Genomic DNA, 461373 nt, shown 5'->3' on the forward strand with positions numbered 1-461373 from the left:
TAACACCAGATAAAGCACCGCTTCAAACTGCGAAAACGCAATTAGAACAAAGCATTAATCAACCAACGGATACAACAGGTATGACGACCGCTTCGTTAAATGCGTACAACCAAAAATTACAAGCAGCGCGTCAAAAGTTAACTGAAATTAATCAAGTGTTGAATGGCAACCCAACGGTCCAAAATATCAATGATAAAGTGGCAGAGGCAAACCAAGCTAAGGATCAATTAAATACAGCACGTCAAGGTTTAACATTAGATAGACAACCAGCGTTTACAACATTACATGGTGCATCTAACTTAAACCAAGCACAACAAAATAATTTCACGCAACAAATTAATGCTGCACCAAATCATGCTGCACTTGAAACGATCAAGTCTAACATTACAGCTTTAAATAATGCGATGACAAAATTAAAAGACAGTGTTGCGGATAATAATTCGATTAAATCAGGTCAAAATTACACTGACGCAACAACGGCTAATAAACAAGCGTATGACAATGCAGTTAATGCAGCTAAAGGTGTCATTGGAGAAACGACTAATCCAACGATGGATGTTAATACAGTGAACCAAAAAGCAGAAACAGTGAAATCTACAAAAGGCGCTTTAGATGGTCAACAAAACTTACAACGTGCGAAAACAGAAGCAACAAATGCGATTACGCATGCAAGTGATTTAAACCAAACACAAAAGAATGCATTAACACAACAAGTAAATAATGCACAAAATGTACAAGCAGTAAATGATATTAAACAAACGACTCAAAGCTTAAATACTGCTATGACAGGTTTAAAACGTGGCGTTGCTAATCATAACCAAGTCGTACAAAGTGATAATTATGTCAACGCAGATACTAATAAGAAAAATGATTACAACAATGCATACAACCATGCGAATGACATTATTAATGGTAATGCACAACATCCAGTTATAACACCAAGTGATGTTAACAATGCTTTATCAAATGTCACAAGTAAAGAACAGGCATTGAATGGTGAAGCTAAGTTAAATGCTGCGAAGCAAGAAGCGAACACAGCATTAGGTCAATTAAATAACTTGAATAATGCACAACGTCAAAACTTACAATCGCAAATTAATGGTGCGCATCAAATCGAGACAGTTAATACGATTAAGCAAAATGCAACTAACTTAAATAGTGCAATGGGTAACTTAAGACAAGCTGTTGCAGATAAAGAGCAAGTGAAACGTACAGAAGATTATGCGGATGCAGATACAGCTAAACAAAATGCATATAATAGCGCCGTTTCAAGTGCTGAAACAATCATTAATCAAACAACAAATCCAACGATGTCTGTTAATGATGTTAACAGTGCAACTTCAGCTGTTACTACTAATAAAAATGCATTAAATGGTGATGAAAAATTAGCACAATCTAAAACAGATGCTGCAAGTGCAATTGATGCATTACCACATTTAAATAATGCTCAAAAAGCAGATGTTAAATCTAAAATTAATGCTGCATCAAATATTGCTGGTGTAAATACTGTTAAACAACAAGGTACAGATTTAAATACAGCGATGGGTAACTTGCAAGGTGCAATCAATGATGAACAAACGACATTAAATAGTCAAAATTATCAAGATGCGACACCAAGTAAGAAAACAGCATACACAAATGCGGTACAAGCAGCGAAAGATATTTTAAACAAATCAAATGGTCAAAATAAAACGAAGGATCAAGTTACAGAAGCGATGAATCAAGTGAATTCGGCTAAAAATAACTTAGATGGTACGCGTTTATTAGATCAAGCAAAGCAAACAGCGAAACAGCAGTTAAATAATATGACGCATTTAACAACTGCTCAAAAAACGCATTTAACAAATCAAATTAATAGTGGTACTACTGTCGCTGGTGTTCATACGGCTCAATCAAATGCGAATACATTAGATCAAGCGATGAATACGTTAAGACAAAGTATTGCCAACAAAGATGCGACTAAAGCAAGTGAAGATTACGTAGATGCTAATAATGATAAGCAAACAGCATATAACAACGCAGTAGCTGCTGCCGAAACGATTATTAATGCGAATAGTAATCCAGAAATGAATCCAAGTACGATTACACAAAAAGCAGAGCAAGTGAATAGTTCTAAAACGGCACTTAACGGTGATGAAAACTTAGCTACGGCAAAACTAAATGCAAAAACATACTTAAACACATTGACAAGTATTACTGATGCTCAAAAGAACAATTTGATTAGTCAAATTAGTAGTGCGACAAGAGTGAGTAGTCTTGATACTGTAAAACAAAATGCGCAACATCTAGACCAAGCTATGGCTAGCTTGCAAAATGGTATTAACAACGAATCTCAAGTGAAATCATCTGAGAAATATCGTGATGCTGACACAAATAAACAACAAGAGTATGATAATGCTATTACTGCAGCTAAAGCGATTTTAAATAAACAACATGGTCCAAACACTGCGCAAAATGCAGTTGAAGCAGCATTGCAACGTGTGAAAACTGCGAAAAATGCATTGAATGGTGATGCCAAATTAATTGCAGCTCAAAACGCAGCGAAACAACATCTAGGTACTTTAACGCATATCACTACAACACAACGCAATGATTTAACAAATCAAATTTCACAAGCTACAAACTTAGCTGGTGTTGAATCTGTTAAGCAAAGTGCGAATAGTTTAGATGGTGCTATGGGTAACTTACAAACGGCTATCAACGATAAGTCAGGAACATTAGCGAGCCAAAACTTCCTAGATGCTGATGAGCAAAAACGTAATGCTTACAATCAAGCTGTATCAAATGCCGAAACAATTTTAAATAAACAAACTGGACCGAATACAGCGAAAACTGCAGTCGAACAAGCACTTAATAATGTTAATAGTGCGAAACATGCATTAAATGGTGACGCGCGATTAAATCAAGCGAAGAACACAGCTAAACAACAATTAGCGACAATGTCACATTTAACTGATGCTCAAAAAGCAAACTTAACATCGCAAATCGAACGCGGTACGACTGTTGCAGGTGTTCAAGGTATTCAAGCTAATGCCGGTACTTTAAATGAAGCAATGAATCAATTGAGACAAAGCATTGCTTCTAAAGATGCGACTAAAGCGAGCGAAGATTATCATGATGCGAATACAGATTTACAAAATGCATACAATGATGCGGTAACTAATGCTGAAGGTATTATTAGTGCAACGAATAACCCTGAAATGAATCCAGATACGATTAATCAAAAAGCGAGCCAAGTGAACAGTGCGAAGTCTGCATTGAACGGTGATGAAAAATTAGCAGCAGCAAAACAAACTGCGAAATCAGACATCGGTCGTTTAACAGACTTGAACAATGCACAACGAACTGCGGCAAATGCTGAAGTGGATCAAGCACCAAATCTTGCAGCTGTCACAGCGGCTAAAAATAAAGCAACATCGTTAAATACAGCGATGGGTAATTTGAAACATGCACTTGCTGAAAAGGATAATACGAAACGTAGTGTCAATTACACAGATGCGGATCAACCTAAACAACAAGCGTATGATACTGCGGTTACACAAGCAGAAGCAATTACTAATGCTAATGGCAGCAACGCGAATGAAACACAAGTTCAAGCAGCGCTTAACCAATTGAATCAAGCTAAAAATGACTTGAATGGTGATAATAAAGTTGCTCAAGCTAAAGAAACTGCGAAACGTGCATTAGCTTCATATAGTAACTTGAATAATGCGCAATCAACTGCAGCAACTAGTCAAATTGACAATGCAACGACAGTAGCAGGCGTAACTGCTGCACAAAATACTGCTAATGAGTTAAATACAGCAATGGGTCAACTTCAAAATGGTATTAATGACCAAAACACTGTTAAACAACAAGTGAACTTTACAGATGCTGACCAAGGTAAGAAAGATGCTTACACAAATGCTGTTACGAATGCTCAAGGTATTTTAGATAAAGCACACGGTCAAAATATGACGAAAGCACAAGTTGAAGCTGCATTAAATCAAGTAACGACTGCTAAGAATGCTTTAAACGGTGACGCAAATGTAAGACAAGCAAAATCAGATGCGAAAGCAAACTTAGGCACATTAACACACTTAAATAATGCACAAAAACAAGATTTAACATCACAAATCGAAGGCGCAACAACAGTCAACGGTGTAAATGGTGTTAAAACGAAAGCACAAGACTTAGATGGTGCAATGCAACGATTACAATCAGCAATCGCAAATAAAGATCAAACTAAAGCGAGCGAAAATTACATCGACGCAGATCCAACTAACAAAACAGCATTTGATAATGCCATCACACAAGCAGAATCATACTTAAATAAAGATCACGGTGCGAATAAAGATAAGCAAGCTGTTGAACAAGCAATTCAAAGTGTAACGTCTACTGAAAATGCTTTGAACGGTGACGCAAACTTACAACGTGCTAAAACTGAAGCTACGCAAGCTATCGATAACTTGACACATTTGAATACACCACAAAAAACAGCATTAAAACAACAAGTGAATGCTGCGCAACGTGTATCAGGTGTAACTGATCTGAAAAATAGTGCTACATCACTTAATAATGCGATGGATCAATTAAAACAAGCAATTGCTGATCATGACACAATTGTAGCTGGTGGTAATTACACTAACGCGAGTCCTGATAAGCAAGGTGCTTATACTGATGCATATAATGCTGCGAAAAACATTGTAAATGGTTCACCTAATGTGATTACAAATGCAGCAGATGTTACAGCAGCAACACAACGTGTCAATAATGCTGAAACAGGTTTAAACGGTGATACAAACTTAGCAACTGCGAAGCAACAGGCTAAAGATGCATTACGTCAAATGACACATTTATCTGATGCACAAAAACAAAGTATTACTGTTCAAATTGATAATGCGACACAAGTAACTGGCGTTCAAAGTGTGAAAGACAACGCGACAAATCTTGATAATGCAATGAATCAACTTCGAAATAGTATTGCGAATAAAGATGAAGTAAAAGCGAGTCAACCATATGTTGATGCAGATAGAGATAAACAAAATGCATACAACACAGCTGTTACAAGTGCTGAAAATATCATTAATGCAACGAGTCAGCCGACACTTGATCCATCTGCAGTAACACAAGCAGCTAATCAAGTGAACACTAACAAAACTGCGCTTAATGGTGCACAAAACTTAGCAAATAAAAAGCAAGAAACAACTGCCAACATCAACCAATTAAGTCATTTAAATAATGCTCAAAAGCAAGATTTAAATACGCAAGTGACAAATGCACCAAATATTAGCACAGTAAGTCAAGTGAAAACTAAAGCTGAACAATTAGATCAAGCAATGGAACGTTTAATCAACGGAATCCAAGACAAAGATCAAGTGAAACAAAGTGTTAACTTTACAGATGCAGATCCAGAAAAACAAACAGCATACAACAATGCGGTAACTGCTGCTGAAAATATTATTAATCAAGCAAATGGTACAAATGCGAACCAATCACAGGTTGAAGCAGCACTTTCAACTGTAACAACTACTAAACAAGCATTGAATGGTGATAGAAAAGTAACAGATGCTAAAAACAATGCAAACCAAACATTATCTACGTTAGATAACTTAAACAATGCACAAAAAGGTGCTGTTACTGGAAACATCAATCAAGCGCACACTGTTGCTGAAGTAACGCAAGCCATTCAAACAGCTCAGGAACTAAATACAGCGATGGGTAACTTGAAAAATAGCTTGAATGATAAAGACACTACACTTGGCAGTCAAAACTTTGCAGATGCAGATCCAGAGAAGAAAAATGCATACAATGAAGCGGTTCGTAATGCTGAAAATATTTTAAATAAATCTACAGGTACAAACGTGTCTAAAGATCAAGTTGAAGCAGCTATGAATCAAGTGAATACTACAAAAGCAGCGCTTAATGGTACTCAAAACCTTGAAAAAGCTAAACAACACGCAAATACAGCGATTGACGGTTTAAGCCATTTAACAAATGCACAAAAAGAGGCATTAAAACAATTGGTACAACAATCGACTACTGTTGCAGAAGCACAAGGTAATGAACAAAAAGCAAACAATGTTGATGCAGCAATGGACAAATTACGTCAAAGTATTGCAGATAATGCGACAACAAAACAAAACCAAAATTATACTGATTCAAGTCCGAATAAAAAGGATGCGTACAATAATGCTGTCACAACTGCACAAGGTATTATTGATCAAACGACAAGTCCAACTTTAGATCCGACTGTTATCAATCAAGCTGCTGGACAAGTAAGCACAACTAAAAATGCATTAAATGGTAATGAAAACCTAGAGGCAGCGAAACAACAAGCGACACAATCATTAGGTTCATTAGACAACTTAAATTATGCGCAAAAACAAGCAGTTACTGATCAAATTAATGGCGCGCATACTGTTGATGAAGCAAATCAAATTAAACAAAATGCGCAAAACTTAAATACAGCGATGGGTAACTTGAAACAAGCGATTGCTGACAAAGATGCTACGAAAGCAACAGTAAACTTCACTGATGCAGATCAAGCAAAACAACAAGCATATAACACTGCTGTTACAAATGCTGAAAACATCATTTCAAAAGCTAATGGTGGCAATGCAACACAAACTGAAGTTGAACAAGCAATCCAACAAGTTAATGCTGCAAAACAAGCATTAAATGGTAATGCCAACGTTCAACATGCGAAAGACGAAGCAACAGCATTAATTAATAGCTCTAATGACCTTAACCAAGCACAAAAAGACGCATTAAAACAGCAAGTTCAAAATGCAACTACTGTAGCTGGTGTAAACAATGTTAAACAAACAGCGCAAGAGTTAAACAATGCAATGACACAATTAAAACAAGGCATTGCAGATAAAGAACAAACAAAAGCTGATGGTAACTTTGTCAATGCAGATCCTGACAAACAAAATGCATATAAACAAGCAGTAGCAAAAGCTGAAGCATTAATTAGCGGCACACCTGATGTTGTCGTTACACCTAGCGAAATTACTGCAGCGTTAAATAAAGTTACACAAGCTAAAAATGATTTAAATGGTAATACGAACTTAGCAACAACGAAACAAAATGTTCAACATGCTATTGATCAATTGCCAAACTTGAATCAAGCGCAACGTGATGAATACAGCAAACAAATTACGCAAGTAACACTTGTACCAAACGTCAATGCTATTCAACAAGCGGCAACTACGCTTAATGATGCGATGACACAATTGAAACAAGGTATTGCGAATAAAGCACAAATTAAAGGTAGCGAGAACTATCACGATGCTGATACTGACAAGCAAACAGCATATGATAATGCAGTAACAAAAGCAGAAGAATTGTTAAAACAAACAACAAATCCAACAATGGATCCAAATACAATTCAACAAGCATTAACTAAAGTGAATGATACAAATCAAGCACTTAACGGTAATCAAAAATTAGCTGATGCTAAACAAGCTGCTAAGACAAATCTTGGCACATTAGATCATTTAAATGATGCGCAAAAACAAGCGTTAACAACACAAGTTGAACAAGCACCAGATATTGCAACAGTTAATAATGTTAAGCAAAATGCTCAAAATCTGAATAATGCTATGACTAACTTAAGTAATGCATTACAAGATAAAACTGAGACATTAAATAGCATTAACTTTACTGATGCAGATCAAGCTAAGAAAGATGCTTATACTAATGCGGTTGCACATGCAGAAGGTATTTTATCTAAAGCAAATGGCAGCAATGCAAGTCAAACCGAAGTGGAACAAGCGATGCAACGCGTGAACGAAGCGAAACAAGCATTGAATGGTAATGACAATGTACAACGTGCAAAAGATGCAGCGAAACAAGTGATTACAAATGCGAATGATTTAAATCAAGCGCAAAAAGATGCGTTAAAACAACAAGTCGATGCTGCGCAAACTGTTGCAAATGTAAACACGATTAAGCAAACAGCACAAGATTTAAATCAAGCAATGACACAATTGAAACAAGGTATTGCAGATAAAGACCAAACTAAAGCAAATGGTAACTTTGTCAATGCTGATACTGATAAGCAAAATGCATACAACAATGCGGTAGCACATGCTGAACAAATCATTAGTGGTACACCAAATGCAAACGTGGATCCACAACAAGTGGCTCAAGCGTTACAACAAGTGACTCAAGCTAAGGGTGATTTAAACGGTAACCATAACTTACAAGTTGCTAAAGACAATGCGAATACTGCCATTGATCAGTTACCAAACTTAAATCAAACACAAAAAACAGCATTAAAAGACCAAGTGTCACATGCAGAACTTGTTACAGGTGTTAATGCTATTAAGCAAAATGCTGATGCATTAAATAATGCAATGGGTACGTTGAAACAACAAATTCAAGCAAACAGTCAAGTACCACAATCAGTTGACTTTACACAAGCGGATCAAGACAAACAACAAGCATATAACAATGCAGCTAACCAAGCGCAACAAATTGCAAATGGCACACCAACACCTGTATTGACGCCTGACGCAGTAACACAAGCAGTTACTACAATGAATCAAGCGAAAGATGCATTAAACGGTGATGAAAAATTAGCGCAAGCGAAACAAGATGCAATAGCAAATCTAGATACGTTGCGTGACTTAAATCAACCACAACGTGATGCGTTACGTAATCAAATCAATCAAGCACAAGCGTTAGCTACAGTTGAACAAACTAAACAAAATGCACAAAATGTTAATACAGCAATGAGTAACTTGAAACAAGGTATTGCAAATAAAGATACCGTCAAAGCAAGTGAAAACTATCACGATGCTGATGCCGATAAGCAAACAGCATATACAAATGCAGTGTCTCAAGCGGAAGGTATTATCAATCAAACGACAAATCCAATGCTTAACCCAGATGATATTACTCGTGCATTAACTCAAGTGACTGATGCTAAAAATGGCTTAAACGGTGAAGCTAAATTGGCAACTGAAAAGCAAAATGCTAAAGATGCTGTCAATGCAATGACGCATTTGAACGATGCTCAAAAACAAGCATTAAAAGGACAAATCGATCAATCGCCTGAAATTGCTATAGTGAACCAAGTTAAACAAACAGCAACGAGCCTAGATCATGCAATGGATCAATTATCACAAGCTATTAATGATAAAGCTCAAACATTAGCGGACGGTAATTACTTAAATGCAGATCCTGACAAACAAAATGCGTATAAACAGGCAGTAGCAAAAGCTGAAGCATTATTGAATAAACAAAGTGGTACTAATGAAGTACAAGCACAAGTTGAAAGCATCACTAATGAAGTGAACGCAGCGAAACAAGCATTAAATGGTAATGATAATTTAGCGAATGCTAAGCAACAAGCGAAACAACAACTGGCGAATCTAACACACTTAAATGATGCACAAAAACAATCATTTGAAAGTCAAATTACACAAGCGCCACTTGTTACAGATGTCACTACAATTAATCAAAAAGCACAAGCGTTAGATCATGCGATGGAATTATTAAGAAATAGTGTTGCGGATAATCAAGCGACATTAGCGTCTGAAGATTATCATGATGCAACTGCGCAAAGACAAAATGACTATAACCAAGCAGTAACAGCTACTAATAATATCATTAACCAAACAACATCACCTACAATGAATCCAGATGAAGTTAATCGTGCAACGACACAAGTGAATAACACGAAAGTTGCATTAGATGGTGATGAAAACCTTGTAGCAGCTAAGCAACAAGCGAACAATAGACTTGATCAATTAGATCATTTAAATAATGCGCAAAAGCAACAGTTACAATCACAAATTACGCAATCATCTGATATTGCTGCAGTTAATGGTCACAAACAAACAGCAGAATCTTTAAATACAGCAATGGGTAACTTAATTAATGCGATTGCAGATCATCAAACCGTTGAACAACTTGGTAACTTCGTCAATGCTGATACTGATAAACAAACTGCTTATACTACAGCGGTAAATGAAGCAGAAGCCATGATTAACAAACAAACTGGTCAAAATGCGAACCAAACAGAAGTAGAACAAGCTATTACTAAAGTTCAAACAACACTTCAAGCGTTAAATGGAGATCATAATTTACAAGTTGCTAAAGCAAATGCGACGCAAGCAATTGATGCTTTAACAAGCTTAAATGATCCTCAAAAAACAGCATTAAAAGACCAAGTTACTGCTGCAACTTTAGTAACTGCAGTTCATCAAATTGAACAAAATGCGAATACGCTTAACCAAGCAATGCATGGCTTAAGAGAAAGTATTCAAGATAACGCAGCAACTAAAGCAAATAGCAAATATATCAACGAAGATCAATCAGAACAACAAAACTACGATCAAGCAGTGCAAGCCGCAAATAATATTATCAATGAACAAACAGCAACATTAGATAATAATGCAATTAATCAAGCAGCGACAACTGTGAATACAACGAAAGCAGCATTACATGGTGATGTGAAATTACAAAATGATAAAGATCATGCGAAACAAACAGTTAGTCAATTAACACATTTAAACAATGCTCAAAAACATATGGAAGATACGTTGATTGATAGTGAAACAACTAGAACAGCCGTTAACCATGATTTGACTGAAGCACAAGCATTAGATCAACTTATGGATGCATTACAACAAAGTATTGCTGACAAAGATGCAACACGTGCGAGCAGTGCATATGTCAATGCAGAACCGAATAAAAAACAATCATATGATGAAGCAGTTCAAAATGCTGAGTCTATCATTGCGGGATTAAATAATCCGACTATCAATAAAGGTAATGTAACAAGTGCGACACAAGCTGTAACATCATCTAAAAATGCATTAGACGGTGTTGAACGATTAGCGCAAGATAAGCAAACTGCTGGAAATTCTCTAAATCATTTAGACCAATTAACACCAGCACAACAACAAGCACTAGAAAATCAAATTAATAATGCAACAACTCGTGATAAAGTGGCTGAAATTATTGCACAAGCGCAAGCATTAAATGAAGCGATGAAAGCATTAAAAGAAAGTATTAAAGATCAACCACAAACTGAAGCAAGTAGTAAATTTATTAATGAAGATCAAGCACAAAAAGATGCTTATACGCAAGCTGTACAACACGCGAAAGATTTGATTAACAAAACAACTGATCCTACATTAGCTAAATCAATCATTGATCAAGCGACACAGGCAGTGACTGATGCTAAAAACAATTTACATGGTGATCAAAAACTAGATCAAGATAAGCAACGTGCAACAGAAACGTTAAATAACTTGTCTAACTTGAATACACCACAACGTCAAGCACTTGAAAATCAAATCAATAATGCAGCAACTCGTGGCGAAGTAGCACAAAAATTAACTGAAGCAGAAGCACTTAACCAAGCAATGGAAGCTTTACGTAATAGCATTCAAGATCAACAGCAAACGGAAGCGGGTAGCAAGTTTATCAATGAAGATAAACCACAAAAAGATGCTTACCAAGCAGCAGTTCAAAATGCAAAAGATTTAATTAATCAAACTAACAATCCAACGCTTGATAAAGCACAAGTTGAACAATTGACACAAGCTGTTAACCAAGCTAAAGATAACCTACACGGTGATCAAAAACTTGCAGACGATAAACAACATGCGGTTACTGATTTAAATCAATTAAATGGTTTGAATAATCCGCAACGTCAAGCACTTGAAAGCCAAATAAACAACGCAGCAACTCGTGATGAAGTAGCGCAAAAATTAGCTGAAGCAAAAGCGCTTGATCAAGCAATGCAAGCATTACGTAATAGTATTCAAGATCAACAACAAACAGAATCTGGTAGCAAGTTTATCAATGAAGATAAACCGCAAAAAGATGCTTACCAAGCAGCAGTTCAAAATGCAAAAGATTTAATTAACCAAACAGGTAATCCAACACTCGACAAATCACAAGTAGAACAATTGACACAAGCAGTAACAACTGCAAAAGATAACCTACATGGTGATCAAAAACTTGCTCGTGATCAACTACAAGCAGTAACAACTGTAAATGCATTGCCAAACTTAAATCATGCACAACAACAAGCATTAACTGATGCTATAAATGCAGCGCCTACAAGAACAGAGGTTGCACAACATGTTCAAACTGCTACTGAACTTGATCACGCGATGGAAACATTGAAAAATAAAGTTGATCAAGTGAATACAGATAAGGCTCAACCAAATTACACTGAAGCGTCAACTGATAAAAAAGAAGCAGTAGATCAAGCGTTACAAGCTGCAGAAAGCATTACAGATCCAACTAATGGTTCAAATGCGAATAAAGACGCTGTAGACCAAGCATTAACTAAGCTTCAAGAAAAAGTGAATGAGTTAAATGGTAATGAGAGAGTCGCTGAAGCTAAAACACAAGCGAAACAAACTATTGACCAATTAACACATTTAAATGCTGATCAAATTGCAACTGCTAAACAAAATATTGATCAAGCGACGAAACTTCAACCAATCGCTGAATTAGTAGATCAAGCAACGCAATTGAACCAATCAATGGATCAATTACAACAAGCAGTTAATGAACATGCTAACGTTGAGCAAACTGTAGATTACACACAAGCAGATTTAGATAAGCAAAATGCTTATAAACAAGCTATTGCTGATGCCGAAAATGTATTGAAACAAAATGCGAATAAGCAACAAGTGGATCAAGCACTTCAAAATATTTTAAATGCAAAACAAGCATTAAATGGTGATGAACGTGTAGCACTTGCTAAAACAAATGGTAAACATGATATAGAGCAATTGAATGCATTAAACAATGCTCAACAAGATGGATTTAAAGGTCGCATCGATCAATCAAACGATTTAAATCAAATCCAACAAATTGTAGATGAGGCTAAGGCACTTAATCGTGTAATGGATCAATTGTCACAAGGAATCACTGGCAATGAAGGACGCACGAAAGGTAGCACGAACTATGTCAATGCAGATACACAAGTTAAACAAGTGTATGATGAAGCGGTTGATAAAGCGAAACAAGCACTTGATAAATCGACAGGTCAAAACTTAACTGCAGAACAAGTTATCAAATTAAATGATGCAGTCACTGCAGCAAAGAAAGCATTAAATGGTGAAGAAAAACTTAATAATCGTAAGTCTGAAGCATTACAAAGATTGGATCAATTAACACATCTAAACAATGCTCAAAGACAATTAGCAATCCAACAAATTAATAATGCTGAAACGCTAAATAAAGCATCTCGAGCAATTAATAGAGCAACTAAATTAGATAATGCAATGGGTGCAGTACAACAATATATTGACGAACAGCACCTTGGTGTTATCAGCAGCACAAATTACATCAATGCAGATGATAATTTGAAAGCAAATTATGATAATGCAATTGCGAATGCAGCACATGAGTTAGATAAAGTGCAAGGTAATGCAATTGCAAAAGCTGAAGCAGAGCAATTGAAACAAAATATTATTGATGCTCAAAATGCATTAAATGGAGACCAAAACCTTGCAAATGCCAAAGATAAAGCAAATGCGTTTGTTAATTCGTTAAATGGATTAAATCAACAGCAACAACATCTTGCACATAATGCAATTAACAATGCCGATACTGTATCAGATGTAACAGATATTGTTAATAATCAAATTGACTTAAATGATGCAATGGAAACATTGAAACATTTAGTTGACAATGAAATTCCAAATGCAGAGCAAACTGTCAATTACCAAAACGCTGAAGATAATGCTAAAACAAACTTCGATGATGCTAAACGTCTAGCAAATACATTGCTAAATAGTGATAACACAAATGTGAATGATATTAACGGCGCAATTCAAACAGTCAATGATGCAATCCAAAATCTTAATGGTGATCAACGACTACAAGATGCTAAAGACAAGGCAATTCAATCTATTAATCAAGCTTTAGCTAATAAGCTAAAAGAAATCGAAGCTTCAAATGCGACGGATCAAGACAAGCTTATTGCGAAAAATAAAGCAGAAGAATTGGCAAACAGCATCATCAACAACATTAATAAAGCAACAAGTAATCAGGATGTATCTCAAGTTCAAGCATTAATTGACGAAATTGATCGAAATCCAATTCTAACAGATAAGGAAAAACAAGCGCTTAAAGATCGAATTAACCAAATACTTCAACAAGGTCATAACGACATTAACAATGCGATGACTAAAGAAGAAATTGAACAAGCCAAAGCACAACTTGGACAAGCGTTACAAGACATTAAAGATTTAGTGAAAGCTAAAGAAAGCGCGAAACAAGATATTGATAAGCAAGTTCAAGCATTAATTGACGAAATTGATCGAAATCCAATTCTAACAGATAAGGAAAAACAAGCGCTTAAAGATCGAATAAATCAAATCCTGCAACAAGGTCATAACGGCATTAACAATGCGATGACTAAAGAAGAAATTGAACAAGCCAAAGCACAACTTGGACAAGCGTTACAAGACATTAAAGATTTAGTGAAAGCTAAAGAAAGCGCGAAACAAGATATTGATAAGCAAGTTCAAGCATTAATTGACGAAATTGATCGAAATCCAAATCTAACAGATAAGGAAAAACAAGCGCTTAAAGATCGAATAAATCAAATCTTGCAACAAGGTCATAACGGCATTAACAATGCGATGACTAAAGAAGAAATTGAGCATGCCAAAGCGCAGCTTGCACAAGCATTACAAGACATTAAAGATTTAGTGAAAGCTAAAGAAGATGCGAAAAATGCAATTAAAGCATTAGCAAATGCGAAGCGTGATCAAATCAATTCAAACCCTGATTTAACACTTGAACAAAAAGCAAAAGCGCTCAAAGAAATTGACGAAGCTGAAAAACGAGCACTAGAAAACATTGAAAATGCTCAAACTAAAGATCAATTAAATCAAGGATTAAATTTAGGATTAGATGATATTAGAAATACACATGTATGGGAAGTTGATGCACAACCTGCTGTAAATGAAATTTTTGACGCAACTCCTGAACAAATCCTTGTAAATGGCGAACTCATTGTCCATCGTGATGACATCATTACAGAACAAGATATTCTTGCACACATCAACTTAATTGATCAACTTACAGCGGAAATTATTGATACACCGTCAACTGCAACAATTTCTGATAGTTTAACAGCAAAAGTTGAAGTAACATTGCTTGATGGATCAAAAGTGATTGTTAATGTTCCTGTGAAAGTAGTAGAAAAAGAATTGACAGTAGTTAAACAGCAGGCGATTGAATCAATTGAAAATGCGGCACAACAAAAGATTAATGAAATCAATAATCACGCAACATTAACACCTGAACAAAAAGAAGCTGCGATTGCGGAAGTTAATAAGCTTAAACAACAAGCTATTGAGCAAATTAACAACGCAGCAGATGTTCATACGGTGGAAGAAGTTCAACACCAAGAACAGGCGCATATTGAACAATTCAATCCAGATCAATTTACAATTGACCAAGCCAAATCAAATGCCATTAAATCAATTTCTGATGCTATCCAACATATGATTGATGAAATTAATGCTAGTAAGGATTTAACTGATAAAGAGAAGCAAGAAGCTATATCTAAATTAAATCAGTTAAAAGATCAATCAATTCAGGCGATTCAACGTGCGCAAAGCATCGATGAAATTGCGCAACAATTAGAGCAATTTAAAGCGCAACTAAAAGCGGCCAATCCATTTGCTAAAGAATTGGAAAACCGTAAAAAAGCTGCGATTTCAAAAATTAAAGATATTTCTACAGATAAAATTGATCGCATTAGAAATAGCACAATTGGAACTGCTGAAGAAAGACAAGCAGCAATGAATCGAATTAACGAAATTGTGCTTGAAACAATCAAAGATATTAATAATGCGCAAACGCCACAACAAGTTGAGGCTGCATTGAATAATGGTATCGCACGAATTTTAGCAGTACAAATTGTAACATCAGATCATAGCAAACCTTCATCAAATTCAGATGGTCAATCTAATAGTCATTTACACGTTGGTTATGGCACTGTAAATCATCCATTCAATAGTTCGCCTATTGGACATAAGAAGAAATTGGATCAAGATGATGAAATCGATCCACTTCATATGCGTCATTTCGGTGACCGAATTGGTAATGTTATCAAAAACGCACTTGGCGTTGTTGGTATTTCTGGATTACTTGCTAGCTTCTGGTTCTTCATTGCGAAACGTCGTCGTAAAGAGGATGAAGAGGAAGAATTGGAAATTAGAGATAATAGCAAAGACAAGAAGAAAGGTTCAATAGAAGGTACTAAACATTTACCACTTTTATTTGCGAAACGTCGTAGAAAAGAAGATGAAGAAGATGCTATTGTTGAAGAAAAAGATTCGCTAAACAATGACGAGTCACTCGATAAAGTTAAACATACGCCGTTCTTCTTACCTAAACGTCGCAGAAAAGAAGATGAAGAAGATGTGGAAGTTACAAATGAAAACACAGATGAAAAAGTGTTGCAAGATAACGAACATTCACCGGTCTTAATCGCAAAACGACTCAAAGATAAAGATGGAAATGTTGAAACAACAACTAGTATTGAATCTAAAGATGAAGACGTTCCTTTATTATTGGCTAAAAAGAAAAATCAAAAAGATAACCAATCCAAAGGGAAAAAGTCGGCATCAAAAAAACCTTCTAAAAAGGTAGCAGCTAAAAAGAAGAAAAAGAAATCTAAAAAAAATAAAAAATAATTTGTTTCTTCGATAAAAAGAGGAGCACCGATTGAAAATATATCAGTCGGTGCTCCTTTTATTTGTTCTTTTTAATAAATTTGTACAATGCTTGCTGTGCATGTTGATTCGCTTCTTTGTTTTGTTCTCTCGGAATCCATTTAACAAATAATAAATCAAAATCTTGTTCAAATATTTCCAATTGATCAAAATAAGGTTTGAATTTGGCATTTTTTACATAACCAGCGTTAACACTATCCGCAATTAACTTAGAGTCAGTGTACAACAACGCATTACTAACATTTAATTCACGTGCATGTTCTAGTGCATAAATACATGCTGCCCATTCTGCTGTGTGATTATCCATTTCACCTAACTCATGTGTATATGTATAATGCTGCTCATCTTCTTTGATTACAATGGCACAAGTACTTATGCCTGGATTTCCTTTCGTCGCAGCATCAAAATTTATTTTCGCCATAATAAACCTACTTTCTATTCAATACTTAGTTAAAGTTACTATTACTGTAATACAAAATACGTTGGGTAATCCATAAAAAAACACGCATCACTTAAATAAGTAACACGTGTTTAAAATACTCGCTGAGTCAAAGATGATTTTCTAATACGTAGTACTGTAATATACTTCCTAAAAAAATCATCTTGATAAAATTTTCTCAAATATCAGCCTTAAAACTTATTCTTTTATGTAGTAAGTGCTTTAATAGCCTTGATCTAATTTATCAATCTTACCTTTACGATAAAATGATTTAGCAATATATCCAAATGGTACATTGAAAACTGTTGAAGCTAATTTTAGTACGTACGTTGTAATAAATATTTCAAATACAACTGTACCAGGTAAACTTCCGATAAATGCGATAGCTACAAATATAGCTGTATCAATTATTGAGCTTAAAAATGTACTACCGTATGCACGGATGAAAAACGTTTTATCAGAACTAAATACTTTTTTAATTAGTGAAAAGATAAATACATCAATATGTTGACCAATAATATATGCGACAATTGAGCCTAAAGCTATACGTGGCACAACATCAAAGATTGCGTGTAATGCTTTTTGTGCCATATCTTCTGGTGCAGGAATAAAATGTAATGACAATTGCATAACAATAATCATAATTAATGTTGATGAAAAGCCTAACCAAACTGCTCTTTTTGCAACTCTACGCCCATAAATATCGTTTAATATATCTGTTGCTAAATAAATAGAAGCAAACATGACATTACCTAAAGTTGCTGAAATACCAAAGATTTCTACAGTTTTAATCACTTGTATGTTGGCAATGATTGTGCCAATTGCAACCCATGCAATTAAACCTTGTTTACCAAAAAAGCGATACATAAGTACCATAAGCACGAACGTTGCAATAAACGTAACTAGTCCTAAAATTTCATTATACATATTAAAATGTCCTCCTAAATTTTGATCATACGGGTGTTTAGAAACCGCTCAATAAATAACTTACTCATTTTACTGAAAAATCGTTTGCGATGCAATAGCATTTGAATATAAATACATTTTACGTATAGAATTGTAAAAGGTTTCATTCAAATCTTAGGGTCAAAAATGTTATAATATTTTTATGTCAAATTTAAAACAGTAACACTTATTTACAAGGTTGCAATATTTTGAAGTAATAAAGGAAGTGTCGCGTATTTTAACTTATTCAGAGCAAAATGCACTCGCGAAAATAGATGATTTAATGAATACTTATTGCAATCAATGTCCAATCAAAACTCGTCTGCGTAAATTAGAGGGGAAAACGAAGGCGCATCATTTTTGTATCAATGAGTGTTCAATAGGGAAAGAAATAAAACAATTAGGAAATGAACTTCAATAGGAGGAAGTCAAATGCAAATTATATCTATATCAGAAACACCGAACCACAACACAATGAAGATTACACTTAGTGAAAGCAGAGAAGGTATGACATCAGATACGTATACTAAAGTTGATGATTCACAGCCAGCATTTATTAATGACATCTTAAAGGTTGAAGGCGTTAAATCAATTTTCCATGTTATGGACTTTATTTCAGTAGATAAAGAAAATGACGCAAATTGGGAAACAGTATTGCCAAAAGTAGAGGCTGTATTCGAATAAATTTTTCATCAACTAGTATTCGGGGGGAATAAAGTATATGGAAATTTTACGTATAGAGCCAACACCTAGTCCAAATACAATGAAAGTTGTTTTGTCATATACAAGAGAAGACAAGTTATCTAATACTTATAAAAAAGTAGAAGAAAATCAACCAAGATTTATAAATCAGTTGTTATCTATAGATGGTATCACTTCCATTTTTCATGTCATGAACTTCTTAGCTGTTGATAAGGCACCAAAAGCTGATTGGGAAGACATACTACCTGATATTAAAGCTGCTTTTTCAGGTGAAAGTCAGGTGTTGGAATCTGGAAAAGACCCACAAATTGACAATCATTTTGGTGAAATTAAAGCTGAACTATTAACTTTTAAGGGTATACCGTATCAAATTAAGCTAACTTCTGCTGACCAAGAATTAAGAGAACAATTACCACAAACATATGTTGATCATATGACTCAAGCGCAAACAAAACATGACAATATTGTTTTTATGCGTAAATGGCTAGATTTAGGAAATCGCTATGGAAATATTGAAGAAGTAATGGATGGTGTCCTAGAAGAAGTACTAGCTACCTATCCAGAATCACAGTTACCTGTATTGGTAAAACATGCTTTAGAAGAAAATCACGCAACTAATAATTATCATTTCTATCGACATGTCTCTTTGGATGAATATCATGCGACTGATAATTGGAAGACTCGATTAAGAATGTTAAATCATTTTCCAAAGCCGACTTTTGAAGATATACCGCTGCTTGATTTAGCTTTATCTGATGAAAAAGTACCGGTTAGACGTCAAGCGATTGTACTATTAGGTATGATTGAAAGTAAAGAAATTTTACCGTATTTATATAAGGGGCTTCGTGATAAAAGTCCTGCTGTAAGAAGAACTGCAGGGGATTGCATAAGCGATTTAGGGTATCCAGAGGCACTACCAGAAAAGGTGCTACTATTAGATGATCCACAGAAAATCGTTAGGTGGCGTGCTGCTATGTTTATCTTTGATGAAGGTAATGCAGAGCAGCTTCCCGCACTTAAAGCCCATATTAATGACAATGCGTTTGAAGTTAAATTACAAATTGAAATGGCCATATCTCGTATTGAAAACGGAGATGAAGCACTTGGTTCAGTATGGAAACAAATGACGAACAGAACAATTTAATTGGAGGAATTAAATATGAATGCATATGATGCTTATATGAAAGAAATTGCGCAACAAATGCGTGGCGAATTAACTCAAAATGGTTTTACAAGTTTAGAAACGAGCGAGGAAGTATCAGAGTATATGAACCAAGTAAATGCTGATGACACTACTTTTGTAGTTATTAACTCTACATGCGGCTGTGCAGCTGGATTAGCAAGACCAGCTGCAGTAGCTGTTGCAACACAAAATGAACATAGACCTACAAATACAGTTACAGTTTTTGCTGGGCAAGATAAAGAAGCAACTGCTACAATGCGAGAATTCATTCAGCAGGTACCATCTAGTCCTTCGTATGCTTTATTCAAAGGTCGAGATTTAGTTTATTTTATGCCTAGAGAATTTATCGAAGGTAGAGATATTAATGACATTGCAATGGACTTAAAGGATGCCTTTGACGAAAATTGTAAATAGTACACATAAATAAATATAAAGGTTAACACATTTTATAATATTAAAAATGGTGTCTGTCATTGAAAATAGAGAATATAGTTGTATTCCATTTGTTATATAAAGAACGTTCTTACCAACTATATTTTCTAGAAATTTAACTGTTTTAATAGGACATCAAACATAATATTCAAATCATGTGTTAACCTCTTTTTTAAAATTTTTTAGCATTAAAGTTATAGATTTGGGTAAACAATTAGCAATTGGAAACATAGATCACGTTATGATGTGGCAGGTACTTAATCATCATTTTATAAATAAAGTAACGGAATTCATGATATTAATATCATATTCCTAAAATGAGTGATAACAAAATGCTACATAAAGTTAAATTATATCGAACTAAATATACATACTATAAATAATAAAAATGAGGTGTTATCGCATATGTTGAATTCATTTGATGCAGCATATCACAGTCTTTGTGAAGAAGTTTTAGAAATAGGAAATACACGAAATGATCGCACAAATACAGGTACGATTTCGAAATTTGGTCATCAACTTCGCTTTGACTTATCTAAAGGATTTCCACTATTAACGACAAAGAAAGTTTCTTTTAAATTAGTAGCGACCGAATTATTATGGTTCATTAAAGGAGATACAAATATCCAATACTTATTAAAGTATAATAATAATATTTGGAACGAATGGGCTTTTGAAAATTATATCAAATCAGACGAGTATAAAGGTCCAGATATGACAGATTTCGGGCATCGTGCATTGAGTGATCCTGAATTTAACGAACAATATAAAGAACAAATGAAACAATTTAAGCAACGTATTCTTGAAGATGATACATTTGCGAAGCAATTCGGTGATTTAGGAAATGTTTATGGTAAACAGTGGCGAGATTGGGTTGATAAAGATGGTAATCATTTTGATCAACTTAAAACAGTAATTGAGCAAATTAAGCATAATCCAGATTCAAGACGACACATCGTATCTGCATGGAATCCAACAGAAATTGATACAATGGCACTTCCGCCTTGTCATACAATGTTCCAGTTTTATGTTCAAGATGGTAAGTTAAGTTGCCAGTTATACCAACGTAGCGCAGATATCTTTTTAGGTGTGCCATTTAATATCGCAAGCTACGCTTTATTGACGCACCTTATTGCCAAAGAATGTGGACTTGAAGTAGGAGAATTTGTGCATACATTTGGAGATGCACATATTTATTCAAATCATATTGATGCGATTCAAACACAATTAGCACGTGAAAGCTTCAATCCTCCAACATTAAAAATTAACAGTGATAAGTCTATTTTTGACATAAATTATGAAGATTTGGAAATTGTTGACTATGAATCACATCCAGCAATAAAAGCTCCAATAGCAGTGTAGTCGTTGCATAGTTAGCTAACCATATAGACATCAAAATGACATCAAAGTATTTTCAAGTGCAAAAAAGTACTTTTTTGTGTTAAACGTTTTCATAAATTATGCAAAATCATTATTTCTATCACACTTTATGATAAAAATTGTGTTAAATTAAAGATAACTTAGTAATTAAAAATGAAATGATAGAAGAAGGAGGATAATCATGACTTTATCCATTCTAGTTGCACATGACTTGCAACGAGTAATTGGTTTTGAAAATCAATTACCTTGGCACCTACCAAATGATTTGAAGCATGTTAAAAAATTATCAACAGGTCATACTTTAGTAATGGGTCGTAAGACATTTGAATCGATTGGTAAACCACTACCGAATCGTCGAAATGTTGTACTTACTTCAGATACAAGTTTCAACGTAGAGGGCGTTGATGTAATTCATTCTATTGAAGATATTTACCAACTACCGGGCCATGTTTTTATATTTGGAGGGCAAACATTATTTGAAGAAATGATTGATAAAGTGGACGACATGTATATTACTGTTATTGAAGGTAAATTTCGTGGTGATACGTTCTTTCCACCTTATACATTTGAAGACTGGGAAGTTGCCTCTTCAGTTGAAGGTAAACTAGATGAGAAAAATACAATTCCACATACCTTTCTACATTTAATTCGTAAAAAATAAGGGGGAAAACGACCATGACAAAACAGATTATAGTAACAGACTCAACATCCGATTTATCTAAAGAATATTTAGAAGCAAACAACATACATGTAATTCCTTTAAGTTTAACTATTGAAGGAGCTTCATACGTTGACCAAGTAGATATTACATCAGAAGAATTTATTAATCATATTGAAAATGATGAAGATGTAAAGACAAGTCAGCCAGCCATAGGTGAATTTATATCTGCTTATGAAGAACTAGGAAAAGATGGTTCTGAAATCATAAGTATTCATCTTTCTTCAGGACTAAGTGGTACATTTAACACTGCTTACCAAGCAAGTCAAATGGTAGATGCTAATGTAACTGTTATTGATTCAAAATCTATTTCTTTTGGTTTAGGGTATCAAATACAACACCTAGTAGAGCTTGTAAAAGAAGGTGTCTCAACTTCTGAAATAGTTAAAAAGTTAAATCATTTAAGAGAAAACATTAAATTATTTGTAGTTATAGGGCAATTGAATCAATTAATTAAAGGTGGCAGAATTAGTAAAACAAAAGGTTTGATTGGTAATCTTATGAAAATTAAACCAATTGGTACACTAGATGATGGTCGCTTAGAGCTTGTGCACAATGCGAGAACTCAAAATTCTAGTATCCAATACTTGAAAAAGGAAATTGCTGAATTTATAGGAGATCATGAAATCAAATCCGTTGGTGTCGCACATGCTAACGTCATTGAATATGTTGATAAATTGAAGAAAGTTTTTAATGAAGCTTTTCATGTGGATAATTACGATATAAATGTAACTACACCAGTTATTTCTGCACATACTGGTCAAGGTGCGATTGGCCTCGTAGTCCTTAAGAAGTAAATTTAATCTTTTCAGTGTTAATTACTTCCATTTCAATCCTTTATAGACTAAATTTATAATTAGATAGATAGAGGAGGTAATTCATATGACAAAAGAATATGCAACATTAGCAGGAGGATGTTTCTGGTGCATGGTTAAACCATTTACATCATATCCAGGCATCAAGTCAGTCGTATCTGGTTATAGTGGCGGTCATGCTGATAACCCAACTTATGAACAGGTATGTACGAATCAAACCGGCCATGTCGAAGCAGTACAAATTACGTTTGATCCAGAGGTTACTTCCTTTGAAAATATATTAGACATATATTTCAAAACATTTGACCCAACCGATGATCAAGGGCAATTTTTCGATAGAGGCGAAAGCTATCAACCAGTCATTTTCTATCATGATAAGCATCAGAAAAAGGCTGCTGAGTTTAAAAAGCAACAATTAAATGAACAAGGTATTTTCAAGAAACCAGTGATTACACCTATTAAACCATATAAAAATTTCTATCCAGCTGAAGACTACCATCAAGATTATTATAAAAAGAACCCGGTACATTATTACCAATATCAACGTGGTTCAGGTAGAAAAGCGTTTATAGAATCACATTGGGGGAATCAAAATGCTTAAAAAAGATAAAAGTGAACTAACAGATATAGAATATATTGTTACACAAGAAAATGGCACTGAACCACCATTTATGAATGAATATTGGAATCATTTTGCTAAAGGGATTTATGTAGATAAGATTTCTGGTAAACCTTTATTTACATCTGAAGAAAAGTTTCATTCTGAGTGCGGATGGCCTAGCTTTTCCAAAGCGCTTGATGACGATGAAATTATAGAATTAGTCGACAAATCATTTGGTATGGTAAGAACTGAAGTGCGTTCAGAAGAATCAAATAGTCATTTAGGACACGTCTTTAATGATGGACCTAAAGAAAGTGGCGGCTTAAGATACTGTATCAATTCCGCTGCAATTCAATTTATTCCATATGAAAAATTAGAAGAATTGGGTTATGGCGATTTAATATCACATTTTGATAAGTAGGAGTGGAAAGTATGTTTAAAAAATTATTCGGAAAAGGCAAAGAAGTTCAGAAAGATATCGCAATTTATGCACCATTAACTGGAGAATACGTGAAAATTGAAGATATTCCAGATCCTGTATTCGCACAAAAAATGATGGGCGAAGGGTTTGGTATTAATCCAACTGAAGGAGAAGTTGTGTCTCCAATTGCAGGACGTGTTGACAATGTCTTTCCAACTAAGCATGCAATTGGTTTAAAAGCAGATAACGGCTTAGAATTATTAGTTCATATCGGTTTAGACACAGTTCAATTAGACGGTGAAGGATTTGAAGTGTTAGTGTCTAGTGGTGATGAAGTTAACGTCGGAGATCCATTAGTAAGATTCAACCTTGAATATATTAATAATAATGCTAAATCTGTTATTTCACCAATTATAATTACTAACACTGATCAAGCGGCTTCTATTAATATTTATGATGAAAATGCTGTGATTAAAGGTGAAACTAAAGTGATTGATGTGACAATGAACTAATGAAAAACTATTCGTTTTATCAATTTGTCATGACAGTGCGTGGTCGACACGACGATAAAGGTCGTCTAGCAGAAGAGATATTTGACGATCTTGCTTTCCCAAAACACGATGATGATTTTAACATACTGTCTGATTATATTGAGACACATGGTGATTTCACATTGCCAATGTCTGTATTTGATGATCTATATGAAGAATATACGGAATGGCTAAAATTTTAATATAATTTTTAATAATAATAGTTAGAACCAGGGTGATGCAAGTTGTTATCCTGGTTTTAATTTGTTGATTTGTCAATTTAAGTGCAACAGTTCATCACATAAAACTTCATAAGGAAACTTCCAATTTAAACACTTTCTTGGTCGATAATTAATTGAGTCTAATGCATAGTTAAGTTGCTCTTGATTTACTTTAGCTAAGTCTGTTTTCTTAGGGAAAAATTCTCTTAGTAAACCATTGGTATTTTCATTTGTACCTCTTTGCCATGCGGAATATGGATCAGCGAAGTAGACATTAATATTAAATTGGTTTTCAATATTTTGATAACAAGAGAACTCTTTCCCTCTATCGACAGTAATAGTTTTAACGGCACCTTTAGGTAGATGTTTGATAAGGTTATTAATTGCCGTCTCCATAGAATTAGAGGAACGATCAGGCATAAGTACACAATAATAATAACGTGATTTTCTTTCTGCGAAAGTAGCAATGCACCCTTTACTTTTGCCTCTGCTGGATACAATTGTGTCAGCTTCCCAATGACCGAATGTATTACGTTTCTTTATTTCCTTAGGACGTTGTGAAATAGGACGGCCAATATTAAACTTACCTCTAGTTTCTTTAGGTTTCTGTCTTTTTCCTTTTTGACGAAGGCATGAAATAAGTTCGAAATTAATCATATTAGAGTTAATCCATCGATAGATGGTTTTAAAACAGATTTGGTTTTGTAATAGACGACCTACGATTTGTTCAGGAGACCAGTGGCATTTTAAATAATATTTAATGATATTACCAAGTTCTGGAGTAAATCGAGTAGGACGACCACAAAGTTTTCTTTTGGTTTCATAATTTTTTTGAGCTGTTTCAGCTTGATATGACTGATTTAAATTATTCCTACTAATTTCACGTGAGATAGTAGATACAGATCGTTTTAATTTACGTGCAATAGATCTTAAAGAATAATTTTCTTGACGTAAAACCTCTATACGTGCGCGTTCAGTTAGTGTAAGATGGTTATAGCTCATGTTGGCACTCCTTGTATGTGTTTTTGTGGTTATTAACATCTTACAACAAAGTGCCAATTATGGGCATTTTTTATGAATTTTTATAGGTGTTGCACTTAATATTACAATCCGTCATTTAAAATAAACTAAGTTGTGACTAAAAATTAATCAATTATAGTGAAATATGGTGCGCTATCTTGCATAAATTGATATGATTAACTACACAGAATTTAAAAGTACATAATAAGGAAGTGATACAATGGATGATAAGCAACACACAACTTCATCCGATGATGAACGCGCTGAAAATGCAACAAGCAATCAAGACCAACAAACTAATTCATCGAAACGCGTTCACTTAAAACGTTGGCAATTCATATCAATTTTAATTGGTACAATCATAATAACAGCTGTCATCACAGTTGTTGCATATATTTTTATAAATCAAAAAATAAGTGGTTTAAACAAAACTGATCAAGCAAACTTAAATAAAATTGAAAATGTGTATAAAATCTTAAATAGTGATTATTATAAAAAACAGAACTCTGACAAGTTGAGTAAAGCTGCAATTGATGGCATGGTCAAAGAATTAAAAGATCCTTATTCTGAATATTTAACAAAAGAACAAACTAAATCCTTTAATGAAGGTGTTTCAGGTGATTTTGTAGGTATTGGTGCAGAAATGCAAAAGAAAAATGATCAAATTATGGTTACTAGCCCTATGAAGGGTTCTCCAGCAGAACGTGCTGGCATTCGTCCTAAAGATGTCATTACTAAAGTAAATGGAAAATCAATTAAAGGAAAAGCATTAGACGAAGTTGTCAAAGACGTTCGCGGTAAAGAAAACACTGAAGTAACTTTAACTGTTCAAAGAGGCAGTGAAGAAAAAGACGTTAAGATTAAACGTGAAAAAATTCATGTTAAAAGCGTTGAGTATAAGAAAAAAGGTAAGGTTGGAGTTATTACTATTAATAAATTCCAGAATGATACATCAGGTGAATTGAAAGATGCAGTTCTTAAAGCTCACAAAGATGGTTTGAAAAAGATTGTTTTAGATTTAAGAAATAATCCAGGTGGACTACTAGATGAAGCTGTTAAAATGGCAAATATTTTTATCGATAAAGGAAAAACTGTTGTTAAACTAGAAAAAGGTAAAGATACTGAAGCAATTCAAACTTCTAATGATGCGTTAAAAGAAGCGAAAGACATGGATATATCCATCTTAGTGAATGAAGGTTCAGCTAGTGCTTCTGAAGTGTTTACTGGTGCGCTAAAGGACTATAATAAAGCTAAAGTTTATGGGTCAAAAACATTCGGTAAAGGTGTCGTACAAACTACAAGAGAGTTTAAAGATGGTTCGTTGTTAAAATATACTGAAATGAAATGGTTAACGCCAGATGGTCATTATATTCACGGTAAAGGCATTAAACCAGACGTTACTATTGACACACCTAAATATCAATCTTTAAATGTCATTCCTAATACGAAAACATTTAAAGTTGGAGACGATGATAAAAATATTAAAACTATTAAAATTGGTTTATCAGCTTTAGGTTATAAAGTTGATAATGAATCAACGCAATTTGATCAAGCTTTAGAAAATCTAGTTAAAGCTTTCCAACAAGCGAATAAACTCGAGGTAACTGGTGAATTTAATAAAGAAACGAATAATAAATTTACTGAGTTATTAGTTGAAAAAGCTAATAAACATGATGATGTTCTCGATAAATTGATTAATATTTTAAAATAAAGCGATACACACTACTAAAATTTTATTATTATTATGTTAATGACACGCTTCCTAAATTTGCAAAGATAGCAATTTAGGAGGCGTATTTATTTTTATTGACGTCTAACTCTAAAAGATATAAATTAGACATTTACAAATGATGTAAATAACACAATTTCTATCATCGCTGTTAACAATTCATGCTTTAATATACTATGAGCATATACTTTTTAAATAGTATTATTCACTAGTTTTAACAATCAATTAATTGGTATATGATACTTTTATTGGTTATTTTTATCCCATAGTGTGATAATTACTATTTTTCATTCATAATAAAGGTTTAAAGCATGCTAATAGTGTGTAAGATTAACATGTACTGAAAAACATGTTTAACATAACGATATAAGGAGTGACGTACATGATCCGTCTAGGTAAAATGTCAGATTTAGATCAAATCTTAAATCTAGTAGAAGAAGCAAAAGAATTAATGAAAGAACACGACAACGAGCAATGGGACGATCAGTACCCTCTTTTAGAACATTTTGAAGAAGATATTGCTAAAGATTATTTGTACGTATTAGAGGAAAATGACAAAATTTATGGCTTTATTGTTGTCGACCAAGACCAAGCAGAATGGTATGATGACATTGACTGGCCAGTAAATAGAGAAGGCGCTTTTGTTATTCATCGATTAACTGGTTCGAAAGAATATAAAGGAGCTGCTACAGAATTATTCAATTATGTTATTGATTTAGTTAAAGCACGTGGTGCAGAAGTTATTTTAACGGACACCTTTGCGTTAAACAAACCTGCACAAGGTTTATTTGCCAAATTTGGATTTCATAAGGTCGGTGAACAATTAATGGAATATCCGCCATATGATAAAGGTGAAGCATTTTATGCGTATTATAAAAATTTAAAAGAATAGAGGTAATATTAATGACGAAAATCGCATTTACCGGAGGGGGAACAGTTGGACACGTATCAGTAAATTTAAGTTTAATTCCAACTGCATTATCACAAGGTTATGAAGTGCTTTATATTGGTTCTAAAAATGGTATTGAAAGAGAAATGATTGAATCACAACTACCAGAAATTAAGTATTATCCTATTTCGAGTGGTAAATTAAGAAGATATATTTCTTTAGAAAATGCCAAAGATGTATTTAAAGTATTAAAAGGTATTCTTGATGCTCGTAAAGTTTTGAAAAAAGAAAAACCTGATCTATTATTTTCAAAAGGTGGATTTGTATCTGTGCCAGTTGTTATTGCAGCCAAATCATTAAATATACCAACTATTATTCATGAATCTGACTTAACACCAGGATTAGCGAATAAGATAGCACTTAAATTTGCCAAGAAAATATATACAACATTTGAAGAAACGCTAAACTACCTACCTAAAGAGAAAGCTGATTTTATTGGAGCAACAATTCGAGAAGATTTAAAAAATGGTAATGCACATAATGGTTATCAATTAACAGGCTTTAATGAAAATAAAAAAGTGTTACTCGTTATGGGTGGAAGCTTAGGAAGTAAAAAATTAAATAGCATTATTCGCGAAAACTTAGATGCATTATTACAACAATATCAAGTGATACATTTAACTGGTAAAGGATTAAAAGATGCTCAAGTTAAAAAATCAGGATATATACAATATGAATTTGTTAAAGAGGATTTAACAGATTTATTAGCAATTACGGACACAGTAATAAGTAGAGCAGGGTCAAATGCGATATATGAGTTCTTAACATTACGTATACCAATGTTATTAGTACCATTAGGTTTAGATCAATCCCGAGGCGACCAAATTGACAATGCAAATCATTTTGCTGATAAAGGTTATGCTAAAACGATTGATGAAGAACAATTGACAGCACAAATTTTATTACAAGAGCTAAATAAAATGGAACAGGAAAGAACTCGAATTATCAATAATATGAAATCGTATGAACAAAGTTATACGAAAGAAGCTTTATTTGATAAGATGATTAAAGACGCATTGAATTAATGGGGGGTAATGCTTTATGAGTCAATGGAAACGTATCTCTTTGCTCATCGTTTTTACATTGGTTTTTGGAATTATCGCGTTTTTCCACGAATCAAGACTAGGGAAATGGATTGATAATGAAGTTTATGAATTTATATATTCATCAGAGAGCTTTATTACGACATCTATCATGCTTGGGGCTACTAAAGTAGGTGAAGTCTGGGCAATGTTATGTATTTCATTACTTCTTGTGGCATATCTCATGTTAAAGCGCCACAAAATTGAAGCATTATTTTTTGCATTAACAATGGCATTATCTGGAATTTTGAATCCAGCATTAAAAAATATATTCGATAGAGAAAGACCTACATTGCTGCGTTTAATTGATATAACAGGATTTAGTTTTCCTAGCGGTCATGCTATGGGATCAACTGCATATTTTGGAAGTAGTATCTATTTATTAAATCGATTAAATCAAGGTAATTCAAAAGGTATTCTTATAGGGTTATGTGCAGCTATGATTTTATTGATTTCCATATCACGTGTATATCTAGGTGTACATTATCCAACAGATATTATTGCCGGCATTATTGGTGGCGTATTTTGCATTATTTTATCAACGTTATTACTTAGAAATAAATTAATCAATTAAATAGTAAAAAAACAAAAGCAGTAAACCTAAAGTGTCGTAAGGGTTTACTGCTTTTATAAAACGTTGTTATAACGTATATTGTCTTTTACGGGCATATAAAAGGGGAATATTTGAAAATGACCAATCCAACAAGAACGAAACGTTGTGGGGGGATGTTCTATGTGGTATTGATAATCATTTTCAACTACTATTATACATTAGTGAGAATCATTGTCAATTAGAAACTAAAACTTTTTTTGAATATTTTTTAAGAATAGTAAATAAAACGCATGATTACGCTATTTTAGAAAATAAAAAAATTTGTATTTCTCAGTAGAATTAGAATATTTAAAAGTGATGAGGCTTAAAAATTATATTGTTACATACTTCTTTTGAATTCATACATTAAGAAATGTTACTTGCAAGTTCAAACAGGCACATTGAAATGATGTGTGATAAATGTTTAAACTACGGTCATTTTGTGAAAATAAAGATAATAACTATTCATTTTACATTAATAAAAGTCAGTATACGACAACAATTGATATTGCGGTAAGACCTTGTGTTACAGTATTCTATATTTAAGTACTGCAATCAGAATTAACAGAATTCCATTAACTGATTATTAAATATTTGAGTTAATAAATAATTAATGATTGTAGCTTGAAAAATTTAAAACATGGTTATTGATTTGTGATAAAATTTAAACGTAAACAAACTAATTTAAAAAGCAACTATTGTATAGAAAAATACAAAATTTAAAATATATTACCTTATTAGAAAAAGTCGTAATATGAGGTGTACAAATGACGCAAATTTTAATAGTAGAAGATGAACAAAACTTAGCAAGATTTCTTGAATTGGAACTCACACATGAAAATTACAATGTGGACACAGAGTATGATGGACAAGACGGTTTAGATAAAGCGCTTAGCCATTACTATGATTTAATCATATTAGATTTAATGTTGCCGTCAATTAATGGCTTAGAAATTTGTCGCAAAATTAGACAACAACAATCTACACCTATCATTATAATTACAGCGAAAAGTGATACGTATGACAAAGTTGCTGGGCTTGATTACGGTGCAGACGATTATATAGTTAAGCCATTTGATATTGAAGAACTTTTAGCAAGAATTCGTGCGATTTTACGTCGTCAGCCACAAAAAGATATTATCGATGTCAACGGTATTACAATTGATAAGAATGCTTTTAAAGTGACGGTAAATGGCGCAGAAATTGAATTAACAAAAACGGAGTATGATTTACTATATCTTCTAGCTGAAAATAAAAACCATGTTATGCAACGGGAACAAATTTTAAATCATGTATGGGGTTATAATAGTGAAGTAGAAACAAATGTCGTAGATGTTTATATAAGATATTTACGAAACAAATTAAAACCATACGATCGTGACAAAATGATTGAAACAGTTCGTGGCGTTGGGTATGTGATACGATGACAAAACGTAAATTGCGCAATAACTGGATTATTGTTACCACGATGATTACGTTTGTCACGATATTTTTGTTTTGTTTAATTATTATCTTTTTCTTGAAAGATACACTGCATAATAGTGAGCTTGATGATGCAGAAAGAAGCTCAAGCGATATTAATAATTTATTTCATTCTAAGCCTGTTAAAGATATATCTGCATTAGACTTGAATGCATCTTTAGGTAATTTTCAAGAGATTATTATTTATGATGAGCATAATAATAAATTATTTGAGACATCGAATGATAACACAGTGAGAGTTGAACCTGGTTATGAACACCGGTATTTTGACCGCGTAATAAAAAAACGTTATAAAGGCATTGATTATTTAATTATTAAAGAACCAATCACAACGCAAGATTTCAAAGGGTATAGTTTGTTAATTCATTCACTAGAAAATTATGATAACATCGTAAAATCATTGTATATTATTGCGCTCGCATTTGGAGTGATTGCAACAATTATAACTGCCACAATTAGTTATGTATTTTCAACTCAAATTACTAAACCGCTTGTCAGTTTATCAAATAAAATGATTGAGATCCGACGAGATGGTTTTCAAAATAAATTGCAATTAAATACAAATTATGAAGAAATAGATAATTTAGCAAATACGTTTAATGAGATGATGAGCCAAATTGAAGAATCATTTAATCAACAAAGACAATTTGTTGAAGATGCATCACATGAATTACGAACACCATTACAAATTATTCAAGGTCATTTAAATTTGATTCAGCGATGGGGAAAAAAAGACCCAGCAGTATTAGAAGAATCGTTAAATATTTCTATTGAAGAAATGAATCGTATCATAAAATTAGTCGAAGAATTACTTGAATTGACTAAAGGAGATGTAAATGACATTTCTTCTGAAGCGCAGACCGTGCATATTAATGATGAAATTCGCTCGCGAATACACTCATTAAAACAATTGCATCCTGATTATCAATTTGATACGGATCTGACATCTAAAAATCTAGAAATTAAAATGAAACCTCATCAATTTGAACAATTATTTTTAATCTTTATTGATAATGCAATTAAATATGATGTGAAGAATAAGAAAATTAAAGTTAAGACAAGGTTAAAAAATAAGCAAAAAATAATTGAAATTACAGATCATGGAATTGGTATTCCAGAGGAAGATCAAGATTTCATTTTTGATCGCTTTTATCGAGTGGATAAATCTCGTTCAAGAAGTCAAGGTGGTAATGGACTCGGATTATCTATTGCGCAAAAAATCATTCAATTAAACGGTGGATCGATTAAAATTAAAAGTGAGATTAACAAAGGAACAACGTTTAAAATCATATTTTAATCATGTTTAAGACGTCAATCAAAGTCATAGAATCAATTTTTTAAGTGAGGCTGGGACATAAATCAATGTTCTATGCTTTACGAAGTTATATTGGCTGTAGTTGACTGAACGAAAATGCGCTTGTAACAAGCTTTTTTCAATTCTAGTCAGGGGCCCCAACAAAGAGAAATTGGATTCCCAATTTCTACAGACAATGCAAGTTGGGGTGGGACGACGAAATAAATTTTGCGAAAATATCATTTCTGTCCCACTCCCAAGAACGACTATAAAACAAATAATCAGGGGTTCTTTATCATTTCTGTGGAATTCACCTCCCAAAATTTACAATAAAATACATCTATAAACCTAGAAGAATCAACGCTTTTGTTGATTCTTCTTTTTAGTAGATAAATAGGTAAATCTACTTTAACAAATAACTAAATAGTGATATTATTACATTGTAAGCGTTTCAACATTTTTGTGGAGGGTGTAAAATGACTAACGAAAGAAAAGAAGTTTCAGAGGCTCCTGTAAACTTCGGTGCGAATTTAGGTCTAATGTTAGATCTATATGATGACTTTTTACAAGATCCATCATCTGTACCAGAAGATTTACAAGTCTTATTCAGCACAATTAAGAATGATGACTCAATTGTACCAGCTTTAAAAAGTACAAGTAGTCAAAATAGCGACGGCACAATTAAGCGTGTCATGCGTTTGATTGATAATATTCGCCAATACGGGCATCTTAAAGCCGATATTTATCCTGTAAATCCTCCGAAAAGGAAACATGTACCTAAATTAGAGATTGAAGACTTTGATTTAGATCAACAGACTTTGGAAGGTATATCAGCAGGAATTGTTTCAGATCACTTTGCCGACATTTATGATAATGCTTATGAAGCAATTTTAAGAATGGAAAAACGTTACAAAGGACCAATTGCATTTGAGTATACACATATTAATAACAATACCGAACGTGGTTGGTTAAAAAGAAGAATTGAAACGCCATATAAAGTAACGTTAAATAATAACGAAAAAAGGGCACTATTTAAACAATTAGCGTATGTTGAAGGGTTTGAAAAATATCTTCATAAAAACTTCGTTGGTGCAAAGCGTTTTTCAATTGAAGGGGTAGACGCACTTGTACCGATGTTACAACGTACTATTACGATTGCTGCGAAAGAAGGTATTAAAAATATACAAATAGGCATGGCTCACCGTGGACGTTTAAACGTTTTAACGCATGTCTTAGAAAAACCGTACGAAATGATGATTTCAGAATTTATGCATACAGATCCAATGAAATTCTTACCTGAAGATGGTAGCTTGCAGTTAACTGCTGGATGGACTGGTGATGTGAAATATCACCTTGGTGGCATTAAAACTACTGATTCATACGGTACAATGCAGCGTATTGCACTGGCTAACAATCCAAGTCACTTGGAAATTGTTGCACCTGTTGTTGAAGGGCGTACGAGAGCAGCACAAGATGATACGCAGCGTGCTGGGGCTCCGACGACTGATCATCATAAAGCAATGCCAATTATTATACACGGCGATGCTGCTTATCCTGGTCAAGGTATTAACTTCGAAACAATGAACTTAGGAAACTTGAAAGGCTATTCTACGGGTGGTTCATTGCATATTATTACTAACAATAGAATTGGATTTACCACAGAACCAATTGATGCACGTTCAACAACTTATTCTACAGATGTGGCTAAAGGTTATGATGTGCCAATATTCCATGTCAATGCAGATGACGTTGAAGCTACTATTGAAGCAATTGATATTGCAATGGAATTTAGAAAAGAGTTTCATAAAGACGTCGTTATTGATTTAGTAGGTTATCGTCGTTTCGGACATAACGAAATGGATGAACCATCAATTACTAATCCAGTTCCTTATCAGAATATTCGCAAACATGACTCTGTTGAATATGTGTTTGGTAAAAAGCTTGTTAATGAAGGTATCATTTCAGAAGATGAAATGCATTCATTTATAGAACAAGTCCAAAAGGAACTAAGACAAGCACATGATAAAATTAATAAAGCTGATAAAATGGATAATCCAGATATGGAAAAACCTGCAGAACTTGCATTGCCGTTACAAGCAGACGAACAATCATTTACGTTTGATCACTTGAAAGAAATAAATGATGCATTGTTAACATATCCGGATGGCTTTAACATTTTGAAAAAGTTAAACAAAGTTCTTGAGAAGCGTCATGAGCCGTTTAATAAAGAAGATGGTTTAGTTGATTGGGCACAAGCAGAACAACTTGCATTTGCGACAATCTTACAAGATGGTACACCGATTCGCTTAACTGGTCAAGATAGTGAACGTGGTACATTCAGTCATAGGCATGCCGTGTTACATGATGAGCAAACAGGTGAAACATATACACCTTTACATCATGTTCCTGATCAAAAAGCGACATTTGATATACACAATTCTCCGCTTTCAGAAGCAGCAGTAGTTGGTTTTGAATACGGCTATAATGTGGAAAACAAAAAAAGCTTCAATATTTGGGAAGCGCAATATGGTGATTTTGCAAATATGTCACAAATGATTTTTGACAACTTCTTATTCAGTTCTCGCTCAAAATGGGGAGAACGTTCAGGATTAACATTATTCTTACCTCATGCATATGAGGGTCAAGGGCCTGAACATTCATCAGCAAGATTAGAGAGATTTTTACAATTAGCTGCTGAAAATAATTGCACAGTTGTCAACTTATCTAGTTCAAGTAATTATTTCCACTTATTGCGTGCACAAGCAGCTAGTTTAGATTCTGAACAAATGCGACCATTGGTTGTTATGTCACCAAAAAGCTTACTGAGAAATAAAACAGTTGCAAAACCAATTGATGAATTTACTTCTGGTGGATTTGAGCCAATTTTGACAGAATCATATCAAGCGGATAAAGTTACAAAAGTTATTTTGGCAACTGGCAAAATGTTCATTGATTTAAAAGAAGCATTAGCTAAAAATCCAGACGAATCAGTATTACTCGTTGCGATTGAAAGATTGTATCCATTCCCAGAGGAAGAGATTGAAGCATTGCTAGCACAATTACCAAACCTTGAAGAAGTGTCATGGGTACAAGAAGAACCTAAAAATCAAGGTGCATGGTTATATGTTTATCCATATGTTAAAGTACTAGTTGCAGATAAATATGATTTAAGTTATCATGGCAGAATTCAAAGGGCTGCTCCAGCTGAAGGCGATGGAGAAATTCATAAACTTGTTCAAAATAAAATTATAGAAAATGCATTAAAAAATAACTAGGGGGAAATAAGTCATGCCAGAGGTTAAAGTTCCAGAATTAGCAGAATCTATTACAGAAGGTACCATTGCAGAATGGTTGAAAAACCTAGGGGATAGCGTAGAAAAAGGTGAAGCTATTCTTGAATTAGAAACTGATAAAGTTAATGTCGAAGTTGTATCTGAAGAAGCAGGTGTATTATCTGAACAACTTGCAAGTGAAGGCGACACTGTAGAAGTTGGACAAGCAATTGCTGTCATCGGCGAAGGTAGTGGCAATGCTTCTAAAGAAAATAGTAACGACAATACTCCACAACAAAATGATGAAACAACAAATAATAAAAAAGAAGAAACAACAAATAAATCGGCAGATAAAGCTGAAGTCAATCAAACAAATGATGACAATCAGCAGCGTGTTAATGCTACACCTTCTGCGCGTCGATATGCTCGTGAAAATGGTGTGAATCTTGCTGAAGTAAGTCCGAAAACAAATGATGTTGTTCGTAAAGAAGATATTGATAAGAAACAACAGGCACCTGCATCAACACAAACAACACAACAAGCACCTGCAAAAGAAGAGAAAAAATACAATCAATATCCTACAAAACCAGTGATTCGTGAAAAAATGTCACGCAGAAAGAAAACAGCTGCTAAAAAATTATTAGAGGTATCTAATAATACAGCTATGCTAACAACATTTAACGAAGTTGACATGACAAATGTTATGGAATTGCGTAAACGTAAGAAAGAACAATTTATGAAAGATCATGATGGTACTAAATTAGGATTTATGTCATTCTTTACTAAAGCTTCTGTAGCAGCTTTGAAAAAGTATCCAGAAGTTAATGCAGAAATCGACGGCGACGACATGATTACGAAACAATATTATGATATTGGTGTAGCTGTTTCGACAGATGATGGACTATTAGTACCATTCGTAAGAGATTGTGATAAAAAGAATTTTGCAGAAATCGAAGCAGAAATTGCTAATTTAGCTGTTAAAGCACGAGAGAAAAAACTTGGCTTAGATGATATGGTTAATGGTTCATTTACGATTACAAATGGCGGTATTTTTGGATCAATGATGAGTACGCCAATTATCAATGGTAATCAAGCTGCAATCTTAGGCATGCATTCAATTATTACAAGACCAATTGCGATTGATCAAGATACAATCGAAAATCGTCCAATGATGTATATTGCATTAAGCTATGATCATAGAATTATTGACGGTAAAGAAGCAGTTGGATTCTTAAAAACAATTAAAGAATTAATTGAAAACCCAGAAGACTTATTATTAGAATCTTAATCCACAACACAAAATAGTTTACTATTCCTAAAAACGGGATCAAATCAATAACAAACAGCAGTAAGTTTATTTTCTAGTCGAAATATCTTACTGCTGTACTTTATTTTTACAATGCTTCGTATTAAAATGTGAGTTTAATTTTGACTACTTAAAAAATATATCATTTCTATATGAAATAGACTCACGATAGAAATATAGCTAGAATAGCGTGTTTCAATATGCTAATGAAATCATTTTAGATAATAACAAGCGATGAAATTTATGAATTCTATAAGCGCCTTTAGTTAATTTAAAATCATCTGAACAAGATGTACATTCACTTTATGGACACGACATATATATGTTTTTCATGTACTACAGAAAAACGAAATATCCCAATATCCAATCGCTATATACAGATACTCATTAATGACATACTCAATAGCAACCATAACAATATTATGTTAGCTATTTAAATGAAATAGTTCTTTTAAAGAAATACATTTTTCACATATTAATCTATAATCAAAATCAACTGACCGATATTCTATAATTTATGATTAAAATAAGTTATAATATAATAGTAAAGATAAAGATAGAGGTGGCTATAATGTGTGGACTTAGAAGTATAACATTAGGTACAACAAATATAGAACAGACAAAACATTTCATGGTTGACATATTAGGATTAAATTGTGAAGAACTTCTTGAAAACTCAATTCGTTTCGGCGATGCAGATATAAGCCCAGGAACAAGACTTCAATTTATACAAGTTCCAAGTGAGCAATTAGAAGAATCTCACTTTGTGGGTATTGGATTACGTACACCAACTGACTCAGGTCTAGAGGAGTATGCGGAAATATTATCGAGTAAGGATATTCCATTTACAACAGTTAAAGAATTAAATGGCAATAAATATTTCAGTCTCGAAGATAACAATGGTCATATTTTCTCAATATATTCAAACGAGAATAATTATGGCGTTGGTTTAGGTATGCCTTCTTTCGAAAGTGCGGTCAATCCGTTACATCAAGTGCAAGGTTTAGGGCCAGTGATTCTTAAAGTGAATCATGTAGATATTACAGGTCAAATTTTAACAAATATATTCGGACTTGAAGTATTTGCAGAATACCAACCCTTCGACAATGCTGACTATCATGTCCAAGTATTCAAAATTGGAACGGGTGGTCTAGGTGGCGAAATACATTTAATGCCTGTAGAAACCGAAATGACAATGCCGGCATATGGCGCAGTCGATCAAGTTGAGTTTGAAACGAAAGATGTAGATTTCTTTAATCAAGCGAAATCGCGCTTAGATGAAGTGGAAATACCATATCAAACACTTGAGCAAGATGATATTGAATCAATTAGAATTACTGAAAACAGTGGATTATCGTTTATATTCACTTTACAAAAATAATTTTTTTACGATAGTGAGGACAAAATTTATGTTACATGAAACTTGGAAAGAACGTACGCCAATCAAGAAAGTAGAAGTCATTAATACAGATGCAAAGAAATTTACAGTTTCTGACATGTTAACTGTAGGCAAACAATATGATGTTATCAACGAAACTGAAGAATATTATCAAATAATAGATAATTCAGGATTAGTTGGCGGTTACTATAAAACATATTTCAAAGAAGTTTAAACGCATAATTATTGAAATGAATCCTAATATGAGATTTTCAATTAGTAAATTTGGTAAAATATAAACAATTCGCATACTAAGCATTGCGTTTTATATCAGAATAGAATAGTAAACTAAGGCATTTGGAGAACTTATTCCATGTCTTAGTTTTTTAATTTATTTAAAGGAGAACGTTTTAAAATGGCACTAAAACATTATAAGAATTCAGATTCAACAGTTTTCAATGATGCGAAGGCATTATTCGATTTAAATAAAAATATTTTACTTAAAGGTCCAACAGGTTCAGGGAAAACGAAGTTGGCAGAAACATTAAGTGAAGTTGTTGATACACCCATGCATCAAGTCAACTGTTCTGTTGATTTAGATACAGAAAGCTTATTAGGCTTTAAAACAATTAAAACAAATGCGGAAGGACAACAAGAAATTGTCTTTGTAGATGGTCCAGTTATTAAAGCTATGAAAGAGGGGCATATTTTATATATTGATGAAATAAATATGGCTAAACCTGAAACATTACCTGTATTAAATGGGGTCTTAGATTATCGTCGTCAAATTACGAATCCATACACTGGTGAAGTAATCAAAGCTGTACCAGGATTTAACGTTATTGCAGCGATAAATGAAGGTTATGTTGGTACATTGCCAATGAATGAAGCACTAAAAAATCGCTTTGTTGTTATTCACGTTGACTATATTGACGGGGACATTTTAAAAAATGTAATTAAAGAGCAAAGTTTATTACAAGATGATAAACAAATCGAACAAATTATTAAGTTTAACGAAGATTTACGTACTATGTCTAAGCAGGGACAAATTTCTGAAGAAGCCGCTAGTATACGTGCATTATTAGACTTGTGTGATTTAATCACTGTAATGCCAGTTGAACGTGCAATTAAACGTACAATTATTGATAAATTGGAAGATGAACGTGAACAACAAGCAATATATAATGCTGTAGAACTAAACTTTTAAAGAGGGATAAAACATGAGTGATCGTTTCATAAAATTTAACGACGAACAGTTAGATGCCAAGCAAGTAATGATGTTGCAAGACTTAGCTCGACTCTTATTAAAAAATGAACAAACACAAGTTAAAATCCAAAAATTCCCTTACTATAATCCTGTTCAAAATGTTTTGATTACGAGTTGGTTTTGGTCACATCGACCAAGCCATATCGAAATGGCTGGTTTAAAAACAGATGTTATGTTAGCTGCTTACGGTTATCATATGATGGATGTACAAATTGTAAATGAAGTAGTACAAGATAAAACTTTTAAACACCCTAAATTTTATCAACAACTTTTTAAATTATTAGAAGATATGCGCGTATTAAATTCTATTAAAGTTGAGCGCCCAAGTACTGCTAAATTAATTGATCTTTGCTTAGATACACGGATATCATATACGGAATCTCAAATTAAAGTGTATCGTACTAAAACACAATATACAGATTTATTATTTTTGTATTTAGAACATGCATTTTTAAGTCAAGATTTCTTTGATATACCATCTATACATTCAGATTTAGATGATATTTTAGTTAATATGTTCTTATATTTACCTAATTTTTTCCAAAATCAAAATTCTGAAGATAATATGTATCTGGCTCAAAGAATTATGTATCAAGTAGATGATATTTTAAAAGAAGATATGCTAAACGAATATTATTACTTACCTAAAACACTATATAATACATTAGCTAGTCCAGAGTTTGAAGATTTAAAGAGAACTGATGCAAGTCAAGTCGATGGGCAAGATGATACTTCAGAAGATGATGATAACGAAAGTGAAAAAGCTGACTCTAAATCTGCAGATAGTGAGTCAAAAGGTGGCGCCTATTTAGAAATGGAGCTTCACGAAGGACAAAATAGTGAAACATTAGGTAATGATGAAGCACGTGAAGGCGATGCTACAGACGATATGACTGATATGATGACCAAAAAGGGCAAAGGATCAAACGATACGCTAAATCGTGAAGAAGGCGATGCTGTTGGTCAAAGCCAAGCATTTCAACTTGATGGTGTGAACAAAAATGTAGAAATAAAATGGCAAATTCCTGAAATTGAGCCACAATATGTTTTAGAATATCAAGAATCGAAACAAGACGTACAATATGAAATCAAAGACTTAATTCAAATTATAAAGAAAACGATTGAACGAGAACAACGAGATGCACGTTTTAATTTAACAAAAGGGCGATTACAAAAGGATTTAATTAATTGGTTTATCGACGATCAGTATAAATTGTTTTACAAAAAACAAGATTTAAGTAAATCATTTGATGCGACGTTTACATTGTTAATTGATGCGTCAGCAAGTATGCATGATAAAATGGCTGAAACGAAGAAAGGTGTAGTGTTATTCCACGAGACGTTAAAAGCATTGAACATTAAACATGAAATTTTATCATTCAGTGAGGATGCCTTTGATTCAGACGATCATGTACAACCAAATATCATTAATGAAATTATTAACTATGATTACTCAACCTTTGAAAAAGATGGCCCACGTATTATGGCACTTGAACCTCAAGATGATAATCGTGATGGTGTTGCTATTAGAGTTGCAAGTGAACGATTAATGCGTCGAAATCAACATCAACGATTTTTAATCGTATTTTCTGACGGCGAACCGTCTGCATTTAATTATAGTCAAGATGGTATTATTGATACGTATGAAGCTGTAGAAATGTCACGTAAATTTGGCATTGAAGTATTTAATGTATTTTTGAGTCAAGATCCAATAACTGAAGATGTTGAACAAACAATTCATAATATTTATGGTCAATATGCCATTTTCGTTGAAGGTGTTGCGCATTTACCTGGACATCTCTCTCCATTATTAAAAAAATTACTACTTAAATCTTTATAAATAAGTTTAAAATATGAGTTTATATGAAATTGTGAATAAAAGTCATCAGTTACTATTTAAAAAGTAAATTTGAAGAATTTTATTTTCTGGCATAATTTGATTTAAACAACACATGTGTTTTGTTTCTGCTATGTACAACATATTCCATATAGACTCTTGATTATTTTTTGTGCTAAAATATTAACTTGTAAATTATTTCGTGTTTTAAAAAAAGGAGTAACTCTATGAATAAAAATACATGGGTCATTGGGTTTACGCTCTTCGCTATGTTTTTTGGCGCAGGCAATCTAATTTTTCCTCCTAATCTCGGATTGGATAGTGGTCAATTTTTCTGGCCCGCCATTTTAGCGTTTGTTCTAACTGGGATTGGTTTACCATTATTAGGTGTGATTGTAGGTGCACTTGATAAAGAAGGATATATTGGCGCATTAAATAAAATTTCACCTAAATTTTCAATATTGTTCTTAATCATCATTTATTTAACTATAGGACCACTTTTCGCAATACCTAGAACTGCATCTACATCTTTTGAAATGACAATTACACCAATTATACATAGTAATAGTAGTATCGCTTTATTTATATTTACGATTATCTACTTCATAGTCGTTTTGTATATTTGTTTAAATCCATCTAAGTTAATCGATCGTATTGGTTCATTATTAACACCATTATTATTGATTACTATTTTAGCGATGATTATTAAAGGATACTTAGACTTTAGCGGTAATAGTGCTGGAAAGGGCAATGAAGCACTATATCATTCTAATTTTTCAAGTTTTGCTGAAGGCTTTACACAAGGCTATTTAACAATGGATGCCATTGCAGCAATTGCTTTTTCAATGATTGTTGTTAATGCAGTAAAACTAACAGGTATTACTAAAACAAATCAAATATTCAAACAAACTTTGACTGCTGGTTTAATTGCAGCAATTGCTTTAATTTTCATATATATTTCATTAGGTTATATTGGTAATCATATGCCAGTAAGTGACATGAAACTAAATGAATTGAAATCACATGACCGTAACATTGGGACATATTTATTAACGACAATGGCTTCAACAGGATTTGGTTCATTCGGAAAGTATTTATTGGGCATCATTGTGGCGCTGGCATGTCTAACTACAGCATGTGGGCTTATTGTTGCAGTTTCTGAATATTTCCATAGAATCGTACCTAAAGTATCATACAAAGCATTTGTATTAGTTTTCATTTTAATGAGTTTTATTATTGCTAACCAAGGTTTAAATGCTGTTATCTCAATGTCAATTCCGGTATTAAGCATTGTATACCCAGTAGCAATAACTGTTGTATTATTAATTTTAATTGCCAAATTCATACCGACAAAACGCATTACACAACAAATTCCAGTTATTATCGTATTTATATTGTCGATTTTCAGTGTTATTAGTAAGTTAGGTTGGCTGAAAATTAACTTTATAGAATCATTGCCTCTAAGAGCGTATTCTTTAGAGTGGTTCCCAGTAGCAATTATTGCAACGATATTAGGCTATCTAGTCGGCATATTTGTAAAACAAGATCCAATTAAATATCAACAGGAATAACGAAAAAAGGAAGCATCTCCAATTTAATCGTAGGATGCTTCCTTTTTTGTTATATCTAATTCGTAATTTATGATTGTTTATTCGGTCCTTTGATGTTCACTAAATGTGACTTTAAATCTTGTTCTAATTGTTGTAATTCTTTTTCAGCTAATTGTCGTTCTTCGCGACCGTGTTGTTGAATAATTAATGTTTCTTCAATTGTCTCAATAATGTTACGCTGTGTACGTTTCAATGTATCAAGGTCAACAATGCCACGCTCATTTTCTGTTGCAGTTTCAATCGCATTTTGTTTCAACATTTCAGCATTTGCTGTTAATAAATCATTAGTTGTATCAGTGACAGCTCGTTGTGCAGCAACTGCATTACGCTGTCTCATTAATGTAAGCGCAATGGCCATTTGATTTTTCCATAGTGGAATACTTGTCAAAATTGAACTTTGTATCTTCTCGGCAAGGGCTTGATTAACATTTTGAATCATACGAATTTGTGGCGCAGTTTGCAACGCTATTTGTCTTGAAAGCTGTAAGTCATATATGCGTTTATCTAGTCTATCTATAAATTGCTGCATATCTGCAACTTGTTGAATATCCATTTGATTAGTGGATTGCTGCGCTTGCTGTTGCAATTGTGGTAGCTTTTCATTTTCTAATTGCAACTTTTTTTGCTGTGCAGCAATGATATGCAATGATAAGTCATCAAAGTATTGTTTGTTTTTATCATATAGCGTATCTAATAATTCAATATCTCTTGTTAAATGTGTTTGATGTTTCTGCAGTTGAATCGTTATGCGATCGACTTGAGCACTAACTGATTGCATTCTTGAAAAGATTTCATTGATAGACGACTTTGCTCTGCTAAAAATTCTTTTTAACATAGATGGTTTATCAGTATTTAACTCATTTGGATTAACTGACTTTAGTTTTGACATTAGATCTGACAAAGTATCTCCAATAGGACCAACATCTTTACTTTGTACCTCATCCAACATTTGATGTGAAAATTGAGACATTTGTTTCTGTAAATCAGAACCAAACGCTAATAAACCTTCATTGTCTAAAGGGTTAATTTGTTTACTGATTGTGTCTACCTGTTTTTGTTGTTCAATTGTTAACTTTTCTTTTTGAATAGTAGTATTCGATAATTCTTTATCGCTTATAAAATCATCTAGTGGATGGCTTTCTTTGAAACTTTTATTTTCAGTCATCAATCATCTCTCCAATAGTTGCTATTTTACATCAATCTTGATGATGCTTTTGATGTAACTTATTTAATTCCATTTCAATATCTAAACGTTCATAATCATCTTCGTTGAGACGCTTTAAATCAGCGATTAATGTTCGTTTGACCTCATCCAAAGTAATTCGTGTTTGTTCTAATTTTTGCTGTTCATTAATTGATTTTTTGGGCATTTTTGCTAGACGTGTATATGCATCAACCAAATTTAAAGCATTATCAATATGAGAATAAAAAAAGCCCTCAACTTTATAAAATGATGCAGGTCTCTGTCTAACTGTCGTATAAATAGAACGTGAAATTTGGTATATATCATTAATTTGCCTAAAATCTTTAATTGATCTTATATTGACATACGTTTTTAAAATACCTCTAAGTTTTTGGTGTGTATGATTTAACTGATTTCGAATATAGCGATAGTCTTTTCTAGTCAAACCAATTTCGTTTAAATATTTGCGTGAAGTGAGTTTTTGTATCGGTAGGTATGTCATTAAAAAGCCAACAATACCAATAGACATATCAATTAAAAAAGATACATCAAGTGCAATTATCCCAAATATGCTTGTTAAAAACGCTACAGGAATTCCCACTAACACCCCAAATATATGAGAAATATTATATCTCACTGTCATCTTCCTTTATTTAGCATTTTATATTGATCGAAAATCCGATAATTTTTGATTTAGTTCTAACTCTTCAAGTTGATGGCTCGTTACATTTGATGCTGGTGAGGCACCTTCAATTACACCTTGAATAAATCTCTCTATATCTGCGTCATCCCCTTGTGCATATATCTCTACATAGTCATCTACATTTTGAACAGTACCGACAATGTTATAGTTCATTGCAATGCGTTGTGTAAAATATCTAAATCCGACGCCTTGAACGCGTCCGAATACTTGTAAATGTATATGTCTCATTTTTACCACCTCATAATGTTATTATACGTAGTTTTACTTAAAAAAACTAATAATTACTATAGTTAATACTTTGTTTGTTTCAAGTCGTCAAACTTGATTTTCAGAGGATAAAGGTATAAAAATAAGTATAGAGTTTTGAAGTATGGAAGGGGTCTTTAATAATGTGGACAGTTACCAAAATTAGAGCCGATTATGAGGGATGGTGGTTATTCAGTGACTGGCCAGAAAACATTGTTGAAAAATATCAATATCAAGATTTTGATGACATGTTTAAGCACTATCAACAATTGATTAATCAATGTAAAGTTCAGTTCGATAACTATGTCACAGGCAAATATAATATTTATGCATTTTATAATAATTGTGACATGAACTATTGCGAAGATTGTGAAGAGGATTTACAAATATTTTATAGTTTCATTGTTTTACAAAATAATGAAGTATATTATAAACTACCAATAATTGATTAAATGAATATTTTTTATTATTGTATTGCAATTTGGTAATAACTGCACTATAATACAAGTTAAGCAGATGATTATTCCATATTGCAAAGAATATTTGAGTGAAATTTGCATGTATTTTTTGTAATATGCGAATAAGCATATTGAATGAATTTTAGTCTTGGAGGTTTCAGATTATGAAACAAGGTACAGTTAAATGGTTTAACGCTGAAAAAGGATTCGGCTTTATCGAAGTTGAAGGAGAAAATGACGTATTCGTACATTTTTCAGCAATTAACCAAGATGGTTACAAATCATTAGAAGAAGGTCAAGCTGTTGAGTTTGAAGTAGTTGAAGGCGACCGCGGTCCACAAGCTGCAAACGTTGTTAAACTATAATTCTTAGATTTGAATCATTGATTTTAACTAACACCTTACCAAGAAGTAAGGTGTTTTTATATGCTTATTACAAATACTTAACGCGATGAGTTTCTCAACCAAATTGAGAACTCTTTTTTTATATCACCAACATTGTTTGCAATAGAAAAATATATTTATATAATATAATTATGGTGTACAACGACGAGGTGATTTTATGAAATATCTTATCCTTAGTTTAGTTGCTAATTTATTAGTTTTCGGTGTATTATCTGCAATTGGTTTAAATATTAATATTTTAGCGGCAATGATGATTGTATTAGTGATTCCGATAATGATTTCTGGGATTGTATTTTTCAAAACTAATATTGATAAAACATACATATTTTTTAACATCATATTCATAGACTTTTATTATTATATTTACAATGTACATTTAATGACTTTGCCAAAGTTTAATAATTATATCAAAACAGAGATGATGGAATTAGAACATATTGATGTATTAATAACAAGTAAAGATTTTGGTTTTGATGAAATTTTATTTTTTACACTTTATTTGTTATTAATCCTTATCGTTTTATATTATTTGAAAAAGCAATTAAAGAATAAAACCTAATTTCATGATGCTTGTTTAAAGTGTGGTATGTATATGATGCTTTAAATTAGTTGAATAGAGCTAACTAAATTAAAGGATTAACGACAAAAAATAAACACTTTCTAACTAAAAAAGTGCTGTTCTTCCTTTTTTAGAGTATATGTCCAAGCATGTTATCTACAGCCATCTATAATGCTTAAAAATTCCCCGAGTCACAGTATAATTTTCTGTTCTTCGGGGATTACTTTATTTATTTTTATTTTGTATCATTAATAATAAGTTGTCTTAACGATTGTCGCTTAATAACTTCACGTGCTTTGCCATCTTTTAAAAAAAACACAGAAGGCTTTTGCATTTGATTGTAATTGGATGCCATAGAGTAATGATATGCACCAGTTGATAATATAGCAAGATAGTCTCCACGTTTGACTGATGAAGGTAATTTAGCGTCTTTAATAATGATATCACCAGACTCACATAATTTTCCAGCTATAGTTACACTGTCATCTGCTTCTTCATTTCTATTAACAAGCAATGCTTGATACTTTGCGTCATAAAGTGCAGTTCTGATATGATCACTCATACCGCCATCGATTGAAACATATTTATTTATCTCTGGAATTTCTTTAATGGTTCCAACTTCATATAAAGTAACGCCAGCTTCACCTACAATAGATCGTCCTGGTTCAATACCTATTTCTGGTGCATCTATACCTAGAACTTTAATTTCGGATTTTATTGCGTCTGTAATATCTTTAATACCACTTTCGATAGGGAAACTTTCATCACCTTCAACATATTTAATACCAAAGCCACCACCAAGGTTTAATAATTCAACTTGAATGTCTTGCTCTTTAAGCCAACGTAAAACAATTTTAGCAGTTTCAATAAATGCTTCTGTACCTTCAATCTGTGAACCAATATGACAATGTACACCTTTTAATTTAAGATACTTAGATTGTTGCACTTTGTTAATTGCTTTTATAGCTAAGCCATATTGAATTGATAATCCAAACTTACTATCTTCTTGACCAGTTTGAATAAATTCGTGTGTATGTGCTTCAACACCTGGATTAACTCGTAATACAACTTGAACCGTATCATTAGCATAGCGGTCTATTAATTCAATTTCTTCTAATGAATCTATAACAAAATAACCGATGTTATTTTCTAAAGCATACCTAATTTCATGTTTCGTTTTATTGTTACCATGGAAATGGATGCGACTTGGTTCAAATCCCGCTTCTAATGCCGTATATAATTCACCTTCAGAAACAACATCTAACTGTAAATCTTCCTCAGCCACCAGTTTGACCATTTGAAGACAAGTAAATGCTTTAGAGGCGTATGAAATATTGTATTTTAATCCACTATCTTTAAATGCGCGATGGTAACGGCGCATCTGTTCTCTAATTTGTAGTTCATCATAAACAATGGTAGGTGTACCAAAGCTTTGCGCAATCGTTTTTAAACTAATACCATCCATTGTTAATTCGCCATTTTGATTATATTTAACAGTCATTTGAAATGTACTCCTTTTTTAAAGAATCATGATTCATAGCACTTAATTGTTCAGAATTTGCACCAACACCTTTAAAGGTATATTCATCGATGCGGATATCATTATTATAAAGAATAACTTCATCTTGTGCATGTACATTGCCATCTACTTCAACAAACATATGGCTCATCATTAATGCACGTATCGGGTAGCGTTTACCATTGATAAGTGCTTCATGTTTAGCACGAGTTCGTAAAATTCCATCGCCATAACCGATATCAACTACAGCTAATTTTGTATTGTTTTTAGTCACTTCAAAGGCAAAGCTATAACCGCAATAATCACCAGCTTGTACTTCGCGCACTTGAATAACATGTGCTTTTACAGTCAATGACTGAACTATTTCATGTTGATTCAGTGAACTATATGGTCTTGAACCGTATAACGCAATACCTACACGCGCATGTGTATGGTGGGGTAGTAATATTTGTCCTTCCCGATAAAAACTCGCACTATTTTGAGCATGGATTAGGTCGAACTGATAACCTTCAGATAAAAGTGCTTCAACAATTTCCATCCATTGTGAACGTTCAACATTATAATCTGACACATCGAATTCATCAGCATATCCAAAATGGGTCCATAAACCACTAATAATCATTTTTGCATTTTGATTATGATGGTGATCTTTCAATACTTCTTTAATTTCGTTTAAATCTTTAAATCCAGACCGATGTAATAAATTTTCAAATTCTAAGTGAACATGAATACCTGCTAAATCATTTTTATGGTTATAGTAATATGTCAACGACGGCAAAGTCATGTGTATTTGATGTTCACGGACTAAATCAAACTCGTAAACTGCATTCATTAAAAAGATTGTTGCATCTGGAGCAAGTTGTCTAATTTGAATTGCTTCTCGTAGTGATGTTGTGCTAAATGTATCTATACCTGCATGGATAAACTGAGTTACAGCAAATTCTAGGTCATAGTGATATGCATTATTTTTAACAACTGCCATTAATGGCTGATTGTTTTTGACTGTGATTGCATTTTGTAAAAATATTTTCTTATTTACAGACCATGTTGCTGTCAATGTATTACACCTCTTTGTAATTATTTAATAAATTTTCGTAAAAATTAACCACGTTTATTAACACTTTTTCATCAAAATTTAAATATGATGTGTGCAAACCAGTTACAAAACCTTTATCTTCATTTCGTGTTCCTATAAAAACAAAGTAAGCTGGAGCTAGTTGTTGACCATAAAAACTAAAATCTTCCCCAAATAAGAATGGCGTTGGTTTGTCATAGACATTTAAATCAGCTTTTATTAAGGCGTCCTCTATTTGAGTACGTAATTTCGGACTATTGATTGTAGGGGGATAACCTTCTGCAAATTTAACTTCACAGTCTACATTAAACAGAAGCTTGACACTTTCTGCTATCTTGTGCATTTGATTTTTAACGATTGTTAAATCATCAATATCATATGTACGAATTGTACCTTCTAAATAACCATTACTTGGTACAGTGTTAATCGCTTCACCAGCTTTAAAATGACCAATATGAACAATATTTCGTTTTAAACCGTTAAGGTGAAATTGTTGAATTTGTGATATTTGAGTTAATACATGTTGTAATGCTTCACCACAAGAATGACCTTGTTCTTTATCAGCAACATGACTTGACAGGCCTGTTAAGAAAAAGCGATACTCTGTTGCGCTGGCCGTAATTTCTTCATCTCTTATCACTGCAATGCCTTCATCAGCAAATGGGTTAACATGAATACCAAATACCGCTTCAATTGGATACTTATCAAAGGCACCGGCTTTTATTAATCGATTTGCACCGCCACCAGTTTCTTCTGCAGGTTGGAAAATGAAAACGACATTTTGCGGTAATTGCCCCGCATCTTGCATGTCTTTGCAACGTTGTACAAAAAGCATTAATGCAGTTGTATGACCATCATGTCCACAAGCATGCATCACATGATCAGATTGACTGCGATAAGGTACATCATTTTCCTCCAAAATAGGTAATGCATCAATATCAGCTCTATACGCTATCGTATGTGAGCCATTACCTTCTAAGTATGCAATGACGCCAGTTTCCAATGGGCAATCGTATTTAATATTTAAACTATCTAAAAACGCTTTAATATAAGCAGTTGTTTCAAATTCATGTAAGCTTAATTCAGGATGTTGATGTAAATGACGGCGATGTTTCGTAACAAATTCTAATTCATTCATAATTATCAATCCTTTGTGTTAAATTACTATATAAATAGTGTAACGTATTTCGAAATTTGTGATCATAAGTTTATTTAATGATAAACAATAAGGTTGAGACATAATCGTATCTCAACCTTGAAATTATTATACGTTGACGTCACTAGTCATTCAGTTTTCTTAATGCTGCTACAATCTCTTTTTTAGTATCTTGTACTTCAGAAGCTTGCTTAATCACTTTCGCAGGTGTACCAGCAACAACTGCACCAGCTGGTACATCTTGAGTCACAATCGCGCCAGCTGCAACAATAGCACCTTTACCAACACGTACACCTTCTAAAATAACTGCATTTGCGCCGATTAATACATCATCCTCGATTATAACTGGTGAAGCACTAGGGGGTTCAATCACACCTGCTAATACTGCGCCAGCCCCTACATGTACATTTTTACCAGTTGTAGCACGACCACCGAGAGTAGCATTCATATCAATCATCGTACCTTCGCCAACGACTGCGCCAATATTAATTGTTGCACCCATCATAACGACAGCACCATCTTCAATAATAGCTTGTTCTCTAATAAATGCACCTGGTTCAATACGTGCATTAGTATTTGTTAAGTCTTTTAATGGAATGGCAGAATTGCGACGATCCATTTCAATTTCTATATCTTCGAATTGACTACCATATGCTTCGTAAAAAGGTTTCCAATCATCTGCTTCACAAAAGATTACTTTAGATTGTTCTGAACCAAATACTTTAAAACTTTCTGGATATGTGATGCCTTCAAAATTGCCATTTAAATATACTTTAATTGGTGTAGATTTTTTAGCATCACTTATATATTGAATAATTTCTTCAGCTGTTAAATGTTGTACCATAAAATAATCGATCTCCTTTAATATGTTTATAGGTTGTCAAACGTATAAAAGCCGTTTGGTTTATTAACTAAGCGTTCTGCTGCTTGTATTGCACCATTCGCAAAAATATCTTTTGATTGTGCACGATGCGTGATTTGAATCGTTTCATCAGTGCCGGCAAATAGAACTTCATGTTCACCGACAATCGTACCTCCACGAATAGAATGAATACCAATATCTTGTGGCTGGCGTTTTTCATTTAATTCATGTCTATCATAAACAGGAGTTACATTTTCTTTCAAAGATACAATCACGTCATATAATTTTTCTAACGTACCGCTTGGTGCATCTACTTTTTTATTATGATGTGCCTCAGTCAATTCGATGTCGAAATCATCAAGTAGGGGAACAGCAGCTGCTAAAATTTTAGTCAGTGCATGAACGCCATAACTCATGTTCGCGCTGAAAAACACAGGCATATTTTTACTCAATTCATCTAACTTATTAAGTAGTTTTTCTTTCTCGCCAGTTGTTGCCACGACTAATGGCAAATGAAACGCTTCATCTAATAAAGGGAAAAGCAGATTTGGATTTGAAAAATCTATTGCAACATCGGCATCTTTAACATCAGCAATATGTTGGTATTGTTGATATGGCGTTGTTGCTTTCGGTGTATTTTCAATGACCCCAACGATTTCATGTCCTTTTTCTTCTGCTAATCTAGCAACGCGCTGATTCATTGCACCATAGCCAATTAGTAATATTTTCACTCATTTTCACCCGCTTTAAATGTGTCATATGCTTCACGAAGCACTTTAGTATCTGTATCTTCTAGGCTAACCAATGGTAAACGTAATTCATAGTTTCCAAATCCTAAATAACTTGTTAAAGCTTTAATAGGAATTGGGTTAATATCAACTGATAGGGCTGATAACAGTGTGCCGATTGGTTTAAATTGATCTTGAATATCTAATCCACTTTGTTGAGCATCGTATAACGCTTGAAATTCTTTAGGAATGACATTGGCAATAACAGAGATAACCCCTTGACCGCCACGTTGATAGTATTCGACGACGTTGTCATCATTGCCACTATATAATGCAAATGAATTTGTATCAATTCGCTTTTTCACTTCTTCTAAATACTCAAAATCATTCGTAGCATCTTTTAAAGCAACTATATAAGGATGTTGACTTAATATTTCTACAGTTTCTGGTTCAATTGTCATGTTCGTTCTTGAAGGAACATTGTACAGCACGACTGGTAATTTCACAGCATCTGCAATCGCTTCAAAATGTTTTACTAAACCACGTTGATTCGTTTTGTTGTAGTAGGGTGTAATTAACATAATTGCATCAGCCCCTAAGGCTTTAGCTTGGATTGAAGCTTGGATTGACTTTTCAGTATCATTAGTTCCAGTTCCAGCTATGACAGGAACACGTTTATCTACAAGATCAATAACTGTTTTTAGAATGAGTTCTTTTTCATCTGTTGTTAAAGTAGGGCTCTCAGCAGTAGTTCCATTAACGATGATTGCTTGGGCATTATTTTCTAGTAAAAAATTAACGTGTGCTTTCAAAGCTTCAAGATTAACTTTGTTATTTGTAAAAGGGGTTGTAAGTGCAACGCCAACACCCTCAAATAAATGTGTCATTTTAATTCGCTCCTTTTAAACGCATAACTTGTTCCAATACTTGTACAGCATTTAATGCAGCACCTTTTAATAAATTGTCTGATGTACACCATACATGGAAAGTATTTTCTAATGAATCATCTCTACGTATACGGCCAACAAATACTTCATCTTTATTAGTAGAATTGATTGCCATTGGATATTCATTGTTCTCTGGATTGTCTACTAAAACAACGCGATCATCTTGATCAAATAATGCTTTAATATCTTCTGCAGTCGCTTCTTTTTCAAGTGTTACATCAATTTCAACACTATGACTATCTTGAACAGGAACACGTGCACATGTTGCTGTTACTTTTAAGTCTGGCGCATTTAAAATTTTTCTCGTCTCATCAATCATTTTTTGTTCTTCTTTTGTATATCCGTTTTCTAAAAACACATCAATATGCGGTAACACATTATTATAAATTGGATGTGGATATGCTTCTGGTGCTTTACCATTTACACCTTCAGCTAAATCTTTCTTACCTTTCATCCCTGAACCTGATACAGCTTGATATGTTGTATATGCCACTCGTTTTAAACCATAAGCATCTTGCAATACTTTTAATGGCACAACAGACTGAATCGTAGAGCAGTTTGGATTGGCAATGATACCTCTTGTAAAAGTAGGTTCATTGACTTCCGGAACGATTAAATCAATATCTTCTGCCATACGCCATTGACTTGAATTGTCTATAACGATTGCACCACCTTTTTCAAAGAGTGGGGCAAAGTGTTCGCTTGTACCGCCACCAGCACTCATTAATACATAATCGAAATGTTCACTTGCACGAGCATCAGTTAATTCTTGAACTGTATATGTTTTTCCTTGAAATTCAACTTCTTTCCCTGCAGAACGTGCTGATGAAAATAATACTAATTCATCGAAAGGAATATTTTTACGATTTAATGTCTCCAACATTTTTGTACCTACTAATCCTGTTGCACCCACAACTGCTAATTTTGTCATAACTTGTCACTCCATTTTATAATAATTTCCAATTTTTAGAATATTTTAACAATCATTTTACCATTAAATGTTAAATGCGTCATATAGTTTTTCCACCGCTTGTTGCCCATTAAAATCATCAATGACGTATGAAATACTTATTTCAGATGTTGTTGTTTGGTAGAAAGGTATATTATTTTCAATTAATGTCAAAAATGCTTTTGATGCCACACCTGACATATCACGCATGCCTGAGCCAATTAATGAAATTTTGACATAATGCTCATTGATTTTATAAGCTAATGCTTCATATTGATTCTTTAATGTTTTAAGAATCATAGAAATTTGATGAAAATCACTATCTTTAATCGTGAAGGATAGTTGTAGTCCATCCAAGTTGACGATTTGTGAAATCATATCAACATTTACAGCACCTTCTTCAAGTTCCGTAAATAGTTGGGTAAGTAGCTGATTGTCAGGTAGGGGATAACTAATTGTTACATGCATCATATGTTTATCCAAAGCCACACCAGTAACTGCTTTTCTCTCTAATATTTCTTCATTTGACATAATCCATGTTCCTTTCACGTTCGATAAAGTTTTTCCTAAATATAAAGGGATATTATAGTTTTTAGCTAATTCAACACTTCTTGTTTCAAGTACACCAGCACCTAAAGCGCTCATTTCCATCATTTCTTCATATGAGACGATGTCTAGTCGTTTAGCTTTTGGTAAAAGTCTTGGGTCAGTGGCATACACACCATCAACGTCGGTATAAATTTCACAAGGTATTTGATTACTAACAGCAAGTGCCACAGCGGTCGTATCAGAACCACCTCTGCCTAAAGTTGTTAATTCCTGATGGTCATTGATGCCTTGAAATCCAGCAACTACTAAAATATCGTTTTCTTGAAAGGCTTGTTCAAATGTTTGAGGATTAATTTGAGCAATTTTACTTTTTAAATGATGGCCAATGGTTTTAATACCCGCTTGATAGCCAGTCATTGCTTTTGCATTCACACCGATATCATTTAATACCATTGATAAATAAGATACAGTTTGTTGCTCTCCGGTTGTCAATAATAATGCCAGTTCTTGTTGTTTTGGTGTTTTAGTCAATGTCGATACATTCGTCATTAATTGATCTGTTGTGTTACCCATAGCACTTACAACGACAATTAATTGTTCATCTTGATTGACCCGCTCCTTTAACATTTCAGCGATCCTTTTTATTTTTGTAAAATCACTGACGGATGATCCGCCAAATTTCAACACGCTTCTTGTTACCATATAATCCTCCTAATTGTTAGGAAGGGCACACAATAATAAAAAAAGAACAAGTTCGGAATGCGAACTTGCTCTTAATCTATATACAAGTGATGCACTCCATTATTTTTAAATAATGACAAACTCTCAGCTCTTAACCAAAAAGTCCAACAAATTATAACTGCTATTATAATCGCTTCGGCATCGCACCCTTTCAAATTTAGCTGTTAGCAGACAGTAATCTAAACTTTACTCATGATTGATGCGCCTCATCAAAATATTATTAAATTGGTATGTGTTCATTATACATATGACAAATATGAATGTAAACCGATAATTTAGATTTTTTGGAATAACCTGAAAATTCAAGTTATAGCGTTGCTTATATTATAAAAGGTGGTGAGAATGAAACTTTTTTGAAAAATAAAATCCGAAATACTTATAGCGTACTCAATATGCACATTAAATAAATGTACTCTTTTAATGCGTTGATAACTGTATTTGTAATTTAGAGAAGGGGTGTTCACTGTGCTGATGTGCTAAAAAATAAAAAAGACACCTCGATGCTATAAATATTAGCATCGAGACGTCCAGTTAATGTCTATTAAATTGAATATAGTCTCGGACATGAATCAATGCCCTAGGCCCTGCAATGTTATATTGACAGTAGTTGACTGAATGAAAATGACTTTGTACCTAGCTTTTTTCAATACTTGTCAGCGTCTCACATAGAGAAATTGGATTCCTAATTTCTACAAACAATACGAGTTGGGGAATAAGTCCCAATATAGAAGGTGACAGTAATGTCAACTTACAAAAATGTGCAAGTTGGCCGGGCCTCAACACAGAGATTTTCGAAAAGAAATTCTACAAATTATATTTATTTTAAAACGCCGATTTCTTGCAAGTATTCTTCATATGGAATTTCTTTTGAAACGCCGCCTTGTTTATTTAAATCGATAACACGGTTTGCAATCGTGTTGATAAATTCAAAGTCATAAGAAGTAAAGATGATAGAACCTTTAAATGATTTAAGGCCATCATTGACAGCAGTAATACTTTCTAAGTCTAAGTGGTTAGTAGGTTCGTCAAGTAAAAGTACATTCGCACTTGATAACATCATTTTACTTAGCATACAACGTACTTTTTCTCCACCTGAAAGCACACTAGCTTTTTTCTTAACTTCTTCACCACTAAATAACATACGACCTAAGAAACCACGTAAAAATGTTTCTGTTTGTTCATCTTCAGGAGCATATTGTCTTAACCAATCAACGAGATTCATATTTACACCCTCAAAGAACTCTGAGTTATCTTTAGGGAAGTAACTTAACGATGTAGTAACACCCCATTTAAATGAACCTTCGTCTGGTTCCATTTCGCCAGCTAATATTTTAAGTAATGTTGTTTTTGCAATTTCACTATCTCCAATTAAAATCGCTTTATCATTTGGATTCATTGTGAAGGATACATTATCTAATACTTTTTCGCCGTCAATTGTTTTAGAAAGATTTTGAACGATTAATAAGTCGTTACCAATCTCACGCTCAGGCGTGAATTTAACGAAAGGATATCTTCTTGATGATGGTTGAATATCATCTAATTCAATTTTCTCAAGTTGTTTTTTACGACTTGTTGCTTGTTTAGATTTAGAAGCGTTAGCTGAGAAACGAGCAATAAAGTCCTGTAACTCTTTCATTTTTTCTTCTTTTTTCTTGTTTTGTTCTTGAGCCATCTTTTGAGCTAACTGACTAGATTGATACCAAAAATCATAGTTACCAACATAAACTTTAATTTTACCAAAGTCTAAATCAGCGATATGAGTACATACATTATTTAAGAAATGACGGTCATGTGATACTACGATAACAGTATTATCAAAGTTAATTAAGAAATCTTCTAACCAACTGATTGCTGGAATATCGAGACCGTTAGTAGGCTCATCCAGTAATAGTACGTCTGGTTCACCGAATAAACTTTGCGCTAATAATACTTTAATTTTTTGGTTGTTTTCTAATTCAGCCATTTTTTTATCGTGTAAAGTTGGATCGATACCTAAACCGGATAAAAGGTTAGCTGCATCAGCTTCAGCATTCCAACCATTCATTTCTGCAAATTCACCTTCAAGTTCAGCAGCACGGATACCATCTTCATCACTGAAATCTGGCTTCATATAGATTTCATCTTTTTCTTTCATAACCTCATAAAGACGTTCGTGACCTTTAATTACAACATCAAGCACGCGTTCATCTTCATAAGCATAGTGGTCCTGTTTTAAAACAGCTAGACGTTCATTTTTACCTAATGAAACATGTCCTGTTTGAGAATCTAATTCACCAGATAATATTTTTAAGAATGTTGATTTACCTGCACCATTCGCACCAATTAATCCATAACAATTACCTTCTGTAAATTTAATATTTACATCTTCAAATAGTTTACGATCTCCAAAACGTAAACTCACATCAGTTACTTGTAACATGCATTTTCTCCTTTTTTTCATTCGATATTCTAACGGAAGAATTATATCATATTATCGTCACAGTTTCGACCTCATATAAGTTGTAATGATAGAATGACTCACACATGTTATAATAATAAAGAATACAAGAATCGAAGGAGAATAACATGGCATTAGACAAAGATATAGTAGGTTCTATAGAATTCCTTGAAGTAGTAGGGTTACAAGGCTCAACTTACCTTTTAAAAGGACCAAACGGTGAAAACGTAAAGTTAAACCAATCAGAAATGAACGATGATGATGAATTAGAAGTAGGTGAAGAATATAGTTTCTTCATTTATCCAAACCGTTCAGGTGAATTATTTGCAACTCAAAATATGCCTGATATTACGAAAGATAAATATGATTTTGCTAAAGTACTTAAAACGGATCGCGATGGGGCACGTATAGATGTTGGATTACCCCGTGAAGTGTTAGTACCATGGGAAGATTTACCAAAAGTGAAATCACTATGGCCACAACCTGGAGATCATTTGCTAGTTACATTACGAATTGACCGTGAGAATCATATGTATGGACGTTTAGCGAGTGAATCTGTTGTAGAAAATATGTTTACACCTGTACACGACGATAATTTAAAAAACGAAGTCATTGAAGCCAAACCATACCGCGTATTACGAATTGGTAGCTTCTTATTAAGCGAATCAGGTTACAAAATTTTTGTACATGAATCAGAACGTAAAGCTGAACCGAGACTAGGTGAATCTGTTCAAGTTAGAATTATCGGTCATAATGATAAAGGTGAGTTAAATGGTTCATTTTTACCACTTGCACATGAACGTTTAGACGATGACGGTCAAGTCATCTTTGATTTACTAGTTGAATATGATGGTGAATTACCATTCTGGGACAAATCAAGCCCTGAAGCGATTAAAGAAGTATTCAATATGAGTAAAGGTTCATTCAAACGTGCAATCGGTCACTTATATAAACATAAGATCATTAATATAGAAACTGGTAAAATCACTTTAACTAAAAAAGGTTGGAGTCGAATTGAGTCAAAAGAATAATCATTTTTACACGTATCGTAGGATGCGTGTTTTTTTATTCAATATTAAATCGGACAGATGAAGTAGATTTTTAATTTCATCTGTCCATTTTTTGTGTTCATATTTAAATTTGGAAAATTTATCAGGAAACATTTCAATTTTACTGATGAAGCAATATTTTTCAGATTAACAAAAAATAATATTTACATTTTCTTAACAAACATTTATGTAACATTTACAGTTTCTAAAGATGAGGTTAATAATTCGAGGTTAAGATAAAGATGTAATCAATACAAATACTATTTGTTGTTCATACAGGGAGGATATTTCAATGAAAAAATGGCAATTTGTTGGTACTACAGCTTTAGGTGCAACACTATTATTAGGTGCTTGTGGTGGCGGTAATGGCGGCAGTGGTAATAGTGATTTAAAAGGGGAAGCTAAAGGGGATGGCTCATCAACAGTAGCACCAATTGTGGAGAAATTAAATGAAAAATGGGCTCAAGATCACTCGGATGCTAAAATCTCAGCAGGACAAGCTGGTACAGGTGCTGGTTTCCAAAAATTCATTGCAGGAGATATCGACTTCGCTGATGCTTCTAGACCAATTAAAGATGAAGAGAAGCAAAAATTACAAGATAAGAATATCAAATACAAAGAATTCAAAATTGCGCAAGATGGTGTAACGGTTGCTGTAAATAAAGAAAATGATTTTGTAGATGAATTAGACAAACAGCAATTAAAAGCAATTTATTCTGGAAAAGCTAAAACATGGAAAGATGTTAATAGTAAATGGCCAGATAAAAAAATAAATGCTGTATCACCAAACTCAAGTCATGGTACTTATGACTTCTTTGAAAATGAAGTAATGAATAAAGAAGATATTAAAGCAGAAAAAAATGCTGATACAAATGCTATCGTTTCTTCTGTAACGAAAAACAAAGAGGGAATCGGATACTTTGGATATAACTTCTACGTACAAAATAAAGATAAATTAAAAGAAGTTAAAATCAAAGATGAAAATGGTAAAGCAACAGAGCCTACGAAAAAAACAATTCAAGATAACTCTTATGCATTAAGTAGACCATTATTCATTTATGTAAATGAAAAAGCATTGAAAGATAATAAAGTAATGTCAGAATTTATCAAATTCGTCTTAGAAGATAAAGGTAAAGCAGCTGAAGAAGGTGGATATGTAGCAGCACCAGAGAAAACATACAAATCACAATTAGATGATTTAAAAGCATTTATTGATAAAAATCAAAAATCAGACGACAAGAAATCTGATGATAAAAAGTCTGAAGACAAGAAATAATAAGACGCAATTTCAAATGTGTCTTGAAACATGATTTTGATGGTGAATCATTATTTAGAGTGCAAAGCTTGATTTATCGAGACGCTGATTTTGACATTCAGTTAGTCTACAAGCTTATCAACTTAAAATAGTGGTTCATCATTATTTTACAAATCTAATTATTTTGGGAGTAATAGAAAGAGGTTTGATTATGACTTCATCTACTAATGTTAAAGCTTTAATTGAAAAAAATAATAATAAAAAAGGGAAGCATAATGACAAAATTATACCAGTTATTTTAGCTGCAATTTCAGCGATTTCCATTTTAACAACACTAGGTATATTAATCACATTGCTTTTAGAAACCATCACTTTTTTCACCAGAATTCCAATAACTGAATTTCTATTTTCTACTACTTGGAATCCTACCGGCTCAGACCCTAAGTTTGGTATCTGGGCATTGATAATAGGGACTTTAAAAATCACAGTTATTGCGACTATATTTGCAGTTCCAGTCGGGCTTGGTGCAGCAATTTATTTAAGTGAATATGCAAGTGACCGTGCACGACGCATAATAAAACCGATATTAGAAATTTTAGCAGGAATACCAACAATTGTGTTTGGTTTCTTTGCATTAACCTTTGTTACACCAGTATTAAGATCTTTCATACCTGGTCTTGGAGAGTTTAATGCTATAAGTCCCGGCTTAGTTGTAGGTATTATGATTGTCCCTCTCATCACAAGTTTGAGTGAGGATGCAATGGCATCTGTACCAAATAAAATTCGAGAAGGTGCCTATGGACTTGGAGCAACTAAATTAGAAGTAGCAACTAAGGTCGTACTTCCTGCAGCAACATCAGGTATTGTAGCTTCAATAGTTCTCGCGATTTCAAGAGCAATTGGAGAAACGATGATTGTATCATTAGCGGCAGGTAGTTCACCAACAGCTTCATTAAGTTTAACAAGTTCAATTCAAACAATGACTGGATATATTGTTGAGATAGCGACAGGTGATGCAACATTTGGATCAAATATTTATTACAGTATTTATGCTGTAGGATTCACATTATTTATCTTTACCTTAATCATGAATTTACTTTCTCAATGGATTTCTAAGCGTTTTAGGGAGGAGTATTAATATGGAAACGACAGATAATAATAGACAATCACTCGTCGATCAACAACTTGTCCAAAAACATTTATCATCCAGAACGGTTAAAAATAAAGTGTTCAAACTCATATTTTTAGCATGTACATTATTAGGACTTGTCGTACTTATTGCGTTGTTAACTCAAACATTGATTAAAGGGGTAAGTCATTTAAATTTACAGTTTTTCACTAATTTTTCTTCTTCAACACCATCTATGGCTGGCGTTAAAGGCGCATTAATCGGTTCACTTTGGTTAATGTTAAGTATCATTCCATTATCAATCATCCTAGGAATAGGTACAGCTATATACTTAGAAGAATATGCGAAAAACAACAAATTTACTCAGTTTGTTAAAATCAGTATTTCCAATTTAGCTGGTGTACCATCAGTTGTATTTGGGTTATTAGGTTACACTTTGTTCGTTGGTGGTGCCGGGATTGAAGCCTTGAAAATGGGTAACAGTATATTGGCAGCAGCGCTAACAATGACCTTACTGATATTACCAATTATTATTGTTTCAAGTCAGGAAGCAATTAGAGCTGTACCTAACTCAGTACGCGAAGCTTCTTACGGCTTAGGTGCTAATAAATGGCAAACGATAAGACGTGTTGTCTTACCAGCAGCGTTACCTGGTATTTTAACTGGATTCATTTTGTCTCTTTCAAGAGCACTGGGAGAAACAGCGCCACTTGTGCTTATCGGTATACCAACTATATTATTGGCAACACCTAGAAGTATATTGGATCAATTTTCAGCATTACCTATCCAAATATTTACTTGGGCGAAAATGCCACAAGAAGAATTCCAGAATGTTGCATCGGCAGGCATTATCGTTTTACTAGTTATCTTAATCTTAATGAATGGCGTTGCGATTATTTTACGTAACAAATATAGTAAAAAATTCTAATTTAAACAATCAATCTAATTTATCTATTAAAAAGGGAGTATTAAATATGGCGCAAACACTTGCACAAACTAAACAAATATCTCAAAGTCATACGTTTGATGTCTCACAAAGTCATCATAAAACACCAGATGATACAAACTCACATTCTGTTATATATTCAACACAAAATTTAGACTTATGGTATGGCGAAAATCATGCATTGCAAAATATTAATTTAGATATTTATGAAAACCAAATTACTGCCATTATAGGTCCATCTGGTTGTGGCAAATCAACATATATTAAAACTTTGAATCGAATGGTTGAGTTAGTACCCACAGTCAAAACAGCTGGTAAAATACTATATCGCGATCAAGACATTTTTGATCAAAAATATTCTAAAGAACAATTACGTACAAATGTGGGCATGGTCTTCCAACAACCTAATCCATTTCCAAAATCAATATACGATAATATTACTTACGGGCCAAAGATTCACGGTATTAAAAATAAAAAAGTTCTTGATGAAATCGTTGAGAAATCATTACGTGGCGCTGCAATTTGGGATGAATTAAAGGATAGGTTGCACACAAATGCATATAGTTTATCCGGTGGGCAACAACAGCGTGTTTGTATCGCGCGTTGTTTAGCAATTGAACCTGAAGTCATTTTAATGGATGAACCCACATCAGCATTAGATCCAATCTCAACATTAAGAGTAGAAGAGTTGGTTCAAGAACTAAAAGAAAAGTACACAATTATTATGGTTACACATAATATGCAACAAGCAGCTCGTGTATCAGATAAAACTGCATTTTTCTTAAATGGTTATGTCAATGAATATGATGACACTGATAAAATTTTCTCTAACCCATCAAACAAGAAAACAGAAGATTATATTTCAGGAAGGTTTGGTTGATATATAATGGCAATAATTAGACAACGATATCAGGAGCAACTTGATGATTTAATAAAAGAATTACGTCGGTTAGGTGCAAATGTCTATGTGAGTATTGAAAATGGTATAAAATCATTAAGTATTGACGATAGAGGCTTTGCACGACAAACAGTTAAAAACGATAAACATATCAATCAATTAAATTATAATATTAATGAGCGAGTTATCATGTTAATTACAAAGCAACAGCCCATTGCGAGTGATTTGCGTATGATGATTTCTTCATTAAAAATCGCCTCCGATTTAGAAAGAATAGGAGATAATGCATCGAGTATTGCCAATATTCGATTGCGTACGAAGATTACAGATGATTATGTGTTAACCCGTTTAAAGACAATGGGTAAACTAGCTATGTTAATGTTAAAGGATTTAGATCAAGCATTTAAAAAGAAAGATACCGTATTAATAAGAGAAATAATTGAGCGTGATGAAGATATCGATGACTTATATAGTCATATTATTAACGCAACGTATCTTATTGATAACGATCCATTTGTCGCTGCACAAGCCCATTTAGCAGCAAGACATCTAGAACGTATTGGTGATCATATTATTAACATCGCTGAAAGTGTTTATTTTTATTTAACAGGTACACATTACGAACAATAACTTAAAGTTATTACTATAAAATCCCTTACGATAAATATATATTTCTATTATTCATAAACCCTCAAAAAAACCAAGATTCTCACAATTAGTAATGTGAAAATCTTGGTTTATATTGTTCTACTATAAGTTGTCTCGCATCCTAGTTATTTGCTTGCTCAATTTCATCTGTTAATTTTTCAACTTCATCCACTAAATCAGAAATATATTGAATTGTAGATTTAAGTGGCTGTTCTGTAGTAATGTCTACACCCGCAATGTTTGCAAGTTCGACAGGTGATACACTACCACCTTTTTTCAATGTTTCTAACCAAGCATCAACAGCTGGTTGGCCTTCATTTTTAATCTTTTGAGAAACGACAGTCCCGATTGTTAAGCCAGCAGAATACGTATACGAATATAATCCCATATAGTAATGAGGTTGACGCATCCATGTTAATTCAGCACCCTCAGTCATGTCTACTGCATCTCCGAAAAATTGTTTATAAACATTTAGCATTATTTCATTTAATGTCGGCGCATTTAAAGATTCACCTTGATCTACTTTGCGATACACTTCACGTTGATAAGCAGCTTCTAATAAGTGGGTAACCATATTATGATAATATGTTCTAGATAAAATTGAGCCAATAACCCAACGCTTAAATCTTGGATTATCACTTTTGTTAAATAAATAATTGGCCATCAACATTTCATTCAATGTAGAAGGGGCTTCAACAAAGTACATTGATGCTTCTGATTCAAGATATGGTTGATGTTTTTGAGCTAATGTAAAATGACCTGCATGACCTAATTCATGTGCTAAGACAAATGCTTCAGCCATTTTACCAGTCCAAGAAATAAACACATATGAATGTGTAAAGTATGGACTTGCACAAAATGCGCCTGTATCTTTACCTTTATTTTGTGCAAAATCAATCCATCGCTGATCGTATGCTTCACGTAACATGTTTGTATAGTCATCACCTAAAACACTTAACGCACCGAAAATATAATTTTTTGAGTCTTCAATTGAAATCTCTGGTTCATAATCAGGGTCTACAGAAATTTTTAAGTCTTCAAAACGCATGTTATCTAATCCGTGAATACGTTGTAAAAGTTTAGCATATTTCTGCATAACTGGTGCCAAGTCACGCATAATCATATCGATTTGACGGTCAAACATATCACGCGTTACTTCTTGACTATGTAATAAATAATCGATGACCGATTCAAACCCACGTAAATCAGCTTCAATTTTTTCTTGTTGTACTTGCATATTATATGTAGCCGCGGTAGTATGCTGATATTTTCGAATCCCATCGCTAAACGATTTGAAACTTTTACGTCTAAACTCAGGATCTTTATTATCTTCATAATCATTTTCAAACGTAGCATAGTCGACAGGGTACGTTGTACCATCATGTTCAAATGAATCGAATGTAATATCTAGCATTTTTGTCGTGCCGTATAAATCGTAAGGACTGTTTAGCGTAGGTGATAAAATTGCTAATAATTGTTCTACCGACGCAGATAATTGGAATGGCTTTTGTTTTATTAACTGTTTAATATAGTGTTGATATGGACATGATTTTTCTAATTGTTGAAGTATTTCTTCTGGTAATTCAAGTATTTCTGACTCTACAAATGATAATTGGCTAACAATTTTACCGTATGTAGTAGATAATTTAGCGCTCAATACTTGTGCCTCAATATTACTAGTATCTACACTTAAACGTAGTTCTGCATAATTACTTAAGCGATCTAAGGCAATTAAAATATTTTCTAATTCAGCTAAAGCAGTATTAATTTGTTCGATTGAATTTAATGTTGTTGCATATGTATGATGAAATTGATTTGCTTGTTGTACTAGAGCGTCAATACTTTCATAATATTGTTGATCATCTTTAAATAAGTCTGTTAAATCCCATGTTTCTGAAACAGGAACATCTTCTCTTAAAGGTAAACCTTGAGACATATAATCACTCCTTTGGTATAATACATTCATTATACATAATTTTGTCTCCTAAACGATAATGTTACGATTCCCATGTCGCAAGGAACAATGATTTTTCTAATAGTAGATAGAATATTGCTTGAAACTGACTGCTATTGTTTAAGTTTTTAAAAATTTATAATAAAATGTATACAAGGAAAGTAATGAAATAAAAGGAGAATGAATATGACATTATTCGATATGCCTAATTATTTATGGATCACAACTTTAATAATGATTTTATTAACAATATTCTGTTGCTTAGTTTTAAATAAATGGTTTGTATCAGCAGTAATTACATTTGTTATATTAGGTGTGCTTGCATTTTTTATTCCAAATTTTCAAGATATAAAATATCAACCATTATTAGGATACGCGGCGTTTTTAGCGATCATGAGTTTATTAATTAGTTTTCTATTATGGTATTTTACAAGAAATTGGCGTAAAGAAAGAAAAGCGCGTAAATTAGAAAAGCAAATTGAAAAATACGGCTATGAGGGCGCTGAACTTCGCCGTAAAGATAAGAAATAATATTCGACAACTATATGCACAAAATCATCAACTTTTAAGTTACACTGCAGTAACAATTATTTCGAAAGTGGTGGAATACAGTGCTATAGTTGTTTTTGTTTTGACTTTTTTATATTTTACATGGTTGACTTGATTCTAAATATTATATTTTATAATGATTTTGTTAAAAAATTAAATATACTTCAATTTCTTTTTGGATAATACTATAATGAACGTTAGTTCTTAATATGTAAGTTGCATATACATGCGCCATTCTCATGTAAATAGAAAGTGTTAGTAATTTACACAAAGAGGGGGACTATTATGTTCATAATAAAGTCTATTTTGTATAGACTGATACAAATGATAGTTGTTTTATTTGTTATTTCTACACTTGCATTCATTTTAATGAAATTATCACCAGGCAATCCTGTTGATAAAATATTACATCTTGATGTAGCACAAGTGTCGACGGAACAAATAAATGCAACCAAAGATAAATTGGGATTAAATGATTCTTTATTGGTACAGTGGTGGCATTGGATGAATCATTTATTACATTTTAATTTAGGAAAAAGTTTTGAATCAAAAGAACCGGTAACACAGATATTATTCAACTATGCACCCATAACACTACTCATATCTTTTTCAACATTAGTAGTGTCATTATGCATATCTATACCGCTCGGCATTATAGCAGCCAAACGATTTCATAAGTTATCTGACAAAGTGATTAGAGTGATCTCAACTCTATCAATTAGTTTACCAGCGTTCTTTATCGGTATTATTTTATTATTTATTGTCACAAATTTAATGAATATAGATAGCGTTATACTAAGTCAGTTTATATTACCTGTACTCACGCTATCTTTAGGTATGTGTGCATACATCATTCGCTTAGTGCGTTCTAATTTATTGATATTATTGAAAAGTAATATCGTACAAGCATCAAGATTACGCGGTATGAATGAACGCTATATTTTAATTCATGATTTACTAAAACCAACAATTTTGCCGATTATCCCATTATTAGGGATTTCACTTGGTAGTCTAATAGGTGGTACTGTAGTGATTGAAAATTTATTTGATATACCTGGTATTGGTTATCTATTAATGGATAGTATTAAATCTCGAGATTATCCTGTTATTCAAGGATGCGTGTTATTTATTGGCTTCTTCGTTGTTATTATCAATACGATTGCTGATTTATTAACGTTATTACTTGATCCGAAGCAGCGTTTACAATTAGGAAATCCGAAAAACAAAACCAATACACCATTGATATCAGAAAGTAGTGACCGTCATGCATAAAATATTTTCAAAGAATAACCTTATCTTTTTTGTATTCGGCGCATTTATATTTGTGATGATTGTACTACAATTCTTTGTCAGTAGTGAAAATGCAACCAAAGTCAATTTATCACAAACTTTTGAACCTATTAGTTGGTTGCATTTATTAGGAACTGATGATTATGGGGGAGATTTATTTACCCGAATTATTATCGGTGCACGTTCAACATTGTTTGTTACTGTTTTAACATTAATAGCTATCGTTGTCATAGGTGTTACACTAGGTCTATTTGCCGGATATAAAAAGGGGTGGATTGAACGATTAGTGTTAAGGTTTATTGATGTTGGTCTAAGTATTCCAGAATTTATCATCATGATTGCTTTAGCAAGCTTTTTCCAACCATCGTTATGGAATTTAGTTATTTCAATTACAGTAATAAAATGGATGAATTACACAAGGTTGACTAGAAGTATAGTTAATAGCGAAATGAATAAGCCTTATATAAAAATGGCACAATTATTTCATGTACCTATAAGAACAATATTAATACGTCATTTAACACCTAAAATTATACCGGCTATTATCGTTTTGATGGTCGTTGATTTCGGTAAAATCATTCTATATATAAGTTCACTATCATTTATTGGGTTAGGTGCACAACCGCCAACACCAGAGTGGGGCGCTATGTTGCAACAAGGTCGTGATTTTATTTCGTCTCATCCAATTATGTTGATTGCACCTGCTTCAGTCATTGCTATAACTATTTTAATTTTTAATTTAACCGGTGATGCGCTAAGAGATAGATTGCTGAAACAACGAGGTGAATATAATGAGTCTCATTGATATACAAAATTTAACAATAAAGAATACTAGTGAGAAATCACTTATTAAAGGGATTGATTTGAAAATTTATAATCAACAGATTAATGCCCTGATTGGAGAGAGCGGCGCTGGAAAAAGTTTGATTGCTAAAGCCTTACTTGAATATTTACCATTTGATTTAACCTGCACGTATGATTCGTACCAATTTGATGGGGAAAATGTTAGTAGATTGAGTCAATATTATGGTCATACAATTGGCTATATTTATCAAAATTATGCAGAAAGTTTTAACGACCATACTAAATTAGGTAAACAGTTAACTGCGATTTATCGTAAGCATTATAAAAGTTGTAAAGAAGAGGCTTTGTCCAAAATTGACAAGGCTTTGTCGTGGGTTAATTTACAAAGCAAAGATATATTAAATAAATATAGTTTCCAACTTTCTGGGGGCCAACTTGAACGCGTATACATAGCAAGCGTTCTCATGTTGAAACCTAAATTAATCATTGCAGACGAACCAGTTGCATCATTGGATGCTTTGAACGGTAATCAAGTGATGGATTTATTACAGCATATTGTATTAGAACATGGTCAAACATTATTTATTATCACACATAACTTAAGTCATGTATTGAAATATTGTCAGTACATTTATGTTTTAAAAGAAGGTCAAATCATTGAACGAGGTAATATTAATCATTTCAAGTATGAGCATTTGCATCCGTATACTGAACGTCTAATTAAATATAGAACACAATTAAAGAGGGATTACTATGATTGAGTTAAAACATGTGACTTTTGGTTATAATAAAAAGCAGATGGTGCTACAAGATATCAATATTACTATACCTGATGGAGAAAATGTTGGTATTTTAGGCGAAAGTGGCTGTGGTAAAAGTACGCTCGCTTCATTGGTTCTTGGCTTATTTAAACCTGTTAAAGGAGAAATTTACTTAAGTGACAATGCTGTGTTACCGATTTTCCAGCACCCTTTAACTAGCTTTAACCCTGATTGGACGATTGAGACCTCATTAAAAGAAGCGTTATATTATTACAGAGGTCTAACTGATAATACTGCTCAGGACCAATTATTAATACAACATTTATCTACTTTTGAGTTGAACGCGCAATTATTGACTAAATTACCAAGCGAAGTGAGTGGCGGACAATTACAAAGATTTAATGTCATGCGTTCGTTATTAGCACAGCCTCGCGTTTTAATATGTGATGAGATAACTTCAAATTTAGATGTTATAGCTGAACAAAATGTAATAAATATATTAAAAGCGCAAACGATTACGAACTTAAATCATTTTATCGTTATTTCTCATGATTTATCCGTGTTACAACGCTTAGTCAATAGAATTATCGTTCTTAAGGATGGCATGATAGTCGATGATTTTACAATAGAGGAATTATTTAATGTTGATAGACACCCTTATACAAAAGAATTAGTGCAAGCATTTTCATATTAGTTATTTAAGAATGCGATAATTCTAGACTTGTTATAAAATATAGATAAATCAAGTATATTAATCTAGACACATATCGATTTTATTTTCTATATCTAAAAATAATAATAAAAAGGAGTATCATCATGGGATTACTTGATATTGCAAGTATTCGTTCTATAGAAAGAGGCTTTAATTATTATCAAAGTGAATGCGTAATTAACTTAAAATCATTTTCAGAAACGCAGCATGAGGCTGAAGTAAAGGGCAGTGGTAACAAAGTATATCGTTGTTATATTGATATGGAACATCCTAGAAAATCCAAATGTAATTGTCCTCTTGCTGATGGAAGACGAGTGATATGTAAACATATGATTGCATTACTCTTTACAGCTAGTCCAGAAGCAGCAAATAAACATATAATCATGTTAAACGAAGTTGAAGAAGACTATCACTTACGCAGAAATATGTGGATTGATTCTCTTAAAGAAATGATTAATGATATGAGTGAAGAAGAACTCCGCGACGCATATTTAAACATGTTAATTGAACATGGAGAAATGGCAGAATTATTTGGATTAGATGAAGAGGACGAATTTTATTAAAATAGCCCCTATCCATTGATAATGATTATCATTTGATAGGGGTGTTTTTATTTATATGATTTTAAGACTTTGCAAATAGCTAGTGCATTATTATCGATGTGTTTGACTTTATCAAGTTTCAATATTGCGTGTGTGTATGCTTCTGATGGTCCTATAATATAGCCATTACTAGCATGTTGTAACATGACAATATCATTGTGATCATTACCAAATGCTATATATTTAACATCTGCATCAAATATATATTGTAATGCAGTATATTTATTAATATTTTGCGCTGTTATATCAATGTTATATTCATTTGAATGGTGAATCATTTCCAATTCTTGATGGTATTTATTGAGCTCATCTAATATAGTTGTAATTTGTGTCGGTTCTATATTTAATAAAATAATCTTGATCGGTGTGTCGATATTTGCAACATCAATACAACTGGCCAGCTTATGTGGATCTAAACGCTCAAAAATAGCGTTCTCAGCGTCAAGTTGTGCAGCATAATTCCAATCATCATCAATAATATAATCTAACTCATACTTTTGAATTATTTTTAAGATATGATGATATGTATCTGTATGAATTGGTTTGATAACAGAAATCATTGATTGCTGTGAAATCATAGCACCATTTGCGCCAATTAATGTATGCTGATAAAAATACTGATGGTAAAACTGGCAACAAATCACGAATCGGACGTGCTGATGCAAATATAAGTTCATGACCAGCATGTTGTAATTGTAACAATGTATCAATAATAGTCTGGTCAATTAATCGGCCGTCAAAACAAAGTGTACCGTCAATATCAAAGACAAATTTCATCAAATCACTCCAAACAATATAATACCATGATTATAGCATAAGTAAGTTATGTGACGATATTAGATAATGATTATGATGTAGGGTACCTTTTGCGTTAGACACATATAACTTCCTATAATATATATTATGTAAACTAGAAATGAAATTCCATAAGGGGACTTATATAACTGTATGTTTGTGACGTGTTTATGTCAGTAAACTAAATTTACATTCATGCTATGTTTCATTAAACCAATACTCACGTTTTGGTGCATATTAAATCTATGTATCGATAATATATCTATCATCATTTTTATTTCTAATATACAAACTGATTACTTTGCTAGAATTTGTTACAGCAATCATTTCTCATGCATTTTATAAATTACATATGACATTTGATATCACGCACTTGCAAACACACATATAAAATCAGATATAAATTGTTATGCTAAGGTTTATTCACCAAAAATATAATACATATTGGCTTGTTTTGAGTCATATTGAATGAATTAAAACGTATACTCAACTTAATCATTTGAAAATAGATTGTGCAATTCGTATTTATATTTATTGCAATCACTTGTTAAACTTGTCATTTAATAAATCATTAGAGGCTTTATTAAAAAGCATAAAAAAGAGCCTATAGTATCAATAACTATAAGCCCTAACATCATTTACATCTATTTCTTTAATTTTTTACGTAATTTATCCAATGTTGTGAACAACCAATATTTCACTTTATGAATTGGTTTATAGAAATCCCCTATTAATTCTTCGATTTGTACATTAAATCCACGTTTAAAGCGGTATACGCCATAATCTTCACCGTTTTCCGTAAAATCACCTGATAAACCATAGAAATTATAACGATCATAACCATTATCGAAGCAATAGTTAATCATAAACCAATGCATCATGTAAGGTCCCATAAATTGATTGTATTTTTCTGATGAACCACCAGAGAAATAATTCACTTCATATGCATTTGCAAAATAAACGCCAGAAGCAAGGTTTAGAATTGGGCCGTCCGTTTTGCTCAATTCACTTGCATTCAATAATTCATGCTGATCATGATCAATTTGCTTATCTAATTCTGCAATTTTCTTCATTTGTTTATCTGATTTGTTTTCTTTCGCCATCATTTGATCACGACGATTTTCTTTGTCATTCAATTCCTGTTGCAACTTTAACACATATTCATCAAGGTCAATATATGCTAATGGTACTAATACTTTATCTCCATATGTGTCAATAAAGTTATAAAAATAATCATCTGTTTTTGATACAAATCCAGCACGCTCTTCAGTTTCACGATATAAATCTAGGAATAGATTGAACTCATCATGTTCAAGGAATCTTACTTTAACACCATAGTTTATCGCTTTATTAATATTACGTTTACGTTGACTATCAAATGTCTTTTTCAATGTTTCAGGTGTTTTACCTTCAAGGTTTAATACGCCCATCCATCGTACTTGGCTCGATGTATCATACTCAGTTGTAAAGCCATGATGCTCGTAACCATGCGATTTAAACAAGTTTACTAAGGCATCATTTTTCTCGCGACCTTCAAATGGCACGATATCTTTATCATATAGATGATATAACCAATACGGATCTAATTTAACATATAAACATTGATGTTGCTGTAAATATTTATCTAACTCTTTTAAATAATAATCAACTAATCCTAAATCTGAAAAATCCATTACTGGACCACGATTCGAATAGTAAACATAACTTCCCATAGTAGGAATTTTAGAGAAAAGGCTTGCTGCAATTACTTTGTTATTGTCGTCTTTAATACCTAATAAAACTACTTCAAAGCCATCATTCTCACGGGTAACTATATTTTCTTTTACTTGGAAATAATGACTTTCCAATGATGGATTTTGTACAAAGTTGTCAAATTCGGTAACAGTTAACTCTGTAAATTTCATGTTTTGATAATTCCCTTCCTAAAAAATTCTGTCTTTAACTTTTTTAAGTGCGGTATATGCTGCGTAAACAGGTTTATTAATTGGTTTAATAAAGTCACCAACATATTCAATAATTTCAGCATTGTAACCTTTTTTGAATTTAACTACACCAGCATCTTCAGCATCTTCTGTAAATTTACCACTAACACCATAGAAATTATAACGGTCAATGCCATGATTTAATGCATAATTAATCATTTCCCATTGCACTGCATAACTTCCGGCAAAATGACGGAATGCATTTGATGTACCACCAGCATAATAAACAACTTCAAATGGATTGATAAAGAAGAAACCAGCAGAGATAGGTAATTCATTACCATGTTCTTCTTGAAGACGTTTACCTTCTTCAATCTTTTGCTCATTTGCATCAAGTTGTTGTTGTAAGTTATCTCGCTTGTTATGTGCTTTTTTATTTTCAGGACGTTTTTCAATATCCTTTAATGCTTTATTTAAATCTTTATTTAAAATATCACGCTCTTCATTTAGTTCTTTAATATATTCATCAAAATTGATATACGCTAAAGGCACTAACACACGCTCTTTGTAATATTTTAAGCGATTGTAATAAAACTTGTCATCACGATCAGCAAAAGCTTTTGATTCTGACGTATCTTCCATAAATGATCTAAAAATTGGTAGTTCTTCTTCAGATAAATATCTTACTTTAACACCATTCTTTTTAACTTTTTTCGTGTTTCTTTTTCTAAGTCCATCCATATTTTTAATGATGTCATCTGCTGTTTTATCTTTTAAATCTAACACTGAGTGATAACGAATTTGTAGCACAGGATCAAATCCTTTATGGAATCCAGTATGTTCAAATCCTAAGTTACTCATTTTATCAAAGAACCAATCATTACCAGCATTACCTGTAATCTCGCCATCATGATTCAAGTATTGATATGGTAAATATGGATCGATATGTAGGTATAGACAACGATGTTTTTTAACATATTTTGATAATTCATTAAAGAAAAAGTGTACGAGTTCTTGATTTTCATAATCGATCACTGGACCGCGATTTGAATAAAAATACTTGAACACTTTCATAACAGGTACAGCAGTAAGTAAGCAAGCTGCAATAACCTCGTTATTATTGTTTTTTATTCCCACTAAATGTGTTTCATAACCTTCAGCAAGCTTTAACTCATAGTGGCCAACAGTTTGCGTGAAATGACTGTATGGCATGCTATCTGTAAAGGCACCAAACTCTTTAGCTGTTAAATTTGTAAACTTCATTATCATTACTCCTATTTGTCTCTCGTTAATTAATTTCATTTCCGTATTTGCAGTTTTTCTATTTCCCCTCTGCAAATGTCAAAAATAATAAATCTAATCTAAATAAGTATACAATAGTTAATGTTAAAACTAAAACATAAACGCTTTAATTGCGTATACTTTTATAGTAATATTTAGATTTTTGCATACAATTTCAAAAAAAGTAATATGAACGTTTGGGTTTGCTCATATTACTTTTGTATCATTTCTATTCAATTTTATAATTCACCGTTTTTCACTTTTTCAAACAGTATTCGACTAATTTTTTTAAATCAAGTAAACTTAATTATTCAATGTTTGCTGGATAGATTGTAAATATTTAATGATTTCTTCACGCGTGTTAGATTTAAATCGTTTTACTATTTCACTACCAATAACGATACCATCTGCAACCTCTTTTATATCTGCAACATGTTGTGGAGATCTTATACCAAATCCTGCGACAACTGGCACATTGGCTATCGCTTTAATTGACTCAATTTTTCGTTTTAATTCTGGGTGAAACGCACCGTTTTGTCCTGTCGTCGCATTCATTGTCACAGTATAAATAAAGCCTTCCGCATATGATACGATATCTTTTATACGTTTGTCATCAGTAGTCATCGCAACTAACGATATGATTTTGACACCATAGTGACTAAATTGTTGTTTTAAACGCTGCGATAATTCAAATGGTAAATCAGGAATAATTAAGCCGTAGACACCGGTATCTCGACATTTTTCAAAAAACGCTTGTTCTCCATAATGACAAATTATATTATAATACGTCATTAATACATACTGACACTTAATTTGATTACCGTGTTTTTCTAATTGCTCGAAAATATAATCTATCGTTATGCCTTGTTTAATCGCTTGTTGACCTGCTTCCATGATAACTGGACCATCAGCAACCGGATCAGAGAAAGGTACACCAATTTCAATTATATCTGCACCATTTTCACTCAACAATGTTGCATTTTCAATCAAATCTTTATTGCCCATAATATAAGGTATAAATAATTTAGTCATTTGCAAGACCTCGCTCTGCCATATATTGTCTAATTGTTTCCATATCTTTATCGCCACGTCCAGAAATTGTTACTACAATAATATCTTCTTTCGACATCGTAGGCGCTAGTCTTTCAACATAACTCAGTGCATGTGCACTTTCAATTGCAGGTATAATACCTTCATGTTTTGTAAAGTTGATTAAAGCATTCATTGCTTGTGTATCACTTGCATTTTCAAAAGTTACTCTACCAATGTCGTGGTAATAAGAATGTTCTGGCCCAATACCAGGATAATCAAGTCCTGCTGAAATAGAATGTGCTAGTTGCACTTGCCCACCTTCATCTTGAATTAAATACATTTTAGTACCATGTAATACGCCAGGTGATCCTTTGCCAATTGCAAGTGCATGTTTATCAGTATCCTCGCCTTGACCTGCGGCTTCAACACCGTATAAAGCAACATCATCTTTAATAAATGGATAAAATGTACCGATTGCATTTGAGCCACCACCGATACATGCTACAATTGCATCCGGAAGTCGACCTTCTTTCTTCAATATCTGTGATTTTATTTCTTTACCAATCACACTCTGAAAATCTCTAACAATCGTTGGGAATGGGTCTGGACCCAATGCAGAACCTAATAAATAATGCGTATCATCTACATGACTTACCCAATATTGCAATGCTTTATTAACTGCATCCGATAAAGTCCCTTGACCATCTTCAACTGCCACAACCTTTGCACCAAGTAATTCCATTCTAAATACATTAAGTTGTTGTCTTTTAATATCTTCACTTCCCATAAAGACAACAAGTTCCATATCAAATAATGCAGCAACCGTAGCACTAGCTACACCATGTTGACCCGCACCTGTTTCAGCAACAAGCTTCTTCTTGCCCATTCTTTTAGCGAGCAACGCTTGACCTAACGCATTATTAATTTTATGGGCGCCTGTATGATTTAGATCCTCTCGTTTTAAATATATCTTAGCGCCACCTAAGCTTTCAGTATACGATGCAGCATATGTAAGTGGCGTCGCGCGTCCTACATACTCTGATAAATAGTATTCAAGTTCTCTTTGAAACTCTGGGTCTGCTTTTGCCTCTTTATAAGCTTTTTTCAACTCAATAATTGCTGGCATTAATGTTTCTGGAACATATTGCCCTCCGTATTCACCAAAGAAACCTAATTCATCTGCTTCTGTTTGTATTTGTTTATTCATTTTCTCTATCTCCTTTCACAATATTTACAATTGCTGTCATTTTTTCTATATCTTTTCGCCCATTTACTTCTATACCTGATGCAAGATCAAAACCTTGATGTGATAATTTAAATTGATTAACTGTTTGAATATTTTCAGTGTTAATGCCTCCTGCTATCAAGTAAGGTATGTCTTTTATGTTCTTCAAAATAGTCCAGTCATATGTTTGACCGGTACCACCATACGACACTGAGGGGGTGTCGATAATAAATAAATCTACGAACCCTTTATATTTATTTATGTTTTGGATTATGTTTTCATCTGCAGCTAAAGCTTTAGTAATTTTAATGCTTGAATACTTCTTTTTTATTTCCTGTATAAAATCAATAGATTCTGTGCCGTGTAACTGTATTGTGTTAATTGGCGTATTGCTTAATACGTGTTCAATAGTTGTTAAATCAGGATTTACCACGACACATACTTTGTCAATATGATCTGGAACAGCAGACGCTAACTTTTTTATTTGGGTAATTGTTTGATGCCTTTTACTTTTTTCATAATGGATGAAACCTATCGCATCAATAGGTAATTGACTGGCCGCTGTAACATCCTTAATTGATGTAAAGCCACAAAATTTCAATTTCATCATGACTTCACCTTTTGCATTTTCAGTTGTGGTAAAAATTCAGATAGATTGTCACAACGCATAAGCGCCTCACCTATTAGTAAGCCATCGATACCACTATGCAAGATTTTTCTTACATCAGATACATCGTGAATTCCACTTTCAGAAATATAATAATGATTTGGTTTTTTATTTTCTAAAATAGTATTTGTATGTTCCACATTTGTGACAAATCGTTTTAAGTCCCTGTTATTTACACCAATCAATTTAGCATTAACCTTATAGGCACGTTCTAATTCATGACGATCATGTACTTCAACTAACACTTCTAAATTTTGCGATATAGCGTAGTTATATAAATCTTTCAATTGTTTATCCGATAAGATATTAACAATCAGTAAAATCATAGATGCACCAGCTTGTTTGGCAACATCAATTTGAAGCGGATCTATAATAAAATCTTTGCATAATACGGGTAATGTTGTTTTTGTTGTCAATGCTTGTAATCTTTCAAAACTACCACCAAAGTACTTTTCATCAGTCAAAATGGATACAGCATTTGCACCATATTGCTCATAATCTGAGATTTGTTGCGATAAATCTCGTTCAGGTAAGTTGAAATGCTCCCTTCAAAGTAGACATTGAAAAAATGAAAACTTTGAAGGGAGCTTTATTTATGTCAATAAAACCTAAAGTAGACATAGATGTACTGCTATATATGTTTCAAGAATATGAAAAAGGCGTGTCGTTTCAATACTTAATCGATACATTACAATTAGATATTAATGTCAATACTTTGTATCCTAAGTATAAATATTATAAAACCCATGGTATTGAAACACTACTTACACAAAAACAATACAATCACTATTCAAAGGAACTAAAATTAAAAGTTGTAAATGAATATTTGAATTCAAATCAATCAACCCAAGACATCGCAATCAAATACAATATTCGTAGTTCGACACAAGTCAAAAATTGGATAAAAATGTATACTGTAGGAAAAGAGATTAAGAATCAATCTCCTAAAACTGGGGTGTATATCATGAAAGCAAGAAAAACCACATTTGAAGAACGTGTAACAATTGTTGAATATTACTTGAATCATAAACAATCTTATAGAGAAGTTGCAGAACACTTTAATATCTCATACGGTCAAATTTACCAGTGGGTTCATAAGTATCAAGCACATGGTAAAAATGGATTAGTAGATGGCAGAGGCAAAGGAAAACCCAAATCTATGATGACGCCAGAAGAACAAAAAGAAGCTGAAATTCAAGCATTAAAAGCACAAAATCGATTATTAGAGATGGAAAATGACGTTTTAAAAAAGTTTCAAGCATTGGAAAGAGAGATGATTCAAAGAGAAAACAAATCACGGCATACAAAACGATCGAAGCGTTAAAACATCAATACCCTATCCAACGCTTGTGTCGTATTTTAGGCATTTCTAGAGCGAGTTATTATAAGTGGGTACATTATCAATCGAGTGAACTTGAATTAGAGAATGAACAGCTTAAGCGAGAAATAGAATCAATCTATCATAAGTATAATGGTATTTATGGCTATCGTCGCATTTATATCTATATTCGCTTAAAACTAGGTAAACAAGTAAACCGAAAGCGAATTTATCGTTTGATGAAAGAACTTAATTTAAAAGCAGTAATACGTCAAAAGCGAAAACCTTATCGACGTTCAACGCCACAAATCACATCAGAAAATAAGCTTAATCGACAATTTGACATTGATACGCCAAATAAAGTTTGGTTAACAGATGTAACAGAATTTAAAATCAAAGAAGGTAGTAAGATATATTTGAGTGCCATTTATGACTTAGGTGCTAAACGTATTGTTAGTTATGAGCTAGGCCCTTCTAACAATAATCAATTAGTATTTAAAACATTCAATCAAGCGATAGAAAAAGTAGAAAATACCAAAGGTATTTTATTTCATAGTGACCGAGGTTTTCAATATACATCGAAAACATTTAAACATATGTTGGATGAATGTGGCATGATTCAAAGTATGTCACGTGTTAGCAAATGTATCGATAACGGTCCAATGGAAGGTGTATGGGGTACAATAAAAAGTGAAATTTTTAGAGGAAATAAGCACTTTAAATTTAATAGTGTAGAAGAAGCTACAAAAACAATTCATGATTTTATTCTTTTCTTTAATCATGAAAGAATTACATTAAAAATGGCTGATTCTGTATAACAACAAAACCAACCATTAATTTTAATTATTTAATTGTCTACTAGACTGGGTGCAGTTCAAGTCATTAACTGTAGGACTCTTCGATTTAATTTCTGCAATAATTGCTAGCTTTGGTTCTTTCTCAATTGCATTTATAAAAGATTTTTTATTCTGAATGTTCACACTTTTCAAGGTATTAAGTTTGTCTTGATAATAGCCATTTTGTAAAAGTAACTGTTTATATTCAACAATTTCTTCTAAAATTGTCATGTTATTCACCTCTCATTTGATGGTATTTTTTCAAAGCTTCACCATTATCTATCAAAGTGCTTGCGAGTTCTATGCCTTCTGCGATGCTATCCACTTTCTCTGCAACATATAGACTTAAACCTGCATTAAGTATGACAACATCACGGCGACTTGACTGATCTTTACCATTCAAGATATTAAGTGTGATTGCTAAGTTTTCTTCAGGCGAACCACCTTTAAAATCACTATTCTGTGCATATTTCAAACCATAATCAGTCGCATTTAATGTGTAATTTTTGATTTCTCCATCTTCAGTCAATTCATATATCAAATTATCACCAGACAACGTTGCTTCATCCATACCATTCGCACCATGTAATACGATTGCACGTCGTCTACCTAAATCTTTAATTGTCTTTGCAACTAGTTTTAGTTTTGTAGGGTCAAAGATACCTACCATTTGATACGTTAGGTGATAGGGATTAATTAATGGACCTACAAGGTTTAATATTGTAGGCTTACCTATCATTTTTCTAACTGGTTGCATATATTTCATTATTGGATACGATTCTGTTGCGCCGATAAACACGAGGTTTTTTTCATCTAATTGCTTTGGCGTATCATCAACAGACGTAGTTTGAATGTCCATTTGATTTAACAAATCCGTACTACCTGAATTTGAAGTCACACTTTTATTTCCATGTTTTATAACTTTTACGCCAGCACTTGCTACAACAAAAGCGACAGTAGTTGATATATTGAAGCTATTAGACTTGTCACCACCTGTACCACACACACATACCGCCCTCATAACAAGGCTGATGTGGGTACATTGTATTAATTAAACTACGTACAATATATGTCAATTCTTGTTGTTGAATTTCTCGTTCCGAATACGAACTCAGTAATTCATATTTTATATCAGTTCCGATACTTGGGGAAATAAGTATGTCGATTAACTCCTTAATGTCACTTTCAAGCAATATAGATTCAGTTTGGATTCTTGTTAGTAATGTCATGGTTTTCATCCTTTCTTCACGTAATTAATAAAATTTGTAATTATTTTGACACCATAGTCTGTAGCAAATGATTCAGGATGGTACTGAATACCATAATGCGGTCTTTCTTTATGCTCGAATGATTGTATACAATCATCAGTACGTCCAGTAATTTTCAATTCTTCTGGAAAATTATCAGGATTACTTATTAATGAATGGTATCTCATAATAGAAAATTGTTCTGGTACATCTTGATATAACAGATGTTGATGATGCGATATAACCTTAAGCGTATCAACTTTTCCGTGCATAACTTTGTCGCCTTTAATGACTTCTCCACCGTAATAACAAGTCAGTGCTTGAGCACCTAGGCAAATACCTAAAATGGGTTTATCTTGATAGGATGAGATAATTTTCATTAAATGTTGGTCGTCTAATGGATGCCCAGGGCCTGGTGAAATAATGACAGCATCAACAGATTGATTCAGCACATTATCATCATCAGGGTATTGAATAATGACATCAGTGTGTTGTGCCACAATATCCACTAGGTTATACGTAAAGGAATCATAATTATCTACAACTAAAATCATGGGCTTACCTCCAATAAACTTTTGGCTTTCAATTTCGTTTCATTTAGTTCTTTTTCAGGAATAGAATCATATACAACCCCACAACCAGCTTCTACGTTGATATACTGCTCATCTATCATCATCGTTCGAATTGCTAATGCAAAATCTAAGTTATGATTACAATTTATGTATCCAACACCACCACTATAAACGCCACGTTTATGTGGATATTGTTCGTAAATTCTTTCGATTGCACGTAATTTTGGTGCACCTGAAACGGTACCTGTTGGTAATAAATTCGCAATAACTGTCATTGGCGATAAATTTTGATTTATTTCACCTGTGACTTCACTTACGATATGCATAACATGTTCATATTTTTCAATAACCATTAATTTAGTAATTTTTGAGGTACCTATTTTACTTACTCTATGAATATCATTACGCCCTAAATCAACAAGCATACGATGTTCACTGCATTCTTTAGGATCATTAAGTAGTTGTTTCATATTCTCATTATCTATTTGTGTCGTCTCACCACGTTGAATCGTACCTGCAATAGGATTAGTTGTTACAATTTGATCTTTGACACTTACGAAACTTTCGGGAGAACTACCGACAATGTAGGGTTGATCGATATTAAGATAATACATATATGGACTTGGGTTTTGTCGTTTTAAATTTTGATACAGTTGAAACGTAAGTTGATTTAAATGCTGATTAGCATGATGCGCATATTTGTAAATTCTTGATGGCACAACTTGGAACATATCCCCTTCTGTTATTTTCTCTTTGAAATACTGAATCATTTCGACAAATCTTTCTTCAGAAATATTTGATTGAATTTCTTTAGTTTTAAAATCAAAATCTTGTGTAGGCATGAATGGTTGGATTTTAGTTAAGTCTTCGATAGACTTATTAACTCGATTCTCAAGATCTGATTTCGTTGAATTTGAAAATTGATTCGTCGCGATGATATATAACTCATCTTTGTAATGGTCAAATACATAAACTTGTTCAACCATATATAACCGTACATCGTGTTGCTTGTGATCCTCTAATTGTATTGATTGCAATTTAGGAAATTCATGTCTTACTAAATCAAAGCTACACGTCCCAACATATCCAGATATAAACGGTATTGGCTTAAGTTGCTCATCTTGAATATTATGGTAGTCTTCATTTATTTTAGTCGTTAAATAATGATACGGTCTTTCAGTGATTTGATACGACTCTTTTAAAGTGCTTACTGATAATACATCGTTATCTAAAGTTAAAGTACCGTAGATATCAAATATCACTATAGAATAGCGACCCTTAGTTTGTTGTTGATTTGTACTTTCCAAAATGATCTTCTTGGAATGAAGTTGTGCTAAAACTTCAGGTGTTACATTTGCTTTTATTTTTTTATAGAATACATCCATTCTTTACGCTCCTTTCTAAAAAAACGTCAGCATCCTTATCAATATAAAGGACGCTGACGCGTGGTACCACCTAAATTAACCGAATATTCGAAATATTCATAGTTCACTCTTTACTATATATAATTTTTCTGTTGCAGACAAAACCCAATTTCATTAATCTCGGTGTTAGTTCACATCACCCACTAACTTTCTGTTGCTACCTTTAACTAACTACTACATTTTGTCTAAATAAAAAGACACCACATAACGCATATACCTGTAAGGACGCGTTACCGTGGTGCCACCTTAGTTAACATAATTCATGTTCACTTTCAAAACTCATTCAATTGTTTTCCAAAGTCCAATTCACAAGATATGGCGTGCTAATTCCCATCACCCATTAGCTTTCTATTTGCTACGTTTCATATCTGCTACTATTTCTTTAGAAAATTCTAATTATTTTTATAGTTCATTATATTACATAGGTCGTTCACATTTGTCAACACTAATTGTTTACTCAATTGGTGATAAGCAATATGCATATAGTAATTTCTCTGTCGCTTTAATAGAATCAATATGTGTTCGTTCCATTGCATGAGATGATTCAATGCCAGCGCCAAATAAACCATGTCTGATATCCGCACCAGCATGTAAAGCTGCTGAAGCATCTGAACCATAATATGGATATATGTCTACTTTATATGGAATATTATTTATTTTGCAAAGATTAACTAGGTGTGATTTCAATTGCTTATGATATGGACCTGAAGAATCTTTGGCACAAATAGAAACTGTATATTCATCGGATGCTTGACCGTCTCCCAACGCGCCCATATCTAATGCAATATATTCTTTGATTTTCGAATCAATTGATGCATTTGCACCGTAACCTATTTCTTCGTTATTAGAAATATAAAATTGCGTTGTATGTGGTAATATTATTTGCTCTTCTTTTAATTTCTTTAGTAATTTTAGTATCATCGCTACGCTAGCTTTATCATCTAAATGACGAGATTTAATAAAACCTGATGACGTGATAACTGTACGTGGATCAAAGCTAACAAAATCACCTACTGAAATACCTAAACTCTTTGTATCTTCTTCTGATGTAGTTACTTCATCAATTCTTATTTCCATATGCTTTTGGTCTCTAGGTATTTCATGATTATTTCTATATACATGAACACTTGTTTCATGCAGACAAATGGTTCCTGTATATATTTGACCAGCATCAGTTTTAATTTGGCAATATTCACCCTCAATCGCGTTATACGTGAATCCTCCAATTAATTCTATTGCTAAGCGCCCATCTTCTTTAATTTCTTTAACCATTGCACCTAAAGTATCAACATGAGCAGTAATACAGCGTTGTACTTCATCATTTTTGCCTGGCACTGTTATTAATAACGCACCTTTATTTGTTAGTGTTGTTTGATAACCCAAGTCTTTTGCATATTTTTCGACAAATTGAATTGCTTCTTCTGTGTCTCCTGAAGGACTATTAATACCTGTTAATGTTTTAATCATTTCTAATATTGGTTCCATTGATTTACCCCTCCGTTGCCATTGTGTTACTATACTCTTTATTGTAGATGATTTATATCCGTTTATCTATTAATGCTATTATCGATTTTTATTTACTATTGCACTGTGTCAACAGCTCATTTACAATGTTATTATTCTGAAAATTTCGAAATAAGGTGATTTATATGACAACAGTTTTATTTGTTGGGCTTGGATTAATTGGTGGAAGTCTTGCTAGCAATATAAAATACCATAACCCTAATACTAATATTATTGCATACGATGCAGATACTTCTCAGTTAGATAAAGCTAAATCAATCGGTATTATTAATGAAAAATGTTTAAATTATAGTGAAGCTATTAAAAAAGCCGATGTAATTATTTATGCAACACCTGTTGCTATCACAAATAAATATCTTAGCGAGCTTATACATATGCCAACTAAACCTGGTGTTATTGTTTCTGATACTGGTAGTACTAAAGCAATGATACAGCAACACGAATGCAGTTTATTAAAGCATAATATTCATTTAGTCAGTGGTCATCCAATGGCTGGTAGTCATAAATCCGGTGTACTAAATGCTAAAAAGCACTTATTTGAAAACGCTTATTATATTTTAGTCTACAATGAGCCAAGAAATGAGCAAGCAGCAAACACGTTAAAAGAACTGTTATCACCTACTCTTGCTAAATTTATTGTAACTACTGCTGAAGAACACGACTACGTAACAAGCGTCGTAAGTCATTTACCTCATATCGTTGCATCTAGTTTAGTTCATGTTAGTCAAAAGAACAGTCAAGAACATCATTTAGTCAATAAACTTGCAGCTGGTGGTTTTCGTGATATCACTCGTATAGCTAGTAGTAATGCACAAATGTGGAAAGATATCACCTTGAGTAATAAAACGTATATTTTAGAAATGATTCGACAGCTAAAAAGTCAGTTTCAAGATTTAGAAAGACTAATTGAAAGCAATGATTCTGAAAAATTGTTATCATTTTTTGCCGAAGCTAAATCGTATCGTGACGCACTGCCCGCTAAACAACTAGGTGGACTAAATACTGCGTATGATCTATATGTAGATATTCCGGATGAATCAGGTATGATAAGCAAAGTGACTTATATCCTAAGTTTACATAATATATCTATAAGCAACTTAAGAATCTTAGAAGTACGCGAAGATATATACGGTGCTTTAAAAATTAGTTTCAAAAATCCTACCGATCGAGAACGCGGTATGCAAGCATTGAGTGATTTTGATTGTTATATCCAATAATTATTGAGTCTCTTTTGATAAATTCCATGTATTCTTAGATATTATTGTGAAATCTATTGTGATATATGAAATATTTATCTTTAGAGACTTATTTTATACGAATCACAGTTATATATTCCTTAAACCGTATAGTCATTACATCTTATGTCCAGCCATTAAACCTAATCTACCATGTTTTGTACCTGCTTCTGTAAACGATACTGCTTTGGACACAATACCTTTGCTGTATTTCAAATGTAATTGGTCTATCGTTTTAGCTAGACATTCGTCACGTTTGCGTTGGTATTCATCTTCAAACAGACTTAACTGTCGCTCATCCTCATTAATAAATTGACTCAAAGATATACTTAGCGTACGATATAGTGCTTGTTTATTACATAATTTATCTGCGAAATGCATTACTACTTTATAAATATCTTTTTCTAGGTTTGTTGGATCTTTCAAAGTATATTGCTTATGTACACCACCTTCATCACTATAGCCAAAGGCAAAATGTATCGTTCTTGCCACTTTTTTTCTTGCTCGAACTCTGCTAGCAACATCTTCAATTAACTCTTGCATTACTACTTTTGCTTCGTCAAAATGATAATCTCTCATTAATATTTGACTTTTGCATATCGATGGATTGCTAATCTTATGCTTTTCACGTACTTTACTCTGATCTATCCCATTCGCATGTAGATGCATATCAACACCTAAAATACCGAACTCTTTTTTTAAAAATTTATATGGATATTTTGCTAAATCTCCTATAGTAAAAATCCCTCTTTTATTCAATTTGGCTTCTGTTCGACGATTAATACCCCAAAAATCTCTCAAGGGCTGAATTGGCCATAATTTTGTTGGTACATCTTGATATCGCCATTCAGCTATACCATTTTGATTATGCTTAGCTTCAACATCCATAGCAATTTTACTTAATAACATATTAGAACCAATGCCCACAGTACAATAAATGCCTGTTTCTTCATAAATTTCACGTTTAAGTCTTTCGCAAAATGCATGTACTGTAGAACTAAATCTATGATAGCTATCAGTAACATCCATAAAAAATTCGTCAATACTATATTGGTGTAAATCTTCAGGTGGAATATAACGCAATGCAATCTTAGAAATAGCAACTGAAACATTAAGATATTTACGCATACTTGGATTGATAATGTAAATATCATTTCTATGTGGTATTTCAAACAATCGCGATCCTGTCTTGATGCCTAATTCTTTTAATTTAGGTGTCGCAGCCAATACTACAGAACCCTGACGCTTAGTATCTGCAACAACAGCTAACTTTGTTTCTAATGGATCTAGCCCCTTTTCAATACAAGAAACACTCGCAAAAAAACTTTTTTGATCAATACATAGAACATCCCTATCTTCTAATAAATGATAATTATACACTGTTATTCCTCCCTTACTTGAATTCCATTATATACGAACACTTGTTCTATTTCAACCATTTTAGAACAAATGTTCTATTATTTTACAAATGAATTTTTAAGTATTACATGATATACTCAAATTAATAATGATTAGGAGGTTTGGATGATGCCAATCGTCAATGTAAAATTATTAGAAGGTCGTTCGGATGAACAATTAAAAAATTTAGTTAGCGAAGTTACTGACGCCGTAGAAAAAACAACGGGAGCAAATAGACAAGCAATTCACGTTGTTATAGAAGAAATGAAACCAAACCATTATGGTGTGGCTGGCGTAAGAAAGTCAGATCAATAATTCTTCATAAGATGCATGCCAATTAATTCTTTGAAAACGAACAAGAGTCTGGGACATAAATCCCTAAAAAAACAGCAGTAAGATATTTTCTAATTGAAAATTATCTTACTGCTGTTCTCTATTTATACAATACTTCGTATTGAATGGCTTCGCTTTCCTAGGGTGCCGTCTCAGCCTTGGTCTTCGACTGGCACTGCTCCCTCAGGAGTCTCGCCATTAATACTACGTATTAACATGTAATTTTACTTTGAAATACTTTAAAAAAATAAGACACTTTCGTATAATTTAATAAATACCACTAAACTAAATTAACGAGGTGCCTTATGTATAAAAATTATAACATGACCCAACTTACACTACCAATAGAAACTTCTGTTAGAATTCCTCAAAATGATATTTCACGATATGTTAATGAAATTGTTGAAACGATACCTGATAGCGAATTCGATGAATTCAGACATCATCGTGGCGCAACATCCTATCATCCAAAAATGATGTTAAAAATTATCTTATATGCATACACTCAATCTGTATTTTCTGGTCGTAGAATAGAGAAATTACTTCATGACAGTATTCGAATGATGTGGTTAGCTCAAAATCAAACACCTTCTTATAAAACTATTAATCGTTTTAGAGTAAATCCTAATACTGATGCATTAATTGAATCTTTATTTATTCAGTTTCATAGTCAATGTTTAAAGCAAAATCTTATTGATGATAATTCAATTTTTATTGATGGTACAAAAGTAGAAGCTAATGCCAATAGGTATACATTTGTGTGGAAGAAAAGTATTCAAAATCACGAATCGAAATTGAACGAAAATTCAAAAGCATTATATCGTGACTTAGTTGAAGAAAAAATAATACCAGAGATAAAAGAAGATGGAGATAGCGATTTAACAATAGAAGAAATAGATTTAATTGGTAGTCATTTAGATAAAGAAATCGAAGATTTAAATCATTCTATTCAGAACGAAGATTGTACTCAAATTAGAAAACAGACCCGTAAAAAAAGAACTGAGATTAAGAAGTTCAAAAAGAAATTTGATGATTATTCCGAAAGAAAAAGTAAATATGAAGAACAAAAATCGATTCTTAAAGATAGAAATAGCTTTTCTAAAACTGATCATGATGCAACTTTTATGAGAATGAAGGAAGACCATATGAAAAATGGCCAACTTAAGCCAGGATACAATTTACAAATAGCGACAAATTCTCAATTTGTTTTATCCTATGACCTATTTCAAAACCCGACAGATACTAGAACTTTAATTCCATTTTTAACAATGATTCAAAATACCTTCGGTTATTTACCGGAGTATATTGTAGCTGATGCAGGTTATGGTAGTGAGCAAAACTATATGGCTATTATAGATGATTTTAATAAAACGCCACTTATTACGTATGGTATGTTTATTAAAGATAAAACGAGAAAGTTTAAAAGTGACATTTTTAACACTCAAAACTGGAAATATGACGAACTTAATGATGAATTTATATGTCCTAATAACAAAAGAATAGGTTTTAAAAGATATGCATACCGTAATGATAGATATGGTTTTAAACGTGACTTCAAACTATATGAATGCGATGACTGTTCAGCATGTTCTTTGAGGCAACAATGCATGAAGCCAAATTCGAAATCCAATAAGAAAATCATGAAGAATTATAATTGGGAATACTTTAAAGCCCAAATTAATCAAAAGCTTTCTGAACCAGAAACGAAAAAAATCTATAGTCAAAGAAAAATTGATGTAGAGCCTGTTTTTGGATTTATGAAGGCTATTTTGGGTTTCACTCGAATGTCAGTTCGAGGAATAAATAAAGTTAAACGAGAGCTAGGTTTTGTATTAATGGCACTTAATATAAGGAAAATAGTAGCTCGACGAGCTGTATATTATCAAATACATTTAAAAAAAGCTGATTTCTATCAAATAATTAATAGAAATCAGCTTTTTTACATTGCCTAAGAACTTAATGTCCCAAGCTCTTGTTTATTTTTAATCTTCATCTAAAAAGTCTTTAATAGCTTGTTTATTTGTGTTTTTATTAATCTGTAATGCACTACCATCAGTATTTGTATTGACATCTTCGTATGAGTTCTTGATTGGCACAGTCAATGACTTAACATCTTTTTCACCTCGGATACCAAAACTCAAACCTGTTTGGAAGATCCCTGAATCAGGAATGTTTGTATTCACATAGCCTCTTAAAATACCTGCAACTTTTGGTAATTTAACAACTGTTCTAAAATTAACCATTTCTTTTTTCAAAGTTTGCATTACTTGTTGCTGACGTCGCACGCGTCCGAAGTCACCTTCAGGGTCGTGACGGAATCTTGCATAACCAAGTAATTCTTTACCATTCAACCTATGGTTACCCTTTTTCAAAGATACACCAATATTTTTCGACATATCTTTTTCGACATTAATTGGTACACCTTCTGGCATTAATTCATCAATCATTTTCTCAAATCCAGTAAAATCAACTACTGCATAATATTCAGGATTAATTCCTAAATTTTTATCAAGTGTTTTTCTAAGTAGCTCTGGACCACCTAAAGCGTATGCTGAATTAATTTTGTGTTTTCCATACCCTGGAATATCTGCATAAATATCACGCATGACAGACATCATTTTCATCTTTTTATTGATAAAGTCATATTGAACAACCATGATAGAATCTGTTCTTGATTGTCCACCTTGTGCTTTATCTGCACCGAGTACAAGAATAGAAATTTTACCATCATTTTTTACTGGTCCATTAAATTGATGTACTTTAACATCTTTCGCATGTTTCTTGGCATATTCTACACCGCTATTGTAACTATGTACAATATATACAACTAATGCGATAAGTAAAATTACAACAATCAGAAGAATGATAGGTAATTTCCTAATTTTCTTCTTCTTTTTTCGCTTAGGCGCCGAAGTGCGATGTTCACTTTGACGTCTATATTCGTTGTCATTAGTTTCTTTATCCATATTTACCTACCTTATATCTTCAAAAATAGATTTTTGTGTACTATAATAATCACATATTAACGTTATATAAAAACAATTCAAAAAGCAAGTGATTTCTTAATAAATCGTACTAAGGTCTAATGAAAGGATGTCAAAAATGAATATTAATACAGCTTATTTTGCCGGAGGTTGCTTTTGGTGTATGACGAAACCATTTGACACCTTTGACGGCATAGAAAAAGTAACTTCTGGATATATGGGCGGACATATTGAAAACCCTACTTACGAACAAGTAAAATCAGGTACGAGTGGACATTTAGAAACTGTTGAAATTCAATATGATGTTGCATTATTCTCATACAATAAGTTATTAGAAATATTTTTCTCAGTCATTGACCCATTAGATACAGGTGGTCAATATCAAGACCGTGGTCCTCAATATCAAACAGCTATTTTCTACACTAATGATCATCAAAAAGAACTCGCTGAGACTTATATCGAGCAGCTTAAAAATACGATTAATGCTGATAAGGCAATTGCAACAAAAATATTACCAGCGTCACAATTTTACAAAGCCGAAGACTATCACCAAGATTTTTATAAGAAAAATCCAGAGCGTTATGCAGAAGAACAAAAAATACGCCAAGAATACAAAAATAAACAATAACATTTACACTTGATGAAACTGATTGGACTGATAATAAAAGTTAGGCGACTTAACTTAAGTTCATTTCAATATTAAAATACGGTACAGATAGGAAACTTAAATATTCTTATCTGTGCCGTTTTTTATAAATCATTCTTTATAGAAACCAAAAAATCCAAGCGCTTCAGGCATAACTGTATACCTATTAGCACTTGGATTTTAATTATTTGTGACGTATTACACGCATTACTTTAGAAAGTGATTCCCAAAGCGAATTATCTTTACGATAAACTAAAAAGCGTGGTTCCCAATTCGGATTATATTTAGATTTATAACGACGTAATCCTTGGAAACGATATAGACCGTTGAAATGTTCAAAGACACGACCTGCAAGTCTTTCTCTTAAATATGAATAATGCAATTGACCAACGTTCGATAACGTTGCCATACCCATATTAAATTTTGTATAACCTTGTTCTTTACTCCAAAGTAACATGTGCAAGTATAATCCATCCATTAACGGTAAATCTAACTCTGGCAACCATCTAATTAAATCGACTGAAATGGCATCATTAAAGTATGTTGGCATTAAACTACAAAATGCAATTACTTCATTATTTTCATTGCGCATCACACCAATTGGCGCTTTAGATAAATATGTTTCATTAAATTGACCAACAGAGAAATGCATTTCCTGACGATTATCTAACCACAAATCACTGACATGTTGAAGTTCATTTATAAATTCAGTTGAAAACGGTGGTTCAATAATTTCGAATGAAATATTAAGTTCATCGAATTTGTTTAAAGTCGCTCTAAATCCACGGCGTTTTTTACCTGAAGTTGAAAATTGCGTTAAATCAATAATTGCTTCTTCACCTAATTTGAAAAATTGGTTGCCGAAATTATGATATAAAGGCATGTGTTGATCTGTAACTTGATAGAATATAACATCATAGCCTAAATACTCAGCGTAATTATAGAATGCTTCTAACAATTCATCAAAGGCATTTTCATCACCGATTGGATCGCCAAGAACTACTAACGAACTTGCTTTATAGCGATACATTAAAAATGCATTTTTATCTTCATTAGTAAAGAACTGTTTATCACCACTATAAATTAAATGACTTAAATAATTCCCACCATATTGATCAATAATCTCTTCGCACTCTTCAATATTAGAAGATATACGCACTTTACTAAATTGATAATCGAATAACCACGCAATTGCACCAACAATAATTGCGATAATTAAAATGGTAATCCAGAAATAATATTTAAGTACAGACGTATGCATTTCGATTGTATAAACATCTAAAGCATAAAATGTTCCAGCTATAAATATATGGTTGATGTAGAGTATAAATATGCTGAACAAAAGCATTGCGACTAGATTTCTCATTCGAATTGGACGTTTTAACCTACGTGCTCTACGGAAAGCAACAATAAGTAAAGCAAAGATAATAACTAACCAAGTTATTAAAATGTATGACGCATAAGTGAATAACGTCGCGACAATAATTAAGATAATCGAAATCATTGCATAAATAATGGCACGTCTACTTTGTTTATAAATACCTACAACATTAAGTAAAAGTAATAAACAGGCACTTGTATGTATTGCCAATAAAAGATAATACGTTAAATGATTGCCATCATATAAAGCATCGTATACAATCGTCAAATTATTTACAAAGAAAATCATACTTGTAAAGAATACTAAAATTGCCAATGATAATGATGGTATTTTAGCAATAATATCTTTTTGATACGACATTAAAAACGATGTCACATCTTTAGCCGGAATGAAATATTTAGATCCTTCAATATATTTCTTAGCTGAAGTACCAAACTCAAATGATGAAAGGATTAATGCAATAATCACTGGTACGAAATAGTACGCAAAGCGATAAAGTAGTAGCATTAATAATACTTTTTCTTCAGGTACACCTAACGTTTTAAAGCCTAATAAAACAACTAAGTCGAAGGCACCAAAACCACCTGGAATAAAGCTGACTAATCCAGATAATGCAGCAATAATGAATATTGCAATAAATGACATAAATGAGACATGGACGTCAACTATGACACCACAGAAGTATAATACAACTGCAGCGGCTAACCATTCCACACATGACACTAATGTACAATACAAGCCTACATAACGATTGTTTTTATCGGGCGGTCTAACCATTGAATATATAATAAATAATGGTAAGAACAACGACACAGCATAAAGTACCCATCTCACCCACGTAATTTTATTTAAAATTAATGATGCATCAAAAACATGGAATACGATTAACAATGATAACAAACTTAAACCTGTCAACATTGAAATCAGTATTAATGAAATAAAGTGAACCAATTTCTTTTTATCATGCGTATAGTTTTTGTAAACCATTGCTCTTACACCGGCACCAATAAAGCCACCAAAGCCTACAATCGCATTTAATGCATTAATGATATAACTTACTCTTAAAACTTTTCCTAATGAAATATCCATTTTTAAAGCTCTAGATAAAATCACATCATACATTGAGAGAATAACAAGCGATGCCCCACCACCAATAAATAATAAGACAAGGGACATACGGTTGATTTTACTAAATTCAACCAAAGTATCTTTAAAGTTAATCCCAGATAACTCTCGATACAACGTGATTACTACAAAAATAAATAAAGCTGTAGCAAACGTAATTTTTAAGATTGAAAATATTTTGTTTTTAACTTCCTGATTCATTTTTTCACATCAATTCTAATTATTTCTGTTATAAATCAAAATATATCATATAAACCATAAAAATAGCATATCATTTACCTTTGATTTATATAACACTTTTGTCATATTGACATCTGTATTAAGAAGTAAATAGAAAATATTTCTATCTCAAACAGAACAATATGGTTATCTATACTGATTCATATTTAACATAAAGAAAATGATGAATCAATACTTATGAAAAATATTATTAATTAACAGCTGATTATGAGTGCTTCTTAATATATTAAAAATACCACTTGTTTTTATTTTCGATATAATAATGAAGTACTAATCAAGTCACAAATACTCGCTTCATTATGCATGTGCTTTATAAATGGCTAAACTTTCATAAAAATTTATAAGCTAAACATGTGCTGATAATCATAAATTTGAACACCTAACATTATAAGCACCATAAAAATACCAACAAACGTATAGTCTATTGGTATTTTTAATTACTTATTCAACTATTTTATTACTTTCTTTAATATCATATTCACCTACATCATTACCATAGAAACGATTGTATCGACGTTTAAATAATTGGAATAAATGAGTAACTAATACTTTTAAAATAGCATATCCCGGAATACCTAAAATAACGCCTACAATACCAAGCAATTTGCCTGCACACAGTAAAATGAAAATGATTGTAAGTGGATGAATCTTAAGTGTTTTACCCATGATATTTGGTGAAATGAAGTGCCCTTCAACAAATTGTACTAAAGTCCATACTACTGCTAATTTTAAGAGCATCCACGGCGATGTTATAGCAGCTATGACAATAGCTGGTGAAATCGCTATAGTAGGCCCTAAATATGGCACAACACTTGTAACTGCAGCAATACTAGCTAATACTAAGCTATATTTCAACCCGATAACCGAATAACCGATAAACAACAGTATACCGATACAGAATGAAACGATAATTTGTCCTTGAATGTATGAACCAACTTGAACACTCATTTTTTCAAGTAGATCATGAAAATCTTTTCGGAATTTCGGTGGCATAATATTCGTTGAAAATTCTTTGAAGTGATGTCCATCTTTAAGCATAAAGAATAGTACAAATGGTGTTGTGACAATCACAACGCCAATATTAGCAATCGTTTCTGCAAACGTTGCAATTTTAGACCCAAAGCCATCTGTAAATTCACTTAACATAGATGGTATTTTCTTAGGTAAAGAATTTAACCAATCATTAATTTGACTATAATACGAAGAGAAAAACGTATTATTTGCTATTTTATCAATAGAATTAATTAATTTTTCTAGATATTGCGGTGAATTTTTAACTAAACTATCTACTTGCGAACCAATAATAGGTATCAATAAATTAACAATTAACGTAATAACACCTACTACAGCTAGATAAATAATAGAAATACCTGCAACTCTTGGTATTCTATAACGCTCCATCATATTTACGATTGGGTTAAATAGATAGAATAGAATTAAAGAGACGATGATAGGTGCTGCTATCGTCTTAAAAACGATGATAAAAGGATCAAAAACGTATGATACTTTTTCGAAAATAAAAATAACAATACCCAACAATACTAGTGCTATTAATGAGAAGACTAAATCATTCCCACCAACAAACTTCATATACCGTGATTCGGTAAATTTTAAAAAGTTCTTTCTTATATTCTTTTCATTTTCATTCAATTATAGATTCACCACCACTTAAAATATTCATAAGATGTTGTATAAAAACAGTCCACTTATGTAAAATTACTAACATCAATGATACCATACAAATACCCTTTACAGTAACGAAACGCCCGTGTAATACACTTAATTTAGGATTGATTAATCCTTTCTTCAAAATGATGAATGTGTAATGTTAAATATATAATTTCAGACTCACTGATATTAACATCAAATTGTTTTTGTATCATAGTTAAAATTTTATATGCTGTGTTATAGCAAATCGGATAGTGATTTTTAATCATAGACACAAAATCATCTTGTGCATGTATATATTCTTTTCTTCTTAATCGGCGAATTAAAAATTGTACATGTCTTATAAAACGTTGGTATTGTAATGATTCCTTATCAACAGTTGTCACAAGGTCTGATTCAATGATATCTATACCTTTTTTAATAACATTATTGATCAAGGTCATCTCATGCATAGATAAATCTTCTGTGTTAGATGCAATATGTAATGCAATAAATCCTATCTCATCTTCAGGAAAATGCACATCTAATGCTGCATTTAACTGATCAATTACCTGTTTAGCAATATGATATGCATCACTATATAACTGCATAGTTTCCATAACAAATGGATTACTAATAACTTGATTTTGTTTTAAGCGTTTATAAGCAAATATAATATGATCCGTTAATGAAACTACAAGTTGTTTTGAATCAACATTCATCGCAGTATTAGAAATAAAATTCAACGAATCAATAATTACTTGTAATACATTATCATCAGCGATTTCAACTAAACTTTTATAATGTGCTTTTTGTTGTTCACTCTCTAATTTATAAATTTTCTCTATTGTAATAGTTTGGTCGTTTAACGTCATTCCCTCTTTTTTGTTAAAACCAATACCTTTACCGATTAAAATAACTTCTTGATCATTATTAGTACATACTACGACATTGTTGTTCAATGTTTTAGTAACAATATATTCTCCCATTATCATCACCTATTTTTCTATTATTAAGATTATATATCGGAAATGTCTAACTTAAAAGTATAATAATTTAAATACTTGTGTTCTATTACACGCCTATCCTATATGATATATCTTAATTTAATTTCGATGCCTCTCAAAGTGGAATAACTTTAATAAAAAAATCTGACTCCCATATTTGCAAATAATGCTATTTATTTATATATTATCTGAATTAATACTCAATACAAACTAAAAAGTACTATTAAATTGTGCAAAGCTAAAATAAAATTATATTCATCTATCCAACAATATGTCTTATCAATGGTATAGTCTTTGCACACCAATGAAGGAAATAAATCTCAATCTTACTATATTAATATTTAATCAAATCTTAGATTAACTAGTGTAATGATACAGATAATTATTGAGTACAAATTTAAAACCCTGAGATTTTCGCATTAATTTGAAAACCTCAGGGTTTATTTGATTTTTATAAAATGAATCGTTACATTAAAAATATTTATTTATCAGAGTTCTTATATTTGTTAGCGCCCCAAGCACTAATTCCAAATAAGTTAATTTCTAAGTTTTCAGGTTTAAAAACAGGATTCTTGCCTTCTTTTTTCTGCTTTTGATAATCTTTCATCAATGCAAAAGCTACATTGGACAGTCCTATAATGGAAATAATGTTTACAATTGCCATTAAGCCCATAAATAAGTCTGCTGTATTCCATACTGTTTCTGTTTTTACAACTGCACCGACAAAGACAAGTACTACAACAAAACATCTAAAAATAAATAATATCACACGGTTTGTTGATAAAAATTCAATATTAGATTGACCGTAATAGTAATTACCTACCACAGATGAAAAGGCGAATAATGTAACTGCTATTGTTAAGAAAATACCTCCAGCAGAACCTAAATGTTCATTAAGTGCTGATTGGGTAACTGCAACACCTTGAGGTGCGTTATCACCAAATTTCAGTCCTGAATATAATAAAATCATGATTGCAGTTGCTGTACAAACCAACATTGTATCAAAGAACACACCTAATGATTGGATTAAACCTTGCTTGACCGGGTGTGGCACTGCAGCAGTTGCCGCTGCATTCGGCGCAGAACCCATACCAGCTTCATTAGAGAATAAACCACGTTTAATACCTTGAAGAACCGCAGCACCTACAGCGCCACCAGTTACTTGTTCGATACCAAATGCACTTTTAATAATCGTACCTATCATAGGAACAATTTGATCTAAATTAAATAGCAATATTACTAAAACCATACCAATGTAAATAATAGCCATAATCGGTACAATTAACGAAGATAACGTAGCAATACTACGTACACCACCAAATATAATAATAGCAGTTACGATTGCTAAAATAATACCTGTGATTACTGGACTAATATTATATTGCGTATTTAACGACTCCGCAATTGTATTAGATTGCACTGTGTTAAATACAAATGCAAATGTAATTGTAATTAAAATCGCAAATACGATACCTAGCCATTTTTGATTTAAACCTTTAGTAATATAGTAAGCTGGACCACCACGGAATCCACCATCTTTATCATGTACTTTATAAACCTGAGCCAAAGTCGCTTCTATAAATGCACTCGCTGCACCTATAAATGCAATAACCCACATCCAAAATACTGCACCTGGACCACCTAAAACAATCGCAGTCGCAACACCAGCAATATTACCAGTACCAACTCTCGAACCAGCACTAATCGCAAATGCTTGGAATGGCGAAATACCCTTCTTACCATCTTCTAAAGTTTCTGGACGTTCTACTAAAGCTCTAAACATTTCAGGTAACATTCGTAATTGGACGAATTTAGAACTAATTGTAAAGAAGAATCCAGCTGTCAATAATAGACCAATTAAATATTGAGACCATATTAAATCGGTACCAACATGGACAAATTCTTTAAACCATCCAGGAATTAAACTATCGAAATCTTTCAAAATAAACCCCTCGCATCCTCTACATGAATCATGCACCTTCTATAAAATTAGACCGAATTGAAACTTCAGTAAATATAGAGATACATCATCATTTCTTATACAATACAAGAGATTTATATTAGTTTGGTCAAAGTATATCGCTATTTTAACGATAAGTACTTGGTCAGCATTTAATATAAATCCCTTGAATTTAGTCAAAATTTAACATTACTGTATTTTATCATTTAATTTCGTTATTGCATATAGTTTTTAGCTAATATACATGTCTATTACTTCACCAAAATCATCGGTATCTACAATGAATGAGCCATTTGTATATTGTTCAGATTTATGAATATCATTAATTAAACCATGTTCTTCGTTTGATTTTGAATATAATGTATATTGACTATGTTCACCTGTCACTACATGTGCAGCTACTATACGATGTGGATTTTTCTTTAATTCTTTTAATAAAGTTATTCCACGTTGTGCTCTTTTAGCAACTTGTAAGATTTTAAAACTAATACATTTTAACGAGCCGCGTTGTGTGGCCATCAATATAGTATCATTTTCAGAAACACCTTCTGTCATAACAACGAAATCTTCTGCTTTAAGATTTATTGATTTAACACCAGCTGCCCTTAATCCGGTATCTGATAGTTCACTTGTATTATAAGTTAAAGACATACCTTTATTTGTAATGATGGTAATTAATTGATCTTTTTCAAAGCGCATAACACTAATCAAATCATCATTTTCTTTAACTTTAGTAGCAATTAAAGGTTTATTAAAACGCGTTGTTTTAAATAGAGGCACTGTACTTTTCTTAATCATGCCATTTTGAGTCGCAAAAACATAAAATGCATCTGTATTAAAGTCCTTTTCATTAAAGACATTAATAACCACTTCATCTTCTTCGATAGGAACTATTTGTGATACATGTTGCCCCAATTCTTTCCAACGAATATCTGCTAATTTATGAACCGGTATAAATAGATAACGACCTTTATTTGTAAATACTAGTACGGTATCTTGCGTATTTACTTCTTGATGTTTAAGTAAACTGTCACCATCTTTTAAACCAATATCTTCAACACCGCTAGCATTATAGCTACGAATAGAAGTACGTTTAATATATCCATGACGTGTCATACTTAAAATAACTTCTTCACTAGGCACCATAACTTCTTTGTCAATTTTAATTTCTTCAATTTCTGCTTCAATTAAAGACAGTCGTTCAGATTTGAATTTCTTTTTAATTTCATTCAATTCTTCTTTGATGACATTCAATAATGCATCATGGTTATCAAGAATATGACGTAATTGTTTGATTAATGCTTCAAGTTCTTTATGTTCACCTTCAAGCGCAACTATGTCAGTGTTTGTTAAACGATATAACTGTAACATTACAATTGCTTCAGCCTGTTCTTCTGTGAACTCGTATACTTCGATAAGGTTTTCTTTAGCGTCACGCTTGTTTTTAGAGCTACGAATCAATTCGATTACTTTATCTAAAATTGACAACGCTTTAATCAAACCTTCAACGATATGCATGCGTTTTTCAGCATTATCTAATTCAAACTTCGTTCTATTTGCAACAACCTCAATTTGATGATTTAAATAACTATCTATAATTTGACGAATACCCATCAATTTTGGACGACCATCACTAATAGCGACCATGTTGAAATTATATGAAATCTGTAAATCAGAGTTTTTATAAAGATAATTTTTGATTGATTCACTGTTCACATCTTTTTTCAATTCAATTGCTATTCGTAAACCAGTTCTATCAGTTTCATCACGTACTTCAACGATACCATCGACTTTTTTGTCAGCACGTAATTCATCGATACGTTTTACTAAGCTACTTTTGTTCACTTCATATGGAATTTCAGTAATAATTAACTGTTTACGTCCATTGCGTAAAGTTTCTTCTTCAACTTTAGAACGAACTATAATTCTACCTTTACCTGATTCATAAGCTTTTTTAATACCATCAATACCTTGAATAATACCGCCAGTTGGAAAATCAGGACCTTTAATATATTTCATTAATTGATTGACTGTAATATCCGGATTATCAATATATTTAAGTGTTGCTTGAATCACTTCAGCTAAATTATGTGGTGGTATATCTGTCGCGTAACCTGCAGATATACCTGTAGAACCATTCACTAGTAAGTTAGGAAATCTTGATGGCAATACCATTGGTTCGAGCGTCGTATCATCATAGTTTGAAATGAAGGAAACTGTCTCTTTATTAATATCACGTAATAACTCTTCAGCTAGTAAGCTTAACTTAGCTTCAGTGTAACGCATTGCCGCTGGTGGATCATTATCGATACTACCATTATTACCATGCATTTCTATTAAGACATGTCGTAACTTCCAGTCTTGACTTAAACGGACCATTGCTTCGTACACTGAGGAGTCTCCATGTGGATGATATTGACCAATAACATCACCGACTGTTTTCGCACTTTTACGGAAATTTTTATCGTGTGTATTACCACTTGAATACATTGCATATAAAATACGACGTTGTACTGGTTTTAAACCATCACGAACATCTGGCAATGCACGCTCTTGAATAATATATTTACTATATCTTCCAAAGCGATCACCTAAAACATCTTCAAGTGATAAATCTTGAATTATTTCACTCACTAGATTTCCTCCTCATCAAATTGATCATTTTCAAGCACTTGTACTTCAGAATTATCTAAAATACTTTGGTCCTCTTGCATACCAAACTCAACATGCTTTTCAATCCATTCACGTCTAGGTTGTACTTTGTCACCCATTAATGTTGTTACACGTTTAGATGAACGCACTTCATCTTCAACTTGTACACGAATTAAAGTTCGTGTTTCTGGGTTCATCGTCGTTTCCCATAATTGTTCAGGGTTCATCTCACCCAAACCTTTGTAACGTTGTAACGTGAAGCCCTTACCAAGTTCTTTTTGTAATTTATTAAGCTCTTCGTCTGTCCAAGCGTATTCAACTCGCTTTGTTTTGCCTTTACCTTTTTCCAATTTATAAAGTGGAGGTAAAGCAATAAATACACGACCTGCTTGAACAAGCGGTTTCATATATTTGAAGAAGAATGTTAACAATAGCACTTGAATATGCGCACCATCAGTATCAGCATCAGTCATAATAATTACACGATTATAGTTACTATCTTCAATTTTAAAGTCAGTACCAACGCCTGCCCCGATTGTGTGGATAATTGTATTAATTTCTTCATTTTTAAAAATATCTTCCAGACGTGCTTTCTCTGTATTAATTACCTTACCACGTAATGGTAATATCGCTTGGAATTTGCGGTCTCGTCCAAGTTTTGCTGAACCTCCCGCAGAATCACCTTCGACTAAATACAATTCATTTTTATCTGTATTTTTACTTTGTGCAGGTGTTAATTTACCAGATAGCAAAGTGTCTTTACGCTTGTTTTTCTTACCTGAACGAGCATCTTCACGAGCTTTACGTGCAGCTTCCCTTGCTTGTTGTGCTTTAATTGCTTTTTTTACAAGTGATTTAGACAATTGTCCTTTTTCTTCTAAATAGAATGGTAATTTGTCTGCAACTACTGAATCAACAGCACTTCTTGCTTCAGAAGTACCCAATTTAGATTTCGTTTGTCCTTCAAATTGTAGTAATTCTTCTGGAATACGTACAGACACAACAGCTGTTAAACCTTCACGAATATCATTACCGTCTAAGTTTTTATCTTTTGTTTTAAGTTCATTAATACGACGTGCATAATCATTAAATACACGTGTCATTGCTGTTTTAAAACCAACTTCATGTGTACCACCATCTTTAGTACGTACATTATTTACAAAACTTAAAATACTTTCTGAATATTGATCATTATATTGGAAAGCTACGTCTACCTCTATACCATTTGCTTCACCTGAAAATGTAGCCACGTCATGCAAAACTTCTTTTCCTTCATTGACATAACTAACAAATTCTTTGATTCCTTCTTCATAATGGTAATGCTCTTGACGCTCTTTACCACTGCGTAAATCATTAAGCGTTATTTTTAAATTTTTCAATAAGAACGCAGACTCTTGTAGTCGTTCACTTAAAACATCAAAATTAAATGATGTAGATGCTTTAAAAATTGTGTCATCAGGTTTAAATGTTACTTTGGTACCTGTTTTCTTAGTTTTACCTTTTTTCACTAAACCAGAAGATGGCGAACCACCGTTTTTAAAACTTTGATGATATATATTACCATCTCGATGGATTTCAACTTCAAGCCATTCACTCAATGCATTTACAACTGAAGCACCAACGCCGTGAAGACCACCTGAAGTTTTATAGCCGCCTTGTCCAAATTTACCTCCTGCATGTAAAACAGTAAAGATAACTTCGACTGTCGGTTTACCTGATTTATGTATACCTGTTGGCATACCACGTCCATTATCTTCTATAGAAATACTACCATCTTTATTAATTGTTACATCTATTTCGTTACCGTAACCATTCAATACTTCATCGACGGAGTTATCGACAATTTCATATACTAGATGATGTAATCCCCGTTTATCAGTTGATCCAATATACATACCAGGTCTTTTACGAACTGCTTCTAACCCCTCTAAAACCTGTATTGAATCATCTGAATAATTATTTTGTTTATTCATTGCCAATGATTTCGCCTCCTGCAAACGTACGTTCGTTTTTAAAACTATACAATAGTTATTCTTATATAAATCAGCGTAAAATGCAAGTGTCAATTAACTTTCATAGCTTAATTCCATATATTAATCCCCGTTTTTAAAAATTTTAGCCGTAATTTAAACGAATATGATAAAATAGTCCTAAGATATTAAAGGATGTGTAATATTTATGATGATAATCGTCATGTTACTACTAAGTTATCTTATCGGCGCTTTCCCAAGTGGATTCGTAATTGGAAAATTATTTTTCAAAAAAGATATTAGACAATTTGGTAGTGGTAATACTGGCGCTACTAATAGCTTTAGAGTATTAGGTCGTCCTGCAGGATTCTTGGTAACATTTCTAGATATTTTCAAAGGGTTCATAACTGTTTTCTTCCCTTTATGGTTACCAGTTCACGCAGATGGCCCTATTAGTACTTTTTTTACAAATGGTTTAATTGTAGGCTTATTCGCTATACTTGGACACGTTTACCCAGTTTATTTAAAATTCCAAGGTGGCAAAGCTGTTGCAACTAGTGCAGGTGTCGTCTTGGGAGTCAACCCGATACTATTACTAATACTTGCAATTATCTTCTTTATTGTATTGAAGATTTTTAAATATGTTTCTTTAGCAAGTATCGTTGCAGCAATTTGCTGTGTGATTGGCTCGCTTATCATTCAAGACTATATTTTATTAGTCGTTAGTTTCTTAGTTTCAATCATATTGATAATTAGACATCGCTCTAATATCGCAAGGATTTTTAGAGGCGAAGAACCTAAAATAAAATGGATGTAACAATTTTTTGACATTAGTCCATCATTGCATATTTTTTTGCAGTTGATGGATTATTTTATTTTTGCAAAAACAATTTTTTTAACTTAAAATTCAACTATACTTAGTTTTTTTACAAGAACATTTGAGACCGAGACATAAATCAATGTCATAGGTTCCACAATGTTATATTAGCTGTAGTTGACAGAACGAAATGCGCTTATAACTAGCTTTTTTCAATTCTGGTCGGCGGTCCCAACATAGAAGCTTATGGAAATTCAGCTTACAATAATGTGCAGGTTGGGGTGGGCTCCAACACAGAGAATTTCGAAAAGAAATTCCACAAACAATACGAGTTTGGGCCCACTCCCATTCTGTAATAAATATAGGAGGTCATTGTTATGCAAATAGAACTTACTGATGCAGCAGTAACTTGGTTTAAAAATGAACTTGAGTTACCTGAAAATAATAAAGTGCTCGTGTTTTTTGTAAGATATGGTGGCGAATTCCAACTCAAGCAAGGATTTAGTCCTGCTTTTACAGTTGAACCAAAGGAAGATGTTGATATTGGCTATGAACAACAATATGACGATTTAAATGTTGTCGTAGCGGAAAAAGATTTGTGGTACTTTGAAGATGACCACATTATTGTAAATGTAGTTGATCACGAAGATGAAATTTCTTATTCCAAAAAATAACTAAAATAAAACGAACTTGTTTACACATTCTGATGTGTACTGAACCTCGGAAGTTGTACTTTGGTTTAGCACATCTGATGTTGTATGAACAAGTTCGTTTTTGCTATATATATTAGCTTATCTTCACGCTAATTATGTTAATGTTAACGTATTGACTATTTTTTATAGATTAAATATTAATATTGCCTCTCCAAACATTTATAGTAACTTATAAAGAATCAATACCATCCATTATCTCTACTATTTTCCCTTCATTATTGAGCGCTTGCACTTTACTATAGGCTTCATGCCAATCTGGGAAATAACGATCCAACCGTATAGGCTTAAAAGTATCTTCTTTAATGCAAATCAATTCTGTGGAACCTGTAGTTGCAAGTTCACCTTTTTCATTAAAAATCTCATATTTATACACTGAACGTAATCTCGAATATTTTTCAACCCAAGTTTTAACTTTAACTTTTTCTGGATAAAAAATAGACTTTTTATAATTGACATTGAGGTCAGTCACAGGTGAAATGATTCCTTGTTTTTCCATATCAGCATAACTAAAACCTAACTTCGATATATAATCCAACCGCGCAACTTCAAACCAAGTTGCATAATTCCCGTGATAAATTACACCCATCTTATCAGTTTCAGCATAACGCGCTTCTATTTCTGTAATACTATATATCATTTTAAGCCTTCTTTCAGTTTAACTTTATATCTCATTCTAACATAAAATACAAGAAGAGGCCGGCCAAGAACACAAAGGTTTTGAACCGACCTATTAAATCATAAAGTTTATAGAGCTATTTTTAGAGCACTATCAAAGTGCCTCAAATACCGATAAAAAATTTACTGTGATACCTATTTTTTATTGCGCTAATTTATTTCTTAAAACCATTTGTAAAATACCACCGTGGCGATAGTAATCCATTTCAACAAGTGAGTCAAAACGAACCATAGCGTCAAATTCTACCAAATCACCATCTTGCTTCTTAGCAGTAACTTTGACGTAGTCATGTGGTTGAACATTTTCATCAATATTAACAGAAATTTCTTCTGTACCATCTAGACCAAGAGAATCAGCTGATTCACCTTTTTTAAACTCTAATGGTAATACACCCATCATAACTAAATTTGAACGATGGATACGTTCATAACTTTGTGCAATAACCGTTTTAACACCTAATAAGTTTGTACCTTTTGCTGCCCAGTCACGAGATGAACCCATACCATAATCGTTACCAGCTAATACAACTAAACCTGTACCATCTTCTTTATATTTCATTGCAGCATCAAAGATAGGCATTACTTCATTTGTTGGCCAATAAGTTGTAAAACCACCTTCAGTACCTGGCGCTAATTGGTTTTTAATACGTATATTAGCAAACGTACCTCGAACCATTACTTCGTGATTACCACGTCTTGAACCATATGAATTAAATTCACGAATAGGCACTTGGTGATCTTGTAAATATTTACCAGCTGGCGTATCTTTACCAATTGCACCTGCTGGAGAGATGTGGTCAGTTGTCACAGAATCACCGAATTTACCCATAACACGTAAACCATTTAACGGAACAATCGTACCCGGTTCTTTAGATAATCCTTGGAAGAATGATGGATTTTGAATGTATGTTGAATTAGGATCAAAGTCATATAGAGGTTGATCAGTTACATCAATCTCATTCCATAATTCGTTGTTATTGTATACGTTATTATATTCTTCAATAAATAATTCAGGTGTTACAACACTATCAACGGTATCTGAAACTTCTTTAATTGATGGCCAAATATCTTTCAAATATACATCTTCACCGTCATTACCTTTACCAATAGGTTCATTTTGTAAATCAATATCAACCGTTCCAGCTAATGCATAAGCAACAACTAACTGTGGTGAAGCTAGGTAATTGGCTTTAACAAGAGGATGGATACGACCTTCAAAGTTACGGTTACCAGATAATACAGATGTCACTAATAGGTCCTCATCAGCAATCGCTTTTTCAATTTCTGGTAATAAAGGACCTGAATTACCAATACAAGTTGTACATCCATAACCAACCAAGTTGAAGCCTAAATCATCTAAATAGGGTTGTAAGCCAGCACCTCTTAAATATCCGGTAACAACTTTTGATCCTGGTGCTAGAGAAGTTTTAACGTATTCAGGAACTTTCAAGCCTTTTTCAACTGCTTTTTTAGCAACTAAACCTGCACCTAACATTACATAAGGGTTAGATGTATTTGTACATGATGTAATTGCTGCTATTGCAATATCACCTGTTTTCATTGTAGCTTTTGATCCATCTTTGAAGTTAATTTCTGCTTTCTTATCAAATTCACTTTTATCTAAACCGTGTCCTTGGTTGCCCGCTGGAGCTGTTACAGAATTTTCAAATGATGATTTCATATCACTTAAGAAAATTAAATCTTGAGGACGTTTTGGTCCTGAAAGCGATGCTTCAACTGTTGATAAATCCAATTCGATAACATCTGTATAATTAGGATCTTCTTTTTCAACATCAAAGAACATATGGTTTTGTTTCAAATATTCTTTTACAAGCGCGATATGTTCGTCTGATCTACCAGTTAACTTCATATATTTAAGAGATTCATCATCAACTGGGAAGAATCCGCAAGTTGCTCCATACTCAGGTGCCATGTTTGCGATTGTAGCACGGTCTGCTAGTGGTAAATGTTGTACACCTGGACCAAAGAACTCTACAAATTTGCCAACAACACCTTTTTTACGTAGCTCTTGAGTTACTCTCAACGCTAAATCAGTTGCTGTTGCGCCTTGTGGTAATGAATTTACTAGTCGTACACCAATAACCTCTGGAATTGGGAAATAAGAAGGTTGTCCAAGCATTCCAGCTTCAGCTTCAATACCACCAACACCCCATCCTAGTACGCCAATACCATTTATCATTGTTGTATGTGAATCAGTACCAACTAATGTATCTGGAAATGCAGTTTTTTCACCATCTACATCACGAACATGTACAACACTTGCTAAATATTCTAGGTTAACTTGGTGAACTATTCCAGTTGCAGGAGGAACTGCATTGTAATTATCAAATGCTTTCGTTGCCCAATTTAAAAACTGATAACGTTCATAGTTACGTTCAAATTCTAATTTCATATTACGTTCAAGTGCTTCTGGGTTTGCATAGCTATCCACTTGAACTGAGTGGTCAATAACTAAATCCACCGGTACTTCTGGATTAATTTTAGTAATATCTCCCCCAACGTCATCCATTGCTTTACGTAAAGAAGCTAAATCAACTACGGCTGGTACACCTGTGAAATCTTGTAAAATAACACGAGAAGGTTTAAATGGTACCTCGCCTTCATTTCCATCTTTTCCAAACTGACTTAAAGCTTTAATATGATCGTCTGTAATTACAAAATCATCTTCTTGACGAAGTAAAGATTCTAACAAAACACGAATTGAATAAGGTAATTTCGAAACTTTAGTAATACCTTGCTCTTCTACAGCTTTTAAATCATAGTAAGTATAACTTTGGCCATTCAAGTCAAAATGTTTTTTTGATTGCTCTTTAAAATTTGCAGCCATTTAATGATCCCCCTTGATACATTTTTATATTTATATGCCTTGATTAAATTGTATTATTATATTTATTGATAAACAACTCATCATGCTTAGAAAACGCTTAATTTAGGTTTTGACTTTTTAATCAGAGTATATAAGTAAAACTTATCATGCAGGTAAGGTGTAATAAGTATTTTTTATTAATTGAGAATAATTATCAATTTCGTGAATGATTCAATTCAATTTTTAAACGTATTATTTCATTGAGCAGAAAGAAAATTATTGCGTCAAACTTTAAAATTTCTTTTCAATGTCATTCTTTTGATATACACATACCGAAATATGTTTAGTTAATTTTTGTTTATACCGTCGTACATCACTTTAGCTTTGTCAAACCCCTTACTATTAAGTTGTCATAAATAAACCTATTTTAAAATATAAAAAAATCGAGAATTCGTAGTTTAATAACGAAATTCTCGTTCTTATCATTTTGAATATACTCAATTTTCCACAAAAATAAACAAGTAGTATATCTGTTCTAGCTACTAGAATGACATACTACTTGTTATTAAAATACTTGACTAAATTTTATTAGTTATCTTTTTTCTCTATATTTCTACGTGACTGACGCTTTTCAAGAATGTCAGATTCATAATCTTCTTGTTGACTCTTGATATATTCTTGTAAGCGGTGTTTATTCGGAGTCAATGTTAAACCTAGGAATTTACGTTCCTGGTTTGCATCCTTGTAGAAACTTACCATCATGAGTATGACGACAAAGGAGAATGGGAATGCACTTATAATTGCAGCACTTTGAATCGCATTTAAAGCTTCAGCACCGTTACCGCCACCAGCTAATAAAAGTACAAATGCTATTAAGGCCTGTGAAATTCCCCAAACAACTTTTACCATTCTAGATGGATTTAATGAACCAAATGTTGTTTGCATTCCTAATACAAATGTTGCTGAGTCAGCAGATGTAATAAAGAATGATGCAATTAATAATAATGCAATCAACGATAAAACAATGCCAAATGGCACATGATTAAACACTCCAAATAGCTGTGTTTCAGGAGTCATATCAAAAATTTCTTTGTATTTCTTACCTGTCTCGATGCCTAATACACCAAAGACACTAAACCATACAAAACTAACAATTGCTGGAACTAGCAAGACACCAGAAATGAACTCTCTAATTGAACGTCCTTTTGAAACTCGTGCAATAAACACACCAACGAATGGGCTCCAACTTAACCACCAACCCCAGTAATAAAGTGTCCATGAAGACATCCATTCACGTTTTTGAGGATTTAAAGCAGCTGTATCAAAACTATTAAACAAGAATGTGTTTAGTAAACTACCCGTAGAGCTAGTTAACATATTTAAAATAAGAACAGTTGGTCCAACAATTAAAGCAGCTACCATTAAAATAGTACCTAAACCAATGTTCAAGTTACTTAAGTATTGAATACCTTTACTTAATCCAGACCATGCACTTGCTATAAATAAGATAGTAACAACAATGATGATAATCGCTTGTACAAACGTATTGTTTGGAACATTGAACAAGTAATGTAAACCACCATTAATTTGTAGAGCACCCATACCTAACGAAACAGCTACCCCAACGATTGTCGCAAATACAGATAAAACGTCAATAAAAATCCCAATAGGACCTTCTACTTTATCACCTAAAAGAGGACGTAAAGTTCTAGATAATAAACCTGGTTCACCTTTACGGAATTGCGAATATGCCAACGCTAACGCAACAACACCATAAACAGCCCAAGCATGGAATCCCCAATGGAAAAATGTTGAACGTAGGGCTTCAGTATAAGCTTCAGTAGTTTTGGGATCTGCCGTAGGTGGCGTAGCAAAGTGCGCCATCGGTTCAGCTGCACCATAAAACACCAAACCTATCCCCATACCAGCACTAAACAACATAGCAAACCATGAAATTGTATTAAACTCAGGTTTGTCATTTGGTTTACCTAGTTTAAGTTTTCCAATAGGACTAAAAATAAGGAATATACAGAAGAACACGATAATCGTAGTAAGAATAAGATAATACCAACCTAACTTTTCTGTAATCCACATTTTAATATTATTGGTAACATAGTTGAATTGTTCAGGTAAAAATGCACCAAGTAATACGACTATAGCAACAACAATTGCACTATAGATGAAGACTGGTGAATACTTCTTTCCATTTGGATTCTCTGGTGAAGAAGAATTCATAATTAATTACTCCCTTCAATTCTATATTTAATTTTATGTAGTAGAATAAAAATATTATCTAAACATTTTATTCAATAACTCACGCACCTTTATAGGATAACAAAGGTCTTTGCGATAATCAAATTTTCTTAAATAATCTATTTTCTAATTTTTTTATTTGTTGTATAATTGAGGTTACATTTAAAAAAGAGAGGTTGAGTGTAATGTTAAAAGAATTCAAAGAGTTCGCCTTAAAAGGTAACGTCTTAGATTTAGCAATTGCTGTTGTGATGGGTGCAGCTTTCAACAAGATTATATCTTCATTAGTAGAAAATATCATTATGCCATTAATTGGTAAAATTTTCGGATCAGTTGATTTTGCTAAAGAATGGTCATTCTGGGGTATTAAATATGGTTTATTTATCCAATCTGTTATCGACTTTATTATCATCGCGTTTGCTTTATTCATCTTCGTTAAGATTGCAAATACCTTAATGAAGAAAGAAGAAGCCGAAGAAGAAGCAGTTGTGGAAGAAAATGTTGTGTTATTAACTGAAATCAGAGATTTATTACGTGAGAAAAAATAATTTTTAAATAAAAAGAGATGGGCTAAGGTTGTTCTATACATTCCAAAGTACCATCTCTATTTTTTATGTTTTAATTTCTTTTGAATCTTGTTGAACTCTGATATTGATCTGATTTCACTTCTAAAACTAAAGGTATTCTATTTTTCAATTCGCTCACATGTGAAATAATCCCAACCATTCTACCAGTTGATTTAAGATTTAACAAAGTGTCTAACGCTGTTTCAAGCGTTTCTTGATCTAATGTACCGAATCCTTCATCAATAAAAATTGATTCTAGTGAAATACCTCCTGATTGCTGCTGTACAATTTCACTTAACCCTAAAGCTAATGCAAGCGACGATTGGAAAGTTTCTCCACCTGATAACGAGCTAATATGTCTAGACTTATTTGAATGCAAATCAAATACATCAATTTCTAGGCCACTAAGACCATGAGAAACCGCTTCTCGCCTAATTAGTTGGTATCGATTATCTGACATTGTCGCTAATCTCAGATTTGCTTGAGCAATAATTTGATCTAAATAGTAAATTAAGACGAAGTTTTCCAATGTAAGATTTTTGTTATTCTTACCACTGACAATCTCAGCCAATTGAAATATTTCTTGTTGATCCTTTAATTCTTGATTTAAGTAATTAATATGCGAAACTATAGATTGTGTTTTATTAATATTATTTTGACATTGATAATGAACAGCAGAGTATTCATCTATCAGTGTATTCATCTTTCCTTTTTTTAGTTCATATTCATCTTTTAATTTATCAGAGTCCAATAACTCTTTATCTTTGGTTAATGATTCTAACCTAGCTATTTCCATTTCAAATTCATGATAACGTTTTTTATAAGTATCCCTTTTCTGCTCTAATTCCTCTTGCTCGCCCCTCCAGGCTATTATTTCATTTATATCATTGTTATCAGTTAAATTCAGCCTCGACATTTCCATTTCAATAGATTGTTCATTCAATTCTAAGTCATTATTGTAAGTTTCTAGTTGTTTTTCATAGTGATTTAGATTATTTTGCTCAATTAACTTTCTTTGAGATAATTGTATTAACTTATCTTCAATCTGGTTTGAGTGTTCTTGATGTTGATTCACATCTTGTACATACTTCTTATAATCCACCTCAAAATTAGTGATATTATTATATTTCGAGAGTGTTTCAAATTCAGTGATGAGATTTCGACATAATTTCAACTCAGATTCATTTTTATTTAGACGCAATTGTTTATTATGAATTTGCAACGTTAAATTATCTTTTTCTTCTTTCATTTGTTCTATAAATTTATTAAGCTCTCTTTGATTATTCAATGCATTTTCATTTTCTAGCAGACGCTTATTCAATACTTCGAGTGAGAAATCACTTTGCGTTTTAATATTAATATTCGATATTTTTTCATTAACAAATTTAATTTCAGAATTATGTACAGCAATATTCGATTTCATAGTGTGGATATTTGCTTCAATTTCTTTAATTTCATTTTGACGTTTAGCGATACTGTCAAAATCAATATGATGCCCTAAATCCTGAATTTCATTACCACATATCGGACATTGATCTCCAATCTTTACAGCAGATTTAATTTCACTTATAAAACTTTCTTTATCATTTAAGTCCAATTTTGATTTATCGTAGCGATCTAATTTTATTTCGAGATTCTTCAATGTAGATGTTTCTTCATTAATTTGATTCTCTAACTCTTGCTTACTACCTAATAGTTTATCTAATTCAGCTTTAGCTTTTTCATTTTCTTTAATTACATTAATTTCATTATTTATGTTAGTTATCGCATTATTTAGTTCGATAATTTTCTCGTAATCACTTTCGTTATTACCTATTGAATCTTCGACCTTTTCTAAACCTTCAATTAGATTATTTAATTCATCAGCTAATTGTTCACCCTCAGTTCTCAAGCGTTCAATATTGAGATAACTTTGTTGATACTTATTAATATCGTTAAATAATACTCTAGTTTTATCAATAAAAGAGATTTTACTTTCAATTAAATCTCCGTTTTCTTCTAACATTCTTTTCTCTTTGTCTATGTTTCGCTTATCACACTCAAGATTCAATATTTTATTATTGGTTTCAGAAATATCTTTTTTGCTATTAGCGATTTTAGTTTCAATTTTTTCTCTATTTTCAATATAATTCAATAGGTTTGTAATATCTTGTAACAACTTTAACTTAGCTTCAATTTCCTCTATTTCAGGTTGTTGCTCTTTCAATTGAACGAAATCAATTTTATTTTTGTTGAGTTGATTAATATTATCTTTTAATATATTATTTTCTAGTGTTTTCTTTTCTATTATTTCATAGTCTTTAATAGCAGTTTCTTTACTTTCATTTACAAATGCTAGTATTTCTTTCGACCTAGCTTGTAAAAGTGGTATATTTTCAATCACTTTGTCTATCTGTTGAGTGGCAACCTCTAATAAGCCTTTTATTTTGTCATCATCAAATGATTCAATTTCTTGCCATAAAAGGTCAATTTGTTGATATCTATTCTCGATTTGAGCATTTTCTTTTTTTACTTCTTCTTTTAATATTTCTCGTATAGCTTCAAATTTTTCACTGTCAAACAGCGTTCTTAATATCCCTTGCTTTTCACGACTGTTTGATATTAAAAAGCGTTTGAATTCACCTTGAGGCAAAATAAACAATTGTCGGAATTGATCTGCATTTACTCCTAATAATTCAATAATGAATTGGGTACCTGAAATTACTTTACTTTCTCTAATTTCATACTTGCCATCCACCATCTCAAATACATCAAATTTAGCGTTCGTTTTTGTTGTATTACCTTCTTTGATATAAGGGCCTTGTCTATGCACTTTATAAATTCGATTATTTAATTGAAATTCAAACGTTACTGACATCGGCTGTTTACCATCAGCGAAATGACTTCTCAAATCATTTTCTTCTCTTTGTTCAGTTGATGCTTTACCAAACAAGGCATAAGTCATTGCATCAAAAATCATTGTTTTACCCGATCCAGTCTTACCACTTATTAAAAACAATTCATTATTATCAATTTTAGAAAAATCAATTTCTTCTTTTAAAAAGGGGCCGAAATTATTCAACTTTAAATGTAATGGTTTCATTCATTAATCCTCCTTTCTCAATTCGTTTTCTAAAATATTTTTTATCTTATTAGATTGGATATCCGATAATTCTTTATCAGTTATATGGTTATAAAACATTTCGATGATTGACATGTCATCTTTTTCACTTATTTCTATAGCATTATTTTCTTCATTGTAACTAAAAGTTTCATTCGTCAGCGCTAAAGTATTAGGATAAATTTGTTTTAAACTCATCATTGGATCAGTAATATGAGACATATTTTTAAGTTTAAAATGTAAATAATTATCTTTATTTTTCACATGAACTTTTTCATTAATAACATCATTATATTCGCCCGAGATAATTTCCAATTGTCTAAGCGGCTTAAGAGGAATAAATACATCGTTAATAATGCCATCATTAATTGTTACACGTCTATACCCTTTTGCTTGACCCGCTTCCGAAAATGAATACTGCAATAAGGAGCCACTATATTTAATTTTGTCGTCTTCTATACTAAATGGATGATGCAAGTGACCTAGCATGACATAATCAAATATATCAAAAACACCTTTCTGAACTGATTCAACCGTTCCAATAGTTAATGGTCTTTCAGAATCAGATGTCTTTCCACCTTGAACAGTCAGATGACTAATTAAAATATTGATGGCACCTTCATCAATTTCCGGTGCTATTGTTTCAATACAGCGCGTAATTCCTTGTTGATGCGTTTCAATGGTGTCATCTTCAAAATAGTGTTTCATTTCGCTCACAGTAGCATAAGGGAGTGTATAAAAATTAACCCCATTTATCTCTATTGGTGAATTAATCGATGTAAAATCTGTTCTTATAAATAACTGATTATTTTCAAACCAACTCGCCCCATAGTTTAATCTCTCTTTACCATCGTGATTTCCGCTAATCATAATTATTGGTATACGCAGTTCTAAATTCAGCTTTCCAATCGCTTGTTCTAATAACATGATTGCATCTTTACTTGGATATGTTGTGTCATATAAATCTCCAGCTATCACAATGATATCAGGTTCTTCTTCTTTCATTTTTTCTACGAACATATCTAAAATATACGCTTGATCTTCTAAAAGCTGTTTGCCATTTAATATTTTCCCTAAGTGCCAGTCTGCTGTATGTATAATTTTCATTACTGCCTCCATATAGAACATTTGTTCGCTTTTATTTTAATATAATCATTTCACCTTTTCAAGTAAAATTAAAACCACTCATTGACTGATTTAGAAGTCGATCACAAGTGGTTTTAGAAGTAATTAATTGATTAATGTTTTCTTTAGTTTTTTGTATTTATATAGCATTGCTACTCTCCAAGGAACAATCATACAGAATGCTAATAAAAAGAACATGCCGCCTAATTCTCCAGGATCTATTTCATTACTAATGAATATTTTCATCACAGTACGAATGACAAGTAATGAAATCAAAATAACTGGAAATGCTTTAGATCGTTTCATATAAATTTCTGTACCTTTGACTTCAAATCGAGAAGTCCAAATTAGAACTGTAGAAAAAAGCAAACCAATTATAAAGGCTTCTAGCATTTCCGATCCTGTTAGCCTAAAATATGGAACGACGTACATCAATGCACCAGTCGCCATAAAAAACGGTGGCAAAACTATTTTTTTCTCATTTACCGGATAATTTTGAGCTTTCATACGAATAACTATAACTAGAGTTCCCATAAATAAAGCTACAATGATTGAAAATATTAAATAGAGCACGCAGACACCTTCTCGTTAAATAAACTCTCTGTAAATCATACAAAATGAATTATAGCATTTCTCAGTCTATTCGTCATTTTGTTAACTTTAATTTTAATAAACATATTTATCCTTATTAATTTGATTATAAAAAGAGGCCATTTCCATATCTGGAAAATAGCCTCTATCAATTGCGAATTTACTTTTTCGCACTCTTCATATTTTGATCCATATTTTTATTCATCATCGTCATCATTTGATTAATTTTCTTCTGAGAAGGTTTTTGACCCATTTGCATCATCATCATACGAAGCATTTCTTCGTTGATTGGTGGGTTTTTCTTCAAGTAGTCCATCATATATTTTCTAGCTAAAAGGAAACCTCCAATTAAACCTAAAATTAATGCAGCTACTATAAAAATAATTGCTAACCAAGTTGCCATTGTTTCACCCGCTTTCTTTATCCTACTGAATTTTACTAAATTCATCACATTATTTCAAGAACTAGTTTATTCAAGTATTTTAATATCGATACTAAAAATAATATCAAAAATCATGCTGTTATAACAGAGGTTTTAAAGATTAATCTGAAATAGTATATTTTCAAAACTTATCACTTATGATGTAGTTTGAGTGCGATACTCTAAATTTCAACACTTTAAAAGAAGCCTAAGATTATGCATCCTAGACTTCTAAACATACTCGCTTTATAAATTATTCTTATAAGCTCATAACTTGGTTTAAGATATTTTCTTTTGTAAAGCCATATTTTTCAACTACTAAATCGCCAGGTGCACTTGCGCCAAAGCCGTCAATAGCAATAACTTTACCTGCAGTACCTACATATTTATGCCATCCAAGCGGTGAAGCCATTTCAATCGCAACACGTTTTGTTACGCTTGATGGAATAACTGATTCTTTATATTCTTCAGATTGTTGTTCAAATGCATTCCAGTTAGGCATTGAAACAACACGCACTGATTTACCTTGTTTTTCAAGATCTTTAGCAGCTTCAACTGCAAGACTAACTTCTGAACCTGAAGCTAATAATAGAAATTCTGGTGTCTCTTCAGAGCCATAAACTGTATAGGCACCTTTTCGAACGCCTTCTTCAACTACATCTTCTGGTACATCTAAAACCGGTAAGTTTTGACGTGTCAATACTAATGAAGTAGGTGTAGATTCAGATTCTAAGGCAACTTCCCATGCTACTCTTGTTTCATTACCATCAGCAGGACGGATAACATTCATATTTGGAATGGCTCTTAATCCAGCTAATTGTTCAATTGGTTCATGAGTAGGACCATCTTCACCTACTGCAATTGAATCATGCGTGAAGATGAACGTTGCATTTAATCCCATAATTGATGATAAACGTAACGCTGGTTTTAAATAATCACTAAATACGAAGAATGTTGCACCATATGGATGTAAACCTCCATGTGCAGCCATACCATTTACAGCAGCACCCATAGCAAATTCACGTACACCAAACCACACATTTTTACCTTCAGGTGTTTCAGAACTATAATCTGTTGCATCATTTACATTGGATTTGTTTGAACCAGCAAGGTCTGCTGATCCACCAAAGAATGAAGGGACAGTTTTACTGATTGCTTGAATAACAGTACCAGAATCAGCACGAGATGCACCATTATGACCAAATTCAAAACGTGGTAATTCATCCTTATAATTTTTAGGCAATTTACCACTAATCGCTAATTTAAATTCTTCTGCTAATTCAGGATATGTTTCTGCATATTTTTCTAATAATGAATTCCATTGAGATTCATCTTCATTAGCACGTTTTAACATAGTATTTTGGAAAATTTCGTATACTTCTTCTGAAACATTAAAACGTTTTTCAGGATCTAAACCGTAATTTTCGAATGTTAATTTTCTTTCATCTTCACCTAAAGGTGCCCCATGAACACCATTAGTTCCTGCTTTATTCGGTGAACCAAATCCGATTGTTGTTTTAACTTCAATAATTGTTGGTCCTTCTTGAGATTTAGCTGTAGTAATCGCTTTATCAATTTCTTCTAAATCATTACCATCTTTAACTAGTAAGTAATTCCAACCATATGCTTCAAAACGAGCTTTTGTGTTTTCAGAAAAAGCTTTGTTTAATTCGCCATCTAATGAAATATCATTTGAATCGTATAAAACAACTAATTTACTTAATTTATTATGTCCAGCAAATGAAGCTGCTTCATGCGAAATACCTTCCATTAAATCACCGTCAGAAGCTAATACATATGTGTAATGATCTACAACATTATATCCTTCTTTATTAAATTTCCCTGCTAGGTGATCTTCTGCTAAAGCCAATCCAACTGACATAGCAAAACCTTGTCCAAGTGGTCCAGTAGTAACTTCTACACCATCTGTATGTCTGTATTCAGGATGACCTGGTGTTTTAGAACCCCATTGTCTAAATTGCTTTAATTCTTCTAATTCTAAACTACCAGAAACATGTAACAAGCTATACAATAGTGCTGAACCATGCCCTGCAGATAATACGAAACGGTCTCTATTGAAGTAATCTTTAGATTGTGGATTAAAATTCAGATGACGTGTCCACAAAGTGTAAGCCATTGGGGCAGCTCCCATAGGTAATCCTGGATGACCAGAATTCGCTTTTTCGATTGTGTCGATACTTAGTGCACGTAGCGTATCAACAGCTAATTGATCTTTTTCATTAAACATCTTGTGTATCTTCCCTTCTTCAATTTTATCAAATACATTATAACTTATTTTAAAATAAAAAGATAAGTAAAATACTTATTTCAAGTTATAATGTCAGAAAATTCTTTACAGATTTGTGTTTTAATTTTTATTATCTCTTTTTTGTTGTATCTCTTTAATTTTTTCAGGTGTTACATCATTACCTTCTGGATCAATTACTTTAGTATTTTCAATTTGTTGTTTAAACCCTTTTCTAAAACTCTCAAGATAAGCTTTTCTTAACGCTGTTTGCTCCTTTGCTTCTTCTTGAGTTAATCCTACTTCTTTTTTCTTTTTAGCTAACTCGTTAATTCTTTCGATATTCAAATCAGAATTACTCAATTAAAAAACCTACCTTCAATTTGTTTATTCAATCATTATAATACTTTAACAAAATATAACAAATTTAAGATCAGCAAAAAAGTAATAAAAAACGCTATTTCGCAAAAATAGGCAAAATAACGTTGTGACAATGTATCAATTTATTAAAGCGAACACTTTCCCATCTCTTTGTTCGCTATTGTTTGTAGGGTCTTTATGTTCGTATGCTTTATTTATCGTATTGTTCTTAATTTGATGGTCAGTCATTTCGTACACTTGTTCCGAGTGAGCACTAACGTTCGCACTTAACAAGAATATTGCAAAGGCTGCACTTGAAACTAAAAATATGATGATATATGTTGATACGTTTTTATATTTATTGTAAAACATCATTTTCACTCCTAGAACATTTGTTTGTATTAGTAATTTATAAGAACTTATGTTCTGTGTCAATATTTTAACGAACAAATGTTTGTTTTGGTTGTGAATTAATGATATACTGTATTTAAATTAATTTAGGGAGTGCCTATATATGAGAGAATTAACAAAACGACAAAGCGAAATATATAACTATATTAAACAAGTTGTTCAAACGAAAGGTTATCCGCCTAGTGTTCGCGAAATTGGTGAAGCAGTTGGCTTAGCATCCAGTTCAACTGTTCATGGTCACCTTTCACGTCTTGAAGAAAAAGGCTATATAAGAAGAGATCCAACGAAACCACGTGCTATAGAAATTGTAAGTGATCAAACAAATGATAATATTAATATGGAAGAAACGATTCATGTGCCAGTTATTGGTAAAGTCACAGCAGGTGTTCCTATTACCGCAGTAGAAAATATTGAAGAATATTTTCCATTACCTGAACACTTAACATCGACACACAATAGCGACATATTCATATTAAACGTCGTAGGCGACAGTATGATTGAGGCTGGTATATTAGACGGAGACAAAGTAATTGTTCGCAGTCAAACCATAGCAGAAAATGGAGACATTATTGTTGCTATGACTGAGGAAGATGAAGCAACTGTCAAACGCTTCTATAAAGAAAAAAATCGTTATCGATTACAACCTGAAAATAGTACAATGGAGCCAATTTACCTCGACAATGTTGCTGTAATCGGGAAAGTAATTGGTTTGTACCGCGAAATGTAATATTTTAAACCGTTATATATTATCGTAATTGTTAAGCCCTCATTTTTATAAATTTTGGACCTCTTGAAAAAGTTACGTTTTCAAGAGGTTTTATTTATTCTAATCTAAATTCAGTTCAAACAGAAATTGCGAATTGTTAGATAATCTCATTCTTTAATATAAATTTTGAATTACAGATTCCTGCAAAATGTTACACAAATTAAAACTCGCCCCCGTAATAATTTACAAGAGCGAGCCATTATTATTTTTTTCTTTCTTTTTTATTAAGTATATCTTTGACGCGTTCAAGTATATCCGCATCTTTTGGTTTATCTGTTGTCATCATGTTTATCTACTTCCTTACAGACAAACATTACCCTTTAATCTCATGCCAAAAACATTAATCAGTATAATTTTCTGTCCAAAAAGGTTGTTTTTCATCATTAAAATCAACACCAACGCCTAATATTTTAAACGTATCATTTAAAATATTTTTTCTGTGACCAATAGAATTCATTAATCCTTGATGTGCATAGATACTACTAACTTGACCATATGCTAAATTCTCTCCGGCTGAGTTAAATGCAATACCATCTTTTTTCAATCGATCAAATGGTGATTGACCTTTTAAATTTGTATGATCAAAATAATGATTTTTGGCCATATCTTTACTATGCTTACGAGCAGTTTCAGAATTCTGTTTAGAATACTTCAATGTAGATAATTGATGTTGTTTTCTTTCAGCATTAACTAAATCAAAATTTTGTAGTTCAAAACTATCTGCAAGCGATTTCGAAGGTGCTCCATATTGTTCTTTTAATCTATTTTCCATAGCATCACTTACTTGTAAAACAGCTGTTACATTATTACGTCGATGCTTATCATAAAATACCGTCGTATAAATGTGATTTTTATGGAAAACATCATATTCTTTATTATTTTGTTCGTAACGCACTCTACCTTTAACAATCTCTGTTTCTGGTTCACCTAATCTTTGCCTTACAACCGATTTCGGTGTATTGTATTTAATTTTTGATTTTGAAGTGATGATATTTTGATTTGTATATAACGCATTAACTTTATCTTTAATGTAACTTACCATGATAAAATTATTGTAATCACCATCATAATACGTATACCACTTCGTACCATATTCATTAAATGTCACTCTTTTTGGTTTATTTAATGTTTTCTCAACATCTGATTTCGACATGTTCATTTGTATATTGTTAAAGGCAAATTGTTGTTTCTTCGGCGTATCCAATTTATTTTCCGCAGAAATTGTTTCTTTATTGATGTGAATGTCAATATATTGTCTTACTTCATTTTGTAAATGAATGAATGGTTTAAATTCTGTTATTGGCGCAATGATAATAATTGATAAAAATGCAACAACAGTTACTATGAATTTTTTAATTTACATCACCTACTATAAATATTAATCTCTATCACCGTTGAAAATAGAGTTTCTAACAATAACATAATCTACAGTACGTAATGATTTCAAGTCTTTTCCACCGGCATAAGAGATTGAACTTTGTAAATCTTGTTGCATTTCTTTTAGCGTATCCGTTAACGAACCTTTATGTTCTACAAACATTTTTTTACCTTCAACATTTTTATGTTCGCCTTTTTGAAATTCAGATGCACTACCAAAATATTCTTTATACTGTTTACCATCAAGTTCTACAGTTTCACCAGGTGATTCTTCGTGTGCCGCAAATAATGAACCAATCATGACCATTGATGCACCAAATCTAATTGACTTAGCGATATCGCCATGCGTTCTTATACCACCATCGGCAATCAAAGGTTTACGAGCTGCTTTACTACATATGTTTAATGCCGCTAACTGCCAACCACCAGTACCAAAACCTGTTTTAATTTTTGTAATACAAACTCTACCAGGACCTATACCGACTTTGGTAGCATCAGCACCAGCATTTTCTAATTCTCTAACACCTTCTGGCGTACCAACATTACCAGCAATAACAAAACTATCAGGTATATGGGTTTTAATATGTTTAATCATGTTTATCACTGAATCTGAGTGACCATGCGCAATATCAATTGTAATATATTCGGGGATTAACTTTTCTTGAGCTAATTTTTCTATAAAATCAAATTCCGCTTTCTTTACACCAACTGAAATAGATGCAAATAAGCCTGAATTTTGCATATGTTTTATAAAAGGTATTCTTGCTTCTTCATCAAAACGATGCATGATATAAAAGTAATCATTTTCAGCAAACCATTTCGCTAATTTCTCATTCATAACTGTTTGCATATTTGCAGGAACTACAGGTAGCTTGAATTTTTTCGGACCAAATTGGATAGTTGTATCACATTCAGACCTACTTTCAACTATGCATTTATTAGGTATTAATTGAATATCTTCGTAATCAAATATTTTCACTTTAAATAGCCCCTTTAAAAACTAATTATTTTTAAATGCAAATTAAAAACCGAATGTTTCCTTATTAATATGAGAAAACATTCAGTTTATAGCATTCGTATATACTGTACATTGTTTTATTGATATTGTAAATGGGCTAAAGTACGAAATTTGATTTTACCAACTTGATTTTTTAACACCTGGAATTTGTCCTTTGTGCGCATGTTCTCTAAACGCAATACGAGACATTTCAAATTTACGTAATACACCTCTAGGTCTTCCAGTTACTTTACATCTTCTAGTTAAACGTGTAGGTGATGAATCTCTTGGTAATTTTCTTAACGTTTCGTAATCACCTTTTGCTTTTAACTCTTTACGTAATTCGTAATATTTATTTACTAACTCTTCTCTTTTTCTCTCTTTTGCTATTTTAGATTTCTTAGCCATATATAGTTACCTCACTTTTTATCAAATCGTAATTATTACGATTTATATAATAACACAATCCTCACATAATTCAACAGTAAAGTTTCATTTCTTTGTTAAATCATTTTTTAAACCATCAAATTTAACATCAAAGTGTATTGTCGAACATTTATAAAACATATCCACAATTACTTCTTACTTATTAAATCCCGCATTGAAATTTTAAATTCTACTATATTAATTACTCTTTCAAGCATTCGCTAACAAAGTGACTTTATAAAATTAGTAATCTATTTCCTTCTATCAATATTCTCAAATTTTAATAAAGTAACAACTAATACAAACATATATTGTTCTATCGATGAAACTCAATTCATTAATCACTCTTCACAAAAATTTCATAAAAAAGCGAGCTCCCCCATATAATAGGTAAGCCCGCTTTATTTTCAAATCGTCGTATTTGAATGATAAGAATTACTTAGTTTCACGATGTAACGTATATTTGTTTAATCTTGGGCAATATTTTTTCATTTCAATACGCTCAGGATTATTACGTTTATTTTTAGTAGTGATATAGTTACGATCGCCACATTCTGTGCATGCTAATGTTACGTTTACGCGCATGTTAAACACCCTCTCTTGTTAGGAATCTTTACGATTTATTATGATATCATAAACTGCTCAACTACGCAATATAGAAACTACATATCAAATTTATTTTTCAAAGTTTTCGTATGTTTCATCATTTTCAGTTTCAAGATCAATAGAATTTATATCAATACCTAATGCTTTTGCAACACCTTTACCATATTCTGGGTCAGCTTTGTAACAATGACGAATATGACGTCGTTTAACATCATCCGTTACGCCTTCCATTGCATTTGCTGTATTTGTAAAAATTCTTTCTTTAGCGTCCTCTGATTGTAATCTAAACAATTTACCTGGTTGTTCAAAATAATTATCATCATCTTGACGTTGATTATATTCATAGCCGTATCCATCAGTTGGGAATGGTGGCTTTTTATATTCAGGTTGAGAATCAAATTTACCATGGTTATTTGGATAATAATGTGTTCCTCCACCTTGGTTATTGTCAACTACGCGCATTTGACCATCTCTACTAAAAGGACAAATATTTTCAATACCAACACCTTTAGGTTGGTTTACAGGAATCTGCCAATGATTAACTCCTAATCGATATCTTTGCGCATCGCCATATGAGAATAAACGCCCTTGCAGCATTTTGTCTGGAGAAAAATCTAATCCTGGAATAATATTAGTTGGTGCAAACGCAGCTTGTTCAACATCCATAAAGTAATTATCTGGATTTCTATTTAATTCAAACTCTCCAACTTCAATTAGAGGATACTCATCGTGATACCATACTTTTGTTAAATCAAATGGATTATCTTTATGGTTTTTAGCTTGTTCCTCAGTCATTACTTGAATATACATTGTCCATTTTGGATAATCACCTTTTTCAATGGCTTCGAATAAATCGCGTTGAGATGAATCGCGATCTGTTGCTATAATTTCAGCAGCTACTTCATCAGTTAAGTTTTCAATACCTTGTTGCGTTCTAAAATGGAATTTAACCCAAACACGTTCACCAGAATCATTATACATAGAGTATGTGTGTGAACCGAACCCATGCATGTGACGCAAATCTTTAGGAATCCCTCTATCTGACATTAAGATCGTTACTTGGTGCAATGCTTCTGGAAGCCCCGTCCAGAAATCCCAGTTATTTTGTGCATCTCTCATATTTGTTCTAGGATCTCGTTTCACCGCACGATTTAAACTAACAAATAACTTTGGATCTCTAAAGAAGAATACTGGTGTGTTATTCCCTACTAAATCCCAGTTTCCTTCTTCAGTGTAGAACTTTAACGCAAATCCTCGAATGTCACGCTCCGCATCAGCAGCACCACGTTCTCCTGCTACAGTAGAGAAACGGGCAAACATTTCGGTTTGCTTACCTATTTCAGAGAATATTTTAGCATTCGTATATTTTGTTATATCTTTAGTTACAGTAAATGTCCCAAATGCACCAGAACCTTTGGCATGCATACGACGCTCAGGTATTACTTCTCTATCAAATTGAGACATTTGCTCTAAGAAGTAAATATCTTGCATTAAAAGAGGTCCCCTAGGCCCTGCTGTCATACTATTTTCTCGATCTGATACTGGATGCCCAAAAACACCAGTTAACTTTTTATCTTGTCGTGACATAGTCATCCCTCCACAATTTATAATAATTATAATTTAATACATATTATAATTTAACCCCATCAGAATTACAATTAAACATGCTCAAGATGATTAAAAAATCAGAAAATTTTAATTTTTCCGCTATACAGTGCTAAATAGTTATTGAATAGTACACTTAAAAAGCTTACAATAATGGGTATATTTAAATAGATGGGAGACTAAATATGGAAGATAATAAAATGAACCGTAGTCTTAACTCAAGACACATTTCCATGATTGCTATAGGTGGTGCAATTGGGACTGGTCTATTTGTAGCTACTGGTAATATCATTTCTCAAGCTGGTCCTGGAGGCGCTATACTCGCTTATCTTGTTATTGGTGTCATGCTATATTTCTTAATGGCATCAATTGGAGAGTTGGCAACATTTTATCCAGTATCAGGTTCATTCAGCTCTTATTCAACACGCTTTATTGACTCATCTCTAGGCTTTACCATGGGATGGTTGTATTGGGCATTGTGGTCATTAGTTACAAGTGTTGATGTCATAGTAGCGTCAAATGTGCTTTATTTCTGGGACACATTTAAATTTTTCCACCCCATTACTTGGAGCTTAATCTTTATTACAATTTTACTATTATTAAACATTTTTTCTGTAAAATCATTTGGAGAAACTGAGTTTTGGTTATCATTAATTAAAGTGTTAACAATCATCGTATTCGTTATTTTTGGCTTTTTAATGATTTTCGGTATCTTAGGTGGTCATGCATATGGATTTGAAAACTATACAAAAGGCCAAGCACCGTTTGTTGGTGGTATCTCTGGTTTCCTAGGCGTATTATTAGTCGCTGGATTCTCAGTTGGTGGTACTGAAGTAGTAGCAGTAACTGCTGGCGAATCAGATGATCCTAAAAAGTCTATGCCTAAAGCAATTAAACAAGTGTTTTGGCGTATTCTTTTATTCTATGTATTATCAATTGCAGTCATTGGTGCAATTATTCCGTACACAGATCCATCATTATTAAGAGCAAGTAGTTCAATAAGTCAAAGCCCATTTACAATTGTATTCGATAGAGTAGGCATAGCCTTTGCAGCATCAGTAATCAATGCGGTTATTTTAACTTCACTATTATCCGCTGCAAATTCAGGTGTTTATACAACAGGCAGAATGTTGTATTCCTTAAGTTCAGACAAAAAAGCACCTAAATTTTTAAGTAAATTAAACAAGACAACAAAATTACCATTAAGAGCATTATTAACTACATATGCAGTCGTTGTTATTGTTATTATTTATGCAAACTTTAATTCAAATGCCGTTTTTAATTTACTTGAAATTATTGGTTCAATGATTATAGTTGTTTGGGGATCAAGCATTTGGTCACAAATACGATTGCGACAAGCTATTAAAAAACAAGGTCAAGATCCTAATAAGGTCCTACCATATAAAGCACCTTTTTATCCATTAGGACCAATCATTGTCATCGCTACGCTATTATTCTTGCTATTTGGTGGTTCAGTTGAATATATTTTAAAAGATCAATGGTTAAATGCTTTTAAAAACTTTTTACCTTTAATCATTCTAGCGTTGATTTACTTTATTCATAAAATCATTCACAAAACAAAATTTGTAAAGCTAGAAACAATTAATTTAAAACCACACGATTATGACAATCAAAAATAAATAAATTCCCACACGGCAGATGCTTTAGATTATCTATAGCATTTGCCGCTTTTTTAATGGTGTAAAGTAGATATACTTTAATATCTTTTTCTAGTATAAAGTGTATTAACTAGTATTCTGTTTATATTTTATTATGACCATGTTACCATTCTTTATTTTAGATATTTTGCATATCGTGTATAATATAGATAACAATAACTTTTCAGGGGTGAAATTCAATGATTGGACAAACAAATTTATTTGATGATGTACTAAAGCAAGATGAGAGATTTGTTATTGTAGTTCAAGCATTAGAAGAAAAGAACGGACAATTATTAAAGAGAACTTTAAGGGAATATCCCGGTTTAAACCATAAACAAATGAATGATTTATTTACGCACTTAAAGGAATTATTTTCCGAAGAATCATTTGCTGAAAACCAATCAGCGTTCAGTATTACAGTTTATACAAATTTAGATTATACTGCTGACCAAATATATGCTCATGTAAAACGCTTCAGAGGGAAGCATGACTGGACACAAACAGCTAAATAAAATCAAGATGCTTGCAGTGATTTTAACAATTAATGTTAGATTGTCACTGCATTTTTTAATACATTCGTTATTACTCAGAATGATTCAAATTTATTTATCTACCTTCCGTGACTAATTAATACTTGATTTACTTAAAAAATATGCATCTACTCTATTCTTTAGATATCATTACTAATCTATAATATGTATTTCAAATGCGCCATATTATAGCTAACGCATTTTCACATAAATAAAAAGCCTTGACACAAGATATCTTATTCAAATATCCTGTGCTTAGGCTTATTTTAAAATTTATAACAATTTTTTGAGCGCATGTGGAATACCATTTTCATTATGGTCCAACGTAATTTCATCTGCATATTGCTTAAGTTCATCTGATGCATTCCCCATAGCAATAGCTAGACCTGCGACTTCAAACATTGATTTATCATTCATACTATCACCAAAAGCAATGACTTGATCCACCGAATATCCCAATTTGTGACATAACGCTTTAATTGCATTACCTTTTGAAACATCTTTAGCCATAAATTCTAAGAAGAATGGCTTACTTGTCGTAGCATCTACATTATCATTGAACACACCATTCAAATCAATTCTAGCTTCTGTAATATTCGCTACATAATCTACACCCATGACCTTAGGAACATCATCTTGAATATACGCTTTAATGTCATCAACACGTTTCATCGGTAAACCAGTTAATTCTGCTTCAATATTCATATATTCATGTTCGCTGTCGTAAATAATTTGACCATCATGATATGTAAGAACGAAAAAGCCTCTATCTCGACAATAATCTACAATTTCATCGAAATCCTGCTTACCAATCGATTTACTTACTTCTACTTCTTCATTAGTCATGTTAATCGTTTTACTGCCGTTATAACTAATAATATAGCTATGATGTTCAGGTAATTTTAAATCTCTAGCAGTTGGAATCATACCTTCAGTAGGTCTACCAGATGCTAAAACAACATAATAACCTTCATCTTGAATTGCTGTTAAATAATTTGCAGTTTCTTCTGATATCACATTATCTGAATTTAGCAATGTGTCATCCATGTCTAAAACGACAACTTTATAATTTGTCATATCGCATTAAATCTCCTCTCTATTTCACATTCAATACTATTTTACAATATAAAGTGTCTATTGGTATACAATTCGTTCTTTAACACCACTAACATTAATATCCACTAATTCAGAATGACATGTAACTACATTTCTATTTAAAGCGCGAACTAATTCGCCACTATTTTCTTTGCGACTAAATATTAAAATAGTTGGTCCAGCACCACTAATTACAGTTGCATAGGCATTATGTTGACTAGCAATTGTTTTCACTTCATCAAATTCAGCAATTAAATGCTGACGATACGGTTCATGAAAGCCATCTTGTTGCATGAGTTTACCTGCTAATTCATAATTGTGCTGTGCTAATGCACAAATCATTGTATTACTAATTGCACTACTTTTAACGGCTTCACTATGTGTTAATTTTTGTGGTAAAGCACGTCTTGATGCTTCTGTTTTTAGTTCATAAGTTGGTATCGTTACAATCACATCCACGTCTGGTATGTCGATATGTGCAACTGACGTTTCTTTCGTGACATCATTATAATATCCAGCGATTAAACCACCATAAATGGTCGGCGCAACATTATCAGGATGTCCTTCGATTTCAGTCGCTAATTGTAATACCTCGTGTTTAGATAGTTGGATATCACCAAAATAATTTGCGATATATATAGCTCCTACTAAAGCAGAAGCTGACGAACCTAACCCTCTTGCCAATGGAATATCACTTCTCATTTCGATACATAAATTAGGCAAGTCAACACTATATTTAGCAGCAACTTGTTGTGCCACATGATAAATAAAGTTTGTTTCGTCAGTAGGTAATTGCTTCGATGCATCATCATGGAAAATATATTCCCATTTTGTCCCTGATGTTTCTTTTACAGACAGATGCAAAAATTTATCTAAAGCCATACCTATAGAATCAAAGCCAACTCCAAGGTTGGCTGTTGATGCAGGAATTGTTAACTCCAAAACATTCGACATGTTATAAAGCTCCTTTAATATAATCGATAATGCTATCTTTATCATTTGGCAATGGCTTTATCGGATTATCTAATAGTGAAATAGCAGTATCTGGATCTTTTAACCCATTACCAGTTAAAATCGCAACTACTTTTTTACCTTGAGGTAATTTACCTTGTCTGTGCAATTTAATTAAACCTGCAATAGAAGCATTACTTGCTGGTTCACTAAAGACACCTTCTTTAGTTGTCATTAACTGATATGCTTCTAAAATTTCATCATCAGTAACACTATCTATTAATCCATTTGATTCTTTAAGAGCATTAGTCGCTTTATCCCAACTAGCAGGATTACCAATTCGAATAGCAGTTGCAATCGTTTCAGGATTTTTAATGACTTTATTTTGAACAATTGGTGATGCACCTTCAGCTTGGAAGCCAAACATTTTCGGCAATTGTGATCCTTTAGCTTCATGATATTCTTTAAAGCCTTTCCAATATGCAGTAATATTACCTGCATTACCTACAGGAATCGCTAAAATATCAGGTGCTTCACCGTCTAATTGTTGTACAATTTCAAATGAGCCTGTCTTTTGCCCTTCGATTCTAAATGGATTGACAGAGTTTACAAGCTCGATTTCGCCACTTTTTGCAATTTCTTTTACAATTTCTAAAGCTTCATCAAAGTTTCCTTCAATAGAAACGATTTCTGCACCATACATTACTGCTTGCGACAATTTACCTAATGCAATTTTACCTTCTGGTATTACGACGATAGCTTTTAAACCTGCTCTCGCTGCATATGCTGCTGCAGACGCTGATGTATTTCCAGTCGAAGCGCATATTACAATTTTCTTACCTTGCTCTTTTGCTTTTGTCACAGCCATTACCATACCGCGATCTTTAAATGAACCTGTCGGATTGGCACCTTCATACTTCACATATAAATCTATACCTAGTATTTCAGACATATTTTCACAATGAATGAGTGGTGTATTTCCCTCATTCAAAGTTAATTTTGGTGTATTTTCATTTACTGGTAAATGTGCTTTAAACTCTTCTACTAATCCTTGCCATCTTCTCATTATAATTAAACTCCTTCTACTGGGTATACTTTGTCAACTTCGTATCCATGCTTAGTGATTAATTCTTCCGGTGATGATTCCAATCCAACTATAACAGCGGCATATGCTTGATTATCGTAATTTGCAACTCTTAATGATCGGTGAAATGGTAATATTGCCTTTAACTCATTTTCAAAATTTTCAATTGAACCTTTGACATGATTCACTACTACAAAGAAATTGGATTTTTCTTTAATATTAATTTCTGCATCAGAATCCATCATTTCCCTTGTTTTATCTGTCTTTAATTCAAAATGTGGTGGCAATGTGTGTAAATCTGATTCAAAGAATAATGCTACATTCAATAAATCACTTACAACGGCACTACCTGTTGCTAAACTGCCTGCTCCTTTTCCATAAAACATCGTGTCACCAACGGCATCACCAATGACATAAATCGCGTTATATTCATCCTCTACAGCTGCTAATTGATGCTTTTTATCAATTAACGTTGGTTCTACTGATGCATTAACTTTGCCATTTTCATATATTCCCTTACCAATCAATTTAATTTTATACCCCAGTTGATCGGCTACATTAATATCAGTTAAAGTTACACCACTAATTCCTCTTCGTTTAACGTCGTTTAATTTAATGACTTGGTTAAATGATAAATATGATGTAATGACAACTTTACGCGCTGCATCTACCCCTTCTACATCATCAGTTGGATCCGCTTCAGCAAAACCAAGCCTTTTCGCTTCATCAAGTGCTTCCTCAAATGTCGTTTGCTCTTTAGTCATTTTTGATAAAATAAAATTAGAGGTACCATTTAAAATTCCCATAAATTTTGAAATATTATTCGCATTCAAACCATTATTTATGGCATTTACGATCGGAATACCACCTGCTACACTCGCTTCAAACTTTAAAGCTACACCATTTTCTTCTGCTAAATCTTCTAAAAGTTTAAGATGTACTGCTAATAAATCTTTATTTGCGGTAATAACATGTTTTTTATTTTTAAGTGCTGTTCTTAACCAATCTACAGTTGGTTCAATTCCTCCCATGACTTCAACGATAATATCTAATGAATCATCATTTAAAATTTCATTAACATCTTCAGTTAAATGATATTGACTAATATTTAGCGGTCTCTTTTTAGATTTATCTCGAACAAGAATATGCTTTATGACAATATCTTTATTTAATGTATCTTGAATTTGCTGTCGGTTCTCTTCGATGATTTTAACAACACCAGATCCGACAGTACCTAATCCTAATAATGCTATATTTAATTTTTTCATTTTATGTACCTCCGTTTGTGCTTTTGAGAAAAACAAATGTATTATTGAAAAACACTAGATGATAGTATAGTATAGAATTATTCTTTATTTTTGTAAAGTTCGTAATATTCAAAATATAAATACATAATATCATTCTTACTTACAAAACTGAATACAATTTTCTGATTTTTTAGAAAGGTTGGCATGCACTATGAAAGTTTCCAAATTCGGTGGTAGCTCCGTCTCCAATGCTACTCAAATTAAAAAGGTTTTAAATATTGTTAATTCTGATCCAGAGCGAAAGATTGTTATCGTTTCTGCTCCAGGTAAAAGACATGATAATGATATTAAAACAACTGATTTGTTAATCAGATTATATGAAAAGGTCATTAATCATCTTGATTATCATGATAAAAAAAGAGAAATTATTCAGCGTTATGATGATATTGTAAAAGAATTGCAAATGGATGAAAGTATTTTACGGACGATAGATGTGACTTTGGAACATTATATTAATCAATTAAAAAATGAACCGAAGAGACTATTAGATGCATTACTTTCTTGTGGTGAAGATTTTAATGCGCAATTGATAGCTTTATATAATAATAGTCAAGGTATACCAACAAAATATATATCACCGAAGGAAGCGGGTATTTTTGTTACTGACGTCCCACAAGAAGCACAAATATTAGATAGTGCTTACTCTGAAATTAAAAAATTAAGAGATTATGATGAAAAACTAATTATCCCAGGATTTTTTGGCGTATCTCATGAAGGATATATAGTTACATTTCCACGTGGCGGATCAGATATAACTGGCGCCATCATATCAAGTGGTGTTAGAGCTACAATTTATGAAAATTTCACCGATGTGTCTGGTATTTATAAAGCTAATCCAAATATCATCAAAGATCCTGAATTAATCGAAGAAATCACTTATCGAGAAATGCGTGAATTATCTTATGCTGGTTTTAGTGTTTTCCATGATGAAGCCTTACAACCACTTTATAAAGATCGCATCCCTGTAGTTATTAAAAATACGAACCGCCCTCAAGATAAAGGTACATTTATAGTGCATGATAGAGAAATAAATGCGAAAAATGTGATTAGCGGTATAAGTTGTGATAAAGATTTTACTGTTATTAATATCAAAAAGTATTTAATGAATAGACAAGTCGGCTTTACTAGAAAGATATTAGGTGTCTTAGAGGATAATAATATTTCATTTGATCATATGCCTTCAGGTATTGATACTATCAGTATCGTTATGCGTTCAAAACAAATTCAAAATAAAGAAACAAAAGTATTAAATGAAATTCGTCAAAAATGTGATGTTGATGAGCTAAGTATTGAGCATGATTTAGCAATTTTAATGATTGTCGGCGAAGGTATGAATAAAGTCATTGGTACTGCAAATAAAATTACACATGCCTTAGCTGAATCAAAAATTAACTTAAAAATGATTAACCAAGGTGCTTCGGAAATTTCGATGATGTTTGGAATTCATGTAGATGATGCTGAAAAAGCTGTATTATCTACATATGAGTTTTGCTATCGCGGGGTTGCATTAAAAAACTTGTGTGATAAAAACTAATATAAAAGCAATTCGTAACACATGTATTCAACTGCGTTATGAATTGCTTTTTCTTAATTATTTATTGTTCTCTGGATTGCATCCTTAATACGTTGCTCACCTACTACAAATTTTAAAATAAAAAATTGATAGTAGCTTAATGCATCTATGACGCGTTTATAATTGGAATAATGATGATACTGATGGTGTTGCATTAGATCATACATTAGAACAATCTCTGGTTTAATATAATCCACATCCCAATTTAGACTATGGAAGTAAATGTTACTCTTAGGTATACGTATATTCGGATCCAATCTAAAAATCCATTCATCGTTTACAACATCATAAACGAAAATACTCATTATTGTTGTATTATCATATTGCACATAAACTTTTGCAATTTTTGAAAGTGATAAATCTTCTTTAGCTATTGCTTGATCTTGCTTATCTATGTATAGTAACGCATATGATTGCGGAATAACTTTCACAATATCACTTAAACGCTTACGTTCCACGCATATTTCAACAATAGAAGGTAATTTTAATTCATCATTTAAGAAAAGCTGCATGGCAACTTCACCGTGAAATTTAAATAATTGCGATGATGTTTTCATTAAATTGTCCACTAATTGTTCTTTAGCATTCATTTCATTCACTCTCAAATACACCTCCTAAGCAAGCGCTTTCACAAATATCATTATACATTTTAAAATTAATGAATTCAATCTTCAAAATACTATGAGTGACCTAATTCTGTAATTTAAATGACCGTTATAACATAAATTCGACATAAACTTGAATTCACGAATCTTTCACGTCATATTCATTGAACATCAATATCTGTCAGTTTATAATTTGATTATAACAATGATGAACTAAAATCAACTAATAAAAATGTGGGAAATTGAATAACAATTAATCTTTATTAATTATTATTGTATACAAAGTTAAAGAAGTCAAAAAGGATTGGTGAAAAAATGTCTTTTTATGTTGTACTTATCATTATCATTGTAGCATTAATTGGTATATTAGTTTTAAATCAAAGGTATAGTAATAGTAAAATAGATACCGAAGTTTATGCAAGAAAGCAACTTATTAAAAAGAACAAAGCATTAAGTGCAGAAAATGCTGAATTAAGAAGTCAAATGCTGAGTTCTAATAATGATGTTGGCCACCATGCATACAAAAATGCTAAAAGAGAATTACGCAAGATTTTAGACAGCTATCTCGAAAATGGTAAATTAAAATATTACGATATTATCGTTACAAGCAATTTAGCTACTAAACATCCGTTTTTCGAGTATGCACGTTCATTTGATTTTATCATTGTTTCAGATATCGGTTTAATAAACGTTGATGTAAAAAGTTGGGGTGAAAAAACATTTTATCACTTTGATGTACCTGATGAGCATGATACAGAAATGAGCAATAGTAATATTGAAAAAGTTGTCGGTCATTACATTAGTCAGCAATATCATGATCAGTTTAATTCATCAAGAAAGTCTATCTATACTTTTACAGAAACTGTTCAACCAAATCGTGTTATTTATGATTTTTATGATTATGATCCGTATCAATTAGCAGCAAATAATGCTAAAGCATTAAAGGATCATATTGAACAAAACTTTAACTTTAAAGTCCAAAGTACCGGTGTTATTTACTTTAGTGATGGTACAGTTAATATCATTCAAGGCTCTGAAGAAAGAGATAAATATGTTGATACAGTTTCAACAAAATCTTCGTTACGACGTATTATTAGCGAAGCCATAGAGCTATCTAAACACCCTTTAAATAAAGAACAGGTTAATCAAATCACAGCTATATTCAAGTAAAATCAAAGGCATAATAATCCATTACGCTCGATACGCACTATGGTTATTATGCCTTTAAATTATTTCTATATATAAATTTATGGTAATAATAAATCGATGCTTCAAGTATATTTTACTTTAATATATATAATCACCTATTTAATTATTTACTCCAAATATTTAATTTCTGTTGTTTAGCTTTATTTTGTGCTTCTATAAATACATTTCTATATTTGCCATTTGGTGAAAAATACTTTTCTCTAGCAAGTCCCTTTTCCACTAATTCCTTATTGTACATACGATCTTTACTTATCCATACATACGCCAATGTTCTACCATAGCGATCTTGTTTTTCTTTATCATATTCTAAATAAACATCTTGATTTGTTAATGTCTTCTTACTATAATTTGATGCTTCTTTGCCAAATGGTTGTACAGGCGTATTCGGTTTCACCGTTTCTGGCGTATCAACCCCTATAAGCCTAACTTTAATTTCTTTACCATTTTGATTTGCAATAAATGTATCACCATCCACAACTCTTTGAACATGTACTTTATCTTTACCATTTAAATCTTGTACAGTTTCATGATTTGTTCCCTTTTTAAAAGGACCCTTATGATTCATAAATTGAAATGCTAATACACCTACAATAATGATGGCTACCACAATCATAGCAAGCGATTTATTTGACTTCATTTTGCCACCTACTTCTCTTTTTTCATTCCGATTAATCATATAAAAGTTAAGAAATATCGTCAATAGCCATATCTACATATTTCAATATTTTGGAAAGCTATAGCATGATATAATGTTATTGTTAAGGAGTGAAAATGAATGAACATTTCAAATGAAAATACAGTCACATTAATTGCAGTAATTATCGCAATTATCATTGGTATTTTCCTACAAATATTTTTTAAATTACCATTAATAGTGACGGCAGTACTATCTATTTTATTGGGTATCTTTGTAGGCTTTATCGTTTACCTGATTGTTTCGTTTTATAATAAACGAAAAAATTAGTTAACAAATCTAACTTGCGAGTACCAAAATAAAAGTATTGAGTAAGATTTTGATTATTGACTCACTTTCAAAGTCTCTTAAATCAAAACACTCAATACTTTTTTGTTTGTATTTAGATCCAGCCTTTTTCATTTGCCTTTTTCCAAGCATCAAAACGATTATCTGCAAATAATTTATCAATTCTAACAGATGTATAATTTCTAACTGTTCCATCTGTCAAAAATAATTTTTCACTTATTTCTTTACTACTTAAACCATTGCCAATTTCCCTTAATACAATTTGTTCTTTTGGCGTTAATGGGTTTTTATCTGTGAAAAATGAAGTCATAAGAGAAGCACTATATTCTTTCTTACCGTTATACACTTTATAAATTGTTTCCACTAATTCTTCTATAGAACGTTCTTTTAAAACATATGCATCCACATCATTTGCAACAGCTTTTTCAAAATACCCCGGCCTTTTAAAAGTTGTTACAATAATCACTTTAATATTCAAATGCTTCTTTCTAATTTCTGATAAAACTTCAAGTCCAGTCATGCCTGACATTTCAATATCTAAAATAACTACATCAGGATGGTGTGCCTCAATAATTTTTATTGCATCGAGACCATTATCTACATCGGCTAAAATTTCAAAATCACCATGTAGTTTAATTAATTGAACCATTGCCTGTCGTAACATATTTTGATCTTCTGCAATAATTAAAGAAATCATGCTATTCCCCCTGTAGGCATTTCGATGATTAATTTAGTACCTTTATTCGATTCAACTTCTAATGTTCCATTTAAATGTTTTACTCGTTGTGAAATATTCTTTATTTCACAGCCGCTGTCAATACCTTCTCCATTATCCTGTATAATGAACTGTAATTTATGTTCATTCATAGCTCGTAATTGACCATGAACTTTTGAAGCATTTGCATGCTTAATCACATTGTTTATCGCTTCACGAGCAATCATTACTAAAATGGATTGTTTTGTAGGACTCAATAATTGTGCCAGTTCTTTATTTTCAAACGTAAACTGAATGTCAGCATCTTTTAAAATTTTACAGATACTCTCAATTTCTTCAATAAATGATGGTAATCTTATATCATCGATGATTTCGCGTACTTTGTTCAATGATTCCCGCGACAACTTATTAATCGCTAACAATTCAGCTTTTGCATTTTCAGTATCAGAATCAATAATTTTATAAGCTAATTCTGATTTTAATGATAAACTTGCAAACACATGACCAAGCGTATCATGTAAATCTTGACCTATTCTATGACGCTCTTGTTCAGTTATTAACGTATTAATATACCGATTTTTTTCTTCTATTTCTTTTTTATATTCACGATCTTTCACTTTTTTTAAATTATCAAACACGATTAACAAAATAACAACATAATAAATCGTCATTGCAACAAAATAGTCGTTATGTACTAAGTAAGTAATTGTAAAACATATAATCATCGTTAATATGAAAAGATTAGTTGCCATTTTTTTAACATTATTTTTAAAAGTAAATGGAATGGCAAAAGCACTATAAAAGAAAAACAAACTTAGCATTGGATGTACACTGAAAACAAAATAACAAATAATAAAATAATGAATAATCAACAAAATGTAAAACATTAATGTATTAAGTCTATTATTTACTATAACTAATATAAGATACGATAACGAAAAGACAATGACTGATATAATATACAACCATGTGGGACCATATACTTCATTAAAAAATATACCGGCAATAGGAAAAATTAGATAAAGTATAGACGATATTTCAGCAATTGAAGTATCTTTTAAAAATTTCATATTTTATTCCGCCCTTTTAAAATGACTAATACAATATACTGCTATAATACTCCCTAAAGCATACAAGAGTATTATAACAAATGATATTAAATTGATATGATGATTTGAAGCAATATCTACACCTAGTTTACGCAAATGATAGCTCGGTAAAACATGAGCAACATGTTGAAGCCAATTCGGAAATGTGTTTATCGGAAACCACAATCCACCTAATACTGCTAATCCAATTGTTACGATATTGGCTAAAGCACTTGTTTTTTGAATATCATTTAACAAAGAAAATAATATGCCAAAAGTTATTAATAGAGACGCACCTAACCATAAAAATATTCCTGACTCTAACCATTGAACTGCACTCATTTCAACACCTTTATAAAAATGCCCAACCATAAAAATCACTAATATCGCTATTGCAAATTGCAGCATAGTTTTCACTACTTTTGAAATATAATAACTAGTAAAAGTAAATGGTGTTACCATTAATCTTTGGCGCCATCCATTTTGTTTTTCATTAATAATATCTAATGGAAAAGTTAGTAAGCTAAAACTTAACAAACTATAAACCGTCATACTATACATATACTCTTTATAAAATTTAGGTTTAACATCTTCCGGCAAATCCAATATCGAAGTAAATAATATATAGAAAATAACAGGAAATAAAATAGATAATATTAATGTTGTTTTTTTACGCAGTATAACTTTAAATTCGATTTTCAAGTAACTTAGTATCATAATTAGATCCCCTTTGCTTTTTATTGTTGAAGTATGAATCAACAATTGAGACTTTTTGTATTTCAATATCATCCAAATTAATATGAAGTTGTTGAAGATATAAAATCGTATCATTTACATTTGAAGTAATAATTTTGATGGTGCCATTATGATTTTTTTGAATAACTAAATCATCTTTATCTGGTTTTAACTTTCTTTTATATTCATCGGATAACGTAATCTGAGATTGCTGATTGGTTCTAATATGTGACGTTGAATCATTAAGTTTGATTTCTCCATTTTCTATCAAAATAATTTTGTCGGACATGCGCTCTACTTCTTCTATATAGTGCGATGTATAAAGAATCGTCCGATTTTCTTCTTTTAACTTAGCTATTATTGACCAAAAATATTCTCTCATTTCAATATCCATATTTGACGTTGGTTCATCTAACAAAATAAGCTGTGGTTGTCCTATTAAAGATATTACAAAATCAAGTAATCGTTGTTGACCTCCAGATAATTTATTTGCAAATTGATTCAATTGATTAGAATTAAACTTTGTTAGTTCTATTATTACGTCCAATGTTAATGGATTTTCATAAAATGATTGATATAATTTGATAATTCCAATTACCTTCAATTGATCTGGAAACATCGTTTTCTGAAACATTATACTGCGATTTTCACTTTGCAATAATTTGTCTTTATCCAAAATCACGCCATCATCAGCAATTATTTTATTGCTTAAAATATCAACTAATGTTGATTTTCCAGCACCATTTTTTCCGATTAATGCGGTACATGTACCTTTTTCAATATCAAATGAAATGTTTTTTAAAACACGATTTTTCTTAAATGATTTATTAATATTAGATATTTGAATCAAATGAACCACCTCTTAATATTTTATTAATTTAAGATTAGTAAATTTATTCGATTTAAAATAGGATACTTTGTCATAGATTTGAAATGACAAATGTCATCATTAGGTTTACATAACATATTTATCGTTATTTAATTTGGATAAAATAAAAAGAGCCTCTATAATCGAGACTCCTTACAAATAAATTATAAAATTGGCGAAACTAATTTAGCTAACGATTCTTTGAATTTAACAGACAGCGGTCTATTGGCATATGATTCTTCAGTAAGTTGTTTTGATTTTGTAATATCATGTTCATAAGCCACCCTTAAATCTTTAGCAAGATTTTCATCATATACAAAGGCATTTACTTCAAAATTTAATTCAAAACTTCTAAAGTCCATATTTGCTGTGCCCACTGATACTATTTCATCATCAATTAAGCACATTTTAGAATGTATAAATCCATTTTCATACGTATAAATTTTAACACCACTTGATAATAAGTCAGAGGCATTTGAAAATGTCGCCCAATAAACTAAAGGATGATCTGGCTTACATGGAATCATTAAATGTACATCTACACCTGATTTAGCTGCAATTTTAATGGCATTTATATATGAATTATCCGGAATGAAATAAGGCGATTGCAAATATACCGACTTCTTAGCGCTCATAATCATTTTTGTATAACCATATTCAATTTGATGCCAGTCACTAGCTGGGCCACTTGCAGCTATTTGAATTGGTGAATTACCCAATGGTCCGTTCTTTTTAGGGAAATACTTAACATCATATTCAAATTGAGGTCGATGTGCTTGCGAATTCCAGTCTAAAATAAAGCGCAATTGTAATGCATCAACTGCATCTCCTTGAATTCGTAAATGTGTATCTCTCCAATATCCTAGTTTACCTAAACCAAGGTATTCATCTCCAATGTTAAATCCTCCGACATAACCTAATTGACCATCAATAATAATGATTTTTCTATGATTTCTGTTATTCATACGGAAATTTAATAATGGTAGTTTAGACGCAAAAAATGCTTCAACTTCGCCACCTAATGATTTAAAGTGATCAAAATTTGCCATCTTAACATTTTTAGAACCAACATCATCATATAATATTTTTACTTCTAAACCTTGTTTCAATTTTTCTTCTAAAGCATGTAAAATTCTTTTACCTAAACCATCTAAAGCGAAAGTATAGTATTCTAAATGGATATATTCTTTTGCATTTTTAATATCTTTTAAAACTTGATCGTATAAATCATTACCGTCAATGAAATGATCAACTTTATTATTTTCAGTTAAAAAACCATCTTGATCCATCAAAAGCATACGTACTAAATCATGATGTTTTTGAACTTGTTTGTTATCAGTACCATAATTACCTTTATCAAAGCTTTCTATTTGTTGTTTCAAAAGTCCATCGAAATCCGTTAACACGTTACCATTGTTTTTATTCAATTTGCGTGCCGAAACGGTTCTACCAAAAAACAAGTAAAGAATAAAACCAATCAAGGGTAAGACAAAAAGTACAAATAGCCATGCCCAAGTTGAACTCGCTGTACGCCTATTTCTTTCTAAAAAGATAATAATAAAAGCTAATACTAAATTAATGATGAATCCAATGGCTAAAATAATAGTAAATAACGTTCCTAAATCGTTTGAAAATGAAAATTGCATAGTTTATTTCTCCTATAAAGAGCTTGGGACATTAAGTTCTTAGGCAATGTAAAAAAGCTGATTTCTATTAATTATTTGATAGAAATCAGCTTTTTTTAAATGTATTTGATAATATACAGCTCGTCGAGCTACTATTTTCCTTATATTAAGTGCCATTAATACAAAACCTAGCTCTCGTTTAACTTTATTTATTCCTCGAACTGACATTCGAGTGAAACCCAAAATAGCCTTCATAAATCCAAAAACAGGCTCTACATCAATTTTTCTTTGACTATAGATTTTTTTCGTTTCTGGTTCAGAAAGCTTTTGATTAATTTGGGCTTTAAAGTATTCCCAATTATAATTCTTCATGATTTTCTTATTGGATTTCGAATTTGGCTTCATGCATTGTTGCCTCAAAGAACATGCTGAACAGTCATCGCATTCATATAGTTTGAAGTCACGTTTAAAACCATATCTATCATTACGGTATGCATATCTTTTAAAACCTATTCTTTTGTTATTAGGACATATAAATTCATCATTAAGTTCGTCATATTTCCAGTTTTGAGTGTTAAAAATGTCACTTTTAAACTTTCTCGTTTTATCTTTAATAAACATACCATACGTAATAAGTGGCGTTTTATTAAAATCATCTATAATAGCCATATAGTTTTGCTCACTACCATAACCTGCATCAGCTACAATATACTCCGGTAAATAACCGAAGGTATTTTGAATCATTGTTAAAAATGGAATTAAAGTTCTAGTATCTGTCGGGTTTTGAAATAGGTCATAGGATAAAACAAATTGAGAATTTGTCGCTATTTGTAAATTGTATCCTGGCTTAAGTTGGCCATTTTTCATATGGTCTTCCTTCATTCTCATAAAAGTTGCATCATGATCAGTTTTAGAAAAGCTATTTCTATCTTTAAGAATCGATTTTTGTTCTTCATATTTACTTTTTCTTTCGGAATAATCATCAAATTTCTTTTTGAACTTCTTAATCTCAGTTCTTTTTTTACGGGTCTGTTTTCTAATTTGAGTACAATCTTCGTTCTGAATAGAATGATTTAAATCTTCGATTTCTTTATCTAAATGACTACCAATTAAATCTATTTCTTCTATTGTTAAATCGCTATCTCCATCTTCTTTTATCTCTGGTATTATTTTTTCTTCAACTAAGTCACGATATAATGCTTTTGAATTTTCGTTCAATTTCGATTCGTGATTTTGAATACTTTTCTTCCACACAAATGTATACCTATTGGCATTAGCTTCTACTTTTGTACCATCAATAAAAATTGAATTATCATCAATAAGATTTTGCTTTAAACATTGACTATGAAACTGAATAAATAAAGATTCAATTAATGCATCAGTATTAGGATTTACTCTAAAACGATTAATAGTTTTATAAGAAGGTGTTTGATTTTGAGCTAACCACATCATTCGAATACTGTCATGAAGTAATTTCTCTATTCTACGACCAGAAAATACAGATTGAGTGTATGCATATAAGATAATTTTTAACATCATTTTTGGATGATAGGATGTTGCGCCACGATGATGTCTGAATTCATCGAATTCGCTATCAGGTATCGTTTCAACAATTTCATTAACATATCGTGAAATATCATTTTGAGGAATTCTAACAGAAGTTTCTATTGGTAGTGTAAGTTGGGTCATGTTATAATTTTTATACATAAGGCACCTCGTTAATTTAGTTTAGTGGTATTTATTAAATTATACGAAAGTGTCTTATTTTTTTAAAGTATTTCAAAGTAAAATTACATGTTAATACGTAGTATTAATGGCGAGACTCCTGAGGGAGCAGTGCCAGTCGAAGACCAAGGCTGAGACGGCACCCTAGGAAAGCGAAGCCATTCAATACGAAGTATTGTATAAATAGAGAACAGCAGTAAGATAATTTTCAATTAGAAAATATCTTACTGCTGTTTTTTTAGGGATTTATGTCCCAGACTCGTTCCAGATTATTTATTTACAGATAGAGTTAATATTGCATTAAACTCTTCTTCATTATTTGGAAATGTTCTTTCCTCAATTTCTTTTATTGTAATATTTACTAATTTCAAATTTGCAGCTTCTTCAGAACCTAAAAATTCGTTAATATTTGATTCTAATAATTCTAAAGTCTCAGATGTAAAAGTTTTAAGTTTAATTTGTTCCATTTAAATCCCCTCTTTTCTCTATTTCCTAAATCATAGAACTTTTAACAGTAAAATTCAATCATTAATATATGTGTTTCGGCACGCAAAGTAATTGTGGTAAAAAATTAATTAATTTTCATAATGTATTGTTTGATGTATAATATATTTATTCAACTTCGCGATAATGCGATACAAACTTTAACCATTCATAATACATTTTAAATATCGAACTAGTTTTGAAATTGGTTTATCTTATTAAAATGTTGATATTAGTTTTAGGGGGAAATGTAGTGATTTCATTCGAAAATGATTATTTAGAAGGTGCTCATGAAAAAGTATTAAAACGATTAGTAGATACAAATCTTGTACAAGCTTCGGGATATGGCTTTGATCAATTCACAGCTCAGGCAATTGAAAAGATTAAAGATACAATTGACTGTCCAAATGCTACAATTCGTTTTTTAGTAGGTGGAACACAAACCAATCAGGTTGTTATTAATTCAATGTTAGAAAGTTACGAAGGGGTCATTTCAGCAGACACTGGTCATGTTGCTGTGCATGAGGGCGGTGCAATTGAATATAGTGGACATAAAGTAATTACTATACCCTCTAAGGAAGGAAAAGTTAGTGCTTCAGATGTTGAAACTTACATGGAGACATTTAAAAGTGATTTTAAAAAGGACCATATGGTATTCCCAGGAATGGTATATATTTCTCATCCTACTGAATATGGCACATTATACTCTAAATCAGAATTGGAAGAGTTATGCAAAGTATGTAAGCAATATCAGCTTCCATTATTTATGGATGGTGCACGATTAGGGTATGGATTGATGAGTGATCAATCAGATATGACTATTAAAGACATCGCTAAATATTGTGATGTATTTTATATAGGTGGTACGAAGATAGGTGCATTATGCGAAGAAGCAATTGTTTTTACGAAGAATAATGAACCGAAACAATTTACCACTCGAATCAAACATCACGGTGCACTTTTAGCAAAAGGACGGTTAACAGGCATACAATTTTTAGAATTATTTACGGATAATTTATATTTTAATATAAGCAGACATGCTATCGAAATGGCAAATAAGATGAAAGACGGGTTTATAAATAAAGGCTATCGTCTTTACTTTGATTCTCCAACCAATCAACAATTTTTTATTTTAAGTAACGAGAAAATAGCAGAGTTAGAACAAAAAGTTAAATTTGCTGTTTGGGAAAAATACGATGATCAACATCGTGTTGTTAGATTCGCAACCAGTTGGGCGACAACCGAAGAAAATTTAAATAAACTATTAGAATTAATCTAATAATGCTGTTATATGTCATCTGGCAAATCATTTATTAATTAATCAAGATCAGTTGAGTAGTTGTGTTTATTTATATATGAAACTGCTCATTTGTAGCCGTTGATGATATAAAATTACATTATTCCAAAACAAGGTACTACAGATTATTGAGTATCTTGTTTTATTTTATATATTTAAAATTGTTAATTTGTGCTGTATTTACTTTAATTTGACGAGATTTGAGAAGTATTATGATGGTTGTAGTTATTTTATGAAAGTAATGTATTAACAATCGAATTACTAAGTCTATATTGGTAGAAATATCGATGTTTAGTTTAAATGGAATGCACTATTTAAGTTTTTAATATGGAGATGTTTGTGACTTTTCGATGATTAAGATTTTTATAGGTGTGCATCTTTACAAATAAACTTTGTGTTTAAAATTGAGCTTAGGAAATCGATAGGTTTAGATGAGGATATTGTTGAAGGTATGTGTCTTGTATCCTTAGTTGTTAAAAAAGTGTATAAAAATAGCACCGCTTTCTCTTTATCTGTGTAGAAAGGATGCTATTTTGTAATTATTTGTATGTCTTTAATTTTATTTTCTGATATATCATATGTAATTCTACCTGTATCAATTTCTATCGAATTATAACCATCAAAATTATCAATTTTATCATCAAAGTCTATCACTTTTCCAATTAATATTTTATTATTAGTAAGCGTTAATTTGACTAATTTGCCTATGTATGACTGTAAATTCATTTTTAATCACTCCTTTTTAATATACGGAACTACATGAAAACCAGTTTTAGAATAATGAACTTCACCTAATTTCATTTCAGTATTGTTCTCTACCCGATATTTACCTTCACGCTCTTTAAAGAACTTGTCTCGCCAATTGCCGAGATGTGGCACTGTGGTACTTCTACACCAAGGATGCATAGGTGGCGCATTCACACCTGGTATCATATCTTTAACTTTAAATATTTTTCCGTTAAGTGAATGACATAATTTAGATGTTTTACTATCTATTTTGGCAACATATTTATATTCGCCATCTTCGCCTAAATCTTTAAGATAAGCTATCTTTTGTGATTCTGCTATTTCAGTAAATAGTTAAAAAAGCATATAAAAATAGCACCACTTTCTATATTTTTGTGTAGAAAGGATGCTATTTAGATTGTTTCTCTTTTCCCTTATTTTTTTCATCGTTTTTTTCAGTTAACAACCTGAGCAATTCTTTTTTAGATAACTTACCGTCTAACATCATTGTCACCTTTTAATCACCTATTTCTTTATATTATATTATCGTTATTGTATAACTCTTTTAATAACCTTTCAATATCTTTTGTACTAATTACATCTAGAGATTTTTCTATTAATAAGTTTGCTATCATTTTTTTCATTACTTTTTCTTTAAAATGTTCTGTCTTACTTATAAATTTAATACGTCCTTTATTAGTTACAATTGTCATAGTCTTAATAGAATTATTAATAGTAAAAACTGCTAAATCATTCAATGAAAATCCTGACTGTCCAGGATGGTTATGTAACATAACAATTGAATTCGGTTTACTGTCAAATAATAATTCGGTTGCTTTTTCCCCTGGCACAAAAGATACACTATTTTGATCGCCATATACTTTTGTAACTTTAGCACCTTTTAATAAATAAGCTACTTCATTGCTATCATTGTTTTCTTTGGCATTTTTAATACGTTCATCTGATTTTTTGCGTTCTCTAGCTATACGCTCTTTAATCAATTGTGATACTTCCTCTTGAGAAAATGTTTTCTCATTCTGTTGTGATTGTTCATCACTGTTGTCTAGTTGCTCTTCGTTCTGAGTTACATCAGTAATATTACTTTCATTTTTTTCCATGAGATATACCTCCGTTTATAGTCTGTCGACTGATATTCCATACTTGCTTTTAAAATGTCATCAGCACGTTTTGGACAATAAAAAATAACCTTCACATTGGAAGGTTAAAAAAATGTATAAAAATAGCACCACTTTCTCTTTATCTGTGTAGAAAGGATGCTATTCTGTAATTATTTGTATGTCTTTAATATCTGATTCATCAATAGAATAAAAACCTAAATCTGTTTCTAAATCCATGCAATAGTTACCAGAATCACTTTCTAACGGATTTTCAAAATCTATAACAAAACCTTTTAATTTTTCATCATTTTTTAGTGTAACTATAACATTTTTACGATATACATCTTTGATTAACATTTTACTTCTCCTTACTTACAAATGGTACTATATGAGAACCAGTTTTAGAATAATGTATTTTACCATATGCAGTATTAATATATTTTCCACCTGCATAAGCTTTTCCTATAGTTTTTTCGAAATTAATTATTTCCTTACGATTAAATCCAAATTTATCCACTAATATTTTGCCAGTCATTGAGTATTTCTTTAATAAATCATTTAATTCTTCTATAGAGAGTATTGTATAGCTAGGAAACCTCTCATCATTCTGCAATGCATAAATTTTATTTTTTAAATATAATTTATGACCTAAAGAATGTCTATTCTGTTTTTCAGGATTTATTTCTATTTTTATTTTACCACTTTCAATCATTTCTTTCATCTGGTTTTTAGCTTTTTCCTGTAATTTTGCTTCTTTTACTTCTACTTGATATTTACCTTCACGCTCTTTAAAGAACTTGTCTCGCCAATTGCCAACATGTGGCACTGTGGTACTTCTACACCAAGGATGCATAGGTGGCGCATTCACACCTGGTATCATATCTTTAACTTTAAATATTTTTCCGTTGAGTGAATGACATAATTTAGATGTTTCACTATCTATTTTGGCAACATATTTATATTCGCCATCTTCACCAAGTTCTTTTAAATATGTTAACTTTTGTGATTCTGCTATTTCAGTAATTAGTTAAAAAACACATAAAAATAGCACCACTTTCTCTTTATCTGTGTAGAAAGGATGCTTTAATACCATGCATATATATATTCATTCGGAAATTTATTTTCATCAATAAAATTTAATATTGCATGAAATGATTTATCTCTATAAATTAAAATACCTTTTTCATTTTCAACTTTTGATAATTTATAGTCAATTACCTTTGAATCTAATTTATTTACTGTTATTTCGCCTTTCCCTTTTTCTATTTTATCTTGTGGAATATATTCATATACTATAACTTGATTATCTTCTTTTAACTTCCTCATAATAATCAATCAAATCACCCTATTTCTCAATATAATTAGAAAAATTGTATTTTCTTTCTACAATCCCATGTGCTTCTCTATAGTAATAATTATATTTATTCTCAAACAAATATTCATAAGCTCTTTTAACTAGGTTTTAATTCAAATTGGTATTTTTAGAAATTATATCTACTTCTATATCCTTATTCCTTTGACGTACTGATTTATAATACATTTTTTTCTTTTTTAAATTATATAATCATGTCTTAACTCAATCTTCGATTGGAAGTTATTTAATTGAGACATGACATTTATGAAGGAATGCTATTTTACATTATGAAAGGTATTAAACCAAATTATGCTGAGCTTGGTCGACAATATAATTGTGATTCAAGAACAGTTAAAAAATATTATGAAGCAGGAAAATAAAATGAATTAGAACGATTGAAGAAAAGACAACAAAATAAGAAAGCATCAAAGCTAGATTCATTTAAAGAAATTAATAATAAAAAAATTGAATTAGGATATACAGCTATGGCCATTTTTAAATATATGGAGAAAAAGGGTTATGAAGGTAAATATAATATTCTAGAAGAATACTGTAAAAATAAAATACAAAATGAGACTAAAAAAATAACATTTTTTTGAAGATAGTATAAATATTTGTTTCTTAGATAACAGTGTTGTTGGTAAAACACACCTAACAATCTCATTAGGAATTGAGGCATGTAAACAAAATATAAAGACTAGATTCTATACTTTCAAAGAATTAATAGACTTATTAACTGTCACAGATTCCAAAGAAATCATTAATAAAACATTAAAACAATTAAGCAGAATAGAGTTACTTATCATTGATGAAATTTGTTATTCTGCCATCACCAAAGAACAAGCTGATTTATTCTACCAGTTAATGTCACTAAGGTATGAATGGAAATCAACAATAATTACGACTAATATTCCATTTTCGAGTTGGGGAGAGTCATTTAGTAATAAGATTGTATCAGCAGCTATAATTGATCGGTTAGTTCACCATTCAAAAGTATTTAAAATTACTGGAGAATCATATCGATTAAAAGATTATAAAACCGAAAAATCATTAAATATACGACAATCTTAAACCACTAAAAAACGACATTTTCAAACCTCCATAAAACAGCATTTTTAAACCGCTATTGACATTAAGATTATATAAAAGGCAAATATTAAAGCTAAAATTCCGATTAGATAATTAATAAAGATTATTATTCTAGTTTTAGTTAAGTTTGTCATTTTCATCACCTCGTAATATAATACGTGGGAGGGGATATCCCCCTCTATAAAAAACATTTTATTATTGTGGCAAGTGTTGCAAAGCCTAAAGTGTAGTTGCGGAAGATTTCGCTTTTGGCTTTTGCGATATTTGTCATTTTTTCTTCTCTTTCCAACCTGTTTTGTATCCAACACTTTTTTAAAAACTTTTTTCGTTTTTTTACATAAAAAATAACCGCATCAATAAAGGTACGGTTATTACTTATTTATATTCAGAACAATATGTTTGACCTTTTTACTTAGCTATTCAAAAGTTCTTTCTCAGTTTTCTTAAGTCTTTCTTTTTTATCTAAACCATGATGTAATACATATTTATATGTATTTTCAATAAAATTATTAACTTCTTTTAATGAGTCAAACATTTTATATTCAATATTCTCAAAGTAGAAATTATTAACAAACTTTTTCTTATAACTTTTTAATGATTGATTAGTTTGTTCGAATTCACATTTAAGCCCATCCAAAAACATATTAATAAGTTCTAAATTGTCTATTTCATCATCAAATGATAAAATTTTTCTTCTTTGGGTTATAAATTTAATTTCATTCTTATGATAACTTTCTCCTATAATTTCAAATGCCACACCTACAGCTAAATTACTATGGAGATAAATATCTGGATAATAACTTAAAATCGAATAATTCACTTTGAACATAACTAATCACTCCTTGTACAGTGGTGAAGCAAGTATTATTATTAAATTGTAGGAGGGAAAGTCCCTCCTGACTGATTAACGCTCGAATGTCCATTCAATCTTTATAAAGTAGAGATTTATTAAGATTAACAATTTGGTACATTTGAGCTTTTTTATTCCCTTCACTCGCACTTACTTAAACTTATATGCTCATTATATAAATATAAAAAGCTATAAAAATTTAATGGAAATGCCCCCTTCGAAGTAGACATTGAAAAAATGAAAACTTTGAAGGGAGCATTTCAAGACGATCCATTCCAATCTTTTTTATCATGACGGATTGTAATATTAAGTGCAACACCTATAAAAATTCATAAAAAATGCCCATAATTGGCACTTTGTTGTAAGATGTTAATAACCACAAAAACACATACAAGGAGTGCCAACATGAGCTATAACCATCTTACACTAACTGAACGCGCACGTATAGAGGTTTTACGTCAAGAAAATTATTCTTTAAGATCTATTGCACGTAAATTAAAACGATCTGTATCTACTATCTCACGTGAAATTAGTAGGAATAATTTAAATCAGTCATATCAAGCTGAAACAGCTCAAAAAAATTATGAAACCAAAAGAAAACTTTGTGGTCGTCCTACTCGATTTACTCCAGAACTTGGTAATATCATTAAATATTATTTAAAATGCCACTGGTCTCCTGAACAAATCGTAGGTCGTCTATTACAAAACCAAATCTGTTTTAAAACCATCTATCGATGGATTAACTCTAATATGATTAATTTCGAACTTATTTCATGCCTTCGTCAAAAAGGAAAAAGACAGAAACCTAAAGAAACTAGAGGTAAGTTTAATATTGGCCGTCCTATTTCACAACGTCCTAAGGAAATAAAGAAACGTAATACATTCGGTCATTGGGAAGCTGACACAATTGTATCCAGCAGAGGCAAAAGTAAAGGGTGCATTGCTACTTTCGCAGAAAGAAAATCACGTTATTATTATTGTGTACTTATGCCTGATCGTTCCTCTAATTCTATGGAGACGGCAATTAATAACCTTATCAAACATCTACCTAAAGGTGCCGTTAAAACTATTACTGTCGATAGAGGGAAAGAGTTCTCTTGTTATCAAAATATTGAAAACCAATTTAATATTAATGTCTACTTCGCTGATCCATATTCCGCATGGCAAAGAGGTACAAATGAAAATACCAATGGTTTACTAAGAGAATTTTTCCCTAAGAAAACAGACTTAGCTAAAGTAAATCAAGAGCAACTTAACTATGCATTAGACTCAATTAATTATCGACCAAGAAAGTGTTTAAATTGGAAGTTTCCTTATGAAGTTTTATGTGATGAACTGTTGCACTTAAATTGACAAATCAACTCATTTAAAACTTAACACTTATTTTCCCTTATTCGATGCTAATTTCGTGCAATAAATTCTAAATGAAACGACATACTCCTTTTTCACAAATTGGAATCTACTATTTTTGTATTTTAATTATTATAATATCCATTCACCATATGATTTTTATTAATAGTTAAATCAAATAAACATAGCTTGATTAATTTATACAGTAGTTAAATTACAAAACTTTATTGGCATATTCATATAATTTTTCTGTTGTATTCAGGGTTAGATTATCTACTTCGCGTTTGCCCTGTCTTAATTGTGAAAGTACATATTGAGAAACTCCAGTTTTTTTAGAAATTTCATATCCTGTTAAATTACTTTCAATTAATTCAATTATCTTTTTCTTGTATTCTGACATTTTTTTCATCTCCATATCTGTACAATGTTTACTACTTTTTTTCGAAATTCTGTGAACTCAACGTATTTTTTATTTATAAATGATTTTATTATTTTTCTATTCATTAATGGCTATCATCACTTCATAATAGTTAAATTTCATATTTTCAATTTTTGTTTCTACATATTAACGACTTTTCATCATCAATTACTTTATCAAAGACAAACGATTTGTCTTGTATACCTTACGTCTTTTACTAAACTTCAATGTTTAACCTTTTATGTATTTTTATTAGATTAGTGTCTTTCAATATTCAAACTACTAACTCCAGTAGTCTATTAAATTTGAGATATAGAGATATCTTTAGACTTTAATTTTTCCGGAGTCATATAGACTTCTCAAATACTATACATTTATTTCATAATTTTGAACCCTAATATTACTAAAATAATTATAAACGTCCCTATTAAAAATTCTATTTTCTCTTTTTTATTTGTTTTTCGCACTTTAATAGTTATCTTCATTTTACTAATGGTGAGAAAGTAATATTTTATTCAAAGAATATGACTTCGTATTAAATCAAATCTCACATTCTTATTAGTTTGCAAATTCAATAGTCCTATCAGAATTAAAATCAAAACATTCAAACTATTTTATCGTTTTTACTTCCTCGACCATTTTCACCTCCTTATAATCTATATAAATTATGTTTACCACACGATTCTTTACACTTGATGAATTAATTTTGTTAAGAAACATTTAGGCATGTAACTTTGTAATAAAAACATTTTCAAATAAATGTACCAAAAACTTTCATGAAATAAAGTATACTTTTCAAATCTATTAATTTTAAAAATCATAAAATCAAATGCTATATTAGAATATAATTATCACAAATCATCATATATGCCAATTACACAATCTAATATAAAAAATTATCAATGAAAAATTATGCGCATAAACATTATTACAAAATATGTATAGTATAGAATACTGCATTAAAGTTAACTTATTTACTGTGTTCAGCCTTCTATATCATCACTTAAAGATCATTTAAATTTTTATGGAAATGATAATATAATAATGCATACTTTTGATTGTTTAAACATGTACAATTTTAAAAACCTAGAGATAATTTTATTGAGGTGAACAAAGTGTGGACACACAATCATGAAATTAATAGAAATTTAATCTCTTGTCCATCTAATCAAACAAGGTATATTTATTAGCACTCTGAATTATTTTCTGACGACTTTTGATACTCATATAACTTGATTATTGTTTTAAATTTGGCATCCTTTATTTTAGTATTACCTACCTTTAAATCAGTAACTGTTTGACGTGGTACACCTGAGTTTTTTGAAATACTATATGGTGTATTGTTAGTTAATAACTTTTCTATTTCACTTATAATAGTTTCAATCTCATTCATTTTTAATCACGCTCTCTTTCTATTTATAATTATAATTATCCTAATGCAGTAACTACGTTTAGCAATACATTGTTTCTTTGTAGTTGCCAAACTAGTTAATTCATAAACTAATGCCTAATAGTATTGGCGTTTTTTATTATATATTGATAAAATTTCTTGTCTCAATCTATTCTATATTATATTATTTGATAATTTTTTTATTTATATTCACATTAAGCTATCCATATTTAATATACTTTAAAATTAGATGATTTAAAAGGCTCACTCCATGATATTTCAAAAGATATGGCCTTATTTTAATCTTCAATCATTATTTCTAATTGTTTTTGGTAATTATAGAGTTTTTCCGCTGTTTCTAAAGTTAAATTATTCACTTTTCTTTTCCCGCTTCTTAATTCACTTATACCACCATAAGAAACACCAGTGTCTTGATTAATTCTATAATTAGATATTGATTTATCATTTAGTAATTTTTCTATTGTATTATAAATTTCTTTAAACTGGTTCATAATTTTTGTAAAAATGAAAGAATAGTTTATTTTTTTCTAGTTAAATTAATAATAAATAATATTAAAGTTGCAATGTTAAGATAGAGAGTTAATTTTTTCCTTAATTCTCTTGTCATAAATACCACCTCCCTATTTAATGTGGTAAAGGTCTTTTGTTCTTTACCTTTTTAAAAGAACGATTTGATAAAATTAAGCACTTGAATTATTATGCTCGTCACAGCTATTCGAAATTTAATTTTGCTATTCGTTCTTTTTCTTTAACCATTCTTATCATTTTTTCTCCTTTCCTCTTTATAGTTATTTAACATTCCACAAATTGTTGTAAGTGATATGTTTGAATTCCCATATCCAATGACAAGATTTATAATTTGCAATTCTAAATTATAATAACCTATATTTTTCAAAATCACTTTGTTTTATGATTAACATCCATCTAAGAGCACCTAAAGGTTTTTATGTAATGTAATAAACATTTCCATTTATACATATACATCTTGTAAAAAAGAAAGAACTCCATATATACTCAAAAGGTATACTGAAGTTCTATATATTATATAAAATTATTATACTATTTTGAAAAACATAAGTAAATCACTAAACATGATTTCTTTCACTTTTAGAAAACTTTTAATACTATAAAAACACCCACTCAGTCACTAGTTTGGGCAGTTATTGTATGCCTATTGAACTCAATGCTTATATTATAATACCTTTTTCGCATATTCATATAAGATCTTTGCATTCTTTAAGCTTAAATTTTCTATTCTTCTTTCTCCACGGCGCATAGCATTAATATTACCGTAACTTATCCCAGTATCTTTATTAATTTGATAACTCGTTATCTCTTTGTTTTCTATCAATTTTTTGATTGTATTGTATATTTCATCATAGCAATTCATAAATTAGATGAGGCAAAAATTTTTAATTTTTTAGAATATCAATAGTAGTATAACTAAAATGAAAATACCGATCGATAAACAAAAAGATATTTTTTGTTTTGTTTCTCTTTTCATATAGTATTACCCCCTTAATAATGAGTAGTAAGGCCCCTCTTTTCGGGGTCTTACCTTAGAACGTTCTGCGAATGAATTCGATGAGAAGTAATATGAATGTGGCTATTTTCAAGTAATACTCAACGTTTTCGCGACGTTCTTTTATCACCTCATCTCATCACCTCCAAATATATTAAAATTCATGTGAACTAAAATATAAAATGGTCTTCCCCAGCTTTAAAAAAATAAATACATAAAACATTTACTTGACCAAAACTTGACCAAATCCATTTTTTTACAAAAGTGGTCAAGTGAAATTCCACCTTTCCAAATCAAAAAAGAGCTAAAGCAAAACGCTCTAGCCCTTGATATTACTGATTTCCCATCATTGTTTAGCGTATTAATATTGCTTCATGTACTGATCTCTTTCCCATTCAGATACTTGAGTTCTATAGTAATCCCATTCAATTGATTTTGAATTAATAAATTGATTATAGATATGATTTCCTAAAGCTTTTTTAATAACTTCATTTTCACGCATTGCTTTTAATGCAGTATAAAGTGTTGAAGGTAAGTCTTGAATGCCTACTGCTTCACGTTCTTCACGGTTCATTTCGTAAATATTTTGGTTAACTGGTTCTGGAACTTTTAATTTATTTTTAATGCCGTCTAAACCAGCTTCTAAAATTGCAGCTAACGCCATATATGGGTTCGCAGCTGGGTCAACTGAACGTACTTCAATACGAGTTGATAATCCTCTTGAAGATGGTACACGGATTAATGGTGAACGGTTTTTACCACTCCATGCAATATAACATGGCGCTTCATAACCAGGTACTAAACGTTTATATGAGTTTACTAACGGGTTACATACAGCAGTATATCCTCGTGCATTTTTAAGTACACCTGCTGTAAATTGATATGCTGTTTCCGTTAAGCCCATTTCAGTATTTGGATCGAAGAATGCATTTTCTTTACCTTTGAATAATGAAACGTTAAAGTGCATACCGCTACCATTCACACCAAATAATGGTTTAGGCATAAATGTTGCGTGTAAATTATGTTTACGTGCGATTGTTTTAACAACCAATTTAAATGTTTGGATATTATCACATGCTGTAACAGCATCTGCATATTTAAAGTCAATTTCATGTTGACCAGGGGCAACTTCATGGTGACTAGCTTCAATATCGAAGCCCATATCCTCTAATTCTAAAACAATATCACGACGACAGTTTTCACCTAAATCTGTAGGTGCTAAATCGAAATATCCACCATCATCATTAAGTTCTAAAGTTGGTTCCCCTTTTTCATCCAACTTAAACAAGAAGAATTCTGGTTCAGGCCCTAGGTTAAAGTCTGTGAAGCCTAAATCTTCCATTTCTTTTAATACACGTTTTAAGTTTGCACGAGGATCCCCTTCAAATGGTGTTCCATCTGTTTTATATACATCACAAATTAAACGTGCAACTTTACCTTGTCCAGCAGTCCATGGGAAGATTACCCAAGTATCTAAATCTGGATGTAAGTACATATCTGATTCTTCGATACGTACGAAACCTTCGATAGAAGAACCGTCAAACATCATTTCGTTATCAAGTACTTTTTCTAATTGGCTTACAGGCACTTCAACATTTTTAATTGTTCCTAAAATATCAGTGAATTGTAATCTTAAATATCTTACATTTTCCTCTTCTGCAAATTTACGAATGTCGTCTTTAGTGAAAGTACGTTTTGGCATTTTAAAATCCTCCAAATTTTATTTAATAAATCGGGATAAATCACCACGATTTATTGGCAAAGTTTCTCCAATAGGCTTTTGCGTGGCATCTACAATCATCTTTTTTCTTATCTCTTGTTCATCTGTTGTTAAATGCTCTTGTGAGTCATAAATGATTTGTTTAATCCCTTTGATATTAAATCCTTTTTCTAATAATGATTTAATTTCTAGTAATCTTTCCAAATCATTGAGTGAGAACAGACGTTTTTGACCTTCTGTTCTTTCAGGTTTGATGAGTTCATGTGTTTCATAGTAACGTATTTGCCTTGGCGTTAAATCCGTTAACTTACTTACTACACTCATAGAGAAGACAGCCATATTTCGTCTGATTGCATCATTCGATATCATTGTTCCTCTCCTCTACTTTTGAACTTGTTAATAACTTATCATAATTTTTTTAGGATTTCAAAAATATGTCAGGTTTTCTAACATAAAGCTCAAAACATTGATATAACTGCGATTTCGACCTCTAAAACGCCATAAAACGACCTACAGCTAAAATATTTTTTCAATTTTTAAAAATAATCTGATAAATATTCGCAAAAAAATTTCACCCAAAACATATTATCATTTAGGGTGAAATTTAATCTATTATATAAGTCCTTGTTCTTTCAACTGCATAACAGCTCTTGTCACAGCAATTTTAACGTGTTCATATGTTAATCCTCCTTGAACATATGCTTCATAAGGAGGACGAATAGGTCCATCTGCAGATAATTCAATCGATGAACCTTGAATAAACGTACCAGCTGCCATAATAACATCATCTTCGTAACCAGGCATATAACTAGGTTCTGGACTAAAATGTGCATTAATTGGGGATGCGTGTTGAATACTTTGACAAAATGAAATCATTTGTTCTTTCGTTTTAAATTTAACTGTTTGAATTAAATCAGTTCGTTTTTCGTAGTACTTCGGCGTTGTGTTCATATTCATTTTTTCTAAAAATAAACTAGTAAACAATGCACCTTTAAGACTCTGACTGACAACGTGTGGTGCTAAAAAGAAACCTTGATACATTTCAAGCAATGCATTTAATGATGCACCCGCTTCTTTACCAATACCAGGTGCTGTCAATCTATAACCACATCGTTCAATTAAATCTTTTCTACCAGCAATGTATCCACCAATCTTAGCTAAACCACCGCCAGGGTTTTTAATTAATGATCCTGCTATTAAATCGGCACCACATTCTATAGGTTCACGTCTTTCAACAAATTCCCCATAACAGTTATCCACAAATATTAAAATATTAGGATGCACTTCTTTCAACCTAGTAATCACCTGTTCAATTTCATTTAGAGGAATTGAAGGTCTTTGATCATAGCCTTTCGAACGTTGAATCGCTATTACTTTGGTGCGCTCAGAAATCCCATCTAACACACTTTCAATATCGATCTTACCTTCTTTAAGTGCAATATCTTTATATGATACGCCGTGCTCCATTAAACTTTCAATACCATTTCCGTTTACACCAATGACTTCAAGTAAAGTGTCATATGGACTTCCCGTTATATAAATTAATTCATCACCATGTTTTAATAAACTTTGTAATGCAATAGTAATCGCATGCGTACCTGAAATAATTTGTGGGCGAACAATTGCATCTTCTGCTTTAAATGCCTGCGCATATATTTCTTCTAAATGATCACGTCCAAAATCATCATACCCGTATCCTGTTGATCCTTGTAGATCACTTTCGGTTGCTTTGACATGATGAAATGCATTTAATACTTTTTCTTGGTTAATATATGCAGTTTCTTCAATTTCTTTAAAATATGGTGCTAACGTTGATTCGACGTCAGCTACTATCTTACTTATATCTTTCATTTGAATTTCGTCCTTTTATTATTTTTTAAATCCTTTTATACGATAAACATTTTCAATTTCATCATATTTAAGTTCAGTCACTAATGTATGTTGTTTTAGAAAATATAATCGATCTGCATTATTCGTCGCAATTGCCTCATCATAATAAGTTAATTGCCTTTTGATTTCATCAATAAATAAAGTCTTAACAAGTAATTTATCACCATCATTTTTAGATGAAACAAAAACATTAGGCAAATCACTTGCTGGACGATTTGATGCATGATCACATAAGTCCTTTTTATTAAAAATAACTATTTGAGAAATATGACTCATATCTAATTGTTTGATTAAATCATTAACTGTGTCATACTGCGTACGGTATTCAGGATGGCTACTATCTACGACATGTACTAATAAATCTGCACCTTTAGCCTCTTCTAAAGTTGATTTAAAAGCTGCAATTAACGTCGTAGGTAGTTTCTGTATAAAACCAACAGTATCTGAAATAATTAAATTAAATCCATCATTTATTTGAATTTGTCGTGTTTTAGGATCTAACGTTGCAAATAATTGATCTTTTTCATACGTCTCTTCATTTGCTAAAACATTAAACCATGATGATTTACCAGCATTTGTATAACCAACTAAAGCTACTTGAAACACCTGATTTTGATTTCTTTTATTTCGATATCTTTCGCGATGTTCTTCTACCGTTCGCAATTGAAGTTTTATTTCATTCATACGAGTTCGAATATGTCTACGATCCATCTCTAACTTCGTTTCACCAGGGCCTCTAGTTCCAATACCGCCACCTAAACGAGAAAGACTTTTACCATGGCCTTGCAATCTAGGTAATAAATAATCAAGTTGTGCTAGCTCTACTTGCAATTTACCTTCTTTACTTCTTGCTCTTAATGCAAATATTTCAAGAATCAACTGAGTTCTATCAATAATTTTTACACCTAAAGCTTCATTTAGTGATTTGGATTGTGCAGTCGTTAATTCATCATTTGTGATGACTACATCAATATCTTTGAACTCAATAAATGCTTGAATTTCTTCAATTTTACCTTTACCAACATAATATTTGCGATCTACACGATCTCTGTTTTGAGTAATTTGACCCAACACTTCAAGTTGGCAAGTCTCTGATAAAGATGATAATTCCTCCATTGTAGACTCAAAATTAAATTGCTTATCATCTTGAGCATGTACACCGACTAATACAGCTTTTTCTAGTTTATTTTTAGTATCATGAATTTGTTGCTGAGCCATGTTATACATCTCCTTAATAAAATCCTACTCAAAGTATTCTATCATAGAGTTTTAGTAAAGACTATTACACGATTTTATGGTACATTTTAAGTAAATCGAAAGGATGATTCAATGGAGACAATTTATGATTTTGTAGTAGAAACAAATAAAGGTGTTACTTACAAATTAGATGCATATAAAGGTGACGTTATGCTAATTGTCAATACAGCTAGCGAATGTGGCTTTACTTCACAATTCGAAGGTTTGCAATCATTATACGAGAAATACAAAGATCAAGGGTTTGTAATTCTAGGTTTCCCTTGTAATCAATTTGGTGGCCAAGAACCTGGTTCAGGCGAGGAAGCAGCTCAAAACTGTAAATTAAACTATGGTGTTACCTTCCCTATGCATCAAAAAATAGACGTAAAAGGGGAACATCAATTACCTTTATTTAGATATTTGACTGCGGCACAACATGGATTCTTTAATGAGAAAATCAAATGGAATTTCACTAAGTTTTTAGTGGATCGTGAAGGTAACGTTGTTAAACGATTTGCACCTCAAAAAAAACCTGTTCAAATCGAAAGAGAAATAGAAAAGTTATTATAAAATATACTAGCTCATAGCAAATAAAACGCTTCATATAAAGTCGTATCATATATTGACTCGACCTTTATATGAAGCGTTTTTATTACAAACATTCCTCTATTGTATCTTGTCATTTGAGCATCATTTAATTGATGTCACATATGACTTTATTTCTATATCTATTTATCATACTTCAAACGTTATGTACACGAGTCATTAAATCGTGCCCATATGATTACAACTTATTCTTCACTTTCAGTAGATTCTTGAGCTTCAGTTTCTACTGTATAAGTGCTGATCGCATGTTTGTAAATCAAGTGTTGTTTGCCTTGAGAATTTAAGCTTACGACATACTTGTCGTATTCTTCAATAACACCTTTCATTTGGAAACCGTTTAGAAAGAATACAGTTACTTCAGTTTGGTTTGCTTTAAAATTCTCTAGTGCTTTGTCTTGGATGTTTTCGTTTGCAATCATCTGTCGGACTCCTTTTACTTAATCTGGGTTGTAATCTCATCTAACATCATTTGAAGTGACATATTTTCTTTATCTAACCAATGAACACTCATTTTATTCTTGAACCATGTCATTTGTCGTTTTGCATATTGGCGTGAATGTTGCTTTAAATCATTGACAGCATCTTCATAAATCATTTGTCCGTTAATCACAGGTATTAATTCTTTATATCCAATAGCTTGCATACTTTGGCAAGATTCATAGCCTTGTTCAACAAGTTGTTGCACTTCTCTAAATAATCCGTGATCCAACATAATATCAACACGTTTATTTATTCTTGAATATAATGTTTTACGCGACATTTCAATCCCTATTAATAATGTATCATAATTTTCAGTAAATTGTTGCACTTTCTTACGATTACTTAAAAGTTTTTTTGTTTTAAAATAGTATTCGATAGCGCGCAATACTCTCTGTCGATTGTTTGGATGAATATTTTTGGCAGAAGCCTCGTCAAATTGAGCTAAATATTCGTGTAGTTGCTGATTATCTAAATGTTCTAATGCAGATAACTTTTGTTTAACTACCGATAATTGTGCAGGTGTAACTGTTTCATCTTCTAATTCATAATTATATATTAATGATTGAATATATAAGCCTGTTCCACCTGCTATGATTGGAACTTTACCTCTATTCGTTATATCAGTAATTAAATCTTCTGCTAATCGCTTGAATTCATATGCTGAAAATGTATCATCAGGATTCAAGATACCAATTAAATGATGTGGAATACCATCCATTTCTTCAGGTGTTACTTTTGCAGTTCCAATATTCATATGTTTGTAGACTTGCATAGAGTCACCGCTTATGATTTCACCATTGATACGCTTCGCGAGTTCGATGCTAAGCTCTGTTTTACCTGAAGCAGTTGGCCCCACAATTACTACAATAAAAGGCTTATTTTTATTCATATTTAATTCCACTTTCTTTATTTTTTATAAAATTGATTCAACCATTTAAACAAGTCTTCCCAAATTTTGTCATGATCTTTTTCAAATAACACTTCATGACGTTTATGATGATAAAGATTAACTTTAACATTTTTAATGCCGGCTTTTCTATATATATTCGCCAATTTTAAAATCCCTTTACCATAATCACCTAAAGGATCGTCATATCCTGAAACTAATAATATAGGCATGGCATGATTTAACTTTTTTATATTTTTTAATTGTGATGTATGTAGCATATAATATGCTGTTTGATATAATAATTGATTTGACACATTAAATCCACTATATGGATCTTTAATAAAGTTGTCTACTTCAGTTGGATTACTAGAAATCCAATCACTTTGTGTACGTAATGGACGTATTTTTTTATTAAAACTATTTGATACTAACTGGTTAACCCATTCAACCCGTTTCTCGGCACCATAAATTTTTGTAATCAGTTGTAACACCTTAACGGTTGGTAATCCTTTCCATAATGGATACATACCAGTACCACTTAAAATTAGACCATCAACATATTGCGGATATGTTTCTACAAACAATCTAGCTATAACGGATCCCATTGAATGTCCGATTATAATGTATGGTTTATCAACATTGCCTCTCACTGTTTGCGCTACTTCAAAGGCATCACCGATAACTCGTTTCATACCATCGTAATGCCCTCTTGTTGATTCATCAATATTAATACCATGTCCTCGATGATTATGACGTATCACATCGAAGCCATGCTTAGAAAGTGCATGTGCTAATTTATCGTAACGTTCCATATGTTCAGCCATACCATGAAATATATGAATAATTCCTTTTGAATCTACATCTGTAAAATTCACTTTAACTTCAATATTCGTATTATCTTGTACAGTTAATTTAAATTGTTTTTCAGTCATCATCTCACACCTTTAATAACAACGTTTTTATATTCGCTTTTATTATTATCATACATTTAGTGATGCATAGTTTCAATTGACTAATGTATCTCATATAAAAAAACTGATGCCCTTAAAACAGGACACCAGTTTATGATTGTACAAATTAATTATTCTTTAACTGCTGGTTGATTATTTCCATGTTGCGCTTCTTTAATTGCTTGCTCAACTTCTTCAGTATAAGCCTCAATTTGAGCTGGAGAATAGTCTAACATATCAGCCATAATATCGATGATACTATCTTTATAATCTAATACATCTTTAATATTGAAGTACATTTTACCAGAACGACGAACTAAGAAATCGTTAGGTTTGTATACCATTTCTTGTTGAATACTATAAACAAGTTCTACATAAATTTCTAATGGTAACTTGCTGTCATGGTATTGAGATGTTTGCGCAATGTTGAACAATTCATCAACATTTGAACCATATTTAGATGCTAAACGTCTCGCAACATCTTCATCAATGCCGAATCCTTTAGCTACATCTACTTTTTGCTCTACAAACGCATCAAAGTTCTTGCTACCACCTACATCGCCACCAGAAATTGCCAGACCTTTTGTATTACATGGACTAAATGTTAAACCATAGTCTTTTTTCAAGCGTTTAGATACTAAATCAACAATGTCTTGAGCCATGTGACGATAGCCTGTTAATTTACCACCTGCAATAGTTAATAAACCTGATTTACCTTCCCAAATTTCATCCTTACGAGAGATTTCAGAAGGGTCTTTGCCCTCTTCGTAAATTAATGGTCTAATTCCTGCCCATGTTGATTCAATATCTTCATCTGTAACATTAACACTAGGGAACATGTAATTAATCGCATCGATTAAATAATCTCTGTCTTCTTGTGTAGTTAATGGTGAAGATTTGATATTGTCATAGAATGTATCTGTAGTACCTACATACGCTTTTCCTTCACGCGGGATTGCAAAAATCATTCTTCCATCTTTTTCAGTATCAAAGTATACTGCTTGACCTAATGGGAATTTTGATTGATCAATAACAACATGTACACCTTTAGTTAAACGTAATTTTTTATTATTGCGTGCATAATCACCACTTCTAACATCATCAACCCATGGACCTGCTGCATTAACCACTTTTTTAGCCTTAATTGTATAATTTTCATTAGTTAATTTATCTATAACATTAACACCATTTACTTGTTGATTTTTATCATAAGTGAAGTGTTCTGACTTAGTATAGTTGATAATTTCTGCGCCTTTTTCGGCAGCACGCTTCATAACTTCAATAGTTAAACGCGCATCGTCAGTACGATATTCAACATAGTAACCGCCGCCTTTTAGACCTTCTTTTTTAACTAATGGTTCTTTAGCTAAAGTTTCTTTTTTAGATAACATTTTTTTACGTTCAGACTTCTTAACACCTGCTAAACGATCATACATTCCTAAACCAATTGATGTTGAGAATTTACCAAATGTTCCACCTTTATGCATTGGTAAAAGCATCCACTCTGGAGTCGTAACATGAGGCCCATTTTCATAAACAATCGCACGTTCTTTACCAGTTTCGGCAACTACTCCTATTTGGAATTGTTTTAAGTAACGTAAACCACCATGGACTAATTTTGTAGATCTTGAGCTTGTTCCTTGTGCAAAGTCTTGCATTTCAACTAATGCAACTTTCATTCCTCTTTCACTCGCGTCTAGTGCAATACCTGCACCTGTAATACCGCCACCAATAATTACTAAATCATATTCATCATTTCTTAAATTCTTTTTAATATGTTCTCTCTTAAAAGTAGACAATGCCATTCCAAAACGCCTCCTAAAAAATGTAAAAACGAGAGACTTGTCCCACATAAACAATCCTTCAATTGTACATGTTCGAACAAATCTCTCGTTTCTCGATTCAAATATTAACTTAAATTGATTGTATCACAATGTTTATACAAAAGTCTAATCTACAAGTTTATTCTGTTTTAAAAACTTGTGTTGCTTCAACAGCTTTTTTCCAACCTCTATATAATTTTTCTCTTTCGCCTTCATCCATTTTCGGATCGAATTTTTCTTCTAATTTCCAGTTTTTAGCGATATCATCTTTACTCTCCCAGAATCCAACTGCTAAACCTGCTAAATATGCAGCACCTAAAGCTGTAGTTTCTTGAATTTCAGGTCTTTCAACAGAAGTATTAACAATGTCTGCTTGGAACTGCATAATAAAGTTATTCTTAACTGCACCACCATCGACACGTAAACTTTGGACATCGATACCAGAGTCTTTTGACATTGCTTCCATAACGTCACGAGTTTGGTAACATAATGATTCTAATGTTGCACGGATAAAGTGCTCTTTTTCAGTTCCACGTGTTAAACCGAAAATCGCACCACGTGCTTCAGAATCCCAATATGGTGTTCCTAAACCTACAAAAGCTGGAACAACATAAACACCCTCAGTAGAGTCAACTCGTGTCGCATAACTTTCTGATTGTGGTGCTGAATTAATCATTCTTAATCCATCACGTAACCATTGGATTGCTGAACCCGAAACAAAGATGGAACCTTCAAGCGCATAATTTACTTTTCCATCAATACCATAAGCAATTGTTGTTAATAAACCACTTTCAGATTTAACCGCTTTGTCACCTGTATTCATTAACATGAAGCCACCAGTTCCATATGTGTTTTTCACGTCACCACGTTCGAAGCAAGCTTGTCCAAATAATGCTGCTTGTTGATCACCAGCTACACCAGCAATTGGTACTTCTTGACCATAGAAGTGGTAATCAATTGTCTTACCATATACTTCACTTGAAGGTTTAACTTCTGGCAACATATTTTTAGGTACTGTAAGTAGTTCTAATAACTCATCGTCCCATTCTAAATCATGGATATTAAACATTAATGTACGACTCGCATTTGAATAATCAGTAATATGCGCGGCTTTTCCTGATAATTTCCATACTAACCAAGTATCAATCGTTCCAAATAATAGATCGCCATTTTCTGCTTTTTCTCGTGCACCTTCAACATTGTCTAGAATCCATTTAACTTTTGTACCTGCAAAATACGGATCTAAAAGTAATCCTGTCTTATCTCTAAATGTTTGTTCATATCCTTGTTGTTTTAATTCTGAACAAATTGATTGTGTTTGACGTGATTGCCAAACAATTGCGTGATAAATTGGGCGGCCAGTATGTTTGTCCCAAACAACCGTTGTTTCACGTTGGTTTGTAATACCGATACCTGCAATTTGATCAGCTCTAACATCATTTTCATTAATTACTTCCGTCATTACAGCTAACACAGATGTCCAAATTTCATTTGCATCATGTTCAACCCAACCTGATTGTGGAAAATATTGCTTAAACTCACGTTGTGCTACCCCTGCAATTTCCCCTTTTTGATTGAATAAAATCGCTCTTGAGCTTGTTGTTCCTTGGTCTATAGATAAAATATATTTTTCCATTAGTAGTATCTCCTTTATTAAAAAAATAATCGCTAACCCATTGTACAAAATCCGTTAAATTTTGGCGAAAAAATAGCATAATCCATGAATCAAACATGTTAAATTATGCTATTTACATTTCTTTTTATTTTAGTAAATTGATTCGATATCACCTTTTTTTGATGATTTATTTAAAATGTAACCTAAAATCAAAGTAATAATAACTACAACAATTGCAATTGCACAACCAATATTAAATGTATGTTTATAAAATACAGCGTATACTACCGCACCTAATAAACCACCGGCAATTGGTCCTAAGATAGGAACGATTGCATATGACCAATTTGAACCACCTTTGCCAGCTATTGGTAAAATCGCATGTGCAATTCTCGGACCTAAATCACGTGCTGGGTTGATTGCATAACCAGTAGCACCGCCTAAACTTAATCCGATTGCAACAATTAATGCTCCGACAATTAAAGGATTTAAACCATCAGCAATTTTGTTTACACCGATAAATAAAATACCTAAAGTTAATGCCATTGTTCCGATAATTTCACTTAAAAAGTTGGCAAAGTAATTCTTAATAGCCGGTGCTGTAGAGAAAACACCTAATTTCGCGCCAGCTTCTTCTGTCGCTTTCCAATGTGGCAAGTACATTAACCATACAATTGTTGCTCCGACAATTGCACCTAACATTTGAGCAACAATATAACCAGGAACTAATGACCAATCAAAACTTCCGTCTAATGCAAGAGCTAAAGACACCGCTGGGTTTAAATGTGCACCTGAGAATTGACCAACAGCATACACACCCATTGTAACCGCTAATCCCCATCCAGCTGTGATGACAATCCAATCAGCACCATTCGCAGCACTTCTCTTTAAATTGACATTGGCACAAACGCCACCACCAAAAAGGATTAAGATTGCAGTTCCTAGGAATTCTGCTAAATATACATTCATATTAAATGTCCTCCCAAAAAGACAAAGAGATTCCTACACTAGCAGTTTGGCTCGTAGAAATCTCCCGTCTCTATTCTATGTATTAACTTTTATTATATTTGTTATAATACTATTGAGATGAAAGCGTTGTCAATGGTTTTTGTAAAAATTTTGTCAAATTTAATTTTTCAAGTCTTTATAAAAGTGATTTAATTTGAAAACTAGAAATATCAATCCTAACTAAATTATTTATGACGCCATTTTGTTTAAATGACATTCTTCAGCCATATTTTTTATGACTAGTTGCATTTTTTACAAATAAACACCTCTATAACTTTAATGATTTTAATCGTTTTAGAGGTGCTAATTATTTTATTTAATTATTCTTTGTATGATACCTTAAATTCCTTATTACATATCCCATATGAAAACGGCTTTTTTAATATGTTATATGACTAAATCTAGTGAAAAATCTAATTTTTGCAGACTTATGATTCACCAGAGTTTATCATAACTAGTTGTTACATATTTCGCTCCATTTTTAACAGCTTCATTAACTTCATCTATTGTATTAATTAGGCCACCTGCAATGACTTGTGTGTTTGTTTCTTTCTGAATATGATGAATCGCTTTACTCGCAACACCCGGAAGTACTTCAACAAAATCAGGTTCAACTTTTTTTATCAAATCTATACTGCGTTTCAATGCTTGACTATCAATAATAAACACTCTAAAAATCGTTAAAGTATTTAATGATTTCGCTTTTTTTATTACTTTAGATTTAGTCGATACAATACCTTTTGGCTTGTATTGCTGAATAATAAATTCACTTGCAAATTCATCGTGACTTAAACCTTTTATCAAATCTATATGAATAAAACACTCTATATGATTTTGCTTCAGCAATTCCATAATACTTTTTATATGTCCTATATGCATATCTAGAAGCACACACATTTTATAATCTGTTTTAATCAGTTTCTCTAAATCTTTAATGTTTCTTATGGCAGGCAATATGTTGTTATTCACTTGATTCATCCTCTCTACATCACACGCTTAAATAATTTTTCTAATTCGTATTTTGAAAAATTAATGATAATTGGACGACCATGTGGACATGTAAATGGATCTTCCGCTTCTCTTAATTGATCAATTAAATCAGACATTTCATGTTTTTGTAAATAATGATTCGCTTTAATAGATTTTTTACATGACATCATGATTGCTACATCTTCACGTAATTTTTTGATATCTACTTTTTTCTCTTCCAAAATTAGCTCAATCATATCTTTAATAATTTCTTCTACTTCATCTTTAGGGAACCAAACTGGATAGCTACTTACAATATAATCATGACCACCAAAATGTTCTAACATGATACCTACTTGTTGAAGCTCATTTTTATATTGATCAATGACTAATTGTTCATCTTTTGAAAAATGAAATGTTAACGGGATTAATAAATCTTGTATTTCATTGGTAACTTCACCTATTTTATCTCGAAAATATTCATATTTTATTCTTTCTTGAGCTGCATGCTGGTCAATCATGTACATGCCAAATTCATTTTGAGCAATAATATACGTTCCATGTACTTGGCCAACAATTTCCATATATGGAATTCTTCGTTTAGGGTCTTTACTTTTTGTTCCTTTAATATCGTTTACATCATAATAATCATCAGACGCTTTATTCTCATAATTTTGCACAGATGTATCGTCATTTGAATCAAATGTTTGATCCATTTCTTGTAAAATTTCTTGTTGTTTTTTGAAGTAGTCTTCATCTTTTTCACGTGTATTATTATAACCAGAAGATTCATCATCAGCTATTAAACTTTCAGATGTTTTCGTTACGAATGGATTATATGAATCTTCTTTTATAACTATCTCATCGTTTTGATTTTCTGCCATAAATGGCTTACTGTTACTTTCTTCAGATGAAAACGTCTTCTCTTGTTTATTCTCTGTGTTTTGTCTTTGTTCAAATTCGATTTTTTGTTGTTCGAATGAATGTAACACTTTATTTTTTTTCGGCACATAATCCAAGTTATTTTTAGGAATTAATATACGGTCTTTAAATGCTTCTTGTATTTTGCTCACTATCAATTGATATAGTTGCTCTTCTTTTGATAAACGCACTTCTAGTTTTGTTGGATGAACATTTACGTCTACTAAGATTGGATCCATTTCAATATTAATATAACAAATCGGGAACCTACCTATTGTTAAGAGTGTATGATAGCCTTCTAAAATCGCTTTATTTAACATAAAGTTTTTAATGTATCGTCCATTAATAAAAATAGAAATATAGTGCTTATTACTTCTAGAATGTTCAGGCTTTGCAACAAAACCTTCAATGTGATAATCACTTGTATCTCCAGATATATGTACTAAATCTCGTGCAACTTTCATCCCATAAATCTCTGCCATCACTTCATTAGTTCTTCCTGAACCATTTGTACTTAACATTGTTTTGCCATCTGAAATGAGTGCTATTCGAATGTCCGGATGACTCATTGCCATTCTGTTGACAATATCTGTTATTTTACCTAGTTCAGTGTATAAACTTTTTATATATTTTAAACGTGCTGGTGTATTATAAAATAATGATTCTACAAGTATATCTGTTCCTTTTTTCGCTTTTGCAGGCTTATGATTTAATATTTCACCATTTTCTACATATATTTCATTTCCATTAGCATTATCCGTGCAAGTCTTCAATGTTACTTTAGCAACTGATGAAATACTGGCTAGTGCTTCACCACGGAATCCTAACGTCCTAATATGAAATAAATCTTCATCTTGATCTAACTTACTAGTCGCATGTCTATGAAATACTAATCCTAAGTCTTCCGCTTCAATTCCGCTTCCATTATCGACTACGCGAATAGATTGGACGCCAGATTCCTCTACTTCAATACTTATTTCTGTAGCGCCTGCATCTATAGCATTTTCCAACAGTTCTTTCACAACAGAACTCGGTCTTTCAACTACTTCACCTGCTGCGATTTTATTTGCTAATGAGGTTTGGAGTTCTTTAATTTTCCCCATTTTGCAACACCTCTATTTTAATTGATTTTGTAATTCACTTAACTTCACCAATGCCTCAATTGGTGTCATATTAGATAAATTCAAATTTTTAATTTGTAGTTCAATCTCGCTTTCTTGATCATTTTCAAACAAATCAAATGATGCTTGTTCAAAGTCTTTTTGAGATAAAGTATCAGTTGTTTCTTCAACACTTAAGTTTGAATTTTCTTGATTAATTTCAGGTTCATTTTCGACCATTTTTAAATTTGATATCGATGATTTTTTACCAGCAGACGCTTCAAACTCGCTTAGGATCACTTGTGCTCTGCTAATAACTTTTTCAGGTAAATCAGCTAATTTCGCAACTTGAATACCATAACTATCGTCAACTGCACCATCTTTGACTTTATGCAAGAATATAAGTTCACCTTTATATTCATTAGCAGCGACGTGAACATTTTTTAGACTTGGTAATGCTTGATCTAATGTTGTCAATTCATGATAATGTGTTGAAAATAACGTTTTAGCATGTGATGTTTCAGCTACATACTCTATCATTGCCTGCGCTAAAGCTAAACCGTCATACGTTGAAGTACCACGTCCAATTTCATCGAAAATAATCAAACTATCCTCTGTTGCATAAGTTAATGCCTTTTGTGCTTCTAGCATTTCTACCATAAACGTACTCTTACCTGAAACCAAATCATCTGCCGCACCTATTCTAGTGAATATTTGATCAAATATAGGTAACACAGCCTCTTTACAAGGGACATAAGCTCCCATTTGGGCCATTATACTAATTATGGCAACTTGTCTCATATACGTCGATTTACCAGACATATTCGGACCTGTAATTAAATATATAAATGTTTCGTTATCTAATCGACAATTATTAGGCACATAGTCATTATAATCCATTACTCTTTCCACTACTGGGTGCCTAGATTCCACTAATTCTAATGTTTTATTTTCACTAAATGAAGGCCTAGTATAATTATATTTTTGAGCAATTTCTGCAAAGCTCTGTAAACAATCTAACTCTGAAATAATTTTAGCTTGATGTTGTAAACGTTCAGTATATTTTTTAACTTCTTCACGTAGCTGAACAAATAATTGATATTCTAATTCAATGGCTTTGTCTTCCGCACCTAAAATGATATCTTCTTTTTCTTTAAGTTCATCAGTTATAAATCGTTCCGCATTCGATAACGTTTGCTTCCTCATATAACCAAATTCACTTGGTTCAAAATTTTGCAAGTTGGCACGTGTTATTTCTATAAAATAACCAAACACTTTATTAAAGCTTATTTTCAATGATTTTATTCCTGTACGTTGTCTTTCTTTTGCTTGTAGTTCTGCTAACCATGTTTTTCCGTTTTTTGAAGCTTCAAGATATTCATCTAATTGCATATTAAAACCAACTTTGAATAGTCCACCATCTTTAACTGAAATTGGTGGTTCTTCTACTAAACTCTGTTCTAATATATCAAGTAAATCATCAAGTGGTTCTAGTTGATTAACTTGTACAAGAGTATCCTGATTCATAGAATTTAGTAATGCTTTAATATTCGGTATTTCAGAAATGGAATGTTTAAGTTGAATTAAATCTCTCGCATTAACATTTCCGTAACTAACACGCCCAACAAGACGTTCAATATCATACACTTGATTAAGATATGTTCTTAAGGTGTCTCTTTCTATGAAATGAGCACTAAATTCATCAACGATATCTAATCGTGCTTCAATTTGTTCTTTACTTATTAGTGGTCTATCTATCCATTGTTTTAATCGGCGTGCTCCCATTGGTGTTTTCGTTTCGTCCATCAGCCAAAGTAGCGTTCCTTTTTTGGATTTTAATCGAATGCTTTCCGTTAACTCAAGGTTTCTCTTAGCATAAAAATCCATTTTCATATAATCTATAGCTGCATATTGAACAGCATCCTCAATATGCGATAAATCACGTTTTTGTGTATGATGAATATAATCTAGCAATAATTGTGTCGCTTGATACATTAATTTATGTTCAGTTTGATTCACACTGTAGATTTCAGATGATAACGTTTCCCTGACTGTTATTGTTTCTGTCACCATATTAATTTGTCTTTTTAAATGATCGGAAATATTGTCATTGATAACAACTTCGTTAGGGTTTATCGTCGTAATTTCATTTAATAAAGTCGCTTCATCATTAAAATGTGTAACCTTTAATTCACCAGTAGAAACATCACAGTAACTAAGCGCAATTTCAGGTTGATTCATAACAAAACTTAAAATATAGTTATTTTGTTTATCATCTACACCACCTTGCTCCATCACAGTTCCTGGAGTCACAATTCTTACTACCTCACGTCTAACCATACCTTTCGTTTGTTTCGGATCTTCCATCTGTTCACAAATAGCTACTTTATATCCATTATTAACAAGTGTATCTATATAACTATCTGCAGAATGATACGGAACACCACACATCGGAATTGGATTTTCTTTTTTAGCATCTCTTTTAGTTAAAGTAATTTCAAGTACACGTGATGCCTCCTTGGCATCTTCATAAAACATTTCATAGAAATCACCTAGTCTAAAAAATAATAAGCAATCTTGGTATTCTGATTTTATTTTTAAATATTGCTGCATCATTGGTGTAACATTAGACATATTATTTCTTCACAACCCTTGTCTCTTTTTAAAATTTGTCTTTACAATATATTCGTTTGTAAGCTTTCTAATTATTAATTATTTAACTTATACATTTTAACATACTTACTTTTACAAACCTATTCATACCATATAATAACGAAGCATCTTAAATGTATAAGAAAACGCCTCAAACCTAATAAAATGTGTTAATAGCATGTTTAGAATTATATTAAAATTCTAACATTCAAGACATTTAATTAAGTAAGGGCGTTCAATATTAAAATGAACAATGACTCTGTTTGAAATCATATATCATAAAATTATTTTATAAACCTTTGAAGAATACCACGTTTTTTTAGAGTAAGTAATAAGAAATAACTTATAATAGATCCGATAGCACTTGAGACTATGAACGTAATCATTAACGGTTTAATGAAGAAGTCTTGAAGCCCAAGGAAATATGCTAATGGTATACAAATTAAACTTCCGATGACACCAGTTCCAAGTACTTCACCGACCGCGGCCATGAATATATGTTTACGATATATGTAAAACATACTAGCCAATAAAACTCCAATCATACTACCCGGAAATGCAAAAGCTGTACCAGTTCCAAAAAGAACTCTTAAAATTGATGATATAAGCGCTTGAGCTAATCCATACCAAGGACCTACTATGACCGCACTTAATACATTTACAAAATGCTGTACTGGTGCTGCCTTAACTGGTCCTAGAGGAATGATGATAATACTGCTTAATACAACATTTATTGCAATTAAAAGTGCAGTTATAGCCAGTTTTCTTGATTTCATATGATTGTTCTCCTTTTTGTTTGTAATTAATCACTATGTTTGGCTTTATTATGGTCATTTAAACGTGTTTCCATTGTTGATACAAACATTTTCAATAATTGATTCGCTTCATATTGTGAAGTTTGAAACTGTTCAACTATGGGCAATGTATTTATTTCTGCTTCTATACTTTGAATGGTATGTTCCGACTGTTCTAGCGCATTTTGTTTCCCGTAATTTTGAAAGTTTACTGCTTGTTTTTGATGCTTTTTTAACATATCCATTTTAGTCTTTATCGTTTGGTTCTGATGAATCTGTGCTTCAATTTGTTGATATGTTTTGATAGTATCCAAATTTTTAATTTTATTTGCAATATTATCCGCTTGTTTCAACACGTCATCTTTATTATACATTTATTGAATCACCATTTCCGGCTCTACTTCCTTTACAAAGCTGCCATTTAATGAATACTGTTTAGCTTCATCTATTCGTACTTCCACTAGTTTACCAATCATTTCTTTAGGCGCTTTGAAATTAACTAACTTATTTTTATCAGTGTAGCCAGCAAGAACCTGATCATCTTTTTTACTACTACCTTCACAAAGTACTGTTACAGTTTGTCCTTCGTACTTACTCATAGCTATTTGTGAATAATGACCAACTTTTTTATTCAAACGTTGCAATCGTTCCTTTTTGACATCTAAAGGTACATTATCTTTCATTTTAGCAGCAGGCGTACCATCACGTTGTGAATACAAATACGTATATGCATGTTCAAAACCAACTTCATCATACAAAGTTAAAGTTTCTTCAAATTGTTCCTCTGATTCATTTGGATACCCTACAATAATATCTGTAGTTAATGCTACATTTGGAATTCTATCTTTGATTCGTTTTACTAAATCCAAATAACTTTCTCGTGTATATTTTCTACCCATTATTTTTAATACTGCATTATTTCCAGATTGAACTGGCAAGTGGATATGAGGAACGATATTACCACCCTCTGAAATAACATCAATCATGTGATCTGTGAAGTCCCAAGGATGACTTGTTGTGAAACGAACTCTTGGAATCGCTATTTTAGAAATTGCTTGTAAAAGGTCTCCTAAGTCATATTCTATATCCTGTAAATCTTTACCATAAGAATTTACATTTTGACCTAAAAGCGTTATTTCTTTGTAACCTTCACGAGCAAGTTCACGTACTTCATCTATAATGTCTTCAGGTCTACGGCTTCGTTCTTTGCCTCTTGTAAATGGAACAATACAATATGTACAAAACTTATCACAACCATACATAATATTGACCCATGCTTTAATGTTGCCTTCACGGACTTTTGGAAGATTTTCAATAACGTCTCCTTCTTTAGACCATACTTCAACAACCATTGCTTTAGATAAGTATGCTTCTTCTAAAATTTCTGGTAAATGATGAATATTGTGTGTACCAAATATCATATCTACATTTTGATACGATTTTAAAATTTTATTCACTACTGACTCTTCTTGTGACATACAACCACAAACTCCGATTAAAATATCAGGTCGTTCTTTCTTCAAATGCTTCAAATTACCTATTTCACTAAAAACTTTGTTCTCGGCATTTTCTCTAATCGCACATGTATTAATTAAAATAACATCTGCAGTGTTAATATCAGTCGTTGCTTGATAGCCTAATGCTTCAAGTATACCAGCAATGACCTCAGTGTCATGTGCATTCATTTGACATCCATATGTTTTAATTAAAAATGTACGCTCGTTCCCCATACCGCGATATTTTTCATCAATTTGGAAATCTCTATTATAACGAACTTCTTGTTTACCTCTTTTTTTCGCTTCTTTTAAATTAGGCGATTGATAAACATGTTCAAAATATTTACTATAATCTTTTTCTGCTTTCTTATCTCTCTCAGCTAAAACATCTACAGAACTTGCTTTTCTTTGTTCTTCGTTCACTTTACAAAATCCTTTCTATTTGCCCGTATCATTTAATAATTATATTAAATTTAACTATAAAGTGCAAAAACAGTTAAAGTTATACGTCATCTCTAACAAGCCAATTCAAATCCAGTTTACTTCACTTTTAATGTTATTCATCATATTTTTCAGTTAAAGTTTCAATAGTAATGCCGTCTGGCACATGATAAAACTTAACTTGGCTAATAATACTTGGACATTCAAGTTCCACCATTCGTTCATTTAACGATTGTATTAAAATTAAACATTCATTCATATTTCCTTGTACTGTCGTTTCTAACGGACCTACTCTAAAATGCAAACCAGATTCGTCAATTATTTTAATCGCCTCGTCTACGTAAGGTATAACATTGTCATTGTCTGGTGTTTTAGGAATTATTTGTACACTCATTAATGTGTCTTTCATTTTTAAAAACTCCTTTATATTTTGTAATAGTAAAAAAACTGAGTAGCATAAATGGATCTGTTATAAATACATTTATACGACTCAGTTTTAATTATTAAATAAATTGTTCAGTTAATGCATTGAACGTGTCTTCAGTAATTTTGATATCTCTTTTAGCTAGTGGTGTATCATCTAACTCTTTGATTTGAGATTCATATGATGGGGTTTCTTTATCTTGATAAACAATACCAGTTACTAAAGATTCATGTTCAATAACAGTTTTAGTCGCTAATTGTTTATCTGTAGAATCATAGTTTTCAATGTCATCAACACTTGTTAAATGTTCTTTAAACCAATCGTATGTGTTAATTTTATTATAAGTCACACATGGTGAAAAGACATTAACAAATGAAAACCCATCGTGATTAATTGCATCTTCAATTAGTTTTGTTAATCCTTTAATATCACTTGAAAAACCTTGGGCTACAAATGTGGCACCAGATGATAATGCTAATTCTAAAGGCGCAACATTTTTTTCTATATTACCTTTTGGCGTTGTTTTAGTAACAAATCCTACTGCTGATGACGGCGATGTTTGTCCCTTTGTCAAACCATAAATTTGATTATCCATGACTATATACGTCATGTTCATATTTCTTCTTAAAGCATGGATTGTATGCCCCATACCAATAGCATAACCATCACCATCTCCTCCAGATGCAATAACAGTTAAATCTTTATTCGCCATTTTTACACCTTGAGCTAAAGGTAATGCACGTCCGTGAATAGAATGAACGCCATAAGAATTAATATATCCTGAAAGACGGCCAGAACATCCTATACCGGTGATGATAGCTACTTGTTCAGGTTCTAACCCTATATTTGCGGCTGCTTTTTGAATTGCAGCTTGTACTGAGAAATCGCCACATCCAGGGCACCAGTTAGGCTTAACATTATTTCTAAAATCTTTAAATGTCGGCATCTATACCATCTCCTTTATTTCAGTAGCAATTATTTTACCTTTTTCTTCGATTTCATGTGGTAGGAAAGGTGTCCCATCATACTTTGTATAATTTTCAATCTTATCATGAATATTGACATTCATTTTTATAATACTAGCCAATTGTCCTTGATAATTGTGCTCCACTACAACGACTTTCTTCGCTTTATTAACTGCATCTTGAATAACGCTTGTTGGGAATGGATGCAATTGTCTAATTTGTATAGTGTTAACTTTTATGCCTTGTTGATTCAAACGATTACTACCTTCTTGAATTGCACCTTTTGTAGAAATAAAACCGATATAAAGAATATCTGCATCTTCATGTTGTAAGTTAGCTTCTACTGGCGATTCAATTAGTAACTGCTCAATTTTACGCATTCGTTTTTCCATTTGTTGTTGTCTATTTGACGCAGATTCGCTAGGTTTACCTTCTTCATTGTGTTCCACACCAGTTATATGATGAATACCTCCTTTAACACCCGGGATAGGTCTAGGAGAAACACCATTGGATGTTAACGCATAACGCTTGAAATAACCTTTATCATCTTCTTCACGTTCAATATCAGATTGAATGATTTCACCACGTTTAATTTCAATGCGATTATAATCTAATTTTTCAACAGTTTGTTTTCCTAAAGATAATTGTAAATCACTTAGAACTATAACAGGGCATTGATATTGTTCTGCTAAATTAAAGGCTTCCATAGTTAAATAAAATGCATCTTCTGCATCAGTAGGTGCTACAACTATTTTTGGAATATCACCATGTGTACCATAAATCATTTGCATTAAATCTGACTGTTCTTGTTTCGTAGGTAATCCAGTAGAAGGTCCACCTCGTTGGGTATTAATTATGACTAATGGCGTTTCAGTCATACCAGATAATCCAATTGCTTCCATCATTAAAGATAAACCTGGACCAGCACTAGCCGTAAACGCTCTGACTCCACCATAATTTGCACCAATAGCCATAGTTACAGCAGCAATTTCATCTTCTGTTTGAATAACCGCTCCGTTTACTTTAGATATATTGGCAATCATATATTCCATAACTTCAGACGCAGGTGTAATAGGATATGCCGCCATAAATTGTGAACCTGCAGCAATTGCACCTAATCCAATGGCATCGTTACCAATCATATATAGATGTGGTAGTGCATCTGTTGACTCTAATTCAAAGTCCCCGTCGATTTCAGATAAGCGAGATTGCATTAATTGATAACCTTCGTTTAATGCTTGGATATTGACTTCAACTACCTTGTCACCTTTTTTAGAAAACATATTAGTAATAAGTTCTTCAAATGTATTTGTATTCAAATTCATCAATGCGCTAGTAGCACCTATTGCAACCATGTTTTTCATTAATGCTGTACCTAATTCTTTAGCGGTTGCTGTAAAAGGTAATTCAATAAGCTGTGCATGACATCCTTCTGGTTTCACAGGTTTAGCCTTGGCATCAGCTAAAATGATACTGTCTTCTCTCATTTCATGATGGTTAACATCAATTGTTTCTTGGTCAAATGCAATCAAAATATCTAAATCATCACTAATTGCATGAACAGGCGTCGTAGAAACTCTAATTTTATTATTCGTATGTCCACCTTTGATACGACTTGAAAAATGTCTATATCCATATAAATAATATCCTTTTCTATTCATAGCCGTTGCGAAGATTTCCCCAGTTGATTCAATACCTTCGCCTTGTTGACCGCCAACTTTCCACGATAATTGTGGTTTCATAGTTATATGCCTCCTATGGATATATTTCATATTAAATGATAACAAAAAGAACCACCGATTTACTATGTAAACAGTGGTACTATATTAAATTCATACTAATGGACGATAGGGTCCAATTAGAATGTTTACTTACGTAATTTTAAAATGTTGAAAATGGATGGTCATCATTTATCAATATACGTTCGATGTGCTTTGTTTTACCTTCTTTGTCCAAATCAATAACAACACCAGATAATACACTTCTACCTTCATTTGGAACAACATGTCTTTGTGGCAAACTAGTGATAAAACGCTCAATTACCTCTGTTTTATTTATTCCTAAAATGCCGTCATAAAAGCCTGTCATACCAACATCCGTTATATACCCTGTACCCTTTGGTAAAATACGTTCATCTGCTGTTTGAATGTGTGTATGCGTTCCAACAACAGCGCTAGCTCTACCATCTAAATGCCATCCCATTGCATACTTTTCAGAAGTTGTTTCTGCATGAAAATCAACAAATATAAACGGAGTTTGTTCTTGTGCTTCCTTGACTAATTGATCTGCCTTTTTAAAAGGATCATCAATATCTGGCATAAACGCTCTTCCTTGCAGATTAATAACTGCAAGTTTAATATCATTAATTTTTATAAATCTCATACCAATTCCCGGCGCTTCATCCGGAAAATTAGCTGGTCTTACTAGTCGTTTTGCTTCATCTATAAAATCATAAATTTCACGTTGACCATATGTGTGATTACCCATAGTCATGAAATCTACACCATTTCTTAGTAATTGTTTATATATTTTTTCAGTCAAACCTTTACCATGCGCTGCATTTTCAGCATTTACAATTGTAACTGTTGGTTTATACTTTTGCTTCAGTTGAGGTATGTACGTTTCAATTGCGTCTCGTCCAATTTTACCTACGATATCCCCTATAAACATTATTCTCATGTTTTGTTCATCCTCTCATAAATACTAGTTTAATTCATACGTTCTAATATTTAAAGTAAATATTAAATTCTTTGAATTATTTTTCTTCAATTATAGAGAGACATTACTTTGTCTGAAAACTTCAATATGTTAGTATTAAGACATCAAAATAAATAGGAGTTGTAAATAAATACATGTCTATTAATATTGATCCAGAAAAATTTGCAGAATTAGTGGTTATGTCTAACCCATCAAAATTCGAAGATGCAGAGGATATAGCTAAAGAAAGTTTAAAGCTTTACATTAATGCATATCGTTTAGCAGAGAGATATTCAACAATTGCAACAAATTGTTATGATACTGCAGAAGTTATAAAAGAATTAAAGAAAACAGATTTACAATTAAAATAACTCAACTTAGAAATAATTTCTAATTAATATTACAGAAGAGAAGATGTGTTACATCTTCTCTTCTTTTTTTAGTTTGAAAAAGCAATCACCTTTATAGGTTTACATAATATAAATATAGTAATTATGAACCTAAAACATTTTTATTAAAAGCAATAACTTCTTATTTAATATAAGGTCCATCTTACTTTCAAATAACTACTGTCTAATATAGTTATTACCAATAAAGTACTGTCTAACTAGATTGAAACTACAACTTAAAAAAGCTCCCTCACTAATTTGTGAGGGAGACAAAAATTATTTCGCATATTCTACTGCTCTAGTCTCTCGAACAACTGTCACCTTGATATGACCAGGATATTGTAATTCATCTTCAATCTGATTTTTAATATCTCTAGCCAATCGATAAGATTTTAAATCATCAATTTCTTCAGGAGATACAATCACTCGGATTTCTCTACCTGCCTGAATCGCAAATGCTTTTTCTACACCATCATAACTTTCTGATAACGTTTCTAAACGTTCTAATCGACGAATATAATTCTCTAATGTTTCTTTTCTTGCACCTGGACGAGCCGCAGACAATGCATCTGCAGCAGCAACAAGGATAGATATAATAGATGTAGGTTCAACATCACCATGGTGAGAATGGATTGCATTAATAACTGTTTCATTTTCACCATATTTTTTCGCTAATTCTACACCGATTTCAACATGACTACCTTCTACTTCATGATCAATTGCTTTACCAACATCATGTAAAAGTCCAGCTCGTTTCGCTAATGTCTCATCTTCGCCTAGCTCAGCAGCTAACATACTAGCAAGATGCGCAACTTCAATTGAATGTTTAAGTACATTTTGACCGTAACTTGTACGATAGTTTAAACGCCCTACAATTTTTACTAAGTCAGGATGCATATTATGTGCGTTCACTTCAAATGTAGCTTGTTCACCTGCTTCTCTTATAATATCGTCTACTTCTTTTCTAGCTTTTTCGACCATATCTTCAATTCTACCTGGATGAATACGTCCATCAGATACTAAGTTAACAAGTGCTGTTCTAGCAATTTCTCTTCTTATTGGATCAAAACCAGATAATATAACTGCTTCTGGTGTGTCATCAATAATTAAATCAATGCCAGTTAAAGTTTCAAGTGTACGGATGTTTCGTCCTTCACGTCCAATGATTCGACCTTTCATCTCATCATTAGGTAAGTTAACTACTGATACCGTTGATTCACTTGTGTGATCTGCTGCTAATCTTTGTACTGCTGTAGCTAATAATTCTTTTGCTGTTTTATCAACTTTTTCTTTAGCTTCTTTTTCTTTTTCTTTAACAAGTACTGCAATATCTTGTGACAGTTCTTCCTCTACTCTTTGAAGTTGCTCATTAATAGCTTCTTCTTGAGTGAGACCGGAGATGCGTTCTAATTCTTGTTCATGCTTCATTATTAACGTTTGAACACTACTCTCTTTTGCATCTACTTGTTGTTGTTTTTCTTCAATTTTTGATTCTTTTTGCTCTAAAATCTCATCTTTTTTATCTAATAGATCAGATTTACGCTCTAAGTTTTCTTCTTTTTGAAGAAGTCGGGTTTCTTGTCTTTGAAGTTCGCTACGTCTTTCTCGTAGTTCTGCTTCAGTTTGTTCTCTTAGGATTTGGTTTTCTTCTTTTGCCTCAAGTAATTTCTCTTTTTTGATATTGTCAGCTTCTTTATGTGCTTGATTTACAATATCTTCGGCAGTTTGTCTAGCTTGTGATTGCTTTTGAAGCAACAAATTTCGGGCAACAACATACCCTCCAACAACTCCTAGAATGATCCCCAGCAAAATGAGTAGGAGGCTTAATAAATTCACACAAACACCTCCTTTTCTAGGGTTTGCTCTTTATATGAAATTCAATATGACTTTATGAAATTATATATAAATCATACAAATTAATTGTACGGTTTATAGGAGATAAGTGTCAAGTTATCAATTTGCACTTTTGCACTATATTGAATGCTATTTCTACTATTTTCTAAAGTTTTGAAGCTCGATTATAAAACTATTGATAATGTAAAAATAAATAAAATAAAAAACCTTATAGTCTCGATTTGAAGTGCATCCCATAAAGTTAGATATTATTCCAGCTTTATGAGATGAATATCACTTTCAATCAATCCTATAAGGATATTTGCTAAGTTTAACTATAGATATAAATTTGTGTACTATTCTTCGTCAAATAATGACTTTGGTGCATCTTCCGTTTCTTCAACATCACCGTCAGATATACCTAATTTTTCTCTCAATTTACGATCAATTTCTTCTTTAATTTGTGGATTTTCTTTCAAGTACATTTTAACATTTTCCTTACCTTGACCCATTCGTTCGCCATTGTATGAATACCATGCTCCTGATTTATCAACGATGTCGTTTTCAACACCTAAATCAATAAGTTCACCCTCTTTAGAAATACCTTGTCCATACATAATATCAACTTCAGCTACTCTAAATGGTGGTGCCACTTTATTTTTAACGACTTTAATTTTAGTTCTATTACCTACAATTTCTTGTCCTTGTTTAAGCTGTTCTGCACGACGTACTTCTAGTCTTACTGAACTATAGAATTTTAATGCACGTCCACCTGGTGTAGTCTCTGGATTACCGAACATAACACCAACTTTTTCACGAATTTGGTTGATGAAAATAGCAGTTGTATTTGATTTAGAAATAGCACCTGAAAGTTTACGTAACGCTTGTGACATTAAACGAGCTTGTAAACCAACGTGAGTGTCTCCCATTTCTCCTTCAATTTCAGCTTTAGGTGTTAAAGCAGCAACTGAGTCTACAACTACAATATCAACTGCACCACTTCTAACAAATGCTTCAGCGATTTCAAGACCTTGTTCACCATGATCCGGTTGCGATAAATATAAATTATCGATATCTACGCCTAATGCTTGAGCATATTCTGGATCTAAAGCATGTTCAGCATCGATAAATGCTGCCACCCCGCCATTACTTTGTACTTCAGCAATAGCGTGAAGCGCTACTGTTGTCTTACCAGAACTTTCAGGACCATAAATTTCAATAATTCGTCCTTTAGGATAGCCACCTACACCTAGCGCATTATCTAATGTAACTGAACCAGTTGATGTAGTTGAAACTCGGCGACCTATATTGTCACCCAACTTCATTACGGCACCTTTACCGAAAGATTTCTCCATATTTTTAATTACTGTATCTAAAGCTTTTTGACGATCGTTATCCAAAGCGAGACCTCCTAATTGAAATTGCTATCTTTTAATTATCTTACCAATACTATACAAGGATTCAAAATAAAATACAAGTGTTTTGCGAATATTTGTTCGTGTAAAATCTTGAAATCAAAACACAAAAACGAACAAACGTGCTTATATTTTTATCGATAATACAATTAATTTGTTGTTCTAAGCCAATTTAATAACCTTATAAGCGCATAATTTTGACTTCTGTTCTTTAATAAATTTCTAGATTCAGACATTTTAAATTGCTCAGTTTTAAATTCTAAGTTATTATCATAGCCTATATGGACTACACCATCATACTCTAATAGAATAATTGCTGATGACACATTAAATAATTTATTAACAAATTGCACTGCATCTTTTAATTGCTGCTCAATAGGTTTATTAATATCAACAAAGTTTTCATTGTGATTAATCATACCCTTTAGAACATCGTTTAAATCCACTTCTTTCAATCGATGATATAAAGCACCATTAGTAATACCATCATATATTACAAAAGGTTCATTAATTTTCTTTATTACAGCTTGCTCAATTAATGTGTCATCTGAACCATAATAATATTCTCCAATACGATCAAGAATTTCTTGCTTAACAGGTTGAATCAATGATTGTGCTTGTTCTTTTGAGTCGGCATTTGCAGTCAATCTAATATATACTTCATGACTTCCTGCCAAAGGCGCAATCGTAGGATTAGTCTGTTTATCGATAAGATCTATTAATACTGTTTCTACTTTAGATTCACCTATTCCAGCAAATCTTAATAGTTCAGAGTGTATAATTCGATTATGGTTTATAAAATGTGACAACAATTCATTTTTTACCATTGGTTGCATTTCTTTCGGTGGACCTGGTAATAAAATAATTTGTTTGTTTTCAAAATTCACCATCATTCCTGGAGCCATGCCATGATGATTTGCTAATACAGTTGAACCTTCAATTACTAAAGCCTGTTGTTTATTATTAGGTGTCATTTCTTGTCCTTGTTCCTCAAAATAGCTTTCAATATATTTTAAAGAAGGCTCATCAATAACTAAATCTTTACCAACAATCTGGGCCACTGTATGCTTCGTTAAGTCATCTTTCGTAGGACCTAAGCCACCTGTTAAAATAACAGTATCATATTTTTCTAACGCATGACGAACACTTGATTCTAAACGTTTTTTATTATCTCCAATAACTTTATGTTCTAATACATTTTGTCCAATTTCATTAAATACTTTAGATAGAAATTGTCCATTGGTATTAGCGATTTGACCTAGCAATAGTTCTGAGCCTACAGCAATAATGGCAATTGACATTTATATCCCCCTTGTATCGTTTAATTCATTTTTTCATGTATTCCATTTAAAAATTCACATCAATTTTAAATTCAATGTATCAGATGCTACAACACATTTCCCTAAAAAATGAACAAATATTATTTTACAATATATCATTATAAACAAATGCGTGGCTAATTTCTAAAATTGGGATTAAAAAAACTAGATTCCATATGAAAATGAAATCTAGTATAAACAAATATTTATTTTTGTTTAAAAACATCTCTACCTTTATAAAAGTATTCAATACCAGATAAGATAGTAAAAATAACGCCAATGTATAATAAAATTTGTCCTAATGACAAACCAATCAATGTTGCCAATGGATCACCTAATAACAACCAAGTAATTGCTACCATAGTAACTGCTGTTTTAATTTTACCTAATTGACCAGCTGCACTTACAAATCCTTGTTCAATTTGTAGTAAACGTAAACCAGTTACGGCAAATTCTCTGGCAATAATAATGATTGCTACTACAGAATTGGTTAGTCCTAGTTGCACAAGAACAATTAAAGCACTTGCAACTAATAATTTATCCGCTAATGGATCCAAAAATTTCCCCATATTTGTAACTAAATTCCATTTTCTAGCTAAATAACCATCAACAAAATCGCTAAGGGAAGCCAATATAAAAATAAAACCACTGATTAATAACTCAATTCTTATTTCATATCCTCCTAGAAATGACACATTGCCAAATCCAAAATCAACTAACGCAAACAATATAAAAACTGGTATTAACACTACTCTAAAAACCGTAATCTGGTTCGGAATATTCATTATACATCCTCATTTCTCACTAATTTATTTCTGTTAAAATATTAAAACTAACATGATCCATAACAATAAAGTTATTAAAACTGTAATACCCATGATTACTAATAATTGTATTGGCTCTTTTGATTTACTCTTATAATCTAAGTCTTTATTATTATTGAAAACTGTAATTACTTCGTCCCATTCGGCTTGGTTCGATGGAATTTCATCTTGATGAGCTTGAATTAATTGGTTAGGTTCAATATTTACTACGCTTGCATATTTTCTAATAAATCCTTCGCTGTAATTTTTATTCGGTAGTTGATCGAATTCATTATTTTCAATATGCACTAGCATTTCACGTTTAATTCCAGTACGTTGCTCTAATTCTGTTAAAGTCATTCCTAACCTTTCACGTCTACCTTTTAGCGCTTCACCGACCGTTTTCAATTCATAGCCTCCTTACACTTACTCGAAGAAACCAAAACCACCACCAAATGGATCTCCAAAATCTAAATTATTCTTACTTTGGACTGTCTGTTTCTTCATTTCTTCGTAATGTATTTCTTGATTTTCATTTTCTCTCAATTCGATAATATAGTCAAAATCTTCCATTGTACAAGTACTTGTTTCAACAAATAAATCTGGGTGTTCAACGACTTTGATTGAAGGTAACGTCATAACTTCGTTAACAAGCTCTTGATGTTTTGGATTAGATTCTCTGGCAGTAACTGCACCATCAATAATATATACATGATTGGCATCATATTCCCCTTTAATTAGAGAGCTACGTACAGTTTGTTTTATTAAAGTAGAACTAATAAATAACCATCTCTTATGTGCACAAACACTTCCCGCAACAATTGATTCGGTTTTACCAACCCGTGGCATACCTCTAATGCCAATCAACTTATGACCTTCTTCTTTGAACAATTCAGCTAAAAAGTCTACTAACAAGCCTAAATCTTCACGCTCAAATCGAAAGGTTTTCTTATCTTTTGCATCTTGCTCAATATATCTACCATGTCTAACTGCAAGACGGTCTCTTAATTCTGGTTTTTTAAGCTTTGTTATTTCAATTTCATTTATACCACGAGCTATTTGCTCAAAACGTTCAACTTTTTCAAGATTGTCTGTTTTAATTAAAAGGCCTCGTTTACCTTGATCAACACCATTAATTGTAACAATACTTATACCTAACATACCTAATAAACTAGATACATCACCTAAAAGACCCGGTCTATTAATTTCAATTTCGTATTCTAGGTACCATTCTTTTTTCTCTGCAACTGTCATGGTGAACCTCACCCCTTGTTTAATTAACAAATTATGATTCATTGTAATATTCATATTATAACATCAATCATAAAAACATTTGCTCATAAAAATAGTTCTATATTTTAAATATACCAAGCCCCATTAACTTTCTGTATAGTTCCAGTAACACTTCTAGCATTTGGGTGATATAAATAGGCGCATGTATGAGCAACCTCACTCGGTAAAACCAATCGCTGTTGTGGTAATTCAGTTATCATTGCTTGAAGTTCATCTTCTTGCCACTCACTTGCCATATTACCAGCTACAAAACCAGGTGCGATAGCATTTACTGTCACTGATGTTAGTGCAAGCTCTTGACTAAGCGCCTTAACGAAACCTAATTGTGCACTTTTCATCGTCGAATAAATAGTTTCCATGCTAGCTCCTGTCTCACCCCAAATTGATGAAATTACAATAATTCTTCCATTGTCACTTTGACGTAAAACATCAACGAAATATCTACATAATCGAATTAATTGCAAGACATTTAACTGATAACATGCATCAATATCATGGTCTTTCATATCTTGTAAAACACCATATAAAGACTGACCACTTGCATATATTAAACAGTCTAATGATTTAATGTCACCAAATGTTTTGTCAATATCAATTGTTTGAGATAAATCCGCTTGTATAAAATGAACTTTATCATCATTAAATTTGTTAGTTAATTCATTTATATCAGTACGATAATATTGCACATAAACTTCAAATCCATCAGTTAATAATTGTTTGACTATCTCAGAACCAATTGAACCAGAACCACCTAATACTAATGCTTTCATTACTTTTTAATCTCCAAACGACTATCGACTTGCTGATCTAAATTTAAATATAACGATGACGTTTCATTAATACTATCTAACGTGATGTTTTCAACAATGTCTAACATGTCAAACACACTAACACCTTCAAAATACAATTTAGTATATTGATTAGCAATATATTCAGGTGAGTTTAAACTTGATATGAATTCACCTATAAATTGCTTTTTCAAAAGTTCAAATGCTTCTGCATCTTGGAAATTGCCTTTTTTATCGCGCAACTCATCTAATAATAATTTTTTTAATTTATCTGGTTCTTCAGTAGCGCTTGTCACGATTGAAAAACTATACGTCGGCTCTAGTACAAATTGATAACCAAATGTATCATCGATAAGTCCTTCGTTTAATAAATTCTGATAAAAATCTGTTTCTTCCCCAAAAATTAACTCAAAGAATAATGACATTTCTAAATCACGTTGTACATATTTTTGAGGCGCTTCTTGTAATGGTTTATTTTTAAAACCAAGCATTAGTCTTGGTGATTGAATTTTCATAGATTCAGTAACAAATGCTTCTTTAACATCCTCCGGTTCATCAACAAGTCCTCGTTCGATTTTGGGTTGGTTAACTTTATTACGAGCATCCTCGTGTTGTTTTACTATTCGACATATTGCTTCAGGATCCACATCACCAACAACAAATAAAACCATATTTGATGGATGATAAAACGTTTCATAACATAGATACAAATCATCTTTTGTAATATCGTATATACTTTCTACACTACCGGCAATATCAACACGTATTGGATGTTGTTGATACATTGCACGCAATGTATTAAACATTAATTTATATCCAGGTTGTTCTTGATACATTTTTATTTCTTCTGCAATAATACCTTTTTCTTTATCAACAGTTTCTTTTGTAAAATAAGGCGTTTCAACCATTGTAAGTAAACGTTTAATGTTGTTTTCAATATTATCAGTTGCACTGAACAAGTAGCTTGTACGATCAAAGCTTGTAAACGCATTTGCTTGTGCATTTTCTTCAGCAAACGCAGTAAATAAGTCTTCTTCTTCTTTTTCAAATAATTTATGTTCTAAAAAGTGAGCAACTCCATCAGGTACAGTAACAAATTGGTCTTGTCCAAGGGGTTTGAATTGATTATCTAATGAACCAAATTGTGTAGTGTAAGTGACAAATGTCTTTTGAAAACCTGGTTTGGGGATAATAAATAATCGTAAACCATTTTCTAATTCTTGTTCGAATACTCTTTCGTCTATTAATTCATAATAACGCTCTTTCATTATTTATCCCCTCCTTTTGTCAACACATAGATTGTATCTAAAAATGCTTTTTCAGCAACAGAAACAATATCTTCGCGACTTACCTTCTGTATATCATTTATAAATGTTTCTTTGCTTTGTGGTTGCTCTAATAATATTTGGTTATGCATAATCTCTATAATACTTTTCGGACGATCTTCAGATTCATATCGATGAGAAATGATTACTTTTTTAGCTAACTCTAATTTTTCTTCAGTGAAATCTCCTGCTTTTATTTTTTCAAATTCACTTATAATAGTGTCTTTTGCAGTTTCGTACTTATCGCTTGAAACCCCACTCAAAACAAATAAATAGCCATTTTTGCCATCAATTTGTGAATGTATAGAGTACGCTAAACTTTGCTTTTCTCGCACTTCATTAAATAAAACAGATGAAGGATCTCCTCCAAACATCATGTTAAATACAACAAAGGCAGCATATCCACTTTGTCCATATTGTGTTGGAAATCGGTATCCCATATTTAATTTAGCTTGATCCACGTCATCATATTCAACAATATAATCAACTTCTTCATCGTGTAAATGATGAGTAGAATGTTGGAATTGATGTTTATCGAATGGTTTAAGTGCAAATTTTTCACGTATTTGTTTCTCAACACTTTCAGGTTCTACATTGCCGACAACATAAACAGAACATTGATCATTATTAATCATTGATTGATATGTATGATATAGTGTTTCAGCAGTAATATGTGGGATTTGTTCTAGTTGTCCTGTAGATAAGTATTTATATGCTTCATTTTCAAACATATGGTCGAGTAATTTTAAAAACGAATATTGTGCTTTGTTATCTACCATTGCTTCTATTTTTTTGGCTAATAATGTTTTCTCTTGGTTAACAAAATTATCATTGAATGCTTTATTTTCAATTAATGGATTCCAAATGATTTCTTGTAATAAATCTAATCCTTGATTAAATAATGATTCACCGTTTCTTAAATAACGTTCATTAACAATTTCTAATGAAAATGTAATGACATGCTGATCTTTGAATTTTGAAATTGTACTATTCACATACGCACCATATAAATCGGCTAAGTGATTATTAAATGACTTATCGGTTGGCCATTTCTTAGTTGCTCGAACTAATAATTTGCTTAATAATGATCTAGCTGTTATTGTGTCATATTCTAAAGGTGCCATAAATTTAAAAACTATAGTAGTTGTTTTAAATTTAGTTGTTGGTGAAACTTTGATATGTATATTTGGTTGAGATTGTCTACTCAAATATATAGCCTCCTCTATATCTTCTTACATCTATATTTTTCTAGTGATTTTAAATTGAACTAAGCTATTTTTCATATAATTTAATGAATACAAAATAGGTTCATCTGATTCATTGTAGTGCGTAATTTTTAATAAAATCAAACCTTCGTGTGGCGAAGCATTCAGTACTTCGGATATTCGAGGTTCATAATTTACCGCTTCAATTTCTGTATCAGCGTAACAAATATTATGATTACTTTGTTCTTTTATCGCACTTAGTATCGATCCATTGCTCATTTGATACTCTGTACATGTTAATTCTTTTTTAGCAATTTTATCTAAACAATAGACGACCGGTTCTCCATCGGCAGTTCGTAATCGTTCTATAATGGTTACTGGATATCCTTCTTCAACACTCAACAAATTTGCATCTAACATAGTTGCTGGTTGCTCATCAAAATTTAAGTATTCAGTTCCGCATTCAAATCCTGCATTTTTAATCATTTGCCCAATACTTATAAGTTCATTCAATGGATAAAAGAAAGGGGGCAGTGACTTAACACTTGTGCCCTCTTCAAAATTATCTTTAATGACTTGTTCAGTAATCAATGCCTGAATTGCTTCATAAACATCGTCGGTTTTTACATTTAATTCTCTGGCAATTGATAAATTACTTGGAAGTTGGTCACCATATTCCAATTTATTTTGCTTAATCAAATTTAAAATGTATTGTTTAACGTTATATACCGCATTCATTTCTGACATTTTTTTACACCTCGTCATTATTAAGATCTATTAAAACTTGTCTAGGCTTGCTTCCTTTTTGTGGACCGATTACCTGATTGCGTTCTAAATCATCCATCAACCTAGATGCTCTATTATAACCAATTCTAAATTGGCGTTGTAACAATGATGTACTTGCCTTTTGTTGTTCAACAACAAACAAATACGCTTCATCATATAAAGCATCTTCACTTTTCATTTCCGATTTATCCACTGGTGCATCTGGTTCCATTTCTTTTACATAATTTGCCTGTTGTTGTTCTACTACATAATTTACAACATCTTGCACCTCTTGGTCACTTAAAAACGCCCCTTGAATACGTGTTTGTGATGAATCACCATTTCCAACGTATAACATGTCACCTTTACCAAGTAACTTTTCTGCGCCGCCAGTACCAATAATAGTTCTTGAATCTGTTTGAGAACTCACAGCAAAAGCAATTCTAGATGGAATGTTATTTTTAATGATACCTGTAATTACATCCACAGAAGGTCTTTGTGTCGCTACAATCAAATGTATACCTGCTGCACGTGCCATTTGTGTGATACGTTGAATCGCATTTTCAACTTCTTTACCAGCTACCATCATTAAATCTGCAAGCTCATCTACAATAACAACGATATAAGGTAATTCTGGTTGCTTCTCATCTAATTCTTGATTTTGCTTACGGATTAATTCGTTATAACCTTTAATATTTCTAGTTGATGAATGTTGGAATAAATCATAACGTCTTTCCATCTCAGCTACAATTTTTTCTAAAGCTTGAGCAGCTTTATGAGGATTTGTAACAACCGGAATTAATAAATGTGGAATTCCGTTATAAACATTTAGTTCAACCATTTTCGGATCGATTAACATAAGTTTAACTTCATGCGGCTTAGCATTTAATAAAATACTTGTAATAATACCATTTATACAAACAGATTTACCACTACCCGTCGATCCTGCCACCAATAAGTGTGGCATTTCATTTAGTGGAACAGTAATTGGATCACCTGATATATCTCTTCCTAATCCAACTTCTAGTTTATTATTAGACGGGAATTTTTCATCTAAAACTTCTTTTAGTGAAACTAATGAAATTTTCTCATTTGGCACTTCAATACCTACTGCAGAGCGACCAGGTATTGGCGCTTCAATTCTAACATCTTTTGCTGCTAAAGCTAATGCAATATCATTATGCAAGTTTACAATTTTACTCACTTTAACCCCTTGAGCTGGTTGAATTTCATATTGAGTTACTGCAGGACCAATTTTAATTTGTGTCACTTTTGCATTTACCCCAAAATCTTTTAATGTATTCTCTAGTACTTGTCCTTTACGTTGCACTTCAGCTTTAGATGTTGCTTTTTGTTTTGCAGGTTGATTAAGTAAAGTTAACGGTGGAACAACATACGACACATTCGTAACTTCACCAGCTTCTTCAATAGTGTTTTCACTTTCAACACTGTTATGAGTTTGTTCTATTAATTGTTCTTGCTGATCTGCTTGATGATGATTTACGATGTTATTCGAACTATTCTCTGCATCAAACACTCGTTTTTTTCGACTTGGTTGACTCTGGCTTTTACTTTCATTTTCAGTATGCCCATAAATTGGAATATCTCTTTCTTGAGGCACTTCCGTAAAATCACTCACATCTTTTATTTGTGGCTGTTCATTTTGACGTGCCTTTTGTTCTTCTTTAAGTCTCGCTTTTTCTTCACGCTTCAATTGTTTTTCTTGGTTTCTTTCCGACATTTTTTCATTAAATGAACCAAACCAAGCTTTTATATTTTCCAGTGCAACTTTTGCAACATCACGATGTTGATGGTTTGTTAATAAAATAACACTTGAGCATAATAATAAAATAGTAATAATACATACACCAAATAATGAAATTAAAGGTACGCTTAACTCTAATAAATAAAAGCCTAATACACCGCCACCAAAATTTGGAAAATGACTGTGTTGGTATGACTGATACACATAAGAAAGTACAGGTTCTCTTTCAGCTTTGATACCACTATTAAAATGAAAAACTAACTGTGATACAAATAGCAATGCAATTTGCAATACAATCGAACCAGCCGTTCGTCTAGTTTTAGGAATACGTTTAGAGTATGTAATAAAACCAGTTGCTAAGAGTACTAAAATATATGTTAAATATCTACTGTACCCAAATAAATAATTAAAGAAGCTGTCAATTAGACGACCTATTATTCCTAATTGGAAAACACCCAACACCATTAATACAACTACTAAAATAGCTATGACATAACGTATCGGATTATCATTCTTCTTTTTCCTCGAATTTGTTCTTTTTTTTGATGTTGTTTTTTTCTTAGCTGTCGATTTCTTTTTTGCTTGTGCCAATTGACGCACCTCCTTATGTTGCTTTAGTTAAAACGACGTTAATCTATATAATTTCCTATTTGATGTTTAGAATATGTAGTCCAAACAGACGATGAAAGAGGTTAGAACAATATCATCTATGTATCAATTTACTTAAGATAACAGATTAATCGTTACCCCTTTCAATTGACCATCATAAAATATAAGTAAATTGTCCATGACAACCATTATATTTCGGTGACTTGTTCTGACCTCTTTTATGTTAATGACTTTTTGATTAAATTTCAGAAATTACTGGAATAATCATAGGACGACGTTTTGTACTTTCGAATAATAGTTTACTAATTTGATCACGCATATTTTGCTTAATTTCAGACCATTCTATGCGTTTTTCTTGTAAACCAGCTTCTACTATTTCACGTACTTTCTCTTCTGCTTCACGTAATAAGTCTTCACTTTCACGTACATATACAAACCCACGAGATTGAATTTCAGGTCCCGCAGCTATACGTCTATTTTTAGGATCTAACGTTACTACAGCAATAAAGATACCATCTTCTGCTAAAAGATGACGGTCTCTCAACACGATATTTCCTACATCCCCAATACCAATACCATCTATTAAAATATTTCCTGAATTTACCTTTTCATTTAATATCATATCTTTACCGTTGTAATTAATGACATCTCCTTTTTCCACAAGGAAAATCTTTTCTGGTGCAACACCTGCTTCAGCTGCTAGCTTCGCATGTGCTATCTGCATTTTAAATTCACCTTGTACAGGAATAAAGTATTCAGGTTTCATAATATTAATCATCATTTTTAATTCTTCCATGCAACCATGACTTGAAGCATGAATCTTCTTGTTATTTGGAATAATATGTGCGCCAGCACGTACAAGCTCATTTAATGTATTCGCAATGATAACTTCCATATTAGCAGAAGCCGTAATTGCTAAAAATACAGAATCGCCTTCTTCGATATTCATAATTTTATGCTTATGTTGCGCCATTTGACTTAAGGCTTCTACAGGTTCTCCTTGCATACCAGTAGCTATAATTATCACTTCATTTTTAGGATAATTATCAACTTCTGTTATAGGAATTAGCAAATCTTTAGGAATGTCGAAATACCCCATTTTACGAGCAATATTAAATGAACTTTCAAGTGATCTTCCTAAAAATGACACTTTACGATTTAGCTTGCTAGCAATATTTAAAACTTGCTGAATACGTATAAAGTTCGAAGCATAACATGAAACAATCAAGCGACCTCGCACTTTTGCAAAAGCATCATACATATGATGTTCAATCACATTTTCCGGAGTATTATATCCAGGTTTCTCTGCCTCAGTAGAATCACTGATTAAGACAAATACGCCTTCTTCACCAATCTCTGCCATACGTTTAATATCTGGTGCATAATGTCCATGTAAACTTTGGTCAAACTTAAATTCACCTGTATACACAATGGCACCATATGAAGTGTGAATACAAACACCTAAACTATCAGGAATACTGTGTGTCGTATTAAAGAAACTAATATTCACGTTTTTGAATCTCATAATTGAATCATTATTAACTGTGTAGTAGCGAACTTTTTTATCAATATTACGGGCTTTCATATTTTCTTTAATTAACGCTATTGTCAATTTAGATCCATATACTGGTGCATCTAATTGTTCTAAAACATAACTCACTGCACCAATCGCGTGCTCATGTCCGTGTGTAAGGAATATACCCTTCAATTTTTCTTTATTTTCAAGTACGTATGAAATGTCTGGTATAACAATATCAATACCTAGCATTTCGTCTTCTGGAAACATAAGTCCAGCATCTAACATAAACATTTCATCGTCTACTTCAACGATATACATATTTTTAGCAATTTCGCCAACACCGCCTAATGGTATAATGCGAATATCTTTATTCTTTTTCTTTATTAAACTCAAAATATTACCTCCTAAATTTGTTACCCGTCCATATATAAACTCACTATTCATTATAAGTTAAAAAATACTTGATGTACACTATTAATCACTATACATACAGGATAATTAACAGTTGTACACAAAATAATAAAGCGTTTTAAAATGTTCAATACAACAAATTCAAAATGGGTCACTTCGTAAAAAATGGCATAAAAAAATCACATGACGATACATTGTCGTCATATGACTTTAAATATTATTCTTCTAATGCTCTGTGTGATGCATTTACTCGACCTTGTTTATCAATTTCAGTAATTTTAACTTCAATTGTGTCACCAATTTTTAATACATCTTCCACTTTTTCAATTCTATTTTTTGAAATTTGTGAAATGTGAAGCAACGCATCTTTACCCGGGAATAGGCCTACAAACGCACCGTATTTTTCAATACGTTTAACAGTGGCTTGATAAGTTTGACCTACTTCCGCTTCACGTGTAATTTCCTCAATGATTTCACGAGCACGATTTATCATAGCTTGATCAACGGCACCAATAAAGATAGTACCATCTTGTTCGATATCTAATTTAACGCCTGTTTCATCAATAATTTCGTTAATTTTTTTACCACCAGGTCCGATAACATCTCTAATCTTATCTGGTTTAATTGTCATAGTTACAACTTTTGGCGCGTAAGCACTTAATTCAGTACGTGGTTGATCAATTGTTTGTAACATATGATTCATTATTTCTAAACGACCACGTCTCGCTTGTTCTAGAGCCTCTTCGATAATTTCACGCGTTAAACCGTCAATTTTAATATCCATTTGGATTGCTGTAATACCTTCTTTAGTACCAGCGACTTTAAAGTCCATATCACCTAATGCATCTTCCATACCTTGGATATCTGTTAAAATCGTATAGCTATCTTCACGTGTAACAAGGCCCATAGCAATACCAGCAACTGGTGCTTTAATCGGTACGCCCGCATCCATTAAAGCTAATGTTGATCCACAAATTGACGCTTGAGATGATGAACCGTTTGATTCAAGTACCTCACTTACAATACGAATTGTATATGGGAAATCAGCAGTATCAGGAATAATATATTTTAATGCTCTTTCACCTAACGCACCATGTCCAATTTCACGACGACCTGGCGCACGTACTGGACCAGTTTCACCTACTGAAAAATTCGGGAAGTTATAATGATGCATGAATCTTTTTTCTTCTTCAGGTCCTAAACCATCAATTAATTGATAATCACCTAAAGCACCTAATGTTAAAACTGAAAGTGCTTGAGTTTGACCACGTGTAAATAGACCTGAACCATGCGTTCTAGGTAAAATACCAACTTCAGAATCTAATGGACGGATTTCATCAGGTTTACGGCCGTCTGGTCTAATTTTTTCATCTGCAATTAAACGTCGAACTTCTTCTTTCACTAATTCATTTAAAATTGCATAAACTTCTTTAATAAGTAATTCATTCTCTGGATCTTCTTCATCGATAAATTCATTGACGATTTCTTCTTTTAAGTTATCAAGATTTTCATCTCGTTGTTGTTTATCAAATGTTAAAACTGTTTCTTTAAGTCCTTTTTCTTCGGTTAAAGATTTTACACGTTCAACTAGCGCTTCATCACGCTCTGTTGGAATAAATTCTTGTTTAACAGGTTGAATGTGGTCGACGATTTGTTGTTGGAAATCAACTAAACGTTGAATCTCTTCATGACCAAAGAAAATCGCCTCTAACATTTCTTGTTCAGTAATCTCACTAGCGCCTGCTTCTACCATGTTTACTGCATCTTTATGACCAGCTACTTCAAGGTCTAAACGAGAAACTTCTTTTTCTTCTACTGTTGGGTTAATGATATATTTACCATCAATATAACCCACATTTACACCGGCGATTGGCCCTTGGAATGGAATATCCGACACACTAAGCGCCATAGATGAACCAATCATTGCAGCCATTTGTGGTGAACAATCAGGATCTGCACTTAATACCATGTTCATAATTTGAACATCATGCTTATATCCTTTAGGGAATAAAGGTCTAATTGGTCTATCAATTAATCGCGCAGTTAATGTTGCATCGTCACCAGGACGTCCTTCTCTCTTTTTAAATCCACCAGGAATTTTACCCGCAGCGTACATTTTTTCTTCATAGTTCACTGTTAATGGGAAGAAATCTCCATCACGAGGTTCTTTTGATGCAGTTGCCGTCGATAACACGACTGTATCTCCATAACGAACCAATACAGCGCCATTTGCTTGTTTAGCTAATTGCCCTGTTTCAATCGTTAAAGATCTTCCTGCCCATTCAGTTTTAAAAACTTTCTTTTCTTGAGACATTATAAATCTCCTCTCTTGAATCTAATAGTTATATCATATCATTTATTATCGTATTTTAATATTAGTTATAAAATATTGAATTGGAAAAAAAGAGAGCGGGATATCCATCTATTATTTACAAAATAGACTTATCGTCCCACCCTTATCAGTATAAATATAAGTTATATTTTTTTAAAAAACATACTTTATTTTTAATATCTTGATTATTACTCTAGGTGTACTTATATCATCTTTATCTCATTGTAACCTTATTATTCACTCAATATTAGCTTAACATATAATAAATGTTAATATTTGTAAAAAACTTTTTAATATAAATTAAGGTTGGAACATAAATATGCCCCAACCTCAAAGACGTTATATTAAGATTAACGACGGATACCAAGTGATTTAATTAATTCACGGTAACGTTGAATATCTTTACTACGTAAGTAGTTTAATAAATGTCTACGACGACCTACCATTTTTAATAATCCACGACGTGAATGGTGGTCTTTTTTGTGTGTACGTAAGTGTTCGTTTACTGCGTTGATTTCTGCAGTAAGTACAGCGATTTGTACTTCTGGTGAACCAGTATCAGTTTCGTGTACACGGTATTCTTTAATGATTTCGTTTTTACGTTCTTGTGAAATTGCCATAATCAATTTCCTCCTTAAAATGTTTGAATACTCCTTAATCCGAGTTAGGCGTTGGAGATTCGACCTACTAAGAAAAAGGTGTGGTATAGATTGTTTATATAACTATACGCAACTCTAAATATTATAAGCTACTTCATCACCAAAATCAACTGCTAATAAATATTTAGCACGCGATTTATCATCGTTCATTTGTTTAACTAATGGGTCGATACCATCAAATTTAATCTCAGGACGTAAGAAATGATGCCAATTCACGGTCACTCGTTCACCATAAATATTATCCTCAAAGTCAAAGATATTCACTTCGATGACAACTTCTGCTTTGTTAGGATCATGAAATGTTGGCTTTACACCTATGTTAGCTACCCCTCGATATAATTTATTTTCAGTGCCGATTTCAATACTAACGGCATAAACACCTTTACGAGGTAACAAATAATCATCACTAGGTTGAATGTTAGCTGTTGGGAAGCCAATAGTTCTTCCCCTTTTTTCACCTTGCACTACAGTGCCTTTAATAGAATATATATAGCCTAAAGCATCATTCGCTTTTTGCAACTCACCATTGATTAAATCTTGACGAATAGAAGTTGTAGAAATTTTTTCATTTTCAATTTCTTGTTTATTCACAATTGTCGTATTAAACGCGTCATATTCTTGAAGAACAGTCATATTACCTTTTCCAAATTTACCAAAAGTAAAATCAAAACCAGCAATGACTTCTTTTACATTATTTTTAATTATATAATTTTCAACAAAATCTTCAACGCTCACATTAGCAAACCTAGATGAAAAATTAACCACTATACAATAATCAATATCATGTTGGCTAATTTTTTCGATTTTATCTGAAAGTGGTGTTAAATAGGTTGTTCGTTTTCTTTTAGGATTCAACACGACAGACGGATGCGGGTCAAATGTCATCACCGCTTTTTTTAAACTGCGTGCCTCAGCTATTTCGTTTAATATATCAAAGACTTTGTCATGACCTTTATGCATGCCATCGAAAAATCCGAATGCCATTGCAACATCCTCTGTAATATACTGTTTAGATTGTATAGGATGTGTCACTTCTATGACTTTCATAAATTCTATCTCCTTTAATTAAAGACTTTTTTAGGTTTAATTTCTGATTCTTTTGTAGGGTGTACCATATAAATTGCTAATACTTTTTCTGAATCATCATCAATAAATACAATTTGGTCTTTAATTTTGTTATCAAATTCATTTTTATTAAATTTCTGCCCATTTAAAATACGTTTTTTTATGTGCGAATCTTTAATTTTAATACTTGGCAAACCCTTTAATCCATATTCTAAAGGAAACAATTTATTTTGCAATGAATCCTGCTCATGAAGTTCTTTTATTTGTTCTAATGTAAGGCTATCTTTCAACACAAATCCACCAGACTCGATTCGCGTTAATTTCGACATATGTGCCGGAAAGCCTAATTTCACACCGATATCAGTCGCTAACGTTCTAATATATGTACCTTTGCCACAGATGACACGTATTTTAAAATGACACTCATTTTCTTTAAAATCTAATTCAGATATACGCCCAATATCTTTAATATTAACTTTACGCTTTGGTCTTTCAACTGTTTCATTATTACGCGCATATTCATATAATTTTTTACCATTCACCTTGACTGATGAATACATTGGCGGAATTTGTTCAATGATACCTTTAAAACTTTCTAACAATCGGTCAATATCGTCATTGTTGAAATTAGCTGAATGTACACCCTTCATTTCCAATGTATCACCCGTTTGATCTTCAGTTGTTGTACTTCTGCCTATCGATACCGTTGCCTCATAAGCTTTACCCATATCCATAACATAATCACTAACTCTCGTTGCATTACCTATACATACCGGTAACACGCCTGCAACTTCAGGATCAAGCGTACCAGTGTGCCCTATTTTTTTAGTCTTTAAAATTTTACGCAATTTGAATACGACGTCATGACTTGTTAAACCACGTTCTTTATATACTGGTAATATACCGTTATACATGTTGTCACCTTCTTTTTTAAAAATATATTTTAATAGCGTATTAACTGAATTTATTCATAAAAAAACTGGAAAATGTTAACTATTTCTACACATCTATGTATTAACTGTTTAATGTTAATATACCGATATTAAGAAATTATCAAACATTTTCCAGATACCTAACACTAAATTATCTATCTTGTTTGTGTAAATCTTGAATCATTCGTTCAATTTTATTACCATATTCGATTGATTGATCATATTCATACATTAATTCCGGCATAATACGTAATCGCATTCTAGAACCTAATTCAGACTTAATGAAGCCTTTTGCTTTATCAAGTGCTTTAAATGTATTTTCTACTTCTTTATCGTTACCTAATACAGTTAAAAATACTTTAGCCTGCGATAAATCATTTGTTAAAACAACATCTGTAATTGTAATAAAACCAACTCGAGGATCTTTGACTTTATTGTTGATGATATCCATTAATTCCTTCTTCATTTGTTCACCAACACGCTCTGCTCTCATACTGCTCATTCTTGTCACCTCTTTATCTTTAAGTTCAATTGTTATTTGCATTTTTTAGTGTAACAATGCTTAAACAATTATTTTAGCTCACACGTTATTTTAATAAATTAAGCCTATAAAATCAAATAAAGTTTGCCGTAAGATAGGCATTTCAACAGAAAATTTTCCAATAATAGTCGACATTATATTTTGTCATTAAAAAGCATTCTAGGTCACCACAAAATTTTATACAAAAATCATGTCTATATAACGTAACTTTTAATAGGTAATCTATTCTAATAAAAAACCAAAAGCTTGTATCAAATATGCTCCCTATAAAGTAAACACTTAAAAAGTGTAATATTTATAGGGAGCATATCAATCTTAACTAAACTTTTAGCTTGTAATTTATTTAATTAACGCTTAATTTCAACCATTTCAAATGCTTCGATAACATCGCCTTCTTTAAGGTCATTGTAGTTTTCAATTGTAATACCACATTCATAACCTTTTGCAACTTCCTTAGCATCATCTTTGAAACGTTTAAGTGTATCTAATTCGCCTTCATATTGAACAATACCATCACGAATAATACGTACACCAGCATTTCGCGTAATTTTACCTTCAGTAACATAACATCCAGCAATAGTACCAACTTTAGAAACTTTGAATGTTTGACGAACTTCAGCTTGTCCGATAACTTGTTCTTCAAATTCTGGATCAAGTAAACCTTTCATCGCTGATTCAATTTCTTCGATAACATTATAAATAACTCTGTGTAAACGCATATCAACATTTTCAGCTTCTGCAGCACGTTTTGCACCACTGTCTGGACGAACATTGAAACCAATGATAATACCATTTGAGGCATTAGCAAGTGTCACGTCTGACTCGTTAATCGCACCAACCGCTGTATGAATGATACGAACATTTACGCCTTCAACATCAATTTTCATTAATGATGCAGCTAAAGCTTCAACAGAACCTTGAACATCACCTTTAATAATAACGTTTAAGTCTTTCATTTCACCTTGTTTCATTTGTTCAAACAGGTTATCTAATGAAACATTTTTACTTTCTTGACGTTGTTGTACAATGCTAGCTTCGTGTCTTGATTCACCAATACGACGAGCTTGTTTTTCATCACTAAATACAACAAAGCGATCCCCAGCTTGTGGCACATCATTAATACCTGTAATTTCAACAGGCGTTGATGGACCAGCCGTTTTGATTCTTTGACCTAAGTCATTAACCATTGCACGGATACGGCCGTAAGTATTACCCACTACAATCGCATCACCAACATTTAATGTACCGTTTTGTACTAATAATGATGCAGAAGGACCTCGTGATTTATCTAATTCAGCTTCGATAACTGTACCAACAGCACGGTTTTTAGGATTTGCTTTAAGTTCTTGAACTTCTGCAACTAATCCTATCATTTCTAATAAATCGTCGATACCATCACCACTTAATGCAGAAAGTGGAACGAAAATTGTTTCGCCGCCCCAATCTTCAGGAATTAAACCATATTCAGTTAATTCTTGCATAACTCGATCAGGATTTGAAGTTGGTTTATCAATTTTATTTACTGCAACAATAATTGGTACTTCTGCTTCTTTAGCATGGTTAATTGCTTCAATTGTTTGTGGCATAACACCATCGTCAGCTGCTACTACTAAAATTGTAATATCTGTTACTTGTGCACCACGCGCACGCATCGTTGTAAATGCAGCATGTCCCGGTGTATCTAAGAAAGTGATTTTTTTGCCATCGTTTTCAATTTGATATGCACCAATATGTTGAGTGATTCCGCCTGCTTCACCTGCTGTAACTTTTGTATGACGAATTGAATCTAATAAAGTAGTTTTACCATGGTCAACATGTCCCATAATTGTTACAACAGCTGGTCTCTCAATTGCTTCTGGATCATCTTTTTCGTCTTCGAAGTAGATTGATAAATCTTCTTCATTAATCACAACTTCTTCTTCAACCTCAACGCCATAATCATCGGCAATTAATTCGATTGTTTCTTGATTTAATGATTGATTGATATTAGCAACAATACCAAGTAAGAATAATTTTTTGATAATTTCTGATGATTCAACATTTAATTTATCCGCAAATTCGCCTACTGTAATACCTTCTTGATATGTCACTTTTGATGGTATTTCTTTTGGAGCAGCTGGTTGACTTTGTGGTTTATTATTCTTGTTATTTTTCTTATTATTTCTATTATTCTTTTTATTGCCTTTGTTGCCTTTATTATTTTGTTGTTGATTCTTTTTGTTATCTTTTTGTTGCCCTTTATTTTGATTTTGATTGTTTGATTTTTGGTGATTATTTTGAGTGCTTTGTTTATTGTCGTTCTTTTGTTCTTTTTTGAACTTTTTATCTAATGCTTTAATTTGGTCATCTTCCAAAGCTTGCATATGATTTGAAACCTCAATATTCATGCTTTTTAACTCATCTATAATCTCTTTACTCTTTAGATTTAATTCTTTCGCATATTCGTAAATTCTTTGTTTACTCATATAATCACTCCTTATGATATTCATCTATCATTGATAGCAACTTTTTAGCAAAGCCTGGGTCAGTAATCCCTACATTAACACGCTCACCTTTTCCAAGTGCTATTCCCAATTCATTTCGATTTCCAAACTTTCTGAATGGAACTTTGTAACTCTTACATTTATCTGTAATTAATTTAGCTGTATTATTAGACGCATCATTTGCAACAATAACGAGCTTCAAATTTCCTTTTTTAATTTCATTAACAATGACTGATTCACCTGTTTTTACTTTACCGGCTCTCATTGCTAATCCTAAAAAGTTTAATATTTGATCTATACTCATTTTGGGATCTCTTCTCTATAAATTAATCTAATAATTTCTTTGTAAACCGGATCCAATTGCTCTTTAGATGCTTTAAAATATTTTTCTAAAATTTCTTTTTGTTGTGCTTTTTCAACCATAGCAACATCTTTAGAAACATACGCGCCACGGCCTTGTTTCTTTCCAGTAACATCCGCAAAGATTTCGCCTTCTTTATTAACAACAACACGAATCATATCTTTTTTGGGATGCATTTCATTTGAAAGAATACATTTTCGCATCGGAATTTTTTTCTTTTTCATAGATACTTCACTCCAACCTATTATTCAGATTCTTTCTCTACATTTGTTTCAACTGAAACATCAGTTACCTCTTCGGTTGATTCTGTTGTGTCAGCATCTTCTAAAGCAACATCTTCTTCAGTTACTTTTTCAGCTTCAACTACTGGATAGATACCCGCTTCACGCGCATCTGTTTCTGATTTAATATCAATTTTCCAGCCGGTTAATTTAGCAGCTAGACGTGCGTTTTGTCCTCTTTTACCAATCGCTAATGACAATTGATAATCAGGAACAACAACTACTGTAGATTGATTTGTTTCATCAACAATAACTTCTAACACTTGAGAAGGGCTTAAAGCATTTTTTACAAATACTTTTGGATCTTCATTCCATTGAACGATATCGATTTTTTCGCCACCTAGCTCTTCAACAACAGCTTCAACACGCGCGCCTTTGGCACCAACACATGCACCAACAGCATCTATATCATTGTTTTCAGAGAAGACACTAATTTTAGAGCGATCGCCAGCTTCACGTGCTACTGATTTAACAATTACAGTACCATCGTAAATTTCTGGAACTTCTTGTTCAAATAAACGTTTTAATAAACCTGGATGGCTACGAGAAACATAGATTTGAGGACCTTTTGTCGTTTGTTCCACTTTGTTAACATATACTTTGATACGTTCGTTAGGAATATATTTTTCGTTAGGACTTCTTTCTGCTTCAGATAAAACAGCTTCAATACGACCTAAATTCACATATACATAACGATGGTCAACACGGTCAATAATTCCAGTAAGTATGTCTTCTTCTTTGTCTATAAATTCTTCAAATAAAATTTCACGTTCAGCATCACGAAGACGTTGCATTACTGCTTGTTTCGCTGCTTGAGCACCTACACGACCAAAATCTTTAGGTGTTACATCTTCTTCGTATATATCACCAATTTCATATGCAGGGTTTTTAACAAGCGCTGTACTTAAATCCACTTCATCTCTGTCGTCAAATACTTCTTCAACAACATCTTTACGAGCGATAACTTTGAAAGTACCTTGATCCATATTTAATTCCACACGGACATTTCTTGCACTATCATAATTCTTTTTGTATGCAGTAATTAAAGCTGCTTCAATAGCATCAATTAATACTGCTCTAGGAATCTTCTTTTCTTTTTCTAAATACTCAGTAGCTAATAATAATTCATTACTTGACACGTTTTTTCCTCCTCATCACGTTAAATCATAACTGCGTGACGTGCTTTTGCTATTTTGTCTCTCGGTATCTCTATATCTTTCGTTCTTGCTTTGATTTTAACTTGTACTACAATTGTTTCATTATTGACTTCTTGTAAAATGCCTAACCATTCCTTTTCACCTTCAATTGGTACATATAAAGAAACAAATACAGGTTTAGTTATTGCATTTTGGAAATCTTGTTCTTTTTTAATTGGACGTTCTGCACCAGGTGACGCTACGTCTAAATAATACATTTCAGGAATAGGATCATTTGCATCCATAGCTTCACTTATTTTTTCAGAAGCTAGCGTACAATCATTTAAATCTACGCCACCTTCTTTATCAATAGAGATTCTAAGAAAATGATCTCTACCCTCTTTGACATATTCAACGTCTACAAGTTCAAAATTCAAGTCTTCCATAATTGGTTTAACAATCACTTCTACTTGTTCTGTAATTTTACTCATACAGGCCTCCCTTTTTGGCAAATAGAAAAGAGCGGGAATCTCCCACTCTTCTGCCTGAGTTCACTAATTTTTAAGCAACTTAATTATAGCATAAGTTTATGCTTGAAACAAATGACTTCACTATTAATCAGAGATTCTTGTAAAAGTTTGTTCATTTATTTCATCATTACATTCGAATAGACTCGTAAGACGTTGAAAAGAAATACAGGTATAACTTTGTGTCCAGCAACAATTTTGTATTTCTTTAACTACGCCATACGAATTAAATAAATACCTTGATTATTTCATTTTACATATCGAATATCGAAAGTTGAGCTTTATCTGGTAAATTCGGTAATGAGCCTAACTCATCTAAATACTCAATAATTTTCTGAGATAATCCAGCTTTTTTGTTTAAATCTTCTTTTGATAAAAATGGTCCATCGTCACGAGCTTCAACAATTCGTTTCGCAACGTTTTCGCCAAGCCCAGGCACTGATATGAACGGCGGAATAAGTGTTTCGCCTTCAATGATAAATTCGAACGCTTGACTCTTTTCTAAACTAATCGGTTGCATTCGATAACCCCGATGCGCCATTTCATTCATAATTTCCAAGACAGTTAATACGTCTTTTTCTTTTTTACCTAGATCCATATAGCGAGAATACATGTCTTTTACAGTATTTCGTATGCTTGTTTTATCTTTAATCATCGTGATTAAATCAAAATCTGACGCACGAATTGTAAAGTAAGATGCATAGTAATAAAGTGGATGATGTACTTTGAAATATGCGATACGTACTGCCATTAAAACGTATGCTGCTGCATGGGCTTTAGGGAACATGTACTTAATTTTAAGACATGAATCTAAATACCAATCCGGCACTTCATTTTCTTTCATCGTTTCAATCATTTCTTCAGTTAAACCTTTACCTTTACGTACTGACTCCATTATTTTAAAAGCCATTGATGGTTCTAGACCAGCATACATTAAATAAACCATGATATCGTCACGACAACCAATTACACTTGATAAATCACATATACCTGTTTTAATTAATTCTTGAGCATTACCTAACCACACATCTGTCCCATGAGATAATCCTGAGATTTGAACTAATTCTGAAAATGTTGTTGGCTTTGTATCTTCTAACATTTGACGCACGAATCCTGTACCGAATTCTGGTACCCCAAATGTACCTGTTTTACATAAAATTTCATCTTCAGTAACACCCAAACTTTCAGGTGTACTAAAAATCTGCATAACTTCTTTATCATCTACAGGTATTGTTTTTGGATCAATCCCTGATAAATCTTGAAGCATACGAATCATTGTTGGATCATCGTGTCCAAGTATATCAAGTTTTAATACATTATCATGAATAGAATGGAAATCAAAATGTGTCGTCATCCATGCTGAATTTTGATCATCGGCAGGATATTGTATCGGCGTAAAATCATAAATATCCATGTAATCAGGTACTACAATAATACCCCCTGGATGCTGTCCAGTTGTACGTTTAACACCTGTACATCCTTTAACGAGTCGATCTATTTCAGCACCTCTTTTGTGGATGCCTTGATCATTCAAATAGCCTTTAACATAACCAAAAGCAGTCTTTTCAGCAACAGTACCAATTGTACCTGCACGGAATACTTTATCCTCACCAAATAATACTTTTGTGTAGTTATGGGCATTTGGTTGATATTCACCACTAAAGTTTAAGTCGATATCAGGAACTTTATCTCCTTTAAATCCTAAAAATGTTTCAAACGGAATATCTTGTCCTTCTTTAATAAGTGGCGCTCCACAAGTTTCACACGTCTTATCAGGTAAATCGAATCCTGATCCTACTGAACCATCATTGAAAAATTCACTCGTTTTACAGTTCGGACATATATAGTGTGGCGGTAACGGGTTTACTTCAGTAATCTCAGTCATTGTCGCCACAAAACTAGAACCTACTGAACCACGGGAACCAACTAAGTATCCATCATCTAATGATTTTTTAACTAAACGTTGCGAAATTAAGTAAATTACCGCAAATCCATTACCGATAATACTTTTTAATTCTTTTTCTAATCGATCAATTACGATTTGAGGCAGATCTTCACCATACAGTTTACGCGCATTTGCATAACTTAGTTCTCTAATTTCTTCGTTAGCACCTTCCATACGCGGTGTGTATAATTCATCTTTAATAGGAACAACACGTTCAATTCGATCTGCTAATTCGTTTGTATTTTTCACAACAATTTCATGCGCTTTTTCTTCACCTAAAAAATGAAACTCGTTTAACATTTCATCTGTAGTTCTAAAATGTGCTTCCGGTAAAGTTGAGCGATTAAGTGGATTGCCGGGTTGTGATGCTATTAAAATTTTACGTGCGATGCCATCATGTTCAAACAAATAGTGTGCATTTCCTGTCGCAATAACAGGAATACCCGCTGTGTCACCTGCATGAATTAAACGTTGATAAATTTCATGTAATGTTTCAGTATCTCTAATAAGCTCTCTATCAATTAAATCTTGATAAAGTGCCGGTGGTTGAATTTCAATAAAATCATAATATTTGGCAATTTTTTCAACTTGGCTCTGGTCCTTCTGCATAACTGCCGTAAATAATTCACCTTCATCACACGCTGTACCTACCAATAATCCCTCACGATATTCATCTAACAATGAACGTGGAATTCGAGGCGTACGGTAGAAATACTTCACCAATGATGCACTTACAATTTTAAATAGATTTTTAAGACCTTGTTGATTTTGTACAATTAATGTGACATGACTAGGTCTTGCACGTTTATATGCATCTTCATTACTGAGTTTTTTGTTAATTTCGTTATGATTTAATACGCCTAATTCTTTCATTTGTTGAACCATTTTTATGAAAATGTAAGCTGTTGCCTCTGTATCATAAATGGCACGGTGATGTTGCGTTAATTCTACACCGTATTTTTTAGCTAAGAAATTTAAACCATGTTTACCATATTCAGTATTAATCGTACGAGATAATTCTAATGTATCGATAACACCATTCGTAGATGGTCCAAATCCAAGACGTTCATATCCCGTGTCGATGAAGCCCATATCAAACGAAGCATTATGTGCTACGAATATCGCATCGCCAACCCATTCTTTAAATTCTGTAAGTACTTCTTCAATCTCAGGGGCATCTACTAACATATCATCAGTAATATGCGTCAAATTGATAATCGTTTCCGATAATCGTTCATGCGGATTACTAAACCTTTCAAACTTATCGATGATTTCGCCGTTATGAACTTTCACAGCTGCAAGCTCGATGATTTTATCATACTGATTTGATAAACCAGTTGTCTCGACGTCGAATACAACATAAGTAGCATCTTTTAATACGACATCTTGTGGTTTGTATGCAATCGGAACACCATCATCAACTAACATACCTTCCATACCATATATCATTTTAATACCATGTTTTTCCGCTGCTGCGTGAGCATCTGGAAATGCTTGCACAACATTATGGTCTGTAACCGCAATGGCTGGATGTCCCCAGTCTGCTGCCTGTTTAACATACGCACCAATATTTGGTATACCATCCATTTGACTCATTGCAGTATGTAAGTGGAATTCTACACGTTTTTCTTCAGCCTTATCTTTTTTTGTCGCTTTTTTAATCTCTTCAATATCAGACATCATCATAACTAAATCTCTAATAAATGTATCTTCTTCAATACGACCTTGAGCCCTAACCCATTTACCAACACTTAGCGCTTTAAAATGTTCTAAATCATCTTTGTTTTTACGAGTAAACATTTTTAAAACTAAAGAGTCCGTATAGTCAGTCACTTTAATTTCTACGATATGACGACCACTTTTAAGTTCTTTTAAGTTAATATCAAAAATGACACCCTCTATTGCAACTTTATACTCTTCCTCAATAATAGATTCAATTGGTTTAATATTTTCAATTTGAATCGGCTTACCAATTTGACACTTATCGACAGCACTTTCGTTGTTATCTTGTTGTTTCGCTTTTTCAGCTTTCATTTTTTCAAGTTTCTCTGTTGCCAATCGTGCACTTTGTTCGTCTTCTTCTTGAATATGTGCTTCTAAAGAAGCTAAGTTTTGTTCTTGATCATTATCATTTGTTTCGAATATGATTTTATCGATATCAAAACCACAATTTCTAAACGCTTTGATAAGACTTCCATTGCATGCCTTATCAAAATGATTACGTTCAATGTCATTTGATACCATTACTTTTAATACTTTTCCAGACATAATAAGCTTTTTCTGTTTCAATTGACCTTTAACTTTTGGAGATAAAGCTGTTTGGTCAATACAGTGCCCAAAGTATTTAATTGCATGTTCATCTTGATTCGTGCCATTCGTTACCGTAAAACGACATGTAACGTTGGCGATATCTTTAAACTCTTGCTCTATTGCATTTATAAATAATAAATAATCTTCATGAGCTAAGAATTGTGGTAATGTAATATGAAATTCCCATGTTCTGTTTTTGTTAGAAACATCTATACGTGTCAGTTCACCTGAATTTAAAATTTCAGCATCTAATTGATTTGAAATTTTAATTTGATCAGCAAGCACTTTAAATTTTTGTTGCTCTGTCATTGCCAAGACAATTACCACCTTAAATAGAAATTACTTTTACGTGTTCGAACAATATTTAGATTATGTGAGCATAGTAATGATAGAAAATTAAATGCTTTATATTTGGCTAATCATAATATTGTTAAAACAAATTTATCTTTAATTATACTATGTCTTCAGTCATTTTTCATCGAATAATCATTATATCAAAAATAATAAGAGCAGGACATAAGCATCTGATTTCTTTCAGCTTTTTCCTACTCTTATAATTCATTCGATCTTAATTATTTTAAATTATCATATTTATTTGTAATGACAGTCATTAAGTCATCAATGTGGACTTCTTCGCTATCACCTGTTAAACGTTCTTTAACTTCTACAATACCTTCCGATGCACGTTTACCAACAACAATTCGCAGTGGTAAACCAATTAAATCGGCATCATTAAATTTGACACCAGCACGTTCCTGACGATCATCGTACAACACATCAAATTTAGTATTAAATTCAGCATATAGTGCATCCGCTAGTTCTCGTTGATCATCTTTCTTAGGATTAATAGAAATTAAATGTAAATCAAATGGAGTAACTGATTTAGGCCAAACAATACCATTATCATCGTGATTTTGTTCAACAATCGCACTTAGCGTTCTAGAAATTCCAATACCGTAACAACCCATAATTAACGGTTGGGCTTTTCCTTGATTATCTAAGAATGTAGCATTCATTGATTCTGAATACTTAGTACCCAATTTGAATACTTGACCAACTTCAATTCCTTCAGCAAAATGTGCAACGCCTGAACCATCACTTAACTTTTCGCCTTCTAAAATAAAACGGAAATCGCCATATTCATCAACGTTGAAGTCTCTACCTACATTTACATTAATTAAGTGATAACCATCTTCGTTAGCCCCGACAACTAAATTATTTAAATCTTGCACAAAATTATCTGCATAAATTTTGATCTCTTTATCAATTACAGGACCTAGTGAACCAGGATTTGCACCAACTAAATTAACAATTTCGTCTTGTGTTGCTAATTCAATATTATCTGTGCCGAAATAAGATTTTAATTTAATGTCATTAATTTCATGATGTCCACGCACTAAAACCATAATATATTCGCCATCAACTTTGAAAATCATCGTTTTAACGATTTCATCTACTGGTCTACCTAAGAAGTCTGCCAATTCTTGCGCAGTCTTAACATTTGGTGTTTCAATTTTTTCTATAGGTTGCACAGTAGTATGCTTATGATTTGGTTCGTAAACGACTTCTGCTTTTTCGATGTTAGCAGCATAGTCACTTTCTTTACTGTAAACGATTGTATCCTCACCGATAGCACTTAATGCCATAAATTCATGTGTATGGCTACCGCCAATAGCACCTGAATCTGCAACTACTGGTCTTGCGTTAATGCCAACTCTCTCAAAAATACGGCTATACGCTTGATACATATCTTGATACGTTTGATCTAATGATGCCTCGTCAGCATGGAATGAATACGCATCTTTCATAATAAATTCACGACCACGAAGTAAACCAAAACGTGGTCTCTTTTCATCACGGAATTTAGATTGAATTTGGAATAATGTCATCGGTAATTGTTTGTATGATTTCAATTCATTTCTTACTATTGATGTAACTAATTCTTCATGTGTTGGACCTAATGCAAATTGTCTTCCATGTCTATCTTGTAAACGCATTAATTCTGGGCCATATGCACCCCAACGTCCTGATTCTTCCCATAATTCAGCTTGTTGTAACGCTGGCATTAAAATTTCAACAGAATCGATACGTTCCATTTCTTGTCGCACAATTGCAGTAATATTATTTAACACACGTGTTGCTAGCGGTAAATAACTATAAATCCCACTTGTACTTTGTTTTATCAAACCCGCTTTCAATAATAAACGATGACTTTGTGCTTCTGCTTCTGATGGCACGTCACGCATCGTTGGTATAAAAACTTTGGATTGCTTCATAATTATTTATCCTCCTAAATTATAAGAAATATCGTCGAATATCATTCCACGTTACTAATATCATAATAACGACCATGAAAATGGCACCAATAGCGATAATCGTTGTTTCCGCTTTTTTATTAACTGGTTTTCTGAAAATCGCTTCATATATAACAAATAAAATACGACCACCGTCTAGTGCAGGAATAGGAATTAAATTCATAATACCTAAGTTTACACTTAATAACGCAGTGTATCCAATTAAGCTAATGATACCCGCTTTAACAACTGAGTCGACGTTATGATAAATACCAACCGGACCATTTAACATATCAAACGAGAATCCGCCCGTAAATATACTAGCCAACATACCTACTACAGCTGAAAAAATATAAGTACTACCGATTAAAAAGCTTTTAAATCCATATACAATTGGTTTGAAGAGTGTATGTTCACTCGCTGGTTGGAATCCGAGAACATACTTCGTCTCTGAACTTACTTTAGTCAGTTTTCTTTCGGTCTTTTTAGGTGTTAATTCAACTGACTTTGTTTTACCATCACGTTCAAATTTAACAGTCGTCTTATTATCTTTAACTTTATCTAACGCCTTATCAACATCATCAAATTCAGATATTTTATATTTGCCAATTTGGACAATTTTATCGCCTTTTTGTATGCCTGCTTGTTGAGCTGGATACTTATCTGCGACTTGTTCTACAGTAGAAGTAGGTGTACCTTGATAATATGCAAGACCAATAAATAGAACTAAAGCTAATATAAAGTTAAATAACGGTCCCGCAAATAATGTTAAAAATTTCGGCCATGGCTTTTTATGTGCAAATTGTCTGTCTCTCGGAGCAATTTGAACTAAGCTACCATTTTCAACAAAGAAAGACTTTCTAGCAATTTTAAAATGATGTCTTTCATTATCATAAGCAGTGATACCTTCTATGAATAAGTCATCTTTAAAATCACATTTTTTAACTTCGATCGCTTCAATTTGTTGAAACTTATGATGATCATCTAATATGATATGTGTTATTTCATTTTCTTCATTCAGTTTAATTTTAACGTTCATACCAGGCTCGACTGGTGGCTCTTCTAAGCCATCTCCTGCCATACGAACATATCCACCAACAGGCAATAACCTAATAGTGTAAAGTGTTTCATTTTTTCTAAAACTAAAAATTTTCGGCCCCATACCGATCGCAAATTCTGGACACATAATGCCTGCTCTTTTCGCAAAAAACATATGGCCATATTCATGAACAGTTACTAGTACACCAAAAACAATAATAAATGCAATTATTGTAACTAAATAGCTCACTCGCTACACCTCGATTGTTTATAAATTTCTTTTATTTTAAAAATGATTGCTGTATACGTAACATAAGTCATTATAATATGATACTGACAAATCACAAAATATAACGTCTAATTTTCAAAGTTAATATTGCGTATAATTTTCAAAAGGAGTTCTGAGATTCATTAAATTATCTCAGCAACTCCTCTTTACGTTTATTGATTTGTTCTCAGCATTAAGATTGTATTAATAAAATATTTAATAATGGTAACACAAACATAAAACTGTCAAATCGGTCTAAAATACCACCGTGTCCAGGTAGTATTCGACCTGAGTCTTTAACGCCGAAATGACGCTTAAATCCTGATTCCACTAAATCACCTAATTGACCAAATAAACTTAAAATCAATGTCACTCCAAGTAATATCCATACATTCATATTGAAATCTACAAAATATAACATTGCAAGAGGCACTATCAAACTACAGAACAAGCCACCTATGAATCCTTCGATTGTTTTATTCGGACTTATTACTGGCCAAAGCTTATGTTTACCCATCATTTTACCAAATAAGTAAGCCCCTGTATCTGTAAGCCAAACAATTAAAAAGGCATATAATATGTAATGTAATCCTTCTGATCTCGTTTCATAAAAGAACATAAAACCAATGCCTACATAAGCCACAGACATTAAGCAAAATGCAGCATCCATAAAACTAAATCTGTTTTTAGATAAGACAGTATAACTTAATACAATAAAGCTCATTGCAATTAAACTTTTTAATTGAATTACTTGTACCCATGGCCCTGCATGTTGTGGCAACATAATGATGATAAGACCAACTGCACTAATTAAACCAGGAACTGAAACAAATTTAATCATATTCATATTCAACAATTCTTTTAATGCAATCAATGCTAATATATTAGCAAATATCATTAACACAAGGCCGCCTTTTAACAAGATAGGCAAGAATACGATTAAGGCAATAATAGCTGTCAGCGTTCTAACTTTCATACTATACTACTCCTCACTCAATCCGCCAAAGCGTCTTTGACGTGACTGATAAATTTTAATACATTTAATTAATTCATCTTCGTCAAAGTCAGGCCATAATTTTTGATTAAAGATAAATTCACTATACGAAACTTGCCAAATCAAGAAATTACTTATTCTTTGTTCTCCTGAAGTACGAATTAACAACTCTGGATCAGGATAGTCTTTTGTCATTAAATGATTGTTTATATATGTTTCATCTATGATATCACTATTCAAACCTTGTTGATGAAGCTCGTCAAACATATTTTTAATACTATGAACAAGTTCTGCTCTGCCACCATAATTAATTGCAAATATTAATTTTAAGCCGGTATTATTAGCTGTCTTTTCTTTAGCATTATTTATTGCTTCTATCGTTGATTTTGGCAACTTATCAGTAAATCCAATTGTTTCAACTTTGACATTTTTTTCAATTAGTTCCGGTAAAAATGTCTTTAAGAAATTGACAGGCAAATTCATAATATAATTTACTTCACTTTCAGGTCTTGACCAATTTTCAGTGGAAAAGGCATATAAAGTTAAGTACTTAACACCAATATCACTAGCTACCCTAGTAATTTTTTTTATTGTTTGCATACCTTCGTAATGACCTTTAATTCTAGGCATTTTTCGCTTCTTAGCCCATCGCCCATTACCATCCATAATAATAGCGATATGTTCAGGTATATTAGACGAGTCTAATTCTTCATTATAATTATTTATAGTGTTCTTTTTATTTATTAGCTTTTTAAACATGGTCTTTCCTCCGAGCCTGATCATCTCTGTCATATAGTATAAGTTACTAAACAATCATTATCATTTTATCATACTCATTTAATGCATTGAATAAGCAAATAAAAAAACTGTACCAAAGTCTGACTCGGTACAGTTTACACCAGAAATGTGACATACATACTGAGGTTAAAAATTACATAACTTTATTATATCAATATACCTAATGCCTATTATTTATAAAGTATATGTTTAATTAACTTGTTTAAACACCATTTTTATGCTCATTGTGAATTTAAATTATCACATGCATCTTTGATTTAATTAAACATGCCCATTTTAAATGTTACATTATCGTTTAATACTGGCATTTTAATATGTCATTGTATATTAGTTTTATACTGACATAATATCTTTTTCTTTATCAGCAATCATTTGATCAATTTCTTTTATTGAATTGTCTGTTGCTTTCTGAACATCTTCAGTACCACTTCTCAACTCATCTTCAGTAATGTCGCCATTTTTTTCATCTTTTTTCAACTGATCATTCATATCACGACGAATATTTCGAACAGATACTTTAGCTTCTTCACCAATTTTCTTAACATCTTTAACGCGCTCTTTTCTACGTTCTTCTGTTAAGGCAGGTACAGCAATACGTATCACTTCACCATCACTTGTTGGGTTGACACCTAAGTTAGCTGCTATTATCGCTTTTTCGATGTCAGCTACAGAAGTTTTGTCGTATGGAGAAATAACAAGTAAACGTGCTTCTGGAACATTGATGCTTGCTAATTGTTGTACAGGTGTTGGTGCACCATAGTAATCAACTGTTACGCCATTTAATAAATTTGAATTAGCTCTTCCTGCACTGATGTTCGCTAATTCACGTGATAAGCTTTCGATTGATTTTTGCATTCTTGATTTAGTTTCATTAATAATGTCACTCATTATTTTACACCTCTAAATTTATTTTGTAATTAACGTACCTATCTTTTCACCCATAACAGCACGTTTAATATTTCCTTCTTCCATAATAGAGAAAACAGTTAACGGAATGTTATTATCCATACAGAATGAGGATGCTGTTGAATCCATTACTTGTAAACCTTCTTGAAGCATTTGAATATGCGTTAAATGTTCATATTTAACCGCATCTTTGTTTACTTTAGGATCTGCAGAATATACACCATCTACATTATTTTTGCCCATTAAAATAACATCTGCTTCAACTTCTGCAGCACGTAATGCCGCTGTAGTATCTGTAGAGAAGTATGGGTTTCCAATACCTGCAGCAAAAATAACTACACGTTTCTTTTCTAAGTGTCTAATTGCACGACGACGAATATAAGGTTCAGCCACTTGCTTCATTTCAATAGATGTTAATACTCGTGTATCACAATCCAATTGTTCTAAACTATCTTGTAATGCTAAGGCATTCATTACAGTTGCAAGCATACCCATGTAATCAGCAGTTCCACGGTCCATACCTAAGTCACTACCTGTTTTACCTCTCCAAATGTTTCCGCCACCAACGATTACTGCGATTTCACAGTCCATTTTAGCAACTTCAGCCACTTGCTCAGCAACACTTTTAATAATTACTGGATTTATGCCAAATCCTTTTTCTCCAGCTAACGCTTCACCACTTAGTTTCAAAACTACACGTTTATATTTAGAAATTTGAGCCATTTTCTTATCCTCTCTATCGTGAATATATGTAACATATACAAGTAAAGAAGACACAGTTGTCGTTTTATTAGAATGATTTACATTTTAATAAAGCAACATTAAAGGTGTCTTCTTCCTTGTTTTACTTTATGACAGATTATTTCATTTGTCCTTTAACTTCATCCGCAAAGTTTTCTTCGCGTTTTTCCATACCTTCGCCTACTTCATAGCGTACGAAGTCAACAAGTTTTCCACCTTTTGTTTTTAAGAAAGCTTCAACTGTTACATCAGGGTTTTTAACGAAGTCTTGATCTACAGCACAAATTTCTTGTAAGTATTTACGTAAACGTCCTTCCACCATTTTTTCAACGATGTTTTCTGGTTTACCTTCATTTAATGCTTGTTGTTTTAAAACTTCTCTTTCGTGGTTGATTTCTTCTTCGCTAACTTGTTCAGAAGAAACATATTTAGGGTTGATTGCAGCGATATGCATAGCAACGTCTCTTGCTGCTTCTTCGTCAGTTGAACCTTCAACAACTGTTAATACACCAATGCGTCCACCCATGTGTAAGTAAGCGCCGAAAGCATCGTTATCAGTTTTAGTTCTGATAGCAAAACGACGAACACTTAATTTTTCACCGATTGTTGAAATTGCTTCTTTAATTCTTTCATCAACTGATTTACCATTTGGTAAAGTTGTTTCCATTAAAGCTTCAACAGTTTCAGCTTTTGTATCTAATACTTGATTAGCGATTTCTTTAACTAACTCTTGGAAACCTTCGTTACGAGCAACAAAGTCTGTTTCAGAGTTGATTTCAACGATAACTGCGTCGTTACCTTTAGTTTCTACATGTACTAAACCTTCAGCCGCAATACGGTCTGCTTTTTTAGCTGCTTTAGCAATACCTTTTTCACGTAGGTAATCAATCGCTTTATCGATGTCACCATCAGTTTCAGTTAGCGCTTTTTTACAATCCATCATACCCGCGCCAGTTTTTTCACGTAATTCTTTAACAAGTTTTGCTGAAATAGTTGCCATTCATTATTCCTCCAATAAGTTATCATTTTATATATTATAATTTTAGCATTATTATAGGCAAGATTGCCAATACTCTAATTGAATATTTGTAATTTGCCTTGATTTTCTTTTTAAAAAAGGTGATAAGCATTAATATCTTATCACCCATTTAAACTATATCTAAGTCAGATTCAACAGTTGATTATTCTTCAGTTGCTTCTGTTTCTTCTGATTTTTCTTTTTCATCTAAATCGATGTTTTGTTCTGCAGCTACTTCTTCATTAGAAACGCCTTGTTGACCTTCTAAGATTGCATCTGCCATTTTAGCAGTTAATAATTTAACCGCACGGATAGCATCGTCGTTTGCTGGGATAACGTAGTCAATTTCGTCAGGATCACAGTTAGTGTCAACGATACCTACGATAGGAATATTTAATTTACGAGCTTCAGCAATTGCATTACGCTCTTTACGTGGGTCAACTACGAATAATGCTTGAGGCATTGATTTCATATCACGAATTCCGCCTAAGAATTTGATTAAACGGTCGTATTCTTTTTTAAGTTCTACTACTTCTTTTTTAGGTAATACTTCGAATAAACCATCTTCTTCCATTTTTTCAATTTCAGAAATACGTTTGATTCGTTTTGAGATCGTTTTATAGTTAGTTAATAATCCACCTAACCATCTTTGGTTAATGTAGAATTGACCAGCACGTTCTGCTTCAGATTTAACTGATTCTTGTGCTTGTTTTTTAGTTCCTACGAATAAGACTTGTCCACCATCTTCTGAAACTTGTTTCAAGAAGTTGTATGCCTCGTCTACTTTTTTCACTGTTTTTTGTAAGTCGATGATATAAATACCATTTCTCTCAGTGAAGATATATTTTTTCATTTTTGGGTTCCAACGACGTGTTTGGTGACCGAAGTGAACACCCGCTTCTAGTAATTGTTTCATTGAAATTACTGCCATTATAAATTCCTCCTATTGGTTAATTACCTCCATAGCAAACTATTGTAAAGACAATATACAAATATTGCACCCTTTACACAATCACGTTTGATATGTGTGTATTGGCTTTATAGCCGAAAATAAATATAACATAATGCCGTGTCTAAAGCAAATGTTTTTCAAGCATTTTTTCATAAATTTAAAGGTAATTCTATCATGTTAATGCGGAATATCAATTTGATTGAAAATTAGACAAAAATAAAGAAATGACTTCAACATAATCATCAAAGTCATTTCGTTGACTACTGCCAAGATAACATCGTTACGACTAGGACATTGAATTATGTCCCAGACTCATCGTTTTACTTACTTTTTTCTAATTCATCTAAGAATTTTTCTTTTTTAACTTTAATGAAAGTACCTTTCATTCCTAAAGAACGTGATTCAATTACACCAGCACTTTCTAATTTACGTAGTGCATTTACAATTACAGATCTAGTAATACCAACTCTATCTGCAACTTTTGATGCGATTAATAGGCCTTCTGTACCGCCAAGTTCTTCAAAGATATGTTCAATTGCTTCTTTTTCAGAATAAGATAATGAATTAATTGCCATTGTAATAGCAGCTTTATCGCGCGCTTCTTTTTCTACTTCACTATGCTTCTCACGTAAGATTTCCATACCAATAACTGTAGCAGCATATTCACCTAGTACCAAATCATTTTCATTAAAGTCATCGTGTACTCGACCAAGTACTAATGTACCTAATCTTTCTCCTCCGCCTAAAATTGGGAAGATAGTTGTACGACTATCTATGAATAATTCTCTGTTTTCAGGTGGGAAAACTGTTAATACATTGTCGATATCAATATTTGATTCTGTTTGTTTAACTTCCATTAATCGTTCTGTATATTCACTTGGAATATGTCTTTCTTCCAACATTTGAATAATTCTTTGACTTTTTAATAATTCATTTAGACTCGATCCTAAAATTTTACCTCGACGCGATACAATAAATACATTTGTTACAGTTACGCTACTAATCGTTTGTGCTACATCTTTAAAATCAACCGCAATACCTTTGTGTTTTTGAAGTAACGTGTTTAACTCTCTCGTTTTAGATAATAAGCTCATGAATTTTTCTCCTTTTGTATATTTTTATAGAATAAATGCACTTAAATCTTTATTTGTTGAAATTGATTTTAATTTATCATCAACATATTGTGGGGTAATATCTACAACTGCATTCGGCATACTTGGTGCTTCGAATGATAAATCTTCTAACATCTTTTCTAAAATTGTATGAAGTCGACGTGCACCAATATTGTCTGTATCTTGATTTACTTGATAAGCAATCTCAGCTAAACGAGTAATTGCTTCATCGGTAAAGTTTACAGTAACTTCTTCTGTTTGAAGCAATGCTTCATATTGTTTAATTAATGACAATTTTGGTTCTGTCAAAATTCTTACAAAATCTTCTACCGCTAAACTATCAAGTTCAACTCTAATCGGAAAACGACCTTGCAATTCTGGTATCAAGTCACTCGGCTTAGATACATGGAAAGCTCCAGCACCTATAAACAGCATATGTTCAGTATTCACAGTACCATATTTGGTTTGAATAACGCTACCTTCAAGTATAGGTAAAATATCTCTTTGCACACCTTGTCTTGAGACATCTTGACCACTATTATGATTATTCGTCGCAACTTTGTCGATTTCATCTATAAAGATGATACCCATTTGTTCTGCTAATTCAAGTGCTTCTTGGTTAGCGCTTTCTTGATCAATTAGTTCATCCGCATAACTATCAGCTAAGATTTTCCTTGCCGTCTCAACAGCAACTTCTCGCTCAACTTTCTTTTTAGGCATTAATTGATTCATCATCTCTTGCATTTGCTGATTTTGATTTGTACCTAGCATACCTAAAGCACCAGGATCTTGTTCGACTTTAATTCTTACCTTTTCTTTTTCAAGTTTTCCTTCTTCTAATTGTCTCTTAATTTCAGAACGTTTTGTTTTAATTTCCTCAGTAGGTGGTTCTTCTTCATCTTCGTTATTTTGTCCGAAATTTGGAATTGCACCTCCGAAAAGTGACTCTAAAGGATTATTCGTTTGAGACGCTTTCTTTTTCATACTTGGAACTAATAACTTAACAAGTTTTTCATTGGCCTTAGCTGTTGCTTCATCTTGTACCAATGATTTTTTCTGCGCCTTGACTAATCTTACTGAAACATCAACAAGATCTCTAACCATACTTTCAACATCTCGTCCTACATAACCTACTTCAGTAAATTTAGTAGCTTCTACTTTTATAAATGGTGCGCCGACAACTTTGGCCATTCTTCTTGCAATTTCAGTTTTACCAACACCGGTTGGTCCAATCATCAAAATATTTTTAGGTGAAATTTCTTGCTTTGATTCCTCATCCAATAAACTTCTTCTGTATCGATTACGTAGGGCAATTGCCACTTTACGTTTAGCATCATTTTGTCCAACGATGTATTCATTTAATTTAGATACGATTTCTTTTGGAGTTAATCTTATTCCAGCTGTATCCATTAATTTCATTCCTCCGTCTTTTAACTAAAATTAATTGCTCATAATTATTTATCATGCTCTGATTATTATAGTGTTTCGACAACAATATTATCGTTGGTAAAGACACAAATATCAGCCGCTACTTTCAAGCTCTCATATGCCATTTCTTCAGCAGACAAATGCGATGCATGGCGTTTCAATGCACGTCCTGCGCTTAATGCATAGTTGCCTCCTGATCCAATAGCGATAAGGTCATCATCTGGGGCAATAACTTCGCCAGTTCCACTGACAACTAAAATAGCATCTTTATCCATTACAATTAGCATAGCTTCTAATTGACGTAATTGTTTATCGCCTCGCCATTCTTGTGCCAATTCAACAGCAGCTCTTTCTAAGTTACCACTAAACTGTTGTAATTTTGTTTCGAATTTTTCAAATAACGTAAACGCATCTGCTACACTACCTGCGAAACCAGCTAACACTTTACCTTCATATAAACGACGCACTTTTCTTGCCGTTTGTTTCATGATGACTTGTTGACCAAGCGTTACTTGCCCATCTCCAGCCATAGCTGCTTTCCCATTATGTCTTACAGCATAAATTGTTGTTGCATGTAATGTTGTATTACTCATGTTTCATTCTCCTTTTTCGCTCGAGGATGTGCATTTAGATACACTTTTCTTAATTGTTGGTTAGATACGTGTGTATATTTACCAGTTGTTGACAAATTAACATGACCTAATAACGATTGTACTGTTCTTAGGTCTGCACCTTGATTCAATAAATGCGTTGCAAATGTATGTCTGAGCTTGTGGGGATGAATCTCACTTACGCCTGCTGTTCGTTTAACAATATCATTTAAAACATATCGTACACCGCGTTCAGTGATTGCTTCACCCTTCATATTTACAATAAGAAAATCATGATTGCATGACTGAATTGGTTTGAAATGTTCTAAATAATTTTCGATGCTTTGTCTACAATAAGCACCAAACGGTACAAAGCGCTCTTTGCTCCCTTTTCCTAATACGGTAACACCATTCGCGTAAAAATCTATATCTTGTTTTTTAATATTAACTAATTCCGAAACACGGATACCTGTAGCATATAACAATTCAAGAATAACTCGATCCCGTAAACTTTTTGAAGTGTCCTCTTCTACAGTTTTAAATAACGCTTCCATTTCTTCTTCGTAAAAGAATTGCGGAAGATATTTTTCTTTTTTCGGATGTACTAATTGAACAAATGGATTAATAATGTTCTCATCAAGCGTCATCCAATATTCATAGAAAGTTCTTAACGTTGAGATTTTACGAGAAACAGATGTTCTTTTCAAATGATTTGAATATAAATAGCTCAAATAATTTCTAGCATCTCTGTATTCAAAAGTATTCAACTGTAAATGTTCCTGTTCTAAAAATTGATTAAACTGAATTAAGTCATCTTGATATGATTTCAATGTGTGTTCTGAAAAATTTCGTTCAACTTTCAATGTATTTAAAAATGCTTCTTGAATATGATTCAATACATTTACCCTCCATCAATAAGAATTGTAGCATATACAGCAAAGGGCTTACAGTAATTTGATAATCAATTCTAAATCTTTTGAGAATTAAATAATTGTAACTAATCGGAAAACCTGTTAATTAGAATACCTCTTTTGTAAATTAATTACTAAAAGTCTTTATTAATAGCCTTACTATTTATTCTTTCATTGTCTTTTAAATAAACTTTATTTAAAACATTCACTTACATGTTACATCAATCAACTTATTGCGTGTTATTTATTTAGATATTTATTTGAATACGAATTCTAAATTGTCAGAAATACGTAACAATTCCAAAATTAAAAAGACTAGGATAAGTATTTTCCATTTAGAAAGTCATTACTTACTCGTTGATGACTTAAGAATGAATAGCATATCTAGTCTTTCTAACTATTTTATAAAGTTTTTTTGAAATTTTCTAAGTAATCCAAAGCTCTATTAGCTTGTGCTTCATAGCGTTCTTTTTTATCTTTAATTCTAGTTTCTAAAGATGGTAATAACCCGAAGTTAGCATTCATAGGTTGGAAATTCTTATTGTTTTTAGCATGAGAAATATAGTAAGCCATACTTCCAATCATAGTTTCTCTCGGAAATACTATCTCACCTTTGCCTAATATTTTATGCGCAAGATTGATGCCTGCAACTAAGCCGCTAGCTGCGCTTTCTACATAACCTTCAACACCAGTCATTTGGCCCGCAAACTGTATGTTTGGTTGTGAAATCAATTCATATTTCTCGTTTAATACGTCCGGTGAGTTAATGAAGGTATTTCTATGCATCACACCATATCTGACAATATCAACATTCTCTAAACCTGGAATTAATTTAATGACTTCTTTTTGAGCTCCCCATTTTAAATGTGTTTGGAAGCCGACAATATTGTAGAGTGTGCCAGCAGCGTCATCTTGTCTTAATTGAACCACCGCATAAGGACGTTTCCCAGTCTTTGGATCTTCTAATCCTACTGGTTTCATTGGTCCAAATAGTAATGTCTTGCGTCCGCGTTCTGCCATTACTTCAAAAGGCATACAACCCTCGAAATATTTTTCTTTTTCAAATGAATTTACAGGCGCAGCTTCAGCTTCTAATACTGCATCATAAAAGCGATTAAATTCATCCTCAGTCATAGGACAGTTTAAATATGCAGCTTCACCTTTATCATAACGGGACTTTAAGTAAACTTTATCCATATCAATAGATTCTTTTTCAATAATTGGAGCAGCCGCATCATAGAAATAAAGTTGATCTTTACCAGTAATGTCCACTATTTCTTGTGCAAGGGTTTCTGTAGTAAGTGGTCCTGTTGCGATAATTGTGTATCCATCTGGAATGGCATTAATTTCTTCATTAATAACTGTGATATTTTCATGATTTTTAAGTGTTTCAGTAATATAACCTGAAAAATCGTGTCTATCAACTGCTAATGCACCACCAGCTGGAACTCGTGCCTTATCAGCCGCTTCAATAATTATAGAATTCAATCTTCTCATTTCTTCTTTTAAAACACCCACACCATTAGTTAAAGCATTTCCGCGTAATGAATTGGAACATACAAGTTCCGCAAATTTATCAGTATGGTGCGCTGGTGTTTGTTTAACAGGTCTCATCTCTATTAGATTAACTTTAATTCCTCTTTCAGCTAATTGATATGCCGCTTCTGAACCGGCAAGACCAGCACCTATTACATTTACAGTTTGAGTCATTTCTATACTCCTTTTATTGTCATTTATGTCTTTTAATTATGTTGTTATGTTAATATTATCCGCACTTATTTAGATTAATCCATTACTATCTTTAAAATAAGATTCACTAATGATTCTATTTAACAATCTTAAAATGTCTCTAGGAAATAAAAATATTATTTCTGCGCTGCCTCTTTATAATCGCAATTTGAACATATTACTTGTGTTGTCTTGCCTTTTTTATTTTCAACAAGATATTGGTTACATTTTGGACAATCTCTTCCAATCGGCTTATCCCAAGAGATAAAGTCGCATTCAGGATATTTCGAACATCCATAAAAGACACGATTCTTTTTAGATTTTCTTTCTACGACGTCACCATCATTACATTTTGGACATTTAACACCAATAGACTTAACTATCGCTTTTGTATTACGACAATCCGGGAAGTTTGAGCAAGCCATAAACTTACCATAGCGCCCCATTTTTATAACCATAGGAGAACCACAAACTTCACAGTCTTCACCGGCTGGCTCATCTTTGATTTCAATCTTTTCCATCTCTTCTTCAGCACGTTCAACATCTTGTTTAAAGCTACTAAAGAAACCGTCGATTACTTTTCTCCATGTAATGTCGCCTTCTGCAATCTTATCAAGTAACGTTTCCATATTCACTGTGAATTCCACATCAATAATCTCTGGGAAGTATTCTTTCACTTGTTCATGAACTATTTCTCCCAACTCAGTAGGAACAAAACGCTTACTTTCTAATTTGACATAGTTACGCTTTTGAATCGTATCTATTGTCGGGGCATAAGTTGATGGTCGCCCAATTTTCAATTCTTCTAGTGTTTTTACTAATCTCGCCTCAGTATATCTTGGAGGTGGTTGTGTATAGTGTTGAGCTGGTTCAATTTGAGTTGCTGTGACTTTATCACCTTGCTCTAATTTAGGCAGTTTATTTTCCTTTTCGCTATCACTATCATCTTTAGTTTCTACATAAAGTGTCATAAATCCTTTAAACTTGATTGTTTGACCATTCGCTCTAAATTTAATGTCACCTTGTGTTATGTCTAATGAGACTGTATCAAGTATTGCTGGAGCCATTTGACTAGCAACAAATCGTTCCCAAATTAATTTGTATAATCGATATTGGTCTTTCGTTAAAAATGACTTCATATCATCTGGCGTACGCATAGTACTTGAAGGTCTAATAGCCTCATGGGCATCTTGGTCACCTTGTTTCCCTGATGCTTTACGTTTAGAAGTGTAAGATTCACCGTATTTATCAGTTATATACTGTTTTGCTTCAGCTTTGGCAGTATCTGAAATACGTGTAGAATCGGTTCTCATATATGTTATTAAACCAATCGTACCTTGTTTTTTCAAATCTATACCTTCATATAATTGTTGTGCGACCATCATTGTTTTTCTAGCTTTAAAGTTTAATTTACGTGCCGCCTCTTGTTGTAATGTAGAAGTTGTAAATGGGTTTGCTGGATTACGCGTTTTTTCTTTTTTAGTCACGTTTGTAATTTCGAATTGATCTCCATCTAATGCAGCTGTAATTTTCTCAACATCTTTTTTCGTTTTTAATTTAAAAGGTTTATTTTTATAATGAAGGAATTTAGCATTGAATTTTGATTTTTTGTATCTAAATTCTCCTTCAATAGTCCAATATTCTTCTGGTTTAAAGTTTCGTATTTCATTTTCACGGTCAATGACTAAACGAAGTGCAACAGATTGAACTCGACCCGCTGACAACCCTTTTTTTACTTTTTTCCATAGAACTGGCGAGATGTTATAGCCAACTAATCTATCTAATATTCGACGCGCTTGTTGTGCATCGACTAAGTTCATTTCAATTTCTCTAGGATTTTTAAAACTTTCTTTAACAGCGTCTTTAGTTATTTCGTTGAAAACAACGCGATTTTCTTTAGAATCTTCAAGCTCTAAAATTTTTGATAAATGCCAAGCAATTGCTTCACCTTCACGGTCGGGGTCACTTGCGAGAAAGACGTTTTTCGCTTTTTTTGCATGTTTTTTCAATTCTTTTACAACAGGACCTTTTCCGCGTATTGTTATATATTTTGGTTCGTAATTATCTTCAGTGTCGACACCCATTTGACTTCTTGGTAAGTCTCTGACGTGTCCCATTGAAGCTATAACTTTATATTTCTTACCTAAATACTTTTCAATGGTTTTTGCTTTTGCAGGCGATTCAACAATGACTAAATTATCTGCCAATGTCATTTCCCCCTCGCTAATCTAATTACTAAAGATAAATGATAAACGCTTAATTTTGCTTTTGTCAACGTTTTATATCTAAACAAATCATTTTCCCTGTCTATTTTTTATAGATTTTATTAAAAAATAAATTACAAAGGGTAACAAAAGAAATATGAAGCAACTCGTTATTTTTAGTTTTAAATATAGTAGTCTTCAAATATATCATTAGCGTTTAATACTACCTTAGCACCTTCTTGGATACGTAATAAATTACCTTTTGTCATAGGATTAAACATAGATCCAGGTAAAACATAAACATTTCTATTTTGCTCTAATGCAAAATCTATCGTGATGTGACTACCACTTTGTTCCTTAGCCTCAGTAATTAAAACCCCTTTTGACAAACCGCTGATAATTCTATTGCGCTCAGGAAATCTATATTTAGCAATTGGTGTATGTGGTGGATATTCGGATATAACTAAACCTATTTCTTCTATTTTATTTCTTAATGCTAATGTGCTTTTGGGATAATGTGTTTGATGGCCAAAGGCTAAAACTGCTATTGTAGGGAGATTGTATTTTAAAGCTATTTGATGTGCCATTGCATCAGCTCCTTGAGCAAGGCCGGAAACAATTGTTAAATATTTGCTTTTATCATTTGATAATAAAAATTCTAAAGACTGTTGGGTATAACTTGTAGAATCTCTTGCACCTACTACTGCCAAATGATGCATATTATTTATTAATTTGATGTTCCCTCTATAGAAAAGAAGTAATGGAAATTGATATATTTCTTTTAATAGCACTGGGTATTCAGTATCCATATATGTAATGTAACTTACTTTTAATTTCTGCAGTTCTTTAATAATATCGTTATGATCAAGTTTTATAAAAGCATAGTATTTACGTAATAAATGAACATTTTCTTCCCTATTCACCCATTCACATAAATAACTATCTTTTTTTCTGCCCCCCTCTTTAATTACATTAGGGTATGCCATTAAAAATTGATGAATTTGTTTAGTCGAAAAGTGTGCCCAGTATAACTTAAGCAAAAATAGTCTAATCAATAAATCAACTCCTTTTTTTAATCATACAAAATCATATTCTATTTTTGTTTTACATTTCTAATACAAAAACATTGTCGATGTAATGTTATTTTAAGGAGTAAAATACCGACTTAAAAAGTGAAAAGTATGTTGGAAAGAATTTTAAATTTCAATTTCCAACATACTTTATAATCAAACCTTATAAATAAGTTTTGCAAATTTATATAGAATTGGTCTTACTGGTTTGATGAAATCACCAATTAATTCTTCAACATGTGCATTAAAACCTTTTTTAAATTGTTGTACACCAAAATCATCCGCCTCATCACTAAAGACGCCTGTTATTCCATAAAAATTATACCTATTAATATTATGTGATTTTGCATATTTTATCATATGCCATTGTAGATGATATGCGCCCATATACTGATTATATTTAGGATTTGATCCACTTGATAGATAATAAACTTCATCATCAGTACATATAAATAAAGCAGCAGCTAAATCCAAAACAGGTCCATCTTCTAATATTAGTTCTTCGGTTTTACTAATTCTATTATTAATACTAGATAATTGCATATTTAACTGATTTAATTTAGATTTATTCTTTTTAGAATTTGGATTTTCATTTAATGCTCTGTTCACAGTCATCATTTCATTTTCGATTTTCAATAATTGTATTTTTAATTTATCTTGATATTCATTAAGATCTATACAAGCTATCTTTAACATTGCCTTATCTTTATATATTTCTTGCATTCGTTTAAAATAATCTTCATTCATGAAATGAAAACCATGTTTTTCTTCAGCCATTTGAAACAATTTATAAAATCGATTTGTTTCTTCAATAGATAAATCTTCAACCTTAACACCAATCTCAATAGTCTTTTTTATATTTCTTCTAGTTTGGTATTCCATTTCTTTTAAAAGTTGATTCTCATCTTTATCTTTTAAATCCAATACAGAAATCCACCTAATTTGGCTTTTATTTGAATATCCTGTTGTATAACCTTGATGGAGATACCCAATTTTTCCTAGCATCTTTACTATCACTGAATTATTATAATTCTTTATTATCCTACCATTCGCATCTCTTAAATTCTCTATTAAATATGGATCAACAAGAATAAATACACCTCTATTTTTATAAATGAATTTAGATAATTCTTTAAAAAAGTAACAAACTAATTTAGCATCGAAATAATCAAGTAAAGGACCTCTATGAGAGTAGAAATATTTGTAGAATTTAAAAATACGTGCCTCTGTTAATAAACATGCAGCTATAACTTCATTTTTATCATTCTTCACTCCCACAATATGTGCTTCATGATTTATTTTATTTCTATAATTATATAATTCTATAGACTGTGTATAATGTTTGAAGTGCTTTTTGGTGTAGTTGGTAAATTCTTCTTCACTTAAAGTTGAAAATTTCATATTTCAATGTCCTGCCTTCGATTTAAATTATGCTTTTTTAAATGGTCTAATAAAAATCATATCATTTTCATAATTATGAACAACTTTATGTGCAACCTCTGCTTTACGCCATCCACCATTATTCCAGTTTTGATCTAAACTTTGGAACTTCATTAATTTTCCATCATAATCACCATTTAAGACAATAGCTGTATGACCATATCCTCCACCAAATCTTCCACTAAAAACCACTAAGTCCCCAGGTTCAGCTTTGAAAGTTGGTGTGTTGTGATAAATTTTAGCTTCACTATTAAAATTATTTGCATATGGTATATCTTTAGCTCCATATCCTTTTAATCCATGACCATAAAGATGATTCCAATACACATTGACTAAATCGAAACATTGCCATCCATAACTACCGTCGAAATCCCATCCTCTATTCTCTAATGTTTTCAAATAATTTAATGTACTGTTATTACTATTACTTTTATTATTTGAAGGCACTGTTTTTGGTTTTGGTTCTACTAATGGTGTCATTGGCACTTTTAATTTTTGACCAATAAATATTAAATTAGGATTTGCTATATTATTTGTATTTTGAATATTTGAAACTGTAGTTTTGTATTTTAATGCTATAGCACTAAGTGTGTCACCTTTTTTTACAGTATAGATTTGTGTTTTTGGAGCTTCTCTAAAACTGTAGTAACCAAAGTAATTATTAGTACCTTTATTCACTTTCTTCTGATTAGAATTTTGAGCTTCCAAGTTTGCAATTTTAATTTCTTTAGTAGGTTCATTGTTATTAACAACTAGATTGTTACCTTGGTTTGAGTTTTTCGGAGTATTTGAAATCTTCATATCTTGATTAATTTCATTTCCATTTGAAATTGCTGATTTGTTGTCTAACTTTAAACTTGTGTCCGATGTTTTAACAACAGCTTCATTTTTTATTTTGTCTTTTGTCGTATTTTTATTAGCATTTAACTCTGATTTCGCGAATACATTTTGCTCATACCCTCTTGTAAAATCTTTAGATTTATCAATTTCATCTGCATATGCTTTGTTCGACATACCCAATGCCAAAAACATACCTATTGAAATTGACAAAATTCCAATACTAACTTTTCTAATTGAATAGCGTACTTTACTTTGTTGTTTATTCATGATGAAACACTCCTTACAATAATATATAAATATTATAACATAGTGCACTATATATTTTAATAAAAATTTGCTTTGTTTTAGAAAGCTATTGAAGGAGGTAAAATAATTAACTTGCCTTTTCAAAATATGAAAAGTGTACTTAAATTCATCGCACGACAAATAGCCCATTTCCGATACTTTTATAAAGTATGGAATGGGCTATAGCCATTTATATCATCTTTTAACTTTATTTATTAACTGTTAATAATAATTCATAAATACCTGCTTCTTTAGCAGCTTCAATTAATGTTGAACCAATTTCTGAAGGTGTTGCCGCTGTTTTCACACCACAACTATTTAATGTTTTAATTTTCTCTTCAGCAGTACCTTTACCACCTGAAATGATCGCACCAGCATGTCCCATACGTTTTCCAGGAGGTGCTGTTTGTCCACCGATAAAGCCTACAACTGGTTTTGTCATATTCGCTTTAATCCATTCAGCTGCTTCTTCTTCAGCTGTACCACCGATTTCACCAATCATAACAACTGCTTTCGTTTCGTCATCTTCATTGAATGCTTTTAAAACATCAATAAAGTTTGTGCCATTTACTGGGTCTCCACCAATACCAACAGCTGTAGTTTGACCAATACCTTCTTCAGTCAATTGGTGCACTGCTTCATATGTTAGTGTACCTGAACGTGATACTACACCAACATGACCTTTTTTGTGAATATAGCCAGGCATAATACCAATTTTACATTCATCTGCTGTAATCACACCTGGACAGTTTGGACCAACTAAACGTGTTTTTCTACCTTGTAAATAGCGTTTAACTTTAACCATGTCTAATACAGGAATATGTTCAGTGATACAAATAACCATATCTAAGTCTGCATCAGCTGCTTCTAAAATTGAGTCTGCAGCAAATGGTGCTGGAACGTAAATGACTGAAACCGTTGCCCCAGTTTCATTTTTAGCTTCTTCAACAGTGTTGAAAACAGGAACGCCTTCAACAACTTGACCACCTTTACCAGGCGTCACACCTGCTACTATTTTCGTACCATAATCAAGCATTTGTTTTGTATGGAAAAGGGCAGTAGACCCTGTAATACCTTGTACCATTACTTTAGTATTCTTATCTATAAATACACTCATCTTAGTGCTCCCATCCTTTCCTTATGCTTCTTTGACTAGTTTAACAATTTTTTGTGCACCTTCAGCCATTGTTGCTGCTGGTTCAATTGCTAATCCTGAGTCTTTTAAGATTTTTTTACCTAACTCAACATTTGTACCTTCTAAGCGTACAACTAGTGGTAAAGTTAAATCTACTTCTTTTACAGCTTCAACGATACCTTCTGCGATAACATCACATTTCATAATGCCACCGAAAATGTTTACAAAAATACCTTTAACATTTTCATCACCTAAAATGATTTTAAATGCTTCAGTTACTTTTTCTCTAGTAGCGCTTCCGCCTGCATCTAAGAAATTGGCTGGGTTTCCACCGAAATGATTAATCGTATCCATTGTTGCCATGGCTAAACCTGCACCATTAACCATACATCCGATGTCACCATCTAATGCAATGTATGATAAATCATGTTTAGACGCTTCAATCTCTTTCGGATCTTCTTCTTCTAAATCACGTAATTCTACAACATCTTTATGTCTGAATAATGCATTATCATCAAAATTAATTTTAGCATCTAATGCCAATACATCACCATCAGCTGTTGTAACTAATGGGTTGATTTCTACGATTGAACAATCTTTTTCAATGAATACATTATAAAGTGCTAATAAGAATTTAGCAGCTTTGTTAACAGATTCTTTAGGAATATTAATATTAAACGCAATTCGTCTTGCTTGGAATGGTGAAAGTCCGATTACTGGATCGATAGTTTCTTTGAAGATCTTTTCAGGAGTCTTCGCAGCAACTTCTTCAATCTCAGTGCCCCCTTCTTCAGACGCCATCAATGTTACTTGGTCAGTCGCACGATCAATAACGAATCCAACGTAATATTCTTTTTGAATAGCACAACCTTCTTCGATATATAAACGCTTAATTTCTTTACCTTCTGGACCAGTTTGATGTGTCACCAAAGTTTTCCCTAATAATTCTTTTGCATATGTTTCTACCTCAGATAAAGATTTAGCAATTTTTACTCCGCCTGCTTTACCTCTACCTCCAGCATGAATTTGTGCTTTCACAACATATACATCAGAATTTAATTCTTTTGCTTTCTCCACCGCTTCTTCAGCAGTAAATGCTACTCGTCCTTCTGGAACTGCAACGCCCATTGAACGAAATATTTCTTTACCTTGATACTCGTGGATATTCATCTTCCATCCTCCTGTTACTTAGGTTAAGTTCCCTTACAATTATAAAAAATGTAAGCGCTATTGTAAACTTAAATGCTACTTTTTTATCATTTAATTGAATTTTACGATTTACAGTAACGATTTTATAGGTTCAAAGCTTTTTCTATGCTCTTTCATAATGCCAATATCATCGATTGCTAGTAAATGTTGTTTGGTACCGTAACCCGCATTTTTTTCAAAACCATATTCAGGATAATCTTTAGATAACTGTGTCATATAATCATCACGAAAAACCTTTGCCATGATGCTTGCAGCTGCAATAGACACACTTCTTGCATCACCCTTGATTAAAGATACTTGAGGCAGTGCATTATCAAGCGTCATCGCGTCTATCAATAAATGCGTTGGTTGTACTGATAATCCATCAATAGCTCGCTGCATGGCGATTTGAGTAGCTTTATAAATATTAAATTCATCTATTTCTTCAGCTGTCGCGATACCATATGCAAAAGCAGTAACTTCATTTTTTAGTGCTTCATTTAATTCTAGACGTTTCGTAACAGGTACTTTTTTCGAATCATCAAGGCCCAAATAATTGTGATTTGAATTTAAAATTGTTGCGCATGCAACGACTGGACCTGCTAAAGGTCCTCTTCCAACTTCATCAATACCACAAATAATAGCATTAGGATTCTCTGTTAATATTTCATTTTCAAAGTAAGTCATTTCAACATACTTTTCTTTTAAAGCTTGTTCTTTTTCTAACGCTTTTCTTCGTCTGGCTATGGCATTTTGTACACCTTTTCGCTCATCTAAAAAGCATTCATGATTTTCTAATTCTTCTATTGTATTAACCGCATTAATCAACTGCGTTACTTCTTTAATTGTTAGCGTCATTTGCTAATTCCTCAGTCATATCTTTAAAAATATCAAAACAATAATTTCCTATTTTAGCATTTCGAATATCATAAATAATCAGTTCAATGACTGCTTCGTAATCAATTTCATTACCACGTCGAATTAAGCCACGTTTTTTCCCTATCGCATCAAACCACGCTATGATTTCTGCATCTTCAGGAACTTCGATTTTATAATGTGCTTTTAAGCGCGCTAAATCATTTTGAATTAAAAAGTTCAGTCCATAGATGGCAACTTCATCTAAGTGCACAATACTATCTTTAATCGCGCCTGTTAAACTCAACTTCTTACCGACCTCTTCATCTTCAAATTTAGGCCAAAGAATCCCTGGTGTATCTAATAGTTGTAATGCATTACCAACTTTAATCCATTGTTGTTGTTTGGTCACACCTGGTTTATTACCAGTCTGTGCAATACTACGCTTTGCCAGTTTATTTATTAATGTGGATTTACCAACATTTGGAATTCCAACAATCATCGCTCTAATCGCTCTTGGCTTAAGTCCTTTTGCTTTTTCACGTTCAAATTTTTCAGCAGTCGCCTTAATTGCTGCAGCTTCCACTTTCTTTAAATTTTTACCGTGCTTAGCATCCACTGATACAGGATAGTATCCTTTATCAATAAAAAATTGTTCCCATTTTGACATCTCATTTAAATTAGACATATCTTTTTTATTTAATATAACAACACGTGGTTTTTGGTTAATAACTTCATCTATCATAGGGTTTCTTGAACTATATGGAATTCTTGCATCTACTAGTTCAAACACTACATCTACTTTTTTTAATTGTTCACTTACTTCTCTTTTGGCTTTCGCCATATGTCCTGGATACCATTGAATAACCATTCAATTCACCTTACTTTCGTCAATTCTTTTCTCATTATTAAAATCTATAACTTGTTAATTATAGAACAAATTCATTAATTCAACTATATTTATTTTAACATTGTCACACTTCTTAACAATGCTTTAGATTAAGGTATAAGTGATTATTCCAAGTTTTCTCTAATTAAAAATTATCATTTATTAAATCTAAGCTGCTTATTAGGTGATATTCAATTAATACAGTATGACATTTTTATTATTCAATATATTTGTTTAATGATAAACTAAAAATAATCCAAAGTTTAAGTAACTATGATAAGGTATCTGTTCCACAGTCATCTTTGTCTTTACCTATCGAGAACCTCATTAACTTTAGTTTCAGTTAAACTTAATTTTAAATTTGAAAGTTGAGGATAATGTTGTGTTAAAAAAATGGTTAAATTCAAACGTCAAACAATTCTTGGTCATAACTTTCATGAGCGTAATATTAACGCTTATTTTATTTTCTACTCATATCTATGAATATATTGTGAATGGTACTGTTTTTAGTGGATCTGGAGATGGATTCCGTCAAATGATGCCATTTCAAATGTATTTGTATGAACATCTAAGTAGTTTTTCTAGTTTATATGATGCATCGTTTGGATTAGGTGGCGATTATATGAAAGGACTATCATATTATTATTCGCTGTCACCTTTAATGTGGCTCAATTTTCTATTCATTAAAATAGGAGAAACTGTTGGTATATTTAATCCGACAACAATACATTTTTGGCCGACAAACCAACTTATTATGGCTATGGTACGAGCTATCATAACATTTGTCGTGACCTTCTACTTATTTAAAATATTACACTTTAAACGCTCAACAAATATGATCGCTACGATTTTATACGGCATGTCAACTGTCGTTATATACTTTAATTTTACTTGGTCATTTTATGGAAATTTATTATATTTATTGCCATTATCGATTCTTGGTTTGGAAAGATATTTTCAACAACGCAAAATCGGTATTTTCATTGTTGCGATAGCCTTAACACTATTTAGCAATTTTTATTTCAGTTATTATCAAGCTATTATTATAGGTTGCTACTATTTATATCGACTCATTTTCACTTACAAATATGACATTGTCTCTAGAACACAAAAATTAATTTGCGTCATATCTGCTACAGTTTTGAGTGTGTTATCAAGTGTATTTGGTTTATTCACTGGCATTTCTGCGTTTTTGGAAAATGACAGAAAGCAAAATCCCAATGTTGATATACCGTTTTTGACACCACTTGATTATCATTATTTTTTCTTTAGCGATGGATTTTTCATTACGATTTCAATTCTCACTATCGTTGCATTATTGTCATTCAAACTGTATCGTTTTTACTTTTATAGACTTTTCGCAATAGTAACATGGGTATTATTTATTGGTTCATTATCACAGTATTTTGACAGTGCTTTTAATGGTTTTTCATTTCCAGAAAGGCGTTGGGTGTATATCTTAGCACTATCATCAAGTGCTCTTTGCGGATTGTTTATTCAACATTTATCAACATTAAATATGAAATATTATTTAATCAGAACAATACCAGTAAGCATCATCGCATTACTTTATGTATTACTATCACCGACACACCCACTCGCACTTATAGTAGGTATTATCCTGCAAATGGTGCTTGCTGTTATTTTAAAATTTAGTTTATGGCGTTATAAAAAATTAACCGTTGCAATATTAGTATTAATCGTTATGATTCAACAAATCGTCATTTTAGATAACAACAAAAATATGGCAATCAAACCTTATCAACAATCATTATCATCGTTGAAACAACATGATTACCATAGTAACTATGTAAACCAGCTTATAAAAAAGATAAATAAAAATGCAACAGGCCCATTTAATCGCATTGATTATATGTCAGACTATGCATTAAATTCACCATTTATATATCATTATAATGGCATTTCATTATATTCTAGTATTTTTAATGGAGACATTTTAAAATATTATGACAAGACACTCCAAATTAATATGCCAATCGATAAAAACAGCACTTATAGACTACTTGGCAATCGTCAAAATTTACTATCACTTTGGAATGTTAATGATCGAATTAGAGTGAATCATGATGACAACTTACCATATGGATTTAAAATTAACTCTGAACACAAAGACAATAAAGTTCGTTGGATTCATTCTAAAAATACCATCCATTATCCAAGTGCACATATTACAAATAAGGTCTTTTCCAATAAAGAATTAAAATCTCCATTAGATAAAGAACAAGCAATGTTGCAAGGGATTGTTTCTAACAATACTAAAGATGTTAATACACATTTTAAAGCCAATAAAAATTTACTATCAGATTCAACAATTAAATTAAATAGTGCAGCCTGGCAATCTCCTACAAAACATTTATTACAAGTTAAACAAAATAATGGTGGTCTAACTGTACAGTTGCCAAAATCAGTTTCTAATCAATTTAAAGATTTGTATTTTGAAATGGATTTAGAATTACTTTCGCCGGATAAAGCTCATGATGTTAAAGTGAATGAATATACACAAGAAAGAAATAAACTCACTTATAAATATCGACGCTTTGTAACACCCGTAACGATACGCATTAAAGCTTCAGATAGAATTAGATTATCATTGCCTAAAGGTAAGTATCGTGTAAATTTAAAAGGGATATACGGCGAAGATTATACCACGCTTAAAGACGCTTCAAATTCATTAGAGGCTGTCAAAGTTAGAAAGACAAAGCAAGGTTATACTATTACTAAAAATAAAAATTCATCTGGGTATATTGTTTTGCCAACAGCATATAATCAAGGTATGAAAGCGACATCAGGTGATCAAAGTCTTAAAGTTGAACAAGTAAATGGTGTTATGACCGGCATTAAAGCACCTAAAAATATAACAAAGATTCAATTGAGCTATACCCCACCATACTATTATTTACTTATAACAATTACTATATTTGGCATTATATGTAGTATTATTTTCACGAGATGGGCAAGACAAAAATAATGTTGCTACGCACATATTTAATAAATCTACTAAGTCCTTTTTCATGGCACTTAGTAGATTTTTGTTTATATAACCATTTTGAGCAAACACGTTATGAATAAAGAAGGGAAAAACAATTACATTATCAACTTTACATTAATAAAACAGCAAAAAAAGCCATCTATATCACTCCATAAAAGTGACCTAGATGGCTTTATTGATTGAGTCGAATTTGACTCATACATAGCTTTGTTTAAATGCTGATTAACGAATTTCTTGGATTCTAGCAGCTTTACCACGTAAACTACGTAAGTAATATAATTTAGCACGACGTACTTTACCACGACGTTTAACTTCGATTTTTTCAATTTTTGGTGTGTGTAATGGGAATGTACGTTCCACGCCAACACCTGATGAAATTTTACGAACTGTAAACGTTTCAGAAACGCCACCGCCACGACGTTTAATTACAACGCCTTCGAATACTTGGATACGCTCACGAGTACCCTCAATGATACGTACGTGTACACGTAAAGTATCACCAGGACGGAAACTTGGTAAGTCTGTACGTAATTGTGATTTAGTTACTGCTTCGATTAATTTGTGATTTGTCATTATAAATTCTCCTCTTCAACCTATGTTCTTGCCTCGACAAATATATAGCAGCGGATCATAGTGATTTTTGTGTTTCCACACTCAGATTATGTTAGCACAATACTAACCTTTTTTCAATCCTATTTTATATCTTTCTAATATTTGCTTATCTGCATTAGTTAATGGATATTTTTCAATTAAGTCAGGTCTTTTATTATATGTGCGGATCAACTTTTGCTCATGTCTCCATGCATCAATATTGGCATGATTTCCAGACAATAAAACATCTGGAACTGTTAGACCCTTAAATTCACGCGGACGTGTATATTGCGGAAACTCTAATAACCCATCAGAAAATGAATCATCTTGATGTGACTGTTCATTACCTAAAACACCTGGAATCAGTCTAACAATAGCATCAGTCATGGTCATCGCTGGCAATTCTCCACCTGTTAAAACATAGTCACCCATTGATATTTCATCTGTGACAAGATGTGTTCGGATACGTTCATCGTAACCTTCATAATGTCCGCATATGAAAACGATGTGGTCAGCCTTGCTTAATTCAACAGCTTTCTGATGTGAAAATGGCTCGCCTTGTGGACACATTAAAATAACGCGTGCTTGTTCTGTGACATCTAAGTCTTCCATCGCATTAAAAACAGGTTCAGGCTTTAACACCATACCTTGTCCGCCACCATACGGATAATCATCTACTTGGTTGTGCTTGTTAATTGCATAATCTCTAAAATTAACCGTATTGATTTGTAATTTATTGTTTTCTTGGGCACGTTTCATAATTGAATGATTTAAAACACCATCAAACATTTCAGGAAATAAAGTTAAATAATCAATTTTCATTAATCCAACAATCCTTCCATTGGCGTGATGATAATTTTTTTATTTTCAACATCCACTTCTTTTACAACATCAGCAATATAAGGAATCAAATATTCTTTAGATCCTTTAATCACCCACACATCATTCGCACCTGTTTCAAATATATTAATTACACGACCTATTGGTGTTTCTTGATCATCAAAAACTGTACATCCTATAATATCTGAATAATAAAATTCATTTTCCTCAAGTACGATATCTTCATGATCACGCTCTTGATAAATAGAACTCCCTTTTAAATGCTCAATATCATTAATATTATTAATACCTTCAAATGTGAGCATATGAAGCCCTTTATGCACTCTATGTGACTTAACAGTATATTCAAGGTCGTTATTGTTATGCACAACTGTCAGCACTTGACCGGGTTGAAAACGAACGTCTGTAAAGTCTGAATTGGATTTTACTTTAATTTCACCTTTAATACCATGTGTGTTAACAATTTGACCAACTTCAACTCTCATTCTATTACCTCCAACTCTATGCTTTGAACACTTCTATTTTAATTGAAAATAATTCAAAGAAAAAGGGCACCATTATGGTACCCAATACGTTCTATATTACTAACATGTGATATTCCCAACGTATCATTGAGTAATAACTGTCAGTGTAAACGAGTTATTCTTATTGTTAGAACAATTTTACGCTAAATTACTTAGCTTTCTTTTGTTCGTCAAATTTTTTCATAATACCTTCTTTTGATAAGATATTGTGAACTGTATCAGTTGGTTTCGCACCATCATTTAACCATTTTAAAGCTAACGCTTCGTCAACTTTAATTTCTGGAGCATTAGCGCTCGTTGGGTTATAAGTACCGATTTGTTCGATGATACGTCCGTCACGTGGAGAACGAGCATCTGCTACTACGATACGATAGAATGGATTTCTTTTTGAACCTAAACGTGTTAAACGAATTTTAACTGCCATTTATAAAATCTCCTTTAAGTCATGTTTTAATTTTTATTTTCTACAAGAAATAATATTAACAGGTGTGTGAATGTTTGTAAAGAGTTTTTTCTTTACCTAGAAAATTATTGAACCTTTTCCTTACAAAAATAACTATGTGATTACTAAATTAGACTGTTAATAGGTTATAAAAATTCATAGTAGCCTTCACCACATACGTGTTTAGTTAATTTATCCCGTAAGGACATGAATGGTACCACTTCTACCGCACACGTTCTCCCAATATAACTTATTAATATTAGCAACAATAACCTCATGTTCTAGCAAATCAGCAATTTCAGTATTTAATTATTATTGTGTATCTAAAAATATGCACCCCATAAAGTTATATTCTTTAGTATAACTTTCGGGATGCACATCTCATTGCAACAAAAATCAGCATGTTAAATTAAACATTAAAATGGTAAGTTCATACCTTTTAACATATTTTGCATTTGATTGCGTTTACCTTTTTTACCTTTACCGCCACCAGTGAATTGTTTCATCATTTTCTTCATATCGTTAAATTGTTTCATCAAACGATTGACTTCTTGTAATGAACGTCCAGAACCTTTAGCAATACGCTTTTTACGTGATACATTCAATGTGTCTGGATTGTTTCTTTCAGCCGGCGTCATTGACTGGATAATCGCTTTAATATGATCAATTTGCTTTTCACTCATATTAAGCTTATCTAGCCCTTTCATTTTATTCATACCTGGAATCATTTTCATAATATCATCCAGTGGTCCTAAATTTTTCACCTGATCAAGTTGTTCTAAAAAATCATCTAAAGTAAATGATGACTCACGCATCTTTTTCTCTAAATCTTTTGCTTTTTCTTGATCCACATCTTGTTGTGCTTTTTCAATTAAACTTAACACATCACCCATACCTAAAATACGTGATGCCATACGTTCAGGATGGAATAGCTCTAAACCATCTAACTTTTCACTCATACCAACAAATTTAATTGGTTTTTGTGTCACCGAACGAATAGATAAAGCTGCACCACCACGTGTATCACCATCTAATTTAGTTAAGGTAACACCTGTGACATCAAGTTGATCGTCAAATGATTCTGCAACATTGACAGCATCTTGACCCGTCATTGAATCGACAACTAACATAATTTCGTTTGGTTTAGCAATGTCTTTTACTTCTTTTAATTCGTTCATCAATGCTTCATCGATGTGTAATCGACCTGCTGTATCAATGATTACAAAGTCTAAATGTTCTTCTTTAGCATGTTTTAATGCATTAGTTACAATTTGTTGTGGCTTTACTTGATCCCCTTCACTGTATACAGGAATATCAATTTGTTTTCCTACTGTTTGTAATTGATTTATCGCTGCTGGACGATAAATATCTGCTGCAACTAACATTGGTTTTTTGTTGTATTTTTTACGCATCAATAATGCTAATTTACCTGCAGTTGTTGTTTTACCAGCACCTTGTAAACCAACCATCATAACAACAGTAGGTGGTTTATTTGACATATTAATCGATGTATTTTCTCCACCCATCAACTTCGTTAATTCATCTTGAACTATTTTAATAACTTGTTGCCCTGGTGTTAATGATTGCATTACATCGGAACCTAATGCGCGTTCTGATACTGTTTTAATAAATTCTTTTACCACTTTAAAGTTTACGTCAGCCTCAAGTAACGCTAATCTTACTTCACGCATCATTATCTTTATATCAGCTTCAGTAAGTTTACCCTTACCACGCATTTTTTGCATCGTCGCTTGCAGGCGTTCTGATAAGCCTTCAAATGCCATATCGATGTCCTCCCTCAATTTATATCTATTCTAAGTCTTCTAATTGTTGAATATAACGTTGTATTTGTTCTGGATTACTTAAATGTTTTTTCATTTCATCATATATTTCTCGGCGTTGCTCAAATTTCTGGTATAATTCCAATTTCTTTTCATAATCTTCAACTAAATCGCCAGTTCTTCTTATATTATCATAAACTGCTTGTCTACTCACATTAAAAGTATCTGCGATTTCACTTAAAGAATAATCTTCGAGATAAAATAATTCCAAATAATTACGTTGTTTATTCGTCAATAAGGATTGATAAAAATCAAACAAATAATTCATTCGTAACGTTTTAACTAAATCATTTTGCCCCATGATTATCGTCCTTTTCTTCTGTTACAATTTGATCATTTTCAACTGTTGTTATTTCTTCATTTTGTTCAATCATATCAGCGAATAAGCCGTAGACATAACTTTCAGGGTTAAATGGTTGTAAGTCATCTAATTGCTCACCTAAACCTACATATTTAACTGGAATGTGCAATTCATTACGAATGGCTAATACGATACCACCTTTGGCTGTACCATCTAATTTCGTTAATACAATACCTGTAACATTTGTTACTTCTTTAAAGTTTCTAGCTTGTGACAACGCATTCTGACCAGTTGTAGCATCTAAACATAGTAATGCTTCATGAGGCGCATCTGGCACTGCTCGATTAATTACACGCTTAACTTTTTCTAATTCTTGCATTAGATTTGTTTTATTTTGTAAACGTCCAGCGGTATCACAGATTAAAATATCAACACCTTTGTTTTTAGCGGCATTAATCGCATCATACATAACAGCAGCTGGATCAGAACCTTCACTTTGGCTAATTACATCTACACCAACACGTTCGCCCCAAACTTTCAATTGATCAATAGCACCCGCTCTAAAAGTATCGCCCGCAGCTAACATTACTTTTTTACCTTCCATTTTATATCGGTAAGCTAATTTTCCAATTGTTGTTGTTTTACCAACACCATTCACACCAACCATTAAAATGACATTTAAACGACCATCTTCTAAGTTCATAGCTTCTGAATTATCATCTTCTTGATGGTAAATCTCTACGATTTTTTCAACAATGACTTCACGCAAATCTTCAGTATCTTGAATATTACGTCGTTGTGCTTCCATACGTAATTCTTCAGTTAACGTCATCACTGTATTAAAACCGACGTCTGCAGTGATTAACATTTCTTCTAAAGCTTCAAAAAAGTCTTCATCTACTTTACGATATCTCGCTATCAAATTATTTAATTGTTCTTGGAAATTTTGACGAGATTTTTCGAGTCCTGCTTTAAATTTAGCACCCATTTTTTGAGCTTCAATTTCTTCAAAATCTTCAATTGATATTAAGCCATCGTCATCAAAATCCGCTTCACTCAACTTGCGTGGCTTCTTTTTCACTTCAGCATTTTCTGCTAAATCATTTACGTCCTGCGTTGAACCTTCAGAATGTGTATCTTCTAATTTGTCTTGACCTTGTTCTTCTGTTAAGGATTTAACTTCATCATTTTCTTTATTTGTTGCAAACTTATCTTTTAAGCGTTTAAAAAAGCTCATTATTGCTCCTCCTTCAACACATCATCTATTGTATTTAAATTCACACTCACAAGTTTAGTAACACCTGATTCTTGCATTGTTACACCGTATAACCTATCTGCAAATTCCATTGTTCCTTTACGGTGTGTAATAACAATGAATTGTGTTTCGTCTGATAACTCATTTAAATATTTTGCGTATCTAATAACATTCGCTTCATCTAATGCAGCTTCAACCTCATCTAATATAACAAAAGGTGCAGATCTTACTTTTAAAATTGCAAATAGTAAAGCAATAGCAGTTAATGCACGCTCACCACCACTTAGTAACGATAAATGTTGCAACTTTTTACCCGGTGGTTGTACCACAATATCAATACCAGCTGTTAAATAATCGGCTTCAGTTAATTGCAATTCTGCATCGCCTCCACCAAACAATTGTTTGAACATAGCTGTAAAATGTCCTTGAATAGCATGGAAAGTTTCTTTAAATCTTTCAGTAACCTCTTGATCCATTTCACTTATAATTTGCTCTAATGTTTCTTTAGCTTTACGAAGATCTGTACGTTGCTCACTTAAAAATGTATAACGTTCATTTAACTCTTCAAATTGTTCAATTGCATTTAAGTTTACAGGACCTAGTTCATCAATCGACATCTTCATTAATTTAACTTTTTTACGTAATGCGTCAATCGATTCATCACTCGTATATTCAGATTTTGCACGTTCAACAGTCAATTGATATTCATCATTTAAATGATCTATCGCATGATGAATTAATACATCTAGCTTTGATTGTTCAGCTTTAATATCTTGGTAGTGATTTTCGATAGCTAAAATATCTTGGTGACAAACTTGTAGTGTAGCTTCTTGCGCATCGATTTGTTCATTCAACTCAATACGTTGTTGTTTCAATTTATCTAATTCATCAGATAAGCGTGTTCTCGTTTCTTGTTGACCATTAATTTGATCTTTAATATTTTGAAAAGCTTGTTCGCCCATCACTTCATCCGAATTAAAGAATGCTATTTTTTCTTTAACATCATTTAATTGATGTTTGGTTTGTTGACTTTGATTATTTAATCGATCTATTGTCTGTTGTTGTGTTTTAATACGCTCTTTAACCACAGCAAGATCAGATTGTTTCTGATGTAACGTTTGTTGTGTTTTAGTTAAGCTTTCCTTACCTTCTTTAGAAAGTTTTGTGTAGCGTTCAATTTCATCTTCTAGTCGTTTTAAAGATGCTTTAATACTTTCTAAATGAGTTTCTTTTTCACTCAAAGTTTGTCGACTTTTGTCACTCGTATAACCATCATTTTTTTCAAATTCAAATTCTTCATGATCATTTTTTATTTGTGTTTCTTGTGTAGTTAATCTATCGAGCTCCATTTCAAAATGATGCACTTGCTCTTTAAGTGTATTATGCTTTTGACTTTTTTCAAAATACAGTTCACTTAATTGATCACTTTTTATCTTCAACTCTTTAAATTGTTGTTCAAATGATTCTGTTTGACGCAAGTAATCTTCTAATTGGTGTCTCATTGTTGTCAACTCGTCTTTTTGAGACAGAATACTTTTTGACTTACGAGCGCCACCACCAGTCATAGAACCACCAGGATTTACAATATCACCTTCCAAAGTAACAATACGAGTTCGATATTTAATCGCACGTGCCAATTCATTTGCATGCTTTAAATGATCAACGATAATCGTATTACCTAATAAATTCCCGATAATATTTTGATATTCTGGTGCTACTTTAACTGCTTCCGAAGCAATACTAATAAATCCGTTTGCCTCTTTAGCAATAGACTTAATATCAGTCGCTACCGCTCTACTCTGTATAACATTTAATGGTAAAAACGTCGCACGACCTAAATTACGTTCTTTTAAAAATTGAATAGCCTGGCGTCCATCTTTTTCTGAATCTACAATGACATGTTGTAATGAAGCACCTAATGCTGTTTCAATTGCCTGAGTTAATTTAGATGGCACATCAATAATTTCCGCAACTGCACCATGAATACCCTTTAATTCTTTATTTTTAGCTTTCAAAATATGTTTGACGCCATTGAAAAAATAAGTATATTCTTCCTCTTGCGTTGCCAAACTATCAATACGTGTTTTCATTTTTTCGGTATATCGATATGCTTGATACAATTTCTCTTCGTATTCGTTTTGTGCTTTTTTTGTATCAGTGAGGTCTTTTTCTATATTTTTAATTTCTTTATCTACAGCAGAAAGTTCTTTGTTGGTCTGTTGATATTCTTTTTTAGTCGTTTTTATTTGACCCTGAATATCTTTCAATTGCTCAAAGACTTCAACTAATCGAGAATCTAGTCTTGATTTTTTAACCTCATTCTCTTCTATAGTATGCTTTAAAAAACGAATATCATTGTTAACATCTGATTGCTCTGACATTAATGTATAGTATTCGTTTTTAATTTCTTCCAATTTTTCATCGTGTGCTTCGTCTGAAACATATAGTTGTTCTTCAAGTTCACGAATGACAGCATTGAGTTCTTTTTGTTTACTTTTCAGAGACTTATAAGTATCTTGAGCTTCAGAAATCTCACTTGATATATTTTCTAAAAGCTCAATTAAATTTTCTTGTTCTTCTTCATATCGTGCATTTGTTTCAGATTGATTTTTCTTACGTTCTACTAAAACATTTAATTGTCCCGTATATTTTTCAAAGGCTTCCGTAGCTTTTACTAATTGATAATTAAGCGATTCAACATCATTATCAAGTTGATGACGCTTACCTTTATATTGTTGAATTTGTTGGCTTAAACGTTGCTTGTCAGCTTCTTTATTTGCTTGTTGACCTTGTAAATCATTTAAACGTTGATCTAATTGTCTATTGTCATTTGTATATTGATCAATATCGTGCACTGTAACTACAATGTCACTATGTTTCATTTGGTGTGAAAGTGTCTTATATTCTTTAGCTATAGCTGCCTCCTCTTTTAGAGGTTCTACGCGACCTTCCAAATCATATAAAATGTCTTCTACTCTCGTTAAATTATCTTCTGTTTGGTCAAGTTTATTTAATGATTCAGCTTTACGTTTTTTATATTTAAGTACACCAGCCGATTCTTCAATAATTTGACGTCTATCAATTGGTTTAGCATTTAGTATTTCATCAACTCTACCTTGCGAGATAATGCTATATGCTTCTTTCCCCAATCCAGAATCTAAAAATAAATCGGCAATATCTTTTAATCTTGCACGGTCATTATTTATGTAGTACTCACTTTCACCACTTCGATACAATCTTCTTGTTACAATAACTTCGTTTTCATCAACACTGAGCTTTTTAGAATGATTATCTAATCTTAACTGTACTTCAGCATAATTTTGAGCTTTGCGATGTTCTGCACCTGAGAAGATAATATCTTCCATTTTTGAGCCACGTAATGATTTAGCCGATTGTTCACCCAACACCCATTTAATAGCATCTGTAATATTACTTTTACCGCTTCCATTTGGACCAACAATTGCAGTCACACCTTTATCGAATTGAACATTGGTTTGATCTGCAAAAGACTTAAATCCAATGGCATCTATTGATTTTAAATAAACCATCCTAAACTCCTTATCACAATTTTAAAGAACACATGTATACGATATTTTAGTATTTGTATATTAAATTTCGAAGTTGTTCCATAAAATATTAAAAATTCTTCCATAAATCCTAAATCGAACACCTATATGTCGTATCATATAAATTTCTATTTAATTTGCTTTAATTGCTTATAGGCACTTTCAGCAGCGCGTTGTTCTGATTCTTTTTTCGTTTTCCCTTTACCTTCAGCTATTGCTTCCCCTTGCAGAATAACTTCTGAAGTGAATAGACGATGATGTGCCGGTCCCTCTTCTTTTATTAAATTATAGGTTACATCACCTTTATTTTGCTGGTGCACATATTCTTGGAATTGTGTTTTAAAATCTACCACGCCTAATAACTCATTTTGTTCTACATGTGGGAAAATGACTTTCTCAGCAAATTTCCAAACTATATCTAGTCCTTGATCCAAATACAATGCCCCAATAAATGCTTCGAATGCGTCTGATATTAATGATGGTCTTGTACGTCCCCCTGTTTTCTCTTCACCTTTACCAAGTAAAATCATTTCGTTCAATCCAATTTTATTCGCAAATATTACAAGTGAGGGCTCACATACAATAGTGGCACGCATTTTTGTTAAATTCCCTTCTGGCAAGTTGGGATGTTTATCAAATAAATATCGTGAAACCGTCAATTCTAATACCGCATCACCCAAAAACTCTAAACGCTCATTATGGTCTAAACGATTCATATTAAAATCATTAATAAAACTCGAATGCGAAAATGCTTGTTGGTATAAATCAATATTTTGATAAGTAAAGCCTAACTCTGTCATTTTAGTATCAAAGCGCTTTCTAAAACGATTAACTATCTCACTTTTCTTTTGTTTAGACATTATTTTATCTCCTTTATGTGTTGCTCTTGAATCATCTTTAATTTTACGTTAAAACTATTGATAATTAAAGAAAAAAACTGAGTCGACAATACTGACGACCCAGATGTAAGATTTATTATTTTTCAAGACTGTTAATAAATTTAACAGCATCACCAACAGTGTTGATTTTTTCAGCTTCTTCATCAGGAATTTCAGTACCAAACTCGTCTTCTAATTCCATTACTAATTCAGCGATATCAAGTGAGTCAGCGCCTAAATCATCTTTGAAAGATGCATCTTCAGTTACTTTATCAGCGTCTACACCTAAACGGTCAACGATGATATCTTTTACTTTATCGAAATTTTCCACGTCGATTCACCTCCTTTAAAAATGCCTATACATAGACTATTATATTTTCCCATTTTAAATTCTAAAAAACAAGTAGAAATTTTAGAAACAGTTATCAATTTATTGATTACTGTTTCTTAGGGAGAAATTCTGGAACCATATCTTGGTTGCTTAGAATTTCCCCCGCAAAGTTGACTAGGTCAGGCATTTCTCCATTGGATGACCAGTCAACCACTGCGTCAATGAGCTTTAGCTCAAATATATTACATGTACATTCCACCATTTACATGGATTGTTTGACCTGTAATATATTTTGCTTTGTCTGATGCTAAGAACGCTACTGTATTAGCAATATCTGTGTCTTGACCAAAACGTGCTAACGGAATTTGAGTCAACATTTGTTCTTTAAGCTCATCACTTAAAGCATCTGTCATATCAGAAACAATAAAACCAGGTGCAACTGCATTTACAGTGATACCACGAGATGCTAATTCACGCGCCGCAGATTTAGTTAAACCAATAACACCTGCTTTTGTTGCAACATAGTTTGCTTGTCCCGGATTACCTACTGCTCCAACAACACTTGATAAATTAATGATAGCACCACTACGTTGTCTTAACATTTGTGGTGTTGCTTTTTGAATACAGTTAAATACACCTTTTAAGTTTGTGTCAATAACATCATCCCACTCTTGTTCTTTCATACGCATTAATAAATTATCGCGAGTAATACCTGCATTATTTACTAAAACATCTAAAGAACCAAATTGGCTAACTACTTCTTTAATCATTGCTTTAACTTCATCAGCATCGGCAACATTTGCTTGAATCGCAAAACTGTCAACACCTTTAGCTTTGATTTCTTCGACTACTGCTTCAGCTTTCTCTTTGCTGCCTGCATAGTTTACTGCTACATTATATCCTTCTTCTGCTAATTGTAACGCAATACTACGTCCAATTCCTCTTGATGCACCTGTTACTAAAGCACTCTTAGTCATTTTCATTCCATCCTTTCACATCTTCTAAAGTTTGAATTGATGTTAACTTAACATCTCTATTTATTTTTTTAATTAAGCCAGATAAAACTTTTCCAGGACCAATTTCAATAAAATGATCAACACCTTGGTCTATTAGCCATTCTGTTGAGTTAATGAATTGTACTGGTGAATATAATTGTTTGACCATATTAGATTTAATTACTTCTTTGTCAGTTTCACCTTGCGCATTTACATTTTGAACTACAGGAAACTTAGCATCACGCCATTCAAATTGATTAATATAACTTGAAAAATCTTCTTCAATCACTTTCATTAGCGATGAATGGAATGGGCCAGATACTGCTAAAGGCATGACACGCTTTGCACCTAATGATTTACCTTTTTCTACTAGCTCATCAATTAAAGCTTTGTGACCTGAAACAACAATTTGACCTGGGCAATTAATGTTTGCTGGTTCAATTATTTTGTCATCAGATGATAATGACTTACAAATTTCATCAACTTTATCAAAATCTAAGCCCAATACTGCAGCCATGCTTCCTACACCAGAAGGAAATGCTTGCGCCATTAATTGACCACGTTTTCTAACAATTTTAACTGCATCTTCAAATGATAATACGTCAGCTGCAACTAAACTTGAATATTCACCTAAACTATGCCCCATAGTAAAATCGGGATTCAAATTTTTTAGTGCTGCTAATAATGCCGAACTATGCGTCAATAAAGCTGGTTGCGTGTTTTCAGTTTCACCCAATTTACCTTCTTCGTCAGTAAACATTGTCTCTAAAATATCAAAGTCTAATGTGTTTGCTGCTGAAGTTAAAATTTCAGTTGCTTGATCGTTGTTGTTATATAAATCTTGTGCCATACCAACTTTTTGGGCACCTTGTCCCGGAAAAATAATTGCTGTTTTACTCATTTGATTCACCTACAGTCTCTTTCATTGTTTGTACAATATTTTGCTCTCCTGCTATTTTTGCTTGTCTAATTGCAGAATAAAAAGCTTTAGCATTTGAACTACCGTGTGCTTTAACTACGGTACCTTCCAATCCTAATAATACGGAACCACCGTATTCTGAGTAATCCATCTTTTTAGCGAATTCTGCTAAATCTTTCTTCAATATTGCACCTGCTATTTTATTTTTAGTACTACTCATAATCGTATCTTTTAACATTTTACCGATTGATTTTGCAGTACCTTCTAAATTTTTAAGGACCATGTTCCCAGTATAGCCATCGGTAACTACAACATCTGTATCGCCATCCATTAATGTCTTCGCTTCAATATTCCCAACAAAATTCAATGAATGATCTTGATTTAATAACTCATATGATTTTTTCGTTAAACTATTACCTTTAGCTGGCTCGGTACCTATATTTAATAATGAGATTTTCGGATTATCAATACCTCTAATTTTTTGAGCATAAATATCCCCTAGTTGCGCATACTGTAATAAGTGTTCAGGCTTAGCATCAGCATTTGCACCAACGTCTAAAAAGACAAAACCTTTTCCATCAATCGTTGGCAATGTTACTACTAAAGCCGGTCTAGCTACACCTTTAATACGTCCAACAATGAATAAACCAGCTGACATTAAAGCACCAGTATTACCTGCTGACACACATCCATCTGCCTCACCAGATTTCACAGCTTCAGCCATTTTTACCATTGAGCTATCTTTTTTACGTTTAATCGCTCTAACAGGCTCATCTTCCATTTCAATCTTTTCAGAACAATGTCTAAATTCGATTCGTTCATGGTTCAGATTATACTTTTTTTCGTCACCGAAAAGTATAATTTCTAGATCTTTAAAGTCTTCAACAGCCTTTTGTACGGCTTCTAATACGATATCAGGCGCATTGTCGCCACCCATCATATCAATTGCTAATTTAACCATAATTTTATCCTCGCTTATCATAAAACATTTTAAAATTTCCTTTGAAAACTAATGTATGTTTAACATATGACTTTACTTCGACGTAATAATGTTTTGCAGTTTGATTTACAACTCGTGCTTCTGCTCTTACCGTATCATTTAATTTTACTTTTTCAATAAATTGAATGCTACTCTCATGAGTTAAAACTGTTGGTTGCTTAATTAGCGCAACACATAATGAATTTGCCTGAGCAAACAGCACATGACCACGCGCAATTCCAGTTTTATGAAAAACAGAATCCGATGTAATATCTAAAATTGATTGCGCTTTAACATTTGGATTGACTTGAATCAAATCACCAATAAATTCTTGTTCTTCAATAGAACTTATTTGGTCATAATTTTTTTCAGCAACTAATTTAATACGCTTCCTTAATTCTGGTATGTTTAAATAAGTGCGATCTAAACGAATTGTTTGTATACTCACTTGAAATAAGTCGCTTAGTTCATGGTCTGTGATGAAGGGATTGCTATCAATTTGTTGTCTGATTGCTTCTCTACGTTTATCTTTCTTTAGTTTCAACGTCTCACCCCTCATTTTTTAGTACCTAGTCTTAAACATTCCTCACATATCATAACACTTTCTATTTAACCGACTCAACAAATAACTGTATTATTTAGCTATTATTTAGTCGAAAATTTATAAATTTTTAAAATACCACTTTACATTTAAATAGTTCAAGTGTCATATCACTCAATTAACGAAGTGTTGCACTTAAATTGACAAATCAGCATGGTAATTAGTCAAAACTGCGATGTAATAAATTTTCTTCAACAAAATGACGTAAATGTTGATACGTATTTTCAAAGAATACGCCAGATTGAATAAGTTCAGCTGCTTCATCACGAGCAACTTCTAACATACGATAATCTTCAACTAAATTGGCAACTAAGAAATCTGGCAATCCACTTTGTTTAACACCAAAGAAATCTCCAGGGCCACGCATTTCTAAGTCTCGTTCACTCAATTCAAATCCATCCGTTGTTTGTGTCATAATTGTCATTCTTTCAATTCCTGTTTCTGTTTTAGGGGATGCAATTAAAACACAGTAACTTTGCTGGTCACTTCTACCCACACGACCGCGTAACTGATGTAAAGTTGATAATCCAAAGCGATCCGCATCATAAATCATCATAAAAGTTGCATTCGGTACATTAACACCTACTTCAACAACAGTAGTAGAAACTAAAACATCTATCTCATGATTGCTAAACTTTTGCATGACCTCATCTTTTTCATCGGCAGACAACTTACCATGCAATAACCCTACACGGGAAACACCATAATACTGTTGTAAAGACTCGTACAATGCGACAACATTTTGAACATCTTCGAGATGCTCAGAACTTTCTATAAGCGGGCAAATAACATATGCTTGACGACCTTTTTTCAACTCTGAGGTCATTTGCATCAAAACTTTATCGTATTGCTCATGCTTTGCCCAAGTAGTAATGATAGGTTTACGACCTTTTGGTAATTGTTTAATTGAAGACACATCCATCTCACCAAAAACTGATATTGCTAGTGTTCTTGGTATCGGGGTTGCTGTCATAAATAACACATTCGTCATTGCACCTTTTTCTCTTAAAAGTTGGCGTTGATTCACACCAAATCGATGTTGTTCATCTGTAATTACTAAACCAACATTATGGAAAATCACATCATCTTGAATCAATGCATGGGTTCCAATTAAACAATCAATCGTACGATTTTCAAGTTGTTCTAAAAGTATTTTTCGTTTCTTACCTTTTACTGACCCAGTTAACAACGCAACATTCATAGAATCTCCAAATAAAGCAATTAAACTTTCAGCATGTTGCTCTGCTAAAATTTCAGTTGGTACCATCAATGCTGATTGATAACCAGCCGTTTTTAACGCATACATACAAATTGCAGCAACTACTGTTTTTCCTGAACCTACATCACCTTGAAGTAATCGATGCATACGTATTGGTGCTTTTAAATCTCTAAAAATTTCATTAACACTGGATTTCTGTGCTTCAGTTAGTTCAAAAGGCAAACGATCAATAAATGATTTAACTTGGTCTAAGTCATAATCAATTTCAATTGCTTCGTCAGATGACTTTTCTAATCTATTTAGCCATTGCATACGTAATTCGAATAAAAACAGTTCAGTAAATGCATAGGTTCTACGAGCACGTAATAAATCCTCTTTACTTTTAGGATGATGTAACGTGTTCAAAGTAAAGTCCAAGGTCTCTAATTTATATTTTTCTCTTAGTTCATCAGTTAACCATTCATGAATTGTCACATCATTTAACGCTTGTCTAATTTGGTCTCGTATTTGCTTTTGTTTAATACCTTCCTTAATACGATAGACTGGTTCTAATTGAACATCTGCGTTTTCTTGAGTTTGTGTACCTTGTGAATTCAAGAAAACCCTATTACCAGTAATTTCCTGTTTAACCCTATTCCACTTACCTTTAACAGTTATAGTTTGATTTAATTCGATTTTCTTTTTTAAATACGGTTGATTGAAAAAAATACATTTGACAGCAATATTATTTACCATTAAATGAACAGTTAATTTTGATTTATTTCTTCCAAAAAATGCAACTACTGGAGCTGTATATACTTGTCCTTCTATCGTAACGTTAGATTGATCTTCTGCTTGATTCAAATCAATCACTGTATTATCTTCATATCTAGTTGGCAAATAAAGAACAAGATCTTCCACTGTATGAATATTTAGTTGTTGCAATACTTCTATTTTCTTAGGACCTATACCTTTTAATTGTAAAAGAGAATATGGACTTTCTATTAAGTTTACTTTAGCCAAAATAAATCACCTATGTTTTATTTGATTTTACGTATCATTTAGTATGTTATTTATTTTATCATGACTAAGTTGAACATGACATTGTTAGCAACTCGAGAACGATACTTTTAACCCGCAATATCACTAAAATAGCAAAATAAAAAACTACCAACTGATGATTTATCATTGGTAGTTTTTTATTTTAAATTTTTATTCTACTGAAAAGAAATATTGATAAATTGGTTGTCCACCTTCATGAACTTCCACTTCTACATCTGGATATTGCTCTTCAATCCAGTTTATCATGTTATCTGTAACTGCTTGCTCTGCATCTTGACCAATAATCACAGTCAATATTTCACTATCATCTGCTAACATCTCATTTAACAACTCAGTAACCGTTGTTAATTGATCACTTTGGCTGCTTACAATCTTATCTTCAATCAAGCCCATAAACGCGTCTTTTTTAATCTCAACGCCATCAATTTTCGTATCACGAACAGCGTACGTTAATGAACCAGATTTAACGTTATTTACTGAATCAGCCATTTGCGCTTTATTTTCTTCAAGTGTTGCGTCCACATCATATTGGAATAGTGCGCTTATACCTTGAGGAATAGATTTCGTTGGAATAACAACTGCTTCTGCATCAACAATACTCGCTGCTTGTTCACTTGCCATTAAGATATTTTTATTATTCGGTAAAATAATTGCACGTTTACATTTTGATTGTTCAATGACTTTAACGATATCTTCTGTAGAAGGATTCATCGTTTGTCCACCACTAATGATATGTGTGGCACCCATTGATTTAAATATCTCTGAAATACCTTCACCCATAGAAATAGTAATAATTGCTGTTTCAACCGTTTCCATTTTCGGTTTAGCTGTGTGCTGTTCTTTTCGAATCACTTCACGATGCTGTTCTCTCATATTTTCAACCTTAAGTTTAATTAATTCACCATATTGTTGACCATAATTAAACACTTTACCTGGGTATTCGGTATGCACGTGAACTTTCACAATTTCTTCATCATTAATGACTAATAAAGAATCACCAAATTGACTCATATCTTGCCTGAATTCTTGTTCATCAAAGGCTTTTTTATTCTTTCCAAAACGAACCATCATTTCAGTACAATAGCCATAAATAATATCTTCAGTATTAATTACACCATGGAAATCATGTTCATCATGTACAAATTCATCTTTATCTAGCTTTGCAACTTTGGCTTCAACTTTTTCACCTTTAAGCGCTTTTAAGAATCCTTCGTAAACGCATAACAAACCTTTACCGCCACTATCAACAACACCAACTTCTTTAAGTACAGCTAATAAGTTTGGTGTGTTTTCAAGTGATTCATTGGCTTTTACAATAATGTACTCCATTAATTCTATACAATCTTCAGTATTATTTGCTTTTTCTATTGCAGCTTGCGCAGCATCTTTTGCAACTGTAAGTATTGTACCTTCAACTGGTTTCATAACAGCTTTATATGCCGTTTCAACACCAGCTTGAAAACTTTCAGCTAACAATTTTGAATTAATTTCAGATTCACTTTCAATATTTTTACAAAATCCTCTGAATAATTGTGACAAGATGACACCAGAGTTACCTCTTGCACCCATTAGTAAACCTTTCGAGAATGTTTTACCTAATTCGCCGATATTTTTCGACAAATTATTCTCTACTTCTTCGCGACCTGAAGTCATAGTAAGATTCATATTTGTTCCTGTATCACCATCTGGCACTGGATACACATTCAAAGAATCTACCAAATCTGCATTGTTAGATAAATTTTGTGCCCCTTGTATAATCATATCGGCAAATAATTTACCATTAATTTTGCTAATCATTTCAAGTTGTCCTCCTAAGCTTTCTTGCCTGTATTATTCACACGTACACCTTGTACATATATATTGATTGAATTTACTGATACATTAAGTGATTTTTCCAAAGTATATTTCACTGTTGATTGTACATTATTGGCAACTTCAGATATTTTCACACCGTAACTTACAATAATGTACATATCTATATCCACTACGCCATTATTTTCAGTTACTTTGATGCCTTTAGCATAATTTTCATGTCCTAGTATTTCCGCAATACCATCTCTAACTTGTTGTCTAGATGCCATACCTACAATACCATAACATTCAACGGCCTTTCCACCTACAACCGAAGCAATCACTTCGTTTGAAATATCAATTTTACCGTAATCATTTGAAATCTCTAATGTCATATCTTTGTCCCTCCTAAATTTCAAAGTTTATTATTCGTTTCCCCTAATCACTTTTAAAATTTTACCACTTAGTGTAGTCATAAACGCTTTAAGTTTCATTGATTATTTTTATAAAATATCAATGGTACAACTTATCAGAATGACTTACGCTTAAATCACCTATTATATTTTGAGTAAACTGAATTTACACTCATGACGATTATGTATAGGCATTTTCTTTTAATAGATGTAGTATCATTAAATAAAAAGTTTAAATGTTTCATTCACTTATTTCTCTAAAATATCATACTACATAACTTCACAGTCTACAATTATATCACAAAACTCAGTATTTTTGACTTTTATGTGAAAATTATTCATTGTTTTTCAAATGAAACTATGCTATCTTAATTAAGTATATAAGTAGTTATGTGTATTTATATTTATTAAAGGAGGTACTCATATGGGTAAACAATGTTTCGTAACAGGTCGTAAAGCTTCGACTGGTAACAGACGTTCACACGCTTTAAACTCTACTAAACGTAGATGGAACGCTAACCTTCAAAAAGTTAGAATCCTAGTTGACGGTAAACCTAAAAAAGTTTGGGTTTCTGCACGTGCTTTAAAATCTGGTAAAGTAACTAGAGTTTAATAAATATATTGCACATAAAAAATGTGACCTTATGTGGAGGACGCATTTACTTAAGAACTAAGAGCTCAACCTCTTAGTTCTTTTTTGTTACAAAACAATACATAATGGTTCATAGTGAAATTCGAACTATCAATATAATTTGGTTAAAACGTTTAATAATGGTTCTCTGTCAAATTGGACTTATGGGTTCAATATCGATTTTGGCACATAAATCAATGTACTAGGACCTACAATTTTCCTTTCAATAATAAATCACGCCATAATCTTCATTAATTACAGCGTGATTCATCTATTATTATGCTATAAATTCTATACTATAAACGTCACTTTATTAAATAACTCATGGACTTTATTAAAAATCTTCGCATATTTGAATATACTTAATTTAAATCTGTACTTCTAATTTGCAAAATCAACCCATCATGTACAGTTACTTTCGCTTGCAAAGACTCAATTTCATTTGAAATAGTTAAAGTAGAACCTATATTAAGCATTTGTCTAGCTAAATTATATTTAAAACCTGCTAGAGAAAGTTCTACATCATCAGTCATCGGTATAAATGAAATGTACGGATAACTCTTATCTTTTTCAACTGTATGTTGACCTTTAGGCAATAATTCAATTTTATTTTGTTGATCGATAACTTCTATATGAACATCATGTTTATAATATGCTTTTTTCAATAATAACTGAATTGCCCCAAAAAAGTGATCTAATCGTCCGCCTGTTGCACCATAAATTGTAATACTATCAAATCCAAGTGCAACAGCTTTATCAACCGCTAAAGCTAAATCCGTATCAGCTTTTTCAGCTTGAACTGGTTTGATTTGTAACTGTTCTGTTAGAAGTTGGCGTTCTTCTTTACTGACTGAATCAAAGTCTCCCACTGAGAAAAAAGGGATAATTTGATGCTTCAATAAAATCAAAGCACCTCTATCAACGCCGCCCCATTTACCTTCATTACTTTTGGCCCAAATATCTTGCGGCAAGTGTCGATCAGAACATAATAAATTTATATGCATATACACTCAACCTTTCAATGCTTGTGTGACTTTTTTATAATCCTCTTGTTTAAAGAAAAATGAACCTGTTACTAGCATTGTAGCACCATTTTCAACACATACTTTCGCTGTATCGGTATTTACGCCTCCATCAACTTCAATATCAAAGTTTAATTGACGTTCCATTTTAATAGCATTAAGACCCGCTATTTTTTCTACGCATTGATCAATAAATGATTGACCACCAAACCCTGGGTTAACTGTCATCACTAGTACATAATCAACAATATCTAAAATAGGTTCAATTTGTGATATTGGTGTACCAGGATTAATTACTACACCAGCTTTTTTATCTAAATGTTTAATCATTTGAATAGCACGATGAATATGAGGCGTTGATTCGACATGAATTGAAATCATATCGGCACCATGTTCTGCAAATGATGCAATATACTTTTCTGGATTTTCAATCATCAAATGTACGTCTATAGGTAATGTTGTGCCTTTTCTTACTGCATCTAATATTGGTAAACCAATAGATATATTAGGCACAAATTGACCATCCATAACATCAAAATGAACTCCGTCGACACCTGCTTCTTCAAGTCGTTTTAATTCATGTTGTAAATCCAAAAAATCAACAGATAATAATGATGGATATAGTTTTGTCATTTAATATCTAACCTTTCTATTTGAAATTTCATTAAATAGTTGTAAATAATGGTCGTATCTAAATTGCGCAATATTCCCTATCTCTAATTGATGCTTAACATTACAATTAGGTTCTTTGATATGATTACAATTCCTAAACTTACATGTTTCACCATATCGATTTAATTCAAGAAAATAATCTTTTATTTCATCTTTATCTATATGATCAAAATCTAAAGCACTGAATCCAGGTGTGTCTGCAATATAACCGTTTTGACGTTCGAATAGTTCGACATGTCTTGTAGTATGCTTTCCTCGATTTAATGATTTTGATATATCATTTGTCTCAAGATTAAGTTCTGGACGATAATGATTTAAGAAAGTGGACTTACCGACACCTGATTGACCACTAAGTACTATAAGTCCAGCTGACCAAGCTTCTACAATTTTTTTTCGATCATCATCATTTCCAATAAATTCAGTCTCATAGCCAATATTTTCATATATTTTCAACAACTCATTAATTTCGAACTGCTTTTCAATTGGTGTTTTATCTTTTTTTGTCACCAAAATTCTCGCATTTAACTGATACGAATGTGCAATAACTAAAAATCGATCTAATAATTGCGTTGAAAAATTTGGTTCGACAGCACTCATTACAATTACTAGTGTATCTATATTACTTACAGGTGGTCTTTTCAACTCATTTTTCCGCTCATACACTTGATGAATATAGCCTTCGTTAATGTTTTGTACATCAAATTCCACTATATCTCCAACTACCGGTGAAAATTTTTTCTTTCTAAATAATCCTCGTGGTTTTGTATTGAAACGTTCGCCATTAACGTCTACTTGATATACCCCACTAATTGATTTCACTATTCGACCTGTCTTCAAAATGGCACCTCTCGATTAATTTTACTGCATTTATTATATCAAAGACTGGAAAATTAATATATAAATGACCATTTCAAATGATATAAATATTGTGAGAGCGATACAGAATTCATAGACAATGCTCACCTGTATATGATGACATGAAGCATTTTAAAACTACCGCAATCTCAACATAAAAATACCGAGACTTCCAAATAGAAACCTCGGTACATTTACTTCAATTATATTTAAACATCATCATAGCTGACTTCTTTTTCAGCTACAGTTTTACCGTCTACTTTAACAATATAACTTGCTGTTTTTCCTTTTTCAATTCTTAAAGGAATGTCTATACGTTGATCACTAGTAATGTCGAAACTACCTTTTTCTGTTGAACCGTCATTATCTTTATCTTTAATATAAACTTTAACTTTTTGTGACTTATCATTTTTACCAGTGTATGGTACATCTACCGATTCAGTTGTCGTTTTGACATCTGATGAGTCGCTTTTTTTACCTTTAGAAACAACAAATGAAATCGTTGACCCCTCATCTACTGATTTCCCTTTAGGAGATTGAGAAATCACATCACCCTCATCAATATCGTCACTATACTCTTCCTTACTTTCAACTTTAAATCCTTTTTCTTCTAAGGCTTTTTTAGCTTTGCTAAAGGATTTATGTTCAAAGTCTTCTACATAAACTTGTTTAATGCCTAAAGATTCATATAGTTTAATATTAGAATCATGAATAGCGATTTCAGTATTTGCGGTTACACTTTGATTTGCAATGTATCCTTTTGGTGCTTGATTATTATATACTTTTTCAATCGTAACATCTTTAAGACCTAACGATTTTAATTTCTGCAAGGCTTCCTCCTTAGGTAAACCAATAACATTTGGCATTTTAACCTTTTCAGGGCCTTTTGATATAACAACATCAACACTGTCACCACGTTCAACACGTTCACCTGTATTAGGAGTTGTCTTAATAATTTCATTTTCAGGATATTTATCACTATAACTTCTAGAAATTTTACCTAATTTCAGATTGTTTTTATTGAATATTTGCTCTGCTTCTTTTACAGATTTCCCGATTACATCAGGTGTCTCTTCGTATTTATTACCAAACATTGCCATTGCCACAAAAGAAACAAGTGCAATCATTAACAACGAAAAGATTAGTGATAAGAGCACAATCTTTCGTGTTGATTTCTTTTTAGGTTTTGGTTCGTACACGGTACCTTCTGGCTTTTGGAATTGCTGATGATGAGCAGGCCCATTTACAATAGGTACTTGCGTCGTTTCACGTTTAGGTTGATTCGACTTATGTTCACTAATATGCTTTGCTAGATCTTCTTTTTTCAATGGTACCGCTATCGTTTTCATTTTATCGAGTTCATAGACATCTTCATTCGCTCGATTTTCATGTAAAACACTACTCAAATCATCTTTCATTTCTTGAATTGTTTTGTAACGATTCGCTTTGTCTTTTTCTGTAGCGCGTAAAATGACATTACTTAAAGATTGCGGAATATCCTTACGTACATCGGTTGTCACATTTGGCACAGAATCCTGAATATGTTTAATCGCAATGCTAACTGCAGTTTCTCCATTAAATGGTGGTTCACCAACAAGCATTTCATATAACACAATACCTATAGAATAAATATCTGTACATTCATCCGTTGCCTCACCTTTTGCTTGTTCTGGCGAAAAGTACTGCACAGTACCTAACACATGATTAGTCTGAGTTAAAGACGTCTCACTTAAAGCTTTAGCAATTCCAAAATCAAATATTTTCAACGTTTTATTGCTGTCAATTAATATATTTTGTGGCTTAATATCTCTATGTACAATACGCATATCATGCGCATGTTTAATGCCATCCAATATTTGATTCGTAAAATTAATCGCCGTGTCAACACTTAATGGCCCATGACTTTCAATATACTCAGACAAAGTCGGACCTTCAATATATTCCATTACTAAGTAGTAACAGTCATCTTCTTCATCAACATCGATCATACTTACTATATTTTGATGTGATAGCTGTGATGAGTTATGTACTTCTCGTTCAAAACGTTTTAATGTTTCTTCTTTTTCTCTAGGTGGTATAAAAATCGCCTTAATTGCAACTTTAATGTTAAGTATCGTATCTTCTGCAAGATAAACGGTACTCATGCCACCGCCGCCAAGCTTATCTACAATTTTATATCGTTCATTTATTATTTTACCTATCATACTTTATCACCTTCAATAGCCGCGAGTATGAAAGTAACGTTATCTTTCGAATGGTTATCTAATGCCAATTGCATTAATTGATCACCATGATCTTCTATTGTACCTTCTTTTACTAACAAACGCTTAATTTCATTGTCTTTAACATAATCAGTTAATCCATCTGAATTTAATAATAAATAATCATAAAAATTTAATCGCTTAATAAACAAATCTGGACTCACACGTTTATCTGTGCCCATCACCTTCGTAATAATATTACGTTGTGGATGTGTAAATGCTTCTTCCGGCGTAATTTGACCCGTTAAAACAAGATGATTAACAAACGAGTGATCACTAGTAATTTGTTCAATTTGTCGACTATTAATAACATAGGCTCTAGAATCACCGACATTTGCTATCACAACTGATTTTTCAAAAACAAGTGCACAAACACATGTTGTACCCATACCTTTATATTCTGCATTTTCTTGTGCATAGTGATATAACTGAAAATTTATATCTTTTATATTATTACGCAACCAATTTTCAGCTTGATGTTGTTCTATAAGATTTTCCGCTTCAAAACGGGATTTCAACTCATCTGTAACAAATTTACTTGCAACTTCTCCTGCTTTATGGCCGCCCATACCATCACACAGAACTAAAAGTTGTTGATTAGTTTGATTATAAAAAATACCACCCGCATCTTCATTCTTATCTCTATGTTGTCCAGTATCAGTAAAAAATTGTGCCTCTAGCATTTGTCTTTACCTCGTTTCTACTTGTCGTTCCTTTGCTCTTAATTGACCACAAGCTGCGTCAATATCTGAACCTTGTTCACGACGTATTGTGGCATTAATTCCTAGTCTCTTTAATTCTTTTTCAAATTTAAAGATATCATTTTTAGCCGTTTTTACATAATTTCTTTCTGGAACATGGTTGACAGGAATTAAGTTAACATGGCAGTTTAAGCCTTTTATTAAATGTGCTAATTCTCTTGCATGTTCTAGTTGGTCATTCACACCACCAAACAGACCATATTCAAAAGTAACACGACGATTTGTTTTTTCTTGATAATATTGAATTGCTTCGATTAACTTCTCAACATTATATGCACGGTTAATTGGCATCAAGCGTGATCGCACTTCATCTTTTGCGGCGTGTAAGCTTACAGCAAAATTAATTTGAATATCTTCGTCCGCAAAGTCATATATTCTAGGAATGATACCTGATGTTGATACTGTAATGTGACGTGCACCAATATTTAAACTGTTATCATCATTGACGATTCTTAAAAAGTCCATCATTTCATCATAATTTTCAAATGGTTCACCGATACCCATTATGACAATTTGAGATACGCGCTCTTCTGTAGCATCAAGGGCTTTTTGAACTGTTAAAACTTGTGAAACAATTTCGCCAGCTTCAAGGTTTCTTTTTAAGCCGCCAAGTGTAGAAGCACAAAACGTACATCCGATACGACAACCTACTTGTGTCGTTACACATACTGAATTTCCATAATCATGTCTCATTAAAACAGTTTCAATTGTATAGCCATCTTGTAATTCAAATAAGAATTTAATTGTACCGTCTTTACTTTCTTGTTTTACTACAGTTGTTAAAGTTGTAACAGTAAAGTTATCTTTTAAAAGCTGTCGTAAGTCTTTCGATAAGTTCGTCATTTCATCAATCGAATCTACTCTTTTTTGATATAACCATTCAAAAATCTGTTTCGCTCGAAATTTTTGTTGACCTTGTTCAACGAGCCAGTTTTGCATTTCGTCAAATCGCAATGAATATATTGATTGCTTGTCAAAATTTGGAAGAAATTTATTCTTCTTTTTCTTTTCAGCAGTTATCATTCCTAATTGTCCTTTCTTTTTATCTTAGTGATAAAGAATCCATCTGAATTAAAGTCTTGCGGCATGATTTGTAACGTTTTGACCAACTCTCCAGTTATCGGATGTTGAAACGGTTCAAATTCGAAGTTTTTATTATTTTTCAAAAACGTATAAATCACGTTTTCATTTTCTAGTTGCTCTATTGTACATGTGGAATAGATGATTTCGCCACCTATTTTTACATTGTTTTTTACATTTTCCAATATTTCAAGCTGTAAATCAACTAGTGACTCAATATGTTGTTTGCTTTGAGTATATTTAATCTCCGGCTTGTGTCTCATAACACCTAATCCGCTACATGGTGCATCAACAAGTATCTTATCGTATGTTTTATCATAAGGTTTTGTCGCATCATGTTGAAAAGCTTTAATATTTGTTAATCGTAATTTTTTTATATTAAAATTAATTAAGTCTATTTTGTGATCATGTATATCTGAAGCGTCAACTTGCCCTTCTGGCATTAAAACTTCAGCAATATGACAAGCCTTACCGCCAGGTGCACTACATGCATCTAATACGTGATCATGTCGGTCTACATTCATAATGTGTGCAACAAACATTGAGCTTTTATCTTGAATTGAAACGAATCCATCTTTAAATGAACGAGAATGAATAATTGGTTGTCCTCCTATATGGAGACAATAAGGTAAGTCATGATCTTTTTCAACGTCATAACCTTCGTCTTGCAACTTTTCAATAATATCATCTAATGATGCTCGCGTCAGGTTGGCACGCACAGTTGTTGATGTCGTTTCTAAAAATGACTGTAAAATCGTTTCAGTTTCTTCGAGACCATAATGTGTTGCCCAATGATCTATAATCCACTTCGGCATACTATACTCGATTGCCATTCTTTTTTTAGGATCTGCAATTTCATTAAAATCAGGTAAGTCACTACGCATCATTGTTCGTAAAATGCCATTTACGACATTTCCGTTGTGATAGCCACCGCGTTCTTTTGCTATTTCAACTGCTTCATTAATGATGGCGTGATTTGGAACTTTATCTAAATAAACATATTGATAAATACTCATCCATAATAATTGCCTAACCCATGCCTTAATCTTTGTTTTCACAAAAGGCTTTAAATAAAAATCTAACGTATATTTTCTTTTAACGGTTCCGTAGACAATTTCTGTAAATAAAGCTTTATCCATTACATTTAATTCATTTTCTGACAACACTTCATTGATACGCAAGTTACTATACGCACCTTCATTTAATATATCTTGAATCGTGTCAAAAGCAAGACTTCTCACGTTTTCTATCATATAAGTTTCTTCCCTACTAGTGTGTTTTGCGCACCACTTAAATAATTGGCAGCTAACATTCTCTTTTTCCCAGCCAATTGCATATCTTTAATTGCAACAGCTTCATTATCATTTGTAGCAACAATAATGGCTTTTTTAGTCGTTTCTATAATTGTTCCAGGCTCGTTTATCTTATTAGTCTCAACGAGTTCAGCATCGTATATTTTCAAGTTAGTGTCATCCATAGTTGTATAAGCAACTGGCCATGGTGATAATCCTCGAATTTGATTAAACACTTGTCTTCCTGGTTTATTCCAGCTAATTCGCTCATCTTCGCGTCGAATATTGGAAGCAAATGTTGCTTGCGTATCATCTTGTGGTACACTTTCATTTGTACCCTCTATAATTGATGGTAAAGTTTCTTTTAATAAATCTGCTCCTAATACACTTAATTTATCATGCATCGTACCGACATTATCATTTTCTTCTATTTTAATTGCTTGTTGCGAAATAATATTACCCGCATCTAATTTTTTAACCATATACATAATTGTTATGCCGGTTTCTTGTTCACCATCGATAATTGCCTGATGAATTGGTGCACCACCTCTATACTTCGGCAACAATGATGCATGTACATTAATTGCGCCAAGTTTTGGTAATGCCAACAATGATTCAGGTAATAATTGTCCAAAAGCGGCTGTTACAATTAAATCTACATCTAATTGAAGCAATTGTTCTAATTCTTCTGATCCACTTAATTTTTCAGGCTGATATACAGGTAAATCATATTTCATTGCAACTTTTTTAACTGGTGGTGGTGTCATAACACGTTTACGTCCAACAGGTCGATCTGGTTGCGTTACGACTGCAATGACATCATGTTCTGCAATAAGCATTTCTAAAACAGTTGTTGAAAAGTCTGGTGTACCCATAAATATTATTTTAGTCATTTATAAAATATGCCTCCACTTCTTTATCTGTTAAAATACGGTCCGCACGTTCTGTAAAAGGGATACCGTTCATTTGATCTATAATATGCAAAATCATTCTTGCTACATCTTCATGTGCAGTTAGTTCAACTTTGTTCCCATTGACGTCATAACTTTCGACAACGATCATTTTACTTCTTGTCACTTCGCCGTAAACATCTGGCAATGTAATTGAACCTTCTAAGTCTGTTATCGTTTCATTTGATTGACTAATAATTTTCGGATTAACAAGTTGTAATAATCCTTCCATTTCCATATCAATGATTGCCACTTGCAATGACTGATTAATTTGAGGTGCACATAAGCCAGCAGCTTCTTGTGCATACATTGTATCTTCTAAATCTTGTAATAATCTTTTTAACGAATCATCAAATTTTATAACTGCTTGCGCTTTTTTCGTTAAAATAGGATGCGATGCTGGTACTAACTTTTTAATCGCCATAGCTCTTACTCCTCAATAAAATTCATCAAACCATTATAACGTAAATATATTAAAAATGCGACCTTACATCATAGAATGTATATTTTTCAATTTAAAGATTGTAATGTGATTCATTACGTATATTTCACACGTAAAATAATACAATGCAACTGAAATGAAATCCTAAATTTATTGTAAGGATTGAAAAACTGAAATTTAGATGATTGGGAATGCTGAAACTAGAATGTTTGAACTAAAAGTGGGTAAAATAAAAAGAGAAGCTAATGTCATTATAAGCAATTCAACTGGAGGGAAAGAAATGCAAGTAAACAAAGTTATTTATATTTTATTAGCATTGTTCTTAGGTAGTTTTGGTATTCATAAATTTTATGCCGGCAAGAATATGCAAGGTATTCTACACTTAATATTCTGTTGGACAGGTATCCCACACATTTTAGCAATTATTAGTGCAGTGATTACTGTTTTCAAACCTGCTGATGAACAAGGTAATGTCACTTTATAAATTGATAAAAATAAATCCCGATGACAATCATTTATTATTTGCGAATCATAGAGTTATAGTTATTACGAACTCTATATGATAAGCAGCAATGCTGATTGTTTATCGGGATTATTATTGCGATTATTTAATGTAGCACACTATTTATTTTCCGCACAGTAAATACTATTTTAAAGAATCATCTGACGCTGTTTCATAGTTTGATTCGTACTCTTTAATATATTTACTTAGAACAACAAAATGTGCGTTACCAAAATCACTAGATGCATTTAAGAAATCCATCCCTACTAAATTTAAAACTTTTGGATCTGGATTAGACTTGTCTTCATAATTTTTTGGTGAAAAAGTGAAATATGCCAATGCCGGCATCACTTCATCTTTAGTATCCTTTGATCCATGCGTCATAAATGAAACGCTTGTTAAAGGTACTCCGAAAGATTTGATTTGAGCTACGCTATATGGAACTGGCTTTGGATGATCAAGTTTAGTTAGTTGACTTAATTTTTTTAACTTAGAATAATCGTCATATTTAATTGCATCATCTTTATGTATTACGTAAGAACCTGGTTCGACTGATGCATAAACTAACTTTCCATCTTTATATTTTGTCATAATTTCTGCGTAAAAAACAGGTGTGTTTGAATTGCCAATTTTCTTTCCATCTGGATCTACATACCAATAATCAACTTGTTTTACATCATCGTGTGTTTCAATCACTTTCCTTTTTATACCTTTCTTACCTTTAAAGAATGCATCAACATCTTTTATAGAAGATCCTTTTGAATCTTTTGTAAATCTATAATCTGCAAGTTCCACTTTACCCATTAATTCTTTGTAATCTTTCCATCCTTGAATCCCTTTACTATTCGTAAACGACTTTTCTGTCATTAATGGATCCAACTTATCTAGAGATGGCGCATCTTTAATTCCTTTCATTTTCTTCTCTATTTCTTCAAATTTCTCTAAATCTGGATCTTTCTCTTCTTCCGATTCTTTTTTTACAGTTTCTTGTTTTGATTCTTCTGATTTCTTTGATGATAATTTATGATTCCCACCAAAAGAACAACCTGCTACGACTAAAAGCATAATTAAAAGTAAACATCCCAGTGTCTTTTTCATAAACTTTCTCCTCTTAAGTTATTTTGTTTGAATCAAATAAACATACATAAATTTAAAAAACTTATTTATATTGATATTTTACATTAACCATCAATATTTTTAAATACTTTAATTGATAATTTAAGAAAATTGTTTTGTCTAATAATTTAAGTAGTTAAAACATAGATAGATATAAAATAGTTTATAGCCATTAAATTACAAGTGTAAAATTTGCACCATTTCAATTTGCCATTTAAAAATAGTTTGCATAATCATTAGTACTTTTATTTATCAGTAAGTATGGCACTTACATTAAAATCAGAATTCGTAAATGAAAATACTAATAAATCCCTAATCAAATCAAAATCACGTAAGTTATAAAGCCATATAAAAAGACAGAATATAAACTGCTAATTTAAATGGTTAACAGTTGTATATTCTGCCCTTTTTCTGCCCTTAAAGTAAAAACAAGACCTTTCAAACTCTTAGGAAACATTGGTATTAAAGTGTTTTAGTCAAAAAATTACATCATCATCTGTGGATCAATATCAATCTTCAACGCTAATTTTTCTTTTATAAATTTTTCATGGTAATAGTCATCTAAAAACTGAATGGCTTGTAATAATCCAGGTTCACTTTTATATTTCACTAAAATTTGGAATCTAAATTCATTGTTGATTCTCGCAAGTGCTGCCGGAGATGGACCTAGTACAAGCGCTTTTTCTGTTAAATGCTGTAATAAAATTTTATGAACATGTTGCGATGCTTCCATAACCTTCTTCATTTCTTTATGTGAGATTGTGAAATTAATCAAATAATAATACGGTGGATACTTTCCTAATTTACGATATTCCATTTCCTGACGATAAAATGTTAAATAATCATTTTTTTGAACATCCAATATTGAATAATGATCTGGATTATACGTTTGAATGATGACTTGACCTGCCTTTTCATGACGACCAGCTCTACCAGCCACTTGCGTTAATAGTTGATAAGTACGTTCGCTCGCCCGAAAATCAGGTAAATTTAACATTGTATCTGCATTCAGCACACCAACTAAAGTAATGTTTGGATAATCTAATCCTTTCGCAATCATCTGAGTACCTAGTAAAATGTCACCGTTACCTTTTTCGAATTCAGTCAATAACTTTTCATGTGCACCTTTCTTTGAGGTTGTATCTACATCCATCCTAATTATGCGCGCATCTTCAAATTCTTGTTGCAATAGTTCTTCAACTTTCTGAGTACCAGTACCTACTTGTCGAATGTGTTCACTCTCACAATTTGGACATTGATTCGGTGGTGTCTCTTGGTAACCACAATAGTGACATTTTAATAAGTCTGTCGTTTTATGATACGTTAATGAAATATCACAGTTTGGGCATTGCGGTACATATCCACAATCCCGACATAACATAAATGATGCATAACCACGTCGATTTAAAAATAAAACAACTTGTTCCTGTCGATCTAATCTTAATTGTATGGCTTCACGTAAATCTTTTGAAAACATTGACCGATTACCTTCACTCAATTCTTCACGCATGTCTACGATATCAATTTCAGGTAAAGCTTGTTGGTTCACTCTGTTTGGTAATGATAGCAAATGATAAACACCTTTTTCAGCTCGTGCATAACTTTCAAGACATGGTGTTGCACTTCCTAAAATGACTGGGCAGTGATGATATTCACTTCGCCATTGGGCAATTTCTCTAGCGTGATATCTCGGATAATCTTCTTGCTTATATGTAGATTCATGTTCTTCATCAATGATGATTAACCCTAAATTTTTGAAAGGTGCGAACACACTTGACCTTGCACCAACACTTACTCTCGCACGACCATCCCTAATTTTTTGCCACTCATCATAACGTTCCCCATTAGATAAGCCAGAATGTAATACAGCAACGTCATCACCAAATCGACGTTTGAAGCGTAAAACCATTTGCGGTGTTAGAGCGATTTCAGGAACTAACATCATCGCCTGTTTTCCTTGACTTAAAACATCTTCTATCGTTTGTAAATATACTTCTGTTTTACCTGATCCCGTCACACCATGAAGTAAAAATGTTTCTTGCTCTTGGCTTACAATTTTAGCTTTAATCGCTTCATATGCTTTATATTGGTCTTCTGTTAATTGCTGTTTTGATTCTTGTTCGAAAACACGATCTTTAAATGGGTCTCTTTCAACAACCGCGTCATATTTTTCAACATAACCTTTTTTGATAAGTCCATCTAAACTAGATTTTGAAAAGCCCATATCCTCAATATCAGTTAAAAATATTGTTTTATGTTGTTCTTCAGACAAGTAAGCATACAAATCATATTGTTTAATAACTTTCTCCAACTTAGCTAATACTTCATCAGGATGATACCCTTCAATGACACGAACAGCACGCTTGGTTTTTTTAGTTATATTTTGTGTGAGAATCGTTCTTTCTTCAACGATATCATCTTTTAACAACTTCATAAGCAATTGAATATCATTATTTTTTTGCGCATCTTTATAATAATAGTAACCATGCTTATCAAATTTTTGTAATAAAGTTGAAGGTACCTCTATGTCATCTTTCATCTTAAATGCTTTTTTATACTTCGCTTTAATAGCACTCGGAAGCATCACTTCTAGCATAGAAATACGTTTAATGACATGAGTTGAACCCATCCACTCACTTAAAGCTATTAATTCTGATGTTAATTCTGGTTGTATATCTTTCACTTCTATGATTTTTTTTAACTTCGAAACGTCAAGTTGTGCATCAGGTTCTGCTGTTACTTCCATTACATAACCTTGAATCGTTCTTGGTCCAAAAGGTACAATCACACGCACACCAGGTTGGATGACAGATTCGAGTTGTTCGGGAATTATATAATCAAATTTATAGTCAACGCTCTTCGACGCGACATCGACTATGACTTTCGCTATCATTATTGCCACCTAGTTTCTAGTTCATCTAAAATTTGTGCAGCTAATACTACTTTTTTTCCTTTCTTGATATTTACTTTTTCATTATTTTTAAAATGCATTGTCAATTCATTATCATCAGAACTAAATCCGATAGACATATCTCCAACATTATTTGAAATAATCACATCTGCATTTTTCTTGCGTAATTTTTGTTGTGCATAATTTTCAATATCTTCAGTCTCTGCTGCAAAGCCTATTAAATACTGTGATGTTTTATGTTCACCTAAATATTTAAGAATGTCTTTAGTACGTTTAAAAGATACTGACAAATCACCGTCCTGCTTTTTCATCTTATGTTCTAATACATCAACCGGTGTATAGTCAGATACGGCTGCTGCTTTTACAACAATATCTTGTTCGTCAAATCGGCTTGTCACTTGTTCAAACATTTCTTCAGCACTTTGAACATGAATAACTTCAATATCTTTTGGATCCTCTAGTGTTGTAGGCCCCGCAACTAATGTCACGATAGCTCCTCGATTTCGCAATGCTTCAGCTATTGCATAACCCATTTTTCCAGAAGAACGATTGGATACAAATCTGACTGGATCGATAACTTCAATAGTTGGTCCGGCTGTAACCAATGCGCGTTTATCTTGAAATGAACTATTAGCTAAACGATTACTATTTTGAAAATGAGCATCAATAACAGAAACGATTTGAAGCGGTTCTTCCATACGTCCTTTAGCAACATAACCACATGCTAAAAATCCGCTTCCTGGTTCGATAAAATGATACCCATCTTCTTTTAAAATATTAATATTTTGCTGCGTACGTTTATTTTCATACATATGCACATTCATAGCAGGCGCAATAAATTTCGGTGTCTCTGTTGCTAGCAACGTTGATGTCACCAAATCATCAGCAATACCTACACTCAATTTTGCAATTGTATTTGCCGTTGCAGGTGCAACAATGATTGCATCTGCCCAATCACCTAATGCTATATGCTGTATTTCTGAAGGATTTTCTTCTATAAAAGTATCTGTATAAACAGCATTTCGACTTATTGCTTGAAATGCTAATGGTGTCACAAATTTTTGTGCGTGATTCGTTAACATAACGCGAACTTCATACCCAGATTGTGTTAACTTACTTGTCAAATCAATCGCTTTATATGCCGCAATGCCACCTGTAACGGCTAACAATATTTTCTTCATATTCAATCTCCCTTAAATATCACTATGACATTTACGCTTTACATCATCATATGCGCACAAATGCTCATTACTTTTTTATAGATACAAATTTAGTATTATTATAACATCAATCATTGGATAAACTAAAAAAACACACCTACATAGGTGCGTTTGATTTGGATATGCCTTGACGTATTTGATATACGTCTTGCTTCACATATTTTTAATGGTCGAAACTATTCTTTACCATAATAATCGCTTGAAATAACAGGGCGAATTTTACCGTCAGCAATTTCTTCTAACGCTCTACCAACTGGTTTAAATGAATGATATTCACTTAATAATTCAGTTTCAGGTTGTTCATCAATTTCACGCGCTCTTTTCGCTGCAGTTGTTGCAATTAAATACTTTGATTTAATTTGTGACGTTAATTGGTTTAATGGTGGATTTAACATTATTTTTTAGCCTCCAAAATCATTTTTCTATACTTAGCTTCTACGCGCTCTCTTTTTAAGTGCTCAGCTTCTACAATACATTGAATTCTATTCTTCGCAAGTTCTACTTCATCATTAACTACAACGTAATCGTATAAATTCATCATTTCGACTTCTTTACGTGCTTCGTTAATACGACTTTGTATTTTCTCATCAGATTCTGTTCCTCTACCTACTAATCGCTCTCTCAAGTGATCTAAACTTGGAGGTGCTAAGAAAATAAATAACGCATCTGGAAATTTCTTTCTAACTTGCTTTGCACCTTCTACTTCAATTTCTAAAAATACATCATGACCTTCGTCCATTGTATCTTTAACATATTGAACTGGTGTACCATAATAGTTGCCTACATATTCAGCATATTCTATAAATTGGTCATCTTTAATTAAAGCTTCAAACGCATCCCTAGTTTTAAAAAAGTAATCTACGCCATCAACTTCACCTTCACGCATTTGACGTGTTGTCATTGAAATAGAATACTTATATGATGTACTTGGATCTTCAAATATTCGTTTTCTAACAGTACCTTTACCTACTCCAGATGGTCCTGATAAAACGATTAACAATCCTTTTTCATTATCCATGCCTTACGACCTCTCTAAGCTAATCTTCTATTATTTAAATATGATATCACATTGTTCTTTATATTGTATAGCATATTTGAAATTGCATGCCATAATTTCTATTAGGTCTAACAATATCGTTATATTGCACGATTAATTTTAATTAAATAAATTGAATTGCGAACTTTTAGATAATGTTAAATGTGTGGCATAATGTATGATTCAATAACTATACCGAAAAGTTACAATCATGTTAAAATGAAACGAATGATATGAAGAAGGTGGAAGATAAATTATGGCTTATGATGGCTTATTTACAAAGAAAATGGTTGAGTCTCTACAATTTTTAACAACAGGACGCGTTCACAAAATCAATCAACCTGATAATGACACGATACTAATGGTTGTACGTCAAAATAGACAAAACCATCAATTGTTATTGTCAATCCATCCAAACTTTTCAAGATTACAATTGACTACTAAAAAATATGATAATCCATTTAATCCACCCATGTTTGCGCGTGTTTTTAGAAAACACTTAGAAGGTGGTATTATCGAATCGATTAAGCAAATTGGTAATGATCGTCGCATTGAAATCGATATAAAGAGTAAAGATGAAATTGGCGATACTATTTACCGCACTGTCATCCTTGAGATTATGGGTAAACATAGTAACTTAATTTTAGTAGATGAAAATCGTAAAATAATTGAAGGATTTAAACACTTAACACCAAATACGAATCACTATCGAACAGTAATGCCAGGATTTAATTATGAAGCACCACCTACTCAGCACAAAATGAATCCGTATGATATTACAGGTGCAGAGGTGTTGAAATATATCGATTTTAACGCAGGTAATATTGCTAAACAATTATTGAATCAGTTTGAAGGGTTTAGCCCTTTAATTACGAATGAAATCGTTAATCGTCGTCAATTTATGACTTCATCAACTTTACCAGAAGCATTCGACGAAGTAATGGCAGAAACCAAGTTACCACCTACTCCTATTTTTCATAAAAATCATGAAACAGGTAAAGAGGATTTCTATTTTATAAAGTTAAATCAATTTAATGATGATACAGTTACGTACGATTCATTAAATGATTTACTTGATCGTTTTTATGATGCGCGTGGCGAACGGGAACGCGTTAAACAACGTGCGAATGATTTAGTTCGATTTGTTCAACAGCAGTTGCACAAATATCAAAATAAATTAGCGAAGTTGATTGAAGAATATGAGCAGTCTAAAAATAAAGATACTGAACAGTTATATGGTGAATTGATTACTGCTAATATATATCGAATTAAGCAAGGCGATAAAGAAGTGACGGCATTGAATTATTATACGAATGAAGAAGTTGTCATTCCTTTAAATCCTACAAAATCCCCATCTGCAAATGCTCAATATTATTATAAACAATATAATCGTATGAAAACGAGAGAACGTGAATTACAGCATCAAATTCAATTGACGAAAGACAATATAGATTATTTTTCAACAATCGAACAACAATTACATCATATTTCTGTCCATGACATTGATGAAATTAGAGATGAATTAGCAGAACAAGGCTTTATGAAACAGCGTAAAAATCAAACTAAGAAAAAGAAAGCGCAGATTCAATTACAACATTATGTATCAACTGATGGCGACGATATATATGTTGGCAAGAATAACAAGCAAAATGATTATTTAACAAATAAAAAAGCTAAAAAAACTCACACATGGTTACACACAAAAGATATTCCTGGTTCACATGTCGTTATATTTAATGATGCACCAAGTGATACGACAATCAAGGAAGCGGCTATGTTAGCAGGATACTTTTCAAAAGCTGGTAATTCTGGACAAATACCTGTTGATTACACGTTAATTAAAAATGTGCACAAACCATCAGGTGCAAAGCCTGGGTTTGTAACATATGACAATCAAAAAACTTTGTATGCTACACCTGATTATGAACATATTCAAAAAATGAAACAATCATAATCAAGTTGTCGACAAATAAACACCTCACCATAAGAAAGGCCTACTTTCTTTTGCGAGGTGTTTATTTTTAATTTGATGCGTTCATTGAAACGAAGTATCGTGTTTTTTAATAACGTATCATCATTTAAGTTAAAAATTATCTTTGTGATTTTAAAAATGAGTGAAACTAAAATGATAATGTGTACTTAAAATAGGAATACATAGGTAAAACGCATGCATAAGAAAAAGTGTTTCTTTATCATTCAACGCTGTACGAATCCTTTTACTCAGGTAATGCTAATTGAAAACTTACTCCAAACTTATCTTGAACCCAAGCAAACTCTCTGTATGGTGGCATATTCGTTTTTGGCATTAAAATGGCACCTTCATCTTTTAATCCATTAAATAGTCGTTCCATTTCAATAGTATCTTTTACTGTAACAAATAATGAAATCGCAGGATTCATTGGTAATTCTGTGCCACTATTAGCATCAATCGCCATGAATACTTGTCCATTTAATGTAAATATTGAGTGTTGTACAGTCCCAGGATCACCAGGTCCATTTTCACCATACTTAGCCATTGTTATAATCTCACTATCTTCAAATAAGCTTGTGTATAGTTTAACAGCTTCTTCAGCTTGGTTATTAAACATTAAAAATGTCGTAATTTTTGGAATATCCATGCTATGCCTCCTATAGATTGAACTTCTATAACTACTATTATCTTAACATAATTAAAATGACAAAAGCGCGTCGTACCGTTATGTGCACGAATGACAAATGTCTTATTGGCCTGTTGATTAAATCACATAGTTAACGATAAAAATTACGCAAGATTAAAAATATGATACATATGTTAATAAATGATACTTATCATAGGTATTAATGTTTTGACTTATTGTCAAATTTGATTACAATTAAAATTAAGTTAAAGGAGGGACGTTATGTTACATTATGTGATTCCAGTATTAGTCCTATTACTCGTATTCTTAATTGGTTGGATTTTAATAAAGTTAATTATCCGCTAATAAATTTTTTATATAATAAAAGCTATAGTGTTTGTAATATTCGGATGCGGTTAAGCAGCCCCTGATATTAAACACTATAGCTTTTTTGTTTTTAAATTTGTCCTTGTTTACGTAATATATCCTTTACATGTTTAAATAAATCATCATTATGATTTATAGTTGTTTTATTTTTTATATGTTTTTGCTTCGTTGAACTTTCGTCGACATCGTGACTACTAGATAGATTGGAATCATTTGAATGATTGATAAATTCGTTACAATGTTTTATCTTCCCATATAAATCATTAGATGTTTTGTCATTCATTTGTTGAATTCCTCCTTCTAGTGTCTATATTATGCTAAGTTGTCTCTCCATTCAACTAATGTTTGGATATCTTCACTAGAAATTTTACCTTCATTTTCAGCTACTTCAATTAATTCATTGTAATCACTTAAAGTGTAAAAAGGTAGTTGAATATTGCTAAATGTATCATCTGCTTTTTTCAAACCGTAAGTAAAGATAGCAACAACACCTAATACTTCTGCACCTGCTTGTTTTAAGGCTTCAACTGCTGTGACTGAAGATCCCCCTGTCGAAATTAAATCTTCTATCACAACTACTTTTTTACCTTCACTTTTAGCACCTTCAATTTGATTTTGCTTACCATGACTCTTATTTGATGAACGAACATAATTCATTGGTAATTTTAATTTTTCAGCAATAAAAGCTGCATGTGGAATACCAGCTGTTGCAGTACCAGAAATAACTTCTACTTCAGGAAAGTGTTCTTTAATTAAGTTAATTAAACCATCGCGGATTGCGCCTCGAACTAAAGGATAACCTAACGTAACACGGTTATCACAGTAAATCGGTGATTTAATACCTGAACTCCATGTATATAAATCATTTGGTGATAATGTTACAGCTTCAATATCTAATAATGATTTTGCAATTTCTTTAGCCATTATACTAACCAACTTTCTTTAATTTTATGATAACTTTCGACTGGATTGTCACTTTGTGTAATCGGTCTACCGACTACAATATGCGTCGAACCAAGCTGTCTTGCTTCTTCCGGTGTCGTAATACGGTGTTGGTCATCTTGAGATGCACCTTTAAGTCTAATGCCTGGTGTTACTTTTAAAAATGATGTACCTAACTTTTCAGTCAACATACGACTTTCAAGAGGTGAACAAACAACGCCATCTAAACCAGCTGCATTTGCTAACTTGGCATAATTTAAAACGGCCTCTTCAATCGATGTTTGTATATTTTGTTCGTGTCGTAACATGTCTTCTGTTGTTGACGTAAGCTGTGTTACTGCAATAATTTTTGTATGTTGATTATGTTTTCTTAATCCTTTAATGGCCTCAGACATCATTTTTACGCCACCAGCAGCATGAACATTTACCAGATCAACATTCAATTTAGCTAGTCCTTCCATCGCTTTACCAACTGTATTGGGAATATCATGCAGTTTTAAATCTAAAAATACATCATGCCCTCTTTCTTTTATCTCATTAATTAATTGAGGACCTTCTTGATAAAAAAGTTCCATACCTACTTTTACGAATAATGATTCATCAAATAAATCTAAAAATTGATTTACTTTTTCTTTTGATTCAAAATCTAATGCAATAATTGGTAAATCTTTCATCATATATGTCTCCCTTTACGTTAAGAAATTCACTAAAATAATGAGGCTGTAATATAAACTTCTTTAAGTAAATGGTTAATTACAGCCCCACCGATACAGTTTGATTGATTTACATTTGACGCATTGTAAATGTCATACTTTCAATTACATTCGTTAAGGCATTAGCTGTATCTAAAGATGTCAAACATGGAATACCATTTTCAACTGTAGTACGTCTAATTTGGAAGCCATCTCTTTCTACTTCTTTACCTTTAGTCATTGTATTTATAACGATTTGAACATCACCATTTTGAATACGTGTTAATAAATCATTTTCGCCACCAATTTTGCCTACTACTTCTGCAGGTATGTCATACTCAGCTAATTTATTAGCTGTTCCAGACGTTGCTAAAATTTTATAGCCAACTTCATTTAAGCGTTGTGCCAATTTAACAACTTCCTCTTTATCTTTGTCACTGACAGTCATTAATACTGTACCGTGATCTTTAACTTCAACACCACTACCTGTTAACCCTTTGAATAACGCCTTTTCTAATGTTGTATCTTTCCCCATTACTTCACCTGTAGACTTCATTTCAGGTCCTAAAGTAATATCAACATTTTTCAATTTATTAAAACTAAATACCGGTGCTTTCACAAATACACCCTCAGCATATGGTTGAACCCCTTCTTGATAACCCATATCTGTTAGTTTTTCCCCAATGATTGCTCGCATAGCTAATTGTGCCATTGGAATATCAGTAATTTTACTTAAGAATGGTACCGTTCTACTAGAACGTGGATTTACTTCTAAAACATACACACCATCGTGAGCTATAACGAATTGAATGTTGATTAAGCCAATGATGTTTAAACCTTTAGCTAATTTTATAGTATAGTCCTCAAGCGTTGCTAACTCGTCTTCTGTCAAAGTTTGTGGCGGATATACAGCGATTGAGTCACCACTATGCACACCAGCACGTTCAATATGTTCCATAATTCCTGGAATAATGACCGTTTCTCCATCACAAATCGCATCAACTTCAATTTCTTTACCAGTTAAATATCTATCGACTAATACCGGATGTTCCGGACTCGCTTTTACAGCCTGGGTCATATAGTTTTCTAACTCTTTGTCATTGTCTACAATTTCCATTGCGCGACCACCTAATACATAAGAAGGTCTTACTACAACCGGATATCCGATTTCTGCAGCATTCGCTAATGCTTCCTCAGGTGATGTAGCTGTTTTCCCTTGTGGCTGTGGCACGTTAATTTTTCTTAATAGTGCTTCAAATTCTTTTCTATCTTCAGCACGATTTAGATTTTCTAGTGAAGTACCAAGTATTTTAACACCATGTTTAGCCAATTTGTCTGCTAAATTAATCGCTGTTTGTCCTCCAAATTGTACAACGACACCTTTAGGTTTTTCTAAATTAATGATATTCATCACATCTTCTTCAGTTAAAGGTTCAAAGTATAATTTGTCAGAAATTGAGAAGTCTGTTGAAACTGTTTCTGGATTGTTATTCACAATTATCGCTTCGTACCCTGCTTTTTGAATTGCCCAAACGGCGTGAACTGTCGCATAGTCAAATTCTACACCTTGGCCGATTCGAATTGGTCCAGAGCCTAATACTAAGATTTTTTCTTTGTCAGTAACTATGGATTCATTTTCAGTTTCGTATGTACCATAATAATATGGTGTTGAAGATTCAAATTCAGCTGCGCAAGTATCAACCATCTTGTAAACAGGTTTAATATCATTTTCCATACGCAATTGATATACTTCTTCTTCCGTCATATTAAAGCGATGCGCTATTGTTTTATCACTAAATCCATAATCTTTTGCATATTTAAGATATTCTAAATCACCTTGATGCTCTTTTAATTGATGCTCAATATCAATAATGTTTTGGAACTTGTGTAAGAAGAAGTAATCTATCTGAGTCATATTATGAATTTCTTCTAATGTTGTGCCTCTTCTAATTGCTTCGCCGATGAAAAATAATCGTTCATCATCTTGGTGTGAAATACGTTCTTTAATATAATCAAGATCGAAGCTTTCACCATTTGGTAATCCTAAGTGATGCACACCATACTCAAGTGATCGAATTGCTTTTAACAATGATTCTTCGTAAGTTCGACCAATGGCCATAACTTCACCTGTTGCTTTCATTTGTGTGCCAAGCTCTCGTTCTCCTTTTTCAAATTTATCAAAAGGAAATCTTGGTATTTTTGAAATCACATAGTCTAAAGTTGGTTCAAACGCTGCATAAGATGTTCCTGTAATTGGATTTAACATTTCATCTAATGTTAGACCAACCGCGATTTTAGCAGCTAATTTTGCAATAGGATATCCTGTTGCTTTTGAAGCTAACGCTGATGAACGTGATACACGCGGATTTACTTCTATAATATAATAATCGAATGAATGGGGATCTAATGCTAATTGAACATTACAACCACCTTCGATACCTAATGCTCGAATAACTTTTAATGAAACATCACGTAACATTTGATACTCAACATCCGATAATGTTTGGCTAGGAGCTACAACAATTGAATCGCCTGTATGAATACCAACTGGATCAATATTTTCCATGTTACATACAACGATGGCATTATCGTTTTTATCACGCATTACTTCGTATTCGATTTCTTTAAAACCTGCGATAGATTTTTCTAATAAACATTGCGTTGCTGGACTATAATGAAGACCATTTGAAACGATTTCATGTAATTCTTCATCATTATGACAAATACCGCCTCCGGTACCACCCATCGTAAATGCTGGTCTAACAATTAGCGGGTATCCCACTTGCTCTTTGAATTTAAAGGCTTGCTCTACTGTATTTACAATGTCACTCTCTGGCACAGGAACGTTTAAATCATTCATTAATGTTCTAAACATTTCACGGTCTTCTGCTTGTTGAATTGATGTTAGCTCAGTTCCTAATAATTGGACGTTATTATCTTGAAGCACACCACTTTCGTGTAGTTGAATCGCCATGTTTAAACCTGTTTGACCACCTAAAGTTGGAAGTAAAGCGTCAGGTTGCTCTTTACGTATAATTCGCGCTATAAAATCATGAGTTAACGGTTCGATATATACTTTATCCGCAATTTCCTTATCAGTCATGATTGTCGCTGGATTTGAATTTACAAGAATAACTCGGTATCCCTCTTCTTTTAAAGCTAGACATGCTTGTGTTCCAGCATAATCAAATTCAGCTGCTTGACCTATGATAATTGGCCCAGACCCTATTACTAAAATTGTTTTGATATCATTACGTTTAGGCATTGATATGACGCTCCTTTTCCTTAAAATTAGTCATCATTGCTACAAAATCATCAAATAGATAGTTTGAATCTGACGGTCCTGGATTTGCTTCAGGATGGTATTGAACAGAAAATGCTGGTAATGTTTTATGTTTTAAACCTTCTACAGTACCATCATTTAATGCAAGATGAGTAACTTCTAAATCAGTACTTTTTAACGAATCTATATCTATTGCATATCCATGGTTTTGACTCGTAATATCAACTTTTCCAGTCTCTAAATTTTTAACTGGATGGTTCGCACCACGATGACCAAACTTCATTTTAAATGAGCTTGCTCCTTGAGATAATGCAAAAAGTTGATGTCCTAGACAGATACCAAAGAACGGAATTTTCCCTAAAATTCCTTGAATCATTAGAATCGCACATTCTACAACTTCAGGATTACCTGGTCCGTTTGATAGCATAACGCCATCTGGAGCCATTGCTAAAATTTCTTCGGCAGTAGTTGTATATGGTACAACTGTGACGTTACAACCTCTGACGTTTAATTCTCGAACAATATTTTGCTTCTTACCAAAGTCTACAAGTACGACACTTAGATCCTTACCTGTCGAAACATACGGTGTTTTAGTCGAAACGATTTCTACTTCGTTTTTAGGTAATTCTACTTGTTGTAAATGTTTGACAAGTTGATCAATATCTTCTTTTCGATCAGTAAAACCAGCTTTTAACACACCGTGTTGTCGAATTTTACGCGTAATACTTCTTGTATCAACACCTGCAATCCCTGGAATTTGATGCAATTCTAAAACGTCATGAAGTGTCTTTTGCTGTCTAAAATTACTTGGATGCGCACTCGCTTCTTTCACTACAATACCGTTTAATGTAGGTACTAATGATTCAAAATCGTCTCTATTGATACCATAATTACCGATTAATGGATACGTAAAAGTAATGATCTGACCTGTATATGATGGATCTGAAATAGTTTCTTGATAACCTGTCATCGCTGTATTAAATACAATTTCTCCTACAGTTAAGTTATCAGATCCTAAACGGTAGCCTTCGTAAAAAGAACCGTCTTCTAACACTAGATAACGTTTGCTTTGCATATTATTTATCCCCCTCAAATTTAACTTCGCCTTCAACCATTGTTAAGATCGGATTTCCATAAACTTTATAGCCGATAAATGGTGTATTATCTGCTTTTGATAAGAAATCTTCTCCTTTAATTTCTTGTTCACTATCTAAATCAATGATTGTTAAATCTGCATAACCATTTTCTTTTAATGTGCCGTATTCTAAATTAAATGTTTCACATGGTTTAATTGTTAAGTAATCTACTAATTGTTGTAATGTCCAATCACCATTTTTTACAAAATGCGTATATAATAATGGGAATGCTGTTTCACTGCCAACAATTCCGAATGGTGCTTTTTCCATTGGTTGTGCTTTTTCATCACGTGCATGTGGTGCATGGTCTGTTGCGATACAGTCAATTGTACCGTCTAGTAACCCTTCTAACAAAGCCTCTCTATCTTCAGTACTTCTCAATGGTGGATTCATTTTATAAATGGCATTATTACCAGGAATATCATCTTCTGTTAACAATAAATGGTGTGGTGTAACTTCAGCTGTAACATGAATGCCTGCGCGTTTAGCATCACGAATGACTCTAACACTTTCTTTAGTAGAAACATGACATACATGATAATGACAACCTGCTGCTTCAGCTAATAGTACATCTCTTGCGATTTGAACAGATTCACAAATGTTTGGAATACCTGGTATACCTAACTCTTTACTGCGTTTCCCTTCATGCATTGCACCACCATAGATTAATGAATTATCTTCACAGTGTGCTACGATGGCTTTGTTTACTTTTGCAGCTTCAATCATGCCTTCATACATCATGCTTGCAGTTTGTACTCCTACACCGTCATCTGTAAACGCAAAGGCACCTTCTTTTACTAGTGCTGGGAAATCAACCAATTCTTTACCTAATTGACGTGTTGTAATTGAAGCATAAGGTAATACACGTACTTGAGCATTGTCATCGATTAATTTTTGTAAAGCTTCAAAATGTTCTACAGAATCTGGTACCGGTCTTGTGTTAGGCATTGGACATACAGTTGTAAATCCGCCTCTAGCAGCAGCTTTAGTACCAGTTTCAATTGTCTCTTTATATTCACCACCAGGTTCGCGTAAATGAACATGAACATCGACAAATCCAGGTGACACAAAGTGACCTTTCGCATCTATGATGTCAATACCATTGCTTGGTTCAATTGCAGGTGCAATTTGTTTAATTACCTTACCATCAATTAAAATATCTGCTTGTTGTAATTCACCATTTTGTAATACTTTACCGTTTTTAATTAATTTCATCATTTTCGTCCCCTTACCTATTTTAATAATTCATCAATGACTGCCATCCTTAAGTAAACGCCATTTTCCATTTGCTTAAAAATTCTTGATTTTGAAGCTTCTACTAAATCGCTTTGTATTTCTACTCCTCTATTCACAGGTGCCGGATGCATGACAATAGCATGTTCTTGTAATTTGTTATAACGCACTTCATTTAAGCCATGCTTTTGATGATAATCATCTGCTGCAAATCTAGTTTCTTCTGCAAGCCCATGTCTTTCATGTTGAATTCTTAATAACATAACTATATCTACTGTTTCTATAACATCATCTATATTTACATAAGGCGCTTCTAAAGAATCATCAATCCAAGCATTTGGGCTATTAAACATTACGTTTGCACCTAATGCTTTTAAACTATGATAATTACTACGTGCGACACGTGAATTTTTAATGTCGCCACAAATCAATACATTCAAGCCTTCAAAATATCCATATTCTTCATATATCGTCATTAAATCAAGCAAACTTTGTGTTGGATGTTGTCCACTACCATCACCAGCATTCGCAATTGGGATGTTAATATTCGCTAATTTTTCATAGTAGTTATTAAACGGATGTCTAATGACTAATAAATCACAGCCAATACTTTCTAAAGTTTTACATGTGTCATATAAAGATTCACCTTTTGAAACAGATGATGTTGATGTTTCAAAGCTAATCGTTTTTAACCCTAGCTTAAGTTCTGCCATTTCAAAACTACATTTTGTTCGAGTAGAATTTTCAAAGAATAAATTTGCGACATATTTCCCTTCAAAGTTTGGTAGTTGACGTTCACCAGATTTAAATTGACTTGCCTTTTGGATAAGTTTGTATATTTGATCTGTAGATAAATGTTCCATTGATAATAAATGATTCATAAAAGCGCCCTCCTTAATTTGTAAATCTTAATTGTTTTGTTTTTTCTCTTTAGGTAAGATTAAGTTCAAAATAATTCCTGAAAGTGCAGCTAATGCCATTCCTTCAATTTGAAGGTTGATACCAATTTCTTTTAAGTTAAATACTAAATTACCGATACCTACAACTAAAATTACTGAAGCTATAACTAAATTTCGATTGTTCGCAAAATCTACTTTGCTTTCAACTAACATTCTTAAGCCACTTGCTGCAATAATACCGAAAAGTAATATAGATACTCCTCCCATAACTGGTGTAGGTATAGAAGAAATTAATGCAGTGAACTTACCAATGAATGCTAAAACAATTGCTATAACTGCCGCACCACCAATGACGTAAATACTGTATATTCTTGTAATCGCTAATACACCGATATTTTCACCATATGTTGTACTTGGTGGTCCACCAATAATACTGGCAAACATTGTAGAAACACCATCACCAATGATTGATTTATCAAGTCCTGGCTTTTCAAAGAAGTTTCTACCTACGATTTTATTCAGTACCATTTGGTGCCCAATATGTTCACTTACTGTTACGAACACAATCGGAATCATTACAAGTACAAGTCCTAAGTGAAATGAAGGTACATAATCTTTAAATGGCAGATAAATATGAGGGAAATCTATCCATTTTGCTGACATAATTGCATCAAATTTCACAATCCCCATAAAAATCGCTACCACATAACCTACGATAATACCTACAAGTACTGGAATTAAAGATAGGAATCCTTTAAAAAATCCTTGAACGAATATTGTTACAAGCAAGGTTATCATTGCAACAATTAAGAAACTGATATTGTAACCTTTCATATCTCCAGGATTTTCATACATTGCCATATTGACTGCAGTAGGCGCTAAGCTTAAACCAATTACCATGATGACTGGTCCTACAACAACTGGTGGTAATAATTTCATTAACCATGCTGTCCCACTTAATTTGATTAGAATCCCGATGATGACGTACATAACACCACTCATGAATAATGCTACAAGCATGTCTCCTAAGCTATGCGTACTTAATCCCGTGATAATTGGTGTGATAAATGCAAAGCTAGATCCCAAGTATGCTGGTATTTGCGCCTTCGTTATTAAGATATAAAGTAATGTACCGATTCCCGAAGCTAGTAACGCTGCTGATATTGGTAATCCTGTTAAGAATGGTACTAGTACTGTTGCGCCAAACATCGCAAATAAATGTTGTAAGCTTAAAAATGCCCATTGCGCTGGTTGTGGTTTTTCATTTACATCTAGTACAGGTTTTACTGTTCGTTCAAACATTTCATCATTTTGCATAATATTCATTTCCTCCGATAATAAAAAAATCTCTTTACATCAGTATATGTAAAGAGACAAAAAGTGTGACAAGTTGCTACAAGTCATTTTCGTCCATAGAAATTGACTTATAGTTGTCGAACATGAGGGTATTATTAGATAAACAAGCATATGAAAACTTATTTATCATTCAACTCCCCCACCTTTTTCAGTCTCTCGTACTGAATTAAAAGGGGTATTATTTAATTATAACTGCATTTCTTTGATCCATTTCTTCTAAATAGACACTTACCGTTTCCTCTTTAGAAGTAGGTATATTTTTACCAACAAAATCTGCTCGAATTGGTAACTCACGATGTCCTCGATCAACCAAAGCAGCCAAACCAATTTTAATAGGTCTAGCATTTAGCAAAATAGCATCAAGTGAAGCACGAACCGTTCGACCAGTATACAGCACATCGTCAATAATGATGACTACTTTATCTGTAATATCTGTGTCGATGTCTATTGCGTCTTTTGTCGTAAGTGATGACATATGCTCTATATCATCTCTAAAGTATGTAATATCAATTGTTCCAGTAGGTATACGTTGTTGCTCAATTTGATGAATTTTATCTTGTATACGATTCGCTAAATATTCACCTCTTGTTTTGATACCTAAAAGAATTAAATTATCAGTACCTTTGTTATACTCCAAAATTTCATGAGCGATTCTCGTTACTGTACGTTGTATTGCGGCATCATCCATTATGATACGTTCAGACATATTCTCACCCTTTCAAAATTTAGAAACAAAAAACCTCATGTCTTTAATATCGACATGAGGTTTAGTATATACAATCATCCTATTTACATAGAAGAATCGTAGTATTACTACTTATTCTTGCATATGTGAAAGTGTTATGATTCATTTTAGTATATATCTATATTTTCATGTCTTTGACGTCTCTCTGAACGCTCAATTAAAGACTCTTTATGTTGTACTTAAACTGTTATAAGGATAATACTAATCAGGCGCTTTGTCAATCTATATTGAAAAATTAACCATTCTCAGTAAAAATGTTAACCTTAATCTATTTTATAATGTGTTTTCATTTTTAAAAAAACGAAAACGATAAATACTTATAGTTTACATAATAATGTTATCGTAATTATAGCACGACACAATTATACATCTCTTTTTCGAATTGTATCTAATAAATCTTCAAAGTCTTGTGCTAATTCAGCATGTCTTTCAATATATTCACCTGTTACTGGATGTTCGAATCCAATAAGTCCAGCATGTAAAGCTTGACCACCAATATCCAATGTCTTTTTCGGTCCATACTTTGGATCACCAACTAATGGGAAGCCAATATATTTCATGTGCACACGGATTTGATGCGTACGTCCTGTTTCAAGTTGACATTCAACAAGCGTATAATCTTTAAAATGTTCTAGTACGTTAAAATGTGTCACTGCTTCCTTACCATCATCAACAACAGCCATAGATTGACGATCATTTTTGTTTCTACCAATTGGCGCATCGATTGTTCCGTAATCATGAGGAATATTCCCGTGAACTAAAGCGATATATTTTCTTTTAACAGATTTATCCATTAATTGTTCTACAAGCCCACGATGAGCAATATCATTTTTAGCAACCATTAATAAACCAGAAGTATCCATATCTATACGGTGAACAATACCTGGACGAATTTCTCCATTAATACCCGATAAATCTTTAATTTGATACATTAAACCATTAACTAATGTATTGGTATAATGACCTGGTGATGGATGAACTACCATGCCTTTCGGTTTATAAACAACTGCAACGTCATCATCTTCATAATAAATATCTAAATTTAAATTTTCAGGTAGAATGTCAGCTTCAACCACTTCTTTTTCAGTGACAACTATATGATCATTAAGTTTCACTTTATAATTAGATTTAACAACTTTATCGTTTGCAACGACTAAACCTGCTTTAATCCAATCTTGTATCTGGTTACGAGACCAATCACTATTTAATTCAGGCAGCAACTTATCTACACGCATACCTGTTTGTTCTTTATCTGTAATGTTAAATTCATAAGTCTCCATTACTTAACCTCCTTCTCCTTTTTATTGGAAGTATCCTTTAATAAGGCAATAATAATTAATATTACACCAATTGTTAAACTTGAATCTGCGATATTAAATATTGGAAAATCATAACCAAAAATATTTGTATCAATAAAGTCAACAACTTCTCCTGTTAAAACTCTATCAATAAAGTTTCCAAGTGCACCTGCAAAAAGTAAACTAATAGCAACTTGCATAAACAAATTATATTGAGCATCTTTAATAAAGAAATATACTAAGGCTATTAATATAATAATGGTAATAATAAAGAAAAATGTCATTTTTCCACTCAATATTCCCCATGCAGCACCATTATTTCGATGTGATGTTATGTTTAAAAAGTGCGGTATCACTTCAAATGAATCTCCAATTTTCATTGTAGTAGCTATAATATATTTAGTAACTTGGTCAAATATAACGACAAATACTGCTATTAAAATGGAAGTGCCAATAAAATATTTTTTGTGCATTTTCGTTCCTCCAATCAATCGTCCATAAGACAACTCTTTATATTATAGCTTACACCTGCTAATAAAAAAAGTAAGCATATTACATTAAATCTAATGTTACTAACTCAATACTTGATAAACTACTATGTTTTGACATTAAAAATTATGAAAGCAGCCTCATGGGAAACCTCATAAGACTGCCTTCATAGCTTGTATAAAAAGATCATTAAAAACGATTCATTATATGGTTCGTCCATTCAAAGTATTTACTAATCTTCAACTTCGATATGATTAAAGCGATAATAGATACCATCCGGACCTTGTAAATTTAAATGTGTTGTTTCAGGATAATGAAAGTCAACAATTGCTAATCCATACGTATCAAAATTTTCTACACGTTTCGTTGCTGATACCCAATCATTCATGGCCAAATGTTGATAATAGCCATTCGATGCTAAAAATATTGAATAATCATCCATATATGCCGATTGCTCTAATCCAAAATAATCGAGGTAGTAGTCTTTTACCTCTGATAAATGAATTGTCTTAATATGCAATGCACCTATAATAGCGTCATCTGGAATACCTAACCATAACAATTTTGTTGCATGACTCACTAATCTCGGTACATTTAATGGTCTAATATCAATTTTTACTAAATCATTTTGCCTCGTCCATTGCGCTTCGTCTTTATCAACATAAAATTTAAAACCGTTTCCTTCCGGGTCTTCAAAAAATAATGATAACGAAGCAGGCTGTATACCTCCGTTAACTGGAATATCATATTCGCTTAAATGAATTAGTAAATTAGCTAAATCACTAATTTGAGGTAGTTTAATTGCGATATGAAACAGTCTCGCTTCTGACATTAAAGGTTCACGTCCATTTTGTAATTCAACAAGTGTAATGACATGATTATTTTGACCTACTTCATATTGGATCGATGTTAATGTCTCATTTATAATATTTAATCCTAATACGTCCTCATAAAATGGCTTTAATTCATTCTTATCTCTCACATTTAAAGTGATACCATTTACAAAGTTTGCGTTACTGTTATGATACATTCAATTAACTCCTATCAAATTCAATATCTGTGCTTACTTTTACTTAAAATTATCGCGAACATAATTGAGAATAGCAACTATAACGCATTTATAAGCTTCAGAGAATTTGTACCATTCCTGAATAATTTTTATTTTAGTAAATCACACATTTTTTTTACATATGACGGATTGTAATATTAAGTGCAACACCTATAAAAATTCATAAAAAATGCCCATAATTGGCACTTTGTTGTAAGATGTTAATAACCACAAAAACACATACAAGGAGTGCCAACATGAGCTATAACCATCTTACACTAACTGAACGCGCACGTATAGAGGTTTTACGTCAAGAAAATTATTCTTTAAGATCTATTGCACGTAAATTAAAACGATCTGTATCTACTATCTCACGTGAAATTAGTAGGAATAATTTAAATCAGTCATATCAAGCTGAAACAGCTCAAAAAAATTATGAAACCAAAAGAAAACTTTGTGGTCGTCCTACTCGATTTACTCCAGAACTTGGTAATATCATTAAATATTATTTAAAATGCCACTGGTCTCCTGAACAAATCGTAGGTCGTCTATTACAAAACCAAATCTGTTTTAAAACCATCTATCGATGGATTAACTCTAATATGATTAATTTCGAACTTATTTCATGCCTTCGTCAAAAAGGAAAAAGACAGAAACCTAAAGAAACTAGAGGTAAGTTTAATATTGGCCGTCCTATTTCACAACGTCCTAAGGAAATAAAGAAACGTAATACATTCGGTCATTGGGAAGCTGACACAATTGTATCCAGCAGAGGCAAAAGTAAAGGGTGCATTGCTACTTTCGCAGAAAGAAAATCACGTTATTATTATTGTGTACTTATGCCTGATCGTTCCTCTAATTCTATGGAGACGGCAATTAATAACCTTATCAAACATCTACCTAAAGGTGCCGTTAAAACTATTACTGTCGATAGAGGGAAAGAGTTCTCTTGTTATCAAAATATTGAAAACCAATTTAATATTAATGTCTACTTCGCTGATCCATATTCCGCATGGCAAAGAGGTACAAATGAAAATACCAATGGTTTACTAAGAGAATTTTTCCCTAAGAAAACAGACTTAGCTAAAGTAAATCAAGAGCAACTTAACTATGCATTAGACTCAATTAATTATCGACCAAGAAAGTGTTTAAATTGGAAGTTTCCTTATGAAGTTTTATGTGATGAACTGTTGCACTTAAATTGACAAATCAACTCTCAAAAAAACTCTCTTCATCATGTCAACAAAAACTACAACATGATTATGAAGAGAGCTTTAATTTATATCATCTGTATAAGTACTTTATACAATTTCAATTATACAAGTGATTTTACAACTTGTTGGCATCGTGGGCATAGATGCGTCAATTCATCAACAGCACCAAGATCCTCTGAATAGTTCCAACATCTTTCACATTTTTCACCATCTGCATGTTCGATGACAATATCACCATGTTCATAAGCTGTTGCCTGATCATCTAACTTATCTACAACTTTAACTTGTGACACGATAAATAATTGATGTAATGCATCAAATGAAGTTAAGAATTCAGATGCATTAAATTTATCGTTACTAGCAATCGTAACTTTAGCTTCTAATGATTTACCAATAACTTTTTCATTACGAGCAGTTTCTAATGCACGGTTCACATCATCACGTAAATTCATAAATGTACGCCATTTATCCAATAAAGCTTGATCTACTTCTACAACTTTAGGCATGTCTGCTAAGTGAACACTTTCTTCTTTAACATGTGGTGTATGAGACCAAACTTCTTCAGCTGTATGCACTAAGATTGGTGCTAACAACTTCGTCATATCAACTAAAATTTGATATAACACTGTTTGCATACTACGACGGATATGAGAATCACGTTGTTCAATATATAAAATATCTTTACCGTAATCCAAATAGAAATTACTTAACTCAACATTGATAAAGTTTTGAACTTCTTGATAAATATTTAAGTAGTCAAAGTTTTCATAGTTGTTAATCGTACTTGCAGTAAATTCACGTAAACGATTTAGCAAGTAACGATCAACTTCTAATAACTCTGATTCAGGAATGCTATCTGTATCAGGATTGAAATCATTAATATTACCTAACATAAATCTTAATGTATTTCTGATTTTACGATAAACATCAGATGTTTGTTTTAAAATTTCATCAGAAATTCTAACATCAGCTAAATAGTCCGTACTACTTACCCAAAGTCTCGCAATATCAGCACCTTTTTGTTTAACCACTTGGTCAGGTACAATCACATTACCTAAAGATTTACTCATTTTCTTACCTTCACCGTCCATAACAAAACCATGAGAAAGTAAGAATTTATAAGGTGATACTCCTCTTGTAGCAACTGAAGTTGTAATAGAAGAGTTGAACCAACCACGATATTGGTCACTACCTTCTAAATACATATCTGCTGGGAAACTTAATTCCGGTCTTGTTTCCAACACGCCACGGTGTGATGAACCAGAATCAAACCAAACGTCCATAATGTCTGTTTCTTTAGTAAATGTACCGTTAGGGCTGCCTGGATGTGTAAATCCTTCTGGTAGTAAGTCTTTCGCTTCTCTTTCAAACCAAATATTTGAACCGTGTTCTGCAAATAAATCAGCAACATGATTCACTGTTTCTTTCGTCATGATAATTTCGCCATTTTCAGCATAAAATACTGGTAACGGTACACCCCAAACACGTTGACGAGAAATAACCCATTCGCCACGGTCACGAACCATATTGTAAATACGTGTTTTACCCCAATTTACTTTGAAGTTTGTATTTTCGATTGCATCTAAAATATCTTGTCTTACTTTACTGATTGAAGCAAACCATTGTGGTGTAGCACGGAAAATTACAGGTTTTTTTGTTCTCCAGTCGTGTGGATAGCTATGTGTAATAAAGTCTAATTTTAATAGTGCACCTTTTTCTGTTAATAAATCAGTAACGGCTTTATTAGCTTTATCATAGAACATTCCTTCAAATTGGCCGCCTTCTTCAGTAAATACACCTTTATCATCGATTGGACTAATTACTGGCAATTCATATTTTTGACCAACAATATAGTCATCTTCCCCGTGACCTGGTGCTGTATGTACACAACCTGTACCAGCATCTGTAGTAACATGATCACCATTAATCACTAACGATTCTCTATCTAAGAATGGATGTTGTGCTACAACATACTCCAATTCCTTACCTGTGTATTCTTTTTCTAATTTGATTGATGCTTTATCCCAATCCAGTGCTTCTGCTACGGCGTCAGATAAGGCTTCTGCAATAATATATTTTTCGCCATTTACATTGTATTGACCGTATTTTAATTCTGGATGAACGGTAATCGCAACATTTGATGGAATTGTCCATGGCGTTGTTGTCCAGATAATAAATTTAGCATCTGCATCAACGACACCTTTGTCATCTTTAACGTTAAATGCAACGTAAATTGATGCTGAACGTTTATCGTGATATTCAATTTCTGCTTCTGCTAATGAAGACTCACTTGAAGGAGACCAATAAACTGGCTTTTTACCTTTATAAATTAAACCTTTATCTGCCATTTCTCCAAAAATACGAATTTGTGCAGCTTCGTATTCAGGTTTTAATGTAATATATGGATCATTAAAGTCACCACGAACACCTAAACGTCTAAAATCTTTTTTCTGTAATTCAATTTGTTCTAAAGCAAATTCTTTACATTTCTCACGGAATTCAGCTGTTGACATTTTCTTACGGTCAACACCTTTTTTCGTTAATGCTTGTTCAATTGGCAAACCATGTGTATCCCAACCTGGTACGTATGGTGCATAGAACCCTTGCATAGTTTTATAACGTACAATAAAGTCTTTTAAAATTTTGTTCAAGGCATGTCCCATATGTAAGTTACCATTCGCGTATGGTGGGCCATCATGTAAAATGAATGTTTCGTTACCTTTATTTTTTTCTAACGCTTTATGGTATTGATCTTCTGCATCCCATTTTTCTTGAATTTGCGGTTCCTTGTTTGGTAAACCACCTCGCATTGGGAAATCTGTTTTAGGCATTAATAACGTTTCTTTGTAATCCATTTTTTTCACTCCTTAAAAATTTAAAAAACTCTAAGTTAAATTAAAAGGGACGATTGCTCGCGGTACCACCCTTATTAACTCAACTTAGAGTTCTCTCATTACATTATTTAAATATTAAAAAGCCAGTGATATAACATACATGCTTTTACTAGGCTCTCACCATTACCTAATTCGCTGTGAAAAGTTAAATGTATATTACGCGTCTGTCTTTATTTAATTCTTACTTCTTAGTTGTTTCTGAATCATTGGATTGTTGATTATTGTCTGATGTATTTGATGCATTATTTTGTGCATTTGCTGCAACTTCATCTGGCTTTAAATCATTTTCATGCAAATGATGAATATTTTCAAGCGTCACTTGTTCAGCGTCTAAATCATAATTCAACAAGTAATCCCAATCTTCGTTTTTTAATAAGTCTAATTGCGCTTCAACTAACATACGGAAACGCGATCTAAATACTTTTGATTGACGTTTCATATCTTCAGTCTGGAATGCTAAACGGCGTGCTTTTTCTACCGCGTCACCAACCATTTGATTAGCTTGTGCTTCTGCCTTAGCTATAATCGCTTCAGCTTGTTTCTCTGCAGCTTGCTTAGTTTCTTCACCAGCTTTTTGAGCTTGTATCAAAGCATCACTTACAGATTGATGCACGTCTTGATAAGACTTAATATTAGTATCTCTCTCTTCGATTACTTTTTCAAGTTGTTTTTTATCTTCTTTAAGACGTTCAATTTCAGTGCTTAGTTGCTCCAAAAAATTAGCAACTTCAGTAGGTTCTAAACCATTCTTTACACGTGAAAACTCTTTATTCTTAATTTCATTTGGTGTAAAAGGCATTTGTTATCCTCCTTAAATCATTACTATTTGAATAATGTTCTATAGGTAATGTGCGTTTTATCTTTTTTAGTTTTACCACCTAAGTCAGTAATGTGTGCTCTACCAAAACCTTGGATGGATATTAAATCATTTGCTTGTAATTGAAAATCTGCTGAATCAACAATAGTGTGATTCACTTTAACACGTTTTTTTTCGATTAGTTGTTTCGCAATCGTACGTGATTTACGTATCATTTCTTTAATAACAACATCTAACCTTAAAGAACTAACTGTTGCACTTTCAATTTTCCAATTCTCATTAGATTGTATCATATCTGTTACTGGAATAGTATAAAGTTTAACTGATGCGCCTTTAATACGTTGTAATTCTAACATAATAAATGATTCCAATCTACTTGTCAAAACAAATTGAATTCGTTCATTCACAATTATATCTCCAACTTGTTCGCGTTCGATACCTAAAGACATTAATGTCCCTAAAATATGTTGATGTTTTAAAGTGACGAATTTTTCAGGATAATCTATTTCCATTAAAGTTAAATCAAAGTCACTTTCTTTAGGTTCGTAATAGTTCGGCGAAATGATTGCTCTTTTTCTTTCAGCATTAGGCCCGCCATAAAAAGATACGTTTAAATCTTCATAACTGCCACAAATCACTTCCAATATATATTGCCCTCTTGGATCTAAAAAATGCGTTAATACTGGTGCATAATGCTGTTCCGCTTGATCACATTTATCCGTTAGCTGATCAATTAATTCGTATTCTTCCTGTCTAAAGTGTTGATAAATATCTATGTTAATCACTACCTTAAAAAAATTATAAAATACCATCTATTGCCCTTATATTTAGAAAAATACATATCAAAAACGAGGCTAAAGTATCATGTACCCTTGCCTCGTTATGTCGCTTAATTTATTGTAATTGAATTAAAATCCAATTAAAGATTTGGAGTAACCCTTTTTGGAATAATACTAAAACGATAATTGCAGCGATTGATGATATGTCGATAATTCCAATAGGTGGAATTACTTTTCTAAATGGTTGTAAGAAAGGTTCATATATTTTCGCTAAAAAATAACCTACCTTAGTTTCTCTAATACTTGGTACCCAAGATGTAAAGAAATATATAATCATGCCGAAATAATAAATTTCAACAACAAAAAGGATAAATTTAAAAATTGTAGCTAGCACATTTATATCCATATGTTAACTCCTTAGTCGAATGAATGTTCCATATTTTCAATATGGTCTGTAATGCTTCCAGCTACTTCCACATTATCAGGCGTACATAAGAAAATATCAGTACCTACACGTTGGATATCTCCACCGATTGCATAAACAGTACCGCTTAAAAAATCAATAATTCTTTTCGCTGATACTTTATCAATACGTTGTAAATTGACAAGTGTCGCACGGCGGTTTTTAAGCTCATCAGCAATATCTTGTGTATCTGAAAAAACACGTGGTTCGAATAAACACATTTTTGAACTTTCTTGTGATGCATTGTTTGGTGTAGCATTGTTCATAGTTACAACATTACGTGAATTATTTTTTGAATAATTAGACATACGGTTATTCCTTTCTTCTGACGTTGTTGTATATCTTGATGCAGATTTTTGAGGGACTGATTTGATTGCGTTTTGTTTTGTTGTTTGTTGTGACTGCTCTTTTGCTGGCGCTTCATTTACCTGTTGTTGTTTGTCAGGTACTTCTACTTCCTCTTCATCATCTATTACAAAAAATCCACTAAATAAATCTTTTAAAGCCAAGTGGCTCACTCCTCTTCTCCTACAAGTTTAGTCCCAATTCTAACAAACGTTGCACCTTCTTCAACTGCAATAAGATAGTCATTACTCATTCCCATTGATAATTCATCACAAGGCGCATATTCTAAATTGAGTCGTTGTATTTCTTCTTTTTTCAAACGTAACTGTTTAAATAACGATCTAATATATGCTTCATCATCTGTCAATGGTGCCATCGTCATTAAACCTACAATTTCGATTTTGTCATATTTTTTAAGATCATCTATAAACTGATCAACATCTTCTAAAGCAATACCATGTTTAGAAGCTTCTCCCGAAACGTTCACTTGCAAGAAACATTTAATTTTATGTTCTGCACGTTTGTTAATTTCTTTGGCTAAGCTCAATCGATCTAAAGCATGGAAATAATCTACGTCGTTTATAACGTCCTTAACTTTTCGAGATTGTAATGATCCTATAAAATGGATCACCGCATCTGATGGTAATGCTTCTTTCTTTTGAAAAAAGCCTTCCAATCTATTCTCACCAAAATGTCTTATTCCAGCCTCATACGCTTCTTTAGCTCGCTCTATTGTAACATATTTTGTAACTGCAATCACGTTTGGTTTTGTTGAAAAATTATTTTTTTCACTTTTGTCATTAATTTGTGTTGAGATTTGTTGTAAATTATCTTTCACACGCAAACATATCTCCTCCTTGTTTACTGTTGACCAATGAATGCTAACATGCGTCCTGTTTGACCTTTTTCTAATCGATAAGAGAAAAATAACTCTAAATGTTCAGATGTAGCATACGCTGTCGTATAAATATTTTCTTTAGGAACACCATAATTATTTAATAATGCAGCATTGGCTTTTTTCAAATCAACACCATGACGATCTCGTCCTCTAGTTTCAATATAGTTGGCACTATCAATTGGCAATGTTTCAAATTTATTTTTAATATCATCATTAATTTCATAACTTGATGATGTAGATGGTCCAATAACGACATGTAAGTCTTTCAAATCAAAGTTCACATGTTTTAGCACTTCTTTTACAATTTCAGTATAGGTACCACGCCACCCTGCATGGGCCAATGCAATAAAATGATGTTTTGTACTATAAAAATATACTGGTACACAGTCTGCATAACACATCGTTAATAAGACATTACTATCATATGTGTACATCGCATCAATACCATGAAGCGCATCAGTTAAAGTGTCTATATTTGTGCCTATATCATCCTTGGTAATACAAGCGACTTTATTTTCATGTGTTTGGATGGGAAACACCCAATTTTTTCTATCAAACGCAATTTCTTCAGCTAATTGCAATTGATGTTGAGTAATATTATATGGGCAATCATCAATATATCTCGCCATATTAAAAGCATTTTTAGGATAGTCACTTAAACCATCGCCTCTAGTTGTAATACCTAGAGTAATACCTTGTTGTAATAATTCTTCATATATTAAATGATGCGGTTGCTTTTTAAAATTATCATTCACTCGATCGTCACCATCATTTCATTTAAATTATCTTCGTCTAACTGTACAAAGTTAATAATTATATAATATAACATTTATGTTTAAAGTTAAAATGTTGCGCAAATAATTTTCGACTTAATTTTGACACGATACTTAAACACTTTTAATGACTTCGAAAAACTTAAATGTCCTTCTACATGTTCTAAAAATTAGTAAAAAAATCATCAGATATGTTATCTGATGATTTGTGTTGAATTATTTGTGTATATATTAACCGATTAACGTCTTGTTCTTCTTGAACGTCTTTCTTCTCTATTTCTAATGAAGCTAGGAATATCATCTTCTTTAGTTGTATGTGTTCTTTCACTTACACTATCAGTTGCTTGTGCATTTGATGAATTTGAAGTGAATGATTCATCTTTAGAAGTTGCATTGCTAGAAGTATTTACGCTTGTTCCGAATCCAGTGCTACCAGATTTACGACCATGTGATGTTGGTTTGTCATCAAAACCAGTTGCAATAACTGTTACAACAATCTCATCTTGTAATTCAGGATTAATAACTGTACCGAAAATCATATTAACGTCTTCATCTGCAGCATCTTGGACAATATCAGCAGCCTCTTGTGCTTCAAATAATGACAATGACTCGCCACCAGTAATATTCATAAGCACACCTTGTGCACCAACGATAGATGTTTCAAGTAATGGAGAAGAGATTGCTTTTTTAGCAGCTTCTACCGCTCTATTTTCACCAGAAGAAACACCAATACCCATTAATGCAGAACCTTGGTTAGACATAATTGTCTTAACGTCTGCAAAGTCTAAGTTTACTTCACCAGAAACAGCGATTAAGTCTGAGATACCTTGTACACCTTGGCGTAACACGTTATCAGCTTCTTTAAATGCTTCCATCATTGGCGTAGATTTGTCAACGATATCTAATAAACGGTCATTTGGTATAACGATTAATGTATCTACTGCAGCTTTCATAGCTTCTACTCCAGCAGCAGCTTGAGTTTGACGTTTACGTCCTTCAAAACTAAATGGACGAGTTACAACACCAACAGTTAATGCGCCCATTTCTTTTGCAATTTTAGCAACGACTGGTGCTGCACCAGTACCAGTTCCGCCACCCATACCAGAAGTAACAAATACCATGTCTGCACCTTGGATTGCATCTTCAATTTGTTCACGAGATTCCTCTGCAGCTTTTTTACCGATTTCAGGGTTAGCTCCTGCTCCTAAACCTCGTGTTAATTTTTCACCGATTTGGATTTTAGATTCAGCTTTAGATAAGTTTAAAGCTTGACCGTCTGTGTTGATAGCGATAAATTCAACATTATTCATTCCATGGTCAATCATTCGGTTTACGGCGTTGTTACCGCCACCACCTACACCAATGACCTTTAAAGTCGCTAAATGATTAAATCCTTGTTCAAATTCTAACATTTAAATTTCCTCCTAGTTTTATTGGCCAATAATCATTCAAATAGAGATTTCATTAGTTTTTTGAATTTACTTTCTTCTTTATCTTTGTCTTGAACATGTTCATGATTCTGTTTATGTTCCTGATGATTATCTTCTGATTGATAAATTTCTTCATCTGATGACTCTACTTCATTTTCATGAGTATCTTTTTTGTTTGTTTTACGTTTAAACCAATCAAATCCGCCTAATTTAGATTCGTTATCTTTGTCTTTCACATCAATAACATCTTCTTCAGTTTCTTCATTATCATGATAATTAATTGTAACATAATCTAATAACTCATCAAAAGCGATACTACTAGAAATTGTAGAAATTGCTGAAGAAAATTCAGGTTTTCTAATTCCCATTTGTGATGGCGTGTGAATTCTAACTTTTTCACTTACCATATCTGATAATAATTCTTTTACGCCAAGTAAGTTTGCAGATCCACCAGTTACAATAAACCCACCATTTACTTTTGTTAATCCTAAATCTTGTAAAACATCAAATACTTCGAAGAATATTTCTTCTACACGCGCTTCAATAAAGTCACTCAAATCTTTTTGAGTATACTGTACTGTTTCATCACTATCAACCTGTTCAACAGTGAAGATATCTTGATCTGAAGCAGAATCATAGAATGCATGACCGTATTGGTGTTTAACTTTTTCAGCAGTTTCATAAGAAGTGTTTAATCCTTGTGCAATATCGTCTGTAATATCACGCCCTGCCATTTCGATAGAATCAGCATCTACTAATTCACCGCGTTCATAAAAAGCAACTTGCGTAACGTCTTCACCAATATCAATGACACATGCACCTAACTCTTTTTCAGTAGCTGTTAGGATTGAACCATAGTTATACGCATCAGAATAAACATCTAATACATCAACACCACATGCTTCAACGCATTTAATCATATTAATTAAAATCGATTTTTGAATAGCAATTACGCCTGCTTCAACCTTTAATGAATGTCTGGCAATTAATTCTTTAGGGTCTGAAACCTCATTTTCTTTATCGACTATAAAACGAATTGGGAATACATTAATTACTTCTGTTTCTTGCACATCATTTTTTTCTCTAATACCTTCTAATACTTTTTCGATATGTGAACCGTTGATTTCTGTATCCTCATAAAAGTCGATTTCATTTGATTCATCATAAACTTCCGTTCCAATGATAGGTAATTTCAGGAAAACTTCTTTAATATCAACACCCGAAGCGATTGATGCCTTTTTAATTGTGTCTTTGATTGCTTGTCGCGCAATATCAAAATCATCAATTAAACCATTTTTTATACCGCTCGTGTAGGTTTGTCCTGTACCTATCACATTTATACCATTGTGAAATTTCTCGCCTACTATTGTTTTTACGCTTGATGATCCAATATCAATACTTACGTAGTAATGTTCTTCCATAGATAGGCACCTCCTGACAAATTACTATTAAAAAAATACACTATCCTTAGTTTACAATACGTTGAATGGCTTGTGAACTATAAACATAGACAATATCAAAATTTTTTAATTATTCTTACTTGATTGTTTGTTAATCTTGTTTAAAACGCTTTGTAATTCTTCTTTTGCTTGATTTTCCTCTTGAGATGATTTAGTCACATTTTTATCGCTTTCTGATTGAGTAGACGTGTTTCCACGGTATGGGATAAATGAAGCACCGACTGATAAATCAATATAGCCTCGTGTTTTTAGTTTACCCGAACTATCTCTTGATAATGATTGTGACATCTGCGGATAATATTTCATTTTCTTAGATATCGTCGAAATATCACCGATTACTTGAAGTCCATCCGTCGTAAACAATTCAATTCTGCTTTGTTTGTTTTTACTTGGGGCGTATGTCACTTCGGCAATATATCGTCTAACTTCAGGTGTCATTTCAGATAACGCCTTAATCATATCATCTTCTTTTGTACCTTTGAAACCATCCATGACAGGTGCATCATTAATTTTGACATCATTTGAACCTTTAAGCAATTTACCATTTTCTAATAAAGGTAAATATTTACCTTTATATTTCACTAAAGCAATAATTTCATTTTCTGTGATATCTACGTTTAATGTGTTTGGTAATTGCTTGTGTATCTCAACACTTTTGATTAATGGATCCTCTTCGAGATCATTAATAGCATTTTTTTTACTAAACGTATACATCCTCGAATCATTTTTAACACCTAAAACTTTGTTTATCTTTGAAGTACTAACGTGATTATTTCCATTTATATTTACATGCGCAATTTTACTAAGTGGTGAAAACATGTAAATTAATATAACAGCAATCAACAATACCAATATTGTAATAACACTGTATTGGATTCGTTTTTGTCGTTTACGTCTTACCTTCCGCTTTTCTTCAAGTGTTAATGGTTTTAATTGTGTTACTTTACTTTTTCGTTCTTTTTTCGTTACTGTTTCCTCATCATTCGAGTCGCTATTTTGTTCATTTGGAGCTGATTGATGTTGTTCGTTGTCGACTGCAATTCCATTCGATTCATTTTGGTCGTCAGTTTCTTGATTATATCTATAATCCTCATTTTCAATATTAGAGTCTGTAGAATCATCGATATTATTATCATTCGCATGACTAGAAGCAGAATCATTATTTTCTTCATTGCCTTGTTCTTTTTTGAAGTCTTTATTTATCAAGTAAATTTCTTCATCAAAATCAGCTTGTTGAGATGTATCATCTTTATTTTGATTAGAAAAATGTGTAGCCTTTGATCTTTTTCTTTGCCGTCTTTTCTTAGATGTATTCCTCGTAAATAATTCTAATTCATCTTTATCTTCATTTGATTCTTGTTGATCGTTCTTCGTTTTATCATCCATCAATACTCACACCCTTTAATAAGATGGTAAATGGGCACGGAATCTTTCAATAAATTTCTCTCCACGCTCTTCAAAAGTACTATATTGATCCCAACTTGCACAAGCAGGTGACAATAATACAACATCATTGGGTTCTATAATATCTTGTACTTTATCAACAGCGTCTTCGACATTGTTCGCTTCAATGACCGATTTCCCTTGACTATTACCTAGTTTAGCAAACTTAGCTTTCGTTTGTCCGAATACAACCATCGCGCGAACATTTTCCATATAAGGAATGAGTTCGTCAAATTCATTCCCTCGATCCAAACCACCACATAACCAAATGATTGGTTGATTAAATGAATTTAAGGCAAACTGTGTTGCTAGCGTGTTTGTTGCTTTGGAATCATTATAATATTTATTAGTTCTATTAGTACCAACATATTGCAATCTATGCTCTATTCCTGAAAATGTAGTTAAACTATCAATAATTGCTTTAATAGGTACACCAGCTAAAATACAAGCAAGCACAGCTGCTAATATATTTTCTAAATTATGTTCACCAGGCAATACTAAATCTTCAGTGTTAATAATACGAACACCTTTATAAACGATAAAACCATCTTTAATATAAATACCATCAACTTCTTGTTGTGTTGAGAAATACAATGTCTTAGCTTTTAATTCTTCCGACTCTATCACTTGTCTTTGATGATAATTACAAATCAAATAATCTTCTTCCGTTTGATTTTTATATATTTGCTTTTTAGCATTTTGATAGTTTTCTAAATTTTCATGGTAATCTAGATGCGCTGAATAAATGTTAGTAATTATAGCAATGTGTGGTTTATACTTTTCGATTCCAAGTAACTGGAATGACGACAACTCTGTAACTAAATAATCTGTAGGCTTTACTTCTTGTGCTACTTTAGATGCAACATAACCAATATTGCCGGATAATCTTCCAGTTAAGCGACTTTTTTTAAACATATCTCCAATTAGAGAAGTAACTGTCGTTTTACCATTTGTACCTGTTACAGCTATGATTGGTGCTTCAGAGATTAGATAACTTAACTCAACTTCTGTTAAAATTTTCAAACCTCGTTTCACTGCTTCATCAATAATAGATACTGTATATGGTATTCCAGGATTTTTAACAATTATTGGATTTTTATCAAGTAATGTTAATGGATGACTTCCACTTACAACAGAAATGCCCATAGATTCTAAATCTTTTGCATGAGCATCTTGTGATAAGTCTTTCCCATCATTGACAGTCACATTCGCACCTAATTTACTTAATAATTTAGCTGCTTCATAACCACTTTTTGCCAAACCGACGACTAATACATTTTTATTTTCTAACCCTGTGTAATTAAGCATCTTAATGCACTCCAATCCATAAACCGATTAAACCTGAAATCAGACCAACAGCCCAAAATACTGTAACTACTTTCCATTCACTCCAACCTATCAATTCAAAATGATGATGAATCGGACTCATTTTAAATATACGCTTTCCAGTCAATTTAAAGCTAGCGACTTGTAACATAACAGATAATGTTTCAATTACGAATACTAAACCTATAAAAATTAATGATAATTCCTGATTAAGCATGATTGAAATCGTAGCAAATATACCACCTAAAGCTAAGCTACCTGTATCTCCCATAAACACTTTAGCAGGGTTAATGTTATATGGTAAAAATCCTAAAAGTGCAAACAACATAATGATACAGAAAATACCAATCGCCGTTTCTCCTAACACAAAGCTCATGATGGCATACATTGTAAATCCGATAATTGACAGTCCAGTTGCTAATCCATCTAAACCATCTGTTAAATTTACCGCATTAGAAAAACCTACTTGCCAAAAAACAATGAAAATAACATATGCAAATGATAGTGGGATTGCTACATTCGTAAATGGAATATGTATGCTCGTAGAAAAATTCGCCAAATGAAATACATTACTTAAAACAAAGAAAATAATCGCAATACCAATTTGCGCCAAAAACTTCTGTTTACTTGTTAAACCTTGGTTATTCTTTTTAACAACAATAATATAATCATCTATAAAACCAATTAACCCAAAACCAATCGTCACAAATAATAACAGTATGATTGGATTAGCTTGATCTACAAATATAATAGCCACCAAAGACGTTATCACAATACTTAATAGAAATGTTAGTCCACCCATCGTTGGTGTACCAGTCTTCTTCATATGGCTTTGTGGGCCTTCTTCTCGAATACTTTGACCAAATTTCATCCTTTTTAATGTAGGTATTAAAACAGGTACCAAAACAAATGTAATCACTAGCGCTAATAACGCATATACAAAAATCATAACTATCTCCTCTTCTTAATCCAGACTTTTTTAACCACTAATATATTATCAATTTTTCAATTAAATAAACAAAGTTGTAATCAAAATTTATAATTTTTCTTTTTTACGGCATAAGAGGCCAGTATAAAAAGTTTGCCTATAACAAACAAGTTAATCTGACCTCGTCTACCTTAAAATTCTCTATCAACACTTATTTATAAAGATTAAATGAAGATGTTGTTTTCTATCACAGCATTACTTTAGTAAAAACAAATAGTGACAATACACCCTTATTTAATGTAGCCATTCTTGTTAGTCCGACTTATCTTTGTCAGTTTTACTGTCAGATTTCTTCTTATCATCTGAATTTGAATCAGAATTATTCGTCGAATTGCTGTCTACATTCTCTGATGAAAATTCTACGTCTATTTTATCTTTTTCAGTAAGTTTTTGTCCCTTACTAATTGATTGGTGGGACACAAAACCGCTACCTTTTAAATTCACTTTAATATTTGTTAGGTTTTCAAAAGCAATGACATCTTCTTTCGTCCATCCTGACATGTCAGGCATAGTTAAGTCTCCATCTGTTAATAACAGTACTTTACTATGAGGTAAGACTTTATTCCCTGCTTTTATAGATTGCGCTTTTATTTGTGTGCCAGAACCGATAGTAACTGGTTCTAATGATTTTGCACTCACATTATCAATAGCTTTTTGTTTGTCTTGACCTTCAACATCTGGCACTTTACTATACTCTGCATTAGATGTGTCATCTTTTGATTTACCTACATTTAAATATTTCAAAGTATTTTCCATTATTGGTTTAAACGCTTTACTAACACCTAATTCATAAGCTTCTTGGTCATTTTTTTGTGCCAAGCTCATACCAGCGTATACAATAACTTTAGGATTTTTCTTCGGTGCGTCACCCATAAAACTTACGAAATATGGGTTTGGACCTTTAACGTATCCACCACCATTAGGTGCAGCGACTTGTGCTGTACCAGTCTTACCTTCGACCTCATAACCATCAATACGATAGTTTGCAGCGTGACTCTTCTTACTATTCACAACTAAATCCAATTGCTTTTCAACTTTTTCAGCAGTATCTTTTGTTATTGGTTTGCCTGCGATTTGTTTTTGACCTTTATAAAATTGTCTTTTACTAACAGGATTTTCAACGCTATTCACAAACCATGGCTTTAACATATTACCATCATTAAAGAACGCTGATTGCGCCTGTAACATTTGAACAGGTGTTACAGTTGTCGATTGACCAAATGATGACGTTTTTTGTTGTAACTCATTACTCCATCCAATTTGACCAGGTGCTTCTCCATCAAACATACCTTTAGTTGATTTTCCAAATCCAAATCGTTCATACCAAGATTTCATTTTGTCTGCACCAACTAAATCTTGTAAATGCATCATCAATGTATTAGATGAATAAGTAAATCCGAGTGACATTGGGATTTCACCCCAACCGACTCTATTCCAGTCTGAAATACGTGAACCCATAATATCTCTATGTCCAGATTTATATTTCTTATCAGGATCAAAAGCACCTTCTTGAATAGCAGCTGCTAACCCATATGATTTAAATGTTGATCCAGGCTCATATGTGTTTTGATATAGATCATTTGCCCACTTTTTACCAAAATCTTTACCAGTTTCAGGATTAAATGTTGGTCGCTGACTGTATGCTAAAATTTCTCCAGTTTTGGCATCCATGACAACCGCAAATAAATCTTTCGGCTGGTATCTTTCAACCATGCCATCTAAAGCCTCTTCAACAAATACTTGAATATTTGAATCGATTGTTAAATGGACATCATCACCACGTTTAGGCTGCTTCTCTTTTTTAGTATTTGGTGCAATATATCCCCAAATATCATGAATATATCTCAAAGATCCTTTAGATCCACTTAAATAACTATCAAAAATCTTTTCAACTCCAAGCGCACCTTTAAGTTCACCAGTATCCGGATTTTTCTGAGCTCTACCAATTAAGTGTGATGCAAAATTGCCATTTGGATAAAATCGTTCTGTTTCAGGCAATAAAGAAATACCAGGCAAATTCATTTTCTCTATTTTCAATTTGTCCTGATACGTTAAATTTGTTCCTTTGCGTCCAAATTCAATTTGGAAGGCTTTCTTTTGACTAAGTCTCTTTTCAATTTCCTCTGGCTTCATATCAATGACTGTAGATAATTTCTTTGCAGTCTCTTTTTTATCAACTACATGCCTAGGTTTTTTAGAATTGGCACTCGCCTTTTTATCTATTACTGCAACAAGTTTATATCTTTCTACATCTTCTGCTAGCACTTTACCATTACGATCATATATCTTTCCTCGTTCTGGTTGTTGTGCATTCTTAACTAAATACTTCTCATTTGCCTTCATGACTAAATCTTGACCATTAGAATGTCCAGTAATCATGATATATGAAATTCTTAAAACCAATATAAAAAAGAGCAGTCCGAATAAACCAACAAGTAGGACTGCCCCTATTTTATTTTTTTTAATTTTAATTTTTTGCTTCGCCATTACTACGCACTACCTTTACATTATCGTTCTCAAGGCTCATCCCCTGTTTCTTAGCCTTTTCGTATATGCGTTCATAAGAAGAATTCTTTTTGATTTCAGATTGTAAAGCACTGTTTTCACTTGATTGTTTATCTATTTTATAATCTAAATCTGCAATCTTTCCTCGCGTATCATACGCATCCATTTTTAAAGATAGCATATAAATACTTAACATAGCAATTACAGTAATCAAAGTTATGTATAAAACTTTTTCAAATTTAGTTAATTGTACAACCACTTTTCTCGAAACAGTCTTCTTTTCGGGCTTAGTTTGTGGTTGTTGCTTCGGTATACTATTATAAACTTGTTCGTCATATGGTTGGTACACTTTTTCTACAGCCATTATTAATTGCTCCTTATTTAAGTATTTCAGCTACACGTAATTTCGCGCTTCGTGCTCTGTTATTGTCATCTAAATCTTCTTCTGTAGCGGTAATCGGTTTACGATTAACACGCTTTAACTTAGGTGTATATGCTTCTGGTATAACTGGTAATCCTCTTGGTACCTCTGGACCTTTTTCATATTCTTGGAACACCTGTTTACATAAACGATCTTCTAAAGAATGGAAAGTGATTACCGAAATCCTGCCGTCTACTTTCACTAATTCAATCGCTTGTTCTATTGAATCTTCAAAAGCTGACAATTCATCGTTTACTGCAATTCGTAGTGCTTGAAATACTCGTTTTGCAGGATGTCCGCCTTTTCTTCTTGCTTTTGCAGGAATACCTTCTTTTATAATGTCAACTAATTCTAATGTTGTTGTTATTGGTTGTTGTTCGCGATGTGCTTCGATTCTTCGAGCTATCTGTTTTGAAAATTTCTCCTCGCCATAGCGATAAAAAATCTTCACTAACGCTTCATATGACCAATTGTTAACAATTTCATATGCTGTTAGTTCTTGTGTTTGGTCCATACGCATGTCTAATGTTGCGTCATGGTGATAACTGAATCCTCGTTCTGGAATGTCGAGTTGTGGGCTTGAAACACCCAAGTCGTAATAGATTCCATCTACTTTTTCAATGTTTAAGTCTTTTAATATTTGAGTTAATTCACGGAAGTTGCTATGAACAAAAGTCACCTTATGCAAATGATCCTTTAATACCTCTTTAGCATTATCAATTGCAGTTTGGTCTTGATCGATTGCTATTAATCTTCCGTCGTCATTTAATTGATTTAGTAAATAAAGGGCATGTCCCGCTCCACCTAGCGTACAGTCAATGTACACACCATTTTCTTTTACATTTAAATAATCAATGGTTTCGTTTAACATAACGCTGATATGATGAAACACTTCAATTCCTCCATTTTAAAAATCAAAATCTATTAAATCTTCAGCAATATCTTCGAAACTTTCTTCAGATTCTTCATAGAAATCATTCCAAGTTTCTCTATCCCAAATCTCAATACGATTTGAAACACCGATTACTGTACATTCTTTAGTTAAATTAGCGTATTTCCTCAAGTTTTGAGGGATGTTAATACGCCCTTGCTTATCAAGTTCTACTTCAACAGCACCAGAGAAGAACATACGCATAAACTTACGTGCGTCTTTTTTTGTCATAGGTAAGGTTTTCATTTTCTCTTCAATCTGTTGCCATTCGTCTAGAGTGTAACCGAATAAACATTTATCAAGGCCTCTTGTGATAATAAAACGCTCATTTAAGTCATAACGAAACTTGGACGGTATAATCATACGTCCTTTTGTATCTAATTGATGATCGTATTCTCCCATGAACATTTTTTATCACCTCACCTTATATATAATTTACCACATCTCCCCACTATCCACCACTATTTATACAAAATTTGTGAAATTTATTTTAAAAAACAAAAAAATGCCCGATTTATCATTATGATAAATCGGGCTAAACCCTTGGTATATTAAGGTTTTATAATAATATGATCAAAAGTGTAAGAAAGTGGTGGATAGGTGGAGGGCTTGAACACATCTGTCCCAAAATCATTCAAAATTTGAAGTGGATTCCATATTCTTTCTTGTAATCCTCCCATTGGATGGAGTGTTTCTTGAATTTCTCTAAATTGCTTCATACTGATGTCGTTTTCTCTTTCAATGTTTAAAAGATAACGTTTTAACAAATAATCATACTGTTGTATATGAATTTCATTATTTTTATTCACAAGGTTAATATTATTTTGATTCCCCGCCACTTCATCTAATAAGTCTTGGTATAGACGACGCTGTTGTTCTATCATACCTTCTACCTTTTCAATAAATTGATCTGATGCTTGTTCTCTAATAAACTTACTTCTTTCTCCTTCAACACCATCGACTAACACTTTTTCTAATGGAATATTGTATTTCGAAAGTAATTTTTCAATACGGTCATTTAAATAAGTAATTCTAAGCCTTGGCATCACGATAGGCATTTCAACATCAAATAGTTCAAATACATCTTTTAGTTCAGCCCAGTACTTAATTTCACTCGGCCCTCCAATAAATGCCACCGTGTTAAATAGCCATTCTTCCATTAATGGTCTTGTCACTACATTATTAGAAAATAATTCAGGTTGATTTTCCGCAATATTAATAATTTCTTCCTTTATATATTTCTTATCTGTTTTATTTAATCTAAAATGCTTACCATCATACGAAACTAATTGACGCATATTTTCATCATGTAAGAATAAATGAACATTTGTATCTGTTTGTATCATCGCCTTCAAGCCTTGATTTTGAGTACGTTTTTGTGTTGCTCTAAAAGCATCATCAAGCAACTGATGTTTTTTCAAAATCTTTTTAAACATAGGCGCTTCCATTTTTCTTAACGGCTCAAACTGCGCATCTATAAATAGAACGCCATATGCTTTAAATGTTTCATGCAGTAGTGCTTTAAACATATCAGTCCACGAGTCATATTGGTCAATAATTCTGTCACAAATCTCAAGTAGACCTTGTGTATGAACAGTTTCTTTCATATGAATGAACATCGTTTTTAAAGTTTGTTTCAACTCAGCCTTATCAGGATAATATCTAGAGACAGTCGTCTCTGGCATCTCCATTGTATGATATTTAACCTTATGCAGTGACCCATGATTTTCGTTATAAACAAATGTATGATTCACTTCATCGAAATCATGATCTTCTCCTGCAATCCAAAAAACTGGTACTACTTGTTGCTTATGTGTATCCGTTAATTCCTTAGATAAGGTAATGATTGAAAATATTTTATGGAATGTATACAATGGTCCCCCGAAAAGCCCTGCTTGTTGTCCACCAGTCACAACTTTTGAACCATTAGCTAAATGTTGTATGTTTAATTCTTGTTCACTAGAAAGCTTTAAATCATTCATATATTCACGAATAACATTCGCTAATGCCGCTTCTCTTCCATTATTTTCTTTAGACATTCTTTTTTCAAAACTAATTTGTTGAGCTGCATCATATTGAAATAATCCTGTTATTACAGGATCACTGCTCTTTATTTTTGGTATAAACTGATCTTTTTCATTTAAACTAACTACTTTACAGTCCATGTTTTTTCTCCTTAAGTACGCGATTACAAACTATAGTATAAAGTCTATACCGGTGATTGACAATTTTACGGCTTGAAAATCAATTTAATCATGGAAAATTTATAATATTCATTGTTTTACATTTTCAAATCAATGAAAAACACAAGTGGTTTAATGTATAATAATAGTAGTAAACAAATAAGGGGTAGATAAATATGAGTGAAATCAAACGTCTTGAAATTAATTACAAAACTGACGAATTATTCGAAAACTTTAGAGCGTTTGGCAACAAAGACTTATACATGGTCAATGAGTTAAACGGTCAAATGATTGACGCAAGTTCAGATTCACCATTTTATGGCATATTTGTCGGAGATCAATTAGGAGCTAGAATGGCATTACTTAAAAAAGGTGATGTCGAAGAAATCTACTTCCCAGATTTTGAAGATTATATATTATTATGGAAGTTAGAAGTATTACCAAAATATCAAAACAGAGGGTACGCTTCAGAATTGATTGATTTTGCAAAGAGTTTCAATATGCCAATTAAAGCCATTGGCAGAAATGATTCTAAGGATTTCTTTTTACATCATGGATTTACAGATGTGGAAGCTAAAAATATAGAGGGACATGATGTCTTATTGTGGAAACCATAAGATAATAATATTCGACACTACGAGAATGAAAATGCATCTTTTCGTAGTGTCTTTTTTACAATTACTTTCTTAGCTAATATAAGTAAATCATTTTCAAATTATTTGTCTTAACGTACAATTTCATTTAGTTGTTTCCATGAATTAATTTCATAATCAGGTATAATTCCTGGATTATGATCAAATCCTCTAAAATTAAACCAGCAAGTAGCTATACCCGCATTGATTCCACCTAGAATGTCAGATGTTAAAGAATCTCCAACTATAATCGAGTGCTGTCTTTCATCCTCACCAATATCATTAAAAACATAATTAAAAAATTCCGGATTAGGTTTTTGATATCCTGTTTCCTCAGATATAAATATCTTTTTAATATATTTATGCAATGGCGTCTGATTTAACCTTCTCTTTTGCGTTTCTGTTACACCATTAGTAACAATATATAGATTATGTCTTTTCGATAACTCGACAATTGTTTCTAATGTTTGATCAAAGTATTTAACTTTAGCTTCTGCTAATCCATTTCTAAATAACACATCTGCACGATGCCCATCAACTTCCATTTGATGATGTTTGAAGTAATTTACAAATCGTTCTGATAATACTTCAGACTCCGTTAATTTATTTTGTTGAAAAGCTTCCCAATGTTGGTGATTGATTTTTTTAAATGTTAAAAAATCATCCTTTGTTGCTTTATGATTAAAAACATTCGCCATATAGTAAAATGCCCATTCTTCTGCATCATAAAAATCAACAATTGTATCATCAAAGTCTATCAAAATATTTTTATATCCCAATTTCCCCATCTCCTATATTGTCTATGTATCTAAATCTTAACAGAGGCTCAAATTTCTGCAAATAAAATAAACTGAGTGCATAACATTAAAGTATGCTCACCCAGTTTATTTTAAAGAATATTAGTTATTATATTAGAATCCGAATAATTTACCTAGTAAACCTACGCCATTTTCAACGATGCTCACAATGCTTGTGCCTAATTTTGCGCCGTCATTATTAATTGCTGCAGTTACGGTATCTTTAATTGCGTTAAATAAACCTTCCATTGAAAACACTCCTTAAAATTTAAATTTGAAGATAACAAAAACGTGCGTAGCTTTTAAATCACCGAAATGTTATTCGCTCAACGTTTTGTTGTTGTTATTTTAAAATAAATTTGATGCAATTAGTTTGTTTATCCGCACAACATCTTATAATGTACTTAACTGTACTTTAAAGAGAAAAGATATACAGTTAGGCATTCAAAACTGTATTTAACACAATTAAGTTGCCTGAATTCGTATTTAAGTCTTATTGAACCTTTTTAGATAAATAGCTCTATAATAGTGAAAAATATAAACATTTTTTATTTACAAGGTATTGCTAATTTAAGTTCATTTAGATATAATAATTCTTGTGTTGTTAAACGTGTCCTGGTAGCTCAGCTGGATAGAGCAATGGCCTTCTAAGCCATCGGTCGGGGGTTCGAATCCCTCCCAGGACGTTTATAGTATTTTTATACGCATTACCAAACAAAAGAGTTTGAAATGCTCCCTTCAAAGTAGACATTGAAAAAATGAAAACTTTGAAGGGAGCTTTATTTATGTCAATAAAACCTAAAGTAGACATAGATGTACTGCTATATATGTTTCAAGAATATGAAAAAGGCGTGTCGTTTCAATACTTAATCGATACATTACAATTAGATATTAATGTCAATACTTTGTATCCTAAGTATAAATATTATAAAACCCATGGTATTGAAACACTACTTACACAAAAACAATACAATCACTATTCAAAGGAACTAAAATTAAAAGTTGTAAATGAATATTTGAATTCAAATCAATCAACCCAAGACATCGCAATCAAATACAATATTCGTAGTTCGACACAAGTCAAAAATTGGATAAAAATGTATACTGTAGGAAAAGAGATTAAGAATCAATCTCCTAAAACTGGGGTGTATATCATGAAAGCAAGAAAAACCACATTTGAAGAACGTGTAACAATTGTTGAATATTACTTGAATCATAAACAATCTTATAGAGAAGTTGCAGAACACTTTAATATCTCATACGGTCAAATTTACCAGTGGGTTCATAAGTATCAAGCACATGGTAAAAATGGATTAGTAGATGGCAGAGGCAAAGGAAAACCCAAATCTATGATGACGCCAGAAGAACAAAAAGAAGCTGAAATTCAAGCATTAAAAGCACAAAATCGATTATTAGAGATGGAAAATGACGTTTTAAAAAAGTTTCAAGCATTGGAAAGAGAGATGATTCAAAGAGAAAACAAATCACGGCATACAAAACGATCGAAGCGTTAAAACATCAATACCCTATCCAACGCTTGTGTCGTATTTTAGGCATTTCTAGAGCGAGTTATTATAAGTGGGTACATTATCAATCGAGTGAACTTGAATTAGAGAATGAACAGCTTAAGCGAGAAATAGAATCAATCTATCATAAGTATAATGGTATTTATGGCTATCGTCGCATTTATATCTATATTCGCTTAAAACTAGGTAAACAAGTAAACCGAAAGCGAATTTATCGTTTGATGAAAGAACTTAATTTAAAAGCAGTAATACGTCAAAAGCGAAAACCTTATCGACGTTCAACGCCACAAATCACATCAGAAAATAAGCTTAATCGACAATTTGACATTGATACGCCAAATAAAGTTTGGTTAACAGATGTAACAGAATTTAAAATCAAAGAAGGTAGTAAGATATATTTGAGTGCCATTTATGACTTAGGTGCTAAACGTATTGTTAGTTATGAGCTAGGCCCTTCTAACAATAATCAATTAGTATTTAAAACATTCAATCAAGCGATAGAAAAAGTAGAAAATACCAAAGGTATTTTATTTCATAGTGACCGAGGTTTTCAATATACATCGAAAACATTTAAACATATGTTGGATGAATGTGGCATGATTCAAAGTATGTCACGTGTTAGCAAATGTATCGATAACGGTCCAATGGAAGGTGTATGGGGTACAATAAAAAGTGAAATTTTTAGAGGAAATAAGCACTTTAAATTTAATAGTGTAGAAGAAGCTACAAAAACAATTCATGATTTTATTCTTTTCTTTAATCATGAAAGAATTACATTAAAAATGGCTGATTCTGTATAACAACAAAACCAACCATTAATTTTAATTATTTAATTGTCTACTAGACTGGGTGCAGTTCAGTTCCGTGATTACGGGGCTCTTTTTGTTTTGAATTTCAGTAATATAGTATGATGCGTCACCAAAACGTCCCCGCACAAGCCCAGAAAATACAGTGATAAAAACAAGCATGCATATTCGTTATAGAATTTTTTGACACACAATTGACACGCGTCTGACACTTGTTTACACATTTTTAATTAAGTAATTTTGCGCTCAAATTTCCTCTATACTGTACCTGAACTACACCAAAACTACACCAAGATTTTTAACACTCACCATTTGCATGCGTAGAGATTTTTATTATTATATTATTCCTATAGATTTTGATACTATTCAAAATTTTAGGGACTTTTCAGGGACCCGAAATCCTATAATTATAATTATATACATCTGAAAAATAACCACGTCCATCGAGACGTGGTTTTCTAATTATTTAACTCACTAATTATTCTTCATAATTTTCATCACTAAATATACCATTGGCAAATTTATAAAGTAGTTCAGCGTTTTTCAATGACATATTGTCTAATGATCTTTCATTTTTTCTCATTCTGTGTATTGTGCTTTGTGGCACTCCTGTTTGTTTTGATATATGTAAACTGCTCAAATCACTGTCTAATAGTTTTTGAATTTGATTTCTCATTTTGTACACTCCCTTGTAAATCTTCAATCATCATTTAAATTAAATAAATACTTTTCCCACATTCCATATTTAGGTAGCAAAGCATACCTCAAATATCATTAATTTTGAGATTTAAATGTCAATTATGTGTCTATCAATCCAATATACACACTCTAAAAACGTAATAGTACACTCTCTTCTTATTAATAGTCCATAGCAATCATGATATAATTAGTGAAGAAAATCACATAAGAAAGGTTGTAAATCATGAGACTTCAAAAAGCACCTCTAGTAACGTCAGGACTAGTCTTAGGATTATTAGGCCTGGGTAATCTATTAAAAGACTTATCTCTTACTTTAAACGCTATTTGCGGAATCTTTGCTTTCTTGATTTGGATTCACCTTTTATGTACTATGCTCAAATATTTTAATAATGTGAAAGAACAATTAAACAGCCCTCTAGTTTCATCTGTGTTCACAACATTTTTCATGTCTGGCTTTTTAGGTACTACTTATTTAAATACATTTTTTAGTAATATAACATTTATCAATAATTTAATAACGCCTATTTGGATTTTATGCCTTGTGGGAATTATGATGCATATGATTATTTTTTCAATTAAATATTTAAAAGATTTTTCACTTGAGAATGTTTATCCTTCATGGACTGTACTTTTTATTGGTATTGCTATCGCAGGATTGACGGCACCCGTCAGCGGATATTTTTTCATAGGTCAATTAACAGTAATATATGGCTTTGTAGCTACTTGTATTGTCTTACCTATAGTTTTCAAGCGATTAAAAGCATTTCCATTGCAGACGTCAATCAAACCGAACACATCGACAATTTGTGCACCATTTTCTTTAGTCGCTGCAGCATATGTTATAGCCTTTCCTAAAGCGAATGCTTTTATCGTAATTATACTTTTACTATTAGCTCAAATATTTTATTTTTACATCATTATACAATTGCCTAAATTACTAAAAGAACCTTTTTCGCCAGTATTTTCAGCTTTCACATTCCCTTTAGTAATCTCTGCAACTGCTTTAAAGAACAGTTTGCCTGTGCTTATGTTTCCAGTCATTTGGAAGGGCCTTTTGTTTATCGAAGTGTTATTAGCCACTGTAATAGTACTTAGAGTCTTTATAAGATATCTTCACTTCTTTTTAAAAAAGGAAAACCAAGATAAATTTCTTCGTAATGCGTCTCAGTAACACTATTACCAAGAATTTACACGCATATTTAATAACTAAAAAAGGGGCAGGTAATCTTGCCTCTTTTTAGTGTATATCAATGCCTCTTTGATTTAATATCATCTTATTTATGAACAACAATGATACCTTCTGACTAAAGCTGTAGTAACTATACTAGAACGTCTAGTTCATAAACACGTTTCACTCTATTCTTTATTTAAATAATATATAAGCAGCAAACGCCAAGGCTAATATACCAATAAAATAATTAATAAAGATTTTTATTTTAGTTTTTGTAATAGTTGACAAGTTTTATCACCTCTTAACATCGATAAATTAAACGCCGTTATTTTTCCTCTGCCTATCTTTTATCATTTCAGAAGGTACTCCGAAAATAAACATCAGAATAAATAATATAATTGGCAAATGTGGTATGTTTCCTAGCAAATACCATCTTAAATTCCAATCAAATACCATATTTGCATACGTCACAAAATATTTACTAAATAATAATACTACGCATATTCCAGTTAGTGTATCTAAAACCTTTGTCAAATGTGTCATTTATAGCCATCCTTTATTTATGCTATTTTCACAACCAAATGTATCATGTGTTACAAAAACTGTTTACAGCAAATATATATTTACCACGATAAATATAATATACCATAGATCTAACATTACATTAAAAACATATTTTAAAAATATCATTATTAAATAGAACATTGTATCAATTACTTACTAATGTTATCATTACCGCCATTATTTTCTAAATCAAAATAATAATGCACCTCGCTTAGTTTAGTATTTCTACAAACCTACGAGATGCATATAACCCAATTAGTATTTTTTATAATATAGCATTTCAAATTATGAATAAATTAGTACTTGCGTAATTAGTACTCCGCCACCGAAAATCAATACAAAAGCAACTACCGGCCATACAAATCGGAACCAATGTGAATATCGCATGTTTAACATTTGTAGTGTGGCCATAACAAGTCCAGTCGGCGCTAAGAATAACATAGCATATTGACCAAATTGATATGTCGTAACGATGACGAACCTTGGTATACCTACTGTATCAGCTAGTGGTGCAAAGATAGGCATTGATAATACCGCTAATCCAGAAGATGATGGCACGATAAAACCTAAACAGAAGAAAATAAATAGTAATACGATGATAAATAATGGTCCACTCATATGTTGAACTAAAGATGATGAAAAGTGTAAGATTGTATCTGAAATCATACCTTCATTCAACACTAAATTAATACCTCGAGCTAATCCAATAATTAAAGATACACCTACTAAACTTGATGCACCATTGACAAATGCATCTACAGTCCCTTTTTCTCCCAATCCAGATTTACCTGTCCCAGCAATAAACATTATTATAATTGTAAATATTAAAAATGCTGAAGCCATAACTGGGAACCACCAACCTTGCGTCATAACTCCCCATACCATAATTGGAAATGGTAGTACAAATAATGTAAGGATTATCTTCTTACGCAAAGTAAAATGGGCACTATCGTCATCTTTTAACACAGACCATTGCTGTTCAAAAGCATCTTTGTCTTCATAAGAATATGACGCTTTAGGATCTTTTTTAATTTTTTTACAGTACCAATATAAATAACTAATAACAAAAATCGCACCGACAATACAAGCACCTATTCTCCAATACAAACCATCCGTGAAAGTTGTACCAGCTGCATTAGAGGCAATTACAACCGAGAACGGGTTAATAGTTGAAAAGGTACTACCGACAGAGCTGGCAAGGAATATGGCACCAACAGAAACGATAGAATCGTATCCTAACGCTATAAATATAGGGACTAAAATCGGATAGAATGCGACAGCTTCTTCTTCAATACCACATAACGTCCCGCCGATAATCATTAGTATTGATACAAACACAATTAGCATAAATTCATGCCCTTTAGTTTTCTTTGTTAAAGCTAGCAATCCCGATTCAAAAGAACCACTGGCTTGAACTACGCCAATAAGTCCCCCTGATACAAGAATGAATACCATGATATCAACCGCTTCTATCGTACCTTCAACCATGCTACTTGTTATTTGTTCTGGTCCAGCTGGATGTTGCTTTAATCTTTCATAAGTATTCGGAATTGATACCGGCTTATTAATTGCACCTGATTTAAATTGTTCAATCTTAATTTTAACCCCCATTTTGTCTAGTTCCTGTTGCGTACCTGGAACCTTTTTCACTTGGTTATGAGGGTTAACTATCTTTAGTTCTTGGGATGAAGGTTCGTAAGAAAGTTTAGAATATGCACCAGCAGGAATAACCCATGTTGCTATAACTGCAACAACCGTTAAAATGAATAAAATCATAAATGCACCTGGCATTTTTAATTTAAATCGTTTTTTCTTTTCACTTTCATTAATTGTATTTTCCACGGTTTCATCTCCTTCGACATTTAACCTAGCATTTCTACCTTAAAGATTTTATAAATATAAATTAAGAAAGTGCACCCCGCATCAAAATAGAGGCATTATTTTCAGGGGTGCACATAAATAATAAAAATCATGCATTTGACATATAGTAATTGAAAAGCGTTTCAATTCAATTACTTTTTAATCACAGTACCTACTTTACCCTCTAAGGCAGCATCTAATTCATTTAATGATGTTATAAGCACACTTCCTTTTGGATTGTTTTCAATAAATGATATGGCTGCTTCAATTTTTGGTAACATACTTCCTTTTGCAAATTGATTTTCGTCTATATATCGTTTTAATTCATCAACATTTGTTGTTTTCAAAGGCTGTTGGTTTTCAGTGTTAAAATTAATATATACATAATCAATTGCAGTTAAAATAATCAATTGATCGCATTGAATATTAGCACCCAACAACGCACTTGTTTTATCTTTGTCTATAACTGCATCAATACCTTTAAAACCATCATGTTGCTCTCTAATTACTGGTATACCTCCACCACCAGCAGCAATAACGAGTGTATCATTTTTAATAAGTGTTTTAATACTCTCTAATTCAATAATAGAGATGGGTTGTGGTGAAGGAACAACACGTCTATACCCTCTTCCAGCATCTTCAACAAATGTAAATCCTTTTTCTTTTTGAATTTGTTCAGCTTCTTCTTTGTTGTAAAATAACCCAATTGGTTTTGAAGGATTGTTAAATGCCGGATCATTTTCGTCAACTTCAACTTGTGTCACTAGTGTTACCACTTGTTTATCCATTCCAATAGAATGCAATTCGTTTTGTAAGCTTTCTTGTAATTGATAGCCGATGTAAGCTTGACTCATTGCGCCACATTCAGCAAATGGAAATGCCGGACCTTGGTTGTGTTCTGCAGCATAGTTAAGTCCCAAATTAATGCTTCCAACCTGTGGCCCATTACCATGACTAATAACAATCTCATGTCCTTTTGTTATTAATCCTACTAATGATTTCGCAGTATTTTTAACAAGCTTGAGTTGTTCTTGAGGTGATTTTCCTAAAGCATTCCCACCTAATGCTACTACTATTTTCGCCATCATATTCACTTCCTTATATCATTTAAAATTCACCCAATGTAGCAACCATGACTGCTTTGATTGTATGCATTCTGTTCTCAGCTTCTTGGAATACAACTGAAGCTTTACTTTCGAATACTTCATCTGTAACTTCCATTTCTCGAATACCATATTTTTCAAAAATTTGTTGTCCAATTTTGGTATCAGCATTGTGGAAAGATGGTAAGCAATGCTCAAAAATAACATTTGGATTACCAGTTTTATCCATCATTTCTTTATTTACTTGATAAGGTTTCAATAATTCAAGTCGTTCTTTCCATACTTCATCAGGTTCACCCATTGATACCCAAACGTCAGTGTAAATTACATCCGAACCCTTTACACCTTGGTCAATATCATCTGTGATTAATATGTTGCCACCATTTTCAGCGGCAATATTTTTACAGCGATTTAATAATTCATCTGTTGGATTTAATTCTTTTGGACAAACTAAATGGAAGTTCATACCCATAATGGCAGCACCTTGCATTAATGCATTTGCAACGTTATTACGTCCATCTCCAACATATGTAAAGTTAATATCTGCATAATCTTTTTTCAAAACTTCTTTTGCTGTTAAGAAATCAGCAAGAACTTGAGTAGGATGATCTTCATCAGTTAAACCATTCCACACTGGTACGCCTGAATATTCAGCTAAAGTTTCTACTGTTCTTTGTGAAAAACCACGGTATTCAATGCCATCATACATTCCACCAAGCACACGTGCAGTATCTTTAGTTGTTTCTTTTTTACCCATTTGTGATCCAGTTGGGCCTAAATAAGTTACATTAGCACCTTGATCATGCGCTGCAACTTCAAATGCACATCGCGTTCTTGTAGAATCTTTTTCAAATAACAGTGCAATATTTTTATTTTTTAACATAGGCTTTTCAGTGCCAATATATTTAGCACGTTTTAAATCCTCGGAGAGTGTTAATAAGAATTCTACCTCTTGTCGTGAAAAGTCTAATAAAGTTAAAAAACTTCTGTTTCGTAAATTTTTCATTAATAACAACTCCTTTTATTTTAGTTACACCTAAATTGTAAGCGCATACAAAATAAACACAACCTACTATTAAAATTTGTAATATTTTATCAATAATTAAATGAACATTTTATTAATATTAAATTTAAGTAGTAGGAAATAATTAAAATAAGTACTACATTTAAAGTATAACTATTTTTCAAGTAGTTAGAAAATTCAATAAATAACTAATTTAACGCAATTAATATCATAATTAGCATCAGTTTTAATTTATTAGCACTCTTTTCATTTTATAATTGGCAATGTTCCAATGCTTAAAAATGAAAAATTTTACTTAAATCACACGTTCAACTGTTTATGTTTATTTAACATAGTGTTAGCTTTTATTTAATTCCGAATCGGTGCAATACCTTATATACTATGGGTAATTCACGCAAAGGAGATTATCATATGAAAAAGAACATCACGAACAAAATTGTTTTATCAACAGCATTGTTACTTTTAGGAACTACATCAACACAACCGCCTAAAGCACCAATCAGTTTTTCATCTGAAGCAAAAGCATACAATATAAGTGAAAACGAAACGAATATCAATGAATTAATCAAATATTACACGCAGCCACACCTTTCATTTTCTGGAAAATGGCTATGGCAAAACCCTAACGGTACCATACATGCAACATTACAAACGTGGGTTTGGTACACGCATATTCAAGTATTTGGTCCTGAAAGTTGGGGCAACATTAATCAATTAAGAGATAAATATGTAGATATTTTTGGTACCAAGGATGAGGATACTATAGAAGGCTATTGGACTTATGATGAAACCTTTACTGGAGGTGTAACACCAGCAGCTACTTCATCTGATAAGCCTTATAAATTATTTTTAAAATATAAGGATAAACAACAAACTATGATTGGTGGACTTGAGTTTTATCAAGGTAATAAACCAGTAATAACTTTAAAAGAACTAGATTTCCGCGTACGTCAAACTTTAATTAAGAACAAAAAGCTATATAATGGAGAATTTAATAAAGGTCAAATTAGGATTACAGGTGGTGGTAATCATTATACGATTGATTTGAGTAAAAAGTTAAAACTAACTGACACAAACCGTTATGTTAAAAATCCTCGACATGCAGAAATTGAAGTCATTCTTGAAAAATCTCATTAGTATCATTCATTGAGTGAATACAAATAGACTGAATGATTTAATTGATTTCTCTCTTTTTATAAACTTATTATTCCTCGCATATAACATTCCTCGTAAAGGAGATTTTCTAATGAAAAACAACCTCACAAAAAAAATTATTTTATCAATAGCATTGACTATGATAGGCACAGCTACAAGTCAATCCCCTCATTCACCGATTAGTATGTCATCTGAAGCAAAAGCATACAATATAAGTGAAAGCGAAACGAATGTAAATGAATTGACTAAATATTACACACAACGCCATTTAACATTTTCAAATAAATGGCTATGGCAAAAAGATAATGGTACAATCCATGCAACATTGTTACAGTTATCATGGTTTAGTCATATTCAAGTATTCGGCCCTGAAAGTTGGGGTAATATTAATCAATTAAGAAATAAATATGTAGATATTTTTGCTTTAAAAGATTATGAAACCTGGCGCACTTATATGTTAGCCCAAGAAACATTTACTGGCGGTGTTACACCAGTAGCAAAACCTAGCGATAAACATTATAAATTGAATGTAACATATAAAGATAAAGCAGGAACATTTATTGGCGAATATCAATTTTATACAGGTAATAAACCAGTTTTAACTTTAAAGGAAGTTGATTTCCGAATCCGCCAAACACTAATTAAAAACAAAAAATTATATAATGGTGATTATAATAAAGGCCACATTAAGATTACAGGTGGCAGCAACAACTACACAATAGATTTAAGCAAAAGATTAAAATCAACTGATGCAAATAGATATGTTAAAAACCCTCAAACTGCACACATCGAAATCCTCCTTGAAAAATCTAGCTAACATCGAAATCGAAGTAAACAGAAATAAGCACAATGTTTACATTGACGCCGTTCATTTTTAAATTTGTTAATTCTCGTATTGATGATTACGCAGAAAGGAGAAGTTCGAATGAGAAAGTGCATTATGAAAAAGTTAATTTTAATGACAACATTGTTATTATTAGGAACAACAGCTACACAAACCTCTAATTCGCCATTAAATGTTTCTACAGACGCTAAAGCTTATCATATTGGCCAAGACGAAACGAACATCAATGAGTTAATTAAATATTACACACAACTGCCTCTCACATTTTCAAATAGATGGTTATACCAATATGATGACGGCAACATTTATGTTGAATTTAAGCGTTATTCTTGGTCAGCGCATATACGATTATGGGGTGCTGAAAGTTGGGGCAACGTTAATCAATTAAGAGACCGCTATGTAGACGTGTTTGGTTTAAAAGACGAAGACACTAGCCAGTTATGGTGGGTATATCGTGATACATTTACAGGTGGTGTAACACCTGCTGCATCACCTTCTGATAAACCATATAGTCTTTTTGTCCAATACAAAGATAAACTACAAACAATTATTGGTGCACATAAGATGTACCAAGGTAATAAACCAATATTAACATTGAAAGAAATTGATTTTCGAGCACGTGAAACACTAATTAAAAATAAAATATTATATCATGAAAATCGCAATAAAGGTAAACTTAAAATCACCGGTGGCGGCAATGACTTTACAATTGATTTGAGTAAAAGATTACATTCTGATCTTGCAAATGTTTATGTTAAAAATCCTCAAAAAATAACAGTCGAAGTCCTCATTGATTAAATAAGGTCGTATGATTTATATCGTAAATACTAAGGATAAACAATATTTGAGTAATACTACAAAATGTCTCAATAGTACTTACACAATCATTAATTTAGTACACAGAATATTAAATGCGATTTGGAGTCTAATAGAAATGCCAAGTCATTCTCTGGGTTTGGGCCCGCCCCAACTTGCATTGCTTGTAGAAATTGGTAACCCAATTTCTCTATGTTGGGGCCCCACCCCAACTTACATTGTCTGTAGAATTTCTATTCGAAATTCTTTTTGTTGGGGCCCCTGTCTCTAATTTAAAGTCTTGTTATAATCGCATTTTTGTTTGGTCAATGTCTGTCTATATAATATTGTAGAGCTTGGGACATTAAGTTCTTAGGCAATGTAAAAAAGCTGATTTCTATTAATTATTTGATAGAAATCAGCTTTTTTTAAATGTATTTGATAATATACAGCTCGTCGAGCTACTATTTTCCTTATATTAAGTGCCATTAATACAAAACCTAGCTCTCGTTTAACTTTATTTATTCCTCGAACTGACATTCGAGTGAAACCCAAAATAGCCTTCATAAATCCAAAAACAGGCTCTACATCAATTTTTCTTTGACTATAGATTTTTTTCGTTTCTGGTTCAGAAAGCTTTTGATTAATTTGGGCTTTAAAGTATTCCCAATTATAATTCTTCATGATTTTCTTATTGGATTTCGAATTTGGCTTCATGCATTGTTGCCTCAAAGAACATGCTGAACAGTCATCGCATTCATATAGTTTGAAGTCACGTTTAAAACCATATCTATCATTACGGTATGCATATCTTTTAAAACCTATTCTTTTGTTATTAGGACATATAAATTCATCATTAAGTTCGTCATATTTCCAGTTTTGAGTGTTAAAAATGTCACTTTTAAACTTTCTCGTTTTATCTTTAATAAACATACCATACGTAATAAGTGGCGTTTTATTAAAATCATCTATAATAGCCATATAGTTTTGCTCACTACCATAACCTGCATCAGCTACAATATACTCCGGTAAATAACCGAAGGTATTTTGAATCATTGTTAAAAATGGAATTAAAGTTCTAGTATCTGTCGGGTTTTGAAATAGGTCATAGGATAAAACAAATTGAGAATTTGTCGCTATTTGTAAATTGTATCCTGGCTTAAGTTGGCCATTTTTCATATGGTCTTCCTTCATTCTCATAAAAGTTGCATCATGATCAGTTTTAGAAAAGCTATTTCTATCTTTAAGAATCGATTTTTGTTCTTCATATTTACTTTTTCTTTCGGAATAATCATCAAATTTCTTTTTGAACTTCTTAATCTCAGTTCTTTTTTTACGGGTCTGTTTTCTAATTTGAGTACAATCTTCGTTCTGAATAGAATGATTTAAATCTTCGATTTCTTTATCTAAATGACTACCAATTAAATCTATTTCTTCTATTGTTAAATCGCTATCTCCATCTTCTTTTATCTCTGGTATTATTTTTTCTTCAACTAAGTCACGATATAATGCTTTTGAATTTTCGTTCAATTTCGATTCGTGATTTTGAATACTTTTCTTCCACACAAATGTATACCTATTGGCATTAGCTTCTACTTTTGTACCATCAATAAAAATTGAATTATCATCAATAAGATTTTGCTTTAAACATTGACTATGAAACTGAATAAATAAAGATTCAATTAATGCATCAGTATTAGGATTTACTCTAAAACGATTAATAGTTTTATAAGAAGGTGTTTGATTTTGAGCTAACCACATCATTCGAATACTGTCATGAAGTAATTTCTCTATTCTACGACCAGAAAATACAGATTGAGTGTATGCATATAAGATAATTTTTAACATCATTTTTGGATGATAGGATGTTGCGCCACGATGATGTCTGAATTCATCGAATTCGCTATCAGGTATCGTTTCAACAATTTCATTAACATATCGTGAAATATCATTTTGAGGAATTCTAACAGAAGTTTCTATTGGTAGTGTAAGTTGGGTCATGTTATAATTTTTATACATAAGGCACCTCGTTAATTTAGTTTAGTGGTATTTATTAAATTATACGAAAGTGTCTTATTTTTTTAAAGTATTTCAAAGTAAAATTACATGTTAATACGTAGTATTAATGGCGAGACTCCTGAGGGAGCAGTGCCAGTCGAAGACCAAGGCTGAGACGGCACCCTAGGAAAGCGAAGCCATTCAATACGAAGTATTGTATAAATAGAGAACAGCAGTAAGATATTTTCTAATTGAAAATTATCTTACTGCTGTTTTTTTAGGGATTTATGTCCCAGACTCTACTCTTTATTTAATGATTTAATTATGACTGCTCTTTTAATGATGTATAATAACTATATAGTTTTATAATTGTTCTAAATCTAGCATCTTCTATTTTCGTTTTACCATTCCTCAAATCTTGTACGGTCTGATACGGCACCCCTGAATTTTTCGATATTTTGTAGCCTGATTGAGACTCAAACAAAGATTGAATAGCGTTGATAATTTCATTCAACTCTGTCATTTTTAACCCTCTTTCTTCTATTAACAATATACAATGTTGTTATTAAAACAGTCAGTGTATGAATGACTTCATTTCCTAAAAATATATTCAGCCATATAATAATTAGAAATGCGATATAAAATAGTTTCATTATAATCCCCTATCATTTTTATATTTATCACTTTCCACTTAGTTTCAACATTAAAAGCTAACCTAAGTTTAAGATTCTCTTATAACGCCTATAACTAGAAGTCTACATTTTCCCTTGTATAACATATTTTACAATGTTTTATAATATTACACTACACCCTTTTACATTTTTATACGAAATTACAATACTTTGTTAAAATTAATTCGCACAAATATTCCAAGACAATTAATTTTTCTCTATTCATAATTGATTAATTATACTAGTTAATATACAGTTAACTTTTATTTAATAGTTAATTAATTGATTTAATTCTAAGATATTTGTATTTTTATATTGTAATCGATTACATTTTAAAGTTAAATAAATACCCAGTTTTAAAGAAATTAATCAATAAAATTAGCTTTGTCTTTTCCTTGGTTCATAAAGAGTTCATTCAACTTTGACTAAGCCTCGACATTGAAATGCTTCCTTTCAAATATTAATTAAAAGTTAAAAACATATTCTTAAAATATTCACTCATCATCACTCAATCATTTAACAGTTGCTACATTAAATATACTAATATAAACGATGATAAATATTTGATATGTCTCAACTGCATTATTCTAAATTGACATATTGATTATTGTTTCCTCAAATCGTTTTAAAAAATAGAAGGATGATGAAAATGAAAACACGTATAGTCAGCTCAGTAACAACAACACTATTGCTAGGTTCTATATTAATGAATCCTGTCGCTAATGCCGCAGATTCTGATATTAATATTAAAACCGGTACTACAGATATAGGAAGCAATACTACAGTAAAAACAGGTGATTTAGTCACTTATGATAAAGAAAATGGCATGCACAAAAAAGTATTTTATAGTTTTATCGATGATAAAAATCACAATAAAAAAATATTAGTCATCAGAACGAAAGGTACCATTGCTGGTCAGTATAGAGTTTATAGCGAAGAAGGCGCTAATAAAAGCGGTTTAGCCTGGCCTTCAGCATTTAAGGTACAGTTGCAACTACCTGATAATGAAGTAGCACAAATTTCTGATTACTACCCTAGAAATTCAATTGATACTAAAGAATATATGAGTACATTAACTTATGGATTCAACGGTAACGTGACTGGTGATGATTCTGGAAAAATTGGCGGTTTGATTGGTGCAAATGTTTCAATTGGTCATACACTCAAATATGTTCAACCAGATTTCAAAACAATTTTAGAAAGTCCAACTGATAAAAAAGTAGGTTGGAAAGTTATATTTAACAATATGGTGAATCAAAATTGGGGACCACATGACAGAGATTCTTGGAACCCAGTATATGGCAATCAACTTTTCATGAAAACAAGAAACGGTTCAATGAAAGCAGCAGAGAACTTCCTTGACCCTAACAAAGCAAGTTCTTTATTATCTTCAGGATTCTCACCAGACTTTGCTACAGTTATTACTATGGATAGGAAAGCAACCAAACAACAAACAAATATAGATGTAATATACGAACGAGTTCGTGATGACTATCAACTACATTGGACTTCAACAAATTGGAAAGGTACCAATACTAAAGATAAATGGACAGATCGTTCTTCAGAAAGATATAAAATCGATTGGGAAAAAGAAGAAATGACAAATTAATGGTTATGTACACTCAAATAGTCACATAATAATATTAGCCGATAACATCAGAAATGATGTGCGTCGGCTATTTTAGTTGCAGTATAAAATTAAACATCATGAATAGTAATATACCTATTATGCTTTTCAGTATATATTCACGGCTAAAATCATGATTACGGTACTGATTTCTTAACTACAAACATTTGAAATTCATTGTTGTCAAACCCTTTAATTAAAAGTTTTGAAATTGTTCAAAACTTATTGAACACATTATGTGTTAATATATTTGCAGAATTATTTTAAAATCGTTTTAAAACTATACTGAAATAAGAAGATAAAAAGTATAATAAGTACATATAATTGAAAATAATTTCTAGAAATCTATTTATCTCTAATCTAGATATTGTAAGAAGTTGTATGAATAAGTTAAACTTAGATTGAATCAGTTTAAATGTTCAAGGAGGATGACAAATGGTTTTTAAAGATTGGGAAATTAATGTTGTTTACTCAGGGAAACATGAAGTAGTTACAAACGAAAATAGTTTATTTGTTATTGATGAAGATTATGATGTCGCAATCGCAATCAATTATTTAGATAATAAATTAAAAGTTAGTCATGTTAACTATGGCTCTGAATTTACAATTGACGCATCTAACAAAGTACTTGCGTTGATGATTCATAATCCAAATATTGACGAGAATTAAATATTAAAAAACATTTAGAAACATAAAGGCATACTATATATAGTCTTTTAAACGTATAACGAACGAAAATTAGAAATTCGGATATTCATTACACTATTAAAATGCAATTTTTCAAAGCATTTAAAAACAACAGTTAAGGTGGTGACCAAAAATTAACATTGTGTATAACATCATTGTATATATAGCATGCATGATTAACTTCGGACTGATTATCGTCCCATTGCTAACTACCAATGACGCAGATTTTGTTTGGACTTCTTCGTCATTAATATATATGATCCTTTTAACACTACTTATATTAATTGTTTATATTAAAACTAAAGATAGTTTACAGCTAACAATATTTATACTTAGTGTGGCATTAATCCTTCTATACTGTGCACCTTTACTGTTCATTTATGTATTCTAATGTTTCATTAATATTTTAATACGTCAGTTTAAAAACAAACAAATTGGAAAATAAACGAAACAAGTTATCATCTAATTTAACATGATACTCACTTAAAATTTGAAACAACGAGCAGCCTAACTTAAGCTTTATATCTTTATTTCAAGTTATGTTTTCAACTATTTTAATGCAATTTACATTTAGATTAAGGAGTAAACATCATGAATAAACATATAAATAAAAAGACCACAAAGCATCTTGAAGATTATAAAAAGGTTCAACAAAGAAATTCGGAGGAAACAAATAGAGGTTGTTTAAAAAGCGCCGCCATGCTTATTGTCTTATTTCTATTCATTATATTTGGCATCGTGGCATGTTCGACACACGTTAACTTTTTCTTCCAATAATATACTCATTGAGTAAAAATCAGAACGTTTCATACTACGTTTAAATTTATCTATGGGAGCACTATAAATATTTTTTAGATTGTACAAAGCAATTTTGTGCATAATATTTCTAACTATTATATTTATATTTGTCTCCCCTATTTTTTGTATACATTGCTCATACATAAATTTTAAATTGCAGAATTTTTAACTGTACAAATAAAAAAACAGGCGAAGACAATTCTATTTTTGTCTCTGCCTGTTTTTTATTATCTATTTATAATTTCATCAATTTCTTTGTAAATGTTTTCTAATCCAACTTTAGCTTCAGCCATTTTTGCGAAATTATTACTTTTTAGTGCTGCTTTTGCTCTATATTGGTTCATCATAATCATACGTTTGTAGTATGGGTTTAAGCTTCCTGCAGCTAAATCATTTACATAAGATTGATCAAGTAATGATTTCAATTCTTCAGCAATTCGTTTATCATGAAACTCACTTTGAATTATATAGTCTTTCTTACTACTTGCATCTGCTTTATTCCCATCTAACGTTGATACTGCTGTTGTTGATAATAGTACTGCTAATGTTCCTGCTACTATATATTTTTTAAATTTCATTGTAAATTCTCCTTTTAAAATTGATACTTAATGATTATATAGTCAATTTTAGGAAAGTTACATTAACCTGGCATTAAATAACATAGTCGTTTTATTAATAAAAAATAATATAATATTAAATTATTTTGAACTTATAATAATGACAGAAGTATTATCTCACTAATCCTTGCTTTAATACTTGATCAATTCGCTCTTGCAATATCATTTTCTTAACATTGTATTCAAATGATACTAAGTTGACTGCCTTTTGTGCTTTTCTATGTGCGCTCACAGTATGTGTTTTTTCAAATTCTCTCACAAGATTTTGGGCTTGAATCAATTTTTGTTCTTTTTTAATAGTTGCCTCAGTTTTCGCTGCTGGTTTATTAAATTGTGGACGTGCACCATATTCGAATGTACCGTCATTATATTCCACGATGTTATAATCATGTCTAAACTTAATATATTTAGGTGTTGTATTAAATTTTGGTCTAGATTGATATTTAAAAGTACCATCATTGTACTCTACGATATTGTGATTAATACTCACTGGTTTCTTTTCTCTTGGACCGTATCCTTCGCTTGCATCTGCAGTTGACGCAATTGTAGTTGTAGTAATACCAATTGCCGCTATCGCTAGTAATGATTTTGCTATCAATTTATTTTTCATGTTAATTATCCTCCAAATTATTATCTTACATTTATTAAGTTATCCTATTTATACAACTTTTGAAATTAACTAGTTATTAATTAACTATAAACACTTTATAATATAGACAAAATATAGTTATCTATCTTGTGTCTCATCAATACTTATACACTAGTCAAAAATTTCATGCCTCTACTTTTCGAATTTCAAAAATAAAACTACACAACAAAAAGACACCATTTGAATGTTGGTGTCTGATGGTATAATTTCATAGATTTTATTTGTAACTTCTCATTCTATAGTTAAATATTGTAACCCAGCTAATAATCAAAGTTGGTAGAATTACTAAATTCAAATTAGACACGTCAAAAAAGACTGATTGGAAATTGTCGATATTAATATCATTAATGTCCATTTTTTCATTTACTGCTTGATAGATCGCAAAATAAACTAAGAACCATTGAATTAAATGTTCTAAAACGACAACCTCTGTTAAATCGACATTCTTTTTTCTAAAAAGTAATCTAACTATAAATAATTGGAATATACTTGAAATCAAGATCAAAATAATACCCATTAAGAAAAAACTACCAAAATCAATTGTGATAAATTGAATAATACCATAAATAATTACGGCAGATATTGCCAGTGAAATATATCCTATAAAGATAAACACCACACCCATAAAGAGTGTCTTTAAGAACAGAAAAGGCTTCTTTTTATTTGTAACCAAATAGCTCAATATACAAAGTAGTAATAGAATTGTTAAAATTTTAATTATCATCGTTTGACCTCAATATGTTTATTTATATCTTTATTATTGACCACGAAAAAATAACAATCACTTAAGTGATTGCCAATAATACTCAATGCCTACTCTATAGTAATCTTGGCACGTGATTTTACACTATTTTATCTATTTAAAAATGTAAGTGTTGAATTATGCTTACTTCGAAAATGCATAATACAACTAAATAGTATATTTTTTAACTTATATATTAATCATAACATATCAACCTTAATTAGAATATATCTCTTATTTCTTTATAAGTAAAATTATACATATTAATTACTTCTCTACTATGTGTCATTTCTATGTTTTATAAACATTAATTATCAAAAACGCTATATGTATAACAATTTGGACTACTTGTCTACCCAACATTGCAATTAAATGTAGAGAAATATAAATATCGTTTTAACAATAAAAATCATTCAATCATAGTTGAGTGACGTTTACTAATATTATTATACTATCAATAAATTCAATAATACCTCAAATAAAAATAATAACATCAAATTCATCAATATTCTTTTTCAATTGCATTAAACCTTATTAATTTGCACTTAAATTTAATTAATGAAGTGTTAACTGGTAAATGCTTGAAACCGTTTGTAAAATAGCAGTGTACTCGCATTAGTAAGTACAAATCTATTTTACAGGGAGAACTTATTATGAAAAAAAATATTACAAAAGTAATTATTGCATCTACAGTCATCGCTACAGGTCTTCTAACTCATTCAAATGATGCTAAAGCTTTCTTTAGTTATGAATGGAAAGGATTAGAAATCGCTAAAAAGTTAGCAGATCAAGCTAAAAAAGATGATGAACGTGCTACTAAATTAATTGACGAAGGTTTTAAAGGTGAAACTGTTAATGACCTATACATCATTGTCAAAAAATTAAGCAAAGGCGATGTGAAAAAAGCTGTCGTTAAAATGAGAAATGGAGGACCTAAAGATTTCTATACTTTTGACTTAACTCGTCCTTTAGAAGAAAACAGGAAAAATATTCCCTTAGTTAAAAATGGTGAAATCGACTCGATCTATTGGGATCAATAAACACACTGAATTAAATAGTTGCACGCCAAACGTTGGAAAACAATGCTAACGTTTTGGCGTGCTTTTTTATATGCTGCAACTCCCAATTTATTTATCATCTTTACGACTGTTTAATAAAGCACGTATGATTAACACAATACCTCTAAATCCGCGAAAATTCTAACGATTGTTAATACATATGCTTGGCGTTATCCCGTCATTCAAAACACCTATCACATACATTTTCAAAGGATTTTCTAAGATTTACCCCAATATACTCATCAAGTAAAATACATACAATGTTTAAATAACTTTCATCAGATTACACATAGTAAAAAAGCCACACTCTATAGCATGGCTTCTATCAATTATTTTAAAGTATTATATTTTAAAACTAGATCGATTTGTCTTTGTAATTTTTTCTTTTCATAGCTGTGTTGGAAATGAATTAAGTTAACAGCTCTTTGTGCTTTACGGTGTGTTGCAACAGTTCTTGTACGTTTGAACAAGTTTACAGCTTTTTGTGCATCCACAACTTTTTTATTTACTTGTTTTTTAAAGTTTGTTTGATACTCGTTATATTTTTCAGCCTTAGTTTGTGCATGAGATTCACCGGCAAATGTTGATACCGTTAAACTAATAGCAGCTATGCTTAAAATTGATTTCCCAATAAAATTCTTTTTCATAATTAATAACACCTATCCTCAAATATTTATTTTGTATATATTTATAATAATAGACAGAAGCAAAAAACTACATTAACTATTTATTAACTAAACATTAATATTTGTGTCACTACATTTCTGAATTTCAAGAATTTTGCTACTCCATATTTTAACCATCAAATTATTGATATAATTTATGCCTTTAGAAATCCTTTTAAATATGTATACGATTCATGATTTTAACTAAAATTTCAAATTTCCTGACTTCTTGGAATCTTAATTTTATACTTTTTAATAATACACTTTTAACCAAATAATCAACAGGATTCAACCAAATAGGACAATCAACAATCACTTTCCCAAAAAGTACAATTCTTTTCATAACATAAATGTGTTATTCATACCAGTTACCTTCTAAAAATTGTCAGCAACACTTTTAAACAAACATTCATGTCACGACCTCCTAGTTAAATCAGTCTATAAACTAAAAAAAGCCATAGCTACTTTTAATTTAAAAAGTAGTATGACTAATTGTTTCATGTTGTCGGTTTTTAAAATTCACTGTACCTTGTAATGTTTGATCATCAATCAAAACTTCCGCATACGATTCTTCCATTGAACTTCTAGATTGAGATATACTTCCAGGATTAATAACATGAACACCATTAATATACTCATATTTTGCAACATGTGTATGTCCATAAAAAGCAAATACACAACCTAATTCACGTGCTTGCTCAGCTAATAAATATCTTGTTCGATTGACTTGATATAAATGTCCATGAGTGTAAAATGCTCTCACGTCATTACATTTTGCGACCGCTTCATTTTCAAATTCTGGGTAAAAATCACAATTGCCTTTTACCCTACGAAATAAGCTAAGTTCTGTATCATCATACTCAAATTCTGAATCGCCTAAATGCAAATACATATCAGCATCTGGGTGTGCCTCGTAAATTTGGTATAAAATGCCAGATTCAGTATGATTATCACTCACAACAATCCATTTAGACATTTTGATCACCCGCAAGATAAGCTTCTAATAAATTAATTGCATTTCGTCTATGGCTAATTTGACCTTTTTGTTCTTTAGAAAGTTGCGCCATGGTTCTATCTAATTTCGGTACATAAAATATCGGATCATATCCGAAACCATTTTCGCCATATTTCCCATCTGCAATTTCACCTGAAACAGTACCTTTAAATACTTTTGTTTCCATATCAGGGCCACTCATACTTATGACACAAACAAATTGTGCACGACGATCAGTTGTATTACCAAGCTTATTTAATAATTTTTCAATATTTGCTTCATCGCTTTTATTTTCACCAGCATAACGTGCAGAGTATATACCTGGCTCACCATTTAATGCAAAAACTTCTAGTCCACTGTCATCAGCTATGACCGTTTTATTCAATGCTTTTGCAGCAGCTTCTGATTTTAATATAGCATTTTCTTCAAATGTTGATCCTGTTTCTTCCACATCAAAATCTAGTATTAGTTCTGAAATACCTATTACGTGGTAATCTGGAAATATCACTTTAAAGTCATTTATTTTCCCTTGATTATTCGATGCAATAACAATCTCTTTCATTAAAAATCCTCCTAGTCATTCACTGATATACGTTCCACATTGACAGATAAATTTAGCCATTCTTTGATAATGTTAGTAATATGTGTGGTATCACCTGTTGCAAAAAATCGATGATCTGGATGTTCAGTATAACTTGCATGTTCATTACTAAATGTTAGCAATGCACTAACTTCACGAGCCGTTTCTAATCCAGACGAAATCACTGTCTTTTTACCACCAAAATAATCATAGATAGGTTTATAGAGCAATGGATAGTGGGTACATCCTAAAATGACAGTATCAGACTCACTATTACGCCAACGTTTCAGTGTTTGATGAATAACAATGCTTGTAATTGTTGGATCACTATATCTCATTTGTTCTACAAGTGGCACAAAACCTGGACAGGCAACGCCATGTACCTCTACATGTGGATTTATACGTTTAATATGTGTTCGATATGCTTCAGATTTAATTGTGCCTTCCGTTCCTAGTACTAATACATTTTGATTTCTAGTCGTCATTATTGCTGTTCTAGCACCTGGTTCAATTACGCCAATCACTGGGATTGATAAGGTCTTTTGTAAATATTCTAAAGCTACAGCAGTTGCAGTATTACAAGCAATCACGAGCATTTTTATATCAAATTCCATTAATTTACGAGCGATTTCAACTGTATATTGTTTTACTTGTTCTCCTGGTCTTGGCCCATATGGACATCGCCCAATATCACCTAAGTAATAAATCGTCTCATTTGGCAACTGACGCATAATTTCTTTAGCTACTGTCAAACCTCCGACACCAGAGTCTATTACACCTATTGGTTTATTCATATTCGGTCATCCTTACTTTTAATTTAATTTTTAGTTTATCATAACTAAGCATTGGATTTTAGTATTATGCACTGTGTTTACCATTTTTGTCATTATAATATAATACTTATTTTAAATTAGCTCACTATCATATTGTCATGTAATGTAACTATAAAAAATCCCTTCTAAGTTTTTGTGTATCTCCATTCAATTTAATTTTGAAAGGAACATAACATTTTAACTCAAAAGGGATTAATTTTTATTCTACTTCATGGTCTGAACCAAAGAATGATTTAAACATGTGGAATGTTGTTTCTCTGTTCATTGCTGCAATGGATGTTGTTAATGGAATACCTTTAGGGCAAGCATTAACACAGTTTTGTGAATTACCACATTGCTGTAAGCCACCTGTACCCATTAATGCATTTAAACGTTCATCTTTAGTCATAGATCCTGTTGGGTGCAAATTAAACAAACGAACTTGCGAGATTGCTTGCGCACCAACGAATTTATTATTTTCAGTAACATTAGGACAAACTTCTAAACATACACCACATGTCATACATTTAGATAATTCATAAGCTGTTTGACGTTTTTTCTCTGGCATACGTGGCCCCGGACCTAAATCATACGTTCCATCAATTGGGATCCATGCTTTCATACGTTTTAAGTTATCGAACATTCTAGAACGATCAACTTGTAAGTCACGGATAACTGGGAAAGTATTCATTGGCTCTAAACGAATAGGTTGTTCTAATTGATCAACAATCGCAGAACAAGATTGTCTTGCACGACCATTGATAACCATAGAACATGCTCCACATACTTCTTCTAAGCAGTTCATATCCCAGACAACAGGTGTTGTTTTTTCACCTTTAATATTAACTGGGTTACGTCTAATTTCCATTAAACATGCAATGACGTTTAAATTTTCACGATATGGAATTTCAAATGTTTCTTCATAAGGCTTAGAATCACTTGTATCTTGTCGTTTAATAATTAATTTTACTGTTTTTTGTTTCGGTTTAGATTGTATTTCATGTTGTGGAGTGTTTTTCACTGATTGTTCAGTCATTATTTTTTACCCCCTTTAGACTTACTTGTGTAATCACGTTTACGAGGTGGTATTAAACTCACATCGACGTCATCATAAGTAAACTGTGGTTTTTCAAATGCGCCTTGGAATGAGGCCATTGTCGTTTTTAACCACTCTTCATCATTACGCTCTGGGAATTCTGGTTTATAATGGGCACCGCGTGATTCGTTACGGTTATATGCACCAATCGTAATCACACGTGCAAGTACTAACATGTTCCATAATTGACGAGTAAAGAATACCGCTTGGTTACTCCAAGTTTGAGTATCTTCCATATCAATATCTTCATAACGTTTCATCAATTCAACAATCTTTTTATCTGTTTCTAACAGTTTTTCATTTTCACGAACAACAGTTACATTTGCTGTCATAATTTCACCAAGTTCACGGTGTAATTTATATGCATTTTCTGTACCGCGCATAGCTAATAATTTATCAAAACGTTCTTGCTCTTCAGCTTTACGTTTTTCAAAAATACTTTCGTCCATATCAGTATATGATCGATCAATATTTGAAATATAATCAATCGCGTTTGGACCTGCTACTGTACCACCATAAATCGCTGATAACAATGAATTGGCACCTAAGCGGTTACCACCATGTTGAGAGAAGTCACATTCTCCAGCTGCAAATAACCCTTTAATATTTGTCATTTGATCATAATCTACATATAGACCACCCATTGAATAGTGGACAGCTGGGAAAATCTTCATTGGTACTTTGCGTGGGTCATCACCAGTGAATTTTTCATAAATTTCAATGATACCACCTAGTTTTACATCTAACTCATGTGGATCTTTATGTGACAAATCAAGATATACCATGTTTTCGCCATTAATACCTAATTTTTGGTTAATACATACATCGAAAATTTCACGCGTTGCGATATCACGAGGTACTAAGTTACCATAATCAGGATATTTCTCTTCTAAGAAGTACCAAGGCTTACCATCTTTATATGTCCAAATTCGTCCACCTTCACCACGTGCTGATTCACTCATTAGTCGTAGTTTATCATCACCAGGTATTGCAGTAGGATGAATTTGAATGAACTCACCATTAGCATAAATAGCGCCTTGTTGGTAAACAATGGAAGCCGCTGATCCTGTATTAATCATTGAGTTTGTTGTTTTACCGAAAATAATACCAGGGCCACCCGTTGCCATAATAACTGCATCTGAACCAAATGTTTCAATCTCAGCAGTTGTCATATTTTGTGCAACGATACCTCTTGCACTATCATCGTCACCTTTAACTATGCCAAGGAATTCCCATCCTTCATACTTCGTAACTAATCCATCTACTTCATATGCACGAACTTGTTCATCCAATGCATATAATAATTGTTGTCCAGTTGTTGCCCCTGCATATGCTGTTCTGTGGTGTAATGTACCACCGAAACGTCTAAAATCTAATAGACCTTCATTTGTTCTATTGAACATTACGCCCATACGGTCTAATAAATGAATAATTTTAGGTGCTGCCTCTGTCATCGCTTTAACAGGTGGTTGGTTTGCAAGGAAGTCGCCACCATACACTGTATCATCAAAGTGAATCCAAGGAGAATCGCCTTCCCCTTTAGTATTGACCGCACCATTAATGCCACCTTGGGCACAAACAGAGTGCGAACGCTTTACTGGTACAACTGAGAACAAATCTACATGTGCACCTTTTTCTGCCGCTTTAATTGTTGACATTAAGCCCGCTAGGCCACCTCCGACAACAATAAGATGTTTCTCTGCCATAAAAATTTCACTCCCCTAAATTTTCAATCTATATTTGTTAAATGCGATGTATTACATAAAGGCAATAATTGCAGTAACACCAATATACGAAATAACTAAGAATACGATTAATGAAACCCATGTAAATACTCGTTGTGATTTTGGAGATTGAAGTCCACCCCAAGTAACTAAGAATGACCATAAGCCATTTGCAAAGTGGAACACAACAGCAATAATACAAATAATATAAAATATTGCCCATCCAGGATGTTGCAATGTTTCATGCATTAAATCGTAATTCACTGCTTTGCCGTAAAATGCTTTTTGTAAACGTGTTTGCCATAAATGGATACCAATAAAGATAAATGTTAAGATACCACTCACTCTTTGGAAGAAGAACATCCAGTTTCTAAAAATCGAGTAATGTCCAACATTTTCTTTTGCTGTAAATGCAATGTGTATACCAAACAAACCGTGATATAACAACGGAATGTATATAAATAAAAATTCTACAATAATTAGAAATGGTAATGATTCCATAAAGTTAGATGCTTTATTAAACGCTTCAGCACCTTGTGTTGCTTGGTGATTCACTAATAAATGAACGACCAAAAATGCACCTATTGGGATAATACCTAATAACGAGTGAATACGTCTTAGATAAAATTCATTTTTTGATTGAGCCAAAAGGAGTCCCCCCTGTGAACGAATATTTAATTTATTGAGCTATTTATATTAAACGTACGCTTAACCCCCTAAAGTGATATCGTTTCTAGCGTTGTCATTATCATTAAGCGAAACATTTTAAAGACAAATACACACTGCACGATCACCAAACTGCATGTCGAACAATGTAAAATTTGGATTTAATATTTAAGATTGCTTGTGATGATAAACTTTCTCATTTAGAAAACGCTTCCACGTACATTCAAAAAAATAACTTTGTTAACCATATTGTAACATTATTTCATATATTTTGGGGCATGAGAATGATTCTCACGCCCTGTAATTTATTTATGCAATTGTTCATGTAGGTTCTTTGCAACGTTTTCAGGAATACCTATATTTTTAAAATCTTCAAGTGTAGCTTCCTTCATTTTCTTGATTGAACCGAATGAACGCAATAATAATGTTTTACGTTTGCTACCGATACCATCTATATCATCAAGGATTGATTTCAAGCCTGTCTTTTGACGTGTTTGTCTATGAAATGTGATTGCGAATCTGTGAACCTCATCTTGGATACGGTGCAACAAATAAAATGCTTGGCTATTTTTCTTCAGTGGTACAATTTCTGCACTAGCGCCATATAATAATTCAGATGTTTGGTGTTTATCATTTTTCTGCAAACCTGCAACAGGGATATCAAGACCTAATTCGTTTTGTAGCACATCAATAACCCCGTTCATATGTCCTTTACCACCATCTACTATTATTAAATCAGGTAATGGTAATCCTTCGTTTAAAACGCGAGAATATCGTCGTCTTACTACTTCTCTCATTGATTTGTAATCATCTGGACCTTTAACCGTTTTGATTTTATACTTTCTATAATTTTTCTTGTCTGGTTTACCGTCGACAAATGTAACCATTGCTGACACTGGATCCACACCTTGAATATTAGAATTATCGAATGCTTCAATTCTAATTGGTGTTTGAATTCCCATTTGTGTTCCAAGTTCTTCAATAGCTTTAATTGTTCTGGACTCATCACGTGATATTAATTCAAATTTATTATTTAAGGATACTTTAGCGTTATGTGCAGCTAAGTCAACCATATCTTTTTTGGGACCTCGCGCGGGTTGAACGATTTTAGTGTCCACAACAGATTGAATCATTTCTTTATCCAAATTACGTGGTACATGAACTTCCTTAGGTAAAATATGTTGGTTTAAGCTATAAAATTGTCCAATAAATGTATAAAATTCTTCTTCTTCTGTTTGCTGTAATGGAATCATCGTTGTATCTCGCTTTATCATATTACCTTGTCTTATAAAGAAAACTTGGATACACATCCATCCTTTATCAACACTATAACCAAAGACATCACGAATCGTTTTATCTGATGACATAATTTTTTGTTTGTTAGTTAGATTTTGAATATGTTGAATTAAATCTCTGTATTCTTTAGCTCGTTCAAAATCAAGTGATTCACTTGCAGTTAACATTCTCTCTTCTAAACTTTTTAAAATTGTTTTGTCTTCCCCATTCAGAAAATCAGTAATTTCCTTCGTCATTTGTGCGTATTTACTCAAATCAACGTCATATACACATGGTCCTAAACATTGTCCAATATGGTAATAAAGACATAATTTATCTGGCATCTTATCACATTTGCGATATGGATATATTCTGTCTAATAACTTTTTAGTTTCTTGAGCAGAATATGCATTCGGATACGGTCCGAAATATTTACCAGTACCTTGTTTTACAGTTCTCGTCACTAGTAGTCTAGGATATTTTTCCTTCGTAATTTTAATAAATGGATAACTTTTATCATCCTTTAATAATATATTATATCTTGGTTGATATTGTTTAATCAGATTTAATTCAAGTAAAAGTGACTCTGTTTCACTAGACGTGACAATAAACTCAAAGCGACGTATTTCACCAACCAGTCTCGTTGTTTTAGCATCATGAGCGCCCGTAAAATATGATCGCAATCGATTTCTTAGCTTTTTAGCTTTGCCAACATATATCACTTGATCGTTACGATCTTTCATTAAATAGCAGCCTGGTTCCATAGGTACGACATTTAATTTATTTTTAATTCGTTTCTTATAGTCTTCCAAAAATATCCCCCCTTCTAATTTTAAAATGAATGATGCTACGAAAGCGCTTCAAATTTATCACCGCTAATTCTAGTTCATAATCAACATCTTCGAGTACGACTTTTCATGCACATCATGTAATATTGAACATTGTTTTATCAAACCAACTATTACATATCTATCAGCATGTTTGATTATCATTTAACGTTCATAGATTTATTAATCCCACCATTCTCAAGTCGTAAACAATATGATGACTTATCATTCAACTTTATATATTAAAAACACAAACAAAAACTGGAGCAATTCATTAAAGAAATGCCCCAGTCGTCATTGGTTGTAACTTATAAATGTTTATCTAAAACTTCAGCTAAGTTTTCTTTTGGTTGGAAACCAACAACTTTATCAACTGGTTGACCGTCTTTAAAGACGATTAATGTTGGAATACTCATCACTTCATATTTAGCTGCAGTTGATGGATTTTCATCAACATCTAATTTTAAAATGTCAGCTTTACCTTCATAGTCAGCTGCTAATTCTTCTAATACCGGAGCGATCATTTTACATGGACCACACCATGTTGCCCAAAAATCTACTAATTGTACACCAGATTCTACTTTTGAATCAAAATCTGCATCTGTTACTTTAACGATTGCCATAAATGCCAATCCTCCTTAATTATTATTATGATGTTCAAATTATATCAGATAACATGCTTCATGTATTTCTATTTGCTCAATTTTTATGCTTATTTCAAATAACATGTTTGAAATGTATTCTTGTTGCTTTACATTATTTTAACTGCAGCTAATTAATTTATCAAATTATAATTTATTTTAGTGTTGCAACGGTAACGCCAAATCCACCTTCGCTTGGCATACCACCTCTAAAGTCACTAACACTTTTATGCTTTTTCAAATGTTGTTGTACACCTTTTTGAAGTGCACCTGTACCTTTACCATGAATGATATAAACTTGTTCGTAATTACTTAAAACGGCTTGATCTAAATATTGATCTAGTTCAATTAAAGCATCCTCATAACGATAGCCTCGTAAGTCAAGTTCAGTTTTAATTGTTTGACGATTTTGACGTGTAACCATTTTCGTTGGTTTAACTTTTTCTTTTTGTTTTTTCTCTAAATCTTCAATAGGTAACTTCATTTTAATAATTCCCATTTGAACAATTGCTTCTTCATCATTGACAATTTCTAAAACTTCACCCTTTTGACCGTAAGATAATACTTTTACTTCATCACCAGCAACAATTTTATCGTATTTTTGCTTTTGTACATTTTGCTTTATAGATTTCGCTTCATAATGATCATCTAATCGTTTCTTCTTATCAATCAATTCATGTTCTTTAACATCTGCACCTTTTTGTTCACGCAATTGTCTTAGGTCTTTAATAATATCGTCAGCTTCTTTTGTTGCTGCTTTAATTTTTTGATTCGCTTTTTCTTTAGCATCTTCAATTAGAGATTTTTCATAATTTTGGAATTGTTGATACTGCTTAGATAAATCATCATGCACTTGCTCCGCTTCTTTTACAAGACGGTCCAGTTCTAACCTCTGTGTCTCTACACGTTTGTAATTACGCTCTAATGATTCAATCATTTCATTTATTTCTTTTTCATCAGTACCAATCATCGTCTTAGCCTTATTAATAATATTCAAACTAAGACCTAACTTTTTAGAAATATCAAAAGCATTTGAACGACCCGGCACACCCATTAATAACTTATACGTTGGACTCAATGTATCTACATCAAATTCTACACTCGCATTCATAACGCCTTCTCGATTATAACTATATGCTTTAAGTTCAGGATAGTGCGTCGTTGCCATTACTAGAGAACCAATTTTTCTAACATGATCTAAAATGCTCATTGCTAATGCAGCACCTTCACTTGGATCTGTACCTGCACCTAATTCATCAAATAAAACTAAACTATGTTTGTCTGCATTCTTTAAAATTTCAACTATATTCGTCATATGAGATGAAAAAGTTGATAATGATTGTTCTATTGATTGTTCATCTCCGATATCGCAATATACGTTTTTAAATACACTCAACTGACTACCATCAAGTGTTGGAATCAACAATCCTGATTGAGCCATAACAATAATTAAACCTAATGTTTTTAATGTTACTGTTTTACCACCTGTATTCGGTCCTGTAATAATTACCGTTTCAATATCTTCCATAAATTTGATGGTATTAGCTACAACAGTCTCACGATTTAATAATGGATGGTATGCTTTAGGTAAATATACAGTACGTTCCTCTTTAAATATCGGCTTTGTTCCTTTAATACTTCTACTATATCTCGCTTTTGCGATTAAAAAATCTAACTGACCCATGACTTGTTCTGCCACAAGTAGTGCATCTTTGTCCGCAGCAACATAACCAGTTAGTTGCGTTAAAATGCGTTCTTTTTCAATTGCTTCATCATGACGTAATCGACTAATTTGATTATTCATTTCAACAACTGATGATGGCTCAATATACAATGTTTGTCCTGAAGCAGATTGATCATGTACAATCCCATTAAAATCTTGTCGATATTCAGCTTTGACAGGTATAACGTTTCTTTCATTCCTAACTGTTACAATAGCATCTGATAATTTTTTCTGATTTGCTTGGCTTTTAACAATACGGTCCAAATTTTGTCTAATACGTTGATTCGTGCTAGAAATTTTACTTCTAATCCCTTGCAATTCATAACTCGCATTATCATATAAATCATACGTATCGCATGTTTCATTTATTTGTTGAAAAAGATCAGTTAACACAGGTAATTGATTCATCTTGTCATCTAATATTGGGTATTTAACACCTTCATCTTCTTCAACCAATTGATTATAAAATGTCTTAAATTGATTTTGTACTTGAATTAATCTTTTTATCAAGTTAAGCTCTGATACATTTAAAACGCCGCCAATATTAGCGCGATGAATGAATGCTGATACTTTAGATAAGCCACTCAAGCTTGGTAAACGATGCTTATTATAGATTTGAGCAATCTCATCCGTTTCTTCCATTTGAAAAACAACCGTTTCAAAATTAGTAGCTGGCATCATTTGATTGACCTTTTCCAAGCCTAAGTCACTAATTGTTTCATTGGCAACGAGTGATTTTATTTTATCAAATTCTAAGACGTCTAATGTTTTTTGTCTCATAAAATCCCTCTATTTCTTAAGTTTTATATTATTTTCAATAAAGTCTTTAAAAGCTTCACGCGATAATGCGTTAATCACTCTATCTTTTGTTACAAATCCTTTTTGCGCAGTTGCTACGCCATAATTCATAAAATCTAAATGATTTGTATGATGGGCATCAGTGTTAATAGTTAATTTCACATTTGGATATTTACGAACGATATCAGCGCTCAAATCCAGTCGATGTGGATTGGCATTAATTTCTAATACTGTATTCGTTTCTTCAGCTAATGCCATTAATTGTTCAATATTCGGTTTATAACCATCTCTTCTACCTATAATACGCCCTGTTGGATGCGCTATATGTCGCACGTATGGATTGCGACATGCATTAGCTAATCGTTCCATAATTTGTTCTTCTGATTGGTTAAAGCTTTGATGAATAGCTCCAATTACGTAATCAAGTTGTGCTAAAATTTCATCATCATAATCCAGCGAGCCATCAGGTAATATATCCATTTCTGTACCCGAATAAATATCAATTTCACTATATTCTTTATCTAAAGCTTTAATTTCTTCGTTTTGTCTTAAAAGTCTTTCTACTTGTAAGCCATTAGCAACACGTAAACTTTGTGAATGATCAGTAATTACCATGAATTTATAACCTTTTGCGATATTTGCTTCTACCATGTCTCGAATGGAAAACGCACCATCACTAAACGTTGTATGCATATGAATATCACCATTAATATCATCTAATGTAATGATATTACTTAGATCTTTATCAAATTCGCTACCATCTTCTCTCATAGCAGGTGGTATAAAATTCACATTAAAATGTTCATATATTTTGGCTTCACTATCATATTGAATTAATGTACCATCAGCTTGTTCAATTCCATATTCACTTACTTTTTCATCCCGTGCTTTAGCAAGTTGTCGAATTCTTATATTATGTTCTTTTGACCCAGTAAAATGCTGCAATGTATGATAAAAAGCCCTTGGTTCAATTAATCGAAAATCGACACCAATCGTTTCATCATCATACGCTAATTCTAATGAAACTTTTGTGTTCCCCACTGCAACTTCTTTTACTTTATTGGGAATATTTAATAATTGCTGCTGCACTGCTTTTGGGTTATCGGTACTTATTATGAAATCTAAATCTTTGCTCATTTCTTTAAAACGACGGAAGCTTCCTGCAGATGAATATTGATCGATATAATTTAATGTATCTATATAATCAATGATTTCTTGATTAAGTCTTCTCATTTGATCAATTGGATATCTATCTTTCTTAGCACCAAGTTGTTTCACAGCTTCTAATATGTTTTGTTCCGTTTTCTTAGCAAATCCGCTTAATTCACTAACTTTTCCATTTTCACAAGCAACTTGAAGTGAAGCTTTATCAACAATATTCAACTCTTTATATAGCTTAGCAATTTTCTTGCTTCCAAGTCCTTGAATTTTCAAAAGTGGAATAAGACCTTCCGGAACTTCTTCCTGTAATTGCTGTAAATACTGAGATTCACCGGTCTCACGGTAATCATTGATTACTTCTGCAACACCTTTACCAATGCCTTTTAACTCCGTTACATCAGATATTTCATCTAATGGTCGTTCATCTAATTCAAGACTTTGAGCTGCTTTTCGATACGCTGATATTTTAAAAGTATTTTCCCCTTTTAATTCCATATAAGTAGCAATTTGTTCTAATAGTTTGATAACATCTTTTTTTGTCATAATAACACTCCATAAAAAGAAGACCAGGACGTATCATTAATATATACCTTTGTCCTGACCTCTTATGATAATTTATAAATTAATGGTGAAAGCCGATAAATATGGGATGTGAAAAATCAATGAATGACTCACAATAGATATTTTAAGCTGATGTTGTAATGCTTCGTTAGGATATAATGCCAATAGATATAACGTAAAGTGTAAGACAATTATCGTCATAAACACACCAACTATCATTCCCATTGCACGACTGAAAATATGAATGTTTTGATACGCTATTATTTTATCAAAAGTTACGATAATTAGATATAAAATGAACTTACAAAACAATGCAATCATTAAAAAAGCTACAATCGCTTCAAATCGATTTTGTAGATGATTAAAATGAAACGCAAAAGTTGTATTAAATGCTGTTGTTTTAGGATATGGAATAAATACAATTAATCTTTCTACAATAGATTTGTAAAATTGACTGGCAATCCACAATGATACAATCGTTGCACTCAAATGTATCATAGATAACCAAAAACCTCGTCTGAATCCAACGATGACAAAATACACAAAGAAAATGATTATGATAAAATCAATGATCATTTATTGCTCACGCTGCTGCAATTTGTGAATTTGTTGTTTCAAACGTCGATTTTCTTCTTCTAGTAGTACTTTTTCATGCATAATATTCACAGCAGTTAGTATTGCTTTTCTTGAAGTATCTAAACCTGCTGCTTTATACCCTAATTCTTTTATTTTATCATCAACTAAATGTGCTACATATCGTATGTGCTCTGGGTTATCTTCCCCAACAATTGTAAAAAGCTGATCATTAATTGATACATTTACCTTGTTTTTAAACTGTGCCATTTATAATTTCTCCTGATCCTTTTTTTAAAATCTAAATTCACGTTATAAAATATGACTGGATAGTTTGTCTGAATTTGATACTAATATTGTTATATTGCAATTATGATAAAACAACAACACAATCTCTATAGATGACTTAATGTTCTTTTTATAATGAAATGAAATAATGTAAAGAATTTTCTATTCAATACTTTACCATGTTTAAATTGTGTCACTATAACATTTTCATAAACATTATACATGACCACTATGTATTTTGTAAGTATCCGCAATTAATTCTTTACAACATATATAAATGTTTCTGACGTTATTATCATTTATGATATGATTATTTTTGCTAATGATAATGAAATTATTACGAAAGGATTTACACAAATGGCGAATATCGTTTTTAAATTGTCGGATAAAGACATAACGACATTAATGTCACGCATTTCTTTTGATACTGAGAATTTACCTCAAGGTATGAAAGCACGTGCAAAGTATCAAAATACAACTGTAAATATTTACCAATCAGGTAAAGTCATGTTTCAAGGTAATCATGCAGAAGCTGTGTCTGAAGAACTTCTACCGCAGCATTCTCAATTGAATACTAATAAAACTAAAAAGAAAAATACGGCCAATTCTTCTCTTGAACAGACTTTAATGTATGATCAATTTAACTGTATTGGTAGTGATGAGGCTGGAAGTGGCGATTACTTTGGTCCGTTGACTGTGTGTGCTGCTTTTGTTACCAAAGAGCATGTCCCTATTTTAAAAACTTTGGGTGTAGATGATTCAAAAAAATTAACCGATACTAAAATTGTAGAACTTGCTGAGCAATTGGTTACTTTCATCCCACATTCACTATTAACACTACACAATGAAAAATATAATATTCAGCAAGCAAAAGGCTGGACTCAAGTAAAAATGAAAGCTGTTCTTCATAATGAAGCCATCAAAAATGTACTTGAAAAAATTGATTCGTCTCAATTAGATTATATCGTCATTGATCAGTTCGCAAAACGCGAAGTGTATAGCCATTACGCATTATCTGATATACCACTTCCAAAGAAAACAAAATTTGAAACAAAAGGAGAATCGAAGTCATTAGCCATTGCAGTGGCAAGCATAATTTCTAGATACGCATTTATTACATATATGGATCAAATATCAAAAAATATTAATATGACGATTCCTAAAGGTGCTGGTGCTAAAGTCGATGTAATCGCCGCCAAAATAATAAAAAATTACGGTATTTCACGTTTAGATTCCATTTCAAAAAAACATTTCAAAAATCGTGAAAAAGCCCAAAAAATTTTAAAGCCTCTTTGATTTATAATCATTAGAGGCTTTTATGCAGTTGTGCAAAGCATCAACTGTAATCCGCTGAGCCTCTATGATTTATAATCAAGATAAATTGGATCCTAATAGGAAATCCTATTAGGTAAGTCATACTAATTTGCTTTGTTCATAAGTATGACTTTATATGCAGTTGTGCAAAGCATCAACTGAAAACCACTCTTCCTCTTTGATTTATAAATGAAATGGAACCTAATAGGTGAATCCAAAAATAAAACCCCATGTTAGTGATATCAATCTACTTCAGATATCCTTATACATGGGGTTTAAATCATTATCTAATAACAGCACCTTGTTCAATTAATGCTGCTTCAATTTCCGCTTGTACTTTTGAAACGCGTTCATCTGTCAATGTTTCTTCTGTGTCTAAATAATTTAAACGTATTGCAATTGATTTTTTACCTTTTTCTAAATGTTCGCCCTGATATACATCAAAGACAAGTGTATCTTTTAATATATTGCCACCGTGTGCATGAATCGTTGATAATAAATCAGCTGCTGGAATATTTTGATCTACTTCTAATGCAATGTCACGAGACATGCCTGGGAATCTCGGAATTGGCTGGTAATTAATGTAACCTACCGACACAGCCATTAATGCATCAAAATTCAACTCAAAAACATACGTACGTTTTAAATCATTATCAGCTGCTAATGTTGGGTGTAATTCACCAATAAAACCAATAACTTTATTCTCTAATAAGATTTCAGCTGTACGACCTGGATGTAATCCATCAATATCAGCACGACGATAACTAAATTCAAGGTTTAACTTTTCAGATACTCGATCCACGACACCTTTTGCTAAATAAAAATCAACCGTTTCTTTCTTACCTTGCCATTGATTGACTACATAATCTCCAGTTAAAATACCACTTAAATATTCAACTTGATCTGGTAGTTCACCTTCACCATTAGCAAAGAAGACATTGCCGATTTCAAATAATTTTACATCTTTATTTTTACGTGCCACATTATATGATGCCGCTTCGATTAAATGTGGTAATAAACTTTGACGTAATGACGCATGCGCTTCACTCATTGGCATCAATAAATCAATTGTTTGACGCTGTTGCATCGCAAATGCAGTAGCATCTTCTTTAGAAACTAACGAATACGTAATAGCTTGGTCTAATCCAGCACCTTCTAACACTTCTTTAACCATTCTCGTTTTATATTGGCGATCAGTTAACTGACCACTAGTAACTTTTTCGAAGACAGGTAATGTTGAAGGAATATCATCGTAACCATAAATACGTGCAACTTCTTCAATTAAATCTTCTTTAATTGTAATATCTTTGCGACGTGACGGCACTTGCACTGTAATAACATCATCATTTATTTCTGTATCAAACCCTAATTGATTAAAAATAGTAACAATATCATTTTGTGACAAATCAAATCCAATAGTGCGATTAATTTTATCAGCAGTGATGTCGATTGGTGTAATAAATGCACCAAGTTCTCCTGAAGACACTCTATCTTTTAGCACTTTTCCGTTTGCATAAGTTTGTAATAAATAACATGCACGGTCGACTGCTTCATCTACAAATTCAGTAGCTATTCCTTTTTCAAAACGACTAGATGATTCACTGCGTAAATTTAAACGTCTTGATGTATGACGAATTGAAACTGGATCAAAAATAGCACCTTCAATAACTATATTTGATGTATGTTCTTTAACTTCTGAAAAATCGCCACCCATAACACCAGCTAATGCAATTGGAGTTTGTCCATTAGTAATAACAATATCGCTCGTTAATAATTCACGTTCTGTATCATCTAATGTTGTCATTTTTTCGCCTTCATTAGCTTGACGAACAACAATCTGTTGTGAACCAATCGCATCTTGATCAAACATGTGCAATGGTTGACCGTATTCTAATAACACATAATTTGAGATGTCGACAACATTATTAATAGGACGTATACCTGCTTTTATTAAGCGTACTTGCATCCAAATTGGCGAAGGTTCAATTGTCACGTCGTGAACAACACGTGCACTATAATATGGTACTTTATCTTCATTTTCAATTGTCACAGTCAGTTCATCATTTGCAGATAACTCAAGCTCATTTGATGTTGTCTCTGGCTTAGTCATTTTTGTATTATATAATGCTGCAACTTCATAAGCAGTACCTATCATACTTAAAGCATCAGCACGATTCGGCGTTAAATCAAATTCCATTACTTGATCATCTAAATATAAAGCTTGTAAGGCATCTGTTCCTGGAACTTGGGATTCACTAAATACAAAAATGCCTGATTCAAAACTTTTCGGTATATAGTTACTTGAAATACCAATTTCTTGTAACGAACAAATCATACCTTCCGAACGTTCACCGCGTAATTTGGCACGCTTAATTTTAATACCACCAGGCAATCTACCACCTACTTTAGCAACAATGACATATTGTCCTGCATCAACGTTCGGGGCACCACATACGATTTGTACAGGTTCGTCTTCTCCGATATCAACTTGGCAAACATTTAATTTATCAGCATCAGGATGTTTCTCTTTTGACTTAACGAAGCCAACAACTAAATTTTTGATATCTTTTGTGTAGTCAATTAAATCATCCACTTCAATACCTGTGCGCGTAATACGTTCTGCCAAATTACTTACAGAATCATCGATTGTTACATATTCTTTCAACCATTCATTTGATATCAACATTACATGTCACCTCTATCTTCTACCGCTTTAAATTGATCTAAAAATCTCACATCATTAGTATAGAAATGACGAATATCTTCTATACCATATTTCAACATTGCAATACGGTCTGGTCCCATACCAAATGCAAATCCAGAGTACTCTGAAGAATCAAAACCAGCCATTTCTAATACATTAGGATGTACCATTCCAGCGCCTAAAATTTCAATCCATCCTGTGTGTTTACACACATTACAACCTTTTCCTTTACATTTAAAACATGACACATCAACTTCTACAGAAGGTTCAGTGAATGGGAAGTAACTTGGACGTAAACGAATTTCACGATCAGCACCAAATAATTTCTTAGCTAACAATTCTAAAGTACCTTTCAAATCACTCATTTTAACGTTTTTATCAACAACTAATCCTTCAATTTGTGTAAATTGATGACTATGTGTCGCATCATCAGAGTCACGACGATACACTTTACCAGGGCAAATAATTTTAACTGGACCTTGACCATGACGTGATTCCATCGTACGTGCTTGCACTGGTGATGTATGCGTACGTAATAAAATTTCATCCGTAATATAGAAACTATCTTGCATATCACGTGCAGGGTGTGATTTAGGTAAATTCAGCATTTCGAAGTTATAATGATCTTGTTCAACTTCATATCCATTGACAATTTCATAACCTAAACCTAAGAATAAGTCTTCAATTTCTTCTATTGTACGTGTTAATGGATGCTTTGAACCGATTTCAATATGACGACCTGGTAATGATACATCAATTGTTTCTTCAGCCAATTGCTTATTTAATTTTTCTTTAACTAACATCTGTTGTCTTTCATCTAATTCATTTTGAATTGTTTGACGCAATTCATTCACTTTTTGACCAAACGCAGGCTTCTCTTCATTCGGCAAATCCTTCATCAATTTCATTAGTCCGCTAACTGACCCTTTTTTACCTAAGTATTTCACTTTAACTTCTTGCAGTGCACGTTCATCATTTGCTTCATTAATATCTACAAGCGCTTGTTGTTTTAACTCTGACATTGTTTGTTGTTCAGACATATGTCACTGACCTCCCTATTCGAACTATTCATTTTCTATTTATCATATTTGTTGTTTAACTAAAAAAAGACTTTCATCCTCTTAAAAAATAAGGGACGAAAGTCATTTCCGTGGTACCACCCAAATTTATGCCTAAGCATACACTTGTTTAATATTGATAACGGATTGTCTTTCCGACTTAAATCTCTTTAAGTAACCAAAAAGGTGAAAAGACTTTAAATAATTGGAATAACTTGCAGTCACGATTATTCTCCCTAAAACAATTATTTATATAAATGTCCATGCCTTTTTATTGGTTTATATTCAATTGTGTATGCAATCACGTAGAAATGTTCTGTTAAACAATTAATTATAATTATATCGGAAAACTTTCAACACGGTCAACCTTTCAAATGATAAAGTAAAATACTACCTGCAATCGCTACATTTAAACTTTCAGCTTTACCATAAATAGGTATGATTAAATTTTGTGTAGTATGTGCTAATAATTCAGGATTAACACCTTCTCCCTCATTACCTAATAGTAATGCAAAAGAATCACTTGAAGTAACTTCTTTATATGCCACTGCGTTTTCAAGTGCTGTACCATAAACAGGACCATTAAACTGAGTAATAAACGTATCGAGATCTTGTGTCATAACTGGCAAATGAAAAACACTACCTTGACTCGCTCGCAACACTTTATCTTGATAAGGATCTGTCGTACCCTTTTCCATTATTACAGCATCCATTCCAGCAGCATCCGCAGTTCTAATTAATGTGCCTAAATTTCCAGGATCTTGAACACGATCGATAAGCAATACTTGTTGTGCTTTAGAAATATCATATTGTGGCTTCTCAATGATTGCGAAAAACCCTTGTGGTGTCACTGTACCTGATAAAGATTCAGCAACTTTCATGTTTATTTCAAAAACTTCTTGCGCGTATGCGATAATTTGCTGATCTAATCTTGCCGGTTCAATTGCAAATAATTGTGTAATTACAATCCCACTTTGATAAGCTTCTTCAATTAAATGCACACCTTCAATTAAAGCTAATCCAGTTTTATCCCTCTCACGTTTCTTTTTTAGCTTGTTCGCTTGTTTAATTCTATTATTTTGTGCAGAAGTAATTTGTTCCATAGATAGCTCCTCGCTTTATTTTTAAAAATAAAAATATTAATCATTAATAAGATGAAAACATTTGATTGTATAGTTAATATTAATTAATCGATTTTATCACTCATATTATTTCAAATTGTATAAATTTCTTTTATCGATACTACTACTATAAATCATACGCCCCAAAATATCATTATTAATTCTTTTCTTCTTCAAAATAAATCAAAATCATATATTTGATGATTATTTTCAAAGCACATTCATATCAAACTACGTTTTAGCAATTTGTTGTTAGCATGTTTGTGTTCATTAAAAAAACGACCATCATCGGTATCATGTATGGTCGTTACAAAAGCTAACAATACCAATTGTCATAACAAGTACTGCAACCTTTTTAAATTCAATTATTTCATGTAACTATAGCCTATATCATATGTAATTACTTTGTTATTAATAATCGGGCTACTTTCATCTTCATTTTTACTTCTAACATGTTTATGTGCTGCTTTAAAGACATCAGATTTTAACCAATCCGTAAAAGCTTGCTTTGATTTCCAAACTGTTAAAATTTTCACTTCATCAAAATCTTCTTGTTCTAAAGTTTGTGTAACAAACATGCCATCAAAGCCTTCTAATGTTTCAATCCCATGTCTCGTGTAAAATCGTTCTATAATATCTTTTGCTGTTCCTTTTGTTAACGTCAGCCTATTTTCTGCCATAAATTTCATAATTATCCTCTTTTCTGTTTAACTTACCTTAATTATTTTTGCGACAACAACAATTCTTTTCGTTGTTTCACTATATGCATCTTCGCACGTTGATAAAGTCATTATTTTATCTTTTACCGTTACATTAACATCTGAGTTAATTACAGATTTACGTTTTGTCTCATCTAAAAATTGTTGATAATCTTGATCATTTTCAAAATCTGTACGTATGTAATTATCTTTAGTAGTAGTTTTATATGCACTAAATACTTGCAATTGATATTTACCATATTTATTGTCAAATTCAATTATCTTGTGTTTTTCATAAAAAGATTGCTTTAAATAATCTTCTAACACATCAAACATCGTATTATCACCGACATGGTGCCCGTATAAAATAGTATTATGATTTAAAATCTTCAATTCATTTCTAAAATCCATAAAAATACTACCTTTACGTCGATGTTCTCGCTCAAAATCTAAATTTAAATAATCGTGATTTGTCTTACCTTGTAGTACTGGATAATTCAATGATGTTCCTGATAATTTTATCCATCCAACAATGTCTTTATTTATTTTTTCAAGTGATTCAAATTGTGGTCTCACATGTGCTTGATGTTTGCTCATCAACATTTGAAATTTTTGTTGTAATTTCTCATAATTTGCGCGTTCTTGCTTGTCTTCAATATATGTTTGAACAATTTTGTAACCAAAAATGATAATAATTACAACCAATAAAATTTGTACAATAGTTAAAAATCGCTTCATTCTCATAAAAATCCTCTTTTATTAACGACGTTTCTTCAGTCATCACTAAACCAGTTGTTGTACCGTTTTAGATTCGATTTCGTTGACTTTGACAAATTAAGTAAATTAGCATTGGACCACCGACAATCATTAAAATAGCATTGGCTGGAATTTCTAAAGGAGGCTGTATCACTCGTCCTAATAAATCAGCCACTAACAATAGCCATGCACCAATAACTGTAGAAAACGGAATAAGTACTCTGTAATTGCCCCCAACTAGCTTTCTAACCACATGTGGCACAATAATACCTAAAAAGGCTAGTTGTCCAACAATCGCAACAGTTGCACTTGCTAAAAATACTGCTAATAAACCTGTTAACCATCTGTAACGATCAATATTAAAACCGATACTTCGCGCTTGTATGTCATCTAAATTTAGTAAATTCAATTTAGGGGACAATAGTAATGTTAATATTAATCCCAATAATGCTGATACTGCTAATATGTATACGTCACTCCATATTTTCATTGTTAAGCCTTGAGGAATTTTCATTAAAGGGTTTTGAGTTAAAATTTCTAAAACACCATTTAATAATACGAATAACGCAACACCTACTAATATCATACTAACAGCATTGAATCTAAATTTAGAATGCAACAATATAATTATTAAAAATGGTATTAAACCTCCAATAAAACTTAATAATGGTAAGTAAAAGTACAATTGTGGAATAAACAACATACAAAGTGCTCTCATTATAAGTGCACCTGATGAAACGCCAATGATATTCGCCTCTGCCAAAGGATTTTGTAGTGCTGCTTGTAATAATGCTCCAGAAACTGCTAACATTGCGCCAACCATCAATGCAATTAATATACGTGGCAATCGCAAATCAATAATTGAATCCACTGCTTCATTGCTACCAGTTGTAAATTTTGTAAATAGGTCATTAAATGACAATTTAATTGTACCGGTTACAAACGAAATATAAGCCGTTGCGATTAAAATGACTAACAAACATAAAAATAGTAGTTTCTTTTTATTTTTTATCATCATATCAACTCACTATTTTTTATCCTTATAAAATAAATCATATAATTGAGTCATTGCCTTATCAGCATCAACATTTGCTGTAATACCGAATGGCACTTCCTCTAAGTCATAAACATGATTATTTTTCACAGCTTTAAAATGTTTCCAAATATCATTTTGTTTAAATTCTTTTTGAAACATTTTCTTAACTTCTTCAGGCATTCCGTGTGGTAATCGTAAAATAATATCTGGATTGATATTCAACAAATTTTCAGTATTAGACGAAATATATTGACGATCTTTCACTTTAATAACATTTTCTCCACCTGCTATTTTAACTAAATCACCAATATATGATTTATCAGTTGCTACTAAATAGCTACCAGGTACACCCATTAATATTAATACTTTGGGATGTTTCTTTTGTTTAGCTGCTTTATTTTCAATTTTTTGCTTTACAGAATTTAAATGGTCATTTAATTCTTTTGCTTGTGCTTTACGATTAAATTGATCACCTAATTGTGTAATCGACTTTTGCATCCCTTTTAAACTATCAAAATCATAAAAGTAGCCTTTCATATTTAATTGTTTGTAAAATGGTTGCATTTCATCTTTAATCGTTGACACACTCAAAACATGTGTTGGTTTTAACTTTTTAACAGCTTCAACATTCGGCTCCATTGGTTGACCAATTTCCGGTACATCTTTATAACGATTAGGCAATGTCTTATATGACGTGGGTTTGCCGACAATTGGTAAATCCAATTTGTCCAATGTCATTGTCAATGCAACAGTTGTTGGTACGATTCTGAATTCGCCGGATTTAGTTGATTCTTGAGAACTGGAAGATTGACAGCTGGTTAAGATAACGACGCTTATCACTAAAATGGTTAAATACTTTATGATTCTCAAACTTGGTTACCTCTCTTTCTGCTGTATAAATGTGCCGAAATAAGTAAAATGGTTGCTAACACAATGCCAACTGCAAATAACATATATTGCTTTTTATGATTTGGTTCATCAAGTTCTTTAATATCACTAGATAATTGACTACTATTCTTGCTATCATCATCTCTATTAAAAGCTGGTAACGCTTTTTCTTTTTCAACTACTTTTTTCTTTTCCTTTTTTGATTTTTCATCTTTATGTTTCGGTTGCTCTTTGTGATTATTTTCAACCTTTTTTACTGTTGGAGGGCTATTTTCAACTTTTAATGTACCTGATGCTTTAGGTCGCTCGTTTTCAATCTTTTTATTACTGTCTTGTTGCACTTTATCTTTTTGTACAGGAATATCATTTAATCCTTTTTCAGTAAAAAGGCTAGTACGTCTTTCCTTAATGTCTGATTTTTGACTATCTTTTTTGTCATCAATATCTTTTTTAAGCTGATCTTGATTATTTTCTTGATTTTGATGTTTTGAAGGCACTTCTTTTGCATCGTCATGTTGTACTTTTTTCTCTTTAAAATGAATAGAATACAGCATTTCTTTGTTATCTAGATCTTTCTTTTCAGCCAACGTTTTAACATGCATATTGATTTTATCCATATGCTGTTCAATTAAAATTCTTACTATTGTGTCATCCTTTTCATCTTTTATAACAAAGGGGAATTCTTCATTTTTGTCATTTTGAAAAACAAGTTGTTCTTTATCAATTTGACCTTTTAGTTTTACTTGCAAGTAAATTTTACCAGTCATATCTGAAATCAATTGCGCCTTTTCGTCAACTAGTTGTTGTTCCTCAGTTACATTTTTATTTTCTTGATTAAAAATTAGTAATTCTAACGCTTTATTCTCTTTTATCTTTTCATCAAAAATTGATGAAGTTAATTCTGTTTTATCTTTTGCTTCAGGTTGATTAAATTTGGCTGATGGATATTTTATCTCATCAGCCAACACGCTACCAATCATTGTTGTATATGTAAGAATACCTAAGCTAATAATAGCTATAATAGATTTTGTAGCAATTTGTTTAACATTTCTCATTATTCCACATTGCCTTTAGATTTTTTTCTAACAAACAATGTGATTGCGATTAATAATGCTAAGGATGCAACTGGTATTGCATATATATATGCAGGTGTACCAGCATTTGTTTGTGGATTTTCTACTTTGTCTTTATTCGAACTGTTAGATTCACTTTGACCAGTAGTCGCTCCATCAGATCCTTTGTCACTACCTGAAGCAGAATTTTTATCATCTTTACCTGGTGCATTAGCACCTGCTACATCAGATGGTCCATTAAATTTATATGTAATATTGTAATGATGGTCATATTTGAAAGGTTTTCCGTTCACTTTTTCATCGATATAAACATCAATTTTCCCATCTATTTTACCGTTTAGCTTACTTACTTCAAATTCAGAAGTTCGTTCATCTTTGGCAGTATTTTTACTAATAATTCTTTCTTTATGTCCTTCTATACTCATTCCTGTAATCCAATGACTGTGGTTTACAGTTATTTGAACATACAATTTACCATTTTTCTTAATGTACTTTGCCGGTTTATTAAAATAGTCATTAGCAATCGACGTGTCATTGGTATTGTATTTGTAAACCTCATAATTCAAAGTACCGCTATCTGCGGCATTTGCAGTATTACTGAATGTCGCGATGATGATAATTAACGCTAAAATCATTGTATTAAAAACTTTTAAAATATTTTTCAAAACATAATCCTCCTTTTTATGATTGCTTTTAAGTCTTTACTAAAATCATAAATAATAATGATTATCATTGTCAATATTTATTTTATAATCAATTTATTATTGTTATACGAAAATAGATGTGCTAGTATAATTGATAACCATTATCAATTGCAATGGTTAATCATCTCATATAACAACACATAATTTGTATCCTTAGGAGGAAAACAACATGACAAAACATTATTTAAACAGTAAGTATCAATCAGAACAACGTTCATCAGCTATGAAAAAGATTACAATGGGTACAGCATCTATCATTTTAGGTTCCCTTGTATACATAGGCGCAGACAGCCAACAAGTTAATGCGGCAACAGAAGCTACGAACGCAACTAATAATCAAAGCACACAAGTTTCTCAAGCAACATCACAACCAATTAATTTCCAAGTGCAAAAAGATGGCTCTTCAGAGAAGTCACACATGGATGACTATATGCAACACCCTGGTAAAGTGATTAAACAAAATAATAAATATTATTTCCAAGCTGTATTGAACAACGCATCATTCTGGAAAGAATACAAATTTTACAATGCAAACAATCAAGAATTAGCAACAACTGTTGTTAACGATGATAAAAAAGCTGACACTAGAACAATCAATGTTGCTGTTGAACCTGGGTATAAGAGTTTAACTACAAAAGTACATATTGTCGTGCCACAAATTAATTATAATCATAGATATACTACGCATTTAGAATTTGAAAAAGCAATTCCTACATTAGCTGACGCAGCAAAACCAAACAATGTTAAACCGGTTCAACCAAAACCTGCTCAACCTAAAACACCTACTGAGCAAACGAAACCAGTTCAACCTAAAGTTGAAAAAGTTAAACCTGCTGTAACTGCACCAAGCAAAAATGAAAACAGACAAACTACAAAAGTTGTAAGTAGTGAAGCTACAAAAGATCAAAGTCAAACACAAAGTGCTCGTACAGTGAAAACAACACAAACAGCTCAAGATCAAAATAAAGTTCAAACACCTGTTAAAGATGTTGCAACAGCGAAATCTGAAAGCAACAATCAAGCTGTAAGTGACAATAAATCACAACAAACTAACAAAGTTACAAAACAAAACGAAGTTCATAAACAAGGACCTTCAAAAGATTCTAAAGCTAAAGAATTACCAAAAACTGGTTTAACTTCAGTTGATAACTTTATTAGCACAGTTGCCTTCGCAACACTTGCCCTTTTAGGTTCATTATCTTTGTTACTTTTCAAAAGAAAAGAATCTAAATAAATCTTCGTCATACTCATAACTTAATATATTTTTTATTTTAAATTTTATTTAACCTATGTCATAGATATTACATAATCTATAACATAGGTTATTTTTTATAAAATAACATTGCAATTAACTACCATTTCAATGTACAATACAAGTAATCAATTGATAATGATTATCAGTTGATAATATACAATTAGGAGTTGTTTCTACAACATGAACAAACAGCAAAAAGAATTTAAATCATTTTATTCAATTAGAAAGTCATCACTAGGCGTTGCATCTGTAGCGATTAGTACACTTTTATTATTAATGTCCAATGGCGAAGCAAAAGCAGCTGAAGAAACAGGTGTTACAAATACAGAAGCACAACCAAAAACTGAAGCAGTTGCAAGTCCAACAACAACAACAACTGAAAAAGCTCCAGAAGCTAAACCAGTAGCTAATGCTGTCTCAGTATCTAATAAAGAAGTTGTGGCCCCTACTACTGAAACAAAAGAAGCTAAAGAAGTTAAAGCAGTTAAAGAAGTTAAAGCCCCTAAGGAAGCAAAAGAGGAAAAACCTGCAGCAAAAGCTGACAACAATACATATCCTATTTTGAATCAGGAACTAAGAGAAGCGATTAAAAACCCTGCAATAAAAGACAAAGATCATAGCGCACCAAACTCTCGTCCAATTGATTTTGAAATGAAAAAGAAAGATGGCACTCAACAGTTTTATCATTATGCAAGTTCTGTTAAACCTGCTAGAGTTATTTTCACTGATTCAAAACCAGAAATTGAATTAGGATTACAATCAGGGCAATTTTGGAGAAAATTTGAAGTTTATGAAGGTGACAAAAAGTTGCCAATTAAATTAGTATCATACGATACTGTTAAAGATTATGCTTACATTCGCTTCTCTGTTTCAAATGGAACAAAAGCAGTTAAAATCGTAAGTTCAACTCACTTCAATAACAAAGAAGAAAAATACGATTACACATTAATGGAATTCGCACAACCAATTTATAACAGTGCAGATAAATTCAAAACTGAAGAAGATTATAAAGCTGAAAAATTATTAGCGCCATATAAAAAAGCGAAAACACTAGAAAGACAAGTTTATGAATTAAATAAAATTCAAGATAAACTTCCTGAAAAATTGAAAGCTGAATACAAGAAGAAATTAGAAGAGACGAAAAAAGCTTTAGATGAACAAGTGAAATCCGCGATAACTGAATTCCAAAATGTACAACCAACAAATGAAAAAATGACCGATTTACAAGATACAAAATATGTTGTTTATGAAAGTGTTGAGAATAACGAATCTATGATGGATACTTTTGTTAAACACCCTATTAAAACAGGTATGCTTAATGGCAAAAAATATATGGTAATGGAAACTACTAATGACGATTACTGGAAAGATTTCATGGTTGAAGGTCAACGTGTTAGAACAATTAGCAAAGATGCTAAAAATAACACTAGAACGATTATCTTCCCATATGTTGAAGGTAAAACTCTATATGATGCTATCGTTAAAGTTCACGTAAAAACGATTGATTATGATGGACAATACCATGTCAGAATCGTTGATAAAGAAGCATTTACTAAAGCCAATGCCGATAAAACTAATAAAAAGGAACAACAAGACAACTCAGCTAAGAAGGAAACTACTCCAGCTATGCCTAGCAAACCAACAACACCACCTGTTGAAAAAGAATCACAAAAACAAGACAGCCAAAAAGATGACAATAAACAATCACCAAGTGTTGAAAAAGAAAATGACGCATCTAGTGAGTCAGGTAAAGACAAAATGCCTGTTACAAAACCAGCTAAAGCTGAAGTAGAATCAAGTAGTACAACTCCAACTAAGGTAGTATCTACGACTCAAAATGTTGCAAAACCAACAACTGCTTCTTCAGAAACAACAAAAGATGTTGTTCAAACTTCAGCAGGTTCTAGCGAAGCAAAAGATAGTGCTCCATTACAAAAAGCAAACATTAAAAACACAAATGATGGACACACTCAAAGCCAAAATAATAAAAATACACAAGAAAATAAAGCTAAATCATTACCACAAACTGGTGAAGAATCTAATAAAGATATGACATTACCATTAATGGCATTAATAGCTTTAAGTAGTATCGTTGCATTCGTATTACCTAGAAAACGTAAAAACTAATTAATCGTCTTTATATTTAATTATTAAATTAACAAATTTTAATTGGCAGATGAGGTATTCCGATACCTCGTCCGCCAATTATTTTTTGCAATATAAAAAGTCCCACTTAAAACAATTATTTTAAGCGGGACTTTTTATATTGAGTAACTAAAATTATTTAGCTGCTACTTCTTCGCCATTGTAAGAACCACAGTTTTTACATACACGGTGTGATAATTTGTATTCGCCACAGTTTGGGCATTCAGTCATACCTGGTACTGAAATTTTGAAATGCGTACGACGTTTGTTTTTTCTAGTTTTAGAAGTTCTTCTTTTTGGTACTGCCATGATATATCCTCCTTAGATTATAAACGAAAAATACTAAATGTTAGTTTAATTAACAACATTATATCATTAATTAAACTACTTATTGCTCTTTATCATATAATTGTTGTAATTTTTGAAGCCTTGGATCAACTTGTCGTGATTCTGAATCATCTTGTTCTTGCTGTTTAGCAAGCTCATCTAATTGATCCTCATCGATTACTTCCCAACCATTACCTACTGTCAACATTTGGTCACTTTGCTCTGAATAAGCTCTCATTGGTTTCTCAATAATAACTATATCCTCGACAATATCCTGAAGATTAACCATACCATCTTTAATAATGTGATAGTGTTCATCTACATCATCTTGATCATCGTTATACTGATTGTACCCTTCTAAATCAAATACTTCTGTAGTAGTTACATCTAGTGGGACTTTAACTGGTACAAGAGTACGTGCACAAGGCATTGTATACGTTCCAGTAATGTGAATATCCGCAACGACTTCTGTTGACTTAATGGTTAACTGACCTTGGATTGTAATTGGAGATAAATCAATTAAATCTAATGATTCTTTTAAATTGTCAAAACTCACCGTTTGATCAAATTCAAATGGCTTACCTTGATATTTCCTTAATTGCGTAATTGACCATTTCATATGGCTTCACCTCTAACAAGCACAAAATTTATTTTAACTTTCTAAGAACAAGTTGTCAAGATTTTTTCTTAACATATCATGTTCTGTTACAATATTAATAATGAATACCGAAAGGACGAATTGCAAATGAAAAGCGTTGGCTTAATCACAGAATATAATCCCTTTCATAATGGGCATCAATATCATATTAATCAATCTAAAAAACTTACAAATGCTGACGTTACTATTGCAATAATGAGTGGTAACTTTGTCATGCGTGGCGAACCAGCAATCTATAATAAGTTTACTCGTGCAAAAATGGCATTATCAACAGCTGATTTAGTTATCGAACTACCAGCAACTGCCAGTTTATCATCTGGCGATCATTTTGCCGAACTAGCAGTTAAAGTCGCAGATTATATGAGTGTCGATACAATTGCATTTGGTAGTGAAAATAATAATATCAAAACATTAAAGCAATTAGCTCACAGCATTAATGAAATTGAACAATCCGAATCCTTTTCACAAAAAGTAAAAGAAGGTAAAAGCTACCCTCGTATCATTAGCGAATTATTAGAGCATCATGAAGCACTAGCAAGTCCTAACAACATACTTGGTATTAGTTATCTGAAAGCAATTGCTAAACATGCTAAAAACATCAATGCAATTTCTATTAAGCGAGAAAATGCTCAACATCATGATTCATTAATTCAACATCATAAGTTTGCAAGTGGTACATCTATTAGAACATCAATCATTAGTCAAGATGATCATTGGCATCATGTGGTACCTAAAGATATTCAACACCTGTACGTAACACCTCATATAACATTAAATCAAATATTCCCATATTTGAAATATCAAATCATAGCTATGACTACAGAGTCATTAAAGAATATTTATACTGTTACTGAAGGTTTTGAAAATCGTTTAAAATCTTACATTAATGAAGCAACTGATTTTCATCATTTTGTAAAATCACTAAAAACAAAGCGTTATACATATACGCATATCCAAAGACTGTTAATGAATGTATTATTAAACATTAAACCTACAGATGTTACGAGAAACATTCACGCAGTTAAAGTATTAGCAATGAACGACCGTGGCAGACAATATTTAAAGCATTTAAAAACAGTGTTCCCAGAAAGACAATATATAACCAATATTAACAAAAGCAATGCACATTACTTCACAAATGAAATCAAAGCAACACACATATACAATGCAATAAGCGGGCAACAACAAACAGATTTCAACACGCCTGTCATACAGCAATATCGTTAACAAATGAAAACAGTATTTTAGGATTGTAAACCATGATAAACCTAAAATACTGTTATTTTTATTACTTAAATTTCTTCTTCAATGCCTTTTCAACATAAGGTGGAACGAATTCAGAAATATCTGCTCGATAAGCTGCAACTTCTTTAACAATACTTGAACTTATAAATGAATAATTAGTACTAGACATCATATATAACGTTTCAATTTCATTGTTCAACTTTTTATTCATTGAAGTTAAGCGTAATTCATATTCAAAATCACTGACCGCTCTTAAACCACGTATGATTGTTTTAGCTCCTACTTGTTCACAATAATCGACTAGTAAACCACTAAATTGATGAACCTTGACATTAGGTAAATGTTTAACAGATTGTTCAATTAAATCCATACGCTCTTCTAAACTAAACGTACCTTCTTTTTTACTATTTTTAAGAACACAGACATGAATTTCATCAAATCTATCTGTACTTCTCTCAATAATGTCTAAATGACCATAAGTAATGGGGTCAAAACTACCCGGAATGACCGCTATTGTATGTTCCATGCTATTCTCCCTTTTCTAATAACAATGTGTCTGTCAACCCATAATGGTAACGTTTAATCATATTAAACGGTTGATAGTCTATTTCTTCATGATTGCTAAATTCACAAACGATGATACCATTTTCTTTCAATAAATTAAACTCTGAAATTAGTTTTAAAGCTTTATCAATGAGACCTTTATTATAAGGTGGGTCTAAGAAAATGACATCAAATTGAATATCACGTTTTGACAATGCTTTTAAAGCTCTATCTGCATTATTTTTATAAACTTCAGATTGTGCCTCTAAATCCAAATTCGCAAGATTTGATTTAATAACTTTTACAGCTTTAAAATTTTGATCAACAAAGATAACCTTATCTATACCTCGAGAGAGTGCTTCTATTCCAAGCGCCCCGCTTCCTGCAAATAAATCTAAACCTATACCTGACACATCATATAAACTATTAAAGATACCTTCTTTAACTTTATCCATAGTTGGTCTCGTATTACGGCCTTCCATACTTTCTAAAGCTTTACTTTTATGTTTACCTGCAATGACGCGCATGTTGTTCACACTTCCAATTCATTTAGTTATTTAATATAATTTATTGAGAAAAAGGAGAATGATAAACCAATGAAACAAACATTTATTACACTTGGTGAAGGTCTAACAGATTTGTTCGAATTCATGACGATGATTGAATATAACCATCAACGTATTGATAAAATTATCTATTTTCATTCACCACAAGCTGAAAATAAAAAGTCATCTGTAGCAATCATTATGAACCCTACAACTGGCAATCATTTCCAAGCATTTTATATCATGATTAACGCTATTAAATATCCATATCCAGATTCAAATAAAAAGTTTCAAATGATTAATGATTGCGCTGAAAAATTCGACATACCAATTTTAGGTATCGATGTACAGCCTCCTCAAGCATTTCATGATTTATCGTTATATTATAATTATTTAATTAGTGTGTTAAGGCTCCAAAAATGGATACCAGAACTTCAATAATATTAATTATATATTTCGTGTTTCTCTTTTTCGTAAGTTTTCTTTAAGTATTTATATGGTGAGCCATCAATGTGTCTAACGTATTTAAGTTGCATTAGTTTATGTACAATTTGATCAACATCTTGCTCATTCACATACATAATTACAAATTTACGATCTCTATTTGAATGAACGATATGTCCATATTTTCGGATTTGTCGTTCATGTTTCATATGTTTTAAATAAACTACAATACTAGTTCTTGGGATTAAATTCATTTAAACCTCACTCCATTTATTTTCAGCATTAATCATATCATGTCTTTATTAATTTTAAAATATTAAGCTACCTTAATTATGTCTTATGTAATTGCACGATAAATGTATTTAGATTATATTAAGCATCATTATATTAATTCAATTCTCAAGAGCAACACTATATGATTAACCGCACATTTTGCTGTAGTCAGAACTATGAATTTGTTAAGCTATAAAAGTAAACGAGGAGGAATTTTTTATGAAAAAAGTAAACAGAAACATTTTAAATGCGGTACTAGTCGGTGCTGGATTTGTAAGTAGTTTGTTAATGATAAATAAAAATAAAGTGATTACTAAAAAGCAAACCATCCCTGCTTTTTTCAAAGGCAATGCACCATATATATTTGCGCATCGCGGTGGTATGGCTTTAAGACCAGAGCAAACGCAACTTGCATTTGACTATGCAAAACAATTAGGCGTTGATGGTTTTGAAACAGATGTGAGACTCACAAAAGATCAACAGCTTATCGTTTTTCATGACGCAACAGTCGATAGAACGACGAACGGCTCTGGAAAAGTCAGTGCCCATACATTAGCAGAATTAAAAAAATTAGACGCAGGTTATCACTTCAAAGATATCAATGGACTAACACCATATCGTGGTCATGCACACACAGCTATACTAACCTTCGATGAGTTGCTGAAGCAATATCCTGATATGTATATAAACGTAGACTTAAAGGATGCTCCTGAATCCTATGAAGGCTCAATCGCACCACAAATTATGTTTGATACAATTGCAGAGAATCAAGCATTTGACCGTGTTCTTGTGACAAGTTTTTATAAAGAACAAATCGTACGTTTTAATAAAATTGCACAAAGATCTGTTGCAATTGGTGCTAGCCAACAGGAAGTTACAGAGGCATTTTTAAAATATCATTTATTAGGTGGTAGGTACTACCAACCATTAGCACAAACGTTCCAAATGCCTACTCATTTTAAAGGTATTAATTTGACTTCATCTCGTTTTATCAAATGGTTAAATGATATGAATGTCATTCCAGGCTATTATGGCGTAAATAGTATAGATCTGATGAATGATTTATACCAAAAAGGTGCACACACGATTGTGACAGATCGACCAGATTTAGCACAACAATTCAAACAATCAATAAACAACAAACAATAAACAAAAACATCGAGTCAGATGCTAGTAAATGGTTTCAATAACCATCTTTTTCTGACTCGATGTTTTTTATAATGAACAATTACAGGATCCGCCCGTCGCACAACCACTATGTGATGTTTGAAAGAATGGATTGCCTGTTTCTATTTTGACATGTTCTGAAACAGCGTACGCAATTTTCGTAACAACTTCATCAATTAAATGTTGAAGTGCCATTTCCCTAGCTTTGTAATGCATCACAACGTCAAGCATCTCATATGCTCTTTTGCGTTGTCTTGTCTCTAACATGACTTTCTTATAATCAGGATGATATTTCCCGAAACGCATTACTTCATCATATTTCTCTTTTGATTTTAAAAATGATTGATAAAGTAAATGGGCTTCGTCATTGTTTTCGAGCGCCTGTTTAGCTTGCTCAAATGATGCATAAATATCTGATGCAACTATCATATCAGCCAGTTCATCAATATCATCTAATATCGCTAGTGAAGCTTCATTAATCATAAATACCCCTCATTGTTATTTTTCTAAGAAAATTAGTGAATAATAATCTCTCATTACATCTCCACCCATCTCATCGTATTTTGAATTTAATAGACGAGATCGATGTATATCTGAATTCATCCAACTATGGATTAATGTTGGTACATCATTAAACGCATAACCAACATTTTGAGCAGTTGTTTTATAAGTAACATGATTTTTATCTAATTGCCCTCTTAATGCGTCCTCTGTAAATTCAACACTATCAGAACCATTAGAGGTCGCTTCATATAAGTTATTAGATGCAATATGTGCTAAATCGCTATTGATTTTCAATGGTTTTAATCCTTTTAATTTTCTCATTTCATTCGTTACTTCATAAAGAGAAATTAATTGATTTGGATTTTGCTCAACTGGACGCTTATTATGCTCTTCTGACGTAGAATTAGAATTTAATCGATAAGGTTCAATATCTGCTAACATTTCTTTTGTTAAAAATCGTACACTTAGCACCTTTTTCGATTGTTGATCAGAATACACTTGTGCATATATGTTGCCATATTTAATCAATGTTTGTGTTTTTAAATCTTCATCTGAAAGTTCAAATTCATATTTTTTACCATCAACTGTAAAGGACGGTTCTGGATTAATACTTGTATGATTAAAAATTTCTGCAGAATGTTGTCCTATTTTTAACGGACTAACATTGACATTCTCACCTGTAGCATACACTGAAACGATTTCTTCACGTTTAGTTGAAACAATGTAATAACTGTTTTTGTCTTTAAACACATAATTTTTGTAACCATCTCTAAAAGGGTAGACACGATCTGCTTGTCCAAATTTAGAAGTAAGCACTTTAATGTCTTTACCTACCCATGTACCAACACCTTCTTTAGGCTTTGGATTTTCAGCATGGTTATTTGATTTATTCACCTGTTCAGATCTATTTACTTTATTACCTTTATTCGGGTTCTCTAATACATCAAATTTTAATCTCGGTGAATAAAAAAGATATATTAAAAATCCAACTAAAAATAATACTCCGACGACTCTTATAATTAACTTTTTCATCAATCAACCACCTAAAAAGTATTAATACTATTGTAAAAAACAACACATTAATTAGCAAATTTTCAACACTGACATAACTGTGTCATTTCGATGAAACAAAACCATCTTCAGGCACAATGTTAACATCATAAAGATTTTCCCTACAGTCTATATCATAACCTATCTTTATGTTTTCAGGTTGAATTTCATTATTAGGATTAAAATATGTATAAAAAAACGGACAGTTAAGGTATCAAATGAATACCATCAACTGTCCGACTATTCTTCATCAAAAAACCTGATAAAACAAATTGCCTTATCAGATTAGTATCATTTGTAAAAGCGTATTAATGACCAAATGTTGCTTTAATCAGTGATGTCGTTTCTCCACCTGGATATAATACATATAATAATAAGTAAACTGCTACACCTGTAATTGCAGTACAGAACCATATAACTGAAGCGAATGGCCCGAATTTGCGGTGCACATTATATTTATCTTTAAATGCAGTAATAATTTGAACTAGACCTAGAATACCACCAATTGTTGCTAAATTAATGTGGAAAAATAAGAAAATTGTATAATATTTCTTAATTGATGCTGGTCCGCCAAATGCTGTATTACCGATAAAAATCGTTCTACTTGCATAGATTAAGAAAAAAGTTAAAGCAAAAACAGCTGCAGCTAACATAACATTTTTGTGTTTATCTATTTCCCTTTTCCAAATAAGTCTCCAACCAATGGCAATTAAAATTGCACTAATGACAATACATGTCGTACTTATCGTTGGTAAAATTGGAACGCCCATATTTTTCATCCTAACTTAATTAATCTAGATCAAAGTAAGTAATGAAACAATCACAGCTAACACGAAAAAGATCACTAAATAATTTAGTGAATATATAAACATTTGTGTTGCCCATTTTGTTTGATCTGAATTTTTCTTAAATGTTGTTAAACCTAATGCAATCCATCCTAAATTTAATAATGTAGCTAACACTACGAATACGACACCTAAATTTATTAGTAATAAAGGCACTGGCAATAAAATAATCAACCAGATAAACATACTGACACGTGTACGTTTAAAGCCCTTAACTGATGGTAACATTGGAATATTTGCAAGTGCATATTCATCTTTACGTTTAATAGCTAAGGCATAAAAATGAATTGGTTGCCAACAAAATACAACTAAAAACAGCGCAATCGCTGTTAAACTAATTTGTCCTTCAATTGCAACCCATCCAATTAGTGGTGGTACTGCTCCAGGAAAACTCCCAATCACTGTGTTCCATGTTGTATGTCTTTTAGACCATATTGAGTAATAAGACACATAACCTACAATCCCCATAAGACCAAGTACGCCTGATGGTATATTCAATAAAAACAAACAAATTTCTCCAACTAACATCATACCAAAACTTAAAAGTAATAAATTTTGATCTGTAATTCTATTATTTACAGTTGGTCTATTTTGTTTACTAGGCATAATACGATCAATATCTTGGTCGTAATAATTATTTAACGCACATGCGCCACCCATAATTAAAGTAGATCCTAATAGCATTAATAAAATTTGAGGTATTGATGATAAGAAGGAATGATTTGTCATTACAACTGCTAGCCATGCGCCCGCAAAAGCCGGAATTAAGTTACCTTGAACAAGTCCCATTTTAATTATCTGTTGCAATTCTTTGAAGTTAACTCTGCTAATATTTTGTGACAAAGTATGCTCTTTGCTCATAATCCCCCTCCTTAAATTTGTTCATATAAGATTATGATATCTTAGATTGCATAAAAAGACTAGGTTTAATAAAATTAAATTGTGACAAATTAACGACAAGAGAAAATGTCAATTTTGTGACACAAATAACATTTAATTTATTGCTATAATGTATATGTTAGAAAATTTTAATAAGTAGAATCATGCATCTAAAAGAGATTAATATTTAAGCTTCAAATTTGAGTAACTGTGACTGAAATTTTATAGCAGTGAACGGCACATCATTGTCGTGTTATTCATATCATTGATGATAGTCGATCACTTCTAATACTAGAAACAATTAAATTATATAAACTGTGTTGGATCCCATCTCTTCAAATCCAACTGTTAGGTTCATTCATAGTATTAACTCAAGTTCAGCTATTAAATCAAAATCTCAGTGATGCGTTTTTTTATGATGGGGTGTATAAATTGTTTGGCAAAAAGAATTTAAAATGGTTAGGTGTCGTAGCAACGTTAATGATGACATTTGTACAACTTGGTGGAGCCTTAGTTACCAAAACCGGATCAGCTGATGGTTGTGGTTCTTCTTGGCCACTATGTCATGGTGCGTTGATTCCAGAATTCTTTCCTATTGATACGATTATTGAATTAAGTCATAGAGCCGTTTCAGCTTTGTCTTTATTAATGGTCTTATGGTTAGTTATCACTGCATGGAAACATATAGGCTATATTAAAGAAATTAAACCTTTATCAATCATTAGTGTTGGATTCTTATTATTGCAAGCATTAATCGGAGCTGCTGCTGTTATTTGGCAACAAAACGATTACGTTTTAGCATTGCACTTTGGTATATCATTAATCAGTTTCTCATCTGTATTTTTAATAACATTGATTATTTTCTCTATAGATCAAAAATATGAAGCTGACGAATTATATATCAAAAAGCCATTAAGACGTTTAACATGGTTAATGGCAATCATCATTTATTGTGGTGTTTACACTGGTGCACTAGTGCGACATGCGGATGCAAGTTTAGCATATGGTGGTTGGCCATTGCCATTCCACGATCTTGTACCACATTCAGAACAAGATTGGGTCCAACTCACGCATCGTATCATGGCTTTTATAGTGTTTACGATTATTATGATTACTTATATTCACGCTGTTAAAAATTATCCAAATAACCGTACTGTTCATTATGGTTATACAGCTGCATTTATACTTGTTATATTACAAGTTATCACAGGTGCATTGTCTATTATGACTAATGTTAATTTGATAATCGCACTATTCCATGCATTATTTATCACTTATTTATTTGGTATGACAACATACTTTATCATGCTAATGTTACGATCAGTAAGAAGTGACAAGCAATAACAAAAAAGCAAAGAAGCTGTGACATAAATCAATGTTCAATGCTCTACAAAGTTATATTGGCAGTAGTTGACTGAACGAAAATGCGCTTGTAACAAGCTTTTTTCAATTCTAGTCAACCTTGCCGGGGTGGGACGACGAAATAAATTTTGCGAAAATATCATTTCTGTCCCACTCCCTTTTTATATCAATATTTAAAATTAAACCTAAGACAAGTAAAAACGAGATTACACGTCAATTGTTGTGTAATCTCGTTTTATTTTAATCATTTTAGTCAGTTGCTTTTTCAATTTCGATTAATAAATCGCCTGTCGCTATTGTGTCACCATTATTTACAGTTACTTGTTTAATCACACCGTCAAATGGTGCTTGAATTGTTGTTTCCATTTTCATAGCTTCAGTAATTAGCAACGGCTGATTAGCTTTCACAGTTTCACCTACACTAACCTTGACTTCAGTTACTGAACCTGGCATTTGCGCACCGATATGACTTGGATTACTCTTATCTGCTTTTGGCTTAACGTTCGCATTTGTATGCACATTTTCATCTTTAATATAAATACGTCTCGCTTGACCATTCATCGCATAGTAAATCGTTCTATTACCATTTTCATCTGGTTCACTAATCGTTTCTAGTTTAATAATTAATCGTTTACCTTTATCGATTTCGATTTCTACTGTTTCACCATTACGCATTCCAAAGAAGAATGTAGGCGTATCAAGTAACGATAAGTTTCCGTATTGATTTCTAGTTTGAATATATTGTTCATATACTTTTGGATATAATACATAACTAATAATATCTTGCTCCGTAACAGGACCTTGTTGCTCTTCTTCAAGCAACTCACGGACTTTTTCAAAATCAACTGGCTCTAGATATTCACCTGGACGAGCTGTTAATGCTTCTTGGCCTTTTAAAATAACCGCTTGTAAATCTTTATTAAAACCATTTACAGGTTGTCCTATTTCACCTTTGAAGAACGACACTACTGATTCTGGGAAATCTAATTTATAGCCATCTGTAATAACGGATTGTTCATCAAGATCATTTTGTACCATATAAAGTGCCATATCACCAACTACTTTAGACGATGGCGTTACTTTTACGATATCACCAAATAAGAAATTCACTCTGCGATACATATCTTTGACTTCATCAAATCTTTCGCCTAAACCTAAACTTTTAGCTTGTTGACTTAAATTCGAATACTGTCCACCAGGCATTTCATGTTGATAAATTTCAGTATTCGGTGATTTGATATCACTTTCAAAGTCTGAATAATAAGTACGTACAGTTGACCAATAATGACTAAGTGACTCCATACCTTCAATATCAGTTCTAAGGTGACGTGGGAAGCCATTTAATGCATAATATAACGAATTGGCGCTTGGCTGACTTGTTAAACCACTCATTGAAGCAACAGCAGTATCAATGATATCGACACCAGCATCTATTGCTTGTTTGTACGTTAATAAACCATTACCACTTGTATCATGAGTGTGAAGATGGATTGGTAAATCTACAGCTGCTTTTAACTCACCAATCAATTCGTAAGCAGCTTTAGGTTTTAATAAGCCTGCCATATCTTTAATCGCTAAAATATGGAAACCTTCACGTTCTAACTCTTTAGCTAGTTTGACATAATACTCTAAAGTATAAATGTTTGATCGCTCAGGATTTAAAATGTCACCTGTATAACAAATAGTACCTTCTGAGATTTTGCCCGCTTCTTGTACTGCTTCATTGGCAACTTTCATTTGATCTACCCAGTTTAATGAATCGAAAATTCTAAAGACATCTATGCCTGCTTTAGCACTTTCTTGTACGAATTTATGAATAACATTATCAGGATAGTTTTTATAACCAACTGCGTTTGAAGCACGTAACAACATTTGGAATAATACATTTGGAATAGCTTTACGTAGACGTTCAAGTCGTTCCCATGGGTTTTCCTTCAAGAAATTATATGCCACATCAAATGTAGCACCGCCCCACATTTCTAGTGAGAAACCATCTTTAAATACGTCCGCTGTTTTGGATGCGATATTAATCATATCCTTAGTTCTAACTCGTGTAGCTAATAATGATTGGTGTGCATCTCTAAAGGTTGTATCTGTTAGTAAGACATCATCCTGCTTTTTAACCCATTCAGCTACACCTTTTGGACCTACTTCATCAAGCAATTGTTTCGTACCACTAAATGAAGCGATTTTACTTGAAGATACAGTTGGAATTGATGCTAATTCATAGTCTGGTTTCGGACGTTTCTCAACATTTGGGAAACCATTAATTGTTACATTACCTATATATTCTAATGTTTTAGTACCTCTATCTAGAGACGGCTGAATGTCGAAAAGTTCTGGTGTTTCTTCAATAAATTTAGTTGTGTAATCACCACTTGTGAACTTTTTATTCTTCATTACATTAATTAAGAATGGAATATTAGTTTTAACACCACGAATACGCATTTCTCGTAATGAACGTACCATTTTTTCTTCTGCTTGTTTAAATGATATCGCATGTGTAGATAATTTTACGAGTAATGAATCATAATAAGGTGATATCTCAGCACCTTGGAAACCATCTCCAGCATCAAGACGTACACCAAAGCCACCGCTTGAACGATAAGCAATGATTGTTCCAGTATCCGGCATAAAATCATTTAACGGATCTTCTGTTGTAATACGACATTGGATGGCATAGCCTAATGTTGTAATATCTTTTTGTTGCGGCATATTAATCTCTTCACCAAATAAATCGGCACCTGCTGCAACTAAAATTTGTGTCTTAACAATATCAATTCCTGTTACCATCTCTGTAATTGTATGCTCTACTTGTACACGAGGGTTAACTTCTATAAAGAAGAATTCGTCACCAGATACTAGAAATTCAACAGTACCTGCATTGACATATTTAATATTTTCCATCAATTGAATTGCAGCATCACAAATACGTTGACGTAATGTTGATGATAATCCAACTGATGGTGCAACTTCTACAACTTTTTGATGACGACGTTGTACTGAACAATCACGTTCAAATAAGTGTACGATATTTCCATGTTCGTCACCTATGACTTGTACTTCAATATGCTTTGGATTATCAATGTATCTTTCTATGTAAACTTCACTATTACCAAATGATTTTTCTGCTTCTGATTTTGCTCTATGGAAAGCATCTTCTAATTCACTTTCTTCACGAACGATTCTCATACCTTTACCGCCGCCACCACTTGTGGCTTTAATCATTAGCGGGAAACCAGCTTCTTCTGCAAATTCTTTTGCTAATTCATATGATTTAATTGGACCGTCTGTACCAGGAATAACTGGTAAATCTGCCTTGATAGCCGTTGTACGAGCTTTAACTTTATCTCCAAACATATCTAAATGTTCTAAATGAGGACCAATAAATTTAATCCCTTCTTCTGCACAACGACGCGCAAATTGTTCATTTTCACTTAAAAATCCATAGCCAGGATGAATCGCATCCACATTCGCTTGTTTTGCTACATCAATGATACGCTCAATATTTAAATAACTTTCAGCAGGACCTAAATCACTTCCAACTAAATAGGATTCATCTGCTTTATATCTATGTAATGAACTTTTGTCTTCATTCGAATAAATTGCAACTGTGCTGATGTCTAATTCTGCTGCCGCTCTGAATATACGAATTGCAATTTCTCCACGGTTAGCAACAAGTAACTTTTTTATTTGTTTCAATAGCGATACACTCCTCAAACTATTAGAATTTTCTAACTAATTAGATAATAAAATTTTATCTTAAAGCGCTCTGTTTTGCTATAGTTATGTTTCAAATTTTCAAAATTTAACATTCTTGAGACAATTAAAACCTCCGCTTCAAAAATAATAATTTCAAAAAGGATTATGCAACAACAGGTAGTTCACGTTTTTGTTGTGATACATTTTCGATTTCTACAACTCTAAAAAATTAAAAATAAAATTGTAAAACATCAACATTTATTATCAATAGCGATAACTTTATCTTATCATCATGATTCTAATTTCGCCACCACATTTAGTGATTTTTAGTCATAAAATTTAGTTATAATTATACGTTGTTTTGTTTATAAAATTTGATAATCATGAGTAATCTCGTAATATCAAAACAAAAAGGAAGTTAAGCGTTGTTTGGTTGCTTAACTTCCGTTATTGAACTCATCAGTCCAATTTGACAAAGAGTATATAAATAGCCAATGTGTAGCATTGCTTAATGACAGAAGTCATCTCGCGCTAAATATTGGCTAGTATTTTTTAATTAAATTGTCTTCTTATATCAACTTTTTGTTGTTGTTTCTTTCGTTGCTGGTCTACTTTGATTTGTTTACCTACAATCAGAAGTAATCCCATAGCAATACTTAAACTAATCATTGATGATCCACCAAAGCTGATAAATGGCAATGGCACACCAGTTAATGGAATTGTTGCCGAAATACCACCAATGTTTACAAACGTTTGGCTTCCAAAGTATGTGGCAATCCCAACACACACAAGTTTATAAAAATATGATGATGTTTTATTTGCAAACTGGAAGGCACGATATACAATAAAGAACTCTAAAGTAATAACTAGCAATCCTCCGATTAAACCTAATTCTTCGCAAATAATTGCAAAAATAAAATCTGTATGTGGTTCTGGTAAATAGCCCAATTTCATTGCACTATTTCCTAATCCTTTTCCAAATACGCCACCGTTACCTATCGCAAGCAATGAATTGGAAATATGGTATCCAGTTCCTGATTCGAATTGGAATGGATCTGTTAGCGTACTAAATCTGGCAGTTAAATAACTTGGTAACCAACCAGCCATTAATGCAATGACAAATACTACTAAGAATCCTAGTACTGCTGGTATTCCAAATCTTAGGACTTTGTTTACCCCAATTCCTGAATAAAAAATAATCGCAACTAAAATAATTAATATTAGTAATGTTTGCCCTACGTCTTTTTGTAAGAAAACTAAAAACGTACAACCTAATGCTAATACAATAGGACTTAAAATTAATTTTGGTTTACTTAATACTCTAGGCATTTTTTTACTAATCATAAATGGGATATATAATATGATTGCAATTTTTAATAACTCAGATGCCTGTAAGTTCATAAATCCTAAGTTTATCCAACTTTTAGAACCATTAATATCTTTACCGATTACTAACGTCAGTAATAATAGCGAGACGATAGTTATAATCATACCTTTTTGCACTTTAATATTACTCAGTAATTTAACATTCATTAAAAATGCAATAAAAAATACAATTATAAAACTCATTATGACATATGCTAATTGTCGGTTGTAAAAATACGTTCCTGGAACATCGATACCACCAGTCAATGTACCTTTAGTTGCTGGAACCATACTGGCACTATATACCATCACTAATCCAATTAAACTCAATACAATATATGTAACTAATAACGGGTAATCAATAAACTTTGAGGTTTTACCAATATACCGTAAAATACTTCTAAAATTCTTCATATATTCAGTCATCCAATTCTACAATTTATACTTCAAATGATTTCGTTTTATACTTTAATTTTAAAAATCCATGTTACTTATTATATACATGACACAGTCATAATCACAAATATTAACAGGTCTCTTGAGGTAATTTATAGAATATTTGTTTACTTAATATCGTGAATTGCTAAAACCCAATAAAAGTGACTGACATGTCATCAAGAAGACAACATAACAGCCACTTTAATCAATAATTAAATTATAAATATAAAATCGGCGCTGCTCAATTGTCGATATCTCACGCCGTTTTAATATGCTTATATATTAAACCTTAAACAAGTGTAAAAGCTTCATGTAATTTTGAAAGTTCTTTCTCAAGACGTAACATAATTTGTTTGCCATCTTCGCGGTCAACTAAACCTAATTTAACAGCAAAATCAACTTCTTTTTGAAGTCCAAACATTTGTGTATCTAGTACTTCTTCATATAATGGGCATGAAGGTAATGTTAAATTATCTAGTTGAACTTTAATCAGATGCAAGATTTCATCAGCATCTTTAGTCAATTGTTTCAAAGCTGCATTTTTCATTGTTGTTTGTTTCGCCATGACACGCTCCCCCTCTATATAAATTCTCAAGTCTTACTAAAAGTTTATCTTACTAAATATTAAAAAGCAAGTAGATTTAAAATGTGTCGTTAGCAATTTGTGTTAAAATAATGCTATATACATTGATAGGGAGTGGGAAAATGATACAAATTAAAGGAGCTGTAAAGTTTCCTATAACATTAGATAGTACGACTTGGATTTTCGATGATAGAAAAGTTAGCATCGAAGATTTAGAAAAAGGTGTATTTGATGGTTCAAAACCAATCGACTTTGAAGATAATCATGAATGGAATCGTGCTATCCTAGAAGGACAAACTAATCCGCCTACTTTAAATTCAGAAATAAAATATAAAAAACGTGCCATGTTAGAAGGTTCATTTGTCATTAATATGACACCATTTTTCAAACATTCCGAACCACATGACTCTGCAACTACTATTCGATTATCAAATGAGCATGATCATTTAGATATACCGATAGATCTATTGCCCTATTTATTTTTCCAATTTGCAAAAGACGGTAAACGACTTTACAGCGATAATGGTGTAGATAGTTTTATTTACAATCAAGAAGATGGTTATTCATATCGAATCAACCATGTAACTCATATTGAGGTGATTTAATTTGAGACAAGTGCAATGCATTATCTGTGATGCAAAAGTATTTATAGATGAGCGCACAACTGAGTCTAAACGACTTAAAAACAATCCTATTCGAACATTTATGTGCGATGATTGTAAAAGTCGACTAGACACCCCTAAACAACGTGCGCAACACTATCCGCTCGATTAATATCTGAATTAACAAGTTAGAAATTTGAAAATGTGAAAGTAACAGGAACTGATAGCATTAAAACACTTTTTCAAATATTATATGCCAAAAGAGAAGCTAAGCAACTTTCATCGCTCAGCTTCTCTTTTATTATGTTAATTATTCATTTTCTTGCATCATTTGTTTGATACGCTTTGCTTCTTTTTCACGAACATTTTTGTTTAAAATTTTCTTTCTTAAACGTATGCTTTCTGGAGTAACCTCAACAAGTTCATCATCATTAATGAATTGTAACGCTTCTTCCAATGTTAGTATACGCGGTCTATTCATTGTTTGTGTTTGGTCTTTCGTTGCAGAACGTACGTTAGTTTGATGTTTTGTTTTAGTGATATTAACAGTTAAATCATTTTCACGATTATGTTCACCAACAATCATACCTTCATAAACTTCAGTACCAGGTTCCATGAAGTTTACACCTCTATCTTCAAGTCCTAAAATGGCATAAGTACTTGCAGAACCTTGATCCATTGAAATTAACGCACCATTACGACGACCGCCAATTTGCGCTTTAATACGTGGTCTAAATTCTTCAAATGTATGGTTAATAATACCGTAACCTCTTGTCATTGACATAAATTCAGTCGTATAACCAATCATACCACGAGCCGGTACATTAAAGATTAAACGTGTAAGTCCATTATCAGTTGTAGTCATATCAACCATTTCACCTTTACGTGCACCTAATGATTCAATAACCGTACCTGCATTTTCTTGTGGCACTTCACATTGCACACGTTCAAATGGTTCACACATTACACCATCAATTTCTTTAATAATTACTTGTGGTTTTGAAACTTGTAATTCATAACCTTCACGACGCATATTTTCAATAAGGATTGATAAATGCAATTCACCTCGACCAGCAACTACCCATGTATCTGGAGAATCTGTGTTAGAAACTTTCAAAGATACATCTGTTTCTAATTGTTGATTTAAACGTTCTTGAATTTGACGCGCTGTTACAAAGTCACCTTCACGGCCAGCAAATGGTGAATTGTTAACTTTAAATGTCATTTCAAGAGTAGGCTCATCAATACGTAGAACTGGCAATGCTTCTTGATGGTCATGTGGTGTTACAGTTTCACCAACATTAATGTCTTCCATACCTGAAACAGCAATTAAATCTCCAGCTTGTGCTTCTTCAATTTCTAAACGTTTTAATCCAAAGTAACCAAAGATTTTAGTTACACGGAAGTTTTTCACTGTACCGTCTAATTTAATTAGTGATACATTATCTCCGACACGCATTTTACCTCTGAATACACGACCAATACCAATACGACCAACATAATCATTGTAGTCCAACAATGCTACTTGGAATTGTAATGGCTCATCACTGTTATCAATTGGAGCTGGTACATAATCAATAATTGTTTCATATAATGATTGTAAATTATCATCTTGTTTTTCAGGATCTAAGCTAGCTGTACCATTTACTGCTGAAGCATAAACAACAGGGAATTCTAATTGTTCATCGTTTGCTTCTAATTCAATAAATAAATCTAAAACTTCATCTACAACACCCTCTGGACGTGCTGATGGTTTATCAATTTTATTAACAACAACAACAGGTTTTAGGTTTTGTTCTAGCGCTTTTTTAAGTACAAAACGTGTTTGAGGCATTGTACCTTCATACGCATCTACTACTAAGACAACCCCATCAACCATTTTCATAATACGTTCTACTTCTCCACCAAAGTCAGCATGTCCTGGTGTATCCAAAATATTAATAAGTGTACCTTTATAATCAACAGCCGTATTTTTGGCTAGAATCGTAATTCCACGCTCTCTTTCGATATCGTTAGAGTCCATTGCACGTTCATCGACATGTTCATTTTCTCTGAATATACCAGATTGTTTTAACAACTCATCTACTAAAGTTGTTTTACCATGGTCAACGTGAGCAATAATTGCTATATTGCGGACATCTTCTCTTTTATTAGTCATATAAATAGTTTCCTTCTTTCTTAAGTAAAATCCCACTTTTAATTACAACTTTTTTATTATATCATATAATTGAGAAAAGATAAGCAAAAGGTGGGGATAGGATGAAACAAAAAAAATCTAAAAATATCTTTTGGGTATTTTCTATATTAGCTGTTATTTTCTTAGTATTATTTAGTTTTGCTGTTGGTGCATCAAATGTACCAATGATGATTTTAACATTTATATTACTCGTTGCAACCTTTGGAATTGGATTTACTACAAAGAAAAAATATCGAGAAAACGATTGGCTATAAGTTATATCGACAATAACACGCGTTGATTAAAGACCACACATGTTCATGATGAACATTTAAATGGTTTTATATTGGCGCGTGTTTTTATTATTTAAGATATAAAAACGTAATATGTCACCTAATTGTTAGGACTACATATTACGCTTTTGGTAATTATTTTGATTTTCTTTTAAATCGTTGTTCATGTAATTGTATTAACGCATCGCGATGTGGCTCTAAATATACACCGAGGATCTCTCTATGAACACCACGATTACCAACTAAGATTGAATTTGGACCACTAATTGTTAATGGTTCTCCTAGTAAATTAGAAGCTAGACCGTCCACCTCATTTAAAATGACTAGTCCTCCAGCAAAATCCCACGGTTGGAGTCTAGGTGTCATATATGCTTCTAAATTACCGGTAGCGACAGAAACAATTTCAAGCGCTGCACTACCATATGCCCTTGCACTTCTTGAAATATTTACGACATCCTTAAAAATCTCTCCTAGCACAGGTTTAGTCAACCAGTTCGGATTGATCCCAATAATGCTTTGTCTTAGATTAGAATCATTCAATGGTTTCAAGGGTTGGCTACCTCGATATGCACCTTCCCCTACTTTAGCATGATATAAGACATCAGCCATAACATCATATACAAAACCTGCATAAGGTTTACCATCGATATAAATACCAATTGAAATCGCGAAATTTTCTTGTTGATGAACAAAATTCAATGTACCGTCTATTGGGTCAACAACCCATACCGTACCTTTGGAAGTATCGATGTCATGACCATGCCCTTCTTCACCTAATACTTGATGATTGGGATATGTTTCTAAAATTGTATCAAAAATAAAATCTTCTGTTGCTTTATCTACATTTGTAACAAGGTCATTCGGATTTGACTTTGTTTCAATTGTTAAATTTTGCTCCATCAATTGTTTAATTCTAATTCCTGCTTCTTGAATAAGTCCTTGGGCAAATCCATAAAGTGCCATAACATCATCTCCTAACATCTTTATTATACATCAACATTTTATAAAAATAACTTCTTATGATAAAAATGAAAATACTAATTTTAATGAGAGCGTCTTAATCCGCAATTGATAAAACATATGCTACAATATTTTTAAACACTATACAGGAGGTACTCTATGACAAAATATACATTTAAACCTAAAGATTTCAAAGCATTCAACGTAGAAGGCTTAGACGCACGAATGGAAGCTTTAAACGAATACATACGACCACAACTCCATGAATTAGGAGAATATTTTAGTGACTTCTTTACAAGTCAAACTGGTGAAACATTTTATCCTCACGTAGCAAAGCATGCTAGAAGAAGTGTGAATCCTCCTAAAGATACATGGGTTGCTTTTGCTACAAGTAAACGAGGCTATAAAATGTTACCTCATTTCCAAATTGGTATGTTTGAAGATCAACTGTTTGTTATGTTTGGAATCATGCATGAAGCAAAAGATAAAGCAACACGTGCAAAAGTTTTTGAAAGAAAATTTAAAGCTATTCAACAATTACCTGATGATTATCGTGTATGCTTAGATCATATGAAACCTGATAAACCATTTATTAAAGATTTAACGGATGATGATTTAAAAGAAGCGATACAAAGAGCCATCAATGTGAAAAAAGGTGAATTCTTTATAGCGCGTGCAATCACACCACAAGATAAAAGATTAAAAAGTGACAAAGCATTTATTGCATTTTTAGAAGAAACCTTCGATCAGTTCTTACCATTTTATTCTGCATAAATAACTTTGTTTAAATAATAGAGCACGTAATCACATCCATGATTTCGTGCTCTTTTTACTTACCATTAAATTGAACGTTCAACATAATAATTCATACTTTTAAAAAAATTAAAATAAATTTAGGTTGACCTAAACATTTTATTAGGTTATTATATTGTCCATAAGAAGTAGAGGTGAGTCAAAATGAATAATAAACGACATTCAACAAATGAACAATTAAGTTTAGACGAAATAAACAATACAATTAAATTCGATCATCGCAGTTCAAATAAACAGAAATTTTTATCATTTCTTGGGCCTGGGTTATTAGTCGCTGTTGGTTACATGGATCCCGGAAACTGGATAACATCAATGCAAGGTGGCGCGCAATATGGCTATACTTTGCTATTCGTAATTCTTATTTCAAGTTTATCAGCAATGTTACTTCAAAGCATGACAGTGAGATTAGGAATAGCAACAGGTATGGACTTAGCTCAAATGACACGACATTATTTATCAAGACCTATTGCTATAATCTTTTGGATTATTGCAGAACTAGCAATTATCGCCACAGATATTGCTGAGGTTATTGGTAGTGCTATTGCTCTCAATCTCCTATTTAACATACCTTTAATTGTCGGTGCACTAATTACTGTACTTGATGTATTTTTACTACTATTTATAATGAAATATGGTTTTAGAAAAATTGAAGCTATTGTTGGTACATTAATTTTCACAGTGTTATTCATCTTTATATTTGAAGTCTATATTTCATCACCACAGTTGAACGCTGTGTTAAATGGATTTATTCCACATAGTGAAATCATTACAAATAACGGCATTCTCTATATTGCATTAGGTATTATTGGAGCAACAATTATGCCTCATAATTTGTACTTACATTCATCAATTGTACAATCTAGAACATACTCAAGACATAACAATGAAGAAAAGGCGCAAGCGATTAAATTTGCTACGATAGATTCGAACATTCAGTTATCAATCGCATTTGTAGTCAATTGCTTATTATTAGTGTTAGGAGCATCACTATTTTTCAACTCAAACGCTGACGATTTAGGTGGTTTCTATGATTTATATCACGCCTTAAAAACTGAACCTGTACTAGGTGCAACAATGGGTGCAATCATGAGTACATTATTTGCAGTTGCATTATTAGCGTCAGGTCAAAATTCAACGATTACTGGTACTTTAGCAGGACAAATTGTAATGGAAGGATTTTTAAGATTACACATACCAAATTGGTTAAGACGTTTAATTACACGTTCCCTTGCTGTCATTCCTGTTATCGTATGTTTAATCATTTTTAAAGGTAATGCAGCTAAAATTGAGCAACTACTTGTATTCTCTCAAGTATTTTTAAGTATTGCTCTGCCATTCTGTTTAATACCATTACAATTAGCTACTAGTAATAAAGACTTGATGGGACCTTTCTATAATAAAACATGGGTTAATATCATTTCATGGACACTTATTATTATTCTAAGTATTTTAAATGTCTATTTAATCGTTCAAACATTCCAAGAACTACAAGGTTAAAAATAAAACCATTAAAATGTTGGTTGTATCTAATAATTAACAACTTAACATTTTAATGGTTTTTCTTTTGCTATGAACATATTAATGATAAATATACTCATCGTCCTTATGGGTAGTTTCTTTTGATTCTTTTTTAGAAATCAACATAATCATCACGATAATCCATAAGACAATTGCAATTAAATTAAGAGCCATCAAACTTACAATTATCGCGATAACAAAAAGTATAATCGATAATTTTCTACGTCCTTTAATACAAATTGTCGCAAATATACCATAAAGTGTTGAAATTAATAAAATAATTGCTAATGCACCCATTGTTGTCTGAAGCATATCTAAAGAAACCTTGCCACCGTTCTGAGATAATTGCTTCGCTAATTCTTCACGTTGTGATGCATTACCACTTTTTAAAGAAAAATAGGATAGCCCCATAACTAATAAATAAATAATACTAATACTATTTGCAATCCAAGCCATGATTAATTCAGGTTTTCTATTCATCTTAAAATCCTTTCTTTGTTTAATATTTTAATAAGTATACTACGAGCCTATAGATATAAGCACATTAATTTACTTGTATATTAACATTTTTTTCATCTAATTTTTATAATAAACATCTGAATTCAGATTGATGGTAATTTAGCTGTATGGTAAAGAGAAATCGTCATTTAAAATTATGACACCTAAACACTTTAATTAAACGTTATCGATAATTAACCTCATATAAAAACCCAGATTAATAAGCAAAAGACCTCTACTTACTAATCTGGGTATCATCAATATTTATTCTTGCTCTTTTTTGTCCTTAACTTCACTTGAATTGCGTTCTTCAGAAATATCATTGTTGTAAATTTGACGTCGCTCTTCAAAATTCATTCGACGTTGACTAACTGCGCTAGGTTGATTTTTCCTACGTTCTTTCATTCGTTGGTTATAAGCTTTACGTTTTTCTTTTTTCTTAGCTTTAATTTCAGCTTTTTCTCGCTTTTGTTGTGCTTTCAATTCTTTTGGATCAACTTCAGGTTCTTCATAATAACCATCATCTTCAATACCTAGTTCTTCAGTACTTTTTTGTTTGTATTTAGCCTGTCTGGATAATACTGATGGTTCTTCCTCAGTGCGCTCATCATGATTATATTCACTTTCAACTGCACGTTTAGGAAATTGATCATATTTATCTCTTTCCAGTTCTTGATCATATACAGTGTTTGATTTATCCAATTCTTTTTCATATTTAGGCACATCATAATAATCATCTTTCGGTTGTGGGCGCTCATACACAGGTTCACGATAATCATAAATCGGTCCATTGTACTCTTCATAATATTGTGGCGCAACCATTTCAACTTTATCTTTTCTTATAAATAGCATCATCGCAATAATAAAGAATAATATCGGAATGATTAAAGTAACGATAAGTAAAACTAAAGGAATCGTTACAATTGCTGATATTAAGAATAAGAAACCTGACAAGATTCTTATATTCATAGATATGAGAGCTAAAAATGAAATCAACAAACAAACAATAAAGTAAACGATAATAGCCCATATACCATTTTGTAACCATATTACAAATTGTGTTGTATTATAGCCATTTCCAGCTAATAATTGCTGGATAAATGCATTATTGTTTAATGTATTTTCAAGATTAGCAATCGATGTGTTATTACTGAATGAAACAAGTGCTATAAACATCGTAATGACAGTAAGCACTAATAACATCACCCAACATAACCAACCTAGAACTTTTTCAGTTAATCTACTTACTGGACGTTTAATTTGAGTAAATTGTTCTCCAGTCATTCGTTACAACTCCTTATAGTACTTATCCCGTTATTATAACTAAATATACAGTAAATAACTACTATTTATGATTTTATTTTAATGACATTTTGAAATTCAAAAAGTTTTCATTGTATTCACTTAAAACTTCAGGTCCTAAATCTTTATAAACTTCAAGGCGTTCTTGCTCTTTCTTAGTCGGATAGAAACGATGGTCGTCTTTAATCTCTTTAGGCAACAATTGTCGAGCAGCCTTGTTTGGCGTTGCATAGCCTACGAATTCAGTATTTTGCTTGTTATTTTTAGCATCTAATAAAAAATTCATAAATTTATATGCACCCTCTTTATTTTGTGCCGTTTTTGGAATTACCATATTGTCGAACCATAAATTCGATCCTTCTTTAGGAATAACATAGTTATATTTATCCCCTTCTTGCACTAGAGGTGCTGCAACACCACTCCAAACAACCGCAATGTTACCTTCATTTTGTTCAAGCATCATGGTAATTTCATCACCTACGACACCTCTTACTTGTGGTGCTAATTTAGTTAAATCTCGCTCTGCTTCTTTTAAATGGTGCGAATTACGGTCATTAAGATTATACCCAAGTTTATTCAAACTCATGCCTATAATCTCTCTAGCACCGTCAACTAGTAAAATTTGGTTTTTAAATTTAGGATTATACAATGACTTCCAACTATCAAATGATTCATTTGGATACTTTTCTTTATTATATAAAATACCTACAGTTCCAAAGAAATAAGGTAAAGAATATTTATTGCCTTTATCAAATGACATATTCATATAATCTGAATCTAAATTTTTAATATTAGGTACTTTATTATGATCTATTGGTAACAATAAATGATCTCTTTTCAATTTTTGAACTGTATATTCACTAGGAAAAGCAACATCATAATGTGTACCACCATTGCGAATTTTGGCTTCCATCGCTTCATTTGAATCGAAAGTTTCATAAACGACTTGAATGCCAGTTTCTTTTTCAAATTTCTTAATTAACTCTGGATCAATATATTCGCCCCAATTGTATACGTAAATTTTTTGATTTGTATGCACTTGTTCTTTAGATTTAAACCAATGACTTAAAGTAAGACAAAGCATACCCACAACTAATGCACCTATAATGAGTTGTAAAAAACGTTTCATTATTTTACACCTCGCTTGATTAGTTTTTTCTTATTTATCACGTATTGAATCAAATAATATCCTAGTATTCCTAATACAATAACAGCAAACAATAATGTTGAAATCGCATTAATTTCCATACTAATTCCTTTTCTCGCCATAGCATAAACTTCAACTGATAACACACTAAAGCCATTACCAGTAACGAAGAAACTTACTGTGAAATCGTCTAGTGAATAAGTTAAAGCCATAAAGAATCCTCCTATAATAGAAGGTAAAATATTAGGAATAATAATGTTGCTTAATAATTGTGGTTCAGTCGCTCCTAAATCTCTTGCAGCATTTAACATATTATTATTCATTTCATACAGTTGTGGTAAGACGATAATCACAACTATAGGTATGCAAAATGCAATATGAGATATTAGAACTGTCCAAAATCCTAAACCAAGACCAGTAAAATGGCCAATCGTTGTAAACATAATTAAGAATGATGCACCTATGACAACGTCGGATGATACCATCAAGACATTATTCAATGTTAGTAAAGTTACTTTAAACTTTTTATTTCTTAAATAATAAATAGCAATGGCACCAAATGTACCAATAACTGTAGAAATTGAGGCTGCTAAAAGTGCTACAGCTATCGTGTTAAAAATGACCGACATTAAATGATCATTTTGAAATAATGATTGATAATGCTCTAATGTAAAATGTTCAAAGTGAATCATATTACCAGCCGAATTGAATGAATAGAACATTAAAAAGAATATTGGGATGTATAAAATCGCTAAAAGTATCCCGATATACAGCTTTCCATACCATTTCATATGATTCACCCTCTCCCATTAGATGATTTTGTAATGATTAAAATGAATGCCATAAATACAATTAAGAATATAGCTATAGTTGATCCCATACCATAATTTTGAATTGTTAAAAATTGCTCCTCTATTGCCGTACCTATATTTATGACTTTATTACCTGCAATTAATCTTGTAATCATAAATAATGAAAGTGATGGAATAAAGGTTACTTGAATCCCAGTCATAACACCTTCTTTTGTTAACGGCATGATTACTTTTCTAAAAGTATAGAATGGACTAGCACCTAAATCACTTGAGGCTTGCAATAAATTATTAGGAATTGCTTTCATGCTATTAAATATAGGTAAAATCATAAATGGTATATAAATATAACTTGCCACTACTAAAAAGGCACCAGTTGTAAATAACAAATTGAATGATGGTAAATTAAATAAGTGGAAAAATTGATTAATCACACCATCGTGACTTAATAAACCTATAAAAGCATATGTCTTCAACAATAAATTTATCCATGTTGGAATAATCATTATCATTAATAAGATATTTTGAAATTTCGAGCGAGTAATATAATAGGCAGCTGGATAACTGATAGCCAACGTAATAATTGTTATTAAGGCGGCATATAAAATTGAATATGCAAACATTTTTAAATATTTTGTAGTAAAAATTTGTTGATAATTCGTGAAACTAAAATGTCCATTGATATCTAAAAATGAAAAATAAATGAGTAATACAACTGGTACAATAATAAATATAACCATCCATAGTAAATACGGGATTAAAAGAAATTTATTAGTATTACGCATTGTCTACTTCCTCATAGCTTTCAATACGTTTATCAAACTCTTCTTCTGTTTCACCAGGAACCATAATATGAATGGCTTCAGGATCAAAATAAAGACCAACTTCGCTGCCTACTTCGGCTTTTTTAGTCGTTTGTATTACCCATTCATAACCTTTATTGTCTATACAACATATTTCATAGTGGACCCCTCTAAACAACATAGAATCAACAGTTGCTTTAAATAATCCTTCTTCAGCTTTGATTAATGATATATCTTCTGGTCGAATAACGACTTCTACTTTTTTATTTTCAGGAATACCCATATCGACACATTCGAAATCTTGCCCATAAATATTCACGACATAATCTCTAACCATGCGCCCTTCAACAATATTAGATTCTCCAATAAAATCAGCTACAAATCGATTCACTGGTTCGTCATATATATCTGTTGGTGTACCAAATTGTTGAATTTTCCCATCTTTTAATACAAAAAGAAAGTCACTTAGTGCTAAAGCTTCTTCTTGATCATGTGTTACAAATATAAATGTAATACCTAATCTAGATTGCAATTCTCGTAATTCATATTGCATTTCAGTACGCAATTTCAAATCTAATGCGGATAAAGATTCATCTAACAATAATATTTCTGGTTCATTTACAATAGCACGTGCAATTGCAACACGTTGCTTTTGTCCGCCACTCATTTCATTAATATTCCTTTTTTCATAACCTGAAAGCTTAACTAATTTTAATGCCTCAGTTACTTTTTGATCAATTTCGGTTTTTGATAATTTTTTTAATTTCAAACCGAAAGCGATATTATCATAGACGTTTAAGTGTGGAAATAATGCATAATCTTGAAAGACTGTATTCACTTTACGTTTATTTGGTGGTAAATTACCAATTGGTTTGTTTTGATAAATCACTTCACCACTGTCAGGATATTCAAACCCTGCAATTAATTTTAAAATTGTTGTTTTACCACAACCTGAAGGACCTAATAATGTATAAAAGTATCCTGATTCAATATCAATATCTATGTCATCTAAGATATTAAGATCATCATAGCTTTTACTAACTGATTTTAATGATAATAACGGTTCCAAATAAGATCCCCCCTATAAATATGAAGCTGTCGCTACAATAAGTATTCGTGTTTCATTGTTTGATTCATTTGACAAACGATGATTATCTCGTGCTTTAAAATACAAAACGTCTTCTTCTTGTGCTTGATATACCTCTTTGCCTAAATTAAGTGTTATCTGACCTGACATACAATAAATAAACGTATCAGACTCTGATGGATTAAAATTTTTATATGATGCGCCAGGCTTTAAAGTTAATATTAATGGCTCCATATCATATTCATTTGACTTTGAAACTAACCAATTTAATATATAACCTTCATCATACTCATCATAAATAACTTGTTCTTCCTTCTTGTATAATACTTTTTCATTTTCACTGTCTTTAAAAAATTCACTTGGCGTCGTCCCTAACACCTCTATAATATTTAAGAAAGTTTCCATACTTGGTGAGGCATGTTCACTTTCTATTTGTGAAATGTAGCCTTTCGATAAGTCAGTACGTTCAGCAAGTTCTTCTTGCGTTAAATTTTTAATTCTTCTAAGATTTTTAATTTTATTACCTATGTTCATTTATCTTTCCACCTAAAAAAGCTATATTAAGTTTACTTTTATCAAACATTTTGTTTAACACTTGATAAAGGTATCAAAATATAGCTTTATTAGCAATAGTTTTAAAGAAAAAATCCTATTAAATTGTGTTAATTTCGAACGAATTATTTTTTAGCTGTTACTCTTTGTTCTTCAGAGTGAGTTTTTACATCTTGAACTGCTTTGTAACTATTATAGCCACTACTTTTTTCGAAAGTATTAAAAATTTGTTTTTCCTCTGCTTTAGCAGGCACAATTTCTTTAAATCTTTTATATGCATCCATAAAGTCTCCTGCCGTCACGCCGGATTCATAATACTTCTCTACATGATTAAAGAAATTTATCACTAAAATCATCTCTTCATTACTCCAGTCTAAATCAATTGGATACTCATATTCCATTGTTGAACCCTCCATTTCAATTCTTTTGTTAGCATCGCTAGTATAACATGCATGTCACATGTTAACGATATCTCAAATCAATTTCCTTACACTACTTTATTACCTAAAACAAAAAAGCCGTAGCATATGCTACAGCTTTTAAAAACTGAATCTTTATAGATAATCAGTTATTACATTGTATGGATTGGGTATCCGATAGCTTTTTCAGCTGCTTCCATAGTCATCTCACCTAATGTTGGATGTGCATGGATTGTTAATGCGATATCTTCAGCATTCATACCAGCTTCAATTGCTAAACCTAATTCAGAGATAATATCTGATGCACCAGTACCAACTACTTGAGCACCGATTAAAGTATCATCTTCTTTAAGTGTAATAAGTTTAACAAATCCGTTAGTATCGTCTAATGATAATGCACGACCATTTGCTGCATATGGAAATTTAGAAGCTTTAATTGCTAAACCTTCTTCTTTAGCTTGCGCTTCTGAATAACCAACTGTAGCTAATTCAGGTTCAGTAAAGCATACTGCTGGCATACCAATGTAATCAACTTCAGCAGCTTGACCATCAATTGCTTCAGCAGCAACTTTAGCTTCATAGCTAGCTTTGTGAGCAAGTGGTAAACCTGGAACGATATCACCAATTGCATAGATATTGCTGATAGACGTACGGCTTTGTTTATCAACTTCTAATAATCCACGGTCAGCGAATTTAACACCTAATTCTTCTAGGCCTAATTCGTCTGTGTTTGGACGACGACCTACAGTTACTAATACATAATCAGCTTCGATTGTTTTCTCTTCGCCTTTAGCTTCATAAGTAACTTTAACTCCGTTATCTGTTTCTTCAGCTGATTTAGCCATTGCTTCAGTAACGATTTCAACACCTTTTTCTTTCATACCTTTTTTAACAGGTTGTGTCATTTGTTTTTCGAAGCCACCTAAGATATCTTTAGCACCTTCAAGGATGGTTACTTCTGAACCAAAGTTAGCAAATGCTGTACCTAATTCTGATCCAATGTATCCTCCACCAACTACAACTAATTTACCTGGTACTTCTTGTAAATTTAAAGCACCTGTTGAGTCGATAACACGTTTACCGAATTTGAAATTAGGAATTTCAATTGGTCTTGAACCTGTTGCAATGATTGCGTTTTTAAAGTTGTATGTTTGTGCGCTCTTTTCGTCCATAACACGTAAGCTATTGTTATCTACGAAATATGCTTCACCTTTAACGATGTTTACTTTGTTACCTTTAAGTAAGCCTTCAACACCACCAGTTAATTTATTAACAACTGATGATTTGAATTCTTGAACTTTTTGGAAGTTTAAAGAAACACTTTCAGCAATAACACCTAAGTTTTCAGAATGTTGTGCTTCAACAAAACGGTGAGAAGCATGTAGTAATGCTTTTGAAGGAATACATCCTACGTTTAAGCAAACACCACCAAGATTACCTTTCTCAACGATTGTTACTTTTTGTCCTAATTGAGCTGCACGAATTGCTGCAACGTATCCACCAGGACCTGCTCCGATTACTATAGTATCTGTTTCAATTGGGAAATCTCCAACTACCATGTTTTACCCCTCCATTAATAATAATTCTGGATTATTTAATAAGCGTTTAATGTGATTCATTGCATTTTGGCCAGTTGCACCATCAATTTGTCTGTGGTCAAAGCTTAATGATAATGCTAATACTGGTGCTGCAACAATTTCTCCATCTTTAACGATAGGTTTTTGAGCAATACGGCCAATTCCTAAGATTGCTACTTCTGGGTGATTGATAACTGGAGTGAACCATTGTCCACCAGCTGAACCGATATTACTGATTGTGCATGTTGCACCTTTCATTTCATCGGCTGTTAATTTACCATCACGTGCTTTAACAGCTAATTCGTTAATTTCATCAGAAATTTGGAAAATAGATTTACGGTCAGCATGTTTCACTACAGGTACTAATAAGCCTCTATCAGTGTCCGCCGCAATACCGATATTCCAGTAATGTTTATGCACAATTTCACCAGCTTCTTCATTGAATGAAGTATTAAGTGCTGGGTATTTTTTCAATGCAGAAACAAGTGCTTTAACAACATATGGTAAGAATGTTAACTTAGTACCTTGTTCAGCTGCGATTTCTTTAAATTTCTTACGGTGATCCCATAATGCTTGAACATCAATTTCATCCATTAATGTTACATGAGGTGCAGTATGCTTAGAGTTAACCATTGCTTTCGCAATTGCTCTACGCATAGCAGGGATTTTTTCAGTTGTTTCTGGGAAGTCGCCTTCTAATGATACTGCTGCAGGTGCTGCAGGAGTTTCAGCAACTTCTTCATTTGTAGCTGAAGCAGCTGATTCATTTGAAGCTGTTGGTGCACCACCATTTAAGTATGCATCTACATCTTCTTTTGTAATACGACCATTTTTACCAGATCCAGAAACTGCTTTAATGTTAACACCTTTTTCACGTGCGTATTTACGTACTGAAGGCATTGCTTTTACAGTTCTGTTTTCATCTACTTCTTCAGTTTGAGTAGCTACAGGTGCTTGCTCTGCTGGCGCTTCCTCTTTCGCAGGTTCTTCTTTAGATGATGAATCATCATCATGACCTTTAAATTGCATATCTTCTGCATCAGGTGCATCGATTTTAACAATAATGTCACCAACTACAGCTACTGTACCTTCTTCTACCATAACTTCTTCTACAGTACCAGATACTGGTGATGGGATTTCTACTACTGATTTATCGTTTTGTACCTCAGCTAAAACATCGTCTTCTTCAATAGTATCTCCAGCTTTAACAAACCATTTTACAATTTCACCTTCGTGGATACCTTCCCCGATATCGGGTAATCTAAATTCAAATGCCACGTTTTTGCCCTCCTAAGATTTCGTAAATTAAACATTTCATTTTAATCAATGAGACTAAAATACGCTAACTTCGTTAACTTTTACAATGTATTAAAATTCTAAAGTTTCTTTTGCTTTTTCGATGATGTCATTTTTGTTTGGTAACCAAACATTTTCAGCTTGAGTGAATGGATAAATTGTATCTGCTGCTGCAACTCTTCCAATAGGTGCTTCTAATGAAAGGATTGCACGTTCACTTAATTCAGCTACAACTGCTGCACCAACACCAGCTTGACGTTGTGCTTCTTGAACTACAACTGCACGACCAGTTTTTTCAACTGAAGCTACAATTGTATCAACATCGATTGGTTGAACAGTACGTAAGTCAATTACTTCAACAGAATAACCATCTTTTTCAAGTTCTTCTGCAGCTTTCATTGATTCTTGAACCATTGCACCGTATGTGATGATTGAAATGTCATTACCTTCTTTTTTCACATTAGCCTTACCAATGTCAATTGTATATTCTTCTTCAGGTACTTCTTCACGGAATGAACGATACAATTTCATATGCTCTAAGTATACGACTGGGTCATTACTTCTAATAGAAGAAATTAATAAACCTTTCGCATCGTATGGGCCTGAAGGAATAACAACCTTTAGACCTGGAGATTGAGCTAAAATACCTTCTAAGTTATCTGCGTGCAATTCAGGTGTGTGTACGCCACCACCAAATGGGCTACGAATTGTTACAGGTGCAGTTTTAGTACCGCCTGAACGGAAACGAGTACGTGCAATTTGTCCAGCAATCGCATCAAATACTTCGAATACGAAACCTAAGAATTGTACTTCCATAACCGGACGGAATCCTTCAACTGCAAGACCCATTGCTAAACCACCAATACCTGATTCAGCTAAAGGTGTATCGAATACTCTATCTTCACCAAATTCTTTTTGTAGTCCTTCAGTAACACGGAAAACACCGCCGTTAACACCAACGTCTTCACCAAAAATTAAAACATCTTGGTCATTTTTAAGTTCAGTTTTAAGCGCATCATTAATCGCTTGAACCATTGTCATTTGTGCCATGGCTTACTTCGACTCCTTCTCTTTGTATATTTCATATTGTTCTGCTAAGTTTTGAGGCATATCTTCATACATAATTTCCATTAGAGAAGTAACAGTTTGTTTTTCAGTGTTATCAGCCTCTTTAATTGCTGCTTTAATATCAGCTTTTGCACGTTCAATAACTTCATTTTCTTTGTCTTCATTCCATAAACCTTTGTTTTCAAGGAATTTACGGAAACGTACTAATGGGTCTTTTTTCTCCCATTCAGCATCTTCATCTGAAGTTCTGTAACGAGTTGGATCGTCACCAGCCATTGTATGAGGACCATAACGATATGTCATAGTTTCAATTAATGTTGGGCCTTCACCTGCAACTGCGCGGTCACGTGCTTCTTTAGTTGCTTGATATACAGCTAACGCATCCATACCATCAACTTGGATACCAGGAATACCTACAGCAATTGCTTTTTGAGCTAATGTTTCAGCAGCAGTTTGCTTGCTTCTTGGTGTTGAAATTGCATAGTTATTGTTTTGAATAACGAAAATTGCAGGTGCTTTATAAGCTGCTGCAAAGTTAATACCTTCGTAGAAATCACCTTGTGAAGAACCACCGTCACCAGTGTAAGTGATTGCAACTGCATTTTTACCACGTTTTTTAAGTGCAAATGCAACGCCAGCAGTTTGAATGTATTGTGCACCGATAATAATTTGTGGGCTTAATGCATTAACGCCTTCAGGGAATTGATTTCCTTTGAAGTGACCTCTTGAGAATAAGAAAGCTTCAGTTAATGGTAAACCATGCCAAATAATTTGAGGAACATCTCTGTATCCTGGTAAAATGTAATCTTCTTTTTCTAAAGCGTATTGTGACGCTAATTGTGATGCTTCTTGACCAGCAGTTGGTGCATAGAAACCTAAACGTCCTTGTCTGTTTAATGAGATAGAACGTTGATCAAGGATACGAGTCCATACCATTCTTTCCATTAATTCTACTAATTGTTCATCCGTAAGATCAGGTACTAAGTCTTCATTTACGACGTTACCATTCTCATCCAAAATTTGAACCATTTCAAATTTCGATTGAGTATCATTTAAAACTTTTACTGCATCGAATTGGGCTTGTAACTTAGGAGCCATTCAATTCACCATACCTTTCCCATAATTGTATAGAAATTCATTTTATCCTTACTAATTGTACCACAAATAAATGGGACTGTTAAACCATTTGAAAAAGTTCTGTTTTAATAAAAAAAGATACAGATAACAGGAACTGTATTAGTTGTTTCCTACCATCTGTATCATATTAATTATTTAAATTGATCAACGTCTTGCTTTTCTTTACCAACCTTATTTAGTACTTTCGTATACTTATCTGATACTTCTTTTAACTTTTTATAGTTCTGTTCTATTGCTTTTGATTTTTCATTAACACCTTGTTGTGTCGCATCATTTTGATTTAAATATTTAAATAATGTTTTTTCTGAGTTTACAGCCTTTTTATATGCTTTCGCGTAATCACTGTGCAACTTATATTTTTCTTTTAATACATCATCTAATTGTTTTACTTCTTTACGTTTAACATCATTATCAATATTATCAACGTGACTTTTTGCTTTCTTAAAGTCTTGTTCAGACTTCTTAATTGCGTCTTCTTCTTTTTCAAATTCCTTTAGACGATCATCGGCATTTTTAATTAAGTCTTTTACTGCTTTACCGCGAACTGCTGTATCTTTACTATTGACATCTTCAGTTAATTTTTTCTTTTTCTCATCTAATTCAGCAATTTTCTTACCAACAGTTTTAATTGGTTCTTCATCGTCTTTAATTTTATCCACTTGCTTTAAATATGCCTTAATTTCTTTTTTATCCGTAGTACATCCTGCAAGCAAGACACTAGATGCTAATACTACTGCGATTGTTTTTCCAAATTTCATTACTTGTACCTCCACTTGCTATTTAAATTAAATGATAAATAAAATCTGCTTGGAAATCAATTTTAAACAATTACATTACACATCTTCATTACTAAGTATATCTGTTGACAGTTACGTCATTTATAATATAATTTTTAAAGTCAAGACGATAAATAAATTTCTAAAGTATCATTGCCTGAAATCAACACTTTAATCATTTTTTAGGCAATTAGCATATCTGAAAATTTACATATACTATCTAAAATAAACCTTGGCAGTAGTTGGTTAACTTTGTACATACTTACACATAAAAATGTATGAGTATCTTAACAACCTTTTTACTGTCATTCAACTAAAACAAATTAAAATAAGGAAGGTGCAATATATGTTAACAATGAAAGACATCATTAGAGATGGTCATCCAACTTTGCGTCAAAAAGCAGCTGAGCTAGAATTACCATTAACTAAAGAAGAAAAAGAAACATTAATCGCCATGAGAGAGTTTTTAGTAAATAGTCAAGATGAGGAAATCGCGAAACGTTACGGTTTACGTTCAGGCGTTGGTTTGGCTGCACCTCAAATTAATATTTCTAAACGTATGATTGCTGTTTTAATACCAGATGATGGCAGTGGCAAATCTTATGACTATATGCTTGTGAACCCTAAAATTGTAAGTCATAGCGTTCAAGAAGCTTATTTACCAACTGGTGAAGGTTGCCTTAGTGTCGATGATAATGTTGCTGGTCTAGTTCACCGTCATAATAGAATTACAATTAAAGCCAAAGACATCGAAGGTAATGATATACAGTTACGACTAAAAGGATATCCAGCAATTGTTTTCCAACATGAAATTGATCATTTAAATGGTGTAATGTTCTATGATCACATTGACAAAGACCACCCATTACAACCACATACAGATGCTGTAGAAGTTTAAAACACACTATTACTAATTATCAAAGCTTAGGATAAATATGATGTCCTAAGCTTTTTCTTTTACAACTTTTCCTAAAAAATAACAGTAAAATATTTTCACCTTTCTACCAAACTTTTTATCCCCTCATTTAAATTTTACCGTTTCATATAAAATCCTTTAATTCTTTCTTAACATTAATTTATAATCTCTACATTTATTTTAATAAATAGAACTGCACATTTATTCGAAATACTTAGATTTCTAGTGAGATAAACTGCTTTATTTATTATCATTCATCATGTAAAATAAGATTTAACTGAAATTTTAGTGTTATTTCACTAATTTTTTAAAATGAACGACATGATGAACCTAGTTATTAACCAAATCGTTATTAAGTTACATTATAGAGATGATTGGAATGAATTTATCGATATATACTCCAATACGATTTTACTAGGGTTAACAATAAATTAAACAAACATTCTTAGGAGGAATTTTTAACATGGCAGTATTTAAAGTTTTTTATCAACATAACAGAGACGAGGTAATTGTGCGTGAAAATACACAATCACTTTATGTTGAAGCTCAAACAGAAGAACAAGTACGTCGTTACTTGAAAGATCGTAATTTTAATATCGAATTTATCACTAAATTAGAGGGCGCACATTTAGATTACGAAAAAGAAAACTCAGAACACTTTAATGTGGAGATTGCTAAATAATGAAACAATTACATCCAAATGAAGTAGGTGTATATGCACTTGGAGGTCTAGGTGAAATCGGTAAAAATACTTATGCAGTTGAGTATAAAGACGAAATTGTCATTATCGATGCAGGTATCAAATTCCCTGATGATAACTTATTAGGGATTGATTATGTTATACCTGACTACACATATCTAGTTCAAAACCAAGATAAAATTGTTGGCCTATTTATAACACATGGTCACGAAGACCATATAGGCGGTGTGCCCTTCCTATTAAAACAACTTAATATACCTATTTATGGTGGTCCTTTAGCATTAGGTTTAATCCGTAATAAACTTGAAGAACATCATTTATTACGTACTGCTAAACTAAATGAAATCAATGAGGACAGTGTGATTAAATCTAAGCACTTTACGATTTCTTTCTACTTAACTACGCATAGTATTCCTGAAACTTATGGCGTCATCGTAGATACACCTGAAGGAAAAGTAGTTCATACCGGTGACTTTAAATTTGATTTTACACCTGTAGGCAAACCAGCAAACATTGCTAAAATGGCTCAATTAGGCGAAGAAGGCGTTCTATGTTTACTTTCAGACTCAACAAATTCACTTGTGCCTGATTTTACTTTAAGCGAACGTGAAGTTGGTCAAAACGTAGATAAGATCTTCCGCAATTGTAAAGGTCGTATTATATTTGCTACCTTTGCTTCTAATATTTACCGAGTTCAACAAGCAGTTGAAGCTGCTATCAAAAATAACCGTAAAATTGTTACGTTCGGTCGTTCGATGGAAAACAATATTAAAATCGGTATGGAACTTGGTTATATTAAAGCACCACCTGAAACATTTATTGAACCTAATAAAATTAATACTGTACCGAAGCATGAGTTATTAATACTATGTACTGGTTCTCAAGGTGAACCAATGGCAGCATTATCTAGAATTGCTAATGGTACTCATAAGCAAATTAAAATTATACCTGAAGATACCGTTGTATTTAGTTCATCACCTATCCCAGGTAATACAAAAAGTATTAACAGAACGATTAATTCCTTGTATAAAGCTGGTGCAGATGTTATCCACAGCAAGATTTCTAACATCCATACTTCAGGGCATGGTTCTCAAGGTGATCAACAATTAATGCTTCGATTAATCAAGCCGAAATATTTCTTACCTATTCATGGTGAATACCGTATGTTAAAAGCACATGGTGAGACTGGTGTTGAATGCGGCGTTGAAGAAGATAATGTCTTCATCTTTGATATCGGAGATGTCTTAGCTTTAACACACGATTCAGCACGTAAAGCTGGTCGCATTCCATCTGGTAATGTACTTGTTGATGGTAGTGGTATCGGTGATATCGGTAATGTTGTAATAAGAGACCGTAAGCTATTATCTGAAGAAGGTTTAGTTATCGTTGTTGTTAGCATTGATTTTAATACAAATAAATTACTTTCTGGTCCAGATATTATTTCTCGAGGATTTGTATATATGAGAGAATCAGGACAATTAATTTATGATGCACAACGCAAAATCAAAACTGATGTTATTAGTAAGTTAAATCAAAATAAAGATATTCAATGGCATCAGATTAAATCTTCTATCATTGAAACATTACAACCTTATTTATTTGAAAAAACAGCTAGAAAACCAATGATTTTACCAGTCATTATGAAGGTAAACGAACAAAAAGAATCAAACAATAAATAATCAAAAAGCTACTAACTTTGAAGTGAAGTTTTAATTAAACTCACCACACATTGTTAGTAGCTTTTTCTTTATATATGATGAGCTTGAGACATAAATCAATGTTCAATGCTCTACAAAGTTATATTGGCAGTAGTTGACTGAACGAAAATGCGCTTGTAACAAGCTTTTTTCAATTCTAGTCAGGGGCCCCAACAAAGAAGCTGACGAAAAGTCAGCTTACAATAATGTGCAAGTTGGGGATGGGCCCCAACACAGAGAATTTCGAAAAGAAATTCTACAGGCAATGCAAGTTGGGGTGGGACGACGAAATAAATTTTGAGAAAATATCATATCTGTACCACTCCCGATTATCTCGTCGCAATATTTTTTTCAAAGCGATTTAAATCATTATCATGTCCAATCATAATTAAAATATCACCTATTTCTAAATTAATATTTGGATTTGGTGAAATGATGAACTCTTTGCCTCGTTTAATTGCAATAATGTTAATTCCATATTGTGCTCTTATATCTAAATCAATGATAGACTGCCCCGCCATCTTTTCAGTCGCTTTCAATTCTACAATAGAATGCTCGTCTGCCAACTCAAGATAATCAAGTACACTTGCACTCGCAACATTATGCGCAATACGTCTACCCATATCACGCTCAGGGTGCACAACCGTATCTGCTCCAATTTTATTTAAAATCTTTGCATGATAATCATTTTGTGCTTTAGCAGTTACTTTTTTTACACCTAACTCTTTTAAAATCAAAGTCGTCAACGTACTTGATTGAATATTTTCACCAATTGCCACAATGACATGATCAAAGTTACGGATACCTAAACTTTTCATAACTGCTTCATCTGTAGTATCTGCAACAACCGCATGAGTAGCGATATCACTATATTCATTCACTCTATTTTCATCATGGTCGATGGCCATTACATCCATGTCTAATGCATTCAACTCACGAACGATACTACCTCCAAAACGACCTAGACCGATGACTACATATTCTTTACCCATACTCGCCCTCCATTAAATGATTTTCATCAATTCATTGAAAATATAAATTTAAAATTATTATAAATGAGTACCCCAACTAAATTATCTAAATGCAGTAATGCAAGTAAATGAAAGTTGGGGTATCGTCTCAACTTATGATTTCTTTCCTTCAACATATTCTTTGTCGAAAACAAATAATCTTAATAATAATATTAACGATGGAAGTAATAAAAGTAAACCTAAAATAAAGACAATCACTAATGTCCAGCCCATTTCTGGATTAACATATGCATCTGTAATTTTTACAAACGGATATAAAAGGTATGGCAATTTACTAATTCCATAGCCAAAGAACGCGAACATCATTTGTAAAATAACAAATACAAAAGCCAAACCATGTTTTTTCTTAAAGAATGTTAACAATGAAGCTAATGCAAAGAATAGGAAACTTATAGCAAACATCCACCAGTAGTCAAAAACAGCTGAATAAAAATGTTCAGAATTTTGAATGCGTAATGATAGAAATACGAATAAACAAATGATAATCATCGGTGGCCCTAAAAATATGTGCCATTGTCTTGTTAAATTATATGCTGGTTCGTCATTTGCTTTTTTAGCATAATATGTCAAAAATCCTGATGAAATATATAAAACTGAAATAATTGCCAAGAATACTACAGACCAAGCAAATGGGCTTAACAGTAACTGCACCCAATCTAGATCGATAACATTGTTTCGAACATTAATATAACCACCTTCTGTAATAGTTAAAGCAGTAGATAATGAAGCTGGAATTAACAATCCACTTACCCCATACATGATCATCCATGCTAATTTTGTATCTTGACCATAATTTTCAAATGCATAAAAACTGTTTCTCAACGATATCATAATCAGTGCTATTGAACCTGGTATTAACAATACCGTGCCTAAATATTTGATTGACTCTGGAAAGAAACCTACGAATCCTACGAAGAAGAAAACAAAGAATACATTCGTAACTTCCCAAACTGGGTTCAAATAACGTGAAATTAAGTGATTAATTTTCTTTTCATCACCAGTTAACTTTGAATGCAATGCGAAGAAACCTGCCCCAAAATCTATAGAAGCAATAATGATATAGCAAAATAAAAACAACCATAACACTGTTATACCTATAAATGCATAAATCATTTTTCTATTTCTCCTCCTTGCTTCTTGGCTAAACGATTTACATCTTCATACGCCGGTTTATTTTTAAACATACGAATTAATACGTATGCACATGTATACATTAAAATGGTGTACAATATGCCAAATAAAATTGTAACAAAGGTTATTCCGCCTGCTTGTGTTGCTGCTTCTGCCACGCGCATATAACCACGAACAATCCAAGGCTGTCTACCCATCTCTGTTAAGAACCATCCAAATTCTATAGCTAGCATTGAAGCTGGTCCTGTTAATAATATTCCGTAAAGCATCCATTTATGAGTAGAAAAATTTCTAAGCTTTTTAAACATTAAAGTTAAAACATAAACACCTGAAATGACAAAACATAAAATTCCCATCGTTACCATTAAATCAAAGAAATAATGGACGATCATAGGCGGATGTAAACTTTTCGGAAAATCATTTAACCCTTGCACTTTAGTTTTGACACTATTATCTGCTAAGAAACTCAATAGTCCAGGTAATTCAATCGCACCTTTAACTTGCTGAGTCTTTTCATCTAACACACCAAATAATAATAATTTGGCATGGGAAGATGTATCGAAATGCCATTCATAAGCTGCTAATTTTTCAGGTTGGAATTTATGCAAAAATTTTGCAGATAAATCCCCTGCCAACATAGAAAGTAAAGTTGAAAAGAATCCAACAATCATAGACATTTTCAAAGCTTTCTTATGGTAGACAGTATCCTTAGGTTGACGATTACGCAATAATTTAAAAGCTGCTATTGATGCAATAACAAATGCCATCGTCATACCGGCTGTAGTAATTACGTGAAATGATCGAACTATAAACGATGGGTTAAACATCGCTTCTATAGGTTGAACATTGACCATCTTTCCATTCTTCAACTCAAAACCTGCAGGCGTATTCATAAATGAATTCACTGAAGTAATGAAGAATGCTGAGAAAGAGCCACCAATAATTACTGGTATACTAATTAAGAAATGTGTCCATTTATTTTTAAAACGGTCCCAAGTATATAAATATATACTTAAGAAAATAGCTTCAAAGAAGAACGCAAATGTTTCCATAAATAATGGAAGTGCAATAACGTGTCCACCCATTTCCATAAATGTAGGCCAAATCAATGATAATTGAAGTCCTATAATTGTACCTGTAACAACTCCCACTGCTACAGTAATTGTATAAGCTTTAGCCCATCTTTTGGCCATAGCTATATATTGAAGATCATTTTTGCGAATACCTAAAAATTCTGCAATTGCGAACATTAAAGGCATACCAACACCAATCGTTGCAAAAATGATATGAACTGCTAAAGTCATAGCTGTCAAAAACCGACTGATTTCAACTGTATCCATTTAAAAACATCACCTTTTTCTTTTTTTGATGACAACACAATGAACTTAATTATAATTGCTATAATGTGTATTTTTAAAACATTATGCGCTATGAAATTGTGTATAATTTATGTCAGTTCACAATGTGTTCACAAATTTGAATTTCAATGTATAATTGTGTATATTACATTAGAATAAAGCACGAAGGAGCATGATACATGTCAGAAATAATCGTTTATACACAGAATGATTGTCCACCTTGTACATTTGTAAAAAATTATCTAAATGAGCGTCAAATTGATTTTGAAGAGAGAAATATCAAAAATCAACAATATCGAAACGAAATGATAGATTTTGATGCTTTTTCAACTCCGTTTATTTTGTTGAATGGCAATCCAATGTACCATGTTGATCTTGATGAAATCAACAAAGTATTAAATATCCAAGATTAATTTTCATCTAAATTAACTTCATCATTTTTAGCTATCATAAATTAAATATCGATTTTTAAATTAACTAACATTAATTAAAGAACAATATTTATGTCAATGACACCTAGTTGTTTAATTAGTTAGCAACAACATTCCATTGAAATTAACATAAATCAAAAAAAGAACCCGAAGTATTCATAATTACTCACAATGAATACTTCGGGTTTATTTATAATTCTGTCTTTCGAAAGAATTAATTATTTTACGTAGTTGTTAACTAATTCAATAACTTCTTCTTGCGTTGCGCAGTCGACTGCACGGTTAGCAAGTTCAGTCATTTCATTTTTACTTAAACCATTAATTTGTCTTCTTGCTTTCAGAATAGACGTTGCACTCATAGAGAACTCATCTAAACCTAAACCAAGCAATAATGGAATAGCTGTTTCATCTCCAGCCATTTCACCACACATACCTGTCCATTTACCTTCTTTATGTGACGCTTCAATAACTTGTTTAACTAAACGTAAGATTGAAGGATTATATGGTTGGTATAGATATGATACACGCTCTGACATACGGTCAGCAGCTAATGTGTATTGAATTAAATCATTTGTACCGATACTGAAGAAATCTACTTCTTTAGCAAAGACATCAGCTAATGCTGCTGTTGCAGGTATCTCTACCATGATTCCTAATTCTATATCATCTGAAATGTCATGACCTTCATTTTTAAGGTTTTCTTTTTCTTCTAATAATATAGCTTTAGCTTCTCTAAATTCGTTAATTGTTGCAACCATTGGGAACATGATATTTAACTTACCATAAACTGATGCACGTAATAATGCACGTAGCTGTGGTCTGAAAATATCTTGTTGCGCAAGGCATAAACGAATCGCACGGTAACCTAAGAATGGATTCATTTCTTCAGGCAAGTTTAAGTATGATAATTCTTTATCTCCACCTATATCTAAAGTACGTACAACAACACGTTTACCGTCCATTGCTTCTAATACTTCTTTATAAGCTTCAAATTGTTCTTCTTCTGTAGGCATTTGGTCACGACCCATATATAAAAACTCAGTTCTATATAAGCCGATACCTTGTGCACCATTTTCAATAACACCTGGCAAATCATTAGGTGTACCAATATTTGCAGCAAGCTCTGCGTGAACACCATCAACTGTAACAGTATCAGCATCACGTAGTTTTTGTAATTCTTTCTTGTCAGCAAAATAACGCTCACGTTTATCTTGATAAGCGATTAACTCATCTTCAGTTGGATTAACGATTACATCACCATTTAATCCATCTACGATAATCATGTCGCCTTGTTTAACTTCTTGAGTAATTGATTTTGTACCAACAATTGCTGGAATTTCTAAAGAACGACTCATAATCGCAGAGTGACTTGTTCTTCCGCCAATGTTTGTAGCAAAACCTTGTACGAATTCTTTATTTAATTGAGCAGTATCTGATGGCGTTAAGTCATTCCCTACAATAACAACGCTTTCATCAATCATACTCGGATTCGGTAATTCTACACCTAAAATATGTGATAACACACGTTTAGAAACGTCGCGAATATCAGCCGCACGTTCTTTCATGTATTCATTATCCATAGATTCAAAAATCGTAACAAATTGTGTTGTTACATCTGTTAATGCTGAAGCAGCATTAGCGTTTTCATTTTTAATCTTATCTTGAATTGGTTGAATTAATTCAGGGTCATCTAAAACTAATAAATGTGCATCAAAGATAGCAGCTTTATCAGCACCTAATTGAACCTCTGCATTATTTCTAATTTTAGTTAACTCAACTTTAGAAGCTTCGATAGCGTTATTGAACTTAGCAACTTCTCCTTCAACATCAGTGACTTTTTCATTTTTGTCGAATGTTAAGTCTGGCTCAACTAACAAATAAGCTTTAGCAATTGCAACACCATCAGATGCAGCAATTCCTTTAATTAATTTAGACATGATTATTTAGTCAATCCTTCTTTTGATAAGACGTCACTGATTGCTTGAATGGCGTCAGATTCATCACTACCGTCAGCATAAATTGTAATTTCAGCATCTTTACCAACACCAAGGCTCATAACACCCATGATTGATTTTAAGTTAACCTTTTTACCGTTATATTCTAATTGGATATCAGAATCGAATTTTGAAGCTGTTTGAACTAACATTGTTGCTGGTCTAGCGTGAATACCAGTCTCGTCGATGATTACATATGAATTTTGTTCCATAATTACATTTCTCCTTCGTATAGTTAGAATCTTCAATATTATTACAATACTAACTTAGTTTTATACCTTAACTTTACCAAAACCATGCTTTAAATTCAATTCGTTTAAAACCGGTTTCAGTAAAATTTGCAAATTGCAAAACTATTATAGCACCTACATGACATTTTTAATAACATTTTCGCATTTTTGAATGTGATCTTTTCCAATTTTATTCATAAAATAGTAACTAATAGATGCAGACACAGCTTGTCCTACAACAGGAAACCATTTTGTTTGTTTAGCTGCAGTTCGTTTTGCTACATCTCTAATTACAATTTTTAAAAATGCACTTGAAATTATTTTACCAATAAATTGACTACCTTGAATTGCCGCTGCAGACATAATTCTTTCTTTCACATCATCCCCAAGGCTATTAACTTGCTTATGATCTAATCCGTATATTTTATTTACATCTTCGATAATATCTTTCATTAATTTTAAATCAACACCAAAGTCTAATCCAGGAATTGGAACAACGCTCATTGTTGATGACATTAAAGACTTTCTCTTTACAATTGCTTCAGCACGTTCGCGTCTTTCTCTCAATTCTTGAATCGTCGTTGGCATTGCACCTTTTCCGTCAACATTTTCTATTTTAAAAACTGAATTACCAATTTTATTTGTTAAATTTGATGTTAAATTATTTTTGAATCCCATTGTATCATCACCCTTCTTTTTCTCAATAAGATACTATACCCCTTTTTATCAAATTAATGTCTAATATTTACAAAAACAGCTTTTAAATATTTAGATGGCTTATAATGTGGATGTGTTTTAAAATCTTTTGGTAATCCCATAACTTCAGTTAATTCATAATCAACGCCACTCTCTTCAAGCGTCTTTTTAATAGTATTTTTAAATTGCTTTAATGGATATACACTTGCGTTTGTACATAATAATAATGTTCCTTCAGATGATAAGATATTTAAGGCGCCAGTAATTAATTTGTCATAATCTTTTTGCACTGAAAATGTACGTTTTTTATTGCGTGCAAAGCTAGGTGGATCAATCACGATCGTGTCATAACTATGTCCATGACGTGCAGCATATTTATAGAAATCAAAAGTGTCCATGACATAAATATATTGAGATTTAGGATCAATAGCATTTAATCCAAAATTTTCTTCAGTTAAACTACGAGAACGATTAGCCAAATCTACACTTGTTGTTGAAGATGCCTCACTTGCTGCTATTACAGAAAAAGCACCTGTATAACTAAATAAGTTTAAAACATGGCGTTCTTTGGCATATTGATCCCTTAATTTCTTGCGTACTTCTTTTTGATCTAAAAAGATACCTGTCATCAAACCATCTTCAAGGTCTACATTATAAAATGTGAAGTTTTCTTCGATAACAATTGGAAACTCAGGTGCATCGCCTTCAACAAAACCACCACTATATTCGCTGTCTTTAAATCTTACTTTTTCGTATATAGATTTATAATCAAATACCTTTCTAACCGCTTCAAGAATGGCATATTTAAATTTATAAATACCTTTTGAGTACCATTGAATCAACAAATGACCATCGTAATTGTCGATCGTTAATCCCCCAACTCCATCACCTTCAGCATTAAATAATCTAAAAGCATTTGTTCCATCTATATTAAAATAATAATCACGTTCTGCTAATGCAGTATTAAACAATTTCACAAAGAAAGCTGTGTTGACTTCTTGAGCTTTATCGTATGTTAGAACCCAACCTAATCCTTTATGTTGGCGACCAACATAAGCCGTTGCAACATATTGTGATTTATCAGTCACAATTTGAAAAATATCTCCTTCTTTTAAATGATCTTGTGAATAGATATCCTCTTCTTCAATTAAAGGATATCCATTAAAATATTTTGTTTCTTTGCCTTTGTTCAGAGTTGCTATTTTCATCTGACAACTTCCTTTCTGTGTTTCGTTGTAGTTTTATATAGATTAAATTGTTTGCCAAATTTCAATATCATCTACTTCTAATCTTACTGTTGATTTTAACAAATTAGTAATTCGAATGATATATGTTAAACTTCTATAAATGAGATACTATATATCGTTTCGCAAATTCCACTTGTCACTTCAACTATTTACTAGTTTTCTTAATTTTACAAATGGATAACTTTTCAACTATTTTATTTGCACTAAAACTTTGTATACAATTTTCAATACTTAATTCACATTACCTGAATCAATCAAATCTAGTTACAAAAAAAGTACTATCCATAAACTTCATTGACCTGTATCTAAGTAAGTTAGAGATATATCTAACTTATAGCGTACACATCAAAATGTTTAATAGATAGTACTTTTATAATGCTTTTAATTATGGTCGCTCTCGTAATTGTAACGAATAAGAAATGATGATTGCCAATAACATTAATAGTAATGTTGGCGTAATGAACACTGAAAGTAGAAGTCCATGAATCATTATATTTATAAATTCCGTTAACAATTTAAAGAATAAAATGCTCCCCATAAATAATTGTAAATAATAAAACTTACCTTTCAAGTGGAAAGTTAACGTTGTAGCGATATATGCGATAATAATGAATAGCAGAATTAGTAATGTAACCCATTCAATAACATATTGTGTCTGTGATAATTTCCAATCACCAGATACAAATAATGCATTACGATTATTAAATTCTAAAAATGTGAATAAAAAGATGACGACACCACAAAATAGTTCGACATACATCGGTTTAACCCATTTCGGTTTTCTCATCCAATCAGGAATATCGTCCTCTTGAATATCGATAATATCATTAACTTTCTTTTTGAATTTATCTCTTTTAGCTCTAATTTTATCTAAATCGACACTTCTTCTTGTCTTACGTGCATATTCTGTAGTCTTATCTTGGAGTTGCTTCAAGTGAATTTTAGTTTGATTCGTGACATTCCCTTTACTTGTTCTTGATAATTCTGGCTCCTCTTCACCTAATTCTTGCTTTGTTAAAGGTAAAGCTCGGCGCAAGAACAAGAAATTCCAAATAGCCATTTGACCAAGTAACCACATAATTATAAAGAAAGCATTGACACTTAAGATATCAATTGATTCTATTTCATTAGCATCAATTCTGCCATACAATGCAATTTGTGTAATTAAATAACTTATACCATAACTTACAATAATCCACATGTAATGATTTTTAACATTTTCCTGATTCAATTCATCTTTATAAACGATATATCCAATATGAATTGTAAATGGAATAATGAAAATTACCGCAAAGAATCCATATACTTGCGTCATTAATATAAGCGTAATAATAAAGTACATGATACCGATAACTAAGAAAAAGATAGAAATATCATAGTCATACTTAATAGTTCTAAGTAATGTATGACCAATCAACATAACTAAAATACCGAATATAATTATCACAATTGCACTAACTATAGGGAAATTACCTATAAATCGACTCATTACTTTAATAATTTCACTGAAAAATGCATTCAGAAATTCCCACACATTATGAACATGTGTATCAACTTTTTTACCACCATTTAATTGTTTAATTAAAGGCAAGTTAATTAAAATAATGAGACCAGTGAAGAGTGAAACGATACCGATTAAATAGCTAAAAATAATTTCGGCGTGTTTCCTAAGAAAAGACATTATGTTCACCTCAAAATCATTATATATTAATCTAATGTTGTTGTCTTTAGATAAATGAATAAATAGTGCTATAGACTTAGAAAAGTTTAACGAAAGTACAACCGGGTAAGATTTATATATAAATAATTATCCAATTTGGGAGGAATTAATCATGTCAAATGAAAATCAAAATAAAAAAGCAGCAGAAAAAGCTAAAGAAGTTGAAGAAAAACTAAAAGATAAAAAAGAAGAAAAAACAGAAGATATTAATCAAACAAAACAAGATATCCAAGATACACTAAATTAATTTAAATCCCCTTACAACTTTTCGTTGTTAGGGGATTTTATGCATGCGCTCGGCGCAAGTATCCCTCTTTTACCTTATAACTTTTAGTTGTTTGGGGCTTTTTTGCTTGCGCTCGCCGCTGGTATCCCTCTTTTACCTTACAAACAATAATTCACAAGCCATTATGCACGGGTTGTTCACTGTTGTTAAAGAGGTATGATTGATAAGTATCCCTCTTCACTTATCAACTTAATATTATTACATGTCACATATTTTTATATCTTTAATTACTAACATTTCTACTACATCTTTAATTTAAATCTAATGCTAATATTATAAATTTTAAATCGAATTAAACGAAATTTCATGAAGACAACCTATTGACATAAGTTTATAAACGTCTTACAGTATAATTAATTAAATAAATCGCACACACTAGGGGTGTTTTATACTGAGATGAGGCTTGCCCTCAAACCCTTTGAACCTGATCTAGCTTGAACTAGCGTAGGAAAGTGTTACTATACATATGTTTTACTAATATATATTGTGAACGCATAACTTTCCTATGGATGGTTGTGCGTTTTTTTATTAGGAGGATGTAAAAATGTCAAAAGGTTTAAAGCTATCTGAAATTCTAGTAACCGTACTTATTTCAGTAGTATTCGCAGTTATTTACAATTTATGGTGGTTTGTTTACAATGGTGTGCAAGCTACAGGCCTTCACCTCGAACAATTAACAAACGGGGTTTGGTTCATGGCAGCGATTGTCTGCTATCTAATTATTCCAAAACCAGGTATTGCTTTATTGGCTGAATTTGCTGCAGGTGCCGGCGAAACTATCATTATGGGTCGTTTCGATATTCCGACAATCGTTTACGCTTTCATACAAGGTTTAGCGTGTGAACTTGTCTTTGCAATTTTTAAATATCAATCTCGTTCAGTTATGGTAGCTATGTTAGCAGGTTTTTGTACAGCTATCGCGGCTTTCCCGATCGATTATTTCTATGGTTATTTAAATGAAGTTGCAGGTTGGAACTTAACATTATTCATCGTATTTAGATTAATTAGTGGTGCAGTAGTCGCCGGCGTCCTATCTTACCTTTTAGTAAAAGCTTTAGATAAGACAGGCGTAACAAAATTATTTAGGCCAGCTGCTAAAGAAGATTACGACAACTTATAAGAGGAGCATTCAGAGTGTTAAAAGTAAGTGATTTACGATTAAAATATCCAAGTGGTCAGCGTAAAATTTTCGATCATTTAAATATCACTATTCAAGACAAAGAAAAAGTACTTTTACTCGGTCCTTCTGGTTGCGGTAAAAGTACACTTCTGAATGTATTAAGTGGTATTGTTCCTAATTTAATTGAATTACCTATGAAATATGATGAACTAATCGTTGACCCATTAAGTGGCGTTATTTTCCAAGACCCTGATAGCCAGTTTTGTATGCCAAAAGTATACGAAGAACTTGCATTCGTTTTAGAAAATAGACAAGTACCACGTGAAGACATGGATGCGTTAATTATCAATGCTTTAAATATGGTCAATTTAAATGTTACCCCTGAAACGTATATCAAAGATTTAAGTGGCGGGATGAAACAGAAATTGGCAATTGTTGAAACCATTCTTCAACAATCAAAAACATTGTTTTTAGATGAACCGACAGCAATGTTAGATGTTCAAGCAACGGAAGATTTATGGACTAAACTAATTGAACTTTGGGAAGATCAAACTGTTGTAATCGTTGAACATAAAGTTAAACACATCTGGAATCATGTCGACCGCGTCATTTTGATGGATTATAACGGAAATATCATTGCCGATGAATGTCCTGAAATCATATTACAGAAGTATGTTCATTTACTCAGTGAATATGGTGTGTGGCATCCACGTGCATGGGAATTCGCACCAAGTCGTGTTGACTTTCCAACAACAAACTCACACTTATTACAATTTAAAAATGGACGTATTATTCGCGGTAAATCAACGTTGCTCTCATTCTCAGATTTAGAAATTGGTCTAGGTGAGTGGATTACAATTACAGGGGCAAATGGTAGTGGTAAAACAACCTTGCTTGAATCAATTATGCAATTGATTAAATATCAAGGTGATGTTTATTTTGAAAATCAGCATTTAACAAAAATTAAACATGCAGCAAAACACATGTATCTAGTTTATCAAAACCCAGAGTTACAATTTATAACAAATTCGGTTTATGATGAAATTAACATTCATTTTAATCACCTTTCTAAAGATCAAAGTGATGATGAAACGATACAACTTTTAAAACTTTTAGATTTAGAAAATGTTAAAGATCAACATCCTTATGAGTTGTCTATTGGTCAAAAACGACGCCTTAGCGTAGCTACCGCACTAAGTTCTAAAGCTGATATCATCTTTTTAGATGAACCGACATTTGGACTTGATAGCCATAATACATTCCAGTTGATCAAACTTTTCCAAAAACGAATTAATTTGGGACAAAGTATTGTCATGGTTACACATGACGATGAAATAATTGAACGTTACCCATCAAGAAGACTTAAAATTTCAGATGGTGCGTTACTAGATTGTGATGGTGATACGAATGTATGAGCAATGGAAGGTTCGGCAATCATTTGTTGATGATGTCAACATTATAACGAAACTATTTCTTGGAATTATACTATTTTTCTTTATTATATTTGTGCATAATTTCGATTTTATGCTTTATATCACTATCTTAATGTTAGTTTTCTTATTGATGTTTAATGGTACTCAGTTTAAAATTACAGCAATTTTTATAACTATAAGTATTGGCTTTGCATTACTCTCTTCCCTGTTCATGATTTTATACGGGAATGGTAGCCATACAATTTTGAAATTCGGATTTATCCATATTACAACAGAAAGTTTAGTTCGTGGTTTACATGTATCATTAAGAACTATTGCTATTTCATTTTTCGGTATCTTAATCGCACTCACATCTCAGGTTGTCATGATTTTTTATAGTTTAATGCAACATTTAAAGGTTAAATCAAAAGTTGCTTATGCATTCATGGCTGCCATTCGTATGATACCTTTAATGATTAGTTCTTTAATACAGCTTCGCAGATCTTTAAAAATGCGCTATCAGATGATAGACGCAGCAAATTATAGAGGATTAAAGCGATTTAAGCATTTAATCATACCTCTATTAAGTCAAAACATTAGAAAGGCACATCAATTATCAGTTGCGATGGAGTCGAAAGGATTTAGAGATGGTCCTCGTACTTACTATTACAACGTACCTTTCTCATATAAAGATGTAATCTTTATTATAGTTTTAATTGCCATTATTATTTTGGCATATTATTGTTCAATCACCTTACCCATCACGGGCATTGATGATGTTCGTCTTGGTCGTGTAGGTTAAATTTTATCCATAATTGTATAGATACTAAATTAGAAATTCATTGTATAGAAAAAGAAAACCATTTATTCCATACTAAACAAAAGAGGTGCCACAAACATGTTATTTTGTTCATCCAAACATGTTGTGGCGCCTCTTTTGTATTACAACATATGATAATCACAAATTTGGTACAGAAATCAATGTCCTAGACTCTACAACTAAAAAAGCTATGAACAAATCTATCGTTATAGATTCGTTCATAGCTAATCTTAGTATTTTTAAATATACTTATTTAAGTTGTAGTGCTTTATTCGCAATGTCATGACGATAGAATAAATGGTCACTTTGTATTTGAGATACTTTTTCGTATGCGTCTCGCTGTGCATCATGTACATTGTCACCTTTTCCGATGGCAAGTATAACTCTACCACCTGAAGTAACAAAGGTATCACCTTGCTTCTTTAATCCACTAACAAAATAGTTTTCATTTAAATCAAAGCCACTTACTTTATGCCCTTTTTCATATGCATCAGGATATCCTTTTGATGCCAACATGACCCCTACAATAGCTTCATTTTTCCATTTGAATTCAGTACGTTTTCCTTCATCTAAATCAATAATATGCTGCATTAAATCACTTTCCATGCGACTTAATAATACTTGAGCTTCAGGATCACCAAAACGGGCATTAAATTCTATTACTTTTGGACCATCTTTAGTTAGAATAGCACCAATGTATAATACACCGAAGAATTGATAACCTTCATTAAGCATTGCCTTTGCAATGGGTTGTGCAATTGTTTCATTTGTAAGTTTTAAAACATCGTCACTAATATGTGGTACTGGACAATAAGCCCCCATACCACCAGTATTTGGTCCTTCATCATGATCAAATGCGCGTTTATGATCTTGTGCAATACAGTCGAAAGGAACTGCTAATTCACCATTAACAAATGTCATTAGCGAGAACTCTTCACCTTCTAAAAACGTTTCGAACACAACAGTACCTTCTTCTTCATCACCATACATAATCTCAATAGCACTTCTGGCTGCTTCAATTGTATCTGCAATAATAACGCCTTTCCCAGCAGCTAACCCATCTTTCTTGACAACAACAGGGAATTCACAGTTTTCAATATATGTTAATGCATCCTTTTTTCGCTCTACTTCCTTATAATCAGCAGTTGGAATATTATATTTTTCCATTATCTTTTTAGCAAATAACTTTGAGCCTTCGATTTGAGCTGCTTGCTTATTTGGACCAAACACTTTGAAACCATTCGCTCGTAAAATGTCTGCTAATCCATCAATTAGCGGTTGTTCTGGACCTATAACTACCCAATCAACATTTTGCTGTTTAGCAAAATCTAGTATCCCTTGATGATCAGATTCTGAAATTTCAGTGTGTACTTCAGCTATAGGTGTCATTGCCTCATTACCTGGAATGACAAACACTTGTTTAACTAGATTCGATTGATTAAGTTTATATGCAAGTGCATGTTCTCGTCCACCAGCACCAATTACTAATACATTCATTTATGTTACGCCCCTTTAAAATTAGTGTTTAAAATGTCGAGTGCCTGTGACTACCATTGCAATACCATGTTTATTAGCCATATCAATTGAATCTTGATCTTTAATCGAACCACCCGGTTGGATAATTGCCTTTATACCATGTTGTGCTGCAAGTTCAACTGTATCTCCCATAGGGAAAAATCCATCAGATACTAACGCTACATGATCATTGATTTCAATAGCTCTCTCTAACGCAATTTTAGCAGCACCGACACGATTCATTTGTCCAGCACCTATACCTACAGTTTGTTTATTATTACTTAAAATAATTGCATTACTTTTTACTGATGGTACAACTTTCCATCCTAATAACATTGCTTCCCATTGTTCATCAGTAGGTGCAACTTCTGTAACAACTTTCATTTCTTCTTTTGGCACGACATAATTGTCTTTATCTTGAACTAAATATCCGCCAGATACTGAAACAAACTCTTCTTCGTTACTGTCTATAGTCATATCAATTTCTAATAATCTTACATTCTTCTTTTGTTTTAAAATATTTAATGCTTCATCTGTAAATTTTGGTGCAATAATGACTTCCAAAAAGATACTATGCAATTGCTCTGCTAACTCAGGTGTTACAGCTCGGTTTAATGCAACAATTCCACCAAATATTGATTGACTATCCGCTTCATACGCATGATGAAATGCTTGTTCTAACGTGTCACCGATACCAACACCACATGGATTCATGTGTTTAACTGCAACTGCAGCAGGTGTATCAAACTTTTTAACTAAAGCTAGTGTAGCATCTGCATCTTTAATATTGTTATAGCTTAATTGTTTCCCATGTAATTGTTTAGCGCCTGCAATCGTGTGCTTTGCATTCGAAGTTCTCACAAAATACGCTGATTGTTGTGGATTTTCTCCATATCTTAAAGTTTCTTTATCCCCTTTAAAGAAACGTACAATCGCTTCATCATATTCTGCAGTATGCTCAAAAACTTTGATCATTAATGATTGTCTATATGACTCATCTAACGAATCGTTTCTTAATCGCGTCAATACTTCTTGATAATCTGCAGGATGTACAATTGTTGTTACATGTTTATAGTTTTTAGCTGCAGCACGTAACATTGTTGGACCACCAATATCAATATTTTCAATTGCTTCGTCCATCGTCACATCAGGGTTAGCAACAGTTTGTTGGAATGGATATAAATTAACTACTACCATATCAATTAAATCTATATGTTGTTCTGATAATTCATTTAAATGCTGCGGTTTATTTCGATCAGCCAAAATACCACCATGAACAGCTGGATGTAATGTTTTAACACGGCCATCCATTATTTCTGGAAAATGTGTTAAGTCTGAAACAGAACGAACTGGTACATTTGCTTCATCTAATATACGCTTAGTACCACCAGTTGAATATAATTCATAATTTAATTGCGTTAACGCTTTAGCAAACTCTACAATACCTGTTTTATTTGATACGCTCAAAATAGCTTTCTTCATCACATACATACTCCTTATTTTACAATTTTAGCAATAACACTTGGATATAACTCATATTCCAATTTTTTTACTTTCTCTTCTAATTGTTCTTTTGAATCGTCCGGTCTAATATCACATTGTCTCTGTTCAATAATTTCTCCCGTATCCATACCACTATCAACATAATGTACTGTCGAACCAGTAATAGTATCGCCACTATGATATGCTTGGCCTATTGCGTCAATCCCCTTATATTTCGGCAATAGTGATGGATGTATATTTAATATTTTACCTTCAAATGAAGCTAATAAATCTGGACCAATTAGACGCATGTAGCCAGCTAGAATAATCCACTCTACCTTATCTTCATTTAATAATGTTACTAAATGTTGTTCATACGCTGCTTTTGAACCAAATTGTTTTGGTTCATTAATATAAACAGGAATATCGTGCTTTTTTGCTCTATCTATACAAAACGCATTTTGATGATCCGTATATAGCGCCGTAACTTCAATATTTTCAAGTTTTCCTGATTCAACATGCTCAACTATATTTTCAAAGTTACTTCCTGAACCTGATGCAAAAATCGCAATTTTAACCATTGTTATACCCCCAACAATTCAATTGCAGTTGACTCATTTTTCACAATATGACCAATTTGATAGGCTTCCACATTTTGTTCTGCTAAAATCTTCAAAGCACGTGGTGCATCTTTTTCATCAACGATAACCGTATAGCCAATACCCATGTTAAAAATGTTATACATTTCATTTGTCTCTATATTGCCTTGTTGTTGTAACCAATCAAATATTTTTGGCGTTGGAAATGATGTAGTATCAATTCTAGCAGCATATCCGGCTGGCAATGCACGTGGAATATTTTCATAAAAACCTCCACCAGTAATATGATTCATTGCCTTAATAGAAACTTCTTTTTTCAAAGCAAGTACAGGTTTAACATATAATTTAGTTGGTTCTAAAAAGACATCTATAAATGGACGATTATCGAAGTTTGATGCCAAATCAATGCCTGATTCATTAATTAATTTGCGCACTAAACTGTATCCATTTGAATGAATGCCACTTGACGCAAGCCCTATAACAACTTGTCCCTCTTTCACTTCTGAACCATCTACATAGTCATCCTTTTCAACTGCTCCAACAGCAAATCCAGCTACATCATATTCGCCTTCGTGATACATTTCACCCATTTCAGCAGTCTCTCCACCGATAAGTGCAGTATTCGTTTCAACGCATGCATCACTAATACCTTTAACAATTTGTTCAATAACTTCAGGAACAACTTTGTTTGTAGCAATGTAATCTAAAAAATATAATGGTTCTGCACCTGTCGTTAAAATATCATTAACACACATTGCGACTGCATCGATACCTATCGAATCATGTTTACCATAGTCGATAGCTAGTTTTAATTTCGTACCTACTCCGTCTGTTCCAGAAACTAAAACTGGTGCTGTCATATTTAATTGTGATAAATCAAATGTAGCACCGAATCCACCTAAACCACCGATAACTTCTTTACGCATCGTACGTTTAACATGACTAGACATTCTTTCTACAGCTTCATAACCAGCATGAATATTTACACCAGATTGTTCATATGCTTTAGACATTTAAATTTCCCTCGCTATCAAAATAGTGTTTGTTTTTAGAAATATATTGCTTTTGTCGATGACTTAAATGTGCTTTATAATTTGCTTCATAATCATATAACCCTGCAGGATAATCTCCAGTGAAACTTTCTACACATAAGCCACTATATGGCGCGTCATAATCTAAACCAATTGATTCAATTAACCCATCTACAGATAGATATGCTAACGAATCAGCGCCAATATAATCTTTAATTTCTTCAGGTGATTTGCTTGCAGAAATTAATTCTGCCGTAGTTGAAACATCGATTCCATAAAAACTTGGGAACATAAATTCCGGTGATGCTATACGCACATGCACTTTATTTGCACCAGAATCTTTTAACATTTTCACAATACGTCGAATTGTCGTACCTCGAACAATGGAATCATCAACAAGAATAATATTTTTACCGTCTACAATATCTTTCACTGCAGATAGCTTAACTCTTACACCTTGTTCACGTAACTCTTGCGTTGGTTGAATAAATGTTCTTGCAACATATTGATTTTTAACTAGTCCCATTTCATATGGCAAACCGATTTCTTCAGCATAACCGCTCGCTGCAGATAATGATGAATTAGGTACACCGATGACCATATCAGCTTTTACCGGACTTTCTTGTGCTAACATTTTACCTGAAGCCTTACGCACTGCATGAACATTTTTACCAGCAATCGTTGAATCTGGTCTCGCAAAATAAATATATTCCATCGCAGAAATTGCAGTTGTCGTATGATGTGTATAAGATTTAACTGTAATACCTTTATCATTAATCACGACATATTCACCCGCATGAATATCTTGAACGAATTCTGCACCTAACACATCAATTGCACATGTTTCACTTGCAAGGATGTATGTCCCATCTTTCATTTTACCTACAACAAGTGGTCTGATAGCATTTGGATCTACTGCGCCATATAACGCATCCTTTGTTAAAATTGCAAATGTAAAACCACCTTTAATTTTTCGAAGACTTTCTTTTAATGCTTCTTCAAAAGTTGGCGCCTTACTGCGTCGAATCAAATGCATAATAACTTCTGTATCTGAAGACGAATGGAAGATAGCACCTTGTTTTTCTAAATTTTGACGTAATGATTTAGCATTAATGAGGTTACCATTATGACAAATACCTACACTCATATCATAAAAGTGATACAGAAGCGGTTGAATATTTTCAATACCTTTATTACCTGAAGTAGCATAACGGACGTGACCAATTGCATGTTGATATCCTTTTAATCGTTCCATTTGGTCATCTTTAATCGCTTCAGTTAGTAAGCCTAATCCTCGCTCGCCTTTTAATTCATTTTGATCAGAAACAACTATACCTGCACCTTCTTGACCACGATGTTGCAAACTATGAAGTCCCATATATGTTAGTTGCGCTGCTTCAGGATGATTCCAAATACCAAACACGCCACATTCTTCGTTTAATCCTGAGTAGTTAAACATTGAGCAATTGCCCCTTCCCATATTTGTTTAATATCTGAAACATTTTCACTAATCTCTGTATATGGTGTTGTTACTTTGAAATTATCACTATCTGTTAAAAGCCCAATTTCTATTGCATTATCAATATTTAAAGTTTTACCTGATTTAACAGAAACAACATATCGGCCTTGTGTCTCACTAAACAATTGTGCATTTGTTATATCTATTAAAGACTTTAATCCTAAACCGTAATGCGCACTTAGTTTAGCTAAGGTAATCAGTAAGCCACCTTTACCAACCGTTTGAACATGTGATAATACCCCTTGACGAATAGCGGTCTTGATTGATTCACCTTTTTTAACTTCTGAACTCAAATCTATAGATTCAAATTCGTGATTTACTTTGCCATAAATCAATTTTTCAAGTTGACTACCACCAAAGTCGTCCTTAGTATCACCAATTACATATAACTTATCTCCAACTTGAGGTTGAAAATCATTTAAATAGTCTACGTTTTCAATCAGACCTACCATACCAACAATTGGTGTAGGGAAAATAGAAGTGCCTTTCGTTTCGTTGTATAAAGAAACGTTTCCAGAAACAACAGGTGTCTTAAGTATGTCGCAAGCTTCTGCCATACCTTTCGTTGAATCTGCTAATTGTTGATAAATTTCTTTCTTTTCAGGAGAACCATAATTTAAGCAGTCAGTCATTGCTAATGGTGTTGCACCCACGGCAATTAAATTACGATAAGCTTCAGCTACTACCATCTTTCCACCTTCATATGGATTGTTATATACATAAAGCGCTTCACCATCAATTGTTGAAGCAATTGCCTTATTTGTGCCTTCCACACGTACTACCGATGCTTGAAGTCCTGGCTTAATTATCGTATTGGCACCAACTTGTTGATCGTATTGATCATATAAATAGTGTTTAGATGCTATAGTCGGATGCTTAAGTAATTTAAAGAAAGTATCTTTAACATCGATGTGTGTATAATCATTTTTAGAAGTATTATAATTTTTTTCTTCTCCTTCTAAAATATATACAGGTGCTTCATCAGCTAGTGGTTCAACTGGAATGTCAGCATAAACTTCGTCTTCATATGTTAAAACAAAACGATTTGTATCTGTTACTTCACCTATAACAGCACTATCCAATTCGTGCTTATCAAATAAATCTAAGAATTTTTGTTCAGTACCTTTTTCAACAACTAGTAACATACGTTCTTGAGTTTCTGAAAGCATCATTTCGTAAGGAGAAATACCTGGCTCACGTGTTGGCACTTGTTCTAATCTCAAATGTAAACCACTACCACCTTTTGCCGCCATTTCAGAAGATGAAGATGTTAAACCAGCAGCACCCATATCTTGAATACCAACTAATTCATCAAATGTAATTGCTTCAAGTGTTGCTTCCATTAATTTTTTACCTACAAATGGATCACCGATTTGTACAGAAGGTCGTTTACTTTCGCTTTCTTCCGTCAATTCTTCAGATGCAAAAGTAGCACCATGAATACCATCTCGACCAGTTTTCAAACCAACATAAATGACCGAATTACCTATACCTTTTGCTGTGCCTTTTTGAATCATGTCGTGATTGATAACACCAACACACATTGCATTAACAAGTGGATTACCATCATAACGTTCATCAAATTCGATTTCTCCAGCAGTTGTTGGAATACCAATGCAGTTACCATAACCTCCGATACCCTTTACAACACCTTTAAGTAATCTTTGGTTTTGTTTATTATCTAATTCTCCAAATCTAAGACTGTTTAACAAATTAATAGGTCTAGCCCCAATAGAGACAATGTCACGAATGATTCCACCAACGCCTGTAGCAGCACCTTGATATGGCTCAATTGCTGATGGATGATTGTGAGATTCTACTTTAAATACTACGGCTTGATTATCACCTATATCGACTACCCCTGCACCTTCACCTGGACCCATAAGCACATGCTCACCTGACGTAGGAAATTGTTTTAAAAACGGTTTAGAATGTTTATAAGAGCAATGTTCACTCCACATAACAGAAAAGATACCTGTTTCTGTAAAGTTAGGTTGTCTGCCTAAAATATCGCAAACTTTTTCATATTCTTGACCACTTAATCCCATATCTTGATATACTTTTTCAAGTTTAATTTCTTCAACGCTTGGTTCGATAAATTTAGACATGTTGTTCCCTCCAACTTTTTACCATCGCTTCAAATAATTTCACACCACTATCAGTACCTAACAACGTTTCTAAAGCTCTTTCAGGATGTGGCATCATGCCACACACATTGCCTTTTTCGTTAACAATTCCTGCAATATCGTCATATGAACCGTTCGGATTATTCACATATTTCAGAATAATTTGATTGTTAGCTTTTAATTTTTGATATATTTCATCAGTACAATAATAATGACCTTCGCCGTGAGCTACAGGATATATAACTTTTTCACCTTGTTCATAAAGATTTGTAAAAGCCGTTTGATTATTCACTATTTCTAACTCTTCATTTCTACTAATAAATAAATGTGAATCGTTATGCAATAATGCACCAGGTAATAAGCCTATTTCAGTTAAAATTTGAAACCCATTACAAACACCTAATACTGGCTTACCTTCAGCTGCAAGACGTTTAACTTCAGAAATAACCGGCGCTACACTAGCCATTGCCCCAGATCTTAAGTAATCCCCGAATGAAAATCCACCAGGAATAAGTACTCCATCAAATCCACTTAGTGATGTTTCTCTATAATCTACATATTCCGCTTCAACACCACTTTTAATAGCAGCATTAAACATGTCTCTATCACAATTCGAACCTGGAAAAACAAGAACCGCAAATTTCATTTTATGCATTCTCCTTTTCATCTTCTAAAACTTTATAGCTATATTCTTCAATCACTGTATTTGCAAACAATTTTTCACTTAGAGTTGTAATAATGTTGTGTACCTTTTCATCACTAACCTCATCCACTGTCATATATAATACTTTTCCTACACGAATATCATTCACTTGTGCATAACCTAAATCATGTACAGCTCGAGTAAGCGTTTGTCCTTGCGTATCTAATACTTGTGGTTGTAATGTGATATGTAGTTCAATTGTTTTCATTATTTTAAATCCTCCAATTTGTTTAAAAATATTTGATATGTTTCAATCAGTGATCCAGTGTTATTTCTATATACATCTTTATCAAAGTTTGCATTGGTAGCTTTATCCCAAATTCGACATGTATCTGGAGATATTTCATCCGCTAACAAAATTTGACCAGTCTCAGTCTTTCCAAATTCGATTTTAAAATCTACTAATTTTAAATTCATCGCATGCATTAATTGTTTTAATACTTGATTAATTTCTAGCGCTTTCGTTTTTAATGTTTCAATATCTTTATCTGTCGCAATATTCAGTAATTTGATGTGATCATCTGTAATCAAAGGATCATTTAATGCATCATTTTTATAGAAAAATTCCACAAGTGGTTCTCTAAAAACTTCACCATTTTCAAAACCTAAACGCTTTGTAATAGATCCGCTAGCAATATTACGAACAACTACTTCTAATGGAATTATTTTCACAGGCTTAACTAATTGTTCTGTTTCAGATAATTGCTTAATAAAGTGACTTTCTATTCCATTTTCTTGTAAATATTTAAATATAATAGAAGTAATTTGATTATTTAATCGCCCCTTACCTGCCATTGTGTCTTTCTTAGCCCCGTTTCCAGCAGTAACTTCATCTTTATATTCAACTCTTAATTCATTTTCTTGATTTGTTGAGAAAATGCGCTTCGCTTTTCCTTCATATAGTAATGTCATGCTTTAATTACTCCCCTCAAATTTAGCGTACATATCTTGTTCAGTTTGGTTTACATCATTCGTTAGTACAGTCATATGCCCCATTTTTCTGCTATCTTTACGCTCAGACTTACCATAAATATGTAAGTGCCACTCTGGATGTTCATTAAATTCATTTTCCAATAAATCTAAGTCTTTACCTAGTAAGTTCATCATGACTGCAGGCTTTAATAATTCAATTGAATTTGGTAATGATTGTCCGGTAACTGCTAAAATATGAGTATCAAATTGTGAATAATCACATGCCTCAATTGAATAATGTCCGGAATTGTGAGGCCTTGGTGCAATCTCGTTCACATACAATTGGTTATTACTATCTATAAAAAATTCAACTGTAAATGTTCCAATGAAATGAATCGATTGGATAATTTTATTAACTTGCTCTTTCGCCTCAGCTATTTTATCTATTCTCGCTGGAACAATTGTTTTGAAAAGTATTTGATTTCTATGCTCATTTTCTTGTAATGGGAAATAAGTGATTTGATTGTTGTTTCCTCTTGTAACAGTAAGTGATACTTCTTTCTTGATATTCAAATATTTTTCAGCTACGCATTCACTAGTTTCAATTAATTTAATACCTTCTTGTAAGTCTTTTTCGTTGTTAATTAAAACTTGACCTTTGCCATCGTAGCCACCAAATCTAGTTTTTACAATAAAAGGATATCCTAATGTTTCAATTGCTTTGTCAATATCTTTAGATTCTTTTACTGAAATGAATGGGACAACCTTGGTACCAGCACTTTTTAATGTTTCTTTTTCAGTTAAGCGGTCTTGTAATAACTGTATAGCTTGGTAACCTTGCGGAATATTGTACTTTTCACATAATAGTTTTAATTGTTGGGCTGAAATGTTTTCAAATTCATAAGTAATCACATCACATTTTTGTCCTAATTGATTGAGTGCCTTTTCATCGTCATACTTGGCTTGTATAAATTCGTGTGCAACGTATCTACATGGACAATCTTCAGCAGGATCCAATACAGCCACTTTATAACCCATTTTTTGAGCTGATTGTGCCATCATCTTTCCAAGCTGACCACCACCAATAATGCCAATAGTCGCACCAAACTTTAATTTATTGAAGTTCATTTTGCATGTCCTCCACTTTTTGAATTAACGAAGATTCATACTGATTTAGTTTTTCAACTAAAGAAGGATTTTGAATACTTAACATTCTTGCTGCAAGTATACCTGCATTTTTAGCACCTGCTGCACCAATTGCAGTCGTTGCAACCGGAATACCTCCTGGCATTTGAACAATTGATAATAAAGAATCTATACCCTTTAAACTTTTTGTTTCAATCGGCACTCCAATAACTGGTAGCGTCGTTAATGATGCAACCATACCTGGTAAATGTGCCGCACCGCCAGCGCCTGCAATGATAATGTCTATACCTCTTTCTCTCGCTTCAGAAGCAAATTGAACCATCATTTTTGGCGTACGATGTGCGGATACTACTTGTTTTTCGTACGGAATTTCAAAATAATCCAACATGTTACAACTCTCTTGCATAATTTTCCAATCGGAAGAACTGCCCATAATGACTGCTACTTTCACTTTGTACACCCTTTCAAAAGTTTGAATTGTGAATTACTTTAGTTGTATATTATAGATATAGCATAACAAGCAATTTCTGCTTTTTCAATCAAAAATCGAACTTTATTTTGATTTTTTGTTTGAATTTACGTCTTTTGCTATGTAAATTAGTTTTATAAACTAACAAAGTTAGGATGTTGACAATAGGAGGAGAAGTTTTTATGGTTGCTAAAATTTTAGATGGTAAACAAATTGCCAAAGACTACAGACAGGGGTTACAAAATCAAGTTGAAGCGCTAAAAGAAAAGGGTTTTACACCTAAATTATCCGTTATATTAGTTGGTAATGATGGCGCTAGTCAAAGTTATGTTAGATCAAAAAAGAAAGCAGCTGAAAAAATTGGTATGATTTCAGAAATCGTACATTTGGAAGAAACAGCTACTGAAGAAGAAGTATTAAACGAACTAAACAGACTAAATAATGATGATTCTGTAAGTGGTATTTTGGTACAAGTACCACTACCAAAACAAGTTAGCGAACAGAAAATATTAGAAGCAATCAATCCTGATAAAGATGTGGACGGTTTCCATCCAATAAATATAGGGAAATTATATATCGACGAACAAACTTTTGTACCTTGCACACCGCTCGGCATCATGGAAATATTAAAACATGCTGATATTGATTTAGAAGGTAAAAATGCAGTTGTAATCGGACGAAGTCATATTGTCGGACAACCAGTTTCTAAGTTACTACTTCAAAAAAATGCATCAGTAACAATCTTACATTCTCGTTCAAAGGATATGGCATCATATTTAAAAGATGCTGATGTCATTGTCAGTGCAGTTGGTAAGCCTGGTTTAGTAACAAAAGATGTTGTCAAAGAAGGAGCAGTAATTATAGATGTTGGCAATACGCCAGATGAAAATGGCAAATTAAAAGGTGACGTTGATTATGATGCGGTTAAAGAAATTGCTGGAGCTATTACACCAGTTCCTGGTGGCGTTGGTCCATTAACAATTACTATGGTATTAAATAATACTTTGCTTGCAGAAAAAATGCGTCGAGGTATTGATTCGTAAATTCACATAAGTTATGTAATGTGAATTAATAAATGAGTTTTAATGAACTCTTTTAACCCAAATTAAATATTATTTTGCAATTGCAATGAATAACAAGAAAAATCTGGGACATTAATCGATCAAATGCTCCCTTCAAAGTAGACATTGAATAAATGAAGGCTTTGAAGGGAGCATTTCACATTGTTCTAGGCTCAACAATTTTATATAGACAATAGTTAATTAAATGAAATTAAGCTTGTAACAAGTTTTCAATTCTAGTCAGGGGCCCCAACACAGAGAATTTCAAAAAGAAATTCTACAGGCAATGCAAGTTGGGGTGTGGGCCCCAACACAGAGAAATTGGATTCCCAATTTCTACAGACAATGCAAGTCAGCGAGTCCCCAACACAGAAGCTGTGACTAATGATAAAATACTACTACATAATAAATCATTAGTGGTTCTTTATTATTTTTGCCTCCCTTTTCTTATTGTTATGATGCACAACAATTTAAGTTCAAACTGTCGAATAAAGTTATATTTGATTTCAAATTATCCCTGAATTATTAATTTTACAATTGTGGCAGATTTTCAAAATAATAATTATTTCCTCATTATTTATAAATTTATATTTAAATTTCATTCTTTATAGGGTAAGATTAGGACTATAGTATGATGTGTAAATAATATAAATTAAGGTATAGTAAAGCTAACTCAGAAATGACTTATCATTCGGAGGTTACATTATGAATAAACTATTACAGTCATTATCAGCCCTCGGTGTTTCTGCTACACTAGTAACACCAAATTTAAATGCAGATGCAACGACGAATACTACACCACAAATTAAAGGCGCTAATGATATCGTTATTAAGAAAGGTCAAGATTATAACCTTCTAAACGGCATAAGTGCATTTGATAAAGAAGATGGAGATTTAACCGATAAAATTAAAGTCGATGGCCAAATTGATACATCTAAATCTGGTAAATATCAAATTAAATATCATGTCACTGATTCAGATGGTGCAATTAAAATTTCCACTAGGTATATTGAGGTTAAATAGCCCTCATCACTATACTGCAAATAAAATGGTAGCAAACGTACATGTTTTGCTACCATTTTATTTGTTATTCCAACTTCATCTGCAACTTTAACCCAAATATTGTATTTTTTCTGTATACCAAAGGACTACCTATCAAATTATTAAAACTAAACTGCTCTTTTTAAAAGAATGTTTTGATTTTGAACAAACAAATTTCCTCTTTTCATTGTTTAACGATAAATTACTTTTGGCAAATTCCTCATTAAAATGTTTGCGCTTCCTTTCAATGAACTAGCCATCATTTTCAATTTATTAGACAATTTCAAACTTTTTTTATTTTCATTCAATTAACCTTTAATTGAAAGCTATTCTCAACTTCCCTTTTAAATATGAAGCAATTTTTTCAAAAACGCTATTAGTCACAAAATGTACACATAATTTTAACAAATGTGTGAACCCACGTCACACCTTGATTTATCAACATTTTTGATACAATTTTATTAATTTTTTTCCCATAAGCCCTTGTAAATATTGTGTAATAACTTAAAATTAATGTTAAGCCCTACATTTGTAGTATTAGGAGGTCAAAAAAGTGTCAAAATTTAAGTCTTTGCTTCTATTATTTGGCACACTAATTTTACTTAGTGGTTGTTCAAATATAGAAATTTTCAACGCAAAAGGGCCAGTAGCAAGTAGTCAGAAGTTCTTGATTCTTTATTCAATCGTCTTCATGCTTGTTATTTGTTTCGTTGTACTTGGCATGTTCGCCATTTTTATTTACAAGTATAGTTATAATAAGAATGCCGAATCTGGTAAGATGCACCATAATGCCATCATTGAAACAATATGGTTTGTAATACCTATCATAATCGTTGCTGCTTTAGCTATTCCTACAGTTAAAACTTTATACGATTACGAAAAACCACCGAAGAGTGAGAAAGATCCAATGGTTGTATATGCAGTAAGTGCAGGATACAAATGGTTCTTTGCTTATCCAGATGAACATATAGAGACTGTTAATACATTAACAATCCCTAAAGATCGTCCTGTTGTATTTAAGCTTCAAGCTATGGATACAATGACAAGTTTCTGGATTCCACAATTAGGTGGTCAAAAATATGCCATGACTGGCATGACAATGAATTGGACGTTAGAAGCATCTCAAACTGGTACGTTCAGAGGTCGTAATTCTAACTTCAATGGTGAAGGATTCTCGCGTCAAACATTTAAAGTAAATGCCGTTAGTCAAAAAGACTACGACAAATGGGTGAAAGAAGTTAAAGGTAAGAAAACGTTAGATCAAGATACATTTGATAAACAATTATTACCAAGCACACCTAATAAAGCTTTAGAATTTAATGGTACACATATGGCGTTTGTTGATCCAGCAGCCGATCCAGAATACATCTTCTATGCATATAAACGTTTCAATTTCGAATTGAAAGATCCAAACTTCACTAGTGAAGAAAATATGTTTAAAGATGTATCAGACAAACCATTAATACCTGCTCGTAAAGCTCAAATTACAAATGCGAACTATAAACGACATGGTATGAAATTGATGATTCTTGGAAATGACGAACCATATAACAATGAGTTCAAGAAAGATGAATCGAAAAATGCGAAAGAAATGAAGAAAATTTCAAAAGATGCGCAAGATCAAGACAATGATGATCATGGAGGTGGACATTAATGAATTTTCCATGGGATCAATTACTAGTTAAAGGTAACTGGATGATTACAATGGCACAAATTGGTGCCCCATTCTTAGTTATTGGTTTAATCGCAGTAATTACTTACTTTAAATTATGGAAATATCTTTACAAAGAATGGTTCACATCTGTAGACCATAAGAAAATCGGTATTATGTATTTAATCTGTGCCGTATTAATGTTCGTCCGTGGTGGTATTGATGCGTTACTTATTCGTGCGCAACTAACAGTACCTGATAACAAATTTTTAGAATCTAACCACTATAACGAAATTTTTAGTACACATGGTGTAATCATGATTATCTTCATGGCAATGCCATTTATCTTTGGTTTATGGAATATCGTTGTTCCATTACAAATTGGAGCACGTGATGTTGCATTCCCAGTATTAAACAACGTAAGTTTCTGGCTATTCTTTGCAGGTATGATTTTATTCAACCTGTCATTTATTATTGGTGGTTCACCAGCAGCTGGTTGGACAAACTATGCGCCATTAGCAGGTGAATTCAGTCCTGGTCCGGGTGTTAACTATTACTTAATAGCTATACAAATTTCAGGGCTTGGTACCTTAGCTACAGGTATCAACTTCTTTGTAACAATTTTAAGATGTAAAACACCAACTATGAAGTTTATGCAAATGCCAATGTTTACAGTAACAACATTTATTACTACATTAATTGTTATTCTTGCTTTCCCTCCTTTAACAGTAGCGTTAGCATTAATGACAACTGATAGAATATTTGACACAGCATTCTTCACAGTTGCACATGGTGGTATGCCAATGCTTTGGGCTAACTTCTTCTGGGTATGGGGGCACCCTGAAGTTTATATCGTTATCCTTCCAGCATTTGGTATTTACTCAGAAATTATTCCGACATTCGCTCGTAAGCGTTTATTCGGACATCAAAGTATGGTATGGGCAACTGCCGGTATCGCTTTCCTTAGTTTCTTAGTTTGGGTTCACCATTTCTTCACAATGGGTAATGGTGCGTTAATCAACTCATTCTTCTCAATTTCAACAATGCTGATTGGTATTCCAACTGGTGTGAAATTGTTTAACTGGTTATTAACATTATATAAAGGACGTATTACATTTGAGTCACCAATGTTATTCTCATTAGCATTCATCCCTAACTTCCTTTTAGGTGGTGTTACGGGTGTAATGTTAGCAATGGCATCTGCTGACTATCAATATCACAATACGTACTTCTTAGTAGCTCACTTCCACTATACATTGGTTACTGGTGTTGTATTTGCCTGCTTAGCTGGTTTAATCTTCTGGTATCCAAAGATGATGGGTTACAAATTAAACGAAACATTAAACAAATGGTGCTTCTGGTTCTTCATGATCGGATTTAACGTTTGTTTCTTACCACAATTCATTCTTGGATTAGATGGTATGCCACGTCGTTTATACACTTATATGCCATCAGATGGTTGGTTCTTATTAAACTTAATTTCAACTATCGGTGCATTATTAATGGCAATCGGATTCTTATTCCTTGTTGTTAGTATCGTATACAGTCACTTCAAATCTCCACGTGAAGCAACTGGAGATAACTGGGATGGCCTTGGTCGTACTCTAGAGTGGACTACTGCATCAGCAATTCCACCTAAATACAACTTTGCCATTACACCAGATTGGAATGGCTACGACACATTTGTTGATATGAAAGAACATGGTCGTCATTATTTAGACAACCATAATTACAAAGACATTCATATGCCAAACAATACTCCTGTTGGATTCTGGATTGGTATCTTTATGACTATCGGCGGTTTCTTCTTAATTTTCGAAACTGTAATTCCAGCATTAATTTGTTTATTCGGTATTTTTGGTACTATGATTTATCGCAGTTTCCAAATCGATCACGGATATCATATCCCTGCTGCTGAAGTTGCTGAAACTGAAGCTAGATTAAGAGAAGCGCGTATTAAAGAAAGGGAGGCTGTAAGTCATGAGTCATGATACAAACACTATTGATTCACGCACACATGAAGGCGAATTAAATAAGCTTGGCTTTTGGATTTTCATTACAGCCGAATTTGCGTTATTCGGTACCCTATTTGCGACACTATTAACTTTGCAACATGGTGGCGATTATGCAGGTAAAATGACTACTGAGTTATTTGAATTGCCTCTTGTTTTAATAATGACGTTTGCATTATTATTCAGTTCTTACACATGTGGTATTGCTATTTACTACATGCGCCAAGAAAAACAAAAGTTAATGATGTTTTGGATGATCATTACGTTACTTTTAGGTTTAGTCTTTGTTGGATTCGAAATTTATGAATTCGCACACTATGCATCAGAAGGCGTTAACCCAACAATTGGTTCTTACTGGTCTAGTTTCTTTATCCTATTAGGAACGCATGGTTGTCACGTATCGCTAGGTATCGTTTGGGCCATTTGTTTATTAATCCAAATCCAACGACGCGGATTAGACAAATATAATGCGCCAAAATTATTTATAGTAAGTTTATACTGGCACTTCTTAGATGTTGTTTGGGTTTTCATCTTTACTGCCGTATATATGATAGGGATGGTGTATAGCGGATGAGTACAATAATGAAACATACTGTAGGATTTATCGCATCTATTGTATTAACGCTTTTAGCAGTTTACGTAACACTATACACGTCATTAACATTCCACGCGAAGTTGACAATTATCTTTGGCTTTGCATTCATCCAAGCTGGACTTCAATTATTAATGTTCATGCATTTAACTGAAGGTAAAGATGGACGTTTACAAACATTCAAAGTTATCTTTGCTCTTGTAATCACACTTTGTTTCGTTGTCGGAACATATTGGGTTATGCAAGGCGGTCACTCTTCACACTTATAAACCACATTTTAATAATGTAAAGTTTAACCAGCTAACACTTTTGTTAGCTGGTTTTTATTATCTTTCAATTTTTAAATGGTTAAGTCCCCTTCTATATCTAATAAGACAATCATTATTATCCATTCAATTAATACATTCTTATACAATCATTTATGTACATTTTTATATTGACAGTCACATCAATTGTTTATATCTTTTTAACTTAACGCAAATTTATCACCCTACTACTTCAACCTTATCCTTTAAACTTTTCACCTCTATAAAAAAGAAGATATAACTCGTATACTAGTCAAATAAGGTCAATGCCTTAATGCCATATACAAGTTATATCTTCTATATTAATTATTGAACAATAACACCCTTCGTATTATAAGGTTTATTTTGTTTTAAAATATCATTATAAATATGTTTGATTCGAACTTCATTGTTTCCTTTTACATTTAATGCAAACACAACTACATACTTATCATTATAGTAAACAGTAAAGACTTGTCCGAAGAATCCCCCGTTAAGTCTATTCAATGTTGGCTTAACATAGAAACCATATCGATATTCATCTGGATACTGTTTCGTACCAAACTCATGTAATAATGGATTGGTTATTTTAGGACTAAATAATTTATATTGTTGTATCTGAGTAATTAATTTACCCATATCTGTTGGTGTCATGTATATATTACCTGCACCATAATATTGTTCTAAAACATTTGGCTTCAAGAAAGAAAGTCCTGTACTATTATAAGAATAACCTTTTGCAAAATATTTTCTAAATGATTTTTCATCATAAAATGCCGAATGCTGAAGTTTTAATGGATCACCTATTTTAGTATAGTAATTCTCGGCATATGATTTGCCGGTAACTTCTTCGATAACTTTAGCTAGCACTAAATAATTTCCATCATTATACATATGCTTTTTGTATTTCTTAGGATCAATGCCACGTTTTTGAATTGCTCTCACTGCTTGATCTAAGTTCTTATAGTCTTTTGAAGATTTATATTTATATAATCCACTTTGATGCAGCATCAAGTCTTTTAAAGGAATAGGCTTAGATGTTTTAAACCATGGAATATATTTGCTTACTGGATCATTAATATTAATTTTATGTTCTTCTTCTAACTGTTTTAACAGTAATCCTGTTGAAAATTTTTGAGCTGAACCAATTAGAAACATCGTATTTGGTGTATTTTTAATTCCTTTTTCAAAATCTTGATATCCATAGCCCTTACTCATTTTCAATTTGCCATTTTCATATACCGCTACAGAACCATTAAATAATGAATTTTGTAAATACCGGTCAATCTTCTTATACTTTGGATCTTTACTATTGTATACTTCCTTTAATTTCGATGGCTCACCTTTGCCTTTATTACGATCAACCAAATATTTCGCATTATCCGATAATTTTGTTTCTTTATGTATAGGTTCTATAGAGTTCGTTTTCGTTTGTAATCGATGAAAAACTAATCCTATGGAGATAATGATGAACAAAAGCACGCACGCATGTATAACCAATTTCACTTTATTAAATTTCATTCGCTAATAGCCTCTCATTGTATTCAAATTAAATAATTAAAACAATAAACTTAACTTCGTTATAATATAACTTACAATTTCATCTGTCACCCACTTATACGTTATACTACTTAGTAATATTTTCTTCATATAATCTCTTATTACAACAAATTTAATTATACCTTATCACATTGTATAAATCACTCAAATTTATATTACCCCTTTAATTTTTTTAAGACATCATACTAAAGTCGCATTATATTTTTTAAAATGCTTTTTGATTTTAACAAAACATTCAAATTACAAGGAACTTTGACATAACATTTGTATTTTTTACTATAAAGTACTACAATTTAAGGCTATAATGTATTAGTAATGAAGTTGTATAAATATCGTTCAACTAATTATATTTTAAAATTATGATTATGATTTAACAAAAATTTAATATAGGAGCATCAATCATGAATAAATTTTTAAAATACTTTTTGATCCTTCTAGCATTGGTTCTTATTGTTGTTCCAATTGTCTTCGCTACGTTACTTTTTAAAACGTCTCAAGATGCATTTGAATCTTCTCAAGATAGTAAAAATGCTAATCGTCAATCAAATTTACGAGACAATAAAGTCAATCCTGAAGAACAACCTATCTCTATTCTCTTCTTAGGTATCGATGATAATGACGGAAGAAGAAAAAAAGGCCAAGATGCTGAACACTCTAGATCAGACGCTATGATTTTAACTACTTTTAATCAATCTAAACACCAAATTCGAATGCTTAGTATTCCTCGTGATACAATCAGCTACATTCCTAAAGTTGGCTATTACGATAAGATTACCCATGCACATGCATATGGTGGTCCAATTGCAGCAATGGACTCTGTTGAAGCAACGATGAATGTTCCTGTTGATTACTATGTACGCGTTAATATGAAGGCCTTTGTAGAAGCTGTAAATGAACTTGGTGGCATATACTATGATGTACCATATGATTTAAATGAGCCAAACACAGATGATACTGGTAAGATTAAAATTAAAAAAGGGTACCAAAAATTAAATGGTGATGAGGCTTTAGCAGTTGCTAGAACTAGACATCATGATTCAGACTTGAAACGTGGACAACGTCAAATGGAATTAATTAAGATTTTATTCCAAAAAGCACAGGAAGTTGATTCTATTGATAAACTTGATAACGTGATTCAAATTGTAGGTAAAAATGCAAAGCATAATTTAACTAACTCTGAAATTAAAGCTTTAGCAAAAATGTACTTAACAAATGATGTTGAAATTAAAACTGCGCAATTAAAAGGTAAAGATGATATGTTAAATGGTATTTACTATTATCATCCAAGTGTAGAAAGCATTCAAAAATATGCAAACTTACTTCGTAAAGACTTAGAATTATCACCTATTAATGATAAAAATGATTTCTTAGATCAACGTGTCATTAATCATTATGGTTCTCTCATACCTTTAACACCTTTAGATAGTAGTTTATTAAGAAAAGAACAAAACGATACCACTGATAAAGATAAATCTTCGAATAATACTGATGACAGTAATAATAGTAATAACAACAATAGCGTCAATAATCAACAACAACCTGCTACAGATCAAAACTTAAATCAAAATCAAGGTGGCACTCAACAAACGCCACAAGCTTCAAATAACCAAAATGGTGTTGTAAACTAATATTATATGACGATTAACATTTACTATTTATGAAAGGAGCATCATACATGAGTAGAAAAACATACGAAAAGATTGCAAATATAAATGGGATGTTTAATATGTTAGAACAACAAATTATTCATAGCCAAGATATGGCTCATTTTAGAAGTGAATTTTTTTACGTCAATCATGAGCATCGAGAAAACTATGAAGCACTCCTAATTTATTACAAAAATAGTATCGAGAATCCTATTGTAGATGGTGCATGTTATATTTTAGCCCTACCTGAAATTTTCAATAGTGTTGATGTTTTCGAATCAGAGTTACCATTTTCATGGGTATATGATGAAAATGGCATTACTGAAACAATGAAATCACTTAGTATTCCATTACAATATTTAGTCGCAGCAGCTTTAGAAGTGACAGATGTAAATATCTTTAAACCTTCTGGGTTTACAATGGGAATGAATAATTGGAATATTGCTCAAATGCGAATCTTTTGGCAATATACAGCAATTATTAGAAAAGAAGCATTATAACAAATACACTCTATCTAGCTATAAAGATGGTTCCTATGAATCATCTTTATAGCTTTTTTATGTCTAATTATTTTTGTGGAAAATAACAATCGTTATTCTATGTTATTATTAGTAAATTAAATGTAAATGATTTTGTTAGGATATGGAGGGATTTTATGTTTTCAAAAGTGATTGATCCAGAGATGTTAGAAGATTGCTTTTATATAAGAAAGAAAGTGTTTGTAGAAGAACAAGGCGTCCCAGAGGAAAGTGAAATTGATGAATATGAATCTGAATCTATTCACCTCATTGGATATGATAATGGACAGCCAGTTGCCACAGCTCGTATACGTCCTATCAATGAAACAACTGTCAAAATAGAACGAGTGGCTGTGATAAAATCACATCGCGGACAAGGCATGGGTAAAATGCTTATGCAAGCTGTAGAATCATTAGCTAAAGATGAAGGTTTTTACGTAGCTACCATGAATGCCCAATGTCATGCAATCCCATTCTATGAAAGTTTAAATTTTAAAATGAGAGGTAATATATTTCTTGAGGAAGGCATCGAGCATATTGAAATGACAAAAAAGTTGACCTCGCTTAATTAAAAAAAGTTGTATCTATTATAGAAACATTTGTAATAAACCAATTCTTAAATTGACATCAATTCTATTTGATTTGTCACGTCACCATTGAGATTCAAAATTTTTTTCATTTTTTTACAGTGAAAATATAAATTAAGAGTATATTACAAATTGGTTAAATACGCACAGGTGTATAAAACAGGTACTATAATGAGATTAATAATTAATAAATGTTAGGAGTAATAAATAGAATGGCGAAAAAATTTAATTACAAACTACCATCAATGGTTGCATTAACGCTTGTAGGTTCAGCAGTCACTGCACATCAAGTTCAAGCAGCTGAGACGACACAAGATCAAACTACTAATAAAAATGTTTTAGATAGTAATAAAGTTAAAGCAACTACTGAACAAGCAAAAGCTGAGGTAAAAAATCCAACGCAAAACATTTCTGGCACTCAAGTATATCAAGACCCTGCTATTGTCCAACCAAAAGCAGCGAATAAAACAGGCAATGCTCAAGTAAATCAAAAGGTTGATACTACACAAGTAAATGGTGACACTCGTGCGACTCAATCAACTACATCAAATAATGCGAAACCTGTTACAAAGTCAACAAACACAACAGCACCTAAAACGAACAATAATGTTACAAGTGCTGGATATAGTTTAGTTGATGATGAAGATGATAATTCAGAAAATCAAATTAATCCAGAATTAATTAAATCAGCTGCTAAACCTGCTGCTCTTGAAACGCAATATAAAGCCGCAGCACCAAAAGCAACACCTGTTGCACCTAAAGCTAAAACTGAAGCTACACCAAAAGTAACTACTTTTAGTGCTTCAGCACAACCAAGATCAGCCGCTGCAGCACCTAAAACGAGTTTGCCAAAATATAAACCGCAAGTAAACTCATCAATTAATGATTACATTCGTAAAAATAATTTAAAAGCACCTAAGATAGAGGAAGATTATACATCTTACTTCCCTAAATACGCATACCGTAACGGTGTAGGTCGTCCTGAAGGTATCGTTGTTCATGATACAGCTAATGATCGTTCGACGATAAATGGCGAAATTAGTTATATGAAAAACAACTATCAAAACGCATTCGTACATGCATTTGTTGATGGGGATCGTATAATCGAAACAGCACCAACGGATTACTTATCTTGGGGTGTCGGTGCAGTCGGTAACCCTAGATTCATCAATGTTGAAATCGTGCACACACACGATTATGCTTCATTTGCACGTTCAATGAATAACTATGCTGACTATGCAGCTACACAATTACAATATTATGGTTTAAAACCTGATAGTGCTGAATATGATGGAAATGGTACAGTATGGACTCACTACGCTGTAAGTAAATATTTAGGTGGTACGGACCATGCCGATCCACATGGATATTTAAGAAGTCATAATTATAGTTATGATCAACTATATGACTTAATTAATGAAAAATATTTAATAAAAATGGGTAAAGTGGCGCCATGGGGTACGCAATCTACAACTACCCCTACTACACCATCAAAACCATCAACACCGTCGAAACCATCAACACCATCAACTGGTAAATTAACAGTTGCTGCTAATAATGGTGTCGCACAAATCAAACCTACAAATAGTGGTTTATATACTACTGTTTACGACAAAACTGGTAAAGCAACTAATGAAGTTCAAAAAACATTTGCTGTATCTAAAACAGCTACATTAGGTAATCAAAAATTCTATCTTGTTCAAGATTACAATTCTGGTAATAAATTTGGTTGGGTTAAAGAAGGCGATGTGGTTTACAACACAGCTAAATCACCTGTAAATGTAAATCAATCATATTCAATCAAACCTGGTACGAAACTTTATACAGTACCTTGGGGTACATCTAAACAAGTTGCTGGTAGCGTGTCTGGTTCTGGAAACCAAACATTTAAGGCTTCAAAGCAACAACAAATTGATAAATCAATTTATTTATATGGCTCTGTGAATGGTAAATCTGGTTGGGTAAGTAAAGCATATTTAGTTGATACTGCTAAACCTACGCCTACACCAACACCTAAGCCATCAACACCTACAACAAATAATAAATTAACAGTTTCATCATTAAACGGTGTTGCTCAAATTAATGCTAAAAACAATGGCTTATTCACTACAGTTTATGACAAAACTGGTAAGCCAACGAAAGAAGTTCAAAAAACATTTGCTGTAACAAAAGAAGCAAGTCTAGGTGGAAACAAATTCTACTTAGTTAAAGATTACAATAGTCCAACTTTAATTGGTTGGGTTAAACAAGGTGACGTTATTTATAACAATGCAAAATCACCTGTAAATGTAATGCAAACTTATACAGTAAAACCAGGCACTAAATTATATTCAGTACCTTGGGGTACTTATAAACAAGAAGCTGGTGCGGTATCTGGTACAGGTAACCAAACTTTTAAAGCGACTAAGCAACAACAAATTGATAAATCTATCTATTTATATGGAACTGTAAATGGTAAATCTGGTTGGATAAGTAAAGCATATTTAGCTGTACCTGCTGCACCTAAAAAAGCTGTAGCACAACCAAAAACTGCTGTAAAAGCTTATGCTGTTACTAAACCTCAAACGACTCAAACAGTTAGCAAAATTGCTCAAGTTAAACCAAACAACACTGGTATTCGTGCTTCTGTTTATGAAAAAACAGCGAAAAACGGTGCAAAATATGCGGATCGTACATTCTATGTAACAAAAGAACGTGCACATGGTAATGAAACATACGTATTATTAAATAATACAAGTCATAATATTCCATTAGGTTGGTTCAATGTAAAAGACTTAAATGTTCAAAACTTAGGCAAAGAAGTTAAAACGACTCAAAAATATACTGTTAACAGATCAAATAACGGCTTATCAATGGTTCCTTGGGGTACTAAAAACCAAGTCATTTTAACAGGCAATAACATTGCTCAAGGTACATTTAATGCAACGAAACAAGTATCTGTAGGCAAAGATGTTTATTTATACGGTACTATTAATAACCGCACTGGTTGGGTAAATTCAAAAGATTTAACTGCACCAACTGCTGTTAAACCAACTACATCAGCTGCCAAAGATTATAACTACACTTATGTAATTAAAAATGGTAATGGTTATTACTATGTAACACCAAATTCTGATACAGCTAAATACTCATTAAAAGCATTTAATGAGCAACCATTCGCAGTTGTTAAAGAACAAGTCATTAATGGACAAACTTGGTACTATGGTAAATTATCTAACGGTAAATTAGCATGGATTAAATCAACTGATTTAGCTAAAGAATTAATTAAGTATAATCAAATAGGTATGACATTAAACCAAGTTGCTCAAATACAAGCTGGTTTACAATATAAACCACAAGTACAACGTGTACCAGGTAAGTGGACAGATGCTAACTTTAATGATGTTAAGCATGCAATGGATACGAAGCGTTTAGCTCAAGATCCAGCATTAAAATATCAATTCTTACGCTTAGACCAACCACAAAATATTTCTATTGATAAAATTAATCAATTCTTAAAAGGTAAAGGTGTATTAGAAAACCAAGGTGCTGCATTTAACAAAGCTGCTCAAATGTATGGCATTAATGAAGTTTATCTTATCTCACATGCCCTATTAGAAACGGGTAACGGTACTTCTCAATTAGCAAAAGGTGCAGATGTAGTGAACAACAAAGTTGTAACTAACTCTAACACGAAATACCATAACGTATTTGGTATTGCTGCATATGATAACGATCCTTTACGTGAAGGTATTAAATATGCTAAACAAGCTGGTTGGGACACAGTATCAAAAGCAATCGTTGGTGGTGCTAAATTCATCGGCAACTCATATGTTAAAGCTGGTCAAAATACGCTTTACAAAATGAGATGGAATCCTGCACATCCAGGAACACACCAATATGCTACAGATGTAGATTGGGCTAACATCAATGCTAAAATCATCAAAGGCTACTATGATAAAATTGGCGAAGTCGGCAAATACTTCGACATCCCACAATATAAATAAGCAACATGAACATAGGATCAAAAGTCATCCCCCCACTATCAATCATGGGGGATGACCTTTGATCCCTTTTTTATACATACACAAGCAAAAATAGCGGTGATTGTTTACCATCAATTTTAACAATCACCGCTACTTTTGCTTGTAATTCATGATTCAATTTTTGTTGTGTGCACAATGACACTAAATTATGTGTTTGCTATTGCCGTGTTACAACGATATGCGTCGTTGATTTAACTTATCAAGTAATTGATTTAAATTGTCTAATTCGACTTCCGATAAACATTGACATCTTGCTTCAATCAATTCGCAACGTGCATTATTTATTTGTGAAATTAATGTACGTGCTTGATCAGTCAAAATTAATTCTTTACATCTTAAATCTTCGCTAGATTGTTGACTTGTGATGTACCCTTTCAAAACTAATTTCTTAATCCACCTTGAAACTATAGATTGTTCCCTACTAATCTTCATCGTCAAATCATACTGTGATAAGCGATCGTAATTAAATAAAATACGGAGAAGTTCTAGCTGTTCAGATGTGATATCCGTGCGTTGTCCAAATCTTCTATTCACTAAGTTTAAGTCATTGTTAGTCAGTGTAATAAGTTTTTCAAGTTGTTTATACATGTTGTTCTACTCCACTACATATTATTTATAATATTATATGCTTTTTTTATAATTTTTACAATACTATTCGACACAATAGACAAATTTGTTGCATAACTAATACAAAATATAATAAATTAGTAAGAGTCTTATGGACATAAAGGAGATAAAATATGACTTCATTAAAAGAGAGAGATTATTTTTTTGACAACGCAAGAGCAATTTTAATATTATTAGTCGTATTTGGACATATGTTACAACCCTACACTAGTGGCGATAAATATTTATCAGCATTATACCTAGTTATTTATAGTTTCCATATGCCAACATTTTTGTTTATATCTGGTTATTTCGCGAAAAATATTGATAAACCATACTATTTAGAAAAAATTTCAAAACGCTTGATAGTACCTTATATGATATTTTTTGCATTCTTTTCAATATATTATTTCTTAACAGGTAAAAGTGACGAATTACAACTTGATCCTTTTAACCCAGTATTTGCGTTATGGTTTTTGATCACGCTATTTTTCTTTCATGTCATTTTAGTAATAGTTAGAAGATTTAATCCATATAAAGTGCTATCAGTTTCAATTATTATATCTATTGGAGCAGGTTTTTCAGATAACATCGATAGCTACTTAAGCATTTCAAGGACAATCGTATTTTTCCCAATATTTTACCTAGGCTACATTTTCACCAAAAAACATACGGCTATTTTTAAAAATAAAAAACTAATACCAGTATCTATCATTACGTTTATTTTATTTTTTATCATTTACGTGATTCATCCTATCAATGCAGATTGGTTATTAGGAAGTTCACCATATACTTCACTTGAAAATGAAGGACAGAGTGTATTCAGTCCTTTTAAACGACTTATATTATATGGAATTATATTAATCGCAATGACTGCGTTTCTAAATTTAATGTCAACAAAGAAAAAATTATATACTTATATTGGCAGTCGTACGCTATACGTATATTTATTACATGGTTTAATTATTGGCATTGTTAGAGGATTTGAATGGTACCCATTCGATAATCCTATATCATTAATGACGTATCTTTATTTAATAAGTATATCTGTAATCATCGTATATGTATTATCTACAAACTTTGTTTGTAAATGGACAAATCCAATAATTAATTTACAAAGACCATCACAGTTTAAAGACTCATAATTATATAATGTCTAAGTACATTAACTGTAACCACTTCATTCATTTTGAAAAGTAGTTACTACAGTGTATTTAGACATTTTTCATTTTTCAAATAAAGCTTAAGTAATTTACCCTTTTTTGCTTTAAAAGTATGTTATGATATTATTAATTTCTAAATTTTTAGACAATATTTGATTTATATTTGAGGTGTCACGATGAAACTTTCTTTAAACTCTAATTCTAAATTTTTAAGAGCACCAAGTATTCGCCAATTTTCAAATCGTATGAATAATTTGGATGATTGTGTTAATTTAACTATTGGCCAACCAGACTTCCCTATGCCTGATGTTGTGAAAAAGGCATATATAGATGCTATTAACAATGACAAGACATCTTACTCTCACAATAAAGGCTTATTAGAAACTCGCGAAGCTATTAGTCAATACTTCAAAAATCGTTATCATTTTTCCTATGATCCTGAAGAAATTATTGTGACAAATGGAGCAAGTGAAGCAATAGACACAACGTTACGTTCTATCATAGAGCCTGGAGATGAAATTATAATACCGGGACCAATTTATGCAGGCTACATACCACTCATCGAAGTACTAGGTGGTAAACCAATTTATATTGATACAACAGCAACACAATTCAAAATTACACCTGATGCGTTAGAAAGTCATATTTCTCCAAAGACAAAAGCTGTCTTGTTAAATTATCCGACTAATCCAACTGGCGTAGTTTTAAAAAGAAATGAAGTTTTAAATATCGTAAATGTATTAAAAAAATATCCGATATTTATTATTAGCGATGAGATTTATGCTGAAAATACATTTAGTGGTAAACATGTATCCTTCGCTGAATTTGAAGACATTCGTGATCAATTAATATTAATTGGTGGTTTAAGTAAATCACACTCAGCAACAGGAATAAGAATTGGTTTTCTATTAGGACCTCAATATTTGATTGATAAATTAACATTTATGCACGCCTATAATTGTATTTGTGCCAATGTTCCAGCTCAAATAGCATGTATAACAGCACTTAACGAAGGATTAGAAGCTCCTAAATATATGAATGAAGCTTATGTAGAACGAAGAAATTATTTAGTATCTGAATTAACTAAATTAGGTTTTGAGATTACCGCTCAACCTGAAGGCGCGTTTTATATTTTCCCAAATATTAAGCATATCACCGATGACGATTTCGAATTTTGTGTCGATTTACTTGAATCAACACATTTAGCAATCGTTCCAGGCTCATCCTTTACAGAATTCGGTAAAGGATTTGTGAGGATTTCCTATGCTTATGAAATGGATGTTTTAAAAGAAGGTATGAAGAGACTTGCTAAATATTTAAATACTAAATAAAAATGATATGTTGAACTGGACGTCGTGAACGAAATTCATAGTACGTTCAGTTTTTTATATTCTATATGTTTTAAATAATACTCTAAAGAGACTGTAAATACTACCGAGTTATATTCCTCTCCTTTAAACACCTCACTCAAAATGATTCTATCAAAAGCTTTTAATATGCTAACTGATAATTGTTCTTCGAAACTTAAGCACTCAAATAATATATCAGCATTCATATTAATCTACCTTTGACCAAACAATTATTATTCAAACGTTACTATTTATTATTATAAACAAATACTTTCTCTTCGCTCTCAATTCCTTTCTTATTTATTCTTTTAGATAAATGCAAACAATTGACGACCTTACCAATTTAACACAATCGAATAAAGTATAATACAATTCAATTTTAATTCTCTTAATGTTTTTGTAAACTCTAATCTTTACAGAAACTTTTTAATTTATTTATATATTCTTATTGACTTAAAAATTTTTAGTGTTATATTTAACTTGTAAATAAATTTTTTGGAGGTTTTTAGATGAAAGGTAAATTTTTAAAAGTTAGTTCTTTATTCGTTGCAACTTTGACAACAGCGACACTTGTGAGTTCTCCAGCAGCAAATGCGTTATCTTCAAAAGCTATGGACAATCATCCACAACAAACGCAGACAGACAAACAGCAAACACCTAAGATTCAAAAAGGCGGTAACCTTAAACCATTAGAACAACGTGAACGCGCTAATGTTATATTACCAAATAACGATCGTCACCAAATCACAGATACAACGAATGGTCATTATGCACCTGTTACTTATATTCAAGTTGAAGCACCTACTGGTACATTTATTGCTTCTGGTGTAGTTGTAGGTAAAGATACACTTTTAACAAATAAACACGTCGTAGATGCTACGCACGGTGATCCTCATGCTTTAAAAGCATTCCCTTCTGCAATTAACCAAGACAATTATCCTAATGGTGGTTTCACTGCTGAACAAATCACTAAATATTCAGGCGAAGGTGATTTAGCAATCGTTAAATTCTCCCCTAATGAGCAAAACAAACATATTGGCGAAGTAGTTAAACCAGCAACAATGAGTAATAATGCTGAAACACAAGTTAACCAAAATATTACTGTAACAGGATATCCTGGTGATAAACCTGTCGCAACAATGTGGGAAAGTAAAGGAAAAATAACGTACTTAAAAGGTGAAGCAATGCAATATGATTTAAGTACAACTGGTGGTAACTCAGGTTCACCTGTATTTAATGAAAAAAATGAAGTCATTGGCATTCATTGGGGTGGCGTTCCAAATCAATTTAACGGTGCAGTATTTATTAATGAAAATGTACGCAACTTCTTAAAACAAAATATTGAAGATATCAATTTCGCAAATGATGACCACCCTAACAACCCTGATAATCCAGACAATCCAAATAATCCGGACAATCCTAACAACCCTGATAACCCTAACAACCCTGATAATCCAGACAATCCTAATAATCCTGATAACCCTAACAACCCGGACAATCCAAATAACCCTGACCAACCTAACAACCCAAATAACCCGGACAATGGCGATAACAATAATTCAGACAACCCTGACGCTGCATAAACTTCATCTTAATTTGGATTTAGTATATAGAAGCAAAAACTTAACAACGCAAAATATTTTGACTTAAATGGAGGGTATTATATGAATAGTTCATGTAAAACTAGAGTATTCAATATTATAAGCATCATAATGGTTTCAATGCTTATTTTATCACTAGGCGCATTTGCTAATAACAATAAAGCCAAAGCCGATTCACACTCTAAACAGCTAGAAATTAATGTTAAGAGTGACAAAGTACCTCAAAAAGTAAAAGATCTAGCACAACAACAATTTGCTGGTTATGCTAAAGCATTAGATAAACAAAGTAATGCAAAAACTGGTAAATACGAACTTGGTGAAGCATTTAAAATTTATAAATTTAATGGCGAAGAAGATAATAGTTACTATTATCCAGTTATAAAAGACGGTAAAATTGTTTATACTTTAACACTTAGCCCTAAAAATAAAGATGATTTAAACAAATCAAAAGAAGACATGAATTACAGTGTTAAAATTTCAAACTTCATCGCTAAAGATTTAGACCAAATTAAAGATAAAAATTCAAATATCACTGTTCTTACTGATGAAAAAGGATTTTATTTTGAAGAAGATGGCAAAGTTAGATTAGTAAAAGCTACGCCACTAGCTAATAACATCAAAGAAAAAGAAAGTGCTAAAACAGTTTCACCACAATTAAAGCAAGAGCTAAAAACTACAGTAACACCTACAAAAGTTGAAGAAAACGAAGCGATACAAGAAGATCAAGTTCAATATGAAAACACACTAAAAAACTTCAAAATTAGAGAACAACAATTCGATAACTCATGGTGTGCAGGATTCAGTATGGCAGCGTTATTAAATGCAACTAAAAATACAGACACTTATAATGCACATGATATTATGCGTACATTATACCCTGAAGTAAGTGAGCAAGACCTTCCTAATTGTGCAACATTCCCTAATCAAATGATTGAATACGGTAAATCACAAGGTAGAGATATTCATTATCAAGAAGGCGTACCATCATATAATCAAGTTGATCAACTTACAAAAGATAATGTGGGTATTATGATTCTTGCACAAAGTGTATCTCAAAATCCTAATGACCCACATTTAGGACATGCCCTAGCAGTTGTTGCTAATGCTAAAATTAATGACCAAGAAAAACTTATTTACTGGAATCCTTGGGATACAGAATTATCAATCCAAGATGCAGATTCAAGCCTATTACATTTATCATTCAATCGTGATTATAACTGGTATGGTTCAATGATAGGTTACTAAAAAGTAATATAGATATTGATTAAAGGCAGGTAAAACTATGTATCAACTACAATTTATAAATTTAGTTTACGACACAACCAAACTCACACATCTAGAACAAACCAATATCAATTTATTCATTGGTAATTGGAGTAATCATCAATTACAAAAATCAATTTGTATACGTCATGGCGATGATACAAGTCACAATCAATATCATATTCTTTTTATAGATACGGCACATCAACGCATTAAATTTTCATCTTTTGATAATGAAGAAATCATTTATATTCTTGATTATGATGATACACAGCATATCCTCATGCAAACGTCATCCAAACAAGGTATTGGCACTTCGCGACCAATTGTTTATGAGCGCTTAGTATAACTAATTTAAATGATTTCACTTCATAAAGCGGGTTGGCGAGAATTCAATTTCTCACCAGCTCGTTTTTTCATTGTAATAATCTTTAACATTTATTCTTTCTCTATTAATTTTTCTCAAACTAACTTATCTTTATGATAATTAATAAAAATGCCCTTTTAAATACTTATAAAATAAAAAAGCCACCCATCGTCGCTAATAAACGACGCAAGTGACTTAATATCATATTCAAAATAACTTATGGGAATTTAGGGAATTGATCGAAGTCAGGATCACGTTTTTCTTTAAACGCATCACGGCCTTCTTTCGCTTCATCTGTTGTGTAATAAAGCAATGTTGCATCCCCAGCCATTTGTTGTAAACCAGCTAAACCATCTGTGTCAGCATTCATAGCTGCTTTAAGGAATCGTAAAGCAGTTGGTGAGTGTTTCATAATCTCTTTACACCATTGCACAGTTTCATCTTCAACTTTTTCCAAAGGTACCACTGTATTTACTAGGCCCATATCTAAAGCTTCTTGTGCATTGTATTGACGACATAAGTACCAGATTTCACGTGCTTTCTTATGTCCAACGATACGTGCTAAATATCCTGAACCATAACCCGCATCAAATGAACCTACTTTAGGACCAGTTTGTCCAAAAATAGCATTATCAGCAGCAATCGTTAAGTCACAAACAACATTTAGTACATTACCGCCACCTACAGCATAACCTTTTACCATCGCGATAACTGGTTTTGGAATAATACGAATTAAACGCTGTAAATCTAATACATTTAAGCGAGGGATTTGGTCTTCACCTACATAACCACCATGTCCACGTTTCTTCTGGTCACCACCAGAACAGAATGCTAAATCACCTTCCCCAGTTAATACGATAACTGAAACGTTTTGATCATCACGTGCACGTGAAAATGCGTCAATCATTTCAGCAACTGTTTTAGGTGTAAACGCATTGCGTACTTCAGGGCGATTTATTGTTACCTTAGCAATCCCTTCGTAAAATTCATATTTGATTTCATCATATTCTCTAAGTGTTTCCCATTGTCTGTTAGTCATTTTGCTCCTCCTTTAAAAATCCTAATATCATTGTATCAAATTCATCACTATCTTCCACATGAATTGTATGACCTGTAGCAGAAATTAATTTACATTTACTATTAGGAATTAAATTTGCCATTTTTTTCGCAATCTGTACAAATTTTTCATCATATTCTCCAGCTAATATTAATGTTGGTACTTTAATTTCTATCAGGCGCGGCCATAAGTTTGGCATTTGACCTGTACCATAATCTCTTAATGCTTTGGCCATTTTCTGTGGCGATTGAGACAATCGTTGTTGTCTTATTTGATGTTGTATTTCAACTGGTAATTCTAGTTGCGATTGAAATAATGGCAACTTTTCCCAATCATTAACAAATAATTCAATACCTGCTATGTCTAATACTTTAGCACGCGCTTCATCAACAAGGCGACGTTCCAATTGATTTGCTTCTTCTTTAATACCTGGTGACGTACTTTCTAATATCAAATTAGATATAGGGATATGACCATTAATTGCATAATATAATGCAACACGCCCACCCATTGAATATCCAAACAATGTTATTGATTTATCTTTATATTTATCTAAAATTCGGTCTAACAACGTCGTAATATAATCAAAATTCCACGTTTCATCCATTGAAGACTGATCTTCGCCATGTCCTGGTAAGTCTATAGTGATGACATGATAGTTATCAGTAAATTTATCGATGTGATTATGATAAGTACGACTGTCGCTAAGAAATCCATGCAGAAATACTAAAACTTGATTGGTCTCAACGTTTGCTTCATAGTAATTATAATGTGTCATGAATCATTTCACTCAATTTCTGATATAAAATTTGATGCTGTTTAAAGTTATCTTCGCGATTCGTTATCAATTCATAAATCGTCGAAGTTTCAGATAACAATGTGGCATTTTTAAATTCTGAAACATTGTTAAAACGTTTAAAATCGAATTGATATAACTTAGCTGTATACTCGAAATCCAATCCCGTCGGTGTGCCAAACAACCGTTCAAAATAGTCGGTTGCACTTTCTTTTTGTGGTAAATATGAAAAAATACCGCCACCATCGTTGTTCAATAATACAATATTCATCTGAATATTATTTAATTTTGACATTAATAGTCCATTCATATCATGATAAAATGACAAATCACCTATCAATAATGTAACTCGTTTATGGACAGCCATACCAAGTGCAGTTGATACGATACCATCAATACCATTTGCACCACGATTCGCATAGACATCTATATTTTTATTCAATAACAAGTTATCTACATCTCTGATTGGCATACTATTACTAATAAATAATGCATCTTTTTCAGATGTTTTCTTAATCAATTCACCAACGAATGCACTCTCATCTGTAGCTTGTTCCAAATAACATTTAATTTCTTTACGCCCTTTTTTCTCTATGCGTTGCCATTTTTCTAACCAACTTACTCGATTAACTGTCGTGTCTTCCATTAATGACCTAAAGAAATCATTCGCAGAAATCTCATATGAAATATCTGGTGCTATTGGAAAGACATCAATCTTATCATTGTTTTGCACTAATATTTGAAATGCATCAGTTTTCTTTAACCATTGATTCAATTTTTTAGAAATCACTGGTTTCCCAACACGAATTACGAAATCCACTTTTAAGTCTAAGCCGCTTCTAAACAGCAAATCATATGTACAGATAACATTCGGATGATCAAATTTTCTTAAATGACTTAAAGGATCAGCTAAAATAGGCAAATCATATATCGTTGAATACGTCAGTATTTGATCAACTTCTTGATGCTGCATATCTCCTACAATAATTAAACCTTTTTTCTTATTTAAAATGTGTCTTAATGCCGATGCATCTATACTTTTTTGATAGTGCGGTAAAATCTTCATCTCAGAAGTTAACAATTCTGTTGCATTCAAATCAGGTGTTAACGGATCTCTAAATGGCAAGTTAAAATGAATCGGCCCTTTATGTGGTCCATATAAATATTGACTAGCAATTTGCATTTGATAATAAATTGCATCAATGGTCTCTTTACTATCATCCGCAATCGGCATATCGAACTCATAACTTACATAATTATTAAACATATTTACTTGATTAATCGCTTGTGGTGCGCCTACACTTCTTAATTCATGCGGACGGTCACTTGTTAAAACGATTAATGGAATTCTACTAATTTGGCTTTCAGCAATTGCTGGCGTATAATTCGCTGCTGCTGTACCTGACGTACATAATATAGCGACAGGGCTTTCACTGCCTTTAATTAACCCCACTGCAAAAAACGCTGCACTTCGCTCATCGGGGTGTATCCATGTTTTAATATTTGGATGTGCTTCAAATGCAAGTGCAAGTGGCGTTGAGCGTGATCCCGGACTGATAACTACTTCCCTTACGCCGTACGCATATAACTCAGATGCAAATGTAAAAACTTGCTTCGTTAAAGCTGCTTTATGATTTCCCATTCATATCGACTCCTAATGCATTCATCATAGGTGTGAACTTAAGGTTCGTTTCTGCCAATTCACTATCTGGATCAGAATCTTTAACAATGCCACACCCAGCAAATAAAGTTGCTTGTGCTTTCTTAATAAGCATTGAACGAATTGCAACAATAAATTCACAATCATCATATATATCTATATAGCCAACCGGCGCACCATATAATCCTCGTGTACCAAATTCTTTCTGTTCAATAAAATCCATCGCAAATTCTTTTGGATAGCCACCTAAAGCAGGTGTTGGATGTAAATTATCAATTAAACTAATATACGAATCATCCTTCAGTGGCGCCTTTATTTCAGTGTACAAGTGATATAAATGATCATTTTTTAGAATTTTAGGCGTCTTATCATAATGTAATTCAGTGATATAAGGTTTAATATCATGTAAAATACTGTCAACAACAAATCGATGTTCGATTAAGTTTTTATTATCTTTTAAAAATGCTTCAACATTTTTTGTATCTTCGTCCTCATCTTGTGAACGTTTAATTGTACCTGCTACAGCTTTAGTCGATAGTATTTTATTATTGACCTTTATTAATTGTTCAGGTGTCTGTGAAAAGAATATAGAATCTTGTGATTCTAACAAGAATATATAACTGTTTTTTTCTTTAGAATATGCTTGCTTTAGAATATATGGAATACTGATATCTTTATCGAACTTTATTAACCGTCTACGTGCTAGTACAATTTTTTCTTCATTATTAATAGATTCTATTGCTTCTACTACAAGTTGACGCCAGTCATCTTTATAAATATCTTCATTTCTAGTAATTTCCCCAATTTGCTCGTCCACATCTATATCCGATATATTGTTGAACAAATCCGTTAAATCGTTCAATGCCTCAACAGTAAAACATTCCCTTTTAACTGTATAAGTTAAAAATGTCCCATTATTATCTGTTGAAATTAAAACTTCAGGTAATACAAAATGATTTAGTCCAAACTCTCGCCATTCATCATCTGATTTATGACTTGAAAATTGGAACCCTCCAACAACTCGAAGATGATGTTTCTCAGATTGCGGATGTATAAATGTGATGTTATGTTTTAATTTTTCCCAGTCTTTAAAAATAGATTGTTTATTTTTAGAATTATTTTTGAATAATTGAATTGCTTTGTAGCCAAAATATGACGTTCGATTATCATTCAAACGCATATAAAAGCGATCTCCTGCCTCATTGTCAGTGAGATGAAATAATGTGCTCGGGTCTAGTGACTGTGATAATTTCACTTCAACTGAAACCCATTCCTTTGAGCTGTCATATATCTCTTTGACAATATCGTCCTCTAATACGCCCGTAGCCATCCATTTCACTTCTTTCTTCGTCTTTTTTCACTCATTATTATATTGTATCATTTTTGGATAATTGTGTTACAAGAATTGCTTAAACTTATCTTGCAATTTTTCACGTCAATTGACCTTTATGCTACTTTCTATTAAAATATCTTTGTTATAAAAAATATGATTTAAAGAGGTTTTGTATTCAATGAGTAATCAATATCAGCAATATTCTACAGTTAAGAAATATTGGCATTTAATGCGTCCTCATACATTAACTGCTTCCGTAGTACCCGTTTTAGTTGGTACAGCAGCATCTAAAATATATTTTCTTGGTAGCGAAGATCATATTAAAATCAGCCTATTCATTGCCATGTTACTAGCATGCTTACTTATTCAAGCAGCAACTAATATGTTTAACGAATACTATGATTATAAAAAAGGCCTTGATGATCATGAATCTGTAGGCATTGGTGGTGCAATTGTACGCAACGGTATGAGCCCAGAGCTTGTGCTACGATTAGCCATTGCATTTTACATCTTAGCAGCGATATTAGGTTTGTTTTTAGCTGCTAACTCTTCATTTTGGTTATTACCAGTTGGATTAGTATGTATGGCTGTTGGTTACCTATATACAGGTGGCCCTTTCCCTATTTCATGGACGCCTTTCGGTGAATTATTCTCAGGCGTATTTATGGGTATGTTTATTATCGTTATTGCATTCTTTATTCAAACTGGCAATATTCAAAGCTATGTAATTTGGTTAAGTGTACCTATAGTAATCACTATCGGTTTAATTAATATGGCCAACAATATTCGCGACCGTGTCAAAGATAAAGCAAGTGGTCGTAAAACTTTACCCATTCTATTAGGTAAAAATGCTTCTTTAACATTTATGGCAATCATGTACTTTATCGCTTATGCATTTATTGTACTTACGATCATTATTAAACCTGGCGGCTCATTATTTTACTTACTTGCGTTGTTATCATTCCCAATGCCTGTTAAAGTTATCAGACGTTTCAAGAAGAATGATACACCGCCTACAATGATGCCAGCAATGGCTGCTGCTGGTAAAACAAATACATTTTTCGGTTTATTATATGCACTAGGTATTTATATTAGTGCATTATTTGCAGGCATTTAATATAAGATGATTCTACTCGGCAATCGACTTACATCGAACTGTCGAGTTTTTTTATTTAACAATTAAATGATGATACATGTGCTTATATAATTCAATCTGTCCATCAGATATAAAGCCTACTTTTTTATATAACTTTAATGCTGCTTCGTTATTAATATCGCAATTCAAACTCCATTTAACATGTGTATTTGATTCAAGTAATGACGTTAATAACTTTGTCGCGATACCTCTACCTCTATATGCTTCAAATGTCGCAATTGTTTCTATATAATACTCATCGTCTTTAGCTTCTTTTACGGGTAATGGCGTGCCATATTGTTTTATTTCTTCTGGCAAGTCAAGTTGTTCCCATGCTTTTTCATATTTCAATTCATTTTCACCGCTATAGCTAATAATACAACCTGCTACTTTATTTTCTATTTCATAAACTAAAACATGCTGATAAAAAGTTCTATATGTTGCATCAACACAGCTTTTTTCAATTGCATCTAATACTATGTCTTTAGGTAGATGCTTTACCAATTCTAATTCCATATCATCCCAAACCATATAAACTAACTTCGCAATATCAAATCGGTCCTCTGGACGTGCTTGACGTATCACTATGTCATCATTCCCTTTTACGTTATTAACATTTATTATATAGAAATTCTAGCTTATTTTAAAAAGATATACTTATAATTTTAGAAAGTTTGAAAATTCTAAAGTTAGAAAGATTGGTTTTCACAACGAATTTAAGTAGAATTATAATTAAGGAGGATTTACAAATGAAAGTCAATAAAGCCATTTATGTTATTGTTGCATTATTTCTTGGAGGTTTAGGTATTCATAAATTTTATGCTGATAAATTTGGACAAGGTCTTTTTCACTTATTATTTTTCTGGACAGGTATCCCTACCATCATTTCAATAATACATGCCATTATTGTCATTTTTACTAAAAAAGCAGATAAAGACGGTTATATTATATTCCCTAAAAATTAAATTGTGACAATGACGTTTAAAAAGCATATATGAATGGGTATATAGTACATAAGATAAAGAGAAATGAGGTATGTAACGATGCGTCAATTCATTAAAAGAATTGTTAAAACAATCCTTGTCGGTTATGTAATTAAATTTATTCGAAATAAATTTTCAGGTAAATCATCACATCCGACAGATAATAAACATAAATAAAAAATACAGCGCCACTCTTATATGATTTACGAGTGGCGCTGTATTTTTATTTTGCTTTTTCTGCAATTTTTTCTAAATCTTCTGCCATACTTTCACTTGCCATAATACCTCTTGATTGCAACCACTTATTTCGATCAACATCATATACTTTATTATCTTTCACAGCTTTTAATGATTTCCAAACTGCAGGATCAATGAATTTCGTTCTATTTTTATCTGTTTTTCCATTCGTAGCTAAAATCATAACTTTTGGATTGATATTGGCAAGCTCTTCATTATTTAAATAAATATAAGGGCCACCCTTGCGTTCACCAACATGCGCAGTTTTGTCTTTTGTGACTTCAGGTTGAATACCCATTTTAATTAAGAATTGTCCCATAAATGTATCTTCATTATTAATAAACATACCTGCTCTTGAGATACCAAATGCAAATGCAGATTTTAACGTACTCTGTTCAATTTTCTTTCTAATCTCCGCTAATATTTTATTATGCTTTTCCAGACGCTTTTCGCCTTCTTTCTCTTTGCCAACTGCTTTAGCGACTGTTTTAAATGCTTCAATATTTGCATTGTAATCTCCCGTACCGCTAACTAACATGATTGTCGGCGCAATTTTGCTCAATTCTGATTTGATTTTCTTATGTCTGCTGACATCTGCAATAATCAAATCCGGTTTTAATTTACTTATCACTTCCATATTCGGTTGCGGTCTAGATCCAACCGATTCATATGCCCCAATCTTATCTCTTACTGACTTTGTTATATTTTTAGTACTACCATCATCTGCAATACCAACAGGTTTCATATCTAATGCTGCTAAATAATCAGCAAAACTATATTCTAATACAACAATACGTTTCGGATTTTTCTTAATTTTTTCAGTTCCTAATTCATCTTTTATCGTCGTCATTTCAGTTTTCTCTTCAGTATCTTTTTGACCACAACCCGCTACTGCTACAACTAAGATTAGCATAAACACAACTAATTTAACGATATTCCTATTCACACATTTACCTCCAAACAATTTTTATAGAGAACTATATTATTATTTTATCATTTAATAAACTTATAATATATTTAAACGGTCATTATTTTTTCTTATCATAGTTGATTATCAAATCTTCGTATTATAAACAGCAAATGGCCTCTAATTTTGATGATGACGCACTGGTTAATATTAATCATATCGCTTAAAGTAGTATTCTGTTTGTTCTCACTACTACTAAGCCTCCACAACAGTGTTCAAGATACGTATATTTTGATGCCATAATTAATTCATTTACCTATAAACTTTGCACTATGCTGTACTAATCTTAATTTATAAATACAAAAAGTAACTGATGACTTAAACATCTTTCTACAACAATTGTTCAATACAATAGAACATTTAATAAATATTTAATAATTATTTTTATAAATAATCTTTACTTTCCACTTCTTTACAAATATAATTTGGACTATGTTTTAAGAAAAAAATGTATGTTGGAGGTGACATGATGAAATTAGGTATGCTATTAATTAGATGGATGCTAGCAACATCATTCTTAGTACACGGCACATTGAAATTTGTAGATTTAGATGGAACAATTCACTTCTTAGGGTCTTTAGGTTTACCACCTACCATCGCAGTATTGATGTCAATTGGTGAGGTTGTTGGAGGTTTAGCACTTATTATCGGCTTTTTAACGCCTTATGTTAATGTTTTTTATATTTGTGTTATGTTAGGCTCAATCTTCACACTTAAACTTACAAGAGGATATGTAAGTGGTTATGAATTTGAAATCATACACATCGTAATGAACTTAGCTTGTATTAGTAGTTACAGCTGGAAGAAATGGCTACAATTTTATTAACTATTATTTGAGAGGACTATCCTCTCTTTTTTTTGTATATATCATGCGTAAAAATCCTAGGTACTCATGAATACCTAGGATTTTTTCATTTAGCTATTGAAAAGATTTAACCATTTTTCTAATATTGATTCCGTTGAATATTTTTCTATAATGTTTTCTCTCGCTTTCGAACCAAACTCCTCTGCTAAAACATCATTATTAACAAGCTTTAGTATTTTATCAGCCATGTCGTTAATATTATGGTTTTCTATTAAATAACCATTTTTATTGTCTTCTATAAAATCACTTGGTCCGTATTTGATGTCAAAGGCAACAACAGGCCTTTTAGAAATCATTGCTTCTATCATACTTAACCCTTGACCTTCATATTGAGATGTAGAAACAACTAATTTAAAATCTTCCAAGCATTTTTGTGGAGTTGTTGTATATCCTTTAAGAAAAACATTTCTTTCTAAATTTTTATCTTCAATCATTTTAGCTATTTTATCTTTGACAGATCCTTCTCCATATATATGAAATTTAACAGCATTATCTTTTTTTACGACTAACTCAGCCACTTCAATAAGCAAATCAATTCGCTTCGTTGGTACCATTCTAGAAATATGACCTACGATTTTTTCAGTTTGAAAATGTTTTGGAGCATTATGTATCTTAACAAAATTGCTAATAGTGAAAATATTTTCTACATCAAATTGATTAAGAATATCTAATCTTTGTGCCTCTGTTAATACAATTACACCGTTAATTTTATTCGCATTCTCAATAATATATTTCTCACTTTTTTTAAATGCACCCGTATCATCGAAATTTTCATGATGATTAACATGGATAACGCCATACTTTTGAGCATTTTTATGATTTGTATTAAACATTTTTGGAAAACTCCCTGGTCCATCACAAATCATAATACTATCTTTAGAATCTTTTATTAGTTTTTCTAAATAGTAAACACACAGTGCTAAATTGTTTTTAAATTCTTTTTTATTAACTAACACATAAGTTTTACCTACAGCACCATTATTAGCATTAATATTCCTTGAAATATATGGGTATCCCTTTTCATCATAAAATACTTGATAACAAACTTTATTATCTACATTAAATGTTTCCTTCATATGCACTTTATTATCTATAAAACTAAACCGTTCAATTCGTTTATTATCTTTAAAGAAATCAATCACTTTTTCAGATTTACTTTTTCTAATGTAGGCAATATATGTACCAGTCGTTATATCAAAATATCTTGAAATACCTTTACTCTCTTCAATTTCAATCGTATTTTTTAGTCTTTCTGAAATATGTTTATATAACAATTTATTAGACTTAAAATGTTTATTATTTGAAATTTGTTTAAAATACTCAAATACATTATACATTTTCGTTCTTCGATCCATTTTACCTTGTTTTTTCAAAGCTTTAATAATTTCATCATAGTTTCCTTTGTAATCGAAAGTAACAATATCAGCAGGTATGTCCGCATCATAAAACTCTTTACTTCTATTGAACATCGAAGAGGTCATACCACCTTTATTGACATCTAACTCATGTACCATCATAAATATTTTTTTCATTATAATTATTCCTTTACCTCAGTATATTTAACAATTAATTCGTTATATGTATGATAAAATTCTTCTTCAACATATAAATTATTAAGTTTATTTAAATTTAATGGGCTTATAATTGACGCAATAAAATATCCATTTAATTTTAATTTTGTATTTCCATTTTCGATTTCTATAGTTGGCTCTATCTGCTCATAATTTTTAAATATATCGTCAATGACTTTTATGTTTTCATTTAACTGATTAGTATCTAATTTTAATACATTCGCATTATCGTAATTGAAAATCCCCTTTTCCATAGCGCACCTCTTAATAAAATATTTAACAAAATATATTTTATACTCCGCAACCATTTAGAGCAACTATATATACAATAATTAAAATATTTAATTTCGTTTATTTGTGAAAAATAATATTTCACACAATGTTAGAACGGTATTTGTAGTATAAAAATCAATAACAACATAGATTAAATTTTACGATTGATACGACTCTCTATACAGATGGTATAATTACACTCGTTCCACTTATAAGAATTGTTACGTCATAATAATGTTTACGAATGATAAGCCAATTCAATTTAATTTCAAATTCATCTATCATACATTTTATTTTTATTGTATGATGTATTTAAAATGATTGTTTTTTGCATGTCATTTTAAAATGAAAATTGGAGGTGTAATTTTGACTAGAACTTATAATATTATTGGTATCCTTTCTTGTCTTATATCTTTTATTATTATGGCGTTACCAATGATTTGGTATGTAGCTTCAGCATTATGGTTCTTCCCAGGTGCAATCATGATATTGCTGCTATCTTTAGTCATTGTTTTTTGCTACATTAAAACAAAAAATCAATTACATTTATTACTACTCGTATTAAATATTATTATATTGTTTTTTTTCAGTTTGCCGTTGTTACTTTCATAACATAGCAACGCATTATAAAAGCCAATCAAATGGAGTGTTGAAATTAACATTCCCAATTGATTGGCTTTTAATTTTATCTTTTGGATATCACATAGATGCTACTTTTCTATACTGTTCTAAATCTATTATTTCGTCACATTGATTTGCAATAGCCATATCATGTGTTGCTAAAATCAGCACTTTATTTTCATCGATCAAATCAAATAATGATTGAATAATCATCTGTCCTGTTTTAGGATCTAACGCACCCGTTGGTTCATCAGCTAACATAACAATCGGATCTTTTAACATCATTCTAATTAAAGCGACACGTTGTTGTTCACCTCCACTTAGCGTATGAACTTTTCTTTTTAAACTGTTTGACAGACCAAACTGTTCTATATAACGTATCTTTAATTGTTCTTTTTCTTTCTTACTTATTTTTTTATATGCTAATCCAATATCTAAATTTTCATTTACTGTCAGATTATCGATTAATCCATAATTTTGAAATAAATACCCTAATTTATCTCTGTAAAAATTAGATTTAAATTGTTCTAATTGACCATTAAAATAGACATATTGTTTTCCTGTTTTTTCAAGTCCAGCAATAGTATTTAATAATGTAGATTTACCGCATCCACTTTTACCAATAAGTGCATATGATTTTCCACATTGAAATTTCAAATTAAGTTTCTTCAAAATATGTGTATTACCTTTTTGTATGGTTAAATCTTTTAATTCTATCATTCTTGTCTTACCTCTTTTGGTGTATCATCTTTTTCAACATATGTGATTGATATAACATATTGCCCTTTATGCTTTATTTCGACATACGTTCTACTAGGAGAAAATCCATTAAATGTTAATTTATAATCAAGCTTTTCCCCTCTTTCACTATAAGCCGTAATATTAACATATTGTTGCGTACCTTTTGGCACTTTGGCATAACTATATTCCGTTTTTAAGAAAGGATTAAAACGATCAAGTATAGGATGATGTATGATTGTAAAAGCAATAGTAATAGATACGATTAATCCTAATAATATTGCAATGATATATTTCATAGTTAAAACTCCTTGATAACTTCATTAAAACGTCGGCCATGATAGTATAGGCTGCAAATCTGCAATAATATTTGAACGACAATAATCGTTGCAAATATCATCATTATATAGTGAGAATGTAAAATTACATTCGTCAATATTCCAATAAAAACAACAACTATATTATTTATTAATAAGTATTGGTAATTGGCTCTTAATGTTGAATAACCATATAGCTTTTTGATTACGAGTAATTTTCGATGTTGTTCAAAATAATATTTCACATCAAATAAAATAATAATTATTAAAATGATTGCGATAATGATTTGTGAAAAGTTGAGTACTGTTAATTTCAAATTGTTTTCATGATACATTTCCATCACGCTATCTTTATAATTGGTTATTCCACTGATTTCCCCATCAAGATGATACTTTTCAATATTTTTTACTAGCGCGTCATAATTTTTGAATAAATACCCGCCTTGACTGATCATGGCATAATAAAAATCCTTCGATAAATCTGATGCCTGAACATTCACAATGATTGGCGCCTCTATAAATGACAAATGGCGACTATCTCGTGCATCAAATGTAAAAATTCGATAATCATTTTTGTTGATAAACTGTATAGATAACTTACTCTCTTTATTATTTTTATTTTGTACAAATTCAAACCATGAATGATATGCTTGATTGATTTCATTACGCATTGCATGAAACTTTTGTGGAATAATTACTTCGACATTATTTTTTTGATTTTTTATTGGAATATCAGGTTGAAACTGCTTGTGATAAATCGACCAAAACTGATTATTTACTAATATTACATTCCCCTCATCAGGTGAAAAGTTGTCATTGTCAACGGAGTCACCCTTTGGTTTGAATAAAATCGCATTATTTTCTGCTTCACTAGCCTTTACTAATTGTTCTGATCACACCATATTATCAATCAAACTTTGTTTTGTTTCGTGATAAGGTGCAAATTCAATCGTGTAATAATCATCTAATACATTCCAATATTTCTCAGTTTCTTTTATTTTATTCAAATCTTTAATAACACTAGTATTTTCTATCATTACACTAGCTATTAGTACTAAGAGAACACTTTTACAAACTGTATTAATAAAACGAATTGTTTTAAAGTGCTGCTTACCTTTAATCATATTGGCAATATTTAAATTTAGTAACATTAAGAAAGTCCATAAATTAATAACACTAATCGTTAAAATGAAAAGACATGAAAGCAGAACTAATCTTAATATGAATAAATCTAAATTACCCGTGTAATTTAATATCCAAAGTACACTTGTAGTTAAAAGAATTTGAGTTATGATTAACGTTACCCAATACGTGCATTTCTTTGAAAAATTTTCAAAAATTATTTTTCTTAATGTAAAACCATTTAAATACTTAATCGCATACGCTTTGAAATTAATGTTCTTTTCGAAAATATAATAAATAAAATAAACGATTAAAAGTGAGGATAATGGCACTACTATATTCATTTGTTTAATGACACCAACGGCAATCATCATATAATCTATTTTGTATGATTCAGCAGTAACACCATATTCTTTTAAAAAATTTATGAATTTAGTCACGTCAAAATTTTTGTCTTTTACAAAATAACTCCCTTTGATATCTTTTTTTAATAATTCGTCGTCACTTAAATAATGAATGTTATATTTAGCATTAAAAGGAGTGATAGTTGTTGCTTTTGATTTATTAAATACATATATATCTTTATCTACGTTTTTGTTTGTATAATTTGAAGTTGATTTATAGATTGCTACGTTCTCATTTTTAGCGAATTGATTTATACGTTTATAAATCTCATTTTTACTATATTTTTTATTCCAGTCAGTTACCGCTATAGGGTATTTAGTATCAGGCAATATTTCTTCGTTTTCTTTATATGTATAAACAAATAACAATATAGCAATCAGAATGAAGATTGTAACATCAAGTATTAATTTGAACCATTTCATGTTGTACCTCTTGCGTTGTTTACTTTCTATGATTTTTTAGTATTTAATAAATGTTATAATACGCTCTATTGACCCGCAAATTATGTTTAGTAGCTGATGCTTTTGCTTTTACACTGGCTCTTGTATAACCACTAAATGATCTATATTTTCCGATAGCTGTTGCACCATGACCTTTATGAGCATGATAATAATACGACCAAACATACTTACTGCCGACACCGTGACTCCAAGTGCCTCCTTCAGCGTATTCTGTAGATGCATAAGCTGCTGTTGATAATCCAAGTGCTAAAGATAAATATAATATAGTGCCAAAAATTTTATTCTTCTATAAAAACACCTCTTCATATTTAATCCATATCTCTTTTTCGTTATTTATACAGAATTTTCTGAAAATAGTCAAGGTTAATTTATTTGCTGCAAATTTCAACCACTTTATATTAAATGGACATCAAAGTATAATTGTATTATTATTAAATTGCGCAGTGCATAAATAGACGACATGCAGGAACATGTCCCCTATTGAACCCGTTAAAAAGACGGTGACTAAATGAGATTTGCTTTAACCATCATTCTTTGTCAAAGTTTGGAAATGATGGTTGTTTTTTATTGTTTAAATTAATCATTGCGACTTCTATATCAATGAAAGTTATATTAATATATGAACTTCATTACATATTCAATAGAAATCACTTATTTATAAGTACTACCATATAATCATAATTGATTTCTACCACAGTATGATTTTCCTTTCAAATCTGACATGTTTAGCAGGCAATATACGGAAAATACTTCAAAATTTTGTTACACATCTAATAAAAATAGACAATTAAATAAAAGATATGTTACTATAAAAATGTAAAAAGACGACATGCAGGAACATGTCGCCTAATGAGCCCGTTAAAAAGACGGTGACTAAATGAGATTTTCTTTAACCATCATTCGTTGTCAAAGTTTTGAAATGATGGTTATTTTTTATTGTTTAAATTAATTATTGCGACTACTACACCAATGAAAGTGACGATAAACATACCGAAACTTAACATTAAATGTAATGCGTTTGCAATAGATATCACAATAGGCTTTTCCTTTCAAAAGTGTTAAGTAATGCCATAGGCACCACCCCCCTTTACTCAGATAGCCACCATCAATTAAACTTGCTCGCAAAATATTATACTGTTTTTATAAAATATTTAGTAATAAAAACTGACTAAAACCTAATCTCAATAATAACAGCTTGCCGTTAAAAACGTGTACACTATAATGAAGCATGCCTCGAATCTTCGTATTGCTATTCTAAAGCAAAAAAGCTTTTCTTAGAACACAGACGTCTAAGAAAAGCTTATTTAAGCATTAAAAATTAATAACAATATAATAGCTACAATTTGTGCAACGGATGTTGTTGCTATACGTCGAGTATACTCATAACTTAATGATAATATCACTTGTGCAACAAATATAAATGTTACTATCCACCAATTATCTAAATAAATAAATAATGAACTAGAACAAATTGCAGTTATTAATATAGCTACCCATTTCGGTATTGAAAAATGTGTTAATTCTTTTTGTAAAACAGTTCTCATATATAACTCGTGACATGGAATGACAAAAAGTAAAGTTACTAACATTTGCCACTTCCAATTGACACCTGTTCTTGCTAATTCTTTAATTAATGAACTATAACTTAAATTAGAAGTTATAAGTGAGAATAAAAGTTGAAGCATAATTAAAATAATTGCCGTAATAATACCAACACCAATTGATGTAAGCAACCGCTTAGATTCAATATCTCTTTGATAAAACACATAACTGATACCAGCAATTAGCATTATACCTGTATATAAATACCAGTATTCTTGGTGTTCGCCCCACATAATAAATAATATGAGATGAAATATAATGAAACTTATAATAAACCAAGTTAAAGCCTTCGAGATTTTATTCATTATAACTTACCTTCTTATTCAACAATCTTATATCGTTTATGATTGATAACAGTTTTTTCCGGTAAATCAAGGTCATTAAAATTTTCCATAATTGTTAAGTCAACAATAACAGAGTTATCGTTGATTTTTTCAACACGACCTCTTAATCCATCCATAAACTCAACAATGTTACCCACTTCTGCAACAGTCATTTTAAGTCCTCCTTAAATCATAACTAAATTATATTGTACTAAAATTCACTTAACA

General features: G+C 32.3%; 422 protein-coding genes, 1 tRNA gene, 11 pseudogenes and 2 riboswitches (1 of these 436 running past the window's edge). Of the genes and pseudogenes, 124 read left to right on the forward strand and 310 right to left on the reverse strand.

The window, feature by feature from the left end:
* Nucleotides 1-16676 (forward strand): annotated as a pseudogene (ebh, locus tag NST10_RS02995) (hyperosmolarity resistance protein Ebh) (it extends 9047 nt beyond the left edge of the window).
* A gap of 58 nt (nucleotides 16677-16734) precedes the next feature.
* On the opposite strand, the gene NST10_RS03000 reads toward ebh, so the two are convergent.
* Entirely contained in the window at nucleotides 16735-17136 is a 402-nt protein-coding gene (locus tag NST10_RS03000; protein ID WP_001062938.1) for a ribonuclease HI family protein, read from the reverse strand.
* A 240-nt stretch (nucleotides 17137-17376) separates the two neighbouring features.
* Complete coding sequence (locus NST10_RS03005; protein WP_000282169.1) at nucleotides 17377-18081, reverse strand: queuosine precursor transporter; 705 nt, start codon at nucleotides 18079-18081, stop codon at nucleotides 17377-17379.
* Between the two features lie 244 nt (nucleotides 18082-18325).
* Here NST10_RS03005 and NST10_RS03010 point away from each other — a divergent pair, with 244 nt between their 5' ends.
* The 11 genes from NST10_RS03010 to NST10_RS03060 all read left to right on the forward strand — a co-directional run bounded on the left by NST10_RS03010 (nucleotide 18326) and on the right by NST10_RS03060 (nucleotide 25084).
* Nucleotides 18326-18520 (forward strand): zinc-finger domain-containing protein, encoded by a 195-nt coding sequence (locus tag NST10_RS03010; protein ID WP_001814377.1) that lies wholly within the window; start codon nucleotides 18326-18328, stop codon nucleotides 18518-18520.
* 11 nt (nucleotides 18521-18531) lie between these two features.
* The gene (locus NST10_RS03015; protein ID WP_001165814.1) at nucleotides 18532-18783 is read left to right on the forward strand and encodes a NifU N-terminal domain-containing protein; all 252 of its coding nucleotides are present in this window, start codon (nucleotides 18532-18534) and stop codon (nucleotides 18781-18783) included.
* Between the two features lie 37 nt (nucleotides 18784-18820).
* The gene (locus tag NST10_RS03020) at nucleotides 18821-19945 is read left to right on the forward strand and encodes a virulence factor (protein WP_339211162.1); all 1125 of its coding nucleotides are present in this window, start codon (nucleotides 18821-18823) and stop codon (nucleotides 19943-19945) included.
* Between the two features lie 15 nt (nucleotides 19946-19960).
* Nucleotides 19961-20398, forward strand: a complete 438-nt coding sequence (brxA, locus tag NST10_RS03025) for a bacilliredoxin BrxA (RefSeq protein WP_000995290.1) — start codon at nucleotides 19961-19963, stop codon at nucleotides 20396-20398.
* Nucleotides 20399-20821: 423 nt separating this feature from the next.
* A complete protein-coding gene (locus tag NST10_RS03030; RefSeq protein WP_000934885.1) occupies nucleotides 20822-21778 on the forward strand; it encodes a thymidylate synthase in 957 nt (318 codons plus the stop codon).
* 199 nt (nucleotides 21779-21977) lie between these two features.
* Nucleotides 21978-22457 carry a dihydrofolate reductase gene (locus NST10_RS03035; RefSeq protein WP_000175746.1) on the forward strand — a complete coding sequence of 160 codons (480 nt, stop codon included), beginning with the start codon at nucleotides 21978-21980 and terminating at the stop codon, nucleotides 22455-22457.
* 14 nt (nucleotides 22458-22471) lie between these two features.
* Complete coding sequence (gene fakB2, locus NST10_RS03040; protein WP_000166055.1) at nucleotides 22472-23311, forward strand: fatty acid kinase binding subunit FakB2; 840 nt, start codon at nucleotides 22472-22474, stop codon at nucleotides 23309-23311.
* Nucleotides 23312-23396: 85 nt separating this feature from the next.
* Entirely contained in the window at nucleotides 23397-23930 is a 534-nt protein-coding gene (gene msrA, locus NST10_RS03045; protein ID WP_000159899.1) for a peptide-methionine (S)-S-oxide reductase MsrA, read from the forward strand.
* Nucleotides 23923-24351, forward strand: a complete 429-nt coding sequence (msrB, locus tag NST10_RS03050) for a peptide-methionine (R)-S-oxide reductase MsrB (RefSeq protein WP_000913317.1) — start codon at nucleotides 23923-23925, stop codon at nucleotides 24349-24351. The genes msrA (NST10_RS03045) and msrB overlap by 8 nt, the downstream gene beginning before the upstream one ends.
* Before the next feature lie 11 nt (nucleotides 24352-24362).
* On the forward strand, nucleotides 24363-24863 hold the full coding sequence (locus tag NST10_RS03055; RefSeq protein ID WP_000473654.1) for a PTS glucose transporter subunit IIA: 501 nt from the start codon (nucleotides 24363-24365) through the stop codon (nucleotides 24861-24863).
* A complete protein-coding gene (locus NST10_RS03060; RefSeq protein WP_000801007.1) occupies nucleotides 24863-25084 on the forward strand; it encodes a YozE family protein in 222 nt (73 codons plus the stop codon). Before NST10_RS03055 ends, NST10_RS03060 begins: the two co-directional genes overlap by 1 nt.
* A 72-nt stretch (nucleotides 25085-25156) precedes the next feature.
* Here NST10_RS03060 and NST10_RS03065 read toward each other — a convergent pair whose 3' ends face one another.
* Nucleotides 25157-26104 (reverse strand): IS30-like element ISSau1 family transposase, encoded by a 948-nt coding sequence (locus NST10_RS03065; RefSeq protein ID WP_000121211.1) that lies wholly within the window; start codon nucleotides 26102-26104, stop codon nucleotides 25157-25159.
* A gap of 238 nt (nucleotides 26105-26342) precedes the next feature.
* On the opposite strand from NST10_RS03065, the gene NST10_RS03070 reads away from it, so the two are divergent.
* From NST10_RS03070 to brnQ, 15 genes and pseudogenes are all read left to right on the forward strand, one after another.
* Entirely contained in the window at nucleotides 26343-27833 is a 1491-nt protein-coding gene (locus tag NST10_RS03070) for a S41 family peptidase (protein WP_000342154.1), read from the forward strand.
* Between the two features lie 400 nt (nucleotides 27834-28233).
* Nucleotides 28234-28743 (forward strand): GNAT family N-acetyltransferase, encoded by a 510-nt coding sequence (locus NST10_RS03075; RefSeq protein ID WP_339211176.1) that lies wholly within the window; start codon nucleotides 28234-28236, stop codon nucleotides 28741-28743.
* Nucleotides 28744-28754: 11 nt separating this feature from the next.
* The gene (locus NST10_RS03080; protein ID WP_000160914.1) at nucleotides 28755-29825 is read left to right on the forward strand and encodes an undecaprenyldiphospho-muramoylpentapeptide beta-N-acetylglucosaminyltransferase; all 1071 of its coding nucleotides are present in this window, start codon (nucleotides 28755-28757) and stop codon (nucleotides 29823-29825) included.
* Between the two features lie 16 nt (nucleotides 29826-29841).
* Entirely contained in the window at nucleotides 29842-30456 is a 615-nt protein-coding gene (locus tag NST10_RS03085; RefSeq protein WP_000084775.1) for a phosphatase PAP2 family protein, read from the forward strand.
* A 116-nt stretch (nucleotides 30457-30572) separates the two neighbouring features.
* Nucleotides 30573-30772 (forward strand): annotated as a pseudogene (locus NST10_RS03090) (hypothetical protein).
* A gap of 75 nt (nucleotides 30773-30847) precedes the next feature.
* Nucleotides 30848-30980, forward strand: a pseudogene (locus NST10_RS03095) (hypothetical protein).
* A gap of 261 nt (nucleotides 30981-31241) precedes the next feature.
* Complete coding sequence (gene arlR / locus NST10_RS03100; RefSeq protein WP_000192137.1) at nucleotides 31242-31901, forward strand: response regulator transcription factor ArlR; 660 nt, start codon at nucleotides 31242-31244, stop codon at nucleotides 31899-31901.
* A complete protein-coding gene (gene arlS / locus NST10_RS03105) occupies nucleotides 31898-33253 on the forward strand; it encodes a sensor histidine kinase ArlS (protein WP_000166793.1) in 1356 nt (451 codons plus the stop codon). Before arlR ends, arlS begins: the two co-directional genes overlap by 4 nt.
* Nucleotides 33254-33726: 473 nt before the next feature.
* Nucleotides 33727-36525: a 2-oxoglutarate dehydrogenase E1 component gene (locus tag NST10_RS03110; protein ID WP_000180659.1), complete on the forward strand. Its 2799-nt coding sequence runs from the start codon at nucleotides 33727-33729 to the stop codon at nucleotides 36523-36525.
* A 13-nt stretch (nucleotides 36526-36538) separates the two neighbouring features.
* Nucleotides 36539-37810, forward strand: coding sequence for a dihydrolipoyllysine-residue succinyltransferase (gene sucB / locus NST10_RS03115; protein ID WP_001115431.1), 1272 nt, complete (start codon nucleotides 36539-36541; stop codon nucleotides 37808-37810).
* Between the two features lie 589 nt (nucleotides 37811-38399).
* Nucleotides 38400-39209, forward strand: coding sequence for a hypothetical protein (locus NST10_RS03120; protein WP_000334506.1), 810 nt, complete (start codon nucleotides 38400-38402; stop codon nucleotides 39207-39209).
* Between the two features lie 28 nt (nucleotides 39210-39237).
* A complete protein-coding gene (locus NST10_RS03125; RefSeq protein WP_000902175.1) occupies nucleotides 39238-39441 on the forward strand; it encodes a DUF6501 family protein in 204 nt (67 codons plus the stop codon).
* A 180-nt stretch (nucleotides 39442-39621) separates the two neighbouring features.
* Nucleotides 39622-40413, forward strand: coding sequence for an AAA family ATPase (locus NST10_RS03130; RefSeq protein ID WP_001185421.1), 792 nt, complete (start codon nucleotides 39622-39624; stop codon nucleotides 40411-40413).
* 13 nt (nucleotides 40414-40426) lie between these two features.
* Nucleotides 40427-42313 (forward strand): nitric oxide reductase activation protein NorD, encoded by a 1887-nt coding sequence (locus tag NST10_RS03135; protein ID WP_339211189.1) that lies wholly within the window; start codon nucleotides 40427-40429, stop codon nucleotides 42311-42313.
* A 224-nt stretch (nucleotides 42314-42537) separates the two neighbouring features.
* Nucleotides 42538-43881, forward strand: coding sequence for a branched-chain amino acid transport system II carrier protein (gene brnQ / locus NST10_RS03140; RefSeq protein ID WP_001039269.1), 1344 nt, complete (start codon nucleotides 42538-42540; stop codon nucleotides 43879-43881).
* Nucleotides 43882-43948: 67 nt separating this feature from the next.
* Here brnQ and NST10_RS03145 read toward each other — a convergent pair whose 3' ends face one another.
* The 3 genes from NST10_RS03145 to NST10_RS03155 are packed head-to-tail and all read right to left on the reverse strand — an operon-like array spanning nucleotide 43949 to nucleotide 46034.
* On the reverse strand, nucleotides 43949-45085 hold the full coding sequence (locus tag NST10_RS03145; protein WP_000138413.1) for a toxic anion resistance protein: 1137 nt from the start codon (nucleotides 45083-45085) through the stop codon (nucleotides 43949-43951).
* A gap of 31 nt (nucleotides 45086-45116) precedes the next feature.
* Nucleotides 45117-45746 carry a 5-bromo-4-chloroindolyl phosphate hydrolysis family protein gene (locus NST10_RS03150; RefSeq protein ID WP_001794103.1) on the reverse strand — a complete coding sequence of 210 codons (630 nt, stop codon included), beginning with the start codon at nucleotides 45744-45746 and terminating at the stop codon, nucleotides 45117-45119.
* 18 nt (nucleotides 45747-45764) lie between these two features.
* Nucleotides 45765-46034, reverse strand: a complete 270-nt coding sequence (locus NST10_RS03155; protein WP_001215907.1) for an acylphosphatase — start codon at nucleotides 46032-46034, stop codon at nucleotides 45765-45767.
* 161 nt (nucleotides 46035-46195) lie between these two features.
* On the opposite strand from NST10_RS03155, the gene msaA reads away from it, so the two are divergent.
* From msaA to msaC, 3 genes are all read left to right on the forward strand, one after another.
* Nucleotides 46196-46504: a regulatory protein MsaA gene (gene msaA, locus NST10_RS03160; RefSeq protein ID WP_000269923.1), complete on the forward strand. Its 309-nt coding sequence runs from the start codon at nucleotides 46196-46198 to the stop codon at nucleotides 46502-46504.
* 170 nt (nucleotides 46505-46674) lie between these two features.
* The gene (gene cspA / locus NST10_RS03165) at nucleotides 46675-46875 is read left to right on the forward strand and encodes a cold shock protein CspA (RefSeq protein WP_000809131.1); all 201 of its coding nucleotides are present in this window, start codon (nucleotides 46675-46677) and stop codon (nucleotides 46873-46875) included.
* A gap of 196 nt (nucleotides 46876-47071) precedes the next feature.
* The gene (gene msaC / locus NST10_RS03170) at nucleotides 47072-47473 is read left to right on the forward strand and encodes a sarA expression modulator MsaC (protein WP_000876206.1); all 402 of its coding nucleotides are present in this window, start codon (nucleotides 47072-47074) and stop codon (nucleotides 47471-47473) included.
* A gap of 235 nt (nucleotides 47474-47708) precedes the next feature.
* Here msaC and lysA read toward each other — a convergent pair whose 3' ends face one another.
* The 9 genes from lysA to NST10_RS03215 all read right to left on the reverse strand — a co-directional run bounded on the left by lysA (nucleotide 47709) and on the right by NST10_RS03215 (nucleotide 58418).
* On the reverse strand, nucleotides 47709-48974 hold the full coding sequence (gene lysA / locus NST10_RS03175) for a diaminopimelate decarboxylase (protein ID WP_000216956.1): 1266 nt from the start codon (nucleotides 48972-48974) through the stop codon (nucleotides 47709-47711).
* On the reverse strand, nucleotides 48964-50049 hold the full coding sequence (locus tag NST10_RS03180; RefSeq protein ID WP_000127596.1) for an alanine racemase: 1086 nt from the start codon (nucleotides 50047-50049) through the stop codon (nucleotides 48964-48966). The genes lysA and NST10_RS03180 overlap by 11 nt, the downstream gene beginning before the upstream one ends.
* A 4-nt stretch (nucleotides 50050-50053) precedes the next feature.
* A complete protein-coding gene (locus NST10_RS03185; RefSeq protein WP_001003794.1) occupies nucleotides 50054-51205 on the reverse strand; it encodes an amidohydrolase in 1152 nt (383 codons plus the stop codon).
* Between the two features lie 142 nt (nucleotides 51206-51347).
* Complete coding sequence (gene dapD, locus NST10_RS03190) at nucleotides 51348-52067, reverse strand: 2,3,4,5-tetrahydropyridine-2,6-dicarboxylate N-acetyltransferase (protein WP_000249839.1); 720 nt, start codon at nucleotides 52065-52067, stop codon at nucleotides 51348-51350.
* Between the two features lie 26 nt (nucleotides 52068-52093).
* The gene (dapB, locus tag NST10_RS03195; protein ID WP_000698226.1) at nucleotides 52094-52816 is read right to left on the reverse strand and encodes a 4-hydroxy-tetrahydrodipicolinate reductase; all 723 of its coding nucleotides are present in this window, start codon (nucleotides 52814-52816) and stop codon (nucleotides 52094-52096) included.
* Nucleotides 52813-53700 carry a 4-hydroxy-tetrahydrodipicolinate synthase gene (dapA, locus tag NST10_RS03200; protein WP_000149267.1) on the reverse strand — a complete coding sequence of 296 codons (888 nt, stop codon included), beginning with the start codon at nucleotides 53698-53700 and terminating at the stop codon, nucleotides 52813-52815. The genes dapB and dapA overlap by 4 nt, the downstream gene beginning before the upstream one ends.
* 1 nt (nucleotide 53701) lies before the next feature.
* Nucleotides 53702-54691, reverse strand: coding sequence for an aspartate-semialdehyde dehydrogenase (locus NST10_RS03205; RefSeq protein ID WP_000163520.1), 990 nt, complete (start codon nucleotides 54689-54691; stop codon nucleotides 53702-53704).
* A gap of 63 nt (nucleotides 54692-54754) precedes the next feature.
* A complete protein-coding gene (locus tag NST10_RS03210; protein WP_000258725.1) occupies nucleotides 54755-55960 on the reverse strand; it encodes an aspartate kinase in 1206 nt (401 codons plus the stop codon).
* Nucleotides 55961-56041: 81 nt separating this feature from the next.
* Nucleotides 56042-56217: riboswitch (Lysine riboswitch) on the reverse strand.
* A 599-nt stretch (nucleotides 56218-56816) separates the two neighbouring features.
* Nucleotides 56817-58418: an ATP-binding cassette domain-containing protein gene (locus tag NST10_RS03215; RefSeq protein ID WP_000942303.1), complete on the reverse strand. Its 1602-nt coding sequence runs from the start codon at nucleotides 58416-58418 to the stop codon at nucleotides 56817-56819.
* Between the two features lie 146 nt (nucleotides 58419-58564).
* On the opposite strand from NST10_RS03215, the gene cvfB reads away from it, so the two are divergent.
* From cvfB to phoU, 6 genes are all read left to right on the forward strand, one after another.
* Nucleotides 58565-59467 (forward strand): RNA-binding virulence regulatory protein CvfB, encoded by a 903-nt coding sequence (gene cvfB, locus NST10_RS03220; protein WP_001162351.1) that lies wholly within the window; start codon nucleotides 58565-58567, stop codon nucleotides 59465-59467.
* Nucleotides 59468-59777: 310 nt separating this feature from the next.
* Nucleotides 59778-60761, forward strand: coding sequence for a phosphate ABC transporter substrate-binding protein PstS (locus NST10_RS03225; RefSeq protein WP_000759233.1), 984 nt, complete (start codon nucleotides 59778-59780; stop codon nucleotides 60759-60761).
* A gap of 190 nt (nucleotides 60762-60951) precedes the next feature.
* On the forward strand, nucleotides 60952-61878 hold the full coding sequence (pstC, locus tag NST10_RS03230) for a phosphate ABC transporter permease subunit PstC (protein ID WP_000204625.1): 927 nt from the start codon (nucleotides 60952-60954) through the stop codon (nucleotides 61876-61878).
* A gap of 1 nt (nucleotide 61879) precedes the next feature.
* Nucleotides 61880-62797 carry a phosphate ABC transporter permease PstA gene (pstA, locus tag NST10_RS03235; protein ID WP_000450299.1) on the forward strand — a complete coding sequence of 306 codons (918 nt, stop codon included), beginning with the start codon at nucleotides 61880-61882 and terminating at the stop codon, nucleotides 62795-62797.
* Between the two features lie 46 nt (nucleotides 62798-62843).
* On the forward strand, nucleotides 62844-63695 hold the full coding sequence (gene pstB / locus NST10_RS03240) for a phosphate ABC transporter ATP-binding protein PstB (RefSeq protein ID WP_000079448.1): 852 nt from the start codon (nucleotides 62844-62846) through the stop codon (nucleotides 63693-63695).
* Nucleotides 63696-63701: 6 nt separating this feature from the next.
* Nucleotides 63702-64343: a phosphate signaling complex protein PhoU gene (gene phoU, locus NST10_RS03245; RefSeq protein WP_000974850.1), complete on the forward strand. Its 642-nt coding sequence runs from the start codon at nucleotides 63702-63704 to the stop codon at nucleotides 64341-64343.
* Between the two features lie 139 nt (nucleotides 64344-64482).
* On the opposite strand, the gene pepF is transcribed toward phoU, so the two are convergent.
* Nucleotides 64483-66297, reverse strand: a complete 1815-nt coding sequence (pepF, locus tag NST10_RS03250) for an oligoendopeptidase F (RefSeq protein ID WP_000077549.1) — start codon at nucleotides 66295-66297, stop codon at nucleotides 64483-64485.
* Between the two features lie 204 nt (nucleotides 66298-66501).
* Here pepF and NST10_RS03255 point away from each other — a divergent pair, with 204 nt between their 5' ends.
* The 7 genes from NST10_RS03255 (at nucleotide 66502) to NST10_RS03285 (ending at nucleotide 70994) form a co-directional block, all read left to right on the forward strand.
* Nucleotides 66502-66846, forward strand: a complete 345-nt coding sequence (locus NST10_RS03255; protein ID WP_000171798.1) for a hypothetical protein — start codon at nucleotides 66502-66504, stop codon at nucleotides 66844-66846.
* Nucleotides 66794-66979 carry a hypothetical protein gene (locus NST10_RS03260; RefSeq protein ID WP_001791183.1) on the forward strand — a complete coding sequence of 62 codons (186 nt, stop codon included), beginning with the start codon at nucleotides 66794-66796 and terminating at the stop codon, nucleotides 66977-66979. Before NST10_RS03255 ends, NST10_RS03260 begins: the two co-directional genes overlap by 53 nt.
* Before the next feature lie 170 nt (nucleotides 66980-67149).
* A complete protein-coding gene (nikB, locus tag NST10_RS03265; protein WP_000469932.1) occupies nucleotides 67150-68136 on the forward strand; it encodes a nickel ABC transporter permease in 987 nt (328 codons plus the stop codon).
* Complete coding sequence (nikC, locus tag NST10_RS03270; RefSeq protein WP_339211226.1) at nucleotides 68129-68959, forward strand: nickel transporter permease; 831 nt, start codon at nucleotides 68129-68131, stop codon at nucleotides 68957-68959. The genes nikB and nikC overlap by 8 nt, the downstream gene beginning before the upstream one ends.
* Nucleotides 68946-69719 carry an ABC transporter ATP-binding protein gene (locus NST10_RS03275; RefSeq protein ID WP_000052330.1) on the forward strand — a complete coding sequence of 258 codons (774 nt, stop codon included), beginning with the start codon at nucleotides 68946-68948 and terminating at the stop codon, nucleotides 69717-69719. Before nikC ends, NST10_RS03275 begins: the two co-directional genes overlap by 14 nt.
* A complete protein-coding gene (locus NST10_RS03280) occupies nucleotides 69712-70413 on the forward strand; it encodes a dipeptide/oligopeptide/nickel ABC transporter ATP-binding protein (RefSeq protein WP_000571253.1) in 702 nt (233 codons plus the stop codon). The genes NST10_RS03275 and NST10_RS03280 overlap by 8 nt, the downstream gene beginning before the upstream one ends.
* A 122-nt stretch (nucleotides 70414-70535) precedes the next feature.
* Nucleotides 70536-70994, forward strand: coding sequence for an SWIM zinc finger family protein (locus NST10_RS03285; RefSeq protein ID WP_000523669.1), 459 nt, complete (start codon nucleotides 70536-70538; stop codon nucleotides 70992-70994).
* 47 nt (nucleotides 70995-71041) lie between these two features.
* Here NST10_RS03285 and NST10_RS03290 read toward each other — a convergent pair.
* The 7 genes and pseudogenes from NST10_RS03290 to trpC all read right to left on the reverse strand — a co-directional run.
* Nucleotides 71042-71810, reverse strand: a pseudogene (locus NST10_RS03290) (Cof-type HAD-IIB family hydrolase).
* Nucleotides 71811-72472: 662 nt separating this feature from the next.
* A complete protein-coding gene (gene femB / locus NST10_RS03295) occupies nucleotides 72473-73732 on the reverse strand; it encodes a glycine glycyltransferase FemB (protein ID WP_303661727.1) in 1260 nt (419 codons plus the stop codon).
* Nucleotides 73733-73750: 18 nt separating this feature from the next.
* The gene (femA, locus tag NST10_RS03300) at nucleotides 73751-75013 is read right to left on the reverse strand and encodes a glycine glycyltransferase FemA (protein ID WP_000673317.1); all 1263 of its coding nucleotides are present in this window, start codon (nucleotides 75011-75013) and stop codon (nucleotides 73751-73753) included.
* Between the two features lie 321 nt (nucleotides 75014-75334).
* Entirely contained in the window at nucleotides 75335-76063 is a 729-nt protein-coding gene (trpA, locus tag NST10_RS03305) for a tryptophan synthase subunit alpha (protein WP_000163621.1), read from the reverse strand.
* Nucleotides 76056-77270, reverse strand: coding sequence for a tryptophan synthase subunit beta (gene trpB / locus NST10_RS03310; protein WP_001041343.1), 1215 nt, complete (start codon nucleotides 77268-77270; stop codon nucleotides 76056-76058). The genes trpA and trpB overlap by 8 nt, the downstream gene beginning before the upstream one ends.
* The gene (locus NST10_RS03315) at nucleotides 77263-77895 is read right to left on the reverse strand and encodes a phosphoribosylanthranilate isomerase (RefSeq protein WP_000768182.1); all 633 of its coding nucleotides are present in this window, start codon (nucleotides 77893-77895) and stop codon (nucleotides 77263-77265) included. Before NST10_RS03315 ends, trpB begins: the two co-directional genes overlap by 8 nt.
* Nucleotides 77895-78491 (reverse strand): annotated as a pseudogene (gene trpC, locus NST10_RS03320) (indole-3-glycerol phosphate synthase TrpC); the annotation flags it as partial. The pseudogene trpC and the gene NST10_RS03315, both read right to left, overlap by 1 nt.
* A 32-nt stretch (nucleotides 78492-78523) precedes the next feature.
* Between trpC and NST10_RS03325 the strand changes: the two are divergent.
* Nucleotides 78524-80091 (forward strand): IS3-like element ISSau2 family transposase gene (locus tag NST10_RS03325; RefSeq protein ID WP_094409958.1). Its coding sequence is split into 2 segments (ribosomal slippage): nucleotides 78524-79199 and nucleotides 79199-80091, totalling 1569 coding nucleotides; the frame shifts between segments, so codons are not numbered across the junction.
* 57 nt (nucleotides 80092-80148) lie between these two features.
* Here the strand turns inward: NST10_RS03325 and NST10_RS03330 are convergent.
* The 5 genes and pseudogenes from NST10_RS03330 to NST10_RS03350 form a co-directional block, all read right to left on the reverse strand.
* A pseudogene (locus tag NST10_RS03330) lies at nucleotides 80149-80340 on the reverse strand (indole-3-glycerol-phosphate synthase TrpC); the annotation flags it as partial.
* Nucleotide 80341: 1 nt separating this feature from the next.
* A pseudogene (gene trpD, locus NST10_RS03335) lies at nucleotides 80342-81338 on the reverse strand (anthranilate phosphoribosyltransferase).
* A 5-nt stretch (nucleotides 81339-81343) separates the two neighbouring features.
* Complete coding sequence (locus NST10_RS03340; RefSeq protein ID WP_000604802.1) at nucleotides 81344-81910, reverse strand: aminodeoxychorismate/anthranilate synthase component II; 567 nt, start codon at nucleotides 81908-81910, stop codon at nucleotides 81344-81346.
* Nucleotides 81907-83313 carry an anthranilate synthase component I gene (locus NST10_RS03345; RefSeq protein ID WP_339211231.1) on the reverse strand — a complete coding sequence of 469 codons (1407 nt, stop codon included), beginning with the start codon at nucleotides 83311-83313 and terminating at the stop codon, nucleotides 81907-81909. Before NST10_RS03345 ends, NST10_RS03340 begins: the two co-directional genes overlap by 4 nt.
* Nucleotides 83314-83805: 492 nt before the next feature.
* A complete protein-coding gene (locus NST10_RS03350; RefSeq protein WP_000433352.1) occupies nucleotides 83806-84837 on the reverse strand; it encodes a M42 family metallopeptidase in 1032 nt (343 codons plus the stop codon).
* 164 nt (nucleotides 84838-85001) lie between these two features.
* Between NST10_RS03350 and NST10_RS03355 the strand changes: the two genes are divergently transcribed.
* Nucleotides 85002-86093 (forward strand): prephenate dehydrogenase, encoded by a 1092-nt coding sequence (locus NST10_RS03355; RefSeq protein WP_000214282.1) that lies wholly within the window; start codon nucleotides 85002-85004, stop codon nucleotides 86091-86093.
* Between the two features lie 135 nt (nucleotides 86094-86228).
* On the opposite strand, the gene NST10_RS03360 is transcribed toward NST10_RS03355, so the two are convergent.
* On the reverse strand, nucleotides 86229-87491 hold the full coding sequence (locus NST10_RS03360) for a Y-family DNA polymerase (protein ID WP_000283027.1): 1263 nt from the start codon (nucleotides 87489-87491) through the stop codon (nucleotides 86229-86231).
* Nucleotides 87492-87638: 147 nt separating this feature from the next.
* Here NST10_RS03360 and NST10_RS03365 point away from each other — a divergent pair, with 147 nt between their 5' ends.
* Together NST10_RS03365 and NST10_RS03370 are read left to right on the forward strand one after the other, a co-directional pair.
* Nucleotides 87639-87824: a 2-hydroxymuconate tautomerase gene (locus NST10_RS03365; protein WP_001123276.1), complete on the forward strand. Its 186-nt coding sequence runs from the start codon at nucleotides 87639-87641 to the stop codon at nucleotides 87822-87824.
* A gap of 323 nt (nucleotides 87825-88147) precedes the next feature.
* Nucleotides 88148-89794: an IS1182-like element ISSau3 family transposase gene (locus NST10_RS03370; protein ID WP_000277741.1), complete on the forward strand. Its 1647-nt coding sequence runs from the start codon at nucleotides 88148-88150 to the stop codon at nucleotides 89792-89794.
* A 30-nt stretch (nucleotides 89795-89824) separates the two neighbouring features.
* Here NST10_RS03370 and NST10_RS03375 read toward each other — a convergent pair whose 3' ends face one another.
* Complete coding sequence (locus NST10_RS03375) at nucleotides 89825-90808, reverse strand: LCP family protein (RefSeq protein WP_000356975.1); 984 nt, start codon at nucleotides 90806-90808, stop codon at nucleotides 89825-89827.
* A 136-nt stretch (nucleotides 90809-90944) separates the two neighbouring features.
* Here NST10_RS03375 and msrA (NST10_RS03380) point away from each other — a divergent pair, with 136 nt between their 5' ends.
* A complete protein-coding gene (msrA, locus tag NST10_RS03380; RefSeq protein WP_001024830.1) occupies nucleotides 90945-91454 on the forward strand; it encodes a peptide-methionine (S)-S-oxide reductase MsrA in 510 nt (169 codons plus the stop codon).
* 202 nt (nucleotides 91455-91656) lie between these two features.
* Here msrA (NST10_RS03380) and mprF read toward each other — a convergent pair whose 3' ends face one another.
* From mprF to parE, 7 genes are all read right to left on the reverse strand, one after another.
* Nucleotides 91657-94179: a bifunctional lysylphosphatidylglycerol flippase/synthetase MprF gene (gene mprF / locus NST10_RS03385; RefSeq protein WP_001071160.1), complete on the reverse strand. Its 2523-nt coding sequence runs from the start codon at nucleotides 94177-94179 to the stop codon at nucleotides 91657-91659.
* 480 nt (nucleotides 94180-94659) lie between these two features.
* The gene (gene cozEb, locus NST10_RS03390; protein ID WP_001004752.1) at nucleotides 94660-95868 is read right to left on the reverse strand and encodes a cell elongation protein CozEb; all 1209 of its coding nucleotides are present in this window, start codon (nucleotides 95866-95868) and stop codon (nucleotides 94660-94662) included.
* Nucleotides 95861-96028 (reverse strand): hypothetical protein, encoded by a 168-nt coding sequence (locus NST10_RS03395; RefSeq protein WP_001788758.1) that lies wholly within the window; start codon nucleotides 96026-96028, stop codon nucleotides 95861-95863. The genes cozEb and NST10_RS03395 overlap by 8 nt, the downstream gene beginning before the upstream one ends.
* Complete coding sequence (locus NST10_RS03400) at nucleotides 96003-96854, reverse strand: transcription antiterminator (protein WP_000505016.1); 852 nt, start codon at nucleotides 96852-96854, stop codon at nucleotides 96003-96005. The genes NST10_RS03395 and NST10_RS03400 overlap by 26 nt, the downstream gene beginning before the upstream one ends.
* A gap of 499 nt (nucleotides 96855-97353) precedes the next feature.
* Complete coding sequence (locus NST10_RS03405; protein WP_000651159.1) at nucleotides 97354-98814, reverse strand: alanine/glycine:cation symporter family protein; 1461 nt, start codon at nucleotides 98812-98814, stop codon at nucleotides 97354-97356.
* 249 nt (nucleotides 98815-99063) lie between these two features.
* A complete protein-coding gene (gene parC, locus NST10_RS03410; protein ID WP_339211246.1) occupies nucleotides 99064-101466 on the reverse strand; it encodes a DNA topoisomerase IV subunit A in 2403 nt (800 codons plus the stop codon).
* Nucleotides 101466-103457 (reverse strand): DNA topoisomerase IV subunit B, encoded by a 1992-nt coding sequence (gene parE, locus NST10_RS03415; RefSeq protein WP_001574370.1) that lies wholly within the window; start codon nucleotides 103455-103457, stop codon nucleotides 101466-101468. The genes parC and parE overlap by 1 nt, the downstream gene beginning before the upstream one ends.
* A 205-nt stretch (nucleotides 103458-103662) precedes the next feature.
* On the opposite strand from parE, the gene plsY reads away from it, so the two are divergent.
* Nucleotides 103663-104271, forward strand: a complete 609-nt coding sequence (gene plsY, locus NST10_RS03420) for a glycerol-3-phosphate 1-O-acyltransferase PlsY (RefSeq protein WP_000972779.1) — start codon at nucleotides 103663-103665, stop codon at nucleotides 104269-104271.
* 377 nt (nucleotides 104272-104648) lie between these two features.
* Nucleotides 104649-104945, forward strand: a complete 297-nt coding sequence (locus NST10_RS03425) for a HesB/YadR/YfhF family protein (RefSeq protein ID WP_001165376.1) — start codon at nucleotides 104649-104651, stop codon at nucleotides 104943-104945.
* A gap of 208 nt (nucleotides 104946-105153) precedes the next feature.
* Here the strand turns inward: NST10_RS03425 and NST10_RS03430 are convergent, their stop codons facing one another.
* The 3 genes from NST10_RS03430 to NST10_RS03440 all read right to left on the reverse strand — a co-directional run bounded on the left by NST10_RS03430 (nucleotide 105154) and on the right by NST10_RS03440 (nucleotide 110721).
* Nucleotides 105154-105621, reverse strand: coding sequence for a thioesterase family protein (locus tag NST10_RS03430; protein ID WP_000640483.1), 468 nt, complete (start codon nucleotides 105619-105621; stop codon nucleotides 105154-105156).
* Nucleotides 105622-105801: 180 nt separating this feature from the next.
* The gene (gene acnA / locus NST10_RS03435; protein ID WP_000729731.1) at nucleotides 105802-108507 is read right to left on the reverse strand and encodes an aconitate hydratase AcnA; all 2706 of its coding nucleotides are present in this window, start codon (nucleotides 108505-108507) and stop codon (nucleotides 105802-105804) included.
* A 567-nt stretch (nucleotides 108508-109074) separates the two neighbouring features.
* Complete coding sequence (locus tag NST10_RS03440; protein ID WP_001088983.1) at nucleotides 109075-110721, reverse strand: BCCT family transporter; 1647 nt, start codon at nucleotides 110719-110721, stop codon at nucleotides 109075-109077.
* Nucleotides 110722-110924: 203 nt separating this feature from the next.
* Between NST10_RS03440 and mscL the strand changes: the two genes are divergently transcribed.
* Nucleotides 110925-111287 carry a large conductance mechanosensitive channel protein MscL gene (gene mscL / locus NST10_RS03445; RefSeq protein ID WP_000910489.1) on the forward strand — a complete coding sequence of 121 codons (363 nt, stop codon included), beginning with the start codon at nucleotides 110925-110927 and terminating at the stop codon, nucleotides 111285-111287.
* Between the two features lie 70 nt (nucleotides 111288-111357).
* Here mscL and sbcC read toward each other — a convergent pair whose 3' ends face one another.
* From sbcC to sosA, 8 genes are all read right to left on the reverse strand, one after another.
* Complete coding sequence (gene sbcC / locus NST10_RS03450; RefSeq protein WP_000803176.1) at nucleotides 111358-114387, reverse strand: exonuclease subunit SbcC; 3030 nt, start codon at nucleotides 114385-114387, stop codon at nucleotides 111358-111360.
* 3 nt (nucleotides 114388-114390) lie between these two features.
* On the reverse strand, nucleotides 114391-115512 hold the full coding sequence (sbcD, locus tag NST10_RS03455) for an exonuclease subunit SbcD (RefSeq protein WP_000691309.1): 1122 nt from the start codon (nucleotides 115510-115512) through the stop codon (nucleotides 114391-114393).
* Between the two features lie 123 nt (nucleotides 115513-115635).
* Entirely contained in the window at nucleotides 115636-116103 is a 468-nt protein-coding gene (locus tag NST10_RS03460) for a CcdC family protein (protein WP_000966146.1), read from the reverse strand.
* A gap of 93 nt (nucleotides 116104-116196) precedes the next feature.
* Nucleotides 116197-116295, reverse strand: a complete 99-nt coding sequence (locus tag NST10_RS03465; protein WP_016187065.1) for a hypothetical protein — start codon at nucleotides 116293-116295, stop codon at nucleotides 116197-116199.
* Nucleotides 116282-116524, reverse strand: a complete 243-nt coding sequence (locus NST10_RS03470; RefSeq protein WP_000246909.1) for a YneF family protein — start codon at nucleotides 116522-116524, stop codon at nucleotides 116282-116284. The genes NST10_RS03465 and NST10_RS03470 overlap by 14 nt, the downstream gene beginning before the upstream one ends.
* 277 nt (nucleotides 116525-116801) lie before the next feature.
* On the reverse strand, nucleotides 116802-118790 hold the full coding sequence (gene tkt / locus NST10_RS03475) for a transketolase (RefSeq protein ID WP_000481438.1): 1989 nt from the start codon (nucleotides 118788-118790) through the stop codon (nucleotides 116802-116804).
* A 120-nt stretch (nucleotides 118791-118910) separates the two neighbouring features.
* Nucleotides 118911-119150 carry a DUF896 domain-containing protein gene (locus tag NST10_RS03480; RefSeq protein ID WP_000071351.1) on the reverse strand — a complete coding sequence of 80 codons (240 nt, stop codon included), beginning with the start codon at nucleotides 119148-119150 and terminating at the stop codon, nucleotides 118911-118913.
* A gap of 135 nt (nucleotides 119151-119285) precedes the next feature.
* Nucleotides 119286-119519 (reverse strand): DNA damage-induced cell division inhibitor SosA, encoded by a 234-nt coding sequence (sosA, locus tag NST10_RS03485; protein WP_000499651.1) that lies wholly within the window; start codon nucleotides 119517-119519, stop codon nucleotides 119286-119288.
* Nucleotides 119520-119661: 142 nt separating this feature from the next.
* Between sosA and lexA the strand changes: the two genes are divergently transcribed.
* Nucleotides 119662-120285 carry a transcriptional repressor LexA gene (lexA, locus tag NST10_RS03490; protein WP_001208760.1) on the forward strand — a complete coding sequence of 208 codons (624 nt, stop codon included), beginning with the start codon at nucleotides 119662-119664 and terminating at the stop codon, nucleotides 120283-120285.
* Nucleotides 120286-120664: 379 nt separating this feature from the next.
* On the opposite strand, the gene NST10_RS03495 is transcribed toward lexA, so the two are convergent.
* The 5 genes from NST10_RS03495 to NST10_RS03515 form a co-directional block, all read right to left on the reverse strand.
* Nucleotides 120665-121681 carry a CAP domain-containing protein gene (locus NST10_RS03495; protein ID WP_001798092.1) on the reverse strand — a complete coding sequence of 339 codons (1017 nt, stop codon included), beginning with the start codon at nucleotides 121679-121681 and terminating at the stop codon, nucleotides 120665-120667.
* A gap of 21 nt (nucleotides 121682-121702) precedes the next feature.
* The gene (gene guaC, locus NST10_RS03500; protein WP_000688127.1) at nucleotides 121703-122680 is read right to left on the reverse strand and encodes a GMP reductase; all 978 of its coding nucleotides are present in this window, start codon (nucleotides 122678-122680) and stop codon (nucleotides 121703-121705) included.
* Nucleotides 122681-122836: 156 nt separating this feature from the next.
* A complete protein-coding gene (gene rpsN, locus NST10_RS03505; protein ID WP_001085657.1) occupies nucleotides 122837-123106 on the reverse strand; it encodes a 30S ribosomal protein S14 in 270 nt (89 codons plus the stop codon).
* A 453-nt stretch (nucleotides 123107-123559) separates the two neighbouring features.
* A complete protein-coding gene (rpmG, locus tag NST10_RS03510; protein ID WP_001265708.1) occupies nucleotides 123560-123709 on the reverse strand; it encodes a 50S ribosomal protein L33 in 150 nt (49 codons plus the stop codon).
* A gap of 90 nt (nucleotides 123710-123799) precedes the next feature.
* Nucleotides 123800-125317, reverse strand: coding sequence for a catalase (locus NST10_RS03515; protein WP_000089857.1), 1518 nt, complete (start codon nucleotides 125315-125317; stop codon nucleotides 123800-123802).
* 203 nt (nucleotides 125318-125520) lie between these two features.
* Here NST10_RS03515 and NST10_RS03520 point away from each other — a divergent pair, with 203 nt between their 5' ends.
* From NST10_RS03520 to NST10_RS03530, 3 genes are all read left to right on the forward strand, one after another.
* On the forward strand, nucleotides 125521-126975 hold the full coding sequence (locus tag NST10_RS03520) for an amino acid permease (protein ID WP_000389946.1): 1455 nt from the start codon (nucleotides 125521-125523) through the stop codon (nucleotides 126973-126975).
* A gap of 139 nt (nucleotides 126976-127114) precedes the next feature.
* On the forward strand, nucleotides 127115-127219 hold the full coding sequence (locus NST10_RS03525) for a hypothetical protein (RefSeq protein WP_001791424.1): 105 nt from the start codon (nucleotides 127115-127117) through the stop codon (nucleotides 127217-127219).
* Nucleotides 127194-127508 carry a hypothetical protein gene (locus tag NST10_RS03530; RefSeq protein ID WP_000580201.1) on the forward strand — a complete coding sequence of 105 codons (315 nt, stop codon included), beginning with the start codon at nucleotides 127194-127196 and terminating at the stop codon, nucleotides 127506-127508. The genes NST10_RS03525 and NST10_RS03530 overlap by 26 nt, the downstream gene beginning before the upstream one ends.
* Nucleotides 127509-127799: 291 nt before the next feature.
* On the opposite strand, the gene NST10_RS03535 is transcribed toward NST10_RS03530, so the two are convergent.
* From NST10_RS03535 to NST10_RS03550, 4 genes are read right to left on the reverse strand one after another with little or no spacing between them, the layout of a single operon-like run.
* Complete coding sequence (locus tag NST10_RS03535; RefSeq protein ID WP_000186306.1) at nucleotides 127800-128603, reverse strand: Cof-type HAD-IIB family hydrolase; 804 nt, start codon at nucleotides 128601-128603, stop codon at nucleotides 127800-127802.
* A 57-nt stretch (nucleotides 128604-128660) separates the two neighbouring features.
* Nucleotides 128661-129575, reverse strand: a complete 915-nt coding sequence (gene thrB, locus NST10_RS03540) for a homoserine kinase (RefSeq protein ID WP_000073177.1) — start codon at nucleotides 129573-129575, stop codon at nucleotides 128661-128663.
* 1 nt (nucleotide 129576) lies between these two features.
* Entirely contained in the window at nucleotides 129577-130638 is a 1062-nt protein-coding gene (gene thrC, locus NST10_RS03545) for a threonine synthase (protein WP_001255453.1), read from the reverse strand.
* A gap of 5 nt (nucleotides 130639-130643) precedes the next feature.
* Complete coding sequence (locus NST10_RS03550; protein ID WP_000735863.1) at nucleotides 130644-131924, reverse strand: homoserine dehydrogenase; 1281 nt, start codon at nucleotides 131922-131924, stop codon at nucleotides 130644-130646.
* Between the two features lie 190 nt (nucleotides 131925-132114).
* Here NST10_RS03550 and NST10_RS03555 point away from each other — a divergent pair, with 190 nt between their 5' ends.
* Entirely contained in the window at nucleotides 132115-133497 is a 1383-nt protein-coding gene (locus NST10_RS03555) for an aspartate kinase (RefSeq protein WP_339211268.1), read from the forward strand.
* Nucleotides 133498-133550: 53 nt separating this feature from the next.
* Here NST10_RS03555 and NST10_RS03560 read toward each other — a convergent pair whose 3' ends face one another.
* Nucleotides 133551-134126 (reverse strand): hypothetical protein, encoded by a 576-nt coding sequence (locus NST10_RS03560; RefSeq protein WP_001819878.1) that lies wholly within the window; start codon nucleotides 134124-134126, stop codon nucleotides 133551-133553.
* A 330-nt stretch (nucleotides 134127-134456) separates the two neighbouring features.
* On the opposite strand from NST10_RS03560, the gene NST10_RS03565 reads away from it, so the two are divergent.
* Nucleotides 134457-135311 carry a hypothetical protein gene (locus NST10_RS03565; protein WP_000011827.1) on the forward strand — a complete coding sequence of 285 codons (855 nt, stop codon included), beginning with the start codon at nucleotides 134457-134459 and terminating at the stop codon, nucleotides 135309-135311.
* A gap of 142 nt (nucleotides 135312-135453) precedes the next feature.
* On the opposite strand, the gene NST10_RS03570 is transcribed toward NST10_RS03565, so the two are convergent.
* Complete coding sequence (locus tag NST10_RS03570) at nucleotides 135454-135987, reverse strand: thermonuclease family protein (RefSeq protein ID WP_000841344.1); 534 nt, start codon at nucleotides 135985-135987, stop codon at nucleotides 135454-135456.
* A gap of 138 nt (nucleotides 135988-136125) precedes the next feature.
* On the opposite strand from NST10_RS03570, the gene NST10_RS03575 reads away from it, so the two are divergent.
* The gene (locus NST10_RS03575) at nucleotides 136126-136314 is read left to right on the forward strand and encodes a hypothetical protein (RefSeq protein ID WP_001027143.1); all 189 of its coding nucleotides are present in this window, start codon (nucleotides 136126-136128) and stop codon (nucleotides 136312-136314) included.
* A gap of 112 nt (nucleotides 136315-136426) precedes the next feature.
* On the opposite strand, the gene NST10_RS03580 is transcribed toward NST10_RS03575, so the two are convergent.
* From NST10_RS03580 to NST10_RS03610, 7 genes are all read right to left on the reverse strand, one after another.
* Nucleotides 136427-137029 (reverse strand): response regulator transcription factor, encoded by a 603-nt coding sequence (locus NST10_RS03580; protein WP_000624456.1) that lies wholly within the window; start codon nucleotides 137027-137029, stop codon nucleotides 136427-136429.
* Nucleotides 137026-138117 (reverse strand): sensor histidine kinase, encoded by a 1092-nt coding sequence (locus NST10_RS03585; protein ID WP_303661737.1) that lies wholly within the window; start codon nucleotides 138115-138117, stop codon nucleotides 137026-137028. Before NST10_RS03585 ends, NST10_RS03580 begins: the two co-directional genes overlap by 4 nt.
* A 3-nt stretch (nucleotides 138118-138120) precedes the next feature.
* Nucleotides 138121-138852: an ABC transporter permease gene (locus NST10_RS03590; RefSeq protein ID WP_000603961.1), complete on the reverse strand. Its 732-nt coding sequence runs from the start codon at nucleotides 138850-138852 to the stop codon at nucleotides 138121-138123.
* The gene (locus NST10_RS03595; protein ID WP_001794121.1) at nucleotides 138821-139729 is read right to left on the reverse strand and encodes an ABC transporter ATP-binding protein; all 909 of its coding nucleotides are present in this window, start codon (nucleotides 139727-139729) and stop codon (nucleotides 138821-138823) included. The genes NST10_RS03590 and NST10_RS03595 overlap by 32 nt, the downstream gene beginning before the upstream one ends.
* A 173-nt stretch (nucleotides 139730-139902) precedes the next feature.
* Nucleotides 139903-141384, reverse strand: coding sequence for a cardiolipin synthase (gene cls / locus NST10_RS03600; protein ID WP_001160617.1), 1482 nt, complete (start codon nucleotides 141382-141384; stop codon nucleotides 139903-139905).
* A gap of 39 nt (nucleotides 141385-141423) precedes the next feature.
* Complete coding sequence (locus tag NST10_RS03605) at nucleotides 141424-143070, reverse strand: IS1182-like element ISSau3 family transposase (RefSeq protein WP_000277741.1); 1647 nt, start codon at nucleotides 143068-143070, stop codon at nucleotides 141424-141426.
* A gap of 287 nt (nucleotides 143071-143357) precedes the next feature.
* On the reverse strand, nucleotides 143358-143555 hold the full coding sequence (locus NST10_RS03610) for a hypothetical protein (RefSeq protein WP_000435074.1): 198 nt from the start codon (nucleotides 143553-143555) through the stop codon (nucleotides 143358-143360).
* Between the two features lie 269 nt (nucleotides 143556-143824).
* Between NST10_RS03610 and NST10_RS03615 the strand changes: the two genes are divergently transcribed.
* Nucleotides 143825-144850 (forward strand): low specificity L-threonine aldolase, encoded by a 1026-nt coding sequence (locus tag NST10_RS03615; protein WP_303661791.1) that lies wholly within the window; start codon nucleotides 143825-143827, stop codon nucleotides 144848-144850.
* A 546-nt stretch (nucleotides 144851-145396) separates the two neighbouring features.
* Here NST10_RS03615 and NST10_RS03620 read toward each other — a convergent pair.
* From NST10_RS03620 to NST10_RS03650, 7 genes and pseudogenes are all read right to left on the reverse strand, one after another.
* Entirely contained in the window at nucleotides 145397-145594 is a 198-nt protein-coding gene (locus NST10_RS03620; protein WP_001053369.1) for a hypothetical protein, read from the reverse strand.
* 6 nt (nucleotides 145595-145600) lie between these two features.
* Nucleotides 145601-145933 (reverse strand): annotated as a pseudogene (locus NST10_RS03625) (minor capsid protein); the annotation flags it as partial.
* A gap of 194 nt (nucleotides 145934-146127) precedes the next feature.
* Nucleotides 146128-146712, reverse strand: a complete 585-nt coding sequence (locus NST10_RS03630) for a hypothetical protein (protein ID WP_000414196.1) — start codon at nucleotides 146710-146712, stop codon at nucleotides 146128-146130.
* Complete coding sequence (locus NST10_RS03635) at nucleotides 146679-146807, reverse strand: hypothetical protein (protein ID WP_001791415.1); 129 nt, start codon at nucleotides 146805-146807, stop codon at nucleotides 146679-146681. Before NST10_RS03635 ends, NST10_RS03630 begins: the two co-directional genes overlap by 34 nt.
* Before the next feature lie 64 nt (nucleotides 146808-146871).
* Nucleotides 146872-147069, reverse strand: a complete 198-nt coding sequence (locus NST10_RS03640; protein WP_000905625.1) for a hypothetical protein — start codon at nucleotides 147067-147069, stop codon at nucleotides 146872-146874.
* A gap of 1 nt (nucleotide 147070) precedes the next feature.
* Nucleotides 147071-147724, reverse strand: a pseudogene (locus tag NST10_RS03645) (polymorphic toxin type 50 domain-containing protein); the annotation flags it as partial.
* Between the two features lie 71 nt (nucleotides 147725-147795).
* Nucleotides 147796-148047 (reverse strand): hypothetical protein, encoded by a 252-nt coding sequence (locus tag NST10_RS03650; protein ID WP_000585095.1) that lies wholly within the window; start codon nucleotides 148045-148047, stop codon nucleotides 147796-147798.
* 267 nt (nucleotides 148048-148314) lie between these two features.
* Here NST10_RS03650 and NST10_RS03655 point away from each other — a divergent pair, with 267 nt between their 5' ends.
* From NST10_RS03655 to NST10_RS03665, 3 genes are read left to right on the forward strand one after another with little or no spacing between them, the layout of a single operon-like run.
* Nucleotides 148315-148446 carry a hypothetical protein gene (locus NST10_RS03655; protein WP_001215398.1) on the forward strand — a complete coding sequence of 44 codons (132 nt, stop codon included), beginning with the start codon at nucleotides 148315-148317 and terminating at the stop codon, nucleotides 148444-148446.
* A 15-nt stretch (nucleotides 148447-148461) separates the two neighbouring features.
* Nucleotides 148462-148665 carry a hypothetical protein gene (locus tag NST10_RS03660; RefSeq protein ID WP_000747271.1) on the forward strand — a complete coding sequence of 68 codons (204 nt, stop codon included), beginning with the start codon at nucleotides 148462-148464 and terminating at the stop codon, nucleotides 148663-148665.
* A gap of 13 nt (nucleotides 148666-148678) precedes the next feature.
* Nucleotides 148679-149137 (forward strand): ATP-binding protein, encoded by a 459-nt coding sequence (locus NST10_RS03665; RefSeq protein WP_020967626.1) that lies wholly within the window; start codon nucleotides 148679-148681, stop codon nucleotides 149135-149137.
* Nucleotides 149138-149567: 430 nt separating this feature from the next.
* On the opposite strand, the gene NST10_RS03670 is transcribed toward NST10_RS03665, so the two are convergent.
* Complete coding sequence (locus NST10_RS03670; RefSeq protein ID WP_000477487.1) at nucleotides 149568-149984, reverse strand: hypothetical protein; 417 nt, start codon at nucleotides 149982-149984, stop codon at nucleotides 149568-149570.
* 426 nt (nucleotides 149985-150410) lie between these two features.
* On the opposite strand from NST10_RS03670, the gene NST10_RS03675 reads away from it, so the two are divergent.
* A complete protein-coding gene (locus tag NST10_RS03675; protein WP_000121211.1) occupies nucleotides 150411-151358 on the forward strand; it encodes an IS30-like element ISSau1 family transposase in 948 nt (315 codons plus the stop codon).
* Between the two features lie 211 nt (nucleotides 151359-151569).
* On the opposite strand, the gene NST10_RS03680 is transcribed toward NST10_RS03675, so the two are convergent.
* From NST10_RS03680 to hflX, 9 genes are all read right to left on the reverse strand, one after another.
* Nucleotides 151570-151755 (reverse strand): hypothetical protein, encoded by a 186-nt coding sequence (locus NST10_RS03680; protein ID WP_000006110.1) that lies wholly within the window; start codon nucleotides 151753-151755, stop codon nucleotides 151570-151572.
* Between the two features lie 392 nt (nucleotides 151756-152147).
* Nucleotides 152148-152258: a hypothetical protein gene (locus NST10_RS03685; RefSeq protein ID WP_031788482.1), complete on the reverse strand. Its 111-nt coding sequence runs from the start codon at nucleotides 152256-152258 to the stop codon at nucleotides 152148-152150.
* A 701-nt stretch (nucleotides 152259-152959) separates the two neighbouring features.
* On the reverse strand, nucleotides 152960-153166 hold the full coding sequence (locus NST10_RS03690) for a hypothetical protein (protein WP_001002343.1): 207 nt from the start codon (nucleotides 153164-153166) through the stop codon (nucleotides 152960-152962).
* A 296-nt stretch (nucleotides 153167-153462) separates the two neighbouring features.
* Entirely contained in the window at nucleotides 153463-153675 is a 213-nt protein-coding gene (locus NST10_RS03695) for a helix-turn-helix domain-containing protein (protein WP_001071312.1), read from the reverse strand.
* A 701-nt stretch (nucleotides 153676-154376) separates the two neighbouring features.
* A complete protein-coding gene (locus tag NST10_RS03700; protein WP_001659797.1) occupies nucleotides 154377-154574 on the reverse strand; it encodes a hypothetical protein in 198 nt (65 codons plus the stop codon).
* 493 nt (nucleotides 154575-155067) lie between these two features.
* A complete protein-coding gene (gene glnA, locus NST10_RS03705) occupies nucleotides 155068-156408 on the reverse strand; it encodes a type I glutamate--ammonia ligase (protein ID WP_103147245.1) in 1341 nt (446 codons plus the stop codon).
* 18 nt (nucleotides 156409-156426) lie between these two features.
* A complete protein-coding gene (locus NST10_RS03710) occupies nucleotides 156427-156795 on the reverse strand; it encodes a MerR family transcriptional regulator (protein WP_000624945.1) in 369 nt (122 codons plus the stop codon).
* A 243-nt stretch (nucleotides 156796-157038) separates the two neighbouring features.
* Complete coding sequence (locus tag NST10_RS03715; protein ID WP_000652040.1) at nucleotides 157039-158277, reverse strand: aminotransferase class I/II-fold pyridoxal phosphate-dependent enzyme; 1239 nt, start codon at nucleotides 158275-158277, stop codon at nucleotides 157039-157041.
* Nucleotides 158278-158295: 18 nt separating this feature from the next.
* Nucleotides 158296-159534: a GTPase HflX gene (hflX, locus tag NST10_RS03720; protein ID WP_000068622.1), complete on the reverse strand. Its 1239-nt coding sequence runs from the start codon at nucleotides 159532-159534 to the stop codon at nucleotides 158296-158298.
* A gap of 111 nt (nucleotides 159535-159645) precedes the next feature.
* On the opposite strand from hflX, the gene NST10_RS03725 reads away from it, so the two are divergent.
* Entirely contained in the window at nucleotides 159646-160122 is a 477-nt protein-coding gene (locus tag NST10_RS03725) for a glutathione peroxidase (RefSeq protein ID WP_000448078.1), read from the forward strand.
* A 221-nt stretch (nucleotides 160123-160343) separates the two neighbouring features.
* On the opposite strand, the gene hfq is transcribed toward NST10_RS03725, so the two are convergent.
* The 16 genes from hfq to NST10_RS03805 form a co-directional block, all read right to left on the reverse strand.
* Nucleotides 160344-160577 (reverse strand): RNA chaperone Hfq, encoded by a 234-nt coding sequence (gene hfq / locus NST10_RS03730; protein WP_000561357.1) that lies wholly within the window; start codon nucleotides 160575-160577, stop codon nucleotides 160344-160346.
* Between the two features lie 14 nt (nucleotides 160578-160591).
* Nucleotides 160592-161527 carry a tRNA (adenosine(37)-N6)-dimethylallyltransferase MiaA gene (gene miaA / locus NST10_RS03735; RefSeq protein WP_001574397.1) on the reverse strand — a complete coding sequence of 312 codons (936 nt, stop codon included), beginning with the start codon at nucleotides 161525-161527 and terminating at the stop codon, nucleotides 160592-160594.
* A gap of 17 nt (nucleotides 161528-161544) precedes the next feature.
* Complete coding sequence (locus NST10_RS03740) at nucleotides 161545-162459, reverse strand: alpha/beta hydrolase (protein ID WP_339211299.1); 915 nt, start codon at nucleotides 162457-162459, stop codon at nucleotides 161545-161547.
* 149 nt (nucleotides 162460-162608) lie between these two features.
* The gene (locus NST10_RS03745; RefSeq protein WP_001218603.1) at nucleotides 162609-164282 is read right to left on the reverse strand and encodes a glycerol-3-phosphate dehydrogenase/oxidase; all 1674 of its coding nucleotides are present in this window, start codon (nucleotides 164280-164282) and stop codon (nucleotides 162609-162611) included.
* Between the two features lie 157 nt (nucleotides 164283-164439).
* Nucleotides 164440-165936: a glycerol kinase GlpK gene (glpK, locus tag NST10_RS03750; protein WP_000417379.1), complete on the reverse strand. Its 1497-nt coding sequence runs from the start codon at nucleotides 165934-165936 to the stop codon at nucleotides 164440-164442.
* A gap of 129 nt (nucleotides 165937-166065) precedes the next feature.
* Nucleotides 166066-166884, reverse strand: coding sequence for an MIP/aquaporin family protein (locus tag NST10_RS03755; RefSeq protein WP_001103747.1), 819 nt, complete (start codon nucleotides 166882-166884; stop codon nucleotides 166066-166068).
* 474 nt (nucleotides 166885-167358) lie between these two features.
* Nucleotides 167359-167901: a glycerol-3-phosphate responsive antiterminator gene (locus NST10_RS03760; protein ID WP_001077635.1), complete on the reverse strand. Its 543-nt coding sequence runs from the start codon at nucleotides 167899-167901 to the stop codon at nucleotides 167359-167361.
* Nucleotides 167902-167906: 5 nt separating this feature from the next.
* Nucleotides 167907-169916, reverse strand: a complete 2010-nt coding sequence (mutL, locus tag NST10_RS03765; RefSeq protein ID WP_000516249.1) for a DNA mismatch repair endonuclease MutL — start codon at nucleotides 169914-169916, stop codon at nucleotides 167907-167909.
* Nucleotides 169917-169928: 12 nt separating this feature from the next.
* Nucleotides 169929-172547 carry a DNA mismatch repair protein MutS gene (gene mutS, locus NST10_RS03770; protein WP_000073334.1) on the reverse strand — a complete coding sequence of 873 codons (2619 nt, stop codon included), beginning with the start codon at nucleotides 172545-172547 and terminating at the stop codon, nucleotides 169929-169931.
* Nucleotides 172548-172849: 302 nt separating this feature from the next.
* Nucleotides 172850-173341: an energy coupling factor transporter S component ThiW gene (thiW, locus tag NST10_RS03775; RefSeq protein WP_000842278.1), complete on the reverse strand. Its 492-nt coding sequence runs from the start codon at nucleotides 173339-173341 to the stop codon at nucleotides 172850-172852.
* Between the two features lie 26 nt (nucleotides 173342-173367).
* Nucleotides 173368-173733: a RicAFT regulatory complex protein RicA family protein gene (locus NST10_RS03780; RefSeq protein WP_000282386.1), complete on the reverse strand. Its 366-nt coding sequence runs from the start codon at nucleotides 173731-173733 to the stop codon at nucleotides 173368-173370.
* A complete protein-coding gene (gene miaB, locus NST10_RS03785) occupies nucleotides 173734-175278 on the reverse strand; it encodes a tRNA (N6-isopentenyl adenosine(37)-C2)-methylthiotransferase MiaB (protein WP_339211309.1) in 1545 nt (514 codons plus the stop codon). It lies immediately after the preceding gene.
* Between the two features lie 133 nt (nucleotides 175279-175411).
* The gene (locus NST10_RS03790; protein ID WP_000655672.1) at nucleotides 175412-175705 is read right to left on the reverse strand and encodes an MTH1187 family thiamine-binding protein; all 294 of its coding nucleotides are present in this window, start codon (nucleotides 175703-175705) and stop codon (nucleotides 175412-175414) included.
* 94 nt (nucleotides 175706-175799) lie between these two features.
* Complete coding sequence (locus NST10_RS03795) at nucleotides 175800-176666, reverse strand: 2-oxoacid:ferredoxin oxidoreductase subunit beta (protein ID WP_001141929.1); 867 nt, start codon at nucleotides 176664-176666, stop codon at nucleotides 175800-175802.
* Nucleotides 176667-178427 (reverse strand): 2-oxoacid:acceptor oxidoreductase subunit alpha, encoded by a 1761-nt coding sequence (locus NST10_RS03800; RefSeq protein ID WP_000804336.1) that lies wholly within the window; start codon nucleotides 178425-178427, stop codon nucleotides 176667-176669.
* A 139-nt stretch (nucleotides 178428-178566) separates the two neighbouring features.
* On the reverse strand, nucleotides 178567-179364 hold the full coding sequence (locus NST10_RS03805; RefSeq protein WP_001222103.1) for a TIGR00282 family metallophosphoesterase: 798 nt from the start codon (nucleotides 179362-179364) through the stop codon (nucleotides 178567-178569).
* 173 nt (nucleotides 179365-179537) lie between these two features.
* On the opposite strand from NST10_RS03805, the gene NST10_RS03810 reads away from it, so the two are divergent.
* A complete protein-coding gene (locus NST10_RS03810) occupies nucleotides 179538-179753 on the forward strand; it encodes a hypothetical protein (protein WP_000026308.1) in 216 nt (71 codons plus the stop codon).
* 294 nt (nucleotides 179754-180047) lie between these two features.
* Here the strand turns inward: NST10_RS03810 and rny are convergent, their stop codons facing one another.
* The 46 genes from rny to ylqF form a co-directional block, all read right to left on the reverse strand.
* Nucleotides 180048-181607 carry a ribonuclease Y gene (gene rny / locus NST10_RS03815; protein WP_001050913.1) on the reverse strand — a complete coding sequence of 520 codons (1560 nt, stop codon included), beginning with the start codon at nucleotides 181605-181607 and terminating at the stop codon, nucleotides 180048-180050.
* Nucleotides 181608-181960: 353 nt separating this feature from the next.
* Complete coding sequence (gene recA, locus NST10_RS03820; protein ID WP_000368166.1) at nucleotides 181961-183004, reverse strand: recombinase RecA; 1044 nt, start codon at nucleotides 183002-183004, stop codon at nucleotides 181961-181963.
* Between the two features lie 164 nt (nucleotides 183005-183168).
* Nucleotides 183169-184320, reverse strand: coding sequence for a CinA family nicotinamide mononucleotide deamidase-related protein (locus tag NST10_RS03825; protein ID WP_000020354.1), 1152 nt, complete (start codon nucleotides 184318-184320; stop codon nucleotides 183169-183171).
* 224 nt (nucleotides 184321-184544) lie between these two features.
* Complete coding sequence (pgsA, locus tag NST10_RS03830; protein WP_001025093.1) at nucleotides 184545-185123, reverse strand: CDP-diacylglycerol--glycerol-3-phosphate 3-phosphatidyltransferase; 579 nt, start codon at nucleotides 185121-185123, stop codon at nucleotides 184545-184547.
* A 33-nt stretch (nucleotides 185124-185156) separates the two neighbouring features.
* A complete protein-coding gene (locus NST10_RS03835; RefSeq protein ID WP_000859443.1) occupies nucleotides 185157-185549 on the reverse strand; it encodes a RodZ family helix-turn-helix domain-containing protein in 393 nt (130 codons plus the stop codon).
* An 18-nt stretch (nucleotides 185550-185567) separates the two neighbouring features.
* On the reverse strand, nucleotides 185568-186395 hold the full coding sequence (locus NST10_RS03840; protein ID WP_000214890.1) for a YmfK family protein: 828 nt from the start codon (nucleotides 186393-186395) through the stop codon (nucleotides 185568-185570).
* Between the two features lie 104 nt (nucleotides 186396-186499).
* Nucleotides 186500-187204 (reverse strand): SDR family NAD(P)-dependent oxidoreductase, encoded by a 705-nt coding sequence (locus NST10_RS03845; protein WP_000646219.1) that lies wholly within the window; start codon nucleotides 187202-187204, stop codon nucleotides 186500-186502.
* On the reverse strand, nucleotides 187204-188490 hold the full coding sequence (locus tag NST10_RS03850; protein WP_000664777.1) for a pitrilysin family protein: 1287 nt from the start codon (nucleotides 188488-188490) through the stop codon (nucleotides 187204-187206). The genes NST10_RS03845 and NST10_RS03850 overlap by 1 nt, the downstream gene beginning before the upstream one ends.
* Nucleotides 188490-189755 carry a pitrilysin family protein gene (locus NST10_RS03855; RefSeq protein ID WP_000089941.1) on the reverse strand — a complete coding sequence of 422 codons (1266 nt, stop codon included), beginning with the start codon at nucleotides 189753-189755 and terminating at the stop codon, nucleotides 188490-188492. Before NST10_RS03855 ends, NST10_RS03850 begins: the two co-directional genes overlap by 1 nt.
* A 30-nt stretch (nucleotides 189756-189785) precedes the next feature.
* On the reverse strand, nucleotides 189786-190499 hold the full coding sequence (locus NST10_RS03860; protein ID WP_001293307.1) for a GntR family transcriptional regulator: 714 nt from the start codon (nucleotides 190497-190499) through the stop codon (nucleotides 189786-189788).
* A 4-nt stretch (nucleotides 190500-190503) separates the two neighbouring features.
* Nucleotides 190504-192873 (reverse strand): DNA translocase FtsK, encoded by a 2370-nt coding sequence (locus tag NST10_RS03865; protein WP_000035759.1) that lies wholly within the window; start codon nucleotides 192871-192873, stop codon nucleotides 190504-190506.
* A 256-nt stretch (nucleotides 192874-193129) separates the two neighbouring features.
* Nucleotides 193130-194803, reverse strand: a complete 1674-nt coding sequence (locus NST10_RS03870) for a ribonuclease J (RefSeq protein ID WP_000052599.1) — start codon at nucleotides 194801-194803, stop codon at nucleotides 193130-193132.
* A 235-nt stretch (nucleotides 194804-195038) separates the two neighbouring features.
* Complete coding sequence (gene pnp, locus NST10_RS03875; RefSeq protein ID WP_000076692.1) at nucleotides 195039-197135, reverse strand: polyribonucleotide nucleotidyltransferase; 2097 nt, start codon at nucleotides 197133-197135, stop codon at nucleotides 195039-195041.
* A gap of 368 nt (nucleotides 197136-197503) precedes the next feature.
* Nucleotides 197504-197773, reverse strand: a complete 270-nt coding sequence (rpsO, locus tag NST10_RS03880) for a 30S ribosomal protein S15 (RefSeq protein WP_001018328.1) — start codon at nucleotides 197771-197773, stop codon at nucleotides 197504-197506.
* 114 nt (nucleotides 197774-197887) lie between these two features.
* Nucleotides 197888-198859, reverse strand: a complete 972-nt coding sequence (ribF, locus tag NST10_RS03885; protein ID WP_000864182.1) for a riboflavin biosynthesis protein RibF — start codon at nucleotides 198857-198859, stop codon at nucleotides 197888-197890.
* A gap of 14 nt (nucleotides 198860-198873) precedes the next feature.
* Nucleotides 198874-199791, reverse strand: coding sequence for a tRNA pseudouridine(55) synthase TruB (gene truB, locus NST10_RS03890; RefSeq protein WP_000282296.1), 918 nt, complete (start codon nucleotides 199789-199791; stop codon nucleotides 198874-198876).
* Between the two features lie 169 nt (nucleotides 199792-199960).
* Nucleotides 199961-200311: a 30S ribosome-binding factor RbfA gene (gene rbfA / locus NST10_RS03895; protein WP_000097322.1), complete on the reverse strand. Its 351-nt coding sequence runs from the start codon at nucleotides 200309-200311 to the stop codon at nucleotides 199961-199963.
* 386 nt (nucleotides 200312-200697) lie between these two features.
* On the reverse strand, nucleotides 200698-202815 hold the full coding sequence (gene infB / locus NST10_RS03900) for a translation initiation factor IF-2 (protein ID WP_000043642.1): 2118 nt from the start codon (nucleotides 202813-202815) through the stop codon (nucleotides 200698-200700).
* A 4-nt stretch (nucleotides 202816-202819) separates the two neighbouring features.
* Nucleotides 202820-203137 (reverse strand): YlxQ family RNA-binding protein, encoded by a 318-nt coding sequence (locus NST10_RS03905; protein ID WP_000020856.1) that lies wholly within the window; start codon nucleotides 203135-203137, stop codon nucleotides 202820-202822.
* Entirely contained in the window at nucleotides 203134-203418 is a 285-nt protein-coding gene (locus tag NST10_RS03910) for a YlxR family RNase P modulator (RefSeq protein ID WP_000727423.1), read from the reverse strand. Before NST10_RS03910 ends, NST10_RS03905 begins: the two co-directional genes overlap by 4 nt.
* Before the next feature lie 20 nt (nucleotides 203419-203438).
* Entirely contained in the window at nucleotides 203439-204614 is a 1176-nt protein-coding gene (nusA, locus tag NST10_RS03915; protein WP_000097463.1) for a transcription termination factor NusA, read from the reverse strand.
* A gap of 20 nt (nucleotides 204615-204634) precedes the next feature.
* A complete protein-coding gene (gene rimP / locus NST10_RS03920; protein WP_000036631.1) occupies nucleotides 204635-205102 on the reverse strand; it encodes a ribosome maturation factor RimP in 468 nt (155 codons plus the stop codon).
* Between the two features lie 289 nt (nucleotides 205103-205391).
* A complete protein-coding gene (locus NST10_RS03925; RefSeq protein WP_016186828.1) occupies nucleotides 205392-209702 on the reverse strand; it encodes a DNA polymerase III subunit alpha in 4311 nt (1436 codons plus the stop codon).
* A gap of 263 nt (nucleotides 209703-209965) precedes the next feature.
* Nucleotides 209966-211669, reverse strand: coding sequence for a proline--tRNA ligase (locus tag NST10_RS03930; RefSeq protein WP_000814087.1), 1704 nt, complete (start codon nucleotides 211667-211669; stop codon nucleotides 209966-209968).
* Between the two features lie 19 nt (nucleotides 211670-211688).
* Complete coding sequence (gene rseP, locus NST10_RS03935) at nucleotides 211689-212975, reverse strand: RIP metalloprotease RseP (RefSeq protein ID WP_000121112.1); 1287 nt, start codon at nucleotides 212973-212975, stop codon at nucleotides 211689-211691.
* 211 nt (nucleotides 212976-213186) lie between these two features.
* Nucleotides 213187-213969, reverse strand: a complete 783-nt coding sequence (locus NST10_RS03940) for a phosphatidate cytidylyltransferase (RefSeq protein ID WP_000868413.1) — start codon at nucleotides 213967-213969, stop codon at nucleotides 213187-213189.
* A 6-nt stretch (nucleotides 213970-213975) separates the two neighbouring features.
* Nucleotides 213976-214746 (reverse strand): isoprenyl transferase, encoded by a 771-nt coding sequence (locus NST10_RS03945; protein ID WP_000473705.1) that lies wholly within the window; start codon nucleotides 214744-214746, stop codon nucleotides 213976-213978.
* 372 nt (nucleotides 214747-215118) lie between these two features.
* Complete coding sequence (gene frr / locus NST10_RS03950; protein WP_001280006.1) at nucleotides 215119-215673, reverse strand: ribosome recycling factor; 555 nt, start codon at nucleotides 215671-215673, stop codon at nucleotides 215119-215121.
* Nucleotides 215674-215691: 18 nt separating this feature from the next.
* On the reverse strand, nucleotides 215692-216414 hold the full coding sequence (pyrH, locus tag NST10_RS03955; protein WP_000057330.1) for a UMP kinase: 723 nt from the start codon (nucleotides 216412-216414) through the stop codon (nucleotides 215692-215694).
* Nucleotides 216415-216550: 136 nt separating this feature from the next.
* Nucleotides 216551-217432, reverse strand: a complete 882-nt coding sequence (gene tsf / locus NST10_RS03960) for a translation elongation factor Ts (protein WP_000201387.1) — start codon at nucleotides 217430-217432, stop codon at nucleotides 216551-216553.
* Nucleotides 217433-217466: 34 nt separating this feature from the next.
* Nucleotides 217467-217580: a hypothetical protein gene (locus tag NST10_RS03965; protein ID WP_001791405.1), complete on the reverse strand. Its 114-nt coding sequence runs from the start codon at nucleotides 217578-217580 to the stop codon at nucleotides 217467-217469.
* A 33-nt stretch (nucleotides 217581-217613) separates the two neighbouring features.
* Complete coding sequence (gene rpsB / locus NST10_RS03970; RefSeq protein ID WP_000268484.1) at nucleotides 217614-218381, reverse strand: 30S ribosomal protein S2; 768 nt, start codon at nucleotides 218379-218381, stop codon at nucleotides 217614-217616.
* Between the two features lie 198 nt (nucleotides 218382-218579).
* On the reverse strand, nucleotides 218580-218672 hold the full coding sequence (locus NST10_RS03975; protein ID WP_031788481.1) for a hypothetical protein: 93 nt from the start codon (nucleotides 218670-218672) through the stop codon (nucleotides 218580-218582).
* Between the two features lie 50 nt (nucleotides 218673-218722).
* Nucleotides 218723-219496 carry a GTP-sensing pleiotropic transcriptional regulator CodY gene (codY, locus tag NST10_RS03980; RefSeq protein WP_000055337.1) on the reverse strand — a complete coding sequence of 258 codons (774 nt, stop codon included), beginning with the start codon at nucleotides 219494-219496 and terminating at the stop codon, nucleotides 218723-218725.
* 24 nt (nucleotides 219497-219520) lie between these two features.
* Nucleotides 219521-220924 carry an ATP-dependent protease ATPase subunit HslU gene (gene hslU, locus NST10_RS03985; protein ID WP_000379051.1) on the reverse strand — a complete coding sequence of 468 codons (1404 nt, stop codon included), beginning with the start codon at nucleotides 220922-220924 and terminating at the stop codon, nucleotides 219521-219523.
* Nucleotides 220925-220989: 65 nt separating this feature from the next.
* Entirely contained in the window at nucleotides 220990-221535 is a 546-nt protein-coding gene (gene hslV, locus NST10_RS03990) for an ATP-dependent protease subunit HslV (protein WP_000072681.1), read from the reverse strand.
* On the reverse strand, nucleotides 221532-222428 hold the full coding sequence (gene xerC / locus NST10_RS03995) for a tyrosine recombinase XerC (protein WP_001015609.1): 897 nt from the start codon (nucleotides 222426-222428) through the stop codon (nucleotides 221532-221534). Before xerC ends, hslV begins: the two co-directional genes overlap by 4 nt.
* A 417-nt stretch (nucleotides 222429-222845) precedes the next feature.
* On the reverse strand, nucleotides 222846-224153 hold the full coding sequence (gene trmFO / locus NST10_RS04000) for a methylenetetrahydrofolate--tRNA-(uracil(54)-C(5))-methyltransferase (FADH(2)-oxidizing) TrmFO (RefSeq protein WP_339211377.1): 1308 nt from the start codon (nucleotides 224151-224153) through the stop codon (nucleotides 222846-222848).
* Nucleotides 224154-224308: 155 nt separating this feature from the next.
* Nucleotides 224309-226384 (reverse strand): type I DNA topoisomerase, encoded by a 2076-nt coding sequence (gene topA, locus NST10_RS04005; RefSeq protein ID WP_001557331.1) that lies wholly within the window; start codon nucleotides 226382-226384, stop codon nucleotides 224309-224311.
* Nucleotides 226385-226557: 173 nt separating this feature from the next.
* On the reverse strand, nucleotides 226558-227430 hold the full coding sequence (gene dprA / locus NST10_RS04010) for a DNA-processing protein DprA (protein ID WP_000620184.1): 873 nt from the start codon (nucleotides 227428-227430) through the stop codon (nucleotides 226558-226560).
* A gap of 171 nt (nucleotides 227431-227601) precedes the next feature.
* The gene (gene fmhC, locus NST10_RS04015) at nucleotides 227602-228846 is read right to left on the reverse strand and encodes a FemA/FemB family glycyltransferase FmhC (RefSeq protein ID WP_000672864.1); all 1245 of its coding nucleotides are present in this window, start codon (nucleotides 228844-228846) and stop codon (nucleotides 227602-227604) included.
* Nucleotides 228847-228873: 27 nt separating this feature from the next.
* Nucleotides 228874-229992: a LysM peptidoglycan-binding domain-containing protein gene (locus NST10_RS04020; RefSeq protein WP_001041658.1), complete on the reverse strand. Its 1119-nt coding sequence runs from the start codon at nucleotides 229990-229992 to the stop codon at nucleotides 228874-228876.
* A 226-nt stretch (nucleotides 229993-230218) separates the two neighbouring features.
* A complete protein-coding gene (gene sucD / locus NST10_RS04025; RefSeq protein WP_000110252.1) occupies nucleotides 230219-231127 on the reverse strand; it encodes a succinate--CoA ligase subunit alpha in 909 nt (302 codons plus the stop codon).
* 21 nt (nucleotides 231128-231148) lie between these two features.
* Nucleotides 231149-232315: an ADP-forming succinate--CoA ligase subunit beta gene (gene sucC, locus NST10_RS04030; protein WP_001020801.1), complete on the reverse strand. Its 1167-nt coding sequence runs from the start codon at nucleotides 232313-232315 to the stop codon at nucleotides 231149-231151.
* Between the two features lie 108 nt (nucleotides 232316-232423).
* Nucleotides 232424-233191: a ribonuclease HII gene (locus NST10_RS04035; RefSeq protein ID WP_000176401.1), complete on the reverse strand. Its 768-nt coding sequence runs from the start codon at nucleotides 233189-233191 to the stop codon at nucleotides 232424-232426.
* Nucleotides 233175-234059 (reverse strand): ribosome biogenesis GTPase YlqF, encoded by an 885-nt coding sequence (gene ylqF, locus NST10_RS04040; protein ID WP_000236718.1) that lies wholly within the window; start codon nucleotides 234057-234059, stop codon nucleotides 233175-233177. The genes NST10_RS04035 and ylqF overlap by 17 nt, the downstream gene beginning before the upstream one ends.
* Nucleotides 234060-234459: 400 nt before the next feature.
* Here ylqF and yfhO point away from each other — a divergent pair, with 400 nt between their 5' ends.
* On the forward strand, nucleotides 234460-237066 hold the full coding sequence (yfhO, locus tag NST10_RS04045) for a lipoteichoic acid-specific glycosyltransferase YfhO (RefSeq protein WP_000915257.1): 2607 nt from the start codon (nucleotides 234460-234462) through the stop codon (nucleotides 237064-237066).
* 243 nt (nucleotides 237067-237309) lie between these two features.
* Here yfhO and rplS read toward each other — a convergent pair whose 3' ends face one another.
* From rplS to NST10_RS04130, 17 genes are all read right to left on the reverse strand, one after another.
* Entirely contained in the window at nucleotides 237310-237660 is a 351-nt protein-coding gene (gene rplS, locus NST10_RS04050) for a 50S ribosomal protein L19 (protein ID WP_000181404.1), read from the reverse strand.
* A 102-nt stretch (nucleotides 237661-237762) separates the two neighbouring features.
* Nucleotides 237763-238500, reverse strand: a complete 738-nt coding sequence (trmD, locus tag NST10_RS04055; protein WP_000687323.1) for a tRNA (guanosine(37)-N1)-methyltransferase TrmD — start codon at nucleotides 238498-238500, stop codon at nucleotides 237763-237765.
* Nucleotides 238500-239003, reverse strand: a complete 504-nt coding sequence (gene rimM, locus NST10_RS04060) for a ribosome maturation factor RimM (RefSeq protein WP_001261987.1) — start codon at nucleotides 239001-239003, stop codon at nucleotides 238500-238502. Before rimM ends, trmD begins: the two co-directional genes overlap by 1 nt.
* Nucleotides 239004-239190: 187 nt before the next feature.
* The gene (gene rpsP / locus NST10_RS04065; RefSeq protein WP_000268754.1) at nucleotides 239191-239466 is read right to left on the reverse strand and encodes a 30S ribosomal protein S16; all 276 of its coding nucleotides are present in this window, start codon (nucleotides 239464-239466) and stop codon (nucleotides 239191-239193) included.
* Nucleotides 239467-239900: 434 nt separating this feature from the next.
* Nucleotides 239901-241268, reverse strand: a complete 1368-nt coding sequence (gene ffh / locus NST10_RS04070; protein WP_000863474.1) for a signal recognition particle protein — start codon at nucleotides 241266-241268, stop codon at nucleotides 239901-239903.
* Nucleotides 241269-241293: 25 nt separating this feature from the next.
* The gene (locus NST10_RS04075; protein ID WP_000531319.1) at nucleotides 241294-241626 is read right to left on the reverse strand and encodes a putative DNA-binding protein; all 333 of its coding nucleotides are present in this window, start codon (nucleotides 241624-241626) and stop codon (nucleotides 241294-241296) included.
* Nucleotides 241613-242863 carry a signal recognition particle-docking protein FtsY gene (ftsY, locus tag NST10_RS04080; protein ID WP_000007673.1) on the reverse strand — a complete coding sequence of 417 codons (1251 nt, stop codon included), beginning with the start codon at nucleotides 242861-242863 and terminating at the stop codon, nucleotides 241613-241615. Before ftsY ends, NST10_RS04075 begins: the two co-directional genes overlap by 14 nt.
* Complete coding sequence (smc, locus tag NST10_RS04085; protein ID WP_000262715.1) at nucleotides 242863-246429, reverse strand: chromosome segregation protein SMC; 3567 nt, start codon at nucleotides 246427-246429, stop codon at nucleotides 242863-242865. The genes ftsY and smc overlap by 1 nt, the downstream gene beginning before the upstream one ends.
* Before the next feature lie 146 nt (nucleotides 246430-246575).
* Nucleotides 246576-247307: a ribonuclease III gene (rnc, locus tag NST10_RS04090; RefSeq protein WP_000043237.1), complete on the reverse strand. Its 732-nt coding sequence runs from the start codon at nucleotides 247305-247307 to the stop codon at nucleotides 246576-246578.
* Nucleotides 247308-247422: 115 nt separating this feature from the next.
* A complete protein-coding gene (locus tag NST10_RS04095; RefSeq protein WP_000426914.1) occupies nucleotides 247423-247656 on the reverse strand; it encodes an acyl carrier protein in 234 nt (77 codons plus the stop codon).
* Between the two features lie 242 nt (nucleotides 247657-247898).
* Nucleotides 247899-248633: a 3-oxoacyl-[acyl-carrier-protein] reductase gene (gene fabG, locus NST10_RS04100; RefSeq protein WP_000167269.1), complete on the reverse strand. Its 735-nt coding sequence runs from the start codon at nucleotides 248631-248633 to the stop codon at nucleotides 247899-247901.
* Nucleotides 248626-249552 (reverse strand): ACP S-malonyltransferase, encoded by a 927-nt coding sequence (gene fabD, locus NST10_RS04105; RefSeq protein WP_000047355.1) that lies wholly within the window; start codon nucleotides 249550-249552, stop codon nucleotides 248626-248628. Before fabD ends, fabG begins: the two co-directional genes overlap by 8 nt.
* Nucleotides 249545-250531 carry a phosphate acyltransferase PlsX gene (gene plsX, locus NST10_RS04110; protein WP_000239746.1) on the reverse strand — a complete coding sequence of 329 codons (987 nt, stop codon included), beginning with the start codon at nucleotides 250529-250531 and terminating at the stop codon, nucleotides 249545-249547. The genes fabD and plsX overlap by 8 nt, the downstream gene beginning before the upstream one ends.
* Before the next feature lie 4 nt (nucleotides 250532-250535).
* The gene (fapR, locus tag NST10_RS04115) at nucleotides 250536-251108 is read right to left on the reverse strand and encodes a transcription factor FapR (RefSeq protein ID WP_001548538.1); all 573 of its coding nucleotides are present in this window, start codon (nucleotides 251106-251108) and stop codon (nucleotides 250536-250538) included.
* Nucleotides 251109-251310: 202 nt separating this feature from the next.
* Entirely contained in the window at nucleotides 251311-253371 is a 2061-nt protein-coding gene (gene recG / locus NST10_RS04120) for an ATP-dependent DNA helicase RecG (RefSeq protein ID WP_001151515.1), read from the reverse strand.
* Nucleotides 253372-253560: 189 nt separating this feature from the next.
* Complete coding sequence (fakA, locus tag NST10_RS04125; RefSeq protein WP_000623906.1) at nucleotides 253561-255207, reverse strand: fatty acid kinase catalytic subunit FakA; 1647 nt, start codon at nucleotides 255205-255207, stop codon at nucleotides 253561-253563.
* A gap of 14 nt (nucleotides 255208-255221) precedes the next feature.
* Nucleotides 255222-255596: an Asp23/Gls24 family envelope stress response protein gene (locus tag NST10_RS04130; protein WP_000171418.1), complete on the reverse strand. Its 375-nt coding sequence runs from the start codon at nucleotides 255594-255596 to the stop codon at nucleotides 255222-255224.
* 442 nt (nucleotides 255597-256038) lie between these two features.
* On the opposite strand from NST10_RS04130, the gene rpmB reads away from it, so the two are divergent.
* The gene (gene rpmB, locus NST10_RS04135) at nucleotides 256039-256227 is read left to right on the forward strand and encodes a 50S ribosomal protein L28 (protein WP_000517908.1); all 189 of its coding nucleotides are present in this window, start codon (nucleotides 256039-256041) and stop codon (nucleotides 256225-256227) included.
* A gap of 380 nt (nucleotides 256228-256607) precedes the next feature.
* On the opposite strand, the gene NST10_RS04140 is transcribed toward rpmB, so the two are convergent.
* The 9 genes from NST10_RS04140 to NST10_RS04180 all read right to left on the reverse strand — a co-directional run bounded on the left by NST10_RS04140 (nucleotide 256608) and on the right by NST10_RS04180 (nucleotide 265562).
* Entirely contained in the window at nucleotides 256608-257249 is a 642-nt protein-coding gene (locus tag NST10_RS04140; RefSeq protein WP_000547905.1) for a thiamine diphosphokinase, read from the reverse strand.
* Nucleotides 257250-257255: 6 nt separating this feature from the next.
* Nucleotides 257256-257900 (reverse strand): ribulose-phosphate 3-epimerase, encoded by a 645-nt coding sequence (gene rpe, locus NST10_RS04145; protein WP_000164332.1) that lies wholly within the window; start codon nucleotides 257898-257900, stop codon nucleotides 257256-257258.
* The gene (gene rsgA / locus NST10_RS04150) at nucleotides 257901-258776 is read right to left on the reverse strand and encodes a ribosome small subunit-dependent GTPase A (RefSeq protein WP_000847923.1); all 876 of its coding nucleotides are present in this window, start codon (nucleotides 258774-258776) and stop codon (nucleotides 257901-257903) included.
* Between the two features lie 227 nt (nucleotides 258777-259003).
* Complete coding sequence (gene pknB, locus NST10_RS04155; protein WP_000579564.1) at nucleotides 259004-260998, reverse strand: serine/threonine protein kinase Stk1; 1995 nt, start codon at nucleotides 260996-260998, stop codon at nucleotides 259004-259006.
* Nucleotides 260995-261738, reverse strand: coding sequence for a protein-serine/threonine phosphatase Stp1 (locus NST10_RS04160; RefSeq protein ID WP_000888494.1), 744 nt, complete (start codon nucleotides 261736-261738; stop codon nucleotides 260995-260997). The genes pknB and NST10_RS04160 overlap by 4 nt, the downstream gene beginning before the upstream one ends.
* 6 nt (nucleotides 261739-261744) lie before the next feature.
* Nucleotides 261745-262839 carry a 23S rRNA (adenine(2503)-C(2))-methyltransferase RlmN gene (gene rlmN, locus NST10_RS04165; protein WP_000626897.1) on the reverse strand — a complete coding sequence of 365 codons (1095 nt, stop codon included), beginning with the start codon at nucleotides 262837-262839 and terminating at the stop codon, nucleotides 261745-261747.
* Nucleotides 262840-262841: 2 nt separating this feature from the next.
* Nucleotides 262842-264149, reverse strand: a complete 1308-nt coding sequence (gene rsmB / locus NST10_RS04170) for a 16S rRNA (cytosine(967)-C(5))-methyltransferase RsmB (RefSeq protein WP_000572248.1) — start codon at nucleotides 264147-264149, stop codon at nucleotides 262842-262844.
* The gene (gene fmt, locus NST10_RS04175) at nucleotides 264146-265081 is read right to left on the reverse strand and encodes a methionyl-tRNA formyltransferase (RefSeq protein ID WP_000161291.1); all 936 of its coding nucleotides are present in this window, start codon (nucleotides 265079-265081) and stop codon (nucleotides 264146-264148) included. The genes rsmB and fmt overlap by 4 nt, the downstream gene beginning before the upstream one ends.
* A complete protein-coding gene (locus tag NST10_RS04180; protein WP_000985287.1) occupies nucleotides 265074-265562 on the reverse strand; it encodes a peptide deformylase in 489 nt (162 codons plus the stop codon). Before NST10_RS04180 ends, fmt begins: the two co-directional genes overlap by 8 nt.
* 298 nt (nucleotides 265563-265860) lie before the next feature.
* Here NST10_RS04180 and NST10_RS04185 point away from each other — a divergent pair, with 298 nt between their 5' ends.
* Nucleotides 265861-266064, forward strand: coding sequence for a TM2 domain-containing protein (locus tag NST10_RS04185; protein WP_001198024.1), 204 nt, complete (start codon nucleotides 265861-265863; stop codon nucleotides 266062-266064).
* A gap of 162 nt (nucleotides 266065-266226) precedes the next feature.
* Here NST10_RS04185 and NST10_RS04190 read toward each other — a convergent pair whose 3' ends face one another.
* The 5 genes from NST10_RS04190 to gmk all read right to left on the reverse strand — a co-directional run bounded on the left by NST10_RS04190 (nucleotide 266227) and on the right by gmk (nucleotide 272347).
* Nucleotides 266227-267180, reverse strand: coding sequence for a hypothetical protein (locus NST10_RS04190; protein WP_000751698.1), 954 nt, complete (start codon nucleotides 267178-267180; stop codon nucleotides 266227-266229).
* 502 nt (nucleotides 267181-267682) lie between these two features.
* Entirely contained in the window at nucleotides 267683-270091 is a 2409-nt protein-coding gene (gene priA, locus NST10_RS04195; protein ID WP_000560856.1) for a primosomal protein N', read from the reverse strand.
* On the reverse strand, nucleotides 270091-271290 hold the full coding sequence (coaBC, locus tag NST10_RS04200; protein WP_000722165.1) for a bifunctional phosphopantothenoylcysteine decarboxylase/phosphopantothenate--cysteine ligase CoaBC: 1200 nt from the start codon (nucleotides 271288-271290) through the stop codon (nucleotides 270091-270093). The genes priA and coaBC overlap by 1 nt, the downstream gene beginning before the upstream one ends.
* 215 nt (nucleotides 271291-271505) lie before the next feature.
* Nucleotides 271506-271724 carry a DNA-directed RNA polymerase subunit omega gene (rpoZ, locus tag NST10_RS04205; RefSeq protein ID WP_000933956.1) on the reverse strand — a complete coding sequence of 73 codons (219 nt, stop codon included), beginning with the start codon at nucleotides 271722-271724 and terminating at the stop codon, nucleotides 271506-271508.
* A complete protein-coding gene (gene gmk, locus NST10_RS04210) occupies nucleotides 271724-272347 on the reverse strand; it encodes a guanylate kinase (RefSeq protein WP_000368225.1) in 624 nt (207 codons plus the stop codon). The genes rpoZ and gmk overlap by 1 nt, the downstream gene beginning before the upstream one ends.
* A gap of 274 nt (nucleotides 272348-272621) precedes the next feature.
* On the opposite strand from gmk, the gene NST10_RS04215 reads away from it, so the two are divergent.
* The gene (locus NST10_RS04215) at nucleotides 272622-274319 is read left to right on the forward strand and encodes an NFACT family protein (RefSeq protein ID WP_000312771.1); all 1698 of its coding nucleotides are present in this window, start codon (nucleotides 272622-272624) and stop codon (nucleotides 274317-274319) included.
* Nucleotides 274320-274581: 262 nt separating this feature from the next.
* On the opposite strand, the gene NST10_RS04220 is transcribed toward NST10_RS04215, so the two are convergent.
* The 13 genes from NST10_RS04220 to NST10_RS04280 form a co-directional block, all read right to left on the reverse strand.
* A complete protein-coding gene (locus NST10_RS04220) occupies nucleotides 274582-274983 on the reverse strand; it encodes a VOC family protein (protein WP_000354184.1) in 402 nt (133 codons plus the stop codon).
* 436 nt (nucleotides 274984-275419) lie between these two features.
* The gene (locus tag NST10_RS04225) at nucleotides 275420-275632 is read right to left on the reverse strand and encodes a hypothetical protein (RefSeq protein ID WP_000998559.1); all 213 of its coding nucleotides are present in this window, start codon (nucleotides 275630-275632) and stop codon (nucleotides 275420-275422) included.
* Nucleotides 275633-275661: 29 nt separating this feature from the next.
* Nucleotides 275662-276273, reverse strand: a complete 612-nt coding sequence (gene pyrE, locus NST10_RS04230; protein WP_001040248.1) for an orotate phosphoribosyltransferase — start codon at nucleotides 276271-276273, stop codon at nucleotides 275662-275664.
* Nucleotides 276273-276965: an orotidine-5'-phosphate decarboxylase gene (gene pyrF / locus NST10_RS04235; protein WP_339211450.1), complete on the reverse strand. Its 693-nt coding sequence runs from the start codon at nucleotides 276963-276965 to the stop codon at nucleotides 276273-276275. The genes pyrE and pyrF overlap by 1 nt, the downstream gene beginning before the upstream one ends.
* A gap of 109 nt (nucleotides 276966-277074) precedes the next feature.
* A complete protein-coding gene (gene carB, locus NST10_RS04240) occupies nucleotides 277075-280248 on the reverse strand; it encodes a carbamoyl-phosphate synthase large subunit (RefSeq protein WP_001126264.1) in 3174 nt (1057 codons plus the stop codon).
* Entirely contained in the window at nucleotides 280241-281341 is a 1101-nt protein-coding gene (gene carA, locus NST10_RS04245) for a glutamine-hydrolyzing carbamoyl-phosphate synthase small subunit (protein WP_001190910.1), read from the reverse strand. The genes carB and carA overlap by 8 nt, the downstream gene beginning before the upstream one ends.
* 1 nt (nucleotide 281342) lies before the next feature.
* Complete coding sequence (locus tag NST10_RS04250) at nucleotides 281343-282617, reverse strand: dihydroorotase (RefSeq protein ID WP_000767018.1); 1275 nt, start codon at nucleotides 282615-282617, stop codon at nucleotides 281343-281345.
* Between the two features lie 17 nt (nucleotides 282618-282634).
* The gene (locus tag NST10_RS04255) at nucleotides 282635-283516 is read right to left on the reverse strand and encodes an aspartate carbamoyltransferase catalytic subunit (protein WP_001016166.1); all 882 of its coding nucleotides are present in this window, start codon (nucleotides 283514-283516) and stop codon (nucleotides 282635-282637) included.
* Between the two features lie 27 nt (nucleotides 283517-283543).
* Nucleotides 283544-284851, reverse strand: coding sequence for a solute carrier family 23 protein (locus NST10_RS04260; protein ID WP_001178615.1), 1308 nt, complete (start codon nucleotides 284849-284851; stop codon nucleotides 283544-283546).
* A gap of 217 nt (nucleotides 284852-285068) precedes the next feature.
* Nucleotides 285069-285596 carry a bifunctional pyr operon transcriptional regulator/uracil phosphoribosyltransferase PyrR gene (gene pyrR, locus NST10_RS04265; protein ID WP_000003870.1) on the reverse strand — a complete coding sequence of 176 codons (528 nt, stop codon included), beginning with the start codon at nucleotides 285594-285596 and terminating at the stop codon, nucleotides 285069-285071.
* Nucleotides 285597-285997: 401 nt separating this feature from the next.
* Entirely contained in the window at nucleotides 285998-286915 is a 918-nt protein-coding gene (locus NST10_RS04270) for an RluA family pseudouridine synthase (RefSeq protein ID WP_339211461.1), read from the reverse strand.
* On the reverse strand, nucleotides 286915-287406 hold the full coding sequence (gene lspA, locus NST10_RS04275) for a signal peptidase II (RefSeq protein WP_000549208.1): 492 nt from the start codon (nucleotides 287404-287406) through the stop codon (nucleotides 286915-286917). Before lspA ends, NST10_RS04270 begins: the two co-directional genes overlap by 1 nt.
* Nucleotides 287407-287654: 248 nt before the next feature.
* Nucleotides 287655-288452, reverse strand: a complete 798-nt coding sequence (locus NST10_RS04280) for a VOC family protein (protein ID WP_339211464.1) — start codon at nucleotides 288450-288452, stop codon at nucleotides 287655-287657.
* A gap of 275 nt (nucleotides 288453-288727) precedes the next feature.
* On the opposite strand from NST10_RS04280, the gene NST10_RS04285 reads away from it, so the two are divergent.
* Nucleotides 288728-289675, forward strand: coding sequence for an IS30-like element ISSau1 family transposase (locus NST10_RS04285; RefSeq protein ID WP_000121211.1), 948 nt, complete (start codon nucleotides 288728-288730; stop codon nucleotides 289673-289675).
* A gap of 110 nt (nucleotides 289676-289785) precedes the next feature.
* Here NST10_RS04285 and ileS read toward each other — a convergent pair whose 3' ends face one another.
* The 17 genes from ileS to bshC form a co-directional block, all read right to left on the reverse strand.
* Nucleotides 289786-292539 (reverse strand): isoleucine--tRNA ligase, encoded by a 2754-nt coding sequence (gene ileS / locus NST10_RS04290; RefSeq protein ID WP_000384706.1) that lies wholly within the window; start codon nucleotides 292537-292539, stop codon nucleotides 289786-289788.
* Between the two features lie 220 nt (nucleotides 292540-292759).
* Nucleotides 292760-293377 carry a DivIVA domain-containing protein gene (locus NST10_RS04295; protein WP_001117066.1) on the reverse strand — a complete coding sequence of 206 codons (618 nt, stop codon included), beginning with the start codon at nucleotides 293375-293377 and terminating at the stop codon, nucleotides 292760-292762.
* Between the two features lie 23 nt (nucleotides 293378-293400).
* On the reverse strand, nucleotides 293401-294180 hold the full coding sequence (locus NST10_RS04300; RefSeq protein WP_001801395.1) for an RNA-binding protein: 780 nt from the start codon (nucleotides 294178-294180) through the stop codon (nucleotides 293401-293403).
* A 109-nt stretch (nucleotides 294181-294289) separates the two neighbouring features.
* Nucleotides 294290-294580, reverse strand: coding sequence for a YggT family protein (locus NST10_RS04305; RefSeq protein WP_000354114.1), 291 nt, complete (start codon nucleotides 294578-294580; stop codon nucleotides 294290-294292).
* An 11-nt stretch (nucleotides 294581-294591) separates the two neighbouring features.
* Complete coding sequence (locus NST10_RS04310; RefSeq protein ID WP_000018608.1) at nucleotides 294592-295155, reverse strand: cell division protein SepF; 564 nt, start codon at nucleotides 295153-295155, stop codon at nucleotides 294592-294594.
* Nucleotides 295152-295820 (reverse strand): YggS family pyridoxal phosphate-dependent enzyme, encoded by a 669-nt coding sequence (locus NST10_RS04315; RefSeq protein WP_001548498.1) that lies wholly within the window; start codon nucleotides 295818-295820, stop codon nucleotides 295152-295154. The genes NST10_RS04310 and NST10_RS04315 overlap by 4 nt, the downstream gene beginning before the upstream one ends.
* Before the next feature lie 23 nt (nucleotides 295821-295843).
* Nucleotides 295844-296635, reverse strand: a complete 792-nt coding sequence (pgeF, locus tag NST10_RS04320) for a peptidoglycan editing factor PgeF (RefSeq protein WP_339211474.1) — start codon at nucleotides 296633-296635, stop codon at nucleotides 295844-295846.
* Between the two features lie 257 nt (nucleotides 296636-296892).
* A complete protein-coding gene (gene ftsZ, locus NST10_RS04325; protein WP_000888997.1) occupies nucleotides 296893-298065 on the reverse strand; it encodes a cell division protein FtsZ in 1173 nt (390 codons plus the stop codon).
* 32 nt (nucleotides 298066-298097) lie between these two features.
* Nucleotides 298098-299504 carry a cell division protein FtsA gene (gene ftsA / locus NST10_RS04330; RefSeq protein WP_000391030.1) on the reverse strand — a complete coding sequence of 469 codons (1407 nt, stop codon included), beginning with the start codon at nucleotides 299502-299504 and terminating at the stop codon, nucleotides 298098-298100.
* Nucleotides 299505-299609: 105 nt separating this feature from the next.
* The gene (locus NST10_RS04335) at nucleotides 299610-300929 is read right to left on the reverse strand and encodes a cell division protein FtsQ/DivIB (RefSeq protein WP_000342189.1); all 1320 of its coding nucleotides are present in this window, start codon (nucleotides 300927-300929) and stop codon (nucleotides 299610-299612) included.
* 15 nt (nucleotides 300930-300944) lie between these two features.
* The gene (murD, locus tag NST10_RS04340; protein WP_000935984.1) at nucleotides 300945-302294 is read right to left on the reverse strand and encodes a UDP-N-acetylmuramoyl-L-alanine--D-glutamate ligase; all 1350 of its coding nucleotides are present in this window, start codon (nucleotides 302292-302294) and stop codon (nucleotides 300945-300947) included.
* Between the two features lies 1 nt (nucleotide 302295).
* Nucleotides 302296-303261: a phospho-N-acetylmuramoyl-pentapeptide-transferase gene (gene mraY / locus NST10_RS04345; protein ID WP_339211482.1), complete on the reverse strand. Its 966-nt coding sequence runs from the start codon at nucleotides 303259-303261 to the stop codon at nucleotides 302296-302298.
* Between the two features lie 291 nt (nucleotides 303262-303552).
* On the reverse strand, nucleotides 303553-305787 hold the full coding sequence (locus tag NST10_RS04350; protein ID WP_001118652.1) for a penicillin-binding protein: 2235 nt from the start codon (nucleotides 305785-305787) through the stop codon (nucleotides 303553-303555).
* Nucleotides 305768-306169 (reverse strand): cell division protein FtsL, encoded by a 402-nt coding sequence (gene ftsL, locus NST10_RS04355; RefSeq protein WP_000257598.1) that lies wholly within the window; start codon nucleotides 306167-306169, stop codon nucleotides 305768-305770. Before ftsL ends, NST10_RS04350 begins: the two co-directional genes overlap by 20 nt.
* A 13-nt stretch (nucleotides 306170-306182) precedes the next feature.
* Nucleotides 306183-307097 carry a 16S rRNA (cytosine(1402)-N(4))-methyltransferase RsmH gene (gene rsmH / locus NST10_RS04360; protein WP_001788649.1) on the reverse strand — a complete coding sequence of 305 codons (915 nt, stop codon included), beginning with the start codon at nucleotides 307095-307097 and terminating at the stop codon, nucleotides 306183-306185.
* A 36-nt stretch (nucleotides 307098-307133) separates the two neighbouring features.
* Entirely contained in the window at nucleotides 307134-307565 is a 432-nt protein-coding gene (gene mraZ / locus NST10_RS04365) for a division/cell wall cluster transcriptional repressor MraZ (RefSeq protein WP_000480800.1), read from the reverse strand.
* A gap of 143 nt (nucleotides 307566-307708) precedes the next feature.
* Complete coding sequence (gene bshC / locus NST10_RS04370; protein WP_339211491.1) at nucleotides 307709-309322, reverse strand: bacillithiol biosynthesis cysteine-adding enzyme BshC; 1614 nt, start codon at nucleotides 309320-309322, stop codon at nucleotides 307709-307711.
* Nucleotides 309323-309516: 194 nt separating this feature from the next.
* On the opposite strand from bshC, the gene NST10_RS04375 reads away from it, so the two are divergent.
* Nucleotides 309517-309957: an N-acetyltransferase gene (locus NST10_RS04375; protein ID WP_001289711.1), complete on the forward strand. Its 441-nt coding sequence runs from the start codon at nucleotides 309517-309519 to the stop codon at nucleotides 309955-309957.
* Between the two features lie 107 nt (nucleotides 309958-310064).
* Here the strand turns inward: NST10_RS04375 and NST10_RS04380 are convergent, their stop codons facing one another.
* Both NST10_RS04380 and NST10_RS04385 read right to left on the reverse strand, forming a co-directional pair.
* On the reverse strand, nucleotides 310065-310760 hold the full coding sequence (locus tag NST10_RS04380; RefSeq protein WP_303661759.1) for a YjjG family noncanonical pyrimidine nucleotidase: 696 nt from the start codon (nucleotides 310758-310760) through the stop codon (nucleotides 310065-310067).
* A gap of 123 nt (nucleotides 310761-310883) precedes the next feature.
* A complete protein-coding gene (locus NST10_RS04385; protein WP_000398672.1) occupies nucleotides 310884-311018 on the reverse strand; it encodes a beta-class phenol-soluble modulin in 135 nt (44 codons plus the stop codon).
* Nucleotides 311019-311381: 363 nt separating this feature from the next.
* On the opposite strand from NST10_RS04385, the gene NST10_RS04390 reads away from it, so the two are divergent.
* Together NST10_RS04390 and NST10_RS04395 are read left to right on the forward strand one after the other, a co-directional pair.
* Nucleotides 311382-311455 (forward strand) — tRNA-Arg (locus NST10_RS04390).
* Nucleotides 311456-311527: 72 nt separating this feature from the next.
* A protein-coding gene (locus tag NST10_RS04395; RefSeq protein ID WP_094409958.1) for an IS3-like element ISSau2 family transposase occupies nucleotides 311528-313095 on the forward strand; the annotation gives its coding sequence in 2 pieces (ribosomal slippage) (nucleotides 311528-312203 and nucleotides 312203-313095; 1569 coding nt in all).
* Between the two features lie 484 nt (nucleotides 313096-313579).
* On the opposite strand, the gene NST10_RS04400 is transcribed toward NST10_RS04395, so the two are convergent.
* Nucleotides 313580-313777 carry a hypothetical protein gene (locus NST10_RS04400; protein ID WP_001245800.1) on the reverse strand — a complete coding sequence of 66 codons (198 nt, stop codon included), beginning with the start codon at nucleotides 313775-313777 and terminating at the stop codon, nucleotides 313580-313582.
* Between the two features lie 246 nt (nucleotides 313778-314023).
* Between NST10_RS04400 and NST10_RS04405 the strand changes: the two genes are divergently transcribed.
* Nucleotides 314024-314971, forward strand: coding sequence for a TDT family transporter (locus tag NST10_RS04405; protein ID WP_339211505.1), 948 nt, complete (start codon nucleotides 314024-314026; stop codon nucleotides 314969-314971).
* A gap of 315 nt (nucleotides 314972-315286) precedes the next feature.
* Here NST10_RS04405 and NST10_RS04410 read toward each other — a convergent pair whose 3' ends face one another.
* The 4 genes from NST10_RS04410 to argF all read right to left on the reverse strand — a co-directional run bounded on the left by NST10_RS04410 (nucleotide 315287) and on the right by argF (nucleotide 319504).
* On the reverse strand, nucleotides 315287-315514 hold the full coding sequence (locus tag NST10_RS04410; protein ID WP_000149426.1) for a hypothetical protein: 228 nt from the start codon (nucleotides 315512-315514) through the stop codon (nucleotides 315287-315289).
* A 306-nt stretch (nucleotides 315515-315820) separates the two neighbouring features.
* On the reverse strand, nucleotides 315821-317377 hold the full coding sequence (locus NST10_RS04415) for a YfcC family protein (protein WP_339211508.1): 1557 nt from the start codon (nucleotides 317375-317377) through the stop codon (nucleotides 315821-315823).
* A 170-nt stretch (nucleotides 317378-317547) separates the two neighbouring features.
* Entirely contained in the window at nucleotides 317548-318480 is a 933-nt protein-coding gene (gene arcC, locus NST10_RS04420; RefSeq protein WP_001074353.1) for a carbamate kinase, read from the reverse strand.
* 22 nt (nucleotides 318481-318502) lie between these two features.
* A complete protein-coding gene (argF, locus tag NST10_RS04425; RefSeq protein WP_000793607.1) occupies nucleotides 318503-319504 on the reverse strand; it encodes an ornithine carbamoyltransferase in 1002 nt (333 codons plus the stop codon).
* A 429-nt stretch (nucleotides 319505-319933) separates the two neighbouring features.
* On the opposite strand from argF, the gene NST10_RS04430 reads away from it, so the two are divergent.
* The 3 genes from NST10_RS04430 to NST10_RS04440 all read left to right on the forward strand — a co-directional run bounded on the left by NST10_RS04430 (nucleotide 319934) and on the right by NST10_RS04440 (nucleotide 322319).
* Nucleotides 319934-320659 (forward strand): superantigen-like protein SSL14, encoded by a 726-nt coding sequence (locus NST10_RS04430; protein WP_000739586.1) that lies wholly within the window; start codon nucleotides 319934-319936, stop codon nucleotides 320657-320659.
* A 109-nt stretch (nucleotides 320660-320768) separates the two neighbouring features.
* Entirely contained in the window at nucleotides 320769-321494 is a 726-nt protein-coding gene (locus tag NST10_RS04435) for a superantigen-like protein SSL13 (protein WP_000794663.1), read from the forward strand.
* A 108-nt stretch (nucleotides 321495-321602) separates the two neighbouring features.
* Nucleotides 321603-322319, forward strand: coding sequence for a superantigen-like protein SSL12 (locus NST10_RS04440; protein WP_001224174.1), 717 nt, complete (start codon nucleotides 321603-321605; stop codon nucleotides 322317-322319).
* Between the two features lie 369 nt (nucleotides 322320-322688).
* Here NST10_RS04440 and NST10_RS04445 read toward each other — a convergent pair whose 3' ends face one another.
* The 3 genes from NST10_RS04445 to NST10_RS04455 all read right to left on the reverse strand — a co-directional run bounded on the left by NST10_RS04445 (nucleotide 322689) and on the right by NST10_RS04455 (nucleotide 324967).
* Nucleotides 322689-324335 carry an IS1182-like element ISSau3 family transposase gene (locus NST10_RS04445; RefSeq protein WP_000277741.1) on the reverse strand — a complete coding sequence of 549 codons (1647 nt, stop codon included), beginning with the start codon at nucleotides 324333-324335 and terminating at the stop codon, nucleotides 322689-322691.
* 301 nt (nucleotides 324336-324636) lie between these two features.
* Nucleotides 324637-324864, reverse strand: a complete 228-nt coding sequence (locus tag NST10_RS04450; protein WP_001801391.1) for a hypothetical protein — start codon at nucleotides 324862-324864, stop codon at nucleotides 324637-324639.
* A complete protein-coding gene (locus NST10_RS04455) occupies nucleotides 324821-324967 on the reverse strand; it encodes a hypothetical protein (protein WP_000765703.1) in 147 nt (48 codons plus the stop codon). The genes NST10_RS04450 and NST10_RS04455 overlap by 44 nt, the downstream gene beginning before the upstream one ends.
* Nucleotides 324968-325634: 667 nt before the next feature.
* Between NST10_RS04455 and hyl the strand changes: the two genes are divergently transcribed.
* From hyl to NST10_RS04470, 3 genes are all read left to right on the forward strand, one after another.
* Nucleotides 325635-326594, forward strand: a complete 960-nt coding sequence (gene hyl / locus NST10_RS04460; protein WP_339211515.1) for an alpha-hemolysin — start codon at nucleotides 325635-325637, stop codon at nucleotides 326592-326594.
* A 453-nt stretch (nucleotides 326595-327047) separates the two neighbouring features.
* A complete protein-coding gene (locus NST10_RS04465; RefSeq protein WP_000231331.1) occupies nucleotides 327048-327281 on the forward strand; it encodes a hypothetical protein in 234 nt (77 codons plus the stop codon).
* Between the two features lie 609 nt (nucleotides 327282-327890).
* A complete protein-coding gene (locus NST10_RS04470) occupies nucleotides 327891-328076 on the forward strand; it encodes a hypothetical protein (RefSeq protein WP_001032820.1) in 186 nt (61 codons plus the stop codon).
* Between the two features lie 248 nt (nucleotides 328077-328324).
* On the opposite strand, the gene scc is transcribed toward NST10_RS04470, so the two are convergent.
* The 3 genes from scc to NST10_RS04485 all read right to left on the reverse strand — a co-directional run bounded on the left by scc (nucleotide 328325) and on the right by NST10_RS04485 (nucleotide 330087).
* Nucleotides 328325-328675: a complement inhibitor SCIN-C gene (gene scc, locus NST10_RS04475; RefSeq protein ID WP_000669541.1), complete on the reverse strand. Its 351-nt coding sequence runs from the start codon at nucleotides 328673-328675 to the stop codon at nucleotides 328325-328327.
* 151 nt (nucleotides 328676-328826) lie between these two features.
* Nucleotides 328827-329324, reverse strand: a complete 498-nt coding sequence (gene efb / locus NST10_RS04480) for a complement convertase inhibitor Efb (protein ID WP_000791575.1) — start codon at nucleotides 329322-329324, stop codon at nucleotides 328827-328829.
* Nucleotides 329325-329580: 256 nt separating this feature from the next.
* A complete protein-coding gene (locus tag NST10_RS04485) occupies nucleotides 329581-330087 on the reverse strand; it encodes a hypothetical protein (protein ID WP_000584395.1) in 507 nt (168 codons plus the stop codon).
* 671 nt (nucleotides 330088-330758) lie between these two features.
* On the opposite strand from NST10_RS04485, the gene NST10_RS04490 reads away from it, so the two are divergent.
* Entirely contained in the window at nucleotides 330759-331145 is a 387-nt protein-coding gene (locus NST10_RS04490) for a formyl peptide receptor-like 1 inhibitory protein (protein WP_000739578.1), read from the forward strand.
* Complete coding sequence (locus tag NST10_RS04495) at nucleotides 331111-331194, forward strand: hypothetical protein (RefSeq protein ID WP_031788461.1); 84 nt, start codon at nucleotides 331111-331113, stop codon at nucleotides 331192-331194. The genes NST10_RS04490 and NST10_RS04495 overlap by 35 nt, the downstream gene beginning before the upstream one ends.
* 298 nt (nucleotides 331195-331492) lie before the next feature.
* Here the strand turns inward: NST10_RS04495 and NST10_RS04500 are convergent, their stop codons facing one another.
* The 9 genes from NST10_RS04500 to uvrC form a co-directional block, all read right to left on the reverse strand.
* On the reverse strand, nucleotides 331493-331810 hold the full coding sequence (locus tag NST10_RS04500; protein WP_000739205.1) for a fibrinogen-binding protein: 318 nt from the start codon (nucleotides 331808-331810) through the stop codon (nucleotides 331493-331495).
* Between the two features lie 193 nt (nucleotides 331811-332003).
* Nucleotides 332004-332171 carry a hypothetical protein gene (locus NST10_RS04505; RefSeq protein ID WP_000822906.1) on the reverse strand — a complete coding sequence of 56 codons (168 nt, stop codon included), beginning with the start codon at nucleotides 332169-332171 and terminating at the stop codon, nucleotides 332004-332006.
* 129 nt (nucleotides 332172-332300) lie between these two features.
* Nucleotides 332301-332804: a metallophosphoesterase gene (locus NST10_RS04510; RefSeq protein ID WP_000049496.1), complete on the reverse strand. Its 504-nt coding sequence runs from the start codon at nucleotides 332802-332804 to the stop codon at nucleotides 332301-332303.
* Nucleotides 332797-333384 carry an XTP/dITP diphosphatase gene (locus tag NST10_RS04515; protein ID WP_000659309.1) on the reverse strand — a complete coding sequence of 196 codons (588 nt, stop codon included), beginning with the start codon at nucleotides 333382-333384 and terminating at the stop codon, nucleotides 332797-332799. Before NST10_RS04515 ends, NST10_RS04510 begins: the two co-directional genes overlap by 8 nt.
* 11 nt (nucleotides 333385-333395) lie before the next feature.
* Nucleotides 333396-334196 carry a glutamate racemase gene (gene racE, locus NST10_RS04520; RefSeq protein ID WP_001039660.1) on the reverse strand — a complete coding sequence of 267 codons (801 nt, stop codon included), beginning with the start codon at nucleotides 334194-334196 and terminating at the stop codon, nucleotides 333396-333398.
* A gap of 238 nt (nucleotides 334197-334434) precedes the next feature.
* Nucleotides 334435-335250, reverse strand: coding sequence for a succinate dehydrogenase iron-sulfur subunit (sdhB, locus tag NST10_RS04525; protein ID WP_000139709.1), 816 nt, complete (start codon nucleotides 335248-335250; stop codon nucleotides 334435-334437).
* Nucleotides 335250-337016 carry a succinate dehydrogenase flavoprotein subunit gene (gene sdhA, locus NST10_RS04530; RefSeq protein ID WP_000818278.1) on the reverse strand — a complete coding sequence of 589 codons (1767 nt, stop codon included), beginning with the start codon at nucleotides 337014-337016 and terminating at the stop codon, nucleotides 335250-335252. Before sdhA ends, sdhB begins: the two co-directional genes overlap by 1 nt.
* 51 nt (nucleotides 337017-337067) lie before the next feature.
* Nucleotides 337068-337682 carry a succinate dehydrogenase cytochrome b558 subunit gene (locus NST10_RS04535; protein WP_339211526.1) on the reverse strand — a complete coding sequence of 205 codons (615 nt, stop codon included), beginning with the start codon at nucleotides 337680-337682 and terminating at the stop codon, nucleotides 337068-337070.
* Between the two features lie 323 nt (nucleotides 337683-338005).
* Nucleotides 338006-339787 (reverse strand): excinuclease ABC subunit UvrC, encoded by a 1782-nt coding sequence (uvrC, locus tag NST10_RS04540; protein WP_000390514.1) that lies wholly within the window; start codon nucleotides 339785-339787, stop codon nucleotides 338006-338008.
* 165 nt (nucleotides 339788-339952) lie between these two features.
* On the opposite strand from uvrC, the gene NST10_RS04545 reads away from it, so the two are divergent.
* Complete coding sequence (locus tag NST10_RS04545) at nucleotides 339953-340048, forward strand: hypothetical protein (RefSeq protein WP_001791491.1); 96 nt, start codon at nucleotides 339953-339955, stop codon at nucleotides 340046-340048.
* Between the two features lie 62 nt (nucleotides 340049-340110).
* On the opposite strand, the gene trxA is transcribed toward NST10_RS04545, so the two are convergent.
* The 5 genes and pseudogenes from trxA to zapA form a co-directional block, all read right to left on the reverse strand.
* A complete protein-coding gene (gene trxA / locus NST10_RS04550; RefSeq protein ID WP_001018928.1) occupies nucleotides 340111-340425 on the reverse strand; it encodes a thioredoxin in 315 nt (104 codons plus the stop codon).
* 172 nt (nucleotides 340426-340597) lie between these two features.
* Nucleotides 340598-342946, reverse strand: coding sequence for an endonuclease MutS2 (locus NST10_RS04555; RefSeq protein ID WP_339211535.1), 2349 nt, complete (start codon nucleotides 342944-342946; stop codon nucleotides 340598-340600).
* 9 nt (nucleotides 342947-342955) lie between these two features.
* A complete protein-coding gene (gene polX, locus NST10_RS04560; protein WP_000161937.1) occupies nucleotides 342956-344668 on the reverse strand; it encodes a DNA polymerase/3'-5' exonuclease PolX in 1713 nt (570 codons plus the stop codon).
* Nucleotides 344669-344740: 72 nt separating this feature from the next.
* On the reverse strand, nucleotides 344741-345262 hold the full coding sequence (locus NST10_RS04565) for a CvpA family protein (protein WP_000582582.1): 522 nt from the start codon (nucleotides 345260-345262) through the stop codon (nucleotides 344741-344743).
* Between the two features lie 7 nt (nucleotides 345263-345269).
* Nucleotides 345270-345529 (reverse strand): annotated as a pseudogene (gene zapA, locus NST10_RS04570) (cell division protein ZapA).
* 375 nt (nucleotides 345530-345904) lie between these two features.
* On the opposite strand from zapA, the gene rnhC reads away from it, so the two are divergent.
* Nucleotides 345905-346843, forward strand: coding sequence for a ribonuclease HIII (rnhC, locus tag NST10_RS04575; RefSeq protein WP_001284266.1), 939 nt, complete (start codon nucleotides 345905-345907; stop codon nucleotides 346841-346843).
* A 301-nt stretch (nucleotides 346844-347144) separates the two neighbouring features.
* Here rnhC and pheT read toward each other — a convergent pair whose 3' ends face one another.
* The 10 genes from pheT to isdC all read right to left on the reverse strand — a co-directional run bounded on the left by pheT (nucleotide 347145) and on the right by isdC (nucleotide 356860).
* A complete protein-coding gene (gene pheT / locus NST10_RS04580) occupies nucleotides 347145-349547 on the reverse strand; it encodes a phenylalanine--tRNA ligase subunit beta (RefSeq protein ID WP_000908974.1) in 2403 nt (800 codons plus the stop codon).
* The gene (pheS, locus tag NST10_RS04585; protein WP_000003566.1) at nucleotides 349547-350605 is read right to left on the reverse strand and encodes a phenylalanine--tRNA ligase subunit alpha; all 1059 of its coding nucleotides are present in this window, start codon (nucleotides 350603-350605) and stop codon (nucleotides 349547-349549) included. Before pheS ends, pheT begins: the two co-directional genes overlap by 1 nt.
* Before the next feature lie 380 nt (nucleotides 350606-350985).
* Nucleotides 350986-351726 (reverse strand): RNA methyltransferase, encoded by a 741-nt coding sequence (locus NST10_RS04590; RefSeq protein WP_000435380.1) that lies wholly within the window; start codon nucleotides 351724-351726, stop codon nucleotides 350986-350988.
* 239 nt (nucleotides 351727-351965) lie between these two features.
* Nucleotides 351966-352073 (reverse strand): hypothetical protein, encoded by a 108-nt coding sequence (locus NST10_RS04595; protein ID WP_010956599.1) that lies wholly within the window; start codon nucleotides 352071-352073, stop codon nucleotides 351966-351968.
* A gap of 36 nt (nucleotides 352074-352109) precedes the next feature.
* Entirely contained in the window at nucleotides 352110-352433 is a 324-nt protein-coding gene (isdG, locus tag NST10_RS04600) for a staphylobilin-forming heme oxygenase IsdG (protein ID WP_000670950.1), read from the reverse strand.
* Between the two features lie 18 nt (nucleotides 352434-352451).
* Nucleotides 352452-353186 (reverse strand): class B sortase, encoded by a 735-nt coding sequence (gene srtB / locus NST10_RS04605; protein WP_001242414.1) that lies wholly within the window; start codon nucleotides 353184-353186, stop codon nucleotides 352452-352454.
* A gap of 61 nt (nucleotides 353187-353247) precedes the next feature.
* Nucleotides 353248-354213 carry a hemin ABC transporter permease protein IsdF gene (isdF, locus tag NST10_RS04610; RefSeq protein WP_000594530.1) on the reverse strand — a complete coding sequence of 322 codons (966 nt, stop codon included), beginning with the start codon at nucleotides 354211-354213 and terminating at the stop codon, nucleotides 353248-353250.
* Between the two features lie 12 nt (nucleotides 354214-354225).
* Nucleotides 354226-355104 (reverse strand): heme ABC transporter substrate-binding protein IsdE, encoded by an 879-nt coding sequence (gene isdE / locus NST10_RS04615; protein ID WP_001220199.1) that lies wholly within the window; start codon nucleotides 355102-355104, stop codon nucleotides 354226-354228.
* The gene (isdD, locus tag NST10_RS04620; RefSeq protein WP_001246693.1) at nucleotides 355101-356177 is read right to left on the reverse strand and encodes an iron-regulated surface determinant protein IsdD; all 1077 of its coding nucleotides are present in this window, start codon (nucleotides 356175-356177) and stop codon (nucleotides 355101-355103) included. The genes isdE and isdD overlap by 4 nt, the downstream gene beginning before the upstream one ends.
* Complete coding sequence (isdC, locus tag NST10_RS04625; RefSeq protein ID WP_000789812.1) at nucleotides 356177-356860, reverse strand: heme uptake protein IsdC; 684 nt, start codon at nucleotides 356858-356860, stop codon at nucleotides 356177-356179. The genes isdD and isdC overlap by 1 nt, the downstream gene beginning before the upstream one ends.
* Nucleotides 356861-357068: 208 nt before the next feature.
* Here isdC and isdA point away from each other — a divergent pair, with 208 nt between their 5' ends.
* Nucleotides 357069-358133 (forward strand): LPXTG-anchored heme-scavenging protein IsdA, encoded by a 1065-nt coding sequence (isdA, locus tag NST10_RS04630; protein WP_000160848.1) that lies wholly within the window; start codon nucleotides 357069-357071, stop codon nucleotides 358131-358133.
* Between the two features lie 201 nt (nucleotides 358134-358334).
* A complete protein-coding gene (isdB, locus tag NST10_RS04635) occupies nucleotides 358335-360281 on the forward strand; it encodes a heme uptake protein IsdB (protein ID WP_001041576.1) in 1947 nt (648 codons plus the stop codon).
* 153 nt (nucleotides 360282-360434) lie between these two features.
* Here the strand turns inward: isdB and rpmF are convergent, their stop codons facing one another.
* Both rpmF and NST10_RS04645 read right to left on the reverse strand, forming a co-directional pair.
* A complete protein-coding gene (gene rpmF / locus NST10_RS04640; protein WP_000290472.1) occupies nucleotides 360435-360608 on the reverse strand; it encodes a 50S ribosomal protein L32 in 174 nt (57 codons plus the stop codon).
* A 79-nt stretch (nucleotides 360609-360687) separates the two neighbouring features.
* Complete coding sequence (locus tag NST10_RS04645) at nucleotides 360688-361245, reverse strand: DUF177 domain-containing protein (protein ID WP_000872158.1); 558 nt, start codon at nucleotides 361243-361245, stop codon at nucleotides 360688-360690.
* Between the two features lie 126 nt (nucleotides 361246-361371).
* Here NST10_RS04645 and NST10_RS04650 point away from each other — a divergent pair, with 126 nt between their 5' ends.
* The gene (locus tag NST10_RS04650; RefSeq protein WP_000843621.1) at nucleotides 361372-362511 is read left to right on the forward strand and encodes a nucleotidyltransferase; all 1140 of its coding nucleotides are present in this window, start codon (nucleotides 361372-361374) and stop codon (nucleotides 362509-362511) included.
* Between the two features lie 61 nt (nucleotides 362512-362572).
* Here NST10_RS04650 and coaD read toward each other — a convergent pair whose 3' ends face one another.
* Both coaD and rsmD read right to left on the reverse strand, forming a co-directional pair.
* A complete protein-coding gene (gene coaD, locus NST10_RS04655) occupies nucleotides 362573-363055 on the reverse strand; it encodes a pantetheine-phosphate adenylyltransferase (protein WP_000401377.1) in 483 nt (160 codons plus the stop codon).
* Between the two features lies 1 nt (nucleotide 363056).
* The gene (gene rsmD, locus NST10_RS04660; RefSeq protein ID WP_001263793.1) at nucleotides 363057-363599 is read right to left on the reverse strand and encodes a 16S rRNA (guanine(966)-N(2))-methyltransferase RsmD; all 543 of its coding nucleotides are present in this window, start codon (nucleotides 363597-363599) and stop codon (nucleotides 363057-363059) included.
* A gap of 69 nt (nucleotides 363600-363668) precedes the next feature.
* Here rsmD and NST10_RS04665 point away from each other — a divergent pair, with 69 nt between their 5' ends.
* Nucleotides 363669-364058: a hypothetical protein gene (locus NST10_RS04665; RefSeq protein ID WP_000814565.1), complete on the forward strand. Its 390-nt coding sequence runs from the start codon at nucleotides 363669-363671 to the stop codon at nucleotides 364056-364058.
* 2 nt (nucleotides 364059-364060) lie between these two features.
* Here the strand turns inward: NST10_RS04665 and NST10_RS04670 are convergent, their stop codons facing one another.
* Entirely contained in the window at nucleotides 364061-364315 is a 255-nt protein-coding gene (locus NST10_RS04670) for a YlbG family protein (RefSeq protein ID WP_001049150.1), read from the reverse strand.
* Between the two features lie 238 nt (nucleotides 364316-364553).
* Here NST10_RS04670 and NST10_RS04675 point away from each other — a divergent pair, with 238 nt between their 5' ends.
* On the forward strand, nucleotides 364554-365483 hold the full coding sequence (locus tag NST10_RS04675; RefSeq protein WP_000757584.1) for a glycerophosphodiester phosphodiesterase: 930 nt from the start codon (nucleotides 364554-364556) through the stop codon (nucleotides 365481-365483).
* A gap of 66 nt (nucleotides 365484-365549) precedes the next feature.
* On the opposite strand, the gene NST10_RS04680 is transcribed toward NST10_RS04675, so the two are convergent.
* The 4 genes from NST10_RS04680 to cyoE form a co-directional block, all read right to left on the reverse strand.
* A complete protein-coding gene (locus NST10_RS04680) occupies nucleotides 365550-365984 on the reverse strand; it encodes a YlbF family regulator (RefSeq protein WP_000606480.1) in 435 nt (144 codons plus the stop codon).
* 15 nt (nucleotides 365985-365999) lie between these two features.
* Entirely contained in the window at nucleotides 366000-367037 is a 1038-nt protein-coding gene (locus tag NST10_RS04685) for a CAP domain-containing protein (protein WP_000733421.1), read from the reverse strand.
* A gap of 326 nt (nucleotides 367038-367363) precedes the next feature.
* Nucleotides 367364-367825 (reverse strand): DUF420 domain-containing protein, encoded by a 462-nt coding sequence (locus tag NST10_RS04690; protein ID WP_000538761.1) that lies wholly within the window; start codon nucleotides 367823-367825, stop codon nucleotides 367364-367366.
* A gap of 24 nt (nucleotides 367826-367849) precedes the next feature.
* Nucleotides 367850-368761, reverse strand: a complete 912-nt coding sequence (gene cyoE / locus NST10_RS04695; protein WP_000031403.1) for a heme o synthase — start codon at nucleotides 368759-368761, stop codon at nucleotides 367850-367852.
* Nucleotides 368762-369211: 450 nt separating this feature from the next.
* On the opposite strand from cyoE, the gene NST10_RS04700 reads away from it, so the two are divergent.
* Nucleotides 369212-370123, forward strand: a complete 912-nt coding sequence (locus NST10_RS04700; protein WP_000467123.1) for a heme A synthase — start codon at nucleotides 369212-369214, stop codon at nucleotides 370121-370123.
* A gap of 267 nt (nucleotides 370124-370390) precedes the next feature.
* Here NST10_RS04700 and NST10_RS04705 read toward each other — a convergent pair whose 3' ends face one another.
* The 3 genes from NST10_RS04705 to NST10_RS04715 all read right to left on the reverse strand — a co-directional run bounded on the left by NST10_RS04705 (nucleotide 370391) and on the right by NST10_RS04715 (nucleotide 376211).
* On the reverse strand, nucleotides 370391-373843 hold the full coding sequence (locus NST10_RS04705) for a pyruvate carboxylase (protein WP_000809522.1): 3453 nt from the start codon (nucleotides 373841-373843) through the stop codon (nucleotides 370391-370393).
* A gap of 552 nt (nucleotides 373844-374395) precedes the next feature.
* Entirely contained in the window at nucleotides 374396-375622 is a 1227-nt protein-coding gene (gene ftsW / locus NST10_RS04710; protein ID WP_000787940.1) for a cell division protein FtsW, read from the reverse strand.
* Nucleotides 375623-375935: 313 nt separating this feature from the next.
* On the reverse strand, nucleotides 375936-376211 hold the full coding sequence (locus tag NST10_RS04715; protein ID WP_001118970.1) for a YlaN family protein: 276 nt from the start codon (nucleotides 376209-376211) through the stop codon (nucleotides 375936-375938).
* 140 nt (nucleotides 376212-376351) lie between these two features.
* Between NST10_RS04715 and NST10_RS04720 the strand changes: the two genes are divergently transcribed.
* The gene (locus NST10_RS04720; protein ID WP_000614712.1) at nucleotides 376352-376834 is read left to right on the forward strand and encodes a hypothetical protein; all 483 of its coding nucleotides are present in this window, start codon (nucleotides 376352-376354) and stop codon (nucleotides 376832-376834) included.
* Nucleotide 376835: 1 nt separating this feature from the next.
* Nucleotides 376836-377003: a YlaI family protein gene (locus tag NST10_RS04725; protein ID WP_001250275.1), complete on the forward strand. Its 168-nt coding sequence runs from the start codon at nucleotides 376836-376838 to the stop codon at nucleotides 377001-377003.
* A 138-nt stretch (nucleotides 377004-377141) separates the two neighbouring features.
* Here NST10_RS04725 and typA read toward each other — a convergent pair whose 3' ends face one another.
* Nucleotides 377142-378989, reverse strand: coding sequence for a translational GTPase TypA (gene typA / locus NST10_RS04730; protein ID WP_339211590.1), 1848 nt, complete (start codon nucleotides 378987-378989; stop codon nucleotides 377142-377144).
* A gap of 101 nt (nucleotides 378990-379090) precedes the next feature.
* Here typA and NST10_RS04735 point away from each other — a divergent pair, with 101 nt between their 5' ends.
* Nucleotides 379091-379282, forward strand: coding sequence for a DUF5325 family protein (locus tag NST10_RS04735; RefSeq protein WP_000810619.1), 192 nt, complete (start codon nucleotides 379091-379093; stop codon nucleotides 379280-379282).
* Nucleotides 379283-379435: 153 nt separating this feature from the next.
* On the opposite strand, the gene NST10_RS04740 is transcribed toward NST10_RS04735, so the two are convergent.
* A complete protein-coding gene (locus NST10_RS04740; protein WP_001240323.1) occupies nucleotides 379436-380263 on the reverse strand; it encodes an inositol monophosphatase family protein in 828 nt (275 codons plus the stop codon).
* 156 nt (nucleotides 380264-380419) lie between these two features.
* Between NST10_RS04740 and NST10_RS04745 the strand changes: the two genes are divergently transcribed.
* Nucleotides 380420-381034 carry a YktB family protein gene (locus tag NST10_RS04745; RefSeq protein ID WP_000170603.1) on the forward strand — a complete coding sequence of 205 codons (615 nt, stop codon included), beginning with the start codon at nucleotides 380420-380422 and terminating at the stop codon, nucleotides 381032-381034.
* A gap of 183 nt (nucleotides 381035-381217) precedes the next feature.
* Entirely contained in the window at nucleotides 381218-382570 is a 1353-nt protein-coding gene (locus NST10_RS04750; RefSeq protein ID WP_001060841.1) for an Nramp family divalent metal transporter, read from the forward strand.
* A gap of 81 nt (nucleotides 382571-382651) precedes the next feature.
* Here NST10_RS04750 and NST10_RS04755 read toward each other — a convergent pair whose 3' ends face one another.
* The 13 genes from NST10_RS04755 to NST10_RS04815 form a co-directional block, all read right to left on the reverse strand.
* A complete protein-coding gene (locus NST10_RS04755; protein WP_001080460.1) occupies nucleotides 382652-383071 on the reverse strand; it encodes a DUF4064 domain-containing protein in 420 nt (139 codons plus the stop codon).
* Between the two features lie 282 nt (nucleotides 383072-383353).
* Nucleotides 383354-384373 carry a DUF4064 domain-containing protein gene (locus tag NST10_RS04760; RefSeq protein ID WP_303661640.1) on the reverse strand — a complete coding sequence of 340 codons (1020 nt, stop codon included), beginning with the start codon at nucleotides 384371-384373 and terminating at the stop codon, nucleotides 383354-383356.
* Nucleotides 384374-384446: 73 nt separating this feature from the next.
* Entirely contained in the window at nucleotides 384447-385520 is a 1074-nt protein-coding gene (locus NST10_RS04765) for a spermidine/putrescine ABC transporter substrate-binding protein (RefSeq protein WP_000819679.1), read from the reverse strand.
* Nucleotides 385520-386329, reverse strand: coding sequence for an ABC transporter permease (locus NST10_RS04770; protein ID WP_000872390.1), 810 nt, complete (start codon nucleotides 386327-386329; stop codon nucleotides 385520-385522). The genes NST10_RS04765 and NST10_RS04770 overlap by 1 nt, the downstream gene beginning before the upstream one ends.
* A gap of 5 nt (nucleotides 386330-386334) precedes the next feature.
* Nucleotides 386335-387132: an ABC transporter permease gene (locus tag NST10_RS04775; protein WP_001246555.1), complete on the reverse strand. Its 798-nt coding sequence runs from the start codon at nucleotides 387130-387132 to the stop codon at nucleotides 386335-386337.
* Nucleotides 387125-388219, reverse strand: a complete 1095-nt coding sequence (locus tag NST10_RS04780; RefSeq protein WP_000433551.1) for an ABC transporter ATP-binding protein — start codon at nucleotides 388217-388219, stop codon at nucleotides 387125-387127. The genes NST10_RS04775 and NST10_RS04780 overlap by 8 nt, the downstream gene beginning before the upstream one ends.
* A gap of 12 nt (nucleotides 388220-388231) precedes the next feature.
* The gene (locus NST10_RS04785; protein ID WP_001020627.1) at nucleotides 388232-388771 is read right to left on the reverse strand and encodes an XRE family transcriptional regulator; all 540 of its coding nucleotides are present in this window, start codon (nucleotides 388769-388771) and stop codon (nucleotides 388232-388234) included.
* Between the two features lie 143 nt (nucleotides 388772-388914).
* On the reverse strand, nucleotides 388915-389190 hold the full coding sequence (locus NST10_RS04790; protein ID WP_000455584.1) for a UPF0223 family protein: 276 nt from the start codon (nucleotides 389188-389190) through the stop codon (nucleotides 388915-388917).
* A gap of 170 nt (nucleotides 389191-389360) precedes the next feature.
* Nucleotides 389361-390767 carry a dihydrolipoyl dehydrogenase gene (gene lpdA, locus NST10_RS04795; protein ID WP_000260117.1) on the reverse strand — a complete coding sequence of 469 codons (1407 nt, stop codon included), beginning with the start codon at nucleotides 390765-390767 and terminating at the stop codon, nucleotides 389361-389363.
* Nucleotides 390768-390770: 3 nt separating this feature from the next.
* Nucleotides 390771-392063, reverse strand: coding sequence for a dihydrolipoamide acetyltransferase family protein (locus NST10_RS04800; RefSeq protein WP_339211615.1), 1293 nt, complete (start codon nucleotides 392061-392063; stop codon nucleotides 390771-390773).
* 90 nt (nucleotides 392064-392153) lie between these two features.
* Nucleotides 392154-393131, reverse strand: coding sequence for a transketolase C-terminal domain-containing protein (locus tag NST10_RS04805; protein ID WP_000068176.1), 978 nt, complete (start codon nucleotides 393129-393131; stop codon nucleotides 392154-392156).
* 3 nt (nucleotides 393132-393134) lie between these two features.
* Nucleotides 393135-394247 carry a pyruvate dehydrogenase (acetyl-transferring) E1 component subunit alpha gene (gene pdhA / locus NST10_RS04810; protein ID WP_000035325.1) on the reverse strand — a complete coding sequence of 371 codons (1113 nt, stop codon included), beginning with the start codon at nucleotides 394245-394247 and terminating at the stop codon, nucleotides 393135-393137.
* 170 nt (nucleotides 394248-394417) lie between these two features.
* On the reverse strand, nucleotides 394418-395044 hold the full coding sequence (locus tag NST10_RS04815) for a YkyA family protein (protein ID WP_000668339.1): 627 nt from the start codon (nucleotides 395042-395044) through the stop codon (nucleotides 394418-394420).
* Between the two features lie 364 nt (nucleotides 395045-395408).
* On the opposite strand from NST10_RS04815, the gene def reads away from it, so the two are divergent.
* The 4 genes from def (at nucleotide 395409) to NST10_RS04835 (ending at nucleotide 398357) form a co-directional block, all read left to right on the forward strand.
* On the forward strand, nucleotides 395409-395960 hold the full coding sequence (gene def / locus NST10_RS04820) for a peptide deformylase (RefSeq protein ID WP_000957036.1): 552 nt from the start codon (nucleotides 395409-395411) through the stop codon (nucleotides 395958-395960).
* Nucleotides 395961-396290: 330 nt separating this feature from the next.
* Nucleotides 396291-396413: a hypothetical protein gene (locus NST10_RS04825; RefSeq protein WP_001788599.1), complete on the forward strand. Its 123-nt coding sequence runs from the start codon at nucleotides 396291-396293 to the stop codon at nucleotides 396411-396413.
* Nucleotides 396414-396441: 28 nt separating this feature from the next.
* Nucleotides 396442-396660, forward strand: coding sequence for a DNA-dependent RNA polymerase subunit epsilon (locus NST10_RS04830; RefSeq protein WP_000257888.1), 219 nt, complete (start codon nucleotides 396442-396444; stop codon nucleotides 396658-396660).
* Nucleotides 396660-398357: a ribonuclease J gene (locus tag NST10_RS04835; protein WP_000811375.1), complete on the forward strand. Its 1698-nt coding sequence runs from the start codon at nucleotides 396660-396662 to the stop codon at nucleotides 398355-398357. Before NST10_RS04830 ends, NST10_RS04835 begins: the two co-directional genes overlap by 1 nt.
* 347 nt (nucleotides 398358-398704) lie before the next feature.
* Here the strand turns inward: NST10_RS04835 and NST10_RS04840 are convergent, their stop codons facing one another.
* The 3 genes from NST10_RS04840 to NST10_RS04850 all read right to left on the reverse strand — a co-directional run bounded on the left by NST10_RS04840 (nucleotide 398705) and on the right by NST10_RS04850 (nucleotide 401877).
* Nucleotides 398705-399367 carry a TrkA family potassium uptake protein gene (locus NST10_RS04840; RefSeq protein ID WP_000514290.1) on the reverse strand — a complete coding sequence of 221 codons (663 nt, stop codon included), beginning with the start codon at nucleotides 399365-399367 and terminating at the stop codon, nucleotides 398705-398707.
* A gap of 132 nt (nucleotides 399368-399499) precedes the next feature.
* Nucleotides 399500-400519: a cytochrome d ubiquinol oxidase subunit II gene (locus NST10_RS04845; protein WP_000638453.1), complete on the reverse strand. Its 1020-nt coding sequence runs from the start codon at nucleotides 400517-400519 to the stop codon at nucleotides 399500-399502.
* Nucleotides 400516-401877, reverse strand: a complete 1362-nt coding sequence (locus tag NST10_RS04850; RefSeq protein WP_000381855.1) for a cytochrome ubiquinol oxidase subunit I — start codon at nucleotides 401875-401877, stop codon at nucleotides 400516-400518. The genes NST10_RS04845 and NST10_RS04850 overlap by 4 nt, the downstream gene beginning before the upstream one ends.
* A 197-nt stretch (nucleotides 401878-402074) precedes the next feature.
* On the opposite strand from NST10_RS04850, the gene nrdH reads away from it, so the two are divergent.
* Entirely contained in the window at nucleotides 402075-402308 is a 234-nt protein-coding gene (gene nrdH, locus NST10_RS04855; RefSeq protein ID WP_001289622.1) for a glutaredoxin-like protein NrdH, read from the forward strand.
* A 236-nt stretch (nucleotides 402309-402544) separates the two neighbouring features.
* On the opposite strand, the gene ptsP is transcribed toward nrdH, so the two are convergent.
* From ptsP to NST10_RS04880, 5 genes are all read right to left on the reverse strand, one after another.
* Complete coding sequence (gene ptsP / locus NST10_RS04860; RefSeq protein ID WP_000040043.1) at nucleotides 402545-404263, reverse strand: phosphoenolpyruvate--protein phosphotransferase; 1719 nt, start codon at nucleotides 404261-404263, stop codon at nucleotides 402545-402547.
* A gap of 2 nt (nucleotides 404264-404265) precedes the next feature.
* Nucleotides 404266-404532: a phosphocarrier protein HPr gene (locus tag NST10_RS04865; protein ID WP_000437472.1), complete on the reverse strand. Its 267-nt coding sequence runs from the start codon at nucleotides 404530-404532 to the stop codon at nucleotides 404266-404268.
* Nucleotides 404533-404685: 153 nt separating this feature from the next.
* On the reverse strand, nucleotides 404686-405228 hold the full coding sequence (locus tag NST10_RS04870; RefSeq protein ID WP_339211657.1) for a DUF697 domain-containing protein: 543 nt from the start codon (nucleotides 405226-405228) through the stop codon (nucleotides 404686-404688).
* A 53-nt stretch (nucleotides 405229-405281) separates the two neighbouring features.
* A complete protein-coding gene (locus NST10_RS04875; protein WP_000685076.1) occupies nucleotides 405282-406454 on the reverse strand; it encodes a class I SAM-dependent rRNA methyltransferase in 1173 nt (390 codons plus the stop codon).
* A 424-nt stretch (nucleotides 406455-406878) separates the two neighbouring features.
* Nucleotides 406879-408174: a hypothetical protein gene (locus tag NST10_RS04880; RefSeq protein ID WP_000009075.1), complete on the reverse strand. Its 1296-nt coding sequence runs from the start codon at nucleotides 408172-408174 to the stop codon at nucleotides 406879-406881.
* 151 nt (nucleotides 408175-408325) lie between these two features.
* Here NST10_RS04880 and graF point away from each other — a divergent pair, with 151 nt between their 5' ends.
* The 4 genes from graF to NST10_RS04900 all read left to right on the forward strand — a co-directional run bounded on the left by graF (nucleotide 408326) and on the right by NST10_RS04900 (nucleotide 411833).
* Nucleotides 408326-408460, forward strand: a complete 135-nt coding sequence (graF, locus tag NST10_RS04885; RefSeq protein WP_000064214.1) for a glycopeptide resistance-associated protein GraF — start codon at nucleotides 408326-408328, stop codon at nucleotides 408458-408460.
* 406 nt (nucleotides 408461-408866) lie between these two features.
* Nucleotides 408867-408967: riboswitch (TPP riboswitch) on the forward strand.
* Between the two features lie 76 nt (nucleotides 408968-409043).
* Entirely contained in the window at nucleotides 409044-409619 is a 576-nt protein-coding gene (locus tag NST10_RS04890) for an ECF transporter S component (RefSeq protein ID WP_000033477.1), read from the forward strand.
* A gap of 14 nt (nucleotides 409620-409633) precedes the next feature.
* Nucleotides 409634-411034, forward strand: a complete 1401-nt coding sequence (locus NST10_RS04895) for an ABC transporter ATP-binding protein (protein ID WP_000921970.1) — start codon at nucleotides 409634-409636, stop codon at nucleotides 411032-411034.
* Nucleotides 411027-411833: an energy-coupling factor transporter transmembrane protein EcfT gene (locus tag NST10_RS04900; RefSeq protein WP_000273254.1), complete on the forward strand. Its 807-nt coding sequence runs from the start codon at nucleotides 411027-411029 to the stop codon at nucleotides 411831-411833. The genes NST10_RS04895 and NST10_RS04900 overlap by 8 nt, the downstream gene beginning before the upstream one ends.
* A 267-nt stretch (nucleotides 411834-412100) precedes the next feature.
* Here the strand turns inward: NST10_RS04900 and purD are convergent, their stop codons facing one another.
* Genes purD through purE form a run of 11 tightly spaced genes read right to left on the reverse strand, consistent with a single transcriptional unit; the run spans nucleotide 412101 to nucleotide 423335 of the window.
* Nucleotides 412101-413348: a phosphoribosylamine--glycine ligase gene (purD, locus tag NST10_RS04905; RefSeq protein ID WP_001101912.1), complete on the reverse strand. Its 1248-nt coding sequence runs from the start codon at nucleotides 413346-413348 to the stop codon at nucleotides 412101-412103.
* Between the two features lie 21 nt (nucleotides 413349-413369).
* Nucleotides 413370-414848 carry a bifunctional phosphoribosylaminoimidazolecarboxamide formyltransferase/IMP cyclohydrolase gene (gene purH / locus NST10_RS04910; RefSeq protein WP_000709288.1) on the reverse strand — a complete coding sequence of 493 codons (1479 nt, stop codon included), beginning with the start codon at nucleotides 414846-414848 and terminating at the stop codon, nucleotides 413370-413372.
* Between the two features lie 14 nt (nucleotides 414849-414862).
* A complete protein-coding gene (gene purN, locus NST10_RS04915; protein WP_000238673.1) occupies nucleotides 414863-415429 on the reverse strand; it encodes a phosphoribosylglycinamide formyltransferase in 567 nt (188 codons plus the stop codon).
* A gap of 2 nt (nucleotides 415430-415431) precedes the next feature.
* A complete protein-coding gene (purM, locus tag NST10_RS04920) occupies nucleotides 415432-416460 on the reverse strand; it encodes a phosphoribosylformylglycinamidine cyclo-ligase (RefSeq protein ID WP_000030814.1) in 1029 nt (342 codons plus the stop codon).
* On the reverse strand, nucleotides 416453-417937 hold the full coding sequence (gene purF / locus NST10_RS04925) for an amidophosphoribosyltransferase (protein WP_000483716.1): 1485 nt from the start codon (nucleotides 417935-417937) through the stop codon (nucleotides 416453-416455). Before purF ends, purM begins: the two co-directional genes overlap by 8 nt.
* A complete protein-coding gene (gene purL / locus NST10_RS04930; RefSeq protein ID WP_339211676.1) occupies nucleotides 417916-420105 on the reverse strand; it encodes a phosphoribosylformylglycinamidine synthase subunit PurL in 2190 nt (729 codons plus the stop codon). The genes purF and purL overlap by 22 nt, the downstream gene beginning before the upstream one ends.
* Entirely contained in the window at nucleotides 420098-420769 is a 672-nt protein-coding gene (gene purQ, locus NST10_RS04935) for a phosphoribosylformylglycinamidine synthase I (RefSeq protein ID WP_000666808.1), read from the reverse strand. The genes purL and purQ overlap by 8 nt, the downstream gene beginning before the upstream one ends.
* Before the next feature lies 1 nt (nucleotide 420770).
* Nucleotides 420771-421034: a phosphoribosylformylglycinamidine synthase subunit PurS gene (gene purS, locus NST10_RS04940; RefSeq protein WP_000848351.1), complete on the reverse strand. Its 264-nt coding sequence runs from the start codon at nucleotides 421032-421034 to the stop codon at nucleotides 420771-420773.
* On the reverse strand, nucleotides 421034-421738 hold the full coding sequence (purC, locus tag NST10_RS04945; RefSeq protein WP_000174050.1) for a phosphoribosylaminoimidazolesuccinocarboxamide synthase: 705 nt from the start codon (nucleotides 421736-421738) through the stop codon (nucleotides 421034-421036). The genes purS and purC overlap by 1 nt, the downstream gene beginning before the upstream one ends.
* A gap of 3 nt (nucleotides 421739-421741) precedes the next feature.
* The gene (purK, locus tag NST10_RS04950) at nucleotides 421742-422866 is read right to left on the reverse strand and encodes a 5-(carboxyamino)imidazole ribonucleotide synthase (protein WP_001010391.1); all 1125 of its coding nucleotides are present in this window, start codon (nucleotides 422864-422866) and stop codon (nucleotides 421742-421744) included.
* The gene (gene purE, locus NST10_RS04955; protein ID WP_000861570.1) at nucleotides 422853-423335 is read right to left on the reverse strand and encodes a 5-(carboxyamino)imidazole ribonucleotide mutase; all 483 of its coding nucleotides are present in this window, start codon (nucleotides 423333-423335) and stop codon (nucleotides 422853-422855) included. The genes purK and purE overlap by 14 nt, the downstream gene beginning before the upstream one ends.
* A gap of 200 nt (nucleotides 423336-423535) precedes the next feature.
* Between purE and folD the strand changes: the two genes are divergently transcribed.
* Both folD and NST10_RS04965 read left to right on the forward strand, forming a co-directional pair.
* A complete protein-coding gene (folD, locus tag NST10_RS04960; RefSeq protein ID WP_000225845.1) occupies nucleotides 423536-424396 on the forward strand; it encodes a bifunctional methylenetetrahydrofolate dehydrogenase/methenyltetrahydrofolate cyclohydrolase FolD in 861 nt (286 codons plus the stop codon).
* Between the two features lie 723 nt (nucleotides 424397-425119).
* Nucleotides 425120-425437 carry a DUF5011 domain-containing protein gene (locus tag NST10_RS04965; RefSeq protein WP_001037831.1) on the forward strand — a complete coding sequence of 106 codons (318 nt, stop codon included), beginning with the start codon at nucleotides 425120-425122 and terminating at the stop codon, nucleotides 425435-425437.
* A gap of 132 nt (nucleotides 425438-425569) precedes the next feature.
* Here NST10_RS04965 and NST10_RS04970 read toward each other — a convergent pair whose 3' ends face one another.
* Nucleotides 425570-425704 (reverse strand): hypothetical protein, encoded by a 135-nt coding sequence (locus tag NST10_RS04970; RefSeq protein WP_339212055.1) that lies wholly within the window; start codon nucleotides 425702-425704, stop codon nucleotides 425570-425572.
* Between the two features lie 304 nt (nucleotides 425705-426008).
* Between NST10_RS04970 and qoxA the strand changes: the two genes are divergently transcribed.
* Genes qoxA through qoxD form a run of 4 tightly spaced genes read left to right on the forward strand, consistent with a single transcriptional unit; the run spans nucleotide 426009 to nucleotide 429979 of the window.
* Complete coding sequence (gene qoxA / locus NST10_RS04975) at nucleotides 426009-427109, forward strand: cytochrome aa3 quinol oxidase subunit II (protein ID WP_000032836.1); 1101 nt, start codon at nucleotides 426009-426011, stop codon at nucleotides 427107-427109.
* Nucleotides 427109-429097, forward strand: coding sequence for a cytochrome aa3 quinol oxidase subunit I (qoxB, locus tag NST10_RS04980; RefSeq protein WP_001010763.1), 1989 nt, complete (start codon nucleotides 427109-427111; stop codon nucleotides 429095-429097). The genes qoxA and qoxB overlap by 1 nt, the downstream gene beginning before the upstream one ends.
* The gene (gene qoxC, locus NST10_RS04985; RefSeq protein ID WP_000017736.1) at nucleotides 429087-429692 is read left to right on the forward strand and encodes a cytochrome aa3 quinol oxidase subunit III; all 606 of its coding nucleotides are present in this window, start codon (nucleotides 429087-429089) and stop codon (nucleotides 429690-429692) included. Before qoxB ends, qoxC begins: the two co-directional genes overlap by 11 nt.
* 8 nt (nucleotides 429693-429700) lie before the next feature.
* Nucleotides 429701-429979 (forward strand): cytochrome aa3 quinol oxidase subunit IV, encoded by a 279-nt coding sequence (gene qoxD / locus NST10_RS04990; protein ID WP_001794576.1) that lies wholly within the window; start codon nucleotides 429701-429703, stop codon nucleotides 429977-429979.
* Between the two features lie 342 nt (nucleotides 429980-430321).
* Here qoxD and fmtA read toward each other — a convergent pair whose 3' ends face one another.
* Nucleotides 430322-431515 (reverse strand): teichoic acid D-Ala esterase FmtA, encoded by a 1194-nt coding sequence (gene fmtA / locus NST10_RS04995; RefSeq protein ID WP_339211686.1) that lies wholly within the window; start codon nucleotides 431513-431515, stop codon nucleotides 430322-430324.
* A gap of 440 nt (nucleotides 431516-431955) precedes the next feature.
* On the opposite strand from fmtA, the gene NST10_RS05000 reads away from it, so the two are divergent.
* From NST10_RS05000 to atl, 4 genes are all read left to right on the forward strand, one after another.
* Nucleotides 431956-433182 (forward strand): polyisoprenyl-teichoic acid--peptidoglycan teichoic acid transferase, encoded by a 1227-nt coding sequence (locus tag NST10_RS05000; RefSeq protein ID WP_001031977.1) that lies wholly within the window; start codon nucleotides 431956-431958, stop codon nucleotides 433180-433182.
* 47 nt (nucleotides 433183-433229) lie between these two features.
* Nucleotides 433230-433700: an osmotic stress response protein gene (locus NST10_RS05005; RefSeq protein WP_000088437.1), complete on the forward strand. Its 471-nt coding sequence runs from the start codon at nucleotides 433230-433232 to the stop codon at nucleotides 433698-433700.
* Nucleotides 433701-433855: 155 nt separating this feature from the next.
* A complete protein-coding gene (locus tag NST10_RS05010; protein WP_000491975.1) occupies nucleotides 433856-434290 on the forward strand; it encodes a GNAT family N-acetyltransferase in 435 nt (144 codons plus the stop codon).
* Nucleotides 434291-434517: 227 nt separating this feature from the next.
* Complete coding sequence (atl, locus tag NST10_RS05015) at nucleotides 434518-438291, forward strand: bifunctional autolysin (protein ID WP_001074519.1); 3774 nt, start codon at nucleotides 434518-434520, stop codon at nucleotides 438289-438291.
* 70 nt (nucleotides 438292-438361) lie between these two features.
* Here the strand turns inward: atl and NST10_RS05020 are convergent, their stop codons facing one another.
* Both NST10_RS05020 and NST10_RS05025 read right to left on the reverse strand, forming a co-directional pair.
* Nucleotides 438362-438472: a hypothetical protein gene (locus tag NST10_RS05020; protein WP_001788579.1), complete on the reverse strand. Its 111-nt coding sequence runs from the start codon at nucleotides 438470-438472 to the stop codon at nucleotides 438362-438364.
* 26 nt (nucleotides 438473-438498) lie between these two features.
* Nucleotides 438499-438918, reverse strand: coding sequence for a MarR family transcriptional regulator (locus NST10_RS05025; protein WP_000278015.1), 420 nt, complete (start codon nucleotides 438916-438918; stop codon nucleotides 438499-438501).
* Nucleotides 438919-439070: 152 nt separating this feature from the next.
* Here NST10_RS05025 and NST10_RS05030 point away from each other — a divergent pair, with 152 nt between their 5' ends.
* The 5 genes from NST10_RS05030 (at nucleotide 439071) to sspC (ending at nucleotide 444661) form a co-directional block, all read left to right on the forward strand.
* Nucleotides 439071-440081: an acyltransferase family protein gene (locus tag NST10_RS05030; RefSeq protein WP_000202434.1), complete on the forward strand. Its 1011-nt coding sequence runs from the start codon at nucleotides 439071-439073 to the stop codon at nucleotides 440079-440081.
* A gap of 194 nt (nucleotides 440082-440275) precedes the next feature.
* Complete coding sequence (locus NST10_RS05035; RefSeq protein WP_000777562.1) at nucleotides 440276-441430, forward strand: aminotransferase class I/II-fold pyridoxal phosphate-dependent enzyme; 1155 nt, start codon at nucleotides 440276-440278, stop codon at nucleotides 441428-441430.
* Between the two features lie 527 nt (nucleotides 441431-441957).
* Complete coding sequence (sspA, locus tag NST10_RS05040; protein ID WP_000676568.1) at nucleotides 441958-443031, forward strand: Glu-specific serine endopeptidase SspA; 1074 nt, start codon at nucleotides 441958-441960, stop codon at nucleotides 443029-443031.
* An 81-nt stretch (nucleotides 443032-443112) separates the two neighbouring features.
* On the forward strand, nucleotides 443113-444294 hold the full coding sequence (sspB, locus tag NST10_RS05045; protein ID WP_001088791.1) for a cysteine protease staphopain B: 1182 nt from the start codon (nucleotides 443113-443115) through the stop codon (nucleotides 444292-444294).
* Nucleotides 444295-444331: 37 nt separating this feature from the next.
* The gene (gene sspC / locus NST10_RS05050; RefSeq protein WP_000284455.1) at nucleotides 444332-444661 is read left to right on the forward strand and encodes a staphostatin B; all 330 of its coding nucleotides are present in this window, start codon (nucleotides 444332-444334) and stop codon (nucleotides 444659-444661) included.
* 235 nt (nucleotides 444662-444896) lie between these two features.
* Here sspC and menB read toward each other — a convergent pair whose 3' ends face one another.
* The 5 genes from menB to NST10_RS05075 are packed head-to-tail and all read right to left on the reverse strand — an operon-like array spanning nucleotide 444897 to nucleotide 449553.
* A complete protein-coding gene (gene menB / locus NST10_RS05055; RefSeq protein WP_000184947.1) occupies nucleotides 444897-445718 on the reverse strand; it encodes a 1,4-dihydroxy-2-naphthoyl-CoA synthase in 822 nt (273 codons plus the stop codon).
* Nucleotides 445711-446514, reverse strand: coding sequence for a 2-succinyl-6-hydroxy-2,4-cyclohexadiene-1-carboxylate synthase (gene menH / locus NST10_RS05060; protein ID WP_000150205.1), 804 nt, complete (start codon nucleotides 446512-446514; stop codon nucleotides 445711-445713). Before menH ends, menB begins: the two co-directional genes overlap by 8 nt.
* Nucleotides 446501-448174, reverse strand: coding sequence for a 2-succinyl-5-enolpyruvyl-6-hydroxy-3-cyclohexene-1-carboxylic-acid synthase (gene menD, locus NST10_RS05065; RefSeq protein ID WP_339211701.1), 1674 nt, complete (start codon nucleotides 448172-448174; stop codon nucleotides 446501-446503). Before menD ends, menH begins: the two co-directional genes overlap by 14 nt.
* Entirely contained in the window at nucleotides 448161-449495 is a 1335-nt protein-coding gene (locus tag NST10_RS05070) for an isochorismate synthase MenF (RefSeq protein ID WP_223200502.1), read from the reverse strand. Before NST10_RS05070 ends, menD begins: the two co-directional genes overlap by 14 nt.
* Nucleotides 449476-449553, reverse strand: coding sequence for a hypothetical protein (locus tag NST10_RS05075; protein WP_072357920.1), 78 nt, complete (start codon nucleotides 449551-449553; stop codon nucleotides 449476-449478). The genes NST10_RS05070 and NST10_RS05075 overlap by 20 nt, the downstream gene beginning before the upstream one ends.
* A 150-nt stretch (nucleotides 449554-449703) precedes the next feature.
* Here NST10_RS05075 and NST10_RS05080 point away from each other — a divergent pair, with 150 nt between their 5' ends.
* The gene (locus tag NST10_RS05080) at nucleotides 449704-450642 is read left to right on the forward strand and encodes a 1,4-dihydroxy-2-naphthoate polyprenyltransferase (protein ID WP_000070966.1); all 939 of its coding nucleotides are present in this window, start codon (nucleotides 449704-449706) and stop codon (nucleotides 450640-450642) included.
* Nucleotides 450643-450693: 51 nt separating this feature from the next.
* Here NST10_RS05080 and NST10_RS05085 read toward each other — a convergent pair whose 3' ends face one another.
* Nucleotides 450694-451245 carry a GNAT family N-acetyltransferase gene (locus NST10_RS05085; RefSeq protein ID WP_000620943.1) on the reverse strand — a complete coding sequence of 184 codons (552 nt, stop codon included), beginning with the start codon at nucleotides 451243-451245 and terminating at the stop codon, nucleotides 450694-450696.
* 164 nt (nucleotides 451246-451409) lie between these two features.
* Here NST10_RS05085 and NST10_RS05090 point away from each other — a divergent pair, with 164 nt between their 5' ends.
* Together NST10_RS05090 and NST10_RS05095 are read left to right on the forward strand one after the other, a co-directional pair.
* The gene (locus NST10_RS05090) at nucleotides 451410-451625 is read left to right on the forward strand and encodes an NINE protein (RefSeq protein WP_000867359.1); all 216 of its coding nucleotides are present in this window, start codon (nucleotides 451410-451412) and stop codon (nucleotides 451623-451625) included.
* Between the two features lie 63 nt (nucleotides 451626-451688).
* On the forward strand, nucleotides 451689-451820 hold the full coding sequence (locus NST10_RS05095) for an SAR1012 family small protein (RefSeq protein ID WP_303661657.1): 132 nt from the start codon (nucleotides 451689-451691) through the stop codon (nucleotides 451818-451820).
* 46 nt (nucleotides 451821-451866) lie between these two features.
* Here the strand turns inward: NST10_RS05095 and NST10_RS05100 are convergent, their stop codons facing one another.
* A complete protein-coding gene (locus NST10_RS05100) occupies nucleotides 451867-452826 on the reverse strand; it encodes a Fe(3+) dicitrate ABC transporter substrate-binding protein (RefSeq protein WP_001081338.1) in 960 nt (319 codons plus the stop codon).
* 490 nt (nucleotides 452827-453316) lie between these two features.
* Between NST10_RS05100 and NST10_RS05105 the strand changes: the two genes are divergently transcribed.
* Complete coding sequence (locus NST10_RS05105; RefSeq protein WP_000766009.1) at nucleotides 453317-453673, forward strand: DoxX family protein; 357 nt, start codon at nucleotides 453317-453319, stop codon at nucleotides 453671-453673.
* A gap of 89 nt (nucleotides 453674-453762) precedes the next feature.
* Here the strand turns inward: NST10_RS05105 and NST10_RS05110 are convergent, their stop codons facing one another.
* Both NST10_RS05110 and NST10_RS05115 read right to left on the reverse strand, forming a co-directional pair.
* On the reverse strand, nucleotides 453763-455244 hold the full coding sequence (locus NST10_RS05110; RefSeq protein ID WP_000719183.1) for a glycosyltransferase: 1482 nt from the start codon (nucleotides 455242-455244) through the stop codon (nucleotides 453763-453765).
* 5 nt (nucleotides 455245-455249) lie between these two features.
* Nucleotides 455250-455537, reverse strand: coding sequence for a hypothetical protein (locus NST10_RS05115; RefSeq protein ID WP_000410718.1), 288 nt, complete (start codon nucleotides 455535-455537; stop codon nucleotides 455250-455252).
* Between the two features lie 340 nt (nucleotides 455538-455877).
* On the opposite strand from NST10_RS05115, the gene NST10_RS05120 reads away from it, so the two are divergent.
* Complete coding sequence (locus tag NST10_RS05120) at nucleotides 455878-456168, forward strand: hypothetical protein (RefSeq protein ID WP_001791476.1); 291 nt, start codon at nucleotides 455878-455880, stop codon at nucleotides 456166-456168.
* Nucleotides 456169-456255: 87 nt separating this feature from the next.
* Here NST10_RS05120 and NST10_RS05125 read toward each other — a convergent pair whose 3' ends face one another.
* From NST10_RS05125 to NST10_RS05160, 8 genes and pseudogenes are all read right to left on the reverse strand, one after another.
* A complete protein-coding gene (locus NST10_RS05125) occupies nucleotides 456256-456897 on the reverse strand; it encodes an ABC transporter ATP-binding protein (protein ID WP_000571183.1) in 642 nt (213 codons plus the stop codon).
* On the reverse strand, nucleotides 456894-457214 hold the full coding sequence (locus NST10_RS05130; protein ID WP_000873929.1) for a YxeA family protein: 321 nt from the start codon (nucleotides 457212-457214) through the stop codon (nucleotides 456894-456896). The genes NST10_RS05125 and NST10_RS05130 overlap by 4 nt, the downstream gene beginning before the upstream one ends.
* A 2-nt stretch (nucleotides 457215-457216) precedes the next feature.
* Nucleotides 457217-459181, reverse strand: a pseudogene (locus NST10_RS05135) (bacteriocin-associated integral membrane family protein).
* 43 nt (nucleotides 459182-459224) lie between these two features.
* Entirely contained in the window at nucleotides 459225-459497 is a 273-nt protein-coding gene (locus NST10_RS05140) for a lactococcin 972 family bacteriocin (protein ID WP_001794574.1), read from the reverse strand.
* Nucleotides 459498-459506: 9 nt separating this feature from the next.
* Entirely contained in the window at nucleotides 459507-459608 is a 102-nt protein-coding gene (locus NST10_RS05145; RefSeq protein ID WP_001790623.1) for a hypothetical protein, read from the reverse strand.
* Between the two features lie 557 nt (nucleotides 459609-460165).
* Nucleotides 460166-460345, reverse strand: a complete 180-nt coding sequence (locus tag NST10_RS05150) for a hypothetical protein (protein ID WP_001791475.1) — start codon at nucleotides 460343-460345, stop codon at nucleotides 460166-460168.
* A gap of 179 nt (nucleotides 460346-460524) precedes the next feature.
* Entirely contained in the window at nucleotides 460525-461127 is a 603-nt protein-coding gene (locus NST10_RS05155; protein WP_001033867.1) for a CPBP family glutamic-type intramembrane protease, read from the reverse strand.
* Nucleotides 461128-461141: 14 nt separating this feature from the next.
* The gene (locus tag NST10_RS05160) at nucleotides 461142-461318 is read right to left on the reverse strand and encodes a YkvS family protein (protein ID WP_000214898.1); all 177 of its coding nucleotides are present in this window, start codon (nucleotides 461316-461318) and stop codon (nucleotides 461142-461144) included.
* Between the last annotated feature and the right edge of the window lie 55 nt (nucleotides 461319-461373).

Source organism: Staphylococcus sp. FSL W8-0305 (assembly GCF_037966415.1).
GTDB lineage: Bacteria > Bacillota > Bacilli > Staphylococcales > Staphylococcaceae > Staphylococcus > Staphylococcus aureus.

Excerpts from the sequence above, each read along its gene's own strand:
- NST10_RS04965 (WP_001037831.1), top strand. The coding sequence starts at position 425,120 with ATGAATAAACTATTACAGTCATTATCAGCCCTCGGTGTTTCTGCTACA.
- plsY (WP_000972779.1), top strand. The coding sequence starts at position 103,663 with ATGATGATAATCGTCATGTTACTACTAAGTTATCTTATCGGCGCTTTC.
- NST10_RS04380 (WP_303661759.1), bottom strand. The coding sequence starts at position 310,760 with ATGGGGAAATTGGGATATAAAAATATTTTGATAGACTTTGATGATACA.
- arcC (WP_001074353.1), bottom strand. The coding sequence starts at position 318,480 with ATGGCGAAAATAGTAGTAGCATTAGGTGGGAATGCTTTAGGAAAATCA.
- NST10_RS03345 (WP_339211231.1), bottom strand. The coding sequence starts at position 83,313 with ATGGATGTATTCTATAAAAAAATAAAAGCAAATGTAACACCTGAAGTT.
- rpsB (WP_000268484.1), bottom strand. The coding sequence starts at position 218,381 with ATGGCAGTAATTTCAATGAAACAATTACTAGAAGCGGGTGTTCACTTC.
- rpsN (WP_001085657.1), bottom strand. The coding sequence starts at position 123,106 with ATGGCTAAGAAATCTAAAATAGCAAAAGAGAGAAAAAGAGAAGAGTTA.
- fmt (WP_000161291.1), bottom strand. The coding sequence starts at position 265,081 with ATGACTAAAATAATATTTATGGGTACACCAGACTTTTCAACAACTGTT.
- ftsW (WP_000787940.1), bottom strand. The coding sequence starts at position 375,622 with ATGAAGAATTTTAGAAGTATTTTACGGTATATTGGTAAAACCTCAAAG.
- NST10_RS05160 (WP_000214898.1), bottom strand. The coding sequence starts at position 461,318 with ATGACTGTTGCAGAAGTGGGTAACATTGTTGAGTTTATGGATGGATTA.
- NST10_RS04305 (WP_000354114.1), bottom strand. The coding sequence starts at position 294,580 with ATGGATATAAATGTGCTAGCTACAATTTTTAAATTTATCCTTTTTGTT.
- carA (WP_001190910.1), bottom strand. The coding sequence starts at position 281,341 with ATGCAAAGCAAACGTTATCTAGTGTTAGAAGACGGTTCTTTTTACGAA.
- purL (WP_339211676.1), bottom strand. The coding sequence starts at position 420,105 with ATGTCTAAATTTATCGAACCAAGCGTTGAAGAAATTAAACTTGAAAAA.
- qoxB (WP_001010763.1), top strand. The coding sequence starts at position 427,109 with ATGAATTTTCCATGGGATCAATTACTAGTTAAAGGTAACTGGATGATT.
- fabG (WP_000167269.1), bottom strand. The coding sequence starts at position 248,633 with ATGACTAAGAGTGCTTTAGTAACAGGTGCATCAAGAGGAATTGGACGT.
- NST10_RS03350 (WP_000433352.1), bottom strand. The coding sequence starts at position 84,837 with ATGGAACCAATATTAGAAATGATTAAAACATTAACAGGTATTAATAGT.
- NST10_RS04190 (WP_000751698.1), bottom strand. The coding sequence starts at position 267,180 with ATGAAAAAGACACTGGGATGTTTACTTTTAATTATGCTTTTAGTCGTA.
- NST10_RS03965 (WP_001791405.1), bottom strand. The coding sequence starts at position 217,580 with ATGGGTGATAAGATATTAATGCTTATCACCTTTTTTAAAAAGAAAATC.
- NST10_RS03530 (WP_000580201.1), top strand. The coding sequence starts at position 127,194 with ATGATTGGACAAACAAATTTATTTGATGATGTACTAAAGCAAGATGAG.
- NST10_RS04545 (WP_001791491.1), top strand. The coding sequence starts at position 339,953 with ATGTTTGATTATCATTTAACGTTCATAGATTTATTAATCCCACCATTC.
- NST10_RS03535 (WP_000186306.1), bottom strand. The coding sequence starts at position 128,603 with ATGACAAATTATAAAGTTGTCGTTTTAGACATGGATGACACATTGCTA.
- NST10_RS03020 (WP_339211162.1), top strand. The coding sequence starts at position 18,821 with ATGGAAATTTTACGTATAGAGCCAACACCTAGTCCAAATACAATGAAA.
- acnA (WP_000729731.1), bottom strand. The coding sequence starts at position 108,507 with ATGGCTGCAAATTTTAAAGAGCAATCAAAAAAACATTTTGACTTGAAT.
- mraZ (WP_000480800.1), bottom strand. The coding sequence starts at position 307,565 with ATGTTCATGGGAGAATACGATCATCAATTAGATACAAAAGGACGTATG.
- NST10_RS04250 (WP_000767018.1), bottom strand. The coding sequence starts at position 282,617 with ATGAAATTAATTAAAAACGGTAAAGTATTACAAAATGGTGAATTACAA.
- polX (WP_000161937.1), bottom strand. The coding sequence starts at position 344,668 with ATGACAAAAAAAGATGTTATCAAACTATTAGAACAAATTGCTACTTAT.
- trmFO (WP_339211377.1), bottom strand. The coding sequence starts at position 224,153 with ATGACTCAAACTGTAAATGTAATAGGTGCTGGTCTTGCCGGTTCAGAA.
- rpe (WP_000164332.1), bottom strand. The coding sequence starts at position 257,900 with ATGACAAAACTATATCCATCATTATTATCTGTTGATTTTTTGGATTTA.
- rpmG (WP_001265708.1), bottom strand. The coding sequence starts at position 123,709 with ATGCGCGTAAACGTAACATTAGCATGCACAGAATGTGGCGATCGTAAC.
- NST10_RS03550 (WP_000735863.1), bottom strand. The coding sequence starts at position 131,924 with ATGAAAAAATTAAATATAGCATTATTAGGATTAGGTACTGTCGGATCT.
- NST10_RS04385 (WP_000398672.1), bottom strand. The coding sequence starts at position 311,018 with ATGGAAGGTTTATTTAACGCAATTAAAGATACCGTAACTGCAGCAATT.
- NST10_RS03925 (WP_016186828.1), bottom strand. The coding sequence starts at position 209,702 with ATGACAGAGCAACAAAAATTTAAAGTGCTTGCTGATCAAATTAAAATT.
- hslU (WP_000379051.1), bottom strand. The coding sequence starts at position 220,924 with ATGGATACAGCTGGAATAAGATTAACTCCAAAAGAAATCGTATCTAAA.
- NST10_RS03640 (WP_000905625.1), bottom strand. The coding sequence starts at position 147,069 with ATGTTAATCAAAGATGTATATCGTAAAAATGTTATAGTTACACTAAAA.
- NST10_RS04755 (WP_001080460.1), bottom strand. The coding sequence starts at position 383,071 with ATGAATAGAAAACCTGAATTAATCATGGCTTGGATTGCAAATAGTATT.
- NST10_RS03685 (WP_031788482.1), bottom strand. The coding sequence starts at position 152,258 with ATGAAGATAACTATTAAAGTGCGAAAAACAAATAAAAAAGAGAAAATA.
- rpsO (WP_001018328.1), bottom strand. The coding sequence starts at position 197,773 with ATGGCAATTTCACAAGAACGTAAAAACGAAATCATTAAAGAATACCGT.
- NST10_RS04680 (WP_000606480.1), bottom strand. The coding sequence starts at position 365,984 with ATGATTAATGAAGCTTCACTAGCGATATTAGATGATATTGATGAACTG.
- NST10_RS03810 (WP_000026308.1), top strand. The coding sequence starts at position 179,538 with ATGTCTATTAATATTGATCCAGAAAAATTTGCAGAATTAGTGGTTATG.
- NST10_RS03035 (WP_000175746.1), top strand. The coding sequence starts at position 21,978 with ATGACTTTATCCATTCTAGTTGCACATGACTTGCAACGAGTAATTGGT.
- ffh (WP_000863474.1), bottom strand. The coding sequence starts at position 241,268 with ATGGCATTTGAAGGCTTATCAGAACGCCTGCAAGCGACGATGCAAAAA.
- NST10_RS05035 (WP_000777562.1), top strand. The coding sequence starts at position 440,276 with ATGAAACTTTCTTTAAACTCTAATTCTAAATTTTTAAGAGCACCAAGT.
- coaBC (WP_000722165.1), bottom strand. The coding sequence starts at position 271,290 with ATGAAGAAAATATTGTTAGCCGTTACAGGTGGCATTGCGGCATATAAA.
- atl (WP_001074519.1), top strand. The coding sequence starts at position 434,518 with ATGGCGAAAAAATTTAATTACAAACTACCATCAATGGTTGCATTAACG.
- NST10_RS03715 (WP_000652040.1), bottom strand. The coding sequence starts at position 158,277 with ATGAAAGATATAAGTAAGATAGTAGCTGACGTCGAATCAACGTTAGCA.
- NST10_RS03560 (WP_001819878.1), bottom strand. The coding sequence starts at position 134,126 with ATGAATGCTAAAGAACAATTAGTGGACAATTTAATGAAAACATCATCG.
- NST10_RS03145 (WP_000138413.1), bottom strand. The coding sequence starts at position 45,085 with ATGACTGAAAATAAAAGTTTCAAAGAAAGCCATCCACTAGATGATTTT.
- hyl (WP_339211515.1), top strand. The coding sequence starts at position 325,635 with ATGAAAACACGTATAGTCAGCTCAGTAACAACAACACTATTGCTAGGT.
- trmD (WP_000687323.1), bottom strand. The coding sequence starts at position 238,500 with ATGAAAATTGATTATTTAACTTTATTTCCTGAAATGTTTGATGGTGTT.
- NST10_RS04280 (WP_339211464.1), bottom strand. The coding sequence starts at position 288,452 with ATGTATCATAACAGTAACGCAAACTTTGTAAATGGTATCACTTTAAAT.
- NST10_RS03070 (WP_000342154.1), top strand. The coding sequence starts at position 26,343 with ATGGATGATAAGCAACACACAACTTCATCCGATGATGAACGCGCTGAA.
- lspA (WP_000549208.1), bottom strand. The coding sequence starts at position 287,406 with ATGCACAAAAAATATTTTATTGGCACTTCCATTTTAATAGCAGTATTT.
- hfq (WP_000561357.1), bottom strand. The coding sequence starts at position 160,577 with ATGATTGCAAACGAAAACATCCAAGACAAAGCACTAGAGAATTTTAAA.
- NST10_RS04790 (WP_000455584.1), bottom strand. The coding sequence starts at position 389,190 with ATGGAATATGAGTATCCAATTGATTTAGACTGGAGTAATGAAGAGATG.
- ylqF (WP_000236718.1), bottom strand. The coding sequence starts at position 234,059 with ATGGTTATTCAATGGTATCCAGGACATATGGCGAAAGCCAAAAGAGAA.
- sspB (WP_001088791.1), top strand. The coding sequence starts at position 443,113 with ATGAATAGTTCATGTAAAACTAGAGTATTCAATATTATAAGCATCATA.
- NST10_RS04830 (WP_000257888.1), top strand. The coding sequence starts at position 396,442 with ATGGCAGTATTTAAAGTTTTTTATCAACATAACAGAGACGAGGTAATT.
- NST10_RS05000 (WP_001031977.1), top strand. The coding sequence starts at position 431,956 with ATGAATAAATTTTTAAAATACTTTTTGATCCTTCTAGCATTGGTTCTT.
- rpmF (WP_000290472.1), bottom strand. The coding sequence starts at position 360,608 with ATGGCAGTACCAAAAAGAAGAACTTCTAAAACTAGAAAAAACAAACGT.
- NST10_RS03205 (WP_000163520.1), bottom strand. The coding sequence starts at position 54,691 with ATGACAAAATTAGCAGTTGTGGGTGCAACAGGATTAGTAGGTACAAAA.
- NST10_RS04880 (WP_000009075.1), bottom strand. The coding sequence starts at position 408,174 with ATGTCTTTTCTTAGGAAACACGCCGAAATTATTTTTAGCTATTTAATC.
- NST10_RS04220 (WP_000354184.1), bottom strand. The coding sequence starts at position 274,983 with ATGGATATTCCAAAAATTACGACATTTTTAATGTTTAATAACCAAGCT.
- NST10_RS04335 (WP_000342189.1), bottom strand. The coding sequence starts at position 300,929 with ATGGATGATAAAACGAAGAACGATCAACAAGAATCAAATGAAGATAAA.
- efb (WP_000791575.1), bottom strand. The coding sequence starts at position 329,324 with ATGAAAAATAAATTGATAGCAAAATCATTACTAGCGATAGCGGCAATT.
- NST10_RS03285 (WP_000523669.1), top strand. The coding sequence starts at position 70,536 with ATGGGATTACTTGATATTGCAAGTATTCGTTCTATAGAAAGAGGCTTT.
- NST10_RS03075 (WP_339211176.1), top strand. The coding sequence starts at position 28,234 with ATGATCCGTCTAGGTAAAATGTCAGATTTAGATCAAATCTTAAATCTA.
- NST10_RS03520 (WP_000389946.1), top strand. The coding sequence starts at position 125,521 with ATGGAAGATAATAAAATGAACCGTAGTCTTAACTCAAGACACATTTCC.
- pyrR (WP_000003870.1), bottom strand. The coding sequence starts at position 285,596 with ATGTCTGAACGTATCATAATGGATGATGCCGCAATACAACGTACAGTA.
- NST10_RS04735 (WP_000810619.1), top strand. The coding sequence starts at position 379,091 with ATGAAACAAAAAAAATCTAAAAATATCTTTTGGGTATTTTCTATATTA.
- msaA (WP_000269923.1), top strand. The coding sequence starts at position 46,196 with ATGTGGACAGTTACCAAAATTAGAGCCGATTATGAGGGATGGTGGTTA.
- NST10_RS04225 (WP_000998559.1), bottom strand. The coding sequence starts at position 275,632 with ATGAATGACAAAACATCTAATGATTTATATGGGAAGATAAAACATTGT.
- parE (WP_001574370.1), bottom strand. The coding sequence starts at position 103,457 with ATGAATAAACAAAATAATTATTCAGATGATTCAATACAGGTTTTAGAG.
- sucB (WP_001115431.1), top strand. The coding sequence starts at position 36,539 with ATGCCAGAGGTTAAAGTTCCAGAATTAGCAGAATCTATTACAGAAGGT.
- NST10_RS04075 (WP_000531319.1), bottom strand. The coding sequence starts at position 241,626 with ATGGGGCAAAATGATTTAGTTAAAACGTTACGAATGAATTATTTGTTT.
- carB (WP_001126264.1), bottom strand. The coding sequence starts at position 280,248 with ATGCCTAAACGTAATGATATCAAAACAATTTTAGTAATAGGGTCTGGG.
- lysA (WP_000216956.1), bottom strand. The coding sequence starts at position 48,974 with ATGACTGTTAAATATAATCAAAATGGCGAATTAACAATGGATGGTATT.
- pheT (WP_000908974.1), bottom strand. The coding sequence starts at position 349,547 with ATGTTGATATCAAATGAATGGTTGAAAGAATATGTAACAATCGATGAT.
- arlR (WP_000192137.1), top strand. The coding sequence starts at position 31,242 with ATGACGCAAATTTTAATAGTAGAAGATGAACAAAACTTAGCAAGATTT.
- trpB (WP_001041343.1), bottom strand. The coding sequence starts at position 77,270 with ATGAATAAACAAATACAAACAGAAGCAGATGAATTAGGTTTCTTTGGT.
- rnhC (WP_001284266.1), top strand. The coding sequence starts at position 345,905 with ATGGCGAATATCGTTTTTAAATTGTCGGATAAAGACATAACGACATTA.
- NST10_RS05115 (WP_000410718.1), bottom strand. The coding sequence starts at position 455,537 with ATGGAAAAGGGGATTTTCAATTACGATAATGCGAATGTATTAAAATTA.
- NST10_RS04185 (WP_001198024.1), top strand. The coding sequence starts at position 265,861 with ATGCAAGTAAACAAAGTTATTTATATTTTATTAGCATTGTTCTTAGGT.
- rpmB (WP_000517908.1), top strand. The coding sequence starts at position 256,039 with ATGGGTAAACAATGTTTCGTAACAGGTCGTAAAGCTTCGACTGGTAAC.
- rsmH (WP_001788649.1), bottom strand. The coding sequence starts at position 307,097 with ATGTTAAACGAAACCATTGATTATTTAAATGTAAAAGAAAATGGTGTG.
- NST10_RS03085 (WP_000084775.1), top strand. The coding sequence starts at position 29,842 with ATGAGTCAATGGAAACGTATCTCTTTGCTCATCGTTTTTACATTGGTT.
- NST10_RS03725 (WP_000448078.1), top strand. The coding sequence starts at position 159,646 with ATGGAGACAATTTATGATTTTGTAGTAGAAACAAATAAAGGTGTTACT.
- NST10_RS03590 (WP_000603961.1), bottom strand. The coding sequence starts at position 138,852 with ATGATACTAAGTTACTTGAAAATCGAATTTAAAGTTATACTGCGTAAA.
- NST10_RS04435 (WP_000794663.1), top strand. The coding sequence starts at position 320,769 with ATGAAAAACAACCTCACAAAAAAAATTATTTTATCAATAGCATTGACT.
- msaC (WP_000876206.1), top strand. The coding sequence starts at position 47,072 with ATGAAATATCTTATCCTTAGTTTAGTTGCTAATTTATTAGTTTTCGGT.
- NST10_RS04765 (WP_000819679.1), bottom strand. The coding sequence starts at position 385,520 with ATGAAACGTTTTTTACAACTCATTATAGGTGCATTAGTTGTGGGTATG.
- NST10_RS05130 (WP_000873929.1), bottom strand. The coding sequence starts at position 457,214 with ATGAAATATATCATTGCAATATTATTAGGATTAATCGTATCTATTACT.
- graF (WP_000064214.1), top strand. The coding sequence starts at position 408,326 with ATGTCAAATGAAAATCAAAATAAAAAAGCAGCAGAAAAAGCTAAAGAA.
- NST10_RS04875 (WP_000685076.1), bottom strand. The coding sequence starts at position 406,454 with ATGAAAATAGCAACTCTGAACAAAGGCAAAGAAACAAAATATTTTAAT.
- NST10_RS04750 (WP_001060841.1), top strand. The coding sequence starts at position 381,218 with ATGAATAATAAACGACATTCAACAAATGAACAATTAAGTTTAGACGAA.
- isdG (WP_000670950.1), bottom strand. The coding sequence starts at position 352,433 with ATGAAATTTATGGCAGAAAATAGGCTGACGTTAACAAAAGGAACAGCA.
- NST10_RS03690 (WP_001002343.1), bottom strand. The coding sequence starts at position 153,166 with ATGAATGAGATTGAAACTATTATAAGTGAAATAGAAAAGTTATTAACT.
- purN (WP_000238673.1), bottom strand. The coding sequence starts at position 415,429 with ATGGTTAAAATTGCGATTTTTGCATCAGGTTCAGGAAGTAACTTTGAA.
- dapD (WP_000249839.1), bottom strand. The coding sequence starts at position 52,067 with ATGGTACAACATTTAACAGCTGAAGAAATTATTCAATATATAAGTGAT.
- NST10_RS03795 (WP_001141929.1), bottom strand. The coding sequence starts at position 176,666 with ATGCCGACATTTAAAGATTTTAGAAATAATGTTAAGCCTAACTGGTGC.
- fmtA (WP_339211686.1), bottom strand. The coding sequence starts at position 431,515 with ATGAAATTTAATAAAGTGAAATTGGTTATACATGCGTGCGTGCTTTTG.
- NST10_RS03280 (WP_000571253.1), top strand. The coding sequence starts at position 69,712 with ATGATTGAGTTAAAACATGTGACTTTTGGTTATAATAAAAAGCAGATG.
- racE (WP_001039660.1), bottom strand. The coding sequence starts at position 334,196 with ATGAATAAACCAATAGGTGTAATAGACTCTGGTGTCGGAGGTTTGACA.
- NST10_RS03710 (WP_000624945.1), bottom strand. The coding sequence starts at position 156,795 with ATGATATCGAATGATGCAATCAGACGAAATATGGCTGTCTTCTCTATG.
- cyoE (WP_000031403.1), bottom strand. The coding sequence starts at position 368,761 with ATGAGCAAAGAGCATACTTTGTCACAAAATATTAGCAGAGTTAACTTC.
- codY (WP_000055337.1), bottom strand. The coding sequence starts at position 219,496 with ATGAGCTTATTATCTAAAACGAGAGAGTTAAACACGTTACTTCAAAAA.
- pgsA (WP_001025093.1), bottom strand. The coding sequence starts at position 185,123 with ATGAATATTCCGAACCAGATTACGGTTTTTAGAGTAGTGTTAATACCA.
- thiW (WP_000842278.1), bottom strand. The coding sequence starts at position 173,341 with ATGAAATCAAGAAAACTGGCTATAACTGCACTTTTAATTGCAATAAAT.
- NST10_RS03860 (WP_001293307.1), bottom strand. The coding sequence starts at position 190,499 with ATGTCAGAAATGAATGCGGTATATAACGTTAAACAATACATTTTAAAT.
- hflX (WP_000068622.1), bottom strand. The coding sequence starts at position 159,534 with ATGGCTCAGCAACAAATTCATGATACTAAAAATAAACTAGAAAAAGCT.
- NST10_RS03120 (WP_000334506.1), top strand. The coding sequence starts at position 38,400 with ATGTGTGGACTTAGAAGTATAACATTAGGTACAACAAATATAGAACAG.
- pstC (WP_000204625.1), top strand. The coding sequence starts at position 60,952 with ATGACTTCATCTACTAATGTTAAAGCTTTAATTGAAAAAAATAATAAT.
- NST10_RS04295 (WP_001117066.1), bottom strand. The coding sequence starts at position 293,377 with ATGCCTTTTACACCAAATGAAATTAAGAATAAAGAGTTTTCACGTGTA.
- NST10_RS03425 (WP_001165376.1), top strand. The coding sequence starts at position 104,649 with ATGCAAATAGAACTTACTGATGCAGCAGTAACTTGGTTTAAAAATGAA.
- NST10_RS03185 (WP_001003794.1), bottom strand. The coding sequence starts at position 51,205 with ATGAATGAATTAGAATTTGTTACGAAACATCGCCGTCATTTACATCAA.
- NST10_RS03370 (WP_000277741.1), top strand. The coding sequence starts at position 88,148 with ATGTATAAAAATTATAACATGACCCAACTTACACTACCAATAGAAACT.
- NST10_RS04495 (WP_031788461.1), top strand. The coding sequence starts at position 331,111 with ATGGTGAAATCGACTCGATCTATTGGGATCAATAAACACACTGAATTA.
- tsf (WP_000201387.1), bottom strand. The coding sequence starts at position 217,432 with ATGGCAACTATTTCAGCAAAACTTGTTAAAGAATTACGTGAAAAAACT.
- typA (WP_339211590.1), bottom strand. The coding sequence starts at position 378,989 with ATGACTAATAAAAGAGAAGATGTCCGCAATATAGCAATTATTGCTCAC.
- NST10_RS03015 (WP_001165814.1), top strand. The coding sequence starts at position 18,532 with ATGCAAATTATATCTATATCAGAAACACCGAACCACAACACAATGAAG.
- NST10_RS04020 (WP_001041658.1), bottom strand. The coding sequence starts at position 229,992 with ATGAATAAACAACAAAGTAAAGTACGCTATTCAATTAGAAAAGTTAGT.
- hslV (WP_000072681.1), bottom strand. The coding sequence starts at position 221,535 with ATGAGTAATACAACATTACATGCAACAACAATTTATGCTGTAAGACAT.
- ftsZ (WP_000888997.1), bottom strand. The coding sequence starts at position 298,065 with ATGTTAGAATTTGAACAAGGATTTAATCATTTAGCGACTTTAAAGGTC.
- purM (WP_000030814.1), bottom strand. The coding sequence starts at position 416,460 with ATGTCTAAAGCATATGAACAATCTGGTGTAAATATTCATGCTGGTTAT.
- NST10_RS03400 (WP_000505016.1), bottom strand. The coding sequence starts at position 96,854 with ATGGGAGAATATATTGTTACTAAAACATTGAACAACAATGTCGTAGTA.
- NST10_RS04130 (WP_000171418.1), bottom strand. The coding sequence starts at position 255,596 with ATGACATTAGAGATTTCAAATGATTACGGTAAAATTGATATTTCAAAC.
- isdA (WP_000160848.1), top strand. The coding sequence starts at position 357,069 with ATGACAAAACATTATTTAAACAGTAAGTATCAATCAGAACAACGTTCA.
- NST10_RS04430 (WP_000739586.1), top strand. The coding sequence starts at position 319,934 with ATGAAAAAGAACATCACGAACAAAATTGTTTTATCAACAGCATTGTTA.
- NST10_RS03700 (WP_001659797.1), bottom strand. The coding sequence starts at position 154,574 with ATGAATTGCTATGATGAAATATACAATACAATCAAAAAATTGATAGAA.
- rpoZ (WP_000933956.1), bottom strand. The coding sequence starts at position 271,724 with ATGTTAAATCCACCATTAAACCAATTAACGTCACAAATTAAATCAAAG.
- NST10_RS05030 (WP_000202434.1), top strand. The coding sequence starts at position 439,071 with ATGACTTCATTAAAAGAGAGAGATTATTTTTTTGACAACGCAAGAGCA.
- NST10_RS04375 (WP_001289711.1), top strand. The coding sequence starts at position 309,517 with ATGAGTGAAATCAAACGTCTTGAAATTAATTACAAAACTGACGAATTA.
- mprF (WP_001071160.1), bottom strand. The coding sequence starts at position 94,179 with ATGAATCAGGAAGTTAAAAACAAAATATTTTCAATCTTAAAAATTACG.
- coaD (WP_000401377.1), bottom strand. The coding sequence starts at position 363,055 with ATGGAACATACAATAGCGGTCATTCCGGGTAGTTTTGACCCCATTACT.
- rimP (WP_000036631.1), bottom strand. The coding sequence starts at position 205,102 with ATGAGTAAAATTACAGAACAAGTAGAAGTGATTGTTAAACCAATTATG.
- NST10_RS03340 (WP_000604802.1), bottom strand. The coding sequence starts at position 81,910 with ATGATTTTAGTTGTAGATAATTATGATTCCTTTACGTATAACCTAGTG.
- NST10_RS05155 (WP_001033867.1), bottom strand. The coding sequence starts at position 461,127 with ATGAATAAAATCTCGAAGGCTTTAACTTGGTTTATTATAAGTTTCATT.
- NST10_RS04260 (WP_001178615.1), bottom strand. The coding sequence starts at position 284,851 with ATGCAAAATGATGAAATGTTTGAACGAACAGTAAAACCTGTACTAGAT.
- ileS (WP_000384706.1), bottom strand. The coding sequence starts at position 292,539 with ATGGATTACAAAGAAACGTTATTAATGCCTAAAACAGATTTCCCAATG.
- NST10_RS05005 (WP_000088437.1), top strand. The coding sequence starts at position 433,230 with ATGAGTAGAAAAACATACGAAAAGATTGCAAATATAAATGGGATGTTT.
- fmhC (WP_000672864.1), bottom strand. The coding sequence starts at position 228,846 with ATGAAATTTTCAACTTTAAGTGAAGAAGAATTTACCAACTACACCAAA.
- femA (WP_000673317.1), bottom strand. The coding sequence starts at position 75,013 with ATGAAGTTTACAAATTTAACAGCTAAAGAGTTTGGTGCCTTTACAGAT.
- sspA (WP_000676568.1), top strand. The coding sequence starts at position 441,958 with ATGAAAGGTAAATTTTTAAAAGTTAGTTCTTTATTCGTTGCAACTTTG.
- rnc (WP_000043237.1), bottom strand. The coding sequence starts at position 247,307 with ATGTCTAAACAAAAGAAAAGTGAGATAGTTAATCGTTTTAGAAAGCGC.
- NST10_RS03150 (WP_001794103.1), bottom strand. The coding sequence starts at position 45,746 with ATGACAGTGAGATATAATATTTCTCATATATTTGGGGTGTTAGTGGGA.
- rsmD (WP_001263793.1), bottom strand. The coding sequence starts at position 363,599 with ATGCGCGTCATTGCAGGTAAACATAAAAGTAAAGCTTTAGAAAGTATG.
- NST10_RS04785 (WP_001020627.1), bottom strand. The coding sequence starts at position 388,771 with ATGAACATAGGTAATAAAATTAAAAATCTTAGAAGAATTAAAAATTTA.
- purS (WP_000848351.1), bottom strand. The coding sequence starts at position 421,034 with ATGAAAACAATTGAACTACATATCACATTACAACCACAAGTATTAGAT.
- NST10_RS03800 (WP_000804336.1), bottom strand. The coding sequence starts at position 178,427 with ATGAAACCACAATTATCGTGGAAAGTTGGCGGTCAACAAGGCGAAGGT.
- NST10_RS03630 (WP_000414196.1), bottom strand. The coding sequence starts at position 146,712 with ATGGAAAAAAATGAAAGTAATATTACTGATGTAACTCAGAACGAAGAG.
- menD (WP_339211701.1), bottom strand. The coding sequence starts at position 448,174 with ATGGGAAATCATAAAGCAGCTTTAACGAAGCAAGTTTTTACATTTGCA.
- NST10_RS04555 (WP_339211535.1), bottom strand. The coding sequence starts at position 342,946 with ATGAGACAAAAAACATTAGACGTCTTAGAATTTGATAAAATAAAATCA.
- ptsP (WP_000040043.1), bottom strand. The coding sequence starts at position 404,263 with ATGTCTAAATTAATTAAAGGAATTGCTGCATCTGATGGTGTTGCAATT.
- pdhA (WP_000035325.1), bottom strand. The coding sequence starts at position 394,247 with ATGGCTCCTAAGTTACAAGCCCAATTCGATGCAGTAAAAGTTTTAAAT.
- NST10_RS03790 (WP_000655672.1), bottom strand. The coding sequence starts at position 175,705 with ATGAAAGACACATTAATGAGTGTACAAATAATTCCTAAAACACCAGAC.
- nikC (WP_339211226.1), top strand. The coding sequence starts at position 68,129 with ATGCATAAAATATTTTCAAAGAATAACCTTATCTTTTTTGTATTCGGC.
- NST10_RS03675 (WP_000121211.1), top strand. The coding sequence starts at position 150,411 with ATGAGCTATAACCATCTTACACTAACTGAACGCGCACGTATAGAGGTT.
- NST10_RS03580 (WP_000624456.1), bottom strand. The coding sequence starts at position 137,029 with ATGATTTCTTTAATTATTGCAGAAGATCAAAATATGTTACGACAGGCA.
- NST10_RS03155 (WP_001215907.1), bottom strand. The coding sequence starts at position 46,034 with ATGAGACATATACATTTACAAGTATTCGGACGCGTTCAAGGCGTCGGA.
- pyrF (WP_339211450.1), bottom strand. The coding sequence starts at position 276,965 with ATGAAAGATTTACCAATTATTGCATTAGATTTTGAATCAAAAGAAAAA.
- lpdA (WP_000260117.1), bottom strand. The coding sequence starts at position 390,767 with ATGGTAGTTGGAGATTTCCCAATTGAAACAGATACTATAGTAATCGGA.
- NST10_RS05105 (WP_000766009.1), top strand. The coding sequence starts at position 453,317 with ATGAAATTAGGTATGCTATTAATTAGATGGATGCTAGCAACATCATTC.
- priA (WP_000560856.1), bottom strand. The coding sequence starts at position 270,091 with ATGATAGCGAAAGTCATAGTCGATGTCGCGTCGAAGAGCGTTGACTAT.
- NST10_RS04690 (WP_000538761.1), bottom strand. The coding sequence starts at position 367,825 with ATGGGCGTTCCAATTTTACCAACGATAAGTACGACATGTATTGTCATT.
- miaA (WP_001574397.1), bottom strand. The coding sequence starts at position 161,527 with ATGAATAAAAATAAGCCTTTTATTGTAGTAATTGTGGGGCCAACTGCT.
- srtB (WP_001242414.1), bottom strand. The coding sequence starts at position 353,186 with ATGAGAATGAAGCGATTTTTAACTATTGTACAAATTTTATTGGTTGTA.
- NST10_RS03440 (WP_001088983.1), bottom strand. The coding sequence starts at position 110,721 with ATGAATTCTTCTTCACCAGAGAATCCAAATGGAAAGAAGTATTCACCA.
- NST10_RS04565 (WP_000582582.1), bottom strand. The coding sequence starts at position 345,262 with ATGATCATTGATTTTATCATAATCATTTTCTTTGTGTATTTTGTCATC.
- ftsY (WP_000007673.1), bottom strand. The coding sequence starts at position 242,863 with ATGAGCTTTTTTAAACGCTTAAAAGATAAGTTTGCAACAAATAAAGAA.
- NST10_RS04670 (WP_001049150.1), bottom strand. The coding sequence starts at position 364,315 with ATGAATTTAATCCCAAGAACTAGTATTGTAGTTTATTTAAAACATATG.
- trxA (WP_001018928.1), bottom strand. The coding sequence starts at position 340,425 with ATGGCAATCGTTAAAGTAACAGATGCAGATTTTGATTCAAAAGTAGAA.
- NST10_RS03850 (WP_000664777.1), bottom strand. The coding sequence starts at position 188,490 with ATGAAAGAGCGTTATTATGAATTAATAGACGAAAGAGTATTCGAACAA.
- rbfA (WP_000097322.1), bottom strand. The coding sequence starts at position 200,311 with ATGAGCAGTATGAGAGCAGAGCGTGTTGGTGAACAAATGAAGAAGGAA.
- NST10_RS04445 (WP_000277741.1), bottom strand. The coding sequence starts at position 324,335 with ATGTATAAAAATTATAACATGACCCAACTTACACTACCAATAGAAACT.
- NST10_RS04470 (WP_001032820.1), top strand. The coding sequence starts at position 327,891 with ATGAATAAACATATAAATAAAAAGACCACAAAGCATCTTGAAGATTAT.
- NST10_RS04285 (WP_000121211.1), top strand. The coding sequence starts at position 288,728 with ATGAGCTATAACCATCTTACACTAACTGAACGCGCACGTATAGAGGTT.
- NST10_RS03695 (WP_001071312.1), bottom strand. The coding sequence starts at position 153,675 with ATGAACCAGTTTAAAGAAATTTATAATACAATAGAAAAATTACTAAAT.
- NST10_RS03060 (WP_000801007.1), top strand. The coding sequence starts at position 24,863 with ATGAAAAACTATTCGTTTTATCAATTTGTCATGACAGTGCGTGGTCGA.
- msrA (WP_000159899.1), top strand. The coding sequence starts at position 23,397 with ATGACAAAAGAATATGCAACATTAGCAGGAGGATGTTTCTGGTGCATG.
- NST10_RS03585 (WP_303661737.1), bottom strand. The coding sequence starts at position 138,117 with ATGAAATTTTTAAAAGATACTTCAATTGCTGAAATATCGTCTATACTT.
- NST10_RS04440 (WP_001224174.1), top strand. The coding sequence starts at position 321,603 with ATGAGAAAGTGCATTATGAAAAAGTTAATTTTAATGACAACATTGTTA.
- mutS (WP_000073334.1), bottom strand. The coding sequence starts at position 172,547 with ATGTCTAATGTTACACCAATGATGCAGCAATATTTAAAAATAAAATCA.
- phoU (WP_000974850.1), top strand. The coding sequence starts at position 63,702 with ATGGCAATAATTAGACAACGATATCAGGAGCAACTTGATGATTTAATA.
- NST10_RS04215 (WP_000312771.1), top strand. The coding sequence starts at position 272,622 with ATGGCTTATGATGGCTTATTTACAAAGAAAATGGTTGAGTCTCTACAA.
- NST10_RS03005 (WP_000282169.1), bottom strand. The coding sequence starts at position 18,081 with ATGTATAATGAAATTTTAGGACTAGTTACGTTTATTGCAACGTTCGTG.
- femB (WP_303661727.1), bottom strand. The coding sequence starts at position 73,732 with ATGAAATTTACAGAGTTAACTGTTACCGAATTTGACAACTTTGTACAA.
- NST10_RS03760 (WP_001077635.1), bottom strand. The coding sequence starts at position 167,901 with ATGAATCAAGTGAATAACAACATATTGCCTGCCATAAGAAACATTAAA.
- NST10_RS04665 (WP_000814565.1), top strand. The coding sequence starts at position 363,669 with ATGAAACAAACATTTATTACACTTGGTGAAGGTCTAACAGATTTGTTC.
- NST10_RS03030 (WP_000934885.1), top strand. The coding sequence starts at position 20,822 with ATGTTGAATTCATTTGATGCAGCATATCACAGTCTTTGTGAAGAAGTT.
- NST10_RS03515 (WP_000089857.1), bottom strand. The coding sequence starts at position 125,317 with ATGTCACGACAAGATAAAAAGTTAACTGGTGTTTTTGGGCATCCAGTA.
- NST10_RS05125 (WP_000571183.1), bottom strand. The coding sequence starts at position 456,897 with ATGATAGAATTAAAAGATTTAACCATACAAAAAGGTAATACACATATT.
- NST10_RS04845 (WP_000638453.1), bottom strand. The coding sequence starts at position 400,519 with ATGATTTATGCATTTATAGGTATAACAGTGTTATGGTTGTTTTTATTT.
- NST10_RS03080 (WP_000160914.1), top strand. The coding sequence starts at position 28,755 with ATGACGAAAATCGCATTTACCGGAGGGGGAACAGTTGGACACGTATCA.
- sspC (WP_000284455.1), top strand. The coding sequence starts at position 444,332 with ATGTATCAACTACAATTTATAAATTTAGTTTACGACACAACCAAACTC.
- NST10_RS04035 (WP_000176401.1), bottom strand. The coding sequence starts at position 233,191 with ATGACGCTAACAATTAAAGAAGTAACGCAGTTGATTAATGCGGTTAAT.
- purK (WP_001010391.1), bottom strand. The coding sequence starts at position 422,866 with ATGAACTTCAATAAATTAAAGTTTGGTGCGACTATTGGCATTATTGGT.
- isdF (WP_000594530.1), bottom strand. The coding sequence starts at position 354,213 with ATGATAAAAAATAAAAAGAAACTACTATTTTTATGTTTGTTAGTCATT.
- mutL (WP_000516249.1), bottom strand. The coding sequence starts at position 169,916 with ATGGGGAAAATTAAAGAACTCCAAACCTCATTAGCAAATAAAATCGCA.
- sdhB (WP_000139709.1), bottom strand. The coding sequence starts at position 335,250 with ATGACTGAACAATCAGTGAAAAACACTCCACAACATGAAATACAATCT.
- NST10_RS04140 (WP_000547905.1), bottom strand. The coding sequence starts at position 257,249 with ATGCATATAAATTTATTATGTTCTGATCGACACTTGCCGCAAGATATT.
- NST10_RS04720 (WP_000614712.1), top strand. The coding sequence starts at position 376,352 with ATGATACAAATTAAAGGAGCTGTAAAGTTTCCTATAACATTAGATAGT.
- trpA (WP_000163621.1), bottom strand. The coding sequence starts at position 76,063 with ATGACTAAATTATTTATACCTTATATTATGGGCAATAAAGATTTGATT.
- NST10_RS05025 (WP_000278015.1), bottom strand. The coding sequence starts at position 438,918 with ATGTATAAACAACTTGAAAAACTTATTACACTGACTAACAATGACTTA.
- NST10_RS03825 (WP_000020354.1), bottom strand. The coding sequence starts at position 184,320 with ATGTCAATTGCCATTATTGCTGTAGGCTCAGAACTATTGCTAGGTCAA.
- NST10_RS03055 (WP_000473654.1), top strand. The coding sequence starts at position 24,363 with ATGTTTAAAAAATTATTCGGAAAAGGCAAAGAAGTTCAGAAAGATATC.
- NST10_RS03575 (WP_001027143.1), top strand. The coding sequence starts at position 136,126 with ATGAACATTTCAAATGAAAATACAGTCACATTAATTGCAGTAATTATC.
- NST10_RS05095 (WP_303661657.1), top strand. The coding sequence starts at position 451,689 with ATGAGGTATGTAACGATGCGTCAATTCATTAAAAGAATTGTTAAAACA.
- NST10_RS03570 (WP_000841344.1), bottom strand. The coding sequence starts at position 135,987 with ATGAAGTCAAATAAATCGCTTGCTATGATTGTGGTAGCCATCATTATT.
- NST10_RS04590 (WP_000435380.1), bottom strand. The coding sequence starts at position 351,726 with ATGGAACAAATTACTTCTGCACAAAATAATAGAATTAAACAAGCGAAC.
- NST10_RS04775 (WP_001246555.1), bottom strand. The coding sequence starts at position 387,132 with ATGCGTAATACTAATAAATTTCTTTTAATCCCGTATTTACTATGGATG.
- pknB (WP_000579564.1), bottom strand. The coding sequence starts at position 260,998 with ATGATAGGTAAAATAATAAATGAACGATATAAAATTGTAGATAAGCTT.
- dapA (WP_000149267.1), bottom strand. The coding sequence starts at position 53,700 with ATGACACATTTATTTGAGGGTGTTGGCGTTGCACTTACAACCCCTTTT.
- infB (WP_000043642.1), bottom strand. The coding sequence starts at position 202,815 with ATGAGTAAACAAAGAATTTACGAATATGCGAAAGAATTAAATCTAAAG.
- NST10_RS03275 (WP_000052330.1), top strand. The coding sequence starts at position 68,946 with ATGAGTCTCATTGATATACAAAATTTAACAATAAAGAATACTAGTGAG.
- isdD (WP_001246693.1), bottom strand. The coding sequence starts at position 356,177 with ATGAGAAATGTTAAACAAATTGCTACAAAATCTATTATAGCTATTATT.
- truB (WP_000282296.1), bottom strand. The coding sequence starts at position 199,791 with ATGTATAACGGTATATTACCAGTATATAAAGAACGTGGTTTAACAAGT.
- NST10_RS04685 (WP_000733421.1), bottom strand. The coding sequence starts at position 367,037 with ATGAAAAAGTTAATTATAAGAGTCGTCGGAGTATTATTTTTAGTTGGA.
- fakA (WP_000623906.1), bottom strand. The coding sequence starts at position 255,207 with ATGATTAGCAAAATTAATGGTAAATTATTTGCCGATATGATTATACAA.
- NST10_RS03745 (WP_001218603.1), bottom strand. The coding sequence starts at position 164,282 with ATGGCATTGTCTACTTTTAAGAGAGAACATATTAAAAAGAATTTAAGA.
- cspA (WP_000809131.1), top strand. The coding sequence starts at position 46,675 with ATGAAACAAGGTACAGTTAAATGGTTTAACGCTGAAAAAGGATTCGGC.
- menB (WP_000184947.1), bottom strand. The coding sequence starts at position 445,718 with ATGACTAACAGACAATGGGAAACACTTAGAGAATATGATGAAATCAAA.
- menH (WP_000150205.1), bottom strand. The coding sequence starts at position 446,514 with ATGACACATTATAATTACTATGAAGCAAACGTTGAGACCAATCAAGTT.
- fapR (WP_001548538.1), bottom strand. The coding sequence starts at position 251,108 with ATGAGGGGTGAGACGTTGAAACTAAAGAAAGATAAACGTAGAGAAGCA.
- NST10_RS03945 (WP_000473705.1), bottom strand. The coding sequence starts at position 214,746 with ATGTTTAAAAAGCTAATAAATAAAAAGAACACTATAAATAATTATAAT.
- NST10_RS03525 (WP_001791424.1), top strand. The coding sequence starts at position 127,115 with ATGTTACCATTCTTTATTTTAGATATTTTGCATATCGTGTATAATATA.
- NST10_RS04490 (WP_000739578.1), top strand. The coding sequence starts at position 330,759 with ATGAAAAAAAATATTACAAAAGTAATTATTGCATCTACAGTCATCGCT.
- glnA (WP_103147245.1), bottom strand. The coding sequence starts at position 156,408 with ATGCCAAAACGTACTTTCACTAAAGACGACATTCGTAAATTTGCAGAA.
- rplS (WP_000181404.1), bottom strand. The coding sequence starts at position 237,660 with ATGACAAATCACAAATTAATCGAAGCAGTAACTAAATCACAATTACGT.
- NST10_RS04405 (WP_339211505.1), top strand. The coding sequence starts at position 314,024 with ATGAGACTTCAAAAAGCACCTCTAGTAACGTCAGGACTAGTCTTAGGA.
- qoxD (WP_001794576.1), top strand. The coding sequence starts at position 429,701 with ATGAAACATACTGTAGGATTTATCGCATCTATTGTATTAACGCTTTTA.
- NST10_RS04740 (WP_001240323.1), bottom strand. The coding sequence starts at position 380,263 with ATGGCACTTTATGGATTTGCCCAAGGACTTATTCAAGAAGCAGGAATT.
- sosA (WP_000499651.1), bottom strand. The coding sequence starts at position 119,519 with ATGTTTTACAATAAATATAAAAACGTATCAACATATATCATCATATTT.
- NST10_RS04515 (WP_000659309.1), bottom strand. The coding sequence starts at position 333,384 with ATGAAAGAGATTGTTATTGCATCGAATAATCAAGGGAAAATAAATGAC.
- scc (WP_000669541.1), bottom strand. The coding sequence starts at position 328,675 with ATGAAATTTAAAAAATATATAGTAGCAGGAACATTAGCAGTACTATTA.
- rsmB (WP_000572248.1), bottom strand. The coding sequence starts at position 264,149 with ATGATAGAAAACGTGAGAAGTCTTGCTTTTGACACGATTCAAGATATA.
- NST10_RS03255 (WP_000171798.1), top strand. The coding sequence starts at position 66,502 with ATGACATTATTCGATATGCCTAATTATTTATGGATCACAACTTTAATA.
- sdhA (WP_000818278.1), bottom strand. The coding sequence starts at position 337,016 with ATGGCAGAGAAACATCTTATTGTTGTCGGAGGTGGCCTAGCGGGCTTA.
- NST10_RS03910 (WP_000727423.1), bottom strand. The coding sequence starts at position 203,418 with ATGAAAAAGAAAAAAATTCCGATGCGAAAATGTATTCTTTCAAATGAA.
- NST10_RS04350 (WP_001118652.1), bottom strand. The coding sequence starts at position 305,787 with ATGGCGAAGCAAAAAATTAAAATTAAAAAAAATAAAATAGGGGCAGTC.
- NST10_RS03930 (WP_000814087.1), bottom strand. The coding sequence starts at position 211,669 with ATGAAGCAATCCAAAGTTTTTATACCAACGATGCGTGACGTGCCATCA.
- bshC (WP_339211491.1), bottom strand. The coding sequence starts at position 309,322 with ATGGACTGTAAAGTAGTTAGTTTAAATGAAAAAGATCAGTTTATACCA.
- rimM (WP_001261987.1), bottom strand. The coding sequence starts at position 239,003 with ATGAGAGTTGAAGTTGGTCAAATTGTTAACACACATGGTATTAAAGGT.
- lexA (WP_001208760.1), top strand. The coding sequence starts at position 119,662 with ATGAGAGAATTAACAAAACGACAAAGCGAAATATATAACTATATTAAA.
- NST10_RS03315 (WP_000768182.1), bottom strand. The coding sequence starts at position 77,895 with ATGAAATTGAAATTTTGTGGCTTTACATCAATTAAGGATGTTACAGCG.
- rpsP (WP_000268754.1), bottom strand. The coding sequence starts at position 239,466 with ATGGCAGTTAAAATTCGTTTAACACGTTTAGGTTCAAAAAGAAATCCA.
- def (WP_000957036.1), top strand. The coding sequence starts at position 395,409 with ATGTTAACAATGAAAGACATCATTAGAGATGGTCATCCAACTTTGCGT.
- NST10_RS04840 (WP_000514290.1), bottom strand. The coding sequence starts at position 399,367 with ATGGGTAAAGAATATGTAGTCATCGGTCTAGGTCGTTTTGGAGGTAGT.
- qoxC (WP_000017736.1), top strand. The coding sequence starts at position 429,087 with ATGAGTCATGATACAAACACTATTGATTCACGCACACATGAAGGCGAA.
- NST10_RS04400 (WP_001245800.1), bottom strand. The coding sequence starts at position 313,777 with ATGAGAAATCAAATTCAAAAACTATTAGACAGTGATTTGAGCAGTTTA.
- purF (WP_000483716.1), bottom strand. The coding sequence starts at position 417,937 with ATGTTTAACTACTCAGGATTAAACGAAGAATGTGGCGTGTTTGGTATT.
- pyrH (WP_000057330.1), bottom strand. The coding sequence starts at position 216,414 with ATGGCTCAAATTTCTAAATATAAACGTGTAGTTTTGAAACTAAGTGGT.
- NST10_RS04870 (WP_339211657.1), bottom strand. The coding sequence starts at position 405,228 with ATGGGATTCAAAAATAATTTAACATCAAATTTAACAAATAAAATTGGT.
- NST10_RS04270 (WP_339211461.1), bottom strand. The coding sequence starts at position 286,915 with ATGGAGACTTATGAATTTAACATTACAGATAAAGAACAAACAGGTATG.
- fakB2 (WP_000166055.1), top strand. The coding sequence starts at position 22,472 with ATGACAAAACAGATTATAGTAACAGACTCAACATCCGATTTATCTAAA.
- tkt (WP_000481438.1), bottom strand. The coding sequence starts at position 118,790 with ATGTTTAATGAAAAAGATCAATTAGCTGTTGATACGCTACGTGCACTA.
- NST10_RS03210 (WP_000258725.1), bottom strand. The coding sequence starts at position 55,960 with ATGGTAACAAGAAGCGTGTTGAAATTTGGCGGATCATCCGTCAGTGAT.
- NST10_RS04500 (WP_000739205.1), bottom strand. The coding sequence starts at position 331,810 with ATGAAAAAGAATTTTATTGGGAAATCAATTTTAAGCATAGCTGCTATT.
- NST10_RS04675 (WP_000757584.1), top strand. The coding sequence starts at position 364,554 with ATGAAAAAAGTAAACAGAAACATTTTAAATGCGGTACTAGTCGGTGCT.
- fabD (WP_000047355.1), bottom strand. The coding sequence starts at position 249,552 with ATGAGTAAAACAGCAATTATTTTTCCGGGACAAGGTGCCCAAAAAGTT.
- topA (WP_001557331.1), bottom strand. The coding sequence starts at position 226,384 with ATGACATTGGCAGATAATTTAGTCATTGTTGAATCGCCTGCAAAAGCA.
- brxA (WP_000995290.1), top strand. The coding sequence starts at position 19,961 with ATGAATGCATATGATGCTTATATGAAAGAAATTGCGCAACAAATGCGT.
- msrA (WP_001024830.1), top strand. The coding sequence starts at position 90,945 with ATGAATATTAATACAGCTTATTTTGCCGGAGGTTGCTTTTGGTGTATG.
- NST10_RS03430 (WP_000640483.1), bottom strand. The coding sequence starts at position 105,621 with ATGATATATAGTATTACAGAAATAGAAGCGCGTTATGCTGAAACTGAT.
- NST10_RS03135 (WP_339211189.1), top strand. The coding sequence starts at position 40,427 with ATGAGTGATCGTTTCATAAAATTTAACGACGAACAGTTAGATGCCAAG.
- thrB (WP_000073177.1), bottom strand. The coding sequence starts at position 129,575 with ATGTCGAATGTTTTGGAGTTAACAATTCCTGCATCAACAGCCAACCTT.
- cls (WP_001160617.1), bottom strand. The coding sequence starts at position 141,384 with ATGCAATTTTCATTTTCAAACGATTTAGGAACGTTATTTACTATTATT.
- NST10_RS03620 (WP_001053369.1), bottom strand. The coding sequence starts at position 145,594 with ATGAATTTACAGTCATACATAGGCAAATTAGTCAAATTAACGCTTACT.
- gmk (WP_000368225.1), bottom strand. The coding sequence starts at position 272,347 with ATGGATAATGAAAAAGGATTGTTAATCGTTTTATCAGGACCATCTGGA.
- NST10_RS04505 (WP_000822906.1), bottom strand. The coding sequence starts at position 332,171 with ATGAAAAGAATTGTACTTTTTGGGAAAGTGATTGTTGATTGTCCTATT.
- NST10_RS04455 (WP_000765703.1), bottom strand. The coding sequence starts at position 324,967 with ATGAAACTATTTTATATCGCATTTCTAATTATTATATGGCTGAATATA.
- purH (WP_000709288.1), bottom strand. The coding sequence starts at position 414,848 with ATGAAGAAAGCTATTTTGAGCGTATCAAATAAAACAGGTATTGTAGAG.
- pnp (WP_000076692.1), bottom strand. The coding sequence starts at position 197,135 with ATGTCTCAAGAAAAGAAAGTTTTTAAAACTGAATGGGCAGGAAGATCT.
- NST10_RS03610 (WP_000435074.1), bottom strand. The coding sequence starts at position 143,555 with ATGGAACAAATTAAACTTAAAACTTTTACATCTGAGACTTTAGAATTA.
- NST10_RS03110 (WP_000180659.1), top strand. The coding sequence starts at position 33,727 with ATGACTAACGAAAGAAAAGAAGTTTCAGAGGCTCCTGTAAACTTCGGT.
- NST10_RS04650 (WP_000843621.1), top strand. The coding sequence starts at position 361,372 with ATGAAAAGCGTTGGCTTAATCACAGAATATAATCCCTTTCATAATGGG.
- pheS (WP_000003566.1), bottom strand. The coding sequence starts at position 350,605 with ATGTCTGAACAACAAACAATGTCAGAGTTAAAACAACAAGCGCTTGTA.
- cvfB (WP_001162351.1), top strand. The coding sequence starts at position 58,565 with ATGGCATTAGACAAAGATATAGTAGGTTCTATAGAATTCCTTGAAGTA.
- smc (WP_000262715.1), bottom strand. The coding sequence starts at position 246,429 with ATGGTTTATTTAAAATCAATAGATGCCATTGGATTTAAGTCTTTTGCA.
- NST10_RS03225 (WP_000759233.1), top strand. The coding sequence starts at position 59,778 with ATGAAAAAATGGCAATTTGTTGGTACTACAGCTTTAGGTGCAACACTA.
- murD (WP_000935984.1), bottom strand. The coding sequence starts at position 302,294 with ATGCTTAATTACACAGGGTTAGAAAATAAAAATGTATTAGTCGTCGGT.
- folD (WP_000225845.1), top strand. The coding sequence starts at position 423,536 with ATGGTTGCTAAAATTTTAGATGGTAAACAAATTGCCAAAGACTACAGA.
- NST10_RS03940 (WP_000868413.1), bottom strand. The coding sequence starts at position 213,969 with ATGAAAGTTAGAACGCTGACAGCTATTATTGCCTTAATCGTATTCTTG.
- NST10_RS03365 (WP_001123276.1), top strand. The coding sequence starts at position 87,639 with ATGCCAATCGTCAATGTAAAATTATTAGAAGGTCGTTCGGATGAACAA.
- NST10_RS04465 (WP_000231331.1), top strand. The coding sequence starts at position 327,048 with ATGGTTTTTAAAGATTGGGAAATTAATGTTGTTTACTCAGGGAAACAT.
- NST10_RS03905 (WP_000020856.1), bottom strand. The coding sequence starts at position 203,137 with ATGAGTATAGATCAAATATTAAACTTTTTAGGATTAGCAATGAGAGCC.
- purQ (WP_000666808.1), bottom strand. The coding sequence starts at position 420,769 with ATGAAATTTGCGGTTCTTGTTTTTCCAGGTTCGAATTGTGATAGAGAC.
- NST10_RS04760 (WP_303661640.1), bottom strand. The coding sequence starts at position 384,373 with ATGACTGGAGAACAATTTACTCAAATTAAACGTCCAGTAAGTAGATTA.
- sbcC (WP_000803176.1), bottom strand. The coding sequence starts at position 114,387 with ATGAAACCATTACATTTAAAGTTGAATAATTTCGGCCCCTTTTTAAAA.
- msrB (WP_000913317.1), top strand. The coding sequence starts at position 23,923 with ATGCTTAAAAAAGATAAAAGTGAACTAACAGATATAGAATATATTGTT.
- NST10_RS03605 (WP_000277741.1), bottom strand. The coding sequence starts at position 143,070 with ATGTATAAAAATTATAACATGACCCAACTTACACTACCAATAGAAACT.
- NST10_RS03565 (WP_000011827.1), top strand. The coding sequence starts at position 134,457 with ATGTCTTTTTATGTTGTACTTATCATTATCATTGTAGCATTAATTGGT.
- glpK (WP_000417379.1), bottom strand. The coding sequence starts at position 165,936 with ATGGAAAAATATATTTTATCTATAGACCAAGGAACAACAAGCTCAAGA.
- NST10_RS05090 (WP_000867359.1), top strand. The coding sequence starts at position 451,410 with ATGAAAGTCAATAAAGCCATTTATGTTATTGTTGCATTATTTCTTGGA.
- NST10_RS04715 (WP_001118970.1), bottom strand. The coding sequence starts at position 376,211 with ATGGCGAAACAAACAACAATGAAAAATGCAGCTTTGAAACAATTGACT.
- NST10_RS04815 (WP_000668339.1), bottom strand. The coding sequence starts at position 395,044 with ATGAAATTTGGAAAAACAATCGCAGTAGTATTAGCATCTAGTGTCTTG.
- isdB (WP_001041576.1), top strand. The coding sequence starts at position 358,335 with ATGAACAAACAGCAAAAAGAATTTAAATCATTTTATTCAATTAGAAAG.
- pyrE (WP_001040248.1), bottom strand. The coding sequence starts at position 276,273 with ATGGCTAAAGAAATTGCAAAATCATTATTAGATATTGAAGCTGTAACA.
- mscL (WP_000910489.1), top strand. The coding sequence starts at position 110,925 with ATGTTAAAAGAATTCAAAGAGTTCGCCTTAAAAGGTAACGTCTTAGAT.
- NST10_RS04745 (WP_000170603.1), top strand. The coding sequence starts at position 380,420 with ATGACAAAATATACATTTAAACCTAAAGATTTCAAAGCATTCAACGTA.
- NST10_RS03125 (WP_000902175.1), top strand. The coding sequence starts at position 39,238 with ATGTTACATGAAACTTGGAAAGAACGTACGCCAATCAAGAAAGTAGAA.
- NST10_RS04485 (WP_000584395.1), bottom strand. The coding sequence starts at position 330,087 with ATGATAATTAAAATTTTAACAATTCTATTACTACTTTGTATATTGAGC.
- NST10_RS04900 (WP_000273254.1), top strand. The coding sequence starts at position 411,027 with ATGTATGAGCAATGGAAGGTTCGGCAATCATTTGTTGATGATGTCAAC.
- NST10_RS03780 (WP_000282386.1), bottom strand. The coding sequence starts at position 173,733 with ATGTATAATAAAGATGACGTGTTGAAACAAGCGGATAATATTGCAAAT.
- NST10_RS03375 (WP_000356975.1), bottom strand. The coding sequence starts at position 90,808 with ATGGATAAAGAAACTAATGACAACGAATATAGACGTCAAAGTGAACAT.
- NST10_RS04890 (WP_000033477.1), top strand. The coding sequence starts at position 409,044 with ATGTCAAAAGGTTTAAAGCTATCTGAAATTCTAGTAACCGTACTTATT.
- pepF (WP_000077549.1), bottom strand. The coding sequence starts at position 66,297 with ATGTCTCAAGGTTTACCTTTAAGAGAAGATGTTCCTGTTTCAGAAACA.
- NST10_RS03805 (WP_001222103.1), bottom strand. The coding sequence starts at position 179,364 with ATGAGAATAATGTTTATAGGGGATATCGTAGGTAAAATTGGACGAGAC.
- pstB (WP_000079448.1), top strand. The coding sequence starts at position 62,844 with ATGGCGCAAACACTTGCACAAACTAAACAAATATCTCAAAGTCATACG.
- argF (WP_000793607.1), bottom strand. The coding sequence starts at position 319,504 with ATGAAAAATTTACGAAACAGAAGTTTTTTAACTTTATTAGACTTTTCA.
- NST10_RS05110 (WP_000719183.1), bottom strand. The coding sequence starts at position 455,244 with ATGAAAAAAATATTTATGATGGTACATGAGTTAGATGTCAATAAAGGT.
- NST10_RS03000 (WP_001062938.1), bottom strand. The coding sequence starts at position 17,136 with ATGGCGAAAATAAATTTTGATGCTGCGACGAAAGGAAATCCAGGCATA.
- thrC (WP_001255453.1), bottom strand. The coding sequence starts at position 130,638 with ATGAGAAGATGGCAAGGATTAGTAGAAGAGTTTAAAGCACATTTACCA.
- NST10_RS04805 (WP_000068176.1), bottom strand. The coding sequence starts at position 393,131 with ATGGCACAAATGACAATGGTTCAAGCGATTAATGATGCGCTTAAAACT.
- NST10_RS03130 (WP_001185421.1), top strand. The coding sequence starts at position 39,622 with ATGGCACTAAAACATTATAAGAATTCAGATTCAACAGTTTTCAATGAT.
- NST10_RS04865 (WP_000437472.1), bottom strand. The coding sequence starts at position 404,532 with ATGGAACAAAATTCATATGTAATCATCGACGAGACTGGTATTCACGCT.
- NST10_RS03680 (WP_000006110.1), bottom strand. The coding sequence starts at position 151,755 with ATGTCAGAATACAAGAAAAAGATAATTGAATTAATTGAAAGTAATTTA.
- plsX (WP_000239746.1), bottom strand. The coding sequence starts at position 250,531 with ATGGTTAAATTAGCAATTGATATGATGGGTGGCGACAATGCGCCTGAT.
- ftsA (WP_000391030.1), bottom strand. The coding sequence starts at position 299,504 with ATGGAAGAACATTACTACGTAAGTATTGATATTGGATCATCAAGCGTA.
- NST10_RS04255 (WP_001016166.1), bottom strand. The coding sequence starts at position 283,516 with ATGAATCATTTATTATCAATGGAACATTTATCTACAGATCAAATATAC.
- purC (WP_000174050.1), bottom strand. The coding sequence starts at position 421,738 with ATGACATTACTATATGAAGGAAAAGCGAAGCGCATTTTCTCAACAAAT.
- NST10_RS04180 (WP_000985287.1), bottom strand. The coding sequence starts at position 265,562 with ATGGCGATTAAAAAGTTAGTACCAGCATCGCATCCTATTTTAACGAAA.
- NST10_RS03355 (WP_000214282.1), top strand. The coding sequence starts at position 85,002 with ATGACAACAGTTTTATTTGTTGGGCTTGGATTAATTGGTGGAAGTCTT.
- mraY (WP_339211482.1), bottom strand. The coding sequence starts at position 303,261 with ATGATTTTTGTATATGCGTTATTAGCGCTAGTGATTACATTTGTTTTG.
- NST10_RS04850 (WP_000381855.1), bottom strand. The coding sequence starts at position 401,877 with ATGGATACAGTTGAAATCAGTCGGTTTTTGACAGCTATGACTTTAGCA.
- sucC (WP_001020801.1), bottom strand. The coding sequence starts at position 232,315 with ATGAATATCCACGAGTATCAAGGTAAAGAAATATTTCGTTCAATGGGC.
- NST10_RS04510 (WP_000049496.1), bottom strand. The coding sequence starts at position 332,804 with ATGTCTAAATGGATTGTTGTGAGTGATAATCATACTGAATCTGGCATT.
- NST10_RS04770 (WP_000872390.1), bottom strand. The coding sequence starts at position 386,329 with ATGAAATGGTATGGAAAGCTGTATATCGGGATACTTTTAGCGATTTTA.
- NST10_RS05080 (WP_000070966.1), top strand. The coding sequence starts at position 449,704 with ATGAGTAATCAATATCAGCAATATTCTACAGTTAAGAAATATTGGCAT.
- NST10_RS03215 (WP_000942303.1), bottom strand. The coding sequence starts at position 58,418 with ATGTTACAAGTAACTGATGTGAGTTTACGTTTTGGAGATCGTAAACTA.
- frr (WP_001280006.1), bottom strand. The coding sequence starts at position 215,673 with ATGAGTGACATTATTAATGAAACTAAATCAAGAATGCAAAAATCAATC.
- NST10_RS04160 (WP_000888494.1), bottom strand. The coding sequence starts at position 261,738 with ATGCTAGAGGCACAATTTTTTACTGATACTGGACAACATAGAGATAAG.
- NST10_RS03840 (WP_000214890.1), bottom strand. The coding sequence starts at position 186,395 with ATGACAGTTGCAGAGAAAAAAGAATGGTACCTAGAATACGAAATTGAA.
- NST10_RS03065 (WP_000121211.1), bottom strand. The coding sequence starts at position 26,104 with ATGAGCTATAACCATCTTACACTAACTGAACGCGCACGTATAGAGGTT.
- purD (WP_001101912.1), bottom strand. The coding sequence starts at position 413,348 with ATGAATGTATTAGTAATTGGTGCTGGTGGACGAGAACATGCACTTGCA.
- sucD (WP_000110252.1), bottom strand. The coding sequence starts at position 231,127 with ATGAGTGTATTTATAGATAAGAATACTAAAGTAATGGTACAAGGTATT.
- ribF (WP_000864182.1), bottom strand. The coding sequence starts at position 198,859 with ATGAAAGTCATAGAAGTGACACATCCTATACAATCTAAACAGTATATT.
- NST10_RS03555 (WP_339211268.1), top strand. The coding sequence starts at position 132,115 with ATGAAAGTTTCCAAATTCGGTGGTAGCTCCGTCTCCAATGCTACTCAA.
- sbcD (WP_000691309.1), bottom strand. The coding sequence starts at position 115,512 with ATGAAAATTATACATACAGCAGACTGGCACTTAGGGAAAATATTAAAT.
- NST10_RS04825 (WP_001788599.1), top strand. The coding sequence starts at position 396,291 with ATGAACGACATGATGAACCTAGTTATTAACCAAATCGTTATTAAGTTA.
- NST10_RS04835 (WP_000811375.1), top strand. The coding sequence starts at position 396,660 with ATGAAACAATTACATCCAAATGAAGTAGGTGTATATGCACTTGGAGGT.
- NST10_RS04410 (WP_000149426.1), bottom strand. The coding sequence starts at position 315,514 with ATGACACATTTGACAAAGGTTTTAGATACACTAACTGGAATATGCGTA.
- ftsL (WP_000257598.1), bottom strand. The coding sequence starts at position 306,169 with ATGGCTGTAGAAAAAGTGTACCAACCATATGACGAACAAGTTTATAAT.
- NST10_RS03670 (WP_000477487.1), bottom strand. The coding sequence starts at position 149,984 with ATGTTCAAAGTGAATTATTCGATTTTAAGTTATTATCCAGATATTTAT.
- NST10_RS04645 (WP_000872158.1), bottom strand. The coding sequence starts at position 361,245 with ATGAAATGGTCAATTACGCAATTAAGGAAATATCAAGGTAAGCCATTT.
- NST10_RS03470 (WP_000246909.1), bottom strand. The coding sequence starts at position 116,524 with ATGGCAACTTGGTTAGCAATTATTTTTATAGTAGCTGCATTAATTTTA.
- NST10_RS03740 (WP_339211299.1), bottom strand. The coding sequence starts at position 162,459 with ATGACTGAAAAACAATTTAAATTAACTGTACAAGATAATACGAATATT.
- rlmN (WP_000626897.1), bottom strand. The coding sequence starts at position 262,839 with ATGATAACTGCTGAAAAGAAAAAGAAGAATAAATTTCTTCCAAATTTT.
- nikB (WP_000469932.1), top strand. The coding sequence starts at position 67,150 with ATGTTCATAATAAAGTCTATTTTGTATAGACTGATACAAATGATAGTT.
- NST10_RS03755 (WP_001103747.1), bottom strand. The coding sequence starts at position 166,884 with ATGAATGTATATTTAGCAGAATTCCTAGGAACTGCAATCTTAATCCTT.
- NST10_RS05010 (WP_000491975.1), top strand. The coding sequence starts at position 433,856 with ATGTTTTCAAAAGTGATTGATCCAGAGATGTTAGAAGATTGCTTTTAT.
- pstA (WP_000450299.1), top strand. The coding sequence starts at position 61,880 with ATGGAAACGACAGATAATAATAGACAATCACTCGTCGATCAACAACTT.
- NST10_RS03845 (WP_000646219.1), bottom strand. The coding sequence starts at position 187,204 with ATGAAAGCATTAGTATTAGGTGGTTCTGGTTCAATTGGTTCTGAGATA.
- arlS (WP_000166793.1), top strand. The coding sequence starts at position 31,898 with ATGACAAAACGTAAATTGCGCAATAACTGGATTATTGTTACCACGATG.
- nrdH (WP_001289622.1), top strand. The coding sequence starts at position 402,075 with ATGTCAGAAATAATCGTTTATACACAGAATGATTGTCCACCTTGTACA.
- brnQ (WP_001039269.1), top strand. The coding sequence starts at position 42,538 with ATGAATAAAAATACATGGGTCATTGGGTTTACGCTCTTCGCTATGTTT.